A 431,397-nucleotide genomic window follows, 5' to 3' on the forward strand; every position below is an offset into this window, starting at 1 on the left:
GCCGACAGCTTTGTGGAAGAGGCAACCATTACCTTAGATTTTTACGATGGTCAATCGGCTGAATTCAAACTTAAAGCGCAGGAGGTGAAGGCTGTTTTAAAAGAAAGTGATTTTGTGACCTTGCATGTTCCGGCACAGAAAGAGTATGTGATAGGTGCGAAAGAATTGGAAATGATGAAGGACACTGCCGGTCTGATCAATGCCGCACGTGGCGGTGTAGTAGATGAAGTAGCCCTTATCGATGCCCTCGAGCAAGGAAAACTGGCTTTTGCGGCCTTAGATGTATTTGAAAATGAGCCCACACCGGCCATTAAAGTGTTGATGAATGGAAAGCTTTCCTTGAGTCCGCATATCGGCGCGGCTACGTTGGAAGCACAGGATCGAATTGGCACCGAGCTTGCCGAGCAAATAATTTCAATTTTAAAATAATTGCCGTAACTTTCTATCCAAGAAACTCAAAAGCAACATCTTATGGCAGGTATATTAGATTTACTTACAGGCGACACCGGACAAAGAATCGTGCAAGGAGTGAGTCGCGAAACCAATCAACCCGAAGACAAGACCGCTTCCGTGGTGACCATGGCGCTACCCTTACTAATGGGTGCCATGAAACGCAATGCACAAACACCACAAGGAGCCGCAGGCCTTATGGGAGCCCTTAACAACAAACATGATGGCAGCATCTTAGACAACCTTGGTGGGCTGTTCGATGGTGGTGTGAACGATGACATAAAAGTAGATGGTTTGGGAATTTTAGGTCATGTTTTGGGCGGTTCGCAAGACAATGTAGTAGGAGCGATTTCTAAAAAATCAGGGTTGGACTCCAATTCTGTGATGAATATTCTTCAGGTGATGGCGCCTATTGTATTAGGGTACCTCGGAAAGCAAAAACGCCAACAAAATGTTTCTTCAGATAGTGGTATTGAAAGCCTTCTGGGAGGAATGCTGGGCGGCGGAAAAAAACAACAGCGAAAACAACAATCGCTGATAGAATCCCTACTGGATGGAGATAACGACGGAAGCGTTGTGGACGATATCGCGGGAATGGTGCTGAGTGGTAATAAGAAGAAAGGTGGACTCGGTGGTATGCTGGGCGGACTTTTCGGAAATTAAACACTCCTACTCGAATAACATAACGCTCCATCTCGGAGCGTTTTTTGTTAAGAATCGTTAAAACCCCTGATAGCGCTGGTCATTTTCGTACTTTAGCTTGTCATGATATGAAATATGTAACATCCATTTTACTACTAATTATTGCCATTGCTAGCTGCGACAGTACAAAATCGTCTATGCAAGAGGGAACCGACAACGGGGTGGCTCAAGAAGGCGATACGATTCGAATTGCGAATGATAGTTTAGAATACGAAATCATTATCATAGAACCAGGTTTCAACAGTTGGCTGGTCACTCAATTTCCCGAAGATTATTACGGCATCGCATTTTTAGAGAACAAGAACATTTTTTACGTAAACGAATACAACCGACGCGTACTCAATGGACAATATTCAAAAGAATTGTACCCACAATTAATTAATTACGAAGCGAATGTTCACTACGGAAAAGAGGTCAATTATCTTTTGTACAACTATTTTCAATATTTCGAAGAGAAATACAATCAAAGACTGCGTTGAAGAAGCTCAAAGAACGTTGGAACATAAACTCGAACTGGCAATTGACTGTGATTTTAATAGTTTTTGCGATTACAGGTAGTACGTCTGCAAAGTTTGCTGCTCCTCTAACGGAGTTCGTGGGTGTTGAAAAAGAAATGGGTGTCTGGATCTATTGGCCCGTGCGCATCCTCATCATTTTTCCTATATATCAAGTGCTCTTAGTTTTTTTCGGATGGCTCTTTGGGGAATACACATTTTTTTTGAACTTTGAAAAAAAGATGCTTCGCAGCATGAAATTAGGTTTTTTACTAGCCGAATGATTCGGAAACCGAACATATTAGTCCACTATATTCTACCTGCATTTCTCGCGGCAGCCCTACTATTTCCTACGACCCTCCAATTCTCGCATCTATTTGCCGACCATGAACACAAAGAATGTGGGGAGGTAGTAACGCATTTGCACGAGAAGAAGACAGATTGTGATATTAATCTCTTTCATTTCTCACAATTATTTGACGGATTGGCCGCAACCTACGAATCTTCTATCGTGGTCGCTCCGTCGAAGACTTTTTTAACATACACACTTCAACATCACAAATCATACACGCATAGCATTTACTTGCGTGGTCCCCCTGCGGTTATTTACTAAGAACAATACTCTTTAATAACCTCTAAAGCCAATTTAAATGCGCTTTATTCTTTTGCTAACCCTGTTATGCTCAGGGTTTTGGGCCATGGCCCAATCTTGTGATTTTACATTAAATGGTACGGTAATCGACCTTCACGATGGTACTCCCCTTTCGGGAGCTACCGTGATCGTAGCCGGTACCGAAGAAGCGGTTTTGACCGATTTCGACGGTTCTTTCACCCTTGGTGGATTATGTGATGAGACCTATTCACTACAAATATCGCATCCTGAATGCAGCACGCGAGGGTTCTCGGTACGCGTTAATGAAAACACCACCCGTACCTTTCGATTAGAGCATCATTTAGAATCGCTCGACGAGGTTATGATTACCGCACAAGGCTATCGCACCAAGGTAGAAACCCTGGCCGAAAACACGATTGATTTAGAAACGATTGAACGACAGAGCAACGCCTCTCTGGGAGACGTGCTCAATACATTGAGTGGTGTTTCTACCTTCTCGACGGGAAATGCAGTGGTAAAACCCGTGATTAACGGTTTGCATAGCAGTAGAGTAACAATCATCAACAATGGGGTGCGTATGGAAGATCAAGAATGGGGCGCAGAACATGCACCCAATATTGATGTGAATACCGCCAACAGCATTAGCGTGTTGAAAGGGGCCTCTGCCTTACAATACAGTGGCGATGCCATTGGAGGAATTGTTATTGCTGAGCCCAGAGCAGTACCGTTGTCTGATTCGCTCTTCGGAAAGACGATTGCAAGCTTTTCCAGCAATGGCAGAGGCGGAAGTCTTACCTCTCAACTTACCAAATCAAGCGGCGACGGTTGGTTTACCACGCTTCAGGGATCCCTAAAACGATATGGAGATTTTGAAGCACCTGGTTATGTGTTAAGCAATACCGGACTTTCAGAACGGGCCATTTCGCTCCGTGTCGGGTTGAACAAGATCAGTTACGGGTTTGAAGGTTATTACTCCTTCTTTTCGAATACCATCGGAATTCTGCGTGCTTCGCATTTAGGTGGCGCCGGAGACCAAGTAGCGGCTATTGAAAGTGACGAACCGCTCGTCATCGAACCGTTCACCTACGAGATCGATCGGCCGAAACAAGAAGTGACACATCATACCGCTCGATTTTCAGGGTTCAAGCAAATAGAGGGCTTCGGAAAGATTGACGCCCAATATAATTTTCAATACAATCAACGTTTTGAATTTGATATTCGAAGAGGTGATGATGCCGACAAACCTTCCGTAGACCTTCAACTCACTACGCATCGAGCAGATGTGAACATGCTCTGGAACGAACGCGAAAATACCTCGGTTAAAGCGGGCATCACTGGAATGTGGCAAAATAATTTTGCCGATCCTGACACGGGTGTACGCCGACTCATCCCCGACTATGACGAATACAATTTGGGGGTGTATGCCATTGGCGAATATGAGGTGAGTCCGCAATGGACCTTAGAACTCGGCGGTCGTTTTGATTATACCTTCATGGATGTTGATAAATTCTATCGTACGTCATTTTGGGAAGCAAGAGGCTATGATGAAGAATTTCCCGAGCTAGTAGTAGGCGAATTTGGAAACCAGATTTTAACTAATCCACAGTTGACATTTAACAACCTGTCTGCTACGGCGGGTACTGCGTATCGCTTTGGAAATGGGCTAAGTATTTTGGCCAACTATTCTTTTGCATCACGTGCCCCCAACCCTTCCGAATTATTTAGTGAAGGATTGCATCACTCGGCCTCGCGCATTGAGCTTGGAGACCTGCGTTTCACTTCAGAACAGGCTCAAAAAATAACCCTTACCTTACAACGAACCTCCGTGGGCATTACGTTTGCGGTAAATCCCTACGTAAATTTCATCGAAGATTTTATCCTCATAGAACCTACGGGAATTCGACAGACCATTCGAGGGAACTTTCAGGTGTGGGAATACCGACAAACTGCCGCAAGGTTAGTGGGACTGGATGTAGACGCACAAACCGGATTGACCGATTGGTTAGACTATCAATTTCAATTTTCAATCGTAAAAGGAAATGATGTAGACCGAGAGCGACCGCTCATCAACATGCCGCCACCTCGATTGCGAAATGGCGTGTCTGGTTCCTTTCTGAAAGAGGGCCAACTTAGACTGGGACTTCAGAGCGAATATGTATTTCGTCAAAATGAATTCCCTAACAACAATTTTGAAGTGTTCTTACCCGAACAGGAAAATGATGTTCTGGTAGATATTAGCACACCGCCCGATGCCTATCACTTGATCCATTTTAACGGAAGCTATGCGTTTTCGATAGGTAGTAATTCGACCGCTCAGGTAGGGTTGGATGTGATGAATGTATTCAATACAGAATACCGAGATTATTTGAATCGGCTGCGTTTTTATGCCGATGATCAGGGAAGGAATATCCTTCTTTCACTTAAAATCAATTATTAATGTTTAAAACAAATCAAATTATGAAACTTATACCATTTTTATTCGTTCTTCCGATTGCGTTATTTACTGTAACCAGTTGTAGTAATGACGATGACAATACCCCGGAGCCCGTAAATGAAGAGGAAGTAATTACCACCCTTACAGCTACCATGGTTGCCGAGGGAAGCACGGTGACCTTGAGAACTCAAGATCTAGATGGCGATGGACCCAATGCGCCTGTGGTAACGGTATCCGGAAATTTTCAAGCCAATACCACCTATGTGGGAGGAATTGTAGTGTTGAACGAAACGGAAGATCCAGCAGAAAATATCACTAGCGAAGTATTGGAGGAGGCTATTGAACATCAGTTCTTTCATCTGGTAGGAACCGGTTTGGATGCAACGACAACCTACGGAGATTTTGATGATAATGGCGACCCGTTAGGCGTTACCTTTACTTTAGAAACCGGCGCTGCGAGCACTGGCACGCTAACCATTGTCTTGCGTCACGAGCCAAAGAAACCTAATGATGGCACTTTGGCAGATGCCGGAGGAGAAACCGATATTCGCGCGGATTTCAATATTACCATTGAATAAATGTTAATACCAACAAAAAAGCCGCTCTTGACAGCGGCTTTTTTTTATTTATTCTGATGTTCGTTATTCGTTCACTTCTACTTCGATGGTCTGCGGAACAGGCTGCTGCTTTCGGTTCCAGACAAAGGTGTATAACCACATTAGCGTAAAAGTGGGTATAATATCGGAAACCGGCAGGATCTCTTCAATAAATACGAGAATTGAGGCGATTTTCCCCTTTTCTCCCGAATACATCTTTTGCATTTCTCTGGCCGCTATAGGCGCCCAGATTAAATCGAGAAAGGGTCCAATTACGGGAATCCCCATGGTTACCATACCGATAGCGTCGTAAAGTATTCCGCGGCCTAATAATTTATATTTTGTACGTGTCATGTTGCTTTTATTTGATTACAATCTATACAACGCAATAAACTTGCCAAAAATTATGATAAATTACTGCTTATCAGTTTGAGAAACTCATTTCGGGTCTCTTGTTTTTCAAATTGACCGCGAAATCCAGAGGTGGTCGTAACGCTATTTTGTTTTTGAACACCTCGCATCATCATGCACATATGCGCGGCTTCAATGACTACAGCAACGCCTTGAGGGCGTAAGGTATCATTAATACATTCCAGAATATCATGCGTCAATCGCTCCTGTACCTGGAGGCGGCGTGCAAACACATCTACCACACGTGGTAATTTGCTCAAGCCGACAATATGTCCGTCTGGAATGTAGGCAATGTGGGCCTTTCCGAAGAACGGAAGCATGTGATGCTCACAAAGTGAATAAAGTTCGATATCCTTTACAACTACCATATCTTTATAGTCTTCAGCGAACATGGCTTTTCTTAAAATCGCAGGACCATCTTGCTCGTAGCCGGAAGTCAAAAATTCCATTGCCTTCGCCGCACGTTCAGGAGTTTTCACAAGTCCTTCTCTCCTAACATCCTCCCCAACATTCTCGATGACCGTTTCGTAGGACGCAATTAAGGCATTGAGGTGTTTTTCAGTATTCATACAATAACTAGTGTTTTTTAGGGGTTGGTTTTTTTTAATTGCTCGGTAAAATGCTCCGATAATGTCTTAAGTTTCGGATCGATAATGTATTGGCAATAGGGTTGTTGTGTATGTTGATTATAAAAGTCCTGATGATCTTCCTCGGCGGTATAGAACACATCTAACGGAGTAATTTCGGTAACGATAGGTGCCTCAAAAATGCGCTTTTCTTCGAGCAATGCTATAAATTGTACGGCCGTTTCTTTCTGTGATTCAGAAGTATAAAAAATTCCGCTGCGATACTGAGTTCCCACATCGTTTCCTTGTCGGTTTAGCGTCGTAGGATCATGGGTGGCAAAAAAGATTTCCAACAATTTCTGAAGGGAAACCTTCGCTGGGTCGTAGGTAATTTGAACACCTTCGGCATGCCCGGTTCGACCCGTACAGATTTCACGATAAGCCGGATTCTTAATATGTCCTCCCGTAAACCCGGAAACCACCGCTACTACTCCTTCAACTCTCTGAAAAACCGCTTCCGTACACCAAAAGCAACCCGACGCCAATACAATTTGTTCCACTTGTTGTGTTATTTCTTAAACAAAATTACAATTTAAAAAAGCAGCCTGAACCGTAGAATTTCTTTTTTAACTTTTCATTAATAGTAACACAGAGATGATATGCTAGTTTTGCTTTTTATTGTTTGAGGCATTCTTAATTAACTACCCCATGATCTATAGAAAACTAACTACCCTACTGGTAGCGTTCTTCTTTTGGACACCCTTTATATTTTCTCAGCAAAAAACCATCCACGCGCAGCGGATTTCTACCGCACCAGTGATTGACGGAAAACTGAATGATGCCGTCTGGCAAAACGCCACTGCCTTTGGCGATTTTCAAGCGTACCAACCGGGGAACGAACTCAACATCCCTGAAGCCTACCAATCTGAGGTGAAAATGGCTTACGACAACGAAGCTGTTTATATTGCAGCGTATCTTTACCATCCTGCCCCCGAAACGATTCCTCGGCAATTTGCACAGCGTGATGATCTCAACGCCCAGGCCGATCAATTCGCCGTAGCGCTTAATACATATAACGACGGCATTAATGAAACGCGTTTCTATGTAACCAGTGCGGGCACGATTGGGGATTCGAGAGTTTCTTTAGGAAATCAAGACTTTCGATACGATGTGGTGTTTCAATGTAGGGTTTCCCGCGACCATAAGGGGTGGTATGCCGAATTTAAAATACCGTATCACGCCTTGCGGTTTCCGGAAGCAGAGGTTCAGAATTGGAGTGTCAACTTTTATCGCCGACTTACCCTTCGGAATGAGACCCATACCTGGAACTATATCCCCAATGGGGAAGGCCGTGAGACTCAGTTCAACGGATTGGTAACCGGAGTACGTGCTATTGAACCGCCTACCCGACTGAGTTTGTTTCCCTTCGTCCAAGGGACCGTCTCTTCTTTCGACGGGACTATAGAGACCGAAGCGAGCGCCGGAATGGACATAAAATATGGCCTTAGTGACAGTTTTACGCTAGATGCCACCCTCATACCGGATTTTGGACAAGTTGCTTTTGACGCAGTTCGGTTGAATCTGGGTCCTTTTGAACAAACCTTCGGAGAAAATCGTCAGTTTTTTAGAGAAGGTATCGAACTGTTCAACCGAGGAGGTATCTTCTTCTCGCGAAGAATTGGCGGACCGCCCTCGACCACACCCGATCTAAACGATAACGAAATCGTTTCCGAAGCCCCGGGAAAAGTCAACTTACTGAATGCCATTAAGGTTTCAGGACGAACGCAACAAAATTTAGGTGTCGGATTCCTCAATACCATCACCGAAAAAACCTTCGCTACCGTAGAAGACACACTCACCGGAACGCGACGAGAAGTTTTGGTAGAACCGCTTTCTAACTATAATGTGTTCGTGTTAGACCAACAATTTAATGATAACTCGGCCATATCTCTCGTAAACACTAACGTAAGTCGAAATGGCTCCTTTCGGGATGCCAACGTCACCGCACTTTCGTTTAATGTAACTGACAAAAAGAACACGATTCGCACCTCTGGACGTGCCATTGTTAGCAACGTACACGAAACTGGAGGCTGGCGCTCTGGGTTTCGCTCTGAGCTAGATATCTTTAATATCAAAGGAAATTTTCGCTACCGTGTGGGGCATGATTTTGCCAATACCACCTACGACATCAACGATCTTGGGGTAAATTTCACCAACAACTACAACAATGTGGTGGTGGGCGCTTCCTATCAAATTTTTGAACCTACTAACACCTTCAATAATTATCGAATTGAAGCCACGGCAAGACATCGCCGTTTGTATCGCCCCAGCTTACAAACCGAGAATGAATTTAACCTCAGCACCTTCTTTGTAACCACAGAACGATTTGCCTTTGGAAGCAATACGAGTTTCAACAGCAAAAAGCAAGATTATTTTGAACCGCGTGTGACAGGGCGATTTGTGACCTTCAACGAAAATGTAGGTGGAAACGCCTGGGTTTCTTCAGACTACCGTAAAAAGTTTGCCTACGATTTAGGCATCAATTACCGCAGTTTTTTGGACGATCCGCAACGTAATTTCGGGTTTAATATCTCGCCCCGCTATCGTTTTTCCGATCGCTTTCTGGTAATTCTTTCTACCGATTTTTTCCAGCGGAAAGATAATTTTGGATACATCGACAATACCGATACGGACGTGTTCTTTGGCCAGCGCGATATTACCAATATCGAAAACACGGTCACGGCCAGTTATAATTTTAACCCTTGGAAAGCGGTAGAACTTCGTTTCAGAAACTTTTGGAGTACGGCCGATTATGGCGTGGATCGATTTTTTACGCTGAATGATAACGGAAGCAAAACCATAGTGGCATACGACACCACTGAGAACGATCCGAACCGCAATTTCAATATCTGGAATTTAGACCTGCGTTTTCGTTGGCGCTTTGCTCCGGGTAGTGAAGCTTCACTCTTGTACCGCAATCAACTTTTCAGCCAAAATGAAGCGTCCACGCTCTCGTATACCGAAAGTTTAGACGAATTGTTCGCGCAACCGCAATTACATTCGCTTTCCTTACGAATCACCTACTTTATCGATTACAATTCGTTGATCAATCTCACTAAAAAAAATTCCTGATTCCCAAAAGAAAATAGTACTTTCAACCCAATGATCAAAGCGCAGAACATTCACAAGCACTATGATGAACTTCACGTCTTAAAAGGCGTTGACCTCCACATCAAAGCGGGAGAGATCGTTTCCATTGTAGGAGCTTCCGGGGCGGGGAAAACAACGCTCTTGCAGATACTGGGAACCTTAGATACTGCCGATAAGGCTTCGGGAGTATTGCAGATTAACGATACCAATATCGCCACCTTATCTCGGAAACAATTGGCGAAATTTCGAAATGAATCACTGGGGTTCATCTTTCAGTTTCATCAACTATTACCCGAATTTAACGCGCTTGAAAATGTGTGCATTCCGGCCTTCATTAAGAACACACCCAAAATGGAAGCCGAAAAGAGAGCAAAAGAATTATTGAACTTCCTCGGGCTAGCGCATCGAGAAACACACAAACCGAATGCTTTGAGCGGTGGGGAACAACAACGGGTGGCCGTGGCGCGTGCACTGATTAACAATCCGGCTATTATTCTGGCCGACGAGCCCAGTGGAAATTTGGATACTGAAAGCGCTGAAAACCTCCACCACCTGTTTTTCAAATTAAGAGATGAGTTCGGACAAACCTTCGTAATTGTAACGCACAACGAAGAATTAGCCACCATGGCCGACCGAAAATTAGAGATGCAAGACGGAGTGATCTTAGCCTAAGTAGTATTATTGAAGAAATCTGAAGTAAAAGCATTTTTAGATGACAAAGTGGTTCGCTACAACCACCCACGGTTTATTGATACCGACCCGATTCAAATTCCACATCGCTATCAGCAAAAAGAAGCCATTGAAATCTCCGGATTCCTGATCGCTACGATCGCATGGGGAAACCGTAAAAGTATCATCAAAAACGGACAAAACTTATTGGCACGCATGGGCAACGATCCTTACGATTTTGTCATGCAATACGATTCGAAGGCGTTTAAACACCTTGAGGGATTTGTACATCGCACCTTTAATGCGGTGGATCTCGATTATTTCCTACAAGCGCTACGACGTATCTACAGCGATCACAGTGGCTTAGAAGCCGTGTTTTCCGAACATGCCGCGAATGATTCATTGCAGCCGGCCATCCATGAATTTAAGAAGCTCTTTTTCGACGCACCGCATCCGGCCCGTACCCAAAAGCACGTTAGCGACCCTGCAAAGAATTCGGCTGCCAAGCGAATCAATATGTTCTTGCGTTGGATGGTCAGAAAGGATACGGCGGGGGTCGACTTCGGAATTTGGAAACGCCTCTCCCCTGCTCAGCTCAGTTGCCCATTAGACGTTCATTCCGGAACCATCGCGCGAAAGCTGAACCTACTAAAACGCAAACAAAATGATGGGAAGGCTGTCATCGAACTGGATACGGCACTGCGGAAAATGGATCCCATTGATCCAGTGAAATACGATTTTGCGCTCTTCGGATTAGGCGCTATGGAGGACTTTTAACGTATGTAATTACTTACTTTTTTTGAATTAAAAATCGTTAAAAAGCATATTTTATCGATTAAGTGCATTTTTTTATTATATTTGAGGCTAACCTACTTAAACTCAAAAAACATGAAAAAAATTACGCTCTTTTGCTTGTTGGTGACCTTGTTCGTAGCTTGTTCACCTGAAAATGAAACAACCCTTTTACCGGAAGCTAATTTCGATTTTGATTTACCCGGAAATATTGATGATGGAACCATTGGTGAGGATCCGCTTCTTTATGAAGATGTATTATACGCGGGACAAACCATGGAAAGTGGTATTGCTTCCGTAGAGAATTCTGAGGGGGAACTCATCATCCTTCTCCAAAATGAAGGCGACTGGGAAATTCTGGAAACACATATCTACGTTGGAAGTATGGAAGGACTACCCACCAATGGGGGTGGCAATCCTAAAATAGGGCAATTTCCTTATGCTGGGACACATGCTCCCGGTACTACAGAAGTAAGCTACAATATCCCGGGGTATCCTACGGGAAGCTGTGTGTATGTGGCTATCCACGCGGTTGTGTACAATACGGTAACCGGAGAAACTGAAACCGCATGGGCAGCCGGTGAACCCATGGGCGGTAGCAGCTGGGCAACCTGGTTCGAAGTTTGCCTATAATACAAATCAAATACGTTAAAAACGCACCCGATTTGGGTGCGTTTTTTGTTATACATCTATGAATTCTGAACCTTATCGAAAAGTGCGAAAATTCTGAACTATAGAAAATCTGAGGACGCTATAATCTCGTATCTTTCCTACATAACCTTACAACTAAATACCCTTATGAAAAATTTAAGTATCGTCTGTTTTCTCGCCATTGGAGTGCTGTTTTCATGTTCTACGGAAGAATCTGCACCCATCGACACGCAAGAAGCTAATTTTACACGCACCGCTTTCGATGAGTTTTGTTATGAAACTCCCCTTATTGCCGGAAAGCATACCGAAGTCGGCCGCGTACAGGTAGTATATACCAACGGTGAAGTACAGGTTCAATACGTTACCGATGGCGACTGGATCCTTGAGGAAACACATCTTTTTGCCGGAGCATGCGACGACATGCCGGTTAATGGTGGAGGAAATCCGAAAATTGGAAAATTCCCATTACATGGAAACCACAGTGGAAGTACACAAACGGTTGCCTATGGTTTAGATACTTCCGATTTTCCTGAATGTATCTGTGTTGCCGCACATGCTGTGGTTCGAAATGCCGCTAGCAACCAAAGAGAAACTGCCTGGGGGGATGGTATCACTTTTCCAGGTAGAAGCTGGGCCATGTATTTCAACTTCTGTTGGGATGCCTGTGATGGTGACTAATTTTTTGATTTAATATTCAAAAAAATCCTACCGCTTCCGGTGGGATTTTTGTTTTTTAAAACCGAAGATTTTTTCCCGTGAAATGTATCTCATTTCATATCTTTGAGCAATAATTGAGTCCATGCAGTTTCAACATCCTGAAGTACTTTACGCCTTTTTTCTGCTGCTCATCCCAATTTTTATCCATCTCTTCCAGTTACGACGGTTCCAAAAAGTAGCGTTTACCAACGTAGATTTCCTGAAAAAAGCCACGCTTCAGACCCGAAAAAGTGCGCAAATAAAGAAATGGCTGGTGCTAGGAACCCGCCTTTTAGCGCTCAGCTGTCTAATTCTGGCATTTGCACAGCCCTTTAGTACCCATGAAGCCACCACGGGAAACCCTCAGGAGGTTATTATATACCTTGACAATTCGCACAGCATGCAAGCTCGCGGCGCTAACGGCCCCTTGTTGGAACGAAGTTTGCAAGCATTATACGACGCTACATTTGATGCGGAAACCATCAGTTATTTTACAAATGATTCGGAGTATCGAGACCTTTCTAAAACCGACTTCAAACAGCAAATTCTGCGGACGCCTTACAGCAATGCTCAGCTGAAACCTGCCACGGTAATTCGCAAGGCAGAACAGTGGTTCTCTAAGAGTCGTAGAATCGATAAAAAATTGCTGTTCATATCCGATTTTCAATCGGTTGAAGCCTGGCCCAATTTACCTCCAGACCTTGCTGTAATCGCTGCTAAAACGCAGCCTGTCAACCCCACAAATATAAGTATCGACTCTGTAGCGGCTTCCGGGAAGGCTACAGACAAAATGGAACTTACCGTATATATTTCAGCCCAAGGTGTCGAGACCAGAGAAATACCTGTGTCGCTGTATCGCGATGATGCCTTGATCGCAAAATCTTCTGTTGCTTTTTCAACCGACGGACAGCAAAAGGTGACATTTTCTGTAGCGAATCCAAGTGCTTTTCGAGGCCGTGTTGCTGTAAACGATACAGCGCTTCCCTTCGATAATGAATTCTATTTCAATACAAATGTTTCCGAAGCGATAAACGTACTTGCCATTACGGGCGAAAAAGCTGCCTTCTTGGCTCGTTTGTTTGGCTCAGAGGAGTTTGCATTTTTACAACAACCCCTTGAGGCACTGAACTATGACGCAATCCCTTCTCAAAACCTCTTGGTGCTTTACGAGCTACCTGCTATTCCTAAGGCCCTGCAGAACGCCTTATATGCCTTTGTAGAAGCTGGAGGAAGTCTCGTGATTGTTCCTTCCGAAAATAGTGAACTTACTTCCTACAATGCGGTGTTGAGAACCTATGGGTTAGGGGCATTCATAGAAGCCATTGCTTCGGAAAAACAAGTGACGAACATCGCATTCGAGCATCCCTTATACGCTAATGTGTTTGAGAGAACAATTTCTAATTTTCAATATCCGAAAGTACAATCGTACTACACCATACAAAGTGGAGCTACCCCTGTGCTTCGATTTGAAGATCAGCGGCCGTTTTTGCTTCAACAGGATAACGTATACGTATGGACAGCCGCGCTGAGCGATACGAATTCTAATTTCCAGAATTCTCCTTTAATTGTTCCTACCTTTTACAATATGGCGCAGCAAAGTTTACCGCTGCCCACGCTTTCCTATACCATTGGTACCACCAATACCTATGCCGTTTCAGTAGCACTCATGCAAGACGAGATCGTGAGCTTGCAAGACAGCACGCAACGCTTTATTCCGCAGCAACAATCTACCGCCAACACCGTGCGAATTACGACTACCGATCAACCTGGCATTCAGGGGACTTATGATATCACAAAAGAGGGCGAAACCCTCCAACAGGTAAGTTATAACTACAACCGATTAGAAAGTCGGTTGCAATACCGAGATGCCGCCAATTGGGAGGGGGTGGAAGTCTTGTCTTCAGTACAAGAAGTGCTGTCCGAATTGGCCCAAGCGAGTGAAAAAAACCAATATTGGAAATGGTTTGCTATTTTTGCAATACTGTTTCTTCTGTTAGAAATGTTGATTCTAAAATTCTATAAATGAAGATAATCATCAAGTCGGCTACCATTATTGACCCTACCAGCGAACATCATAAGCAGCAACGGGATCTGTTCATCGAGAACGGCACCATTCGCAAGATTGGAAAGCAACTCACAGCAGAAAAGGCTACTGAAATCACCCGACCCAATCTTCATGTATCTCCAGGATGGTTCGATCCAGGAATTTCGGTGGGAGAACCGGGCTATGAGGAGCGAGAGACCTTAGACAACGCCCTCCGCACCGCAGCGCTCAGCGGATTTGCCCATGTGGCTTTAAATCCGAATGGGTATCCTGTTGCTGATTCAAAATCGCACATCAAGTTTTTGATGTCTCGGGCAGAAAATCAATTGGTAAACACCTATCCAATAGGTGCAGTAACCGTGGGGAGTCGTGGTGAAGACCTCGCCGAGCTATTCGATATGCAGCAAGAAGGAGCCGTTGCCTTTTACGATTACAAGCGACCTCTGGCAAATGCGAACCTATTAAAAATAGCCCTACAGTACGCGCAAAATTTCGATGGATTAGTGCAATCCTTTCCAATGAACAAAAATATCGCCGGTAAAGGCTTAGTGAACGAAGAGCGACAGAGTACACTGCTCGGCTTGAAAGGGATCCCGGCACTTTCCGAAGAACTTCAAATTATCCGCGACCTCTATATTCTTGAGTATACTGGCGGAAAACTACACATCCCCACCCTTTCCACGAAGAAATCGGTTGCCCTGATAAAAGAAGCGAAGAAAAACGGATTGGATGTGAGCTGCAGTGTTTCGGTCAATAATTTGTTCTTAACGGATGACGTGTTAGACAGCTTTGATTCGCGGTATAAGCTACTGCCGCCGCTGCGCACTTCAGAAGATGCAAAAGCATTGATAAAGGGATTGAAAGACGGTACCATAGACGGGGTCACCAGCGATCATGATCCTGTGGACATTGAACATAAAAAAATAGAATTTGAAAATGCGGCTTTTGGGAGTATCGGGCTCGAGAGTTGTTTTGGGGCACTGACCAAAACGCTGGGAGTTGACACCGCGGTGACGGTGCTCACCCGACTTAAAAGTAGGTTTGGTATCTCAGAGGAACCTATTCAGGAGGGAAACAAGGCATCGCTCACATTGTTTGACCCAGATACCACGTATACCTTCAGCGAACAGGACGTTATTTCTACCTCCAAAAACGCCGCCCTACTGGGAAGCACACTAAAAGGAAAAGCATACGGCATTGTGAATAATAAAAAGCTGCACCTTCATGAGTAATACGCCAGCAGGAAAGAACAAAGCCATAATCGCCTATCTCACCTTCGTGGGAATGCTGATCGCGTATTTTATGAATAAAGAGGAACAACATGAGTTCGCTACCTGGCATATAAAAAACATGTTTGGATTAGTGATACTTCTCTTCATTTCTCTGATGTTCCAACGATTTGAGGTAGGTTTCTACATCTACTGGATTGCCGTTGCCTTGTGGTTCTTTTCGTTTTGCATGGCCCTGTTCAACAGAACTCAGGGCATCCCCTATCTCAGTGAAAAATTTCAAGATTGGTTTACCTTTTTCGATTAGTTGTTTTATCTTTAAAACACTAAAAACCAAATACTAACCAACATCTCCTTACGTATGGAAGCGTCTACCAACAATCCTTCAGTAGAAGAAGGAAAAACCATCGCTATTATTTCTTACATCACCCTTATCGGACTCATCATCGCCTTTGTGATGAACAACGAAAAGAAAAATGATTTTGCCGCGTTTCACATCCGGCAGAGCCTCGGACTCGTCCTCCTGTATCTCGCACTTTGGGTACTCTTTTTCGCCATGGCGTTTTTGATCAATATACCGTTCTTGTCAACAGTATTGTATCTAGGACTTGCGGTGCTGTGGATTCTGGGGCTTCTAGCAGCCATTCAGGGTGAGAAAAAGCCAATACCCGTAGTAGGAACACAGTTTCAAGAATGGTTTAAAGGCATCGGCTAGCCTATCAAAATTATGTACCTTTACAACGCCGTATCACGTGATACGGCGTTATTTTTTAGCTATGAAGAAACCCTCTTTATCACTTGAACACCTATATCGACCTGCGAATACTTCCGCAGCGGAAGCCCCCGCTATCATCATGCTACATGGTTATGGTAGTGACGAGAACGATTTATTTTCCTTTGCCAGTGAATTGCCGGAAGAATACGCTATTATATCGCTGAAAGCACCCTATGCTCTTCAACCCTATGGCAATGCCTGGTATTCTATCTATTTTGACGCTCCCGGCGGAAAATTTAGTGATGATGAAGAAGCGATCGCATCCAGAGAACTTGTTGTTTCTGTTCTGAAGGAAATTTGTGACCGCTATCCGGTAGATCCCAAGCAACTCACCCTATTAGGGTTTAGTCAAGGGACCATTCTTAGCTTTGCTGTTGCCTTGAGCTATCCCGAATTGATCAAAAATGTGATTGGGCTGAGTGGGTACATTAATGAAGGCATTCTGAAAGCGGGTTACGAAACCAATGATTTCAGCCATTTAAAGGTGTACAGTTCTCACGGTTCGGCAGATCAGGTAATTCCGGTCGCCTGGGCGCGAAAGAGTGAACCTTTTTTGAAGAACCTAGCTATTTCCTGTACCTATTCTGAATTTCCTGTGGGGCACGGCGTGGCACCGCAGAATTTTTACGAATTTAAAGAATGGTTAACAAAGCACTCCTAACGAGGATAAAGGACCGAAGAAATGACTTCAATTTGTAACTGGTTGTTTTCGTCGAAGATGTAGCTTAATAGCATTTCTCCCCAGTAGGTCCCATCGGTGAAATCGGCAATAATCCATCGGTGGTTCAAAAAGAAGATCGTGTTTATTTTCATATCGCCTTCCAGACCTTCATAGGGAATTAGTGGATTATCCCCCATCTGCCCATTCTGTTCGTAGATGGCTTCTGCCACCTGCTGTTGTACCGCTTCAGCTTCAAAACCCAGACGTTCCAAATAATCCATGGCCATTCCGTTTCCCATCAGTGAAAATTCGGTCGCCTCAAAAAGTCTATCGTTAAGGACTGCGATCGAGTCGTTGGCCTTTTCCACAGAAGTAGTCAAACTGGAAATCCGATTTTCCTGTCGTTCGAAAATAGATTTTTCGTTCATATACTGAAAGATGATGAACAATAGCGCGAAGAAAAACAAGTACATAAAAATTCGAGACTTCATGAAGAACACGTAATTTGTAGTCCGTCGTAGGCCAACTGCACGCCTTTAGGCAGTGCTTTATCCACTTCTTCGTGGAAGCCCATCAAATGACTAATATGAGTAAAATAAGTTTGTTTCGGTTGTAAACGTTCCACGATCGATAAGGCTTCGGAAACATTTAAATGCGAATAATGAGGGTCTTCTCTCAGCGCACTTATAACAAGTACCTCCAGGCCTTTCAACTTCTCTAGTTCGGCATCAGCGATGGTTTTTACATCGGTCAGGTAAGCAAGATTATCGATGCGGAAGCCCAATACAGGAAGGTTGGCGTGAAAAACCTCAATTGGTAGAATATCTTTTCCTCCTATTGTAAAGTGGGCATCTTTCTCGATGGCGTATTCGGTTATGGTAGGCGCACCGGGGTATTTATTCTTGGTTTCGAAAATATAGCCAAATCGTTCATGAAGCGAATCAAACACCCTTGAATGCGCGTAAAACGGAATGTCTCCTTGTCGGAAGTAGAAGGGGCGTATATCGTCTAATCCGGCAGTATGGTCACTGTGTTCATGAGTGAGCAATACCGCGTCCAATTTCTGACAGTTCGCCCGAAGCATTTGCTGTCTGAAGTCGGGTCCACAATCAATGACGCAGCTCGTATCTTCCCATTCTAACAATACCGAAACGCGCAGGCGTTGATCTTTAGGATCGGCGCTTTTACAGACCGGATGATCGCTTCCTATGACGGGAACTCCCTGCGAAGTTCCAGTCCCCAAAAATGTAAGGGTTACGCCTGATTTCATTAACACAAAAATAGGAGTATTTTTTTTGTTTGGCTAGGCGTTTTCATACCTTTGTTAAAGAGCTTACATTCAATACAAGACTATGCCCGAAACGCTATCAGGAGATAAGGAATTTGAAAATATCCCATCCATAAAAAGCAAGGCACTCCGCATCAATCTCAACGAGAATATTTACGGAACATTTGCAGAAATTGGTGCCGGTCAGGAGACGGTTCGAAATTTCTTTCGTGCCGGAGGCGCATCGGGAACCATTGCCAAGACAATTTCAGCCTACGATAAAGATTTTAGTGATGCCATTTACGGAACAGAGGATGATGGTCGCTATGTCACTGAATCTAGGTTGCTGAAGATGCTCTCCCACGAAATTGATCTTATCGAAGAGCGTATCGTTCGAGAAAACCATCCCAATAAAATGTTTTTTGCCTACGCCAACACGGTGGCAACCATTGATTTCGCGAAAAAATACAAAGGGCATGGTTGGGTTGGAATACGATACCAAACGCAGGCAGATGAAGATTATAGTGAAATCATATTGCACATCCGATTTAAAGAGAACGAAGCGGTTTTACAACAGAATACCTTAGGGATACTCGGGGTTAATCTTATCTACGGAGCGTATTACAAATACGATCAACCTAAAAAGTTGCTGCGCTATCTCTATGATCATATTGATAAGGACAAAATTGAAATCGATACCATTAACTTTTCGGGACCAAAATTTAAAGAGGTGGATAACCGCTTGATGAGCTTACAGCTTATTAAAAATGGAATGACCGATGCGGTAATTTTTGGCCCTGATGGCAACAATATCCTTCCCGCCCGTATTCTATACAAAAAAAATATCTTGGCCCTACGCGGAAGCTTCCGACCGGTAACCAAAGTGAATATCGATATGTATGAGCGCTCTTATGAGATGTTCCTAAAAGAAAATCGCGTAGAAAAAGATCGAACGGAAGTCATTTTTGAAATCACCCTTTCTAATTTACGAGCGGAAGGTGAGATCAACGAGCAAGATTTTATGGATCGCGCCAAACTCCTGTGCTCGTTAGGGCATACGGTGATGATCTCCAATTTCCAGGAATACTATAAATTGGTTGAATACTTCTCGAGATATACAAAAATGCGTCTCGGACTCACTATGGGTGTGAACAACCTTGTTGATATTTTCGACGAAAAATATTATCGCCATCTTAGTGGTGGTATCTTAGAAGCCTTCGGAAAGTTATTCTTTAAAGATCTGAAGGTGTATCTCTACCCTATGCGCGATCCTGAAACGGGTGAATACACTAATAGCGAGAATTTGAAGGTGCATCCTCGTATGAAAGAATTGTATAAGTTCTTTAAATACAATGGAAAAGTAATCGATATTGAAGATTTCAACCCCGAAATCTTAAATATCTTTTCGAGAGAAGTATTGGCGATGATCGAAGAAGACCGCGACAATTGGGAAGAAATGCTTCCAAGTGGGGTTTCTGACATCATCAAAGAGAAAAAACTCTTCAGTTACCAATCCAAACCTCAGAAGGAGGCGCAAGGAGCGGCTAAATAATTATTCGGCAAGCAGTTGGGCTGCGTGGTCCTTCGTCTTTACCTTTTCAATAACGCGTGCAACGACACCGTCTTCGTTCACAACAAATGTTTTGCGATGGATCCCGTCGTATTCTCGCCCCATGAATTTCTTGGGTCCCCACACCCCAAAAGCATTGATCACCTCTTTTTCTTCATCTGCGAGCAAAGGAAAAGGGAAATCGTATTTGTTTTTGAAGTTGCTTTGTTTCCGTTGGGTATCGGCACTTACCCCCAGGAGTTCATACCCCGCGTCTCGTAATTCTTTAAAGTGATCTCTTAAGTTACACGCTTCAGCAGTACAGCCGGGTGTATTGGCCTTGGGGTAGAAAAACACCACCAACTTTTTACCCTTATAATCAGATAATTTTACTTCATTACCATCTTGATCGACACTCGTGAAATTTGGTACGGCATCTCCTTCTTTTAGTGTATTCATTGCGTTACTTTTGTGTAAAATTAGCCAAAATGACCAAGCAAGAAAAGGTAAGTTTTGTTATTGAAACGTTAAACCGACTCTATCCCGAAATTCCGATTCCGCTAGACCACAAAGACCCCTATACCCTCCTCATAGCTGTCTTATTATCGGCACAGAGCACCGATGTTCGCGTCAATCAAATTACACCCATATTATTCGAGATAGCCGACAACCCTTATGACATGATCAGATTATCTGTAGATGAAATTCGGGAAATCATCAAACCTGTAGGTCTATCTCCTATGAAATCGAAAGGTATATACGGACTCTCAAAAATTTTAATAGAAGAACACAATGGCCAGGTACCTGCCTCTTTTGAGGCGCTAGAACGCCTTCCAGCGGTGGGACATAAAACGGCCAGTGTAGTAATGTCGCAAGCCTTCAACGTACCTGCTTTTCCGGTGGATACCCATATTCATCGTTTAATGTACCGCTGGGGACTTTCCACAGGTAAAAATGTGGTGCAAACTGAAAAAGACGCGAAGCGATTATTTCCGGAAGATCACTGGAATAAACTACACCTACAAATTATTTGGTATGGCCGACATTACAGTCCGGCCCGCGGTTGGGACTTAGAAAAAGATGTTATCACCAACACCATTGGACGGAAAACGGTGATCAACAATTATTGGAAAAGTAAAAAAAAGAAATAAAAAAAACCCCGGTCATCTTATCCCGGGGTTTTTCCAAAGTTTAGTTTAGAAGTGCTTCAAACTTCAATTTATTATAATCTATAACACTTAAAGCCTTACTATAATCCAGAAGAAATTTAATGGTCTCTTCTTTCGGAACCAGTTGTTTATCCACGCGTTCCGAACGTGGTTTTTCAGAGTACAGTTTTGCCATAGAACACCATATTTTGAGGTTAATGTTATTTATTAACGTGGCAAATATGTACTTATTGTGTTAATTCGTTAAAATTATATTATGCTTCTCAATTACCTTTCTCAAATTGATTAATGCATAGCGCATGCGTCCTAAAGCCGTATTGATGCTCACGCCCGTTCGCTCGCTTATCTCTTTGAAACTCATCTCTTTATAGATGCGCATCATCAATACTGTTTTCTGATCTTCTGGCAACTCTTCAATAAGGCGTCGTACATCATTTTCGACTTGCCCCTTGATCATTCGCTTTTCGATATTCAAACTATTATCACTTAAGACTGAGAATATATTAAAATCGTCTTTGTTTTCGAATTTTGGCATTCGATTGCTCTTTCTGAAATGATCGATGACCAAATTATGAGCAATTCGCATCACCCAAGGTAAAAACTTCCCTTCTTCATTATACGCTCCTCGCTTCAGGGTTTTAATAACCTTGATGAACGTATCCTGAAAAATGTCTTCGGCAATGTCTTTGTCGAAAACCTTGGAATAAATAAAACTGTAAATTCTTTGTTTGTGTCTGGTGATGAGCTCACATAAGGCTGACTCGTCGCCATTCATGTAGGCACTAACATAGTGCGCATCGGTAGGTATACTTCGCTTCATAACAATACTTCTTCTTAAAAAAATAAACAACAGGTGACCTTGGTTGCTTAGCTCAAATGTTTATTTAAAGTAATGTTATGCTATAGGCAATAAATTTAATTTTTATCGTTGCGAGGGGTAAATATAATAACAAAGTTTTAAGAAATGCAAACTATTGTGGGTTTTTTCTTAAAAAAAGTATAAATAAAAACATTATTAAAAGGCTCACTAAGAAGCATAAAACAATGTAGTATCTTTGCAAAATCGTAGCAAAAACCCGTCGTCTTGACGGTACTATTGGTGCGCTTAGGTAATGTATAAACTAGAAAGGAAGTTTTTATTTTGACTACGGAAACAGAAACGCTCGATACGAAAAAGAATATCATCATTGAAGGGGCAAAATTGCACAACCTCAAAGATATTCACGTTAGTATTCCTAGAAATGAACTTGTAGTGGTAACCGGTCTTTCCGGAAGCGGAAAATCCAGCTTGGCCTTTGACACGCTCTATGCCGAGGGACAACGCCGATATGTTGAAAGCTTATCTTCGTATGCGCGACAGTTCCTGGGCCGACTCAATAAACCGAAGGTAGATGCCATCAAAGGAATCGCTCCGGCCATCGCTATTGAACAAAAAGTAAACGCCACCAACCCCAGATCTACGGTGGGAACGTCTACCGAAATTTACGATTATCTCAAGTTACTTTTCACCCGAGTGGGAAGAACATACTCTCCCAAATCTGGAAAAGAGGTTAAAAAAGATCGCGTAAGCGATGTACTCGATTTTATAAAGACTTTTCCCGATCGCACTAAATTGTTACTACTCGCTCCCATTCATCTGGAAGAGGGACGAACAATGAAAGACAAACTTCAAGCCCTGGCGCAACAAGGATATGCCCGCGTAAAAGCGGACGGTGAGGTGGTTCGCATAGATACGCTAGATACCAACAAACTGCCAAAAGACCTATGGTTGGTGGTAGATCGTGTGATCACTCAGGACGATGAAGATTTTTACAATCGCCTAGCCGATGCGGCAGAGGTCGCTTTCTATGAGGGTAAGGGAGAACTCTTCATTGAAACGTTGGAGACGAATAAACTGCACGAATTCAATAATCGTTTCGAGGCCGACGGGATGAGTTTTATTGAACCGAACGTCCATCTATTCAGCTTTAACAACCCCTATGGGGCCTGCCCTACTTGTGAGGGTTACGGTGATGTAATCGGTATAGATGAAGATCTGGTCATTCCAAATACCGGTCTGTCCATTTATGACAATGCTATCTTTCCGTGGCGTGGCGAAAGTATGAGCTGGTATCGCGATCAATTGGTAAACAACGCCTATAAATTTGATTTCCCCATCCACAAACCGTGGTTTGAACTTTCCGAAGAACAAAAACAACTGGTTTGGGAAGGCAATAAATACTTTGAGGGACTAAATGACTTCTTCAGCTTTTTGGAATCCAAAAGCTATAAAATTCAAAATCGGGTGATGTTGTCTCGCTACCGCGGAAAAACACGCTGCAGTACCTGTAAAGGAAAACGCCTTCGTCCGGAAGCACACTATGTGAAGATCAATGATACCGCCATTACCGAGTTGGTTGAAATCCCATTACATCAGGTCGCTAATTTCTTTCAGAACTTAAGTCTTAATGAATACGAGGAAACCATTGCCAGGCGACTGTTATTAGAGATCAACAACCGCCTGCGTTTCTTGATGGATGTCGGACTCAGTTACCTTACCTTAAATCGAAAAAGTAATACGCTATCGGGTGGAGAATCCCAACGGATCAATCTGGCAACCTCGTTGGGAAGTAGTCTCGTAGGTTCCATGTATATCTTAGATGAACCCAGCATCGGACTGCATCCTAAGGATACAGAACGTCTTATTGACGTCCTGAAATCACTGCGCGATCTCGGCAATACGGTGATTGTGGTAGAACACGACGAAGATATCATGAAGGCAGCCGATACGATTATCGATATTGGGCCGGAAGCCGGAACATACGGTGGAGAAGTCGTAGCGAAAGGAACCTTCGAAGAAATTTTGAAGTCAGATTCGCTCACAGCCCAATACCTAAACGGAGCGCTGGAGATAGAGGTTCCGAAGAAACGAAGAACAGCTAAAAAATCAATTTCCATTCAAGGGGCACGCCATAATAATCTTAAAAATATAGACGTGAGTTTTCCCTTGGGAAGCTTTACGGCAGTGACCGGAGTTTCGGGAAGTGGTAAGAGTACTTTAGTGAAAAAGATCCTCTACCCTGCCCTACAACGTAAAATCGGAAATTATGGAGACAAGCCTGGGCAATTTACAGCCTTGACAGGGGATACGGATGCTATCAAAACCATCGAGTTCATCGATCAAAACCCAATCGGTCGTTCGAGTCGGTCGAACCCCGTTACCTACATAAAGGCCTATGATGATATTCGAGGACTCTTTGCTTCGCAAAAACTTAGTGATATTCGAGGCTACAAGGCGAAGCACTTTAGCTTCAACGTAGACGGAGGGCGCTGTGAAACCTGCAAGGGTGAGGGAGAAGTGACCATTGAAATGCAATTTATGGCCGATGTACACCTAACGTGCGATACCTGCGATGGAAAACGTTTCAAAAAGGAAATTCTGGAGGTAAAGTTTCATGAAAAAAATATCAGTGATATCTTAAATATGACTGTGGATGATGCTATCGCCTTCTTTGATACTCATGAAGAAACGAAGATTGTTCAAAAACTTCAACCCCTGCAGGATGTAGGGTTAGGGTATGTTCAACTTGGGCAAAGCTCCTCTACCCTTTCTGGCGGAGAAGCACAACGAATTAAATTGGCTTCGTTCCTTGTAAAAGGAAACACCAAGGATAAAGCTCTTTTTATCTTTGACGAGCCTACTACGGGATTGCATTTTCACGATATCAAGAAACTGCTGGCTTCCTTTGATGCCCTTCTCGACAAAGGCCATACTGTAATTGTAGTTGAGCACAATTTGGAACTTATTAAGTGCGCCGACTATATAATTGACTTGGGCCCTGAAGGTGGTGAAAAAGGCGGTACTGTAGTTGCCGAAGGCACGCCCGAGGAGGTTGTTACTATAGATTCTTCTTTTACGGCACAATTCTTAAAAGACAAGGTGTAAATATTTAAAAGCCTACCTACCAGCATTTTATAAAATTGGCACGCCTCTTGGTATTTCATAATCAAATAGCGTAGGTCGCATCGCTTCTTTTGCGGCATCACTTAAAACAATTTGATTATGAAAAAAGTGATTTTATTCGTAGCCCTACTTCTCACAGGAGTTGCTACACAGGCACAGAAAAAACAGCACCAATCATTAGAATTGCCTGCGCACCGCTATTTCAATGCACAGGAGATTCTATTCGTTGAAAACGGAGTTCTATACAAGGTGAACACTGTTGGGGAGTTCAACTTCAAACCGCTACGTCAACAAACATTTGGTACTAGAGGGCGTTCCAACGTGAACGTCAATCATCCCGTAGGCGCTCCTGGACATATCTATTCCTACGATCGAGGAAGACGTGCTTTTGTGACCACCGATCGATTGGGTCGTATTCGAACCGTCGGAAACTCTCGCATCACTTACCTACGAAATGGAAAAGTGAAAAGCATCGGTAGTATTTCGATGGACTATCACCGAGGGCGCTTGATACGTGTAGGAGGTATGGAATTGATCTATGATCGCTTCGGAAAGATTCGTCGAACGCTCGGGTCCGTAAATCAGTTTAACCATAATTTCTGGCATGATGATTGGTATTCTTATAGTAGGTATGAAAATGGTACTGTCCGAAACGATGAATGGTACCTTAGAAATACCCGAATTAGAAATAAAGAAATTTAGAAGTATAGTTTTTTGGTTGGTTAGTTTTTTTAGATCCGTCGCATATTGAAGCTCAATTGCGGCGGATTTTTCTTGGTATCTATTTTTAGCTACCAATACGTTCAAAAGACCAATAAAATCAGGGAGTTTCATTTTTGGCACGGTGGTTGTAACATATTAATTGTTCTTACTGACCAAAGGAAAACAACAATTAAGTAGAACCCCTTAACATTCAACATCATGAAAAAATTAGCATTCTTATTCATTGGACTCTTGCTTAGCGGAATTTCCGCCAAGGCAGCCTCCAATGCTGAAGCCTCAGCATTTCGGGGGTATGATGGAAGCTCCTACATTTTTGTAGAAGGAAACGTAGAATTTTCTGTATTTCCCGATGGGCAATTCGATTTTGTATTCTTAGGTCAGTCAAATGGCGTCAACGTGAGCGTTAACACTCCTGGTGTAAGCATCAACTATAACTCAGGATATAACTATGATGCTTTTGTTCAGTATGATGACTACGGTGCCGTGATTCAAGTGGAAGACGTCCCTATTTATTACGACGAATTTGGACGTATCGCACAGGCCGGAAACGTTGAAATTCGGTATAATAACCGTCGAATTGTACGCGTAGGTGGACTTCGTGTCTTCTATAACCGCCTTGGATATTTTGACTATTGCACCGGGTTTGTGAGTCCGTTTTACAGAACTTATGTATACCGCCCATGGCACGTATTTTATGCACGCCCGATTTATTCAAGCTGTATTGTGTACGATTACCCGTACCGACGTTATTACAACCCACATCGCTATAGCTTTGCACATCACAGACGCTATTATAATCGTAGAAACGTAGCTTATGCGAACGGTCGAAGAAATTTCTATCGCCCGGGAAGTCGGAAGCACTATAGAGACGGAAGAACGGTAAAAAACCGTGATTACAATCCAAGACGTGTGAACACAGCAGTTGCCAGAAGCAACAATAGAAATAATAATGCATCGCGCGGAACATCTCGTGGTATCGCAAAGAAAAACGACCGTAACACCTCGAACAGTAGAGGTATTGCACGTGGAAACACCAATAGAGAGAAAGTCTCTAGAAGAACAACAACCACACGTGGTATTGCCAATTCCTCTAGGAATTCGAAAGCGGTGAAGCGAAGCAATCCACGAAACAATAAGGTAAGTCGTGGTACGACTACCAATCGTTCGGTTCGCAAGAGCACCACTAATAGACAACGAGGTATCGCAAAGAACAATCGCGTATCCCGTTCAAAGGGCAACTCAAATCGAGTTTCGAGAAAGAGCACCCCTACGAGACGATCTACTTCTATCAACCGAAGTACATCAAAGCGAACCACAGCGAAGCGCAGTAGCTCAAATCGATCTCGAGGCGCGGTAAGTCGCGGCAATAGCTCAAGTCGTTCGAAAGGAAACGCAAGCCGAAGAGGTCGCGGAAATCAGTAAGAATTTTTTTGGTTGGTTAGTTAGAAACCCTCGTAAGGCCCTTGGTCAAGCGGGGGTTTCGCTTTATAGGTCGTGAAGAAGCTGCGCCATCTTTTTTGCAATCGCTTCCCTACTGTATTCAGAAATATCTGTCTTCGGAATGTTTAGCTCCTGTTGTAAGAATTGATGAAAGTAGGTTTCTATGGTCTGTATTAATTCAGTTTCTTCCGCATACGTAATATAAGTCCCTGCTTTCGTTCGCTGTATGATCTGCTCCACATCGGTGCCCTTAGGTCCTAACGCAAGAATGGGGCGCCTGGCCGAAAGGTATTCAAATAGTTTTCCAGGAATAATCGCTCGTGTTTCTTCACGATTCATCTCAACAAGCAGCAACACCTGAGCCTGTCGCTGTAACGCTACGGCTTCCTCATGAGGGACATAGCCTACCAGGGTAGTGTTTTGGGATAGTCCAAAGTGTTCCAAATCCTCCAGAACCTCTGCACTATAATGTCCTACAAGCTTTATCTCCAATTGTTCTTTAAAGACAGGATCCGCTTCTTGTAACGCACGCAGCACCTTCCATAAAACGCTCGGATTGCGCTCGGTTAACAGCGAACCGATATGTACTAGAGAAAAGCGCTCATCTCGTTCATATGTACTATCCGTTGGTTGTATCTCAAAACCATTGGTAATTACATGTATGGGGCGATCGGTAAGTGCTTGAAATTCCTTTTTGGTCACCTCACTCGTCACGGTTATGGCAGTGGCCGTATTGAGCACCTTGGCTTCCAACCTTTTGTGTTTCGCTTCGGAAGCTTTGGTAAGTCGCAACGATTTGTGATAATGGATCGTGGTCCACGGATCTCTAAAATCAGCCAACCAGGGCACATCAAAAGCAGCCTTCAACTGCATACCGATCAAATGGAGGCTGTGCGGCGGACCTGTAGTAACTATGGCATCAACAGGTGAGTCCGACAAATACTCTTTTAAATAGGAAACGGAAGGTTGCACCCATCCTACCCGTGCGTCAGGAATGAAGAAATTTCCGCGAATAAATAACAACAGTTTTTCCAGAAATGAGGGTTTCTTTTCAGAAATGATTCCGCTACTCAAGGTCTTTGTTTTCTTTTTTGAAAGCCATCGTGCCATTTGATACGGCTCTTTGATGGGGTGCCTCAGAACGGTGATCGATGGTGGTACTTTCTGAACCAGGGATTCGTCTACAATAGGATAATTGGGAGCTTCAGGAACGTAAACAACGGGGGCTATTCCGTGCGCTTCAAAATGTCGTACAAAGTGAAGCCATCGCTGTACTCCGGGTCCGCCTGCCGGTGGCCAGTAATACGCGATGATCAATACACGTTTCATGAAGGGTGTTCCGTTTTATTGCGTTTGAACCACCACACCACGCCCCCAACAGCTATGAGTACAAATAATAACGTGCTCACCAGAGAGATCGTACTACCGGTCTGAATCACTTCAGGTTCAAAGGTAAAAACTACCTGATGGACTCCCGCCGGAATGGTCATCGCCCGTAACGCATAATTGGCTCGATAGTAATCAGTCGGTTTTCCATCAATGGTCACTTTCCAGCCATGCGGATAAAAAACCTCAGAGAATACTGCCATTTGCGGCGAATCGGCTTTGGTTTCGTAGACCAGTTTGTTAGGTAGATATGACGTAAGCTCGATACTAGCGGTAGAATCTGGCGCGATGAATCTTTCTGGCAACATCGACTCAAATGATTGGTGAACTACCGCGGTTTGTTTGGTATCGAGACTGTCTAACCGACGTATTTCCTCATCGGCATTTGCGGCAATGATCGCATTTTCAACGAACCAAGCATTCCCGTTTGCGTAGGGATTTCGCTGCGCTACCGGTCCGCCATTCTGATTTTGGGTAATGATATAGCGTACGTTCATCATATTCAAAATCCCGACATCCCCTTCTGAAAGGTAAAAATCGTATAAATCGCTCATTCGGCCTGGTTTTGCCGCATGGTAGCCCCCAAGTGCTTTGTGGTAATAACTGGCACGCCCGCTGTTGAACGCATCGGTGGTCGCATCGAAAACTCTAAAATGACCATCGGTATCCGCCAGGATCTGGGTATCGGCACCAGTTTCTTGGAATGGCGCCTCCATGACGCGTTTGGAAACAAAATCATCATTCGTCACATATCTTCGGTCGACTCCTATCAGGTCAAAACAGATGAGCACGGCTAATAAAAGAATGGTCAATGATTGCTTTATCTTTCCTTTCAAATGAAACCATAATACTGTGGCTGCCAACAAGACCAACACCAGCGTTCGGATTGCGTCTTGGGTAAGTAAGGTAGCACGATCGGTGCGAATCGCTTCTACCAATTCGGCACCCAATTGCTCCCGGAACAATGCGTCATACGGACTCGCAAAATCTAAGAGCGCATGCTTCCCAACTAAAAATAGCATCGCCGTTCCACCGGCGATACCCGTAGCCCACAGCAGCGCTTTTTTACGCTTTTCTGTAGCTACAAAGTCGTTAAAATACTGATGGAGTCCAACGACGGCCAGAACAGGTAGTATCAACTCGATGATGACCTGTATGGAGGATACTGCTCTAAATTTGTTGTACAGCGGCACTGTATCGATAAATAATTCCGTCAGGAAATTGAAATTCTTACCCCATGACAACAACAGACTCAACACGAAAGCCGTCACAATCCACCAGCGTAATCTGCCTTTTATTAGAAATAGGGCTAGTACGCTTAAAAAGATGACGACGGCACCAATATAGGCTGGTGCGGCAACGATGGGCTGGTCACCCCAATAGGCAGGTACTTGTCCGGCCAACTGCTGCGCCTCCTGCGGGGAAGCCCCCATCCGTAGGAGTGTTTCTACCGTCTCAGAATTTTCTGGTAATGGATCGGCGCTGCCACCTCCCATAAAATTTGGGATAAATAAGTTAAAGGATTCCCACAATCCATAGCTGTATTGCGTGATATATTCGTAGTCCAGTCCGTTTGAATTCTCCTTCGGAACACCTTCGGCAGTGAGGGTAAGTTCACTTTGTCCTCGGGTAGAGGTATCTGCATACTCCTTGGTAGCCATCAGGTTTGTGGCATTTAACCCAAGCGCGATAACCGCTCCTACTGCCATAATTCCGATGGCCGTAAAATAGTGTTTGAGTTGTTGCTTTCGGAAGGCATCGATTCCGTAAGCAACACCAATACAAATAACCAACAATAGTAAATAATAGGTCATTTGAATATGATTAGCAACCAATTCCAGCGCCAACGCGACGGACGTAAGAAGAAATCCGTAGAAGTATTTTTTTCGAAAGGTGAGCAGGATTCCGCTAAGGACCAGTGGCATATAAGCGATCGCATGCGCCTTCGCATTGTGTCCTACCCCAAGAATAATAATGAGATAAGTAGAAAAACCGAAGGCCAAAGCCCCCAAAAACGCCAGTTTGTAGTCAATTTTCAATACCAGGAACAGAAGGTACATTCCGACAAAATAAAGCAGTAGATAATCTGCTGGACGTGGCAATATTCGTATCGCCAGATCTAATTCCTTAATGTAGTTATGCGGGTATTTCGCTCCGAGTTGGTAGGTAGGCATACCGCCAAAAGCAGCATCTGTCCAATACGCTTCCTCTCCCGTAGTCGCTGCGATGTCCTTTTGCTGTTTCGACATCCCCGTATACTGTACGATGTCACTTTGCAATAATACCTTTCCTTGTAAAACCGGACTAAAAAACAGCAGTGCGATAAGCACAAACAGTAGGACTACAATAAGGTGAGGAAGTAGTTTTTTTATGGAAGTGGGCATTCGCTTACGACTTTATAGAAAAGCGAAAATTACAAAAAATGCGTAGAATGATAGTGGTTTCTTCGGAAGTTATTCGTCGATCTCTTCGTATTCAACGTACTCTCCAACCCCCTCCTTAGACCGACTGTTTTTTTGAGGCATACGGTCTATGGAAACTTCCCCTTCATTCTGATGTTTCGAAGTGTTGGGCGCGGCGTTTCCGAAGGCGTTTTGAAAACGTTCGGACATCTTTCGCTGAATATATTTTAGCATATAAGGTTTTGCCAGGCGCCAAGCGAATTTGACACCGAAATATACCAATAAGATAATAAGTACCGTTTTAAGAAAAGCCATAACCTATAAATCGAAGTCAAAATTATTGATTGCGGGCTAAAAAGAAGAATTACAACTATTAAATTAATGATAAAATCTTATATATTTGAGCCAAACCTATTGTGCATGCGTATCCTCTTTCTTTGCTTTTTTTTCATAGGAATTCCCTTTGTCTGTCAGGCACAATATACCGAGATGATTAACACCAACCGACCGGGTGTAAGTCAGGGTGCCTTTTCGGTGGGAACCAATGTCCTGCAATTTGAAAGTGGCATCTTTTACGGAAAGGAAGAACATCGCTTATTGCAAACCGAAACTACAGGATACGGAATTGATTATTCAGTGCGATACGGGGTTTGGAAAGAAGAGTTAGAAGTAAGTCTTATTGGATCCTTTCAACGAAACATAGTAACTGATAACCGCGGCACCATCCCTATCGAGTTAGATCCTATTAGTAATTTCCGAAGCAATACGGTGGGTGCCAAATATCTGTTTTACGACCCCTATCGCAAGCGAGCGCTAGAAGGCCCCAACCTCTATAGTTGGAAGGCTAACAACCGATTTCAATGGCGCGATTTAATTCCGGCTATTTCATTCTATGCCGGCGCCAATTTTGATACCAAGAACAATCCGTTTACGCCAGAATCTGAAGCTGTTATTAGTCCGAAGTTCATTTTATCCACACAAAACAACTTTCTGGGAGGCTTCGTTCTGGTGACGAATATTATTGTTGATAGGGTTACGACCGAATTTCCTTCTTATGGCTATATCGTTACCTTGACACATGCCACCAACGATTATTTCTCCATTTTTGTCGAAAATCAAGGATTCAAAAGTGATTTCTATTCAGATCAATTGTTTCGTGCAGGTGCCGCGGCCTTGATTAATGAAAATCTTCATGTAGATCTTTCCGCAACTATCAATATCAAAGACACTCCCTCTGTATTCTACGGAAGAGTGGGAGTTGCATATCGATTTGATATGCACAACACCGATGAGTACATTGAGGAAAAAGGTCGCGCCGGTCGCAAAAAGCGGAAGGATGAAAAAACTAAAAAAGAGGATACTGACGGAGGCAAAAAACGCAAGGATGCCTTTGAAGTGGATGACGATGGCGGTCGTTAGCAGAGCTTATGATAGAACTTATACCCGTAACCAACAAGAACCAGCTTAAGCAATTTGTAACGTTTCCTTTCAAACTTTACAAAGATTGTGACTATTGGGTACCTCCCCTCATTAAAGATGAGATGGAAACCCTCGACAAACAAAAGAATCCAGTCTTTAAAAATGCTGAAGCCGACTATTTTTTAGCCTATAAAGACGGGCAGCTTTCAGGACGCATAGCCGTTATCATCAATCATTTAGAGATTGATGAACAGCAAAAGAAAAAAGTGCGCTTTGGGTGGTTTGACGTGATTGATGACATTGCTGTGACCAAGGCCCTGATTGAAAAGGTTCGGGAGATCGGAAAGCGCCATCAGCTGGAGTATATGGAAGGTCCCGTAGGGTTCTCCAATATGGAAAAAGCGGGTATCCTGACCATGGGATACGAAGAGCGAAATACCATGATTACCTGGTATCATTATCCGTATTACAAAGAACACTTTCAACAACTTGGTTTTGAACCTCAAGCGACCTGGGTGGAATATAAGATGAACGTGCCCGAAATTCTCAATGAAAAAGTAAAGAAGTTCTCAGGCCTTATCAAAAAGCGTTTTGAACTTTCCGTGATTCGTTTTCAGAGTAAAAAAGAGATCCTTCCTTATGTGGACGCCATGTTCGAGCTGTTGAACAATACCTATAATACACTACAAACCTTCGTTCCGATTCAGCAATATCAAATAGACTACTACAAAGAGAAGTACTTTAGCTTTATTCATTCCGACTACATTACCTGTATCAAAGACAAGTCTGGTGACCTCATCGCCTTTTCGGTGGTGATGCCGTCCTTTAGCAAAGCCTTAAAAAAGGCGAATGGACGCCTATTCCCTTTTGGTTGGTTTCATATTATTCAGGCACAGAAAAAGAACGATACGGCGGCTTTTTATTTGATTGGAATTCATCCGGAGTATCAAGGGAAAGGTGTTACCGCCATCATCTTTGAAGAAATGCAGCATCTTTTTACTGCCAAGGGTATCAAGATCGTAGAAACCAATCCTGAACTTAAAGAAAATACAGCGGTACAATTACTGTGGAAAGATTACAATCCGAAGCAACACAAAGAGCGTAGTACCTTTCGTCGTTCCTTAAACTAAAAAACCACCCGGAATACGGATGGTTTTTTATGGTATGACTTCTGAAGCGTAAAATTACTCGCCCATTGCGGCTGCAACGCTTGCGCTCAATCGCTTATACGTTCCATTTTCAAGACGCTCTCGAATGGCCGAAAACGCATCTAGTGTTTCGTCTATATCTTCCAAGGTATGTGATGCCGTTGGAATCATTCGAAGAAGAATTAAGCCTTTAGGAATTACCGGATATACCACGATAGAACAAAAGATTCCATAGTTTTCTCGAAGATCCTTTACCAGTGCCATGGCTTCCGGAATGGTTCCTTTAAGATATACCGGAGTGACGCAGCTTTGCGTTGTACCAATATCGAAACCACGCTTTTTGAGTCCGCCTTGCAAGGCATTCACATTTTCCCACAATTTCTCTTTCAATTCGGGCATGGTACGCAGCATGTCTAAACGCTTTAAGGCGCCTACTACCAATTGCATTTGCAACGATTTAGCGAACATCTGAGACCGCAGGTTGTATTTTAAGTAATTGATAATTTCTTCATCGGCAGCGATAAACGCCCCGGTACTGGCCATAGATTTCGCAAAGGTCGCAAAATATACATCGATACCGTCCTGCACACCTTGCTCCTCACCTGCTCCTGCTCCTGTTTTACCGAGGGTTCCAAAACCATGAGCATCATCTACAAACAAGCGGAAGTTGTACTTTTCCTTGAGCGCAACGATTTCTTTCAGTTTTCCCTGCTCTCCGCGCATTCCGAAGACCCCTTCAGAAATCAACAAAATTCCACCGCCCGTTTTGGCAGCTACTTTTTCAGCGCGCTTCAGGTTTTTTTCGATACTTTCCATATCGTTGTGCTTGTACGTGAACCGTTGCCCCAGGTGCAAGCGAACACCATCGATGATACAAGCATGCGCATCTACGTCGTATACAATCACATCATCTTTAGACACTAACGCGTCGATGGTAGAAACCATTCCCTGATATCCAAAATTGAGAAGATAGGCAGCTTCTTTTTGTACAAAGGCAGCCAACTCTTTTTGAAGTTGTTCGTGTAGATTGGTATGACCACTCATCATTCGAGCTCCCATCGGATACGCGCTACCCCATTCGGAAGCAGCGGCTGCATCTACTTTTCTAACGTCAGGATGATTCGCCAAGCCCAGATAATCATTTACACTCCATGTAATCACTTCACGTCCGTTAAAACGCATGCGGTTGGCGATGGGTCCTTCCAATTTTGGAAAGATAAAATACCCTTCAGCCTGCTCTGCCCAGCGCCCTAATGGGCCTTTATCTTTATAGATTTTGTCAAATAAGTCTTTCATTCAGTCCTTTGTTTGAATCAAGTTGCAAAAATAGGTATTTTAGTTGGGATAACAAGTTCAGAAATGTAACCCCTGAAGCCAAAAAAACCGTTACTGAAGTAACGGTGATAAGTTGGAATGGTGGTTTTCTATTTAATATACTGCACCGAAGGAACTTCTTCGCTATCAGCATCAAAGAAGCCTTGTTCTTCCATCCATTGATCATTATAGATCTTACTCATATAACGCGATCCGTGATCTGGAAAGATAACAACCACAACACTGTCTTTATCAAACAGGCTTTCCTCATCCAATTGTTTGATACCTTGCAAGGCTGCACCGCTGGTATAGCCCACAAAAAGACCTTCTGTCTTGGCAATTTCTCGCGCCGTATGTGCGCTGTCACCATCGGTAACTTTTACGAAACGATCGATCATGCTGAAGTCGGTTGCTGAAGGAATCAAATTCTTACCCAGGCCTTCAATACGGTAGGGGTATATTTCGTCTTTATCGAGTTTGCCTGTTTCGTGAAACTTTTGAAGCACGGAGCCGTAGGCATCAATTCCGATGATTTGGACTTCCGGATTTTGTTCCTTTAAGAAGCGTGCGGTTCCTGAAATAGTACCGCCTGTGCCGCTACATGCTACCAAATGGGTGATCTTCCCCTGGGTTTGTTGCCAAATTTCAGGCCCAGTGGTCGCATAATGGGCTGCTATATTTAATTCGTTGAAATATTGATTGATATAGATTGACCCCTCAATTTCTTCATGTAAGCGTTTTGCCACTTCATAGTAAGAGCGTGGGTCATCGGCAGCAACATGAGCCGGACAAACATGAACTTGCGCGCCCATCGTTTTAAGCATGTCAATTTTATCTGCGGAAGACTTTGAGCTCACGGCTAAAATGCACTGGTATCCTTTTAAAATACTGACCATAGCCACACTGAAGCCCGTATTTCCACTGGTCGTCTCGATGATGGTATCCCCAGGCTTGAGAATTCCTTTGGCTTCTGCATTTTCTAGAATATGGAGCGCAATTCTATCTTTGGAAGAGTGACCCGGATTGAAAGCTTCTACTTTGGCGTAAAAACTTCCCTCCATGGATGCAGTTATGCGGTTCAGCTTAATTAACGGTGTGTTTCCAATTAGGTCTAACACATTGTTGTAGGCTTGTATACCATCTTTCATACACAGGGATTCAATAAAAAAACAGCGAACATAGATGCCTCTGTTCGATGGGACAAAGGTACAGTATTTTTTTAAATCACTTCGAAATACCTTCCCGATCCAAAATAAATGCGTAATCTCTCGCTACCTCCTTAATGGCTTCAAATCTTCCTGAAGCTCCACCATGACCCGCTTCCATATTGGTGTGCAATAAAAGAATATTGTCATCGGTTTTTAGTTCTCTCAATTTAGCGACCCATTTGGCCGGTTCCCAGTATTGCACCTGCGAGTCGTGTAATCCGGTTGTAACCAGAATATTCGGATAGTTTTTAGCGGCAACATTATCGTAGGGCGAATACGACTTGATATACTGATAATAGGTACTATCGTTAGGATTGCCCCATTCGTCATATTCTCCCGTGGTTAAGGGAATAGAATCATCGAGCATGGTAGTTACCACGTCCACAAAAGGAACGGCGGCGACCACTCCATTATATAATTCTGGCGCCATGTTGACTACCGCTCCCATAAGTAACCCTCCGGCAGATCCACCGGAAGCATATAAATGTTCTGGAGAGGTGTATTTTTCTTCAATTAAGAAGTTGGATACATCCACAAAATCTGTAAAGGTGTTCTTTTTCTTAAGGAGCTTTCCGTCTTCATACCATTGTCTTCCCAGATATTGCCCACCCCGTACGTGAGCGATAGCATAGATAAATCCGCGATCTAACAGACTCAAACGGGCCACTGAGAAATACGGATCAATGGTTGAGCCGTAGGAACCGTATGCATACTGTAGCAAAGGATTTTCACCATCTAATTCTATGCCTTTCCGATACACGATTGATACGGGTATCTTTTTGCCATCTCGGGCCGGCGCCCAGATGCGTTTCGACTCGTAGTTGGCCGCGTCAAAGGTGCCTCCTAATACTTCGGTTTGCTTTTTAATTTCTTTCTCCTGAGTGTCCATATTAAAATCGACAATAGACGCCGGAGCCGTTAAACTATTATAGGCATAGCGCAAGATCCTGGTATCGAACTCAATATTCTGCGTGGTATACGCCGTATAGGTTTCATTATCGAAAGGAAGGTAATAATCCTTCGTGCCATCCCAAGACATGATTCGGAGCTTATTAAGGCCATTGTCTCGTTCGCTAACCACCAAATACTCTTTGAAGATATCAACATCCTCCAACAGAACTTGCTCACGATGTGCGATCACTTCCTCCCATTGGTCGGATGTCGTAGCTGTTTCCGAAGTTTTCATCAACTTGAAATTAGTAGCGCCGTCTTTGTTGGTAACGATATAAAAATGATCGCCGTAGTGCGCGATTCCGTATTCGAGTCCGCGTACCCTCGGCTGGAACACCTTAAACGCACCCTTAGGAGTATCAGCTTTTAAAATCTGGAATTCAGACGTAAGTGTACTATACGAGCCGATGACCAAAAACTCATCCGACTTTGTCTTGTAAACATAAGTGCTAAAGGTTTCATCCGTTTCTTCATACACTTTTACATCGGCTGTTGCTTCGGTACCCCGTTCATGTCTAAAGATCTCATTAGAACGCAGTGTTTGCTCGTCTTTTCGAGTATAAAACAAGGTCTTATTATCATTGGCCCAGGTAGAGCTTCCGGTAGTTGTAGGGATGGTTTCTTCCAGTACCTCTCCGCTTTCCAGGTTTTTGATGTATAACGTATATTTCCGCCTGCTAACGGTATCTACTCCGTAGGCGACCCATTGATTATCGGGACTCACATTGATGCCGCGAAGGTTGTAATAGCTATAGCCTTTCGCCATGTCATTCACGTTGAATAGAATCTCTTCTTCCGCTTCAAGCGAACCCTTTTTACGCGAGTAGATAGGATAGTCATTTCCCGTTTCAAAGCGTGTTATATAGTAATAGCCATTGTAGAAATAAGGCACCGAACTATCGTCCTCTTTAATCCGACTCTTGATCTCTTCAAACAAATCTTGTTTCAGGACATCGGTATGAGCCGTCATCTTGTTGTAGTAATCGTTTTCACGCTCCAGGTAATCGATCACCTCTTCATTTTCACGATTATTCAGCCAGAAATAAGGATCCACACGCATATCACCATGCATTTCTAAGGTTTTATCAATCTTCTCGGCGGTTGGAGGAGTGTGTTTCATAGCGGACGTTTGCTCATTTTCTTCGTTACAGGACGCAAAAATAGCACTTATGAGGCAAAGGGATAGGATATATTTCATCAGAAAAAAAGTGAGGAGTTACGTACCGAAAATAGTAAATTTGTGTCACTAAAAAAATTGAAGATATGTTTGGAGATATGATGGGTAAATTAAAAGAAGCCCAAGAAAAAGTAGCAGCGACAAAAAAACGAATGGATACGGTTATGGTGGACGAACAAAGTTCAGACGGACTGTTAAACATTACCCTTACCGCCAATCGGGAAATAAAAAAAGTAGCCATCAATGATGCCCTGCTTGAAGACAAAGAACAATTAGAGGATTATTTGATTGTAACCTTGAACAAAGCCATCCAAAAGGCTACCGCCATCAACGAAGCCGAAATGGCTGCAGCGGCCAAGGAAGGAATGCCAAATATTCCTGGAATGGATCAACTTTTTGGGAAATAGTCGTTCTGATTGTATTGCTTTTGGAAACGCTGGAAAGGAAATACAGTTCAAATTTTTTGAAATTAGATATATTTCAGATATTTACAGGAATGATAATCCCTAAAAAGAGAAAACATGTTTGAACTTAAAAAGAGCGGCGATAAATTTCACTTCGTCTTGAAGGCTTCTAACGGACAAGTAATTTTGTCGAGCCAAATGTACGCTTCCAAATCAGGTGCTTCTAACGGAATTGATTCTGTAAAGAAGAATTGCGGTGACGATAATTGCTTCGAGCGCAAGACAGCGAAGAATGGAAAGTTCCACTTCAACATTAAATCCACCAACGGTCAAATCATCGGAAGCAGTCAGATGTACGCTTCTGAAAGTGGTATGAACAACGGTATTGAATCGGTCAAGAAAAATGCGCCAGGCGCTGAGGTGAAAGAGGCCGAATAAAACTACCTTTCAAAAGACACGAAAAGCTTTCTTCTACGAAGAAGGCTTTTTTGTTTCATACTGTTGTAGACTCAGCAATACCTTTTTGTGCATGCCATCATCGTAATCCAAATGCGTGACCATGCGCAATTTTCCTTGCCCCATATCGCTAATGCGTATTCCTTCGGAATCTAAATACGCCATAAAATGAGCCGCGGGAATAGCATCGTTCAAATAGAAAATAACAATATTGGTTTCGGTAGACTCCACTTCCGAAACATACGCCAACGACGCTAAATGAGACGCCAATTCTTTGGCCTTCTGATGGTCTTCTTTCAAACGCGACACATGATGTTCTAAGGCATAGCTTCCTGCGGCGGCCATAAAGCCAATTTGCCGCATGCCACCCCCTAGTATTTTGCGAACCCTAATAGCGTTTTTCATAATGTGCCTTTTCCCGGCTAGAACGGTCCCTAACGGTGTTCCGAGACCCTTGCTTAAACATAGGGTGAGGGTATCGAAGACGCGACCGTATTCTTTGGGATCATCCCCGGTAGCGACCAAAGCATTCATCAATCGAGCCCCGTCTAGGTGCAACCCTAAATCATGCGCATTACAAACCTCACGGATACGTTTAAATTCTTCAAAATCATAACAGGCGCCACCTCCTTTGTTGGTGGTATTTTCGAGGCAAACCAAAGAGGTCAACGGACTGTGATAAAAATCAGGCGGATTGATATGTGAGGCCACCTGCTCGGCGGTGATCATCCCACGCGTACCGGCCACAAGCTTGCAAGAAACACCACTATTGAAGGAAACACCGCCTCCTTCGTAATTAAACACATGAGCCCATTGATCGCAAATTAATTGTTCTCCGGGTTGGGTATGCAGTTTAATAGCCGCTTGATTGGCCATACTTCCGGTAGGAAAAAACAAGGCTTCCTCCATGCCAAATAGTTCCGCCACTTCGGCCTCGAGCGCATTGGCAGAAGGATCTTCTTTATAGACATCGTCCCCTACCTTGGCGTTCATTATCGCTGCTAACATTTCTGGTGTGGGACGGGTTACCGTATCACTTCGTAGGTCAATGGTCATAGTTTTGGGGTTCTTACAATTCTCTTCGGAAACGATTAGCGTTTGCTTCAATGACTTCATCCATCATCGCATCCAAGGTGGTAATTTTTAAATTTTTATTGTGTTCGTAGTTCAAGTTCGGCTGACTCGATCCGTTGGTCATATCATATAATCGGTAGGTGGTGTGTACCGTATCTTCCGCATCAGCGTAAAACGAAAAATCGCGTCTGCACGGATGCGTTTGAGTTCGCTGGGTAGGTCGGTTTCCGGGATTTTGCACCTGATAAGGCTTCACATCCTCTTTTTGTAATGTTGAAAGATGCGTCATATAGAAAGAGATGGGGTTGGTCGCCCCTACGGAGATGGGTGTAAAAACCCCACAATTATCGATCTTTTTGATCATCACGTCTCCTTCAGGCTCCTGCCAGAGCACATAACTCTCATAGTAGGTTCCTTCCGAAGTGCATATTTCATTGTTTCCAATGCGGAACATCTCTGTGGTTCCCAGGCAATATCGTTTGGTAGTAAAAAAATTCGTAATGCCGCGCTCGGTTAATTCTGTCGTGAACTGGTTCAGTAACGATTCAACCTTTGCCTTATTATTCTGGGAGAATCCCATGCTGCCCATAAGCAACAGTAGTATGCATGTAATTGTTTTCATAGTGAGGTTGTTTTTTGTAGAATAGATTAATGATATTGCATACAGCCGCCACCAATCGGGCTCCCATCAGGGATCTTAGGCACTGGTGGAGGTGTAAATTTTTCTGGGAATTTTCGGAATTGTGCTATGGTCAATAGCATCTGGCGATCATTCACGGTATTGGACTTCTCCATTGCCTTCTCCCATAGACTCAGGTGATGCTGCAAATGCGCTTTCGCCTGGGGGATCACATCTTTATGCTGAATCGAATGCAGCACATGGAACAAGATTCGATGCTGAATGGTGTGGTACACTTCTTTATGATAGGCGTCCTTCGGAACATCGTAGTATAAGGCAGTGAGCGCACTCAACACATCTTCCACACCAAGGTTCTTCTCTCCCTCTGTTAATCCTTTTTGTACTACAAGTCGGTTTAACCGCTGCGGATGCAACAATAATTGCAAGGTCATGTCACTCGCTGTGGCGGCTGCTCCCAGGGGATCGAACGCCACTCCCATGTCACTTTTAAAAGATTCCCGACTGCGGGAATACCCATAGGCTCTTGGCGGAAAATAGGTTTGTAATTGCTTCGGAATCGCTAACTGCTCTACTCGCAAGGTCTTAATTACCTGAGCTAAAGCATTCGCCTGTTTTTCTTCGGAAAGATAGGAGGGCGTTTTCCCATTGTATCCTTTCACCAGATAATCGTACTCCATCCCACCAATACTTTTTACGGCAGCCTCTGTTTGATAGCGATGAAAGAAATACAAGGGTACAAAGACATCCTCCAAAACGGTATACGGTTCTCCCGTGCGAATGTTATCCAACGAGAAGGTTTGCATGGCATTCTTCCGAAGTTGTAATACTTTTTCTAATTCTTGTGCGGCTGTTTCTCCATTGTCCCATAGGTGCGCCTTGGCATGAGCGCCTCCTTGCGGCCGTGCGTCACTATCGGTGATAAACCGATGGCCATCTGCAAAGGCTCCTTCCAGTAAGGCATTGAGATAGGTCTTTTCGTCGGTTCCAGTAGGTATGTCGCTGTAGCTATAGGCTACGGTAACCTTATCCCAGTCACCAATTCCGGTATCGTAGGCATCGTTAAACTTAAGGGATCCGTTGGCCCCCATATCGATCTTTGGATGCGGATAATCCATAACACTGGCTCGATCTATCGTACTCGCCGCAAAATTGTGCGCGAACCCAAGGGTATGCCCTACCTCATGCGCAGAGAGTTGACGAATACGCGCTAACGCCAAGTCGAGCATGGGTTTATAGTTTTCATCACTGGTCGCAAAAGGTTTGTTCATCAGGGCTTGTGCGATCATATAGTCTTGTCGGATACGAAGACTTCCCAAACTAACATGTCCTTTGATGATCTCACCGGTACGTGGATCGGTAATACTAGCACCATAGCTCCACCCTCGTGTAGAGCGATGTACCCATTGTATCACATTATAACGCACATCCATTGGGTCGGCATCACCCGGAAGCATTTTTACTTGAAAAGCATCTTTGTAACCAATGGCTTCAAAGGCCTGATTCCACCAGCGCGCACCTTCTAGTAAGGCAGACCGCACCGGCTCGGGCGTTCCCGGGTCCAGATAATAGATAATGGGTGCTACAGCCTCACTTACAGAAGCCGTAGGGTTCTTCTTCTCTAGGCGGTGGCGCGTGATAAAACGTTTTTGTATGGGCTCCCAAATGGGCGTACTGTAGTCTAAATAACTAATCGCAAAAGAACCGCTACGCGGATCGAAGGCCCTGGGGGTATAACCCTCGTCAGGCAGTTCGACAAAACTATGGTGTTGGATCACCGAAATGGATTCGGCATTCGGAGCCACACTTCGTAAATTGCTACCGGTGGGAGTACCTTTTAGCGTTAACAAGGCTTCAAATTCTACGTTCTTCGGAAATGCCTTGGTGCGCTCCATCCATAGGGCGCTGCGGGAAGTATCTACCTTATAGGTTCCTTCTTTTCCGCGTTTTAACCGATTCGCTACCTGATGCGCATCTTCCATCAAAAATGGCGTCAAGTCTATGAGGTAGGTATCGCCCTCTGTTTCTTTGATAGGAAAACCAAACCATACCGAGCGCGCAAACGCTTCCGAGATAGAACGTCGTTCCAAATCGTTCTCTGAGGTAGCCCGATATTTCATATTGGGTTGCACCAGCAGAATTTTGTTTCCGCTTTTTACAAAAGAAACCACCTCTCCCCCACCTAATTGTCCTCGATCTAAGCCAATATCGTTAGATCCCAACCCGGTTCGCAGGGAGTGAACATAGAGAAATTCGGTATCTAATTTGTCGACGGCGAGATAGATGGAACCTTCTTCTTCAGAATAATAGAAATCAAAAAAACCTTCGAATTTTTGTACGTCGGATTTATCTGAAAGAAACTGAGCCGAAGCTACGGCAACACAGAGAAGGGCACAACAACTGAGAATAACGTGTTTCATGGGTGGAATGTTTACTTTGGGGAATGCCCTAAACTACTAAAATTCCTTTAAAAACATTTCGGCAACGGAAGTTAAATCCTATTTTTACGAAAAATTACACCACCCTATGATTACATCAGATCAACTCAACGATCTTAAAGAACGCCTGGATGCGTTAAGGAGGTATCTTTGACGTGGCCGGAAAGCGTGTCGAAATAGCTAACGACGAAGAAAAAACCTACGATCCCAATTTTTGGAACAATCCACAAGAGGCCGAGGCTTTTATGAAGCAACTTCGCAATAAGAAAAAATGGGTTGAGGATTATGAAAATGCCATGCAACTTACCGAAGACGCCGAGGTCATCTACGAATTCTTTAAAGAAGGAGAAGGGGAAGCGGCCAATGTAACCACCCGTTTTGAAACGGCGCAATCGGCCGTTGAAGCTCTTGAATTTCGGAACATGCTCAGCGTAGAAGGCGATGATCTTTCTGCCGTTCTTCAAATTACAGCGGGTGCCGGAGGCACAGAAAGTTGCGATTGGGCCCAAATGCTTATGCGCATGTACTTGATGTGGGCCGAAAAAAACGGATTTAAAATCAAAGAACTGAACTTTCAGGCTGGAGATGTCGCCGGAGTGAAAACCGTGACCCTCGAGATTGATGGTGACTATGCCTTTGGTTGGTTGAAAAGTGAGAATGGCGTGCATCGTTTGGTGCGTATTTCTCCATTTGACAGCAATGCGAAAAGACACACGAGTTTTGCCAGCGTCTATGTGTATCCATTAGCCGATGATTCTATTGAAATCGATATCAATCCTGCTGATATCTCTTGGGATTTCGCTCGAAGTAGTGGTGCCGGAGGACAGAATGTAAATAAAGTAGAGACCAAGGCCATTCTTACTCATCATCCTAGTGGCATCGTAATCCATAATAGTGAAACGCGTTCGCAGTTAGAAAACCGCGAAAAAGCGATGCAAATGTTGAAATCGCAGTTGTATGAAATTGAACTTCGGAAGCAACAAGCACAACGCGATGCGATTGAGGCCGATAAAAAAGCAATTGAATGGGGATCGCAAATTCGGAATTATGTGCTCCACCCCTACAAACTCATTAAAGACGTGCGTACAAGTCACGAAACCGGAAATACCGATGCCGTCTTAGATGGCGATCTCGACGATTTCTTAAAAGCATATTTAATGATGACCGGCCAAAAAGAAGCAAGCAATGAGTTATAACACGATTATTTTTGATCTGGGAGGCGTACTGGTAGATTGGAATCCGGAATATGTGTTTTTGAAAGAATTCCGAGGCGATCGGGAAAAGATGAACTGGTTTCTAAATACCGTTTGCTCATGGGATTGGAACGAAAATCAAGATGCAGGGTATCCCTTGGCACAAGCCACAGAAGATAAAGTAAAGGAATTTCCCGAATATGAAGACCTTATTCGCATGTATTACGGACGTTGGGAAGAAATGCTGGGATATGCCCACGACGATACCCTGGCCATCTTAAAACAAACCGTCGAAAATCCTGGATTAAATGTGTTTGCCCTTACCAATTGGAGCGGAGAAACTTTTCCGAAGGCCCTCTCAAAATTTGAATGGTTGCAATGGTTCGATGGAATTGTGGTAAGTGGGGATGAGAAAACCCGAAAACCCTTTGCAGACATCTATGAACTCGCGCTGTCCCGGTATGACATCACCCCTTCTGAAGCCATCTTTATAGATGATAATAAAAGAAATGTGGCCGCGGCAGAAAAACTGGGCATAACCGCCTTGCATTTCACCGGGGCAAAGCAATTGGCCACCGACCTCAACAGGCTGGGGATCACTCTAAATTCTAGTTCATGAAACCTGCTTCGGTTCCGCAAATACGAAAAGAACTTGCCTTTCGATCTCCGGAAGAAATCAAAGAGATCTGTCTTCGACTGGCGCGTTTCAAAAAAGAAAACAAAGAACTACTTACCTATTTATTATTTGAAGCTCAAGACGAGACGGGCTACATCGAACATGTGAAAGAATACATGACCGCTCAATTTCGTTCGGTAAATCGAAATCGATTTTACTTTGTCAAAAAGAGCATTCGAAAAATTTTGAGAGAGACCAAGAAATTTAGTCGGTATTCCAATAGCAAAGCAACGGAAGTTGAGTTGCTACTTCATTTTTGCAGAGAGTTTCAATTATTTGGCCCTTCCGTACAACGAAGTACTACGATGAAGAATTTATACGAACGACAAATTCAGTATATCACTAAAAAAATAGAAAGCTTGCATCCCGACCTTCAATACGATTATCACGATGAGTTGGAAACGCTTTTAAAAAAATAATCCTATGAATACCATCATCTATCATAATCCGCGTTGCCGAAAATCCCGAGAAACCCTTCAAATCTTGGAGGAACATGGGGAATCCCTGGAAATTGTCAAATATCTGGAGACGCCACCTTCTGCCCCAACCCTTTCTGAACTGATCGCAATGCTTGGGATCGCCCCGATCGACCTGGTGCGCACGAACGAAACGATATGGAAAGAACAGTTTAAGGGGAAAGCCTTGACGGATGCCGAGATCGTGAATGCCATGGTTGCCAATCCTAAGTTGATAGAAAGACCCATTGTGATCAAAGGCAGAAAAGCCGTTATTGGGCGGCCGCCCGAAAACGTCAAAAAGCTACTATAAGTCTTACTGATTTCGGTATCAAAAATTCCCATTTAACACGTCGCTAGTTTTAACACAACTTTAGCAGCCATCGCCTAAACCCCCTTGTATTTTCGTAGTCAAAAGCGAAACCAAAAAAGACTATGAAAAAAATTCTATGTGCGCTCTTCCTATGTTGTTCAATACTGTCGGTTGCTCAAACCTCTCAGGGAACCTCAACTCCTGAAGAAGTAACCGTCAAAGGCCAGATTATCGAAGAAGGAACCAATTATCCTCTGGAATACGCCACGGTTTCGTTTGTCAATCAACAAGGAAGCACCGTTACCGGTGGTATCACTGATCTCGATGGGAACTACGCTATTCAAGTGCCGGCGGGCAGGTATACGGTGAAAGTAGAATTTATTTCCTACGAAACTAAAGAAATACCCAATCAGAATTTAAGAAAAAATACAACCCTCCCTACTATCTCATTGGCCGTAAATTCGGAAAGCTTAGATGAGGTGGTCATTCGCGCGGAAACGACAGAGGTACAAGTGCGCCTCGATAAAAAAATATATACCATTGGGAAAGACCTAACCACCAGCGGGGCTACGGTAAGTGACGCCCTAAATAATGTACCATCGGTGACCGTGGATGTAGAGGGCGCCATTAGTTTACGCGGAAACGAGAACGTGCGTATTTTAATTAATGGGAGGCCTTCGGCTATTGCGGGCTTCGGATCTACCGACGCACTGCGACAGCTTCCGGCGGAAGCTATTGAACGCGTGGAGGTAATCACGTCCCCTTCAGCTCGATACGATGCGGAAGGCACTGCGGGAATTCTCAATATTATTCTTCGGAAAGAAAAGACACTCGGACTCAATGGTTCGATACAAACAAACTTCGGAGTGCCACTACAAAGTGGTATTACGGGGAACATCAACCTGAGAACCGATAAATTCAACATTTTCAATACGACGGGAATCCGATACCGAAACTCTCCTGGAAACGCTTTTTATGACAACCAATTTTTTCCGCGTACTACCATAGATCCAGACACCGGAGAAGAAATCGTTATTGAGCCACAGTTCGATCGAACGATCGAAGAACGCGATTACGAGCGCAAGGATCAAGGGTTTAATACGAACCTGGGAATGGAATATTTCTTAACAGACCGTTCCTCGATTACCGGTAGTGTCTTTTTGCGATTGGGCGATGATGAAGATATTACCACCAACCGAACGCGTCGATTTACCGATGGTGACTTGGCAGAAACCACCCTTCGCGTGGAGAACGAAACCGAAAAGGACCAGAGCTATCAGGTATCGTTGAATTATGTAAACAATTTTGATGACGACGGCCACAAATTGACAGCCGACTTCCAGTATGAGAACGATATGGAAGAGGAACGCTCTTTTATTACAGAACAGCGGATCATTCCAACAGAATTTGAGTTCCCTTCAGAAGACATCATTACCGAAGAAACACAGAAGGAATATTTGATTCAGGCAGACTACGTGCTGCCTATTGGTGAGAACGCGCAATTTGAAGCGGGGTATCGCGGAACCCTACAAAACGAGGTGACCGATTTCACGCTCAATCAAGAGAATGAAGCGGGTATTTTTGTGCGCAATGATACCTTATCGAATATCTTTGACTATACCGAAAATGTCCACGCTGTATATACGCAGTACGGAAACAAATTCGGAAAGCTTTCTTTCCTACTTGGGTTGCGTCTTGAAAACACCCAATTGAAAGGAGATATCGAGTCGAATCTCGACGAAGCCGCCTTTTCGGATGCGCTGGGTGTGGATATTGATACGAACTTCGACAAAAATTATTTGGGCCTTTTCCCCACCGTAAATTTGATCTATGAGCTTGGCGAACGTGAAAACGTTTCCTTGGGATACAACCGACGTATCAACAGACCCCGTGGATGGTTTATCAATCCGTTTCCATCGCGATCTAGTGTTACTAACGTTTTTCAAGGGAACCCAGACCTTGACCCTGCCTTCGCAAGTGCCTTTGATCTGGGATATTTACGCCGTTGGGACAAACTTACCCTTACTACCTCTGTCTATTATCAGTACGAAACCGATTCGTTTGAGCGTATTCAAGAACAAACAGGGCAAGTAATTAATGGCGTAAACGTGGTTAGAACCGTTCCGATCAATTTATCGACCAACGAACGTATGGGCTTCGAACTGGGATTATTGTACAACCCTGTGAACTGGTTGCGCTTAAATGGTAGTTTTAATTATTTCAATTTTAAAAGTGACGGAAGCTTCAATGGGGTTGAATACGGTACCGAAAATAACAGCTGGTTTGCACGAGCAAGCTCAAAAGTGACCCTGCCCTATAAAATAGATTGGCAAACGAACGCGTTCTACCGAGGTCCTACCAACAATGCCCAAACGGAAAATGAAGGGATCTTCTCAATGAACCTGGCACTGAGTAAAGATATTATGGATGATAATGGAACCATTGGTTTTAATATTAGTGATGTGTTCAATTCTAGAAAAAGACGCTCGTTTACGGTAGCAGATACCTTTACAAGTGATTCAGAATTTCAATGGAGACAGCGTCAGTTTACCTTGTCATTCACCTATCGATTCAATCAAAAGAAGCAACGTCAACGCGGCCGTGGCGATGGAGGGTTTGACGAAGATGGTGGTGACTTTGAAGGATAAAGTGAGATGATAACACAAAAAAAGGAAGTCGGCCGACTTCCTTTTTTATTTATATTTTTTGAGGACTACGCCTCTTCTGCTTCCGCTTTCTTCTTTTCACGTTTTAATTTCCAATTCTCATACAAGGCGCCTCCAATCCAGTATGGGATAAAGGAGATCAAGAAAATCATCAACCAAAAACCGATGGTCAAAATGGTTAAGAATGCTAAAAATCCAAGATATTGATCAAATTCAAACATAATGACGTGTTTTACGCGACAAAGATAATAGGATTTTTTCAGAAAAAACAGCAAAACAAATCAATTTATTCACGGCAAATAAACATTAGGTATTTTGACCATGGCACCCGTATTTAGTACCTTTGCTTCACAATCAGACACCTATGAATTACCGAATAGAAAAAGATACCATGGGCGAGGTTCAAGTACCCGCCGACGTCCTTTGGGGCGCACAAACAGAACGTTCCAGAAATAATTTTAAAATTGGAGCTCCCGCGAGCATGCCCTTAGAAGTAGTCTATGGTTTTGCCTACCTAAAAAAGGCCGCGGCCTATACCAATTGCGAACTAGGCGTGCTTTCCGAAGAGAAGCGAGACCTGATCGCACAAGTGTGCGACGAGATCCTCTCCGGCGATCACGATGATCAATTCCCGCTAGTGATCTGGCAAACAGGAAGCGGAACGCAAAGCAACATGAACGTGAATGAGGTAATTGCGAATAGAGCGCATCAGTTAGCGGGTAAAAAGATCGGTGATGGAGACAAAACACTGCAACCCAATGACGATGTAAATAAGTCGCAATCTTCCAACGATACCTTTCCTACCGGAATGCATATCGCCGGATATAAGAAACTAATAGAAGTAACCATTCCCGGGGTGGAGCAGCTTCATCGGACCCTTCAGAAGAAGGCAGCCGACTTCAAAGATGTGGTGAAAATTGGCCGGACGCACCTTATGGATGCAACCCCCTTAACCCTCGGTCAGGAGTTTAGCGGATATGCTTCTCAACTGGAACATGGATTAAAAGCATTGAGAAACACCTTGCCGCACCTATCGCAATTAGCCCTTGGTGGAACCGCCGTTGGAACCGGTATCAACACGCCTAAAGGGTATTCAGAGAAAGTAGCTCAATACATTGCTACCTTTACGGAATTACCGTTTGTTACTGCGGAAAATAAATTTGAAGCGCTTGCCGCCCATGATGCCATTGTAGAATCGCATGGTGCCCTAAAGCAGTTGGCTGTTTCCCTTAATAAAATAGCGAACGACATCCGAATGATGGCAAGCGGGCCTCGCAGCGGTATTGGCGAAATTACCATTCCCGCCAACGAACCGGGATCTTCTATCATGCCGGGAAAAGTGAATCCAACCCAATGTGAAGCCCTCACTATGGTCTGCGCACAGGTGATGGGTAACGATGTGGCCATATCTGTAGGTGGCATGCAAGGCCATTATGAGCTGAATGTGTTCAAACCTGTGATGGCGGCAAACCTATTACAATCAGCACAACTTTTAGGCGATGCCTGTGTTTCGTTTGACGAACATTGCGCGCAAGGAATCGCACCCAATAAGGAGGTAATTGATTCCCTTCTGAAAAATTCACTCATGCTGGTAACCGCCCTCAATACCAAAATTGGTTATTACAAAGCGGCAGAAATAGCGAACACGGCGCATAAGAATGGAACGACCCTTAAAGAAGAGGCCGTTAATTTGGGATATCTCACAGCAGAAGAATTTGATGCCTGGGTACGCCCCGAAGATATGGTAGGAACAAAATAAGTCCTTTTTTTAAATGATAAAGCGGAGTGTTTAACTCCGCTTTTTTTTTCATTGCAAAACAAGTATTTCATCGATAAAATGCAATTTTCTTAGGTGAAATGTATTTTTTAAGTATATTGGATCACCCAATTTGATGAAACTTACTTATTATGAGGCTAAAAAACTACCCCGCCCTGTGGTGTTTTTTGTTGATGTTCTTGGTCGTTCAAACAACTAGTTTTGCGATGGCATCAGTAACTGCATACACACCAAAAAGCCCTACGAATACTGCAATTGCCGTCAATACTATGAGCGTTTTTGCGGCGTACGCAACTGATTGGACACCGCATTTTTTATCGCTGTCGTCCACTACAAATATTTCGAAATCGAGCCAGACATCTTTTGAGGCGCTAACAGCATTTGAAGAATTTTCCTACAATAAAACTACGGCAAGTCTTCCGGTGGGATCCTTGTTCACCCTTTCCAATCAGTCGCTATTTGGATATGGTTTTTTTTACGGAAGTACGCTTATGCTCATCTTACTCAATTTAGTGTGCTTCTTCTTGTTCGCACAACGCTCGTATTTGTTGCACACTCTGAGTATTGTAGCGTGGGGACTGGTATTTTTCTATAACGACGGACTTCTCGCACTGCTAGACATTAGCGTGGCGCAGGTACACCCGCCAACCCAGGCGTTGCTTTTGGCCATCTCCTGCGCCATAACATGCCTCTTCGCGGCGCGTTTCTTACGATTACAGGAGTACCTGCCAAAGGCGCGAATTATTAGTATCGCGTTTTTCAGCCTAAGTGCCTTACTCCTCGGGTTTGCTTACGGAACAGAGAACCTACTATTCACCAATTTGTCGGTTGCCTTTTCGATGTCGGCACTCGTATTGTATTTCTTGTCTGGTATTTATATGTTCTCCAAAAAGAATTACGCCAAGTTCTTTGTGATCGCAGCGTTTATCCCTTTGCTATTTGCTATCGATTACTTCGTACTGGCGCCTTTAAACATCCATTTCCTAGGAACGATGACCTTTCATTTGAAGATCGCGACCGCTACCGAAATGATCATTTTAACCTATGCGATCATGTATCGCATGCAAGCCATCAAAGAAGAAAATATTTTGCGCCAAACAGAGATGCGCATCTTTTTAAAACGACAAGAAGTCATGAATGTACGCCAAAAAACAGAAAAGCTGGTAGAAGATGTCTACCTTGAAAACCTTATCATGCATTACGATCTCGATGGATTAGAGATCAAGCTTCTGCAATATATTTCAGAGGGAATTGATAATGCTAAGATCGCTCGTAGACTTAAGGTCACCGAAGTGGAGGTAGAAGATCTTACAAAGGAATTGTACGAGAAACTGGAGATTGGAGAGCAAATTCAGCAAGACCACCGCATGCTCGATACTCAGCCCGACTATCTCTATAACTAAATCTATTTTCTAGAATCACTCAAAGCTTCAGAACTTTTATTCAGAAGCTTTTTTTATGTTTTTAGGTGAGTAGTGTTTACGGTATCTCCAATACGACAAGCCACTCAGGGTGACAAAAAAGACTAGGATGTAGTACACAAAACTCGGCGTTACAGGAACGTCTCCACTAGCGTACGAATGTAGTCCGGTAAGGTAGAAGTTCACACCGAAATACGTCATCATAATAGCCGCGAACGAAAAGATGGCCATTACGTTAAAAAACCAGCGACCGCGTAATCCGGGAACCAAGCGCATGTGTATCACAAAGGCGTATACCATAATGCTAATAAGCGCCCAGGTTTCTTTTGGATCCCACCCCCAATAACGACCCCAACTCTCGTTGGCCCATTGTCCGCCTAAAAAGTTACCGATCGTCAACATCACTAAGCCCACCGTTAGTGCCATTTCGGTAATAATGGTAAGTTCTTTGATGTTAAGCTCCATCTTTACCTTATTCTTCCTGGTAGTAAGCAACATAAGTAATAAAGAGGTAGCTCCTAATATCATACCCAAAGTGAACGGTCCATAGCTGGCTACAATCACTGCCACGTGAATCATCAGCCAGTAACTGTCTAATACCGGTTGCAGATTCGCAATGGAAGGATCCAACCAATTCTGATTTGCGACCCATAGAATAATGGCCGCGACAAAGGCTGTGGAAGCAATGGTTAGATTACTTTTTCTTCCGAAGGCGAGTCCGAAGAACACCGTCGCCCAAGCCACGTAAATAATAGATTCGTATGCGTCACTCCACGGGGCATGTCCGCTGATATACCAACGAAAGATCAGTCCGAGGGTCATGAGAATAAAGAACAACCAAATGGTATACTTACAGAAGGCAATTAAAAATCGAAGTACTTTTCCTTCCCGAAAGATCCGGGCGATGATAAATAAAAACATGAAGACGCCCATCATGGCAAAATAGTGGTACAATCGATTGAAGAGATTTACTTCATTGTATAAAATCTCAGCCTGTACTTTACGGTCGGAAGGCATTACTTCGCTCCCGTACTTTTCCTGAAAGCGTTTCATGCCTTCCAGAATTTCATCTGCCTGCGAATAATCTCCCGTGTTTCGCGCTTCCTTCAATACCGAAAAATAGGCCGGTAAAATGGCACGGGTCGCTACCGAGTCCATACCTTTAAAGTTGGCTTCTCCCAATTCTGGGTACGACACCCACTTGTTGTTAGGATCGTCTGGCTTCGGAAAAATTTTCAGAATCCCACCACTTAAGGCTTGATTTAGCAAATAGGCGTTCTCATACACTTTTACAATATCCTTTTGAAACTGATTGGGGGTATTGGTGGTGGTCGCGGCTTCCAAATACGGATCCAGCTTATTTCTTCCCTGATCGTCGATCAAATCGATGAGTCGAATGCGGGACACACCTTCAGCTACTCCCAGTACCCGTCGAATACTATCATTCTGCCACTTCACGGCAATCAATGGCGTTTCAAACCATACACGAGGAAATTCGCTCATGGATAGAAATACCTGATTTGCGTCTAATTCATTGTAGGTGTTGCGCCGACTCACCTTCCGCAGTAATTCACTGGCAAAGGTATTAACCGGCTTCATACGTCCATTATCCTGCAATACCAGCATCCCAAAGCGCGCTGCGTGTTCTTTATCGACCGTATTAGCCGTGATGATCGAATCAATCTGGGCGGAGCTTAGGGCTTGTGTGTGATTTCCTGTATGTTCCTGAGCCGTTCCCATCGTAAGGGATAAGAAAAGCAATATGAGGGTAAGACCTGCTTTTTTCGCCTTCACTTTATTCAGCATTTTTTTCAACGAGCCAAAACGAGTATTGCGATCAAATAGAATGGCCATCAATCCTAAGTACAACAAAAAGTACCCTATATAGGTGATCCAGGTACCCCACCAGTCGTGATTGACCGAAAGCACCGTTCCTTTCTCATCGGGATCGAACGAGGCCTGAAAGAAGCGATATCCCTTATGATCCAGCACGTGGTTCATAAAAATCTCGTAATCGAAAAAAGTATCTTCGGAATCGTTCACGGTGACCTTGCTCTTAAAAGCCGAATACCCGGTTTCGGTACCGGGATATTTATCGGCTATAAAATCATTGAGCGTAATACTGAAAGGCAATTCATACGCTTCAGAACCAAAACTCAAGTACACGGTAAGTCCGCCTACCTCCACCGCCTGCGGATTGGGATTGGTACCCTTACCCCCAAGTAATTCTACGGTTTGCGTTTCCCCTCCAGAGGAAACATCTACGATCAAGGCATCTTGATTGGTCTTTTCATTCGCTCCCGCTTTCATCACACCCTGACGGCCTTCTGCCATAGGCTCCGGAATCACAAACGCCATCCCGGCCATTTGATAGAGAGACCGCAGCATCAACGGTTGCACGCTGTCTTTTTCCACCGTTCCCCGCGCTTGGTCTGCCATGCGCATATAGGTACCTTCAAAAGGGGCTTCTATGGTATACGCGTTTGAAGCTTCGTCTACCGTAATGTTCACCGCTCCTTCGGTGGGCGTGTTCACGGCAAAAAGGATGTTGTGAATATTGGCGACCTCCCCTACTTTAAGCCAATGGTCATGGCGGTTACCGTCACCCGCTTCAACAATCTTTAAATAGCGTTCTCCCCCTTCAGAAATAATTAATCCCTGTTTTGCGTTTTTGATAAAATTATTATAGCGAATGCTTAGTGGCTGCTGATTGTAATCGGTTTCAATGACAAACTCATTGTCCAGCCGCTCGGAAAGATTCAATTTTTTTGGAGGCAGGTTGCGTCGTTGTAGTACCCCGTCTACTTCGTAGTCGCCATCAATAAATGTTTTTAAGTACGTATGTTCGCTAAGAAAAGTATTCTCGGTAGCCCCTTCTCTAATATGCATCACACCTTCATACCCCAAATAGCGCGTCACTCCGGCTCCTACCAGAATAAGAATGAAAGAAAGGTGCAAGGTAAGCGTGGCCCATTTTTCTTTTTTATAGAGTCGGAACCGAAAAATGTTTCCGATGAAATTCACCACAAAAAGCACCATGATCAATTCAAACCACCAGGCGTTGTAAATGAGTTCTCGGGAATAAGGTGTGGGAGATGTTTCTGAGGAGGCATCTAAAAAAGTACCTACCGCCATGGCCACGGCAAATGCAATAAATAAAAAGGAAGTGAGTCGGGTGGAAAAAAGAAACGCTGCTATTTTCTTTTGCATGAGCAAAAATTTTGTGCAAAAATACTGAAAACCAACTGTAAATTATAACGAAATCGAGAGATATTCCAATTTAGAATTTTAGAAGATGTCGCTTTCTTTTCTTTATGTCAAAGATTGTATTTTAGCGGTATGATACGAGTGTCGATTATTGGCTTCGGAAACGTAGGAACGCATTTATATACGGCGTTTTCGGACGGACCTATGGCGGAAGTCGTCGCTGTTTACAGTCGAAATCCGCAACGGTTTGACGGCTGGGAGGATCTTCCTGTGGTTTCTGATTTCACATCCCTTCCGGAAGTCGATTGCACCCTAATTGCGGTTGCCGATGACGCCATCGCAGCCGTTTCTAGCGCCTTATCCACCACTGCGGGCTTGGTAGCGCATACCTCAGGAAATGCCCCCTTAGATGCTATAGACGAGAAACACCGCAGCGGGGTGTTCTATCCTCTTCAGAGTTTCTCCAAACGTCCTGTAGCCTTTTCAACCATTCCTATTTGCCTTGAGGCCGAAACGGAAGCCTCATACCAATTGCTTACAACACTCGCTTCTTCACTAAGTGAACGGGTGGTGCGCATTGACTCCGCTGCCCGGGCACGGCTACATCTGGCAGCCGTATTCGCCAACAATTTTGTAAATCACCTATATTCCGTTTCAGAAAAAATACTCGCGGAGCATGAACTCGACTTTTCACTGCTACATCCCTTGATCCTTGAAACCGCGCAACGGCTTTCGGAGGTAGCCCCTTCGGAAGCGCAAACGGGACCTGCCGTTCGAGAAGATCAACAAACCATAAAAAAACAACTACATTTGTTAAACGACAGTGCTTTTCAGGCGCTGTATCAACAGCTCACCAAATCGATTGCAACCACTCATGGAAAAAAGCTATAAAGAATACCTACAACACATTACCACCTTCGTGTTTGATGTAGACGGCGTGCTTACCGATGGTACCATCTCCATCACTACCGAGGGAGAAATGTACCGTACTATGCACACCAAAGATGGGTTTGCTCTAAAGACCGCACTCGAAAAAGGCTTTCATGTTTGTATCATTAGTGGCGGGACTAACGAAGGCGTTCGCGCGCGATTAAAAGGTCTGGGCATTACCGATATCTATCTGGGAGCCCACCACAAAACGGAAACGCTGGATGAATATCTTGACGTATACGACATCAAAAGAGAGAATGTGCTTTTTATGGGGGACGATATTCCCGATCTGTACGCCATGAAAGAAATTGGGTTGCCGTGCTGCCCACAGGATGCGGTTCCTGAGATCAAGGAAATTTCTACCTACGTATCTCACAAAAAAGGCGGAAAAGGTTGCGTGCGCGATGTGATTGAACAAGTATTAAAAGTACAGGGAAAATGGGTTCAGCATGAGAAGAGCAGCGCCCAATACGATTAAAGCTTGGGAATTGCCATGACTAAGTGCTACGCTTTTTTTCAATTGACGCGACCGGTTAATTTGGCACTTTTAGCCCTAACCCAACTACTCATCAAATTTATCTTTTTGGAAGCCATTGCCATACCGTTCGCCATGGATACCGCCCAATATTCCCTTTTTGTTCTTGCCTGTGTCTGCATTGCTGCCGGGGGCAATGTGATCAACGATATCTATGACGTAGCAATTGATCGCATCAACCGACCGGAAAGGGTAATCGTTGGAAAACAGCTTTCTGAACAAGCAACCTTATATTTTTACATGGCACTCACCATCGTTGGAGTAGTGCTCGGATTCGTGGTTGCTAACCAGGTGGGCTACCCAAAACTGTCTGCGGTGTTTATTCTATGCGCTGCCTTGCTATATTTCTATGCGTCCTTCGGAAAATCTATCTTGGTTCTCAATAATATTTGGATTGCCGCATTAGTTGCTTTCGGGGTGTTGATAGTGCTCATTTTTGACGTATACCCAATGCTGCAAACACCACCAAAAGAGACCTATTTGGAAGCCTCTAAATGGATCTTTCAATACGCCGTTTTTGCCTTTTTACTCAATTGGATTCGCGAGATCGTCAAAGATGTTGAGGATATCAATGGCGATAGAAACGGTGGAATCAACACCCTTCCTATTGCGTTGGGCCGTAGTCGCGTCCTCTCCATTATTTTTATCATGGGCGTAGGGCTAACGTTTCTTGTTCTGTACTACACCTATGTAAACCTTTACCAATATCCGTTAATTTCAGGCTACTTTCTTCTCGCCATTGTGGCCCCATTGATCTACTTCTGTATTCGAGCGTGGCAAGCCGAACAGCCCAAACAATATCGATTTCTTTCGTTACTGCTGAAAGGAATTATGCTGAGCGGTGTGCTTTCTTTATTTTTGCTGAAACAACTACTTTGATGCTAAAAGAACGCTTACAGGATTATCATTTGGTACTCGCTTCCGGCTCTCCCCGACGCCATCATTTTTTTAAGGAACTCGATTTAGAATTTACTGTGGATGTTCGTCCCGTGGACGAAACCTTTCCGAAGCAATTAGAACGTGAAGGGATCACCGATCATCTGGCGCAGCTAAAAGCGACGGGGTTTACCGATATCCAACCCAATGAAATTGTAGTTACCAGCGACACCATTGTGGTAAAAGATGGACGCCCTATTGGAAAACCACAGAATAAAACCGAAGCCATTGCCATGCTACAGGAGTTAAGTGGTGGGATGCATGAAGTTATTACTTCAGTGTGTTTTACGGGAACAGATTTTCAAAAAACGGTAAACGACACCACCAAGGTTTGGTTCAAACCGCTCACCGATCAAGAGATTGAGTACTATCTGGAAACGTACGAACCCTACGATAAGGCTGGAAGTTATGGCATTCAGGAATGGATTGGGTATATCGGAATCGAACGTTTGGAAGGGTGTTATTTCAATGTTATGGGGCTTCCCACCCGACTCGTATACAAAACGCTACTCGCGCTTACCAACTCCTAAAATATTGTATTTTTATAGAAATATGTGCGCTATGCGATATCTACTGTATTTATGTTGCTTCGGAATAGGACTCTTCCCTTATGGCTGTAAAGAATCGGAACATCAACTAATCCCTAATTCTGATTCGAGTCAGTTGCCCAAAGAAGCACAGCCTCGCGATGTTTCAGATGACTTTAAATCGTATTGGTACAATGGCACCGCAGAGCTCACATCCTACGATCTGCAGCAAGTGCGCTACGGCGAATTACGAGAAGGAACTGCCGTGACTATTTTTGTGACCGAAGATTTTCTTCCAAAGAAGCAGGTGAAAGCCAATAAGGCTTCCGAAGAAACCATCTCGGTCTTAAAGCTCAACGCCACCAAGAAATTCCAGACAGGCATCTACCCCTATTCGATCATGACCAGCACTTTCTCCCCCATAGCTGAAACCGGTCACGCGCTAAAAGTAAGTAACTCGGTGCAGGAATGGTGCGGACACGTATATGCGCAACTCAACAAGCGAGAACAATTTGAAATTACGGCACATTCTTATTTCGCTGGCGAAGCCGATACTACGATGACCCTCGATAAAACCTGGTTGGAGGATGAATTGTGGAACCTAATTAGAATTCAACCCGATGAACTTCCCACAGGAGAATTGATGGTAATCCCATCATTCGAGCACCTGCGCTTGAAGCATCGTACTATGAAAGCCTATAAGGCGTTTGCAAGTTTAAAGCAAGGCGACTCCATGGCGACCTATCAACTTACCTACCCTGCACTGGAGCGCGAACTGACCTTACATTTCCAGAGTAGCTTTCCCTTTGAAATTGAACAATGGGAAGAAGCCATTGGCAATGACAGAGCAGACAGTACAGCCTTACTAACCCAAGCTATCAAACGAAAGCGGATTCGTGCTGCCTACTGGCAACAAAATAAAAATCGGGATAGCGTATGGCGGGATTCGTTGGGGCTCTAATGGTTTCAATTGTTAAAGAAAACCAAACACACTCAAGGGGAGTTTGATTTTCAATATATTTGAAGCACATCTAAAATCGGCTCCTCGTGAAGTATGTAACATCTGTAATGCTCGTACTGGCATTTTTTCTAGCACCGTTCCTAGCTTATTCACAAACACCACAGAAGCCTTCGGCTTCCGAAATTTATCATAAACTTCAGAAATTAAATTTTCTGGGTTCGGCTATGTATATCGCAGCCCACCCGGATGATGAGAACACGCGACTCATCTCCTATCTCAGCAACGATGTACATGCGCGCACCGCCTATCTATCACTGACGCGAGGAGATGGTGGGCAAAATTTAGTGGGGCCTGAAATTCGTGAGTTATTAGGGGTGATTCGAACACAAGAACTGTTAGCCGCAAGACGCACCGATGGGGGCGAACAACTATTTACAAGAGCCAACGATTTTGGCTATTCCAAACATCCTGATGAAACATTGGATATCTGGAATAAAGAAAAAGTATTATCTGATGTGGTTCGTGCCATCAGAACCTTCAAACCCGATGTGATCATCAACCGATTTAACCATAGGAATCCGGGGAGCACCCATGGACATCATACTACCTCTGCCATTTTAAGCATGGAAGCCTTCGATCTTGTGGGAGATGCCTCCAACTATCCGGAAACCGCGCAAACCGTAGGTGCCTGGCAACCAAAGCGGTTATTTTTCAATACCTCTTGGTGGTTCTACGGAAGTCAGGAAAATTTCGAAAAGGCCGATAAAACCAATCTTCTTGAAGTGGAAACTGGAAATTACTATCCATCACTCGGACTCAGCAATGGGGAAATTGCGGCCCTTAGTAGAAGCATGCACAAATCCCAAGGCTTCGGAAGCACAGGGTCTCGCGGAAATCAAACCGAATATTTAGAATTTCTAAAAGGAGATTTCCCTGAGAATAAATCAAGTCTTTTCGAAGGAATTGATACGAGTTGGTCGCGCATTGAAGGGGGCGAGATGATTGGTGCTATTTTATACCCGTTAGAAGATGATTTCGATTTCAAGAACCCGTCTTCTATGATTCGCCCTCTCTTACAGGCGTATGAACTTGTTAAACAACTCCCAGACGCCCATTGGCGTAACATTAAAATGGCGGAACTGGAAGAAATTATATTGGATTGCGGCGGTATATTTCTCGAAGCGGTAGCCAATACCAATGAAGTGACCCCCAACGGACAATACGAACTTACCGTTGAAGCTATTAATCGAAGTGATTTTCCGGTGGTGCTTCAATCGATTAGCACCCCATCCGGTACGATACTATACAATAAAAACAATCGACTTAACGGAAACGAACGCTTTGAACATACCGAGACTAAACGTATTGATAAGGATGCCTATTCAACACCGTATTGGCTCAACAAAGAGGGAACCTTAGGGATGTATGACGCCCCAACCGATAAAATCGGAATGCCGGAAACACCGGCCCCAGAACGTGTTGTATTCACCCTGGGCTTAGGGCGAACCACCCTCTCTGTTTCCAGAGATGTGGTGTTTAAATATACCGATCCCGTACATGGAGAAGTATATCAACCGCTCGAGGTACTGCCGGCAGTAACGGCGAGCATCCCAGAAAAGGTAATGATCTTTGCTTCAAAAGACGAACGCCAAGTACCTGTGACCCTACGCGCGGGCCGCGATAATGTAAGTGGCACCCTGCAACTCAATTATCCTGAGGGTTGGGAAGTGACTCCCGCCAATCACCCCTTCATGCTGTCTAGTGCAGGAGCCTCACAAACCTTTCTTTTTACAATACGGCCGCCAAGAAATGCCAGCGAGGGATATCTAGAACCCTTAGTAACCGTTGGAGATACGTTCTACGATAAAGAATTAGCGGTTATCGATTACGAACACATCCCATTTCAACGCGTCTTGCTTCCGAGCAAAGCCAAAATTGTGCGGATCGATCTCGAGAAAAAAGGCGAGCGTATTGGGTATATTGACGGAGCCGGAGATGTGATTCCCGAGAGTTTGCGTTATATAGGATATGATGTTACCACGCTTTCCCCTGCAACTATTTCCGTAGCCACTTTAAAAGAATTCGATGCGGTGGTGCTGGGCATTCGTGCCTATAATACGGTTCCAGAGCTAGCGTATAAACAACAAGTCTTAAACGATTACGTGAAACAGGGAGGAACAGTGCTAGTACAATATAATACCAACCGCAGTATGGTAACAGAGACCCTTGCCCCCTATTCGTTGCGATTGTCCAGAGACCGTGTCACCAACGAGCAATCGAGTGTCACCTTCTTAGCGCCCGAGCATCCGGTTCTCAACGAACCCAACAAGATCACCCAAGCCGATTTTAACGGCTGGGTACAAGAACGAGGGCTGTATTTTCCAGATCAGTGGGATCCCGCATTTACCCCCATACTGGAAATGAACGACCAAGGAGAGGCGAGTACTCAAGGTGCCTTGCTGGTGGCTTCGTATGGTAAAGGACATTTTATTTATACCGGTCTTAGCTTCTTTAGGGAGCTTCCTGCCGGCGTATCGGGAGCATATCGTTTATTCGCTAACCTTTTATCCATCGGAAAATAATGCTTGATTCCAACGAAAAAAAAGAACGCTCCTGGAAGTTTCGCTATACCTTAGTGATTCTCTTTAACGCAACCTATATTGTTCTTTTCTACTATTTGATGAAAACCTTTACTTGATGCAGCAGATCGATTGGATGGTTCTAATTGGAACCTTGACTTTTATTGTGCTCTACGGAACTTATAAATCGCGCGGAAGCAAGAGCGTTAGTGATTATTTAAAAAGCGGGAACGATGCCAAATGGTGGACAATCGGTCTTAGCGTGATGGCGACACAGGCCAGTGCTATCACCTTTCTTTCAACACCGGGACAGGCCTTTCATGACGGGATGGGCTTTGTACAGTTCTACTTCGGACTCCCCATTGCCATGATCATTATCTGCATGGTTTTTATCCCGCTCTATCACAAGCTAAAGGTCTATACGGCCTATGAATACTTAGAGTCGCGCTTCGATTTAAAAACAAGAACCTTAACCGCCATATTGTTTTTGATCCAACGCGGACTCGCAGCAGGGATCACCATTTTCGCTCCGGCGATCATTTTGTCGGCAGTATTAGGATGGAATCTTTTGTATCTAAATGTTATCATCGGAGTTCTGGTGATTATTTATACCGTAAGTGGTGGTACCAAAGCCGTGAGCGTGACGCAGAAGCAGCAAATGGGGGTCATATTTTTGGGCATGTTGTTCGCTTTTTTGTTGATTCTGAATTATTTACCACTAGATATTTCCTTCAGCAAAGCACTACAAATTGCGGGAAGCAATGGAAAGATGGAGATCTTAGACTTTTCCTTTGACTTTGAAAATCGCTATACCTTTTGGAGTGGGATCATCGGCGGAAGTTTCTTAGCCCTCTCCTACTTCGGAACAGATCAAAGTCAGGTGCAACGCTACCTCTCAGGAAGATCAGTACGTGAGAGTCAGCTTGGCCTCGTAATGAATGGTTTGCTTAAAGTACCCATGCAGTTTTTCATTTTATTGGTGGGTGTGATGGTGTTCGTCTTTTATCAATTCAACAGCTCTCCCCTTCATTTTAATCCGGCTGCCGTGAAAGATGTGATGGCTTCCGAATACGCTTCCAAATACGTGGCCCTTGAGGCCGATAAAAAAGCATTAGAGCAAGACATTCGCACCAAACAACTCCAGTTCGCCCGAACTGAAGATGCTTCCGAAGCCAACCGCATTCAGCAAGAAATTACACAACTCAACAAGACAGAATCCCGCCTGAGAGAAACCGGACGCACCTTAATTAAGAAGGCAAACCCAGAAGCCGAGACGAATGATAAAGACTATGTATTCATCCATTTTATTCTGAACAATCTACCTCGCGGAATTATAGGGTTATTACTAGCCGTGATTCTAAGCGCTGCGATGTCGTCTACAGCCTCTGAACTGAATGCGTTAGGCTCTACCACCGCGATCGATTTGTACAAGCGCAACACTCCGGGTCGCACTGAAAAACATTATGTTAGGGCTTCCAAATGGTTCACATTATTATGGGGTGTGATCGCCATTGGGGTGGCTAGCGTCGCGAACCTGTTCGATAATCTGATTCAATTGGTCAATATCATCGGTTCTATCTTTTACGGTAATGTACTCGGTATCTTCTTGCTCGCTTTTTTCATAAAATATGTACGAAGTCAGGCAACCTTTGTCGCCGCCCTGATTACGCAAGTACTTATTGTGATAGTCTGGTATATCGACCTGATGCCGTATCTATGGCTCAATGTGGTAGGATGTGCCTTGGTTATGGGCTTGGCATTGCTCATTCAAACCTTCAGTTCGAATAAATCATAAAAAAAGGGAGCCAAAAAAGACTCCCTTAACCAGGATAACATAGAACGAACGTCCGATTTAATTTCCGGCCGTTACATCGTAGGAAAAGGCACGACCATTATTGGTCACAAATTTAAAGGTATACGTCCCTGCAACAGCCGAATGAAAATCAAATTGCTGTCCAAGACTCGCTTCATTACCTAAGATACCGTCGAATACGATACTACCCTCCGGACTGATAATTAACAGTTGAAAGGTTTCCAAGTTCGTGTTTAATACCGACACTTCTACCAAATTGTTCTCCTCTGTGATCGTAACGTTATTTTCTTCGGAAACGATAATTCGGTTCTCATTGGCATGCATTGCAACCGAAGCTGCGATAAGCACTATGGCGGTAAGGGTGTTTCTAAGTGTTTTCATAACATGTGTTTTAAAATGTTGATGGTACAAAGATCCCTAGAAATGTATTGCAGTAGCACGCGTGATTTAGCCAAAATATGTCTTATTTTATCAATTAGTACAGTTTAACAATTTATTAATGTTAATATAGTACATCATTGTGCTAATTTTGTACATCCGTATTACGGTATAATGCGCTATTTTTCAGTTATGAGAAACACAAAGACCCCAACATTAGAAGCGATACGTCCTTCCTTTGGGAGTTCGCTAAAAGTGAGCCGATACGAAAATGCCTCGAACAACCTCATACCCAACTGGCATTTCCATCCTGAGATGGAAATTGTGTACGTAAATGGGGGCTCTGGAAAACGGCATATTGGAAATCACATCTCCTATTACAGTGATGGAGACTTGCTGTTTATTGGTGCTAACCTTCCTCATTTTGGCTTTACGGATCGACTCACAGGAAACAAAAGTGAGGTCGTGATTCAGGTGAAAGAAGATTTTTTAGGACCCGATTTCTTCGATGTTCCGGAAATGCAATCCATCAAGCAACTATTTCTTCGCGGAAAACAGGGCATTGCTTTTCATCAGGAAACCATGAGCCGCATGGGACCGAGGTTAGAACGGTTAGAGACCTTAGAACCCTATGCACGATTGATGGAATTCTTGCGTATTCTAAAAGACCTGGCGGATGCCAACGACTATACCGTGCTCAATGTAGATCAGGTGGTCCTGGAATCGAAACCGCAAGACACCGAGCGATTAGATACCATCTATGGTTTCGTAAGTAATGAATTTAAAAGACCGATCTCGCTTTCGGAAGTAGCGCAACTCGTAAATATGACGCCCCCGGCGTTTAGTCGATACTTTAAAAATAAAACTAATAAAACCTTCACACAGTTTGTGAATGAATACCGACTGGTACACGCCTCCAAATTGTTGATGGAAGAGCAGCGAAGTATCACCGATATTTGCTTCGACTGTGGGTTTAACAACTTTTCCCACTTCAGTAAGAAATTCAAAGCGTATACTGGGAAGAATCCATCCGACTATCGAAATGAATTGAAAAAAGTGTATACCTAAAAAAAGCACCGAAATCGGTGCTTTTTTATTCTTTTTATATCGTAAGGATTACATGGCACCCCATTCTTTCAGTGACTTGGTGTTCAGCGCGACATAGTCGCTATTACCAGCCTCTTTTGCTAGATCTAAAGATTTCTTGGCCGCTGCAATGGCGCCTTTCTTATCGCCTGATTCGGCATAGATAAGCGACTTTTGACGGTAGAACCAGAAGGCTGGTTGCTCGCGCATTTCGATCGCTTTATCAATCCACGTCTTTGCTTTGTCCATATCCTTTCCAGCCTGTAGGTAATACACCGCAGCCTGGTAGTAATCGTTGGAAGTAGGACCTCCCATAACACGTTCGATATTTGCGGTGACCATTTTATCGGTGGGTACTTCAATTGGGACTCCCACATAGGTGCGCTCCCACATGATACCTACGTTAACACTTCCATTCTCCAGATCATCAAATGACATGGTGTACGTTTCAATATCCATTGGGATAGGATACACAGGAACCGTTACTTTGGCTGCTACTTTGCTTTCATCCCACTGTTGTGGTAATCCCCAGTTGTTGGTATCGGTATAGAACATCACGTCCCAGTTTTGCGCCATAGGCTTGGTGTAAATGGCATACGACCCAGCCTTAAGCGTTTTTCCGCCGACCATCACATCGGTGTCGAAGGTAATCTTGGTGTTCTCGTTGGCACCGGTTCGCCAGATTTTGTCGTAAGGTACGAGTCCGCCAAAGATACTACGTCCTTTCATCGAAGGTCGAGAGTATTCTAAGGTGATATTTGTGAGTCCGACCTTCTGTTCCATTTTTTGAAACGGACTCGGAGCCGGAGTTTCTAGCTGAGCATAGGTAGCAGTGCTAGCCACTAGAAGACAGAATAATAGAAGAAAATTTTTCATTGTTGAGATGTGTTTTTGGTTTCTACGAAAATACAAATTTGACCGCACATGCTGTTGTTAACGAAAGCTTAAAATGAAATGAAGGTTCGCGTGCTATATTTGCGATTGTGAAACGCTACCTTTCAGAGTCCATCGGAACCTTCGCGCTCGTCTTCTGCGGAACCGGAGCCATCATAATCGATCAGTATACGCAGGGATCGATTTCGCATGTGGGTATTGCCATCACCTTCGGATTTATTGTCATGGGAATGATATACGCCTTTGGAGATATTAGCGGAGCGCACATTAATCCGGCAGTCACCATCGCTTTCGCGTATGCCAAAAAATTTCCGTGGAAAGAAGTGCCCAAATATGTCATCGCCCAATGCATGGGCGCCTATCTTGCCAGCACCCTCCTGCTATTGATGTTCCCCGATAATGAAACTTTAGGAGCCACCTTGCCCCAATGGGACGTGTGGAAGGTGTTTCTTATGGAAGTAATACTGTCGTATTTATTGATGCTGGTTATTATCCATGTCTCTACCGGCGCTAAGGAAATGGGTGTGATGGCCGGCATCGCTATAGGCGGCGTGGTATTATTGGAGGCCATGTTCGCTGGGCCGTTGACAGGAGCGTCCATGAACCCCGCACGATCCTTATCGCCGGCACTATTATCGGGACATCTCAATGGTTTGTGGATCTATGTAGTAGCACCAGTAGCTGGAATGCTTTTGGCAGTGGTAAGTTGTCGCTTTGTAAAGGAAGACGATTGCTGCAACGACAACTGTTAATCTTTTTTTAAATGCTTTACAATCTGATACCTGCATTGTACCTTTAAAGAAAAAACTGCACGATGTATCAAATTGTAAAGAAATTATTCGGATTCCGCAATAGGAATCGTATCACTCAGGACATTTATAGATTGGTTCGAATCAATAGAAAACTTACCTACGGAAAGGGCAGATAACCTACGGAACGTAAGTCTATGAAGATTTTTACCCTCCAGGCTGAACAGCGTCTTCCCATCTCGCTCGACGAGGCGTGGACGTTTCTTTCAGACCCCAAGAATCTCAAAGTGATTACCCCGGACTATATGGGCTTCCATATTGTGTCTGGTGGCAACCGGCCGATGTTTGCCGGTCAAATTATTGAATACATCGTTACTCCTATTGCCGGAATTAAAACTTCGTGGGTCACCGAAATTACTCACGTGAAAGAAGGCGAATATTTTGTGGACGAACAACGCTTCGGTCCTTATTCGTTATGGCATCACAAGCACTTTTTAAAAGAAATTGAAGGCGGGGTGCTTATGGAAGATGTGGTTCACTACAAGCTTCCCTTCGGAATTATTGGCAAGTGGGTGCATCCCTGGCTCGTCGAGCCCAAACTGAATGAAATTTTTGATTACCGAAAACGCGCACTTGAAACGCGATTCGGAACATATAAAACATTATGAGTAAAAATATACTACTGATTGGCGGTTCGTATGGTATAGGCCATTCCATCGCTACGCTTTTACAAGACGATCACAACATTTACATTGCTTCGCGCTCCAACGAGAACATTCCTGATAAATGCACCCATCTAAAATTTGATGTTTCCAAAGATGCTATCGACGAATTAGAGCTTCCCGAAACCATCGATGGATTTGTGTATTGTCCCGGAAGTATACAATTGAAGCCTTTTAAAATGATGTCTTCGGAAAGTTTTGAAACCGACATGAAGATTAATTTCACCGGACTCGTAAAATCGGTACATGCGTTGCTTCCGAAGTTGAAAAAGTCGGAACAAGCGAGTTTGGTCTTTTTTAGCACCGTTGCGGTTAAAGTAGGAATGCCATTCCATACCAGTGTAGCTGCAGCCAAAGGAGCGATTGAAGGGTTTGCTAAGGCGCTGGCAGCCGAATATGCGCCTAGTTTTCGCGTGAATGTTATCGCACCATCACTCACCGATACTCCCCTAGCGGAAAAATTGCTCTCTAATGACGATAAAAAAGAAAAAATGGCCAAACGACATCCGCTGAATCGTGTGGGAACCGACAAAGATATTGCAACTATGGCAGCCTTTCTGCTGGGAGATCAGTCTTCTTGGATGACGGGTCAGGTATTGGGTGTTGATGGAGGAATGTCAACCTTGAACCCACAATAGTATGGCAGATACCGTAAATGTTTTTTGGTTCCGAAGAGATTTGCGAATAGACGACAATGTAGGCTTTTATAAAGCGTTGCACGGAAAACATCCTGTACTCCCGGTCTTTATTTTCGACAAGAACATTTTGAGCGAATTGCCCGAAGACGATGCTCGCGTCACCTTTATCTTTGAAACGCTTCAAAAGATGCGTGACACTCTTCAGGAAGAACACGGAAGCAGTCTTGCGATGTATCACACCACCCCCTTACAAGCTTTTAAGGAAATTATTGCTGCTTTCAATGTGCAGCACGTTATTACCAATCACGACTACGAGCCGTATGCAACAGAGCGAGACCAAGAAATCGAAGCGTTTCTATCGAAGAAGGATATTGGTTTTCACACCTACAAAGATCAGGTCATTTTTGAGAAGGATGAAGTGTTAAAGGACGATGGTGATCCTTATGTAGTGTACACACCCTACATGAAAAAATGGAAAGAAGCTTTCCGCAATGAAAAAGAGCTTAACATTTACTACACCAGTAGTCATTTAAAAAACCTTATTCAACATACGCGCTTGCCAAACGTTTCACTTTCTGAGATGGGCTTTAAAAAGTCGGCTATAGCGGTACCAGAGTACGATGTTACTCCTACCACCATACAGGAATACGAAAATACTCGCAATTTTCCGGCAGATCAAGGAACCTCTCGCTTGGGTCCGCATCTCCGATTTGGCACGGTGAGTATTCGCAAAATGGTAAAAAAAGCCATCGCAGAAAAAAATGAAACCTTCTGGGAAGAACTAATTTGGCGTGAGTTCTTTATGCAGATCTTATATCATTTCCCCGAAACAGTAAATAATGCCTTCCGAAAAAAATACGATCGCATTGAATGGCGAAATAACAAAGACGAATTCGACCTATGGAAGCAAGGAAAAACTGGATACCCTATGGTAGATGCCGGAATGCGGCAACTCAATGAAACAGGCTATATGCACAATCGGGTTCGCATGGTGGTGGCCAGCTTCTTATGCAAACACTTATTGATTGATTGGCGCTGGGGCGAGGCTTATTTTGCAGAGAAATTATTAGATTACGAACAGTCCAGCAATGTCGGGAATTGGCAGTGGGCTGCCGGAAGTGGTGTTGACGCCGCGCCTTATTTCCGAATTTTCAACCCGGAATCTCAGCTGAAAAAATTCGATAAGCAGGAATCGTACATCAACGAATGGATTTCTGAATACGGAACCGAAGAATATCCAGAGCGTATGGTTGTCCACAAAGAAGCCAGAGAACGCGCCTTGGACACCTACAAGAAAGCAGTATCATCATAATAAATGTAGGATTATTCTCTGAATGCGCATTTTATCGGATATTTTGATATATTTATCGATGTAAATCATGGTACTGCCCCTAAAGTAAAAATGCTATGAGCACCCCAAATACCTATTCGAACGGAGAGATAACCGTTGCCTATAATCCAAAAAAATGTACCCACTCAGAATGTTGCGCACAAGAACTTTCGGAGGTTTTTCGAACTGCCGTAATCCCTTGGATTCACTTGGATGCTGCCTCTTCAGAGCGAATCGCTCAGCAAGTAGCCCGTTGTCCTTCTGGAGCCTTGAGCTGTACTAGAATTGGCAGCTGTGTGGCTGTTAAATAAAGTCTAATGTATCTTAAAAATTAGGCTTTTCTGCACAATTTTTCTACTCTTGTGGCGTATATAAAGACGACCTAACAATCAACGTATGAAGCTTTTTAGAATAACTTTCGCTTTACTGCTCTTCGCAGGTACTATGTATGCGCAGGAGCAAGAAACCGAACTTCCCAACACCCTAGAAGGACAATTTACCGACGTCATTGAGAATTCGAATCGCTATCAGGATTATAAGGTAGTGAAGATTTACAAGCTCAATGACCTAAAAAAGTCGGTATTCGATTCGATCGCTGCCTTGGAAGCTCAAATTGATTCTTCTCAAACTACCGTAACCAGACAAGACAATGAGATTGGCACGTTGAGTCAGGATCTTAAGACCACTCAAGAAGACTTAGCCCTCTCGAAAAAACGGGAAGACGGTATCTCTTTTCTAGGTGCACTGTTACCCAAAGCGACCTATAATGGAATTATGTGGACGATCATCTTAGTATTGATTGCCGGGGTAGCCTTTCTTGTCTATAAGTTTAAAAGTAGCCATCGCGACACTCGTGCGGCGCAACTAAAGCTGGCGGAAACCGAAGAGGAGTTTGAAACGCATCGCCAACGCACTCTGGAGCGCGAACAACAATTGAGACGAAAACTACAGGACGAAATCAATAAACAGAAAAAAGGATCATAAAAAAAGCCGCAAATTGCGGCTTTTTTTATTGTTTCAGGGCTAGTTATTCGGTTCGCGAAATCTTGGCTCCTACGGCTCTGAGTCGCTCATCGATATTCTCGTAGCCTCGATCGATCTGTTCAATATTGTGAATCGTGCTCGTTCCCTTCGCTGAGAGTGCAGCAATCAATAATGAGATACCGGCCCGTATGTCTGGTGACGTCATGGTGGTAGCTTTTAAGGTCGACTCAAAATTATGTCCAATAACTGTGGCGCGGTGCGGATCACATAGAATGATCTTGGCGCCCATATCAATCAATTTATCTACAAAGAAAAGCCTACTCTCAAACATTTTTTGGTGGATGAGCACACTGCCTTTTGCCTGCGTACAAGTAACTAAAACGATACTTAACAGGTCTGGGGTAAATCCGGGCCAGGGAGCATCGGCTACCGTTAGTATCGATCCATCGATATAGCCCTGAATTTCGTATTCCTCATGCGACGGAATATAAATATCATCATCCCGTCGTTCTAATGTAATCCCTAGTTTTCGGAAGGTATCCGGAATCAATCCCAAATTATCCCAGCTCACATTTTTGATGGTCAGTTCGCTTTGGGTCATGGCAGCCAATCCAATCCAGCTTCCAATCTCGATCATATCCGGAAGAATACGATGTTCACAGCCTCCTAATTCGGTGACTCCTTCTATGGTTAACAAGTTGGAGCCAACACCGCTGATCTTGGCGCCCATGCGATTGAGCATTTTACATAACTGTTGTAAATAGGGTTCGCAGGCGGCATTGTAAATAGTGGTTGTTCCTTTGGCAAGGACTGCAGCCATCACAATGTTTGCCGTACCGGTGACCGAAGCCTGGTCTAATAACATGTAGGTTCCGGCGAGGCCATCGGGCGCTTCCACTCCGTAAAAACGTTCTTCCTTATTGTATCGAAACTTGGCGCCTAATTTTATAAATCCTTCGAAGTGCGTATCGAGTCGGCGTCGCCCAATCTTATCGCCACCCGGACGGGGAATGTAACCCTTTCCGAAGCGCGCTAACAACGGACCTACAATCATAATAGAACCGCGAAGCGAACTTCCTTCTTCTTTGAATAAAGCAGACTCAAGGTACTTTAGGTCTAAGGCATCCGATTGGAAGGAATAACTCCCTTTTCCCAACTTTTCTACGGTTACCCCAAGATGTTCCAGGATCTGAATAAGCTTATTAACATCCCGTATGTCGGGAATGTTATTGATGATTACTTTTTCTGAAGTTAGGAGGACGGCGCAAAGAATCTGTAAGGCTTCATTTTTAGCGCCCTGAGGAGTGATTTCACCTTGCAATGGATGCCCTCCTTCAATTTGAAATGTTCCCATAAGTATGCGTGAAGTGTTTAATGACGTTTTCTGCCGCGCTTGCTGTGTTTCTTGCTATAGCGCTTTTTGGAAGAACTACTACTGCTATTGCCACTCATAAGATTTTTGGCATCCGAAAGGTCTTCATCTCCTCCTTTGAGGTTAATTTTTCCTTCGGAAAGCTCGTACAAATGTTGAAAGATCACATCATCTTCTACCGAATCTTTATTCCAGTTCAAGTAGCATTTTTTCATGTGATTGGCAATCGTAAGGATGAGTCCCTCTTTCTTATCGCCTTCTTCCCAACCAATCGCCACATCGATCATTCGTTTGATATTGTTTCCGTAGAAACGGTACTTGGGATGGTTTTGAGGATATTCTAAAGGTTCTGGTCGTTCGGCCAGTTCTTCTCTAGAAGGCTTTTCAAATGGGGCATCAACGTCCAGTTTGAAGTCGGACATGATAAATAACTGATCCCATAATTTATGTTGAAAATCAGGAACGTCGCGAAGATGTGGGTTGAGATTTCCCATCACCGCGATAATACTTTTGGCATTTCGGTTCCGTGCTTCGCGATCTTCCATCGCCACGGTTTGTGCCACCATTTTTTGTATATGGCGTCCGTATTCAGGAATAATCAGATGCGAACGCTCTGTATTGTATTCTATTTCGTCTATCAAGAGGGTATGTTTAAAAAGGAATTAATGGTCCTGCAGTAATTCTGCCTGCAAAATACTAAAATTATAAGGAAATCACACCTTCGACTTTCGAAACTTCCAAATATTTGTCGATCACCGCATCTGGAGATTCCATTTCTACCCGAATCGACACGCTGGTGTAGTTTCCTTTGGATGAATCGCGGGTTTGGATATCGGCTCCTGTACCGTTAAAAATCGCTTCGATTTCAGCAATCTTTTCCAGGTCGGCAGGCACAATAAATTTATACATATACGGGGAGGGCCAACTTGTATCTTCAGAAAGTTGCACGCGCAAGCGATCGTAAAATTCGGTTGTTTTCTTATCGTTTTCCATAGCCATTTAATACTCAACTAGTGCCTCGCAAAGATACACTTTTTACCATGAATAAATATTTCCGAACTTTGCCAAAAACGATCGTCCTTGAACACTCGAAGAATTGTCATCACCGGAGGACCCGGTACCGGAAAAACCACTCTAATTTCTCATTTAGAGACAGCGGGCGCAGCGGTGTTGCACGAAATTTCAAGGCAGGTTACTGCCGAAGCGCAACGCCAAGGGATAGAACAACTGTTTCTGAAGGACCCCACGCTATTCAGCAGCAAGTTATTAGCGGGCCGACTAAAACAGTTTAAAGCGGCAGAGCAGGTTTCCGAACCGCATCTTTTCTACGACAGAGGCCTCCCCGATGTCACCGCTTATATGAACTATCTCGATACGCCGTATGACGCCTATTTTGATGATACTTGCAACACCCATCGGTACGATCAGGTGTTCCTTTTACCCCCCTGGGAAGCTATTTACCGCCAAGACCAGGAACGCTACGAATCGTTTGAACAAGCGTTGGAACTTTATACTTTTCTCAAAACCACCTATCAGGGCTACGGTTATTGTCCGATTGAAGTTCCTAGAGACAAGGTTACGGCACGTATTGAATTTATCAACCAACATTTAATTGAATAACGTGAAAACACCCCTTCAGGTTCTGGAACAACATTGGGGACACACCCGCTTTCGACCCTTACAGGAGGAGATCATCGAATCGGTGATGAACGGGCGAGATACGATCGCGTTATTACCTACCGGCGGCGGTAAGTCGGTTTGCTTCCAGATTCCTGGACTATTACTGGAAGGCACTACCATCGTTATTTCGCCTCTGGTCGCTTTAATGAACGACCAGGTAGCACAATTGCAACAACGCAATATCAAGGCCATGGCGATCACAGGAAGCCTGTCGGGTTTGGAGGTAGACCGACAGTTGGATAATATTCGATACGGGAACTACGATTTTATCTACCTATCGCCAGAGCGACTACAACAGGAAGTGATTCAACAGGCCTTAAAACAGCTTCCACTGTGCTTGATCGCTGTTGATGAGGCACACTGTATTTCGCAGTGGGGAAACGACTTTCGGCCGGCTTATCGCAATATCACCCTGCTACGTGAGTTGCACCCCTTGGTACCGATCATCGGACTCACTGCAACGGCCACGCCCGACGTACTTGAAGACACTATTTCGGCCTTGCACTTGGAAACTCCTGCTGTATTTAAAGGCTCTTTTTTCCGAAGTAATATTGCCTACAAAGTGTTTTATACTGAAGATAAAATTCATCAACTCGAACGCTTGCTTCAGAAAAAAGATACTCCGGCTATACTTTATGCTCGCAGCAGAAAACAAACGGTAGAACTTTCACAACAACTAAATACGCTCGGTTTTAACACTACTTTTTACCACGGGGGTCTACCAACCGATCAGAAAAAACAACGGCTAGCGGCGTGGTTAGAGGACCGCATCCCTATAATGATTGCTACCAATGCCTTTGGGATGGGCATCGATAAAGCAGACGTACGCTATGTGGTGCATGTACAATTGCCGGAAAGTTTGGAAAGTTATTTTCAAGAAGCTGGTCGGGCCGGGCGAAACGGAGCCTTTGCCGAAGCCATTTTATTGTACAATAATTTTGATGAATCCTTAGTCTCCAAGCAGTTTATTGATAGCTTGCCCGACGCCAAGGACGTCAAAAAAATATATCAAAAACTCAATGCCTATTTTCGGATTCCGTATGGCGAAGGGATGCATATAACGCACCCTTTCAACTTTAATGATTTCTGTGAGACCTACTCCTTTCCGTTTCTGTTGGCCTACAACGGACTACAAAGCTTGGATCGGTTAGGAGTACTGCAACTTTCGAAGGAATTTGGTCGCACTTCCATTGTACGATTTGTCGTTGCTTCAGAACGAGCTATTGGCTATTTTCAGGAACACCGAAACGCCTCGCTGATCGGAAAGACACTTTTGCGGATGTACGGTGGGATTTTTGAGCTTCCCACGAAAATTAATGTAGGCCTGGTCGCTAAGAAAACCGGGCAGCCCATTAGCGCCATAATTGCGGTCTTAGAGCAAATGGCTACGCATGAGATCATCGAACTAGAATTGTATACCACCGACGCGAGCATCACGTTTTTAGTTCCAAGAGAAGATGAACGAACCATCAATCCGCTGGCTAAAGAGATCAACCTTCACAATCGGCGGAAGGTCGCTCAGGTACATTCGGTTCTCAATTATTTGAAAAATGATAACATATGCCGGAGTATTCAGCTACTGCACTACTTTGGTGAGGAAGCAGAAGAACCCTGCGGCATTTGCTCGGTGTGTGCTCGAGAAAAAAGCAGGGCAGGTTCGGGGGAAGTTCGCTTAATTGCGGAAGCCATTCTGCATCTCTTAGAAGAAGGCCCCAAAAGCTCGCGACAGCTTACAGAAAGCCTTACCTTTGCGGAAGCAAAGATCTTGCATGTTGTTTCCTTATTACTGGAAAGCAATAAAATCGAGTTGAACTTACGTAATCAATATTCCTTATCGTGAACACCCCCCTTCGAATCGTCTTTATGGGTACGCCCGAATTTGCTGTCGCCAGCTTACAACAATTAGTTGCTTCTGAACATGAGGTGGTGGGGGTCATTACCGCGCCAGATCGACCTGCAGGTCGTGGACGAAAGCTACGGGCTTCTGCTGTAAAAGAGTATGCCGTTACACAACGAATTCCAGTACTGCAACCCACCAATTTAAAAGAGGAAGCATTTCTAGAAACCTTAGAAGCGTTAAAAGCAGATGTGCAAGTAGTAGTCGCCTTTCGAATGTTACCAAAAGTGGTTTGGGCCATGCCTCCCAAAGGCACCTTTAATTTGCACGCCTCCCTCCTTCCCCAATATCGCGGGGCAGCCCCAATCAACTGGGCGGTGATCAACCGAGAAAAGAAAAGCGGCGTTACCACCTTTTTTATTGACGAAAAAATTGACACCGGAGCGATTATTGCTTCCGAAGAAATTACGCTGAAAGAAAAGGAAACGGCCGGAAGCTTGCATGATACCCTAATGGAGGTAGGGGCCCATCTGGTGTTGAGGACGGTGAATAGGATCGCAACGGGAACGGCTTCCGCCACCACTCAGAATCCTAATCAGCCGTTACGATCGGCTCCAAAGCTTTCCGCAGAAAATACCCGAATCGACTGGACACAGCAAGGAGAACAGGTGGAAGCTTTGATACGCGGACTCTCCCCTTATCCCAGTGCGTGGACCGAACTGCATAATGGAGAGGAAACCCTTACAATGAAACTACATTCGGCACAATTTGAACCTTCGGAAGTGCAGGCAACACCGGGACAGATCATCGCTGACAAAAAAAGCCTGCATATTATTGTGCCCAATGGAGTACTTCAGGTGGAAGAATTACAACTCCCCGGAAAGCGAAAAATGAAGGCAGGAGATTTGTTGAACGGCTTTACCTTCGAAAAAGACGCCTACGTACTGTGAAGCCTTGTTATTACTGATTTCCGTAAAAAACCACAAAAACAAGCCTCCTTTATTAACAATGCGTCCAAGTTATCAACAAAAACCCGGATTTCCCCCGTCATTCCTTGCGTGATAAGAGAATCCCATTAAATTTGTAAGGCAATTTAATGAAGTTTAACCAACAGTTTAATCTAAAATTTAACTATGAACAAATCAGATTTAATCGACGCAATGGCAGCAGATGCCGGAATTACAAAAGCAGCTGCTAAAAAGGCATTGGAGTCATTTTTAGGAAATGTAGAAAAGTCTTTGAAAAAAGGGAACCGTGTTTCTTTAGTAGGATTCGGATCTTGGTCAGTATCTAGAAGAGCCGCTCGTGACGGACGTAACCCTCAAACTGGAAAAACCATCAAAATCGCTGCTAAAAATGTAGTGAAGTTCAAAGCTGGATCTGACTTATCAGATGCTGTGAACTAATCATCACACTTTTAAAAACATTAAAAACCTTGTCAATTGCGGCAAGGTTTTTTTATGGAATCGCATGAACTTTAAATTATTTTGCTTATTCGGAAATATTACTTAGCTTTAATTTTAAATTAAGGCTTATGATATCACTTCAACCCGACAAGGGAGTACTCTTGGTAGCCGAACCATCCATAATAGGTGATGTCTCCTTCAACCGTTCTGTAGTTTTGCTGGCGGAACATAACGAAGAAGGTTCTGTAGGTTTTATTCTTAACAAACCCCTCAAGTATAATTTAAAAGATTTTATTCCCGAAGTAAACTGTGAGCTCCCAGTATATAACGGCGGACCCGTTGAGCAGGACAATCTATATTTTATTCATCGCATCCCAGAACATATACCGGACAGTATTGAAATCGCGGAAGGTATTTATTGGGGAGGCGACTTTAATGCGATTCTGGACCTGCTTCAAAAAGAAGAACTGAAAGCCTCCCAAATTCAATTTTTCTTAGGCTATTCCGGTTGGGACCGAGAGCAACTTGACCAAGAGCTCGAAGTGCATAGTTGGGTGATCACAAAAAATAAATTACGGCACCGTATCATTGGAGAAAACCTGGACAACTTCTGGAAAGAGCAAATGATTGAATTGGGCGGTGACTATTTATTGTGGTCGAATGCCCCAGAAAACCCTTCCTATAACTAACCCAAACGCGCTTTGGCGTTGAGCTTACCTAACAGTTCCTGCGCAACTTCTGAAGTATATTCTTTCTTTCGATACTTCGTAATTGGCTGAATTCCTACAATGGTATTGGTAATAAACAGTTCGTCTACTTTCTGTAACTCAAAAGGGGAAACAGTGGCTTCTTCCAAAATATAATCCGGCATTTTGGCGAGGATGGCAAATATCTGTTTCCGAAGTATTCCATTTAAACAACCAGATTCCAGCGGTGGAGTTTTAATTTTATAGCCGTCGACCAAAAACAAATTTCCATTGAGCGCTTCTACCATTTCTTTTTTCTCATTGAGCAGCAAACAGTTCTGATATTCGTTTTCTTCCGCATAGATACTCCCCAAAACATTGATAATTTTATTATTCGTCTTTAAGGTGGAAAGCATGCCGGACGGAAGGTAATAATCCTTGAACAATTCTACTTCATACGGTGCCTTATTAAGGCTATAAAAGGGAGTCTTTAAAGTCTGGCAAGTGATCATAAAATGAACCCCACGATCCCTGGGAGTGTAGGTACCCCCGGGTTTTCGCCACACTTGTACTTTAACACGATAGGCTGCTGCGGTGTCTTCGACTGCGGACAGCGTTTTGAAAATTTCAGCTTCCAAATATTCCATCGTAAAGGTCATAGGAATCTCCATTCGAAGCATGCGCATGGAAGCCATTAGCCTAAAGTAATGATCTTCCCAAAACAGGATTTTGCCAGCTGACACGCGAATCGTTTCAAAAAGCGCATCCCCGTATGCGAGTCCGCGATTATCCGCCTCCAAAATTTGGGTGTTGGGCTGCAGCGTTCCGTTCAGATTGATCATAAAAAAGCCATCTTTAAGAGATGGCGCAAAGATACGTATTTTGTGTAGCTAGCGATTAGGTAGAGCCCAAGATCTGCTTGAGATCTGAAATCATATTTTCCCATAGCATTTTGCCTTCTTCAATTTCGTCTTCCTCTGCAAAATCGGTTACCATGAGCGAGACGTCCTTTGTAATCTCATCCACCTGAATTCGCAGTTCAAAGTAATAGTCGGTTTCCTCATCATCCTCCCATCGAAACCGAATTCGCTCCCCTGATTTTTTTCCTAACAAACGGGCACGTTCTTCACTTCCTTCCCAAATGAAGGTAAAGTATTCACCGCGCGAATTAACGTTATCGGCGTACCATTCGCTCATACCGGAAGGGGTGGAAATATATTGATATAATAAGGATGGAGACACGTGAATCGGGAACTCCATTTCGTATTTTATTTTGTCGTCCATAGTTGTATTGACTGGAAGCCCAATATATATAATTTCGTCGGAAACCAAGATAGAAACCCAAAAATTTTTACAAACAGGAACTGATAAAATTATGTGGTAATGTTTGCGCTACTTGAATTTGTTCTTATCTTTGCCCTCGCAAAATAGGCGTGGTAGCTCAGGTGGTTAGAGCGTCGGATTCATAACCCGGAGGTCGGGAGTTCAAGTCTCCCCCACGCTACAGCAAAAGACCCGTGCTTCGCAACGGGTTTTTTGTTTTCTGAATTGAGGCTTGCTCAAAATTCAAGAAAAGAAAAAGACGGTCAACACGAAGTGGTGACGGGTTTACTTTTGTAGCTCAAAAAATAAGACTCAACGAGCGTTAGCGAGGTAATTCTCCCCCACGCTGCAATAAAAAACCCAACATTAGAGTATCAGGTTTTTTGCTCTTACAGATATTTAATTTGTGCCATTTACTCACTTGAGATGAGCTCCTTCCAATAATCTAAGAATTATTGTTACAGATATACTTCTCGATCATATACTTTGTTATCGCTTTAAGGGGTTTTCCGGTTTCAGGATGCTCTCCCAACTGCGTAAACCACTCGTACTCTTTCTTGCTGTTCTTTCCGTAGAACACTCTCGGACTTCCATCCGGGTTAAAAAATTGATAGTCACAATTGGGATCAATGCGTTTAAAGTATTCGATTCGCTCCTTCCTGTAAAGTTTTAAATTTCCACTTTTTAATTTTTCGGCATTGAAAGGCGCTTCTACATAACGGGCATCCTTCCACTCCATCCAGCGCTCTTTTGAAAAAAACTGCCAAAGTATAATTGCTACAGAAATCACAAGCAAAATGGTCAAATACATCAATTTCCATGAGGGATACTGTTTCGATTTTGACTCTTTTTTTGATGTTGCTAATTGGTCCTGCTGAAACGCTTCAAAGGTCTCATATCCTAAATACCTACACAGCGCTTGCACAACAAAATCCGGCAGTTCAATCACTTTACCCGCTTTTGAAGCGTCGTACTTATCTGCCAGGCTCCTTTCGGTATAGGAGTTTTTTGAACTATTCTGAATGTAATCTGACAACACCCGAGCCTTTCTAAATTTCTTAGAAACACCTTCTTTCTTTTCGGCTTCTTCAAACGACTTCAGTACCAAAAATTGATGCATCCATTCCGATTTTATAGTTCGTGCTCTTCTGGCTATGAAACCCTGTTTCCATAAAGTTTCAATGCCTTTTCCATGCTTTTTCCACCCGTTGCGATAGCCCCTGCCTTCCTTTGTCCTGTTCGTTGCCGGCCCTTGTATCAGTCAAGGTTCTGATGTTGGCTAACGAATATCGAGAGACGTATTCGTGGATTGTTTTTGAGAAGTACTCTGTCTTCAAATACGTCGCTCCCACTTCTCAACGCGAGGAGGGACGCCTCTTCATTTTTATGCGATTTCGCACCCCCTGCCGAGAAAATCTCGGTCAGGCTGATTTCAACTTTCAAACATCTAAAAATGAAGAAATTATTATTAACAATGGTTACGGTTTTCCTCATTTCGGGGATAACCTCCTGTACTCCAGAACTATTACAGTCGCAAGACGTTCAACCTGAAGCGTGTTGTGGTGAAACTGACCCCATTCCGCCACCACCGCCGCCTCCGCCACCAGACGGTAATAATTGATGTTTCCATTCAATTAAGTACTTTTAGAGGAATGTATCGAAACCCACATACATTCCTCTTTTTAGTACTTTTCAGCAGTAGTTGTTTATTGCTGAACACAAACTGTGGGTATGGTCAGACGCAACAGCAACCGTTAGATTCGATACTAAATAGCTTGCGAGGTACTCACGATGCTTATGAACTCGTTGAAGGGATGAAAGCGCTTCAGACAAGAACACCACAAATCGAACAGCAGCCTAAGTATTATCGCGCATACATCTACGAAGTGATGGCCCATTCGTTATACAAATTAGGAGATGCCAAATTAAGTGAGGAAAATGCTGTAAAGGCACTGGGTATGCTAAAAAAGGAGGATGTGGCGGCCCGTGTTCGTCTCTTGTGCTTGCTGGGGATACTACAACAGGAAAAAGGCTTATTCGACCTTGCCCATCTACAATATCAAAGAGCGTTATCAAATTCAAACAATACGCTCGACAGCCTATATATTCTGAACAATCAGGCCACTCTTTTCAAGGAACGAAGAAGTTTTAAAGAGGCCATCGCAACCTATAGAACGGGCTTATCGCTAATTTCCAAAATGCCCTCAGAACAAAAAAACTACCATCAAATAAAATTTTTAGACAACTTAGGCAATACCTTATCGCTCGCTTCACAAGGAGGTGAGTCTGAATTACTACAGGCTTTGACTTTACAAAAATCCCAGTCGAATGCAGTTAGAACCTACTCCATACATCGTCATTTGGTACAACATTACCTACGTCTTGAGGATACGGTCAAAGCGAAGTTGTATGCCACAGAAATGCATCGTGCCTCCCAAGACATTGGAGATACATCGTTTGAAAAAGAGGCTTTGGGATTATTACTTTCGTTGGATCAAGCTAAATACGCGCCCCGTTATGTTCAGCTCTCCGATAGTCTTAGCGCAGTAAAACAAGATGTACAAAATGCGTATGCTTTATTGAAATACGATAAATCGGAAGCGGAACGTGCTGCCTTATCGGCCAAAATCAACCAGGAACGCATTCTGTTTTTAGCCATTCTAGGGGGGCTCTTCATACTCTTTCCCTCGGTATGGCTCATTCTTCGGCATAAACGTAAGCGCCGGCAAGCCGTATTCGAAACCGAACGCGCCATATCACAACATATTCATGACGACATCGCCAACAACCTGTTTATGATCATGAATACCCTCTCGGAAGAAGAAGACACTGAGACCCTGGATGCCATAGAAAAAGTGTACCAGCAAGCGCGGTCCCTTTCCAGATCCCATAATGCTATAGATTCCAAACGACCGTTCCTAGAAATTTTGTCGGATCTGTTTCACCATTATTCCACTACCAAAATTCGTGTCATTCCGAAGAACACCAGCACCATACCCTGGGACGCTATGTCGAATTTAAAACGCGAGGCACTCTATAAAGTGCTACAGGAATTATTGACCAATACGCACAAACACAGTGGTGCCAATTTTGTAGTGATCAGCTTTAAAAACCACGCTTCAAAAGTTCATGTACACTATCGAGACAACGGGGTGGGCACTGAGGGGGCGCCGGAAAACGGACTAAGATATGCGGAAAACCGTATTAAGGCTGTTTCGGGTTCTATTACATTTACATCAAATCACACTCATGGCTTTCAAGCTGAAATAATTATTTAAATGATTGCAAAAGTATTAGTTGCTGAAGATCTGGGAAGTATTAACGAAGGAATTCAATCTACCTTGAAACAATTGGGCATAACTAACATCGCCTATTCCAGCTACTGTGACGATGCCTATCTCAAGCTGAAAAAAGCGGCCCTTATTCAGGAGCCTTTTCAACTTCTCATCACAGATCTTTCCTTCAAGCCAGATTATAGAAATAATCATTTAAACTCCGGAAAAGAACTGGCCAATATCGTTGCGACCGAACTTCCCAATACAAAAATCATTGTCTTTTCCGTAGATGATCGTATTGACGTAGCAAGAGCACTAACCCAGTTAGAGGCGGTTAAAGCATATGTATGCAAAGGAAGAAGAGGTCTAATCGACCTCTCCCAGGCCATCTCAGCCATCGAAAAAGGTAAAAATTTTTATTCTGAGCCCATCGCTAGCGGACTGGCAACCGACACCCATTTTGAGATTACCGATTTCGACATCACCTTACTCAAACAATTATCACAGGGGTTTCAGCAAGAAGATATCAGCGTCTATCTAAAAACCAAGCGCATCCGTCCTAGTAGTCTGAGTACCGTGGAAAAACGACTTAGTAAATTAAAGGATCATTTCAACGCACGAAATAGTACGCAGCTGATCGCCCTGGCCAAAGATATGGGCCTCATATAATTTTTTGTTCTACGGAAAACCGTAAATATATTCTAGTCAATTACTGTAGGTTCGAATAACAAAAAACACAACCTGCATGCTTGAATACGAAAACCTCAGTGGCAAATCGAATATCCGCTTTTACCACATAGAAGAAGATGCCATCATTGTAACCTTCAAGAACGGCGTTTCCTATGAATATAACTACCTCAAACCCGGTGCCGTTCACGTTGAAAATATGAAAACGTTCGCTATTCATGGACTATGGCTCAATCGGTATATTGTGAAACATGCCGGTTCTCAGCATTTCCGTCGTTATGTAGAAACCGTTACTGAGCGATCGTTAGCGTATCTGCTGGAAGCGTAGACATCCAAAAGTCGTAATTCATGAATATGGAGAAACCCTGAGCAATCTAGAGTCATTTCCTTTGCGTTATAAAGCTCGCAATCACTACCTTGCCACGAACTAATAAACACAATAGTATGTGGTATAACGACCTCCGTCCCTCCCGGGAACTCATTCCGAATAAATATTCTTTAGTATTTTACGAAAAAGCGCTTCTCCTGTCGGAATCCGCCAAAAAACGAACGCTCAATAATCTCATTGCACTCAAAAACGGACTCGCAATGAAAGTCCCCAAGAAAGAAGTAGATCGAAACATATTACTTGCTTCGTGGAACGTGAAGGAATTCGGCCACCTGGGGGAACGCCTACCCGAAGCGTATTTTTACATTGCTGAAATCATCAACGCGTTCGACATTGTGGCCATTCAAGAGATCAAACGTTCGCTCTACGATCTGGATCTCGTCATGAAAATACTGGGAAGTCATTGGTCATATCTCATTACCGATATTACGGAAGGCGCTAGCGGAAATAAAGAACGTTTCGGTTATATCTATGACACACGAAGAGTGCGCCATTCCGGACTTTCAGGAGAGCTGGTAGTCCCTGAAGAGTTTGTGGATCCCTTACACCGTGTTTCACAACTTAAAAGAACTCCTTCCATTACCGGTTTTGAATGTGGTTGGAAAAAATTCGCTGCTGTCGGGCTTCACCTTCATCCCGGGAATGACGAGGATGACAAGGCCTTACGCAAAGAAGAGTTGCGGTTGCTTATGGAGGTTTATAAAGAAAAAGTGCGGAAAAAACATCTTTGGAATGAGAACATGATTCTCCTGGGCGACACCAATCTATATAACGACAATCACGATATCGTCTCGCTGGTCACACAAGAAGGATTCAAAGAATGTGAAAGTCTCATCGGCGTACCCACCAATACCAGTCAGACCGAATGCTACGACCGGATATTCATGAAAACCGATGCCTATTTTAAACTTCGTAAGAATGGAGATAATAAAGAGTCGGGGGGCGTTTTCCCATTATATGATTATGTTTTTACGGATGACGCTAGCGCGGAATACCATGAAATGATGTTAGCCCATAAAAATGATCCAAGCACCTTGACAGACGATCAGGCATTCCACAGTTACTTTCACCGCTATTGGAAACGCAATCAGGTGTCTGACCACCTTCCGGTATGGATCGAGATCGAAGAAGATTCTTCCAAGGACTTCCTTCAGAGCAAATTTGATAAAATCTAATACGCGTTCGGAGACGAAAGTCTATAAATTTATTTGGATACCTTTAAGGCATTGATCAATGCTTCGCTATTTAATTTTTGTTGGTCACCAGACTTCATGTTCTTTAACGTATAGTGATGCTTCGCCATTTCCTCTTCTCCCGCCAAAACCACAAAAGGAATATCTCGCTTGTCGGCATATCCCATTTGTTTGCCCATTTTGGCAGCGTCGGGATATAATTCCGCCGCAATACCTTGTTTACGCAAGGCTGTGATCGCTTTCATGGCGTATAGCGATTCTTCTTCTCCAAAGTTAAGAAACAATACGTGCGTGCCTTCCCGAACCGTTTCCGGGAATAAGGTAAGTGCTTCCATCACTAAATAAATTCGGTCGAGACCAAAAGAGATCCCTACCCCACTCATATTTTTAAGTCCGAAGATCCCGGTGAGATCATCATAGCGTCCACCACCGCCAATGCTTCCCATCGCAACGCCTTCAGGAGCGGCTACTTCAAGTATGGCTCCAGTGTAGTAATTGAGTCCGCGCGCCAGGGTAACGTCTATTTCTACGGTAGCGCTATCGAGCGTTAAGGCCGAAACGGCCGAAATGATAAAGTCGAGCTCCTCGATACCCTTCCTTCCAATTTCAGAATCTTCGAGCATTTCCCGCAGGGTTACCAATTGCTCGGAAGCCTCTCCGGAAATAGTAAAGAGCGGCTGAATTTTTTCAATGGCTATTTCAGAAATACCCTTTTCCCGCATTTCACCTTCCACTTTTTCCTTCCCAATTTTATCGAGCTTATCGAGCGCTACGGTAAAATCGATAAGTTGATCGGACGCGCCAATGACTTCCGCAAGACCGCTTAGCACTTTACGGTTATTCAATTTAATGGTTGTTCCCTTCAGTTTTAATTCTGAAAATACGGCGTCATACAGCTGAATGAGCTCTACCTCCTGCCACAGCGAGGTACTTCCCACCACATCGGCATCACATTGGTAAAACTCTCGAAAGCGTCCTTTTTGGGGGCGATCGGCACGCCACACGGGTTGCATTTGATAGCGCTTAAACGGAAAGTCAATCTCGTTCTGGTGTTGTACCACATACCGTGCAAATGGAACGGTAAGATCGTAACGTAGGGCCTTTTCAGAAATTTTAGGAGTGAAGGCAGCAGCGTCTTTTTGTGCGTAGGTGTTGTCATCTACTTTCCGAAGAAAATCACCGCTATTCAAGATCTTAAAAATGAGTCGGTCGCCTTCTTCCCCATATTTACCCATAAGGGTGTCATAATTCTCAAAACTAGGCGTTTCAATAGGTTGAAACCCATATAACTTGAAACAACGCTTGATCGTTTCAAAAATGTAGTTGCGTTTGGCTACTTCTTCCGGAGAAAAATCGCGGGTTCCTTTAGGGATAGAAGGTTTTTTCGACAAGACTTTGGCTTTATAAGATTTGCGAGCACAAATATCTTAAAATATTGGCTAAATTGTAACTTTATGGCGGCTTAATAGTCTAACGCCACAGAAGTTGATCTTATGTTTTCACTCTTCCGAGAAAATGTGCGCATTGCGCTCGATTCCATTAAAAGTCAGTTGCTCCGTACCATCCTGACCATCATCATCATTGGTATTGGTATCTGGGCGTTGGTAGGAATTCTAAGTTTGGTCAAAGCCCTGGAGAATACGATTAGTAGTGATTTTGCCTCTATGGGGTCGAACACCTTCAATATTCAACGCTATGAATTTAATGTACAGCGGCAAGGAGGCGAACGCGAAAAGGTGAACCCTATCATTAATTACAACGACATTCGTAATTTTATGGACGCCTATCAATATCCCTATGCCCAGACCTCTATTTCTTTTCGGGGTACAGGTACTGCGGAAGTGAAATACGAAAGCAAAAAGACTGATCCCGAGGTTCAGGTATACGGTGTGAATGAAAACTATCTTGAAAATACCGGTACTCAAGTTGATCAGGGTCGGGCGTTGAATTATTTTGACGTTCAGAATAACAACAAGGTGTGTTTAATTGGATCTGACTTTCTTAAGAATCTCTTCGAAAACGAGAATCCAATCAATAAGACCATTTCCATTCGAGGGGTAAAGTTTAAAGTGGTGGGCGTGTTAGAATCGAAAGGGGCCACCTTCGGAAACAATCAAGATCTCAAGGTGCTTATTCCGATTCAAGTCGCACGCGGAATCTTTACGGAACCCAATATAAATTATACCATCAGCATCAAAGTAGACGATAAAGAAATGATGCAGGGCGCTCAGGACGAAGCCATCGTTACCTTCAGAAATGTACGTCGTTTGAGTCCGGTAGAAGAAAATAACTTCGGAATAGAGCGCAGCGACGATCTTATTAATCGAATCGCCTCCATAACCGGGGTGTTGTCTATTGCCGCGTGGATCATCAGTATCATTACCATTTTAGGGTCGTCTATTGCCCTGATGAACATTATGCTGGTTTCCGTCACGGAACGCACCCGTGAAATTGGCGTACGCAAGGCGTTAGGCGCGAAACGATCTACGATCTCGACACAATTTTTTATGGAGACCATTGTTATCGGTCAATTTGGAAGTGTCCTTGGGATCGTCCTCGGAATTCTCACCGGATTGTTAATTTCGAACATCTTCGATTTCGATTTTTCCATTCCGTGGGCTGCCATGCTTTGGGCGACGGTCATCACCTTTATCGTAGCGGTCTTAGCTGGCTCCTATCCGGCAACCAAAGCCGCCAAGTTAGACCCCATTGAAAGTTTGCGATACGAATAAGCTTACGCGTCAATCATCTTTTCAAAAAAACGATAGAGCTCGCCTTTGGTAATGATGGCCCCTTTCTCGATCAAACTAAAGATATCTGCTTTTTTATCTTCGGAAAAGGTTTTCGTAGCCGTGTAAAATTCGACCGCTTCGGAAGCGTAGTGTTGCTGAAGCCAACGATAGCCTTCAACCGTGGTAATATCTTTGGAGTTATCCATAATTTTCAAGGCGATCAATGTCATGTCATCAGTATTAATTTTGAACAAGAAGAGTTGTTGCGGCGCCATATTTTCCAAATATTCCGCTTTTTCCAACACTCCCTCCCAAACCAAATCACTAAACACATCAATTTCGGCTTCGGCCACCTGTGGTTTATTTTCCTTAAGTTGCTTCCATTCGTCGCCGGTAATGGACTGCGTCGCGAGAAAGCGAATAAACTCTTCGTGTAATTCCTCCAGTTGTTCTTTTGTAAGTCGGGCGTATTTCATAAAAAGGTATAAAACAAAAACCCCGACCAAGGCCGAGGTTTTTGATATGTGAATTTGAAGATTATTGTGCTTCTGGCACTACGTCGAACGTGAAGTTCTTCACCACTTCACGGTGGAAACGAATAGTTGCTTCGTATTGTCCAACACGTTTGATCGCACCCCCAGCAATAGAAATGTATTTTTTATCGATCGCTACGCCTTCTTTTTCAAGAGCATTTGCCAGGTCTGCATTCGTCACAGAACCGAATAATTTATCGGCGTCCCCGACTTTCGCGGTGATCTTCATCTCGAGGATCTCATCTAGCTTATCAGCCTGTTCTTGAGCATCTTCAACAATTTTCTTTTCCTTGTAAGCGCGTTGCTTCAAGTTTTCTGCCAATACTTTTTTAGCAGAAGGAGTTGCCAATTCTGCATATCCTTGTGGAATAAGATAGTTTCGGCCATACCCGTTCTTCACAGTAACCACGTCGTCTGTGAACCCTAGGTTTTCTACATCTTTCTTTAATATAAGTTCCATAATCCTATCTGCTTTTTATTTGTACAAATCAGTCACGTATGGCATCAACGCCAAGTGACGGGCACGTTTGATGGCAACAGCCACTTTTCGTTGGTATTTCAGAGAAGTTCCTGTAAGACGACGCGGTAAGATCTTACCTTGCTCGTTTACGAAGCTCGCTAAGAAATCTGGATCTTTGTAATCGATGTACTTAATTCCAGATCTCTTGAAACGACAATACTTCTTTGCTTTTGTAGTTTCAATGTTCAGGGGAGTCAAATAACGAATTTCTCCGTCTTTTTTTCCTTTTGCTTGTTGTTGTAAGGTTGCCATGGATTACGCTTTTTGTTTGTTTCGGTTTCTTCTTTTTTCAGCCCAAGCAATTGCATGCTTGTCTAATTTCACCGTTTGATAACGCATGATGCGCTCGTCACGACGGAATGCCAACTCTAAATCGTTGATGGCATCACCGGGAACAGTGTACTCGAACAAGTGATAGAAACCACTCTTTTTGTGTTGAATAGGATAGGCTAACTTTTTAAGTCCCCAATCCTCTTTCGAAATCATCTTAGCATCCTTAGAAATAAGAAGGTCTTCGTATTTCTTAACTGTTTCCTTTATCTGCTCATCAGATAAAACGGGATTCAAGATGAAAACAGTTTCGTAATGATTCATAAAAATTGAATTATAATTAAGCTCTCAGCACCTTGCCAAGAGCGGGCAAAAATACAACGAATATTTGAATTTACAAACCCAACCTACAAACCCTTCAACGTTTTCCTACACAGTCAGTTAAACCGTTCATTTTTTTCGACAAAAGTTAAAATAATTTGCCGTTCATCGATTTTTTCCTTATCATTGTCTTACAAAAAATTGGGGATACTTGTGGATAAACCTATACTTAAATGCGCCATTGTTGACGATTCTACACTTCAGAGATTATCAATCGTCAAACTAATTGAAAACCACCCATCTCTCGACCTCGTGGCAGAGTACAACAATGCTATTGAGGCAAAAATGGGCTTAGCTAATAACGAGATAGACTTGGTGTTTTTAGACATCGAAATGCCCATTTTATCGGGCTTCGATCTGCTGGATGATCTCACGCACAAACCACAGATCATCTTTGTAACAGGAAAAACCAAATACGCGTTCAAAGCATTCGACTATGACGCGGTAGATTACCTTCGGAAGCCTATTTCCAGAGATCGGTTCTACAATGCCGTCCACAAAGCGATCACAAATTACAAGTTGAAAAGCGAAGATAGCTTCGATGATGAAGACTTTATTTTTGTGAAGAGCAACTTGAAAAAGCGAAAGGTGTTTCTCAACGAATTGCGCTATATTGAGGCGCTTGGTGATTACGTAAAACTCGTTACCGAACACGATGCCCTGGTAGTACTTTCTACCATGAAAAACTTTGAATCGCTCTTACCGGAAGATCGTTTTTTACGCATACATAAATCGTACATCGTAAATCTAGACAAGGTTGAGCGTTACAATAGTAAGGTGATCGAACTCGAAAATGAGCAATTACCCTTAAGTCGAAATCGAAAATCAGATCTTGTAGAAGCCCTTACCGCTTCCATGCGAAATTAAGCAGGGTCTACATCTATTACTACTTTTACCGAAGAAAACTCCTTCAGCGCGGAAAAGCGTCGATATACCTGAAGAATAAATGCCTTGGTCTTGGGCAACGATTGTTGCTTCGGAATCTTTATCAATAAGCACGTGAGGTATTCATTTCTAATTCTGCCCACCGGAGGTTGTTCTGGCCCTAACACATGTTCCTTCAACTGAAGCGATAGCGCTTGTGCCAGCCAATGTCCCGCCTGCTGCATGGTCACAAAATTTCGAGCTTTTACGGTGATCTTAACGGTCCTGAAAAAGGGAGGATACTTATACTGATACCGCTCTTCGGTTTCTTCCGAATACATACCTTGGTAATCATTGACGGTAACTTGCTGTAAAATCTGATGATGCGGATTGTAGGTCTGAATCAGTACTTTTCCTCTCTTTTGGGTACGTCCTGCCCTGCCCGCCACCTGTAGCAGTAATTGAAAGCTTCGTTCATGTGCTCTAAAGTCTGGAAAGTTCAACAGATTATCTGCCTGCATCACCCCCACCAAACGCACATTTCGGAAGTCTAACCCCTTGGCCACCATTTGCGTTCCTACCAAAATATCGATCTCGCCTTCTTCCAGTTGATCGATCAGTTTTCGGTACGCATTCTTACCGCGTGTGGTGTCTTGGTCCATTCGTGCCACGCGATGTTTCGGAAATAACGTTTGCAACTCCGTTTCAATCTGTTCGGTTCCAAAACCCTTGGTATCCAAAGTTTCCATTCCGCAGGCCATACAACTGTGCAGCATAGCAATATGATACCCGCAATAATGACAGCGCAGTTGATTTTTATGCTGATGGTAGGTTAAACTCACATCGCAATTAGGACACTGGGGCGAGGTACCACAGGTGGTACAAGACACCACAGGTGAGTATCCACGTCTGTTTTGAAACAAAATGATTTGGTCCCCGGCCGCTAAGGTTTCTCTCATAGCCACCAAGAGTCGTTCTGAAAAATGCCCTGTCATTTTTTTCTTACGATAGGCATCCTGTAGATCGACCAATTCCATTTCAGGGAGCAGTATTTTTCCGTAGCGCTCTGTAAGCGACACCAAACCGTATTTTTCCTGTTGTGCATTGTAAAAACTTTCCAACGAAGGCGTGGCCGAACCTAACAAGGTATTTGCACCGTGGATATGTGCCAACAGCATGGCGGCGTCTCTCCCGTGGTAGCGTGGCGCTGGATTGTACTGTTTAAAAGACGGTTCGTGTTCTTCATCAACGAGTATCAATCCTAATGAGGAAAAGGGAAGAAATAAGGAAGAACGCGCGCCTATCACCACCTGTGCCTTCTTAGAATTTTCCAGTACATGCTTCCACACCTCCACCCGTTCATTTACCGAATATTTTGAGTGGTATACCGCTACTTTCGACCCGAAATATGCCTGTAGTCTACCAATTAACTGGGTGGTCAGGGCAATTTCCGGCAGCATGTACAGCACTTGCTTCCCGGTTTTGAGAACCTCTTCTATCAGTTTTACATAAATCTCGGTCTTTCCACTAGATGTTACTCCGTGTAACAAACAAATAGGTTTCTGCTCAAAGGATTGCACAATTTCTGAGTAGGCCTGTTCTTGCGCCGGGCTCAATTGTTTTAAATGCCCCGGATCATCGCCATCATAAGAAACGCGATCGTGTTTTAAGAAATATTCCTCTAAAACTCCTTTGTCGATCAGGGTTCGTAAAATGGCTGCGGAAGCATTTGATTTTTTCTGTAGTTGTACGCTTCCCACATTTTTATCGGCCGTGCGCAGCGTAAATAATGTCATGATTACGGAGCGCTGCTTCGGTGCTCGAGACAGGCTGTCTAAAAGCGCGCGTAGTTTTTCTTCTGAAGCGTACGCAGACGCCATTCGTATATAGCGTTTCTGTTTGGGCGTATACGCGTCATACAAGGTTTCTTTAACTTCGATATAGCCTTGTTGCAACAACTCCTGCAACACGGAAAGGACCCGCTTTCGGTCTAAAATAGATCGAACATCATTAATATGAAGCGATGATTGATGTTGCAGGGCTTCCAAAACCAAAAAGCCCTCATCGGTAATCGGAAGCGCATCGATGGAAGTCGCGTCAAAAGAAGCCGACAAATGAATGATGGTTTCACTTTCTAACAAAAAGGCACTCGGCAGTGCCGCACGAATCACTTCCCCAAAAGTGCACAGATAATAAGAGGCCATCCATTCCCAGTGGTTCCATTGTTTCGCGGTTACAAGTGGCGCCTCATCCAAAATCTGATCGATCTCCTTCGGTTCATAAGAATCCGGAATTTGCTGATGTACCCTATCGACCAAGGCCGTATAGATCTTAGATTTTCCGAAGGGTACCGAGACCCGCATCCCTCGCTTTAAGTACGCGGCTTCATCTTTATTAATGGCATAGGTAAATGCCTGCCGCAGCGGAATTGGCAGAATTACGTCAACAAAAAACAGAGATGTTTCGATGATGGAATTCAAATTTTATAACAATAAAAAAGCTACCGAAAAGGTAGCTTAAAGATACTATATTTTACAGCGCTTATTTTACGCGGTGCCAGTACTGTGTGCGTCCAAGTAAGGAGAATCCAATATACCCTCTCACTTTCAGCTTATTGGAGTCTTCCAATTCAATATAACACTTGTACAGTTTTCCATTTTGGGGATCTAAGATTTTCCCATCGTTGTATTCATCCCCGTCTTTTTCCAAGCCTTTGATGATGACCAGGCCTTCAATAGGTTTCCCCTTATCGGCTCCCTCACATTCAGTACAGGTGGCATTCTTTCGTGCCGGATTAAGAATTTCTATAACTTTTCCGTAAATCTTACCGTTTTCATTATAGATCTCTACAATGGATTTTGCTTCACCGGTCTCGTCATCAATTGTTTTCCACTTTCCGGTAACATCTTGCGCCGAAGCAAAAGTTACGGCGCCTACAAGCAAAATCAGGGATAGCATTAATTTTTTCATGGGTTTCGGTTTTCGTTATTAGTATTATTTTTTTTCAATTGCCGGATGGACGCATTCAATTCGAAGCCCAATAACAGCAGGTTTGCATTAATCCAAATATAAAACATCATTATCAAAAGTGCACCAATGGATCCATATAACTCATTATAGTTTGAGAAATTAGTTATGTAAACACCAAATAAATAGGTGGTTAGCATAAATAAAATAGTGGTTAAAGAAGCACCTATGGAGACAAATTTCATATCCTTTTGCTTCTTAGTTCCAAAATAATACAAGGATGCAATGATCGAATATATAAGAACGAATGAGATGACGAGTTGAAGTGCTGAAACCAAAAAGGCCTCATTATTTATAAATTCTTGACCCTTAATGGATTCGATGAAATATTCACCCAACAACACCATCACTACAGTAAGAAGCAACAACAATGCCAAAAACACCGAAACGGCTAAAGCGATAAAGTACTGTCGGAAGAAACTTCGATTGATCGTAACATATACCGAATATTCAAAAGCGCTAAAAATGGTGTTCACTCCATTGGCGGCGAGAAACATGGCCAGAATTATCGAGAATGACAATAGCCCTGACCTGGGATTGAGCGCAATATCTTCAATCACAGGATAGAAAAATTCTTGTGTTTGCGGTGGTAAAAAGATTTCAATAAACACCAAAAATCGCTCCTGAAAATTCTTTATCGGAACGTAGGGTATAAGGTTCAGAATGAATAGCAAGAATGGGAACAAAGCCATAAAGAAGCTGTACGCAATAGAACTGGCTCGAGAAGAAAACGTTCCTTTGATTATTCCCGAAACATACGTGGCCAAAAGGTCGTAAAGGGTCAATCCGTTAAGTCCGGGTAACACCACCCGCTGACTCCACAAGATACCTTGTCGTAAGACAGGGATCTTTAACAGATTTTCCTCTACTTCGGTCATGAAATGGCTTTAAGGCTCAAGTCCATGTTATGGACAGAGTGTGTGAGCGCACCGCTGGAAATGTAATCCACGCCACATTCAGCATAGGTTCTGGCGGTCTCCAGGGTGATGCCTCCGCTGGATTCGGTTAGGCACTGGTCTCCTATGAGCGCCACCGCTTTTCGGGTGTCTTCGTAATTGAAATTATCAATTAAAATTCGATACACGCCATTATTGGCTAGGATCTCTTCAATTTCATTTAGATTTCTCGCCTCTACAATGATCTTTAGGTCGAGTTGTTTTTCCGACAAGTAGCGCTGTGTCTTCTGAATGGCTTGTGTGATACCTCCACAAAAATCGATATGATTGTCTTTTAGCATGATCATATCATATAGTGCGAAGCGATGGTTTTCTCCACCACCAATGGTAACCGCCCACTTTTCTAATGCGCGGATGCCCGGTGTTGTCTTCCGAGTGTCTAAAATCTGAGTGTTAGTGCCTTTTAGCAATCGTACATATTCATTCGTTTTAGTGGCGATAGCACTCATACGCTGCATGGCGTTGAGCACGAGGCGTTCTGACTTTAGAATAGATTGAGAGTTGCCCTCCACGATAAATGCCACATCGCCATGAGTAACAGCGGTCCCGTCGTGAAGTTTTACCTCCATTTTGAGACCGGGATCTACAAATTCAAATACTTTCTTTGCAAAATCGATCCCAGCTAAAATACCCTCATCTTTTACCAACAACCGGGCCTTTCCGGTAGCATCTTCTGGTATGCAGGCCAACGAGCTGTGATCGCCATCACCTACGTCCTCACGGATGGCGTTCGCGATGATAAGATCAATCTCTTTATGGAATTGCTTTTCTGAAATCATAGCACAAATTCTTTCAGCTAAAATAACCTAAAAAGTTTGAAGTCCGAAACCAAAACCACCCGGAAACCCTTTAAACTTCGTATTTTTACACGCTAAAGAGTCCGCATGAATATTACGCTTCTTGCCATCGGAAAAACAGATGATCCCGCGCTTCAGGAGTTGATCGATCGCTACCGGCAGCGCCTGTCTCACTATGTCAACTTCGAGTTTCAGGTACTACCTGATATCAAACAAGCGAAAAATCGTTCCGAAGCACAGCAAAAGATACTAGAAGGGCAGGAACTATTAAAGCGAATCCAACCGTCCGACCAAATGATACTCCTAGATGAAAAAGGAACCGCTTACAGTTCGGTAAAATTTAGTGCGTTTCTGCAGAAAAAAATGAACAGCGGACTCAAAAACCTGGTATTTGTGATTGGCGGACCCTACGGTTTTAGTGAAGAAGTTTATGCACGTGCTCAGGGAAAAGTAGCGCTTTCTGCCATGACCTTCTCGCATCAAATGGTTCGTTTATTCTTTGTCGAGCAAGTGTACAGAGGCTATACTATTCTTCGGAATGAGCCCTATCATCATCGCTAACTACAGTTTCAAAAGTCGCTTGATCCATCGCAACTTTCGCTTTGAATAAGGCGGATATTTCAGTGGGAGCTCCAGCCAGTTGGCTCTTTTCAACATACTTTTCGTATGGCTGAAGGCCTTAAAACCAGCTTCTCCATGATAGGCTCCAATACCGCTCTTCCCTACGCCACCAAAGGGCAACTCAGGATTCGAAATATGCATGATGGTGTCATTGATGGCGCCACCACCAAAAGATAGGGTCTCTGTGATTTGATGCTGCTCGTTCGTATTCTCGGAAAACACATAACAACTCAAAGGCTTCGGAAGCTGGCTGGTTTTTTCAAGGGCATCTTTCAAATCATCATAAACCAATACCGGAAGTATCGGCCCAAAGATTTCTTCTTGCATACAACGACTCTCGAAGGTCACATCGGTTAAGATCGTGGGAGCGATAAAGCGTTCGTCACGATCGTACTGTCCCCCAAAATACACGGTCGCATCCTCCAAGTAGCGCAATAAACGATCAACGTGGTCGGTATTGATGATCTGCATGTAATTGCCGTTTTCAATCGCATAGTCCATAGAGCGGATTTGCGATGTCAGTAACTCCAGAAACGTTTCAGCAATAGCAGCCTCCACCCAAACATAATCGGGTGCAATGCAGGTTTGTCCCGCATTGATAAATTTTCCCCATACCAACCGTTGTACTGTGCGCTTGAGGTTGGCATGCTTGGTCACGAAGGTCGGACTCTTCCCTCCTAGCTCCAAGGTCACGGGAGTCAGCTGCTTCGCAGCAGCCTGATACACAATTTGTCCTACACGCGGACTTCCCGTAAAAAAGATTTTTTGAAATTTCTGTTCCAGAAGCGTAGTACTAACTTCCACACCACCGGTTACGACCGTAAAGAATTCCGGATCAAAATATTCCGCTACTAGGTTTTGAAGCAACATTGCAGTAGCTTCTGGCAGTTCACTGGGTTTCAGCACCACCGTATTGCCCGCTGCAATGGCAGGTATAACAGGTCCTAAGGATAGCAAATATGGATAGTTCCACGCCCCAATGACCAAACTAACGCCCAGGGGCTCAGGTTGTAAATAACTTTTTCCTGGAAAATTAGCGATGTTGGTAGCGACTCGTGTCTTTGCAGACCATCGCTTCGTATTTTTCAGCGCATCATCCAGGTCTTGTTGCAATAAGGCGAACTCGGAAGTAAAAGTTTCAAAACGAGATTTTTTAAAATCGGCATATATCGCTTCATACAGTTGGTCCTCATGCGCTCGCAACAGTTGCTGTAAGCGTTTCAGTTGTTGTTTTCGGAAAGAAATCGATCGGGTAGCACCTGTTTTAAAGAAGGCGTGCTGAGCGGTAATGAGGGTTGCTATCGAAGAATTTGCCACAGAGGATTACCCTTTGCGTTTATCCCGATTCAAGACTCGGTATTCATCGTAACATTCGCTGATAGCATCCAGAATTTGAAGATCGGTTGCTGTTCTTATAAAGTCGGCAGAGTAACTACAATTATTCAGAATTTCATCAACATCTACTCGTTCCAATTGTAATACAGCCATGAGCGTTTCGCGATCGTATTTAGTAGCCAACAAATTTCGGATTTCGTCATCCTCTTTCATCTTCCGAAGCTTTTGCATCTGTCTGGGACGCTTTCCGAAGATATTATACAGGAAGTCGGCTGGATTGAAAATAGCGCTTAACACTTTATTCACGGCACCCGGAGAGCGGTCACCTCCTTCGTACCCGATATTCACTCCGGAAATTCGATAGCGATAGTTATCGTAGATCGGAATGGTTTTCGCATCCACCTCTACGTAGCCCGTAAGTTGGACAGGCTTTACCACTACCTCTTCCAGCGCAATACCAAGCTCGGTCATTTTAATCTTGATGTCGCCGTATTTTAGCCAGTCGTTAGTCACACGAACGCGTATGGATTTGAATCCCAAATAGGAAAAATAGAGGGTATCATTTACCTTCGCGCGAATCGAAAATTCTCCGTCTTTATTGGTAGTAGCCCCAATGACTTCGTTTAGGTTAACGATGTTAACATTCTCCAGAGGCACATCATTTGCGTCATTGAGTACCTTTCCGTCGATGATATCACCTTCCTGACTCCAAACGGTAACGCTTGCTAGAAGTAAAAGGATAAGAAATGCGTACTGCCTCATAGGTTTGGGACGTAAATGTACATAAATAGACGGTTTTTCAGTCAAAAAGTTTCGTTAAGAAGAAAAATTAACGGCGTCTGCGGCGCTTACCTCCAGTGCCTTTGGTTTCAGGACGGTTTCCTTTTCGATGATTCCCTTTGGCAGAACGTTGCCCTCCCTTGCCTCTATGAGATTTTCCTCCGCCTTTTCCGCGATGTGACTTTTTCCCTTTGCCACCAAATTTCTTCCGCTTTTCGTTCGAAATTTCTAGCTCTACCTTACGGTTATTGAACTGTACTCCCTTGAACGCTTCTAACACCTTATCGGCATGCGGGGCATCCACATTAAAGAAGGAAAACGCATCCATGGTATCTACGTGAAATACCTCATCTTTTTCAAGTTGTACCAACTCCCGGATGAGATCTTTCAGGTCCATCCACTCCAGTCCATCTTTACGACCTACATTGATAAAGAAACGCACGCTATTTCCGGAATATTGCTTTCCAGCGCTCACTTCCTTCTGACTAGCGGTAACATTCAGGTCTTTAGCCGATTTATAGTAGTTGTGAAACCTGCTGAATTCTACTGTGAATACCTTTCGGATCAATTCCTCCTTCGAAAAGTCCTTGAGAACAGTTTCAATCTGAGGAATATAAGCATCGATGGCGTGGTTCACATCGGTATCTTTGATCGAATTGGCCAGGTGAAAAAGTTGAATTTCACAGATCTCCTCTCCATTTGGAATTTGCTTCTGTGAAAATGTTTTCTGAATAATCTTCTCGATCTGCTTGATCTTCCGCAATTCGCTCTTAGAAACAATGACCATGGATACCCCGGTCTTTCCGGCACGACCGGTTCGACCGCTTCGGTGGGTATACGTTTCAATCTCATCAGGTAATTGGTAATTGATTACGTGGGTTATGTCATCCACATCAATCCCGCGCGCTGCCACATCGGTTGCCACTAGCATTTGAATTTGACGCGTGCGAAAAGATTTCATCACTATGTCACGTTGATTCTGACTCAAGTCTCCGTGAATAGCCGCCGCGTTGTAGCCATCTTCAATCAGCTTTTCCGCTACTTTTTGGGTATCTCGCTTGGTTCGGCAGAATACTACCGAAAAGATATCCGGATTGGCATCGGCCAATCGTTTCAGTGCAGGATAGCGGTCTCGAGCGCTTACCATATAGTATTCGTGAGAGACATTTTCGGACCCCACGTTCTTGCTTCCCACCGTAATCTCTACCGGATCATGCATAAATTTCTGAGCAATGCGGGCCACCTCTTTGGGCATGGTAGCACTAAAGAGCCACGTACTTTTGTCTTTAGGAGAATGCGAAAGGATTTCTGTAATATCTTCATAGAAGCCCATATTCAACATCTCATCTGCTTCATCTAGCACGCAGTATTCGATTTTGGAAATGTCGATCAACCCGCGGCCAATCATGTCCTTCATGCGCCCAGGCGTCGCCACAATAATTTGCGCCCCCTTTTTGATCTTTTTAGCTTGTTCGGTGATACTCGCCCCACCGTAAATAGCCACTACATTGAGTCCGTCGAGATACTTTCCATACTGCTGCAGTTCAGAAGTGATCTGCAAACACAGCTCTCTCGTAGGCGATAAGATAAGTCCTTGGGTAGTGCGGCTGTCAACCTGTATTTTCTGAAGCATTGGAAACCCGAAAGCGGCTGTTTTACCAGTACCCGTTTGGGCCAGCGAAACCAGGTCGGTTTCTTGTTGTAAGAGAATAGGAATGGTTTTTTCCTGTACTTCGGAAGGGGTTTCAAAGCCCATATCCGAAATAGCCTGCAGCATATCGGCTGACAGGCCTAATGATTTAAATGTTGCCATATTTTGGTTTAAAATAAAGGTGCTTATGGGAAGCATCCGACGATTAAACCCTTGGCTTCATATAAACACAGACCTCACCCTGAGGTTTTTCAAGCGGCAAAGGTACTGCTAAGAAATTGACTTCGTAGCGGTTTTAGCAACAATTTATCAATTTATTCTTTGAGGTATTCAATCAATTGCCGGATGGCACGACCGCGATGACCAATTTCATTCTTAGTGGCCAGGTCCATTTCTGCAAAGGTTTCTGAATATCCATCGGGTTGAAAGATTGGGTCGTAGCCAAATCCACCCAGACCGCGGGAACGCTCAGTAATGGTACCAGTACAAATTCCTAAGAACATTACCTCCTTCCCGTTCATGCTTAGGGCAATGGCGGTCTTAAACCGTGCGTCTCGTTGGGTCTTACCCTCCAGGTTCCGCAGCAATTTTTCCATGTTCGCTCGGTCATTTTTGCCCTCTCCAGCATAGCGCGCGCTCAAAACCCCAGGTTCGTTGTTCAATACAGGAACTTCGAGTCCGGTATCATCGGCAAAACAGGCGTAATTATAATAGCTTGTAATATAATCGGCTTTGATCGCTGCATTTCCTTCAATCGTTTCGGCCGTTTCCGGAATATCTTCCTCACAGCCTATATCGTTAAGACTTAACAACTCTATATGATGCGGAAGTAAGGCCTTTACCTCCTTGAATTTATTTTCATTATGAGTCGCAAACACCAACTGCATCGTATTCTTTTCCATAAGATAATGATCTATTATTGCTGCGAATGAATCGCAATTCTGTTGCCTTCAGAATCTATAAAAACCCCCATAAACCCATATTCTTCAGAGATTTGGGTCTTGGGCTGATAAATAGTTCCACCGGCGCTTTCCACCCGAGCTAATTGATGTTGAACATTTTCACTGTAGAAATAGACCAAGGGGCCTTCTTTACTGGGAATGTAGCTTTCCTGTTTGATGAGGGTTCCGGTGGCTCCGGGAAGGTTTTGATCCCCAAACGGAAACCATCCCATTTCTAATCCTCCGAAGGATACCGGCTTGATAGTATATTCGAAAACAGCCTCATAAAAGGCGATGGCGCGCTCCATATTGGTAACCGGAATTTCAATCCACGCGAAAGGTTGGTGTTTCATAACGAACAATTAAGGGGTTTCAAGTTGAAGTTTAAGATCGCGTAAGCCCGCTTCAAAGTCGGTTCCCACCGATTTCTCCATATTGAAAAATAGCATCATAACGTTCATGGGCGGTTTGTGTGTGCCACTAAATCCCCAGGTAACTTCAGTTTTAGTATCGGATAACGCTCGTACCAAGAGGTAGGCATCACTTGTTGATTTGAATGGTTTTAAGAATCGCAACTCACTGTCTATGCGTTCGTTCTCAATAATACTTTTAATCTCCTGTTCTCCTTCTCCTACTTTTTTATTGCCCTTCCAGTGACTTACTGCTCCCACGGTTCCATCGGTTCCGCGTATTTCTTTTTGCATGTTTGGGTCTCTCTTGCTCCAGGGAGACCATTGATCCTGATTTTTCAAATACTTTAAATACTCAAATACTTCGGGAAGTGATCGATCTACGAGGATGCTTCTGCGAACATCGTACTTTTTTGGGGCCAGTACCGCAGCCATAATAAAAAGGACTAGAATTCCGAAAAAAATATACAAGATAAGCATGAGCGCCGCGCGTTGGTTAGATGTTGAAAGTTACGATATTTTTTCATTGTAATAACGCGCCAGAATCTTCTCGGAACTTTTAATACAGCGTAAGGTCCAAGCCATTTCTATTTGCCGTTTTTCTGCTTCGGAAAGTTGCCACCTAACCTCACTTTGTTTCAGTCGATGTACAATATCTTGAAGAATAATCGCCGCCGAAACGGAAATATTCAAACTTTCGGTAAAACCATACATAGGAATTTTTAAATACCCATCGGCTTGCGCTAACACCTTTTCGCTTACCCCGTTTTTCTCCGTTCCGAAGAAGAGGGCGCTTTTTTTTGAGATGTCAAAATCAGAAAGGATATCCCCCTCATGATGCGGCGTGGTAGCGATTAGTTGATAACCGTTTTGCTGTAATGTCGCCATGCAACTTTCGATATCATCGTACCGATGTAGATCGATCCACTTTTGCGCGCCCATAGCAATCTCGCGATCGACACGCTTTCCTAAACGTTCTTCAACCACATGCAGTTCTTGAATACCAAACACATCACAACTTCGCATAACAGCACTGGTATTATGCAGTTGATACACATCTTCCATGACCACGGTAACATGCTTGGTACGCTCGGCAAGCACCTTACTGAACAAGGCTTTGCGACGATCGGTGAGGTAGGATTGAAGATATTCAAATGCTTGTGAATCCAATGGGAAATGCTATTTTTATAACTGTAATAGCAACGAAGATACACATTAGCCATGAGAATTGTCGTGTTGACAGGTGCCGGCATGAGTGCGGAAAGCGGACTCAAAACGTTTCGTGATAGCAACGGACTCTGGGAAGGGCATGACGTGATGGAAGTCGCCTCCCCACAGGGATTTGCCAAAGACCCAGAATTGGTATTAGATTTCTATAATCAGCGAAGACGACAATTACTAACGGTAGCGCCCAACGAAGGGCATCTTGCGCTGGCAGCCCTTGAAAAGGACGCTGAGGTTGTTATTATCACGCAAAATGTAGACGACCTCCATGAGCGTGCGGGAAGCACCAAGGTGTTGCACCTTCATGGTGAATTACTGAAAGCCCGAAATATTCTGGATGAGCACTCGATTGTATCCTGGAAAAAAGACATCCATTTAGGAGATTGTTGTGAGGCCGGGCACCAATTAAGACCCCATGTTGTTTGGTTTGGCGAAGCCGTTCCTATGATGAACGAAGCGCTGGTAGAAATGCAACAAGCCGAGTTGGTGATAGTGATTGGCACTTCCATGCAGGTGTATCCCGCGGCTGGACTGATGCAATACACCCCAGAGGGTTGTCCGGTTTATTTTATTGATCCTAACCCGTCTATTCGCGCAACAGACACTGTTGAAGTGATCGCCCAAACCGCTACGCAAGGTATTCCGAAGGTAATTGAAACGATTCGAAATGAATACCTTTCCTGATGAGCGACTTGCTTGCACAACTGAGTTTTGAAAAGGCCTATCGGAAACACCGATGGCAGGCCGCACAATGGGTACTTGCACACCCCGAGTCTTTTAATGAGTTGTTGCAGATTGCTTTTGAAAACGACAAACAGCGCTCTCACAAAGCCAATTGGGTATTAGAGTTTGTGTTTCTCGAGCAACCTTCGCTACTGTATCCGCATCTCGATTTCTTCTTTTCTCGGTTGCCCAATGTTTCGGAAGATTCTTCGGCACGACCGCTTTCGCATATTTGTGAACGAGTAATGGTATCGTATTATAAAGAGAATGAAACTATCGTGCGGACTTCCCTTTCCGAAGCGCACAAAAAACAACTCATCGAATGTGCCTTCGATTGGTTGCTCACCGATCAAAAAGTGGCCTGTCAGGTACGGGCCATGACCTGCCTTTATTATTTGGGTACCGAATTCGATTGGATTCACCCAGAACTATCCGCCATTCTTAAAAGGAATATCTCTAAGGGAAGCGCCGGGTATCGGTCAAGAGGAAACAAAGTGCTGCAGCAAATCACCCGCTTTTCAACACAATCCTAAGGACTTGCTTGGGTACTTGAGCGCATAAATCCTATCTTTGCTTTTTAATAGCACTATTATGTCCATACAAGCGCTACAAGCCATCTCTCCTATTGATGGTCGCTATGCCTCCAAAACTAAAAGCTTGGTTCCTTTCTTTTCGGAAGAAGCCCTTATCAAATATCGCGTTCAGGTGGAAGTTGAGTATTTTATCGCACTCGTAGAACTTCCCTTGCCGCAACTCGCTGACTTCGATACCGCACACGTGGAAACCCTACGAAGCCTGTATACCGATTTTTCTTCGGAAGATGCTACGAAAATCAAAGCCACTGAAAAGGTAACCAACCACGATGTCAAAGCGGTTGAGTATTTTATAAAAGAAAAGTTTGATGGACTCGGTCTCGAAAAGTATAAGGAGTTTATCCATTTCGGACTTACCTCCCAGGATATTAACAATACGGCGGTTCCACTCTCGCTCAAAGAGGCCATGAACGAGGTGTACGTTCCGATGTTTTTGGAAGTCAAAGAAAAACTAAAGGCGCTGTCTGACGAATGGAAGGATGTTTCCATGCTGGCACGCACCCATGGGCAACCGGCCTCTCCTACGCGCTTAGGAAAAGAAATACAGGTGTTTGTCACCCGCTTGGAAGAACAATTTGACTTACTGAACGATATTAAAAGTGCCGCGAAATTTGGAGGCGCTACCGGCAACTTTAATGCCCATCACGTGGCCTACCCTGACGTAGATTGGAAATCCTTCGGAACCCAATTTGTGCAAGAACGATTAGGGCTGCATCACTCCTTCCCTACTACACAGATCGAACACTACGACCATATGGCGGCTTTGTTTGATTGCTTGAAACGTATCAATACCATTATTATCGACCTGGATCGCGATATCTGGACCTATGTCTCTATGGATTATTTTAAGCAAAAAATCAAGAAAGGAGAGGTAGGGTCTTCGGCCATGCCACACAAGGTAAATCCGATTGATTTTGAGAATAGTGAAGGTAATTTGGGCATCGCAAATGCACTGTTTGAACATCTTTCGGCCAAGTTGCCGATAAGTAGATTGCAACGCGACCTCACCGATAGTACGGTGCTTCGGAACATCGGTGTTCCTATGGGACATACCTTGATCGCCCTTCAGGCAACGCTTAAGGGGTTGAACAAATTATTGTTGAATGCTGCCAAGTTTGAAGCCGATCTTGAAAATAACTGGGCGGTGGTTGCGGAAGCCATTCAAACCATTTTGCGTCGAGAAGGCTATCCCAACCCGTATGAAACATTGAAAGGCTTAACGAGAACCAATGAAGCGATCACGCAACAATCCATGGCAGATTTCATCGAGACCCTGGATGTTTCCGAAGCTATCAAAAAAGAAATGAGCGCTATCACGCCAGCGAATTATACCGGAATATAAGCGCTTCTAGTGCTCCCAAAAGAAAAAGCCCTGTATTATATCAGGGCTTTTGTTATTTGAATAGGTGTGACTACTAAAATTCTTTGAAGATATCTCCTACTCCAGAAAGGCTCGACAAATCTAAGTCGCCTTGATCTACAGAGCGCATCAATTTAATCATTTGATCGGGGCGCATATCATCTCCTAAGACACGAAACACGGCAAAACCACGTTCGCTATCGCTGGCAAAGATGATCAACTCATCGATCGCATCTTCATCGCCCGTATATTTCAACGTAGCACCTTTGTTATTAGAGCCCATCTTCATCAAGGTTTTGTACTGTTCTTGATTGATAATGGTCGCCAATTGTTCTTTTTCCGATTCGTAATCTGCCGTATCGTTATTTTTAATGGGATACGCCACTACATTCACCTTCTTTATCGTATTCAGAATGTCTTGCTGCTCGGCCGTAAAATTGGCCGAATCGGATTGTAGTAAGCTTGTCGCAAGGTCTATTTTTAAGAACTTATCGTCTTCTTGTTTATCTACTAAGTATTGCTGTAAGGATCGTTCGTTGCTGCAGCTGAGCATGCCCAGCGCCACGAGGGTAATCCCTACAAGGTATCGTACAATAGCCATCTTATTTGTTTTTATCGAGATCTTCTAAGTTCTCGCCTCCGGGAACGTTGAGATCTTTAGTTAGTTTTGAAATTTGTTTCAGGTCGATATTTCCAGTGATGCTCATGATCACAGACATATTTTTTCCATCTACATTCCCTTGCAAATGCATCAATAGTTCACTCACAAAGTTCTCGTTCTTGCCTTCTTTAGAATAGAACTTAATGTCTTTCCCGTCTTCCTTTACGCGCATCAACTCTTCTAGTCCGCGTCCTCCAGAAAGGTAGGTGCTCACTGCCGAATTCATACGTCCGGCTACTTCCGAATTATCGGTAGTGAATATCTTGATATTTTCAAGATTATCGATCATTTTCAAGTACTCCTTTACTTCGGCATCATCCGATTCCAAATCCATTTTGCTCAACAGTTTGAACATGTTTTTGGTGACCACTACAGAGGTTACATCTTTTTCATTTTCAAAGGCATCGAAGGCACTTTGGGCAGTCCCTAGCAAAGGGGCCGCGATCAGGGCAATAATAATCAGTATTCGTTTCATGATTGTTTTGAATTAATTTATTTTAAAATTTTATTTTTCGCTTGTGTAAATTCACCGATCAACACTAAATCTTCGGCTCCTTTATTGAAGTTTTCACTCAGTAATAGCATCGCTTCTTTGCTTTTCTCAAAGGCTGCTAATGCTTCTTGTTCCTGCAGACTTAAACTAGGTTGTGACCATTGGTATCCCGCCACGCCTACCCCCACAATGATCGCCGCAGCAATCCCGTACCACCAGGAAGATCGACCCGACTGCTCGGATGGTAAGGAAACCGATTGATGGCTCACTTCAGTTTTGGCAAGATCCCATTCCTGGAATAAGGTCTTATAAGCCGCTAAATGAAGAGGAACTTCTTCATTCGCAAAATACTCCCCTAGTTGCTGTTCTTCTTGCAAGGTGGTTTCTGCATTAAAATAACGCTCCAACAAAACTTCTACCTTAGCTAACTCCATAGTTGTATTGTTTTATTAATTGTTCCCGAACGGCCTTTCGCGCTCTCGATAAGGAAACACGAACGGCGGTTTCATTACTATCTAAAATTTCAGCGATCTCTTTAAATTCAAATTGTTCGACATCGCGCAATTGTAACACCAGTTTTTGTTGCTCCGGAAGGGTTTCCATGATTCTAAAAACAATAGAAACACCATCATTAGCCTCTACTTGCCGCGCCACATCATCGCTGTGGTGAAAATTATTATGAACGATTTTCAAGTTTGCGGCTTGCTTCGATTTTAAGCGGTCCAGACAATAGTTTTTGGTCATGGTCATCGCAAAGGCTTCCGGAGAACGATAGTTCTTCATCTTACTTTTACCTTTCCACAATTTCAAAAACACCTCTTGTACCGCATCTTCTGCTTCTTCACTTGAAACCAAAAGTCGTTTGGCCACACGATACAGCCTGTCCTTCACAGGCATCACAATCGATAAAAACTCCTTTTGGTTCATTTTTTTTGGTTAGTGAAGACATTTTTAGGCGTCGTTCATGGTTATGACGAATGAGCCTATTTTTTGTTACATTTTTTTTTCAATCGCAATAATGTAAGTAATTTAGGGTTTTGTAAGACAACGTCCAGAAAGAACTGCTATGAAAAAAATACTATCCCTACTACTCCTGTCTTTTTCGCTGCTGAATATATCCTGCTTCGATGATTTAGACGATAATATCTCTCAAGCCAGCACACTAGAAATTCAGGATTTTATTTATCGCGGACTCAATTTTTTCTACCTCTATAAAGCGGATACGCCCGAACTTGCCAATGACGCCTTTGCTACTGACCAGGAAAAAGATAGTTTTTTAAATAGCTTTGCGAGTCCCGAAGCTCTTTTTGATTACCTCATCTCTCCTCAAGATCGCTTTAGTATTTTAGTAGATGATTACATTGAACTGGAAAATTCCTTAAGCGGCGTTACATTGAATAATGGGATGGAATTCGGTTTGGTCTTGTACCCAGACGACAGCGGCGATGTTTTTGGGTACGTGCGTTACGTGCTGCCCGGCACCGATGCCGCCATGAAGGGGGTTACGCGGGGAATGATCTTTAATACCGTAGATGGCATCCAATTAGATGACACCAACTTTACCGAATTATTAGATCCAGAATCATATACGATTGGCTTGGCTACTTTTGATGGCACTTCCATCACACCTACAGGAGAGACAATTGATTTGGTAAAAGAAGTGGTTACCGAAAATCCCATTTTTGTCAACAAAACTTTTGACATTTCCGGTCAGAAGATTGGCTATATTATGTACAATGGGTTTACTAACGAATTCGACTCACAGCTTAACGATGTTTTTGGACAGTTTCGTTCCGAAGGGGTTACCGACCTAGTTCTGGACCTACGCTATAACGGTGGGGGGTCTGTGCGCACAGCAACCTACTTGGCAAGCATGATCACCGGGCAGTTTACAGGGCAAACCTACTATACCGAAGAATGGAACGCCGATCGTCAGGATGCTTATGCCGAAAATGGAGCTTTTGTAGATTCCTTTGTAGACGGCGGAGAAGCCATCAACAGTCTTAATTTAACCCGACTCTATGTAATCACTACAGGACGAACAGCGTCTGCGAGTGAATTGGTGATCAATGGTCTAGATCCCTACATCAATGTGGTTCAGGTAGGAAGCGATACCCGCGGTAAGTTTCAGGCCTCGTTCCTGCTATATGACGCACCTGCGCCAAATTTCAGTCGAAGAGATGCCAATCCTTCACATCGCTACGCCATGCTTCCGCTGGTATTCAAAACGGCCAACGCCAGTGGTTTTACGGATTTTAATGACGGGTTAACCGCAGAGGTAGAACAATTTGAAGATTACAGTAATCTGGGTATCTTGGGAGAACCCGACGAACCACTCCTCCAAAGAGCGCTTTCTGAAATCACAGGCATTCCAATTCCGGGAGGACGTCGGTGGATTCCCGAGCTGGAAGTGATATCAGAATCCAAAGCATCACAACCCGCCTATCAGATCATGTACCTTTCAAACGACTAGTATTTTTAATGCACTAGTCGAAATCGAGCTGAAACCCTACATGTACGTTTCTTCCCAATGTTTGATATCGGAATAGTTCTTCATATTCTTCATCCCAAATATTGGTGAGTGACGCAAACAAGGAAATATTCTCACTGGCGGTTAGGCGAATCGTGAAATCCATCAAACTAAAGGCGTCAAGAATTACGGCTTCGTTTTCGAAGGTTTCAGAATTAAAAAAAGCATCTTCCCGCTGAGATACCCACTGGTAGCGGAGTCCTACTTGCAATCGTTCCCACACTTGATATTGTAGTTGGGCATTTGCTTTGTGCTTCGGAATGCGTAGCGTAAAACGCTCGGCGCCCTGTGTAAATGTATAATTTCCCCGGAACGATAAAGCCTCCAATGGTTGTGCGCTTACAGATACTTCCACCCCCTTGCTCTCAAAGGTTTCTGAAATATTCTGATACTGAAACAAAAAATTGTCGGGGTCTACGGTCACAAAATCCACAAAATTAGTTACCGAGCGTTGAAAGTACACGGCGTTCACTCGCAATTTGCTTTCGTGCGACCACTCCGCGCCGCCTTCCAAGGTGCTGCTTTCCTCTGGGTTCAACGCGTCATTTCCATAAAGCGGATCATACAATTGATATAAGGAAGGTGTAACATAGGCCGTTCCGTAGGAACCTAGCATCTTTAGCGTACTCTTCTCAAACTCGAAGATGTAAAAAGGATTGACCTGATAGACCAAATGGGTCCCGTAATCACTGTGAATATTCAGGCGCACACCGGCATGAAGTTGCAGTCCGATGGGTGTTTTATAAGTGGTGTTGAGGTAGGGGTCAATGATGCTAAAGGACGCCACCTCCTCATCGATGTCTTGAGAGAAATCAGTTTCACCGAAGGGTATTGAAAACGAATTAAAACTGCTGAAGTTTCCGTTGAGTCCGATGACCACCGCAAGATCTTCGGAAAAATTATGTCGTAAATAATTATCGAACGTATACGAATCTGAATCGTACTTCGCCGGAAAGGAAGACGATATGGTACGCTCAAGCCAGGTGTAGTTGTCGTTAAATACGTAGATACCGTTCTTGTATTTCCATTGAAAATGGCCTCCGGTTCGCAACTGATCGGAGATACTTTGGTATTCCGCATCAAACAATACGGCATCATCAAAATCAGATTTGAACTTATCAATACTTAAAAACTGACTGAACATTACGTTATCAGAAAGATGCACCCCCAACCGAATCGTACCGTTATAACGATTAAACACATCACTTTCAAAAGCAGGAGCATCTTCAGGAGCTGCAATCGCAGAAATTCCGTCAGTGTATTGATTTCCGAAGCTTGCATTATAAAAGAAAGCACCGAATGTACCACTTACCCGCGCATGATTCGTATACGAATCCCAATCTGTTTTTTCGAAATCTCCTTCGGCAGAGCGATTGGTCGCCAATACCGATCGAAACTGTGCTGTAATAGGTTTGTTTTCCTCTTGCTTGGTGGTAATGCTTATTACGGCCGTGGCAGCCCCACTTCCGTAGAGTACACTAGAGGCTCCACGAAGCACTTCAATCCGTTCTACAGCTGCAGCCGGTAATAACCGAAGATCGAAGTCGTTGGCAATTTGAGACGGATCATTGAGCTGCACGCCATCCACCATAACAACCACTTGCCTGTTGCTTCCACCGCGAACAGCGTATCGTAAATTTTGCCCTGCATTACTTCGAGCTCCGTTGATCTCGATTCCGGACAATTCATTAATTAGGGTGGCTACGGAAGCTTCTGGCCGTTGTTGTAGTTGTGATGCATCGATCACAGTAATGATTTTTCCGCTATTTAAAGATGGAGTTGGTGTTTTACTAGCCAAATACACCGTGTCTATGGTTTCCAAACGCTGTTCTTGAGCTATCATACTCATTCCAAGACCCCATAGGATCAGGAACATACTAAATTGTTTCATGTTGTACATAATGTACGGAAGAAAAGAGGGAGAATTCCCGCTCCATCGGATCATTGAATGCCCGTGTCGCACGAGCATACAACGCCTCACTTTTATCCCGAAAGTTAGACAAATAGTTGGTTTGGCAGGTCTCCTGGCTTGCTCGCGGTATCTCCTTCCCATCCGCCAAAGGCAGACAGTGGTACTCGATACGTCTTAACGACAGCTTACAGTTGCGGGAACAGCTTCAGCATTTCACTGAATTCCCTTTTAAGGCTATCCAAAAAATGGAATAGACACCAAAACTGCTGCGAAAATACGTTTTTTATGCCGTTGCACAAGCCCATTAAAAAGCCTTATTTTTGAGCATGCATAAAATTGTGAACATACTGCTCGCACTCATGGTGGTATTCGCCTGTAGAAATACTGAGAAGCAGCCATCGGTAGTAGCCGGTGAAACAACTTCACTCCAATTAAACTACGCCAATGGGTTTACCTTACAAGACCATGGCCGATATAGTAGTATCACCATTACTCGACCCTGGCCGGGAGCGGAGAAAAGATTTACCTATGCTTTGGTTCCCGAAGGCGAAGCGCATCCTGAAGGAACATTCGATGCGATCGTAACAACTCCAATACACACCATTGTGGTCACCTCTACAACGCACATTCCCTCCTTAGAAATGCTGGGCGTGGAAGAACGTTTAGTAGGTTTTCCCAACCTACGCTATATTTCTTCGGAAAAAACACGCGAACGTATCGATGCGGGAAAGGTTAAAGAACTAGGTAAAAACGAAGCCCTCAATACCGAACTGATTATTGACCTCTCGCCTGAAGCCGTCGTTACGTTCGCGGTGGAAGGAGATAATAAAACTGTTCAGACCCTTGAAAGAACCGGTATTCCTGTGTTGTATAACGCCGACTGGACCGAAACACACCCTCTGGGCAAAGCGGAATGGATCAAGTTTTTTGGGGTCCTCTTCGGAAAAGAACAACAAGCAGACAGTATTTTTAAAACGATTGAAGCCAACTACCTGGAAGCCAAAAAGCTTGCTGAAACCGCCGCTAAGAAACCAACGGTGTTAAGTGGTGCCATGTATAAAGACGTATGGTACCTCCCACAGGGAGATAGTTGGGCCGCCCAATTTATTGCCGATGCTCAAGGAGCGTACCTGTGGGCCGACACCGAAGGAACTGGAAGCGCTTCCCTCAATATAGAATCGGTACTCGAGAAAGGACGTACCGCCGACGTCTGGATTGGTCCCGCTCAATTTACCAGCTTCCAACAATTGCGAGAGGCCCATTCCGTATACGAACAGTTTGAAGCCTTTCAAAATAAAAAAGTCTTCAGTTTCACCAATAGAAAAGGAGCGACTGGAGGAGTACTCTATTATGAACTCGCGCCCAATCGACCTGATTGGGTACTGCAAGACATCATCAAGATATTACACCCAGAGCTTCTACCCAATCATACCTTTCAATTTTTTACGCCTTTGGAGCCATGACCACCGCCTCCTCTTTCAAAAAACATTTTCTTCTGTTAGGAATATTGACAGTCGCAGCCTTGTTCTTGAATATTTCTTTGGGCTCCGTGGGCATTCCATTAGATGCTATTGCGGACGTACTCCTGGGAGGCGACTCGATTAAAGAGAGTTGGCAGTTTATTATTACCCAATACCGCCTTCCCAAAGCGATTACTGCCATGCTTTGCGGAAGTGGTCTGGCAGTAGCAGGACTGCTGATGCAAACCTTGTTTAGGAATCCATTAGCCGGCCCCTTTGTGCTGGGTCTCAGCAGCGGAGCTAGCCTTGGCGTTGCGTTACTCATCTTAGGAGCGGGGATTGCCGGTGGTTTTTTAGGAACCGCGCTGGTGAACCCTTGGAGTTTAGTGGGGGCGTCTGCCCTGGGAAGTTTTTTGGTGCTCTTGGCTGTGGTAGTGGTGACGCTTCGAGTGAAGGATACGATGGCGATTTTGATCATCGGACTCATGTTTGGGAGTGTGACGAGTGCGGTAGTAGCCGTTCTCAGCTATTTTAGCAATGCCGAATTATTACAGAAGTATATTTTTTGGAGCTTCGGAAGCCTGGGCAATGTGTCTTGGGAAGGAATTGGTATCTTGGCAGCTTGCTGCATGACTGGAATGCTTTGGGCGATAGGTAAAAGCAAATCACTTAATGCCTTACTATTGGGCGAAAACTATGCAAAAAGTATGGGCGTTCATTTGAAAAAAAACCTGCTCATCCTCGTTGTCATCACCAGCCTCTTGGCCGGAAGTATTACCGCATTTGCCGGCCCCATTGCCTTTGTTGGCTTGGCCGTACCACATCTCACCAGGCAATTCTTTAAAACCTCAAACCACCTCATCTTACTTCCGGCTGTTATGCTCTTTGGAAGTATTTTAATGCTGCTTTGTGATACCGTAGCGCAATGGCCTTACAGTGAATGGACACTCCCTATCAATGCCATTACCTCGCTATTAGGAGCTCCCGTGGTTATTTGGTTACTAGTACGAAAAAAACGACTACTCTTTTAATGGCTAAGAAAACCGCACATAGCACCTTACAAATACGCGATCTCTCGGCGGGTTATGAGCAACGAAAGAAAACACATGTCGTTGTACATGATCTCAATTTTGAATGTTCCACCCATGAGTTACTAGCCATTGTGGGTGCAAATGGAATTGGGAAGTCTACAGTGCTACGAACCATAGCAGGAATGCAACCCTCGTTGGCTGGAGACATTTCCCTCATGGGTGCGCCCATGGCCCAAATGAATTCGTTGGAAATTGCTTCCAACATCAGTGTGGTGCTTACCGAGCCTCCCGCGTCCAAAAATTTATATGTTTCAGAACTCATTGCCTTAGGAAGACAACCCTATACTAACTGGATGGGTCGTTTAACTGAAGAAGACCATCACGCTGTGCAACACGCCATGGAGCAGACGGAAACCACTCAATTGGCGCAGCGAAAATGTTTCGAATTGAGTGACGGGCAAATGCAACGTGTATTTCTGGCCCGTGCCCTGGCACAGGATACGCCAGTGATCATTTTAGACGAACCCACCACCCATCTAGACATGTACCATCAAGCCTATGTGTTTAAATTACTGAAACGACTCACTTCGGAAATAGGAAAAACCATCCTATTTGCTACGCACGATATCAATCTGGCCATTCAGCTTTGCGATAAAATGTTGGTCTTAACGCCCGATGCCTATCATTTCGACACGCCTTGCCGACTCATAGAGCAGCGATGTTTTGACACCTTGTTTCCCAAAGACACCATTCACTTTGATACAAAAACGGGGCGTTTTACCATGAAGAATTGATTATCTTTGAAAGGATACAACGTCCCTGAAATCGAACGAAATTTATGAGCGAACCCATTCTTTTTATTGTCATTGGTGTGTTGTGCGTTTTGGCAGGTGCCTTTGTGGGAAATCTGTTAGCGCGTGTGAAAGTGAAGGAACAGACCGGAAAACTGGAAGAGCGCATTGACCAATTTCGGCATCAGGAAGAGCGACTGCACGAACGACTGGAAAGTATTCATCAGGAACGGGAAGATATCAGAAAAGAGAAAGAATTTCTCAATAGCGAATTGATTCGCAGGAACGCCGACTTTGAAAATCTTCAGCAGAAAAACCGCGAACAAAAAGAAGAAGTCGAGAAGTTGCAGGAAAAATTCAGTAAAGAGTTTGAAAATCTGGCCAATAAGATCCTGGACGAAAAGTCACATAAATTCACCAAACAGAATAAGGAGAGTTTAGAGATACTGCTAAATCCCCTTCAAGAAAAGATCAAAACCTTTGAAAAACGAGTTGAAGAAACCAACAAAGAAAGTTTAGGGCGGCACAGCGAATTACGACAACAAATTAAAACGCTCGCCGAGCTCAATCAACAAATGAGCAAGGATGCCGACAATCTTACCAAAGCCCTGAAAGGGGATAGTAAGATGCAAGGAAATTGGGGTGAGTTGATCTTAACGAGAATACTCGAAAAATCAGGTCTGGAAAAAGATCGCGAGTACACCCTTCAGGATAGCCACAACAATGCCGAAGGCAAACGGTTGCAAACTGATGTCCTGATTCATCTTCCGGATGGTAAAAAAATGATCGTAGATAGCAAAGTATCTTTAGTCGATTTTGAACGCTACGTGGCGTCTGAAGATCCCGAAGACAAACAACGGTACCTCAAACAACACATCGCCTCCATCAAGCGTCATGTAGATCAGCTTAGCACCAAGAATTACCATTATTTGATTGATGAAAGCCCCGATACAGTGTTTATGTTTATTCCTATTGAGCCTGCGTTTGCGGTGGCTTCGGCCCACGAACCTAACCTCTATGAAATCGCCTTCGGAAAGCAGGTCATCATAGTGACGCCTTCTACCCTGTTGGCGGCACTTCGTTTGGTGGATAATCTCTGGCAGAATGATCGGCAGAAACAGAATGCCATGGAAATTGCAACACAAGCCGGAGCTTTATACGACAGTTTTACGAATTTAACGGATGAGTTGATCAAGATCGGAAAGCAGATCGGCACCGTTCAAAATAGCTATGAAGGCGCTATGAAAAAATTGACCGGACGCGGGAATTTAATTCGTCGTGTCGAGAAACTGAAAAAACTGGGAGCAAAAGCGAGTAAGGCGATTGATGATAAACTTTTAAAACGCGCTGAAGAAGACGAGTAATCAGCATTGACAATTATAGGTATGAAAAAAGTTCTTTTTATTATTTTGGGAAGCCTGCTCGCCATCTATCTCATTTACTTCGCGGTTGTAGCGACCATACCGTATAGTGAAGGGACGCGCGCCGGTGAGTTGATCAAATTCAGTCATAAGGGAGTACTGGTAAAAACCTGGGAGGGAGAGATCAGTCAGGGAATTAGTGGTGCCCAGATCTTTTCATTCTCGGTACTGAAGAACAAAGAAGAGGTCATTCAAAAGCTTCAGGAATATCAAGGACATTACGTTAAGGTTACCTACGTAGAACGTTTTGACACGTTCTTCTTCTGGGGCGATACCAAATATTTTATTACCGAAGTTTCCAAAGAGCAATCTCCCCACTTCAACCGTCAATAAAAAAATCTCCGAAAACAAGTTCCGGAGATATTATTATAGATAGATTTCAGCAGTTCGTTACTTACTCAAATACATTCTGCGACGTGAGTACAACTCGTAAAATTCGTCGTCTTTCAAACTTTCAATGAATAAGATGCTTTCTCCGGTACTCTTCATTTCAGGTCCCAATTGACGGTTAACGTTCGGAAACTTATTAAAACTAAACACCGGTTGTTTGATCGCGTAGCCATCTAACTGTGGTTCAAAGGTAAAATCTTTGATCTTCTTTTCCCCCAGCATAATTTTAGTCGCGTAATTCACATAGGGTTCACCATAGGCTTTCGCGATGAAAGGAACGGTTCGTGACGCACGCGGATTGGCTTCGATAATATACACATGGTCATCCTTGATCGCGAATTGAATATTGATCAATCCCACCGTATTGAGCGCCAAAGCGATCTTCTTGGTATGGTCTTTTATTTGCTGAAGCACCAGATCGCCTAAATTAAACGGAGGCAATAAGGCATTCGAATCACCCGAATGCACGCCACAAGGTTCGATGTGCTCCATAATTCCGATGATATAGACATCTTCACCATCGCAAATCGCATCGGCTTCTGCTTCAATAGCACCGTCTAAATAGTGGTCTAACAGTAATTTGTTATTCGGAATTTTCCGCAGTAAATCGACCACATGCGCCTCCAATTCTTGTTTGTTGATCACAATTTTCATTCCTTGTCCGCCCAACACATACGAAGGACGAATCAGTAAAGGGAAGTCTAAGGTATCGGCTAAGGCCAGCGCTTCTTCGGTGGTTTCCGCCGTTCCAAAGCGAGGGTAGGGAATATTATTATCTTTCAGCAGGGTTGAGAAACTTCCACGATCTTCCGCCAAATCCAGGGCTTGATAGCTGGTTCCCATAATCTTGATTCCGTAGCGATCTAACTTCTCGGCCAATTTCAAGGCTGTTTGACCTCCTAATTGTACGATGACGCCCACCGGATTCTCGTGGCGAATGATGTCGTAGATGTGTTCCCAGAAGACCGGTTCGAAGTAGAGCTTGTCGGCGACATCAAAATCGGTTGAAACGGTCTCCGGATTACAGTTGATCATGATGGTTTCGTAATCACATTCCGCGGCAGCCAGAACCCCGTGCACACAACAGTAATCAAACTCGATTCCCTGCCCAATACGATTGGGGCCTGAACCCAATACGATGATCTTTTTCTTATCGGTCACCGGACTATCATTCGCAACCAACCGCTGGCCATCGGCCGTTTCCATTTCATTCTCAAAGGTGGAATAATAGTATGGGGTTTGTGCGACGAATTCGGCTGCGCAGGTATCTACCAGCTTGTACACACGTTGAATATTGAGCTCTTCGCGTTTTTTGTAGACTTCGCTTTCTAAACAAGACAGCATGTGCGCAATTTGGCGGTCACCATATCCTTTTTGCTTTGCCTCAAGCAGTAACTCTCTAGGTAAGGTGTCTAAGCTATGTTTTGAAATTTCCTTTTCCAACAAATACAGTTCTTCGTATTGTCTCAAGAACCACATATCTATCTTGGTGATTTCGTGGATTCTGCTTAGCGGAATTCCCAGTTGAATGGCGTCGTAGATCACAAACACCCGATCCCAACTGGCATTTCTAAGCTTGTCGAGAATTTGTTCGTAGTCGGTGTAGCTCTTACCATCGGCTCCCAGACCGTTTCGCTTGATCTCTAACGACTGGGTTGCTTTGTGTAACGCTTCCTGAAAAGAGCGACCGATTCCCATCACTTCTCCTACCGACTTCATTTGCGGACCGAGAATTCGATTGGAACCTTCGAACTTGTCGAAGTTCCAACGCGGAATCTTAACGATCACATAATCTAAGGTCGGTTCAAATAAGGCCGAAGTAGTTTTCGTAATTTGATTGTCGAGTTCGTCTAGCGTATATCCAAGAGCCAGTTTTGCGGCAATTTTTGCGATAGGATACCCAGTTGCCTTCGAGGCCAATGCCGACGAACGCGAGACACGAGGGTTGATCTCGATCGCGATGATGTCTTCTTTCTCATCGGGGCTTACGGCAAACTGTACGTTACATCCTCCCGCAAAATCGCCAATATTGCGCATCATTTTGATCGCCATGTCACGCATCCGCTGGAACGCGGTATCGCTCAATGTCATCGCAGGGGCCACCGTAATGGAGTCTCCGGTATGGATCCCCATGGGGTCCATATTTTCTACCGTACAGATGATCACCACATTGTTATTCTTATCGCGCAGTAGCTCTAACTCATATTCTTTCCATCCTTGTAAGGCCTTATCGATAAGTACCTCGTGGATGGGCGACACCTCTAGTCCGTGTGACAAGGCCGCTTCAAATTCGTCTTCGGTTTCTACCAAGGCCGCTCCTGCTCCACCCAGGGTAAAGGAAGCACGGATGAGAAGCGGAAGTCCAAATTCCTGCGCGATTTCTTTTCCTTGCAGTAACGATTTTGCCGTTTTTGCCGGGGCCACCGGCACACCGATCTCTCGCATCAACTCTTTGAACTGATCGCGGTCTTCGGTGATATTGATCGCGCTGATGTCTACCCCTATCAGTTTTACATTAAAGTCTTTCCAGATCCCCTTTTCGTCTGCTTCAATACACAAGTTCAAAGCCGTTTGTCCTCCCATGGTAGGCAAGACCGCATCAATTTGCGGATGTTCCTTTAGGATCTTTACAATTGATTTGGTTGTAAGTGGCAACAGGTACACATGATCGGCCATAGAAGGGTCGGTCATGATGGTTGCCGGATTCGAATTGATGAGAATGGTTTCAATACCGTCTTCTCTAAGTGATCGTAGCGATTGCGACCCAGAATAGTCGAATTCACAAGCCTGTCCGATCACAATAGGACCGGATCCGATGATTAAAACCGATTTGATAGACTTATTTTTTGGCATGTTGTAAGGGTATTTTCGGTTCGGTAAAATTACAATGCGTGAGGGTATAAAAAAAAGGTGTTGCTTGTAAACAACACCTTTTTTATTTATGATTTATCAACATTATTTTTTGTGACGTGTTTCAGAAGAGACACTCAATTTCTTTCTCCCTTTCTTGCGACGGGCAGCCAATACTTTTCTTCCGTTTACGGAAGCCATACGCTCTCTAAAACCGTGTTTGTTTCTTCTCTTTCTCTTAGATGGCTGAAATGTTCTTTTCATCGTATCTTATGTTTTCTTCTGAAAAATTCTGTTCGTAAAGACCTTTCGTAAAAGTCGGGTGCAAATATACAATGATTTTTTACTTTCCCAAACGCAAAACACAAAAAAATCTTGATAGATTTTCATACCTTTGCTGCCTTCAAATAAAGCACCTATCATGTTCCATAAAAACATCAAATTATTCTTTGCAGCGGTAGCAATCGGACTCGCAGTGTGGCAATTCTTCGAAGGAAATATCGGCAACGGTATCATGTACGTTCTGCTCGCGGGAATTTTTATCTTTCTGTACTTCAAAAATGAGATCATCTTATTGGCCTTTCTCCGTCTTCGGAAACAGGATTTCCCTGGAGCCAAAAAATGGTTGGACAAGATCAAAAATCCAGAAGCTTCCTTAGTGCGGAAACAACAGGGGTACTATAATTACCTCAACGGACTCATGGTGTCGCAGTCTAATATGAACGAGGCTGAAAAATATTTCAAGAAAGCGGTAAGTTTAGGGCTGAACATGGATACCGACCTCGCCATGGCAAAACTGAATCTCGCAGGTATTGCAATGACCAAGAATCGCAAACGCGAGGCGGAAATGCTTTTGGCGGATGCTAAAAAGTTAGACAAGCACAATATGCTCGACGATCAAATTAAAATGATGAAACAGCAAATGAAGCGCGCTGGGGTACCACGCCAACAATTTGGCGGTGGTCGAGGAGGTCGCCGAGGACGACGGTAATTATTGTCCCGTACTCGTGTTGTAATATCCTTTTTCGGGAATTTCGATCATATACTCTTTTCCGGAGGCATTCTTTAAATAAGTCTCTCGCAACCAGGGGTTATGAATTTTCAAGATTTTGTAGTTGATCTCGAACCGCTTGGCGAACTCGGCAAAGTCGGTTACCGGGGTATCTACTTTTACTTCGTAGGTAGGTACTGCCGTATATAAATCTTTTTCTCTAAAGTTGAACCCGTACTTCTGCGGATTGCTTAAGATCTCTTTAAAAGCAAGAATTCGGAAGACATAGCGACTCGTTTCGCTGTTAAGAAGTAGGTCGTAATAATTATTCTGCGCCTTTTGACGGTCGATTTGTTTCGATACGCCATAGTTACCGGCATTGTACGCAGCTGCTGCCAGCGTCCAGCTTCCAAAGCGCTCTTTCGACTTCTTCAGATATTCAGCAGCTACTTCCGTCGCTTTTTCCAAGTGATACCGTTCATCTACGTAATCGTTAATTTCGAGTCCATATTCACGCCCCGTACCTTTCAAAAAATGCCAAAATCCAGCGGCCCCTGCAGGAGAGCTATTGTTTTCCAACGCACTTTCGGCTACCGCCAAATATTTAAAATCATCTGGGAGTCCGTATTTTTCTAACAAAGGCTCTATGATAGGAAAATATTTATGGGCCCGTTTCATTATGAGCAAGCCATTAGACTGCCAGTAGGTATTAACCAGCAGCTCGCGATCTAATCGTTCGCGCACATCCGGATCATTGAGCGGCACCGGCTCGCCGGCAAAGCTCATGGTTTCAGGGAGCGGCAAGGCATATACATTGTAATCATTAACCATTCGCTTATTCAAACTTTCATCGGTATTGGGAGACTCTTGTACGGCATTCACACAAAGTCCGCTTACCCCAACCACGGCAATCAATAATCCTATCTTGGAAACTAACGTAGTCATAAACATAAATTTTTGATTAAAGATAGCGAAACTAGGCGCTTCCTTCAAGTATTTAACAGTGATTTAAGCCCCGATGATCTGGCGTAGCGTCTTCGTAACTTCTGCCCCTTTATTGAGCAACATGATATGCGTTCCCCCTTCTAATACAAAACAGTCTTCCTTTTTGGTAATATTTTTAAAAGGAAAAATTAGGTCTTCATCCCCGTGTATATGTACTACCTCTTCATCGATTTCGGTGCGTGGCCAATTCACCATATGGGCAATGGCCCAATCGAGATATTGTTTGTTTCGCACATGTAAAAATTGCTGATACAGTGACAAACGCTTTTTAGAACGAGGCCCAACCGCAAATTTGGTAAGATCATCGGCATTGAGCATCCAGCCGGTAGGAAGCAATTTATACGCTTTGGTCTTACGTGCAAAGTGCAATCGGCCTGGTAATTCGGCTTGTGACTTCACACTAGAAATGATAATAACCTTCCGAAGTGTTAAAAATGCCGCCATCTCCTGAACAACCACTCCACCAAAGGAAACACCAACAAGCACCGCCTCTGGCTGGGTAACGTATGCCGCCATGCGCTTGGCATAATGTGGCATCGACTCACCCTTTTCCGGAATTAACCACTCGATCACTTGCATCTCATAGCGATCTTCGGGCAGTTTGATATTCTTAAATATTTCCTTTCCGGCGGCCATTCCGGGTACAAAATAGACTGGAATTTTAGAGTGCTCCATAGGGCTTTAACAAGGCTGAGGCGGTAGAGCCGTCAGAATTTTCGTAAATTTGTAAACAAAGGTAACAAGACTACCTTGTTTTGGGGCTACCATGAAAAAGATTTTACATACTGCTAACACAAGAGGTTCAGCCGACTATGGTTGGCTTCAGGCAAATTACTCTTTTAGTTTTGCCAATTACTTCGATCCGAAACGATTGCAGTTCGGACTCCTACGCGTTATGAACGACGATACCGTGGCACCGGGAATGGGCTTCGGAAAGCATCCTCATGAGAACATGGAAATCGTTACCATTCCGCAGACAGGAGCATTGAAGCATCGTGACTCTATGGGGAACGAAGGAATTATCCAGGCGGGTGATATTCAGGTGATGAGCGCCGGAAGCGGTGTAGAACACAGCGAGATCAATGCCAGTAGTAAAGAGCCGGTTACCCTGTTCCAGATTTGGGTATTTCCGGAAACCGAAAACGTGGCACCTCGTTACGATCAAAAAAAGATTGCGAGTCTCTTACAACCCAATCAACTGGCAACCGTAGTGGCCCCTAAAGATGTGGCCAAAGGCGAACAATTATGGGTACATCAGCAAGCGTATTTTAGTTTGGGCGACTTCTCCGAAAAAACTTCCATTACGTATCAATTACACAACAAATCACACGGTGCCTACGTTTTTGTGATTGAAGGCGCCGCTAGTGTGGCTGATGAGCACCTGGAGAAACGAGATGCGGTAGGTGTTTGGGATACCCATGAAGTGGCCCTTGACATTGCCGCCAACAGTCGAATTTTAGTGATAGAAATACCGATGAATTAACGATATAAATAACTTCCCATGATTGAAGATGTAGAAATTACCGATAATGAGTTCCTACGCCAGTTTGAACTGGAAGTGGGAGACAACATGGCGCGCATTGAGTACGCCTTACAAGATCGGAAGATCTTTCTCACCAAATACGAGATGCCTGACATTCTGGAAGAGCAGGGCTTTCGTGATATTTTCATCAAGGCGGTCTTCGAAGAGGTAAAAGATCGCGGCATCAATTTAGTGCCTACCAGCCCCGAAGTGGCGGGATTCATGCGTAAAAATCGTAGAAAATACAAGAGCCTACTTCCAGTGGGTATTAGTATTTAAAAGTGTTGGGGGGTTCCGTCGCAGTGCGACGTCGGGCCTGCCTGTCGGCAGACAGGCTTTCCGCACTACGCGGTAGGTTGCTTCAATCCCTAACCCAATACCGGGCTGGCAATAAAAGAACAACGCACCATTCCTTCCTCATCAATTCGATCTAATCGAACATTATGTAAGGTATTTACCAGCGCTGGATCCCATGGCGCTTTTACTTTCACGTAATTTTCAGTGAATCCGTGAATGTATCCCAGTTTGTTCTCACCTTCAAAAAGTACGGTCGCTTCTGTGCCCAACCTACTTTCATAAAAAGCACGGCGTTTTTTAGCGGAGAGTCCGCGTAACATCTTACTGCGTTTGCTTCGAACCTTTTTAGGCACCACCCCGTCCATGGTCGCGGCCGGAGTATTGTCACGTTCCGAATAGGTGAACACATGCAAATAAGAAATATCCAATTCTTGCAAGAACGTGTATGTTTCTAAAAAGTCGGCATCGGTTTCACCGGGAAAGCCAACAATCACATCAACCCCAATGCAGGCTTGAGGCAGCACTTCTTTGATCTGGTTTACGCGATCTACATACAGTTCTCTCATGTAGCGGCGTCGCATCAACTTTAGTAATTTGTTGCTTCCACTTTGCAACGGTATGTGAAAGTGTGGCACGAAGGTGCGCGATGCAGCCACAAAATTTATGGTTTCATTTTTCAGTAGATTGGGTTCGATAGACGAGATACGCAAACGATCGATGCCGGGAACCTCATCCAAGGCCTGACACAATTCTAAGAAGGTATGCTCGTGTTTTTTGTTTCCGAACTCTCCTTTTCCATAATCGCCAATATTCACCCCCGTGAGCACGATTTCCTTAATCCCTTGCGCACTTATTTCCGCGGCATTTTTCAAGACATTTTCTAAGGTATCGCTTCGGGAGATACCACGCGCCAAAGGGATGGTGCAATACGTACATTTATAGTCACACCCATCCTGTACCTTTAAAAAGGCTCGCGTGCGATCGCCAATAGAATAGGAACCTACATAGAAATCGGCTTCGTCAATATCGCACGAATGAATCTGTGCGGTACCATTGGCAAACGATTCGGGATGCGCTAATAGATCATTGATGTACCCGGTAAGTTTAAATTTTTCGGTAGCGCCTAATACTAAATCGACACCGTCTACATCGGCAAGTTCTTGCGGCTTTAATTGGGCATAACAGCCAATTGCGGCAATAAAAGCTTCAGGATTTCCTTTTTTGGCTTGCTTGACGATACTTTTAAAACGCTTATCGGCATTCTCGGTAACGCTACAGGTGTTGATCACATAAATGTCGGCTGCCTCAGAAAAATCCACACGCATAAAACCATCCTCGGTGAAGGAGCGAGCTATGGTAGAGGTTTCACTGAAATTCAGCTTACATCCTAAGGTGTAAAATGCAACTTTTTTGTGAGCGTTCATTCTTGTATTTTAGCAAACGAGGGCGCAAAGTTACAAACTAAAATTGGTTCTCAAAAGCGTATGATGTATCCGTTACGAATCCTATTTGTCCTATTTTCAGCGAGTTGTGCAGGGTTGTTCGTTGCGTGTGAGTCTTCGGAAGGATCTGAAAAAGACCATCACGTCTTCCGCTATAACGAACACAGCAATATTCCTACGCTAGACCCGGCCTTTGCTCGCAATCCGCAAACCATCTGGCCGACGAATCAGTTGTACAACGGACTCGTACAATTGGACGATTCGCTGAACATTCAGCCCGATATCGCCAAACGTTGGGAAATTAACGACAGTACCCAAACCTATACTTTCTACTTAAGAGATGACGTGTATTATCACAACAGTGAAGTATTTGCTCCTGACACCACCCGCAAGGTGGTGGCCGCTGATTTTGTCTATAGCTTCGATCGTTTAACCGATCCCAAAGTCGCTTCCCCCGGGAGCTGGGTAATGAGTAACGTTGCCTCGTATGAAGCGCCTAACGACAGTATCTTTGTTATTCAGTTAAAACAACCGTTTCCGGCCTTTCTAGGATTGTTATCAATGCGGTATTGTTCGGTGATTCCCAAAGAAGCAGTGGAAACCTACGGCAGTGAATTCCGAAGCAATCCCGTAGGCACAGGCCCCTTCCAATTCAAGCTATGGGAAGAGAACATCAAATTGGTCTTCCGCAAAAATCCAAATTACTTTGAAACAGATGCGGATGGAAATTCCTTACCCTACCTCGAAGCTGTTGCCATTACCTTCTTACCTGATAAACAAAGTGAATTTCTACAATTTGCGCAGGGAAACATCGATTTTGTTTCCAGTTTAGATAACTCGTACAAAGATGAGATCATCACCACCACCGGAAAACTACAGCCCAAATACGAAGACGCGGTGGAACTGATTACCGCACCTTACCTTAATACAGAATATCTGGGCTTCTTTTTAGGCGGAGATACGCCCGAGATCCAATCGAAAGCGCTGCGACAGGCCATCAACTATGGTTTTGATCGTGAAAAAATGATTACCTATTTGCGAAATGGTATGGGAATTCCTGCGATTCACGGCGTCATACCACAAGGACTTCCCGGGTTTGACCGCATTGAGGGCTACGAATACAATCCTGAGAAGGCGCGCCAGTTGATCGCACAATACACTTCAGAAACAGGAGATACCGCTCCCGAAATTGTCATAGGTACGAATAGCCAGTATCTTGATATCTGTGAATACGTGCAGCGTGAATTAGAAAAACTAGGGATTAATGTGAGCATCGATGTAGTACCGCCCTCTACACTGCGTCAAATGAAAAGCACAGGCGAACTTGACGTCTTTCGAGCCAGTTGGATTGCCGATTATCCCGATGCCGAAAATTACCTGTCGCTCTTCTACAGCGAAAATTTTACGCCGAATGGTCCTAACTATACCCATTATAAAAATGAAACTTTTGACAGTTTATATGTGGCGGCTCGAAGTATTTCTTCACTAGAGCGAAGAAAAGTACTCTATCGAGAAATGGATTCGATTGTTATTGCGGACGCGCCTATCGTCCCGCTGTTTTATGATAAAGCCATACGATTTGTGAGAAAAGAGGTAAGCGGTCTCGGAATCAATCCACAAAACTTTCTGGTACTCAAATACGTAAAGAAAACCCCTACCGAGTAACGACTTAGTGCTAAAACCGACCTATATTGAAACACTTGAGTAATGGGCATACGGGGAATGACAGACAGCATCAAATTTAACGATTGGCAAAAGAGCAAACGGAAAACGATATATGACCTATCCGATTGTAAGCGCTCAGGAACCTATAAAATGATGGACGACCATCGCCAGATGAACATTCACGAATACGCTACCTTTCAGAAAGAACAATTTAAGAGGCGAAGAAAAGAGCAAAGGTGGCGAAGACTTCGATGGCTACTAGTTCTTTTCATAACCCTATTGATTGTTATTGGCTTTCTCCTGGCGTACGGGTTCATCGACTGGCAGGCGTATCTTTCGCCTACTTTTTAATCGCGTCTAAACCGGGTAGTATCGTCAAAAACCTGTTGCAGAATAGCAGCTTCGGTATCGTCAAAAGTCTTGCTCCTGCGCTGCATCACTTGTTCAGCCACTTCAAAGGCTTTATTGGTTTTATAGGTTGTCGTCCCTTTGCTTCCCCCCCAACTAAAACTGGGAATAAAATTTCTGGGATACCCACTTCCGAAGATATTGGCACTTACCCCTACCACCGTTCCGGTATTGAACATGGTATTGATCCCACACTTGCTGTGGTCGCCCATCATGAGGCCGCAAAACTGAAGACCGGTATGCGCAAACCGTTCGTCCTGATAGCTCCAAAGTCGAACTTCGCTGTAGTTGTTCTTAAGGTTCGAAATGTTGGTATCGGCGCCTAAATTACACCATTCTCCCAGCACCGAATTCCCCAAAAAGCCATCGTGTCCCTTATTAGAATATCCAAAGATCACTGAATTATTAACCTCCCCTCCCACTTTACTATGAGGTCCAATGGTTGTGCCAGTATAAATTTTAGCGCCCATTTTAAGGGTTGCGCCTTCACAGAGTGCAAAAGGCCCTCTAATGAGGCTTCCCTCCATGATTTCGCTGTCTTTACCAATATAGATAGGGCCGTCGGTTGCATTGAGGGAACAAAATTGCACGGTGGCTCCGGGTTCTATAAAGATTCGCTCGGGATGCAACGCTATGACTCCTTCCGGTAGGGCCTGAGACGTTCTTCCGTGGGTTAGTTGCTTGTAGTCACGTGCAATCGCCTCGTGGTTTTTAGAAAAAATATCCCAGGTATGTACAATATGTACGAGGTCGGTATGTGTATACTGAATGATGTCATATTCAGCTTCCTTCAATCCGCTTCCCTTCTCAGCAACATAAGCAATAGGCTGATTTTCGAAATACAAGGCCTGCCCCTTTTCTAAGCCCGTAATAATTTTTACAATATTTTCGGTGGGAAGAAAGGCCGGGTTGATCCAAACATTAAGTGCTGCTTCCTGAAGCGGCCACTTTTTTGAGAGATACGCTTCCGTTTTCGTCGAGGTGTCTGTCTTCAAAAAATGTTCCCACTTTTCACGGAGCGTCCGTATCCCAATACGGATATCCGCCACGGGACGGGTAAAGGTAAAAGGCAACAATGAGGTGCGTTCGGGGCCGTCAAAAAGGATGTAGTTCATAATCGTAAAGATACTAACCCGCAGGAATCAATTTAGTCTAAAAACAAAAAACCTTCGAAAAATCGAAGGTTTTGTATGGGAAAAGGAAGACAACTTATTCGCTGTCCTTTGTTTCTTCTTGTTTCGCCGGCTTCTTGAACTTGGCGTATTTGTTCTTGAACTTGTCGATACGTCCGGCCGTATCCACCAATTTGTGTTTTCCGGTGTAGTACGGGTGAGAGGTACGAGAGATTTCCAACTTCACTAAGGGATACTCCGTCCCATCCACATCGATCGTTTCTTTGGTTTCTGCCGTAGACTTGGTAATAAACACATCGTTGTTAGACATGTCTTTGAAGGCAACAAGTCTGTAATTTTCAGGATGGATTCCTTTTTTCATCGTCTTTATCTTTAAATGCTTCTCTTTTTTTGAGTGTGCAAATTTAAGGATTAATTATAAATGGACAATAAATAAAATCGAAATTTTAAATTAAAAGTTACGGCACGTAACATTTTACTACATTTGTTTACTAACTGATGCAACCAAAAAATTTCAGCACATGGAACAAACCAAAGGATCTGTAAAAAAAGTAGCCATGAGCTACGGGCTTGTCTTGGCCTTACTTTCGATTGTCTTATCGGTAATCGCTTATGTACTGGGTGTTCATATAGAACGACCCTGGTGGGTTTCTACCCTCGGAATCGTCATCATGATCTTGATCATTATCTACGGTCTCAAAACCTTTAAAAAAGATAATGGCGGGTTCATGTCTCTGGGAGAGGCGTTAAAGGTAGGTCTGGCAATTTCATTAGTTTCAGCCATCATTGTCGTGATCTACAATTATGTTTTTATGACATTTATTGAGCCCGATCTCATTGCGCAAACTCTGGATTATACCAAAGAGCAGATGATTGAACAAAACCCCGAAATGACGCAAGAGCAAATGGACATGGCTATGGGCTTTACTGAAAAAATGATGAGCCCGGTAATCATGACTGCGATTGGCATTATTTTCAGTTTGTTTTTAGGATTTATTATTTCGCTGATTGGCGGACTCGTAATGAAACAGAACAGGCCAGAACACGCCTAATCTATGAATTTATCCGTCGTCATTCCACTTCTTAACGAAGAAGAATCGCTCAACGAACTACACCATTGGATTGCGTCTGTGATGCAATCCAATGGTTTTTTATATGAGTTGATTTTTATAGACGATGGGAGTACCGATCAGTCCTGGAAGCTCATCGAAAGGCTCGCTTCAGAACACCCGGAAGTTCGTGGTATTCGATTTTTGAAAAACTTCGGAAAGTCGCAAGCGTTGCATGCCGGCTTCAAACTAGCGCAAGGCGAGGTAGTGATTACCATGGATGCCGATCTGCAAGACAATCCGGAAGAGATTCCGGAGCTTTATAACATGATAATTTCTGAAGGGTATGATCTGGTTTCCGGTTGGAAAAAAAAGCGGTACGACCCATTCTTAGGGAAAAATTTACCCTCTAAGCTTTTCAATTTCGCGGCACGCCGCACTTCCAAGGTCAAATTACACGATTTTAATTGCGGCCTCAAAGCCTACCGTAACGAAGTGGTTAAGAATATTGAAGTGACCGGTGAAATGCATCGCTATATTCCGGTGCTGGCGAAAAATGCCGGGTTTTCAAGAATAGGTGAAAAGGTGGTACAACATCAGGCGCGAAAATATGGAACTACAAAATTCGGTGCCGAACGATTTATACGAGGGTTTCTAGACCTCATTACCATTTCTTTTTTGTCGCGCTTCGGAAAACGACCCATGCACCTCTTTGGCGCCTGGGGCGCTATCATGTTATTTGTTGGTTTTTGTTTTGCCCTCTACTTAGGAATCGATAAATTATTTATCAATCCAACAGGTCGCCTCATCACAGAACGCCCTCAATTTTATCTGGCCTTAACCGCCATGATCTTGGGAAGTCAGTTTTTCGTAGCCGGATTTTTAGGAGAATTGCTGCTGAAGTCGCAGCGTGACACCAAACGCTACACCATCAAAGAACGGGTCAACGTTTTAGCGTAAAATGTCCGCGCACCTCTCTTCCATCGGCTAACACCAATCGATACCAGTAATCGCTAGAAGGCAGAGGTTGCCCGTTAAAGGTACCATCCCACCCTGAATCTTGCACACTCATTTGCGTAAGCAACTTTCCGTAGCGATCGAAAATAAAAACTCGCGCGCCCGGCTCTCGTGCGCCTCCGGTAATTTGCCACACATCGTGATATCCATCATTGTTCGGCGTAAAATATCGTGGGGCTCCTCCCACTAAAACCACCTCTTCATAGAGCAGGCACAACGACTCCCAAACCTGAAGTTCATACACACCGGGAGACAGGTTTTCATAGCGCGTGCGCGGTTGCAAACTAATACCGCCGTCTATAGAAAATCGCAGCCCTGCGTCTGAAGGGGCATTGAATATAATTTTATTGTTGGTCTGAAAGTCATCTATAGTAACCGAAAAGTCTTCGGGTAAGCTGCCACTTGTTACGGTAATGGTGGTAGTATCACTACAATCCAACCCGTTAAAGACCGTAACTTCATACGCTCCTGCTTCCGTTACTGTGATGGATTCTGTCGTGGCTCCATTGGCCCATTCATAACTGAAAAAGCCAGCTCCCGGAGAGATACTGATTTCCTCCTGATTCTCGCAAAGAATCACTTCTTGTGGATCGAGTTTTGGACTCGTAAAAACTTCTACGATAATATGGCCAATGAATGCACAATCATTTCCGTTTTCTATTCGATAATACAGCTCGGTTGGAAAAAACGGACTCTCCTCATAAATTTCCACAAAGGGATTTAATTCGAGCAAGGCGTCCTCTTGATTGTCGAAATAACTGATATTGGCATCGGGATAGATTGCTTCCAAAACCACATCAAATTCAGACAAGGGTATTTCTACTTCAATGGGATTCTCACTCTTATTACAGGCGGCAATAGTAATGTCTCCCGCGTTGGCCATGGGTTCTACTTCTAAAGTGATCGTTGTTAATGTGAAACAATCGGCATTTTCAAAAACACGCACCCATAAGGTCTGCGGACTCGCTGTATTTTGATAACCAATAGGGTCTAGTCTATTGACATTATTCAAAGCGTCGGTTTCGGTTTCGAAAAAATTGATCGTAAAATCGCCCTCTGTTACGATTAAATCTTCACTCACCTCGGTTAAATTGAAACGCGTCCTAAGATCTTCTACCCCATCGATATCACATTGCACCAATGTAACATCTTCGTTTACTTCAGGAATGGCACTGATCTCGACAAATTCAATAAAGGTTTTATTCGCCCGATCTACAAAATCGACTTCCAGCGTTACCGTATACACCCCAGGCGCCGAAAAAATATGAGTCGGTTCCAAATCGGTTGACGTATTTTGAGCCCCGCTTCCCGGATCTCCAAAATTCCAAAAAATAGAATTAATGGGGTCATCGGTATCGATTGTGAATTCGGTGGCATCACCGAAGCAGAAATTTTCAATGTCAACAATACTTTCAAAAAAAGACTGGATAAAAGGCGGTAGTCCATATATGGCAAATCGATCTCCCAAATCGACTGAAAACGGACGAAAATCTGCATCCAAGCCTCTAAGTTCAGGAGTTCGAATTACAGAAAGCTTGGTATTGGGAAAGGAGTAGTAAATTTTTCCGTCAATAGCGAGCTGTAGACTACCTCCTAAATCGGTAGGTATAAAATTCTCAATGCGGCCAATGGTAAATCTACTGGAACCAATATCCGGCACCGAAAGATCGTATTGATTGATCACAGCATCGGTACTGAGTCCCGTATCAGGATCTTGAAATCGCCCGCTTGAGTACAGTAAATTGCTATCAGGGGAAAATTCGATACCGTAGTATAACAATTCGGTTCCCACCAATACCTGATTAGATACTCTTCCGGTGGTTTCGTCAAAATCGTATACATATAAGCTCCCAGATTTTTCAGGATAGAATTGTAGATGTGCAATGGCAATTTTAGAACCATCAGGCGCCGCTTTGATACCTCCTCGGGTGTTTTTTGGGTCTGAAATTACCGGACCGATTATCGTCTTTACTGGAGTGCGGTCGATTCCTGTAGCATCGACTTTGTACGCATATATCGCATCCAAATAGTGGGTGATTACCCATGTGACATCCGACTCGCTATTGAATACCGCGGTGACCTTCTCGGATCCGGTGGGTAATAGGTTTGTATTTATTTCGGTGACATCGCCAAAGCCGCCATCTAAATTCATGTTGACTACAGAATAATTAAAGCCACTACCACTGCCCCCACCTTCGTAATTATTTGCAGCATCCGCCGTGAAAATAAAATAAAGGTTGTCTTGCGTAGGATGTGGTACGACAACAGCGGCCTGCGTAGAGGAAAAACTACCTAAAAGGTCGGAACCATTAGGCATAATCTCATGGCGTCGATTCCATACGAAATTTCCGTCAAGATAGAACAACAGGTTTCCGTCTGCATCCGATATGGATTCGCAACCTTCAATAGTAGATAGTTGCCCGTCGAGCAAAACCTCCGGTCTCCCCGAATTAAAGGTAAGTCCGGCGTTGTTTCCGAAGTACCAATTCGCCGCTTCCCGCTGTCCAAAACTCAACAACGGAAATAATCCAAATACAAGAAATATGAGGTTCTTTTTACTGATCATCATAGCAATGAAAGAAAGATACCATTTTTTTTAGTTTTATTATTGTTTGGAAAATCGTATTCTCGCAGGTGAGGGTACGCCTCCATTCGGTAATTCTTGAAATCTCAATTCAAACACAGCATCGTCTAATACGTTGGCAATACCAGGCTGTTCATCTGGAATCAGCATCACTGGCTGCCCATCTTCTCCGCAGTTCCGTGACAGTCGCTTGAGTTGATTTTTTCTGAATACCGCACTATTTCCAACGATAGTGAACCGATGCAACCGTACTTGATCAACGGCTAAACTTCCAGTTAGGTCTTCAAACCGTATTTCGCGAACATTGGAAGACGCTCCGCTAGATATCGTCACCAAATGAGGATCTCCAAAGGTAGGGCCAAAAGGACCGTCCACGACCGATTCATACCGATAAACCCCTGTAAACAGATCTTCCGGAATTCGCTCAACGATATTTATGGTGTAACTGTAGGGCGAGCTGTAAAATGTATCATAAGCCACAATACAATTAGAACCTTTACCCACTGAAAAACTTTTTCCGTTAGTCAAGAAAACTTCGAGTCGGACTTCAAATTGATCGCTTACACCTAACCGCGAGATTTCCATTCCTAGGGCTTCAGTAAGCTCTAAAATGGGAATTTCCAGTACATGACGGGGCATTTCAAACGGCCCTTCGTAGAAGTCAACTGGCAGTAAGGTTCTGAAGGCAACTTCTCCGATGCTTGCGTTGCCATCTTCCGGTGTATTATCAATAAATTGGACAAACAATTCAACCCGTTCGAGTAAACCACCAAAAGCTTCGTCCTGTTCTTCGATCAACACACGAAACGGCTGAGAGAAGTCTTCTGTGATAAAAACGCTATTCTGAAATTCGATGGTTCGAATAAAAGCTCCATGGGTAGTTTCTGCCAAGACTAGGGTAGAAACTTTTTCATCTTCGGAACAACTTGCGAGGGCAACCAACGATACAAAAAGGAAGAAAAAGTATCTCATAGCCTAAATTTTCTTCAGTTTACATAACAATTTCAAGAGAATCGTCAGTTCCGATAAAATGTTACTAAAATTAACCGAAGCACCATAACCGTATTTTTTATGCGTTTGGGTTTCCGTACCTTTGCCCTTTAGTTCGGTACATTATGAGATATATAGATCCAAAACTCTTAGAACGTGTCAATCGATGGCTCACTCCATTTTTTGATGACCAAACCCAGCATGAAATTAAAGAAATGATCGCTCACGATCCTGAAGGGCTTGAAGATTCTTTCTATAAGAATTTGGCCTTCGGAACCGGTGGGATGCGCGGTATTATGGGCGTTGGTGACAACCGAATTAATAAATATACGCTCGGAAAAAATACGCAGGGACTCTCACAGTATCTCAAGGCGCAATTTCCAACCGAGACTATTAAAGTTGCCATCGCTTACGATTGTAGACACAATAGTAAAAGCTTGGCGCGTACGGTTGCTGAAGTATTTTCGGCAAATGGAATTCGGGTCTATTTGTTTTCAGACCTCCGGCCTACTCCCGAACTTTCCTTCGCTGTGCGGCATTTGGGCTGTCAGTGTGGCATCGTGTTGACGGCTTCTCACAACCCGCCCGAGTACAACGGATATAAAGTGTATTGGAAGGACGGGGGACAATTAGTGCCACCCCAGGATGGTGAGATTATTAAGATTATTAACGAGCTTTCCTACACCGATATACAATTTGAGGCCAATCCATCCCTTATTTCGACGATCGATACGGAAGTAGATGACGCCTTTGCGGAGGCTTCCGTAAAGCATGGGTCTTTTGGCACTTCTTCCGAAGCAAAGAAAAATTTAAAGATCGTCTTTACCTCCCTGCACGGAACTTCCATCACCATGGTCCCGAAAGTATTGAAGCAAGCGGGGTATACGAATGTAGACGTGGTGGAAGAACAGGCGCTACCTAATGGAGATTTTCCAACGGTAGCCTCTCCAAATCCCGAAGAACCGGAAGCTCTTTCCATGGCGCTGGAAATTGCTGAACGTACGGGTGCCGATATTGTAATAGGAACCGATCCCGACTGCGACCGACTTGGAATTGCCGTACGGAATGAGGAGGGTGCCTTAGCACTCCTCAACGGAAATCAAGCCATGGTCGTTAAAACACATTTTTTACTGGAACAATGGAAAAATGCTGGGAAATTAAACGGACAACAGTTTATTGCTTCCACCATAGTATCGACCCCCATGATGAGACGTCTAGCAGATGATTATGGCGTGATCTATATGGAAGGACTCACCGGTTTCAAATGGATTGCAAAAATGGTAAAAGACCACCCCGAGCTGGAATTTATTGGAGGCGGCGAAGAAAGTTTCGGCTATATGGTAGGCGATTTTGTTCGTGACAAAGATGCCGTAACAGCAACCTTACTGGCGTGCGAAATAGCAGCTCAGAAGAAAGCAGCGGGAAGTAGCCTGTACGAATACCTTCAAGAACTCTATGAGAACTATGGGTATTATCAGGAGCATTTAGTGTCTTTGGTCAAAAAGGGTAAAAAAGGAAGCGAAGAAATTGCTGACATGATGAAAGCGTTACGCGAAAATCCATTTACTGAAATTGCCGGAAGTAAGGTGACGCGCATGGAAGATTATGCGAATGGCACGGTGACCTACGTAAACACGGGAGAAAAAGAAGCGCTGGACATCCCTAACTCCAATGTGCTCATTTACGTGACGGAGGATGGCAGTAAAATCGCAGCACGCCCTAGCGGTACTGAACCAAAAATTAAATTTTATATGAGTGTGAATTCCGGAGACGCTCCTTCCAATTCCGCCTCACTTCAAGACAAAATTGACCGCATTAAAAAACACCTGAACCTTTCGTGAAGTACTTTAAGAAGATTATTCGATTTGCCAAGCCGTATAGTGGTTATGCTTGGTTAAATATCATATCTAACATTTTTTACGCTCTGTTCGGAACCTTAGCGATGATCTCGCTATTCCCCATGCTCACGGTTTTATTCGACAAAACAAAGCGTTTGGAGACCGAACCACAATGGACGGGCATTACCGATCTTAAAGATTATACCGAAGATTACCTCAATTACTACGTTACCCAGATGGCCAACCAAGGTACCGATGATGTATTGATCTTTATGATTCTCTTGGTCATCACCATGTTCTTCCTAAAGAATGTCTTTGGGTATTTAGCCATGTTTTTTATTACCTTTCTTCGGAATGGAGTCTTAAAAGATCTTCGAAATGAACTCTATAAAAAAACAGTAGACCTCCCTGTATCGTACTATTCTGAAAAACGAAAAGGAGATACCATTGCCCGCATCACGAATGACGTACTCGAGATCCAACACTCCTTTTTATCGATTTTGGAACTTATTGTTCGCGATCCACTTACCATCCTCTTTGCGATCGTTGCCATGTTGTTTATTAGTGCCAAGCTTACGTTGTTCGTATTCATCTTTATTCCGATTTCAGGATTTATTATTTCAGCCATCGGAAAAAGTCTAAAAAGCAAATCCGATCGGGTCCAAAGCGAACAAGGCTATTTTCTTTCACTTTTGGAAGAGACCTTAGGCGGACTCAAAATTATTAAGGGGTTTAATGCGGAAGGGTTGTTCTATAAAAAATTTCAGACCTCTACCCATCGCCTTTTCAAGTATGCGAACACCCTCTTAAATCGTCAAAATCTGGCGTCGCCCACCAGCGAGTTTCTGGGCATCATTACCATTGCGGTATTGCTTTGGTATGGAGGACGCATGGTATTGGTGGATGAAACCTTGAATGCCGAATTATTTTTGGTGTATATGGCATTGGCCTATCAAATTCTAACCCCCGCAAAATCTATCAGTAAGGCTAGTTATAGCATTAAGAAAGGAAATGCCGCTGCCGAACGGATACTTAGCATCTTAGAAACCGAATCGGCCATAAAAGATGCTCCTGATGCGGTGGAGAAATCAGATTTCACACAAGCCATTACGGTCAATAACATCTCATTTAAGTATGATAAAGAATGGGTGCTGGAAGACTTTTCCCTCAATGTCCCCAAAGGCAGCACCGTGGCTCTCGTTGGGCAAAGTGGAAGCGGAAAGAGTACCTTGGCCAATCTTATCACGCGATTTTATGATGTTAATAAAGGTAGTATCACAATTGACGGAGTGGCGATTACGGATATGACGCAACGCTCCCTTCGAAACCTACTTGGGCTGGTTACTCAGGATTCGATCTTGTTTAACGATACCGTGGCCGGAAACTTACGCGTGGCCAACACCACAGCGTCCGATGAGGAAATAATCGATGCCCTTAAAGTGGCGAATGCCTGGGAGTTCGTTTCGCAACTTCCGGAAGGGATACATACCAATATTGGTGATAGTGGTAACAAGTTAAGTGGTGGGCAAAAGCAACGACTTAGCATTGCACGAGCCGTCCTGAAGAATCCCCCCATTATGATCTTAGATGAAGCCACTTCGGCCTTAGATACCGAAAGCGAACGCCTGGTTCAAGATGCCTTGGAAAAAATGATGAAAAATCGAACTTCAGTTGTAATCGCGCACCGCCTTTCCACTATTCAAAATGCTGATAACATCGTAGTACTGTCACGCGGCAAAATTGTAGAGCAAGGAAGACATCAGGAATTACTAGATAAAAAAGGAGTGTATTTCAGTTTGGTGGAAATGCAATCGCTCGCATAAAAAAAGAGCGGTTGGGGCTCCGCTCTTCTTTAGGTTTTTGGTCTTTCGATTTGGGGCTCTACTAGACCAATTGTTCACATAAGTTGAAAACAAATATAAATGGATTTTTCAAAAATCAAAAACTTTTTGGTTTTTTAACCGTTTTTTATGCATTTCATCGATGTTTTTGGCCGATAATTCTTACAACACGTTCTACTCTCTTACGTAAAAAGAGGAAAAAGAAAAACGGGCTCGCCCCCGCGAAAGCCCGTTTTTAAAGCGTTCCTATTACAGTTGGGGCTATAAATGGAACATATACATAAGAAGTATATTTCAAATGTAGTAAATATTTTCCTACAATTATAGCTTTATGTGTCTTTTATCGATTTTATTTACGTTTTATCGATTATCTGTTGAAGAACAGGCCTATTTCAGAAGTCGTTAAACCTTTAAAGATTTTAGGAGTCTTACCTTTATATATGGAACGTGTGCTGATAGAACAAGAACTCATTGATGCGCTTCAATCAGACACCAGAAGGGAATCAGCCTTTCGGGAGTTGGTTCGCACCTATTCGAAACGTCTGTATTGGCATATTAGGAGCATTGTTCTAAATCACGAAGACGCCGATGATGTGCTTCAAAATACTTTTATCAAGGTCTTTAAGAATATTGATGGGTTCAAAGGCGACAGTCAATTGTACACCTGGATGTATCGAATCGCTACCAACGAATCCCTAAGTTTTATAAAGAAGCGAGCACGAAAGCATCAAGTATCGGTGGAAGAAGTACAACAACAGGCTATCGCGCAATTGGAAAGCGATGTATATTTTGAAGGAGACGCGGCTCAATTGTTATTACAGAAGGCCATAGCCACATTGCCAGAAAAGCAGCAACTCATTTTCAAGATGAAATACTTTGGCTCCCAAACGTATGAGGAACTTTCAGAAATATTAGAGACGTCGGTGGGCGGACTAAAAAGTAGTTATCACCTTGCCGTCAAGAAAATTGAAACGTACATTAAAGCGCATGAAACCTTCCATTAAAAAAAGTGTCTAACCATTATGAAAAAGGAATCGCAACATACCACCCCCGGTTTTTCAGTCCCCGATGGCTATTTTGAATCCTTAGAGGAGCGCTTGGCAACTCGAGTTTCTGAAGAACATTTTCCCTGCGACGCCGGATTTGTCACACCGGAAGGATATTTTGAAGCGCTGGAAGAGCGTGTATATACCAACGCGTTTCCCAAGAAACGGACTAGCGTGGTTCGCCTGCACTTCCAACAAAACTGGACACGATATGCTGCGGTGGCGGCTGTCCTTATTGGTGTTCTTGCCTTCTGGTCTATTAACAATTCGTCTGTTACAGCGGTAGATTCCATTGAATTTTCAAGCATAGCCCAGTATTTAGAGGAAGGCTACGTGTCCTGGGATACCGAAGATATTACCGCCTTGACGAATACAGAAACCTGGGAAGATGTAGAATGGGATGCCTCACATGTTTCCGAAGAACACATTGAAAGCTATTTATTAGACCACATAGAACCAAATACCCTTATAAACGAGTAAGCTATGAAAGCATTTTTTTATCTATTTCTGGTTTTTACCGTGTCGCTCTCCGCGCAAGAACGGGGTCGCGAAAAGATCAAAGCATTGAAGACGGCCATGATCACAAATCAATTGGATCTCAGTTCGCAAGAGGCCGAAAAATTTTGGCCCATTTACAACGAATACGACCAAAAGATGGATGCGGTACGAAAGAAAGAGCGCAGTGAAATCTATCATAAACTTCGTTCTGGCGTAGACAATCTAAGCGATACTGAGGCAGACGCGCTTATTGCGAGAAGCATGGAACTTAAGGCGCAAGAACTCACCTATCGGCAGGCTCTTATAAAGAATCTTCGCGGTGTCATATCATCGAAAAAGATTATCAAACTTACTAAGGCAGAAGAAGATTTTAAGCGGAAGTTATTGGAAGAGTTTCGCAAGCGGAAGCGTGGTCAACGCCCATAAAAAATAGGGTTCGAACTTACTCCTCCTTAAAAATAAGTTTTGAAACTCGCTGGGCTCCGGAAGCGAACGCAATACTGTCATTGACAAATCGAATTGCGTAAAACGGTTCTTTTGAGAGTTGGGTCCAGCTATTTCCGCCATCGGCAGTGTAAGAGATTCCGGGAGTTCCTACGGAAACAATCCCCTTCCCTTTGGTACCCGGCACGAATTGCACACAACTTCGATATCCCGGACCTTCGCCATTACTGACCAACTTCCACGTCTTCCCTCCGTCGCTGGTAATCGCTTTGTTTCCTTCTGCAAAGGTTTTATTCCCCCAGTCGCCGCCCACGATGATTCCGTGCTGCTCATCCCAAAAATCAATACTGTAAATCCCGGTCATTGCTCCACCTTGCAACATGGGAGTATTATAAACGGACCAGTCTATTCCTTTATTCGGACTGTAAAAAACGCGTGCTTTGGCACCGCCGGTAGCAATCCAGGTATGATCGCCTACAATAGCAATATTGGTATTGCTGGCTGCAAAAGCCGTTTCTCCCTGCACGGTAGGGGGTAACGTGCTACAGTCGGTTTTCTGCCACGTATTCCCACCATCTCGTGTGATCAAGATAGAAAGACATCCATCGGTGGGGTCGCCCATCGCAATGCCTTCGGAATCATTCCAAAACGCCATGGCATCGTAAAACACCTTGGGGCCTTCTTCTTCATATACCGCCGAGATATAGGTGGCTTCAGCGCCATCAAAATCAATTTTATACAGCACGGCGGGGTTTTCAATACTGAGTACAAAAACATGCTTAGCGGTTACGGCTATCGACCGAAACGCCAACAGGGAATCTTGGTACTTAATGGTCGCAAGTTTCGGAGTGCCGTTATCGATCAGTCCCACACGGCCTTTGTTCGCGGCAAACCAAACTCGATTCACGTCCAAGGGCGCGATCGCCCGCACACTTACGCTATCTTCATACACCGATTGGATCGCTACCTGTGTAAAATTCGGTCCTTTTTTCACACAAGAAAAACAACCCATTACCATGAAGATTCCGAAGAGTATGCGCATCGCTTTTTTTGCCAAAAGTAAGGAAAACAAATCATAGAAGTGATACCTTTGCAGCCTGATAAAATTGCAATGAGATTACATCGAAACTTGGTCTTTGCCACAGTAGACTCCCTTCACTTGATTTTCAATAAGGAAAAGCAAGCAGATAAAGTGCTACGGAATACCCTGAAGCGCGACAAACGCTGGGGTTCAAGAGATCGAAGTTTTATTGCTGAAACGACGTACGACATTGTACGCTGGAAACGTCTCTACGCCGAAATTGCCGAGGTAAAAGAGCCTTTTGACCGCGAAAATTTATTTCGATTATTTACCGTTTGGGCCACCTTGAACGGTATCAAACTACCCGATTGGCCACAGTTTGAAGGCACACCAACGCGACGCATCAAAGGGCGCTTCGACAGCTATAAAGACATTCGTAAAATTAGGGAATCGATCCCCGATTGGCTGGATGAGGTGGGGCTTGCAGAACTTGGCGTTCAATGGGAAAAGGAATTGGCAGCCTTAAATCAATTGGCAGATGTCGTGCTTCGTGTCAATACGTTGGCAACAGATAAGGATTCCTTACAGCGTTCCTTGCAAGAGGAAGAGATTGATACCGAAGCGATCAAAGGACTTCCTCATGCCCTCCGACTCAAAGAACGTCAGAACGTGTTTGTTACGGAAGCTTTCAAAAAAGGATGGTTTGAAGTACAGGATGCCTCCTCACAAAGGGTCGCACAATTCTTAGACCCCGCACCGGGAATGCGTGTGATCGACGCCTGCGCGGGTGCCGGAGGCAAAAGCTTACACATCGCTGCCCTAATGGAAAACAAAGGACAAGTAATTGCATTAGATATCTACGATCACAAATTGAAAGAACTCAAAAGAAGAGCGAAACGAAACGGCGCGCACAACATAGAAACGCGGATTATTGATTCTACGAAAGTGATCAAAAAACTAAAAGAGAGTGCCGATAAAGTATTGATCGATGCACCGTGTTCGGGCTTGGGAGTCTTAAAACGGAATCCCGATACCAAATGGAAACTTCAGCCTGAGTTTTTGGATGCGATCAGAAAAACACAAGCCGAATTGCTTACCTCCTATGCTACTATGGTGAAAAAAGGAGGGCAACTGGTATACGCTACCTGTTCCATCCTTCCCTCCGAAAATCAAAAGCAGGTAGCCGCTTTTCTTCAAAAAGAAGAAGGTGCCAAGTTTACCGTAACAAAAGAAGATATTATTTTGCCAAGCGTTTCCGGTTTCGATGGATTCTACATGGCATTACTCCAAAAAGAAGATTGATGAACTATTTACGATTACTCCCCTTATTATTTTGTGCCATTGCTTTTGCACAACAACCCTATTACGACGATGTAGACCTCAGCTTAACAGGTCAGGACCTGTACTTTGAACTACAACAGAAAATTGATGATGCCAGCTCGACCTTTACCTATGGCGATATTCGGGACAGTGTGAAAGTTTCGGATGAAGACCCTAATAACAGCAATAATGTATTGTTGATCTATGGATACAACGATGCTGATGGAAATTGCACCACCGACCGCAGTCGGGATAAAGATGATTTCGGCGGACTTCCCTGTGAATACAATAGAGAACACGTGTTTGCCCGAGGGAACGCCAATCCCGACATGGGGAGCGTCAATAACGGTACCACAGGTATCGGGGCTGATCCTCATAATTTACGACCCTCCGACCAACAAATGAACAACGATAAGGGAAATCGTAAGATCGCTGACGGTTCCGGAAACGCTGGTGTCGTGAGTGGTGGTAACTGGTATCCCGGAGACGAATGGAAAGGAGACGTCGCTCGAATGATGATGTATATGTATACGCGCTACGGCGATCGTTGTCTGCCCTCCTTAAACGGCGTGGGCGCGACACAGGGAAGTACCGATATGCTTCAGATTTATCTGGAATGGAATGCAGAAGATCCGGTAAGCGATTTTGAAGACCAACGCAACCCCTATCTAGAAACAGTATATGGAAATCGAAATCCATTTATCGACAACCCGGCCCTCGCAACCATCATTTGGGGAGGCCCCATGGCTGAAGATCGCTGGGACTTATTTAACACCCCTTCGCAAGAATGGCAAACTTCAGTGACGCTTTACCCTAATCCAGCCACCGATACGTTCTGGGTAACCTCTAATTCTTCCGAAGCCTTTGAGATAACCATTTACGATATGCTCGGTCGTGTTGTATCCACTCAAAATTCAACACCACAGCAACCCATTTCAAGCGCTGGTATGCCCTCCGGAATCTATTTGTTGCGAATCAACTCCAAGGACGGAGAAATCACCAAACGACTTCTGATAGAATAAAAAAAGCCCGCAACGAATGCGGGCTTTTTTTATATAAGGAAAGAAATTATTGAATAATAACTTTCTTGCTCAGTTCAAAAGATCCGTTACTTACACGAACAATATACACTCCGGCAGCTAAATTCCCGCTATTAAAGGTTCCTTTAAATCCGGTATCGGACGTCGTTAACGCTCCATTTGCCACACGCTTTGCTTGAATATCTAATACTTCAAAATTCATTTCAGCAAACTCCTGTGTGCTTATTAGCGAAATCTCATGAGTTCCGGTGACACTTGGGAATACTTCTAAAGTGCTGGTGGTTGCATCCACAACATCTTCCAAACCAAAAGATTCATCGATCTCGAAGGCAGCGATTCTGGTTCTCCAATCGTTATTATCTCTAAAGTATTCTGCCGTATGCCAAAAAGTGGTTCCGTTGGGATCCATGGTAAGTTGCGCATAATCTCCAAATCGGTTGCTCACCGTTTGAACTCCTTGCCCATCTTGAATGGTCGTTTCCGTTACTGTCATCTGCCCTAATGGGTCGTCTGCTAAGCGTCCGGTAAAGCGAATTCCAACTTCGGTGTTTTCGCTACCCACATTGAAGGCAAGTCCGATATCTCCATCCTCATCCATGGCCATACTTCCCATAAATCGGTTTTCTCCGTCGGCCAGATCATAGGTTCCTTCTTGAAAAACGGTAAAAGGTCCGTTTCCTACATTGCGAAGTTCTACCCAACGAATTCCTGAAACATTTGCTCCTAAATCCACATTAAAGTTGAACAGAAAGGAGTTATGAGTTGGAAAGCTGCGATAATTCGCCATATACGAAATTACTCCTCCGATATTGTCAATACGCTGAGAGGTACCGGGCTGTCGAACATCACCACTTCCGAAGGGGAAGAAAACACTTTCGAAGGGCGTAAGAGGAATTAACTCTGGTGCCGAAATAGTGGAATTTGCGGGAGTGTCAAAATCGATATCGATTTCCCAAATTTTAACGTGGTCAAAAGTAATAGCTCCAGACCAGCTGTCGTCCTGAAGGTACACGATATACCCAGGAACATCTGTTGGGAAATCAGTTCCCAGTAAGTTAGCAGGCTCCGGGCTAAATACCGTGTTCGGGTTACGAATCACGCCGGGTAGGTTAAAACCAATAATGGTTGGAGACGCATCACCGTCAATGAGTGCCTGACGATCTAATGCATACATCACATTTCCGGAAAACTTATTGGCCGTTAGGTAGTACGCATCTGGCCATACCGAATAGTGGGGATAATCCGGAAAGGCATCTAAAGGAAACGAATACATATTAAACGTGTCGGTAGGGTCTGGTGTTGTAGAAACGGCTATAATAAGCGCGTTATCAGCGATGCGAAACTGACTCACAAACCAACGATCAGCAAGCTGGTCGTACATCATGATGGGATCTCCATTATTGACGCCTCCTCCAATAAAACTAGAAAGCGGCACGGGGCCTACCAGGCTATTCCCAGATTTATCATAGACTTCTACCGCAAGGTTTACTCCATGAACATAATGGTTAGGACCTACCGCACCTGATGGGTCTGGTGGTCTTGCTTGTCCTTGAGCAATGTCAATTCCATCAAAGTTCTCGATAAGATTTCCAGCTCTAAATTGTTTAGCCGTCTGCTTTAACGGATCTGGGCCTTGCGGTAGTGCATTCGGATTATTTCGCGATGCATTGCGCATGTTATTCGGAATAATTGGAACATCGTCTGTGTTCGCGATCGGTGTAATGGTTTCCATCTCTCTCAATGGAATGGTTTCTCCCAAAAACTCTCCCTGAATAATTTCAGCCGGTGGAAAAGAAGATTGAGAGATCGCTACGGAAGCAAAAAGCATGAAAGCCGAAGCGAAAACGTAGGTTTTTTTCATAAAATTAAAATTTAGTGAATGTTTTAATTAATTAATAAACACTTGGTTAGGCGATTGCTAAAAAACATTCAAATTACTACAAATCATTGAATTGGTCTCGAAGATACCTAAAAATTACGTAACTAAAAACCTAGTTTTTTAATAGGGTTTTTCCTTCCGACTTTGCGCTTCATTCTGTAACGGTAAAATCCATCAAAAAAAGGTATCTTTGCGATGCTGTTGATCGCATCGTTTAGGATGCTATTATTTTCTTAAAACAAAAGACCATGATCTATTTTTTTGGGGATGAACACGCCCAGGTTTTCGCCGTTCAAACATCAAAAGAACTCGATACAAACACTATTCAGAAATTAGAATGGTTATTCGGAAACCAACCCTTGCTATCACGATCCGCACTCGCGGATTTTTTTGTAGGTCCCCGAAAAACCATGATCACCCCTTGGAGTACCAATGCCGTTGAGATTACTCAAAACATGCAAATAAATGGTGTATCGAGAATTGAAACGTTTCAGAAGGTAACTGAATCCTACACCGAGTACGACCCCATGCTACAGCAAAAATACAACGGACTCGATCAAACTATTTTTACCATCGACATCGACCCCGCGGCCATCCTGGAAATTGATGACATCGCATCCTACAACCAACAAGAGGGATTGGCATTGAGTGAAGACGAGATTTCCTATTTGGAAGCCCTCTCAAAAAAATTAAATCGAAAACTTACCGACAGCGAGGTCTTTGGCTTTAGTCAAGTGAACAGTGAACACTGTCGCCATAAAATCTTTAATGGCACATTCGTCATCGATGGAACGGAAATGGATAGCTCCCTCTTTCAATTGATCAAAAAGACTTCGGAAGCTAACCCAAATGATATCGTCTCGGCCTATAAAGACAACGTGGCGTTTGTCAAAGGCCCCAAAGCCCTGCAATTTGCTCCCAAACGACCCGATGTACCCGACTTCTACCAAAACACACCTTTCGATAGCGTCATTTCGCTTAAAGCGGAAACCCATAACTTTCCCACTACGGTAGAACCTTTCAATGGAGCAGCTACCGGGAGTGGTGGAGAAATTAGAGATCGTCTGGCCGGTGGAAAAGGCTCACTGCCCCTGGCAGGAACTGCCGTGTATATGACGTCGTATTCGCGTTTGGAGGAAAACCGGCCGTGGGAAAAAGCCATGCCCGAACGCGATTGGCTCTATCAAACACCTCTGGATATCCTCATTAAAGCAAGCAACGGTGCGTCCGATTTTGGGAACAAGTTCGGGCAACCACTCATCGCAGGTTCAGTACTTACCTTCGAACACGAAGAAGATGCCCGCAGACTTGGTTTTGATAAAGTTATTATGCTGGCCGGAGGTATCGGCTACGGAAAGGCATCGCAAGCGTTAAAAGATATTCCCGAAACCGGAGATCAAGTGGTGTTGTTGGGAGGTGAAAACTATCGAATTGGGATGGGAGGCGCCGCGGTTTCCAGTGCCGATACAGGTGAATTTGAAAGCGGTATCGAGCTAAACGCCATTCAACGTTCTAATCCTGAAATGCAAAAACGAGCTGCCAACGCCATTCGTGGCATGGTAGAAAATGAACAAAATCCCATTGTCTCTATCCATGATCACGGTGCTGGAGGCCACTTGAACTGTTTGAGTGAACTGGTTGAAGAAACGGGTGGCAACATCGACTTAGATAAATTACCCGTGGGAGATCCAACGCTTTCCGCCAAAGAATTGATCGGAAATGAATCGCAAGAGCGTATGGGACTCGTAATCGGGCAAAAAGATATGGAAATCCTGGAGCGCGTTGCGAAACGAGAGCGCTCTCCTTTGTATTGCGTAGGAACGGTCACGGGAGATCATCGCTTTCGTTTTGAAAGTTCTCTCACAGGAGCTAAGCCCATGGACTTTCAACTGGAAGATATGTTTGGAAGCTCTCCTAAAACCATCATGAACGATCGTTCTGTAGCGGCGTCCTATAAAGAAATTACAGCGACTTCCGAAGATATCAAAAAAGACGTGCATCAACTGTTACAACTCGAGGCGGTAGGTTGTAAAGATTGGCTTACCAATAAAGTAGACCGATGTGTGACAGGGCGCGTGGCCGCACAACAATGTGTTGGCCCCTTACAGCTTCCTTTGAACAACTGTGGCGTTATGGCATTAGACTACCAAGGAAAGAACGGAGTCGCCACTTCCATTGGTCACTCTCCCATTAGTGCTTTAGTAGATCCGGTGGCAGGTTCTCGAAATTCGGTGACGGAAGCACTCACTAATTTGGTTTGGGCACCCTTAGACAAAGGACTTTCCGGCGTTTCCCTCTCGGCCAACTGGATGTGGCCCTGTAATAATGAGGGAGAAGACGCCCGTCTGTATCAAGCGGTGAAAGGAATCAGTGAGTTCGCTATCGATCTGGGTATTAATATTCCTACCGGAAAAGACTCTTTGTCCATGAAGCAAAAATACAAAGACGGTGAAGTGATTGCGCCGGGTACGGTCATTATATCCTCTGTGGGACACTGCAGCGATATCACCAAAGTAGTGGAACCGGTACTTCAAAAAGAGAAAGGCAGTTTGTTCTTTATCGATTGGTCACAAGACTCTCGAAAACTGGGTGGCTCTTCCTTCGGACAATTAAAGAATCGTGTGGGTAAAGAAGTGCCCACCGTGCATAATGCTGCGTATGTGAAGAAGGTGTTCAATGCCATACAATCACTGGTCAAGAAAGAAGCTCTTGCGGCCGGTCATGATATTGCTTCTGGCGGACTTGTAACCACCTTACTGGAACTGTGTTTTGCCGATACGAATTTAGGAGCTTCGCTGGACCTTTCAGCACTTGGGAGTGACTTTACCTCGGTTTTATTTGCTGAAAATTGTGGGGTCGTCGTTCAGGCGATGGAAGATGATGCGCTCACCGCTTTTCTTTCGGAACAGGACATTGCCTTCCACAAATTGGGTTCTGTAACTACTACCGGCACACTGGAGCTTTCATTTGCTTCTGAAAAAATCTCATTTGATATTGCCGAAACACGTGATGTATGGTATCGAACTTCCTATTTGTTAGACCAGCATCAGAGCGGAAAGGAAAAAGCCCTGGAGCGTTTTACAAATTATAAAAACCAACCGCTTACCTATCAGTTTCCGAAGCACTTCACGGGTGCCTTACCACAAGTACCCGAAGCAGGCAAGCGGATAAAAGGTGCTATCCTGCGTGAAAAAGGAAGCAACAGCGAACGCGAAATGGCACAGGCGATGTATCTCGCAGGATTCGACGTAAAAGATGTGCACATGACCGATCTTATTGAAGGTCGGGAAGACTTAAAAGACATACAGTTTATCGCTGCTGTAGGGGGCTTCTCCAATAGTGATGTATTGGGCAGTGCCAAAGGCTGGGCCGGAGCCATCAAGTACAACGAGCGCGCTAATAAGGCGTTGAACGACTTCTTCGATCGAGATGATACCTTGTCCTTAGGGGTCTGTAACGGATGTCAGTTATTTGTAGCACTAGGATTAATCAACCCCAACCACGAAGAAAAACCAAAAATGCTGCATAACGACACCCAAAAGTTTGAGTGTTCGTTTACCTCGGTAACCATTGCCGAAAACCCTTCTGTGATGCTTGGTAACCTCGCCGGGAGCACCTTGGGAATCTGGGCGGCGCACGGGGAAGGAAAATTTGAGTTTCCATATGCGGAAGATCGATACAATATTGTGGGGAAATACGGATACGACAAACTTCCTGCGAACCCCAATGGAAGTGACTTTAATACGGCAGCTCTTTGTGACGATACCGGTCGGCATTTGGTGATCATGCCCCACTTAGAGCGCTCCACCTTCCCTTGGAATTGGGCCCATTATCCTTCCGATCGCAACGATAAGGTGTCTCCATGGCTACAGGCGTTTGTAAATGCACGAGAATGGCTAGAGAAGAAATAGCTTGAAATTGTCACATTCTAAATTATCATAGCGTAAAATTTCGAATGGTGTAATTGCATAATTCCTAAAAACACTATCTTTAGGAATATGAAAATTGTTCACTTTTCTGCTGAATGCTATCCATTTGCAAAAGCGGGAGGCTTGGGTGATGTAGTTGGAGCCCTTCCCAAATATCTCAATCAGATTGGTCATAACGCCGCTGTATTCCTTCCTTTTTACGCGCACATTGACGTCAGCAAAAAAGAACGCGAGTTGCGATATGAGAACACCGTATCGCTCGCAGACGGTTCCTACCCCTGCTCCGTGTATGAAGTAACCGAAGAAGCGCTGGGCTTCCCTTTGTTTCTCGTTTCCGTGGAAGGACTCACCAACCGTGACGCCATTTATGGCTACGAAGACGATCCAAAACGATTTATCGCCTTTCAACGAGTAGGACTTCAGTTTTTAAAAACTCAAAAAACGCTGCCTGACATCATTCATGTACACGACCATCACACCGGACTCGTTCCCTTTATGATGACACAGTGCCCGGAATTTTCGGAGTTTAAAGTGATTCCAACCTTATTGTCCATTCACAATGCGCAATATCAAGGGCAATTTCCCCATGAATACGGTGGGTGGCTCCCTGAATTCCCCGATTCGCAAGTCGGACTCCTAGATTGGGACGGAATGATCAATCCGCTAGCAACGGCTATTAAAACGGCCTGGCGCGTTACCACCGTATCTCCCAGCTACATGAAAGAACTACAGCAACATGCCAACGGGCTCGAAAGCCTGTTGGCCCATGAAGCACAAAAGTGTATCGGTATTCTCAATGGAATTGATGCCGAAACCTGGAATCCGCAGACCGATCCCTTCCTGGAAACCAACTATGGACCCACCAATTTTGTAACAGGCAGACGGGCAAATAAGGAAAAATTGTGTGACACCTATGGCCTGTCGCCTTCCCTGCCCTTATTCGGTTTTATAGGGCGCTTGGTTTGGGAAAAAGGAGCCGACGAACTGGTTTCGGCTTTAGAAGTTGCCTTAAACACCCTCGATATCAATGTTATCCTATTAGGTTCGGGAGATCCTGCCTTAGAAAAAAAGTTTGAACAACTAAGCGATTGGTATAAAAAGAATGTAGGTGCCTATATTGGGTATAAAGAATCCATGAGCCATGATGTATATGCAGCGGCCGATTTTTTGCTTATGCCCAGTCGCGTGGAACCTTGTGGCTTAAATCAGTTGTATTCCTTTCGGTATGGGTGTATGCCCATCGTTCGGAAAACAGGAGGCTTAAAAGACACGGTAATCGATATAGCTCAAGACGGGTTAGGCATTACCCATGAAGAAACAACAAGTAATCAAATTTCTGAAGCGATCGAACGCGCGGTTTTGTTTTATCAGCAAAAGGAAGCGTTCCGAAAAAAACAACGCGCCATGATGAAGTTGGATTACAGTTGGGAACATTCCGCAAAACTATATGCATCAGAATATCAGAAATTAATTAAATCATAACGCAATGAACACCAAAGCAATCTCAATTATCTTAGGGGGCGGACAAGGAAGTAGACTTTATCCATTAACGGCAACTCGGTCAAAACCCGCGGTACCTATTGCGGGAAAATATCGACTGGTGGATATCCCCATCTCTAACTGCCTCAATTCTGATATCAAACGGATGTTCGTGCTCACCCAGTTCAATTCAGCTTCGCTTAACAAACATATCAAACACACCTATCAATTCAGTTATTTTAGTCATGCCTTTGTAGATGTGCTCGCAGCAGAACAAACCCCCGAGAATAAGGGATGGTTCCAAGGAACGGCCGATGCTGTACGTCAAAGTCTGCACCATTTTAAAAACTACGAGTCCGAGTACATACTGATCCTCTCTGGAGATCAACTCTATCATATGGACTTCAACAAAATGATCCAAGCGCACGAAGCTAGCGGGGCCGAACTGAGCATTGCTACCCTTCCCGTAGACGAAAAGGCAGCCACTTCGTTTGGAATTCTAAAGGCAAATGACAAACAATGGATCGAAAAATTTATTGAAAAACCAGATAACTCGCTATTGCCGGAGTGGACTTCGGAAGTAAGCGAGGAAATGAAGCAGCAAGATCGTCATTACTTAGCCTCCATGGGAATCTATCTCTTCAACAAACAGCTCCTGATTGATGTATTGGATGCTTCGGATGCAGATGACTTCGGAAAGGCGATCATTCCGAAGTGCGTTAAAGAAAATAAAGTATTGAGTTATGAGTACACAGGCTACTGGACAGATATAGGAAACATTGATTATTTCTTTGAAGCCAACCTTGACCTCACCCGAACGGTCCCTCAATTTAACCTGTTCGACAATAAAAATTCAATTTACACGCGCCCAAGGGTGCTGCCGCCTACCAAAATGTCGGGTACCCAAACAGAGCACTCACTAATCGCTGAAGGAAGTATCATTGAAGCCGCGCGGATTGAAGATGCGATCATTGGCGTTCGCTCTCGAATAGGCAAACAAACCGTGATCAAGCGCTCGTACGTAATGGGGAATAATCGTTTTGAAAATCAAAAAAGCCTGGCGGACTGTGAAGCCAAGGGGATCCCAAAAATGGGAGTGGGCGACCACTGCCACATCGAAAACTGCATCATCGATAAAAATGCGCGTGTGGGAAATAACGTTTCCATTATCGGCACCCATGACAAGGGAGAACAGGAAACCAAGTCGTATGTGATCAAAGAAGGGATCGTCGTCATCAAGAATGGAGCGGTCATTCCTGATGGTACCAGCATTTAACTAGCTTTGAATTGTAAGGGATAAGTGGTAGTTTTGTAATCCTTCGGAAAAACTCCCCCGCTTTTGTAACATACGAAGGAACTAAAAAATATCCCTATGAAATCAGTATTGCTTAGCTGCCTGCTTTTGGTGACTACCCTCCTTTTTGGACAATTCGAACAAGAAGTCTATCAACGTGCGAAAATTCATTACAACACCCCTCAAGATCTAATAGCTATAGCGTCTTTAGGAGTCCCTATGGAGCACGGAATCCATAAAAAGAATCATTTTTTCATTTCGGAATTCTCCGTTTCCGAAGTAGCCAAAATCAGAAATGCAGGCTTTCAGGTAGACATCTTGATTGAAGATGCCAAAGCCCATTTCTTGGCCCAAAACCGACTGAATCTTCCCCCTTCCAAAAACCCAACCTGCACTGGCGGTGGAACGATTGATTATGCCACCCCAACTAATTTTGAATTGGGTTCCATGGGTGGGTATCTAACCTATCAGGAATTACTAGATGAGTTGGATGAAATGCACGCGCTATACCCAAATTTAATAACGGAATCCTCCAATATTAGCACCTTTTTGACAGAAGGACAACCGGATGCTTCGACCACACCCCCTATTGGTGGCAACGGTATTAAGTGGGTAAAAATTAGCGACAACCCTACCTCTACTTCCGAAGGAGAACCCCAAGTACTCTACACGGCGATCCATCACGCGAGAGAACCTGCCTCGCTCTCACAGCTCGTTTTCTACATGTGGTATCTCCTAGAGAATTATGATAGTGATCCGGAAATCGCCGCGCTACTCGACAATACCGAACTTTATTTCGTTCCTGTAATCAATCCGGATGGGTATCTCTACAACGAGAAAACCAACCCTTCAGGAGGGGGCTTTTGGAGAAAAAACAGAAATAACGGAAATGGTGTAGACAACAATCGAAACTACGAGTATTTTATTGATGGAGATCCTAGTAATGGGATGTGGGGTGGTGAAGGTTCTTCTGGGAATCCAAGTAGTGAAACCTATCGAGGAACGGCGCCTTTTTCTGAAGTGGAAAATCAAGCCATGAAATGGTTTGCTGAAAATCATAATTTCGTGGTGAATTTAAATGCGCATACTTCTGGGGATTTGTTGTTGTATCCTCATGGATACACCAGCAATCAACCCACCGTAGATGATCCTATTTTTAAAGCAATTTCTGCTGAAATGGTCTCTCAAAATGGGTTTGCCAATATTTTATCTTCTGAATTATATCCTGCCGCCGGAGATAGCGATGATTTTTTCTACGGAACCGTAGGAACCCACGATAAGATTTTTGCGATGACTCCGGAAATTGGCCCTTCATTCTGGCCTCCCAGCAGCCAAATTGAAGGCATTTGTAAAGACATGATGTATATGAATCTCACAGCCGCCCGAGTGTCTGGCAACTATGCGCAACTCGATGATACCGCACCCCAATACACAGGAGATCAGCCTACGGCTACGGCTAGTTTTGACATCAAACGACTAGGCCTTAGTGGTGATGGTGATTTCACCGTGCGTATCGAAGCCGTTTCTGGAAATATTAGCGCTGTAGGGAGCCCTGTTTCCTTCAACGCTCTAGATATCCTTGAGGAAGATTCTGGCGCCATCTCCTACACGCTTAGCCCGGGCACACAAAGTAATGACCTTGTAAGCTATCGACTTATTGTTGCGAATGGTGCTTATGAAACGTCTCAGCTTATCGAAAAACGATTCGGAGCACTTTCTGCCATATTCGAAGATGCCGGAAATAGCACTAGCGATAACTTTGATAATAACGGGTGGGGCGTAACGACGGCAGAATTTGTGTCGGCTCCCAGCAGTATCACCGATTCTCCTTCCGGAAATTACCCGAATGATACCAATGAGACGATCGCCCTAAGCGACCCCATCGATCTTACGGATGCGCTCGGTGCCAATGTGACGTTTTATGCCAAATGGGAAATCGAGAATAATTTTGATTATGTGCAAGTAGAAGTGTCAACCAATAATGGCAGCACCTGGATTCCCCAATGCGGAAAATTTACCAATCCCGGAAGCAACAACGGTTCACAGCCAACCGGAGAACCCCTGTACGATGGTACGCAAGACGAGTGGGTTCTAGAGGAAATTGATTTGAGTGAGTATTTGGGAGAAAATGTACTGATCCGTTTTCAGTTACGCTCAGATGGCGGTGTTCGAGGGGATGGATTTTACTTTGACGATCTCACGGTAAACCTTGTTGAGGACAGTATCTTAAGCGCTTCGGAAGTAGCGGCCACAGCCTTTAGCATTTATCCCAATCCGGTACATGATCTACTACACATAGTAACACCACAAACCGATTACAACATCGCTATTTATACCCTTCAGGGACAATTGGTACAAGAACGCAACGGTCTTTCAGGCAGTACGGAGATTGCAACCGCGGCGCTCTCGCAAGGGGTTTATGTGGCGGTTATCTCTTCAGAAACCACCCGCCAGTCCTTTAAGCTAGTCAAGCAATAAAAAACTGAAGATGAACAAACTGACAAAATGGAGCCTGACAAACGGCTCCATTTTGCATTATTAGAGATTATAACTCAATATTTTTCGCTATTTTGTAAAGCCGAAAAAAAACACAGATGACAGACGTTAAACGACTCTTTGACTTTCCATACTACCAGTTAGAACAGTTCCCTCAAGAAGAATCTTTAGTTACAAAAAAGAACGGAGTTTGGGAAAAAACTTCCACTCAAGAATACATTGATCAAGCGAATGCCATGAGTCGTGGACTCATTCAGATGGGGGTTCAACCCAATGATAAGGTTGCTATCATTTCCATGACCAATAGAACCGAATGGAATATATGCGATATCGCAATCCTTCAAACCGGAGCGCAAGACGTACCCATCTACCCTACCATTTCAGAAGATGAATACGAATACGTGCTCAATCATAGCGAGTCGAAATTCGTATTCGTATCCTGCACTGAAGTCTTAGAAAAAATAAATAAGATTAAAGCCAATGTGCCTTCTTTACAAGAGGTGTATTGTTTTGATGAGATCGACACTTGCAAAAATTGGCAAGAGGTGATCGCTTTAGGAAACGAGCATGCGACACTGCAAACGGAAGTCGATAAGCGGAAAGCCGCTATAGAAGAAGATGATCTGGCCACCTTAATCTATACGTCCGGAACAACGGGACGTCCTAAAGGGGTGATGCTGAGTCATAAGAATATTGCTTCTAATGCGAAATATAGTGCCGAACGACTGCCTATTGATAAAGGAAACACAAAGGCACTGAGCTTTTTACCAGTCTGTCATATCTACGAACGAATGTTACTGTACATGTATCAATACTGCGGAGTAAGCATTCATTTCGCCGAAAGCCTCGAAACTATCAGCGATAACCTTAAAGAGGTGAAACCAGAAGTGATGACGGCCGTTCCTAGGCTCTTAGAAAAAGTATATGATAAAATCTACGCCAAAGGAGGCGACCTTACCGGTGTCAAGAAAAAACTTTTCTTCTGGGCGATTGAACTCGGACTCGAATACGAACCCTACGGACAAAACGGCTGGTGGTACGAAACAAAATTGAGTCTGGCTCGCAAACTTATTTTTAGTAAGTGGCAGGAGGCCTTAGGAGGTAATCTCAAAGCGATCGCTTCAGGGAGTGCCGCCTTGCAACCTCGACTGGCGCGTGTCTTTAACGCGGCAGAGATTCCCGTGATGGAAGGATATGGTCTCACGGAAACATCACCAGTGGTAAGCGTCAATGATATGCGTGATGGCGGGTTCAAAATTGGAACTGTCGGAAAACCGATCCGTGAAACAGAAGTTAAGATTGCCGAGGACGGAGAAATTCTTATCAAAGGCCCCCAAGTTATGATGGGCTACTACAAAGACCAGGAAAAAACAGACGAAGTGTTGAAGAACGGATATTTCCATACCGGAGATATCGGGGAAGTTGATAGCGATGGTTTCTTGAAGATTACCGATCGTAAAAAAGAAATGTTCAAAACGAGCGGCGGAAAGTACGTCGCGCCTCAGCTTATCGAAAACGCCATGAAGCAGTCGCGCTTTATTGAGCAAATTATGGTCGTTGGTGAAGGTGAAAAAATGCCGGCCGCCCTTATTCAACCGAACTTTGAATTTATTCAAGAATGGAGTCAGCGCAAAAACAAAGGTCTTTCAAAAGACCCCAAAGAACTCATTAAGGATCAAACGCTTATTGATCGTATTCAAAAAGAAGTAGACCAATACAATGAGCGCTTCGGAAAGTGGGAAAAGATTAAAAAATTCGAACTTACACCAGATATATGGAGTATTGAGGAAGGACATCTCACGCCTACCATGAAACTGAAACGTAGAATCGTTAAAGAAAAATATCACGATCTGTACGAGCGATTGTACGATCGCAGTTAATCGCAAAACAAAACCCTATGAAAACCAAACGACAACGCTCCCTACTACTTATTTCCATCGGACTGTTGTTCGGTTTCTATGGACTGTATAGCATATTTCCTACCGCTGGTTCTGAGGAATCACCAACACAAGAGGCATTACTAAAGCAATATCCGGGCGAGTGGTTTTACAATCAACGTGCCTACCCTAACAATTTTATAAGCCGGGAAGCCATGGCAAAAGCGGAAACTCAGGTGCAATCCATCCTGGCGGAACGTGACATATCTGGTGGAGCGTGGACGTTAGCGGGTCCTTTAAACACCGGTGGACGTATTACCGATGTGGCAATTTCACCCGATAGTGATGACGTACTGTACGTGGGTATCGCTACTGGCGGTATTTTTAAAACGACCGATGGCGGCACGAATTGGACCCCCATCTTCGATGATATGTCAAAGTATTCCATAGGAGATCTAGCCATTGCGCCTTCCAATGCAGAAATTATCTACGCGGGAACTGGGGAAGCAAACGCCAGTGCCAATTCAGGAGCATTTTTTGGTGATGGTGTCTATCGTTCTAATAATAGTGGTGCGGATTGGTTGTATTTGGGGCCGGATGGAACAGATCATATTGGTCGTATCGCCGTAGATGTAAATGATCCCAATCGTATTTTTGTAGCCGCCACAGGAAGGTTGTATGGCTACAATGACGAACGTGGTATTTATCGCAGCACAAATGGAGGCGATGATTGGGACAAGGTGCTATTTGTCACCGATTCTACAGCGGCTATTGATGTCGCCATACACCCCGGAAATCCAGATATTGTATTAGCGGCCATGTGGGAACGCACTCGTAAACCCTGGCAACGAGATTACGGCGGAGTGACTTCCGCAATTCATCGCTCTACGGATGGCGGCGATACTTGGACCCAGCTGGGAGCTGCCAATGGGTTGCCGGCACCTGATACCGAAACTGGAAGAATTGGTTTTGAATTTTCACAATCTGATCCAGATATCGTGTATGCCCGCTACACCACCGATGAGATTACAAATGAATTCAATGGTCTTTACAAATCTACCGATGGTGGACAGAATTGGACCCTGGTAACGCTAAATGATCTGTTTGGTATTGATGCTTCTTTTGGCTGGTACTTCGGAAACCTCCGCGTGAACCCAAATGATCCAGACGATGTGTTCGTCTTGGGACAATCACTCGCACGAACCTTCAATGGTGGTGGCAGCTGGAACGCTGTAAACGGAATGCATGTTGATCATCACGCCATCGAATTTTCACGCAACAATCCCAACTTCATCTTAGCTGGAAATGACGGAGGCGCCTATGTTTCCACCAATGGTGGAAGCAGTTGGAATAAATTTGTCAATCTTCCAATTACACAGTTCTACAATATTGAAGTCGATTTTCTAGAACCTCAAAATCTGTACGGAGGAACCCAGGACAATAATACGATTAGAACTACAACCGGCGGTTTGAACGATTGGAATTCCATTTGGGGAGGCGATGGTTTTCACGTAGTGGTAGACTATAGTGATAACAATTTTATCTATGTAGAATCGCAATACGGGAATCTCGGAAAATCTTCCAACGGGGGTGCTACCTTTCAAAATGCTACGAGCGGCATAAGCGGAAGCGACCGAAATAACTGGAACACCCCCATTGCCATTTCTCCCGTCAATCCCCAAACCATGTATTATGGTACACAACGTGTTTACAGCTCAGATCGAGCCAATTTCTGGACGGCTATTAGTCCGGATCTCACCGATGGTCAACATCCCAGCGGGTCTCTCGTGTACGGAACACTAACCACCATCGCCGCTTCTTATTTAACAGAGGATGTTATATACGTGGGAAGTGATGATGGCAACGTTCAAGTGACCTTTGATGGCGGAACTACCTGGGAAAATATCAGCGACGGACTCCCCGATCGCTATGTAACTTCGGTGGCCATTTCTCCTACAGACGATGAGACGGCCTATGTGACGCTTTCGGGTTTCCGAGAAAACGATCAAGCCGCACATGTTTTTAAAACGATTGACGCAGGGCAAAATTGGACAAATATTTCCGGAAACCTACCCGCAATACCGGTAAATGATATTGTGCTATTTCCCGAAGATAATCTACTCATCATCGCTACCGATCTCAACGTTTGGTATTCAAACAACGAAGGGGCTAGTTGGACCATCCTAGGGGATAATCTGCCGTTAACGATGACAAGAGATCTAAAAATTCACGAACCTACCAACACCCTCTACGCTGGAACTTTCGGTAGGTCAATTCACAGCTACGACTTAGATGATCTGGTATTTGACACAGCTGACAATCAACAATCGAATGCACTAGTACTATACCCTAATCCGGCCCACGATCGTGTTCAGATAGTGCATCCTTTTTCCGAAACGGTAACCGTCACCTTATTTGGAATGCAGGGAAATCGAACCGCTGTATTGTATGAAGGGGCTGTAACTACAGGCACAATTGAGCTAGAACTGGAAGGTATTGCTTCCGGTATTTACTTTGTGGAATGTTCATCAGGTTCCGCAAAAATTACGAGGAAATTAATCATTCGATAAGAAAGGCCTACAAAAATAGTTTCATGAATATATCCCGTATCAATTATCCTTGTAGGTTTCAGAATGAATAAGAAAATGAAACCTTCTCCTCGAAACTCACAGGAACGTATTCGGAAATTTAAAATAAGTGACCTTCCCGCGCTTTTAATCGCCACGTATAAGCAATGGATGGAAAAAGAACCGTTCCAATTGAGTGCGATCGTGGCCTATTACGCCATTCTTTCATTACCCGCCTTGATCGTTCTTATCCTGAACATCGTAGGAGGCATCTGGGGGAGAGAGATTGTACAAGGGGAAATTCTAGATGAGATTACCAAGGCTTTGGGCCAGCAAACGGCAGAGTCCATCCGACTCATGATGCTGGATCGTGGCGATGAAGAGACCTCGGTTTTCACCACCATAATCGGAATAGGAACCTTGCTTTACGGAGCAACAGGAGTATTTTATCAGCTACAGTTCACCCTCGATAAAATCTGGAACGTGGACGAGGAAATTAGAGAAGGTTTATGGACCTTCTTAAAAAATAGAGCGAAAGCATTTGGGTTTATCTTAATATTGGGATTCTTATTACTTACCAGTTTACTGATAACCGCCTTGTTAAGCACCTTCGTAAACCGACTTACCTTGTGGTTTGGCGACTGGGTGGAAGCCATCTTCGCTGTAGATTTCATTATTTCCTTATTCTTTATTTATTTCCTATTCGCAGTGCTGTTTCGATTTTTACCAAGCAGAAGCATTGCTTGGAAAGCGGTGCGGTTAGGGGCGGCCATTACTTCCCTCCTATTTTTACTGGGGAAATACCTCTTAGCTTACTATTTTAAAACCATGGAACCCGGCTCTACCTATGGCGCTGCCGGAAGCATTATCCTGATCATGCTCTGGGTTTCTTACAGCAGCTTACTGCTATTTTTTGGCGCGCAATTTACCAAAGTGTATTCCGATCGCTATCTGGACCAAACACCTAATTCGAAGTAAAAAAAGAGTGCGACATCAGGCGTTGACCGATAGCGGAAAACTACGATACGAATTTTACTTATTTACTATGCATGCATAATATTTTTTTGTATATTTGAACTACCTAAAATCACATTCTTGAAAGAAAAAACAATAGATTATATGTTGCGGGCCACTTGGATGGCAGTTACCAAAATGTATAATGAGGAAGCCGGAAAGAAAGACAGTACTATGGCCACAGGGTTTGCGCTCATCAGTATCGATCCCGACGAAGGCACCCCTTCTACCGCCTTAGGCCCCAAAATGGGAATGGAAGCGACGAGTCTTTCAAGAACGCTGAAGAATATGGAAGAAAAAGGATTGATTGAACGAAAACCGAATCCATTAGATGGACGCGGCGTCTTGATTCATTTGACGCCCTTCGGAAAAGAAATGCGCGCCTTTTCAAAATCGGTTGTGTTGCGGTTTGACGAAGCGGTTTCCGAAGCGGTTTCCGAAGAAGACCTGAAAACCTTCAAACGGGTGGCTCACACCATCTTGGAATTGATCAATGCCAAAAAAATATATACCACTGAAAAAATAACATAACTCATGTCGAAAAGGAGAATAGAAAAAGTAGCCGTCATCGGCTCAGGAATCATGGGAAGCGGCATTGCGTGTCACTTCGCCAATATTGGTGCGGAAGTGCTATTGCTTGATATCGTGCCAAGAGAGCTCACCGAGAAGGAAAAAGCCAAAGGACTTTCACTGGAAGATACCGTTGTTAGAAACAGAATCGTAAACGACTCGTTACAGTCGGCTATCAAAAGCAAGCCCGCACCCCTCTACCACAAAGATTTTGCCAGTAGAATTTCCACCGGAAATCTGGAAGATGACATTGCCAAGGTATCGGAAGCCGATTGGATCATTGAAGTGGTGGTGGAACGCCTTGATATTAAGAAACAGGTGTTTGAAAACTTAGAAAAACACCGTACGCCGGGCACCTTGATCACTTCCAATACGTCAGGAATTCCGATTCAGTACATGAATGAAGGAAGAAGTGAAGATTTCCGCAAACACTTTTGTGGCACCCACTTTTTCAATCCACCGCGCTATTTAGACCTTTTTGAGATCATTCCGGGACCAGACACCGATCCTGAGGTCTTAGCGTTCTTAAATGGCTATGGTGAAAAATTCCTCGGAAAGACTTCGGTAGTAGCGAAAGACACCCCTGCATTTATCGGAAATCGTATTGGTATCTTCGGAATTCAAAGCTTGTTTCACCAAGTGAAAGAAATGGGTCTTACCGTGGAGGAGGTCGATAAATTGACCGGCCCAGTGATTGGACGGCCAAAATCGGCCACCTTCCGAACAGTTGACGTGGTAGGGCTAGACACCCTAGTGCATGTAGCCAATGGTATTTATGAAAATGTGCCCGAAGATGAAGAACACGAGATCTTCCAACTTCCTGAATTTATCAACACCATGATGGAAAACAAGTGGTTGGGAAGCAAAAGCGGACAGGGCTTCTATAAAAAGATCAAGAACGATGATGGAAGTAGCAAGATCTTGGCCTTGGATCTCGATACCATGGAATATCGAGACAGTAAAAAGGCAAATTTCGATACACTTCAAAAAACGAAATCGGTTGACGAAGTGCTCGATCGTTTCCCGATCTTAATCCAAGGAGAAGACAAAGCGGGTGAATTCTATCGAAAGAACTTTGGCGCTATGTTCGCCTATGTTTCGAAACGAATTCCGGAAATCACCGACGAACTGTATAAAATTGATGATGCGATGAAGGCCGGTTTCGGCTGGCAAAACGGTCCGTTTGAAATTTGGGATGCTGTGGGCGTTGAAAAAGGGATCGAGCTTATTGAAGCCCTAGACAAAGAACCGGCTGCCTGGGTACAGGAGATGTTGGACAACGGAATTACTTCGTTTTATACAGTAAAAGACGGAGCTACCTATTATTATGACATTCCATCTAAGGAATACAAAAAGATTCCGGGGCAGGATGCCTTTATCATCCTCGATAATATCCGAGAATCCAAAGCGGTTTTTCAAAATAGCGGCGTAGTCGTTGAAGATTTGGGAGACGGTATCCTCAATTGTGAATTTCGAAGCAAGATGAACAGCATCGGAGGCGACGTCCTCGCCGGTGTCAACAAAGCGATTGATCTGGCGGAAAAAGAGTACGACGGACTCGTAATAGGAAACCAGGGAAAGAATTTTTCAGTTGGGGCCAATGTGGGAATGATCTTTATGATGGCTGTAGAACAGGAGTATGACGAACTGAACATGGCCGTTAAATATTTCCAAGACACCTGTATGCGCCTTCGTTACTCTTCTATTCCAACCGTAGTTGCTCCCCATGGCATGTCGTTAGGAGGCGGTTGCGAAATGACCTTACATGCCGATCGTGTAGTAGCCGCGGCAGAAAGCTATATTGGCTTGGTAGAGTTTGGCGTTGGAGTCATCCCTGGTGGAGGTGGTTCCAAAGAAATGGCCTTACGCGCCAGTGATACCTTTCAGAAAAACGATGTAGAGTTAAACCGACTTCGAGAGTATTTCTTAGCGATCGGAATGGCGAAAGTCTCTACTTCCGCCTATGAAGCTTATGATACAGGAATCCTTCAAAAAGGAAAAGACATTGTTGTGGTCAACAAAGATCGTCAAATCGCAACCGCCAAAGCGGTAGCGCGTATGATGGCGGATCAGGGATATACAAAACCTGTCAAAAGGCAGGACGTAAAAGTGCTCGGAAAGCAGGCCTTAGGAATGTTCCTAGTGGGTACCGATTCTATGGAAGCCGGGCATTACATCAGCGAACACGATAAGAAAATCGCCAACAAACTCGCCTGGGTCATGGCTGGTGGCGACCTTTCAGAACCCACAGAAGTGAGTGAACAATACTTATTAGACCTAGAACGTGAAGCCTTCTTAAGTCTGTGTGGTGAACGAAAAACCCTGGAACGCTTGCAGCACATGATTCAGAAGAATAAACCACTCCGAAACTAATATCTCAATACATCATTTATGAAAACAGCATATATAGTCAAAGCATATCGTACCGCCGTGGGAAAAGCGCCACGCGGACTCTTCCGATTCAAGCGACCCGATGAGCTAGCAGCGGAAACCATTCAGTACATGATGGAGCAGCTGCCAAATCTCGATAAAAAACAAATTGATGATGTGATGGTTGGAAACGCCATGCCCGAAGCAGAACAAGGCCTTAACATGGCGCGTCTTATAAGTTTAATGGGACTTAAAATTGAAGATGTTCCCGGCGTTACCGTGAATCGGTATTGTGCCTCAGGAATTGAAACCATTGCCATGGCATCTGCCAAGATTCAAGCCGGAATGGCCGATTGTATCATCGCCGGTGGCGCCGAAAGCATGAGCTATATTCCTATGGGAGGCTACAAGCCCACGCCCGATTATAAATTGGCGAAAGAAGGAAAAGAAGATTATTACTGGGGAATGGGGCTCACTGCGGAAGCGGTAGCTGAAAAATACGAAGTATCTCGAGAAGATCAGGATGAGTTTGCTTATAACTCACACCAAAAAGCCCTGAAAGCACAGGCTGAAGATCGATTTCAGGAACAGATTGTTCCTATTGAAGTAGAACACACCTTTGTCAATAAGGCTGGGAAGAAGGAGACGACAACCTATACCGTGAATAAAGATGAAGGACCCCGTGCTGACACCTCGTTGGAAGTATTAGGAAAACTCCGACCTGTTTTTGCGGAAGGAGGTAGTGTTACTGCCGGAAACTCTTCACAGATGAGTGATGGAGCAGCCTTTGTCATGGTGATGAGCGAGGAAATGGTAAAACAGTTGAACCTGGAGCCTATCGCTCGATTGGTCAATTTCGCTGCCGCCGGAGTAGAGCCTCGTATCATGGGGATTGGACCGGTAAAAGCGATTCCGAAGGCATTGAAGCAAGCCGACATGAAACTCGATCAAATTGAGTTGATCGAACTCAATGAAGCCTTCGCCTCTCAATCCCTTGCGGTCATTAGAGAACTTGATCTGGATCAGGAGATTGTAAACGTTAACGGAGGTGCTATCGCCTTAGGGCATCCACTAGGCTGTACGGGCGCCAAACTTTCAGTGCAGTTATTTGATGAAATGCGGAAACGAAACATGAAAGGTAAATATGGAATGGTTACCATGTGCGTAGGTACCGGTCAGGGGGCCGCAGGAATCTATGAATTTTTAAACTAACAACATTTTTTGAATACAATTATGGAAGCGACAGAAACTAAAAATGAACTCTTGAGAGGAGGACAATTCCTCGTGAAAGAAACCGCCTATAAAGACGTGTTCACACCGGAAGATTTTTCGGAAGAACAAAAGATGATGAAGGAGTCGGTGATTGATTTTGTAGATCGCGAAATCTGGCCGAAAAAAGAGCGCTTTGAAGCCAAAGATTATGCGCTGACCGAAGAAGTAATGCGTAAGGCCGGTGAAATGGGCCTCTTAGGCGTTGCTGTGCCCGAAGAATATGACGGCCTGGGAATGGGCTTTGTAACTACGATGCTAGTATGTGATTACATCAGTGGTGCTACCGGTTCTATCGCAACCGCTTTCGGGGCGCATACGGGCATCGGAACCATGCCTATTACCCTCTACGGTACCGAAGAACAAAAGAAAAAATACGTACCCAAATTAGCTACGGGCGAATGGTTTGGGGCGTATTGTTTGACTGAACCAGGCGCAGGAAGTGACGCCAATAGCGGAAAAACGAAAGCAGTGCTCAGCGAGGACGGCACCCATTACAAGATCAGCGGACAAAAAATGTGGATTTCCAATGCGGGATTCTGCAATGTTTTTATTGTATTCGCTCGTATTGAAGACGATAAGAATATTACGGGATTTATCGTTGAAAATGATCCCGAGAACGGTATCTCCCTAGGGGAAGAAGAAAAGAAACTAGGGATCCACTCCTCCTCTACCCGCCAGGTATTTTTTAACGACACCAAAGTGCCCATTGAAAATATGTTGTCGAAGCGAGGTGACGGATTCAAGATTGCCATGAACGCCTTGAATGTGGGGCGTATTAAATTAGCGGCTGCCTGTTTAGACGCGCAACGCCGAGTGATTGATGGAGCTGCGAAATACGCCAATGAGCGCGTACAGTTTAAAACCCCTATCGCGAAGTTCGGAGCGATCAAGTCGAAATTAGCCGAAATGGCAACCTCTGCTTTTGCGGGTGAAAGTGCCAGCTATCGCGCGGCGAAAAATATCGAAGACCGTATCGCCATTCGTTTGGAGCAAGGGAATTCGCATCAGGAAGCCGAGTTGAAAGGAGTGGAAGAATACGCTATTGAATGTTCCATTCTGAAAGTTGCTGTTTCCGAAGACATTCAAAATTGCTCCGATGAAGGTATTCAGATTTTTGGAGGAATGGGCTTTAGCGCTGATACGCCTATGGAGGCTGCTTGGCGAGATGCCCGAATTGCACGTATCTATGAAGGCACCAACGAGATCAACCGAATGCTTGCCGTGGGAATGCTCGTAAAAAAAGCCATGAAGGGGCACGTTGATTTGTTGAACCCTGCACAAAAAGTGGGTGAGGAATTGATGGGAATCCCATCCTTCGAAACCCCCGATTATTCTAAAGTACTTTCCGAAGAACGCGACATGATTAAAAAACTTAAGAAGGTATTTCTCATGGTAGCTGGTTCGGCCGTACAAAAATATGGACCCGATTTGGAAGAGCATCAGCAGTTATTGTTGGCTGCCGCTGATATTTTGATTGAAATATACATGGCAGAAAGTACCATCCTTCGTGCCCAGAAAAACCACGAACGCGGCCATGCAAATGCTGACTATCAAGTGGCTATGGCACAGCTCTATCTGTACCATGCCGTGGAAAAAGTGAATAATAAAGGAAAAGAAGGCATCATTAGTTTTGCCGAAGGTGACGAGCAAAAAGCCATGTTAATGGGATTAAAACGATGGACGAAATACACCAACTTCCCAAATGTTGTGGCGCTTCGCAATAAAATCGCTGATAAAGTATCCGAAGAAAACACCTACCCCTTTTAATAATTTGATTTTAGTTTTTTAGTTACCAAGAGCCGCTCAAGAAGTCGTGAGTGGCTCTTTTTTTGAGCCCAACTTTGCCCTATCTTTAGTCGCATGAAATTTATACTCTTTCTCCTGATAATCTCTATGGTATTACCCATGGGCGCACAAGACAATACCGACGTATTTTTGATGACCGTTGAGAATACCAAGGCAGAAAACTGGCAGGTACAGAATTTTAAAAATATCTCTAATCAAGAAGGCTACGACAATCAGCCCTCCTTCCTCGACTCCACCAATTTAGCGTATGCAGGTACACGAAATGGCGCTACCGATATTGCCATACACAATCTCCCTTCGGGACAACAATGGTGGTTGAATATGCCCACGGAAGGCGGCGAATATTCTCCGCAACTCATTCCGGGAGAACAGGCGGTTGCCGCGGTGCGTCTCGACCCTAACGGATTACAGCGATTATACAAATACCCGTTTGGGGAACAACCACCACGCTTGCTTTTCGACCAATTACAAGTGGCATATTTCGCGTATTATGACAGTACTACACTGCTATCTTCAGTCTTGAACAATGGGGAGCTAGCTCTCGTACTCGCAGATACCAAAACACAACAGATAGATACCCTATTCCAAAATGCCGGACGCTCCATCCACAAAGTTCCAAATCGCAATGCCATGACCTATACACTGGTCAACGAGGATGGCAACCACGACGTTTATTGGTTAGATATGGAGGACAAGGAAAGTTTTTTTATCTGCCAGCTACCTATTGGTATTCAAGATTATGCCTGGTTGGATGAAGACCGGATGATCCTGGGAAGTAATACCGCATGCTACGTGTATGATACCTTGGGAACTCCACAGTGGACAAAAGTAGCCGATCTCAAGGATTACAAACTAGAAAAGATGAGTCGGATTGCCACCACCAATAATGGAAATAGGATCGCATTTGCCGCTATTTCCAAGGCCATGCGTCCCATTCCGGTTATTGAAAAACAGGTAGCTTCTTACAATTCCAAGAATCTAGCGGCATTTAGCGAATGCTTCGCAGCAAACGTTCAGGTGCGACGTTTTCCGAACAAGGTGCTATACGAAGGAAGAGAAACACTTCGGAAAAACTATGCCGACTATTATGAATCGGTCGCCACGACAAGCGTCGAGGTGATTAACAGAATCGCACTAAACAGTTTCGTTATAGATGCTGAAACGGCCACCGATAACGGGAATACTAAAAAACAAGTCGCTATTTACGACGTGAACAACGGGGAAATCAAGTCCATGACTTTTTTGTTTGACACCGAGGTCGATTTCGACCCTGAAGCGATCGTAGACAAGCAGCTTGAAGCGTATAACAATCGAGATATTGATGCATTTATAGCTACTTATTCCGAAGACATTAGGCTGTATAACTATCCAAATACGCTTACTTCCTCTGGACATGAAGGACTTCGAAAAGGGTATACCCACTTCTTCCAATCGACCCCAGACCTCCACTGCGAAATAAAAAATCGAATTGTCATTGGCAACGTGGTCATTGATGAAGAATACATCACCATGAATGATACCCATTTTAGCGCCATAGCGGTGTACGAGGTGGGAACCAACAAGATTGAACGCGTTACCTTTTTGCGGTAAGAGCCTCCCATGTTGCGTTTGAAGGAGTAATACAAGTTTCCATAACCACGGGTAGCTTGGTACTAGTTGTTTCCGTAACCTGAGATTGTTTTTCGTCTTTCGATTGTCTACTTTTAGGGTTCTAATAGTTGTACCATGAAATTATATACCCTTTTTATTGTGCTTTTTCTAAGTGTTGCTGGAACGGCGCAAACGGATACCAGAATGTATGAGATCATCTCAAATATTTCCGCGGAGCGCATTGAAGCCGACATCACCACTTTGGCCAATTTTGGTACACGCCATACCTTGAGCGATACGGTTTCGGATACACGCGGAATAGGTGCCGCCAGACGCTGGATCAAACAAGAATTTGAGACCATTTCTAAGGATTGTAATAACTGCTTGGATGTCTTCTATCAGAAGAACTTCATTGAACAAGGCGATAACGAGCGTATCGTAAAAGACGTTTGGGTGGTCAATGTAGCCGCAGTTCAAAAAGGCACTACATATCCCAATCGATATATTATCATGAGCGGCGATATCGATAGCCGTATTAGTGATCCTACCAATTATACCGATGATTCTCCCGGAGCAAATGACAACGCAAGTGGCATGGCGGGCGCTATCGAGGCCGCTCGGGTACTCTCTAAGTATACCTTTGAAGCAAGCATCGTTTATTTAGGATTAAGTGGTGAAGAACAAGGCTTGTATGGCGGAAAAGGTTTTGCTGAATATGCCAAGGAGCAAGGTTGGGAGATCATAGGAGTTCTCAATAACGATATGATTGGAAACATTCAAGGCGTGGATGGCGTGATCAGCAATCGTGATTTTAGGATCTTTTCAGAACCCGTACCTCCCACGGAAACCGAACGAGAACGCCGAAGTAGACGCTTTTATGGTGGCGAGGTTGACGGCATTTCTCGGCAACTGGCACGCTATGTTCATAAAACTACCAAAACGTATATGCCGGAAATGAACCCTATGCTTATTTATCGACTCGATCGGTTTGGTCGCGGCGGACATCATCGTCCGTTTAACGATCTTGGTTTTGCCGGAATTAGAATCATGGAAGCTCACGAAAACTATACCCAGCAACATCAAGACATTCGCATGGAAGACGGTATTGAATACGGCGACAAACTCAAATTCGTCAATTTTAATTACGCTAAAAAGCTCACAGGGGTGAATGCCATAAGCATGGCGAGTCTCGCCTGGGCACCTCCCGCTCCAAAAAATGTGGCCATCGGAGGGATTGTAGAACCGTCCGCCAGGTTAAAGTGGGAGAAAGTAGACGGTGCGGTTGGGTACAAAATCTATTGGAGAGACACCACCTCTCCTATCTGGGAAAACAGTCGGTTTGTAGGAGATGTTTCCGAAGCCACCTTAGAAGGCTTTGTTATTGATAATTATTTTTTCGGAGTCGCTGCTGTGGGCCCTAAGGGTCATGAAAGCGTGGTGGTATTTCCGAGTTCAATTTTTAGATAATGATAAAAAAGATAATTCTCCTAATGGCGCTCAGCATTCCTCTCTCGTTGAGCGCACAACAATTTACACGTCAGGATAGTCTGCGAGGAAGCATCACTCCAGAACGCGCTTGGTGGGACCTTCAAAAGTACGAACTGGCTGTTCAGGTATTTCCTGAAACCCAAAAAATTTCCGGAAAGAATACGGTGACTTTTACCGCTTTACAAAAAGGGAAGGTCCTTCAAATTGATCTACAACCCCCTATGACCATCGACCGCGTATTGTTTGAAGGAAAAGAACTCGACTATACCTCCGAAGGCAACGCGCACTTCCTTCAATTACCCAGCCCCATCAAAAAAGGAAAGCGGGCCCAATGCACGATCTTTTTCTCTGGAGCCCCTCGCGTCGCCAGGCGAGCCCCATGGGACGGAGGGTTCACCTGGGAAACCGACAGCAACGGAAAGCCTTTTATCGCTACTGCCAACCAAGGCATTGGCGCCAGTATTTGGTGGCCCAACAAAGACCATCCTTACGACGAACCGGATGAAGGGGTTTCCATGGCTATTACCGTACCGCAAGAGCTGGTCGCCGTTGGGAATGGCAGACTCAGAAAAATGAGCTATACCGAAACCACACAAACCTTCGAATGGGAAGTGGTAAACCCTATTAACAATTACGGTGTAAACATCAATGTGGGTGACTACGTCCATTTTACAGAAACCTATGAAGGAGAACAAGGCAGTCTTTTAATGGATTATTGGGTGTTACGGGATAACAAGGAAAAAGCCAAAGACCAATTCAAACAGGCCCCGATGATGATGGAGGCCTTCGAACACTGGTTTGGCCCCTACCCTTTTTATGAAGATTCGTTCAAGTTGGTGGAAGTGCCTTATTTAGGAATGGAGCATCAAAGTAGCGTTACCTACGGGAATCAATATATGAATGGATACCTGGGAAGTGATCTTTCCGGAACCGGTTGGGGAATGAAATTCGATTTTATCATCATCCACGAAGCCGGACACGAATGGTTTGCCAATAACATCACCAATAGCGATGTGGCCGATATGTGGTTACATGAAGGATTTACCGCTTATTCTGAAAACCTCTACCTTGATTATCACTTCGGAAAAGAAGCTTCTGCGGCTTATGTTATCGGAACACGACAGCGCATCGCTAACGATCGTCCCATTATTGGAACCTACGGAGTGAATAAAGAAGGAAGCAGCGATATGTATTACAAAGGCGCTAATATTCTTCACACGCTTCGACAATTGATCGAGGATGATGAAAAGTGGCGACGCATGTTACGCGGACTCAACAAAACGTTTTACCATCAGACCGTATCTTCCGAAGACGTCGAAAACTATCTTAGTAAACAAAGCGGGATCGATCTCACCGAATTTTGGCAACAATACCTTCGTACGACAAAAATTCCCACCCTCGAGTATCAAGTGAACGGGGACGAACTAAAATTTCGATACACGAACATAGTGGACGGTTTTGATATGCCAGTGATCGTTAGGCTGAATGGAACCGAAACTTGGATCTACCCAACTTCAGCCTGGAAAACGCAACCATGGAAAGCGACTATCGAAAGTGTGGAGGTTAAAGAAGATTTCTATGTACTTCCGAAGCCGTTAAAGTAATGGAAAAACGACCCGAATTATATTTTCCTGAAGCTTGTGAATGGCGTGATTGGTTGCTGCGACATCACGATAGTACGCCCAATGGAGTCTATCTGATTTTTTTCAAATTAGAAACGGAAATACCTACCATGCGATGGGAGGAAGCAGTGCGTGTGGCATTGTGTTTTGGTTGGATTGATAGCACTGTAAAAAGTCTTGGAAACGGCAAGCGGCGGCAATATTTCTGCCCCAGAAACCCAAAAAGCAGTTGGAGTCAGTTGAACAAAACCTACATCGAAGAACTGGAACGTGAAGGACAGATCCATTCCAGCGGACAAGCGATCATCCGTCAGGCGAAAAAGAATGGAGCCTGGAACGAATTAGATGCGGTTGAAAATGGGATCATTCCACCAGAATTACAAAATGCGTTTGACAAGAACCCCATAGCGTGGCAGCATTATCAGAGTTTTGCGCCAAGTTATCAGAAAAGTTACTTGTACTGGCTTCATGGCGCCAAACGACCTGCCACTCGCGAACGAAGAATTGACGAAATTATCCGGCTGTGTCGCGATAATGAGAAATCACGATCGTAGATAAAAAAGCTTATATTTTGACAATTAGCAGATTTGCGTATCTTTGATGCGAGGCACTTTATATTGGTTCCGGTATTTCTCCCCAGATAAATGAATTCATTTGTCGCCCGGTTCGCAGTTGAAGTGCCTTTTTTTCATACAAAAAAGCCCCAGTCAAACTGAGGCTTTTCTTTTAAACAATGTTTATAATCCTTATGCTTTCGGCATCACTACGGTGTCAATTCCGTGGATTACTCCATTCGAAGCATCCACATCAGCCATTACTACCGTTGACATTTTTCCATTCGCGTCTTTTAACATAACGTTTCCATCTTTCAAAGACAGGGTAATGTTTTCACCTGCTAAGGTAGTTACCTTATACGCATTGTTATTGTCATTGATTGCTTTGATCACTGCATCGGCTTTCCATTCACCTTCAACCACGTGATACTTCAACAGGTTCTGCAATTTCGCTTTGTTTTCAGGCTTCATTAAGTTATCCAGTGTATTCTTCGGAACTTTTGCGAACGCATCGTTGGTAGGTGCAAATACAGTATACTCGCCTTCTCCTTTAAAGGTTTCAGCAAGTTCTGCCGTTTGAAGTGCCGTCACTAGCGTTGAAAACTGATCACTTCCCATGGCTTTGGCAGCGATGGTGTTTTGCTCATATTCCATCTGCGCTTTCATTTCAGCTTCTTCTTCCGCTTTCTGTTGCTCCATCTCCATTTTCTCTTTCTCTAGACGAGCCTCTTCTTCTTTTTTCTTGGTGTCATTACAAGCAGTGAACAAAAAAGTTCCCACCGCTAAAGACATTATTAACATTCTGATTTTCATAATTATAGTTTAAGGTTTGAGGTTGTAAAGATACTGGCTAGTTTGCTAAGTTTGTATTAAAGCAACCTAAGATTACGTTAAATATTCTCGCTATTCTCGACACTATGATAACTACTACCTCTCAGTAACTTAAACGGTTAAAAAACGCCTTCCATAGAGAAAATTTGTATCTTTAAGTTTCAATTAAAAACAAGTACCATGGTAAAAGCCAAATATCAAAGCGTTCTGGATTTAGGCGAGAAATTGAAAATCCAAAACGGCGATGTAAAAGTAGAAGGAAATCAACTAAAGGTTTGGGGAACCGCCAATACCCAATACGACAAAAATCTCCTTTGGGACGAGATCAAGCGTGTAGGAGGTGAAAACCCTTCCGACATAACCGCAGACATTAAAGTGGCCGATACAACGGCGTATGCTTATCATACGGTTGAAAAAGGTGAGTCACTTAGTAAAATTTCAAAGCATTATTACGGCGACCCGATGAAATACAACGCTATTTTTGAAGCCAATCGCGACCAGCTGAAAAATCCGGATATGATTCATCCCGGACAAGAGTTGGTGATTCCCAACCCATAAATCTGACAGTCTTTAGTCACATCCCGCGCTATGCGGGATTTTTTATACTATGAGTTTTCTCGCGGAACTTTCTCCTTGGTTGCTTATCGGGCTCTTTGGTTTGGGCGTATGTGCCTTTACGCTATCAACCATTAGCGGGGGCGGCGGTGCCTTGATGCAAATACCGGTGCTCAATGTGCTGATCGGTACTTCAAATACGGCGCAGGTCATCAACCTGGGAACGTTTATCAGTCGGCCTACCCGTATCATTATCTTCTGGAAACATATTGTTTGGAAAGTCTTTTGGTACTATGTCCCTTCGGCCATGCTCGGCGCATTTGTTGCGGGTTGGCTTTTTTCTGAAGTGAAAGTATACTGGATACAAGTGATCGTGGGTGTTTTCTTGATTAGTACATTTTTTCAGTATCGCTTCGGAAAGAAAGAGCGTTCCTTCCACGTACAACCGTGGTATTTTATTCCTCTTGGCTTCTTTATTGCCTTCATCGGAACCTTTACAGGAGGTATGGGGCCGGTACTCAACCCGTTTATGTTGAATGCCGGTATCGACAAGGAAGCCTTGGTAGGTACGAAGTCGGCGCAATCCTTCTTTCTCGGTATCTCTCAGATTGGAAGCTATGCGTTTTTCGGACTGCTGAGTCCGAAGCTATGGACGCTGGGGATAGCGATGGGACTGGGTGCCATTCTCGGAAACCTCATTGGAAAATGGTTGCTAAAACGAATGAGCAAGCTCGCCTTTCGGAAATGGGTGATTGCCATCATGGTAATTAGTGGGGTCGTACTTTTGATAAAAGCCCTTCCCGAACTCTTCTAGTACATCAGTTTTTTGACTTCAGCCATATAACCTCTACTGACTCGCACTACGTCGCCATTGCTCATTTTAATGTCGTACGACTTCGCATATTTGTCTAATTGCGCAATCGCCTTCAAGTTGACCATATGAGAACGATGGACACGAATAAATAAGTTCGGGTTTAGTTTTTCCTCCAGTTGCGAAATCCCAAAGTTGCTTACGTACACCCCTTGTTCGGTATGGAGTTTAGAATAATCTCCATACGCTTCGATCCAAATGATATCAGTGGTGGCGATGGTAATAAATCGTTTATTATGTTCAACTAGGATGCGTTCGGGATAATTCGGGTTATCCATGATGACTCCGGCTGCAAGCGGACCCAACCCTGACTGATTTTCAGAAAAACTAACTTTCTCCACCGCTTTTTTAAAACGTTCTTTAGTATAGGGTTTCAATAGGTAGTCGATGGCGTGCACATCAAAAGCCTTTAACGCATATTGATCGTAGGCAGTAGAAAAGATGATCTTGGGAAGTTCTTCCAGGCGATGCAACACTTCAAATCCTGTAAGCCCCGGCATTTGCACATCAAGAAACACCAAATCGGGTTGAAATTTGTTAATCTGTGTGACGGCATCCACACCGTTGTTGACCTCGCCCAAAACAATCAGTTCTGGAAAATCAGCCAAATATTCGGAGATTAATTTTCGCGCTGCGGCTTCATCGTCGACGATCAATACTTTGTACATCCTAAATCGAGAATTGAATGATGAGTCCGCTAGGTTTGTTCTGAAGTATTTTCAAATTAGACGCGTACATTTTTTGCAATCGCAATCTCGTATTTGATAGTCCGACGCCCTTATCAAAAAGGGCTTGTGGATTTTCGGCTCCGATTCCTGTGTCGGATATCTCGAACTTTAGCGAATCCTTTTCCTTAAAAATAGTGATGTTGATGGTCCCCCCCTCGATCAACGATGCCAAACCGTGTTTTACAGAGTTTTCAACCAACGGTTGTAACAGCATCGGTGGAATTTTTTCCTGATAGATAGATTGTGGCACATCAATGTTGACGTGCAAACGATCGCCAAAACGCTCCTTTTCTAGCTCCAGATACTTGCGAACAAAATTGAGTTCTTCTTCGAGTGTGACTACTTCTTGTTGAGAAGCCTGTAACTGATAGCGAAACAAGTCAGACAGCTGGGCGATGAGGTGTCTTGTTTTTTCGTTTTCTGCAGGGACGGAAGCGTTGATGGTGTTAAACACATTATATAGAAAATGCGGATTAAGCTGTGCTTTAATGGCCGAAAGTTCACTTTTTAAGGCCGCCTGACGCAATTCACCTTCCAACCTGAGTTTACGTTGGTTTTCTAGAAAGTACCGATAGGCAAAAAAGCATCCAAACTGAATGTAGAAAAATAACAGCGGAATGTACCAATCCCATACTTCACCCGTACCGACAAGTCGGCCCTTCCCCAAATAATCCACAAAAGCGTAACGAACCTCGCGCGTAAGATAAATAATGAGAGGCGTTATGAGGATCACCACCAAAATCTGAACCGACTTTTCCTTCTTCCGGAGCAAATAAATGCCTAGAAACCAAATCAACAGCGATGAGAAGAAGAAGAAAACGTACTGCATTCCCGAGCGATACCAGAAGGCCTCAAGGTCTAGGAAACCAAAAATGTTCTCCTTAAATCCTTGTCCGTTGTACCAAAGCACCACATTATAGAGCGCAGAAAAGAGAAGGTAAAACCCTAAAACGGCCATCACTTCACTTGCCCTAATGGATTTTTTTGAAAGGACTGAGGTAGCATTCATGATTCTAAGGTATGAAATTAGTGATTATAAGGTTCAAAAACATACCAGGTGTCTTCTCGTTCAGGATCAACACTGAGTTTTAAAAGATAATCGGTACCGTAGATTAGGTAGCGGTTGGTCACTTTGAGTTCAGTACCATCTTGCCAGGCACGAACGGTACTGTTATCAAACCGGACGGTAATCCCATTACTGAAACCATAGAGGCGCACATTTTCATCTTGCATAACTTCTTTGAATGTAAGCGTAGGTTTGGCGGATTCTGATTCTGACGTGTTTTCCGGATAGGTAGTACGCGTCATTCGTTTGTTGTACGAAGCGGTGTTCCATCGGTCGGCAGGTAGCACAAAAACCGCTAAGGTGTCACCCTTTGCTTGAAGCACTTCTGGTGCATCTCTCCATGGAACTTCAATTTCCAGGGCTTGATTTCCGGTGACCTCAAAAGCTTCAACTCCCGACATTGCTGTCTTGGTTCCATCTTCTGAGATGACCCGCATGATCACGTTTTTAGGATAATTGCGTTCCACGCTTCCATTGCGCTGCACGATACTGAAATAATCTTGCGACCAGCTTAGTAACGGTGTGATACATAATAACGTAAACAATACAGTTTTCATAACATTTGATTTTATACTTCGAAACTACCGATTCGATAGACACCAAGCCAGTAGTTTCCGATGAACGGTCGTATGAACAGTTGAATCGCCCGGACCATTCGTCGGACTATAAGACCATTGATAGAAAGCGAATGGTTTTCTAAGGCTTTATGCGGTACCATTGCTAAAAATAATGATTATGAAAACCAATATCCTACTCTTTATAAGTCTTTGTCTCACCAGCGCGTTACTTCAAGCACAACAGATCACAGGAACCGTTGTGGATGAAAACAGCACCCCGTTACCTTTCGCAACCGTATTGCTTCAACAGGCGGCTGACGCTAGCTTAGTGAAGGCAACCACCAGCGGTGAAAACGGAAATTTCAGATTTCAGGAGGTACCGACCGGAACCTATCAAATTGCGATCACGAGTATTGGATTCACATCCTATACTTCCGAAGAAATTGTGGTAAACGACTCCAATATCAACCTACCGAAAAGCGTACTCACAACTGCTACAGAAGCCTTGGAGGAAGTAACCATTACTGCAGAAAAGCCCATGGTAGAAGTGTTAGCCGACAAAACCGTGTTCAACGTAGATAAGACTATCAATGCTGTGGGAAGTAATGGTTTTGAATTGCTTCGGAAGGCTCCAGGGGTGGTTGTAGATAATAATAATTCGATCATCGTAGAAGGTAAAACCGGGGTGCAGATCTATATCGACGGAAGGCCTTCGGTACTGCGAGGGGACGATCTTATCGCCTACTTAGAAACGCTTCAGGCGAGTGATATCGATGCTATTGAAATTATTACCCAGCCTTCTTCCAAATATGAAGCTGCCGGAAACGCCGGAATCATTAACATCAAACTCAAAAGAGATAAGAATTTAGGAACCAACGGAAGTATTTCCGCAGGATATACGCAAGGAAAATTCCCAAGAGTGAATAGCGGGATCTCCTTTAATAACCGCGGAAAAAAAACAAATCTCTACGGAACATATAGCAACCGCTTCGGAAACAGTTTTGGATTCATCAACTTAGACCGTCTGCAAAATGGTATTCGGTTTGACGCCAGAACTGAATCTAAATACGATCAGAACACGCACAATATAAAAACCGGTTTCGATTATTATCTCAATTCAAAAAACACCTTCGGAATAATTCTCACCGGAAATTTCAATAATAATATTGGCGAAAGTCGCAGTAGGACGCCCATCATTCCGCAGGGGAATGACATGCCACAAGAAATTTTACTCGCCGGAAGTTTTAGCGATAATGTCTCTACTAATTATAATGCCAATCTCAACTATAAATATGCAGATACGCTAGGGCACGAATTGAATATTGATCTCGATTACGGGGCCTATCGCAGCGATCGGGTTAATTACCAGCCTAATTTTTACGTAAATGCTACACAAACCGATACCTTACGGCAGTCGATAGTTCGACTCATTACTCCAATAGATATCGATATCCTCGCGGCTCAAATAGACTACGAGCAACCTCTACTAACCGGAACATTTAGCGCCGGAGGACGTATTTCTACGGTGGAAACACAGAATACCTTTAACCTCTTTGACGTACTAAACGGAAGTGATATTTTCAATGAGCAGCAAAGCAATACCTTCGCCTATACCGAAGAGATTAGAGCCCTCTATATTAATTTCAACAAACGCTGGAAAAGCTGGAATTTGCAATTTGGGTTACGGATGGAACAAACCATTTCAGAAGGGCTACTGGAAAGTACGCAAGCAAACGAGAACGAACTGGTAAAACGCGATTACACCAACTTTTTTCCAAGTGGCGGACTCACCTATTCCATCAACCAAAAAAATAGTCTGGCGCTCACGTACAGTCGGCGTATCCAACGCCCCAGTTATCAATCTTTAAATCCGTTTCAGTACAAGATCGATGAGTTGTCATTCCGACAAGGAAATCCGTTTCTACAACCGCAGTATACAGACAATATCCGGCTGGCGCATACCTACAATTATCGATTGACGACCGCGGTTAGCTATAGTTATATTGCTGATTTCTTTGCGCAGGTAACTGAAGCGCTCGACAACAATCAAAACTCGATCAGCACACGAAATGTCGCCAATCAAAAGATCTATAACCTCAGTGTGAGCTATCCTACGAAATTAGCTGATTGGTGGAATGTGTATGTGAGTGTAAACGCCTATCACAGCGCCTACGAGCCTACAAGTCCTGATTTTATCGCAGTGTCTCAAAACACCTTGAGTTTTTATGGACAAAATACCTTCTCGCTTCCTGCCGAATTTAAATTAGAAGTTTCCGGCTGGTACAGCTCTCCTTCTATCTGGGGAGGAACCTACCGTACCCAAAGCCTGGGCTCCTTAGATATTGCCGTTCAGAAGAAGTTTTTCGACGACAAGCTAACGGCTCGTCTGGCTGTGAGTGATGTATTATACACCATCCCCTGGCAAGGAACCACGCAATTTGGTGACCTCTTCATCCGCGGAAGTGGCGGAAGTGACAGTCGGCAGCTCCGCTTCAATCTCAGTTATAACTTCGGAAGCGAGACCGTAAAGAAAGCGCGTTCCCGTAAAACAGGAATCGAGGATGCCGAGCAAGACAGAATTGACAACTAAGCGATTACAGGTCGCTTATGTAGCCGCCGTAAACGTCTTTAAACTGAACGCCATCACTTAGGTCGTACTTGCTCAATCGGTTGTATTCTGAAAGCGCCCACAGAATCATTTCTTTGAAAAAATAGTGCGCGTCTGAAGGCAGATCGGGAACATATTCCTCAAGCAGATCATCCATAGGTTCGATGCGATCTAACTGAAGTTGATAGGCATCATCTTTTAAGTGGTCCTGTAACTCGAAACTACTTTGTTCGAAGAACCAGCCCACGACCTCGGCATAGGGGTCTTTATCGGAATCTTTCTGAAGCTTTGCCACCTTCGGAAAATAGCTTTCAAATTGAGTTTTTACAGCGTCGGCGATGAGTTGTTTCGCGACACCAATGGCACCTTCTTGTTCGCCTTCGTAGACCAATTCGACTTTCCCGGTGATGGCAGGTATAATTCCCATAAAATCACTTAGGCGCACGATGGTAGCGTCAGACCCATTCTGAAGGGCGCGACGTTCGGCGGTACTCAGTAGATTCTCGAAAGCGGTGATGCTTAACCGTGCACTCACCCCACTTTTGGCATCGATAAATTCACTTTTTCGGGCTTCAAAACTTATCTGCTCCAAAATATCCATGGCGATAGCCGGTACCTTTACCTTGTTTTTTTCGGAAGCCGCTTCGGAAGTCTCTTGTTGCGTAATAGTTTTGGCTGTTTGAATGTCTTCCGGATAGTGCGTAATGATCTGTGAACCTATTCGGTCTTTCAGTGGTGTCACAATACTTCCTCGGTTGGTGTAATCTTCAGGGTTGGCCGTAAACACAAATTGGATATCCAATGGAAGGCGGAGTTTAAAACCTCTTATCTGCACATCGCCCTCTTGTAAAATATTGAACAATGCCACTTGAATTCGAGCTTGTAGATCGGGAAGTTCATTAATTACGAAAATACAGCGATGGGCTCGTGGAATCATTCCGAAGTGAATCACCCGATCGTCGGCATAATTCAATTTTAGATTCGCTGCTTTAATAGGATCTACATCGCCTATCAGATCGGCCACGGTTACATCGGGGGTCGCCAATTTCTCTGCAAATCGCTCTTCGCGATGCAACCAGCTAATAGGAGTGTCATCTCCCAGTTCTTCGATCCGCTCTTTGGCGTAACGAGACAAGGGTTGCAACGGGTCATCGTTGATTTCACTTCCTTCGACAACGGGAATGTATTCATCCAACAAGCTCACCATTTGCCTGGCAAGACGTGTTTTTGCTTGTCCGCGTAAGCCTAACAGATTGATGTTATGTTTGGAAAGAATCGCACGTTCCAGTTCGGGAATAACGGTATAATCGTATCCGTGAATTCCTGAAAAGGTCGTTTCCTGCTTCATTAATTTCTGAAGCAAATTACGCCGCAATTCTTCTTTGATTGATTTTTGTGTATATCCGGCCGCTTTTAAGTCGCCTAGCGTTTTTATGCTTTTTGTGTTCATTTTCAATTTCATATTATAAACAAGCAAAAGATCCTAAGATCTGTCAGCTTTCTAGTCACTAATCTCTTTTGTTTTTTCTTCTTTCTCTATTCTCTTGTCTCCTGTCTCTTTTCTCAATACTCATTTCTCCTTACTCCTACATCCTGTATCCTACATCTTTCTCAATTCTCACTACTATAGTCCCAATCCTAAGCTAACGCAATCGTTTCTTCCTATTCGTCTCATAATCGGTAAAGATCATCTCGCCCAGACCTTTCAATCCGGTATAAAATGCCTTTCCTTGATTGGCGGCCGTAAAATGATCCACAAACTGCATTAGATATGGATCTTGCGCGATCATAAAGGTGGTTATCGGGATATGCATTTTGCGCGCCTGCCGGGCCATCATATAGCATTTCTTTACGATATGCGGATCAAGCCCCACACTGTTTTTATAATATTGTCCATCGGGCATGCGCAGGCAACTGGGTTTGCCATCGGTGATCATAAAGATCTGTTTGTTAGTATTGCGTTTGCGTCGCAGCATGTCCATCGCTAATTGTAATCCGGCGACCGTATTGGTGTGATACGGCCCCACATTGAGATACGGGAGGTCTTTAATTTTGATAGGCCAGGCATCGTTTCCGAAGACCAAAATATCTAGGGTGTCTTTAGGATATCGGGTCGTGATTAATTCGGAAAGGGCCATGGCCACTTTCTTGGCTGGGGTGATCCGATCTTCTCCGTAGAGAATCATGCTATGGCTGATATCGATCATCAGCACCGTACTCATTTGCGCTTTGTAGGTGGTTTCTTCTACCACCAGATCGTTTTCATTCAGTCTGAATTCACCAAGGCCGTTATTGATCTGCGCATTTTTCAAGCTTTCTGTCATCGAAATACGCTCTAAGGCATCTCCGAAACGATAGTTTCGGTATTCACCGGCTTGTTCATCACCACGACCGGTGTAGGGTGTTTTGTGATTTCCGCTTCCGCTGCGCTTCAGTTTTCCGAAGATCTGATCAAGCGCGCGCTTCCGAAGCGATCGCTCTAATTTCTCAGTTATTTTGGTGTTTCCTTCCCCACTTCCAGAGCCCTTCCCATCCGGTTTTAATTCTTCTCGAATATAGCCGCGCTTTTTTAGATCCTCCACAAAGTCATCCAGCGTGTAGTCGTCTGTCGTAAGCTGATATTCCTCATCCAATTGCTTCAACCAGTCCATCGCCTCATCGAAGTCACCTGAAGTATGAGTGATCAATTCCTGAAAAATTTCAAAAAGACGTTCAAAGGGAGTTTGCTCCTTTGGGGTATGTTTTGTGAATACAAATCCCGTGGGGCGCTTTTTCTTTTTCATAGCTTTAAAGATACTAACTATCCCTTGAAAACCCCAACTGTTAACATGCTGTTAAGAAATTAAGTCGGCTACATTTTAGTACCTTTAGCAACATATCAATCACAAGAACCATTTCGAATGAAAAAACTTCTATTCTTCACACTCGTTTTTCTAACTTCACAACTCTTCTCACAGCAATTAGATCTAGATCTCTTAAAGGATATGGAGCCTCGAAATATCGGTCCCGCCGGGATGTCGGGGCGCGTCACGGCTATTGATGTGGTTACCAACGATCCCGATATTATGTTCGTAGGAACGGCCTCAGGCGGACTCTGGCGTTCTACTAGCGGCGGCATTAAATGGGAGCCCGTTTTTGACGACCAACCTACCGCTTCTATTGGTGCCGTAGAAATCGACCCGAACAATCCTTCTGTGATTTGGGTGGGTACCGGAGAAGGAAACCCTAGAAATAGTTTAAATGGTGGGTTTGGTGTGTATCGCTCGCTGGATGGAGGTGATACCTGGCAATCGATGGGCCTACAAGAAACTCGACATATCCATCGCGTCATTGTAGATCCTAGAGATTCAAATACCGTATACGTAGGTGCCATAGGCTCTCCCTGGGGTGCACACCCCGAGCGTGGTGTTTTTAAAACCACGGATGGTGGAAAAACCTGGAATAAAATACTCTTCGTGAATGAGAGCACCGGGGTGGCCGACATGGTGATGGACCCCAGCAACCCGAATAAAATTATCGTGGCTATGTGGGAACACAAGCGTGAACCATGGTTTTTTAAATCCGGTGGTGAGGGAAGCGGACTCTATATTACGCACGATGGAGGGGAAACCTGGAAAGAACGCACCGAAAAAGATGGCCTCCCAAAAGGGGAGTTAGGTAGAATGGGAATCGCCATCGCCCCGGGAAAACCGAACGTGGTCTATGCCCTGGTAGAAGCAAAAAAGAACGCCTTATATAAAAGTACTGATGGTGGCGCCAATTGGACCATGATCAATAACAAGGAAGATATTGGTAACCGTCCGTTTTATTATTCTGAAATTTATGTGGATCCGCAGAATGAAAACCGTGTCTACTCAGTCTTCACCTATGTGAATGTTTCGGAAGACGGCGGAAAGAATTTTACGGAATTGATGCCTGCGTACGGCGTGGACAATGGCGTGCACCCCGACCACCATGCCTGGTGGATCCATCCGAAAGATGGTGATTTTATGATCGACGGAAATGATGGTGGAATGAATATTACGCGCGACGGCGGAAAGAGCTGGCGGTTTATTGGAAACCTTCCCGTTGCGCAATTCTATCACATTGCGGTTGATAACGAATTCCCGTACAATGTCTATGGCGGAATGCAGGACAACGGAAGCTGGCGCGGACCCGCCTATGTATGGAAGTCGCAAGGAATTAGAAACAGTTACTGGCAGGAGATCAGCTTTGGTGACGGTTTCGATGTGGTGCCCGACCGGGATGATAGTCGGTATGGCTGGAGTATGAGTCAGCAAGGCTACGTAAGCAGATACGATTGGCAAACCGGAAACAACTATATCGTTCGCCCTACGCACCCCGATCCCGAAATGCAATTGCGCTTCAACTGGAATAGCGCCATTAATATTGATCCGTTTGACAATAGTACCATATACTTCGGAAGCCAATTTGTCCATAAAAGTACCGACAAAGGACTTACCTGGACCGTGATTTCACCCGATTTGACTACGAACGACCCCGAAAAGCAAAAACAGAGCGAAAGTGGCGGACTCACCATGGATGCCACGGGAGCTGAAAACTACACCACGGTTCTCGTTATTGAACCTTCTCCTGTAGAGCAAAACATGATGTGGGTAGGTACCGACGACGGTCGCGTGCACTATACCCAAAATGGTGGAAATTCCTGGACCGAAGTAAGCAACAATATTAAAGGGCTTCCTAAAGGAAGTTGGATCGTTCAGATCAAGGCTTCCAACAAGCGCAAGGGAGAAGCATTGTTGGTAGCGAATGATTACCGTCGCTATAATTATGCTCCCTATGTGTTTAGAACCACCAACTACGGAAAAACCTGGAATCGCATCGTCGATGAAAACGATGTAATTAGTTATGCCCTGGCCGTAGTAGAAGATCCTGAAGAAGACAATTTATTATTTCTTGGCACCGATGACGGTTTGTACGTTTCTATCGACGCTGGGCAACAATGGACCAAATGGACGAAGGGCTTTCCTACTACCTCGGTGAAGGATCTGGTAATTCACCCGAGAGAACACGATTTAGTGATTGGTACCTTCGGAAGAGCGGCATGGGTGTTAGACGACATTCGCCCCTTACGCGCCATTGCCAAGGATGCTTCCGTTTTAGGTAAGAATATTATGGTTTTCGATCCTCCCACCGCCTATCAGGCGGCCTATCAGCAACCCACCGGAAGCAGGTTTGGAGGCGATGCGCTATTCAATGGTGACAATCGCGGATACGGTGCGCGAGTTTCCTACTATTTTCAGAAGGAGGAAACCTCAGCTACATCCGATTCCGAAGAAAATTCTGAAGAAAATGATTCCGAAGAAGAAATGAAAACGAAAGAGATGAGCAACGATTCGTTGTATATGAAAATCTATGATGGCAATCGATTAATTAGAACGCTTACGCGGAAAAAACCAGACAGTACCGGGCTTTACACCTGGACATGGTATATGGATGAAGCCGGAAGTGCACGTCCCTCACGCTCCTTACGCGAACGAAAAAGCGAACCGGGTGGCGTTTCGGTGAAACCGGGAACTTATAAGATCACGCTGCACAATGGAGACGAAGAAGCTACCACATCGATTAAGGTGGAAAGCGATCCGAGATTAGAAGTATCACAACAGGCGATTAATGAGGCCTACACCGCAGGAAAACAATTGGAAGACATGACGCAACGTGCCGCCGATGCCGTCAAACAATTGGTGGAAAGTAAAGAAGCTGCCGAGAAGCTCAGCAAGGAGATGAAGGAGAAGGATAAAGAAAAGTACAAGGATGCCATCGATGCGAGTAAGGAAATTGTCAAAAAAATCGACTCGGTTACCGCGATGTATTTAGGAAAAATCGATAAACGTCAAGGTATTGTGCGTAGCCCCGAACCGAATGTGACAACGCGCATACGCACGGCCAGTGGGTATATTGGAAGTCGGCCTAACGGAATGACCGCTACTGAAAATCGTTTGATTAGTCAGGCGCGAGAAGAATTAAACAGCGCCTTACGCGCCACCAATGCATTTTATGCAAACGACTGGCCTGAGTATACGTCAATGATCCAGGGGATAGAATTATCCCCCTTTAAGGAAACCAGGACCTTCACGATTCAAAATTAAAATATGACAATACGATCTATTCTAGTTCTTTGCATAATTCTATTTACTCTAGAGAGTATCGCTCAAGATGCGGCGGATGAAGAAACGGGAACTTGGTATATTCTAAGTAGTAATCACCGTGTTACCGATAAGCTCACTATTGATGCGCAAACGCAACTTCGGTTTTTTGAATTAGCATCAGAACTACAACAATTCAAAGTACGGGTGGGGGCTACCTATAACTTCAATAGCATTATTGGGGTTACGGGCGGTTATGGGTATTTCAGAAACGATTTCTCATACCTTTCAGACACCCCCGAAGCCTTCACAGAGCATCGTACCTATGAAGATGTTCATATTCGTAATGCCTTGGGAAAACTTAGACTGCTACATCGCTATCGACTCGAACAACGATACATTCAGGGACCTGGAGCTTCTGATTTTCAACAGTGGATGCGGTACCAGTTAAAATTAGTGTACCCCTTGAGCGAGCAGTGGTCTATTGATGTGTACGACGAAGTGTTTATCAATTTGGAAGAACCGTTCTTTGCGCAAAACTGGTTGGGTACTGGAGTGACGTATCGGTTCCTGGAACACCTAAAAGCACGCATTGGGTTTCAGAAGATCCATTTTGATGGACCCGATTTTGAACGAATTTTGATAGGAATTAACTGGACCACCGACTTCAGAAGGTCTAACGATAATGATTCATAGTCATGAACTTTCAAAAAGTTTCCTTTATCAATGCGGAAGGGCATAGCCTGGCTGGAAGGCTAGAGCTTCCAGCACATCGAGCTCCTCACAATTTTGCTGTTTTCGCCCATTGCTTTACGTGTACTAAGAATCTTTCGGCGGTCAAAAATATCAGTCGGGGGCTTACTGCGGAAGGGTTTGGCGTATTGCGATTTGACTTTACCGGTTTGGGAGAAAGTGAAGGCGATTTTGAAGACACTAATTTTTCTGGGAATGTAGACGATCTGCTCGCTGCAGCGACGTATCTGTCAAAAGAATATGAGGCTCCTACTCTATTAGTAGGGCATTCCCTAGGTGGCGCTGCCGTCTTGGTAGCGGCATCAAAACTCTCGTCGGTTCAGGCGGTAGCTACCATTGGCGCTCCCAGCACTCCCAAACACGTCAAACACTTGCTCAAAGATGAGTTACAACAAATCAAAGCACAAGGCTTGGCGGAAGTACAACTCAGCGGAAGAAGTTTTACCATCAAGCAACAATTTTTAGAGGATTTAGAAAGAGAGTCGTTACAAGAAATTGTGAGTGATTTGCGTAAAACAGCGCTTCTTGTAATGCATTCTCCTCAGGATACCTTAGTAGGGGTTCACAATGCCGAGGAACTTTATCTAGCAGCACATCACCCCAAAAGTTTCGTATCCTTAGATGGTGCAGACCACCTTCTCACCAATGTGGAAGACTCTACGTATACCGGATTGGTTATCGCGAAATGGGCTTCCCGATATGTTCCGTGGCCTGAAGAGAAGAAAATAAAGACAGCCCATCAGGTGGTGGCGAGCCTCGATAAGGAGGATGGTTTTACGACCCAGATGCGCCTGGGCGATCATTTTATTACCGCCGATGAGCCTACCGATATTGGCGGCAATAATTTTGGACCCACGCCGTATGAATTGCTGTCGGCATCCCTTTCGGCCTGTACGGCCATGACGCTTCAGATGTATGCAAAGCGGAAAGAATGGAATCTCGAACATGTGGAAGTGCACACTAGTTATGACAAGCGACACGCCGAAGATTGTGAAAATTGCACCAACGATTCCGCTAAAATTGACACCTTCGTGCGAGCGATCAAACTCACCGGCAACCTTTCCGAAAAGGAAGAAAAAAGATTGTTACAAATTGCTGATAAATGTCCGGTTCATAAAACGCTGCATAGTAGCACCCAAGTGATCACCAAACTCATTTCGTAATGCCATTGCGCTCAGATCCGTTTTTAGTGAGGCTGTCTGGATCGCATTCGGTACGCCTACCCGAAGATCTGTTGCGCCCATTTTTGGATGAAAACCATTCTCGCCTCAAAGCCGTTGCTATGTATAAAGGACGGTCGGTATCATTCCACACCGCCATAAAAAAGTATCAAGGTAGCTACGGGGCTACCTTCGGAAAGCGATTGCAGAAAGCAATAGCGTTAGAACCGGAAGCCGAGTTTCAATTACAGTTATTCGAGGACACCACGAAATATGGCGTGGATGTACCCCAAGAGTTTTCAGCCGTGATGGAAAGTGACCCGGAAGCCTTTGCTATTTTTGAGACTTTTACGGATGGAAAAAAACGTAGTCTCATCTATTTTGTCAAGCGATTCACCGTATCTCAAACGCGAATAGACAAATCGCTTCTCATTGCCGACCGATTGAAATTAGGCGTTCGAAATACCCGCGATCTGGTCGAGGCCCAACACTAATTGCTAAGATTATTGTAAAATTTTGTGATTGGAAGAGAATCGCCGTACCTTACCTATAATAACCATTCAAAAGAATAAAACAATGAAAAAACTGACACTACTGCTTATGGCAACGATGGTACTGGCTACCATGAGTTGTAATGATACCAAGAAAAAAGACACGGAAATGGATGCTGATACCACAGAAGAGACCATGACCGAAACCAACGATTCGATGGATCAAAAGATGAGCAATGATAAGAAGGAAGTTTCTTTCATGTTGGAGGCTAAGAGCGAAAGCAATGCTTCGGGTAAAGTAATGTTTCAGCAAGTGAACGGAAAAGTGACCATGGAAGCGTCACTTTCAGGGCTGGAGCCAGGAACGCACGCCATCCACATACATGAAAAAGCTGATTGTACCGCAGGTGATGGAACCTCAGCGGGAGGGCACTGGAATCCCACCTTTCAACCGCATGGTAAGTGGGGTGCTTCCGAAGGATACCACAAAGGAGATATTGGAAACTTTGAAGCAGATGACAATGGAAATGGTCGTATTACCATGACCACCGATCAATGGTGTATTGGGTGTGGTGATAGCAACCGAGACGTCTTAGGAAAATCGATTATCGTCCATCAAGGTGCCGATGATTTTACCTCACAACCTAGTGGTGCCGCAGGTGCCCGTGTGAGTTGTGGTGGTATCATTCAATAAAAGATAACACTTAATGAGTAGTAAGAAGACGCCCTGACGGCGTCTTTTTTTATGGTTTAGCCACTCTGTAGAATGTAAATGCCAAGCCAAATCCTATAAGTGCCAGAATTACCCCGGCCAAAGATGGGTATTGGAAGCCATAGCCAAGCATTAAAATAAGTCCGCCTAAATAGGCCCCCAAGGAATTGCCAATATTAAATGAAGCCTGCGTAACCCCCGCACTGATCATTTCAGCATCTTTGGCGGTACGTAACATTAACAGCTGAATAGGCGACGCCAATGCCAAGAAACTGGCACCACAGGTAAAGCATAAAAGCAATGCCAGCCAGGTTACTTCCGAAAACAAAAAGAAGGTCATCAGATTTGCGGCTATAATGAGGAAGATGATCATACAGGCCTTTACGGGAGGCACTCGATCTGCCAGGCGGCCGCCAATTAGATTTCCGATCACCATTCCGAGTCCGACAAGGATCATGATATACATCATAAAAGATTCCTGAACCCCAGCGTTTTCGGTCATTAAAGGAGCGATATAGCTCAACCAGGCGAAGCCACCACCAGTACCTAAGGCGGTCATAAAGGTGATGAGCCAGGCTTCCTTTGTTTTAAAAAAGGAGAGTTCGGCCCCGATGGATATTTTCTTTCGAATAGGAAGATCGGGCAACCAGGTATATATAGAGATACAGGTGATGAGTCCGATTAATGCCACCAATCCCAAAGTGACCTGCCAGGAGAATTGCTGTCCCAAATAGGTGCCCAAGGGAACCATGATTAGATTAGCGACGGTGAGCCCCAAAAACATCAAGGAAATGTTCTTAGCTTCCTTTCCTTCCGCAGCCAACCGACTGGCTACAATAGATCCCACACCAAAAAAGGCGCCATGTGGCAAGCCTGAAAGAAAGCGCGTCAGACTTAAAAAGTGGGCCGTCGGACTCAAAATACTGAGTGCGTTAAACAGCGTAAACGCGATCATCAAGACCAAGAGAATACGTTTGGGTTTCATTTTACCCGACAGAAATACAATAAACGGCGCGCCAATAACTACACCCAACGCATATAAGGAAATAAATTGACCTGCCTGAGATACGGTAATATTAAAATATTCGGCCATATTCGGCAAAATGCCCATGATGACGAATTCGGTGGTCCCAATAGAGAGACCTCCAAGGGTTAATGGAAGAATTGATTTTTTCATATTAGCATCCTCTTAGGCGAGTTCTGCATCGGCGGCCAACCAGCGTTCTACTTCAAATTCTGCAGCTGAAGCCACGACCAGGTCGGGTGCATAGGCATACTTTTGAATGTCTTCTTTCTTGGAAACTCCCGACAGTGTCAAAACGGTTCGATAGCCCAATTGAATTCCGCCTAAGATATCGGTATCCATGGTATCTCCAATAATAGTGGTGTCGGTAGACGCCAATCCTAACTTTTTTCGTGCCACACGCATCATTACCGGACTAGGTTTTCCCACGGAAAAAGCTTCGACACCTGTAGCCTCTTCGATCATGGCTACAATCGATTTAATTCCCAAATTATTCCATCCCTCGCGCTTCGGGGAAGGATCGAGATTAGTAGCCACCAGTTTTGCGCCTTCCAGAATCATGTTTACGGCACTATGCACCATCTCTAAGGTAAAATTACGTCCTTCGCCTACCACGACGAAGTCGGGTTGGGAAGTTACTAAAGAATATCCGTTTTCGTGTAGGCTGGTTAGCAGTCCGCCCTCCCCCAACACATATGCTGAACCATGCGGTTTCTGACGTGCTAAAAACCATCCGGTGGCCATGGCGCTGGTAAACACATTCTCTTCTTCCGCGTGTATGCCCAGTCCGGCTAATTTATTAATAACATCTCTGGGGGTACGCTGACTGTTATTGGTTAAAAACAAGAATGGCACATTTTGTTCCTGAAGTTGTTGTATAAAGCGATCTGCTCCCGGAATGAGATCATCACCGCTGTAGATCACACCATCCATGTCAATAAGAAACCCTTTTTCCATCACTACTTCTTTTTTATTGGTAAAGATAGGAACGAAATAGGCCGAAAAACTGCATCATATTACCCGATAGCTGTGCGATTTTAACCCAAATTTTGCTTTTGAAGAAAACTAAGGGTAAACTACTCTATCCACAATTTGAAATCCTTTACCCGTTCGCGTGCCACAATGATCTCCTGGTCTTTGAAATTGTGTAGTTTGAGTTGAAGCCGACTGTTGGTATAGGATACTATGTCTCGAATGGCTTGAATGCTAATAATGAACGTACGATTTACCCGAAAAAACTGCTCCGGAGCCAATTCGCCATCATCCAATTGTTCCAGTGTGGTGTCCAGAAGGTAGTCGCGCCCATCTATAGTGTGGGCGTAGGTTCCTTTGTTTTCAGAATAGAAACACTCAATCTCATCGATGGGGATCATTTTAATATGCTGACCAATCTTTGTCGTAAAGCGCTTTTTATAGGGACGTTCAACGGGATTGACAAGCAATTTCTTGATATCTTCAAAGCTTAATTGCACTTCCTTGGGTTGAATATCTCGCTCCCGAAATTTTTCGATGGCCGTTTGCAGTTCTTCATCATCTATGGGCTTCAGTAAATAATCAACACTGTTGAGCTTGAACGCTTGTAGCGCATATTCGTCATAAGCCGTCGTAAATATGATGGCACTCTTAACAGTGACCTCATCAAAGATCTCAAAAGAGAGGCCGTCGCTTAATTGAATATCCAGAAAGATCAATTCAGGATGTGGGTTATTCGCGAACCATTCGATGGACTCTTCGACGCTATGCAGCATTTGGGAAACCTCCACATCCAAGGCTTCCAACATACGTTGTAGTCGGCGTGCAGCCGGTTTTTCATCTTCAATTATCAATACCTTCATTCCTTAGTTTTTATTGGAGAGGCGCACAGGCTTCCCGTGTTTCCAGACGTTTTCTAGCGTATTCATATTTGTGATATCGGTGAGTGGGTTGGCCTCTAATAAGAGCATATCGGCCCGGTATCCGGCTTGCAATACTCCTGTATTTCCCAACCGGAAATACTTCGCGGGTGCCGATGTGGCTCCTTTGAGAACCTCAATGGCAGGTACGCCCGCCTCCACTAACAAGCGCATTTCTTCGTACAGATCAGTACCATAATTGATTTGAGCATTGGGTGGGTCGGTTCCTACTAAGATCGGAATTCCCGCTTCGTACACCTTCTTCACTTCAGCAAAGATCGCTTCATCGGTAAGGAACGTCACTTCCTCTGTACTAGTACTTCGTATCGACGCGAGTAGCTTGACACTCGTGAGTAATGTGGGAATCACGAAGAAATCGTTCTGATTAGCTAGGCGCTTCAATCGTTGTTTATCCATAGGCGCATCCCACCAGATATGTACTAAACCATCGGCCCCTTCAGAAAGGACAAAGTCGGCATCCCCGACTTTAGAAATATGCACCACAGCAGGAATTTTATTTGCATGGGCCGAAGCAATAAGCGCCGAAACCGTTTCTTTAGAGAGCGTATTCTTCCAGGGCTCCACAATGATCTTGAGGTAATGTGCCCCAGCGGCTAAGCGCTCGGTTACAAAAGCTGAGGCCTCCCCTGGCGTTGATAAGGTAGGAGCTTCAAACCCAAATTGTGTTCCGTGGCCTTCCGGCGCGGTAGCGGCCGCACCGGCATAGAAATAATTGGCATATTGTGTAGAATCATTTAGGGTGGCCATCGTTTTCTGATATTGCTCCATCCCGTGCATATCTAAGAGGTGAAGCACTCCCGCCTGTGCTGCTTCTGCCAGTGCCAACGCACTCCACGCATGTACATGACTGTTGGTGAGTGCCGGCATCAAAAATTTGCCCGTACCATCAATCTGTTTGGTTTTGGCAGTAATGTTGGTACCCACTTTTGTGATCAATCCATTTTCCACCAACACCGAGGTGTTCTCGTGAAGTTCTTCGCCATCGAAGACCGTGGCATTGGTGACCACAAAGGATTGTCCGTAGCTAAGGGTACTAACAATAAGTATTAAAAAATAGAATGCCTTCATTACGAGTTGAACTTGTTAATTTCTTCGGTATCCCGTTCCATATATTCCTTGATCTTACGTTCTTCCCACTGCTTCAGAAACGAACTTTTGAATGCAAATACATACAGTCCGTGCATCAAAACGGCAGTTCCCCATATGATCGGGGTGGTAAAGTATCCCCAGTGTGGCATGGAAATTCGAACAAATCCATTTTCAAAAATATTCATTGCCGAGAGTAGCAAAATACTATTAATAATGATGTAGATCGTTAGATGGGTATAGAACCCTTTGATATCATCTACGCGTTTTTTAGCGCGTTGATAGTTGTCTTCTTTAGTAGGTTTCATGGCTTATTTTTTTCGTCATTATCTAAAAATTCTTTCATCTTTCGGTCTTCCCAGCGCTTTACAAATCCGAAGCTATCGCGATACACGTACAAGCCGTGAATAAGCAAAGCGATGGCCCATAGTCCCGTAGAGAAATAGGTGTTCCAATCCAGCCAATGCGAGAAGGCTTCATCCAGTTCTACGGTTCCGGTGATGAGTTTCCCCAATTCCATTCGCAGTATGACAAGAAGGAGGTTAATGACCACAAAGACCTTCAAATGTCCGTGGAAACCTTTGATGGCATCTACTTTTTTCCGAGCGCGTTCGTATGCTGTTTCCTTGTTTTTTTCTTCGGAAGTTTTCATCGTTACATCCATTTGTTATTGTTCTCTTCTTGATCCATAAACTCTTTCATTTTTCGTTCTTCCCAATTTTTTCCAAGGAATGGATTCCAGCGGAAGGCTTTTGCTGCCTGAAAAAAGAGTCCGATGCCCCATCCAAAAGCGGCCCAAAGAAACCACATGTATCGCCATTGATTGGTGTAGTAGTTTAAAGCCCCTAAAAAGGTAATGAAGACGCAGTAAAAGAGTAAGCTGCTATAGAATTTTTTGATATGACCAACGCGTTCTTTGGCGCGGAGGTATCGTTCTTCTCTGTTGGGTTGATGTGATTGCATAGTGATCATTTTTTAGCGTTCTCCTTAGCGGTTCAATTCGTTATCCATAAATTCTTGAATCTTTCTGGATTCCCAATCTTTACTGAAAAAGGGATTCCAACCAAAAGTTTCGGAAGCGTGGGACAACACGCCTATCCCCCAGCCAATAATGGGAAACAAGGCCCAAGGGAAATCACTTCCCAGGATATTCAGAATAACAAAGACAGGAACAAAAAGCAAATAAATTACAAGGTGTCCGTAAAAAGAGCGCAGTTCCTTCACATAGGCTTCGGCTCGTTGTCGTTTTGATTGCGGTAATTCGGTATAGGTTCTCATGATGTTTTATTTTAAATACAAGGTAAAACTAAGAAGCAGCGCAAGCGTATCAAAAGAAAGCCTACTGAACTGTCGATACTATTGGATCAATTGTAATGCTCCTCCTCTTCTTTCATGAATTGCCTGATCTTCTTAGCTTCCCAATCTTTTCCGAAGAACACATTCCACTCAAATATTTCCGCGGCATGACTGGCCACGCCAATACCCCATCCTACGATGGGAAACAACGCCCATGGAAAACTTGTCCCCGATTGATAATTCAACCAAAGAAAGATCGGAATGAAAAGAAGGTACATTCCAAAATTACCGTAGAATCCTTTCAATTTCTTGACGTGCTCTTTGGCACGTTCGTATTTTTTACCCGAAAGATAGGCTTCTTGAGAAGGGATGTTAGAAGTAACCTGACTCAAAAGCGGAATGGCTACCGTAAAGTTTCTAGCGTCCTGAGTGATCTCGACAGGGCGTTCTGTGAGTAAATAATATCGTTGCTTGATGTTTTGGAGTCCGACCCCACTACTCTCCCGCACTACTTTTTTGGGTTGAAGGTTGTTTTCAACTACCAGTTGGTTATTGCGTTCGTAGATATTAATGTGAAGTTTTTTGGAAGGCGTCACCTGATTGTGTTTTACGGCGTTTTCCAATAGCAATTGAAGCGAAAGCGGAACCACTTTGGCTTCTGGATTAGCAATGGATTCGGGAAGCGTAAACACAATACTATCTTCAAAACGCATTTTGATGAGCGACATGTACAACTGGGCAAATTTCAATTCTTCGGCCACTGTCACCAATTCCTTATTTTTCTGCTCTAGCACATAACGATATACCTTCGAAAGAGAAGTCGTGAACTTAGTCGCGGCCAGTGGATTTTCCTCGATCAAACTCGTTAATACATTCAAACTATTGAACAAAAAATGAGGGTCTAACTGGTTTTTAAGGGCATCAAACTGAGCAGAAGCCGCCTTTGCAATGGTCTTATGCTCTTTAACACGCGTTTCCTGCTTATGGCGGTAATAGAAGGCACCATAGAAAATGGCGGTGACAACAATCGCAATAATAAAACTGATGTAATAAAACGAGGGGCGTTCTTCACTGATAAACTCCTCGAACCCCTCGCCGTAGAAACCCATTTCTATTATGAGTCGCAGTAAGAAGATCATGCCCAAGGAAATGACCGCCGCACCCATCACACCCCGAACTAAATGTTTAGAAGTGTATAATTGATTTTCGTAGCGCTTTAAAAGAAAGGTAAAGAAAAGAGCATTTGCCATATAGAGGCAAACGGCGTACAATTGATTTTGAGCAAACGTGATAAGGAGTTCGTATCCGCTTTCAATTCTTATTCCATTGAGGTATTGAATGACCCCAAGAACAATGAAAATAAGCGTACCTATGAAAAAGGCCTTTCCTGTTTCTTTTGCTACATTCATTTACTTTTCGCAGTTTACTTTTAGTACCTCTAAGGCGCGTTCCTTTCCCCCACTGGGATAGAACTCTCCTTCCGGTTTAAAGGTAGCAAAAAGATCGATGGCACGTTGTACTTCGGAACAATAGGGGGTTACATCCTTCTTAAAGAATTTGGCACTTCCTATATTCCATTCGGCATTGCCTAAGACGACTCTGGGGTTCTCGGGGGCCAATGCCATCGCTTTCTTGTAAATTTCGGTGACCTTCATCGAGTTTTTCATGCCGTATTGATCGCTGTCATAAACGATCCAGGCAGTGAGCAATTGTGATTGGGCCACCATTATTTCGGGATTATTGGGACTTAAGGATTGGGCGGTTTGAAGAAAGCCCTCGGCCTGTTTCAAAAGTTCTGCCATGACCGCTTTGTCTTCCGCGGAAAAAGCGTCAATAATGAGTACTTGAGCCGCATAAAAGGGAGGCAGCCAATTATCTGTTTCTACTGTAGAAATACGCTCAAACAGTTGCGCGGCTTGGGTGGTTTTATTCTGCCCCCACAATTCAAAGGCTTTGGTCATCCCTTTTTGGTAGGGAGATTGCGCCCAAAGTAGGTTAGACAGGACCAGGCTAATGACAAGAATAGTAGTTTTCATAAAGTTTCATTTAATAAAAGAAATCCGAGACCTATGCACAAGAAGACGCAACTAAGCATCAGTGCAATCTTCAAGGTAGTATGTCTTCCAAGTTTTCGTAATATAATTCCTAACATAAGAGTGGTTTTTAAGTATTACAAAGATGTTCTTCTAATAGTTTTTGCTCAAGTAAAAGATGCTGAACTGTACGTTTCTGCTACTCAACTGTTTTTATAGGTTGTCCAATTGATTGTCGGTGCCATCCTCACTAAGGGTCCAGAAGAACCCCACAAAAAAGAATTGATCGGCTGCCGGACGTACTGCCCTTCGGTCAAAAACACCAGCAGCATTGGGGCTTGAAGCATATTCATACCCGTTGATATTCTGTATGCCAAGCACATTGTTAACCGACACATATAGAATTTTTTGAGGTGAAAGAAGATAGGCCCAGTTTAAACTAAGTCCGTGAAAGTCCTTTGTACGCTCCTGCAACCATCCCGGCTCATTGGGGTTGGTGTAGGGTCTTCCGCTGGCATACTGATAGCTCATTCCTAACTGGCTCTTCCAGGAATCCACCCAGTATTTTCCAACGACTGAAAGATTGTGGGTATTGGCAAACGAGGGTTGTGCCTGAATGGGATAGTTTTCGAAACGGCGCTCACTGTCCAAATACGAATAACTAACCCAATAATCTAAGTTCTTGATGGAAGCTTCATCACGCCAAAATAAATCAAGCCCCTGCGCATACCCTTCACCACTATTGCTGTAACCAATATTAGGTTGTGGCTCTTCCGTAGTATAGGTGATAAGGTTTTGATAGGTTTTTCGGAATACTTCCGCACGCAAGATTCGGTTATTCTTTACGTATTGATAATTCAATATATAATGGTTGGCCTGTCGGGGTGCTACTTCCGAAGCAAATTTTAATACCTCTTGGGTGGGTTGTTGATAAAACGTTCCGAAGGCTGCAGATACCTGCCCTTTTTCCCCCAACTTGAGGGCTGTGGCCACTCGAGGAGAAACGCGCCAGAGATTGGAGCTTCCGTAGTACGAACCTCTGAGTCCAAAATTTACGGCCAAACGTTTCGAAAAACGGTAATCTGTTTCTGCGAAGGTAGCGGTGATGGGGTTCGAAAACCCATAATCTAATCGAACTGCCTCCGAAGCGAAACGCTCTGAAAATTCGGTTAGAAACTGTTCGGCGCCCAACTGAACTTTCCAGCGGCTATTCAATGATTTTTGCAACGTGGCCTTGACGTGTGCTGAATGATCTCCATTCTCGATTTGATTGGAAAGAATTCCTATTTTATTACGCGTGTAGGTATAACTTCCGCCTACGAAAAGTTTCCATTTATTCTGAAGGCGCTGCGACCACGAGCTGTTGGTGTAAAAATTTGAATTGTTCAGGGCAAAACGAACACCCTCGGGCATGTCGATGGAAGGTTGTGTTAGTTCAAATTCACTATGATCAAAGGCTGCATAAGCTTTTAAGAGTCCGTTTTCAGTATTAAAACGATACACGGCCTCTCCGGAGAATCCTTGATACGGTTGTTGCCAGTTGTTTCTGTCCGGGATTAGAGCGATATATGGGGCCAAATTTATGTAAGAAGCATTCACGCTAAGAGAGGAACGTTCCCATTTCTGCGTGTTTCCCAATCCTAGACCCACACTCATGATGCTTATGTCGGTTTTCTCTTGGTCAGGTTCATCTACGGTATTTAACAATAGTACAGAGGAAAGGGCTTCCCCATATTCGGCAGCGTACCCTCCTGTAGAAAAAGTAATTCCATCAAAGAGAAACGGACTATACCGACCGCGGGTTGGGATGTTATTGGTGGTAGGCGTATAGGGAGCGAACACGCGAATCCCATCGATAAAGATCTGGGTTTCATCGGCACTGCCACCCCGTACAAAGAGTCGGCCATCTTCTGCTACGGTAGTCGTTCCCGGAAGGGTTTGCAACGCCCCTACAAAATCGCCCAGGGCACTCGCCGTGGTTACTACGTCTAGTGGATTTAGAACTGAAACCTTGCTGTTGTCCCCAGCTTCAAAGGTGCCGGCAGACACGGTGACGGCATCTAAGGTATTCACGTCCTCCCTTAATTGTAGCGATAATCCGTTCATAGTTGTTACCGCAGCCTCATACCGCAAGGTTTCGTACGTAATAAAGGATATAACGAGCGTCTTAACCCCTGTTTCGGAGGTTTCAAACAAAAAGCCGCCCGTTTCATTTGTAGATGCACCGTCGTAGGTGCCTTCCAAATACACATTCGCGCCAAAAATGGGCGTTCCTGTTCTATCGGTGACCGTCCCCGTTATTTGTTGTTGTGCGAGAAGTGAAGTAGAAAGCGCAAGAATTGTAGCTTGAACTAGGAAGATTAGTTTTGTCATGATTACATTTTACTTGTTCAAAACTGCGACCTTCCGCAAAAATTTAAAAAATAAGCCTACCGAACTGTACTTTTTTGATACTGAATTGTTTTCTTTGACAATTCCTTTGAATTGCTATCTTTACAAAAATTCTGATCCATGAAGAAATTGATACTTCCCCTACTGCTGTTGTTAGTGCTATCCTCAACCGCCCGCGCACAAGATACTTTTTCAATCATCGCCGTAGATCCGGCCACCGGAGAGATTGGTTCGGCGGGAGCTTCTTGTGTGGATGGTGCCGCTTCATTCGGAGGAATTATCGATATCATAACCAAGATCATTCCGGGTCGTGGTGGCGTGAATTCTCAGGCCTACGTGTGTATTCCGAATGTCAATCTGAACAATGCCATTACCGAAATGGAAAACGGGTCGAGCCCTTCTGAAATTATTGATTACTTACTTAACAATGATGCCTGTTCTTCTCAAGGTTTCGACCCACAGTTCCGGCAGTATGGGATCGCCGACTTTGATACTTCAGGGGATCCGAGAACGGCAGGATTTACGGGAAACATGGCAGATGATTACAAAGAAGATCGTCAAGGAGCCACGTATAGTATTCAGGGGAATATTCTTTTGAATCAAACGGTGATCGACAATATGGAAGACAATTTCAACAACACTTCCGGAACCCTGGCCGATAAACTAATGGCAGCCATGCAAGGTGCAAACTTTGCGGGAGCCGACTCCCGCTGTCTGGCACGCTCCACCTCTTCAACCTCGGCTTATTTACTGGTATATCGTCCCGATGACTTGCCCACTGAACCCCACTTGCGTTTAAATATTGAGGAAATGCCTTTCGGGGAAGAGCCTATAGATTCGCTTCAAACCTTATATGATAATTTTTTAGGAGTGAATGATATTCCGTTGAAAAATCAACTCAAAATTGCCCCGAACCCGGTGCGTAACTCCCTGTCGATGCAATGGAACGATCGCCTCAACTGGCAACGCCTGGAGATTTACGATATTCTCGGAAAACAAATCGAAGTCTTGTCTTTACCGGAAAGCGGCATCCTTCAGCAGACCTGGAACGTAGACCATCTCAACCCGGGCATGTATTTCCTTAAAGCGACAACAGCTACTAATACAGCCACCCTTTCTTTTATCAAAGAATAAGCATTAACGTTAATTTCCTTCTGAATTCTTTGCGTAGTTTTCCCCGATAATTCTGTACATTCGGTACAAACTAAGGGTATGACCGATTCTGAAAAAGTAACGAAGTATATAGAGAAGCACCAACGGTGGCATAAACAGTTAGCGCAACTTCGCCGTATTTTCTTAACAACAGAACTCACAGAGGAGATAAAGTGGGGAGCACCCAACTATACATTGAACGGAAAACTTGTGGCGGGAATGGCCGCTTTCAAGAATCATTATGCGCTATGGTTTCATCAGGGTGTTTTTCTGAAAGATCCGCATCAGCAATTGATGAATGCGCAGAAAGGCACCACCAAAGCGATGCGCCAATGGCGTTTTGATGCCAATACTCCTCTTCCGGAAGCCTGGGTTTTGGAATATTTGGAAGAAGCCGTGCAAAACTCAAAAGACGGCAAGGAACACAAACCCGAGCGGAAAAAATTAGTTATTCCCGCTGAATTGCAAACCGCTTTACAAAAGCATAACGAACTAAAAACAGCGTACCAAGAACTTACTCCGGGAAAACAGCGCGAATATGCCGATCATATTTCATCGGCCAAGCAAGAAGCGACCAAACAACGCCGTTTGGATAAAATCATCCCCATGATCAAATCGGGGGTGGGTTTACACGACAAATACAAAAATTGCTAGTTGAAACCACACTTCCTTCGATACAGTAGACGACAAGTTTGGTTTTATACCAAGCGGGCCTTATATATCCTGCTCTCATGGGTTCTAATCTCTAATATTCTGTTTTTTTATGAATATCTCACCTTAATGGACAATGGGGTGCTTAGTTCTGCCTACGATTTTGAGCAGAATTTTATCGCCAATTTAATTGTGGCCATTATTGCCGGACTTATTGGAGGGGTTATTACCGTGAATCTGATGGATCGTTGGCTTCGGAAGAATGCCTTTTGGAAAGCGTTACTCTACATTGTACTTACCTACGTAGTGGCTGCCATTACGGTAAGCGCTATAGGCGCGGCGTATTATTACAGTGAGGATTTGGGAATCCCTTTTTACCGTCCTGAAGTATGGCAAGAAGTATATGTGTTCTTTGGCACGTGGTTTTTCCTGAAACAATTTATTATTTGGTTGTTTATTGTAATCAGCACCTTGATCGTTTTGATGGTGAATGAAAAATACGGTCCGGGTGTGTTTCCAGACTACTTACTCGGAAAATATTTTCTTCCGAAGAACGAACGGCGCATCTTCATGTTCGCCGATATTAAGAATGCCACCGGCATCGCTGAAGATCTGGGGGAAGAAAAATACTTTCACTTTCTAAAAGATTTTTTTCGTGATGTCGCTCCTGCCATCGTACAATCGTATGGTGAAGTATACCAATACGTGGGAGATGAAATCGTGGTATCCTGGAAAATGAAACAGGGGCTGAAAAGTGGTAACGCCCTGCGCTGCTTCTTTAATATGAAAAAAAGCATTGCCTATCGTAAAGGTCGGTATCTACGTAAGTATGGTGTATCTCCTGAATTTAAGGCCGGATATCATTTTGGTGCGGTCATGGTAGGAGAAATTGGAAAGATCAAAAGAGAGATCGCCTTCTCTGGCGATGTACTTAATACTACCTCTAGAATCCAGGGAATGTGCAATGAGTTGGGCGTTGAGATCTTGGCTTCGGAAAAATTCGCGGACGTGGCGTATAAGCTTCCTAAAGGGGTTCAAAAAGTAAAGGTGGGAGACGAAAAACTTCGGGGGAAATCGGAAGAAATCGGACTCGTCACTTATGTACGTGAATAGACGCGGCATTATAATTGCTGCTTTTTTCAGATAATCAGAAAATCCAATACGTTATGAAAACCGACAATTACACGAAAGCCGTGCTTACCGTTATTGCTGTGGCACTCTTGGGACTGTTATTTAAAGACAGTGCGATCATCACACCTGCCCACGCCGGGAATGAGCTTCCACCCAGTATTTCAACCGAATATGCCTTGGTCCCTATTTCAGAAAACAATACGATGGACGTTCGGATTGTTGATATCAACACCTACGACGAGATGAATGTCAACGTGAAAAGTATTAGCTCCTACGATGAGGTCAAAGTGAACGTGACCAGCATCGATACTAGCGACGAGCTCGATGTCAATTTAGATGAGATCGGCGGTGGCTGGGTGTCTAACGGAGGGCCTATCAAGGTGAAGATCGATTAACGATTTTTATAGGGCCTTATAATTAACCGTGCCGCGCGATCGTAGTTGATGTAGTTGTAGGTCCAATTGAAAAAAGTGACCACGCGATTTCTGAAACCGACCAAGAACCAGAGGTGCACGAACATCCATAACAACCATGCGAAGGCCCCTCCAAAACGCATCTTTTTAAAATCAACCACCGCCCTGTTCCGGCCAATGGTCGCCATGGTCCCTTTATCGAAGTAGGTAAATGGTTCCATCTCCTGTTGTTTTAAATGTTTCTGAAGGTTATTTGCCAGGTGTTTTCCTTGTTGCAGGGCGGGTTGCGCTACTTGTGGGTGCCCCTTCGGAAAAGCCTCGGTCTCCATCAGAGCGATATCACCAAGAGCAAAAATGTCTTCCAACCCTTCAATGCGATTGTATCGGTCTACCTTATAGCGATTTTGTTTTTCAACTAAATGAGCCGCAGCAATTCCTGCCACGGGTGCTCCCGTCACCCCCGCGGCCCAAATAAAGGTAGCTGTCTCGAATGTGGTACCATCTTTTGTGGTGACCGTGGTACCATCATAATCATTCACCATGGTATTTAAATGAATATGAACGCCCATATTCTCCAGGAACTGTTGCGCTTTTTTGGAAGACGTATCGCTCATGGGCCCCAACACCTTATCGCCACCTTCCAGCAAGTGTATTTCCATTTCCTCTTCTTCCAGTTCGGGATAGTCATTCTCCAAGATCCCTTTTCGGAACTCAGACAGCGCACCGGCGAGCTCTACGCCTGTAGGCCCCGCCCCGGCGATGACAAAATTGAGAAGTCGCTTCCGTTTTTGTGCATCATCAGATTGATCGGCTTCTTCAATATTTTGCAGCATCAAACTCCGAATATTCAAGGCTTGAGGAACCGTTTTCATAGCCATACTGTTCTTCTCGATGGCCTCGTTTCCGAAGTAATTTGTACGCGTCCCTGTGGCAATTACCAAATAGTCGAACGATAAATTTCCGATGGAGGTATGCACCTCTTTGGAAGCCACTTCAATATGTTCGACGGTTGCCAGGCGAAAATGGAAATCATCGTGTTTTCTGAAAATTTTCCGAAGCGGATAGGCAATAGAGTCGGGTTCCAGTCCGGCAGTAGAAACTTGATACAGAAGCGGTTGAAAGGTGTGGTAATTATGTTTGTCGAAAAGTACGATCTGAACGGGCGCTTTGATCATTTTTTTGATAAAAGCAATCCCGGCAAAACCACCACCGATAACAATAATTCGGGGTAATTCTGAAGAGGGAATATTCATAGTTGGACGCTTGTACCTTAAAAGTACAACAACTGTGAGGCTTCCCATAAAAAAGGTGTTATTTTTAAGAAATATGTAACAAAAGAGTATCGTTGATTACTAATGGTACAAGCTAACGAACAACCATTGACTGAAGAACTTGAACATCGTTTTGTCGCCCAGTTAGAGGAAAATCAGAACATTGTCCATAAGATTTGTCGGCTATATACGCACGACAAAGAATCGCACAATGATCTTTTTCAAGAGATTACTATACAGCTGTGGCGAGCATACCCAAAATTTAGAGGGGATTCGAAGTTCAGTACGTGGATGTATCGAGTTGCATTGAACACCGCGATTACACTCTATCGAAAAAACAAACGGAGAGTAAAAACGCAGGATTATGAAGGAGTCAGTTTTAAAATTCAGTCAGATCCATACGATGATACGATTGAAGAACAATTGAAACTAATGTATCAAGCGGTAAAAACCCTGAATGATATCGATAAGGCCTTGGTCTTTTTGTATCTAGAAGACAAGAATTATCGGGAAATTTCGCAAACGTTAGGAATCACAGAAGTGAACGCCCGTGTGAAAATGAACCGAATTAAAGAGAAACTACGTAAAATATTAAATCCGTAACTCGTATGGATGAGTTGGAAGTATTAAAAGAGCAATGGCAGCGCCGGGAGCAGGATTTTCCTAAATTTTCTGCGAAAGAGATATATCCCATGTTGTTGAAAAAGTCCTCCTCCATGGTGAAGTGGATTTTTTACATCAGTATTGGTGAGCTGGTCCTTTGGACCGCCCTGTCCTTTCTAGTCCCCGAATCAACCAAAGAGGTCAATGAAGAAATGGGACTCAAAACAGCCTTGCTCATAGCGAGCATCGCCATGTATGTGATCACCCTGGTGTTCATTTATTTATTCTACAAGAATTATCAATCCATTCAAGTGACCGATACCATCAAGGGACTCATGCGCAATATTTTGAAGACCCGAAAAACGGTGCGTTACTTTGTGTACTATCAAATTGGTGCCGCCATTTTATTGCTGATCTGTACCAATTTGGTGTACTATTCGAAACGCGAGTTGCTGTATGAGGTCTTCGCTAAGTACAATGGAGGCTACGCCAGCGTTCCTGCGGAAAGTTTTACGACTGTATTTTTTACAGCGCAGCTGATTGTTGGAGGATTGATGATCGTTTTCTTAATAATCTTTTATCGCTTGGTCTACGGAATTTTACTGCGACGCCTCAAGCGAAACTACAAAGAGCTAAAAAAGATCGAGGTTTAGTAGCGCCACTGACGTGTTTTGTTTAGCGCTTCTTCTTTCTCCAACTCTTCCTGCGGAATCACCTTGAGAAACGATGGATGTTGCTCGATAGCGTATTCAATTTTTTCTACGATCGAATCGATAGATTCATTTTCGTAATCAATATCAAGCGGTTCTTTGATCTCCATGCTTTGAAGAATACCCTTCTTTCGGACCCGAATTCCTTTTTTGTCGAACGATCTTCGGAAGCCGTCAATAACAATGGGTACAACGATAGGTTTGTTTTCTTTGATGATGAAGGCGGTGCCCCGACGAATAGGTTTCCAGGGTTTGGTAGTACCCTGCGGAAAAGTAATAACCCACCCATCGTCGAGTGCCTTGCTGATATTGCTTACATCACTCATTTTCACCTGTCGATTCACCTCTTTCCCTTGTGCGCGCCAGGTTCGTTCAATACTCACCGAACCGGCATAGGCTAAAATCTTAGGAAGCAATCCAGACTGCATGGTTTCTTTAGCTGCGACAAAATACAGGTTCAGCTTGGGATTCCATAAATAACCAATATTCTTGATGCTATCTACGCGACCACTCAGGCTCGCATTAAACACATGGAACATGGCCACCACATCAGCAAAATAAGTTTGATGGTTGGATACAAACAATACGTTGGTGTCGGGAAGGTTTTTGATGATCTCACTTCCGTCAATTTGCAACTGATTGAAGCCTTTAAAACGACGATGGGTTAATGCGCCCATGATACGAATAAGCCATTTTTTTAAGAAAAGTATGTGTCCGAACGGATTTTTTTTGAAAAGCCCCATGTCTGCGTATTCTAGACTGCATCTATTTCAGGAATTGCAGCCTGCAAAGATACAAAATTACGGTCCATTAGTCTAATTGATGTAGCAAGCTACGTACCTCATTGAGCATCATTGCGGTAGCGCCCCAAACAACGTGTCCGCCCAAAAGAAAGGCCGGAACCTGAATGTTGGTTGCATAGGATGTGGTGATTTGTTGTTCGATGAGTACTTCGGGATCCAGAAACTCTCGCACCGGCACCTCAATAAGGGCTTCAACCTCCTCCTCTTGCGCGATAAATTGAGGGCGTTTTCGGGTGATCCCTAAATAAGGCTGCACCACATAATGGCTCGGCGGAATGTAGATATCGGTGAGGGCGGTAACCACCTCGACTGACGCTATGGGAACCCCCACCTCCTCTTCGGTTTCTCTAAGTGCCGTATCCTCTAAAGAGGTATCTTCTGGTTCTACCTTGCCCCCGGGAAAACCTACTTGGTTAGAATGCACCCCCTTATAGGTCTTTCTCAAAATAAGAATCATGTGGGTTTCCTCTTTGGCACCGGGATAAAAGAGCACCATGACGGCCGCCTTCTTCGCTGTCTTCTGACGTTCGGCCTCACGTTTTAAGGCAATGACACGCTCGATAGGAGCCATTTCCACGTGTGCCGCTTCTCCCGGCAAACGCATCTGCGCAACTTTTACGATCTTTGCAGAAAATGCTTCAAATGTCATATCTAAAAAACCTCATTCGTTTTCTACTGGTATTCGTTGTTCTTTCCGCTTGCGGAGAACAAAAACAAAAAGAAGAGGCGTCTACCACTTCTTCCAGTATCAAAGATACGATAGTTTCGAAAGAGGACAAACCAGTAAACAAAGCCGAAAAAAGCGTTGATACTACCACTCAATTTCCGGAGCTTACCAATGACAATGTTATTGAGTTTTTGACACAATACGGAGCGAAAAACCCCGAAACTAAGGTTCGGGTCACCGCCTTTAATGGCGAATTCAAAGATAGCTTGGATATCGAACTGTACGACGACACTCCGCTGCACCGCGCTAATTTTATCTACCTCACCAAACAGGGCTACTTCAATGAAACTTTTTTTCATCGAATCGTTCCCAATTTTATCATTCAAGGAGGAAATAGCGACAACGTTTCGACACCTAAGAAACGCGGCAGGATAGGTGATTATCTGCTGCCCGCTGAGTTAGACAACAATCGGGTGCATCGCTACGGAACGGTAAGTGGCGCGAAAGAATATCGGGAAAACCCGGGCAAACAAACCGCACCCTACGAGTTCTTTATCTTTCTCGGACCGCAGAGTGCTACCGGCCACTTAAACGGGAATTACACCATTTTTGGACGGGTGACACGAAATATGGAGTTGGTGGAGAAGATCGCTAACCTACCGCATGATGATGGCGATTGGCCCTTGCGGAATGTTTACATTACCGCCAAAGTAATGGAGTGATTTTTACGATTTTACAATGCTTCTTAACGCATATCCAGTTTTTGCCCACGGATATTGATTGACTATTGTTTCCAATACATGATCTATAGAAATTAAGGTTTCAACGTGCTACAAAGCGTGGCATTTAATAAACCTTAACACATTTAGATCATGAAAAAATTAGTATTATTCTCACTACTGTTTGCTACCGGGATTACGGTACAGGCACAACAATTTACCAACCTCTTCACTCCCACTGGAACCGGATATTCCATAGACTACAACACCTCTTATAATACCGGTTATGAGATCATTTCTGAAAATGCAAGCGGAGATGAAATATTGGCGTTTCGTCATTTCAACAATGGTCCCAGCAGAGGCAGTGTTATCATGGCGTTTAACAGCAACTATTTAGGAATTGGCACAATTGATCCACAACAGAAGCTTCACGTAAACGGAAACAGCTACTTTTCCGGTAAAATTGGTATTGGCACCTCAACCCCTTCTACCTTATTGGATATTCGCAATAACGATAATCCATCTACAAAAATTTATAACACCAGTAATGGAAGCTGGTTAGACCTGGGAATTTCTAATTGCAATGGTTGCTTTTCGAACCTATCGACCGATGGAGATGTTGTGCTAAGAGCCTACGCCAATGGAGACGACCTTGTGATTACGAATCAGAGTGATGGAGAAATTATCTTCGGAAATGGCTATTCAGGGAGTGAAGCGAAGCGAATGGTATTAAACACCAATGGTGATTTCGGAATTGGAACCACTTCACCACAGGAACGCCTTCATGTGAATGGTAATATTCTTTGGGGTACCAATAGCACCGCGAAACTAACCGGTGATCAAGGAGGAAGTATCAAACTTGGAGGAGCCAGTTCTTCGGCAACTCCTTATTTAGACTTTAACAATGCCTCCAGTTCTTCTTACGACGCAAGACTAGTATTAACGGGTGATAATAAACTTGCACTCCAAGGAGCCAGCCTTGGTATTGGAACGAACAATCCTGACGAGAAATTAACCGTAAAAGGGAAGATTCATGCCGAAGAGGTTAGAATTGATCTCAGTGTGCCTGCAGATTATGTTTTTCAATCATATTATACAGGAGCTTCCGACCTAAAATCAGATTACGCGATGCCTACCCTAGAGGAAGTGGAAGCCTTCGCGAAAAAGAATCACCACCTACCCAATATTCCTTCCGCGGCTAGCATACAAGAAAACGGACTATCAGTAGGAGAAATGACAAATCTTCTACTTGAGAAAATAGAGGAACTTACCCTGTATACGATCGAGCAGGAGAAACGGATCAACCGTTTGGAGAAAGAATTAAGAACGCAACGATAATTTGCTGCTTAAATCTGATTCCGATGAATTACAAAACAAGAATTATTACAACTGTGGTGCTATTTGCATCCTTTTGTTTGACATATGCACAACAAAGTGTCTTAAACTCTTTAGTTGAGCAAGAACGAGCTCGTGGAAAAGACTTTATATCTATTCCAGACCTGTTTATCCCAACGAGTGGTAAATCAGAAAATGACGCTTTTTATGCGGAAAGCGATGTCACCTATCTTTCAGCAACTATTAATTTAGATGCGTTTTCCAGCCGAACGGTTAGTGTGACAATACCTTCAAACACCTATGGAACACTTACACTCGACCTTGTTGAAGCACCTGATACGTTTTATGAATTCACGGTGAGAACGAGCTCTGGTAACTCTTATGAAGTAGATCGTTCTACCATGCGGCATTACAGAGGAATTGTAAGAGGCAGGCCAGGAAGTGTTGTTGCTCTTAGTGTTTTCGAGGATGACGTGATGGGATTGATATCCGTTCCTAGTATAGGTAACCTGAATCTTGGAAAGGTAGAAGGGGAGGCCAATCTTTACACGCTCTATAATGATGGAAACTTAAAAGGTGAATTGCAGAACTTTTGTGAGACTATACATGAAGAAGAAACTAAGGAGTACACCCGGGAACAATTGTTTGAATCTCAGCGGCAGCGTTCCTTAGACAATTGTGTGCGAATGTATTTTGAAACTGAATACGACATGTATCAACAATTGGGTGGTGTATCTCAGGTTCAAAATTACGTTACGGGAATTTTCAACGAAGTAGCCACCTTGTATTTGAATGAGTCTATAAATACCATTATTTCAGAAATATTCGTTTGGACGAGTCCTGACCCATATACCGGGTCTAATACAGGGACGTTATTAAGTCAGTTCCAGAGTAATACTTCCTCCCTTAATGGAGATTTGGGACAACTCTTAACTTTCCGAAGCGTTGGGGGTGGTAGAGCTGCGGGATTTGACGGTATTTGCAACACCAATGTTAACGCTAGCTTAGCCGTGTCTGGAATTTATTCCTATTATAGCACCGTGCCCACCTATAGTTGGACTATCATGGTAGTTACGCATGAGTTTGGACACTTGTTTGGATCAAGGCATACCCATGCCTGTGTTTGGAATGGTAACAATACTGCCATTGATGGATGTGCAGGATCTACGGAAGGGAGTTGTTCGCTTCCTGGAATACCGTCGAATGGAGGAACTATTATGAGTTACTGTCATCTTACTTCAGCGGGAATCAATCTGTCATTAGGATTTGGACCCCAGCCTGGTAACGTGATACGAAATGAAGTAATTAATGGGAACTGTCTAACCGAGTGTAATACCTGTCCAACCGATTTAACTATTACAGCAAATGTATTTGCAGGGCAAACGGACACACAAAGTGCTTCAAATAATATTTTTGCTACGAACAAGGTGTATAATAGTGCCACCGCCTCCTATGACGCTGGTAGTACCTTATACCTTAAACCAGGCTTTCGAGCCTTTTCTGGGAGTAATTTTCACGGATATATTGAAGGATGTGAAGAGGGCTTTGTAGATGGTGACGGCAATCAATTGTCACATGAGTTAGTGAATTCAATCAAAGATCAGAAGGATCTAGTGAACCTCTTCCTATATCCCAATCCAACACGCGGTTCATTTATCATCCAAAGTAAGGTACCTATTAGTTATTGGAAGATTATGAATCAATTTGGAAATATTCAACAAAGAGCCACTATGAATGGCCATGATCAAACGAGTGCCGAAGTAGACCTCAGTCAATTCCCCACAGGCGTCTATTTTGTTACCGTTACCCTCGCCAATGGCGAGATAATTAACAAAACACTTATCAAAGAATAATTCGATAGTTAGTTAGTTGATATGTAGTTTTCAAAAGAGTGGTGTACGCCACTCTTTTTTTATGAATTGTCACGATACACCGAGGGCAATGACACATTAAAGGTAACCGCCAAGAGTCGGACGGTTATCACCATCGATCCCGAAAGGATGACCACCCAATTTACCGACAAAGGGGTCTGTAAGAGCAAGAAATAGGTAAGTCCGCCTACAATACACGCCGTTGCATAGATTTCCTTTCGGAAGATAATAGGAATCTCATTACACAGAATATCACGAATGACGCCTCCAAAACAAGCCGACAAGGTTCCTAGCGCGATACAAATGATGGGAGGAAAGCCGGCGGCGATCCCCTTTTCTACTCCCAATACGGTGTAGAGTCCGATGCCAATAGTATCAAACAGAAACAACGAGCGCCGTACATAGCTCAATTTTCTTCGGAAGATGACCGCAAGTATCGATGCAATTATAATCAAATAAAGATACGTCAGGTTTCGCATCCAGGCGATGTTCGCGTCTATTAACACATCTCGCAAGGTTCCCCCTCCTACGGCAGTGACAAAGGCAATAATTAAAATTCCGAAGGCATCCAGGCGTTTCTTCATGGCCGTGAGCACACCCGAAACAGCAAATGAAATGGTTCCCAGAATATCGATGACCAAAAATAAATCCATAGATTACATATTTTGTGTGTAGTAGTTGTAATCTTTGATGACCTTATCTACAAATTCGATGGGGCGTTCTTCAAAGGTAACTTCCATAAGTTTCGATATCCTTTCGGAAAGTCTTAGAATGACGTTGTGGTTTCCGTTGTATTTCGCCTCCTGAAAGACATTCTTAATGGTGTCCATTTCGTGATCCCTAAAAATGGTGACTTGTGGATATTTAGGCGCGTAGTCTTCGGGGATATCCATTAATATAGTTTGTGAAAAGGATACGGTTTTCTTTTCGCTGATCACCGTGGTCGTCGCGGCAATATCGCCCAATCGCTGTCCCTTTCCGTTCAGCAAAATAGTAACCAAGGCAAGCGCTCCGCTGGTTAGGGAAATATCAATCATTCGAAGGAGCCAGCGCAGTAAGAAATTGGAAAAGGCCGGCTTGGAGCCGTCTAACATCACCACGCGAAGTTTAAAGACTGCCTTTCCAGGGCTTCTTCCATCCCAGAACATCTCAAATAATAAATGATATAGGAATATGGGCAAGCCAACTGCCAGAATAAATACCCAAAAGATGTCGTCTCCAAAAGAGATGGTGCTAAACGAAACCGAAATGATAATAATATAAATCGCTAAAATAATCGAATCGATGAGATACGCTAAAATGCGATCGCCTACTCCCGCAACGTTTTGCATGATGTTGACATTTTGGGCGGTTTCTATTTGAAAATTATCCATGAATACTGTTTCTTTGAAAAAAAAGGCGATTCGATGCGTGAAGCGGCATTTGCGAAACAAAATAAAGACAAATGGTTAAAATTTGAAAATGTTCTTCGGAATAATGTCGCCATGGATCCCGATGAGCTTAGTGCCCTGTATATTGAAGTAACCGATCACTTGAGCTACGCGCGAACGTTTTATCCTAAAAGCAATACCTTACGCTATCTCAACGGACTCTCCATACTGGCGCATCAAAAAATTTACAAAACCAAACGCGAGTCGCGAAAACGGTTCATCACTTTTTACACTCAGGAATTCCCACTCTTCTTTGCGCAATATCACAAGCAATTGCTGATTACCTTTTTAGTCTTTTTACTTTTTACTGTTGTGGGTGCTTATTCCAGTGCTACCGATGGTGACTTTGTAAGACTTATTCTTGGTGACGGCTATGTGAATATGACGCTAGATAATATTGAACGAGGCGATCCTATGGCGGTCTACAAAGACATGAATGAAATGAATATGTTTTTGGGAATCACCATTAACAACATTCGAGTAGCCCTCACGGCCTTTGCATACGGACTCTTATTAAGCTTAGGTACCCTGTATATTATCATGCGAAATGCCATCATGCTGGGAAGCTTCCAATACTTCTTCTATGACCAAGGATTACTGTGGGAATCGGCACGCACCATTTGGATTCATGGCACCATCGAGATCTCTGTGATCATTATCGCCGGAACAGCCGGGCTCGTGCTTGGAAACAGCATCCTTTTTCCGAAAACCTATACCCGCCTACAGTCTTTTGTACGAGGTGCAAAAGACGGATTGAAAATCTTACTGAGCACCGTTCCGTTTTTTATTATCGCAGGCTTTTTAGAAGGTTTTGTCACACGCCATACCGAAATGCACGATGCCCTGGCCATTTTTATCATTGGAGCCTCACTGAGCCTCATCGTTTTTTATTATATCCTGTACCCCATTTACTTAAAAAGAAATCATGCAAGAAGCCATACGCTTTAAGAAGCAACGCGACCTCGGCGCCATTTTAACCGATACCTTTAAATTCATTCGTCTGGAGTGGAGATCACTTTTTTCCTTGATCCTCCGTCTCGCAGGACCTGCCCTTCTATTAGTAGTGCTCGCTTATATTTTTTACATGCAATCTACTTTGGGGAGCATCGGAGTATTAGACCCGTATAATTCGGGTACCCTTGGCGTTACCGTATTATTGGCCTTAGGCACCCTTGTGATCGCCGCCATTATTTATTACGCCTTACTCTATGGAACCATTTTGCACTATATAAAATCGTATATCGAAAACGATGGGATAGTCGATATTCCCGTGGTGAAAGCACGGGTTCGTCAAAGTTTTTGGAGCCTTATTGGGTTGAATTTGCTTATTGGCCTTATTGTGGGGGTCGGACTCGTTTTTTGTTTCATTCCCGGAATATACCTGGGTACCGTTTTGGCCAGTGGATTCGCCGTGCTCATTTTTGAACGAAGAGATGTGACCGATACCATCAGTTATTGTTTCGACCTTATCAAAAACGAATGGTGGATGACTTTCGCAACCTTCCTTGTACTAGGAATTTTGTACTATATCATTGCGATTATCTTTCAGGTACCGCAGTATATCTATTTCTTCATTAAAGGTTTTGCCATGGCCGAAGAGTTTTCAGGAAGCGATCCATCGTCTATGTTCGATTGGGTGTATATGTCACTCAGCACAGTAGGTATGATCGCCAATTACTTATTGCAAAGTATTTTAATCATCGGTACGGTCTTCGTGTACTTCAACCTAAACGAGAAAAAGCATTTCTCCGGAACCATGGAAACCATCGATCAATTAGGGCAAGATACTACCAACCATCATGCGTAGACTGCTTTGGCGATACCTACTAATAGTGTTTGTTTGTACCGGGCTGCATGCGCAAGATAGTACTGCGACAGCGCCTGTTACACCGCCGGTTGTTCAACGGGATGCCACGCCAGGGATAGCACCGCTCACCTTCGATGACGACCTTGTGGAAAACCTTCAGAATGATTCTGACTATCAATACATCGAAGTTCGTGTAGAAGACAATTGGTGGACACGCTTTAAGCGATGGCTGGGTCGCTGGTGGAGTCAGTTTTGGCGTTGGGTACTGGGAGGCGAGGTAAGTGGTTTTTGGGCCTCCTTCATTAGAGTATTGCCCTATCTAATCATTGCCGGTATCGTGGTTTTTGTGATCTGGTTGTTTTACAAACTAAACCCCGGGGCGAAGATTCTTGCCGCTAAAGAAGAACCGCAAGTTTATTTTTCCGAAGAAGAAGAGATCATACGCTCCAAAGACATCAAAAATTTAATTGTGCAAGCGATTGCACGTGCCGATTATCGAGGTGCTGTGCGGTATTACTATCTCTATATTCTGAAAGAACTATCAGAGCGAGAACTCATTACCTACGAATTTGATAAAACCAACTCCGATTACCTTCAGGAACTTGTCGCAGATCGTTTGAAAGAAGGGTTTCAGAAAGTGACCAATCTCTACGATTACATTTGGTACGGAAACTTTACCGTAACGGAAACAGAGTATCGAAAAGCGGCATCGGCCTTCGTTCAACTTGAAAACAACATTACCTCCCATCATGAGTAAGTTGCAAAAAATAGTGCTTTTCGGTATGATGGGGGCCATCGCAATACTGGTGTACCTGGAGGCCAACCAGCCTAAGCCGCTAAATTGGTACCCCAGTTATCATCAGCAAGACAAAATTCCGCTAGGTTCCAAAGTTGCCTTCAAATTGATGAAAAACAAGCTCGGGGATCGATTGCGAGTGATGGAACGCCCCCCATACGAAGTTCTTACACAAGACAGCGTGTTTGGCACCTACTTCTTTTTAAATGATTATATATTGTTTGACGAAGCCGAATTAAACCTCCTTCTCGATTGGACCGCTAAGGGAAATACGGTGTTTATGGCAACTACAAGTTATTCTGAAGGCATGCTGGACACCTTACAACTGAAACTCAATTCGGCTGTACTTGTCGATCGAATGGACACCCAACCGCTATTAAATTTAGTACATCCGAAGCTTACAAACCCTACTCCCTATCACCTCGATCAGGATCGCGCCATTCGCTATTTCGAATCGATTGATACGCTTTCACAGACCGTACTCGGACTGGTGGATGTGTATAACGACACCTTACAAATAACAAATGACTATATTAATTTCTTAAAAATTCCGATTGAGAAGGGGGTGCTCTATCTGCATAATCAACCGGAGGTTTTTTCAAACTACTTCATGGTACAGGGAAACAATCATGAATACACCGAAAAAGTGTTAGCATACCTCCCCTCAGAAAAGCCGATCTATTGGGATGCCTACTACAAATCGGGTAAGCGTATTCAGTTATCACCCCTTTATTTGCTACTCGATAACCGTAATTTAAAATGGGCTTACTATACGGTACTTATCGGACTGCTGCTTTTTGTACTTTTTGAAGGGAAGCGGAAACAGCGCAGCATCCCCATTCAACCCAAGCTTACCAACAAAACGTATGAATATACCCGTACCATTGCTGGCATGTATCTCGATAAGAAAGAATACCGGGCGGTAGTAGACAAGCAGATCGCTCTTTTTTATGAGTATATTAGAATCCATCTGCGCGTTCCTACCGAGCATAAAAATAGTCGCTTTGTGGAAGCCGTGGCCGCACGAAGCAATAACACCGTTGAAGACACCAACACCTTGTTGGAACACTTGAGCCGTCTTCAGCAAAAACCAGACATTGTTAAAGAAGATGTCATGACATTACATCAACACATTACCGAATTTAAATCGAAAATCGATGGAACATCCTGAAGAACACAACGACTCCTTAGCGTTTAATAGCCGAATTCCGCTGGAAGATCTCAAAAGAGAGGCCGAACAGATCAAACAAGAGCTACAAAAAGTAATTATTGGACAAGAGACGTTCATAGAGCTACTCATTGTAAGTCTGTTGGCCGGAGGGCACGTTCTTATTGAAGGCGTACCAGGAATCGCCAAGACGATTACCGCTAAGCTTTTTGCCAAAACCCTGAAAACCGATTTCAGTAGAATTCAATTTACGCCCGATCTCATGCCGAGCGATGTGCTGGGAACTTCGGTCCTTAATATGAAGACGTCTGAGTTTGAATTCAAACACGGCCCCATTTTCTCAAATGTAGTGCTTATTGATGAGATCAATCGGGCGCCTGCCAAAACACAGGCAGCCTTGTTTGAAGTGATGGAAGAACGCCAAATTACAATGGACGGTACGCAGTATCAAATGGAGTCCCCCTTTATGGTATTGGCAACGCAAAACCCCGTAGAGCAAGAAGGTACTTACGCCCTTCCGGAAGCGCAATTAGATCGTTTTCTCTTTAAAATCAAAGTAAGTTACCCCTCTCTGGAGCAAGAAGTGACCATTCTTAAAACACATCATGACCGAAAGTTAGCCGTACCCCAAGATGCTATTGCTTCGGTTTTAACACCCGAATCGCTACATACTTACCGAAAGTTGGTTCAAGAAATTCAACTGGAAGAAAAGATATTCTCCTACATCGCGCAACTGGTGGATAAAACCCGAAATCACCCACACCTCTATCTGGGGGGCTCTCCAAGAGCCTCCCTGGCCATCATGAACGCTTCCAAAGCCTACGCGGCCATGCAGGGCAGAGATTTTGTAACACCCGAAGACGTCAAAAAAATGATGACCCCTGTCTTGCGCCACCGCATCATTTTGTCGCCAGAACGGGAAATGGAAGGTATGACTCCAGAAACCGTCATCGATATGATCGCACAATCTATTGAAATTCCCCGCTAGTGATTAAGCTTCTCAAATCCATATATCTGGGGCCTCGCTTCTTCTATTTGTTAGCGGCGATCGCTGTGCTCTTCCTGCTCTCCTTTTGGGGGTCAGCCTTGTACAGCATTACCTGGGTATTGGTGCTTTGTTTAGGATTTGCCTTATTGATCGAGTTCAGCATGCTCTATCAAGGAAAAGGGTTGGAAGGAGACCGACGCTTATCCGAAAAGTTCTCCAACAGTGATGCGAACGATGTGGTCATACAACTTCACAATGGGTATGCGTTTCCTATAGTCGTAGTAATTGTCGATGAGTTGCCGGTACAATTTCAGAAACGCGACTTCTATCGCTCCCTCTCCATAGGTTCCAAACAAAAAAATGATCTCGTCTATCAAGTTCGTCCCGTTGATCGCGGGGAATATCGCTTCGGAAAACTGAACTGTTATGTGAGCACACCGCTGAAGCTAATACGCCGGCGCTACAGTTTTAATAATGAGCAATTGGTCAAGGTTTATCCCTCGTTTATTCAGATGCGGCAATTCGATTTTCTGGCGATAGACAATCGATTGACGCAATTCGGCCTCAAAAAAATAAGACGTATTGGGCATACCATGGAATTCGAGCAGATTAAAGAATATGTGCGGGGAGATGATGTGAGAACTGTTAATTGGAAGGCCACGGCAAAAAATGGTCGTCTTATGGTTAATCAATATCAAGACGAAAAAATGCAGCCCATCTACTCCATTATCGATACGAGTCGGGTGATGAAAATGCCTTTTAAAGAATTAAAACTAGTAGATTACGCCATCAATAGTGCGCTGGCCTTTAGCAATGTTGCCCTGAAGAAAGGCGATAAGGTGGGGCTTATTGATTTTTCAAACACGGTAGGAAGCTTTCTCAAAGCGCAAGCCAAGAAGACCTATCTCAATACCATTTTGGAGACCTTATACAATATTGACACGCGGTTTCTGGATAGTGATTTCGGACTCCTACGCAGTCTCATTAAACGAAAGGTCACGCAACGGAGTCTGTTGTTATTGTACACCAATTTCGAACACATTTCAGCCTTACATCGGCAGCTTCCGTACCTACAGGCAATTGCAAAAAAACATGTTTTGGTGGTAATCTTCTTTGAGAATACAGAATTGCGATCGCTTAGCGAGACGCCAGCCACCCAACTTTCCGAAGTCGTTGACCAAACCATTGCACGCCAATTTGAACATGACAAGAAGGTCATGGTTCGGGAATTGCAACAACGGGGTATACAGACGGTTCTTACCGCGCCCGAAGATCTTACAGTAAACACCATCAACAAGTATCTGGAGATCAAGGCGAGGGGCATTCTGTGATCCATTACAATTCAGTCGGTAGATCTTACAACTGAGTCAGATATATTCGTGAGATCCTTCGCGCTTTGGCATCTTTGCTTCAGAAACTTAAAACAACAGATCATGAAAACAATTATCGCCACACTTTGCCTCACCATTACCTCCCTTTTTATTCAAGCACAAACCGGAACGGATATCACAGTAACAGTTCCTGTAACCAGCGACAAAGGAAATATCGTCATTGGTTTGTATGACGAAGCTACTTTTATGAAAGCACCTCCTATAAAGGGGTTAGAAGCTGAAATAGTAGATGGGCAAGCCACTGCTACTTTCACAAATGTGCCTGCAGGTACGTATGCCATCAGCCTATTTCAGGACAAAAATCTCAACAAGCGCATGGACTTTGAGCCTACCGGAATGCCTGCCGAACCCTATGGCGTTTCCAACAACGTAATGAGTATGGGACCTCCGCAATGGAGCGACGCCAAGTTTGAGGTGGGTTCTGAAAAATTGACCTTAGAAATCCGCATGTAGACGATTTTCCGTCGGAAAATGAAAAATGTTCGACAGCTGTCGGACATTTTTTATTATAAGTGCTTGCAATGACGACTTACCCTAGCATAGATTTTATAGATATATTGTATCTTTACGTGATAAAAGAAACTAGGGATGACCATCACACAATTGAAATATGTTCTGGCCGTAGCCGAATACCAAAACTTTACACGAGCGGCAGAGAAGACCTTTGTCACGCAGCCCACCCTGAGCATGCAAATTCAGAAACTAGAAGACGAGTTGGATATTCAAATTTTCGATCGCAGCAAAAAGCCTATAGAATTAACCTCTATTGGCGCTAAGATAGTAAACCAGGCGCGGTTGATTGTGAACGAAGCCGAACGCATGCAGGATGTGGTCGATCAGGAGAAAGGATTTATTGGCGGAGAATTTAAGTTAGGCATCATCCCAACGGTCATGCCAACGCTGCTGCCCATGTTTCTAAAGAACTTCGCTAATAAGTATCCAAAAGTTCAATTAAAAATTGAAGAACTCACCACCGATGAGATTATTGCAAAATTGGTGGAAGGCCATTTAGACGCCGCCATTGCGGCGACACCGTTATATCAGGAAAAAATTAAAAAACGGGTGTTGTATTACGAGCCTTTTGTAGGGTACATTCCACCGAGTCATCGCTTGGCCAAGCGAAGCAATATCACTTCGGAAGATTTAGAAATAAATGACATCCTATTGTTAGAAGATGGCCACTGCTTCCGTGATGGTGTCGTCAATTTATGTAAGTCATCCCAGTTGAATACTTCGGAAACCTTTCAATTGGAAAGCGGCAGTTTTGAAACCTTGATCAAGTTGAGTAACGAGGGATTGGGAATGACCCTACTCCCCTATTTGCACACCTTAGATCTTTCCGAAGTGCTGCAACAGAACCTACGACATTTCGAAGATCCGAAACCCGCAAGAGAAGTAAGTGTTATCTATAGCACTAGTGAGCTAAAGATGCAAATTATTACAGCGTTATATGAGGTAATTGCTGGGGTGGTGCGAGGAGCCATCGCGTTTCAGGATGTAGAAATAATCAGTCCTAAAAAATAAAAAACCCTCGAAAATCGAGGGTTTCTATTTAAGGTTTTAAAAGAATTAAACATTGATTGAGTTGAGGGTTCTGTTTTACAAGAGCATCTACCCAAATTTTTAATTCCTCAATTTCATAAGGAAGTAAACGCGTCATCGCCTTCTTCAACTCTTTACAGAACAAATTAACATCAAAACTAACTTTCTTTAGCACAGCTTTCGTGTAGTCAAACATTGCTCTAGCCATCGTTAATAGTGAATTAAATAGGTTACGTAATTGTAGGATATAGGCAGAAATCTTTTTTGTTAGTGGATTAAATATAAGAAAAAAAATTGAGTCACCGATTGTTGTTAATAACTCTTTAGAAACGATTATCCCCGTCCAGTAAATCTCCTATACCTCCCAGTATACTGCCTTCGCCTTTGTCTTTACCTCCGCCTCTGGGAGCAGCTGCCCATACGCGTTTCGCTAACCTGCTGAAGGGCAGTGATTGAATGTATACTGTACCAGGGCCGGTGAGGGTGGCAAAGAACAACCCTTCGCCACCGAAGAGTGTATTTTTAATGCCTCCTACAAATTCAATATCGTAGTCGACTGTATGGTCAAAACCTACAATACATCCGGTATCGACCTTCAGTTTTTCTCCTGGTGCCAATCGCTTGACGGCCGTGTTCCCTCCAGAATGAACAAAGGCCATTCCATCTCCTTCCAACTTTTGCATGATAAACCCTTCTCCGCCGAACAATCCGCGTCCTAATTTCTTCGAAAATTCAATGCCGATAGAAACCCCTTTGGCCGCACAAAGAAAGGCGTCCTTCTGACAAATAAACTTGTTTCCCATCATCGAGAGGTCTAACGGCATCACCTTTCCAGGATAGGGTGCTGCAAAAGACACCTCACGCTTCAGGTTCGTAACATTGTAGAATGCCGTCATAAAAAGGCTTTCGCCTGTTAGTAGCCGTTTTCCCGCACCAAATACTTTTCCCATGAAACCTTTGTCTTTTTCAGAACCATCTCCAAAAATAGTTTCCATCTTGATTCCGTTATCCATCATCATAAAACTGCCGGCTTCGGCGATCACCCCTTCATTAGGATCGAGTTCTATAGAAACATATTGCATTTCCTCGCCTACTATTTGAAAATCTATTTCGTGTGCGTTGCGCATTTTTTTTGATTTTTTGAGTTCTCCTATAGGTAGCGAAATGAGTAAAACGTTACACTCATATCTTAGTTTTCACCTTAACTGTCCACTCGAATGCAAATTGTGAAACCAGGGCACCATCCGAATCAATTCCTTCAGCATGCATCCAACAGGTTTGGCCCTCGCCTGTTGAAATAGCAGCATCTATAGCTTTCTGAATTTTTTCTCCTTCGGAACAGGTGAAGGTAATGCGACCTTTCGCCTTTTTAGAAAACGTAGCCTTGTTCGTTGCTACTAACATGGAAATGGGCCGTTCACTATTGCGAATACATTGCATTACTAACGCCCCGGTACTCAATTCGGCCGCCATTCCCTGAACGGCCCAAAACATCGATTTAAACGGGTTTTGATTGATCCAGCGCAGGCGTACGGAAGTAGTACATTCTTTTTTTGTTAACGATTTGGCACGAACCCCACAAAAATAAGCTGCGGGTAATTTGACCATCAAAAATGTATTGATAGCACGCGTGGATAAGGACATAAGCTGTGTTTTGACCTCGAAGATATTGAAACTTTCTTAGCTTTCAAATGTTAATATTATGTTAATATATGGTACTATGCGTAACATAATACCTGTCTTTAGACATATATTTGCATAAGAAAACAATCAATCATGGAAGAACATCCTTCAAAAAACGACAAGAACGTAGCGGCCTTGATGCACATCTCGACCTTTTTAAAATACTTCTTTCCGTTTGGAAATTTTATCGCTCCGCTTATTCTGTGGACCATTCACAAAGACAAACCCTTTGTACACGAACACGGGCGTCAAGCCATCAATTTTCAACTGAGTATTTTGTTATACACCGTCGCTATCGGATTGCTGTGCCTTCCCTTCTTTGTATTTTTTGCGGTAGATTTTGTTTCTCTGGTGGAAACACTAGAGCATCATGTACATCGAGTGGGCTATATGGATGTGAGAAATCTTTCAGGATATTTTATTCTCTTCGGAATTGTGGCCCTCTTACTCTTCGGAATTTTTGTTTTTGAATTGTACGCGGTGGTTTCAGCTACCGTGCAAGCCAACCGAGGAGGACGCTATCAGTATCCTCTAAGTATCTCCTTTATCAATTCGGCACCAACCGTTCAGAAAAAAACCTCATCATCATGAACACGCTAATCAATATGCTTTTGGCGCTCGTTATGAGCATGCTTACCGGAACTTCGGCAGATTCATCACCTACCGATAAAGAAGTTCTTCAAGCAACCCATTGTCAGCACTATCAGGAGTCATTCATCAATCAAAAAATTATCAATCATGAACAGCCCGCTGTTTTAAAGTAAAAAGAACCTTATGAAAATCGAAAACACAAAAGCACAAATGCGTAAGGGGGTTCTGGAATTCTGTATCCTGTCCATTCTTAAAAATGGAGAGGCCTACACCAGTGATATTTTGGACACTCTCAAAGACGCCAAAATGCTCGTAGTGGAGGGAACTATTTACCCCCTACTCACTCGTCTGAAAAATGCCGGCTTATTAGCCTATCGATGGGAAGAGTCGACTAGCGGACCCCCGCGCAAATATTATGAGCTCACAGAGACCGGAGCTTTATTTTTAACCGAATTGAATACTACCTGGAGCGACTTGCAACAGGCAGTGAACAGAGTAACCAGCGAAAAAAAGTAACCATGAATAAAACAGTAAACATAAATTTGGCCGGCACCTTCTTTCATATTGATGAAGATGCCTATGGAAAGCTATCTCGCTATTTGGACGCCATCCGTAAATCGCTTAGCGATCCGCATGGAAGCGACGAGATTATGCGCGACATAGAAGCTCGTATTGCCGAGCTGTTCAGTGAAAAACTGGAGAGCAGCACGCAAGTGGTTACCTTAAAAGAATTAGACGAGGTGATCGCCGTAATGGGACAGCCCGAAGATTATCAGGTGGACGAAGAGATCTTTGACGATACGCCTCCACAAGCAAAACGCACGCAGTATAGCAGTAATAAAAAACTATACCGCGACATAGACGATAAATTTATCTCTGGGGTATCCTCTGGATTAGGACACTACCTGGGCATCGACGCCCTGTGGATTCGTCTATTATGGATTGTTTTGGTGCTCGCCGGATTTGGATCGCCAATTCTTGTGTACATTCTCCTTTGGATCTTAGTTCCTGCTGCGGAAACTACCTCAGAAAAATTACACATGACGGGAGAAGCCGTCAATATTTCGAATATCGAAAAAAAGTTCAAGGAAGGATATGAAAATGTCGCCGATAGGGTAAAAAACGTCGACTATGACAAATACGGGAAAAAAGTGAAGCGCGGAGCCTCCGGGTTTTTCGAAACGCTCGGTAGTATTCTTCTGGTGATCTTAAAGATATTTGTCAAAATTATTGGAGTCTTTCTCATCATTGTTTCCCTTTCGACCCTCATCGGGTTAGTGGTAGGCATGTTTACCTTAGGATCTGCCGGGTTCTGGGGCATGGGAGAACTGGGAGCTTACATTTCCCTTGTAGATACAACCAATATCCCCATATGGTTGGTAGCGGTATTGTTATTCTTCGCTATCGGAATCCCATTCTTTGTAGTCTTTATTCTTGGCTTAAAGCTGTTAATCACCAATATAAAATCGATTGGCACCCCAGCAAAGATTGTGCTACTACTGGTCTGGGTTCTTTCCCTTATCGGACTGGGCATATTAGGTGTTCGTCAGGCTACTGAAACCGCCTTCGACGGAGAGTTTGTAGCCGAAGAAACCTTGCCGATACGCAGTGGAGACACCCTGAATATCACGATGCGCGCTAATGACACCTACGAATATCGTGTCTATAGAAGCGGTGGTCTGGAAATAAAAAGAGATGATAATGGCGAGAAGATCATCTATTCAAATGATGTGCGTTTGATCGTTCGCAGTACTTCCGATAGTACGGCTAAGGTCGTAATTGAAAAGCGTGCCGAAGGAAGCGATTATGCCGCCGCTAGAAGTAGCGCCGAAGCAATCGATTATACCTACGACTATCAAAAAGGTTCCTTATCTCTGGATGGTTATTTCACTACCGATTTCGCCAATAAATATCGCGATCAGGAGGTGACCGTTATCGTGTATCTTCCAGAAGGAGCGATACTTTACGCCGACGAGAATACGTATAGTTTCCACCGAAACGATTCGTACTATCGAGACATCTTAGATAACGGAATGGAAGAAAAGTACCTGCTGGTACAAGATGAAGATTTGGTATGCCCTGATTGTCCCGTTTCACAGGAAAATGACTGGGAACGCGATTTTAATGACGACGATGGTACCCCTTCAGGATCGTACTATCAAGATGAAAATGGTAATTGGCAACGCCGTAATAACACCAACGATGTAGAGGATACCGAATCAGTAGAGCCTGCCTTAGATACCATTACCCAAGTGATAGACAGTACCGAAATTAACTCCTAACGATAACCAAAAAATAATAGTTCTTATGAAAACAATACAAATTTCTTTACTCGCGCTGATAGCGCTGACATTGAGTAGCTGTAATTTCGATTTGTCCTTTGGACAAGTAAACGGAAATGGCAACGTGGTCACTGAGGAGCGACCAGTCACCTCCAACTTCTCCATCGTTCGGGGAAGCGCCGGATTGGATGTGTACCTTTCAGAAGGCGACGAAAATAAAATTGTCATCGAAGCCGATGAAAACCTGATGGAGATCATCGATACCGAAATTCGAAACGGGAAACTACACGTAACTACCAACTCCAATATTGGCCGATCGAAATCTAAAAAAGTCTACGTAACCTATCAATCATTAGGAGCCGTGGAAGCCTCCAGTGGTGCCGATGTGATTGTAAATTCTGTGTTGGAAGCGGATGAAATCCGACTCAAAAGCAGTAGTGGTGCCGACCTCGAAGCGGAAGTCAGAGCGCAAACTGTATGGGCCGAAACAAGTAGTGGCGCAGACATCGTGATCTCCGGAAGAGCGGCCTCCCTAACCGCCGATGCCTCTAGCGGAAGCCACATAAAAGCGCGGCAATTAGAGGTATTACGCTGTGATGCAGAAGCCTCCAGTGGCGCAAACATCGTCGTTAACGTGCAAAACGAAATGAAGGGAGAAGCCTCCAGTGGTGGAAATATTCGTTACTATGGAGACCCTACAGCTGTTTCCGTAAGAGACGGTGTTTCTGGAAATGTATCAAAAATGTAAAAATTGCTGTCGACTAATCAACCAACCCTAAACCTGAAGCCTTACAGATCCGGCTTCAGGTTTTTTTCAAACATTCTTATGAAAAAGAGCATCCTACTCCTTATCTTGATGAATACCGCTTGGGCTTGGAGCCAAGTGCCCACTTCAGATCCTTTATTTCAGACACTAAAAGAAATGGACAGCCTAATTTTTGATATTGGCTTTAATGAATGCCGAACGGAGATTTATAAAACATTGGTTGCTGAAGATCTCGAGTTTTACCACGATCAAGCAGGCGTTACTACCAGTCGCGACGCTTTTCTGAATTCGGTAAAGAATAATATCTGCGGAAATCCAGACGTCATTAACCGTCGAGAATTGCTGGAAGGAAGTTTAAAGGTGTTTCCGCTATACAACAACGGAACCCTGTATGGAGCCATTCAAACCGGAACCCATCGATTCTTTCAGAAACCAAAAAATAAAGAAGAGCAGTCTGGAAGTACGGCATTGTTTACTCATGTATGGCTCAAGCAAGAAGACAGCTGGGTACTCAAACGAGTATTAAGCTATGCCCATCACAATCCATAAAAAAAGCTACCTCGTAAAGGTAGCTTTTCGTGTATTACAAAGTCTATCCTAAATTAAACGGCTACTTCCGTTTCTATAGTCTGTAGGTATCGTTCTGCATCAAGGGCAGCCATGCATCCTGTTCCCGCGGCGGTTACTGCCTGACGGTACTCTTTATCTTGTACATCACCACTCGCAAAAACGCCGGGCTTATTGGTCTTGGTTGATTTTCCTTTGGTAATAAGATAGCCGGTATCATCCATCTCTAATTGCCCTTTGAAGATTTCGGTGTTCGGTTTATGACCAATCGCGATGAACAGTCCGGTGATCTTAATCTCTTCTTTCTCGCCTGTTTCATTGTTCACCATTCGCAGTCCTTCAACCACTTGTTCACCCAACACTTCGTCAACTTCGGTATTGTAGCGAAGATCGATGTTTTTAGTACCTGTCACTCGGTGTTGCATGGCTTTGGAGGCTTTCATATGGTCTTTACGCACCAGCATGGTTACCGAATTACAAATATTGGCAAGATACGTAGCTTCTTCCGCAGCGGTATCCCCTCCTCCTACGATGGCCACATCCTGACCTTTATAGAAAAAGCCGTCACATACCGCACAAGCAGAAACTCCACCACCACGAAGGCGTTGTTCACTTGGCAACCCAAGATATTTCGCTGTGGCTCCGGTAGAGATAATCACGGTTTCCGCTTCCAATTCCGTCTTATTATCTACCGTCACTTTATGTATTCCACCTGGCTCATCGCTAAAATCAACTTCGGTCACCATGCCCATACGCACTTCCGTCCCAAAACGTTCGGCTTGCTGTTGCAGATCCATCATCATTTTAGGCCCGTCTATTCCTTCAGGGTATCCCGGAAAATTATCAACTTCAGTAGTGGTGGTCAATTGTCCTCCCGGCTCCATTCCGGTATACATCACCGGCTTCAAATCGGCCCGTGCCGCATAGATAGCAGCCGTGTATCCGGCGGGTCCTGAACCAATAATAAGGCATTTAATTCGCTCTACAGTATCTGACATAATTTCTTCACATTTTGAAATACAAAAGTAGGAAGATTATATCACATTTCACAGGGGAGAGATAGGAAGAATTGATGACGAGATATCCTATACTTTGGAGGAAAACCTCGGAAAAAACCGACCGGTTTTTTTCTTGTACTGGGTGTATTCCTCGAACTTGCGCAGAAGGTACCGTTCCTCCAGATCACTTTTTAGGTAGAACACCCCCAATAATATCAGACTGATCAAAATTTTTACGAGCGACTGTGTATAGCCCCCATACGCGACCATCGAAATGACGATGCCTATATATATAGGATGACGTACATAATAATAAATACCGTGTGAAATAAGGGATCCATTTGTTTTAGGCTTCGGAAAGGGAGATAGACTGTCATTCATATTAACAATCCCCAACACGATGATGATACCACCTGAAATGAGCAATGCTAACAACCCATAGCCGACCCATTGCGGCAAGTTTAGCCTGTTTCCCAAAGGAATATCTATGAAGTACAACGCAAAAAGAAGGAATTGCGCTACAATATATAGCAGGTCTTTTTTCATATGTAGTCTGAGGCAGCGCAAAATTAATGCTTTTTTTCAATGAAGCGCATGTCACCTTGTAAAAAATAGAACCGTAATCCTTCTCAAACCTTCATTACCTTAATGGAATAATCAACAAAAAGCTCCGTAGTAACGGAGCTTTTTATCGAATTGGCGCTAATGTTTCTTTTTAGGGACACCCCATCGTGTTTACTTTATGTTTCATGAGCCTTCTTAACAGTATCTATAATAGAACAAAAAGCCTGCCAAAAAACAGAAAAGCCCTACACACGTGGTGTAGGGCTTCTACTCAAAGACATTGTAATAAGCCTATTCTTAGAACTTTACGATGCGTTTTACAATAGTCGCCTTGGCGGATTGCACGGTAATAAAATACACACCACTGCTATAGGCGTTCATATCGATCATTACTTCTGAATCGATTGTATTCAAATCAATTGCTGAAATGATTCTACCGTTTACGTCGGTAATGGTCGCGTTCGATAACTCGATACCACTCTTGTTCTGTAAGGTGATCGTTGCCGTTGTAGGATTAGGATAAAGAACGATTCCATTGGCAAGCAATTGATCTGCTACCCCAAACTCTTCGTCAACTGTAAGCTCAAACGTACATGTTGCTTCGTTTCCACTATCATCTGTAGCCGTCATTGTAACGGTATACACTCCAGGATCTAGAAGGGCACCGACAGCAGGGTCCTGAGACAAGGTTGCAGTACAGTTGTCGCTAAAGGTGGTATCGGCTTCGTAATCTGGCACAGTATATTGAGCTCCTTCATCTACGGTTACAATTACATCACTTGGACACGTAACGGTTGGAAGTACGGTATCAGCAGAAACCGATGTTTCTGTACGCTCACCAGCACATCCTGGCGTTCCAAGATTGATGTCGTCGTTAGACACCCCGTAATCGGAAGGCTGACACCCGGCCGCCCAGTCGGCAGCACCATCAGTATCTCCATTACGTCGGTACGAATCGTTACAAGTTGTAGTGAATGCCGCACCGGCACCAGCCCAATCTAGGTCAGCAGCGGTCACGGTAAATCCATTAATAGTCACATTGAAACCGGCGATTTCAGCTGCGGAATAATTCCAGAATAAAGAGTCTACCACATTACCGTTATCGTCGATAATGATAATCCACCCTTCAGAACCATCGTTCCAGAATAGGTTACTTCCCCAGTAATTTGGATCTCCTGAAACATCATTCCAAGTAATTACAGAGTCACCTCCCATGCTTCCAAGTAGTTGAATATCTGAATTGACTGCATTAATATCGGAGTAGGGTTCGTCACTAACAGCAACAGCATAACCGCTATAGTCGGCAGCAACACCCACATTCTGTATTTCGAAGCGATCGGGTGTCTGTAAGGTTACTTCGGAAATCACTAACTGGCTCAAAGGACCTGGAGGTGTTTCAAGCGCATAAACACTCGTATCTCCTGAAGGAGTAAAGGTATAGTCCGTTCCTTCAAAAAGGAAGTTTCCACCCACCGGCGCATCGAACCAACGAATTACGTTTGCAGGATCGTTGAGCGTGGCTGAAACAGTTACCTCTTCTCCCGGACAGAAATCAGATACACCCGTGGTATCTGGACCTGGTGGAATGGCCAATACTTCAATCGTATCCGAATCTGAAGAAGCAACAGAACAAGCTCCTGCCGGCACGTCGTAAGTGATGGTATGTACTCCCACTCCGGCTACTGCAGGGTCAAAGCTATACGTTGCTCCATTTCCGTCATCAGTCACACCAGGACCGCTGTATACACCACCCGATGGCGTACCACCACCAAGTCCTTCAAGTTCAGGCTCATTAGCGCAAACGTCTGAAGGAGCTGTAAATGCTGCTATTCCCGAAGGTGTATCAAAGGCTTCCGTACCGTCAGCTCTACTTCCGCTAGAACCTTGATCGGCACTAACGCCTAATCCTCTGCGCGCAAAAGCATCCCAAATAAGACACTCGTTCGCACCTCCGTAGATGGCTTGGTCTGCTGCTAAAATAGCATCACGACCGTCTACGAAACCGGGGCTACAAGGTTGTAATTTTAAACCTTCTGTTACCAAGGCCATTGCCATTACGTTTCCGGCATCTTGAGACGGATCTCCGGTAAAATTATAAATGTTAGGATCAAATCCATTGGCATCGATAAGGTCCCAGGTCATGTCCCATAGCATGGTACACCATACCGAACCTACTCCGTGAGGAACGCTTTCCGATTTAATGTCATCATAAGTAAATGGATTCACCGTCATATCAGTGGTGTATGGGAAAGATCTAATACCACTTCCTGAAGTTCCTTGACCAAACAGATAGGTTCCAACGGCTCTCACATCGGTACCTGTATCTCCTGGCTCGATCGTAAGGATGGCTCCATAAAAGTCGCTCCATCCTTCACCCATTTGTTCTGAGTTATCGAGACAGCTCGTATTTCCAGGACCTCCTGTGAGACGGTTTGAAATACCGTGTGCAAATTCGTGTGTTACCACAAGGTTGTCAAAGCAACCATCATTATTATTATTTCCACAGATGTACATGTTCATGGAAGGGTTGCTGCCGTCCGGTGGCGTACCAAAGGTTGCGTTACACCAAACAGAAATTTGTGCATTTGCGTTTACTGAGTCGCTTCCGCTTCCTCCGTTTCCGTAGTTATTCTCCTGAAAATTACCAGAAGCTTCATCAAAACCGTATTCATATAATACATCGTGTATGATGTTATTCCAATAGAACAAGTTTACGATGGCTGCATCCTCGTACTGATTTCCAACGCTCCATGTTTCATCAAAGGCATATCCTTGAAATTCAAGATTGGCACCTCCATCGGGGCGGTAACCAAAATTATCACCCGCTTCATACGCATCTACGTTATTTCCTCGGGTATCCGTAAATTCCGGACCTGCATTCCCGTCGGTATCGTGCCATCCGAACGGAGAGGCATTGACGGTTGCCGGATCTACGATGGGTGTGCGGGCTCCGTAATACGGACTCTCGATCGGCATTTCTAGTGCCTCATAACAATTGGTACACCCAACCGCCGTTTCGGCAGGTGCTTTATAGTTTGGAATGTCGAACAAATTGGCATTGTAGTTAAGTGTTTCCGCAATATCATGATTGTGCTCATGAGAAAGGTTACAGCTCACCATCCAGTCATTACGATCAAGGATTACACCGGTAGTAGCATCAACTCTAACGTTCCACCAATGTTCTCTTGTTGTATCTTCAATAGCGATATCCCAGGATAGGATCAACGCTCCCTCTTGATTACGCTGATATACTAGGCTTGCAGGAATCTCACGTAAAGAAATTCCGCCATTGCTCAATTTTTGGGTTTGCGTAACACCTCGGGCAGCTTCCACAACCGAAAGGTTTGATGGAGCCGAGTAACCCAGTTGTGAAGCAGCGCGTTGCACGGCTTGTACTGCGGAAATAGCGGGCGCCGTGTTTCCACTGCGCTTGCTACTCACTTCTCCTAAGAATTTAAGGTCTGAAGACACTACTTTTCCGGAAGGAGCAATGTGTATCCCAGACGCCGTTCCCTGAATAGGAATGCCGTCTAGGGTCTGCACGAAGTATACATGATGTACACCACTTACAGAACTAATGTGTTCACTTGTAATTTGCCATTGCAAATCACTTCGATTAAGTTGGTTGTTTTCCACAAAAGGAACAAGCTGCTCTGTTATTTGTTGCGATACGCTTTGCGCCTGAACGCAAAAAACACCGAACAAAAAGACCAACATAGACATGGTAATTCTTTTCATCGTCTGATTTTTAAATGAATATCATAATTTGGGATACCTCAAGAGGCGGGTAAATCTATCAAAAATGAGAGTGTTTAACAAATATTTTGCATTTCTAAAGAGTTTTTTAACACTTGGTAATCTGGGATAGCATCTCGCTATCCTTAAAACTGAAGTTTTTTTTTATTCCATAATTAAATTGTCTACTTTAGAAGCATTCTAACACTACCAATTCATGAAACAGCCCGATGCGCTCATCCTTGCGATGAAAAATGGGGACCAACAGGCATTCTCCCAATTATATGACATGTATTCCCTTGCCATTTTTGGCGTGATAAATACCATCGTAAAAGAGGAAAATGTCGCCGAAGAAATTCAACAAGATGTATTCATTAAAGTCTGGGAAAACGCTTCTTCTTATTCAGTAGGAAAAGGCAGGTTTTTTACATGGCTATTGAATATTGCTAGAAATGCTGCCATTGACCACACACGGTCGAAGTCACATAAGAACACTCAAAAAAACCTTTCCACCACAAATTTCGTAGATATATTGTCGGGTAGTGATAACTTAAATAAGAAAACCGACGCTATAGGCATCCGTAAGTTTGTTGACGCGCTAAAACCGGCGTGTGTTAAGATAATAGACTTTATTTATTTTAAAGGTTTTACCCAAAAAAATACGGCTGAAGCATTGAAAATTCCATTGGGCACGGTTAAAACCCGCGCTCGGAATTGTATCAAGGATCTTAGGCTAAAGGTAATAGGAAGAGCATAAATATGAGTGAACAAGAAATCATAGAATCTGGTAATTTAGAATTGTACGTTTGTGGCGCGCTTTCAGAAAAGGAAGCGAACGAAGTAAATACAGCCGTACAATCGTCTAAGGAGGTGGAAAAAGAGGTAGAAGAGATTGAGGAAACCTTACTCAAATTAGGAGAAAGCGTTGCTCCCTCCCTATCCTCTCATATTTGGAACGCCATCGCCACAGGTATTTCTGGTGTACGCCGAATGGATACCAATCGTGGCACTAACTGGGCTGCCTGGACGGGCTGGGCCGCGGCGATTTTGTGTGTAGTTGGATTATTCTTTATGATGAATCAGAACAACAATCTGGAAGAACAATTACAAATTACCACACTTGAGAACGAAGATCTTCAGCAAGATCTTCAAGATACCGAAGATCGCCTGGTGCAAACCACCACGGTGCTGGATATTATTCGATCTAAAGAATACGATGCCTATACCTTACCAGGGAATCAAAGTGTCGCACCTGAAGCCTTTGCGAAACTCTATTATAACAGAACAGAAAACGTAGCCTATATTGACACAAAAGGGTTGCCTACACCACCTCGTGGAAAAGTATATCAGGCCTGGTCTCTTATCGTAGATCCGTTAACGCCAACTAGCATGGGCGTGATGCAGAATGGTATTGAGATTGAAGAGGGCATCTATAAGTTTGAAGGATTCCCAACTCCGGAAGCCATTGGTATTACTTTAGAGCCTGAAGGTGGAAGTGAGAGTCCGACGCTGGAACAACTCTATATTTTAGGGCCAGTTACTACGCCTTAAGATTCATTTTCAAAACATACTAAAAAACGAAAAGCGCCTCTCCTCAGAGGCGCTTTTCTAACTAACAAAAAACTCAAAAAACTTATTCTAGCATAAGAAGCTAAAACAATACGCTTTTTTACTTATTTCTATATACGAAGAATCAAAGCGGACGGTTTTATAAGATTCAAAATTTTTTACATTTTTTTTATTTCTTCAGTCATTACGGGGCCTAGCTCGTAGGATGCTTCCAATAATTCTTCCTGCAACGGCTTCCATTTCTCAGGTAATCCGTTCGCTTTATACACTTTTGCACTGTAATAAAGCGCCATAGGTTCTTCCGTTTTTCCGGCCACGTGCGATTCAATGATTTGCAAAGCTTTTTCTTTATTGCCGTTTTGTAATTCTGCCATAGCTAAGAGTTGATAGGTTTCGGGTGTCGCTCGGTTCGAAACTTCTTGCTGTGCTAGTTGCAGCGCTTTTCCAGGTTGCTCCTCTAGGTATGATTCAATGAGATAGGTATTGTACATCGCCCCATAATTACCTGCCTGTACAGCCTCTAGAAAGGACTTTTCGAAGGCTTCCGCTTCCTCACTTTTTCCGTCGAAAGCGGCCATTTCAGATTTTAAAAGGTAATAGTCTGGCACTCGATGATAGTCCATCACAGAATCCAAAATACGATGCGCCTCAGTAGTATTTTTTTCCGAAGAATACACCAACCAGGTAATACCTTTCTTGGCATAGGCATTATCGGGCTGCAATTGCAACGCTTTCAAATAGTGCGTATACGAATCTTCTAATCGCCCGGCATGACCGTAGTAATCTGCAATGTTCGTATACGTCCAGATTTTTAGTCCGCGATCATCTGAACTTTCCGCCAGTTGTTTGGCTTGTTCCATATAGCGAATGGCAGCATCGAGATCTCCTTTGTGATCACTCCATTTTGAAAGTCGGATTAAATAATCAAAGTTGTTGGTATTCTTAACCGCTTGTAAGTTTTCATACGCTTCCTCGTAATTACCTAATTCCATATTGACATCAAACATCATCAGTTGCGTGGCTCTTTTGCCATCGGGATAGGTCGCGGCACTGTCTAATAATTTTCTAGCCTCTTTAAAACGGTGTTGCGAAATATAGTTACGCGCAAGGCTATGCAAATAGCCTTCCTTATTTCGCACTGAGGTATTCAAGGTTCGTTTCAGCAACTCTTCCGCAGCGTATAAATCGGATGCATTTCCGGTCATTCCGAAACGACGGGTATATATACCCGCCAGTTTGTTCATGGCGATAATTTCGGTAGAATCACTGCCGAGGCGTTCATTCCAAAACGCAAGCTCTTCGTCAATGGTACGCTGGGAGGGAAGGTCTTGTGTGGTAAGGTATTGATTATAGTCAGTAGCATTCGCAATAGCCTTTGTGGCCGATGGGTCGTCACAACTTTGTAAGAAAAGTGCTCCGAAACCCAAAAGGAGCGCTGATAAAATATAGGTCTTGTACTTCATGGTTTCTATTTTCTTCGTCTCTAAATTACGTTCAAATAATGGCAAAAAAAAGAGAACAAAATGTTCTCTTTTTTCACCTATTTAAAACTAGTTATTAAAATGGCTGCGCCAAATATGGAAAGCTTGTAGAGAATGCCACATCGTTAGACGGCACTCCATCTCTCGTTAATAGTAGCTCTGACGTTGGATCATCATCATTATCTGTTCCATCGGGACCACCAAATATTAACAATAAGGAAATATCAATAACATCATCGCTCAATGCTCTTCCTGTAAGAACTTCTGTTCCGTTGAAATATGAGGTTACCCCATTCTGGGCTACCCATAATACATCATTCGATAATACCGTTGTAAACGTGGCCGCATCTAGTCCGAGGGCATTTGTAGTGTAGCCAGGGTTCAACGCCAGGAGCTTGTCTTGAAAATCGGATTGAAACGCTGCCTGCATTTCTGAAGGAACCGTAACATTAAAGGAATCTTTCATTCCCTCAGTTCCAAATACCGTATTAATTCCTGGTCTACCCATTTGATCCTCCTGAACAAACGTACCGCTAAAATCCAATCCGCCGCCGGTACCATCATCATCGGTCATATCGTCCATGGTATCGTCTACTGGATCTATTACATTTCCGTTATCGTCGTCATCGCTACATTGTATGAATAGCAATGAACCACACATAGCGAACATTAAAAATAAATTTCTATAAATCTTCATAATAGTTTCTTTTTCTTCGTTTATTGTTTTCTTTTAGATTCTACCCAAACATTATAAATCGGGGTATCCGGCAAAAATGGATTCACTCCGGCCGTTCCGTCTCCTAACAATGATTTAGGAACTTCAACGACAACAGATAATACATTTGTACCTGCGAAGGTATCGGTACCCGGATCGTTAAATCCATCAGGGGCCGTTCCTTCTAATACGGAATTATACTGCTCAAAATCGAAAAAGAATGGATCTTCTCTTGGACCCGCGAAAAATTGTACATTTCCGCTGCTACCCGTTTCTACCGCTGAGGTCGTCGAAATTTTTACTTGACCTTGGTTTGCACTAGACGTTTCGATAACGCTATTGAGTCCCGTAGAAGAGGGTGCGGTGGGTCCGAAAAAGTACATAGAATCATTTCTTTTGATCGCCTGGATCACAATGTCTTCGATTAAATCGTTATTATTGTCGATATTAAATTCCAATAATACGTTCTCATCAAAAGATGCCATGGTGGTAGCATCTCCAGGAGTTAATAATCCTTGTACATTCGCTACAAACACCAAGTTGTCTGGATTTTCACCTTGAAAGGCGTAGAAATCTGTAATATCTGACGTTTGTCCCGTTACGGCCGGTGCATCGATGTGATCGGCAGCAATTAATACGACTGCGATTACGGCGATTCCCATACTGGCAATAGCGGTAATTAGTTTTGTTTTCTTCATTTCTAGTTTTTTAGTTTAATTATTTGATCTCGCTTATATTTACGCTTAAAGTAGGTGTATGGTTTCTGCCTATTAGTTAATCTTTTGTTAATTGGTATAACTTTATCGAATTCATGAATCCTTCAGCCTCCGGTTGGATCCCCAAATTATGTGCGCGAATTGGTATGTGGGAAGACGCTGTTTTTCAGACTTCTGAAATCGAATGGTATGAACTTCTTCAGCATGCGGGTTTCTTATACGGCACCAGTGTTCATACCATCTCGACAACTGCCAATAGCACCTTAGACCTCAGTCAGCAGGAACGCACAAAACTAAATCTTTGTATTTCACTTTTATATGTTTTTCATAAAGCTCACCCTGAAGCCGATACTAAGCGAGCGATTCAAAGTATTCATACCTTTTATCAAGAAGCATCCCCACTCCATAAAGGATTGATTCCACGCTTTGGCGTCACTCGAAAATCCGCAGTATCGGTAGAGCGATTTTTATCAGAACGCTTGCAAGAACACAATTATTTGCTTCGGAATAAATCGGTGGCTCTATTAACACACGCCTTTTTGTTTGTAGATGTTCTTTGTTATGCACAATTTTTAAAGGATCCCGAACACTTCAAAGCGTACCAATCTACCTTGGAAACCTGGATTCTTAGTTTCGCTATACGCGCGCTGCGCTCTAAAAAGAATAAAAATAAATACGATCGAAATTTATTGGAATGGGTCTCAGGATCTGCCGATTTCAAAGAGGATTTCTGGGACCACAAAAAACTTCCGTTTGGTCCTCATGCCATTTGGGAGCGTCGTTTTTTGTTAGAAGTGTGCACACTGGCCGTATGGGACGATCGACAATTGGATGCTTCGGAAAAAGAGTTTTTAGAAGTGGCGGCCACGAAACTTGAATTGCCCGCCCAGTATGTTGAGCACACGTCAATACGACTCATGCAGTTCGCACAGAAACACGCTGCTAATATTCAATTATATGATCATTCACACCCGGTACAGCAGTTTTATAAACAAGCCACAGCCACGGTAAAATTGTTAATTCTTCGGAATAAGAAAAGGCTCCTACTAGAACTCGAAGAGAGTGGTGAGTTACTCCGATTGTTGGGACAATCAACCGTCCGGGATCTTTCCGAAGCGGAAAAAAGCAAGGTGAGATCACAATTACTCGATATCTGCAAAACCATTCCTTCGCTAACCATTTTCTTGCTGCCCGGAGGAACGGTGCTATTACCGTTGTTGATGAAGTTCATTCCTAAACTCTTGCCATCCGCATTTAATGAAAATAAATTAGACTAATTAATGTCTATTTTTACTAACATTAATAAGCAATAGGTTATTTTATGTTGGTTTTTACAAACATTTGTATATATTTACAAATATGGATATGTTGGCATAATCTAACAAAATCATATCGATAAGCTTATAATGACTAAAAAAACTAACATTAATTGGGCGATATTAAGTGATCAAGCGATCTTGTCAAGGTTAGGAGAATACCTAAAGCAAGAACGTCTTTTTCAAAATAAATCTCAAGAAGCCATAGCGGAAGCCGCGGGGATCAATCGCTGGACATTGGGTAAAATTGAAAATGGTGATGGGATAACACTAACTTCATTTATTCAAATATTGCGTGCCTTAGATCGTTTAGAACGCTTGGAGGTATTTGTCAAACAACCCGTAATTAGTCCGCTGCAATTAGCCAAACTAGAACAACAACAGCGAAAGCGCGCAAGCGATACCTCAGAAAAAAATAAAAACGCTCAACCTGATTGGTAATGATTACCACCGCCTTAGTAAACATATGGGGAACCTTGGTAGGCGCTGTAGCCTGGGATGAAGAGCAACAACTCGCCTACTTCGAATACGATCCAACCTATGCTAAAAACGGACAAGAACTCGTGCCCATTAAAATGCCACTTGCGCCAAACGGGACGGTATATTCCTTTCCAGAGCTTCGGGTGCGCACCAATAGTGGTTTGGATACCTTCAAAGGACTTCCGGGATTGTTGGCAGATGTGCTTCCTGACAAATATGGGAATCAACTTATCAATGCTTGGTTGGCGCAAAACGGGCGGCCCGCAAATAGCTTAAACCCTGTAGAACTCCTATGTTTTATAGGCACACGAGGAATGGGTGCCTTAGAATTTGAACCCACCCAATTTGCAGGTCGTAAGAATACGTTTCAAGTAGAAATTGACAGCTTGGTGCAGATGGCGCACCGCGTCCTTCATGCAAAGGAACGGTTTGAAACCGACTTAGAAAATGATGAAAAACAAGCCATGCGCGAAATTCTGCGCATTGGTACTTCCGCCGGAGGCGCCCGCCCCAAAGCTATTATCGCCTACAATCAGAAAACCGGACAAGTTCGTTCGGGACAAACACAAACCCCAAAAGGCTTTGAACATTGGATGATCAAATTGGATGGAGTAAGCGATGAACAGTTTGGAGAAAGTGCCGGATATGGACGTATCGAGATGGCTTACTACCTTATGGCCACCGCCTGTGGTATCGATATGATGGAATCAAAATTGCTGGAAGAAAACGGCAGAGCCCATTTTCTAACCAAGCGCTTCGATCGCGAACCCGACGGCACAAAGCACCATATCCAAACCTTCTGCGCCCTGCAACATTTCGATTTTAATGACATGAACAGTTTCAGCTACGAACAACTGTTTCAAACCATGAGACAGTTACGGCTTCCGTTTCCACAGGCAGAACAGCAATTTCGAAGGATGGTGTTTAATGTCATTGCTCGAAATTGCGACGATCATACCAAAAATTTTGCCTTCCGAATGAAACAAGGCGGTCACTGGGAAATAGCACCGGCCTATGATGTATGCCACGCCTACCGACCGGATAGCTTATGGGTGAGCAGACATGCGCTAAGCATAAATGGCAAGAGAGAGCATATTAGCGAAAACGACTTACTTACCGTTGCGGCAGCCATTAGTCTGAAAAAAGGAAAACAAATCATTCAAGAGATCAAAGAAACCGTAGTGCGATGGCCCGAATTTGCGGAAGAGGTACAGGTAGCCGCACGGTTGCGAGATCAAATTACGGAGACACTTCGTACCGATATTGCCTAAAGGAATGTTATTTTTGAACCTTCAATTACATTTTCATCATTGAATATCGCTATTGTCATACTAAATTGGAATGGGAAAGCACTGCTGAAGCAATTTCTTCCTTCGGTGGTAACCTATTCCGAAGAGGCAAGTATCTATGTAGCCGATAATGCGTCTACCGATGATTCGGTAAACTATATCAAAACCCACTTCCCCTCCATCTCCATCCTTCAGAATTCCAGCAATAAAGGATACGCCGGCGGCTACAACGAAGCCTTACGTTCCCTCAAGGAAGAGGTGTTTGTTCTTCTGAATAGCGATGTAGCGGTAACCCAAGATTGGCTGGCGCCCATCGAGAAGGCATTTACTCAGGATGCGACATTAGCGGCGGCGCAACCTAAAATTAAGGATGTCAACAGACCTGAGTATTTTGAATACGCCGGTGCCGCCGGAGGATACATCGATCAATTGGGATATCCGTTTTGCCGCGGCCGCATCTTCACTACCATTGAAAAAGATACGGGTCAATACGATGATGCTGTATCGATTTTTTGGGCGAGTGGGGCTTGTCTGGCAGTGCGCCGCGATGATTTTTTACACCTCGGCGGTTTCGATGAAGACCTCTTTGCGCACCAGGAAGAAATTGATCTGTGTTGGCGACTACAACTCCAGGGTAAAACAATTCGATACCTCCCTGAAAGCACTGTGTTTCACGTTGGCGGAGCGACCCTTGCGACGCAAAACACTGCGAAGACATTCTACAACTTTAGAAACAGTCTTTTAGTGTTGGTTAAAAACCATCCTAAAAAACGTGTGATATTCTTACTATTCATTCGCCTGCTCTTAGACGCCCTTGCCGGGTTGCAATTTCTATCACAGGGTAACCCCTCTCATTTTGTGGCCATTATAAGAGCACACCTTAGCTTCTACGCGCTCTTTCCCAAATTTTGGAAAAAGCGAACATCACACACTCATTCCTTTAGGTATTACCGCTGTAAATCAGTTGTTTGGAAGTATTACTTTCAGAAAAAACGCCTCTTTAACAACGGCTACTAATTTTTGCTTAAAGTATTGTTAACAGTTCCACGGATGGCGTTGGAATTGTTAATTTTGGTCATCAACTTCAAATAATAAAATGATGAAAAAACTATTGATACTGGTAGCTTGCTCAGGACTGATGTTCACGTCATGTGTATCGAAAAAGAAATATGCCGAGCTTGAGGCCAAACAAAAAGAAACACAAGATATGCTGAATACAGCCACGGTAAAGCTGAATGATTGCTTGGAAGAGCGTTCTGGTTTACGTGCTGAAAATCAGAGTTTGAAAAGCCAAGTAGCTTCTCTAAATGCTACCAATGGTGATTTGATCAAACAAATTGGTGACTTTACCGACCTGACGAAAAAAGGAGCTGCCAACCTTGAAAAATCTCTTGAAAGTCTAAAAGAAAAAGACCTTACCATTCGCAAACTTCAGGATGCCGTAACGCGTCGTGATTCTGTAAATCTTGCCTTGGTACAAAGTTTAAAAGGTGCAGTGGGCAGCATGGATGATGAAGATATCGAAATTAGTGTTGAAAAAGGTGTGGTATACGTCAATATTAGTGATAAACTATTGTTTAATAGCGGAAGCTACCAAATTACCTCGCGCGCGAAGGAAGTGCTTGGAAAAGTAGCTGCCGTGGTGAAAAACAAGCCTGATTTTGAATTCTTGGTTGAAGGACATACCGATACGGTACCGATCAGCACGGGTTGTATTAAAGATAACTGGGATTTAAGTGTGCTTCGTGCGACGGCTGTGGTGCGAACCCTACAGAACGATTTTGGTGTAGCACCGGCAAGAATGACCGCAGGAGGACGTGGAGAATACGTACCTGTAGCGTCTAACGACAACGCCGATGGTAAAGCGAAAAATCGTAGAACACGAATCGTAGTGCTTCCAAAATTAGACCAGTTCTATAACATGATCGAAGAAGGATTAAAAGATCCGGCTATCAACTAATTATTGATAGAATAGCATAAGAAAACCCGGCCGTGTCGCCGGGTTTTTTATTGCTTAAAGAGGCTTTAAATGTACATCGTAAAATCACCGACAATTTGTTGAACAACTAATTTACTATCGTCTCTTATATTTCCAAACTACCTTTTCCCTCACGAACAAGTATGGGAGTATCTTCGGTAAGGTCGATCACTGTGGAAGGAATGTTTCCACCGTAACCCCCGTCCACAATCACATCTACTAACTTATGCCATTTCTCGTAGATCAGTTCGGGATCGGTTGTGTACTCGATAACTTCATCTTCATCTTTAATGGAGGTAGAAACAATAGGATTCCCAAGACCAGCCACAATGGCTCGCGTTATTGCGTTATCGGGAACCCGAATTCCTACCTCTTTTTTCTTCTTAAAAACGGTAGGAAGATTATTATTTCCGGGAAGTATAAAAGTATATGGCCCCGGGAGCGCTCGCTTCAAAATTTTGAAGGTTTGGGTGTTGATCTGACGCACATAGTCCGATAGATTACTCAAGTCCTCACAAACAAAAGAGAAATTGGCTTTTTCCAGTTTTACTCCTTTTAACTGCGCCACACGCTCTAAGGCTCGGTTGTCGGTAATGTCACACCCCAACGCATAGACCGTGTCACTTGGGTAAATAACAAGTCCGCCGTCTCGAATGATATCCACGACGCGTTTGACCTCCTTCGGATTTGGATTTTCTTCATAAATTTTAATGAACTCAGCCATATCTTTTAGGATTTTCTGGACACTTCACTTTCTAACTTTAAGACGCGATCACCATCTTCTTGTTCAATAAGCAGTGCTTTATTGCCTTCTTCCCCTTTTCGGGTAACTTCGTTACCTGCAATGGTTCGCGTTACTTCTTCGGAAAAGGTTTCAACTACTTTCCCGTGGGCATAACCGTTGCCCCATTTCCATTTGATTTCGGTTCCTTTTTGTATCATAGTGTCTGAAAATTACAGGCTTTTGGTGAAAAATCCGATGTATATAACGAATGATTAACATAAATTTGATTTTTCAGCGTTCTCTAACAAATCACACTCATGAAATATTCTTGGTTATATCTTTTCATAATCGTTCTTTCGGTTTCTGTTTCAACAGGATGTAGCTCTGGAGACGATGCCACTCCCTCCGACGATACCACACAAACCGATGACACCACCGGAGATGACCCCACATCGGCAGCGGCGGCTTCATTTACAGATGTTTCCTATGGAGATAACCCACAGCAGGTGTACGATATTTACCTTCCGGAAGCACGTTCAGAAACAAAAACTAAAGTCATCATCCTCGTTCATGGCGGAGGCTGGATAGAAGGTGATAAAGCCGATATGGCCGAGATCCTAGCGCAAATACGAGCCGATTTCCCTGATCACGCGGTAGTGAACATGAATTACGTGTTAGCAAACCCGGCCGCAAATCTTCCCGCCTTTCCCTATCAATTTCTGGACGTTGATCGTGTCATCGAACAGCTTACAGCGCAACGAGAAGAATTAATGATTTTACCGGAATTCGGACTCCTAGGTACGAGTGCCGGAGCGCATATTTCACTAATGTATGATTATGTTTATGATGACGACGATCAGGTGAAATTTGTGGCGGATATTGTGGGGCCAACCGACTTTACCGATCCATTTTACGCGGACGATCCAAATTTTTCCTTGCTGTTGCAACTGTTGGTGGATGCCAGTCAGTATCCCAGCGGAGCCGATCTGGCCCAGGCAACCAGTCCGGTCTATCAGGTGAGCGCTTCTGCTTCGCCTACAATCATGTTCTATGGAGATGCCGATCCCTTAGTGCCACTCACCAATGGTAACACCCTGGATGCCCGGCTGAGCGACGCGATGATCGATCACAGTTATACGGTATACGAAGGAGGCCATGGAGACGATTGGAGTCCCGAAAGTTATGTAGACCTGCAGGTGAAGCTTCGTGCTTTTATCAGCAATTATTTGCCAGTGAATCGCTAATCGAGCACTTCCAGCTTGGCAAAGCGCAGCAACAATTTTTTTAGTCCGCCCTGGTCAAACTGAATTTCAGCCTTGGTGTCGGCGCCCACACCTTCAATCTTTTTAATTTCTCCGGTTCCGAAGCGAACATGTTCTACCTTGGTACCTACGTTGAGGTTGTGTTCGGCCGGATCAAAATTTTTATCGGCGCTACTGCTTACCGGCTTCATCTTCCGAAGCTTTCGACGCTGTTCTTCCGTTGGCCCTTTGGGAGGCGTTCCCGACACCGGCTTACGCATGCGTAATTTACTCTTATCAACCTCGCCAAAGATGTCTGAATCGATTAGCGGCTTAAAGCGTTGTTCGGTCTTGGGGGTAAGGTATTCCAAATACCCTTCGTCAATTTCCTCGATAAACCGACTGGGCTCTGCATCAATCAATTTTCCCCAGCGATACCTACTTTGGGTGTAGGTTAAAAACGCTTGTTTTTCGGCCCGGGTTAGCGCCACATAAAACAATCGGCGCTCTTCTTCCAGTTCGCTACGGGTATTCATACTCATACCGCTTGGGAAAAGCTCCTCTTCCATCCCTACGATATACACATAGGGAAATTCAAGCCCTTTTGCCAAATGTACGGTCATGAGCGCTACCCTATTGGTATCGCCTTTGTCATTGTCAAGATCGGTGGCAAGTGCTACGTCTTCTAAAAATTCGGAAAGGCTTCCGGTGGCGTCCGCCAGTTCCTTCTGTTCTTCCACGAAGTCGCGCATCCCGTTTAGCAACTCTTCCATGTTTTCAATTCGCGCGATCCCTTCCGGAGTACCGTCCTTTTTGAGCTCTTGCAACAAGCCTGTTTTCTTGGTGACATGCTCTGCAATTTGAAACGCATCATAACTGGCGTTCAATACTTGAAAGCTTTCAATCATGGTGGCAAAGTCTTCTAATTTACCCTGTGTTCCCTTATTGATCTTCAAGTTAATCTTATCAAGCGCCTTGATCACCTCGAAAATAGTTCGATCGTAATGATTGGCGGCAACGATAAGTCGTTCCATTGTGGTTTGACCGATCCCTCGAGCCGGATAATTGATTACGCGTTTTAGCGCCTCTTCATCTTTAGGATTCAAGATCAGCCGAAGGTAGGCCAACACATCTTTTATTTCCTTTCGTTGGTAGAAACTGAGGCCTCCATAAATTCGATACGGTATGTCTTTCTTCCGCAAGGCATCCTCAATAGCACGCGATTGGGCGTTGGTTCGGTACAACACAGCGAAGTCATGGGGTTGCCGCTGTTCACTCATCTGAATTTCAAAAATAGAACGCGCCACAAAACGACCTTCATCTCCGTCGGTCATAGTACGATTGACCTTGATCTTGGCACCCTCGTCGTTGGCCGTCCACACCACCTTTTCGAGTCGGGTTTTATTCTTTTCAATAATGCTGTTGGCGGCGTTTACAATATTCTTGGTGGAGCGATAATTTTGTTCCAAGCGATATACGCTTACCTGATCATAATCTTTCTGAAAATTGAGAATATTATTGATATTCGCTCCGCGGAAGGCATAGATACTCTGGGCATCATCACCTACCACACAAATATTTTGAAACCGATCCGACAGTGCGCGTACAATGAGATACTGACTGTGATTGGTATCTTGGTACTCATCCACTAGGATATAGCGGAAGCGATTCTGGTATTTTGCCAGCACGTCCGGAAAGCGGGTAAGCAGTTCATTGGTCTTCAGCAGCAGGTCGTCAAAATCCATGGCACCCGCCTTAAAACAACGCTCCACATAATTTTTGTAAATATCCCCCAAGCGCGGCATCTTTGCCATGGCATCGGCCTCCATTAATTCTGGATTCTGAAAATAAGCTTTGACCGTAATGAGACTGTTTTTGTACGACGAGATGCGTGAAAATACTTGCTTGTACTTGTAAATATCTTTATCTAGCTGCATCTCTTTGATGATGCTGCGTATGACACTCTGACTGTCCTGTGTATCGTAAATCGTAAAGTTGGAAGGATACCCGAGCTTGTCGGCTTCAAACCGAAGAATTTTTGCAAACACACTATGGAACGTACCCATCCAAAGGTTTTTGGCTTCACTATTCCCGACGATTTGCGCAATTCGCTTTTTCATTTCGCGAGCCGCTTTGTTTGTAAAAGTAAGCGCCAGAATATTGAACGGATCAACGCCTTTCGACATCAAATAAGCAATTCGATACGTCAGCACACGCGTTTTACCAGAACCCGCCCCAGCAATCACAATGAGTGGGCCATCCACGTGTAACGTTGGGGCCAACTGGGCTTCGTTAAGTTGATCGAGATACTGTTGCAAGTTCGTTTTTTTCAGAAGAGAATAACGGTGTGAAAATAATTAAATTCAATAAAAATTCCCCGTACATCCCACACATTTTATAAACAGCATTGTGGTTTTGCGGTTGCTGAAATTTGAATATCTTTAGAGAACCTTTTTTCGGATCACAAATCTTTTTGCATGCGCCTTTATTTTCTGATTTGCTACTTCGCCATTACGGCTATGGTAACCGCACAAAACCCACGTATTAACGGACCTGTTATAGTAAACCACGGCGGCACATATGAGGTCCCTTCCCCCACTATCCCTACAGATATGAAATCGCCATTTCAAGTGGTTTTCGACATTAAAAGTGCGCCCGAAAATCCCGAAACTGAAAACCCGTATCTCGCTACCGTGGCGCGATTTCTCAATATGCATGTACTGGCTGGGAAAGCAGCAGAACAACTTCAGCCGGTTATGGTAGTTCACGGAAATGCTGCCTATGGACTTTTAACGAATGCTGCTTATCAAGAGAAATTTGGCGTCGAAAACCCAAACCTGCCCTTGCTTGAAGCCCTTCATGAACAGGGAGTTCCCATCATACTCTGCGGTCAAACCGCAATGCACAGAGACATTGGGGAAGGAAAACGCTATCAAGAAGTTAACGTGGCGCTTTCTGCCATGACCGCCTTAATCCAATATCAAAACAAGGGGTACGCCCTTATCACGCTTTAATTACCAACTATGAAATTCACTTCTCTTTTTCTTTGTATCCTCTTCGGAATGTTCGCATCAATTAGCAATGCCCAAATGGACGCCTCTGTCCTTAAGGATATTGAATCGATCGAAAATCAGGTCATCGATTGGCGTCATTATTTTCATCAAAATCCAGAACTCTCCAATCGCGAATTCAAAACTGCCGAACGCATTGCCGAACACTTAGCATCATTAGGACTCGAAGTAACTACGGGAGTCGCTAAAACAGGCGTTGTGGCCTTATTACAAGGAGAGAACCCAGGCAAGGTAGTAGCCCTTAGAGCCGACATTGATGCGCTTCCGGTCACCGAACGCAATGACCTTCCTTTCAAAAGTGAAGTAATCACCACCTTTCTAGGGCAAGAAACGGGAGTGATGCACGCCTGCGGACACGATACCCATACCGCCATTTTGATGGGCGTGGCTTCGGTACTCTCACAACATAAAGATAAGATCAACGGAACCGTAAAATTTATTTTTCAACCCGCGGAAGAAGGTCCGCCACCGGGAGAAGAAGGCGGGGCCAAACTCATGATCAAAGAAGGTGTACTTTCCAAACCTGATGTGGATGCTATTTTCGGCCTCCACATCAATTCGGGAACCCCCGTGGGAACCATCAAGTACAAGCCCGGAGGCACCATGGCCGCGGTTGAACGATTTGTGGTGAATGTGCAAGGGAAGCAAACCCATGGCTCGGCCCCCTGGGCAGGAGTAGACCCTATTTACATTTCCGCTAAAATCATCGATGGGTTTCAGAGTATTATTAGTAGGGAATCGCCTTTAGTGGAAGAAGCGGCAGTTATAACCGTCGGTAAGATTACTTCGGGAGTTCGATTTAATATTATTCCCGAAAGTGCCGAACTGATCGGCACCGTGCGTACCTTGAATCCGCAGATGCGTGAGATGATTATCAAGCGAATGACCGAAATGGCAGCCGATATTGCCAAAGCCTATGGCGGAACGGCAACGATTGAATGGCAAAACAATACCGTGGTTACCTATAACGATCCCGCCTTAACCGCACAAATGATCCCCACACTCCAATCGGTTGCAGGAGAAGATAAGGTGGTGCTCACCAAAGCCTCCACCGGCGGGGAAGACTTCTCGTATTTTCAAGAGGAAGTGCCCGGGTTCTATTTTTTCTTAGGCGGAATGACTCCTGGTACTTCAGAAGCATTTCCGCACCACACACCCGATTTTATGATAGATGACGACGGCATGCTCTTGGGCGTAAAAGCCATGACACAACTCACCTTAGATTATTTAAACGCACAATAATATGAAACCAACCATCTCAACACTGTTGTTCATTTTCACAATAGTCTTCGTACCGGCCACCACCATGGCACAAATGTCGCAGGATATCGCCAATATTGAAAACAAGGTAATTGAGTGGCGACGGTATTTCCACGAAAACCCAGAACTCTCCAATCGCGAATTCAACACCGCAAAAAAAATCGCCGAACATCTCAATGCCCTCGGAATGGAGGTACAAACCGAAATCGCTAAGACGGGCGTTGTGGGTATCTTAAAAGGAAATCGCCCCGGAAAGGTGTTAGCCTTACGCGCCGATATTGACGCGCTACCCGTTACCGAACGTGTGGATTTGCCGTTTAAAAGTGAAGTCACCACTACCTTTCGCGGAGTCGAAACGGGAGTGATGCACGCTTGCGGTCACGACACACACATCGCTATTTTAATGGGCGTAGCCGAAGTGCTTTCTAAAAATAATGACTTTGCCGGTACGATCAAGTTTATATTTCAACCGGCGGAAGAAGGTGCCCCTCCCGGAGAAGAGGGCGGAGCCGAATTGATGGTCAAAGAGAACGTCTTGAAAAATCCGGATGTGGATGCGATCTTCGGACTCCATATCGGGGCGCAACAACCTATTGGCACCATCGCCTACAAACCGGGCGGTATCATGGCCGCCTCACAGAGTTTTGAAATCAATATCAAAGGAAAGCAAACCCATGGTTCTATGCCCTGGGGAGGTGTAGACCCAATCATGGCGGGAGTGAAGATCATCGACGGACTACAAACCTTGATTTCGCGAGAATCGCCCCTTACTCAGGAAGCAGCGGTGTTGTCCATCGGAAAATTTTCGAGTGGGGTTCGCAGCAATATCATTCCGGAGGAGGCAAAGATTATTGGCACCTTGCGTACGTTAGATCGCGATATGCAAAAAATGATTAATAGACGCATGGAAGAAATGGTTCCTGCGATCGCAAAGGTATATCGCGCCGAAGCGACCATTGATATTGAAAAGGGCTACCCCATCACCTACAACGATCCCCAATTGACCGCCCAAATGCTACCTTCCCTAAACAAGGCTGCCGGAGACGACCGGGTTGTTGAAATCAAAGCGATTACCGGGGCTGAAGATTTTTCCTTCTTCGCAGAAGAAGTTCCTGGATTGTATTTTTTCTTAGGTGGAAAAGCACCCGATGACGACAATCCAGCGCCACACCATACGCCAGATTTCAGAATAGACGAAGCAGGAATGCTATTGGGTGTGAAGGCCTTTGTACAACTTAGCATGGATTATTTAAACACTCCCTAATGGAAGCTGTGTTATCTTTTCTGAAAACGATTCCGTGGTGGGCATGGGTACTGCTCTTTTTAGCACTGGTTGCTATCAAGGATATTTTTTTCAGCAGAAAACATACCATTCTGCATAATTTTCCCATAGTGGGGCACATTCGGTATATGTTGGAAAGTGTGGGTCCTGAGTTGCGGCAATACATTGTAGCTAACAATCGCGAGGAGCTCCCATTTAATCGTATCGAACGCGGCTGGATATACGCTTCCGCAAAAAATCAAAACAATTACGAAGGCTTCGGAACCGATCGAGACATTTACGAACCTAACTATATTTTTATCAATAACGCGATGCTTCCGTTCAAGTTGGAGGCGAATCATCCCAATTCCAAAGACCCCTATTTCTTGCCCTGCGCCAAGGTAATGGGTGCTTTCAGAAATCGAAAAAAACCGTATCGCCCTGCCTCCATCATTAATGTTTCCGCCATGAGTTTTGGGTCGCTTTCGGCCCGAGCCATCGAATCGTTGAACCGAGGGTGTGGCAAGGCGCATGCCTACCACAATACGGGCGAGGGCGGACTCTCCCCCTACCATCAAACAGGAAGTGATGTGGTGTTTCACTTCGGAACAGGGTATTTTGGCGTACGCGATGATGACGGTAATTTTTCGATGGAAAAAATGGTAGCGCTTACAAAAAACAATCCTCAGATTCGCGCCATTGAAGTCAAACTCTCCCAAGGAGCAAAACCCGGAAAGGGCGGTGTCCTTCCTGCCTCAAAAATTACAAGAGAGATCGCAGCTATTCGACACGTTCCCTTAGGCCAAGACGTACTCTCCCCTCCTACCCATTCGGCCTTCGAGGGAATTGAAGGATTAATTGATTTTGTAGAGGATATTGCGGAAGCCACCGGATTGCCCGTTGGTATTAAAAGTGCGGTTGGAAAGCTGGAGGATTGGAAGAAGCTAGCCAGACAAATGGCAGACACGGGCCGAGGCCCCGATTTTATCACCGTCGACGGTGGCGAAGGAGGCACCGGTGCCGCGCCTCCTAGTTTTGCTGACCATGTGGCCCTACCCTGGATGTTTGGGTTCGCGGAAGTTTATAAAATTTTTAAGCATCATAATATTTGTGATCGCGTGGTTTTTATAGGGAGCGGAAAATTAGGCTTTCCTGCCAAGGCCGCCATGGCTTTTTCGATGGGCGTAGACGTGATCAACGTGGCCAGAGAGGCCATGCTTTCCATTGGTTGCATACAGGCGCAGTTGTGTCATAACAATACCTGTCCGAGCGGCGTGGCCACTCAAAACAAATGGTTGCAACGCGGCATCAACATTCAGGACAAATCGGTGCGGGCGCATTTCTACTTCAAAAATTTCAGAAAAGAAGTGTTAGAAATGACACATGCTTGCGGTTACGAACATCCCTGTCAATTGACGATGGACGACGCCGAGCTGAGCCTTGGTGACAGAAACCTCATCAAAACCCTGGCAGAATCCTTTTCTTATTTGAAAACCTCTGTGCCCTTTGAGTCGATGAAAGCGTTACAAAAATGTCCGCATCTCGGCGGCCACTATAATAAGAAGCAGGCCAAGAGTGAAGCCAAAGATCTCAAGAAGAAAAACAGTGTTCGATACTAAGGGACGCATCACTACGTTAAACAAATTCTATGGAAGAACTTACCCAAATTCTCAATTATGTTGCCTACCTCCTACCTGCGGTGGTGGTAGGAATAATCGCTTATTACTTTTTTAAAGGACATACCGCCAATGAGGAAGGACGGCGTCGTTATCTGATTCAAAAAGAAGCACAAAACAAAATTCTGCCTACACGGTTACAGGCCTACGAACGACTGACCCTTTTCTTAGAACGCGTAGATCCCAACAAACTGTTGGTTCGAGTGAAACCCTATTCTGACGCGGTTGACGAATACGAAGCCTTGCTTATTCAGAACATCGAACAAGAATTTGATCACAATGTCACGCAACAGATCTACGTGACGCCGGAATGCTGGAACCTCATCAACGCAGCCAAGAATGCCACCATCCACGTCATACGACAGGGGGCCATGCACGAAAAAGAACACAATGCCGATGGGCTTCGTGAATATTTGCTTCGGAATTTTATGGAAGAAGTAACCCCTTCACAAAAGGCGCTGGCATATATCAAAAAAGAAGTAGCCGAATTATTCTAGCACACGATCTAGATAAGCGCGCTCGGCCGGCGGAAAAGACGTCCTTGTTTCTAAGAGCGCTTCTTTGAGGCCGGGACTTTTCAGCAACTCACCTAATAGATTTCTCGCTTCCGAGCGAAATCGCCAATTGGGATGCGTACAGGCATTGATGATGCTTTCAATAACGCCTTCATTATAAAGCTGCAATTCGTTTATATATTGAAACGCTTTCTGACGTATTTCAAAGCTATATTCTTTGGTCGCATACGACCGTAATTCGTTTTTAAAAGCTTCGGTAGCCTCGGGTTCGTACGTTTCCGTTGCCAACGCTAAGGCTAGCCACAGCTGCCGAATGTTCTTGTCCTGAAACCCCTCGACCCCTTTCATTTGATCTAAATACGTCTTTCGTTGTTCAGGAAATTGAGCCCATAATTGGTAGAGTGCGATTTCTTGGGTCACATAGCTATCATCTTTCAACAAGCCTTCGTAGCGTTCCCGTAGTTCCGCAGGAATTCGCTCTAAGGAACTAGCAATGGCCTGTCGCACAAAAAGATTATTAGAATCGAACCCTTTTTTGTACAAGGGCAGTGCTTTTTCAATGGGTTCCGAAGCGAGTTGATAGATGGCTTCCTGCCCTATAAAGTCATTTGGAAAGATGAGTGCCCCTTCCAACAGCGCTTTCTTATCTTCCCATGGAAGCGAACGCAGGGCTGCTATTTCGAAATACGATTCCATGAAGGCCGACTTCATTAATGACTGATACGCTTGTTCGGCCTTAAACGCCGTTTGCTGCAACCAGTCTTTTTCCCAGGAAGCAATATCGACCGAGGTCTCTTCCCGGACGGCTTCCAGAAAATCGGAAGTGGTAACATTGGCATAGGCATATTTGGTAAGGTAAGATTGTACGGCGCGATCGAATGCGGCACTGCCAATGAGTTCTTCCAAGATGTGTAGGGCCCAGGCTCCTTTTTCATAAAAGGTCAAGGAGGAAGCATTAGGGTCTAATAACCGCTGTCCTTTTCCCTGATCACTAGCTTCTTTCAATTGTTCGGCCGTGTTGTATAACTTCCAGTAATAATAATCTTCTCCAAAAATTTCTCGTTCGGCAAGTAGGGCGTAATACGTGGCAAAGCCCTCCTGAAGCCAATGATGTGCTCCCGAGGTTTCCGTCACCAAATTTCCAAACCATTGATGAGCGAGTTCGTGGGCATTGACATTTACATAGTTGCGATCGTTGAAGCCAATCTCGTCTACCACAAATGCTTCGGAAAAGATCGTGGCAGTTGTATTTTCCATGCCTGCATAGAGAAAATCACGAACGGGGGCTTGTTTGTAGTTTTGCCACGGATAGGCGACCCCTATTTTTTCTTCCAGAAAGTTGAAGAGCTCCTCGGAATGTCGATAGGTTGCCTTCGCTTTTTTAGCATCTTCCTGGCGGTAGAATAACGATATAGGCACTCCCGATTCGGAACGGAGGGTTGTAATGTCAAAATTTCCCATCACGAAGGCCACCAGGTAGCTCGCCATAGGATGCGTCATGTCGTATTTCCACCCAATTTTATCATGTATTGCTTCCCTAGACAGTAACGCTCCATTGGCCATGACCTCCTGGTCGTTGGGAGCCACTATCGTCAGGTCGAATTCAATTTTATCGTTCATATCGTCTACACTTGGAAGCCAATGCGAGGTATATTTCCCTTGTCCCTGAGTCCAAATCTGGTCTCCGGTAAAGTAGAGGGTTTGCTTAGGAACGGCACGATAACGGAACGAGGTGGTATAGGAAGCACCTTTTTTAAAATCGCTTCGGAAAACAATTGCCTTATCCTCGGCCGTAATAGTCATTTCTTCAGAATCGAAGTCGAGAAGCGTCATGTTAACAGCGTCGAGTCGTACTTCCGAAGCATCCTTCAGCAGTTGGAACGTTACCGTCACCGTTCCCGTGACACTTTTCGTTTCCGCTTTTGGTTCAATGGTGGCCGTAATATTTTCTACATCTACGGTGGAAACCTGCGCCCAAAAAGGAGTCGCAATACATAAAAACAGGGTAAGGAGTAGGTATTTCATACGATGCAGGCTGCAAATGTTCTGCCAAAATAAGTAAATTCGTTGTATGAGCCAGCGATTTCTTCAGACCCCAATCGAATACCTAAAAGGGATGGGACCGCAACGAGGAGATTTACTACGGAAAGAATTAGGGATTCACACCTTTCAAGACCTCATGCATCTTTTTCCGAATCGGTATTTAGATCGTACCACCTATCACAAGATCAACCAATTACGAAATTCTAATGCCGATGTGCAGGTCATCGGAAAGATCATCAATCTAAAAACAGTAGCCCAAAAAAGAGGAAAACGTCTGGTAGCGACTTTTGTGGACGATACCGGAACCATGGAATTGGTATGGTTTCGCGGTCATAAGTGGATTCGAGAGCATCTTAAAATTAATGAACCCTATGTGGTCTTCGGAAAAGTAAATTTGTTTAACGGTCTATTTTCCATGCCACACCCCGATATGGAAGTATGGAAGGAACATAAAAACAAGCGTCGCGCTGCCTTACAGCCCTTATACCCGTCTACCGAAAAGCTTACCAATAGTGGTATCACAAACAAGCTTATGCGAAGTTTGATCGCACAATTATTTCAGGATTCGCAGCTTCAGTTTCGGGAAACCCTTCCTGAAGCATTGCGGGCCGAACTTCGTCTCATGGGAAAGAAAGAGGCCATGATCTCCATTCACTTTCCGCCGCATAATAGTGCCTTAGCAAAGGCACAGTATCGTTTGAAGTTTGAAGAATTATTTTATGTACAGCTGCAATTGATTCAAAAGAATTTGCTTCACAAATCAAAATTTAAAGGGCATCCTTTCCCTGAGGTGGGTGCCTATTTTAATACCTTTTATGAAACGCATCTGCCCTTTGAGCTCACCGATGCTCAAAAACGGGTAATCAAAGAGATTCGCAATGATCTGGGCAGTGTCGCCCAAATGAACCGTCTTCTACAAGGCGATGTAGGTAGCGGAAAAACCATTGTCGCCTTTATGTCGATGCTCATTGCGCTCGACAATGGATTTCAGGCTTGCTTAATGGCGCCTACGGAAATCCTTGCTGTGCAGCATTATCAGGGACTGCAGGAATGGTGTGCGCTTATGGACATTGAGATCGCGCTACTGACGGGCACGACCAAAGCTTCCGAACGAAAAGGCTTGTTCTCGGACCTGGAATCGGGCCAACTGCAACTCTTGGTAGGCACGCACGCCTTACTGGAAGATCCCGTGGTGTTTCACAATCTCGGACTCGCCATTATTGATGAGCAACACCGCTTTGGAGTAGCGCAGCGAAGTAAACTGTGGAAAAAAAATGTGCGACCGCCGCATATTTTGGTGATGACAGCGACGCCTATTCCACGTACCCTGGCCATGAGCCTCTATGGCGACCTGGATATCAGCACCATCGATGAGCTACCGCCCGGAAGGAAAGACATAAAGACCGTGCATCGATACGATGCGAATCGTCTAAACGTGTTTCGTTTTCTGAAAGAGGAAATTGCAAAAGGTCGGCAAGTATATATTGTATACCCCTTGATTCAGGAAAGCGCAACTATGGATTACAAGGATCTTATGGATGGTTACGAAAGTATTGTGCGAGAATTCCCATTGCCACAGTATCAGGTTTCGATTGTCCACGGAAAAATGAAATCGACTGACAAAGACTACGAAATGGAGCGTTTTGTAAAAGGTGAAACGAATATCATGGTAGCGACCACCGTAATTGAGGTGGGCGTTAATGTTCCCAACGCTTCGGTGATGGTGATTGAGAGTGCTGAACGCTTCGGACTCTCACAATTACATCAGCTACGAGGTCGCGTGGGAAGAGGGGCAGAACAAAGTTACTGTATTTTAATGACGGGTGCGAAGCTTTCCGAAGACGCCAAAACCCGTTTGCAAACGATGGTACAAACTACCGATGGTTTCGAGATCGCCGAAACCGACCTAAAACTTCGCGGGCCCGGTAATTTGATGGGCACGCAGCAAAGCGGAATGCTAACCCTTCAGATCGCGGATATTACTAAAGATGGCCCGATTTTAAAAATAGCGCGATCGTATGCGCAACAGCTCTTACAGAAAGATCCTAATCTTTCCGAAGCAGCCCATCAAAACGTGCTCTTTACACTTCGCGAAATTGGGAAAGATCGAGGCTTGTGGAAATATATTTCGTGATTATTCTTGTAGTAAGCTCGCAACAAACCGCTCAAATTCCTGTGTGAATTCAGTATAGACTTCACCGGTTGCCTTGCCGTTAAAACCCGTGTGTATCTTACGAACCTTACCCTGTTTATCCAGAAAAATAGTCGTGGGATATGATAATACATGATTCAACATGGGCAGTTTGTCGTTGGCTTTCTGCTTGTCGCTACTTCCGTATTGCGCTAACAAAATGGGGTATGGCACTTCTTTGCGTTCTTTCAATCGGCTTATCGCTTCCATCGCTTTTTCTTGCGTGGGTGCATATTCAAAAGCGAGGGACACAAATTCCAGATCGGGGTCATCATTTTCTTTTAGATATTCCACGTAATATTCTGTTTCGTCCAAACAATTCGGGCACCACGTTCCCATGATTTGCACGATTACCACCTTGTCTTGAAACTTCGGATCTTCTAAAGAAACTAACTCCCCTTCCGTATTCGGAAATTCGAACGCCAGCGTTTCATAGCCAGGTTTCAAAAAGGTGAGGGAATCGGCTGCTTGCAATTCGTACTCGTCATTCCGCTTGGCGACAAAAGGTTCCACCCAATGATTCCCGCTGTAAAACGTTCCATTCATGGTGCTGTCAGACACCTTAGCTTCAAACAGAAATACATGGGCCCCATCGAAAGTAGAAAGTCGCAAGGAATCACCTTCCACTATGCCCTCCAAAAAGCGATAGTCGCCTGTCAAGGTTCGAAAGGTCCCGGTAACCCGATCACCCATTTGCTCGAAAATTCCCTTCGCTATATATCGGTCGCTTTCACTCTCTGGACTAAACACGGTTTCCCAAGTGCCTGAGACATTCGCCTGGGCGGGAGCAACTCCTTGAAAACGAGCTGCATTCTCATACTCCATCTCAAAAGGAACCACACGATCGAGACTCGGTTTGATATACTTTCCAGTGATTTTGGCTTCGGAAAAAACTCCTTTAAACACCCCTTCAAAGACGGGGTGCGACATGACAACGCTATCTCCGTCAAACGCGATATCGGTCCATTCAATAACTTCGGAAGCGTTGGTAATGGTAACCACATTTGCTTCAGACCAATGCATAGTGACCGGAAGCGTTTTTTCAGGCGTAAGCTGAAAGGTTAATCTCCAGTCACCCGGTTTGGGACGTTTCGATTCCGAAGCACAAGACAGCAAAAAAATACTAACAATAAGCGCCCCTAAAAAAGGCGTAAAAGAGCGGTTGAAATTCAGCATGCCCGAAAGTAAGAAATATAGGCCAGAAAAAAGCGATAAATAGTATCTTTGCGGTCTCTTAACAACCGATTATGAAGATTTCGTATAACTGGCTAAAACAATTTGTAAATACCGATTGGGATGTAGAACGTACAGGAGCCTTGTTAACCGACTTAGGCCTGGAGATTGAAGGAATTACCAAGTTCACTTCTGTGCCCGGAGGGTTAGAAGGTGTTGTCGTGGGAGAGGTTTTAAAATGTGAGAAACACCCCAATGCAGACCGTTTGAAACTTACTACCGTTACCTTAGGTGAAGGAGACCCGGTTCAAATTGTGTGTGGAGCTCCTAACGTGGCATCTGGACAAAAGGTGCCGGTAGCCACCGTGGGAACTACCTTATACGACGATAAAAAAGAACCTTGGACCATCAAGAAGGGGAAAATTCGAGGGGAAGTAAGTATGGGAATGATTTGTGCGGAAGATGAACTTGGGCTCGGACAAAGTCATGAGGGCATAATGGTGCTGGATGCTTCCCTTACCCCCGGAACTCCCTTGGCAGAAATCTACGAAATCGAAAATGATTGGGTGTTTGAAATCGGACTCACTCCCAACCGGGCGGATGCTATGAGTCATTGGGGTGTAGCCCGTGATCTACGGGCGGGATTGCTACAAGAAGGCGTTTCATTAGAATTGATCACGCCCTCTACCAGTAGCTTTCATATTGACAGCAGAACCTTACGAATGGACGTCATCGTGGAGGATACCGAACGCGCGCCACGTTACTGTGGTGTGACCCTCAGTAATTTAAAAGTGGGGCCTTCACCACAATGGCTTCAAAATAGATTGAAGGCCATTGGCCTATCTCCTATCAATAATATAGTTGATATTACGAATTATGTCTTACACGATTTAGGACAACCCCTTCATGCCTTCGATGCGGCGAAAATTTCAGGCAATAAGGTCGTCGTAAAAACACTTCCCAGTGGAACAGAGTTCACCACCTTGGATGGAGAAACGCGGAAACTTCACGAAGAAGACCTTATGATTTGCGATGCCGAAAAACCCATGTGTATTGCCGGAGTGTTTGGTGGAATGCACAGTGGCGTGACGGAAGATACCACCAGTATTTTCTTAGAAAGTGCCTATTTCGATCCAGTGAGTGTTCGGAAAACGGCCAAACGACACGGATTAAATACAGATGCTTCCTTTCGTTTTGAACGTGGAATCGATCCAAACATCACCGAGTACGCCTTGATGTGTGCGGCCATTATGATGATGGACATTGCAGGCGGTGAGGTTACTAGTGAGTTAGAAGACATCTATCCAAAAAAGATAGAAGACCATCAAGTGGTCTTGAATTTCAAGAATGTCAAGAAGCTGGTGGGACAGGAAATTCCGAAGGAAACGATAAAAAGCATCTTAACCTCGTTGGAGGTTAAAGTGAACAATGTAACCGAAACCGGAATAGGCATGACCATACCTGCCTATCGCAACGATGTGTTACGCGAAGCAGATGTTATTGAAGAAGTACTTCGTGTATACGGATATAACAATATTGATTTTACCACCAAGCTCAACGCCTCGATAGCGACGCAACCCAGGGTACAGGACTATCAGATCCGGAACCGAGTGGCTGAAATGCTCAGCGGGTTGGGATATTATGAAATTCTGAACAACTCGCTTACTTCAAGCAAATTTTCGGAGCTTACAGAGAGTATCAAGACCGAACAACAAATTAGCATGCTCAATCCGCTGAGTCAGGATTTGGCCGTAATGCGACAATCGATGTTGTTTGGAGGGTTAAGTACCCTGGCGTATAATATCAATCGCAAGCAAACACAGCTTAAGTTCTTTGAGTTCGGAAAGACCTACCATCAATATTCAGAACAGCGGGAAGAACAAAAGCACTTAATTTTGGTAGCCTCCGGCACGAAATTTCCTGACAGTTGGGCGGTACCCTCCGAAACCAGCGGATTCTTCTACCTGAAAGGAGTGGTGATGATGGTCTTGGAGCGTTTGGGGCTGGCCCAAGTTTCAGAAAAAGAGGCTAAAACCGATTTGCTTTCAGAAGGAATTAGTCTTAACTACCAAAAGAAAACCTTAGTAACCCTGGGCGTGGTGCGTCAAAAAGTAAGTGCTGAATTCGATATCGAACAAGAAGTGGTCTATGCAGACTTTCAGTGGGATACTATCCTTAGGGTACTAAATACCGATAATATCCTACTAGCTTCCATTCCAAAATACCCACAGGTAAAACGAGACTTCGCTTTGTTGGTTGATGAAAATGTAGCTTTTGGTGATTTACAGCAAGCGGCTTTTCAAACCGAACGGAACTTATTAAAAGAAGTATCCCTCTTCGATGTGTACACCGGTAAAAACCTTCCCCAAGGGAAAAAGAGCTATGCCTTGAGTTTTACCCTTTTGGATGAAAAGAAAACATTGACCGATAAGCAGATTGATAAAATAATGGGGAAACTTCAGAAGCGATTCGAAACCGATTTTAATGCGAGCCTGCGATAAAAAAAGCGGCCCCGAAAGGCCGCCTTCTATAAACCCCAACCGCAATCTAAATTATTTGGGAAGTACTACGCTATCTACCACGTGAATCACACCATTTGATTGATTTACGTCGGCAATAGTTACCATAGATTTACCACCCTTCTCATCCATTAACACCAAGTTTCCTCGGTCCATTTGGGCAGATAGTTTTCCACCACTCACCGTGGTAAATGTGGCTTTTCCATTTCCTTTTTCAATGGCCGCGATGATATCGCTTCCATTGTACTTTCCTGCAATTACATGGTACGTAAGCACGGTTTGTAATTTCTTTTTGTTTTCAGGCTTTAGCAAGGTAGCAACTGTACCTTCGGGTAATTTATCGAAGGCTGCGTTGGTAGGCGCGAAAACGGTAAAAGGTCCATCAGACATAAGCGTGTTGACAAGGTCTGCGGCTTTTACAGCAGCGACCAAGGTGGTATGGTCTTTTGAATTTACCGCGTTTTCAACAATATTTTTGCTAGGATACATGGGAGCTCCTCCCACCATCACCGTATTCTCTTTTTTCATCATTTTTTCTTGTGCCGAAGTGTTTAAGGGTAACATTACTGCGATCACGAGAAGCAATATGGTTAATTTGATAGATTTCATGTTGATTATTATTTTGAATTACACCCATATAAACGAGATTGTTCCTGCTTTGGATTTTTAAACCCTCTTTTTTAGCGTTATTTTAACAGCAGCACGAATCGTTAAATAGTTGCGTTCTATCTTAGAACTTGTTATTTTTAAGGAAAAAGACCCTTATGTTGCCTAAAACGAATATTAAACAATGCCTACAACGAAGCCGCGATAAGAGAATTTCTGAAGCCGCCCTTCTTGAGGAAGTGCAAGAAGTACTTCAACAAAATCAACAGCATCGGGATCAGATTATGGAAACGTTGACAGCGGCCCAGCCCCAAGGTGAGAATACGTTTGATATAGACAAAATAGCGTCAGGTCGCCTCTACCACCTTTCCGACATCAAAAAGATTTGTGTAGACTATCGGTTGCGCTTTTTAGACGCCCATTTTTTTAAGGGAGAATTTCCCGAGGAAGCCGTAAGTGAAATTCGGAAGTTGGAAAATCAGCATAACACTCCCCTCTCTGGATTTAAAATCATCGCTCCGGCAAAACGCTTAAAGCTTGAGAATGCAGACGATCCGTTGCTCTTTGCACCTATGGGTAATGATTATTTCTATTTGATACACAGCTGGGGCAATGATCTTCATCCGTTGCGAAAATGGTTGATGTGGCCCTATAAAAGTTTTGAAAACTTGGTATTTACCGTTTTCCTTCTGAGTATTGCCTTGACCGCCATCACTCCCATGAGCGCTTTTACACACACCGCGGCCATGCAGGAGTACGTCCTTATGTTTTTATTTATGTTCAAAGCCGTGGGAGGAATCGTCTTATTTTATGGCTTTGCCAAAGGAAAGAATTTCAATACCGCCATCTGGAACAGTAACTATTATAATGCCTAATCGCTATGAACGAAGAACACACTGTACGCATATATACCGGCCCCGCTATGATCGCCAAGGGGTTAGCCGCCAGACTTAACGAATTAGGCATCGTTCCTATTGAAAGAAACGACCTAGAATCGAGTATTCAAGGTGGGTTTACTACGGGTGTACCCGGTCAGGTTCGCGTCTTTATTCGGAAAGACGAACTTGTAAAAGCAAAAGAGGTTATTGATTCCTATTTAAAAGAAGTAGGAGAAACCTCTTAAACCGAAACGGTATACATTTTTTCACGCAGCTCTTTGACCTTCGGATCGTTCATATAATCGTCGAAGTTCATATAGCGATCGATAGCGCCATTAGGGGTTAATTCGATCACTCTTGTTCCTACCGTTTGCGCGAATTCATGATCGTGCGTCGTGAGCATAATCGTTCCCTGAAATTTCTTCAAGGCGTTGTTGAAAGACGTAATCGTTTCAAGGTCCAGGTGGTTGGTCGGTTCGTCCAACATCAAAACATTGGCACGCAACATCATCATTCTACTCACCATACAACGCACCTTTTCTCCCCCGGAAAGTACATTACACTGTTTGAGCGCCTCTTCGCCGCTAAACAACATCTTTCCTAAGAAACCACGTAAATAGACTTCTTCCCGTTCTTCTTCTGTCTTCGCCCATTGGCGTAACCAGTCGACGAGATTCATCTCACTTTCAAAATAGTGACTGTTGTCCAGCGGCAAATAACTTTGAATGGTGGTGACTCCCCACTGATATTCGCCTGCATCGGCCTTCATTTTGTCGTTTATGATTTCATAAAAAGCGGTCGTGGCTCGAGAATCACGAGAATACATCACCACCTTATCGCCTTTGGCCAAGTTAATATCAACACCCTTAAAAAGTATTTCACCTTCAAGGGATGCCGAAAGCTTTTCTACATTGAGAATTTGATCTCCGGCTTCGCGTTCACGATCGAAGATGAGCGCCGGATACCGCCGACTCGAAGGTTTGATCTCGTTAACATTGAGTTTCTCCAGCATCTTTTTACGAGAAGTCGCCTGTTTACTTTTGGCTACGTTGGCGCTAAAGCGAGAGATAAACTCCTGAAGTTCTTTCTTCTTCTCTTCGGCCTTCTTGTTCTGCTGAGCGCGTTGACGTGCTGCTAATTGACTACTTTCATACCAAAAGGTATAGTTTCCGCTGTAGTGCGTAATCTTTCCGAAGTCGATATCACTAATATGCGTACACACCGAATCGAGAAAGTGACGGTCGTGAGATACCACGATTACGCAATTGTCGTAGTTCGCTAAGAAATTTTCTAACCAAGTAATGGTTTCGTAGTCCAAATCGTTGGTAGGCTCATCCATAATAAGTACATCCGGACTTCCAAACAGTGCTTGCGCTAGTAACACGCGAACCTTTTGCTTTCCATCGAGATCGCTCATCATACTGTAATGTAGGCTTTCTTCGATACCCAAATTAGACAGCATGGCCGCAGCGTCACTATCGGCGTTCCACCCGTTCATTTCTTCAAAGGCTACCTGAAGTTCTCCGATCTTCTCCGCATTCTCGTCGGTATAATCTTCATACAACTTATCGATGGTTGTCTTTAGCTTGAACAGCTCCTTATTTCCGCGAACAACGGTTTCCAACACCCCAAATTCATCGCAGGCGTTGTGATCTTGCTCCAGTACCGACATTCGCTTTCCCGGCTCCAGATGAACACTTCCTGAAGTGGGTTCTTGTTTTCCGGAAAGAATTTTTAAGAAGGTAGATTTACCCGCACCGTTGGCACCAATAATACCATAACAATTGCCTTGAACAAATTGCGTGTTTACCTCATCAAATAACACGCGCTTACCAAATTGCACCGAAAGATTAGAAACTGTTAGCATGACCTTTAAAATTTTGTGCAAAAGTAGCTAATAAAGCGCGAACAAAGAACAGCCCTTGTTTTTTAATTTAGTTTTAACGACTAATTAACAACTTGAACTCTTGGGGAAACTTACATTTGTTGAACGATTGAATAGTGTATGAGGCAAGAATATCTACTACTCCCTTTACTCCTGTTTTCCCTGTTTTCTTGTGGTGACAATGCTGATGAAGCGACCGATGTATGGATCGGCGGCGAAATCGTCAATCCTAAATACGGCTATGTTTTGTTGATGAAAGATCGAGAAATTATCGATACCATGCGGTTGGATGACAATAATTTCTTTATGTATCATATCGATTCGGTGGCGGAAGGGCTGTATTCCTTTCATCATGGCGAATACCAGGTGATGCATCTAAGTCCCGGCGACAGTCTGATGCTACGCGTGAATACAACTGAATTCGACGAGTCTTTGTCGTATAGTGGTGGTGGTGCTCGGAAAAACAATCTGCTAATCGATTTTTTCCTACAGAACGAACGGGAAAATCAGATGATGCCCGAATTGTACATGCTATCTCCTGAAGCGTTTGAAACTAAAATCGACTCACTCACCAACGAACGTCAAAAGTTTTTTGAGGTATATCTGAAGAAAGACGAGCCGTCTGAAAGCTTTAAAAGTATAATCAATGCGAATATTTTGTACGATGAATATTCCAAAAGAGAATTGTACATCGCCCGACATTCTAGAAAAACCAGTAATACCGAATTACAGGAAATCCCCGCCTCCTTCTACGAACATCGAGGAGATATCGATTACAACAACGCTTCCTTAAAGAACTATTATTCGTATTTCCGATTTCTGAATCGCCTTTTCGACAATATGGCCTATGATCGGTACAAAGAAGAGCAAGGGTACGATCGGTATTCTTACGTGCACACCAAACATAAGTTAGCGATCATTGACAGCTTGGTAGAGAGTGATCTTTTGAAAAACAATATTTCCAGAACCAATACGCAACGATTTTTACTGCGCGCTGGCGATCAAAAGGAAGTGGATGAGATCTACGCTTTGTTCGCATCGATGAATAAAGACCCTGAAGATGTGGCGGAAATTCAATCCCTTAAAACCTCCATTGAGAACCTGATGCCGTCAAAACGCATTCCGAATATCAAGTTGGTAACGGAAGCGAATACGGTAAAAGACCTGCACACCCTAATTACAAAGCCGTCGGTACTTTTCTTTTGGACCTCAGAATCGGCCCAACACAATGAGAATATTCATACCAAGGCCGCTGAGCTACGAGAGAAATATCCCGAATATCAGTTTATTGGCATCAATACAGATACACACTTCCGAAAATGGCGTAGTATTGTTCGCGCTTTAGGATACAACACCTCTTTGGAGTTTCAAATTGAAGACATCGAAAACGCGCGACAGGCGCTTGTGCTAAGTTCCATCAGCAAATCGCTGATCGTAGACCGCAACGGTGATATTTTGGAACACTACACCAACCTCTTCCATCCCGATTTAGAATCGAAGCTCCTCGGGTATCTCAATCAATAAAAGAACCGTAATTAATTTCCTTTTTTGTAATCGGCTAAGAATTTTTCCAGCCCAATATCGGTAAGCGGATGTTTCAGTAAGCCATCGATGGAGGATAGTGGTCCCGTCATTACATCAGCGCCAATTTTCGCACATTCCAAGACGTGCATGGTATGCCGTACAGAAGCGGCTAAAATTTGCGTTTCGAAGCCATAGTTGTCATAGATCAACCGAATCTCAGCGATCAGGTTTAATCCATCTGTAGAAATATCGTCCAAACGCCCAATAAACGGAGACACATAGGTTGCTCCCGCTTTGGCGGCTAGTAAGGCTTGTCCTGCTGAAAACACTAAGGTACAATTCGTGCGGATTCCTTGATCTGAAAAGTATTTAATGGCCTTCACTCCCTCGCGAATCATGGGTACTTTCACCACGATCTGTTCGTGCAGTTCGGCGAGCTCTTCCCCTTCTTTGATAATACCTTCGAAATCGGTTGCGATCACTTCCGCAGAAACATCGCCTTCAACGATATTACAAATATCGACGTAGTGCTTTAAAATATTATTGCGACCGGTAATGCCTTCTTTCGCCATCAAGGAAGGATTGGTGGTTACACCGTCTAACACGCCCAGGTCCTGAGCGTCACGAATTTGATCTAAATTGGCAGTATCAATGAAAAACTTCATAGGGTGAAAAATAAACGTTTAGACCACAAAAATACAGAACAAAGGGCTTGCGCGAAATCTTTCCGATGAAACTTTCACACATGAATTGTTAATAACGAGCCTTTTTTAGAGTTTGTAATGCCGCATGAGCATGCGTTGATATAGTTTATCCGGTAGTACCCGCTTCAAAGCGATAGAAAATTTTTGAAGGAACGCCCCCACTTTATAGTGAACGTTAGGGTTCTGAGATTCGATGATCGATTCAATAATACGAGCCATCTTCAAGGGATCTTCCCCAGAATCCACATGTTGGTTCATCATGGCTAAGGTGTTTCCATACGCTGTTTTGTATGGAGAATCTTCAAGAACAGGAGCGTGATACCGACCGGAAGCGATGTTGGTGGCAAAATCTCCCGGGGCAACATTCACCATTTTGATACCAAACTGCTCGGTTTCCATTCGATAGGCTTCGGTGGTTATCTCTAACGCGGCTTTGGTGGCCGAATAAATACCACGATAGGGCAATCCCATATAACCCGCAATAGAGGTAATATTGATGATACGACCTTCGGAATTGGCCCGCATATGAGGCAGTACGGTCTTGATAAGATGTAACGGACCATAGTAATTGGTTTCAAAAGCCTTTCGGATTTCATCGGAAGGCGTTTCCTCAATGGGTCCGGTAATGCCGACTCCAGCATTATTGATGAGTACGTCTATTCGCCCCTCTTGCTGAATAATTTCCCGTACAGCCGCATCCATTGTGGCAGGCTGAGTGACATCTAACGGTAGGAGTGAAAAAGAAACGGTATCCTTATGGTGGCCAGGTGTTCTGCTCGTGCCATACACGGTATGCCCCCGATCGTGCAGGTAGGAAGCGATCGCTTTCCCAATTCCTGAGGAAGCGCCAGTGATGAATATAACTTTTGCCATAAGGTCTTGTTAGCGGCAAAGATGAGAGTAAGCCTGTAGAATAACAAATTATCGCCAACAAAAAATGGCAAGCTACCTACATCACACCGCTACGACCGTCTACCCTTGCTGCGTTCCCGCCCTGGGGGATTCAACAGGAGCTGGTTGTGTAGGACTTGCCGATGCAAATATACGCTCATTTTGTAGCTTCTCCAAGGATTTTTACGAACGATTGTTATTTCGTACTTTGCCAAAAAATGTAGTGGAATGAAGTCTATTTATAATCTTTTCTTTTTCACCGCCTTGGCCCTTTCAACAGGAAGTTGCGGCGATAGTAACGAGCGTCCTCAGGAGTTGTTTTCTATTGAAATTGGAAATAAAAAGAAGGCGTATCGCCCGGCAGACGAATTGCAGATTTCTCTTCAAAACAAAAAGGGAAGGTCGATCGATTCGGTGGCTTATTTTATAGCGGAAAACCGACTGGCTGGTGGAATGGCTTCGGAATCCGTAACTCTTCCGCTTCAAACGCAACCGCTAGGCAGTCGAATGCTCACGGCAAAAGTATACGCGGAGGGCGAAATCTTTGAAGTTAGCCAGGTTATTTTACTTCTTTCAGATACCGCTCCTGTTCTCTACACCTACGAAATACTGGAACGCTATCCCCACGATCAAGAGGCCTATACCCAGGGGTTAGAATTCCGCGGAGATATCCTCTATGAGAGTACGGGACAGTACCAACACTCCACGCTTAGAAAAACCAATTATGAAACCGGCGAAGTCTTACAACAGGTGGATTTAAAGGACACGTATTTTGGAGAGGGACTTACTATTCTGAAGGATAAGGTGTATCAGCTCACCTGGCGTGAGAATACCGGATTTGTATACAATGCGAACGATTTGAGCCGTATTCAGACGTTCCAATATGCAGCAAGCAAAGAAGGCTGGGGGCTCTGTAATGATGGGGCCACCTTGTACAAAAGCGATGGAACCCAACGTATCTGGCGTTTAGATCCTACCACCCTAGAGGAACAAGGATACATTGAAATGTACACCCACAAAGCACGCATCAAGAGCGTTAATGAAATGGAATGGGTTGACGGAAAAATATATGCCAATATCTATGAAGCGGAAGGAATTGCTATTGTAAACCCCGAAAGCGGCGCCGTGGAAGGAGTGATTGATTGTAGCGGACTCAAAGAGGAAGTGACCCAGCATCCCGACCTTAATGTGTTGAACGGTATTGCCTACAAAGGCGAACCCAACATCTTGTATCTCACCGGAAAGAATTGGGACCAACTTTTTAAAGTGCGCATCGTCAAAAAGTAAGGAGGTAACCTATCTGATGAGGGTGTCATAATGAATGGAAATTCTGAAGGTGAGACAATAAGAACCCGCATAAAAAGTTATATTTTTACGAAAATTATCGGTTGATGAAATACCTATACACTGTCGCAGTACTCGCCTGTTTGGTACTATGGAGTTCTTGTCGGAATGATTTCGAAACGGTTTCTTCCAGCGGAAATCTAGAGTTTTCACGAGATACGGTCTACTTAGATACCGTTTTCACCAATATTGGTTCTAGCACCTATAATCTAAAGGTATACAACCGAAGCGACGAAGATATCAGCGTTCCCAGCGTTCGTTTAGCGGAGGGCGAAGCGTCTAATTATCGCCTGAACGTCGATGGAATACCGGGAAAGGCTTTTGAAGATGTCCAGATTCTGGCAAAGGATAGCATATTTATATTTATCGAAACGACCCTCGACATAAATAACCTACCTAATGGAGATAATACACAATTTCTGTATACCGATCAGTTGCTATTTGAAGGAGGCGGTGGTTCCCAACAGGTAGAATTGGTGACCTTGGTTCAGGATGCCGTGTTTCTTTTTCCCGAACTCTTTCCGGATGGCACTACCGAAACACTCAATCTGGGTATGGATGGCGAGGGAAATGATGTGCTCATTGAAGGTTTTTTCCTGGAGGATAGTGAACTTACATTTACCAACGAAAAACCCTATGTAATTTACGGGTATGCTGCTGTTCCACCTGAAAAAACCTTAACGGTGGAAGCAGGCGCACGCGTTCATTTTCATCGGGATAGTGGCATCTTAGTAGCCAATACGGGTTCGATGAAAGTTAATGGAGAACCCAGTACCGATCCTGAAGCCATGGAAAACGAAGTAATTTTTGAAGGCGATCGCTTGGAGCCAAGTTTCTCTGATATTCCCGGGCAGTGGGGCACCATTTGGCTTACCGCCGGCAGCACCAATAATGAATTTAGATATACCACCATCAAAAATGGTATTGTAGGTATTTTAATGGATAGTAACGATGGCGATGAAACCTTGCGACTGGAAAATGTTCAGATTTATAATAGCGCAAACGTAGGATTGCTGTCGCGAACGGGTAACGTGTATGGTGAAAACATGGTGATCAACAACAGCGGACAAGCTTCTTTGGCCTGTTCCTATGGGGGTACCTATACCTTCAATCATTGTACGTTTGCTAATTATTGGACGAATAGCTTCCGAACCTTTCCGAGTGTTCAGTTAGACAATGTGCTTCAGGTGAGTGAAACCGAATTCTTAACCGAGCCGCTCAACGCTACTTTTAACAATTGTATCATCTACGGAAACGAACAACGAGAAATCGGTCTTATTGAAGATGATAGGGATGCGTTTGTCTTTAGTTTTAATAATTCACTGATACGTTTTGAAGATCCCACCGGAGAGTTTGCAGATGATGAAAACTACAATAATCCCGCGTTTTATCCCGGCTGTGTGTTCAATGAAGATCCAGTATTCCAAAATACTGAATTAAATAATTTTAATATTGAATTAGGAACCTCCGGCGCGGAAAACATAGGAGCCGCAGGTGTTCCGCCGCTCTTCGATCTCAACGAAACCCCTCGCGACACCCCTGCCGATGCAGGTGCTTATGAAGCCATTGTGTTTCCGGAGGATTAGCCATTTTCCGTTCTTATATTGAAATGAGCCGTTCTGTGCTTCAGAACAGGCGTTATTCTATTGGGTGTGGTGTATCTAGGCATGTATTGAGATATTTGGAATAACAACCAAATTATTTCAATTATGAAATCCAACTATTTCATCCTATGGGTCTTCCTTTTTTCCCTATCAATTTCATTCGGACAAGCAGAGAAGAACTATTGGTTTTTTGGCAATAACGCAGGCCTTGATTTTTCTTCCGGAACTGCCACAGCGATTTCAGGGAATCTCAACACCTTTGAAGGCTGCGCTTCTATAGCATCAGCGGCCGGAGACTTATTATTCTACACCGATGGGATTACAGTATACGACCCCTCAGGAAGTCCGATGGTAAATGGGAACGGCCTGTTAGGAAACCCCTCCTCTACCTCATCAGCCATCATCGTTCCGCTTCCGAAGAGCACCACAGAGTATCTCATCTTTTCCGTAGATTTTGTGAATGGGACCAATGGCATCAATTACAGTGTGGTAGATATGGACGATAATGGAAATGGTGTCTATGATCCCGGACTCGATTTTGGTGTTATTCCGGTAGGCATGAAAAACATACGTCTTCCCGGCCCTACTGGTGAACGTATTTGTGCCGTACGACATGCGAATGGACAAGACTTTTGGGTGACCGCCACAGAGAAGGATACGAATAGATTCTACACTTACGAAGTCACCGCATGTGGTGTGAATACAACACCACAAATACAAGCTATAGGACCGGTTATGTCTGCAGGGTATTATATGAAGCACGCTCCTGATGGCGCAACGCTGGCTCGCACAGATGGTACAGCCGCAGAGGTGTACTTATACGATTTTGATACTACCACCGGTGGAATATCCAATCCGCAGTTCGTCGGAAATACCCCGGTGAGACCTTATGGGCTAGAATTCTCGCCAGACGGGAATACATTGTATTATACCGATTTTGCGAATAGCAACGGAACCGGAACTGGAAGGGTCTATCAAGTATCGATTGCACCTACCATTGGAACGCCCGTACAAATTGGGACTATCCCCAATCAGGGAGGACGCTATGCGGTGGGGGCTATGCAGCTCACACCCGAAACGCCCCCCCGAATTCTGATCACGAAAGATGGTGAGAATTCGTTAGCGGCCATTAACAACCCGAATACCGGTGGCGCATCAAATTTTGTAGCTACAGCTGTGACGCTTACTTCGGGAGCGGTAGGATATTTAGGATTGCCTACCTTTATTTCCGGAGAGGTCGCCCCATCGAGTTGCTTAGATTTTGATCCTTTCACCAATGCAGCTCCCACTATCATTTCCGCAGCAGTTAAAAATGAATTGAACAATAATTCTTTTTTCGGAAAGGATAAAGAATATGGCGATGTAGATAATGATGGGGATATCGATATACTCTACACGAAAAATGCCGATGAACTTCATATCTTAGAGAATACAGCTGGCCCGGGAGTGACGCCTGCGTACAGTGTACCGGGAACATCGGCATTTGGCCCAAATTTCCAAGCTTATAGCTATCGCTTGATAGATTGGACGGGCGATGGATGGAATGATATTTTAGTATCGGGTATTGATACGGCAACCAGCAATTCTGGAATTTGGTTGTTTATTAATAATGGGAGTGGCGGATTTCCTTCCAGCGGAATTCCATTCATCAATGCCGGACTCACCGTGCCAGATCAATATGCCTTTAGCAATCTGGATTTAATTGCTGTTGGCGATCTGAATAACGACGAACTGCCGGATATTCTTATCAGTAATCAAAGCGGTACGCTAGACGGTACCGCATATTTTGAGAATTTGAATAGCACGATTCCACCCTATTTTGATCTCACCGGCGCTCAGCTTTTTGACGGCACCAAAATTCTCAATCCCTTTCTGCCCGATAATAGCGGCAGCTACCATACCCCTGAAATTTATGATGCCGATTGCGATGGCGATCTAGACGTTCTCATTAGCGACCCCCTCTTGCCGGGCCCCACCTTTGGCGGAGGTAGAATGTATTTTCATGAAAATAACGGAAATATCTCCAGCGGCACGTTACCTGATATAAACATTACCGGAGCGGATAATCCATTTGGGTTGAACGATGACCCAGGAACTTCCTCCCCACTGGCTTGCGACTGGCTCATTACGAGAATCGTTCCATTCGTCAACCCAAACTGCCCTATTGCCATTAGTTATAACTCCTGTGATGAAGAATTTTATTTTTACGATCAGGATTGTGGTTGTGAGGGAACAGGCACATCTGTATTTGCCATCGAGGAGCATTCAGAAATTAATGATACCAAACAGGTGTATCTATACCCTAATCCGGCAGACAATTACGTTGATATTGTTAGCGAAACTCCATTAAAGCGAGTAGAAATTTATAGTATCACCGGTCGATTGATGATAACATCCCAAAATTCGGATACGACAATCGATATTGAAAAGTTACCCTCCGGAATCTACTTTGTTCGTATCACCACAAACAATCTTACAAAAACGACACGATTGATCAAATCTTGAAAAAGATAAGAAATCCATTTTTTTATTGATTTCACCACAGCGGAAATTGGCCTGAAAAATCAGGTCAATTCTTTCTATGGAATGCAAACCAGTTCAATTTAACTACATTTACCCTAATGCACCGTAGAATACTACTAATAGGTCTCCTACTTCCATGGCTACTTTGGGGACAACGGGAATATCAATATGCTACGTCCAATGGACTGCCTTCCAATACCGTCTACGATATTGTGCAAGATAGTGCCGGTTTCATTTGGATTGCTACCAGTAAGGGGGTCGTAACATACGATGGCACTTCCTTCAAAACCTTCACGGTACAGGACGGGCTTCCCAACAATGATACATGGAAGCTAGAGGTAACGCCCGATGGGCGTGTGTGGTATGTTTCTAAAAGTAACCGACAAGGCTTTATTGCGAACGACAGTATCTACAGTTTCCCGCTAGCGGACAATTCGGTTATTAGTCCCAAATGTTTCGGAGTCACAAACCATGGAGTATCCTTATATGGGGGTGGGACATTTGTTCTTAAGCAGAACTCTTGGAAAAAAACCCTCCCGCTTACAACCGATGACGGGGTTAATGCAGCAATACATTTGAATGACAGCATTGTAATCAATAAGACGCAATCACATTTTGAAATCTACTTACATAAAAATCAGCAACTAACGAAAATAAAGAGCATTCAAACAAACACCAATTTTGATTCCTTGAATATTCGATCAGCGTCTTACGGGATCTATCACAACCTGATCTGGCAGATGCTTGATTACGGGTTGTTATTAGTGAACCTAGAACGTGATGCGTATCGCATCATTCCGATGAAGAAGAACAAGAAGAAAGGAATCCAATATGTATGGGCGAATGATGCTACAATTCAATGGAAAGTTGGTGATCAGCTTCAAATCTTTTCCCATGGTTTGCAAACCTTAGAAACCATCACGCACGATGATCTTAGGGATTATTCACGTGCTATCAAAGACGACCAAGGAAACCTATGGATGACCAGTCTATACAAAGGAATCAAGATGATCCCAGCCATAAGCTTACATACGAATCAATATTTTGAGGGTAAGAAGGTGCAGGCCTTGTCACTTTCAGAGGACACACTTTTAATTGGAGTAAGAAACGAGCCTTTGCATAGTAACGTTCGTGGGGCGCTTACCCCTACGAATTTAATTGCCGAAGGCAATATTTACCATATCAAAACGAACTCGGGCCACGGTACTTATGTGTTGGGGGCTACACAATCAGCAGCTGAGAAAAACACCATCTTCCGCAGCGAGGTATATGAAGATGAACGCAAGCGTTTTGGCACTAAGCACGATCATCCCGCAGGCTTTATTGATCTTTATGAAGGCGAAACGTTTCACTATGTACTAACCCATGACTTTGTCGTAACAAAAAAAGCAGACGACCCCTATTTCAAAACACTGCAGAACTTTAGCGGAGGTGTTTCTATGATCCAATATCAAGATCAACTAATCCTCTTGGCAAGTGATGGTTTACACCGTATCGATAAGGATACCATACTTCCCTTTCATGAACAAAACAGGAATCGACCCATACCATACTTAAGTGCCACCCTGCATGAAAATAAACTGCTCCTTGGCACAGACGGTTTTGGTGTTCATGTACTGCAAGGAGATCGTATTTTTCCGATTCCCTCCACCCACGGACTGTCGGTAAATCGCACCATTTATAAAGACGGGCATCTTTGGCTGGCCACCCAAAAAGGAATTCAAGTATTGAAGCTACAGCCGACGCTAGAAGCGTCTGAGATTGTAGATTCTTATTATCAGTCAGACGGCCTCCTAGATCGCAATGTGAATGACATTGCTATTCGAGACAGTACCCTGTTCGCGGCAACCGATCTGGGGTTGTCTGAGATAAATTTAAACGACACTCGATACAGAACAAAACCCACCCTTTATTTTGAAACAGATTTAGACAGTATGGTGCTTCCCTACCGAGATGCGCAATCGCTTTCTATCGCTTTCAACACCTTAGAGTACACCAACCAAAACAACCTCGTATACTATTATCGCTTATCGCCAGAACAAGAGGAATGGCAAACGGCACAGAATAGAGAGGTAACTTTTGTGAGTTTAGCACCAGGTGCCTATCAGCTCGAGGTACGGGTGATCGACCAACACCACAATTTTTCCACGCGCAGGCTACCGCTCACCATAGTACCGTTGTGGTGGCAAACCAAGTGGTTCCGCTACCTATTGATTGGAGCCTCGCTGTTGATACTTATGGGGATCGGGTTTCTTTTTTACAGGCAGATAAAAAGACGTGAACAAATAAAATCGGAACGACATCAAAAAATTTCACGCTTAGAATTACAGGCGCTACGGTCGCAAATGAATCCTCATTTTGTGCATAACTCCTTACATGCCATCCAATTTTTCGTACAGCGGAATGAGGTTGCCCTCTCTGAAAAATATCTTTCACAATTTTCCAGATTAATTCGACAATTCTTTGAATATTCTCGCGTCCAATCAGTAACGCTTTCCGAAGAGATTGAACTCCTGAGAAATTACCTCACTATTGAAAAAATGAGGTTTGAAGAAAAGTTGGCCTATACGATAACCATTGACCCCTCATTAGCAACAGATCGTATCAAAATTCCTTCTATGCTATTGCAGCCCTTAGTTGAAAATGCCATCAATCACGGAATTTTTCACAAGGAAACGCAAGGGACCGTAACACTTCATTTTATAAAGGAGCAGGAAAATATATTAAAAATCATTGTGGAAGATGATGGCATCGGGATCCTGGAAGCTAGAAAATTAAACGAAAAATTACGAAAAGACGGAACTTCCAACTCCACGCAGGTATTGAATGAACGCATGGCCCTGCTTAAACAGGAAGATCGCTGGAACATCACCTTTTTGGTGGAAGATCTCAATCAATACAAGGGTAAAACAGGAACAAGAATAACGTTAACCATAGCCATAAAATATGAAGATAACAGCCTATCTGGTAGACGATGAACCCAAAGCATTGGCCATTCTAGAAGATAAACTTAAACGTCTCTGTACGCACGTGACCATCATCGGCAGTACGCAAAAACCTGCCGTGGCGCTTCAGCAAATTCCTGAGCTGTCGCCCGATCTCGTTTTTTTGGATGTTGCCATGCCCAAACTCAATGGTTTCGAATTGCTAGGAGAATTTGGATCACCAACTTTTGAAATCATTTTCGCCACAGGTTTCGATGAGTATGCTATCGATGCCATTAAGCACTGTGCTATTGGCTACCTCATAAAACCTATCGATAATGATGAGTTGATCGCGGCGGTGAATATCGCTACGGAAAACATTGCTGAAAAAAATGCGCTTGTCAAAAACCGTCAACTTATAGAGAATTTGAGTGTCAAGCGATTTCAGGATCGAAAAATCGTGATTCCTACTCAGGAAGGGCTAGAGTTCTTAGACATTAATACCATCACAAATTTCGAGGGAGTTGAGGGGTATACGCGAATTCACCTTAAAAATTCCCCTTCTTTACTGAGCTCTCAAAATATTGGACACTTTGTGAAATCCTTAGAAAATACAGATTTCTTTCAAGTACATAAGTCGCATTTGGTCAATCTAAATTATATCGAACGATATCTCAATCAAGGGTATCTTATTATTGGGGAACTTAAAATTCCGGTATCTCGAGGTAGAAGAAACGAGTTTCTTGAAATGATCCGTACCTTCTGAATTTCATCTTCACCTAAAATACAGGTCCTATATTCAAAAATACGTTTCCTGTCATGAACGGTACTGATGATCAATTGTTTATTTCATTAACCTTCTTATAATGAGAGATTTGTGCTGTTAACCATAAATTTCTCTCATTATGAATTCAATTACTATTTTTCGATGGCTGGTGCTGTGTTGTACCACCCTCGTAACAACCGCCACATTTTCGCAATCTTTTTGTGAAGATTTCAGCAATCCCTCCTCAACGGCTCCCGTGGGGAATGCTTGTACAGGAGTGTATCAACCCGGTATGCTCGACAATTGGGGGGCTCAAAATATTGACGCCTTACAATACACCGACGTCAATAGTCAAGGTGGCTCTGGTGACTTCTATTTATTTTTGGATGATGGTTCCTGCGGAAATGGCGGAACGGTTGCCTTTAATGATGTTGACTATTCCGGAAACTGGCTTACTATGGTACCTCAAGAAGAGGGCTGTTTTTGCTTCGACTTGCGTGTTTTCTTTATTGCCACCGGAACCATTACCGGATACAATAGCCTCCGTATCTATAACGGTCCCGATCCGGGCAGTTCTACTGTTTCAGCGGTCTTTACGCTAACAACGCCTATTGATGTTAGTCAAGGTTGGGTGCGTATCTGCGCCCCCATTGCACTGAGTAGCGGAGGTGTATTACCTGGTAACGCCGATGGTCAATGGACCGTGAATACCGGAAATGCAGCCGACTGGGATACGCTGGTACAAAACGTGGGGTCTTTAGCTTTTGGCGTTGACGTAGCCGGTGGCGATGAACGCTGGGGTATTGATAATATCTGTATTAGTGAAAAGTGTGACGCCACCGTTGGGGGCGAACCAGAGCCTACGCCCGATGGCGCCTTTTGCTGCGATGAAAGCGAAAACCTCGTAAACAACGGAAACTTTGAATTTGGTAATACGGGCTTTGCAAGTAGCTATACGCAAAACGCCGCAACCCTACCCGGACAGTATGATGTTACCAATTCGGCTGCCGCCTTTGGTACTACGGTTACCGATCATTCGTTCTGTGCCGATCCAGTTGCCTACCCAAATAACGATCAATTCTTACTTGTAAATGGTAGAACCACGCAAGCGGCTGGAAGCAGTAGCGTGATCTGGAGACAGAGCGTGACCCTCGATCCTGAAAAAGAATATCGCTTCTGCGCAAACTTCAAAAACCTTCCGCAGTGTACCTTCGATATTTTACCACAACTAACCATTGAAACGAGTAGCGGGTATACACAAACGCTCACGGTCAATACCGATCCTTCCGATCCATGTGACTGGCAAATGGAAAGCTTCTGTTTCCGGGGCGATCAGCGTACTGCAATTCGCATCCGACTTGCAGAAGATGGCTTGGGCGATGGTAATGATTTGGCCATTGATGATATCTCGGTACAGGAATTGGTGGATCCCAACCTCAGCATTACTGTGCAACATCAGGGGAATCCACAACAAGTAACCGGTTCTTTAAATACCATTAGCACCGCCGATGACGTGCTTCCATACAACCCAGATATTTGCCAGGAGCCTTGGTACTGGTACGTTATTACTTTAGATAGTGCCAGCGGAGGTTCTTTTGTGATTGATTTTTCTGAACCTTTTGGATGGGGAAATAATACTGGTTACAGCCTGTTTAACCCTTCCACTTCCGGAACGACACCGTGGAATCTAACCACAAACTTTCTTCCGTTTCCGTTTCAACAAAACACCTTGTATCTAGTGGGAATGACGACACCTAGTTGTTGCGAAGATTGTACCGACGATGGGTTTACCTATCAGGTGATCTACAACAATCAAGCCCCTATGGGTGTTGAGGAAGGTCTTACCCAAGCGCAAAAAGACTGGATTCGATCCTGGCTAGGAACGTATGGTAGTGTGTTCGGGGATAAAGCTTCTTTACCTTCTGAAAATAGTGAGAACGTACTCGAAATGAGAACGTCTGCGGTAGCTTCGGAAGTGATGGTATATCCTAATCCGGCCAAAGAAGTACTTCATATCACTAATAACAATGCCTCCAGCATTCAGGCTGCCACGATTGTTGATGTGAATGGAAAGCAAGTGCAGCAACTAAGCGCTCCTTATTCCGAAGCGAACATTGAGCACCTTACTTCAGGCTTATATTTTATTCACCTCAAGATGAATGATAGTATCATTAGTAAGAAGTTTATTAAAGAATAACTATCAGTAATAAGGGATTCCACTCGATTTTGAGTGGAATCTTTTTTTCACGTTAGGTGAATCGCGATACACGCGTTCGAAAGCATACCCTGTGGGTAGTATCCTACACGAGAAGAACTGCCGAGAATTAATTCTATCTTTAAAAGATTAAAAACCAACAATATGAAAAATTACATCTTAACTAGCGCATGCCTCATTTGTTTGTTTCTATTGCAATCCTGCTGTTGTAACGACGCCGATGAACCTACAGGGCTCATTGATTGTTCTATTGCGGTAGAAATGAACGAAACCTACCTCAGTTCGAATCCCGGAGCCACCGGCGATGTGACCTTCGACTTTAAAGAAATGCAAGATTACTTCTGTAAGATAGAAGAAGTTGCCAAAGACAGCAGCTACACCAATCTTGGGTTTCGGGTGTATTTTGCAGAAACAGACGGACCCAACGGAGTTAGGGTCAATACGGTGTTTTTTGCGCCCACCTACGAATCGGGCGGGAATACATTTGTGATGACAGAGCTGCTTAAAGACCATGGTGACATCGGAAATAACGGTGGTGACATTAACTGTAATCCATGATTCTGGCCCTTCAAATAATACTTTATGGCGTGCAATGCTTTGCCTTTGGTACTGCGGTTTATCGTCGCCGTATCAACCGTGAGGGATTGCAACGCCATTTTGTTTATTATTTGGGGTTCGTCTTACTTACAGAAGCCACGGCCAATATCTTGCGAAGAGGATTTGACATCAGCAACCTTCCCGTATATAACTTTTTTACGATCTTCAGCTTTCTCTTCTTTTTCTACTGGTTCTATACCCATCTGCGCAATACTTTCGTCTTGTGGTTTTCAGGTGGTTTTATTATCATGACCGTATATAATCTGACTGTGGCAAATCCGTTGCAAGAATTTCTATACCTCACTCTTTATTCGGGTTCCGTTTTGATTTTAATTTTTGTCATCGCGTATTTTTACAGCTTATTAAATGCCAAAGAGTCCATACACTTCCACAAAATTCAAGCTTTTTGGATTTGTACCGGATTGCTGATTTACTACATTGGAGTGTTACCTTTAATGGCGCTGCTAAGGCTTTCCGACTTTAATCCGGTTCATTTTCAGTTCGCCATAACCATCTTAAACATATTTCAATACGCGCTCATCGCTAAAGGCCTCTTATGCTCGCCGAAACAATAGATACCTACGTACTGCTTACCTTTGTGGCGATTGGCATCATGCTCGCCCTGGTATTTCTGTTCGCGGTATTTCTGAATAAGAAGAATCAATTGATCAAAGAAAAGGCCACGCTGGAACTCGAATACCAAAAACGCATGTTTCAGACAGAACTGAAAGCACTGCGCGCCCAATTAAATCCGCATTTTGTGCATAACAGCCTAAATGCTATCCTTTACTACGTGCAGCAGAACGATGTTGATAAATCCGAAAAATACCTTTCTACCTTTTCTAAACTAATCCGTCAGTACTTTGAATATTCTCGTAAGCAGGAAGTTACTCTTGCCGAAGAAGCCGACTTGCTTCAAAACTATCTTGACATCGAAAAGCTTCGGTTTGAGGAAAAACTTCAATATCATATTGAAATAGACCCCACCCTGGATGACCAGGAACTTTTCTTACCGTCCATGCTCTTACAACCGTTGGTAGAAAACGCCGTGAATCACGGGGTGTTCCATAAAAAAGGATTAGGCAAAATTAAGATTCAATTCACTGCCTTGAAAGGGAAGAACGGACTAAAAGTGACTGTCTCAGATGATGGAATTGGCATGAATGCTTCTAAGAAAATATATCAGCAAAGCAACAGTTCCCATCGCTCTAATTCTTCTCAGGTTCTACAAGAGCGGTTACAATTATTGAAAGAATCTAACAACTGGGATATTACCTATAAGGCGATTGATCTGGCGAATGCTTCCGAAGAAAATGGCACTCAGGTAACCCTAACGATAAAACCCATTCCAGCATGATCAAAGCATTTCTCATAGACGATGAACCAAAATCGATTGCCATCCTCCAAAATAAACTAGAGCGATTTTGCAAAGACGTAACCGTTGTTGGGAGCACCCAAGACCCCACACAGGCTAAAAAACTTCTAGCCACGCATCAACCCGATCTCGTATTTCTGGATGTCGCCATGCCCGAAATGAGTGGTTTCGATGTGCTTCAGACCATCGAAGAACCCACCTTTGAGTTGATTTTTGCCACTGGATTCGATCAATACGCCGTGGAAGCTATTAAGCACTGTGCCATTGGATACCTCGTAAAACCAATAGATAACGATGAACTCATGGCTGCCGTGCAAAAAGCCCGTGAGAATATTTCAGAAAAAACAGCTTTACAAAAGAATCGAGCCTTGATCGATAATTTGCAGATCACCAAATTTCAGAATAAAAAGGTGGTCGTGCCTACCCAAGACGGTCTCGAATTTTTGGCGATTGGCGACATACTTCACTGCGAAGGGAAAGACGGCTATACCCAACTGCACTTCACCAATCGAAAGCCTATTCTAAGCTCTCAAAATATTGGTCATTTTGCCAAAATGTTCGATCAGCAGGAGTTCTTTCTGGTACATAAATCGCATCTGGTCAACCTGCATCATATCGATAAATACCTGAACGAAGGCTACCTGCTCATTCGAGAACATAAAATACCGGTTTCCAGAAATCGTCGCGCCAATTTCTTAGAGGTGATTCGAAATCGATAAGTCAGTTAGTACTTAGCCGATTTCCCCTTGGCTTGGGTGTTGTTAATAAACGCACGGAGGTCGTTATTGGCGCTCTCCAGATCGGCTCTGCGCAAATACATCATATGACCGCTGCGATATCCTTTAAAGCTTAATCGATCTTTCATCTTCCCGCTAGGGTCGATATTCCACATGGTATATTTAGCATTGAAATATGTCGTCGCTCCATCGTAGTACCCAGATTGAAACATAACATTCAAATAGGGGTTCTCTGCCATGGCCTTGCGCAAACCATCACGCACATTATTATTTGTACGGTCCCAGGGATGCACAGGGCCAAACATATTGTACTTAATGTCGGTTTTAAAATTGAGATGTTCGCGAATGTAATAATTGATCGCCGGCGTAAAGGAGTGTAACCAGGAGGTAAGCTCGGCGCTGTAATCGGGTCCATCTCCGGCATCGGTCTTATCGATTCCCAAATACCGAGAATCCAAACGTCCGATAGTATAGCCATCGCGATCGCGACGTAGTTCTTTCCAGAAAAAGCGCGTGGGTATGTCTAGATTATTTTGCAAGATCACCTTCTTTGAGAGTCCGGTATACTCAGCCATCTTATCGGCGACTTGATTTTTTTCTGTTTCACCAATAAAACCACCTTTGGCTAGTGCCGGCATCAACGTATTAACCGCATACTGCTCCACTTCGGGCAACATTTCGGTTAAGTCCTTTTGCTGAAGTCGCGAGGGAAGCATTTCGTGAAACCAGGCAGCCGCCGCAAAGTAGGGAAGGTTTAATGCCGAAGAGACTGCGGGATCACTTTCAAACACCTTGTAATCGGCCGGAGACACCATAATGACACCGTTTAAGTACATCCACTGCGCTTCCTGAAGTTCTAAAGCAAGACCAGCCACGCGTGTTCCTCCGTAGCTTTCACCTATGAGGTATTTCGGTGAACTCCAACGATTGTGACGCGACATAAAGGTAGTTAACCATTCGGCCAGATATTCAATATCGGCATTGATTCCGAAGAACTTCTTTCGATCTACGTCCTTACCGTTGGCAGGAATGGTACGGGAATAGCCAGTGTTCGCCGGATTGATAAACACAATGTCGGCCACATCCAATACCGAATAGGGATTGTCTTGAATTCCATAGGGTTGAACCGGGTATCCTTCTTCATCTATTTTCAGAACCTTTGGACCGGTATACGCAATGTGCATCCAAACGGAAGCCGATCCCGGACCTCCGTTGAAGGATATCAATAAAGGACGCTCGGTATTCGCTTTTCCATTGGTACGTTTATAATAAGTGTAGAACAAACTGGCGATGGGCTCCCCCATGTCGTCCCAAACCGGTTGTGTTCCGGTGGTGGCCGTATAATTTACATTGGTTCCATTTATGGTTGCCGAATGCGTGGTAACAACAGTCGTGTCGATAGGAAGGCTTCGTTCTTGTGCAGTGCTTCCGAAGACAATAAAAAGAGTAAGAATAGTGAGTACGTAGTATCTTGTCATGGTTGTATTTTTAGTGTTCTAAAAATACAAAATTGTCTATTACTTCCCTTCCAGGCAGGGCGTAATTAACATTAACTGTCTAGCCCTCGTTTGCAAACAACGGCTTTCCTTCCATCATGCCATTCACTTTTTCAGCCACCGCCTCGAGACGAGCATCATCCTCATGATTCTCAATTACTTCATCGATTAGCGCCACGATGTGCTTCATATCGTTTTCTTTCAATCCGCGTGTCGTCACCGCAGCGGTTCCTATGCGAATACCGCTAGTCACGAAGGGAGATTTATCATCAAACGGCACCATGTTCTTATTAACGGTGATCTCTGCTTTCCCTAAGGCTTCTTCTGCTTCTTTTCCGGAGATGTTTTTATTCCGAAGATCGATCAACATCATATGGTTGTCGGTACCTCCGGAAATGATCTTGTAGTCTTTCTCCACAAAGGCCTCAGCCATTACCGCAGCATTTTTCTTTACCTGTACCATATAATGTAAAAAGTCGTCGGTTAGGGCTTCGCCGAAAGCGATCGCCTTCGCCGCAATGATATGCTCTAAGGGTCCGCCCTGATTGCCGGGAAAAATACCGCTATTGAGTAAGGAAGACATCATTTTTGGTTTTCCGCTTTTTAGCGTTTGCCCAAATGGGTTTTCGAAATCCTTCCCCATTAAAATCAATCCGCCACGAGGTCCGCGCAAGGTTTTATGCGTGGTGGTGGTGACTACATGACAATGCGGAATAGGATCTGCGATAATTCCTTTGGCAATGAGCCCAGCCGGATGCGCGATGTCTGCCATCAATATCGCACCTACTTTATCGGCTATTATCCGAAATTTCTCATAATCAATTTCACGTGAATATGCAGATGCTCCCGCAATAATCATTTTCGGTTTTTCGCGCAAGGCAATCGCCTCAATAGCATCGTAGTCTAGCAAACCCGTTTGAGCATCCACCCCGTAAAAGACGGGACGGTACAGCTTTCCTGAAAAATTCACCGGAGAACCGTGCGTCAGGTGTCCGCCATGCGACAAGTCGAACCCTAGAAAGGTGTCTCCGGGATTCAAGCAGGCGGCAAAAACGGCCGTGTTGGCTTGAGAACCACTATGCGGCTGCACATTGGCGTATTCGGCCCCAAACAGCGTTTTCGCCCGATCGATCGCGATCTGCTCTACTTCATCTACCACTTCGCACCCTCCGTAGTAGCGTTTTCCGGGATAGCCTTCGGCGTACTTATTAGTAAGAACAGAACCCGCAGCTTCCATGACCTGCGGACTCACAAAATTTTCAGAAGCAATTAGTTCTAATCCATTGAGTTGGCGTTCTTTTTCTGCTTCAATAAGCTCAAAAATTTGGTGGTCGCGTGCTATCATTTTTTCCGAATCGTTAATAAAATCCAAAAATAGTAAATCCTTAAGGTTACTACAGAAGAAATCCTATATTTGATTAACATTTTTACCAACAAAAAAACAATCATGCCCTTAACTGCAAACGACCCTTCAAGAAAAACGTGGCTTCCTGTTCCGGCAGAAAGTGATTTCCCTATTCAAAACATTCCCTTCGGAGTGTTTCTAACACGTGATGACATCATTACCATTGGCACGCGTATTGGAGATACCGCCATTGATCTGGGGGCCTTACACCAACTGGGCTATTTTGAAGGAATTGACCTTACCGACGATATTTTTTTACAGGACAGCTTGAACGACTTCATCGCCGATGGACGCAAAACATGGCGCCTGGTCCGGAATCGGATTTCGGATCTATTTCTCGAAGATAATCCAACCCTTCGCGATAATGAGGAACATCGTAAAGAAGTATTATTCTCAATGGACGAAATTGAAATGCAGTTGCCCGTAGATGTAGGAGACTATACCGATTTTTATGCGAGTAAAGAGCACGCTACCAACGTAGGCTCGCTATTTCGCGATCCGGAAAATGCGCTCTTGCCCAATTGGCTGCACATCCCTATTGGATACCACGGAAGAAGTTCATCCATAGTTCCTTCAGGAACCCCTATCAAACGACCTGTTGGGCAAATGAAGCCCGGTGAAGACGGAACGCCCGGATTTGGCCCCTGCAAGCTATTGGACTTCGAATTGGAGATGGCCTTTATTACCACGGCTACTAACGATTTGGGAAAACGTGTGCCCATTGATGAAGCGGAAGAGAATATCTTCGGACTTGTTTTATTTAACGATTGGAGCGCTCGTGATATTCAGGCTTGGGAATATGTACCGCTAGGGCCATTTTTAGGAAAGAGCTTTGCCTCTACCATTTCGCCCTGGATCGTTACACTCGATGCCTTACATCCTTTTAAAGTGGAAGGCCCGAAACAAGAGCCAACGCCGCTACCCTATCTGCAACACAAAGGGAAGAAAAATTACGACATACACTTGCAAGCCATTATTCAACCCGAAGATGGTGAAGAAACCATCGTAGCCAATTCCAATTTTAAGTACATGTATTGGTCGATGGCCCAACAGCTTGCTCACCATACTGTAAATGGTTGTAACGTTCGCAGTGGTGATATGATGGGAAGCGGAACCATCTCGGGACCCACGCCAGACAGTTACGGTTCTATGCTAGAGCTGAGCTGGAAGGGAACCAAACCACTTACTTTGAACGACGGTTCTCAACGTAAATTCATCAACGATCATGACACTGTTATTCTTCGTGGATATTGCCAAAATGAATCGGTACGAATAGGTTTTGGTGATTGTAGCGGAAAAGTACTTCCTGCTCGGGATCTGTAGTTTGGCACAGCTATTGAAAATCTCTTCATAGAACCAAAGGAGATTTTAGTATGAAAGCAAACTACTTTTTCGTAATCGTCATCCTCCTTTTCGCAGGATGTAGCAGTGTAAAACGCACCCAGAAAATGGTGGCTCGCGGGGCCTATGACCAAGCCATCGAACTGGCCGTAAAAAAGCTTCAGAAAGACCCAACCTCCGACCGCAGCGAGGCGCAGAAGCTATTGTTAGAAAAAGCCTATCAGCATGCGGTAGCAGAAGATCAGCGGCAATTGGCCAAACTTACGTTAGCCGACACTCCCGTTTTTAGTAGAGAAATTTATTATACCTATCTCGATCTCGACGCCAGGCAACGAGAAATTAGACCCCTACTACCGCTCTATAGCGCTACGGAAGGGAGAAATTTGGACTTTAAAGTTGTGGATTACTCTCAGGAGCTCGAGGACGCGCGGCAGGCCTATATAGCCTATTTATATTCGGAGGCTTTGTATTATTTTGAGCTGCAATCTATTTCCGATTACCGCACGGCATATCATATATTTTGTGAAATTGAAGAGCTCGCGCCAAATTACAAAGAGACGCGACACCTTCGCGATGAGGCACGTGCCTTCGGAACCGATTATGTGATCGTTTCCTTGTCGAATCAGAGTGGTGCCTTTTTGCCGTACCGTTTGGAGCGAGAACTTCTCGATATGAATACCTACGGACTCGATACTTTTTGGACGGTATTTCACGAAAATGCAGTCTCAAATACCAATTATACGTATGCCGTTGAGTTGCGATTACGAGAATTATGGGTTTCACCAGATCAACTTTCAGAGGAAACGTTTCGACGGGCCAGGCAGGTGGTAGACGGCTATGTAGATCGACTTGATCGAAACGGAAATATTGTTCGCGACAGTCTTGGAAACCCGATACGTGACGAGCGCCGAATTACCGTTCGCGCCAGCGTTACCTATACCCAACAACAAAAAGTGGCGCGTTTGGGAGGTACTTTGATTTTTAGAGATCTATTACGACAACAACAAATAGATCAATATCCTATAGGAAGTGAATTTGTATTTGACAATCGATTTGCCCGATTTCGGGGAGATGAACGAGCCCTCACCCAAGAAGATTTACAGTTTATTTCCGGTCGTTTTATTCCTTTTCCTTCCGAAGAGCAACTGCTTTTGGATACTGGGTATCAATTGAAGGAACAACTGCGGGAGCAACTTACCAATGGCGCGTTTGATTAAGACAGGTACGGCTGCAGCGCTGTAGCATCGATACTGTGATGCGAACTTTGATGTACCACCTCTCGGTTCTTGAGGATGATCAATTGCGGACTCTCATGTGGAACTTGCAATATTTCCGAAACCCCATTGGAGACATCACGGTGATTCAACAAATCTAAATAATAGAGCTTGGCTTGCTCGTCTGTCAACGTATAAGCCTTTTCAAATTGCTTGTACACCATTCTGCTAATGCCACATCGGGTAGAATGCTTGAAAATGGCAACCGGCTGCTGCTCCGATTCCTGCAAAAGTTGGTCTATTTGTTCGGTTTCTGAAAGCACATGCCACGGGGTTTCTACGATCTCTTCTTTGGCGACATCCCGCTGCGATTTATTTAAAAAGTTGAATAGTCCCATATCTATTATAATTTCTGTAAAAATACAGCTAATCACGAATTTTTCTCTCAAGGAAATCCTAAATCCTTTTCTTCCGCTGGCGGCACATGTAACCCGCGTCAGAATGACCGCTAAATATTCGTTAATGTACGTCATAATGACTGTTAAAACCAGTGATTTGCAGACACTTTGTCTTATCTTTAAGATGGTCTGAAAATTGACTGGGTAAGTGAAAAAGAAACGATATGAATTTCAATAATTTCACTATAAAATCACAGGAAGCGGTGCAGCGTGCTCAGCAACTAGCACAGGCTTCAGAACATCAGCAAATTGAGAATGAGCATTTGCTGAAAGGTATTTTGGAGGTAGATGAAAATGTCACACCCTTTTTGCTCAAAAAGCTTGAAGTGAACGTAGACCTGATCTCCAAAATTTTAGAGAAACAATTAGAGAGTTTTCCGAAAGTGAGTGGCGGCGATATAATGCTCTCACGTGAAGCTGGAAAAACGATTTCAGAAGCAGGCATTCAAGCTAAAAAAATGAATGACGAGTTCGTGAGTGTCGAACACTTACTGCTAGCTATTCTGAAATCTAAGAGCAGCGTCGCTCAGAGTTTAAAAGATCAAGGTGTTACTGAAAAAGCACTGATCGCTGCTATTGAGGAATTACGAAAAGGAGATCGAGTTACCTCCCAAAATGCCGAAGAAACCTACAACGCGCTTTCGAAATATGCCAGAAACCTAAATCAACTTGCCCGCGACGGGAAATTGGATCCGGTTATTGGAAGAGATGAAGAAATACGAAGAATACTTCAGATTCTCTCCCGCAGAACCAAAAACAACCCTATGTTGGTGGGTGAACCCGGAACGGGTAAAACGGCAATAGCAGAAGGCTTAGCACACCGTATTGTAGATGGCGACGTTCCTGATAACTTGAAGTCGAAAGAAATATTTTCGCTAGATATGGGAGCCCTCATTGCGGGAGCGAAATTTAAGGGTGAGTTTGAAGAGCGGCTTAAAGCTGTTATCAAAGAAGTGACCGGAAGTGATGGCGACATTGTCTTATTTATTGATGAGATCCATACCCTTGTGGGTGCGGGTGGCGGACAAGGCGCCATGGATGCCGCAAACATATTAAAGCCCGCTTTGGCCCGGGGAGAATTACGTGCTATCGGGGCCACCACCTTAGATGAGTATCAAAAATACTTTGAGAAGGATAAGGCATTAGAACGACGTTTCCAGAAGGTAGTGGTAAATGAACCGGATACGGAAAGTGCTATCTCTATTTTACGCGGTATCAAAGAAAAGTATGAAACGCATCATAAAGTACGAATTAAGGATGAGGCGATCATCGCGGCGGTAGAACTGTCGCAACGTTACATCACCAATCGGTTTTTGCCTGATAAGGCCATCGACCTGATGGATGAGGCTGCTTCGAAGTTGCGAATGGAAATTAATTCGAAACCAGAAGAACTCGATGTGCTGGATCGTAAGATAATGCAACTGGAAATAGAAATAGAAGCTATTAAACGCGAAAAAGATGAAGTTAAGCTGAAGTCACTTCGTGCAGATCTGGCTAACTTAAAGGAATCACGCAACGAATTGAATGCGCGATGGCAAAGCGAGAAAGAAGTAGTGGACCGTGTGCAGCAAACCAAACAGCTAATTGAAGAATTGAAACTCGAAGCAGAACGCGCCGAGCGTGAAGGAAACTTCGGAAAAGTGGCTGAGTTGCGGTACGGAAAAATTAAGGAGGCACAAGAGACACTGGCTTCCATGGAAACGCAACTCGCCGAAAACCAAGATGGAAACACCTTGATAAAAGAGGAGGTTACCAACGAAGACATTGCAGAAGTCGTGGCTAAATGGACAGGCATTCCAGTGACGAAAATGCTTCAAAGTGAACGCGAGAAACTGCTAACCCTTGAAACCGAACTACACAAACGTGTAGTAGGCCAAGACGAAGCGATTATCGCTGTAAGTGATGCCATCCGAAGAAGTCGCGCCGGACTGCAGGACGAGAAAAAGCCAATTGGATCGTTTCTATTTTTAGGAACAACGGGAGTCGGTAAGACCGAATTGGCAAAAGCGTTAGCTGCCTATTTATTTGATGATGAAAATGCCATGACCCGGATCGACATGAGTGAATACCAGGAGCGACACAGCGTGAGTCGGCTTGTAGGAGCTCCTCCAGGATATGTTGGCTATGATGAGGGCGGACAACTAACGGAGGCCGTTCGAAGACGCCCTTATTCGGTAGTTCTTTTAGACGAGATCGAAAAAGCGCATCCGGATACCTTTAACATTTTGCTACAGGTATTGGATGAAGGGCGACTGACCGATAACAAAGGGCGGCTGGCAGATTTCAAGAATACCATCATTATCATGACAAGTAATATGGGAAGCGCTATTATTCAGGAAAAATTTGAAACGATCAAAGACCCTGATACCGCGATGGAAGGTGCAAAACAGGAAGTATTAGGCCTACTAAAGCAGAGCGTTCGACCGGAATTTTTGAACCGAATTGACGATATAGTGATGTTCACGCCGCTGTCGAAAGAAGATATCACGGCGGTCGTACAATTACAGCTTCGGAATGTCACTAAAATGTTGTCCAAACAGGGAATCACCTTAGACGCTACCGATGAGGCAATTGCCTACTTAGCCGAAAAAGGGTTCGATCCGCAATATGGAGCGAGACCTGTGAAGCGAGTGATTCAGCGGGAAGTACTCAACCAACTTTCCAAAGAAATACTTGCGGGAAAAATAACGACCGAAAGCATCATATTAATCGACAATTTTAATGATGAACTGGTCTTTAGAAACCAAAACGATCTGGTTACCCACTAAACTAGACAGGTTTGGGTTCGCCTGCCGGAAGTGAGATACCCGGAAATGCAACCCTATATTTGGTTGGTTAGTCCACCCGTAGCCGCTTGGTTACGGGTGGTTTTTTTGTTAAAATGAAGTTCTTCTACTGGAAATCTGATTTCCGAATGGTGACGTCTTTTTTCTCTAAGGCCACGCAGCTCATCTTCATATCATTGCGACTTGAGTTCTTGTCGTCCATATCCATTTCCATCATCATCCCTTCTACATCTCCTTTCATCAACCAGTCGGGATTAAAGTCTTCTGGCATCTTATCGCTGCCGAACATGTCGGTAAAGCTCACAGGTGCGTCAAAGGTAATGTACATTACGTATTTGTACTCTTCGTTTTCCATCTGATACCCTTCACAATCGTATCCTAAAATTGTTTTCCCGGGTATCTCTTTAATCGTATAATCTTCATAGTCGCTTTCTTCTGTGGCAGCATCAACAATTCCTTTGGGCAACTTCGTCGCCATTGCCATCTTCGTTCCGCCTTGATCCATAAACATGACCATCTTATTAATTTTGGTGTCATAGACCATGAAACTCGGACTCACCGATTCACCATCTTGATAAAATTGCGCTCCCCAATAGGCGGCATCCTTTTTTAAATAATACTCCATTTCCATATTATTTCTAGAGCGCGGCGATACCATCTTCAAGCGATACACCCATTCAAAATCATAGACTGCAGGAACAGCTTCCATCCCACCCATGCCGATAGGCATCGTAGAGCTACTGCGTCGTTCGCGTTTCTTTTTGGTGCTAGTAGTTTCGTCTTCCTCCAGCACTTCATCCACGGCTTCGCCGGTTTTTTCTGCAGCTTTGTTGGAAACCTTTCGTTCGATCGTATTTTCCACACTTCGTTCCACACTTTTAGTAAGCTTTTTAAAGAACTGAGCGTTGATTTGGGTAAGCGGCGCCATGATGAGTAGAGCCACAATGAGGAGTTTGGTACGTTTCATAAGTAAGAGTTAATTAGTTTAATATTCTGAAGCACAACTTACTACATATGACAATAACAACCAAGGGATATACGCTGAGATTATCACAGGGTTTTTCTTGCCCTCTTCGGAAAAATCCCCCTGGAGGGATGCTGAGGGCCCGCTATGTCTAAAACTTGTAGCGCCCGTGAAATACTTTCGCAATCCCATTCACAACGAATAATTCTGTATTTTCGCCCCATGAAAATCATGTATCGCGTTTTAGTATGCTGCCTGCTTTGGCTTAGCATGAGCTGTGAAAATGCGCCTTCTGGCCCTGTTCAAGATAGTCGTCAAAACGATTACGCGCTGTTTGACGCTAAGGGTGGATTTCATCGGTTTTCACGATATAACGACCAAAAAGCCATCGTGCTCTGGATACAAGGCAATGGCTGCCCCATCGTTCGGAATGCGATGTCGGATTTCAAACAGCTCGTAGCTGACTACGCTTCCGAACCTTTTGTGTTCTTCATGCTGAACAGTCAGTTGCAAGACGATCGCCACGAAGTGAAGGAAGAAACTCAGGCGTATGATTTTCCGGTGCCGGTGCTTATGGACGATGCTCAATTGCTGGCGGAAGCGCTCGATATTACGCTTACTTCAGAACTGATCATCCTTCACCCCACCACCCGTAACGTCCTGTTTCGAGGGCCCATCAACAACCGACTTGATTACGAAGCACAGCGCCCTCCCACCGAAACCTATGCTCGAGAGGCCTTGGATGCGATTTTAAACGACACTCCACTCCCCGAATCTACCGCCATGGCCAAAGGATGTACGGTGAGTAGAAGGTCGCAAATGAGAGAAGAGACCTTCACCTATACCGATGATATTGCTCCCCTACTCACCAACCATTGTGTACGCTGTCATAAAGACGACGGCCTTGCGCCGTGGTCAATGACCGACTATCAGACCATAAAAGGATGGTCTGCTACCATAAAGCAAGTATTGCTAAGCAAAAGAATGCCTCCTTGGAAAGCCGATCCGCATATAGGTGCATTTGAGAATAACTTTTCTCTAGCAGACAGCAGCGCCTATACGCTATATCGATGGATTGAAACAGGAATGGAACGCGGAGCAGGAAGCGACCCCCTCGCGGAACTTCCGCAGAAAACAGAGAAATGGCCGTTGGGAGTTCCTGATACCATAATTACCTTGCAACCCGAAAAAATTCCGGCGACCGGTATCATTCCTTATCGCTATCAAACATTTTCATTAGGGCTCACAAAAGATACCTGGTTACAAGGTGTAGGCATCCAACCAGGGAGCACCAAGGCCGTCCATCATATTGTACTTACCAATAAAGAAACGAACAAAAAAAGTAGGGTCGTTAACCGTCCGGCGCGACCTTGGACTGATAACTACATTGCGCTGGGGGGAGGAATCGATCAAAACACTTCATTTCCGGAAGGCACCGGAGTTTTTCTAAAGAAAGGAACCCAACTAACCATTCAAATTCATTATACCCCTACCGGAAAAGTGGAAGAAGACGTCACCCAACTTGGTTTTTATTATTACGAAACGCCACCTGAAAAAGAATTTTACGCGCTCTCGCCGTCGAATACGAATTTCACTATTCCTCCCTATGGAGAAAAAGTTGCACTGCAAGTTGCCGATACCCTCACAGAAACCATTGACATCCACTACTTGGTACCGCATATGCATTATCGCGGTAGTAGCATTAAAATGTCGGTTGTTACCCCTTCTGGTCAACAGAATACCTTGATTTCGGTTCCAGATTATAATTTTAACTGGCAATATTTATACAAATTGAAACAACCCGTACGAGTAGAAAAAGGGTCGGTGATTTTAGTGGAAGGAACCTATGACAACTCCTGGCAAAACCCACTCAATCCGGATCCGTCCCAAGAACTACATTTTGGAATTCAGAGTACCGATGAAATGTTAATAGGATTTCTCAATTACACCTTGGTGGACGAACATAAAAAAACCCCCATCGAATGATGAGGGTGGTTTTGGTATTTTAGGTAGTTTACCAACTAGAGATTTCTCGTTTGATATCTTCTTTCGTTTTGCCGGTCTTTTCTTGAGCCCGACCTACTAGTTCGTCAAACTTTCCTTCAGAAAAGGTTTCATCGTCATTGGCTTGAATGCCATATTCCTGTTTCATTTTTCCTTTAATCTGGTTCCACTTTCCTTTTAACTGTTCAGAATTCATAGCGTTATTATTTATTGTTAGAATTATATACAAGATACATAGCATCAACTGCACTTAGTAATAAAGAAAAGCCAAAGATTAGGAACAAAATGTTATTGTTTTACCAAATCACTATTTACTAGACAGCCGAACAATTTAATCATACAAAGCTACATTTCAGCATCTTAAAGCAACAATTCAAGAATAGTAAGCAACATTAGTTGTAACAAAATCTTAATTGACTCGTCTATTTAGTACATCAATCAAATAAAACTTTAAGATGAAAACCAACACCAATACCATGAAAACAAAACTTCAACCCAAAAGAAATCAGGCTTTGGCCGTGTATGTAGCTTCTGTAACCTTAGTGGTTCTATCGTATACGCTAATCACCGCCTCTCAGTACCTGTAACACACATCCTCTGAACGTTTCTATAACTTCAGAGGATTTTTTACGTTCCGATCAACTATTTATTTTGAATTAGAATAGAAACCACTTCGGTGGTTTTTGTATTTTTAAAAAAATTTTGAACGTGAAAAAGCTCCTATTCTTTCTTATCCTTAGCAGCTGTTGTATGTCGAATGGCAATGCACAAACTGCAAATGATTCAATTACCACTGCATCGCCCATAGAAATTACCACCTATTATCTAATTCGTCATGCCGAAAAAGACCGAAGTAATCCGAACAATTCGGATCCTGAGTTGACCAAAAAAGGATTTTTCCGTGCCGAGAATTGGGCAGAAGTGCTTGCGGAAGTGCCGCTGGACGCTGTTTATTCCACAGAATACACCCGCACGCTCATGACGGCCTCTCCTACCGCAAAGAGTAAAAACCTGGAAATTACCACCTACAACCCCAACGATTTAAACAATCCCTTTTTTCAAGAAGCTACGAAGGGGAAGACGGTGCTGGTAGTGGGGCACAGCAATACAACCCCTCAATTTGTCAATAAAATAATTGGAGAAGAACGGTATGCCTCTATGGACGATACTAATAATTCAAGCCTCTTTATCGTAACCAAAGCGGGGAACCAAACTTCCGTTCAGGTGTTAAAGATTAATTAGATTGCGTTCTTGCTAGCGCTATTTCTCTTCGGAATCTTCTTTGTCAAATTTGTCGAACCACGCGATCGTGTGCGCAACTTTAGTGATCAAATTACTGGGGCGCGAAGCGATTCCATGAGACGCCTCCGGAATCTCAACCAATACTGTTTCGATCTTCCGAAGCTTCAACGCATGATATAATTGCTTTGCTTCACTGGGAGGCGTTCGCAAATCGTTCATCCCTACCATGACCATGGTGGGAGTTTCTACATTGCCAACCAACGATATCGGCGAAAATTTCCAGTAGGTTTCAAAATTTTCCCAGGGCTGTCCAGGATAGCGTGAATTTGCATACCCGTAGTAATTGTCTGCCACCAGGGTTTTACTGATCCAATTCATTACCGGCTTCGCCACAACGGCTGCCTTAAAGCGATTGGTCTTACCGATGATCCATGCGGTCATAATCCCTCCGGCACTTCCTCCGGTAACGTACAAGCGATCGGGGTCTGTTTTTTTGCGAGCGATAACAGCTTCTACACCGTCGATGACATCGTTGTAGTCTTCCCCGGGATAATTGTTATATAGCAAATTCCCGAACTCTTCACCATAACTGGTGCTTCCTCTTGGATTCGGATAAAATACCATATACCCCGCTGCCGCGTACAATTGCATTTCGGCAGAGAAATGCGGACCGTAATTTAGAATAGGGCCTCCGTGATTTTCGACAATCAATGGATATTTCTTGCGTTTATTAAAATCTGGCGGATACATGATCCATCCTTGTAATTCTCTACCATCTACCGAAGAAGTATATCGAATTTCATCTACCTTCGCCATCAGGCGATAGTCCAAAAGGTCTCTATTAAGATTTGTAATAAGGGTGGGATTCATATTTCTTTTACTCACAATCGCCACGTCGGCAGGGCGGTCTGTGGTAGATAAGGTATACGCAATGGTACCGTTCTTGGAAAGGGAAAAGCTACCACTTGCATAGGGTCGTCCTAAAGTAGTTCCTCCCACATTATCTACCAGATCGGTTACCTTCCCGTTTAGGTCTATGTACCCAATTTTGGTTTTGCCAATATCGTTATACTGAATGTACAGTCCTTTACTATCGGAAGCCCACTGAGCATCTGAGATACTTCGGTCTAAACCGCCAGACAAAACCCGCTGGTTATTCCCTCGAGCATCCATGAGATGCAATTTTCGCGTTTGATAGGCCTGAACCTTATCTTCAAAACCAATGTACGCAAGGTGCTTCCCATCGGGCGAGATTATTGGGGAAGCATCGGGACCGGGACGATCCGTGAGTTGCTCGTATAGTAAGGTGTTCGTATTTATGGCATATACTTCACTGTTTCGGAAATCGTATTCCCAGTCCTCGTTCAAATTCGTTGACAAGTAAATTCGCTGGCCATCGGGAGACCAAGATAAACTTCCGCGATAATTGCGTTCGCCTTCCGTGAGCTGTCGGGGGGATCCTCCTTCCGAAGGAATCGTAAAAAGATGATAAAACCCCGGAGTGATATAGCCCGCACCATCTGCCTCATGTTTGAGTCGGTCTGTAATTCGTGGCGAATCGGCCCATTTCGCCCCTTTAGGCTTCGATGGCATTTTCGCCAATACGGGAGGCTTCGCCTTCACCTTCATGCTAAACGCTAACTGCGATCCGTCTGGAGACCAGGTAAGGGACGAAGGAGACCCCTCTAATTGGGTAAGTTTCGCCAGGGCACCAGATTCCATCCAGTACAAATAAATCTCACTACCTTCCTCGGTACTTCGTACAAATGCGACCCGATCGCCGGAAGGCGACCAGCGTGCAGAACGCTCGCTGCCCTCCAGTGCAGTGAGCTTGTGGTGAATCTTTTGATCGTTGACGCTAACGATCCATAAATCTCCAACAGCGCGGTCTTTCATGATATCGAAACCAGTTCTTCGGTAGATGACGTGAGTGCCATCAGGTGAAATCTGAGGGTCTCCGGCATATTCAAGTTCGAAGACATCTAAGGGTTCAAATTTTTTCTGAAGTTGCGCCTGTAGTGAAGTCACTGCTAGCAAAAAAGATAGGAGAATTGAAATGCGTTTCATAGAAGAAGTTTTGTCAAAGCATAAAGATACTTTATCTTCTCTCGAAATCAAATGTTCCCGACTTAGAACTTTCCGCGGGGAATTCCGAAATAAGAAACCCCGACACCGCTGTCACTTGTAAAAAAAACTTACCTTTCCTTTCACTAACACCTTAGCAATGGAACTTCTGATCAATCTTCTTATCGGGCTCATCGCGCTATTGCATGCGTATTTTCTTTACTTCGAAATGTTTGCCTGGGCAACCACCGGACCCAGAATTTTTAGAGGGTTTCCGAAAGACTTCTTCGCAAGCACAAGAGCTATGGCAGCCAATCAAGGACTTTATAACGGCTTTCTGGTGGCAGGGTTGCTGTGGACCTTTTTTATTGAAGATCCGCTTTGGTGGGCACGCGTAAGTATATTTTTTCTGACGTGTGTGGTCATTGCAGGAATTTTTGGAGGTCTTACGGCTTCAAAGAAAATATTTGTAGTGCAGGCGCTTCCCGCGATAACCGCCCTCGCCCTTCTCTTGATACATGTTTATATCGTATCTTAGTGCGTATGAAGGGTCTCGCGTCGTACATGGTTTCAGCAATCTGCTTATGCATTGGTCTTGTTGGGCTATTCGTGCTCACGGAAAGTTGTCGCCCGGCGAGATCTTCGCTGCCCTTTTCTGAAGTAGTCCCGGTAACGGTCGTGAATGGTGCCGACACCCTTACCTTCTACGAGTTACATTTTTATCAAGTGGCGGATGTACGCAATAGCATGAAGTTGCTCTACAACGAATTGGGGCCCTGGGATCTATCGCTGTATGGTAGGTACGAAGACCAACTCCCCCAATTGGTATGGAATGAGAAAGAATTATTTCAAGGCGGAAGCGCTTTTACCATCGCCGCCAGCGGTACTGAAACGAGTGCTGCTTATTTTGCGACACTTAGTATTGTAGACGCTGAGCAAAACGATGCGCTCGCCCCAAATCATCCCAACCGACCGCAACTGATCGCCTATTTTAACGCAGCCATGCGAAAATTGAAACCGAATCGAGAATTTATACAAGTATTTGAGAACTATCGCAAGCGATTGGAGTAATGTTTCAAAACACATTGACTTATTATTCTTGCGACAAGATGGTCTTTAACTGAGTAGCGTTTGAAAGCAATTGAAAATTAGGGTGTTCCACCGGTTCCTTTACCTCTTCATGTGCCCAGGTAGTATGAAACGGAATGTGAAACGCGAAGGCGCCAATCGCCAACACCGGAAGAATATCACTCTTGACACTATTCCCCACCATCAAAAATTCTTCGGGACGAATATCTAATTGAGTGACCAGCTTATGGTATTGAGCCTCGGTTTTATCGCTAACGATCTCAATATGATGGAAATAAGAGGCCAACCCACTTTTTTCCAGTTTTCGCTCTTGATCTAACAGATCACCTTTAGTTGCCATCACTAATTCGTAATGGGGTGCCAATGCTTTCAAGGTGGGCTCAATGCCCTCTAATACCGCAACAGGTGCTTGCAACATTTCTTTACCGATGTCCATTAATTGTTGAATAACAGATAAGGGGACGGTTCCTTCCGAAAGGGTGATCGCCGCTTCAATGAGCGACAACACAAAGGGTTTAATGCCGTAGCCATATAACGGCAAGTTCTTCATCTCTACGGCAAACAAACGTTCCTGGCAGGCTTCGGAAGGCAAATAATCCTGCATCAATTCACAAAATCGCTTTTCCGCATCGCGAAACAATGGTTCGTTTACCCAGAGGGTATCATCGGCGTCAAAGGCAATGACTTTTATGGAGTCATACGGCATTACCGAATCAACTTTTTGTACTTGATGCGCTTCGGAAGCAGATCACCGCCCAAACGTTGTTTCTTATTTTCTTCGTAATCGCTAAATCCGCCTTCAAAGAAGTACACCTGACTGTTCCCTTCAAACGCTAAAATGTGCGTGCAAATTCGATCTAAGAACCAGCGGTCGTGAGAAATCACTACCGCACAGCCGGCAAAGTTTTCTAAACCTTCTTCCAGAGCGCGAAGCGTATTGACATCAAGATCATTGGTAGGCTCATCGAGTAAAAGTACATTCCCTTCTTCTTTTAGTGTCATCGCCAGATGGAGGCGGTTGCGCTCTCCTCCCGACAACATGGAGACTTTTTTGTTTTGTTCGCTTCCGCTGAAGTTAAATCTGCTCAAATACGCACGTGAATTTACTTGTCGGCCGCCCATCATAATCAACTCTTGGCCGTCGCTAAAGTTCTCCCAAATCGTTTTATTGGGTTCAATATTGCTATGCGCCTGATCCACATACGCGATCTTGGCGGTCTCCCCTACTTCAAAGTTTCCTTTGTCGGGTTCTATTTCACCCATGATCATTTTGAAGATGGTGGTTTTTCCGGCTCCATTGGGCCCAATAATTCCCACAATCCCCGCCTGTGGCAATTTGAAATTGAGATCTTCGTATAATAACTTCTCGTCAAAAGCCTTGGAAACTCCTTGGGCATCGATCACGTTGGTTCCTAACCGCGGACCGTTAGGAATGTAGATTTCTAGCTTGTCATCCAGTTGCTTTTGGTCTTGATTTAATAGCTTATCGTAATTGTTCAGACGCGCCTTTTGTTTTGATTGGCGTCCTTTCGGGGCCATACGCACCCATTCCAACTCCCGTTCCAAGGTTTTTTGGCGCTTGCTGGCTTGTTTCTGTTCTTGTGCCAAACGTTTGGATTTCTGATCTAACCAAGAACTGTAGTTTCCTTTCCAGGGTATCCCTTCTCCACGGTCTAATTCTAAGATCCATCCGGCCACATTATCCAAAAAATAACGGTCGTGGGTCACGGCGATCACCGTGCCTTTGTACTGCGCCAAATGATGTTCTAACCAATGCACACTCTCGGCGTCCAAATGGTTAGTAGGTTCATCCAGCAACAATACGTCCGGTTCTTTCAGCAACAATCGGCATAAGGCCACCCTACGGCGTTCCCCACCCGACAATACCGCGATCTTCTTATCGGCTTCTGGTGTGCGCAAGGCATCCATCGCAATTTCAAGCTTGGTATCGAGCTCCCAGGCATTGCTGGCATCAATCTGATCTTGAAGCTTCGCTTGCTTATCCATGAGCTCCTGCATCTTATCCGGATTTTCATAGACTTCCGGAAGGCCAAACATATCGTTGATCTTATTGTACTCATCCAATACGGCTACGACCTCACCAACCCCTTCTTTAACTACTTCCAGAACGGTTTTGTCTTCATCCAATTGAGGTTCTTGTTCTAAGTACCCAACCGTATACCCCGGAGCGAAAACCACATCGCCTTGATAGTTCTTTTCGACCCCCGCAATAATCTTGAGCAAGGTAGATTTTCCGCTACCGTTCAATCCCAGGATTCCGATCTTGGCTCCATAGAAAAAACTCAAATAAATATTCTTAAGAACCGGTGTCTGAGCGCTCGGGTACGTTTTACTGACACCCGACATGGAAAATATGACCTTCTTATCGTCTGACATGTGTTGAAATTATTAGGTTAGATAAAATATGGATACGTTACACGCGTCCTTTCAGGGCATTGAATACCCAGGCAATCGCAAAAAAGCCAAGCCCTACCGAAGCAAAGCCCCATCCGGCTACATCATCATATTTAAAGGCACCCAGCGCAATCAAACCGAGTCCCACGACAATCATTATAAAGGTGGCCCAAGCCAATACTGTATTTTTATTCATCATATCTATTATTTTTTGGGCGTTCCCCGCCAGGGGCGGGTCCGGCTTTCAGGGCTACCGGCCAGCGGCAGGGTAGCTTCCTTCAATCCGTAACGCAAGGCACCGACAGTTTTTTAACCTTCGGCACAGCTAACAAATATCGGGAATTCTTTATAGAATTTCGACACGTATGCCCGTCATTTCGTATTTTTGGACAAACCGAAGATGGCAATGGATTTAACCTTCAACAAAAACGAAGACCACAATAAATTATTAGTAAGCGATTTACGCAAACGTCTGGCTCAAGTGAAGTTGGGAGGCGGACAAAAACGGATTGATAAACATCATGCCAAAGGCAAGATGACCGCCCGCGAACGTATTAATTACTTATTGGATGAAGGAAAGAATGCCATCGAAATCGGGGCCTTCGCAGGTGAAGGAATGTATGAAGAGCACGGCGGATGTCCTGGCGGCGGCGTAGTGGTCAAAATCGGGTACATTCAAGGCAAGCAATGTATGGTAGTTGCCAATGATGCTACCGTGAAAGCGGGTGCCTGGTTTCCCATTACCGGCAAGAAAAATTTGCGGGCCCAAGAAATTGCTATCGAAAACAAACTACCTATCATTTACCTGGTAGACAGCGCCGGGGTGTACCTGCCCATGCAGGATGAGATCTTTCCGGATAAGGAGCACTTTGGCCGCATCTTTCGAAATAATGCGGTGATGAGCAGCATGGGAATTACTCAGATTGCTGCGGTTATGGGCAGTTGTGTGGCCGGTGGCGCCTATCTTCCCATCATGAGCGATGAAGCTTTGATTGTCAACAAAACAGGAAGTATTTTCTTGGCGGGAAGCTATTTGGTGAAAGCAGCTATTGGAGAATCCATCGATAATGAAACCCTTGGGGGAGCCACTACACACTGCGAGATCAGCGGGGTTACCGATTATAAGGCTGAAGACGATAAAGACGCGCTTGATACTATCAAGAACATTGTTTCAAAAATAGGGGCTCCGGCTTCCGCAGGATTCAACCGGGTAGCTGCTAAAAAACCCAAAGAAAAAATAGAGGATGTGTACGGTATCCTTCCCAAACTGCGTAGCGAACAATATGACATGCGTGCCATCATTAACTGTTTGGTTGATGATTCTGAATTTGAAGAATACAAAAAAGGCTACGGCCAAACCATCCTAACCGGGTATGCGCGTATTCAAGGATGGGCTGTGGGGATTGTTGCCAATCAGCGAAAAGTGGTAAAAACTAAAAAAGGTGAGATGCAATTTGGTGGTGTGATTTATAGTGATAGCGCCGACAAAGCCACGCGATTCATCGCAAATTGCAATCAGAAAAAAATTCCATTGGTCTTCTTACAAGACGTAACCGGCTTTATGGTAGGTAGCAAAAGTGAACATGGCGGTATTATCAAAGACGGCGCAAAAATGGTGAATGCCGTAAGCAACAGTGTGGTCCCCAAATTCACCATCGTTATCGGGAACTCCTACGGGGCGGGCAATTATGCCATGTGTGGAAAAGCCTATGACCCCCGATTGATCGCTGCATGGCCCAGTGCCGAGTTAGCCGTGATGAGCGGAAATAGTGCTGCCAAGGTATTGCTTCAGATTGAAACGGCTTCTTTGAAAAAGGAAGGCAAAAAACTTTCCGAAGCAGAAGAGAAAAAACTATTCGATAAGATCAAAGCGCGGTACGACGAGCAAATCTCGCCCTATTACGCCGCGGCCCGATTATGGACCGACGCAGTGATAGAACCGGCCGACACGAGAAAATGGATCGCTATGGGGATCGAAGCGGCCGATCAAGCTCCTATCGAAAGACAATTTAATATGGGGGTGTTGCAAGTGTAACAAAGATTTGGCTACCTTGTAGCACATGCTGCAGGCGATCAAGCGAACCAAAAATCTTCATATCATTGCTCTTCTGATTCTCGCAGGAGAAGCCGTGTTTATTCTTCCCTTTGTCTTAGCACGGATATTTCGTCCTACCGTATTGGAAGTTTTTCAATTAAGCAATTGGGAATTGGGTGCCTGTTTCTCGGTATATGGAATGGTAGCCTTGTTCGCCTACATTCTAGGCGGCCCCCTGGCCGATCGATTTCCACCGAGAAAACTGATCGCTATTTCGCTATGGACCACTGCTGCCGGAGGTTGGGTATATGCACAGTTCCCTTCCTATTTCGTGCTGAAAATACTCTACGGCTATTGGGGCTTTACTACCATTTTTCTGCTCTGGGCCGCCATGATAAAAGCCACACGGATCTGGGGAGGAAGCACCAGTCAGGGGAAAGCCTTCGGGTTTCTGGATGGAGGTCGCGGACTCGTGGGTGCCTTATTTGGTAGTCTGGGGGTGTTTATTTTCTCGCTATTCGTCATCGAATCGGTGGCAGAGAACGTAAGCTCTAATGCTTCGGAAGCCTTTCGCTGGGTCATCTGGATCTCTTCTTTGCTGGTCGGACTCATAGGCTTCCTCGTTTGGTTTTTTATGCATTCGCCTTCCGAAGAAAATGAAAAGGTGGTGATTGAAAGAATCACATGGCATCACATTGTGGCTGTCTTGCGGCTCCGTTCGGTTTGGTTGTTAATGATCATTATCCTGTGTGGGTACGTAGGGTACAAGATCACAGATGTCTTTTCGCAGTACGCCTACGAAGTGCTGTTATTTGACGGCGTTGAAAGTGCTCAGGTGGGTACCATTTTATTGTTTACGCGTCCCGTGGTCGGAATCGCGATTGGATTTATTGCAGACTCCTCTTCTGTTACCAAATGGCTTTTTATTTGTTTTCTTTTGAGCGTGGCAGGAGCACTAGTTTTTGCCTCGGGCATCATCACGCCCACCTTTGAGTTGTTGTTTCTCCTCTCGCTAGTGATCATCGCCACCGGGATCTATGGTGTTCGCGCACTCTACTTTGCCGCCATGAGAGAAGGTCACGTTCCTGTGGTGTTAACGGGAACTGCTGTGGGAATCATATCGCTTGTTGGCTACACGCCAGACATCTTCGCCGGCCCTGCTATGGGGTATTTACTGGATGCTTCTCCGGGAATCGAAGGCCATCAACATGTCTTTATCATGTTGAGTATTTTTGCAGGCATTGGCGCCTTCGCTGCCTTTCTATTTTATCGCTACACCAGGAAGTCGGCTGAGCCAATGAGCTAAGAGTAGAGCGCTCGTATAATTTCCTTACTTTAGTCTGATAAAACCATCCTATGAAAAAAGCTATTCTCTTCCTCTGCTTTCTCTTTTGTTGTCTCCTTTCACTCATGGCACAGCCACGACAAGAAGGACCGTTTTCTCAATTGATCATACGTGGCGTTACGCTCATCAATGGAAATGGCGCCCCACCCATAGGTCCGGTAGACATTACCGTTGAAGAAAATCGAATCACTGATATTTCGGTAGTGGGATATCCAGGCGTTCCCATCGACAACGCAAAGCGGCCTAAATTGAAATCGGGTGGAAAAGAATTGGATGCTTCTGGCATGTACTTACTGCCCGGTTTTATAGACATGCACGGCCACATTGGTGGCGTAGCACAAGGGGCCAATTGGGATTATGTGTTCAAATTATGGATGGCACACGGCATCACTACCGTCCGTGAACCCTCGGGAAGAGGCATCGATTGGACACTCGATCTTAAAAAGAAAAGCGCCGCTAATGAAATCATCGCGCCACGCGTACTGGCGTATACGGGATTCGGACAAGGCAGTGACCAACCTATAAGCACCGAGGCGCAAGCCCGTGAATGGGTTCAGAAGAACGCCAAAAAAGGCGCTGACGGCATTAAATTTTTTGGAGCGGAACCAAATATCATGACAGCCGCTTTGGATGAAAATAAAAAGTTAGGATTACGCTCGGCCATGCATCACGCCCAATTGAGCGTTGCCAAATGGAACGTATTGCATTCTGCGCGAGCAGGATTGACCTCAATGGAGCATTGGTACGGCCTCCCGGAAGCCTTATTTGATGATCGTACGGTGCAGCATTACCCCTTAAATTATAACTACAATAACGAACAGCACCGGTTTGGGGAAGCCGGAAAACTATGGAAGCAAGCGGCTAAACCGTATTCTGAGCATTGGAATGCGGTTATGGAGGAGTTGATCGCATTAGATTTTACTATCGATCCAACCTTCAATATTTATGAGGCCAGCAGAGATTTACACCGAGCACGCCGAGCGGAATGGCACGAAGATTACACCCTGCCCTCTCTTTGGCGCTTCTATCAACCCTCAAAAATTAGCCATGGGAGTTATTGGCATTATTGGGGTACTGAAGAAGAAGTGGCATGGAAAGAAAACTACCAATTATGGATGACGTTCGTGAATGAATACAAAAACCGTGGGGGTCGTGTAACAGCGGGATCCGATAGCGGTTTTATTTTTCAATTGTATGGTTTTGCCTACATCCGTGAATTAGAATTGCTTCGGGAGGCAGGCTTTCATCCTTTAGAAGTGATACAGTCGGCAACATTGAATGGAGCCGAAGCCCTTGGTATGGATGCCGAAATTGGTTCGGTAGCGGTAGGAAAGCTAGCCGATTTTGTGATCGTGGAGGAAAATCCACTTCAGAATTTGAAAGTGCTCTACGGAACCGGAGCCATCAAGCTAACCGAAGACAATGAAGTCGTACGCGTGGGTGGCGTGAAGTACACCATCAAAGACGGAATTATCTACAATGCAAAACAATTGTTGGCAGACGTCAAAAAAATGGTGAACGACGCCAAAGCGAAAGAAGGATTCGAGCTAAAACAACCCGGAGAAGAGTAGCCTAGTAGGAAATCGGTCTAATTTTTTCTTGTCGTTTGTTCACATATCGGAAGCCGTTTTCCGTCCACAAGCCGGCTTCTTCCAACATAATGCGCACGTCTTTCTTCCATTCGGAAACAAACACCGTATTATTCAATTCGATCGCATAGGCAGTATTGGGATACAATGGATAATCACCGGTTCCGGGAACGCCTCCCTGAGAATCCCACATTCCGATGGTGGGTCCGGCGCTATGTCCGTACAATCCCAAAGGATGCGTATAGATGGAGGGACGTAGTCCTTCCGATTTGGCTTTAGACAAGGCAGCAAGCAAGATCTGGTTTCCGCTTTTCCCGGTTTCAAACTGTGCGGTAAAGGCATCCTGAACGCGATTGCCTGTGGCAAATGCTTCGGAAAGAAATGCGGGAACTTCGGTTTCGTTTTGTCTTAACACATAAGCATGTTGTTGACAATCGGTATTCAAGCCAAGGTAGGTAATTCCGAAATCGCAATGCAAGAGATCCCCCGGCAAAATGACTTTCTTTTCTTTCTGTTTTGAAAAGGATTCAATATGACTTTTGAGGGCTTCATCGCTTCGTTGAATATCAATGGTAGGGTGAAACCAGGTTTCCAGCCCAAGATCGGTCACTTTCTGTCGCATCCACCAAACTACATCGTCTGTTGACGTTTTTCCGGGTGTAATTACTTCCGAAGAAAAAGCTTCCGCAATCACGTCATGGGTGAGTTGCACCAAGTCTTCCATGATCCCGATCTCCTTTTGGGTACGAGTTTCGATCCAGGCGACGGCGAGGTTTTCCGCTGAGACCAACTTATTCTCCAAATTCTCAGGCAGTGCTTCTTTCAACAATTGATGATCGGTAGCTACGAGTCCGTCTGCAATTCCGAAGTCATCTGAAATATTAATCCCAATTTTTTGAGGATTTCTTTCTGAAATAAGCTGTACCAGACGTTTCCACTGGTCGGGTTCAGCCTCTTTATCCCAAGCCGAGCTGATGTTTTCACCTACATCATAACGTGCCACGGCTAGTTTATCGATGGTATTTTCAGCTTTATTCCGATAAAAAACTAGCATGGTTCTACGGCGGGCATTCAGCCAGGTAGCGGGTAACATGGTTTTCATCACGGGATCTTCATTGTACTCTCGTGAAATAAGCACCCACATGTCGATCCCCGTACGATCCATCAATTGTGGAAGCAGTACATTAAACCGTTCTGCCAGAATCTCATTTTTTAGTTGCGCTCGATCGCGCTCTGGGAGGATGGATTGGGCCGAAACATTGGAAAGTAATATCAAACAAAAGAGTAGAGAGGCAATTCGCATAGTAAATCGATTTACCCTAAAAATAAAAGGTTTTTCAGGCAGAAGCTAATCCTTGGGTGAAATTTTTATCTTTTTTGCATTCTTCTGATACGCTTGTTGCTGAACCTCCATCACCCGATCTTGTGTTTTCCGCGTTTCGATGGTATCTGTTTTTATATAAAGATTATTGATACGCGCTATAGCTTTTTGTACTTCTGGATGCATTGAAACCATGGCTTTTTGATATTCTACCGCGGGAAGGCTTAGCAAGCGTGCTAAAGGGGGTTCTACCACACCCCATTGTTGATAGTTGTATTGCGGATATCGATTGAGTACCGAATCTATGAGTCGGTTATGCGCATCAATAGAATCCATCAAGCGAAGCGGTTGGTCTACCTCAGCATTTAACACTTGTTTTACCTTTCTGTAGGTTATTTTATGAGGCATCATAATATTATTCTCACAGACCTCATCACGGTATGTTTTTAAAATTTTTCCTTGGGTATATCGAATTAGTTTGTCGATATCAGTTATTGTTCCGATGACAGCTCCTATCTCTCCTGTTTCTCTGTTTGCTTTTGGCGTAATACCCCAATCTTTCATCTTCCTTACAATATATATATCTTGGGAGTTAATTATGTTGATGAAAATTGGATTGATCCTCTTATTAAAATTTAAATCTGAATCTCTGCTTATCGTATTGTAAACCTCTAATACAGTTAACATTCCAGAATTATCAAAGTACCCTCCGTCTAAAAAACTTCCTTTCCCAGGTATTTTTGCCGTGGGGCTTAAAAAAGGAAAACGATTGGTCGTAGAAATAGCTCCAAAAAAAGTTAAATCCTTATTCTTATTTTGACCTGAAAACTTGTTAACCTCTAAAGCACCCGGAAAGGTATTTTTTGGAAAAGATACTGTAGAAGATACTCCTTGTCCGCCTCTTACGGCAGTAGTGTTCATAATAAGCAATGGAAATTTTTGCTTTTTAGAATCATAAAGTTTTTTCCAGTAATCCGTATAACTTACTTCATTAAAAATACTATCCATCCCTGTATGTTTGGCATGAAGCTGCATACTTTTAAAGGAGCGATCTTGACCTTTGTATTTAAAAAACGGCAAATATTCCCTAATCCAATCTTTTCCTAATAAATAGGTAAGTTCATTTGAAAGTACATTAGAGGTTCCAATTTGTGTAATTCTCTGTTGAATATTGGCATAGCCTTCTTGCTCGCATAGCAAACTCGCGTAATTACCAATTCCCACGGCACCACCAGAAACACCCGAAAGCACTGCTGTACGTTCTAGAAATTTTCCTTGGCTAACTCGCTCCAGTTCCGAAAGCAATACCAAATTCCATAGATTTGCTTTTAAACCTCCCCCATACGATCCTACAAAGAAATAATTTTGTTTTCCTTGGGGATTTTCATCTACAAGATTTCCGAAAAACTCTTGGTAATCCATAGGCGGTTCCTTCCTATCAATGAGATTCAGTTCATGAAGATCGTTCGGTTTGCTCGCAAAAAACGTAGCCATAACTACAAGAATAAAGGTAAGCACCGGTATTCCGTATTTAAAAAATTCAGCCTTTCGAACCGACTTATTATAGCCTTCCTCAAGGCTTTTTTGCCTTTCTTCTTTAGAGGGAGTAGGATATTTACGATGGTAATACACTACGTGCTTGAACGTAATGATTATAGCAGAATAGAAGAAAATGATATATAATAAAATGATTACAATGGGATTTAACCATGTGGTAAATGTAAACGAAAAGTTTGCAATTAAAATAGTGATAAATGAAGTAATTCCGGCAACTCGCATCAAGTTAAGGTACCTCAGATTGTCGCTCAGTCGGCCGACAAAACGCTGCAAGCGGTTTGCTCGTTTGCCATATTTCGGATCGTAAGCTTCGTAGAGCTGCAATGTTGTCTTCGTAAACATTTCCTTTTTTGCCTTGTACAATGGGTCGTTAAAGAACACATACTTGAAATGGGTACGGCAAAGTTTAAAATATACATAGAGGAACATTTGTAACCCTAAGGTGATCATAAACAGCACCACGGTAACACGGCTCCAATCGTAAAACGCTGCCATCAAAGCCGTAAAGATGACACAGGCGGTCGCAAAAAGAAAATAGGCTGGAAACCATTTTACATAGGCAATAATTTCATGAACTGTCGCAGCCTTCGCAGCTTCTGGAACGCCAGTTCCTTTTAGTGTAGCACGCCACCTGTTGTAACGTTTTCCGTTTTGATCGTAAACCCAAAGTGTCATAACCAAGATGAGAAATGATAAACCAATGGCGGTAATTTCATATTCAAAAAACCGTGTCGCAACATCGATCATAATACCAAACACAGCCACATATAACAGAATCCCTAAACTGCGACGCATTTTCTTCACTAGCGGTCGGTTGTACTTTTTTTGCTCCATCTCCCATTGGTTGGTATCCTCTCCTTTTTTGGTAGGGTAGTAATAAATAAGTCCCCATCCAAAAACATGCTGTTTTTGCATTTCTAAGGTGACACATTCGGTATTTCCGTAGCGCCAAATATCTACATAGGTAGGAAAATGAGAAATGATTAAGGTAAGAAAGGTGAGCAGGGCGAACAGTATAATAATATTCCACCAATTATAAAAAAGATCAACGACCAAGGTTCCGCCCTGAGGCATAAAGGTAATCAAAGCGTACACGATCAGAATAAAAAGTAAACTCAAGATAGACGTTTCCGCGAAGCGAAAGATATCTCGAAAATTGGGCAGGATATATTTCTTCAGTACTCCATAAAAAACAAATCCCAGCGCAATGACATAACAGACTACCTTCGCATTCATCACAAATTGAATTCCGTAGAACTCATAGAACCAATAATGATAGCCTTCCAGCCAATCGAAAATCAATCCAATACAGGCAATAACATAATAGAAATCGAGCATCGAATAGGTATACGACCTACTCCGCAATAGCACAACCTCATTCAGAAATCGAATAAAGTAACCAATCAAAACAATTGTAATCGGAGCCCATAAAGCATCCAATAGGAAAAAGGCTTTATAATGGAATACCGTGGAAGACTGTGCTTGAATAAGTGCGGAAACCTGGTCAAACAGCGACTCAGTATCAAACAAGCCGTGTTGCGGACTTGATACCAGTTCGTTGATTTGAAACAGTGCGTTGTTGATAACAATAAGCAGCGTAACGAACAACCAGGCAAAGAAAAGAATCCTTGGGTGGCGTGCTATCCAATTTTTCATGATCGTGATATTGGCGCATCAATATCGGGGAAACTAGGATGCAATTGAACCCCCAAGATACAAAATATTGCTTTTGAAGAACTTAGGATATAAAAAAAGCCTCCCAGTTATCGGGAGGCTTTTAGGTTCGCATTAATTGTTCTTGTTGCGCTTATTTTCTTTCTTCTTTTTCTTAACGATCTTATCGAGTTTATCGTCATTGAAGTGGATGTTTGAAAAGGTCCTAATCTCTTCTTCCGTTAGAAACACCTGCAGCTCTTGTCGCAATGCCTCCTTGTACTTTTCAACCTGCTCCATCTTCTTTTGATATTCAATGGTCTCATCCTGAAGCATGGCTTTGCGTTGGGTTTCGTAATCGATGATCATGTTTTTCATCACCGCCTTTTCGAACTCATCCAATTGCAATTCTGCCTGATAAATATCCATCTTTGTATCAATATCCTCTAGCTCGTCTTCAATATACATCTTCTTATCGCCCGTTTTTAAGGGCGGCGGCGTATAGCCTCGCTGCCCACGTTGCACGCGCCCTAGGTTCTGAGCTTCCAAAGAAACGCCCATTCCAAGGATAAATAAGGCACATAAGATCCAAGATTGATATTTCATAACATTCATCATTTTCATCGTTACCGGCAAAATTACAAAAAGCGTACCAATCATAAGGTAATCGACCCCACCAAAAGCGTTTCCTCTTCCGACGCTAACCGAAGTACTTTGATTTCCTTGGTTTCCGAAGGTTTGCCATAATTGGTATAGATGGTAACTTTTAGATAGGTAGGGGTAGCGATTTTTTGATAGCGATCGTCAAAATAATCTACCATGATATAGTAAGTTCCTTTCAGCGCTTGAATCTGGCTGAATTCTTCTGGGCCAAATCCTTCGGTACTATCTTCGGTGAGTTGACCTCCTGTACTTGTTTTGGGAGCGCTGTACATACATTTCTCAAAATTAGGATCGACGATATGCAAATCGATATCGGTATCGTTATGATTCCAATCTACAACCACACGAACGTCCATTTCGTTCTTTGAACGGGAGGCAACAGGCATTCCCTTTAATGATGCCTGGTAGGGAATACTGTGTACCAAACGTCCCAATTCTTTACTACTCACTTGTTCCATCCCTAAAAATGCCCTTCGATGCGTATCGCTGTAAAACTCGGGAAGGTTAATTTTTTTCAATAACGCTACCGCTTCCTCTTCCCTATCCAACTGTGCCAGCACCAAGGCCAAATCACGATACGATTGCGCATCTTCACTGCGTAAAGTAACCACTCTCTGGTAAATGAAGGCCGCCAATTCTAAGGAATCTTCGGCTTCTAATTTATAGGCGTATGCTTTTAACAGTTCGTAATTATCCATATCCAGTTCAGGAATGTTCGAAAGGATACGTTGCGCTAACGAAACATCGTGCGACACAAAATAGTCGTAGACATCCATAAAGTAAGACGAATTACCCATCATCTGCTCCCGATCTTCTAAGTACTGTGCATACTTCTCTGCGATCGTTTCTCTACGTTCTAACTTCTGAATATAAGGCAGCGATACTACCGAGAAGGCATACGGGGTAGCGTCCAACAATCGGGCCAGTTTCTCGGCTTCGTTGGTGGGTGTGGTTTCCGTACCTAAGGTAGGTGTAGGAAGGTCTGCCGTAGATTTTGTTGTGATGATCACCACGCCATTACGTCCTTCTGAACCATATAAGGTGGTGGCCGCCAAGCCTTTCAACACTTTTACATCTGCAATCATATTAGGGTCGAGATCCAGCATGCGGGAGGAGCCCACATTTCCGTCCAGAAAAGACCCTTGTGCATTGGTATTGCTCGCCATGGGCACTCCGTCTACAATAAATAGTGGTTGATTAGAACCTGTTATAGAATTGTATCCCCGAATGATAACATTGGTGGCAGAACCGGAGGTGCCGCTTTGCTGGGTAACCTGTACGCCCGATGCTTTTCCGGAGATCACACGGGCAATATCACCTTCGGTGCGGTTTTCAATATCTTCCGCCCGTACCGTACTTATCGCATATCCCAAGGCACTCGATTCCTTGCGTATTCCTTGCGCGGTAACCACCACCTCATCCAGGGTAGCAGCACTCTCAACCATACTAATATTGATGCTACCGTTTCCGGTAATGGTTGTTTCTAAGGTTTCAAACCCAACATAGCTAAAGCTCAAGTCGGCTCCAGAGGTCGCGCTTATCGAAAACGCTCCATCGAAGTTGGTTTGCGTCCCGATGCTAGTACCTTTTACAATAACATTCACTCCGGGTAAGGGAACGCCATTGGGATCACGTATCACGCCACTTACGCGTACTTCGGAACCTTCAGGAAGTGATTCCATCGCTACGGCCATGGACGACTCTTTGGGCTCTTCCGTTTCTGGGGTAGTGGCATCGGTGATCCGCACACGCGCACGGCCCTTCATGATACGTCGGTATTCCGCCATTAATTCTTCCGGAGGCGTAATGTTATACTTAATATAATCATGTACAGATTCGAGTACTATCAGAGAAGTATGATCTGAAATCAAGTTGAAATTTGTAGCTAGAGACACAATCTTTTGTTGGTTCTCCTCGCTTTTTTTCTGAAGCTCTTGCAATTTCATTTGGGCCCAAATACGTGGTACCCCGGCAACCGATGATGCCGTTGTAAAGGTTACTTGTAAGGTATCTAGCACGGTATCTTGATATCCCACTAAAACATCAATGGGCGCTTTTGAAGCGCTCTTTCCGCTAATCGAAATAGACGAAGAAAGGCGATGTCCAACAGCGGGATATAACTCGGCTGCCGCTCCCTTGGTCTGGTAGGCTAAAACGGACAAAGGTACGCTTGTCAACTTTTCTAAACCATCCTTTATAGGAAGGGTTTCTAAGTTAATATAAGCGCCTCCAAACGCCTCTGTATGCGCTTTCATAGCGGCGTGGTTTCCTTCTCGTTTGCTATTGATGATGTAGAGTGGCGGTGTTTCCGACTTCGGAAAATCGCTCAGCGTGGGGAGCCCATCACTACAAAGCAACACATCTCCTAATAACTTCTGTTGCTTCAGAAATGTAAAGGAGGTCCCACCATCGTAGGTAGTTTTTCGTAAATAATCGGTAAGTTCTTCGGAAGCTCCTTGCGTTACCTGAAACGTTCGTGTTTCGTGTACCGCGTTGCTAAAAACGATCACAGAAACCGCCATAGCAGGCTTCGTAGCAATATACTTAGAAAGTAGGGTTAATTCCTTTTCGATATTTCGATTTCGCATCGACAAAGACGCATCCCAAAGCAGCGTAAGGGTATCGCTCGTACGCCTTGGAACAATAGGAGTTTTCAAGGTTTGGTGGGCATAAAAATAATCGCCCAATAAATAGGTTTGAAGGCCTTCCTCACCGGGAAATACGAGGTGCAAAGGTTGGGCTACAGTGGTGTTGGAGGCACTGTATCGAGCTTCGTAGCCCGCATCGGTCTGCCTCCATTGTTTCACATAAGCGGCACCCGACAGCACACGCGGAGCCTGAGCCTGGTAATGTTTCAGTTGGAATGAAAAGGATTCCAAGGCACGATCGAAATCGAACGGCAATTTCACATGGTATCCTTCAGCATATGTCAGTTCTTCCTCATAGCCCAATACCACACGTTTATATCCCTTGGCGGGGATGGGGTAAATTCGGGCTTTGTAGGTATTGCCGGAACCTTTTTCTAGTAAGGCCGGGTCTACCCCTCTTCGAACTACAGCTTCAAAGGCCACACGACCTTGTTCTTTGGGGACCACCACAGCTTCACGTAGGGTGCCAAAAACATCTAAGGCAAAACGATTTACGGCTTGGTTCTCGCCGAGTGGAAAATTCAATTCGCCTTCCAATACTTCCGAAGTGGGATTGTAGAATTCCATTTCGTACGTAGTTGATAAACGATTTCCGATCAGTTCAGAATGAACGGTAAGTTTGGCGACTCCCAATTGGCTGTCACCTACTTTGATGATAGGAACCTTTTGAGAAAAGGCCGATCCTATCGCGATCATACATAAGATAAAAGTAGTTAGTGTTTTCATATACGTGGATTTTAAGTTTCCTTAAAAGTACTTTTCGAAAACACCGATAAAAACCTAGAATGAGCTAACGGCTAGTTTCAATGAGGGAACCCTAAGCGTAGCCTTTGAGGATGGCGCCAATCTCCTTCCGCTTGATCTTGCCCGTCTCGGTTCTGGGAAATCGCGATAAGCTATATACCTTTTTGGGGCGCTCATAGGGTGGTAGTTGGGCAATAGCTTCGGAATAATTGGAAAGGGACGCTCCGCCCGATTCTATTACCAGTATTACTTTCTGCCCTAACGCTTCATCAGGCTCTGAAGTAATAATGAAGGGTTCGGCAATCGCGGCCGATAAGGCATGCTCAATGTGTTCGGGGAAGATCTTCACGCCTCCCGAGTTGATCACATGATCATATCTTCCTAAAAATTCAAAGGAGGTAGGCGATTTTAGCGATACGATATCGTTAGTAATTACTGTATCTTCAGCAATGCCAGGGGCATGAATGATCAAGCAGTCGCGATCGTCTGTGGCAAACGTCACCCCGGGCAAGCCAGAGTACACCGACGATTGAGCGAGTCCGTTGACACGCCGTATGGCAATATGACTCACCGTTTCGGTCATGCCATAGGTGGCGAACACTTCACAATCAACATCCTGCAACGCTTCTTCCAGCGAAGCGGAGATAGGTGCTCCTCCCACAATTACTTTCTTCACTTTACTCATGGCTTCCAAAGAATGCTGCACCTGCAAGGGAACCATGGCGACGAAATCATATGAGTTGTCGTACTCCACCAATGCGTCTTTGGTGGGTGCCACAATATGGAGATCCCAACCCAGCGTAAGCGCCCGTACTACCATCATCTTCCCTGCGATATAATCGGCTGATAAGCATAAAAGCGCGCTTTTACCCTCCTGAATTTTGAAAAATGTTCCGGTAGCAATCGCACTATTGATGAGAGCTGACTTCGGTACCCGAATTTTTTTGGGTTTTCCCGTTGAGCCAGAAGTTATCAATTGAATGTCTTTTTCAACGCCAAACCATTCTTTCAGAAATAATCCTACGCTCACCTCGTATTCATGACCGTCGCTTACCAGGCTATCAGCGAAAGCTACGAGTTCTTCAACCGTTTCAAAAGAAAGGCCGTTGAGGGTAAAGGCGGAATGCAAAAAGGGTGAGGTTGGTGTTGGCATCGCACTTAGAGTTACGCAGTCGGTACGTCTTCTGAAGGTTCCGGAGGTGGCGGTAATTTTCCGAAGAGCTTATCGCCCCAGCCCGTCCATTTATAACGCCAAGCCATAATCGCAATAAAAATGGGATAGACAATCAACACCGGGGCCAACACATCGAACCCGGCCGTGGGTTCAGACACATCTTTTAAAATGGAATTGGTTTGAAACACGGTCCAATCGGCAGTAACCAATAGGGCAGCGATCAAATTATTCCCAGCGTGAAATCCTAAGGCCAGTTCCATGCCTTCGTCCATCAGGGTAATAATTCCTAAAAAGAATCCGGTACCGATATAATACAACATGATGATGGGCCCTAATTTGCCCACTTCGGGATTAAAGAAATGGAGCCCGCCAAATACCACAGAGGTTACGACCAGCGGTACCCATCTATTTTTTGCCATGACGCCAAGGCCCTGCATCAAATAGCCACGAAAGAGATATTCTTCAAAACTTGTTTGTAAAGGGATCATCAGAATTGCGATAACCGCTAAGATAACAAAGGGTACGAGTTGAAATTGCACTTCGTAATCCTGCGGATTCGAATAATAATCGAGGAGCGTCATGACGATAGTCACGATGGCAATCAATGAAAATCCAAAGATAATTCTACCCCAATCCACCTTCTTTCGGGACGTAGTAAGTGTTTTAAAAGGTTGCTTGTGTAGGTACTTTACCCAAAGCCACAAAGCGAGGAGTCCGACCGCAAAACTGAGCAACATCAAGAACAGCGTCAAATTAGAATCGAGTACCGTCATTAGCTGATTGGGATCTTCCAGCGAGGCGAGATCGCCCCCATCGGCCATCAATTTAAAGGTGGCTGCCAACACAAGAGGTAGGGCAGCAAGTTGCGAAACAAAGAAAATGACCACGGCTCCTACGGCATAGCGCCACCAGTCGTGCAAATAGTGATAGGCTTGTATAATGTACATATACTACAGTTCGTTTATGAAGAACCGCCAGTTCGCAAGAAATGGGCATCCCAAGCGCGTTTCGGGGAGTACTGTAACTGTCCGTTTTGAACCGTTAGGGGAGCCTCAATATTATTCGTAAACAAACTGCCTGTTCCCAGACCTTGCGGCAATTTACTATTTTTTGTGAAGGTATACTGCGAAATTGCGTTTAATCCTACATTGCTCTCTAGTGCCGAGGTAATCCACCAACCTGCTCCTACCGCTGTGGCCCTAGATATCCACAAATCGGAGTTGGCAAACCCACCTACAAGCGTAGGCTTAAGTATGATATATTGCGGTTGTACGGTTGTGAGCAACTCATTTCGTTTTTCTTCGGAAAAAATTCCGATCAATTCTTCATCCAGCGCAATGGGTAAGGGTGTTTTCTCGCATAGTGCTGCCATTTCCTGCCATTGTCCGGCAGCGATAGGCTGCTCGATAGAGTGAAGGTCGAAGACAGCGAGGCGTTCTAGTTTTTCCAACGCTTCGGAAGGCGAAAAAGCACCATTGGCATCGACGCGGAGTTCTATTTCTTCGGAAGTAAAACGATCCCGAATCGATTGTAGCAGGGCTAACTCTGACTCAAAATCGATAGCGCCAATCTTCATCTTGATACAGCTGAAACCTTCTTTTAATTTGGCTTCTATTTGCTGATGCATCCATTCTTGAGACCCCATCCAAATCAGGCCGTTGATATCCATCCCGGTGGTACCCTTCGTAAATTCCGAAGGAAAAATAGTGAACGGGTCTTCCGAAGCCAACGAGCGAAAAGCAGCCTCCACTCCAATTTGGATCGCCGGAAATTCCTGCAACTCCTGCAGAAGTGTCGTTTCTCCCAACTGAATATGATCGCAGACCCATTGAAGTTTTTCTTCAAAATCAGGACGGTCGTCGGCGCTGAGTCCCCGAAACATCCCACACTCGCCTATGCCCCATTTCTCACCCTTCTCGATGCGCAAATACCAAGTATCCTTGGTATGTAAAACGCCCCGGGAGGTTCCTCCGGGACGCTTGAATTGTAAGGTATGTTGGAAAAATACTGCCTTCATTTAGAGTTCAATACTTTCGCCGATATCGAGTAGCATCAGGTCTTTTCCCGCCTCGAAAAACGCGCGTTTCGCCTGATCGTGATCGATCTCAATATATCCAAAGGTATCGTAATGAACCCCCAGCACTTTATCGCACTCAATAAAATCGCAGGCGACAATGGCGTCCTCCACGCCCATGGTAAAATTATCTCCAATCGGAAGAATGGCAAGATCTAATTTGGTATGCAGGGGTATGAGTTTCATATCCATGGTGAGCGCCGTGTCACCCGCAATGTAAATATTCTTATGCTCGCCTTCGATCACAAAACCACCCGGTTGTCCGCCATAACTTCCGTCTGGGAACGAACTGGTGTGAATGGCATTGACATATTTTACTTTTCCGAAGTCAAATTCCCACCAACCTCCATGATTCATAGGGTGTACGTCAAATCCTTTTTCCTCATAATGGTTTGCGATCTCAAAATTGCTGACGATAGTCGCACCGGTATTGTTAGCGATCGCTTCAGCATCGAGAATATGGTCTTGATGCGCGTGGGTGAGTAAGATATAGTCGGCTTTCAACTCATTGATAGCTACCTTATCCTTAGATAGGTCGTTTCCCGTAATAAAGGGATCCACTATCAAATTCTTTCCGCCTACGCTAATGGCCAAACTATTTTGTCCGTAAAATGTAATTTTCATAATCCTTGATTTTCCTCTAAAGATACCGTTTGTTGCGCGTATAGGGTGTTAAGCAATTTTAAAAATTCTGAAGCGACTCACTTATGCAGTCAAGATCGTCGTAATCATGATCAAGATAGCAAAGGCAAAGGTGCTTAGGGCTACTTTCTTCAACTCGGGATCTAATAAGGCAGGAGCCTCATTCTTCCAAACCGTACGCACATTCAGAAATAAGGGTAGGAACGCGAGTACCGGAAGCAGCCGCAACAAACCAAATCCGGTTTCATACACAAAGAGTAAATAGGCTGCCAGGGCATCAATGATTAGCACAGTATGATATTGTTTCGCGCCTTTGGCTCCTAGTTTGACGGCCAGCGTAATTTTTCCAACGGCTGCATCGGCCACGCGATCACGCATATTGTTCAGATTTAAGACGGCCATGCTTAAAAATCCGATGGAACAGGCAGGCAAGATCATTAGTAGCACAAATTGCTTGATGAATAAGAAATAACTTCCCAGGACGCTTAGCATTCCGAAGAATAAGAAAACAAAAACATCTCCCAGCGCCTTATATCCATACGCATTACGTCCCACCGTATAAGTTACAGCGGCAATGATGGAAGCAATCCCGAGTCCAAAAAACAACAAGGCGTACCCCCATTGATCACCAAAAGCCTCGTATATGAGCAGCAGCGCTATGGTCAAGGTAACGATACCAATTGCTATCATGCCGCGTTTCATTTGTGCTGCGGAAATGATCCCGGCCGCTACCATCCGTTGTTCTCCTTCGCGTTGGGTATCGGTTCCTTTGATCCCATCACCATAATCGTTAGCAAAATTGGAAAGCACTTGAAATCCGATGGTAGTAAGGATAGCCAACCAAAAAATAGTAGAACGATAAAAGAAATGAGGTGCTGCAAGACTACTACCTACAAGAATTCCGGAAATGGAAAGTGGGAGGGTTCGCAATCGGGCTGCCGCCAGCCAAGCGTTGGGTGATGCCATAGAGATCAGTTACGGTTCAAAAATAACGCAAATAAAAAACCGCCCCAAATTGAAGCGGTTTTTAAAATAAGAAATTCAACTTTTATTGAACCAGTAGTTTTTGTGTCGCTCCGGAAGCGTCTACCACCACATAGGTTCCAGTAGAAAGTGTATTCACATTAAGGGAAGATGCATCCGCTACTTCTAAGATTTTCCGACCTAATAAATCGAATACGGAATAGTCACCCGGACGGTTGAAAAAGATACGATCCTGCGCCGGATTTGGATACAGTTGGAATCCTTCAGATGCAAGGTCAAAATCTTGTACTGAGAACACATCGTTGTTCAAGTTATAGATCGAAAGGGTTCCGCTTACCTCGTTTGAGATCACTAACATGCCGAGGTTCACCGGACTGTCTGCTGCAGGGATATACACCACACCTTCTGGTCCTAGGTCACCATCTTCAGTACCACCCGGAGTGGCATCGCGACTGTTTTCGTATTCCAGGAACACAGGATTGCTCGGGTCTGAAATATTATAAATCATCACGCCGCCAATACGCTCTAACAACACAAAGGCATACGCTTCACCGTTAATTTCGTGAACGGTGACCCCTTCAGGTTCCGGCCCTTTGTTATCGCTTCGGTTTTTAAATTCATTATTGCTATTACTCGCGTTGAAGATTCCGCCATACACGGGGTCATTCGCCGTGATCACTTCAAAATCGTTTCCGCTGTCCCAAACTAAGGTTCCGGTGTTCGCTTCAAAAATACTGAACGAACGACCTCCAAACGCGTGAAGCTCTTCGTACAAACCATCATCATTGGCATCTCCGGAAGCTGCACTAAAGTTGAGATCGCCTAGGTTGGTCTCAAGTTCTAAAATATCAATGTTAGAAAACACCGCAGGATCTGGATTGTAATCGGCATCATCTAATTTGCGTTCTTCCGCGAACGTATCGTAGTCGCGCGCATCACCTTCATTTGCAGTTACGATATATCCTGTTCCTGCCACTTCGTAATAAGAAACGGCGTCTGGCATATACATTCCGAAGATAGGCCAAGAAGCGTCAAAAATGAAGTCGGTTTCATCTGACGTATCTAAGGTATTTCGCATCAAACTGTGGTCTTTTAAGCCGAAAGGAACTACGTCGGTAATTTCCGGGCTGCTTAAATCTACAATAGCGTAGGCATTGTTTTCTTGTAAAGTGACATAAGCCATTTGCGAATCACTAGAAATCGTTACGTATTCAGGCTCCAGATCTTGAGAAACCGTAGCACCCGGACCGTAAATACGAACCCCAGCTGCCTCTAACGCGGCTTGTTGCGCATCAAACGCATTGAAGGAAAGTGTTGTGACATTAGCTTGTGACGTTCCGCCCAAACCACCTGTAACGTCGATTACCGAAATAGAACCTTCCGGATCTACGGAGTAATCATCATTGGGTTCCCCTTCATTAGCAACAACCAACAAAGTTCCATCAGGTGAAAAGGTGAGCATATCCGGCAATGGCCCCACTTCTAACGCCACCGGGCTGTTTCCGTCGGCATCCGTCAACACAACGAAACCATTATCGGTTTTTGGATCTACGGAAATCGCGGCGGCTACGAGTCCGTTGCTCACAGCGATACTCTGCACCCCATCACCACCAAAATCGCTTACGTTAACAGTAGCCAGGGCAACAATGTTATCTGGATCACTAAAGTCGAGTACTTCTATTTTATCTCCGTTGGTAACGAACAAACGCTGAGTCGCCGGGTCGTAGGCGGTTATTTCAGCCGTACCTGCGGCATCTACCGTATAGCTAGTTCGGTAGGTCACGTCTAATTCACTATCGTCTCCTGCCGGCACCGCGGTATCGTCATCTAGGATGTACACAGAGAAAATATCTTGTCCGCCTATATTGACGTTTTGCGCATTTTCCAATTGCAGTACGAAGAACAGGTCACTTCCGTCATCGCTATTATCGATAACAGGAATACTGAACGTTTGATCTGCGGAAGAACCTGTTGGAAAGGTTAACGTTTCCGTAGCGGCAAAGGTAAAATCGGTTCCTTCCACTGCGGTTCCACCTACTAATAAGGTAACATCAATGCTTCCCTCCACCGGAGGCATGTCTGAAACGGTTACCGTAACGGTTACGGTGCCGCCATCTTCACTCACGGAACTATAGTCTTCATCAAACTGAACGGATGGAGTGGTTCCTAAGATGAACATGGTTTCATCAAAGGGAAGATCTGGGTCGATTCCGTCGGTATGCGCATCGGTTACATCGCCTTGCACATTGTAATTAGCGAGGTCTTTTACTTCGGTTTTGAAGGTCGCGTAATCTGGCGCAATTCTAGTTCCGGCATATTCGGCGATATCGCTAGACGCAGGAAGCGTCAATGCTTCTACCCCTTCCGAAAGGTTGGTACCTGCAAGGGTTCCATATCCGGCCGCATCGTTCGCAATGGCAGTAATAAAGGTGTCGGGCATACGTACCGCCGTGGCAGTATAGGCAAAGATGGCTTCCTCTGTAGCGGAAATCCCACCGGCATCATCGAAGGTGATGCTTCCCAAGTTGGCTGTGATTCCAGCATCGATAGTGTTGAAGACGATCACGGTTCCAGCAGGAATGGTCGTTCCACCGCTGTTCCAGATCCAATCGCCCTCACCCGAATCGAAGTCGGTTCCATTCCATTCCGTATCCGTAAAATAAATTTCGGTATTAGGATCGATATCCACAAAGGTCACCATGGCAAGATCGTCATCGCCATCGGCATTAAACGCGATAAACGCCATATCGCCTTCCACCAAATTAGCTGCCACAGCAGGTTCTCCTTCAAAGATCACCTGATCGAGGTACAAGGTTTCGGCACCCGAATTGCTCTGTAGTTCTACAACCAGCTGTGCCATGATATTATCGGGCAATGCAACGTTTCCAGTAGTCCATACATCTTCAATCATAAGATCGTCGATATCGTTCCCTTCGGTATTTAGAATATCGATGGTGGTAGCATTGGTAAGATCGCGTACATAGATGTGAATGATATCGGAGCCGCTCTCCCCGGGATTAGCAGCGTCCCATTCCCAACCGGTCTCATTGATGAAGTAATCAAGCGACACTTCGTTATTGGTATAGCTTGTAAGGTCAACCACATCAAATTCGACGATCATCACCCCATCGGTATCTTGTAATTGATAGCCTTGAGCGCCATCGGTATAAGCGCCTACATCTCCTGTGAAATTAGAAGCTCCCACAAAATCTCCATCGGTGAGACCTACATCTGGAGTCACGTAGGGAGCATAGGAGGCGTCAAAGCCCATTTCGGTCGCTGTAGCCGTAAAATCAACAACCGATTCTCCGGCATTATTAACAAGGTCATGCGCCACATTGGGGTCGCCTGTGTCTACATATTGAGCATCGGCCGTAGCCTCTTCAAAACTGGTTGAAGCTACGGTTTCCACTTGTGCATAGGTAAAGGCAGTTGCTAGAAGCAGCGCCGCCAACGTAATTTTTTTCATGTAATAGGTATTAGTTTTTCAATGGTGACTAAATTACTTCGGAAGCGGCTTGAGCAGTTTAGTGGAATGTTAAGGTAGCGTGAAAAAACTGTTGCTGAAATTTCAGAAAAGGAAGGAAATGACAAGTTGATGTAAATTAAAAGTTACGTCGATTTGATACTTGTAATTCTTTACTTACATTTAAAACTTCAAACCAACACATTTACATTCATGACTGCCACCTATCACATCGGGTTATTTATTTTACGCGTTGCTTTTTCCGGAATGATGCTAACGCACGGAATTCCGAAGCTTTTAAAATTGATTCAGGGAAATCTGGAATTTGGCGACCCAATAGGGTTGGGAAGCACGGTTTCTCTAATACTCACCGTGATTGGCGAAGCCATCTGCCCCATGTTGATCATTCTTGGCTTTAAAACAAGACTGGCTGCGATCCCTACCATTATTACCATGGCGGTGGCTGCTTTTGTGGTGCATGGAAATGATCCCTTCGGAAGAAAAGAATTGGCCCTTGTTTACTTTTTTGCTTTTTTAGTGATTGCTTTGACCGGCGCTGGAAGATATTCGGTGGATCGAAGATAATGGCAAAACGGATTCGGCAGCCACTTCTGTGAGTTGAAATGTTTCGGATAAAAACCGAGCGGCCTTCTACTTCAACTGAAGTAAGCTTATCGAAAAATCTTTACCAATAATTCTTTTAATAGATCGCCCTGAGATACATTGGCGGCACCCACCCCTTTTCCTTTCAGGTCGGCTTCGCGAATGGCTTCAATGGCCTTACTCGCCTTTTTCATGGAAAAGTTGCGTGCCGCGATTTGGTAATCTTTGACGAAATACGGACTCACACCCAGTGCTCTTGCCGCGCTCGATTTATCAGAAAGCGCGTGATATTTTAGAATTTTACTGAAAAAACTATACAGCAACGCCACCGTCATGACCATTGGATGATTCTTGGAGTTTTGCCCGAAATATTGTACAATCGCAAAGGCTTTCTTCATGTCGCGTTCCCCAATGGCATTTTGCAGTTCAAAATTATTGAAATCCTTACTTATTCCGATGTTCTCTTGAATAAGTTGCGGCGTTATTTGTCCGCCTGGCCCCATAATTAGCTGTAATTTTTCTAATTCGTTGTTGATTTTGCCCAGATCGTTTCCTAAAAATTCAACCAGCATCTGCGAGGACTTGGGCGTAATGGTATACCCTCTTCCGGCTAAGACCCTGCGGATCCAATCGGGCACCTTGTCGTCGTATAACTTTTTACTCTCAAACAGCACACCTCCATATTTTTTGAGGTTTTTAGACAATTTCTTTCGTGCATCAAGTTTTTTGTACTTGTAGCAGATTACCAAAACGGTTGATGTTTGTGGTGTTTCCGCATAGGGCGCTAAATTTTCAATCGTACGAGAAAGATCCTGCGCTTCCTTAACGATCACTACTTGTCGCTCGGCCATCATCGGGTAGCGTTTCGCCTGACTCAAAATATCGTCAATGCTTACATCTCTTCCGTAGAGCACCATTTGGTTGAATTCACGCTCGGTTTCATTCAGAATATTTCCTTCGATAAAAGAAGAAATCCCATCAATATAATACGGTTCCTCCCCCATTAAAAAGTAGATCGGTGCGATCTTTCCGGCTTGAATGTTGTTGATGATCTGCTTAACCTCGTCTAACGCCACATGGTTTTATTTAGTAGATTTGATACTCATAATCCGGTCTATGCAATCGCTTTCATTTCCGAACTACTCCTTCCGCCTCAAAAATAAAGAAAACAAAACGTTGATCTTTGATGTGATACGGAAAAAATTTATGGTCTTGACGCCTGAAGAATGGGTGCGGCAGCATGTAGTACAATTTCTTCTGAAAGAGCAGGAAATTCCTTTATCACACATCAATGTCGAAAAGCAACTAACGGTCCATCAAACCACGAAGCGATATGACGTTGTCGTCTTCAATAAGGACGGAAGCATTTACCTGATCGTGGAGTGTAAAGCCCCACACATCGCTATCTCGCAAGACACCTTCGACCAAATTGCTCGCTATAACCTAGTGACACAAGCTACCTATTTGATGGTTACCAACGGGATGGCCCATTATTTTTGCCAATTAGATTATGAGAATGAACGGTACATTTTTTTAGAAAACCTTCCTAAACGATCCTCAAAATGAAAGTTTTTAATCTGCCCATTCTACTTGCCTTTCTCGGTCTATTGGGTTGCCAAGATCAAAAGCCATCCACAAACACTTCGACACTACGAACACTATTGGATGGCAGCCCCTCCATCAAGGGAACACAACAATACCTATCATCGCCCTTTGTAACAGCAGGAAATCGCGTTTATATGGTAGGGCATCAAGACGGTAGTTTTCCTGATCTTGGATGGCACATCAAAGGAGAAATGGGTGGTATTTGGAACCACCCTATCAAATTGATGGATGGTTTTGAGGCGCGAATGCTTACCGAAAAAGACACCGTTGCACTCGAAAGCGCACAACAATTTACGAATTACCCTTTTGCCAATAGTTTGAAATATGCTGAACACAATGGTCTCGATATCACCCGAACGCACTTCGTGCCTGATGATGTGGAAGGGATCTTAATTCAATATGAATTCAACAACACCGAAGACGTAACAAAAGAGTTTCAATTTGAATTTACAGGGCAGACCGATCTACGCCCCACTTGGTTAGGCAAGCGAACCGAAATGATTGATGCTGCCGATAGTTTACAGTATATTGCTGCCTTGAATGCTTGGCAAGCGAAAGACGCAAGCAATCCTTGGTTTGTGATCTTTGGTACCGAACGCACACCTGAAACACACACCCACCTTCCCAATACGCAAACCGGGAAAGGGGCATCCGGAGTAACCACCTATAAACTTTCCCTGCCACCGAAAAGCAGCGAAGTCCTTACCGTTACCATCGCCGGCTCTTATCAGTCTTCGGAAGCAGCCATTTCTTCCTTTGAGACCCTTCAACAGCAATGGCAGTCCTTGTTCGAAACAAAAAAACAACGCTACCAAGACTTGGCCGCTCAAACCAAGTTGACCACACCAGACACGCTATTAAATAAGGCATTCGAATGGTTAAAATATAACAACGACTGGCTCGTACGAACGGTTCCGGAGATCGGTTCGGGCATTGGGGCCGGACTCCCGGACTACCCGTGGTGGTTTGGTGTGGACAGTGAATACGCACTGCAAGGCTATATGGTACTGGGACAAACTGAAGCTGTTTACAATACCATTGCAGTAATAGACAGCATGTCGCGCGTTACAAACGGCAACGGTCGTATCATTCATGAAATGTCTACCAATGGGGCGGTTTTCAATCCCGGAAACATCAATGAAACTCCGCAGTTCGCCTCCTTAATATGGCAAGTTTTTCAGTGGAACGGAGATCTCGAATTCTTGCGGAAGTATTTTCCAACCATTGAAAGCGGACTGGATTGGTTGCTTGCGGAAAACGATGCCGACGGGAATCTGTTGCCGGATGGTTTTGGTATGATGGAGATCCACGGAATGGATAGCGAGATGATCGATGTGGCCAGTTACACACAAAAGGCCTTTGCCGATGCCGCTAAAATGGCGGTGATCTTGGAAAAACCTGAATTGGCCGAACGCTATACCGACATAGCAGCCCAGTTGAAGCAAAAGATCAATACCGATTTTTGGTCGGAAGCCTTTCAAAGCTATGCGGATTTCATCGGAACCGACACTCAAGCCCTGCAACTTATTGAGGATGCTATGGTGCGTGCCGATAGCTTGAACAAACCATGGGCAGTAGCAGAATTACAGCAGACGAAGCAGGAAATTATTGCGCACCCTTCTGCCACGCCAAGACCCTTTGTTGTACACCATAACTGGGTGGTAAACACTCCTATGGAAGTAGGAATTGCCACACCCGAACAAGCCACAAAAGCCTTACAAACAGCAGCCAAGTACACCAACCCTTTTGGGGTATTTGTCACCGGTATAGATCGCGATGAGAATGCTGCCTCAGAAGAAGGGTCTTTTCAAGGCGGAAAGGTGTTTACGTATACCGGCGCAGTGATGACCTTACCCACCGGCGTTCAAGCCATTGCGAACAATCAGTATGGGCAACCCGACCAAGCCTTGGGATATGTAAAGAATATTATACGCAGCTTCAGTTTTGCACTTCCGGGAAGTATCTACGAAGTATCCCCAGACTACGGAATGTTCACGCAAGCTTGGAATGCTTACGGTATTGCGGTGCCTGTCGTCACGCAGTTCTTCGGAATACAACCCACAGCGCATCAAAAAGAGATTATGGTACAACCACAACTTCCGAGTACCTGGAAGAAGGTTTCTCTAGAAAATGTTCGGGTAGGCAATAACAAGATCTCCTTGTATTTTGAAAATAATGATGATACCAAAACCTGGCATCTTCAGCAAAAAAAACCGATTGGAACCTGGCGTTTCAATTCAGCAAAAAAACACATTCCATTCCTAAGATCGAATCAGGAAACGGAAAGCTAACAGAAAATACCGACTATTATGTTATTAAAACGTCTTCGAAAGAACTGGTGGTTTCTTTTACATCGCGCTAAGATCCTTGGCTTTATAATGACGAGCTTGACGATACTTGCGTGTACTTCCCCTGAAACTCAGCCAACAAAAGGAAAGGTTGTACAAGGGGAGCTTTCCACCAAAAAACTATCCAATGATGTCGCTTATCAGGTGTATCTTCCGCCTAACTATGACAGCCTTACCACAAAGTTGCCCATACTTTATCTCTTACATGGCCATGGTGGAGATCACCAAGATTGGTTTCAAGAGGAAGAAGGTGATGTTGCGCGCTTGTTAGACTCCTTGATCCAGAATGAAATCATTCCCCCACTGATCGCAACCACCATCGACGCCGGAAACTCTTGGTATGTAAATAGAGACGAGATACAGATGGAAGATTTTTATCTTTCAGAATTCATGCCCTTCCTTGAAACAGCATATCGCATTGACACCAATCAACGTATTATCGCCGGAAATTCGGCCGGTGGATACGGGGCGTTACGCTTTTCATTACGGCAACCACAAACCTTTCAACAGGTCATTTTATTGAGTCCGGCCTCCTACGAACCGCTGCCTCCGGCCATTAGTTCGTCTCGAAAGGTAAAAGCCTTTGCCAAAGACAGTATTTTCAGCGACTCCATATGGAGCGATTATTCGTATACGCATCGATGGCAAAACGCACAGCGCAATGATGATCCTCCTTTCTATTTTTTGTCGGTGGGAGATGATGATGTTTTTAACATTGTTCCGGTGGTCACCCGGTTACAGCAGCAGATGCTTCAGGACAGCATCCCGAATGAATTGAGGATAAGCGATGGAGGTCACGATTGGAAGTGTTGGAAACACCATACGGTAGCTGCGCTTACTCAAATTTTTAATACCCCCTAACCTAGTTACGCGTCACTATTTCAGCTCCTTCCGGTTTTTTGAAAACGGAAGCCTCCAAAGGTGTTTGTGTGATCGAGATATTCTTAAAGACGAGGTCGTTCCGCTCACTTGTAGGCTGATTATTTTCCACTTCGTACCAGGTAAGTTTTTCCGGCAGTAAGAGCCCGTTTACCGCTTTCCAACGGTCGTATTTTATATAATGCCAATCTGAACTTTGCTCGCCAGAGCGATAGGTCACGGTATACCCTAGCCATTGCATGGTATGGTCCTCCGGGTGGGTGTACAATTTGTATTCGTCTTCGGGAGAGACACCGGTACCCGCCTTATAACTAATTTTAGTAACATCGTAGGTGGTTCCCGCTAAGGTTTCCTGCGGAAGGGTTTCGTAAACAATCCCGGGATCGGCCAGTACATAAGGCATGGCGTAAAAGTAGAACATTAAATTGTAATAAAAATGAGCATTTCCGGGATACGCATCTTCCTTATTTTCTAACAGCCATACCGAGTTGCCGTCGTAGCCCATTGACCAATGTTCGTGTTCGATTTTTGTAAGGCGATTCGGCAATGACACCGTGTGAATCTCGACACCCGATCGCCCTCTAAATTCAAAACATAGGTTTTGCATGGCGTTCCAGTTTGCCCTTCCACCGTGGGCCTCAAGCACCTCCTGCATTAAGGCCGGGAGCGCCTCCGATGGGTGGGTTACTTCGGAAACTTCCAATGCTTTCATTTCGGAAGGATTGGTTTGTTTAGAAGTGTCGTTACAGCTAAGGAACAATGTTGCCACGACCATCAATGACAGTGTTTGCAGTTGCTTTTTCATAGGCATGTCTATTGTTTAATAAATCGAATGGTTTTTGAGACACCTTCTTTCTGAAGCTTCAGAAAATATATTCCCGAAGCCAATCCGGTCACCGACATCGTTGGTCGGTTTCCCACCAAGGTACTTACAACAACTGTTTTTCCTGCTACGTTGTGCACCGCAGCCTGAACTTCCGAAGTATTTTCTGAAAATTGAAAACGCAATTCAGATGCCACGATTGTTGCCTCCAAGCTGGCGGCATCGAAAAATGCATCATTAATACCAAAACTTCCATCGGTGCTGATTTCGAAGGTAAATACTTCATAATAACACTGGCGTTCCAGATTATTCATACGCCCGTAAATAGTTTGTGGATTACTTTCATTGGCAAATGCCTCTGGAGTTGTGATGACATTTTCCTCATTGTCGGCATCCTCTTGGCTACGGTAATAGTCAAATAAAAACAAAAAGCGATCCTGACTCCCAAGTACGGTGCTTTCGTTAGCAGTTAGGTCAAAGATCGCCTCACCATCACCATCACCTTCAATAATTTCAAGATTTTCCGGGGCATTCTCGACCACGGGGATCAAGGGTACAATAATTTGAAAGGAAACCACTTCCCAACCTTGTCCGTTCGTGCTTTGGAGTCGGGCGAAAATCAATTGCGGATTGGCCGTATTGGTAAAATTTTCAGGATTGGGAAAGGCGTTATTATTTCCAAGCGCATCTCCCGAGGTGGGGTGATAGCTTACCACCACATTCGATTGCCCGTTGATGATTTGCGTTTCGGTTTCGGTGAGATCAAAAACTTCCGTTTGATCGCCGGGGTTATTTACATCACATTCAATAAGGTCGTCTGGAATTCCCGCTACTACCTGGGCTTGAAGGAGGGTTGTCATTCCGAAGAAATAGAAAAAAAGAAGTAATTTTTGAAGCATTGTAATTCGTTTTTTTCAAAAGTAGCGTTTATAATTTTCAAAGTATCTTTGTGTTATGCCAAAATTTCTTAGCAGTCTCCAAAATCCGCTGGTAAAAAAGTACCGCCTACTTCAGGAGAAATCGAAAGAACGCCGCCAACAAGAGTTGTTTCCCATAGAGGGGCAACGGGAAATTGAATTGGCCCTCGGCAATGGGTATCGCTTACACACTTTGTTTGTTCAGCCCGAAATTGTGGCCGAAGAATGGCTGCGCCAAATGCAGGCATCAATAGCTTCCGAAGCCATCATTCATGTAAGTACCGAGGTCTATGAAAAACTTGCATACAGAGGTTCTACCGAAGGCGTTTTGGCATTGGCACATCAAAAAAAACACAGCCTAGACGAACTTAGCTTCACGCGTAAGAACCCACTATTACTGGTGGCTGAAGCACCCGAAAAGCCCGGAAATATTGGCGCCTTGTTGCGTACTGCAGATGCAGCAGATCTAGATGGTATTATCATCGCCAACCCCAAAACCGACCTATACAACCCAAATATCATTCGCAGCAGCGTGGGTTGTTTGTTTACCCGTTCTGTCGCCGCGGCAACGACGACAGAAATCATTGCCTGGCTGACTAAAAATAATATTGCCATCTATGCCGCTACCTTACAAGACGCGGTTCCGTATCATACGCTGGACTACCAGAGCGCTACTGCAATCGTTGTGGGTACTGAGGCCTACGGACTTACCGAGGCCTGGAGGATGGCAAGCAAAAAGAACATTATGATACCCATGCAAGGAGATATTGATTCTATGAACGTCTCGGTAGCAGCGGGAATTCTTATCTTTGAGGCCAAACGACAACGCAATTTTGAATGAGCCCCGAAGTCCTTTTCTACATCTTAATTGGAATTATAATTCTCAACTTTATTTGGGATACTGCACTCGGACTCCTCAATGCAAACCATTTTGACGATCCCGTACCGGAGGAATTACAAGGGGTATTTGAAGAAGGCGAATACCAAAAATCGCAACGGTATAAAAAGGCGTCTTTTCGATTCGGACTCCTAAGCAGTTCGTTTTCGTTGGTGGTGACGCTCGCGTTCTTTTTTTTGGAAGGCTTTGCCTGGGTAGATGCCATCGCGCGTTCGGTCACTAGCCACCCTGTTTGGGTGGGATTGCTGTTCTTCGGAATTATCATGTTTGCTTCCGACCTGTTATCGACGCCATTTTCATACTATAGAACCTTCGTGATCGAGGAACAATTTGGGTTCAACAAAACCACGCCGAAACTCTTTTTTATAGACAAACTCAAAGGATGGTTATTACTAGGAATAGTAGGCGGTGGCGTGCTGGCCGCATTGATACTGTTTTACGAATGGGTAGGTGCTTCTTTTTGGTGGTACGCCTGGGGGTTGATTACCCTCATTAGCCTCTTAATGAACCTCTTCTATGCGCGATTAATTGTGCCACTTTTCAACAAACAAACGCCGCTGGAGGAAGGTTCGCTACGCACTCAAATTGAAGCCTATGCGCAGCAAGTTGGATTCGATCTAAAGAACATTTTCGTGATCGATGGTTCTAAGCGAAGTACTAAAGCGAACGCCTACTTCTCCGGCTTTGGGAGTCAGAAACGAATCACGCTCTACGATACCTTGATTAACGATTTGGAAGATTCAGAAATTGTGGCTGTCCTGGCGCACGAAGTAGGACACTATAAAAAAAGGCATATTATAACCAATCTCATCGCAGCAACCCTGAGTACCGGGATTACCTTGTGGTTGTTATCGTTGCTTATCGGAAACCCACTGTTATCCGAAGCCTTGTCGGTTGCAGAACCCTCATTTCACATAGGATTGATCGCTTTTACGGTTTTGTTCACACCTATTTCTGAAATCACCGGACTTTTCATGAACATGATCTCGCGGGCCTTCGAATATCAAGCCGATCGATACGCCGAAACAACTTTTGCAGCGGCTCCCTTGATCAATGCCCTCAAAAAACTATCCAAACACAGTTTGAGTAATTTAACACCACATCCTGCCTACGTATTCTTCTACTACTCCCATCCTACCCTCCTTCAACGTGTTCAGCATTTGAAACGCTAAGGCACGAACTTCCTAAAGGAATTGCGTATTTTAGTAGGATGAAATATTTCGCAACGCTCCTTTTTCTCTTCATTATTAGTAGCGCCCCCATCCCGATGTGCGCACAGGTAAAAGATTCTATTTCTAAAGAAATGGGGCTTCCCTCAAAAGATAGCGTGGTAAATAAGAATGATGAATTCTACACCAACCCGCTAAGTGATTACAATGAAGCCTACTACGTGGTCAACCGACTGAACGATCAAATTGGCCTCCCTCCTACGAGCTTTAACCTTCGTACCCCACAGGCTACCTTAGAACATTTTGTGCTGAGCGCCCGCAACAACGATTTTCAGGACGCCATCCACGCCATGAACTTCAATTTAATGCCTAAAACGCTTACCGAGGAAGATGCGATCACCCTGGCGAAGAAACTGTACTTTGTTATTAATCAGCGAACCAATATCAATTGGGATGGCGTGTCCGATCGACCCGACGGACAAGTAGACATTAGCACCACCACCAATCAAGCCATCGCCGGAAAGCCCAGAAGAAGCGTGGTTTTTGGCGAAGTAGCATTGGGAGATCGCGACATTGTGTTTCGGGTGCAACGGGTGCGCTACAAAGACTACGGTGCGTTATGGTTAATTTCTGCCAATACGGTTGACAATATTGAACCCTTATACCAGGAATACGGGCCGCGTAAATTAGATCTGATGATGCCCGATTGGGCGCGGATCACTTTTTTAGGAATACCGGTCTGGAAGGTGGCAGGAACCCTCATTCTGTTATTGTTGGCGTATTTCTTCGGAAGAGTGCTAACCTATTTGTTCCGAAAGCTTTTTCATCGTTCCAAAAAAATCTGGATCAACCATATTGCCAACAAACTGGCACGACCTGCGGGACTTCTTTTCGGAACCTTATTCTTTTATGTCACCTTAGATCAGTTGATCTCACTCTCGGGGGGGCTGGCGAATATTGTCTATACCAGCCTTATCGTTTTGATGATTGGATCAGTGACCTGGTTTGTCACCAGTTTTGTCGATTATCTAATGACCTACATCGCCGAAAACAAGATTGGGGATGTTTCCGAAGAAGAAAACGAAGAAGCCCGAAAGATGCTCACTTATATTTCGGTCGCGAGACGTGTGGTGACCTTTGCCATCGTGGTCATTGGAGGCTATATCATCATTTCACAGTTCAGAGCCCTGGAAAAAGTAGGGATATCGCTGCTCGCCTCGGCCGGAGTGGTTACTGTAATTCTGGGTATTGCTGCGCAAAATACCCTGGGTAATATCTTCGCCGGACTCCAAATTGCGATAACACGTCCACTTCGGGTGGGCGACACCGTCATTATCAAGGATGAATGGGGTCATGTGGAAGAAATTGGCTTTACGTACCTCGTGGTGCGAACCTGGGATTTACGCCGACTCGTAATTCCGTTAAAGTGGGTGATTTCGAACATCTTTGAAAATTGGTCGATGACCAGTTCCCATCAAATTAGACCCATCGTCATTCATGCCGATTACCGTCTAGACGTTCCGAAGGTGCGTCAAAAATTTGAAGAACTTTTAGAAGCTTCGGAAGAATGGGATCGTGAGAGTCCGCCTGTCCTTCAAGTAGTAGATACCAGCGATAAATCCATTCAACTAAGAGCCTTGTGCAGTGCTAAAGATGTGAATGCAGCATGGAATTTGCACTGCGAACTTCGGGAAGCTCTGGTGGCGTACATTTGCGAGCTGGAAGAAGGTACCTATCTCACACGAGAACGAATCGATTTGCAATCGGCTTCCGAAGCAAAATAAGGAATAAAAGTGATATAGTTGTCAAGGATTTAGCGGAAGAAAATTGCTCTTTGGGAACGTAAAATAAATTGGTCAATTAAACGGGAAATTGTACTTTTAATCTATGACGGAAGCTGCTTTAGAAGAAGAAAAAAAACAACTTGCGAAAGAGTATAAAGAACTCTTACGCATCAGCTATCGATTGCTTACTGATGAGGATAAAAAACTCATTAGAAGTGCTTTCGACGTTGCCGTCGACGCCCATAAAGACCAGCGTCGTAAATCTGGGGAGGCCTATATTTTCCACCCTTTGGCAGTGGCTAAGATCGTCGCTTCTGAAATTGGTTTGGATGCTACCTCAATTGCCGCAGCGCTACTACATGATGTCGTGGAAGACACGGTGTATACACTGGCCGATATCGAGCAAATGTTTGGCGAAACGGTAGCCCGCATCGTCGATGGGCTTACCAAGATTTCGAACATGCCCTACGATGGAGACGTTTCGCTTCAGGCAGAGAATTTCCGAAAAATGTTGCTCACCCTCAATGAAGATATTCGGGTGATCATCATAAAGATCGCCGATCGCCTTCACAATATGCAAACTATGGATTCCATGCCGTCGCATAAGCAGGTTAAAATTGCTTCGGAAACACTGTACATCTACGCTCCCTTAGCACACCGAATTGGCCTTTACAATATTAAGACAGAACTGGAGGATCTTGGACTCAAATACACCGAACCCGAAGTCTACGACGATATTCTTAGCAAGATCAAAGAAAGCAAGGAAGAGCAAGACGCGTATATCAAAGCCTTTACTAATATCATTCAGGAGTCCTTAGATCAAGAGCACCTGAACTATCAAATCAAAGGACGTCCAAAATCCATTTTCTCTATTCGGAAAAAAATGATGGCGCAAAATGTGAGCTTTGATGAGGTGTACGACAAGTTCGCCATCCGCATCATCTACAAAAGTGACGCCGCCAATGAAAAGTTTCTCGCCTGGAAAATCTATTCGATCGTAACCGATCATTTTAGGCCCAACCCCTTGCGTCTGCGTGATTGGATCTCTTCGCCTAAATCTACCGGCTATGAAGCCTTGCACATTACCGTAATGGGACCCAAGGGGCGTTGGGTAGAGGTTCAAATTCGAAGCGAACGCATGCATGAGATCGCAGAAAAAGGATACGCGGCCCACTATAAATACAAAAATAAAGGCGCGGATGATGGCGGACTCGAAGACTGGCTGAACAAGCTTCAGGATACCTTAGAAAATTCGGAGATTAGTGCCGTCGACTTTGTGAAAGAGTTCAAATTGAACCTCTATTCCAAGGAGATCTTTGTGTTCTCACCCAAGGGCGATTTGTATTCCCTTCCGAAGCATGCCACCGCCTTAGATTTTGCGTTTCAGGTACATACCGAAATCGGGCTCCGAACCCGTGGCACTAAAGTGAACGGAAAGCTGGTTCCGCTTAGCCATGAACTAACAAGCGGCGATCAGGTGGAAGTGCTTACTTCCGAAAAGGCCAAACCTTCCGCCAACTGGTTAGATTATGTCACCACAGGTAGGGCGCGGTCTAAGATAAAGTCGTCTCTCAAAGAAGAGCAAAAACAAATAGCCGAAGAAGGCAAAGAGATTCTCGCGCGAAAGCTCAAATCTCTCAAGATCACGCTAGACGAAAAAACGGTGAACCAACTGGTGGTGTACTTTAAGCTCAAAACCAGTCTGGACCTGTTCTATCGTGTGGGCGCCGGGATTATCGATAATCCAAAATTGAAAGATTTTGCCTCCTCCAGAAGCAATGCCTTCGTCAATTTCTTTAAAAACAGAATTCGCAGACCCAACGATCCTGAAGAAATTAATAAAGAAGAATTCACAGAAAAATACGATCAACTAGTCTTCGGAAAAGAGGAAGAAAAGCTGGATTACAAGATGTCACATTGCTGCAACCCCATACCCGGGGATGATGTGTTTGGTTTTGTGACGGTCAATGACGGGATCAAAGTACACAAGCAAAACTGCCCGAATGCGCTGCAGTTGCAAAGCAATTACAGCTACCGCATCATGAAAGCGAAATGGATCGATTCTACCAAGGAAGAATTTAAAGCGCAACTCATCATTACAGGAATAGACCACATGGGATTGGTAAACGAGGTGACCAAAGTAGTGTCTAACAATTTACATATTGATATGCGCGGCGTGCATTTTGATAGTGATGACGGTGTCTTTACAGGAAAAATCACAGTCGTCGTCAAAAACAAGTCGATTTTGAACGATCTGGTGAATCGAATCAAAAAAATAAACGGAATAGATAAAGTTACGCGCGCATAATTCGCTAAATTTGCCCAACGTATGAGTTCTAAGACCGACATGAATAACCAGGCGATCGTAAAGAATGTATTTACGGGCTATCTGGAAGAAAAAGGGCATCGTAAAACACCCGAGCGATTTGCGATTTTACAGGAAATTTACGATCAGGACGACCATTTCGATATCGAATCTTTGTACCTCGATATGAAAAACAAGAATTATCGAGTGAGTCGGGCCACACTCTACAACACCATAGAGTTGTTGTTGGAATGCGGACTCGTACGCAAGCATCAATTCGGAGAAAAGCAGGCGCAATACGAGAAGTCGTATTTCGATCGCCAACACGACCACGTAATCCTTCAAAACGGAGAAGTGATCGAGTTCTGCGATCCCAGAATTCAAAGTATTAAAAAAACCATCGAAGAGGTTTTCGATATTGAGATCACCAACCATTCGCTGTATTTCTACGGAAATCGAAAATCTTCCAATTCAAATTAAATTATGGCTGTAGACCTACTGTTAGGCCTTCAATGGGGCGACGAAGGAAAAGGTAAAATCGTTGACGTTCTAACCAAGAATTATAATATAATCGCACGCTTTCAGGGAGGCCCCAATGCCGGGCACACCCTCGAATTCGATGGAATTAAACACGTGTTACACACCATACCCAGTGGTATCTTCCATCCCGATGCCATCAATTTGGTAGGAAATGGCGTGGTGATCGATCCGGTGATTTTCAAGAAAGAACTAGATAACCTTCAGCCGTTCAACATCGACATCAAAAAGAAACTGCTTATTTCGCGAAAAGCGCATCTTATTTTACCAACCCATCGCTTGCTTGACGCTGCTTCCGAAGCTTCTAAAGGGAAGGCTAAAATTGGAAGTACGCTGAAAGGTATTGGCCCTACTTACATGGATAAAACCGGTAGGAACGGGATCCGAGTGGGCGATATAGAAATGGACGGATGGCGCGATAAATATCGTTCGTTAGCAAATAAGCACGAAGCCATGATCGATTTCTACAATGTAGATATTCAATATGATTTGGCCGAGTTGGAAGCACAGTTCTTTGACGCCATTGAAACCTTACAGGAACTTACCTTTATTGACAGCGAGGAGTATCTATATCAGGCGCAACGTGACGGAAAAACGATACTCGCGGAAGGCGCTCAAGGTTCTTTACTAGACATTGACTTTGGAACTTATCCTTTTGTAACCTCTTCAAATACTACGGCTGCCGGAGCGTGTACCGGACTGGGAGTGGCTCCGGGAAAAATTCAGGAGGTGTTCGGAATCTTTAAAGCCTATACCACCCGTGTAGGAAGCGGCCCCTTTCCTACCGAATTGTTCGACGAATACGGTGCTACCATGGGGAAAGTAGGAAACGAATTTGGTGCGACCACCGGTAGACCTAGACGTTGTGGCTGGTTAGATCTTGTAGCCTTAAAATATGCCGTACGCGTAAACGGCGTGACCCAATTGATGATGATGAAAGGCGACGTGTTAAGCGGTTTCGATAAGCTGAAAGTTTGCACAGCCTACAATTACAAAGGCGAGAAGATCAAACACCTTCCGTATAATATCGAAGCAGAGAATGTTACTCCGGTCTACACTGAAATGCCCGGTTGGAAAGAAGATTTAACGAAAATGACCAGCGTTGATCAATTTCCGAAGGAATTGAACGATTATATCGCGTTCTTAGAGAAAGAACTGGAAACTCCTATCAAGATCGTTTCGGTAGGACCCGACAGAACCCAGACCATTCATCGATAAGGAAACAATAGCCTTCGATGAAAGGCGTTATCTAGAATACGGTGCTGAATGCTATGAAATATATGTTGCTGAGTGTTTTCTTCCTTTTCGGAATGAAAACATCTGTGGCACAGGTTCAAGATACTATTTCAACCACCAAAGTTTCGGTACAATCGGGTTACCTCGAAAAAAAGCCCGAATTTCCCAACGCTATTATCTATACGAAAGACACATCGGGACAAGTATATATTGTCCATGAAGGCGTGGAAATGTGGTGTGATCAGGCCTATGTCTATCTCAATGATAATTTTGTAAAAGCCTACGGAAACGTTCGCTTAACGCAGGGCGACACCGTGACCATGCGTAGTAAATACGGGGAGTACAACGGAAACACTTCTTTTGCCTTTGCCAGTGGCGACGTAGTGCTTACGGAACCCAAAACAACCCTTCGAACCGACACCCTTTACTTTGATCGGGTAAAACAACAAGCTTACTACCGCACCGGCGGTACCGTTCGCGATACGGCAAGCACCCTTACCAGCAGGATTGGCCGCTATTATGCGGAAAGTAAGAAGTATCAGTTCTTGTCGAAGGTCAAAATCGTCAATCCGAAGTACACCGTCAATTCAGAGCAATTAGATTTTTACTCAGAAACGGGAGGCGCGTACTTATACGGTGAGTCTACTATAGTGAGCGAAACCAGCACGGTCTATTGTGAACGAGGGTATTACGATACGCGAGGCGATACGGGATATTTCGTTAAAAATTCCAGGGTCGATTATGACAACAGAACGCTCTATGGCGATAGTATCTATTTCGATCGGAATAAGAGTTTCGCTTCCGCTACCAATAACATCAAAGTATTAGACACGCTAAACAAAAGTATTATTCGGGGGCATTATGCCGAAGTATTCCGCGAGAAAGATTCGGTATTTATCACCAAAAGGGCGGTGGCGGTAACGCTTCGGGACAACGACTCTATTTACATACATGCCGACACCTTGCAAGTAACCGGGAAACCCGAACGGCGGATCATTAAAGGCTTCTACCGGGCGCGCATGTTTAAACCCGGACTTCCTTCCGAAGCACCCACCAGTGGAAAATGTGATTCGATCTACGTAGATCAGGAAGCTGGCATTACCAAACTATTGCGTGATCCGGTACTATGGAATGGCGAGAACCAAATGACCGGAGATACCATACACATTCTTTCCAATAAAAAGACCGAAAAGTTAGATACCTTGAAGGTCTTTAACAATGCGTTCTTGATTCAAATAGATAGTAGTGGCTACAATCAGGTAAAAGGAGAGCGACTCATCGGGCTGTTCACCAATAACCAATTAGACACCGTTAATATTATTAAGAATACGGAAGCCATTTACTTCTTTAGGGATGATGAAGGGGAGCTCGTAGGGATCGACAACACCACCTCCAGTAGCATACAGATGTATCTGGAAAATCAGCAAATTACCGGAATTCGCTTCGTGAAAAAAGTACCGGGTAAGATATACCCTCCTTCTGAATTTCCAAACAATGCCCGTATCCTTCCTGGTTTCAATTGGCGCGGTGAAGAACGTTTGTTTACCGTGGCCGATCTATTTCAAGGGAAACCGAAGCCTGTACTTCCTAAAATTCGAGGTATTCCACTGCCTGAGGACGAAGGAGCTTTCTTCGAAGATGTTCCTGAAGAGGAGCTATTGCTTCCTGAAATTTCCAAATTAAAACCGGAAGATTTGCAGAATCGGGAAGACGACCCAAAACCGATGACGCGACCGAAATTGGATTCGACACAACAAAAACGACCCCCGGATCCAAGGCAACTGACTCCAAAGAAAGACCAATGAAAAAGGATTTCTTTACGTATCAAGCGCAAACCACGCCGCATCCTTTGGCGATGGAAGTATCGCATGCCAAAGGAAGTTACATTTACGATACCGACGGAACCGCGCACCTTGACTTCGTAGCAGGCGTTTCTGCTTGTCCGCTAGGCCATGCACATCCTGCAATCATCCAAGCGGTGAATGAGCAAATGGCGAAGTACGCTCACGTCATGGTGTATGGAGAATACATTCAGCAGCCTTCTGTACAATTAGCGAAACGCCTGGCCGAAGTGCTGCCCGAACCCTTGTCGGCTACCTATTTAGTAAACAGCGGAACAGAAGCCATTGAAGGAGCGCTCAAGCTTGCAAGACGTGTGACTGGTCGTAGTGAATTATTATACGCAGAAAAAGCATACCACGGGAATACCTTTGGATCGCTAAGTGTGATGGGATATGAAGCTCGAAAGACGCCGTTTGCTCCCCTACTTCCCGATTGTCATGCCATTCGGTTTAACAGCGAGAAGGCGCTAGCACGCATTACCACGAAAACCGCAGCCGTGATCTTAGAGACCATTCAGGGAGGGGCCGGATTCATCATGCCTGCGAATTCGTTTCTGCAAAAGATCAAAGCGCGCTGCGAAGAAACCGGAACCCTCCTTATTCTGGATGAAATCCAACCCGGCTTCGGAAGAACGGGTACCCTATTTGGCTTTCAGCACTTCGACGTAGTGCCTGATATTTTGGTTATGGGCAAAGGAATGGGCGGCGGACTCCCCATTGGTGCCTTTACCGCTTCAGAAGCGCATATGGCCCTCTTGAAAGACAATCCGAAACTAGGACATATTACCACCTTTGGCGGAAATGCCGTCATTTCGGCAGCGGCACTAGCCACTCTCAACACCTTGGTGGAAGGGAATCTCATTCCGAAGACGCTAGAAAAAGAACGACTATTCCGCGAACATCTGCAACACCCGCTCATTGAGGAGATTCGTGGGAAAGGCATGATGCTCGCTCTGATCATGAAATCTGACGCCATTGCCAATGAGGTAATCTTACGCTGCAAAGCTTGTGGATTGATCTTATTTTGGTTGTTATTTGAACCCAAAGCCGTACGAATTACGCCCCCCTTAACACTTTCCGAAGAAGAGCTACTGAAAGGATGCGCCATAATTACAGAGGTGCTTGACAGTATCCAGAAAGAGAAGCGATAACTACAACCCCTTATTTAACAGTCGTTTACAGCCATGTTTAGTGTTGATAAGGCTGTTAACAACAAAAAGGGCATGACTCTTGAACTTGTTTTTACATTAGTATCTTTAATTAGAAAGTAACGTTAACACTTGCGTATGCAATTAAGCCCTAACGAGCATAACAACTTTTCTCTTTCCCGGTTTGAATCCATGTTAAAGACTAATAATGTGTATTTCTTCGACTCTGAAGAGTTCGAGAATATCATTCAGTATTACTTGGAGAACGGGAAAATCGCCTTGGCCAAAAAAGCCACGAAGCTAGGTTTGGAACAGCATCCAACAGCGACGAACTTAAAGCTTTTTCAGGTTGAGATGCATATTTTTGAAAATGAACTAGATACTGCGGAAGCCCTGCTAGATGACCTCTACGTCTTGGAGCGCTTTAACGATGAAGTCTATATTCAGAAGGCCAACATCTATTCCCGTAGGGATGAACATTCCAAAGCCATCCAACTCCTGGAACAGGCTTTAGAAATTACCAGCGACGAAGCCGATGTGCTTTCCTTGATCGGCATGGAATATCTATTCCTCGAAGACTTCGAAAATGCGAAGTACTATTTCATGAAATGTTTAGAGCAAGACGAATCTGATTATTCGGCGCTCTACAATATTGTTTACTGCTTTGATTATCTGGAAGAGCACGAAGCGGCCATTGATTACCTCAACGATTTCTTAAATAAGAACCCGTATTGCGAAGTCGCCTGGCATCAGGTCGGAAAGCAATATTACACGCTAAAAGACTACCAGAAAGCGCTGGCTGCCTATGATTTTGCGATTATTAGTGATGACCAGTTTATTGGCGCCTATCTTGAAAAAGGAAAGGTGTTGGAACGTCTTAAACGCTATGAAGACGCCATTGAAAGCTACAGTATCACCTTGGGCTTAGATGATCCTACGTCTTTTGCACTACTGCGCATTGGAAAATGTTACGAGAAGCTTGGGAAAGATGAACTTGCCCTTCAGTTTTACACCAAATGTGTGGAAGAGGATGCCTTACTCGACAAAGGTTGGATTGCGATTACCGATTATTACTTCCGAAAGAAAAATTATCAGAAAGCCCTCTATTACATAGACAAAGCCATTCATATTGATAGTGAAAATGTGTTGTATTGGAAACGCTACGCTAAGATCAACAATCATTTGAACCTTTATGAAGAGGCCGAGCAGGGATACCGTAGAGCCCTTGAATTAGGAAATTACGAGCAGGATACCTGGTTAACACGTTGTGATATATTGATCCATTTAGGAGAATTTAAAGCAGCGATCACAAATCTCTTTCAGGCGATCGAATTCTATTCGGAAAGCGCAGAAATTGAATATAGACTCGCAGGCTTGTTCTTTGCTACGAACGAAGAACGAAAAGGAATTTTCCACTTGCGTAATGCCCTGAAATACGACGCCGAATACATCATAGTACTGGAAGAACTTTTTCCGTCTGTTTATGAAAATGCGCGGGTACAGGAAATTATCGCGCAACACAAAAACCCTTCTGTTTAAAATATGTACTTTTGAGCATAGCAACCATCGCACCCTATGCCCAAACGTTCCCTACTTCAGTTAATAGTTGTCACTGCTAAAGGTCTCGCTATGGGCGCCGCCGATGTGGTTCCGGGTGTTTCTGGAGGTACCATCGCCTTTATTTCAGGGATCTACGAAGAACTCATTGAGACCCTTCATAAATTAGACCTCGGTTTTTTTAAGATCTGGAAACATCACAGCTTTAAAACAGCATGGCGCGCCTATAACTTACCCTTCTTAACGGCCCTGTTTTCTGGAGTACTCATAAGTATTCTATCGCTAGCCAAGCTAATTTCCTGGCTGCTCACACACCACCCTATTTTGGTTTGGTCGTTCTTCTTCGGCCTTATCATAGCGAGTATCGTGTATGTGGGCAAACAAGTGAACCAATGGAACATCCTTACCGGTTTGGCGCTTTTGGTGGCTGTGGTGGTATCATATCTCATTACCATTTCAGAGCCTATGGGTTCTCCCTCTAGCATGTGGTTTTTATTCGTTGCAGGGTTTATCGCGATCATTGCAATGATACTTCCCGGGATTTCCGGCAGCTTTATCCTATTGCTTTTAGGAGCCTATACCGGCGTTATTGGCACCTTGAGTAATTTACTTGAAGGAGCCTTTAACGGTAATTGGAGCCTATTTGCGGATGCCGCGTTACGACTTGCTATTTTCGCTCTGGGCGCGGTCGTGGGACTTAAAGTCTTTTCTCGCGTCTTGAATTGGATGTTTTTACATCATAAAAACCTAATTCTCGCCATACTTACCGGCTTTATGGTAGGTGCCTTAAACAAAATTTGGCCTTGGAAAGAAGTGCTTCAATATCGCATGAATCACAATGGAGAAGAGGTGCCTTTCTTAGAAAAAAGCATCTGGCCAACACAGTATCCCGATGACCCGCAATTGTTAGCTGCGGTTGCCCTCATGATCGTTGGGTTTTTTAGTATTTTCCTTCTGGAGCGCTTAGCGGTTCAAAAGCCATCCGACTATGATACAGCATGAACCGAGAACATTTAGTGATAAGGTTTGGCTAGTGATCAAGGGGCTTTCTATGGGAGCAGCCAACAAGGTTCCCGGAGTTTCAGGTGGGATGGTAGCCTTTGTAGCCGGCTTTTATGAGGAATTCATTTACTCGCTTCAAAAGATTAACACCAAGGCCTTTGCCTTACTCTTCAACGGTCGATTTCGAAGTTTCTTTCGCTACATCAACGGTCGGTTTCTGGGATTGCTCATCTTAGGAATGGTAATTAGTTATTTCAGCGTTTCGAAAATTCTGGATTATTTGATCGTGCATTTTGAACTGTGGGTTTGGAGCGCCTTCTTCGGAATGATTATCGGCTCTATTTATTATGTCGCTAAAGATTTTGGAGCGTGGAACAGAAAATATCTTGGCTATCTGCTCTTAGGGGTGATCGCTGGGGTTAGTATTAGCTTCTTAGAACCCGCCAAACAAAACAGTAATCTTTGGTTTGTTTTTTTCTGCGGAATCATTGGCGTGTCGGGAATGACCCTCCCGGGCTTGTCGGGCTCGTTTATACTAATCTTGTTGGGCAATTATGTGTTGTTATTAGTAGACGCGGTAAATGCGCTGTTCGACACCATTACCGATATCCTTCGGTGGAGTTTCGACTTCGTTAGCGATCCCGTTCGCTTAGAATTACTCCAGGTGCTGGCCGTGTTCTCTCTTGGGTCGGTGGTTGGACTTGTATCGCTCTCTCATGTGCTGGCCTATGTACTCAAGCATTTTAAAAAGGCCACGTATGCTGTCATTATTGGCTTTATTACAGGATCGCTTGGGGTTGTTTGGCCTTGGAAAACAAAATTGCTTCAGCGCGACCCCAACGGATCGGTCATGTACGACGCCAACGGAATGGAGATTATTAGTGGCTACAATCGCTATTGGCCTTCAGAATTTTCGCTCGACAATGTTCTAGCGGTTTTCTTTATTTTTGTGGGAATAGGACTGGTATTAAGTCTAGACCTGTACTACAAAAAGAAATCGCGTCCCCATGGCTAAATACGGATTGGTAGGAAAGAACATCGACTATTCTTTTTCCAAACAGTTCTTTACCGAAAAATTCAAAGAAGAGCGTCGTAAAGATTCCTACGAGAATTTCGATTTGGCCTGCATTGAGCTACTTCCCGAAATCATTAACGACCTACGCGGATTAAAGGGGCTGAACGTGACCATTCCGTATAAAGAAACAGTCATTCCCTTACTCGACCGGGTGGATGAGGAAGCTATGAAAATTGGGGCTGTGAACACCATCAAAGTGCTAAAGAACGGCAAGCTATCGGGCTACAATACCGATCATTATGGTTTTGCTCAGGCACTCATCCCATTTTTGCCCATTAAAGATAAAACCGCGTTGATTTTGGGAACGGGTGGTGCTTCTAAGGCCATAGCCTATGTACTGGACACGCTTAATTTTTCGTATCAACGCGTTACCAGAGCCCCTTCAAAGTCGCTCCTAACCTATCAGGACCTCAGTGAGTATGTGATGAAAAACCATTTCCTCATCATCAATTGCACCCCGCTAGGAACCTATCCTGATATCACTGCCTGTCCTAAAATACCCTATCACTTTATCTCCAAAGACCACGTTTTATTCGATTTGATCTACAATCCGCCACAAACCGAATTTCTCAAACGAGGGTATGCGCAGGGAGCTCGTATTTCAAATGGACGTGTGATGTTAGAACAACAAGCCCTCAAAGCCTTATCTATCTGGCGTTCAAAAGGAGTTTGAAGCCTTCAAAATAAAACGGTACGCTTTGCCGTTTGGGTTACAAATAGTATATTACCCCATTGTTGACGAACCGTAACATTGAAAAAAATGTCTGAAAAAGAATTGCCCGAAAAAGAAAACGAAAAAACGCCTTCAAACGATCCACAAGCGTCCGCTTCCGAAGCTACCCCCAAGCATTTAAAGGAGGAGGATAACGCGTCCGGAACAGCCGCTACAGATACTCCTTCCGAAGAAGCTACCTTAGAAAATGCCATGGTGGAAGAAGCTACTGAACACCAGGAGAAGGAACCACCAACCGCCGAAAAGAAAAACCCGGAAGCGACCACCGATGCCGATCTTGATGAGGAGGATACCGGTGCGGAAGACGAAGAAGAAATTGCCTCATCAGACGATGATGAGGAAGATGACGATCAGGAAGAAGATTCGGTAGATTATCACGATCTATCCAAAAAAGAGCTGATCGCAGCCTTCAAAAAACTGCTGAATGACAAACCCGTTCAGGCCATCAAAAATGATGTGGACGAGATTCGATCTGAGTTCAATGCCCAGTTTGATGAAGAAGTAGCCGCCAAAAAAGAAGAATTCTTGGCAGAAGGCGGAAACATTATCGACTTCTATTACACCACTCCCCTTAAAAAAGAATTTAATTCGCTCTATTTCGATTACAAAGAAAAACGAAACAAATACTATAAGAATCTCAAACGGGATCTCCATGCCAATCTCGAAAAGCGAAATGAACTTATCGAAGAACTAAAAGGCTTGTTAGGAACGGAAGAAAACATCAATACCACCTACAAGCATTTTAAAGACATTCAGGAGCGCTGGCATACCGCCGGTCCTATTCCGCGTGATAAGTACAACCTAACATGGAACACCTATCATCACCATGTAGAAAACTTCTACGATTTCCTACACCTTAATCGAGAGTTTCGCGATTTAGATTTTAAACACAATCTCGATCAAAAGCTTAAGTTGATAGGCCGAGCCGAAGAACTTTCGCAACAAAAAGATGTAAAAAAGGCCTTCCGAGAATTACAAATGCTCCACAAGATGTGGAAAGAAGAAGTAGGTCCTGTGGCGAAGGAGTATCGCGATGAAGTTTGGGATAAATTCAGCGCAGCGACCAAAGTAATACACGACAAACGTCAATCGCTTATTGAAGAGGAAGAAAAAGCCTATGAGCAAAACTACCTCATCAAAGAAGAGATCATTAAAAAAATTGAGGCGCAGAAAAAGCTGGAAAATCCTAGCCATCAAAAATGGCAAAAGGCGATCAAGGAAGTTCAGGCGCTGCGCGACGCCTATTTTGCGGCTGGACGGGTTCCCAGAGCTAAGAATAAAGAAATATGGAAACGTTTCAAGGAAGCAACGCGACAATTTAACCGCGCGAAGAATTCGTACTACAAAGAGCAGAAAAAAGCGCAGTTCGAGAATCTGGAGAAGAAGAAAGAACTAGTAGCTATTGCGGAAGCCAATAAAGACAGTGATGATTTTGATACGGTGACGCCGCTTATGAAGAAAATTCAGAGTGACTGGAAAAAAATCGGGCACGTACCGCGGAAGCATAGCGACAGTATTTGGAAAGCTTTTAAGTCGGCTTGCAACCACTATTTCGACCGCTTACACGCCAAGAAAAATGAAGCCAGCGCTGAAGAAAACGAAAATCTAGAAAAGAAAGAAGCCTTGCTCGAGAAGGTTTCTAATTTAGAACTAAGCGGGTCTCATGAAGATGATCTGAGTACCATTAAGGAAATGATTTCCACTTGGAAAGACATTGGTCGTGTTCCTTACAAAAAACGAAATATCGACCGAAAGTTTAACAAGGTATTAGACGGGCTCTTCAAAAAATTAGATGTAAGCAAGAAAGATTCGGAACTCATTCGCTTTGACAACAAGGTGAACGCAATGGTTTCACAAGAAGACGAGCGCAAATTAAAGAACGAGCATTTCTTTATCTCCAAAAAGATCAAGGAGGTTCAGGATGAAATTCGACAATTAGAAAACAATCTCGGCTTTTTTCAGCATGTAGACGACGACAATCCTTTGGTGCGTGAAGTACATAAAAACATCGCAAAGCACAAAGAACAATTAGAAGTGTGGAAGGCCAAGTTGAAAAAAATAAAGAAGATCCGAAGCGAGTAGGTCCGCCCTGCCTCCTCTGCCGGGCAACGACCACACAGCTGTTTTTTGAGTCCAAATACCATCGGTTCTTCGAATGCCTGCAGTGCGGGAGTCCGTTTCGAGATCCGGCGACCTTCTTAGCACCCGAGGCAGAAAAAGCCCGTTACTTAGAACACAATAACGATACGGCAGACCCACATTATCAAGCGTTTGCCAAGCCCGTAGTAGACGTTATCCTCGATCGCTTTCCCACTACTGCCAAACTGCTAGACTTTGGATCAGGTACAGGTCCGGTGGTGGCAAAATTGCTTACGGATAAGGGCTATTCGGTTTCCTGCTACGATCCCTTCTTCGCCCCCAATGCGCAACTGTTGAATGACACCTACGACGGTATTATTTGTTGTGAAGTGATTGAACATTTTCATCAACCGCTTCAAGAGTTTCAAAACTTATATAAGCTACTAAAACCAGGAGGATCGCTTATTTGTAAAACCGATTTAGACGTGGACACAACCCATTTTAAGATCTGGTACTACAAAGACGATCCTACGCATGTCATCTTTTACAAAAAAGAAAATTTAGAATGGATAGCGGCGCATACGCCTTTTTCTGAAGTAACTATCGACGGGCGTATCGTGGTATTTGAGCGTTAAGGTAGTTTTTTAGCGGCTTCCCAGTGGATGTCCATCTCAGATAAACTCATGTCTTTAAGAGAAATCCCTTTCTTTTGCGCTTGTTGCTCTAAATACTGAAACCGTTTGATAAATTTCTTATTCGTACGTTCCAAGGCATTTTCTGGATCGACGTTCAAAAAGCGCGCGTAATTAATCATAGAGAACAATACATCTCCAAACTCTTGCTCTATTGCATCGGTATTTGCTTCGGAAACTTCGTGCTGTAATTCTTCCAGTTCCTCCTTTAGTTTCTCAAACACTTGTTGCGGCTCTTCCCAGTCGAATCCCACTCCCGCCACCTTATCTTGAATTCTATTGGCCTTCACCAATGCCGGAAGGGACTGAGGCACCCCTTCGAGGACACTTTTCTTTCCCTCTTTGAGTTTCAGCGCTTCCCAATTCTTTTTGACCTCCTCTTCGTCGGCCACTTCTACATCGCCGTAGATGTGAGGGTGTCGCGTAATCAGTTTGTCACAAATACCATTAGCGACATCGGCCATGTCGAAATCATTTGTCTCACTCCCTATTTTTGCGTAGAAGACAATATGTAGGAGCAGGTCCCCTAGCTCTTTTTTTACTTCTTCCAGATCGTTTTCGAGTATGGCATCACCTAATTCGTAGGTTTCTTCGATGGTTAGATGCCGTAGCGATTCCATCGTTTGCTTTCGATCCCATGGGCATTGCTCACGCAACTCGTCCATGATGGTCAACAACCGATCGAATGCTGCTAATTGGTCTTTTCTGGAAGGGGGTGTTCCCACGATCTTTGTTTATTCTTCTTCTGAAGTGTCTAAAAATTGCGTGTGGCCATTCTTCTGAAGCAAATTATACCATTGTACGATCTTCTTAATATCGCTGGCATACACTCGGTCCTCGTCATAGTCGGGCATTACCTTAAAAAAGTATTCTTCCAACTCGATTTTAGGAGCCTTATGGCTAATGGCCGGGCCGCCCTTTTCTTGTTCATGAATCTTGGTAAATACTTGTCTCAAGGGGACCTCATCGGTCAAGGTATAGATGGCGATTTCAGACAGCAAGCTTACGTTGTGGCGTGCCCCAACGCTAATTTTCTTGCCGTCACTTAAGGACTCTGCCAGAAATCCGCTGCGGGTTCTGGTCTTTAGTTCATACAATCCGGGCTTTCCGCTAATCGTCAAAATTTTCTCTAAACTCATACTTCTTTTTTAATTCGGCTGCAAATATGATGGCTTCCCACTACAAATGCAACTCCCTTAACGTTTCTTTTTAGCCATCGGAAACTTCATTCTATATCCGATATCGATCTTTCCTTTGGAAATATTAGCTAATTTCTTTTTGATCAATCGCTTTTTTAAGGGCGATAATTTATCGGTAAACAGCACCCCTTCAATATGATCGTATTCATGTTGAATAATTCGAGCGACAATTCCGGTAAAGGTTTGTGTGTGTTTCTCGAAATTCTCATCATAGTATTCCATGGTAATCTTGGGGCGTCTAAAGATGTCTTCATTTACATCGGGGATACTCAAGCAACCTTCGTTAAAGGCCCAAACATCACCCACCTCTTCAATCATTTGCGCATTGATAAACACTTTCTTAAACGTGGCAGCGACCTCGCGTTCATTTTCGGTAAGATCTTCATCATCTTCAAAAGGCGTCGCATCTACAATGAACAACCGAATGGGGAGTCCGATTTGCGGAGCGGCGAGACCGATGCCTCTAGCGCCATACATGGTTTCGAACATATTTTCAATCAGTTCATCCAGTTTAGGGTAGTCTGAGCTGATATCTTCTGTTTCTTTTCGAAGTACGGGATCTCCGTACGCCACAATAGGTAAAATCATACAATTTTTTTAAAGGTTATACAGGTAATCCTGCAGAATAATGGTGGCGCTGATCTCATCAATCAATGCCTTGTTCCGTCGCTGCTTCTTTGTAAGTCCGCTGTCAATCATCGTCTGAAACGCGCGCTTACTGCTATACTGCTCATCAACACGCTTAATAGGCATGTTCGGAAACCGCTTGTTCAATTGCTTCAGAAACCCTTGAATGTCTTTTTCCACCTCACTATGTGTCCCATCCTTCTGTTTGGGTTCGCCTACCAGTACGCATACTACTTCTTCTGTTTCCAAATAACTCTTCAGAAAATCAAGCAATGTTTCCGTAGGCACTGTGGTAAGACCGGAGGCTATCATTTGCAACTCGTCGGTCACTGCGATACCGGTGCGTTTTGTTCCGTAATCAATCGCGAGGATACGTCCCATATTCCTTGCAAAAATACAGGTTTGTTTGCTCCTATGCTAGAAAAGCTTCTTATTTACAAGCGCTTGAAGTATCTTTGTGGCAAAGCACTTTTCATGAATCACCTACAACCCATTATTGAGAACGCCTGGAACGACAGATCGCTCCTTTCCCAACCTGAAACCACTGATGCCATTCGCTCGGTCATCGACCTTCTGGACGAAGGAAGTTTGCGTTGCGCGGCCCCTACCGCAGCGGGTTGGCAGGTGAATGAATGGGTCAAAAAGGCAGTGGTTTTATACTTTCCCATTCAAAAGATGGAAACCTTAGAAGCAGGGATCTTCGAGTATCACGATAAGATCCCTTTAAAACGAGGATATCAAGAAAAAGGAATTCGGGTGGTCCCACATGCCGTAGCACGTCATGGCGCCTATATTTCCAAAGGTGTTATTATGATGCCTAGTTACGTCAACATTGGTGCGTACGTGGATGAAGGCACCATGGTAGATACCTGGGCCACCGTAGGAAGTTGTGCTCAAATAGGTAAGAATGTGCACCTAAGCGGCGGCGTGGGTATTGGAGGCGTTCTGGAACCCTTACAGGCCGCACCTGTGATTATCGAAGACAATGCTTTTATTGGGTCTCGATCGATCGTGGTAGAAGGCGTTCGCGTAGAAAAAGAAGCTGTGCTTGGTGCGAATGTAGTGCTTACCGCTTCCACCAAGATCATTGATGTGACCGGTAGCGAACCGTTGGAAATGAAAGGTCGGGTTCCTGCTCGCTCGGTAGTCATTCCGGGAAGTTATACCAAGAAATTTCCGGCCGGAGAATTTCAGGTGTCTTGCGCGTTAATTATAGGCAAGCGAAAAGAGAGCACCAACAAGAAGACGAGCTTGAACGACGCGCTACGCGAATATGACGTAGCGGTTTAGCCATTTCGTTTCCGCTTGCGGCGGCGCAACTTCTTAGCATTGCCTTTTTTCTGAAATGCGCGACTGTAAGCCGTCATCAATTCATGGATCTTTTCTGAAGTTGCCCCATATAACTTGGCATACACCGGCGCCATAATGTTGATCATGGTTTTTGACAACCAAAGCCTTCGGAAGTTTTTCATCCGTTTCTCTAAAGACATTTTTTCAAACCGCATTCGGTTCAGATCGATCAAATAAAAATCATAGGTGTTATCCTCCTTATTAAGAATTAAGGTATTACCCGGAGAATGATCCAAAAAATTGATCTCTTTTTCATGGAGTTCGAACGTAAAAGCAGCAAATTGCGCTAAAATTTCCTTCCGCCTGGGATAGTTGGGGTTGTGATTCAAAACTCGAAAATCGAGATCGTAATCCACATAGCGTGAAATATAAAAACTCTCCCGTAAGCCACCGTCAAAGCATTCTTGATACGCCACCGGGAAGGGTGTTTTAATTCCGCTTTCTATAAGTCGGATGGCATATTCGTACGAGCGCTTCGCTTTGCTTTTCCGAAAATATTGATACACCCAACGTTGAAAAGCATTCGGCGTCTTGAATTTTTTAAAGGTGTAGTACGTCCCCTCGATGGCGATTTTCTTAATTTGATTTCTTCCTTCTTCCACCAAAAATTCGCCAGCCGTCTCAAAGGAGTTGATGGCCGTCTGAATTTCGGGAGCAATCGATTTAAAATCCGGGTGTACGCGGAAGGTTTCCTTCATCCTACATTTTAATAACTAAGAAAAAAAAGATACTTTGCGAAGGTAACTTATATGAAACAAATACTCGTAATACAGAACAAACGAATTGGCGATGTGCTCATCAGTTCGGTGATTGCCCAGAACATCAAAAAAGTGTTCCCGGAAAGTAAAATCACTTACTTTGTTTACGATTATACCGCCGGTGTTCTTGAAGAAAACCCAAACATCGATCACATTATCCGTATTTCCGAAGCCTGGCTGAAGAAGCTTCCCAATTTGGTGAAAACCCTACGGAAAGTACGGCGCGACAACTACGATATCATCTTCGATCCATACGCTAAATTTCAAAGCAGAATGATGTGTTTGTGTAGTGGTGCCGAGTATCGAATCGGACTCAAACGGGCGCACAAACAATTAAAGCTTCCGTTCTATACCCATCCTATCAGTTTTTTGGAACAAGGTAGCAAGCCCTGCGGAAAGGCGATCGAAGATCGGGTACATATGGTGAGCGATGTGTTTTTGTTGAAGACCCCAGATGAAGTGCCGAAGATCTACCTCACTTCCGAAGAAAAACAGTACGATGCCATTGCCCATATCCAACAACCGGTGTTGATGCTCGGGGTGCTGGGCAGCACTCCCAACAAATCGATGCCCTACCCTTATATCGCACGTATTGTCGACTGGATTACAGAACACTATCAGGTGACTGTGCTCTTCAATTACGCTCCTCACCAAAAGGCCGAAGCAAAGCGCATTTATGAACAGTGTGCGCATCAAGAACAAATTGAACTTGACATTTACGAAAACAGCATACGCGGATTTATACGACTCATGAACCAATGTAAGCTGCTGATCGCCAATGAAGGCGGCAGTGTACACATAGCAAAAGCGCTGAACAAACCTACCTTTACCGTCTATTCTCCCTTTATTCACAAAGCGCATTGGGCGACTTTTGAAGATGGCGTTATGCATAAATCCATCCATCTGCGAGACGAAAAACCGGAAGCCTATTCACAGTTTTCACGAGAGGAACGAAAAAAAGTAGAAGCGAATCCGCAGAAATTGTATCAATTATTAACGCCTGAATTGATTATCGCTTCACTCGCTCCGTTTATGGAGCATCACTTGGGTATGCACAAGAAATAGAATAGGTTAAGAGGGTACGGGTTGCGGTCCTTTCTGAATGCCGTGTTCGGTCCACGGACTCCCGCCTTCGCGCGTTTCCTTTCGGATGGCATTGTTTTTTGCAATGGATTCTTCATTCTTATACCCGCGGGGATGGTCTAAATGGATCACTACCGCATTGTAGCGAATTTGTTTGCTGTGAATTCCGTAGTTGATAAGTCGCTCGCCGAGCTCTCTATCTTGCCCACCGTACTGCATGCGCTCGTCGAAACCATTTACGGCGAGAATGTCTTCCTTCCAGCCGCTGGCGTTATGACCATTCCAACTGGCGTTGGTAGGCGTAATGGTGTTCAGTAAACTAGCTCGGGTTGCACCGGCACTCAGTTTATTGTTTTTAAACGATGATGGTAATCCTTGCTCCTTAAGCCACTGCACATCGAAACAACGCTCGGCATAAATATCTTCTTTGCCAATCGCTTCTGAAATGTCCATCGGAAGCATAAAATAACCACCCGACAAGAAATAGCCTAACTCTCTAAATTTCACATGTTGCTCCACAAAATCCTTTCTTGGAATACAATCGCCATCACTCATGATGATATACGGAGCACTGCATTTCAGAATCGATTTATTGAGGATTTGCGACTTCTGAAATCCGCGATCCTCGTGCCAGACATGAATTATTGGATAAAACAGTTCTTCCCGCATGGCATCCAACAGTTCTTTCGTCGCCGCTTTAGAGCCATCATCGGCGATTACGACCTCAAAATTGCGATAGGTTTGATTGTTGTAGCCCCACAACACCTTTTGAAGCCAGGCTTCGCTGTTGTACGTACTGATAATTATGGAAGTATCGATCACGGCAATTAGATTCTCAACAAAGGTACGGTTCTTTTTCAGTTTGAAGAAAAACAGGGTATCTTTACCCCATGCCCAGGCTCTCAGTCATAATTCCCACCTATAACGAAGCTGCCTATGTGGAAGCTGCATTACAATCGGTTCAGTTTGCCGATGAGATCATCTTGATCGATTCCTTCAGTGAAGATGATACCCTTCTGAAAGCCAAACCTCTGGTAACGAAAATCATCGAACGGAAATTCGACAATTTTTCCAATCAAAAGAATGCTGCCTTAGAACAAGCCACCGGCGATTGGGTGTTGTTTCTCGATGCCGATGAACGCATTACCCATTCCCTTCAACTGGAAATAGAAGGCGCCATAGCGTCAACAACCTATTACGGGTACAAACTCAACTTTCCGCATTTTTTTATTAATCGTTTTCTCTACCATCACAATAATGAGGTACTCCGACTCGTACGCAGGGACGGGGCGTATTTCAGCGGACTCGTACACGAGAAGCTGCACTGCAATGGTGCTGTAGGAAAATTGAAAAACCCTGTGCTGCATTTTACCTACAAAGGATTGAACCATTTTATTAAGAAGAAAGAACAATACGCCTGGTTTCAGGCAGAGCAGTTACATAAAAAAGGAAAAAAACCGTCCCTCTGGCTCATGTTTTTAAAACCTACGTACCGCTTCTTTAGCTCCTACATTTTACGGGGCGGGTTTCGCGATGGGATTCCGGGATTGGTAATCTCCGGAATAAATGCCTATGGCGTCTTTCAGCGCTATGCGAAGCTCATCTTATTACGCCGTGGAATTCGTTAGGGTTTTCAAGAAGCATTAACCTCACAAATGGGCCGTTTCTAATCGTTTTAAAATATGTACTTTTACTCAAATTTTGAACGCACTTGAATACCCGTCCGCTTATTTCGGCCCTCGCCATCACAAAGAATGAAGCCCAAGTGCTCGAAGGATTTCTGAAGCAACTAGATTTTGCCGATGAGATCATCATTGTAGATTCTTTTAGTACAGATGGCACTCAGGAAATTGTTCGCCAGCATCCTACGGCGCAATTGATAGAACGTCCTTTTAAAAACTTTAGCGATCAGAAGAACTTTGCCATCGAGCAGGCCAAGCATCCGTGGATCGTTTTTTTTGATCCCGACGAAGAAATCACTCTGTCGCTAAAAGAAGAAATCTTGCAAAAAGTAGCCCAACCTGAAGCGGTTGCTTATAGGGTGAAGCGAGTGTTGTATTTTATGGGAAAACGATTGAAATATAGCGGGTTTCAAAACGATTATGTGATTCGGCTGTTTCAGAAAGCACATTGTCGCTATGATGGTAGTTTGGTTCACGAAACCATCAAAGCACAGGGAAAAGTGGCTACTTTTAAAGAAGTGCTCCCCCACCACACCTATCGCGATTTCGATCAATACACCGCCAAGCTCCATCAATACAGCAAGTTAAAGGCCGTGATGATGTTTCAGAAAGACAAGCGCGCCCGATGGATCCATTTTATCGTGCGGCCCTGGTATCGTTTTTGGCATCAATACATCATCAGGCTGGGCATTTTGGATGGAAAAGAAGGCTTCGTACTCGCCTACCTCAATGCGTTTACCGTTTTTAAACGCTATATTCACCTCTGGCTATTGTACCGCAAAATTGAGTGACTATGAAACGTATTTTCTTAGAATCGCACAATCTCAAAAACCCGTATTCGGGCTTCGGACAATACAACTATCATCTCATCAAAGGGTTGGCAGCGCAGGACCTTTCGGGGTGGCGTATCACCCTGCACGTGAAGAATGTATCCCGATGGAAAAAAGAATTTGGCAAGACCTTCCGCTATCGGAAATATCGGTCGTTAACACGGCATAAACCCTTCCGAATCAAAAAGAAATACCACCTTTGGCACAGTCTGAATCAAAACATTAAGATTGAACCCTTCTTTCAGTTGCCGTATGTCTTAACAGTGCACGATATTCACTTTGTAAAAGAAGGCTCCGAACACATGCGGCAGAAACTCCGCGCCCAATTTGAAAAAAAACTCAAACGCTGTCATGCGATCATCTATATTTCAGAATTTGCCAAAAAAGACACTCAGCAGCATTTTGACGTTCCCAACATTCCGCAATACGTAATCTACAACGGAAACACTATCCCGGAGGTTGCGGTGAAAAGTCTTCCAGAGCCTACAATACTTCCTAAAAAGCCTTTTCTTTTTTCAATAGGCGACTTTACCGATCGCAAAAACTTTAAAACGCTGGTAGATATGATGCGCTACTTGCCGGAGTACCACCTGGTCCTGGCCGGAAACAATACGTCGGTCTATGCCGATACGCTTCGGAAACGCATTACCGATCACCAATTGGACGATCGGGTGCACCTTCCTGGAAAAATTAGTGAAGCCCACAAGCAATACTATTTGGCGCATTGTGAGGCGTTTTTGTTTCCGTCGAAACGAGAAGGCTTCGGTATTCCTCCACTGGAAGCCATGCACTTCGGAAAGCCTATTTTTATTTCTAACAATACCTCGCTTCCGGAAATTGGCGGAGAACACGCCTTTTACTGGAATCATTTTGAGGTACAGTATATGGTTTCGGTCTTCAAAAAAGGAATGCAGCAATATCAAGAGAAAAAATCGTTTTACACAGAATATTATCAATCGCGTGCCAAACAATTTGATTGGAAAAAGACCGCAGCCGAGTATTTGAACGTGTACCAAAAACTCGTATCGTAATAACACCCTATGCCCACGGTTTCTATCATCATTATCAACTACAATACGGCCGCCTACACGGTGCAAAGTGTGGCGGCTGTCCAGCGAGAAACCGCAGAATCACTGCCCTATGAAATTATTGTGGTGGATAATGCTTCGGAAGAAGAAGATTACAACAAATTAGCCGATCAATTGCCCAATGATGATCGTATTCAATTGATCAGAAGCGAAGTGAACACAGGCTTTGGAGGAGGTAACATGCTTGGGTTCCAACAAGCAAAAGGGGTCTATCTGTTGTTTTTGAACAATGATGCTTTTTTGCTGAATGACTGCCTTTCCAGGCTACACGAATTCCTGGGAAGCCACCCCAAGGTTGGCGTTGCTACGGCTCAAAACTACGACCAAAATGGGAGGTTTGTTCCGTCTTTTGATCATAACAAAGGGCTGCGCCGTCTCTTACTGGGACGTGGATTTTTAGAGACGGTCTTTCCGAAACGATATCCAAAACGCAAACAAGAGTATGCTCAACCAATTGAAGTCGACTGGGTAAATGGAGCCTTTTTATTCTTCCGAAGAGAGGCATTTGAAGCAGCCGGCGGCTTTGACACAGAAATTTTTCTATATTTTGAAGAAATGGATATATGTCACCGATTGCGTGAAAAAGGCTATAGCAGCATGCTTGTACCCGACGCTAAAATAGAACATCATCAAGGGGCGAGCACCCAACCGAGACCTGCGCTGAGCATGGAAAGCTATCGTTCGTATTTTCATGTCATCAAAAAATCCAGAGGTGTCTTTGTACTTTTGATCATAAAATTTTATTTAGGCCTCGTGTTTCTATTGAAGCCCAAAAAGCGATATTTACTCCCCGTACTGTGGAACAGCAGTCTAAAAAATCATTCTATTAAGCCAACCCTATGAAACCCGATATTGAGAATGCCTATAAGGAATTGAGACGTGGTGGTGTGATCCTCTACCCTACCGATACGGTTTGGGGACTGGGATGTGATGCCACACAGCCCGATGCCGTTTCCAGAATCTATCAAATAAAACAGCGGGATGAACAAAAGGCATTACTCTGTTTGGTTTCAGATTTTAAAATGCTAGAACAATTTGTGCATGACATTCCTGAAACCGCCTATGATATCATGAAATACGCGCAAAAACCAACCACCATCATTTACGACAAGCCTGTAGGCATCGCCGAAAATTTGATCGCTCCCGACGGGTCTATGGCCTTTCGCGTGGTGCGGAATGCCTTTTGCCAGCAACTCATTAAGAAATTGCGAACTCCGTTGGTTTCTACCTCTGCGAACATTAGTGGGAAGCCCACGCCCCATCATTTTGCCGAAATTTCTTCGGAAATTAAGTCGGCTGTAGATTATGTCGTATCTTTTGATCAGAACAAAAAAGGGGGTACGCCTTCCAGCATCATCAAATTAAAGAACGACGGCACCGTTACTATTATTCGAAACTAATGACTAGCATACCAGACGGACTCGATTACGTTAATAAACCACAAGATTATTACGAAAACCAACGTCCCGAAATGTTGGCATATCTTCCCGCGAAGGTGCAACGCGTTTTAGACGTGGGCTGCAGCAATGGTGCTTTTGGAGCCGAGATCAAACGTGTCTCAGGTGCAGAAGTATGGGGCATTGAACCCATGGAACAATTTGGCGCTCTAGCAAAAGAGAAATTAGATACCGTGTTTATTTCTTCGGTAGAAGGCGCCATAAAAGACCTTCCGGAAGGCTATTTTGATGTGATTTATTTCAATGATGTCTTAGAACATTTACTGGATCCGTATTCGGTACTGGAGCGCATGAAAACGAAGCTTACCCTTCAGGGTTGCGTGATTAGTTCTATTCCGAATATTCGGTACTTCCGAACCTTTTTCAAAATACTCTTTAAGGGGGAATGGGATTATACCGATGAAGGCATACTCGATCGAACCCACGTACGCTTTTTTACCAAAAAAAGCATCTTAAAAATGTATCAAAATGCCGGTTACCGCGTGCTGTCTCATGAAGGAATCAATGGCAGCCGATCTTTAAAACCGATGCTTTTCAATATTCCGTTAGGGTTTACGGCACAAGACATAAAATACCGTCAATTTGCTACTGTGGCGGTGAAAAAATAAGAAGTCGTTTTTGCAGAGACAGGCGCGATACCGTACCTTTGTAAACCGAAATGCAAACAACGAAAAAACAATTTCCGCACGCCTTAAAAGCTTCCGTTTTTCGGGTTATTTCCGAAGCTTCTGAACGGCTTCAAATCGAAAGCTATGTGATTGGTGGCTATGTTCGCGATTACCTTCTTAAGCGCGGCGATGCCAAGGACATCGACATCGTTGCCGTAGGGAGCGGTATCGAACTGGCCAAAGCCGTGGCGAGACTCCTGCCCGGCGATCCTAAAGTGACGGTCTTTAAGAACTTCGGAACGGCCATGATCAAGACGGGAGGTATTGAATTGGAATTTGTAGGAGCTCGAAAGGAGAGCTATCGATCCGACAGTCGAAAACCCGCCGTAGAAGATGGTACCCTGGAAGACGATCAAAACCGTCGTGATTTCACCATCAATGCCTTGGCGCTTTGTTTGAATGACTCCCATTTCGGAAGCTTACTCGATCCCTTCGACGGATGGAAGGATTTGGAGAACCAGCTAATTCGCACTCCGCTGGACCCCGATATCACCTACAGCGATGACCCCCTCCGCATGCTACGGGCCATACGCTTCGCCACCCAATTAAATTTCACCATTGAAAAAGAGTCGCTGGAAGCTATTACGCGAAATGCAGACCGCATTAAGATTATTTCCGAAGAACGAATCGTCGATGAAATTCATAAAATAATGCTGAGTGATGTTCCGTCTAAAGGATTTGCCTTGCTTCGGAAATCGAACTTACTGCCTTATATTTTTCCGGAATTAGTAGCACTACAAGGTATTCAAGAAATTGAAGGGCAACGCCACAAAGACAATTTTTGGCATACGTTGGAAGTGGTTGATAATATTTCCGAAGTCACAGACGATCTCTGGTTGCGCTGGGCCGCGCTGCTGCACGATATCGGGAAAGCCCCTACAAAACGGTTCGACAAAAAGATAGGCTGGACGTTTCATGGTCATGAGTTTGTAGGCTCGAAAATGGTATATAAATTATTCAAGCGTCTAAAAATGCCGCTAAATGACAAGATGAAATTTGTACAGAAAATGGTACTCATGAGCTCTCGACCCATTGCTGTGGCAGGTGATGTAACCGATAGCGCGGTTCGTCGATTAGTGTTTGATGCGGGCGATCACATAGAGGCGTTGATGACGCTATGCGAAGCCGACATTACCACGAAAAACCCCAAGAAATACAGGCGCTATCATAAGAATTTTCAGAAGGTACGTCAAAAAATTGAAGAAGTAGAAGAACGCGATCGGATTCGTAATTTTCAACCTCCGGTAAGCGGAGAAGAGATCATGGAAACCTTCAATATTCCTCCTTCGCGAGAAATCGGAAGGATCAAGGATGCCATCAAAGAGGCCATTTTGGAAGGAGAAATTGCCAATGAATACGAAGCAGCTCGCACCTTTATGCTTCAAAAAGGAAAAGAATTGGGCTTGGCCCCTCAGAAATAATATGAAAAAGCGGATTGAAACCGAACGATTGTTACTGCGCCCTTTCGACTATGGAGACGAAGCAGGTATATTGGCTTTTAGTTCGGATCCTAAAACACAAGAACACACTGGCGATGTCATGCGAACGACGCTCGATGCATGTCGCGCCCTAATCACCGATGTTTGGCATCCCGATTACAGCAAATACGGCTATGGACGTTTCGCCGTGATTCATAAAGAAGATCAAAAAATAATTGGGTTTAACGGAATCAAATTCCTGCCTGAAATTGGAAAGTCAGATCTGGGGTATCGTTTTTTACCAAAATACTGGGGGCAAGGTATTGCGACCGAATCGTCCCGCGCCATATTAGACTTTGCCTTTCGGGAAATTGGCTTAGAAGAGGTTATTGCTTTTGTAGAACCGAAAAATCCGGCCTCTTCCGCAGTGCTGAGAAAACTAGGCTTTCAACACACTCAAACAGCACCCTATCCCGGGGAAGAAAACAACGGGGATATTTTGTGGTACACCCTATTAAAACAAGACTATGAAGGACAATAAACGCGTGGTATATTGGCTCCTCACGGGAGGTATGCTTATTTTCATTATGGTGGTTGTGGGTGGCATCACTCGATTGACACACTCTGGTTTGTCTATATCTAATTACAAATTAATTTCCGGAACCATCCCTCCAATGAATGAGGTGGAGTGGCAAGAAGCTTTTGATCTTTACAAACAATACCCCGAATACCAAAAGCTCAACACCCATTTTGATCTAGAAGACTTTAAAGACATCTATTTTTGGGAATGGCTGCATCGCGTCATTGGGCGATTTATTGGGCTCGTCTTTATACTTCCGTTTCTTTATTTTTTACTTCGGAAACAACTCACCAGACCTACCCTTAGGAAGTGCTTGATACTACTAGGACTTGGGGCTTTTCAAGGATTTCTAGGTTGGTATATGGTGAAAAGCGGATTGGTAGACAGACCCGACGTGAGTCATTACCGCCTTGCCATGCACCTCACAACGGCCTTTATTACTTTTGCGTACACACTCTGGGTAGCCTTAGATCTTATTTACCCTACCCGGAAGCAGGTTCAGAAAGGGTTTCGTAATCTGATCCGCTGGGGCTATGCCTTTTTATTGCTTCAAATTATCTATGGTGCCTTCGTAGCCGGTCTAGACGCCGGTTGGATTCACAACCATTGGCCCTTAATGAGTGATGGGAAGCTCATTCATGAAACCGTTACCATCGAACAAAACCCTGTTTGGAAGAACTTTGTGGAAGGGAAAAGCGGCGTGCAGTTTGTACATCGCTATTTGGCCTATGTGGTGACGGGATTTATTGGTATCATTTGGTATCGCGGAAAACGCATCGCAAGCACCATGCTTCAGAAGAGCGCCTTGAACAGCTTGTTAGGGCTCGTTGGAATTCAGTTTTTATTGGGAGTGTTTACTTTGTTATATCAAGTACCGGTAGTCTTGGGAGTACTGCATCAGGTTGTCGCCTTTTTCCTACTGGCAAGCATGACATTTACCCTGCATCGCTTCAGCAAATAGTATTTAAAACGGTATCTTTGCCTTCCTAAAAATGATGATATGGTATACCGCATTCGGATCATCCTGGATGCCAGCGAAGATGTATTCAGAGATGTAGAAATTGAAACGACACAAACCCTGGAAGATCTGCATAATGTGATCTTACAATCGTTTGGGTTTGATGGTCAGGAAATGGCTTCCTTCTACGTGAGTAATGAAGAATGGGAGCAGGGTGAAGAAATTGCCTTATTCGATATGAGCGAAACGCCCGGGAGTGTTCGTGTAATGAACGAAACCGCAGTAGATGACGTGCTCAGCGAAAAACAAACTAAGCTTATCTATGTGTACGATTTTCTAAGCATGTGGACGTTCTTGGTGGAACTTGCCGAAGTGACCGAGCCGGAAGACGGCATGAGCTATCCAAATTTAATGTATGCCCATGGACAAATTCCGGCAGAAGCGCCAGAAACCGAATTTGTGGGTGAAGATCTGGACCCGACGCATCCTGAAGATGATATGGACATGGACCTGGATCCGGATGATTACGACAACCTCGACTTTGATGAAAACTGGAACTAATTTAGCCCTTCTTTCCTACTGAAATATGATCAATCTATACAACACGCACATTGCTTCTTTATCCATTCATCGCGTTGGAAACAAAAGTCGCAACGAAGGTTTACTGCTTTCGAATGAACCCTACAAGCTGGACGATGAGCTGACCCCCTTGCTCAAGGAGTATTTTCTAAAACCGTTTCGCGACAAAGAAGAAAATTATTTCCACTTTACGCATGATGCAGACCTCGAGTTCCATACGCTATACCAGCACCTTCGGACCATCTTCGAAAAACCGGAAGGGATTCACGAAGCAAGCAAAGCGATCACGCGGCATCTCTTCGATCAGAGCATGCATCCCCACATCAAAAGCGGTGAGGTTTATGTGGCCTATTTGGAGGGACTGCAGATTGACAACCAAAAAGTAGATGGTATCGGTATCTTTAAATCGGAGATCAAACAGGATTTCCTTCAATTTTCAGAAACGCAGCACCAACTTCAGGCCTCCCTTCAGCAAGGGGTAAATTTGAACAAGCTAGATAAGGGAGCCTTGATCTTCAACATTCAGGAGGAAGAAGGGTACAAAGTGCTTTCAGTGGATAGTAATCGGTATGACGCTCGCTACTGGCTAGAACAATTTTTAGGAGTCGACGCCTTTGCCGATGACAATTTCTTTACCAAGAAATACTTGAAGTTCTGTCAGGATTTTGCCAAAGATGTGGTTTTGCCTGCGGAAGATAAAAAAGAGGAGGTATTGTTTATGAATCGCGCGGTGAATCATTTTGCGAAGAATGACAATTTTGAAGAAACGGCTTTTATGAATGAAGTGATCGACAATCCCGATCTGATCCCAGAGTTTCGTCACTACAAAACCGAACGTGCTCCCAAATACAGCATTGAAGATGTGAGCTCCTTCCCTATTGCCAATACCGCAGTGACGGCGGCTCGAAAGAAAATTAAGAACGTCATCAATCTGGACACCAATATTCAGATCAAAATGGATTTTATCAATCCCGAGAGCGCCGAACGTTTCGTAGAAAAGGGCTGGGATGAAGAAAAACAGATGTACTATTATCTGGTATATTTCAACCAAGAACAAAAATCATAACAAAGCCCTTCGGGGCTTTTTTTAGTTTCAGCAGATTTCTGTACCTTCCGAAATAGGCTGTAACAAAGCGGCATCTTATTCGTCATACTCATAACCCAACCAAAAAAATCTCTGTGGAAACTATTCTTTCAATCAATCATCTTACCAAGCGTTTTGGACCCATTACGGCAGTTGACGACCTCTCTTTTACCATTGAAAAGGGGAATGTATACGGAATTTTAGGTCCGAATGGCAGCGGAAAATCAACCACCCTAGGTATTGTTCTCAATGTTGTCAACAAATCGGCTGGAGAGTTTCAATGGTTCAATGGCGCCCAAAGTACTCATGAAGCGCTCAAAAAAGTAGGTGCCATTATCGAGCGCCCCAATTTCTATCCCTACATGACCGCCAAGCAAAATTTGGCGCTGGTTTGTAAAATCAAGGACGTACCTACTGACAAAATTGAAGAAAAATTGGAAGTCGTTGGACTTGCCGATCGGCAACACAGCAAGTTCAGAACCTTTTCCTTAGGAATGAAACAGCGCCTGGCGATTGCTTCGGCATTGCTGAATGATCCAGAGATCCTAATTTTAGATGAGCCTACGAATGGTCTGGACCCACAGGGAATTCACCAAATTCGAGAGATCATTAAGACCATCGCCAATCAGGGAACCACCATATTGCTAGCCTCGCACCTGCTCGATGAAGTAGAGAAAGTGTGTTCGCACGTGGTGATACTGCGGAAAGGAAAAAGCTTGTACAGCGGTAGTGTGGAAGGAATGAATGCCAGTCATGGCTTCTTTGTGCTGAAGGCGAACGATATGCAAGCGCTTCAGATGGCATTACAAAACAGTACGTCTATCGGAACCATCAAAGAGGAAGGCGATCAACTTATAGCCTATCTCAACACCCCCATGGATGCTTCCGAATTCAACCAAAAAATGCACCAGCAAGGAATTGCGCTATCGCACCTTGTTAAACGCAAGGAAAGCCTCGAAGAACAATTCCTTGAACTTACTAAAAACCTCAACTAACCACCATGTTTCGACTTTTCGCTATAGAATTTCAAAAATTACGATATAATCGCTCGGCGCGCGTTATTTCACTGGTGTATTTTATTCTGATCACCTTTATCGCGCTCATTGCCTCGATAGAATTTAATTTTGGCAATGTCAACTTTCGAGTAGCCGATCAAGGGATTTTCAACTTTCCGTTCATTTGGCATTTTAACACTTGGGTAGCGGCGATTCTGAAAATATTCTTGGCCATTGTTATCGTTTCCATGATGTCTAACGAATACAGCTACCGTACGCTTAAACAAAACCTTATTGACGGGATCAGTAAGAAAGAATTCATCTTATCTAAATTTATTACGGTTGTTGGTTTCGCTGCCATATCTACCGTGTTTGTATTTATCGTAAGTATGATCCTAGGCCTCAGTTTTTCGGATTATACCGAAATGAGTATCATTTTTAGCGATCTCGACTATCTACTAGCCTATTTCATTAAGCTTGTGGGCTTCTTCTCTTTCTGCTTATTCTTAGGCATCTTAGTAAAGCGTTCTGCCTTTGCCATTGGGTTTTTGGTCATTTGGTGGATCGTCGAAAGCATTGTATACGGACTCATGAAATGGCAGTTTTTCAAAGGAACTGACATTGCCGAGAATGTCTCGCAGTTCTTTCCACTAGAAGCCATGAGCAATCTGATTAAAGAACCGTTTACCAGATTGGGTGCGGTTCAGTCGGCTGCGAACCAACTAGGAGAAAGTTTTACGAAAAATTATGATGTTTCCTATATCGCTGTCGCGATCACCCTGGTTTGGACCTTTCTATTTATTTATTGGTCATTTCTTATCCTAAAAAAGAGAGATCTCTAGGAAAGCCTTTTCCGTTGTGACGAGTAGGTAAGAATATGTATCTTTAGCGCATGAGCATAGCGTCCTGCAAGGTTAAAAAATCTTTTCTTTTCTTACTACTGTTGGCTTTTGGATGTGTAGGGCATTCTCAGAATTTTGAACTGTTTGAGAAATTTTACGGGAATTACGATTATCTCTCCTTCGGAAACACGCTAAATCTAACTGAAAATGGCGTTGGCGGAGCGTGCGATATCGTAACCTCCAGTGCTGCTGATTTTCAATTACAGACCGGGCAGAATTTAATAGCCGCGTATCTATATTGGGGAGGAAGTGGCTCTGGAGATCTTGAAGTAACCTTGCAAGGTACCACTGTGACTTCAGAGCGTACCTTTTCATTTACCAATAATGGCCTTCCTTTTTTTGCAGCTCGCGCCGATGTTACAACTATTCTTGCTAGCGTCGGAAACGATACCTATACCCTGAGCGATTTAGACCTGACGGATGTGATTGACGCCTACTGCGATTTCGGACTAAATTATGGAGGATGGGCTGTTACTGTGGTGTATGAAGACCTGTCCCTACCCCTCAATGAAGTAAATATATTCGAAGGATTTGATGGGGTGTCGGAAATTGGAGACCCCTTGGATATCATCCTTAACGATCTAAATGTAGTAGATAATACCGGAGCAAAGATTGGCTTTCTAGCCTGGGATGGCGATGCCGGCATCGCCGTTTCAGAAACACTTAGCATTAATGGCAACATTATTGGCAATCCCCCTCTGAACCCAATTGACAATGCTTTTAATGGAACCAATAGCTTTACGAATTCCGATACCTTGTACAATATGGATATCGACTTCTACAATATTGAGGCCTTTATTAATCCTGGAGATACTTCCGCTAGTATTCGACTTACCTCAAATCAAGATTTTGTACTAGTCAATAACATCGTGACCGTTCTCAATGTAATTTCGCCGGATGCCGTTATTGCGATTGACTCCTTCGACATACCCACCGATTGCGGAGACCGAGATTTTACCTTAGACTATACCGTTTCCAATATTGGAACTGATATTATGATGACGGACGTTCCCATCGCATTTTATGCAGATGATGTGCTCGTTGCACAGAGCATGACCACGATGCAACTGGGTATTGGCGAAAGTGAGTCTGGCACCATTAATTTTACCGTCCCGCTCGACACTCCGGCAGATTTCACCTTTCGTGCCGTGGTGGATGACGACGGAACCGGAAATGGCATCGAAAATGAGACCGATGAAGACAATAACGAAGCGACGCAAGAGGTCCATATTGCTGTATTTCCGGTCATTCCAAGTCTTACAGATCTGGAAGAATGCGAAGTAGTAGGGCCTGAATTTTTTGATTTGACCTTAGCCACGACGGCCATCGATCCTGATGAGACGATCACCTTCCACCTTAGCGCAACCGATGCTACCAATGGAGATAATGCGATTATCAACCCCACATCCTATCCACTTGATGGCGGCACACAAACCATTTGGGTGCGAGCCGATAATTTGGAGTGTTTTGTAACCGATTCTTTTGAATTGGAGGTCGTAATCTGTCCGCTTCCCGATGCCACGATCAGTATTGACAACGACATCAATGCATGTCGCTTTCGCGCTTCCACAATTGATTACACAGTGTATAATCTAGAATCGACAGATGTCCTACCCGCCAACACACCCATTGCGTTTTACGCCGATGGAATATTGTTTGCACAAGCGCAAACGATAGCTCCTATTCCCATTGATGGGAGCGAAAGTAATACGGTAGAAGTCATATGGCCGCTAGACTTACCCGAAACCTTCTCTGTTACCGCTTCTGTGGATGATGATGGAACGGGTATGGAGGTGGTCGAAGAAGAAAATGAACTCAACAACCTCTTCGAAGTAACCATTACCTATCAAACGATCGACCCCATAGAAGCCCTTCCCAACATCATCCGTTGTGATGAAGGTAATGATACAGCAACGTTTAACCTTACACAACAAAATGACCTTATCTCTGACGCAGTGGAAGACACGATTACCTATTATATCGACGAAATCGACGCGTTTGAAGGAGTCAACCCGATCACGGACCCTGCGGCGTATCAAAATATCGAGGATCCACAACTCATTTATGTCCGACTTGAAAACGCGCTTTGTTTTGAAAATGCCAGTTTCAGCATTGGTACCGAAAATTGCGCGCCCATCATTCCCGAAGGATTTTCACCTAATGGAGACGGCATCAATGACGTATTTGAAATTCCCAATTTGCTAGATGTTTACAAAGGATTCAATCTGAAAGTATTCAGCAGGAATGGTAATTTAATCTACGAAGGAGGCAATGACGATGGTTATTGGAATGGAATTCCTAATCGCGGTATATTAGGAGGTTCTTCAGAAGTACCCGTGGGTACGTATTACTATGTCTTGCAAGTAAATGTGCCTGAATTTCCGAAACCCTTTATTGGGTGGGTATATGTGAATTACTAACTATCGCTTAATTTGTAGCAGATTAAGATCTCGCTGAAATACTTGATAATTTCCATTCGTTATTCCAACGCCGTTAGTGAAAAAGGTAAGACGGTAATAATAAGTAGTTCCAGCAGTTAGGCTACTATCCACGAAACTTATGTGACCGCCACCTCCAAAACCTATAGAAGCACTGGTAGCGCCATTCGGCGTTTCAATATAACAAATGCCACTCGTATAGGTTAAGTTCACCGGACCGGAAAACAAAGGATCGGTATCTCTTTGTAGAATAATGAAATACCCCCCCAACGAATTACTCGTTCCATTGAGATTACCTCCAAATACCCTGGCAAAACCAGTTAACAGCAATGAAGAATGATCGACCCCACTCCCGTCTGGTATGGTAATACTCACCGTAGTTCCCGTTAGAGGCGTTAAGACTCCATTCGTAAACGGGATGCTTTGAGTGGTAGCATTATGTACGCCTAACACTTCTTGATTGATAAAATCACCTTCAAATAAAATACTTCCGTCCACCTGAAGTTTGTTCGTTGGGTTGTTTTCGCCAATCCCTACATTTCCAGAGGCTGTGATTCGCGCCTGTTCCGTGTTGTCTGTTCCAAAAACCAAAGGCTGCGCATCAGAAGTACCAATATAATCGGTGGCAGGATTGGTACCCGCATTTCCAGAAGTAGACCAGAATTCGCTGGTCGCTGCAGTTAAAAGCTTCTCCCATGCCCCGTCCCAGTGGTAGTATCCTTCGCCATCTCCTCCCACGACAGAAGCATTGGTATTGTAAATTAAGAGTCCGGTTGCCGGACTATCAATTGGCGTTGTACCATCCGTAACATTGTTGAGGGAAACTCTGGGAATTAACAATCCGGCATCGGTGGCTTCCACATCCAAAGCGGCGCTAGGATCGGGTGTGGTGGTTCCTATCCCAACTTGGGCGGTTGCGAATGAAATTGATAGTAAGAAAACGGGAAATAAAATTTTAAGTAACATAAGCTCTGAATTTAGTAAAGTTTCAGTGTAAAAAAGCGACAGGCTTGTGTTAGTTAGGCATCTTTAAGATACTAAAATCTAAAAATAATAAAAAATGTAGCCTACCATTTGTGGTAAAATGCAGATTTCTGGCACGTTTTTATAAGTTTTTTCGCACAAATGATGTGTTTCTGAACGCATTACAAACCATTGATTATGAGTATTTTTAAGTATCCAAATCAGATGTATGCTATGGTAATCTAACTGCGATGTTGTCGTCGCTTAAACAGATGCTTATGCGTACTATTACTCTTTTTATTTGCTGCCTTTTTCTCTTCGGAAATGCATTCACCCAAACTGAAATAGCAACAAAATGCCCGTTACAAAACGATAATGATCAATGGATCGAATCTTTTAAAGGCGCTACGTCTGATGAAGAACGGATGGAGTTGATCGTCGATAAGATACAACGAGATGCGATGTTTGTGCAAGAAACTTCGGAAATCGCTGAAACTTCCGGCACGGTTACCTTAGCGCCAGAGAATTCACATGATTGCCAATGTGCCATTAGGTTTGGCTTGGTATACTCAAATAAGAAACGCGGACTCGTACTAGATCTCAACAAATACCCATATCTGGAAGACGTAGTAGTAGATCTGACCATGGCAAATATCGAGTCGATTGATTTCAACGAATTTCAAGACAAGAAACTGTATCGATATGGGACTGAGCTACGCTCTGGAGTGACCATTTTTAGTGATGATAAAGAATTGCGAAAAAAGATTCGGAAAACCCTTCGCTCCGAACGATAATATCATATTTTAAGAACAACATCCCCCCTTCCAATGGCTTTATAGATTGCGCTAATTTCCGTATTTTCGCTCTCTTGATAAAAGGCTATGAAGTTCCAAATTGTTAGTGATTTTAAACCTACAGGCGATCAACCGGAAGCTATCAAATCATTGGTGGAAGGAATCGAATCACAAGAAAAATACCAAACGCTTTTAGGAGTAACGGGAAGCGGTAAGACGTTTACGGTGGCCAATGTGGTTGAGCAGGTACAGCGCCCAACACTGGTGCTGGCGCATAACAAAACGCTAGCGGCCCAGTTGTATTCAGAATTTAAACAGTTCTTTCCGAACAATGCCATAGAATACTTCGTCTCATATTACGACTACTACCAGCCAGAGGCGTACATTCCTACCTCTGGAACCTATATCGAAAAAGATCTTTCTATCAACGAGGAGATAGAAAAGTTGCGATTGAGTACAACATCCTCGTTGTTGTCGGGAAGACGCGATGTGCTCGTGGTAGCTTCCGTTTCTTGTTTGTACGGTATTGGAAACCCCGTGGAGTTTCAGAAGAACGTAATTAGTCTGAAAAAAGACATGGTGCTCTCTCGAACGAAATTACTTCATCGGCTGGTGCAAAGCCTGTATTCTCGTACCGAAGCTGAATTTAACAACGGAAACTTCAGAATTAAAGGGGATACGGTTGACATCTATCCGGGTTACGCAGATGACGCCTTCAGAATTCATTTTTTTGGAGATGAGATCGAAGAAATAGAAGCGTTTAACCCGCAAACCAATGAGGTGATTGAAACCTACGACCGCCTCAATATCTATCCGGCGAACATGTTTGTAACCTCTCCGGACGTATTACAAAATGCGATTCGAAGTATACAAGATGATTTGGTCAAGCAAATTGACTATTTCAAAGACATCGGTAAGCACCTGGAAGCAAAACGATTGGAAGAACGTACCAATTTCGATTTGGAAATGATCCGAGAACTGGGGTATTGTAGCGGGATCGAAAATTATTCACGATACTTAGACCAACGCTTACCAGGCACGCGTCCGTTCTGCCTTTTAGATTATTTTCCGGAGGATTATATGATGGTGGTAGACGAAAGTCACGTTTCGATTCCACAGGTTGGTGCCATGTATGGCGGGGATAGAAGTCGGAAAGAAAACCTCGTGGAATACGGTTTTCGATTACCGGCCGCCATGGATAACCGCCCCTTGAAATTTGAAGAATTTGAAGCGCTTCAAAATCAAGTGGTCTACGTAAGCGCTACACCGGCGGATTATGAGCTTGAAAAATGCGGCGGCGTCTATGTGGAACAGATTATTCGACCGACAGGATTATTGGACCCACCTATTGAGATTCGACCGAGTTTAAACCAGATCGATGACCTGCTTGAGGAGATACAACTTCGCGTGGAAAAGGACGAGCGTGTTTTGGTAACGACACTCACCAAGCGAATGGCCGAAGAACTCACGAAATATCTAACACGTATTCAGATTCGATGTCGCTACATTCACAGCGATGTAGATACCTTAGAACGGGTAGAGATCATGCAGGATCTGCGTCTCGGACTCTTTGATGTGTTGGTAGGGGTCAACCTGTTACGAGAAGGCCTCGACCTTCCAGAGGTGTCCCTGGTAGCGATCCTGGATGCCGATAAAGAAGGGTTCTTACGAAGCAACCGATCGCTCACACAAACCGTAGGGCGTGCTGCCAGACACGTGAACGGTAAGGCGATTATGTATGCTGATAAGATCACTAACAGCATGCAGAAAACCATCGACGAGACCAATTATCGACGTGAAAAGCAAATTGAGTACAACAAAGAGAACAATATTACCCCTACCGCTATTAAAAAGTCGTTGGAGAATGCCCTTACCAAAAAGAAAACCGAGCGCTTCACCTTCGATACTGCGGAAAGCCTGGCTGCCGAGCCGGAAGAGCAGTATTTAACCAAACCGCAATTAGAAAAGAAAATTCGGGACACACGGAAGGAAATGGAGAAGTCGGCGAAAGACTTGGATTTCATGATGGCAGCCAAACTTCGTGACAAAATTAAAACGCTTCAAAAATCGCTGGCCGAACTAGATGCCTAAGTTTTTTATCGTCTCCTTAACAATAAAGCGATTGTGCATTTAGTACTTTAGAACAATGATTTCAGCAGAAGAAATTGAACTTTCAAACAAGTACATTCCGGAGAACATTCGCACCGAAGCGATTTTAGCGCTCCGCTACTTTCCTGAACTAAAAGACACCGAAATTCGGTTTCAATTCAAAAAAGATATTAAAAAGTCAACCATGCAAGCACAGCCCACCTGGGCTAGCTTTTTTAGGAGCAAAAAATCACGTGGCTACATCATTTTAATATCTGAAAAGATTCAGATCGATCAGGAAGAATTTACCATAGACGACATCCCAAGTGACGTTGTAACCGGTTGGTTGGGCCACGAATTGGGCCATGTGATGGACTATCGAAATCGCAGCAGTGCGGGCATGGTGGTTTTCGGTATTAAGTATTTATTTTCGAAAGCCCATATTAAAGAAGTAGAACGCGCGGCCGACACCTTTGCCATTATGCATGGGATGGGAGATTACATCATTAAAACCAAGAATTTCATTCTGGATCATGCAAAGATTTCAGAAACCTACAAAAACAGAATCCGCTCGTTTTATATGTCTCCGGAAGAAGTCATGGAATTGATCAACGATCCATCCTTTGAAAAAGCGGTTACTTCATAGTTTCTACAAAGCTTACCCATTCGCTGAATTTATCCTCTTTCATCACCTTCTCCATTTTTACCTGACCTCCTTTTTTCTTGTTGGCACCACTCCATTCATAGAACACGTTTGGTGAAACGGTATGCACGCGTACGCCTTTAAGCGCTTTGTTTCGGGCAACCTTATAGTTTTTGTTCGCTGCTTTTAGCTGGTTATCCAAGGCTTCGGAAAGTGTTTCTTCGGAAACATCGGCATCGGTACCGAGATACCAATGATGGTAAAAATCGTTTCCTTCCTGAACGGCAGAGACGGTAAATTCTGGAATTTCAATATCGAACTCTTGTTCCAACTCCTGAAGCGCTGCCTCCATTTTATTTACCGAAAGCTGCGAGCCTACTACATTCAAAAAGAATTTAGTGCGGCCGGTGATGACAATTTCGGCTTTTTCAATATCGGTAAAGGCAATGGTGTCGCCAATCAGATAGCGCCAGGCACCGCTTACGGTCGAGATCACCAACACATAGTCGGTATCCAAGGCTACTTCCTTCAAAGAAAGTACCGGGGCATCGTCGGTCAAAGAACCGTCAGATTGAATGTATTCAGGTTGAAAGGGAACGAATTCAAAATAAATTCCGTTGTCAACCACCAGCTTCATCGCATGCGTTTCGGGTCGGTTTTGAAACGCCAGAAACCCTTCCGAAGCCAAATAGGTATCAATCACCGTTATCGGTTTTCCCAACAACTGATTAAAGCTTTTTTCATACGGCTGAAACGCCACACCGCCGCTGGTATAGACTTGCAAGTTGGGCCAAATTTCGTGAATGTGGGCGGCATCGTAATACGAAATTACCTTTTTTAGCATCAATTCCATCCAGGAGGGAATACCACTAAGCGCGCCTATATCCCATTCTTTGGCACGTTCGGCAATGGTCTGAACCCGCTGGTCCCAATCGTCAATACGCGCGATATCTTCGCCCGGCTTGTAGTAATTCTGAAACCAGAACGGAATATTACTGGCGCTTATTCCGCTGATCTCCCCTTCTAAAAACTCGTCTCGTGATTGCAGATCTGTGGAACTTCCCAGCATCATGATCTCCTTTTCAAAAAAATCGGATGGAAGGTCGAAATTACTTAAGGCACCTACCTGTTTGATGCCTGTGGTACGTATAGCCTCCAACATAGCTTCCGTCACCGGAATTCGTTTGCTGGAGGTTCCGGTGGTTCCGCTACTGAGTGCGAAATACTTCGGTTTGCCCGGCCATGTTATATCTTCCATCCCCTCATGCACCCGATGCCACCAATCGCTTGTCATTTTGTTGTAATCGTGGTACGGAATGGCTTCTGCAAAGGCTTTGGAAATGTTTTCGGATTCCAGAAGTTTTTGAAACCCATAATACTTACCAAAGGCGGTTTCTTTGGCTGTGGTTAACAGTTGTTTTAATATCTTTTCTTGTTCTTCGAAGGGAGTGCCTTCTGAGACCACTGCGTCTCGCAAAGCAATCGCTCCCTTTATGATGGATCCTAGTAGCGCCATGAATGTATTGGTTATTTGGGAAAATAATCATTTCAAAACGGACAAGCGGTCTCTTTAATGCAAGTTTAACGCTTTCCTAATTTGTATCTTTGCGGCTATGGCACATCATCCTGATTCGGTTCGAATAAACAAAGCGATTAGTGATAGCGGTTACTGTTCCCGCAGACAGGCCGACACTTTAATTGAAGAAGGCATCGTAACGCTGAATGGCATAACGGCAACGCACGGCGATCGTGTGATGCCCAACGATGAAGTAAAAATATCGGGCAAACCCATACGGGAAAATGATACTACGGTTTACATCATGCTAAATAAACCTGTAGGGATTACCTGTACCACGGATAGACGTGTGAAGGGAAATGTAGTAGATTTCATGAAACACGAAGAGCGAATTTTTCATGTGGGCCGCTTAGACAAACCTAGCGAGGGACTGCTGCTCATGACCAATGATGGTGATATTGTCAACAAGATATTACGCGCCGGAAATGAACATGATAAGGAATACATTGTTACGGTAGATCGACCCATCACGCCCGATTTTATAGAGCGCATGAGCAATGGCATTCCCATCTTAGATACCATAACGAAAAAATGCGAAGTCGAACAACTGAGTCGGTTTGTCTTTCGAATTGTACTCGTGCAAGGGTTGAACCGACAAATTAGGAGGATGTGTGAGTATTTAGGCTATGAAGTAGAACGATTGAAGCGCGTTCGAATCATGAATTTGGAGTTGGGAACACTGCCTGTTGGAAAATGGCGCGATCTTACAAAGGAAGAAGTGCGGGAGCTCAAAAATCGGGTGGAAGATTCTCAAAACACACCGCAGGCCAATCGATCAGAAAAAACGGAAGGCAAACGTCGCCGCAGATAAAAAAGAAACCGCAAGCCGATTGAGTAGCCTGCGGTCATTTCAACTAACTAACCAAATTAAATTTCAATTATGAAATCTCAACCATTTTCTTTAGAGCGGGTTGCTCTTTTATTTTTGGAAGCATTACACGAAGAATTCCATCTTCATATGCCGCTTTAATTTCATCGGTATTCACTGTGTCAGGCAAGTGGAACGATCGTGAAAACTGATGATAACTGAACTCTTTTCTCGTGTAGCGAACATCGTTCTCTTTTTCCTCTGTAACCTCTTGACTTTCAGAATTAGAAGCTATTTTCAAGGTACCTTCTTCAATTTCAATAGTGAAGTCGTCTTTCTTCATTCCAGGCACTGCTAATTCAATGACAAAATTCGTGTTTTTTTCCTGAATATTTACCGCGGGAATGCTAAATTTTTCATAATTGCCTACATCTAGGCGGTTTTCCACAAAAAGGTCCTCAAAAATAGAAGGAAACCATGGCGTTGTTTTTTTTGCTAAATTCATATCTCTTACGTTTAAAGTTTCTAATTTATTTATTCGAGGTATTGCAAATTGAAGACCAAGTCATGCCAGCCGTCATTTTGACGCAAAATCAAGTTATCAACCTGTCTTTTTGGCGCATTATTAGGAAGTGACCTATTTATTTAATGCAATTTTAAGAAGAGCACGATAGAATTCTGACTACTTTCGTTATCATCAACCAACTCATATGGGGCGACTCTTTACTAAACTCACCACCTTTTTTACCAGCATACGATCTAAGATCGCCTTCTACCCCACCGTTATTTCATTAGGGGGTTTCATTTTAACCTTTATCATGAAATCCTTAGAAAACAGCGGGATCTCCAAACGTCTACAAGAAGTTCTGCCTCAATTGGTACTGGAAGATGGCGACACGGCCCTCACTATTTTGAGCGCCTGTATTGGCGGACTCATTTCAATGATGGTGTTTAGTTTTTCCATGGTGATGCTATTACTGAGTCAGGCGTCGAGCAACTTTTCTCCCCGCCTCTTGCCGGGCTTGATCTCCGATCGCATCCATCAAATCATTCTGGGGACCTATCTTGCCACAATTCTGTACAATATTATTGTTCTTTTAGGCATCGAGCCAGACGATAACACCTATGCCCTACCTGGATTGTCGATTCTTTTAGGGATCATTCTTACTATTATGTGTCTGTGTGCCTTTATTTACTTTATACATAATATTTCTCAGAGTATTCAGATCAATAATATTCTAGACACTATATACCAAAAATCGATGGACCGTTTAGAACGGACTATCGCCAAGGAAGAAGAAAAAGATTCCGAATTGATAGAAAATTTTCCAAATACCGAGAAATGGTTCGCGTATTCAGTTCCTAAAAGCGGTTATTTTCAGAACATTTCACTAAAAAATATCATGGATATTGCCGAGGCTAAAGACACCCGCCTCTATATTTGTCAACCCAAAGGACTCTTTGTACTCAAAAATGTTCCTTTTTTATTTTCAGAAAAAGAATTGGACGAAGAGTCCGTTGATGCCGTGCTGAGCAATATTAATTTCGCTCGAGGTGAGTTGGTCGAAGACAACTATATTTTAGCCTTTAAGCAAATGACAGAAATCGCTGTTAAAGCGATGTCCCCCGGCGTAAATGATCCGGGCACCGCAATTAATGCCATTGATTATTTGACCGAACTGTTCTCGTTGCGTTTACAGAAACGCGATAGCGGAGTCTTAGTTCGCGACGGAAAAACCCCTCTAAAGATTGCTACAGTTGATTTTGAGGAACTCCTATATTACACCATGGCATCATTGCGGCGCTATTGTAGTAGTGATCCCATTATTGTGCAAAAATTGGTGCGTATGCTTCGATATTTGAAGGAACACGATTGCAAAGAGCCGCACTACAAAGAAGTTATTGCGAGGGAACTAGAAATACTTTTAAAGGCTGCGGAAGCATCCCTACCTTCAGAAATAGACAAACAAAGACTTTCGGGACCTACCGCTTAGTTATAATAGGTTTTAAATATGCCCATTAATTCTTGCGCCGGAATCACACGATCCTCCAATTCTTGTGTTCGATTTAAGATGCGATCCACAGCACCGGGACGAATACCTAGCTTGATTCCAAATTCCCGCAGGAGCTGTACCTCGCTTTCATGCACTTCATAATCTACATTCATCAACAACACCATTTTGTGAAAGTGAATGATGCGGTCCATTTCGTTGGGAATAGGGGGTGACGGTACCGGATGCTCCAGCAGGTGTTCTACTTCTTTTTCAGAAACATCCATTCGTTTTGCCATTCTGAGGATAAAATCATATTCCTCATTTTTCAGGGTATTATCAGCAAAGGCCAAAGCAATTAAATCGCTTAATAAGCCAAACTTCTTTTGTTGCTCCATGGCTACAAAAATAAAAAATCCCGGTTGATGAGACCGGGATTTTTTAGAGGTACCTTTCGGTTAGCTTTTTGAAGTTAATCGGATGGGAACTTTGTATTCCTTTCCGGTTTCAAAATCGCTGGTTACCTTTTGGTAATTCAAACGCGACTTTACATAGCGCTCTAACTGTTCGTTTTCAGTTTTAACACATAGCACCACGATTTCACTTTCTTCGTTCACAATGAAACTTACAAAAGCAGCTTCATCGTCGGTGACGAGGAAATGGGGATTCTTCAGCAGTTCTCCGATCGTCTCAGAAGGAATTACATCAGTTGTAGAAATTGGATTGGTTGCAAATGCAGTAACGGTTGCGGCCATAAACATCCCGGCCAAGAGGATTGATTGAAACGTTTTCATAAATTCTCGTTTTAAGATTGATATACACCTAAGAGACGAGCGGTAAGGAGGATATGTTACGGTTCCCTAATTTCTTTAACAATTTATTAACCTTTGAAAATCAATGAACTAAAAAAGCCCCGGAAACGTTCCGAGGCTGATACAATATATGTCTTTCGAATTAGCTGAGTACTTTTTGTACTTTATCGGCCGCTTCTTGAAACTCGATCGCACTTTGCACATCGAGTCCGCTATTATCAATCAATTCCTTTGCAATATCGGCATTGGTTCCTTGTAAGCGTACAATAATCGGCACATCGATATTCTTCATGTTTTTATACGCATCGACGATTCCTTGTGCCACACGATCACAACGAACGATTCCACCAAAAATATTTACCAGAATTGCTTTCACATTAGGATCTTTCAGAATTAAATTGAAAGCCGCTTCTACACGCTCGGCATCTGCGGTACCTCCAACATCCAAGAAATTGGCGGGTTCCCCTCCGGCTTGCTTAATTAAGTCCATGGTAGCCATAGCCAAACCAGCTCCGTTCACCATACAACCTACATTTCCGTCAAGGTCTACATAATTCAACCCAACCTCTTTGGCCTCTACTTCCACGGGATTTTCTTCTCGTACGTCACGTAGGGCAGCATAGTCTTTATGACGAAATAAAGCGTTGTCGTCTAAGGTAACTTTGGCATCAACTGCAATGATCTTATCGTCGCTGGTCTTCAGCACCGGATTGATCTCAAAGAGTGATGAATCCGATTTTTCATAGGCCGTGTACAGGGCTTGTACGAACTTGGTCATTTGTTTGAATGCTTGTCCGCTTAACCCTAAATTAAACGCTACACGTCTTGCCTGGAAGGGCAACAAGCCCGTAGCAGGGTCTATCTCTTCCGTAAAGATTAGGTGCGGAGTCTCTTCGGCAACAGTTTCTATATCCATTCCTCCCTCGGTAGAATACATGATCATGTTTCTACCATTCGAGCGGTTTAATAGTACGCTCATATAGTATTCTTCCGGCTCATTATCGCCCGGGTAATACACGTCCTCGGCTACCAGAACCTGATGTACTTTCTTTCCCTCCGCACTCGTTTGAGGGGTCACCAAATTCATTCCGATAATATCGTTTGCGATATCGGCGACTTCCTTGATATTTTTCGCAAGCTTTACACCGCCCCCTTTACCTCGGCCACCCGCGTGCACCTGAGCTTTAATTACATGCCATCCGGTTCCGGTTTCTTCGGTCAGTTTTTTAGCAGCTTCTACGGCTTCATCTGCCGTGGTTGCCACAATACCGCGTTGAATTTGTACGCCAAAACTATTTAGTATTTCTTTCCCTTGATATTCGTGTAGATTCATGAGTCGTTAATTTTTCCGTAAGCAAAAATAAGAAATGCCCTCGTAATCCCCTATCCTTTTAGTGGATTATGTCTCGATTTTACTGCGGAAAGGTCAAACTCAAAATTTTATCAAATTATTCACAGGCAATTAAAGGATAGCGTTTAATTTAGTTGGCTTATTTACAAACCAATCAAAACATGACTCATCGAGACCTACTAAACGTCGCAAACGAATTTGGAAGTCCCGTATACGTTTACGATGCTGAGAAAATCCAATCGCAATACCAACGATTAACCGCTGCTTTCTCGAAAGTGAAACAGCTACAAATCAATTATGCGGTTAAGGCCTTGAGCAATATTTCGGTATTGAAATTTTTACATCAGCAAGGAGCCGGGATGGATACGGTCTCTATTCAAGAAGTGCGGTTGGCGCTGGAAGCGGGTGTACCCGCCGAAATGATTATCTATACGCCCAATGGCGTCTCTTTGAAGGAAATTGAAAAAGCGGCTGAACTCGGAGTTCAAATCAATATTGACAACCTTTCCATTTTGGAGCAATTTGGAACCAAGCACCCCCACGTTCCTGTATGTATTCGCATCAATCCACATGTGATGGCGGGAGGGAATCACAATATTTCCGTAGGCCATATCGACAGCAAGTTTGGAATTTCCATCCACCAATTGCCGCACGTGCAACGCATCGTAGAGAATACCGAAATGAAGGTCAACGGAATTCACATGCATACCGGAAGCGATATTTTAGATATTGATGTGTTCTTACATGCTTCGGAAATTCTTTTTGAGGCCGCGCGTCATTTTGATGCGCTGGAGTTTATTGACTTCGGAAGCGGATTTAAGGTGCCGTATCACGAGGGCGATATTGAAACTAACATCGAAGAATTTGGAGCCCGACTTACCGAACGCTTCAATGAATTTTGCCAAGAAGTAGGGAGGCCGCTCACCTTGGCTTTTGAGCCTGGAAAATTCCTGGTGAGTGAAGCCGGAAAGTTTTTAGTACAAGTAAATGTCGTGAAACAAACCACCTCTACTATATTTGCGCAGGTAGATAGTGGGTTTAACCACCTCATCAGACCCATGCTTTATGGATCGCAACATCAAATTGAAAACATCAGCAATCCCAAAGGCCGCGAACGTTTTTACAGTGTGGTGGGGTACATTTGTGAAACCGACACCTTCGCGAACAATCGCAGAATCGCCGAAATTCGAGAAGGCGACATTCTTGCCTTTTCAAATGCGGGTGCTTATGCGTTTACCATGGCCAGCAATTATAACTCTAGATTTCGCCCTCCCGAAGTATTATGGCATGGCGGAAAAGCACATCTTATTCGGAAGCGAGAAACCTTCGAAGATCTTACACGCAATCAAATTGTAGCCTCGCTGTCCTAAGGTTCCAAATCCTTTGTATCTTTAACCATGCGCTATTTCGTTATGATTTGCTTGCTGGCTATGGCAGCTTGTGAGGCTCCTGAATTAAACCCCATTGAGCGATCGACGCTTAGTGCCCACCCTGCCATGCTGCAGGTGTGGCATGATCCCAACGCTTATGAGGTGCAAATTCTATTTACGGAAATAGATCGCAACGATCAAGGAACGCCAACCTTCACAGAGTATTCCTTTAAAACCAACGACAGCGTTTATTTTTATCCGGCCAGTACGGTAAAGCTACCTGCCGCTATCCTTGCGCTCGAAAAAACTTCAAACGCTTCAGACATCACACGAGAGACGCGGTACACCCTTCCGGGGGATAGTAGCGAGTACAGCTTATCCTCCGACATTAAACAAATTTTTGCCGTGAGCGATAATGACGCATACAATCGCATCTACGAATGGTTAGGGCGAGATTATATGAACGAAGCGCTTCAGAAGAGAGGGATCAGCCCCATACGCCTGGCACACCGCCTTTCTACGGAAGATGCCGCTCGTTCTCAGCGCGACACGGTGACTTTCAAATTGACACACAGGGATACAACATTTGTTGGCAACGACCGAACCCTTACGCCCCTACCCAATTTGCGGAAGATTAAGAAAGGTAAAGCGTTCATGAGACAGGGCGATCGCGTTCCGCAACCAATGGATTTTTCAGAAAAAAACTATCTACCGCTTCAAAGCCTACACGATATTACAAAACGCGTGTTCTTTCCCGAGACGTTCCCTCCTGAACAGCGTTTTTCGCTTTCCGAAGACAACCGAAGGTTTCTCATACAACAAATGAAAACAGTTCCAAGGAAGGAAGGATACAATGAAACCGACTACCCGGATAGCTTTGGGAAATTTTTTATGTATGGCGATACGAAAGATCGAATTCCTGAGCATATCCATATTTACAACAAGGTGGGGTACGCCTACGGAACACTTACCGAAACCGCCTATATTCACGATACAGAACGGCAAATTGAATTCCTCCTGTCTGCTACCCTACTAGTAAACAAGAATCAGATTTTCAATGACGACACCTACGAATTTGAAACCGTTGGAATTCCCTTCTTAGCACAATTGGGACGCGAAATGTACCTGCATATGCTGCAGCGATAAACTGAAAAAATAAACGTCTGCCGCGACAATTCCTTCAAAAATCCTATTTTTGAGACTTCTCGAGGGATCACACGCTTTTCAATTATACCCTACATGCGAAAAAAGAATTACGCGGCTTTCACTTCCGATCTTAGCGCCCAACGCCCTGATCACATTATCATCGGATCGGGGATTGGCGGACTTACCACAGCAGCGTGGTTGGCGAAAGGTGGGAAAAAAGTTATGGTCTTAGAACGACACTACGTACCGGGAGGCTTCACCCACGTTTTCAAACGAAAAAAAGGATTTCAATGGGATGTAGGAGTGCATTATGTGGGCAATGTTGGAGAAGAAGATTCACTCAAGGGGCTATTTGATTTTATTACCGATGGCGCGCTGGAGTGGGAATCGATGGGAGAAGTTTATGATGTTGCCATTATCGCGGGTAAAAGGTATGAATTTCGGAAGGGCGAGGAGGCGTTTCGTACGCAAATGAAGCATTACTTTCCGAAGGAATCTGAAGCCATAGATGCCTACATAGAACTTATCAACGCTTCCAACAAACGCGGAGCCCCCTTCTTTTTGGAAAAAACCTTCAAGCCAATACTACAATACACCTTGGGCTATTTTTTTCGGAAACGATTTCAAAAATATTCCCAAGAGACCACCTATGAAGTGCTCCGTTCTATTACCGATAACCCAACACTCATAGCAGTACTTTGTGCACAATGTGGCAATTATGGCCTTACCCCGAAGCGAAGCAGCTTTGCGGCGCATGCCTTGGTGATTGGTCATTTTATGAATGGCGGATACTATCCTAAAGGCGGAGCCGAACAATTATGGCAACGCACCATCGACACCATCAATAATCACGGGGGAAGCGTTTATATTAAAGCGAATGTGCAGGAGATAGTCGTGAAAAAAAATCGGGTGCAAGGGGTTCGCGTTGACAATTCCTTTATTCCTTGCAACAGTGTCATTAGCAATGTAGGGGTTTTGAATACGTTTCAGAAGCTACTACCCGAAGCGTATTCTCAAAAATACAAGATACCTACCAATACGTTAGAACGCGCAACAGCTCATTTTTGTTTATACGTTGGTCTAGATGCTAGCAGCGAAGCGCTACAACTTCCCAAACATAATATTTGGTGGTATGCCCACACCGATACCGATGCCATTATCAATGAGGCAACCCCTGAAAACGCTGCGAAACAGTTTGCTTACATCTCTTTTCCCTCTGCAAAAGATCCGCTTTGGGAGGACACCCACCCGAATACAGCTACCATTCAAGCTATATCTGTCGCGCATTATGATTGGTTTAAGGCGTATGAAGATCAGCCATGGCGTAATCGGGAAGATGCTTACGAAAACATGAAAGAAGTATTTAAAGAGGGCATGCTGAATCGATTATTTGAATTGTTTCCGCAGATCAAGCCCCATGTGGTTGTCACGGAAGTTTCAACGCCTCTTTCCACCAAACATTTCACTAATTATCAAGAAGGAGAAATATACGGACTCGCTCACACCCCTGAGCGGTTTACCCTACCTTTTTTGCGTTCAGAAACCAAAATAAAGGGACTTCGTCTTGCCGGTCAGGACGTTACGCTTGTAGGGGTGGCCGGCGCTATGATTTCAGGGCTGCTTTGTGCTACCACCATTTTGAAATTCAAATCCTGGAAATTGTTCAAGCAAATTAACGGCTTGGACTGGAAACCCGATTCAGCATAAAAAAGCCACCCGAGGGTGGCTTCTATCCTCTATAGGTAAGGGGCTACTACTCTACCACTAATTTGTGAGAAGTAATTAGTCCTTCTGTTTCAACGCGAACTATATACATTCCGCTTGTTAGACCGTACAAGCTAAACTCATTGATGCCTGACGTAAGCTCTCGTTCTTTTACCGTTTGTCCGGTAATGGAAACTATGGTCATCTTTTTCGGTCCTAGCACATCATTGGGCAATTCAACCGTTAAGTTAGATCGCGCAGGATTTGGATAAATAATGCTATTCTGAATGGTTACTACGTCGTTAACACCAAAGACACCATCTAATTCGAAAGCACCAATATCTCTGGTTCCTACGAGTGAAAAGTCACGTTGATCTTTGAATACATCGGCTGGATCACCTTCATCAATTCCCACACTTCCGGTTTGTAAAGCATGCGTGAAAGTATCGCCACCGTTATCTTGAAGCGGACCTAAGAGCGGTGTGACTTCTTCTTGGTCTGTAGCTTCTTCGGGGAATGCGTTAGTATCATCAGTTCCGATAATATTAAATCCGGTAGAACTAAAGTTTCCATCCACATCAAGGCCACTTGCCGCGGTATTTCCAGAAACGATTGTATTTTTTAGGGCAGTGTTTGTAACACTAAAAATACCTCCTCCATTATCCGTTGCGGTGTTTAAGGCAATGGTAAGTGCATTGACAGCAAAAGTATCGTTATTGAAGATTCCTCCTCCGTCTGTAGCTGCCGTATTTCCAGACAAGGTACTTCTTTCAAGGTCGAAGGTACCAAAGTCGTTATGAATAGCACCTCCGGCACCTGCAGTAGCACTATTATTTGATAAGGTAGACGTAATTATGATATACGAACCTCCGTTGTTGTAAAGCGCTCCTCCTCCGGTTCCGGCAGCCGAATTATTTTCAAAAGTGGTTCTAGAAACAATAAGTTGTGTTCCTAGCTGATTCCATAGTGCTCCCCCCTCATTGGCGGCTAGATTCGCATTAATATCACTTCTGTCGATAGTAATCACACTGCTTTCTCCGGTAACGTGAAATGCACCACCGTTACCTGGGTTTGCCGTTCCGGCGGTTCCATTTACATCATTTGCAGTTAATTCTGAAAGATCGATATCTAGCGTTCCGTCAATTAGTTCGATGGCACCTCCGGCACGATTTGCACTATTGGTATCAAAAACACTTTCATTGATCGTTACCGCGCCATCTACACTTAAGAGCCCGCCTCCTGAACCAGAAGTTCCTGTAGCTAGATTGTTGGACAGGATGGTATTATTCTGAACAACGAGGGTTCCTCCATTATTGAAAATACCACCACCACCGTTATCGGCGTTGGCTCCTGTGGCACTATTACCGTCAATTAAGGTATTATCTACCGTCATAGTTCCCAAGCTGTTCCACAATCCACCTCCTTCGCTACCTGCTATATTATCGGTAACAGTAGCATTAAGGATATTGGCATTTCCATCTCCTGTGATATGAAGTCCGCCTCCATTACCAGGACTTGTAAAAGTTTCATTGTTAGAAAGCGTTGCTCCGTTTATAATGATAGTAGTCACCGCACCTGAAACGTCTTCAATTCCTCCACCGGCGCGATTTGAGGTATTGCCAGTAATCGAAGCATCATTAATGGTGAGCATTCCGCCGGCATCATTTAAAATACCTCCTCCAGAGCCTGAGGCTCCATCAGCATTGTTATTAGAAATAACTGCACCATTAACAATTTCAATTATTCCGCTTAAATTATAGACGCCACCACCACCTTGATCGGCATCATCACCGCTCGCAGTGTTTGCGTCAATTTCTGTAGCGTCAATGGTCATCATTCCCGACCCATTCCAGAGTCCGCCGCCTTCGGCAGCGGCGACGTTGTCATTTACGGTTCCTCCAATGATCATTGCGTCTCCTGCACCGGTAATATGGAGTCCGCCTCCGTTTCCAGGGCTTGCGGTTGCAGGTGCAACCCCTGCATTATTATTGTCTAGGTTTACATTGTCCAGCGTAATTGCTACTCCGGCTCCAGAATTGTCTTCGATTCCTCCACCAGCTCGATTCGCCTGATTGCCGGATATTTCGGTGTCGGTAGCCGTCAGAGTGGCTCCAGCATCCACAAAAATTCCGCCTCCGGAACCTGAAGCACCACTGGCTATATTATTGCTTATTCCGCAGTCGTCTATGGTGAGATCGGCACCGGCAACAAAAATTCCGCCGCCATCTTCAGCATCACCGTTAATGATATCCAAGTTAGTGAACGTTACAGGTCCGGCCGTAATATTAAACGCACGACCATTTCCATCGGCATCAATAATAGTATTGATTACGGGTGAGCCAGTAATGGTCAATTCCTTATCAATGGTAAGTTCGTTATTCAGCGCAACCGTTAATACCGCAGCAGAGAATGTAATTTCTCCTCCTGCGGGGGTGTCTGCTATTTCTACTCGAAGTGTTCCATCTGAGCCGTCATCGGCACCGCTTGTCACAACTTGAGCATTTGAAATCTGACTTGCAAAAAGGCCAAAGACCATAGCAAGTAGTAGTGTAATCTTTTTCATAGTTTATAATTTTTTGATAATTGTTTATATAAACTACGGGATAGGAATGACAATGGTTTTCGATATAGCCTTGTTTAACAGCGAATTAACGAGAAATGTTAATCTAAGGATAAGAGACTTCCTAAAAGGCAGAAAAAACTTCTGCTAAACGGTAGGTAGATCATTTTTAGTCTCATTAAATTCTGCGATCATGTTTTGAACGATGCTTGCGGCCGGAAGAATATCGTGGATCAACCCCGCAATTTGCCCAATCTCTAATTCGCCTTCCTCTAAATCTCCCTCAAACATGCCACGTTTGGCGCGTGCTCGGCCGAGCAATTTCTGTAGCTCCTCTTTCGTGGGTTGTTTGGTGTAGAGGTCCATAACATCTTCAAAGAACTTATTCTTCAATAAACGGACTGGAGCCAGTTCTTTCAAGGTAAGCTGTGTATCACCTTCTTTTGCGGCGACCACCTGATCTTTAAACGCGCGATGTGAAGAAGCTTCTTCCGAAGCTACAAACCGACTCCCCACCTGAACCGCATCGGCACCAAGCACCATAGCCGCGAACATCCCACGCCCCGTGGCGATTCCGCCAGCTGCTATTAGGGGAATACTTATTTTTTCTCTGACCATCGGAATAAGAGTAAAGGTGGTGGTTTCCTCTCTCCCATTGTGGCCTCCTGCTTCAAAACCTTCGGCAACTACCGCATCTACTCCGGCCTCTTGCGCTTTGAGCGCGAATTTTACACTGCTCACAACGTGAACAACTGTGATGCCGTGTTGTTTGAGATTTTTGGTGTATGTCTTTGGATTTCCTGCGGAAGTAAATACAATCTTCACGTCTTCTTCCACGATGATCTCCATGATCTTCTCGATGTCGGGATACAACATGGGCACATTGACTCCAAAAGGCTTATCGGTAGCCTTCTGACACTTTTGAATATGTTCTCGCAACACCTCCGGGTACATGCTTCCGGCACCCAACAATCCTAGTCCCCCTGCATTGCTCACCGCACTGGCAAGGCGCCAACCACTATTCCAAATCATTCCCGCTTGAATCAACGGGTATTGTATCGAAAAAAGTTCCGTAATTCTGTTAGGCATTATTGTTTGATAATTTTAAAGGTGTTGCTCTTTTGAGAAGCTTGAATGGTGAGTATGTACACGCCCGGAGAAAAATGTGCTACCGAAATAGCGGGGTCTGCGATTACTACCTTTTGTTGTAACAGTATTTGCCCGGTAAGACTCGTCATGGTGATGAGCGCAGTATCTTCCGCAGCAGGAAACGATATCATCAATTGGTTATGCACAGGATTTGGGTATAGCGCGAAATTGGCATCCAGTTGCTGGGCTTCAATCGATAAGTTTTGCAGCACCCCATACGCCTCTTCAAAATTAGGAATTCCATACCCCATCTCATCGGTTGGATTTTCGAACAGGCTAGCCGATTCACGAATGATCTGCATCAATTCTGCATTGGTCGTTTCGGGTCTAAATTGCCACAGACAGGTGATTGCACCGGCGCTGATCGGAGAACTGAAAGAGGTTCCATTGCTAAAACTTACATTTCCAGAAGAGGTAATGACCGCCGCATCGACGCCTTGCGCCATAATATCGGGTTTTACGCGTCCGTCAACGGTGGGACCTCTGGAGCTGAAACTTGCATAATTACCGGATGCATCTACGGCTCCTACCGAAAGAACGCCTGGAGCATCGGCAGGTGTTGCGACCGTTCCAAAACCGTTGCCGTCATTTCCAGCAGAGGTGACCAATAACATTCCTTTATCGAAGGCGTGGTTTGCGCCTCTCGCAGCAAAGGTGGTTTGCCCATCGAGATCTTCGTAGGAATGATCGTAATTAGCGTTGTCATAATCCTGATATCCTAAAGAAGTATTCACCACGTCCACACCCAGACTATCTGCACGTTCAAGAGCTTCGACCCAATAGGCCTCTTCAACGGGAACTTCGGTAGGGGAGAATTCGGTTCTGAACAAGTAAAAGGAGGCTTCAGGCGCAGTTCCAACAAATTGTCCGTCCAACAACCCACCAATATCGCTGAAGGTTCTGGTCCCGTGAGACCCTGTTCCTGTTACATCCGTTTGCCTTCCGACGAAATCATAGGTACCCAACAACCGACCTTCAGAAACAACTTCAGAAAAAGCGGGAATTGACGCAATGTTTGGAAATCCGCTATCCAAAACAGCCACAATCATTCCGTCGCCGGTTAGGTCTTGTTCATGCAGAAAATCCCCATTGAGCATGGTAATTTGATTGGTCGCCGCTCCGTAATCATAAACGATTCGGGAAGGGTGTTCCTCTTCAAACTTTTCCGAAGGATTTCTTGGACCGGGCATAAAATTTAAGTCCTTATCGGCATATTCTACCTCCGTCACAAAAGATAAATTCAAAAGGTCTTCAATATTCGCTTGGGTTCCCTGCACATAGACACAGTTCATCCATTTCGATTTCGCCAAAACGGCAATCCCGTTGGCTGCCTTCACTTGAGCGATATAGTCTTCATTCACCGGCACATCTCGTTCGTCAATAGGAACACCATGAAGGTCTTTTCGGTCTATGGCTTCCTGGGTTAGAATTGTCAGGGGATTTGCGATCGATGTAGCCACATCTTCTTTATCTCCAAAAAACACCCAGGCATCTTGAGTTTGACTTTGGGCAGGTAGGCAACAACACAGTATTAGTAGTAAAAAGGAAAGGAATTTCATAGCGTTTACGTTAAGAAATTACGCCACTTCCTAACAATTCATCGTCTTGATACCAGACTACAAATTGTCCTTCGGTGATGGCAGATTGATCTCTTTCAAAGATAACATAAAGTCCGGAATGCGTTTGATGCAGCGTAGCATTTTGTAAGGGTTGACGATATCGGATACGCGCTTTAAGGCTCATTTGCTCCCCCTCTCGAAGTTTGAGGTCTTCACGAACCCAATGCACTTCTTCATTGGTCACAAACAAACCACGTCTATACAGTCCGGGATGATCTTTGCCCTGTCCCGTATAAATAATATTCGCTTCCACATCGGTATCGATAACGAACAAGGGTTCTTTGGTGCCCCCCACTGCGAGTCCCTTGCGTTGTCCTTTGGTAAAATAGTGAGCGCCCTGATGGGTTCCTACTACGGCCCCGTCTTCCGGTCGATACTGGTATTTTTCAGAAAATTTTTCGAGAGCCTCTTCGGAAGTTACCTGTTCGGGCAGTTGTTTTTCATACGCTTTATAGCCCGAAGGAACTTCCACAATAGCGCCCTCTTTCGGACGTAATTTTTGCTGAAGAAATTCTGGAAGTCGTACTTTTCCGATGAAACACAATCCTTGCGAATCCCGCTTCTCTGCTGTTACGAGTCCTTGCTCTGAAGCGATTGCACGCACCTCAGGTTTCAGTAATTCTCCTACCGGAAACAGTGTTTTCGATAACTGTTCCTGGGATAATTGACATAAAAAATAAGATTGATCCTTGTTCGGATCTTTTCCGGCAAGCAAACGGTAAATGGTTTCGTCGTCTTTAGTAAAAACTTCCTTCCGACAATAATGACCTGTAGCTACGAAATCGGCTCCGAGGTCCATGGCGATTTTCAGAAAAACATCGAATTTTATTTCGCGGTTGCAAAGCACATCTGGGTTGGGCGTACGCCCCATTTCATATTCGCGAAACATGTAGTCTACAATACGCTCTTTGTATTGCTCGCTAAGATCTACTGTTTGAAAGGGAATACCCAGTTTTTCAGCTACGATCATAGCGTCATTGCTATCTTCCAGCCACGGACATTCGTCGGATATGGTAACAGAATCATCGTGCCAATTCTTCATAAAGAGGCCAATAACTTCGTATCCCTGCTTTTTGAGAAGATAGGCAGCCACACTAGAATCTACCCCGCCACTAAGTCCGACAATAACCCGTTTCATCGCATGATTTTTAAAGTGCAAAGGTACGATAATTCAAAACAAAGCATGACGCCTTCTGGGGTTACCCCTTGGTAGGTTTCGGGTAGCGTTCTTCCAGTTCAATCTCCCCGTTTTTGTAGTATTTCCAGAGTCCGTGTTTCTTGCCCTCTTTGTAGTGTCCATCAATTACAACATTTCCATTGGCGTCGTAATAGGTGGCAGGACCGTGCAATTCATCCTGAAAATAGAGGAGCTTTTTGAGTAGAACTCCTTCCGGAGAATAATATAAATTCTCTCCTTCTCGACTTCCCATTTCGTAGGAAAGTTCTTCGGTCACCTGACCGTTGGGGTAATAGGTGATTTTTCTGCCATGTAGCGTCCCTTCGCGGTAGTGTTCTTTGCTCATAATGGCCTCCGACGCCTTGTGATAGAAGACCCATTCACCGGTACGTAACTTTCCGCTCATTGTTCCTTCACTCACCTTTTTCCCATTTTCCGTAAAGTAGGTCACTTTAGCAAGGTTGTCTTTACCCGTGAATTCTTTCACCACCATGGGTTGCTCTTTACAGGTCTCGCAATAGAATTTGAACGTTCCTACCTCGCTACCGTGTTCAAAAGTACCTTCATACCGCAGTTGTTTGGAATTGTCGAAATACTTTTTCCAAACCCCGTGACGTCTTCCCTGATCGTCCACCTGATTGATGTCCTCTTGGGCGTGGCCGGGAACCATTCCTAAAACAACTAGTATGAGAATAAACGTTCGTAACATCGCAGTTGGGTTTTGTATCACACTAACGATAAAAGCGGTATTCTATTTTACAGAAAACCTACTTACTTTTTCTGGGCTTTCTTCTGAGCCTCGGCTTGTTCCATCATTTCTGCCATTTTTCGTTGGAAACGATTTTGTTTACGAGGTTTCTTTTTATTCTCCTGAATTCTGGCGTGAATTTTATCTTCGTCGATAATCACATTTTTGATCACCAACATAATTCCGATGGTAATAAGGTTCGACGTTAGATAGTAAAGCGATAATCCCGAAGCATAATTGTTAAAAAATACCAACATGAAAAGCGGCGACAGATACATCAGGAATTTCATGTTCGGCATTCCCGGTTGTTGCTGTGCCTGCATGCTCTGCCCGGTACTCATCATCATGTAAACAAATATCGCAATAGACGCTAAAATCGGGAATAAGCTCACGTGGTCTCCGTAGAACGGAATATGGAACGGAAGCTCTGCAATAGTATCATAACTCGATAAATCTTCTGCCCAAAGGAAGCTTTTCTGACGTAAATCGAAGGCCGTGGGGAAGAAGGTGAACAAGGCGTAGAACACCGGGATTTGAAGCAAGGCAGGCAAACAACCCTTCAACGGACTCGCACCGGTGGCGCTTTGCAGTTTCATGGTTTCCTGCTGAATCTTCATTTGGTTCCCCTCATATTTCTTTCGTATCTCATCCATTTCAGGTTTTAATACCTTCATCTTCGCTTGCGAGACATACTGCTTGTACTGTACTGGAGAAAGTAATAATTTAAACAAGATGGTAAGGACGATGATAGCAATACCCGCGGGGAACCAATTACTCAGCACCCCAAAGACAGGAATGATCAGATATTTGTTGATCATTCCGAAGATACCCCAGCCCAGCGGCATGGCTTCATCCAAATTTCGATCATAGCCCTTAAAGATTTGGTAATCAGTAGGACCGTAGTACATGTTCATGTTATACGACAGCCCTCCGGCCTGAGGCTCGAGCAGCATTTTGGCGCCGTATTTTTTGGTGTATACGGTATCAACTTCCTCATCTTTAACCAGGTCTTCGGAAGAAAAGGCTACTTCTGGAAATTCGGTATCGGTAAGTAGCATCGAACTGAAGAAATGCTGTCGGAAATTCATCCAATTCACATCTTTTTCTACTTCATCGTCTTCCCCTGAAGGCGATAATTTTGAAAAATCCTCATCCTCATATTCGTAGGTAAGTCGGGTGTACCGGTTTTCGTATGTAATGCTTTTTGCGTGGCGATATCCCTTCAGTTTCCAATCCAAATAGATCGGCTGAGAGGTGTCGACAACGCCTTCCAATCCTTGAGAACGAATATTGAAATCGAGCATGTACTCGCCGGGCTTAATTTCGTATCGGTATTCCAAATAGGCATTCGCCGACGTTTTCAACTTCATGGAAAGCACTTGATTGGCTCCGTTTTGGGTTAGGGAAGGCTCAAAATAGAGATCCTTTGAATTGAGGAGTCGGTTTTCCGCAGAAAACTGCAAATTGAACTCATTATTCCCGTCTTTGATAAGATACACCGGTTCGCCTGCATAGGTGGTATGCTCCTTCATCATGGCCTCTACCACATAGCCTCCCTGATTACTGATTTCTAATCGAAGCACATCGTTTTCTAGCGTTGTGGTGGCATCCTTGGCAGAAGGGAGCGTTCCGGAATAGGCAAACGATCCTAATCTATTTTGCAACTCCTGTACCGCTGTGGAGTCTCCCTGGGTCACTGCATTAGACGTAACCTCCGGTTCTACGCTCTCATCCACTGCTGATGTCGTAGCATCCTCCGTGGTTGCGGTATCCGATACTTGCTCGGTAGTATCGGGATCTACTGCGGTTTCTTCCGGCTGATTGATGTAAAGCATCCACAGTAAAATACCGCCGATGAGCAAAAAGCCTATAAGTGAATTCTTGTCAAATTTTCGTTCTTCCATATTGAGATCCTGATTGTAGGAAAGCTATAATTTCTAATTGTGTTCTGTCAACAACCTAGCCGACCTCGAAAGGTCGGTCAAATTGTCGTATTACTTTTTATGTTCATGTGCCGCCTTGACGAAGGCCACAAACAATGGATGTGGGTTTGCTACGGTACTTTTGTATTCCGGGTGGTATTGCACTCCTACAAACCACGGATGATTTTCTAATTCAATAATTTCTACAAGATCGGTTTCTGGGTTGATCCCGGTGGCTTTCATACCCGCCCTTTCCAAGTCGGCGCGGTATTTATTATTGTATTCGTAGCGGTGACGGTGGCGCTCGGCAATTTGGTCTTTGTCGTAGATCGCCTTTACCTTTCCGCCCGTCAATTGACAATCCCATGCTCCCAAACGCATGGTGCCGCCTTTATCGGTAATCTCTTTTTGCGATTCCATCAGGTCGATTACTGGATGCGGAGTGTTTGGCTCCATTTCAGTAGAATTGGCCCCTGCTAACTTCAATACGTTTCTGGCGTATTCTATGACGGCCATTTGCATACCAAGACAAATTCCGAAATAGGGAATCTGATGTTCTCTAGCGTACTTAACCGCTTCGATCTTTCCTTCGATGCCCCGTTCTCCGAAGCCCGGAGCTACTAATATACCATCCAGGTTCTCGAGTTCGAAGGCGATATTCTTGGCATCGATATATTCGGAATGAATGGAGACTACTTCCACGTTGACTTCATTCTCGGCTCCCGCATGGGTGAGCGCTTCTAAAATCGACTTGTAACTGTCTTGAAGTTCAACGTATTTACCTATGAGCCCGATGCGCACTTCCCCCTTCGGATTCTTATGACGCTTTAAAAAGGCATTCCATCGCTCGAGGTTGGGTTCGGATTTTTCCGGTAGGTTTAATTTTTTTAAGGTGACGCGATCTAAGCCTTCCTCCAGCATCAAATTAGGTACATCATAGATGGTTGACGCGTCTATAGATTGGATGACCGCTTCTTTCTGAACATTACAGAAAAGCGCTAATTTATTTTTAAGATCGTCTGAAAGTTCGTGTTCGGTACGGCACACCAGGACATCGGCCTTGATCCCGCTTTCCATAAGGGTTTTTACGGAATGCTGTGTCGGTTTTGTCTTAAGTTCGCCTGCGGCGGAAAGATACGGCACTAGGGTTAAGTGAATGACCAGCGCATTATCATCGCCTAATTCCCAGCGAAGTTGGCGAACCGATTCGATATACGGAAGCGACTCAATGTCCCCTACCGTTCCACCAATCTCGGTGATCACGATGTCGTATTCTCCACTATTGCCGAGAATCTGAATACGTTCCTTAATTTCGTTGGTGATGTGCGGTATGACTTGAACTGTTTTTCCGAGAAACTCTCCGCGACGTTCCTTTTCGATGACACTTTGGTAAATCCGACCGGTGGTGACATTGTTGGCCTGAGAGGTAGCAACATTCAAAAAACGTTCGTAATGACCTAAGTCCAGATCGGTTTCGGCACCGTCGTCGGTCACATAGCACTCGCCATGTTCGTAGGGGTTTAATGTCCCGGGATCTACATTGATATAAGGATCGAGTTTTTGGATCGTAACACGATATCCTCTGGCTTGCAGTAATTTAGCCAGTGATGCCGCGATAATACCCTTTCCTAAAGATGATGAAACCCCGCCCGTAACGAAGATGTACTTTGTAGTGCTCATGAATGTGTAGCTTGTTGTTACCTATACGGGATGCAAAGGTATGGATTTATTGCGGAAGGAATGCCTTTTGATTTTAAAATTTGGTAGTGCTTCGGAAGTTTATCAAGGTCGCAGTTTTCTTAGCATCGGCTCTAGGCCATTGATCTTAATTTCAAAGACTTCGTGCATGAGTCGCCCGAGCTTTCCTTCTGGCCAGCCTTTTTTCTGAAACCAAACATAGTACGCTTCCGGAATATCTAGCAGGTATTGATCTTTATATTTTCCGAAGGGCATTTTGTACGTGGCAAGGACCACCAGATGCTTCGGATCGAAATTATTTCCAACGTCCATAACGACGCAACTCCTCTCTAATAAAATACTCCCATTTCTCTTCTCCTTCAACGATCTTCGAGTGATCACTTTCTTCGTCAAATTGCTCCTGCATCTCACGGCGTTCTGCTTCAATGCCTTTGTAGATCGCTTCAATTTGAGCTTTGGGATTACCGGTAAAGGTGGCTTCCGACAACCGCTTCCGAAGTTTTCTCGCAAATAATTCAGAAATATCAAAATGAGTTTGCTCGTGTTTCAGAATATAGTCATTAACGCGTTCCGGAATATACCAGGAGAGTTGTGGGTAGAAGTTAGACCGGACGGTGTAATCCACCTCCAGTACACCCTCCGACATAACAAACGAATAGGAAAAAGAAATGCCGCTATTGGTACTGGCCACATAGGTACCCAGTGATTCAGGCACTCCTTGAAAATCATCCCAGGTTAGGGTATTAGCTTCACTCCAAGGTACGCGCTCTACCTCGGTATCATTTGGAAACGAAAAAAATAAAAGAAGCGCGGGGAGCAAAAACTTCATTAACTAGTCGATCTATTAGGGAGTTAAGTACTAAACGGCGACAAAAGTACTATATTTTATTGATTCCAGTGAAAGACGATAACTTTTTCGATATCAGGATGAAGACTATAGTGTACCGGGCAGGTGTTGGCGGTACGCTCTAGAAGTGTTCGATGCTTTTCTGAAGTTTCTTTCGGAAGCTGCAGCACTACTTCAATTTTCGAAATACGTCGTGGGTTTGAAGCCATCGATTTGGTGACGGTGGCGGTACTTCCGGAAAGAGAAACCTCCATATCGCGTGCTTTGATGCCCATAACGGTTAGCATGCAATTGGCCAGACCGGTCGCTACCGTATCGGTGGGTGAAAAAGCTTCCCCTTTTCCTTGATTATCTATAGGCGCGTCGGTAATGTATTTATTGCCAGACCTTAGATGTTCACATTCGGTTCGCAGTTCGCCGAGATAGGTTACTTTAGAGGTACTCATTCTACCACCTCCAAATCTAGATTTTTGTTGTACCGAATAATGTACAAGGCCTGATTCTGGTAGCCGGAGAAGAATTTTTTATTATATCGAAACTTATTCCCAATGTACTCGGTTTCGTAATCACTCTTTACCGCGTCATACATATCGTCATCGGTGGAAGCCAAGCGCAGTAAAATATCATAGGTAATATCGAACCCGCGCACGGCAAACCTATTGGGCATTACGCCGTATTTATTCTTATAGCTCACCAAGAATGGTTCTTTTTCGTCCAGTTGATAATGCTTGCTAATGGAGGGAAAAGTAAAGCTTAAATTGGCCAGGTGCATGTTACTGATATCGTCATAATCGTATACGTCCCCCTTATCTAGGGTGAACAATCGCAAGCGATAGGTTTCGGGCATACCGTTTAACAATCCAACAACATTACTCACTAGGACCGGGTCTGAGGATTCTAAGATCACCCAGTTCTCTTTCCCAGTGGTATCTAGTTTTCCAGCGATATCGGTTTGATATAGAAACCCTTTTTCTCGTGGCATGATGGATTTGACCTGTGGAATTATTTCTAGTACCGCGGTCTTGCTCGCCTGATGACGTTTGTCTGTGATGAGTAACACGTTTTTGTCGGCAGTATTTCGCTCGAGGTAATCAAGCATGGCTTCCTTGAGCATGTCATCTGTAGGCAGCGTTTGAAACAAATTCGAACTAAGGTCGATGTTTCGATTACTCAGCGGAGAAAAAACCGGAACATTATCTCGTTTTAGGTCGGCTGCAGCACGTTCTACGTTTTTTTGAAGTAACGGACCAATAACGGCTTGGGTATTTTGTAAGTTATTGGCACCAATAATCGAGCGCACGCGCTGTTCGCTAGCTTCGGTATCAAACACTTGAAGATTTACGGAGATTCCCTGATCCTTGGCAAATTCGGCTGCCATCAACACGCCACTGTAAAAATCAAGGGCTACACGAACTGTGCGTTGTTGTTTTAATATCGATTCCCGTTGCGATGTGGAATCGGAGGTAACACGATTCAACATAAAAGGAAGCATTACCGCCAGGCGCTTGGTATCGCGATTGGTGATAGAACGCTCTAAATCTATGGTTCCCAATGCCTCACCGGTCTCGGTGCTGTTCTCCTTCGGAATTTTTAAGATCATCCCCTCTTTGAGACCGTTTTTCGCGTAAGGATTCAAGGCGACGATTTCTTCTTCTGAAAGCCCTAACTTCACCTTCAAACGATAGAATCCCTCTTTAGGTTGTACTTCGTAAAAATCAAACTCGTTCTCTTCAATCACTGCTGAAGTCACCACCGCTTCTTCCTTTACGGTTAGCGTATATCCAATAGGGAGGTTCTCCGGAAGTTCAGGATTTAATGCCCGTAATTCGGCGAGTGTTAATCCATATTTTCTAGCGATGCCAAAAGAGGTCTCTTTCGGCTGTACCACGTGAACCGGCCCAGAAGTTTCCGAATTTGAGGCATTGGAATTATCATCGGTCACCACCGTAGGTTTGGTACCGACAGGAATTTGGAGTTTTTCTCCTTTTTTAAGTTGCGCCGCGTATAAGTGTTTGTTATACTTTTTGATTTCGTCAACGGTGGTATTGTATTCTTGCGCTATGCTAAACAGTGTTTCTTTTCGCTGCACGCGATGCGTTTTGAACGAGCGTCCTTCTTCGGTTGTTATTTTTTCTGCCGTACTTGGTAAGATCAAAACACTGTTTGCGCTGATCCCTTCGCGCGCATCTGGATTTAGGCGATAAATGGCATTTTCAGAAAGACCGTATTCTTTGGCGATACTGTAAATAGTTTCCCCTTGCTGTACGCGATGGGTTTTGTAGGTGCTTTGAGAAGGTTGCGAGTAGCTTCCGCAGCCCATACCAATTACACATACCAAGGCGATGAAGAGTGTGTATCTCATAAGAAGTGTTGCAGTTATTTCGGTTTTATTGATCATTCCCACTCAATGGTAGCGGGCGGTTTTGAGCTAATGTCGTACACTACTCTATTAACGCCTTTTACTCGGTTTATTATATGATTACTCGTTTCTTGTAAAAATTCATAGGGTAAATTTACCCAATCTGCCGTCATCCCATCGGTAGATTCAACGGCTCGCAACGCGACAACTTGTTCGTAGGTGCGTTCGTCTCCCATCACTCCCACGCTTTGGACCGGTAGCAATATAGCACCTGCCTGCCACACACTGTCGTAGAGCTCCCATTTTCTAAGACCGTTGATAAAAATCGCGTCTACTTCTTGTAAGATACGAACTTTTTCGGCAGTGATATCTCCCAAGATCCGAATCGCCAATCCAGGTCCCGGAAATGGGTGTCGCCCCAATAAATTTTTGTCCATTTCCATTTCGGCACCCACACGACGCACCTCATCTTTGAAGAGCATCCGAAGCGGTTCTACAATTTTCAACTTCATAAAGTCGGGCAATCCGCCCACGTTGTGATGTGACTTAATAGTAACGGAGGGACCATTAACAGATACACTCTCGATCACATCAGGATAAATCGTTCCTTGTGCCAACCAATCGACGCCTTGAATGGCGGTTGCCTCATCATCAAACACCTCGATAAATACCTTCCCTATAATCTTCCGTTTAGTTTCAGGGTCGCTCACGCCCTTTAATGCTTCCAAGAAGCGTGCCGAGGCATCCACACCCTTTACATTCAACCCCATGTCTTTGTATTGCATGAGGACATCACTAAATTCGTTCTTCCGAAGGAGTCCGTTATTCACAAAAATACAGTACAGATTTTCCCCAATAGCCTGATGCAATAGCATTGCCGCGACGGAGGAATCCACGCCTCCGCTAAGCCCCAGTACTACTTTCCCGTCTCCCACTTGATCCTTCAAGGCTTGCACCGTGGTATCTACGAAAGCTGCCGGCGTCCACGAATGTTCGACACCCGCAATACGGGTTAAGAAATTGTCTAATAATTGGCGGCCCTGGGTCGTATGATAGACTTCCGGATGAAATTGGATGGCATAGGTATGCTCTCCTTCAATTCGATAGGCTGCATTCAATACATCTGCCGTACTAGCCAGTCGGATGCCCCCTTCGGGAAGGGTCGCGATGGTATCGCTATGACTCATCCAAACCTGAGAACCTTCCGCAATATTTTCGAATAAGGACTCTTCCGCTTTGATCATGCTGAGCTTGGCGCGGCCGTATTCACGAATGTTACTCGGTTCGACACTCCCCCCGTTAAAATGGGCGAGGTACTGCGCGCCGTAACAAACCGCTAAGATCGGTTTGTGACCTTTTATTTGAGAAAGATCGGGATGCGGCGCATCCTCGGCGCGCACCGAAAACGGACTCCCCGAGAGAATGACTGCTTTGAATTCCGAAAGATCTTCTGGAATGTTATGGTAAGGATGAATTTCGCAGTAGATGTTGAGTTCACGAACCCGCCTGGCGATGAGTTGGGTGTACTGCGATCCAAAGTCTAGAATAAGGACGTTGTTTTGCATAGGCAAAAATAGGATGTTTTTTTATTGTCATAGGAATATTCCCGAATGAATTTCCACAAAAAACGTAAAAAACAGAAAGCGATCGTTCTTGGCTCGTTAAACATTTGCTAAATACACTTTAACAAAATTAGAGTGGGTCTCTTTTCTAGTACATTTAAATTATGATTGAAAAACAACGAATTGATACGATTTGCAATCATCTCGAAAAAGAAGTTCCTGTAAATGAAGTGCTCCCGGAGGGAGGCTACCTTCATATTGATAAGTTGCTACCCTTTATTTGTGTGTATCGGTTTAAGGAACCGGATGCTTTTTTTTCGGGATTACTAAAAACACAGGCGTCTTTTTTGGTGGTGAAAGACACTGTAGATATTACTGAACTATTAGCCTGTTTATCGACCACTGTTTCTGAAAAATTAAATGCCTTTCTAATCATAGAGATGTGGCCGTTGCGAAAGGATCACGAAGCCGAATTCGAAATTTACTGCCCGGAAGGTAAGGCCCCGGCCACTATTGCTGCTTTGAAAGAAGGCTTTAACGAAATGCGAGTGATCTACCCTGAGGTCTCCACCAAGATCTATAATACTCATCAGCGTCATCCCGAACACCTCTCGGCACTGCTCGATTTAGAAGCGTCTAAGGCGAGCGGGAGTTTGATCATCGGTCTGGGAGTACCCACCATTTACGAACGCCCGGAGGAGAATGAAGTGTACTCTATTTTTTATCGAAAGTTTTATTCGCGCTTTTCTGAAATCGTCAAGCGGGCTGTGTATGAATTTATTCGTGTTCAAACCTCCAACCCCTATGAGCACTATTTGATGTTGGGAAAAACCAATCTTGATAAAATTACCCTCGAAGCCGATGAGGCCCTGGCCGAGATAAGCGAAGGCATGTCGTTTCTACTGCGCACCACCCCGGTGAACAGCACCCAGCAATGGGAGGCGTTCAAAGCGAATGGTTTTCAGAAAAAACCGGCTTTTACATACCGACTCATTCCCTTGGATCCCGAACAAGAAAAACGAAAACTTTACGATATCTCCATCGACAAAATAGACGATCCTACGATCTCGTATATTCTTCGCGATAAGCGCCTGGAAATCGAGAAACAGCTCACTATGCTCGAGGAGCGAGGAACCGATAGCTTTCGATTTATCGGAGAAAGCCTCTATGGAAAGGTCCAGGAACAAACTTTGGAAGAAGCCCGAAAAATCTTAAAAAAGTTTCCTCAAGGCGAAAACCAACAGGCCAAAGAGCGCTACGATTGTCACGCGTTTGCGGCACATGCGCAGGAAGAATTGGACTATTATCAAGAGCAATTTCCGCAGCAGCAGTTAACCATAGAAATCCGCAACGACATTGCCGGCATCATGGTTTCTGAAACCCAGCTATTTATTAGCAGCGACCTATCGACCGATGCTGATCGTTGCGATGCTTTGATACAGCACGAAATTGGCACCCACATTCTCACCTATTGCAATGGAAGGTCGCAACCACTTCGGCAAATGTATACTGGCTTCGCAGGTTACGATCAACTTCAGGAAGGCTTGGCGGTACTGGCCGAAATTCTGGTGGACGGAATCACCGTAAACCGAATGCGACTTTTGGCAGGGCGTGTGTTGGCAGCCGACTCCATGGTGAAAGGCGCCAACTTTCTAAAAACCTTCACCATGTTGCATCAGAAATATAACTTTCCGGAGAAAACAGCCTATTACATTAGCATGCGTATCTATCGAGGCGGTGGACTTACCAAAGATGCCGTATACCTTGCAGGATTGCTAGACGTCTTGGCATACCTACAAGATGGAGGCGCCCTGGAAACGCTCTATACCGGAAAATTCAATGTGAATCACGTTCCTTTGGTAGAAGAGTTGTTACATCGACAAGTACTACGAAAACCGGTGTTGCCACGCTTTTTAGAACGTACGTCCGTTCAGAAAAAATTAAAAGAACTTCGCAACGGAGTTGCACTTACTGACTTATTAAACTAATCAACCTATGAAAATCGCTTTTATCATAAATGATCACGCCACTGAAAAACCCAATTACACCACACCTGCCCTGGGGTTTGCGGCCTACAAACGAGACCATGATGTCTACTTTATTGGTGTGGGAGAATTGGCCTATTCTTCCGAAGGACACATGACGGCTCGATGTAAAACGATCAAAAACCGAAACTTCAAAACCCAGAAAACCTATTTTAAAGCGGTTCAGAAAGAATCCTTCACACGAATTACTTCCGAAGAGTTAGATGTACTGTTCTTACGAAACGATCCCTCCAATGAAATCAACGAACGCGAGTGGGCCCAAAACGCCGCCTTTATCTTTGGCGGTATTGCCAGTAACGATCGGGTGCTGGTGGTCAATCACCCCAAAAGTCTCGCAGGCGCCGTAAATAAAATGTACTTTCAGCACTTTCCGGAAGTATTGCGACCCAAGACCATCATAACTCGCGACCCGCAAGAGATCAAGGAGTTTTTTAAGTCTCAGAAGCAAAAGATGATTCTCAAACCACTGCAGGGTTCGGGCGGAAAAAATGTGTTTTTGATGAACAAGAAAAACGAACAAAACCTGAATCAAACCATCGACGCCATTGCCCGAGATGGTTTTATCATCGCGCAAGAATACCTACCCGAAGCTAAAAAAGGCGATATTCGCTTGTTCTTGATGAATGGCGAACCCCTTCAGTCTAATGGAAAGTACGCCATCATGCAGCGTGTGAATGCTTCGTCGGACATTCGAAGTAATATTCATGCCGGCGGAAAACCGGAAAAGGTAAAAATGACCGATCAGATTATGGAACTGGCCGAGATCGTTCGCCCCAAATTAGTGCAGGATGGCATGTTCTTGGTAGGCATCGACATTGTAGGAAATAAACTCATGGAAATCAATGTGTTTAGCCCCGGAGGCCTCAATGTCATGGGACAAATGTATAAGGTAGATTTCGCTACCGAGGTGATCAAATCCTTAGAACAGAAGGTGTATTACAACAAAACGTACGACAACTATTTATTTAACAGTCGCCTCGCCACGCTTTAGAGCGCCAATACGGTAAACTCCTCTTCCAAAGGATCAAGTTGCGCTTTCAACACCTCAAACAATTGCGGACCATATGCTTCGTAGAACTCTGAAAAGTTGACGGTGCGCTCTTGTAGGTTTCCGTTTGGAAAAAGCGTGTCTTGAAGAAGGGTGAGTCGGTTGAGTTCGTCTGCCAATTTTCGTTTCTGGGCCTTTAGAAGTCGTTTTTCTAAATGATCCAGGCCGTTCAACTGTTTTTTTTCCTGAGCTCCCACCGCACCCAAAAATGACGCGTCGGTTTGTTCGGCCAAGCTGTATAGGGCTTTAAATTGCTCCTGCAAATGCTTCCGTTGCGGAGAGAAGTCGATATCAATAGAGGAAATTTTGCGGGTGTGTTGGGTTTCTAAGGCATGCTGCGGAAGGAATAGAGACTTCATATCGACCTCAAGTTTCTGTAATTTATCTGCGATCTTTACCGAAGAAAGTACTACCGAATTCCGAAGCAACAACATAGGGAAGGGCACTGAAACGGTAGAAAAATACGCCTTCAGTTGAAGCCAATAGGCCAGCTCGCCCCCTCCTCCAATATAACAGAGGTTGGGCAGAATCACTTCCTGATACAGTGGCCGCAGTAAGGCGTTGGGTGAAAAACGTTCGGGGTGATCTTCCAGTTCCTTGACGAGTGCCTCTTTAGTAAAACGCAACTCGGTGTCCATTACAAAAAAATCATCCTCGCGCTGCACGATCCGCTCTCGAAGTCCGTTTTTAATGTAAAACAAATTGATTTCACGAGGATGCACTTGCTCTGGATACCCCAGAGAAGTAAGTCGCTCGGTAGTTTTCGAAACCTCAGAAAAGGCGGTTTGTTCCAACAGTTCTTGTTTTGCATAAGGTGTGAAAACCGACTTCAACGCGGTGTCATCACCATCTACTATGACCAATCCATATTCTTTGAATAGCTCATTAGCAATGTATCGCGTGGCATCAGCGAGAGTGTTGTGCTGAACATATCCCGTTTCAAACCAGCGCAATAATTGCCGGGCGTGGTCACTAGAACCAAATTCCTTCTTTAAGACCGTTGATAATTCTTGAAGACCTTCGGTTGACAACCGACCTACCGGCCCGCTGGCAGCTACTTCCCAAGCTACTTTTTTTCCCCGAGTACGGAAATAATTGATCTCTTCAAAATCATGATCTTCCGTCGCCATCCAATAGACAGGTACAAAATGATAGTCAGGATATTTTTTACGGAGCGCTTCGGAAAGATTGATGGTAGAAAAAATCTTGTACAGAAAATACAGCGGTCCCGTAAACAGATTGAGTTGATGCCCTGTGGTAACTGTAAAGGTGGTGGGTGCAGCCAAAGCCGAAATATTGTCTTGTGTTGTCTGAGACGTGGTAACACCTTTGTATTGCTGCTGAAGCGATTGCACCAGTGTTTCCCTTGTCGCTTTCGAAAAACACGCTTCTTTTTCGGAAAGTTGCGCCTGTGCATTTTCTAAACTCGGGTAGCGATGATAAAACTCCTGAAGCGCATCTTTTTGACGAATATAATCACATATGAAGGAGGAAAAATATCCTGTTTCAGCGTACGGAATTGTAGTTTTAGTCATATACTCGGTTGGATAGCAGTGTCAAAAATAATTAACTTTCGGCGTACTCGCCCTAAAATAACGTTAATACCTCGCCTTGGAATTTGGTTACCTCCTTTTCACAGAGAAAATGTATCTTTATCTGCTCATCATAAAATACAATTCATGTTGCGATATTTCTCTCTCCTTCTTCTTTTCATTACCTCTATTAGCGTGGCGCAATTGAAAAGTCCGGCTGAATTTTTAGGCTACGAAATTGGCACTCAGTTTTCACGTCATGCCGACGTGGTTAATTACTTTGAGCACGTGGCTGCTGAGAGCGACTGGGTACAATACCAAACGTACGGAAAAACCTATGAGCGTCGCCCATTAACATATGCGGTAGTGACCAGTCCGTCGAACATGAATACGCTGGAAACCCTGCGGAAAAACCACTTGCAAAATGCAGGCATTGAAGCGGGCAATGGCACGTCCAATAAAGCCGTGGTGTGGCTTAGCTACAACGTGCACGGAAATGAAGCCTCCAGTACCGAAGCCGCCATGCAAACCCTCTACCAATTGATTACCGAGAAACAGGAATGGTTAGAAAACACTATTGTGATCATTGACCCTTGTGTAAACCCAGACGGAAGAGATCGGTACACCAATTGGTACAACCAGGTAAAGTCGACTCCGTACAACCCCAAACAAATAGCCACCGAACACAATGAACCTTGGCCCGGAGGACGCCCCAATCACTATTTATTCGATCTGAATAGAGACTGGGCCTGGGCCTCTCAAGTGGAGAGCCAACAACGTCTAAAAGTCTACAATAAATGGATGCCTCATGTACATGTCGATTTTCACGAGCAAGGGATCAACGAGCCGTATTATTTCGCACCGGCCGCCGAGCCATACCATGAGGTGATCACCGACTTCCAGCGAGATTTTCAAGAAGAAATTGGGAAGAATCACGCCAAGTACTTCGATCAGGAAGGTTGGTTGTTCTTTACGCGAGAGCGCTTCGATTTGTTGTACCCAAGTTATGGAGACACCTACCCTACCTTTATGGGAGCTATTGGAATGACCTACGAACAAGCCGGGCACGGCCGTGCCGGTCTTGGCATCAATACCGACGAAGGCTTCGAATTGACACTGGTCGATCGGGTGGCGCATCACACCACTACTGGGTTATCTACCGTAGAGGTGGCAAAGAACAATATTGATCGGCTTAATGAATCGTTCAAGGCCTATTTCAACAATGACGACCTTACCTATAAATCATACGTACTAACGGGGCATCCCGATAAGATCAATGCGCTCACGGAACTTCTGGACCTTCATGAGATTGCGTATGGCTTTACTGCTCAAAATAGCGTCAATGGATATCGCTATGGAACCAACGACTCCGGCAGCATGGACAGTACAGGGGCTCTGGTAGTAAGTACCAATCAGCCTAAAGGAAAAATGGTAAAGGTATTATTTGAACCGGATGCTGCCTTGAGCAATCCGCTTACCTACGATATTACGGCATGGAGTTTACCACAGGCATACGGACTGGAAGCTGTGGCCAGTACACGGTTGGTGCCTGCCAACAGTAGCAATAACGATGTACGTGTGGTCAATCAGGTGGGGCCTCAGGGTGCCGGCTACATCGTTACCTGGAACAGCTTGAAGGACGCTCAATTTCTGAGTGATTTGTTACAACAGGATATCAAAGTGCGTTTTTCAGAAAAAGAACTTCGTTTTAACGGAAAAGCCTACCCACGAGGTAGTCTGTTACTCACCAAAAGTGATAACAGAAGTCGGCAAGATTTTCAGCAGGTGGTCGCTACAACAGCCAACACCCACGGACGAACCCTACATGCCATTGCGAGTAGTTTTAGTGATAATGGTACCGATTTCGGTTCGCCAGACATCAAGCTAGTGCCCAAGAACCGAATTGCGGTCTTACAAGGCGAAGGAACCTCATCGCTAAGCTATGGATCGATTTGGCACTTTTTTGAACAACAGCTAAAGTACCCCGTCACTTCTATTAACACCAGCGATTTCAATCCAAGTGCCATGCAGCAATTTGATGTGTTAGTAATGCCTAGTGGATGGTATCGTTCTGTGGCTTCGGAAGACACGATGAAAGGCCTAAAAGATTGGATTCGCAGTGGCGGTAAAGTGATCGCCATTGGCAATGCCGTGAGTACTTTTAGCGGGGAAGATGGGTTCGATCTAACACGAAACAGTACCGACGATACTTCCGAAGAGAATTCAGAAGAGACAGAGCTCATTCCTTACGATCAGCGTGAAAAATCGATGCTGAACAATTTTATCACAGGGAGTATTTACAAGTTGAAAATGGACCCGTCGCATCCCATGGCCTTTGGGTATGACGACACCTATTTTAGTCTGAAATTAGGGAGTACCTCCTATTCCTATTTAGAGAATGGGTACACGGTGGGCTACATTAGTGACACGGTAGAGTCGTATTCAGGGTTTTCGGGTGATACAGCGAAAAACGGACTCAAAAATTCGATGGTTTTTGGCGAAGCGCGTATGGGTCGAGGAAGCGTTGTATATATGGTAGATGACGTTCTTTTTCGAAGCTTTTGGGAAAACGGAAAGTTACTTTTTGTAAATAGCTTATTCTTCGTGAACAGTAACGTATATCGCTTATAATACCTTAGCGTTTCGAAATTTCTTTTGGAGAGATCCCGTATTTCTCTTTAAATATTTTCGAGAAATAACTCCGGCTTGAGAGTCCGAGTTCATACACCACTTCCGAAACATTCTTATTTTCGGTGGTGAGCATTTTCAACGCGCATTTTAATCGGTGATCTTTGATAAAATCATTAACCGTCATGTGATACACCTTTTTAAACCCTTGCTGCAGCCGGTACGGCTCCAAGCCAACGGCTTCGGCGATTTCGGGGATGGTACCCAGAGAATGGAGATTTTCCTCTATATGAGCGACCGCTTTCACAATGGCTTCCATGTCGTGTTCTCGTAGGATGGGCTTTTTGGATATTCCCGAAGCATCCTGGCGGTATAGCGCCAACATCGCCGACATGACTTCAAGCGCCTTGGCCCCAAGAAAGTTCGTTCGTATCAATCCTTGCTGCTCGTAGGTATCTAATTGAGCGATAATATCTGAAATCTCCAGACTGTAATATCCTTTATGCCAAATACGCGTAAGATTGTTGATATCTGCAAAGAGGGAATAAAACGCGGCGTCAATTTTAGTAAGGTCGTAGGATAATTGCTGCTGAAAGCGTTCGCGGTCAATTTCCAAATAGCAAATAAGCGTTTCGGTATGTTCTTTAAACCGAAAGGACTCGCTTTCACTGTATTTTGGAGCCGTAATAATATGTTGATATCGTTTGACGTCATTGACTTCTTCATCATCTCCAAAAACATGTTCTAAACATCCTTTTACACAGTAAACGAATCGCAAGGAACTGATGCTGTCGCTCGAAAAGTAAAGATTAAAATCTTCGTAAAATTCACCTTTGATAAAATGCAGTCCCACCCCGTTAGGAAAGTTGATTCCCCACATCTTACCTTCTCCAAAGCGATCTGGTATTTTTAAGGAGAATTCTCCAAAGTTCTCTTTGTACTCGGTATTAAAATGGGTTGCGAGTTGAGGAATGAGATCATCCACGTGATCGAGATTCAGCGTACAGGTATTCATTTGGTAGACTGTTAGTTAGTTTGCACTTTTTAGGCTCCTGCCAAAGAATACGCTACTTTGACAAGGCAAAACATTCCTCTAAAATAGAAAAAATTAACAAATTGGAAGAGCTGCAGTGCTATTCTACTTCCACAGATACCCTGCGAATAGTTGCCGGCCCACCGGAACCTTCATTAGAAATATACATATCGCCATCGGGGCTAAAGGTGATGCCTTCCGGCTGCGGAAAGGTCTCTATGTCGAGTACAAATAACGCTTTGGTGGCTCCAGTAGGATCTAACACCAATAATTTTGGCGACTTGCCCTCCAGCACATAGATGTCACTGGTTTTAGGATGTACGGAAATAGCAGATGGCATGATGTTTCGGTACAAAATATTATCGCTCAAGCGATTAAAAATAGAATCCGTGTATTGGATGGTATAGGCCGGTGACTTGTCAATAGTTTTGGAGTCAAGATCGAAGGCGTAGATTCGTCTAAAGTTCTCGTCATTCGCACGCGCCCCCTTTGCCGCCAGGAGCAGTCGGTTGTTCTTTTTATCGTAGCACAGGCCTTCAATATTCTCCTTCGATTTGATAAGGTTCTCATATTTTTGGGTGTCAGGTTCGGAGGTGTACTCTGAAATTTCAAAAACATCTCCATCGCTCTGAACGACATATGCCGTGTTTCCAATCACAGCGATTCCTTCGTAATCTCCCGGATCAGAAAATTTGATCTCACGTTCAATTTGAGATGTTTTCAGGTTGAAAATATAAACAATCCCATCTTCATCTTGAACGCAGGCCACGCGGTCTTCGGAAAGGAAGCTTAAGCCCGAGATTTCGTAGAGGGATTCCGGCAGGTTCCAGGACGCGTTGATTTCATATTCGTCGGAGTCGGCAATAATTCTACTAAACCCAGAGCTTCTAAAAAGAAAGAACGAAATCACCGCAAACGCAATGATAGCGGACGTAATCACCCATTCCAAAGTATTCCAACGCATGTAACCTATTTTTTAGTGTAATTTTCAAGATAAAAACAAATAGGCAGGGGCGCCGGGTCTTTAGCAAAAGAATAACATTTGTCTACCACCGTACTGTGCTATTGCTTCGATCGATTCTTCTCAGCAATGTATTTACTCAAATACTTATACGTTTGTAAGGTATGATGCCGCATCACTTGCGTAATAAAATGCGCGTTTCGATGCTCCTTTAAGGTTAGCAATAGTGTGGTAACATGCTCGAGAAACGGAACTTTAAACAGGCTAGGCTCAAAACGCTGTGTTAGCAAAGAAAATCCTAATTGCTGCTGTTGGTGCCAATATGACTTGTCTTGGTAGAGTCGTACCGCTTCGGAAGCCCATTCGGTTGGAGTATCTGCAGCAAACCGAGGGTAGGTATGGTTATCTAAACCTTCCAGACCAATGGAAGTGGAAATCACCGGAGTGCCTACACTCCACGCGGTAAGCACCTTCCCTTTGAGTCCGGCGCCAAATCGCAACGGAGCTAGACATACCCGAACCTGACGCAACACTTCATGAGCCTCCGGCGCCCATCCCTGCAGCAAGAATCCCTCTTCTTCACTGTGAAGTCGTTCTATTTCTGAAGTCGCGTATGCCCCGTAGATATAAAGTTGAGCTTCAGGAAGTACCCTCTTGATGGCCGGCCAAAGCCGTATTTTTAAATGACGAACAGCATCCGCATTCGGCGCGTGTTTAAAATTTCCTATAGTTACAAAATGCTGTCTGGCGTCATATTGGGGAAGTAGTAATTTACCTTGGTCTGAAGGTGCTTCAGCAAACAAAGGAAGGTAATAGAGTAAGGCTTCGGGCAGGTGGAATTTTTCAATTAATAATTTCCATTCCACTTCCGAAATGATTAGAGTGAGGTCACATCGCAGGATGCTGGCAATTTCGCGTTTTGCTAATTCTGAATAAGGGTTGGCTTCATGTACCGGTTTTCCGTTCTCCACGGCCTCTTGCCGTGCCTTCCGCAGAAAATGCAGATCTTCTGTGTCGAGCAGCGTAAGCGCATCAGGGCAGATTTCTGAAACGCGCCAACCAAACTGTTCTTCGGTCATAAATCGATCGTACAGCACCATATCGGGAATTTCTTTCCGCAGAAACGTATCGAACGAAGCATCGTTGAGTCGAATGGATTCGAAACGCACCTGATAGCCAACAAAGGTTTCTGAGTACTCGGATTGATCGGCAACGGAAGCAAAAACGATGTCAACACCCGCATTGCTAAACATATCGATAAGTTGCATCATACGCACCCCGGCCGCGGTTGTTTTGGCCTCGGGTAGGGTATGTCCAATAATGAGAAGGCGATTCATCCTACGAAGGTATTTTATTTGCTACGGATACAGCCTACCACCCCTTGCCAAAATTTCTTAATATTTTCTTAAATCTAAGGGCTTGACCTCAAATTTAAGTATCTTGTAATCATTCAAACTACCAATAAACATAGTAGTTTTCAACGATTAACACTATTGCAAAAAATCTTAACGATATTTTCAAAAAACATACCTTCCATTGAACCAAAACTCAAGTAAACACGTCATTGTAGCACTTGGCGCAAGCGCCGGTGGATTGCAGGCATTAACGCAGTTCTTTAACAATGTTCCCAGACAAACGCAATATACCTTTGTGATTGTTCAGCATTTATCTCCCGACCATAAAAGCCTTATGGGCGAATTATTGTCGAAACAAACCACGGTGCCTGTGGTAGAAGTAAAGCAGGATATGGAAATTCGGAAGAATACCATCTATATTATACCTCCCACCAACAATTTGGTGATCGAGGACAACCACATGAAACTTCTTAAGAAACCGGAAGGTAAGGAATTGAACTTGCCTATAGACATGTTTTTTGAATCCTTGGGAAAAAGTTATAAGGAAAATGCGGTGGGAGTTGTCTTGAGTGGTACCGGAAGCGATGGCACCAAAGGAGTTTGGCATATCAAGGAAAATGGCGGACTGGTCGTGGCGCAGCAACCCGAACAGGCGAAGTTTGATGGAATGCCTCAGAGTGTCATTAAGACCGGCCTGGCAGATTACATTCTTCCCGTAGAAGAAATGTACAACGAAATCGCTAGTTATTTCAGTACACCACGAATTTATAATGCTTCTGAACAACTTGTCAACGCTGATGAAGAAACCTTTAACAAGATCTTACAATTGATTAAGGAGTCTTCCGAATTGGACTTTAACTTCTATAAGAAACCCACGCTCATTAGAAGGATGAGCAGAAGATTACAGATTCATCAACTTGACTCTTTGGATGCTTATTATGAACTGCTGATGAAAGATCCGAGTGAGATCGACATTCTTTACAAAGAGTTCCTCATAGGTGTCACTAAATTTTTTAGAGACGAACTCGCCTGGGATGTATTAGACAATGACGTAATCCAGCCCATGGTGGAAGCCGCTCCCGATGAAGGCACATTGAAGATATGGGATGTAGGCTGTAGCACCGGAGAAGAAACCTATTCGCTTGCCATTTTGTTTCACGAGGCTTGTAAAAAATATGAAAAGAAATTAACCCTCAAGATCTTTGCTACCGACATCTCGCAAGTCCATTTAGACATCGCCAGCAAAGGCGCTTACGAAAAAACCATTCTACAAGGCTTGTCACCTAATATCGTCTCTAGCTATTTCCATATTGACAAGGACAAGTTCAAAATTAATGATGCTATCCGCAGGACCATCATTTTTTCGAACCATAATGTGATCACCGATCCGCCTTTTAATAATATCAATTTGGTGGTGTGTCGAAATCTGTTGATCTATTTTCAGGCAGCGATTCAGAAACGCGTTCTAAAAATTTTACACTACAGCTTGAAAATGGACGGATACCTCATGTTGGGAAGTAGCGAGCATTTGGGACAGGAGAAGAATTATTACGATACCGTCCATCAAAAATGGAAAATCTTTCAGAATACAGAGATCACCAAAAGCTTACGCACAGAATCGCTACATTCTACGACCGATAGAGAACGAAGAGTCGCTTCTCAGGAAACACAATCACATCCAAACTTGTTAAAGGCCAAAGAGTATCGACAAATTGGGGACTCCATTAGTGAGGCGCTACTCGACCAGCTTAACGCAGCCTCCTTATTTATTGATGAAGATTTGAACATTATCGAGGCCAAAGGTAATTTTGGAAATTTTGGAACGCTTCCTAATAAAGGCTTCAGTACAAATCTGTTGAAAATGCTTCCCAGTGAGTTTAAGATCCCTGTGACAAACGCGGTAAAAAAAGCAAAAAGCAAAGGAAAAAAAGTATATCACAAAGACATCGTAATAAAGAATGAGGAACAATCCCGATTGGTGGATTTACTGGTCTCTCCTACCCCTGAAAAACCAAAAGCAGATCAGGAGCGACGCTATGTGATTACTTTGATAGAACGTGATTTTAAGGAAATTACGGATGAGATCTTAGAAGGAGCGACCTTGAATGAGGCCGCGCAGGTACGTATTCAGAATTTGGAAGAGGAACTGGAGCAGTCGGAACAAAATCTTCATCGCGCTATCGAAGAAACTGAAACCAGCAATGAAGAACTGCAAGCCACCAACGAAGAACTACTCGCTTCCAACGAAGAGCTGCAAAGCACGAATGAAGAACTGCAGAGTGTTAATGAAGAATTGCAAACGGTAAATGCCGAGCACGTTCAAAAAATGGAAGAATTGGCATTGTTGAACGCAGACATCGATAACCTACTGGAAAGCACCAATATTGGTGTCTTATTTTTAGATGTCGATCTACGTATTCGGAAGTTTACACCCGCGATACGACATCATTTCGACCTGTTACCGCAGGATATCGGTCGTCATCTGGACAACTTCACTTTTAATTTTGACCGAACAAGCAAGGATACTATCATCGAGCATGCAAAGCAGGTGATGGAAACCGGGAAACCGATAGAAAAACAAATTATCAGTAAGTCGGGACAGCACTTTTTAAAGCGAATAACCCCCTTTGAGAGTAAAGAATCTGATACGGAAGGAATTGTAATATCCTTTATAGACATTCAGCGCATCATCAATTCTCAAATGGAACTTCAAGAAAGCCAGGAGAAATTCAAAGACTTCTACGAGTCGGATCCCATCATGCACCTCAGCGTGAATCCCAATACCGGAGCGATCGTTGAGTGTAACCAACGCTTTGTGAAGACCATTGGCGCAAAGAGCAAAAAAGAATTGATTGGAAAACCGGTCTTCAAATTTTATGATGAAGCGTCTAAGATCAAGGCCAGTGAAGTATTGGAAAAAATAAACGACAATTCACAGGTTAAGAATCAGGAATTGGTATTAAGAACGATGAAAGGAAAGCTCATTCCGGTCATTTTGAATTCGAATGTGAAAGTAGAACAGAACGGGAATAGCTATACGCGTTCGACCCTTACGGATATTTCTGAAATCAAAGCGCTTCAAGACAAGCTCATGAAAAAAAGTTATGAGCTGGAACAGGCAAATAAAGAGCTGGAACAATTCGTCTCCATCTGCTCTCACGATTTACAAGAACCACTGAGCACCATTCGCTTTGGAAGTGATTTGCTACGCACCAAGTTCAATGACCAACTTGATGACAAAGGAAACGAGTATGTCAACTACATTCACGAATCGTCGGGTCGTCTGGCCAATCAAATTAAAGCGCTGCTAGAGCACACAAAAATTGGGGAGAATTTGACCAAAGAAGAAGTAGACACAAAAGAACTTGTGGAGGTAGTAAAATACGATCTCAGCAAACGTATTAAAGAATGTGGTGCCGAAGTTAAAGTGGACAAATTGCCAACGATACAAGGGTATAAAACCGAATTGCGATTGTTATTTCAAAACCTCATCGGAAATGCGATCAAATATTGTAAAGGAGATACCCCGCCCAAGGTTCGCGTGACGGCTTTTGAAGATGGCCCCGACTATATTTTCAGTATTTCTGATAATGGGGTAGGAATCAAAAAAGAGGACTTAGAATCCATTTTCACAATTTTTAAACGCGTTCCGGGAGACGAACAGAAGGAAGGTACAGGAGTTGGACTCGCACACTGCGAGAAGATCGTCAAACTGCACGATGGTAAGATATGGGTGGATTCTGAATTTGGGGAGGGCAGTACGTTTTATTTTAAGCTGAAAAAAGAGTAGTAGACAACCTATATTCATTTTCTTCGCACGCTGCTACGAGACGTGCTAAACCAGTTCGGCATAAAGATCAAAGTCGGCTGCATCAATTATGGAAACGGTATAGAAGTCGCCGGTGCGCAGATATCCTGCTTCTGCATTGATAAGGACTTCGTTATCGACATCCGGACTATCTTGTTCGGTTCTTCCCACATAATAGCTGCCTTCTTTCCGGTCGATCACCACGCGAAATTCTTTCCCGATCTTTTCCTGATTTAATTCCCAGGAAATTTGCGATTGTATGTCCATGATCTCATTGGCACGCTGCATTTTAACGTCCTCCGGCACATCATCTTCCAGGTTGTAAGCATGCGTATTTTCTTCGTGAGAATAGGTAAAACAACCCAAGCGCTCGAATCGCATTTCCTGTACCCAGTTCTTTAGGAGCTCAAAATCTTCTTCAGTCTCTCCCGGATATCCTACAATGAGCGTGGTACGAATGGCCATTTCGGGAACTGCTTTCCGGAACTCTTTCAGCAACTTCGTCGTTTTTTCGTAGGTGGTTCCGCGACGCATCGATTTCAGAATGTGGTCTGAAATATGTTGCAACGGAATATCGATATAGTTACATACTTTTTGCTCTTTTTTCATAACCTCCAGGACATCCATCGGAAACCCGGTAGGAAAGGCGTAATGGAGTCGAATCCACTCAATTCCTTCTACTTTCACCAATGCCTGAAGCAATTCAGCTAGTGCTCGTTTTTTGTACAGATCGAGTCCGTAGTACGTAAGATCTTGAGCGATCAAAATGAGTTCCTTCACACCCTCAGCCGCTAATTTTTCTGCTTCCGTCACCAAGTCCTCGATAGGAGTGCTTCGGTGTTTGCCACGCATCAGTGGGATCGCACAAAAAGAACAAGGGCGATCACAGCCTTCGGCAATTTTTAGATAGGCATAATTTTTTGGAGTGGTGGTAAGGCGCTCGCCAATAAGCTCATGTTTATAGTCGGCTCCCAACGCTTTCAACAAGCTGGGAAGTTCTGTAGTTCCGAAGTATTGATCTACATCAGGGATCTCTTTCTGAAGATCGGGCTTGTAGCGTTCTGAAAGGCAACCGGTCACAAAGACTTTATCGACAACGCCTTCCTCCTTTTTTTGCACGTATTCGAGGATGGTATTAACACTTTCTTCTTTGGCATTCGCGATAAACCCGCAGGTATTAATTACAACCACGTTTCCTTCCTCCTGATGCACCACTTCTTTGTTATTGGCCCGTAGTTGCCCCATGAGAACCTCGCTGTCGTAGACATTCTTGGAACATCCCAGTGTGACTACATTGATCTTATTCTTTTTCAACGACTTCGTGCGCATGTGCTGTAATTAATTTAGGGGTGCAAAGATACTAGGAAACTATCGTTTCTAACGTTAAAGCCGGAAGGAATCAAGAAGGAATGACGCATTTCCCAGTAGCAGGGTGTACAGTTATTGTGAATTACTCGTTCTTAAAAAAGGAGTCTACAAATTCGATTTTATTGAATACTTGCAGATCTTCTACCCCTTCGCCTACGCCAATATATTTTACTGGGATCTGAAACTGGTCACTAATGCCAATCACCACGCCTCCTTTAGCAGTACCATCCAGCTTGGTTACAGCTAAGGACGTCACTTCTGTGGCTGCCGTAAATTGCTTGGCCTGTTCGAAGGCATTTTGCCCGGTAGAACCATCCAGTACCAGCAGCACTTCGTGTGGCGCATCGGGCACTACCTTTTGCATGACACGCTTCACCTTGGTCAATTCGTTCATCAAATTCACTTTATTGTGCAAACGCCCGGCGGTATCCACGAGGACCACGTCTGCCTGCTGTTGCACCGCGCTTTGTAAGGTATCGAAGGCAACACTGGCAGGGTCGCTTCCCATTTTTTGTTTTACGATAGGCACTCCGGTACGATCGGCCCATACTTGTAATTGATCGATGGCGGCAGCCCGAAAGGTATCGGCGGCACCCAGCACCACGTTCTTTCCGGCCTTTGTGAATTGATGTGCGAGTTTACCAATGGTAGTTGTTTTCCCAACGCCATTAACTCCTACAACCATGATTACATGTGGCTTGGTAGTAGAAGGTACAGAAAAATCGGTAGCTTGCCCTGTATGCGTTTCGCTGAGAAGCCCCGCGATTTCCTCTCGCAAGATCTGATTAAGTTCTGCGGTACCTAAATACTTATCCTTGGCGACCCTTGCTTCGATACGCTCGATGATTTTAAGGGTGGTATTTACTCCCACATCGCTGGTGACCAACACTTCTTCCAGATTGTCGAGAACATCGTCATCTACCTTGCTCTTTCCCGCAACTGCTTTGGAAAATTTATCGAAGAAGGAGGTTTTCGATTTTTCTAACCCCTTGTCCAGAGTCTCCTTCTTTTCTTTGGAAAATATCTTTTTGAATAGGCTCATGCTCGTGCTTCGTTGTATGTAGGTTGTTTGCGTTAAGGATTGAGGCATTGTGGGAGCTCGCACTTGGTGCAGCGACTGCCGAAAGCCTGACCCTTGTGGATTCCCGCAAGGGGAACGCCCAAAAATACAAAAAGCCACTCTTGAAAAAAAGTGGCTTTTAGAGTACGCTACCTAAGTCGCGTTATTGTTTGTTTAACCAATCGTTTACATCGTCGGGAGCCATAATAGACTCTACGAAGGTGTAGGCTCCGGTCTTAGGAGATTTAACCATTTTAATGGCCTTTGTTAATCGTTTTGAGCCTGTTTGTAATGATGCTACTGATTTCTTTGCCATAGTTCAATTATTTTATCTCCTTGTGAACCGTCATCTTGTTCAAGATCGGGTTGAACTTTTTCAACTCAATACGGTCTGGAGTGTTCTTTTTATTTTTAGTGGTGATGTAACGAGACGTGCCGGGTTTTCCGGAGTTCTTATGCTCGGTACATTCTAAGATTACCTGTACTCTGTTTCCTTTTTTTGCCATGACTCGTGGGTTTTGTCGTTACGTCTTATTTGTTAAGAAAGCCATTTTCGCGAGCTTCCTTCACGACAGCGTAAATACCTTTTTTATTGATATCCTTAAGCGCCGAAGTACACACACGAAGGGTTAACCACTGGTCTTCCTCTGGAATGTAAAAACGCTTCTTTACCAAGTTTACATTAAACTTGCGCTTGGTTTTGTTCATCGCGTGGGAAACGTTGTTTCCTACCATCGCTCTTTTACCCGTAAGCTCACAAACTCTTGACATTTCTTTACCTATTTTTCAGTTATTTTAAAACAGGGTGCAAATTTAAACAATTTTCTTTGTTTAGCAACTATTGAAATTAGTTTTTTAATATTTCTTTCAGCAACAATTCCAGGGCTTTATTCACTGTTTTTCGAATCACCCGTTCACGCGAATTCCCAAAATTGAACTTTTCAGAAATCACGCCATTCGGACTCGCAATTCCGATAAAGACCGTGCCTACCTCATCATCACCATCGCCCTTGGAAGGCCCGGCGATCCCCGTAGTCGCCACGGCAAAGTGCGATCCAAAAAGTGCATTAGCCTGCGTCGCCATCGCTTCTGCCACCGGAGCACTCACCACATTATGCGTTTCAATCAACGATCGATCCACTCCCAACACACTGATCTTCTTCTCGGTTTCATACGGTACCACGCTTCCCCGAAAGTATTGAGAAGATCCGGGAATGGACGTTAGTTCCTGTGCAATAGCCCCGCCCGTACAACTTTCGGCCAACGATAAAAATTGACCTCGCTGTTGCAAAAGAGCCGCAATGCGCTCTTGGATAGAGGTCTCTTCTTCGAATCCTACTGCAATGTCTTCCAGCAATTCGCTCAATAGCTCCATTTGAGTATCGAGGTCTCGGTGAATCTGCTGTTCGTCAAAGCCGGAAGTCGAAAGCCGCAAGCGTACCCGCCCCAGGGAAGGAAGGTAGGCCAATTTCACGGTTTCGGGCAAAGCTTCTTCCCAGGCATGGATGCGTTCGGCAATGGCGCTTTCTCCCAGACCGTAAGTGAGTAAGGTTTTGTGATAAATGTGCGGTCTGTTAAAACGTTTAACCACACGTGGAAATACTTCTTGTTGCAACAAGGCTTTCATTTCATAGGGAACCCCCGGCAGCGATACAAAAACGGTCTCTCGCGTATCGAACCACATTCCAGGAGCGGTTCCGTGGTCATTCTTTAAGACCAGCGCTTTGCTGGGCACCATTGCCTGTTGCAAATTGCTGGGAAGTGGTTTCCGTTTGATGTATTTTTCAAAAATTTCTTTAATATGATCGATCGTTGCAGCGTCTTCTACCAGTGTATCCTCAAAAAACTCACAGAAGGTTGCTTTGGTGATATCGTCTTTGGTAGGCCCTAACCCTCCTGTCACGATCACAAGGTCTACACGCTTGTTGGCATCCGCTAATGCCCCAAGAATGTGGTCTCTATCATCTTGAATGGAGGTAATTTGAAATACCTTGATCCCAATTTTATTCAGCTCCTTACTAATATAGGCTGAATTGGTATCTACAATTTGACCGATTAGAATTTCGTCACCTATGGTGATTATTTCTGCCTGCATCTACAAGTTGAAATCAGATTTGAGTTCCTCGAAAACAAGCTTCAAGGTGGTTACCACATTGTCTAGCTCATCGGAAATGTGAGCGCTGTTCTTGGAAGTTTTTGTCCATGCCTCAATCGTGGTAATGTCTTTAAGTACTGCAATACCGAACATCTCGATATTGGGTTTCATTTTGTGAGCGAATTGGTAGGCTAATTCTCTATTATCGTTAGAGATAGCCTCTTCCAACGCTTCTAAATCAGGCGGGATCTCTTCCAAAAATGCCTGGGCCACAACAGCCATAAACTCTTCATCGCCTCCGGCGACTTCTTTTAGTTGCTCTGTATTATAATGGGTACTCATAGCTTATTTTACTTTGATGGAAAACATAGGGCGATTCTCTAGGAATCCCTCCAGCACGTCGTTGGGCGCCACTGCCCCCACTCCGGCAGGAGTACCCGTAAAGATAATATCTCCGATCTTTAAAGTGAAATATTTTGATACATATTCTATCAATTCATCGATCTTCCACAACATGAGTTGTGTGGTTGCCTCTTGAACAATTTCGCCATTTTTTTCTAAGCGGAAGGGAATGTTATCTACGTCCCCCAACTCCTTCTTCGGAATAAAATTTCCTACGACCGCCGCCCCGTCGAATGCCTTTGCTTTTTCCCAGGGCAATCCTTTTTCTTTGAGCTGCTGCTGAAGGTCCCGCGCGGTAAAGTCGATTCCGAGTCCGATTTCATCATAATAGCCAGGTGCAAATTTTCGATCGATATGCTTCCCGATTTTTTTAATCTTCACCAACACTTCTACTTCGTGATGCACTTGCGATGAAAAATCCGGAATCAAGAACGGGTTCTTCTTCAGTAGAATAGCGGTATCCGGTTTAAGAAAGAGTACCGGATCTGTAGGCTTTTCGTTGGCCAACTCCTCTATATGCGCCGCATAGTTGCGACCAACACAAATAATTTTCATTGGGCTTACAATTTCGTATTCAGCTTCCGAAGCTTCACACGCGTTAGAACGTTTTTAGTATACAGTGGAAAATCTGCATTGAGCAACCACCCGAAGTATCCCGGTTCGTTTTCAAGTACCTCTTCCACCAGCGTACCCTTATGTTTTCCGAAGGAAAAAATCTCCCGTCCTTGCTTATCGTAACCGATATATCCGGCATAGTCTGCAAATTTCTTGTGGGCGCTAAACTCTGCCAGAACATTCATATCGTTTTCCAGATCGGTGTAACGATCTAATTGCGATTTGAGTACCTCGTAGGTCGCATTGGTATCTGCTTCGGCCGAATGCGCATTTTCCAGGGTTTTATTACAATAAAATTGATACGCAGCCTCCAGGGTGCGCTTCTCCTTCTTATGAAAAATAGTTTGCACGTCTACCGAATTCGCCTTTTTCAGGTCGATATCAATTTCCGCCCGCAGCAACTCTTCCGCGAGCAAGGGAATATCAAAACGGTTACTATTAAAGCCTCCCAGATCACTGTCTTTGATAAGCGCATGCACCTTAGGTGCTAGTTCCTTGAAGGTGGGTTCGTTGGCAACCATCTCATCTGTGATCCCATGAATATCGCTCGTAGCTTTTGGAATGGGGATGGTAGGATTGACACGCCAGGTGTGACTTTCTTTATTTCCGTTCGGAAAAACTTTTAGGATGGATATTTCAACGATTCGGTCGTTAGCGATGTTGATCCCTGTAGTCTCCAGATCAAAAAAACAAATCGGTTTATTGAGGTTTAGTTCCATAGTGGTGTTTGAACGACAAAGGTACTAATTGTTCTATTGTAGCACCTACGGAAATAGCCACAAGTTCCCCTAACATGCGTAAAACGATATGAGCTATGCTTTCGAAGTCATAAGAATAGCAGTACGAAACGAACGACTCTAAGATTAAATTTCGCGGTTGCTATCCCAACCTTCCAGATAATCGGCTACAGCTTTCACAAACTGTCCTCCCAAAGCTCCGTTGACTACACGGTGATCGTAGCTATGAGAAAGGAACATTTTATAGCGAATTCCAATAAAATCTCCTTCCGGGGTTTCAATTACTGCAGGAACTTTCCGGATCGCTCCTAAGGCTAGAATTCCGACTTGCGGCTGATTGATGATAGGAGTTCCCATAACGCTACCAAAGGTTCCTACATTGGTCACCGTATAGGTTCCCCCTTGAATTTCATCGGGCTTTAACTGATTGTTGCGAGCACGGGAAGCCAAATCGTTTACCGCTTTACTCATGCCCACTAAATTTAATTGATCGGCCTTCTTGATCACAGGGACGATCAAATTTCCATCGGGTAAGGCAGCGGCCATCCCCAGATTTATATTTTTCTTTTTGATGATGCGATCGCCATCTACCGAAATATTCATCATCGGGAAATCCTTCAACGCTTTCGCAACGGCTTCCATAAAAATGGGCGTGAAGGTTAGCTTCTCCCCTTCTCTCTTGGCGTACGCATTCTTTACTTTATTACGCCAGTTCCAGATGTTTGTCACGTCGCATTCTACAAAACTTTGAACGTGCGCCGAGGTTTGGGTGCTTTCCACCATGTGATGCGCAATCAGCTTGCCCATGCGAGTCATTTCAATAATCTCGTCATCACCATTTACACTCACCGGCGCTTTCGCAGTTTTAGCCGCTTGTTTGGTTTCTGGAGTTTTAGCTTCCACAACCGTAGCAGGAGCCGCTGTGGATTGGGATCCTCGAGAATCAATATAAGCGCGCATATCGTCTTTAGTGACACGCCCCTCTTTTCCGGTACCCGGAATCGTATCTAGCTCGGATTGGGAAATTCCTTCCTCCTTAGCCATATTCTTTACCAAAGGTGAATAGAATCGTCCTTCCGTATTTGAGATCTGTGGCGTGGTTTGTGCCTTGGCTTCGGTTACACGCTCGGCCACTGCGTCAACTACTTCTGGTGCTGGTTTTGGCTCTGAAACTTCTTCACTCGATGCGGTAGATACGTCTCCGTCCGTTTCTATAATGGCCAAGGTTTCCCCTACTTGAACCACGTCATCCTGTTGAAATAAGATTTCCACCAGGGTTCCGTCTACTTCACTGGGTACTTCACTATCAACTTTATCTGTAGCGATTTCCAATACCGCCTCGTCTGCCTCAATGGTATCTCCCACTTCTTTCAGCCAGCTAGTGATGGTTGCTTCTGCAACACTTTCCCCCATTTTAGGAAGTTTTAATTCAAATTTTGCCATTACGAAATCGTTTTCTCTCGTTTACGGCTGCAAAATTAATTAAAATTGCGGGGTTTCTGTTTTAAATTTCTTAAAAAACGGTGACCGCCCCACGGTCATCGCTTCGGTCACTGCCCAATATAAAGTCGCTTTTCTTCGGAAGGATACGAAATTGATTTCCGCGTCCTTTGAGTTGTTTCATGACTGAAAATATCTGTGAATACGACATGTAATTAGCATCGAATACAAACAATTTTTGAGCATGATCCATGTCCTGAAAAATGGTCTTCGACGCAGCGTGTAAGGGAATCTCGAGCACTTGTGAGAGTCGGTTGAGTACCGACAAGTTTTCGGTAAGCAGAATGGCTTCCGAAGGTGGTGCAGGGAGCGAAGTCACAGACCGTTGTTTTTTACTCATTTTCTTCGCGAGCGCGGTAGCGGTATTCACGACACTCCGTGATAGCACATTGGTATTGTAGTTTTTCTTGTAAAATAGCCGCATGGCCCCATAGAAAGAATTGTAATAGGCTTCATCCTTCTGCGTGCTCTCCCCCTTATAATGCAGAAGTGTGGTTGTTCCTAGATAGTAATTTTGATATCCGGCCTTTACCACCCTGTAGCTTAGATCGATGTCTTCACCATACATAAAATAGTCGGGATCGAAGCCGCCCACTTCCGTAAACACCGAATGTTTCATAAACATAAAGGCTCCGGCCAGTACCGTGACGTTCCCTACGGCATCGGGCGCTATTTGTGTGGCATAGTAACTGCTGTTTTTTCCGAGTAACTTCATTAAGGCCGACTTAGGCGTGGGGACGTTTCGTTTGCATTCCGGTAAAAAAGCGCCGGTACCATCCATATACTGCACACCAATGATGCCGATGTTGGCAGTTTGTTCGGCGGCATCCAGACAGCGTACAAATGTATCTTCGGCCACCGCCGTATCAGGATTCAAAATACAGAGATACTGACCCTTCGCTACTTTCACTGCTTGATTGTTCGCCTTGCTAAAGCCGATGTTCTCTTTGTTTTGTAGCAGCACTACCTCCGGAAAGACGCGCTGTACCATCTCACAACTGTCATCCGATGAATTATTATCGACCACAATGATTTCGGCATCTAGGCCGTAGATCGCACGTTCTACACTACGCAAGCATTGCTCTAAGAAATACCGCACATTGTAGTTGAGAATGACGACCGACAGCTTCACAGGCTAGTTATTTTTTAAGGAGGTCTCAAACGGAATCCGGTGTAAAATACTACGCCCCAAGGTCACCTCATCGGCATATTCCAATTCGTCACCCACCGATATACCACGAGCGATCGTGGTAGTGGTAATATCCATTCCCGATAGCTGCTTGAAGATATAAAAATTGGTAGTGTCGCCTTCCATGGTAGAACTCAGTGCAAAAATTAATTCGGTGACCTCACCCTCTTTCACTTTTTCTACGAGTGAAGAAATAGTGAGATCGCCCGGCCCTATTCCTTCCATGGGAGAAATCTTCCCTCCTAACACATGATAATGACCGCGATACTGACTTGTATTTTCGATTGCCATGACATCACGTATGTCTTCCACCACACAAATGAGCTGTTTATCACGATTTGGATTCGCGCAAATCTCGCAAAGCGTCTGGTCTGAAATATTGTGACAATTGGAACAAAAATTAATATTCGCCCGCATCTCCTGAAGTCGTCGCGTTAGCAATTCCGTCTTGGCTTCAGGTTGCTTTAGTAAATGCAACACTAACCGCAAGGCAGTTCGCTTACCGATACCGGGAAGTTGCGACATGGCATCGACAGCATTTTCGAGGAGTTTTGAAGAGAATTCCATACGTAAGCGTCACGCAAGGTAAAAAAAATGCTTCAGAAATTAAGACAACTTCTGAAGCATTTATAGCGGTATTAGCAGCTATTTACTGCTTAATAAATTTTTGAGTGAGCGTCCCTTCCGAAGTACTTACACGAACAAAATAAATACCTGCCCGCAACTGATCTACAGCGATGGTGTGCGTCCCAGAAATATCCACATCACGCTGATACACGACTAGTTTTCCAAGCGTATCGAACATTCTAATATCCACAGCGTTTTGATTCTCCATAGCTATGTTCAAGCGATCTGAAGAGGGGTTTGGAAAGATTTGGAAGCTATTGGCAGCATCGAAATCGGCTATTGATAAGTTTCCATCAAATTTTGGCGATGCCCAGAGTCCGCGTCCATACGTACCCGCATAGATATTTCCATCTACGTGATTAATCTCCAGCTCGTTGACAATCACATTGGGGATTCCATTATTAAAAGGCACCCAATCTGAAATGCGGTCATCAATGTAGTAGATACCGTAATCCATTCCGAGATACAGGCCATTATGCGCATTGGTATCCCAGGCTACCGCCAGAGCACTAAAGCTAGGTAATGCACTGTTTAGTGTAGACCAGGTGGCCCCGCCGTCTTCAGAAACCAATACTTGTAATGATGATGTGGTTGCTACCGCTATCTTGTCAGGATTCGTGGGATGAACAGCAATGGAGTTAATGTTACCTCCCGGAAGCGTTTGCTGTGTCCAATTGGTGGCGCCACCATCGCCGGTTCTGTATAAAAAAGGCCCGTGAGACGCATACATCACCTGATTGTTGGAAGGAGCAATCTTCATCTGGTCTAGATTCGTACCAAAGTTTTGAGAAATTGACGTCCAACTACTTCCTTTATTTGTTGATTTGTAGACATTCGAATATCCGAGATAAATGGTATTGGAAACCGCTGGGTCTTGTTCGAAGGGCGTCACCCAATTTCCGAAGCCGGCTCCCGGCTCGTTCAGGTTGATGATACTGGCGGCGCCATTATCGGTTCGGTACATTCTACCGTTCTGAATCATCCCGTACATCACGTCTGTGTCATCTTTATCCACAAAATTCTCCATCCCATCGGCGCCTAACCAATCTTTCCAGCCTTCCGATTGCGAATAGAATGAAGAACCGTTGTCCTGTGAACCTCCGTTCACCACCACATCGGCCGTTTGTGATACTCCAATTTTATAAAATTGACGGATACCTACACCTGTAGTCAAATCTTCGAAATAATCAGCCGTAAGATTGGTGGTATTTTCAGCTTTAAAAATTCCACCATCGGTACCGGCATAAAGCGTCGTACCAGCGAATACTAAAATATCCACATCGGCATGGCAATAGCCGCGTCCAGCTGCAAAAGCTTGATCGGGGATCCAATCGGAAGTACATTCCATAGTGACTCCCGCGTCTAGAGACCGCCATGTTAAGACCCCGGCAATATGTACCTCATCCACATCTTGTGGGTTTACGGCAATATCCATATCACGTGGCGCCTGACCACTATTGTCATTTCCGGTAGTGCTATACCCGAAGAAATTCAGCGTCCCGTGATTTCGTTCTACAAAGGTTGTTCCTTCGTCGGAAGAGTAATACAATCCTCCAAAGGTATTATTGTTGGCATCCAACACATAGACTACGCTCGGATCATTAGGGGAAACGGCCAACATTTTCGCACCGCTGTCAAATCCTGAAAGGGCAACAAATGTGGCTCCCCCGTCGGTTGATTTATGCACACTCTGCGAACCGGCATACACCACCGAAGGATCACCCGGTTTGAACTCAACATCATAGCCATTGCCTGAAATCACTTGATTCCAGGTCACACCACCATCGGTTGAACGATAGATACCGGCATTCTGACTGGACGCAAAAATGATATCCGAATTGGTAGGATGAATTTTCACTTGATTGATAAGTGAATTACTCAAATCGGCCAGTAAGGTCCAAGTAGCACCCGCATCAGTTGATTTGAAAATGATGCCACTGGAAGAGCCAAAATAGTACGTATCGCTATCCTGCGGATCAATAGTTACCGAATACACATACATATTGGTAAAATTATCATTGAGGGGCGTCCAGGTAGCACCGCCATCGATTGTGCGCCATACGCCGCCGGTATTGGCGCCGATGATCATGTGATCGCTGTTCGTTTCATCTATGGCTACCCCTGTAACACGCCCTACTCCCGGATTCCAGGAGGTGGTAGCGTTCCAATCGACCGGCCCCAGATCTGACCAATTATCGTTCAGTCTCAGCTCGCTTTCTGTTTCATTGAGGTAGGCATTGTAGCGTTGCCATTCGGCCCAACGCTCGGCAACGGTAGGAAGGTAACCCTCTTCATTCTGCAAGCGCAGCGCCATATATTCCCATCGTTTAAATTGTTTGTATCCAGACCCACGTCCTTTATCCTTATCAGCGAAATAGGCTTCTGCCGCGTCAATAATTTCGGTGACCCTGTATTCTCCCGATTCTATCATTTCTAGGTATTCCTGTGCGGAAGCAGAAAAACCAATCGATAACAGCATTACGGTTGCTAGTACTTTAATTTTCATATCTGTAGGCTTGTGGTTAACAATTTTTTAAGAGTTTCAAAAATAAATAAAAACCGATTTATAGGTTGTTAAAGTTTGTATTTTTGAGGAAATTCAACAATCCATGCAACCCATCCATATCCTTATTCTTATTGCTGCCTATTTTGGTGTGCTTTTGCTCATCTCTCATTTTACCAATAAGACGGGAAGCAATGATGAGTTCTTTAAAGCCGGAAGACAATCGCCCTGGTATTTGGTAGCCTTCGGAATGATTGGCGCGAGTTTAAGTGGCGTAACGTTTGTTTCGGTGCCGGGTTGGGTAGAAGCTTCTAAATTTAGTTACTTTCAAGTGGTCTTAGGGTATACGGTAGGATATGCCGTAATTGGATTGGTTTTGTTACCACTGTATTACCGACTCAATCTTACCTCCATTTACACCTATCTACAAGGTCGGTTTGGCAATCATTCTTATAAAACAGGTGCTTCGTTCTTCTTGCTCTCCCGCATTGTAGGCGCTAGTTTCAGATTGTATCTGGTTGCCATCGTATTACAAGAATTGGTGTTTGACGCGATGGGAGTAGCTTTCTGGGTGACCGTGTCCATCACCATTTTGCTTATTTGGCTCTACACTTTCCGCAGTGGGATCAAAACAATTGTATGGACGGATACACTTCAAACACTATTTATGCTGCTGGCGGTAGGGGTGGCTATTTACTTCGTTTCCGAAGAAATGGGACTCAATGCCGGGTCATTGTTCACCTTTATTGCAGAAAGTGATCTATCTCAAATGTTTTTCTTTGACGATTGGAAAAGCGGTGATCATTTTGTCAAACAATTCTTGAGTGGAGCTTTTATCGCTATTGTAATGACAGGCTTAGATCAAGACATGATGCAGAAAAACCTCACTTGTCGCAATCTCAAAGACGCTCAGAAAAACATGTTTTGGTTTACCTTGGTGCTTACGGTAGTGAATTTTATTTTTCTCACCTTGGGGTTATTACTCACCGTCTATGCACAACAGAACGGAATTGACGCACAGCGCGACACCTTGTTCCCAACAATCGCCGTGAACTCTGGATTAGGCCCCGGCATCGCCATTTTCTTTCTGCTCGGTTTAATTGCTGCCGCTTACAGTAGCGCCGACAGTGCCTTGACCTCCCTGACCACCTCTTACAGCATCGACATCCTTGAAATTGAAAAGAAGTATGCGCCTAAGGAACAAATTAAAATTAGAAAGCGCATCCATATCGTTATGTCGCTGGTGTTAATGGCAGTAATCATTTTCTTCAACTATGTAATTGGTGATGCTTCCGTAATTGCCAAGGTTTTCACCTTTGCAGGATACACTTACGGACCTTTGTTAGGACTTTATGCTTTTGGATTGTTTTCCAAACAACAGGTAAAAGATAAGTACGTACCAATTGTGGCTATACTAGCCCCTATTTTAGGAGGCATTATTAGTTATGTTTGCACCGCGTATCTCAGTTTTGATTGGGGCTTCTTTATCTTAATTCTGAACGGGGCATTGACCTTACTAGGTTTAGTACTGATTCGAACCCAACAGCACTAAGGTACACGCCACCTCAACCTCGATCTCTTCCTTCCGAAGTATTTCGAAGAACTCGGGGTTTTCGGTACCGGGGTTGAAGAGCACCCGTTCCGGTTTCAGCGAGAGAATATAGTCGTAATAAGGTTCTTGCCGCTTTGGGTTTAGATACAAGGTTACTGTATGTACGTCTTCAAAAGGAACAGATTCGGTTTCGATATCAACGCCGGCCACCACGCCCGCTCTCAAACCAATGGCTACCGTTGGGACATTTTTCGCCACCAATCGATTGATAGCCAAATGTGAATATCGTGAGGGCTTTAAGCTCGCCCCAAGTACTAAGGTCTTTTTCATGGCAATCGAAATTAGAGGATTCAAAAACTGCCTTTCATTAAAAGTATGTTAAAGTTTCAGCACGGTGTAACAATCCCTATGGAATTCCGTCTATAGAATAGAGATATTTCTAACTTTCTTCGCTGTGAAAATTTTTACGTTGATGGTTAGTGTTAATAATAGCAGTGAAGAAAATAGCCCGAGGTTCTAGACCTCGGGTTTTTTTATGCAAAAAACATTCCTTTTGCTGTAACAGAATTCGATTACAGGCGTCATAATTAGAGCGAGGTTATTTCTGCGGAATTCTGTCATCAGGAATTATGCTATACAAGTTACCTTGTTTTACATCATCAATCAGAAAACAATCAGTAATCAATCAAAAAATGAAACAGTTATCTTTATTTCTCCTATGCTTATGGAGCACCCTCACCTTTGCCCTCACCGAACCCGATCGACCCGGAACCATTTCTGGAACCGTTTTCGATAAGATTTTAGCGCAACCACTTCCCTACGTTACCGTAGTGGTAAAAGACCTACAAGGCAACACAGTAACCGGCGGCGTTACCAATGACGAAGGATACTTTCAGATTAAAGAAATTCCGGAAGGAAAGAGCCAGGTATCCATTACTTATATTGGCTATAAAACCTACCAAACCCAGATCGAGATCAAACGCGGGCAGCGCACTCTTGAAATGGGACGTATTCTGTTGGAAGAAGATGTGGCTGCCCTAGACGAGGTGGTGGTTACCGCCGAACGCACCACCATCGAACAAAAACTGGATCGCAAAGTTATTACGGTAGGAAAAGACCTTACTACTTCTGGGCCTACAGCCTCAGATATCATGAACAACTTACCTTCCGTAAATGTCGATCAACAAAGTGGCGAACTTTCCATGCGAGGCAATCAGAACGTTCGTGTGATGGTTGACGGAAAACTTACCAATGTTCCCGTGGCCCAATTGCTGAAGCAGATTCCCTCAACCTCCATCAAACAGATCGAATTGATCACCAATCCCTCTGCGAAATACAATCCGGAAGGCATGAGCGGTATCATCAATATCATTCTCCATAAAAATGTCAATATAGGTTTCAACGGAAACGCCAACGTGGCCCTTACCTATGAAAATCAGCCAAAGTTCAACAGCAGTATCGATATGAATTACCGCAACGGAAAATTCAATCTCTACGGAAACTGGGGACACAACACTTCCAAAAATGAGAACTACGGAAACATACGCCGCCCGGAAGATACGTCAGAACAGTTCTTCAACTTTTTAGATGATAGTCAGTCGAATTTATTTAAAGTCGGACTCGATTTCTACCTCAACGACAAAAACACCTTATCGTTCTTTACCAATCAAAATCTTTTCGAAGGAAGCACGCTGGGCAATGTCAATATTCTGTTTTATGAGATGCCAAGTCAGAATTTACAACAGCTATTCGATAATGAATCAGACAATCAATCGTCGCAGTACAACTTCGACTATAAATTGTTGTTTGCCAAAGAAGGGCACAATATTGAGTTGGAAGCCGATTACAATACCTTCGGGAGCGATGAACTCGCCAACTTCCAGTTCAACGGTGCTTCGTTTATTGATGACTACACCGACTTTGTAGCTACCGAACGAGATCGCTTAACCGTAAACCTCGACTATGTAAATCCGTTGAGTGCATCTGCAAAACTGGAAGCGGGACTTCAAGCGCGGCTCTTTCAGACGGATATTGACTATCGCTCTACGGGACAGACATTCAACAGCAACGGAGATTTGGTAGACACTCCAGACACCAAATTCGAATATGCCCGAGATATTTATTCGGCCTACGCCACCTACGGAAAGGAGTGGGAAAAATTTTCGGTGCAAATTGGTGCCCGTGTCGAACGCGTAGAAGTAAAAGCAGATACCAACAGCATTCGGGCGTTTACCAACAACTATGTACAAGTATATCCTTCGGCCTTTGTCACCTATACCCCTAGTGAACAAAACCAGTATCAACTGAGCTATAGTCGGCGTGTCGATCGTCCCGGCTTGAACCAGGTAAATCCAATTCGAGAGTGGGCTACGCCTTTGATATCTTCCTTCGGAAATACACAATTATTACCGCAATTTACCAACTCTATTGAAACCAATTACACCCGAAACTTAAAGAAAGGGAGTATTACAGCGGGCGTCTTTTTCCGAAGCATAGAAGACGAGATCAACAGAGCGCTTTTTATCGATAGAACCGATTTGAACAAAGTGATCTTGTCGTACGATAACTTTAGTAGCACGAGTGCTTACGGTTTTGAAATATCCAGTAATTACCGTCCGGCAAAATGGTGGAATTTCAATTTCAGTTTCGACCTGTATCAACAAACCCAAAAAGGAATTTCAGAACGTGTTGACAGCCCCAGCAGCAACCCAACGGTGGCAGACATTGTTTCAGAAACCATAGAAGTAGACAACCTGGCCTACAATGCTCGTATGATCAATAATTTTAAAGTGTCTGAAAAATTGACCTTATCTGCCTTTGGTTTTTACCGCGGAAAGAATCGCACCCTTCAATTTGACATCGACCCTATGTACTTTGTCAACATCGGGGCACGATATAGTTTGTGGGACGGACAGGGTACGTTTAGCATTAACTACAACGATATTTTTGACACCATGCAATTTGCTTTTGAAGGAAATCGTCCCTACGCACAAATTGGCGCTTTTAATTGGGAAAGCAATACAGTGAACGTTTCGCTGGCATATAGATTTGGAGGTGGAAAGTATCGTGCAAAATCTAGAAAACGGCGAGACGACAATGAAAAATCAGGCAGCGGCGGAATTTTCTAAGTAGGTGACGTTCAAAATGTTATTATAACGTTAAATACACCACCTCCATGCAACATTTGGCACATTTTTTAGTCTATATAATAGAACCTAAAAGTTCTTTATGATTTATTTGAATTAGCCATTCTACAAAATGAACCACTTTTTAGGTTAAGAAACCCCTCTCATGAGGGGTTTTTCTCTTTGAAGATACCCGGTATTGGGTATTTTGTGCGTCTTTATCTACCGCTACATTTGAACCCATAACCCAATCAATTTCAATGATGAAAAAACACCACTATATTTTTTTTACTGTATGCCTATTTTCGATAGTATTTGCTGCGCTTAGTTGTAGTTCGGATGACAATGATGGAATACCCGACCCTAATGATGACATGGGAACGGTAGATGATGATGGCATGTCTTCTGAAATCGAAGCAGCACAGCAAGCTACTACAACCGCTATTACAGGAGGCAGCTCAAGGACATGGCGCATAACAAGTGCGCAACTCACTAATTCGGGAGGCACTATTGATGTAAGTGATAATTTCAATATTGTGGACGACGAATTTATCTTTATCAGTAATGATATTGGAGGTACCTTGGAGTGGCGCCCGGGTTTTGCCATCAATCCTGATGGAACAAGCGCTCAAGATGTGGCTAACGATTACTACATAGCACCCGTGCAATATCCCTTTATTTTTGAGCCTGAAAGCAGCGACCAGCTTAACAGTATTGACGGGAATTTTACGTTCACGGTAATCGATGAGAATACAATCACGGGAACGATCGCCTATCCCGTGCGTGCTGCTGAAGGTATGCTGCAAATTACCATGGGTGAGAAAACAAGTGAAGACTATGCGGCCCCACCCACAGGAGGTTTGACCTTTAGTTCGTCATTGACGTTTGAATCTGGCGGTATTCGAGGTTTCGCTCCGGGAATGATTGGTTCCTACAGTGACAACAGTCTATTCTTTGTGACACGAGAAGATGGGTTGAATGATGGAACGGCTTCTCCCGAACGGATCATCAAGTTCAATCTAGACGAAGGCACGACCGAAGACAATTTGTATTTCAATGCAGATTTTGTTTCCAAACAATTACACATTATTGATAATGAACTCGTAGTAATTGGCGGACAAAATGTAAACACCTATCCATTAGATCTCAGTGGTGATCCTACCACCAACGCTCACGGATTACAAATTACGCGGCACGGGATGGCGGTACAAGGGGATGTTGCTTATATTATTGGTGGAGATCTTAACAACCCTCCTGTCAACGGGAATAAGGTGTTTGGCTATGATCTTACCACACAAACCACTGCGGAAGTGGCAACCCTCCCAGAGAATCGTTATGGAGCGAGAGCCTCTATCGTAAATGACAAGCTATATATTTTTGGGGGAACCGTAGATCAATTTGGTGAAACGGCTTTAAACACCCTCTATATCCAAGATTTTGCTTCCGGAAGTCTAACGACGGAAACCATGACGACCGGCGCCCATTACACTTTTGTAGATAAATTTGAAAACTTGATTTATGTAGCGGGTCAAATCGACGTTCGCGATGGTAGTGGAGTAATTGTTGGAAACGATTATTTTATTGGTGTGTATGACACAAATACGGGCACATACGAAGAAATCCCTACCAATTTAACGTCGGGTACCGAGTTCTTCACCATTCATGGGATGTGTATTTTTAACGGAAATATGTACATCATTTTCGGAGGTGTTGGTGAGGATAATGGTGGCGACTTCCCTGAGTGGGAAATTCTATCAGCGCCCATCAATTAGGTTGTTGTTAATAAGGAGTTGCTACAACTGGGGAGTTTTAGCAATTCGTGAAGTAAAGGTCGGTTTTGCCGGCCTTTATGTGTTTTACCATCGTATCATGGCGCTTCCCCAGGTAAATCCACTGCCAAAGGCAGCCAATACCAAAAGATCGCCCTCTTGTAGCTTTCCTTCTGCCCAGGCTTCCGACAGGGCTATTGGGATGGATGCTGCGGTTGTATTTCCATACCGTTGGATATTATTATATACCTTATCATCCGTGAGTTTAAATTTCTGCTGAATGAATTGCGAGATACGAAGATTGGCCTGATGCGGAATAAGCAGATCGATATCGTCTACCTGTAGGTTATTGGCCGTTAGGCCTTCCATAATCACTTCTGAAAAGCGCACCACCGCGTGCTTAAAAACAAATTGCCCGTTCATGTAGGGATAGTACGGAATGTTCTCCTGAGGATTTTCTTCGATGATTTCGGGTACCCAGTGTTCGGTACTTGGGCCTTGTAGGGCTAATTCGTCTTTGTGCTTTCCTTCACTGTGTAAATGGGTGCTCAAAATCCCTTTTCCCTCTTTGTCTGAACGAGAAAGGACCACCGCTCCGGCACCATCTCCAAAAATGACGGAAACCCCACGTCCTCGCGTAGTAAAATCGAGTCCGCCGCTGTGGTTTTCACTCCCAATGACCAAAATATGCTTGTACATTCCTGTCTTGATAAACTGATCGGCCACCGATAACGCATAGACAAAGCCGCTACATTGATTTCTAACATCTAGCGCAGGTATGGTGCGCATGCCCATCATTTCCTGAACTTGCACGCCTCCACCGGGAAAATACATATCCGGACTCAACGTAGCGAATACGATCATATCGATAGCATCTGGCTTCAAACGAGCACGCTCCAAAGCGATCTCGGAAGCCTTCACTCCCATGATCGAGGTTGAATTACCATCTCCCTTTTTAATGTGGCGGCGTTCTTGAATTCCCGTTCGCTCTTGGATCCAAGCATCGTTCGTATCCATTACTTTAGAAAGATCGTCGTTCGTCACCACGTTTTCAGGCACATAATGCCCTACTCCGCTAATTTTAGAATGATACATGTGTCAATATTTTGAAAGCGAGACAAGGTAACTAATAACTGTTAGTTGTAGAAAGAAATTGAAAGCATACGTTATGCATGCATAATACAAAGAATTGCATACCCCTATATTTTTGACTACCTTTTTTGAAAATTTTTCAGATGAAATTCTATGCTCTATTGTTTGTCCTATTCTGGACCGCTACTCCCCTCTTCGCTCAAGAAAAAACCGGCTATCAAACTCCTCCTGATGAAATTCTAGAATTGGTGGACGCTCCGTTGGCTCCCCGCGTTATTATTGATGATGCGGGCGTGAACGTGGTGCTGTTATATCGAGATCCGTATAAAAGTATCGCTGAACTTTCGGAAACTGAAATGCGTCTGGCCGGGCTGCGTATCAACCCCAAGACAAATATTGGAAGTCGCACCAATTACTTCAGTAATATCAAGGTTAAAAAAGCTACAGATCAAGTGGCGAAGTCAGTTTCCGGCTTACCCAACACCCCTCGACTTAGTTATTTTAACTGGTCGCCCGATCAGTCGAAGATCGCTTTCTTGCACACTGCTGAAGAGGGCGTTGAGGTTTGGGTGCTCGACATCCCAACTGCCAGTGCCCGCAAACTTTCAACTTCATATGTAAACGCTAATATGGGAGACCCTATTAATTGGTTTGAAGATGGAAACGCGCTTCTGGTTAAAATGCTTCCGAAGAACAGGAAAGAACTTATAAACACTGCCGAAGCGGTTCCGGAAGGCCCTACCATTTCGGTAAGTGATGGATCTAAAGCACAAAACCGAACGTATCAAGATCTACTGAAAAATCCAAATGATGAAGCCAACTTTGAACAATTGGCGGTTTCAGAGTTAATCCGACTTACATTAACGGGCAGCGCCACACAGTTTTTACCCGAAGCGATGTACCGAAACGTTACCTTTTCTCCCGACGGAACCTATGTGCTCGTAACTGCTACCGAACGTCCTTTTTCGTATATCGTACCCTACTATCGCTTTCCCTATACGCAAACAGTGTATAACGCAAGTGGTGAAAAAATACATGCCGTAAATACGGTTCCTTTGGACGAGGTACGCCCTAAAGGGTTTATGGCGACACGTATGGGCAAACGCAATATGGGTTGGAGAAACGATCGACCGGCCACCTTGTATTGGGCTGAGGCGCTTGACGGAGGGGATCCGGAAACGGAGGTGCCTTTTCGCGATGTGGTTTATGAAGTGGAAGCACCATTTACCGGCAAGGGTCGTCAGGTATTACGAACCATCAATAGATTTTCGGGAATCGTGTGGGGTGACGCCACACATGCCATCGCCTACGATTACTGGTGGAACGACAGAAACACCAAAACCTATCTCTTCAATCCTCAAGACGGATCTCAAGAACCCGTTGTATTATCCGATCGCAACTATCAAGATCGCTATAGCGATCCGGGGGAGTTCGTGACGACCAAAAACGACTATCACGAATCGGTGCTAGCGTTAGATAATGGCACGGCCTACATGATGGGTGATGGATATACGGAGGAAGGTCAGTTTCCGTTTATCGACGCCTTAGATCTGAACGATCAAAAAAAGAACCGTTTGTATACTTCAGCATATACCGATAAGAAAGAAACGCTATACGACGCGATCGACATGAAGCAAGGAAAAGTATTGGTGCGTATTGAGTCGCCCAATGAATATCCCAACTATTACTTCAGAAATATAAAAAGAAAAAATGCGCTCACACCGGTAACGTCCTTTGAAAACCCGTTTAAGAGTCTTCAAAATGTTCAGAAGCAAGTAATTACCTACACCCGAGAAGACGGATTAGAATTGGAAGGAACGCTCTACCTGCCGGTAGGCTATGATACCGCTAAAAAGGAGAAAAAACCTATGATCTTATGGGCGTACCCCAGAGAGTTTAAGGATAAGAGCAGTGCTTCGCAGAATACTACCAATCCGAATGAGTTTATTTACCCCTATTATGGGAGTCCAATTTACTGGGTTACCCGCGGGTATGTCGTCTTAGATGATGCTGCTTTCCCGATCGTTGGAGAAGGAGATGAAGAACCCAACGATACCTTCCGCACCCAATTGGTAGCGAATGCTAAAGCGGCCATTGATGCTGTGGATGCGTTAGGATATATTGACCGAAATCGCGTGGGAGTAGGCGGACACAGCTATGGAGCATTTATGGTGGCTAATTTGTTAAGTCATAGTGACCTGTTTGCTGCCGGAATTGCGCGTAGTGGTGCTTACAATCGAACCTTGACCCCTTTCGGATTTCAAAGTGAGGAACGCAGTTATTGGGATTCTCCGGAAACCTACTATCGCATGTCACCGTTCATGCATGCCGATAAGATGAAAACGCCGTTGTTGTTAGTCCACGGAGAAGCCGATAATAATTCGGGTACCTACCCGCTTCAGAGTGAGCGTTATTTTAACGCGTTAAAAGGACTGGGGGCCACTGCCCGCCTTGTGATGTTACCCAAAGAAAGTCATGGATACCGCGCGAAGGAGAGTATATTGCACCTGTTGTGGGAACAAGACCGATGGCTCGAGAGGTATGTGAAGGGGAACAGTAATGGTTCGGAGCTAAAGACGACCACACCTATGAAGAATAAATAGTTGCTTCTAAAATATGGCTAATGAGAAAGGGATTGTCGTTTGACAATCCCTTTCTAAAACAACCTAACCAATAAAATAATAGATAACTACTTTTTCACAGCAATTATATTTAAACTATTACTACAGCTAATATACAAAATGTTTAATAAATTGACAAAATAGTTAAACATAATTTTTATATTCTTTTATGTTGATGTGAGCACCCAGATCGTTGAGCAGATTATAGAGCCCGAAGAACGTTCTATTGATATATAAAAAGTGTTTCGACCCTCTATTTCCATTCATCTTGCGTAAGGTAGTATCTTTCGAATATTTGTCGCTAAGCGCGGCAATCTTTCCGAAGAAGACCGAATCCGAAAAATCGAACGTGTCGTTGTGAAAAGGCTGGGTAAAAAGGGAAAGCATTTCATGAAACAACTCGGTAAAGTACGCTTGTTCTTCGGCGCTATCTGACGGTTTTAATATTTCCAAGGCGAACATCTTCTCTCGAAAGATGCTCGGATCGTTGATGTTTTCTGGGTCAGCCAGCTCGAAATACGGCGTGTAAAATTCGTCGGGTACTTGTTTGACACAACCAAAGTCGATCGCGATCAATTCGTGATCTGAATTCACCAGAAAGTTTCCTGGATGCGGATCGGCATGTACTTGCTTTAATTCGTGCATCTGAAACATGTAAAAATTCCAAAGCGCCTGCCCTACTTGATTCGCCGCCTGTATGTCTTCATTCTCTCGAACAAACTGTGAGAGGTGCACTCCCTGCATCCAATCCATCGTAAGGATACGATCGTTTGAATATGCTTCGTAGTATTTTGGAAATCGAATATGAGGTATGTTCGCGCAGGCTTCAGTAATATACGTGCTTTGCTGAAGTTCTAATTCGTAATTGGTTTCTTCCAGGAGCTTTCCCTCAATTTCTTTAAAATATTTTTCAGAATCCTTTCCCTGAAGGTTAAACATCTTGATCGCCACGGGTTTTACCAGGGCCAGATCGCTGCTGATGCTGTTGGCCACACCGGGATATTGAATCTTAACCGCCAACTTCTTTCCGTCTTTAGTGGCTCGGTGCACCTGACCGATACTTGCGGCTGCCACCGATTCTTTTTCAAAGGTATCGAAGAGGTCTTCGGGAGCTTGACCAAAATATTTTAGGAAGGTCTTCCGCACCAAAGGTGCCGAGAGCGGAGGTACACTAAATTGTGCCAATGAGAACTTTTCGACATACTGCTTTGGCATTATGTTCTTTTCCATGCTTAGCATCTGCGCCACTTTCAACGCGCTCCCTCTCAAACTTTTTAGTCCGTCGTAAATATCCGCCGCGTTGTTTTCATTAAGGCGATCTTTAGTAACTTCAGGATTCACCAATTTTTCGCCATAATATTTAAGATAATTGCCCCCTACTTTCACGCCGGTTTTTACCAGTTTACTCGCTCGGGATATTTTTCCGGTAGGAATGGAATCAATTGACTTCATTAGCGCAGGTTATTTTTCCATAAAAATTTTCCAAAGTCCACAACACTTTCCAGAGGTGTGGTTTGAAAAACATCAAATACAGCACGTACCGACTTCTCTATGGCCATATCAGTTTTTTCAAATTCAGGAGAGCTATCAGACAACCAGTACTTCAGCAAAAACAGTGTCTGCAACCAGGCTCCTTCTGAAAATACGGACACGGGTTGATTCAAAAACTTCAGGTTTTTTTGTTCGTTGTCTTCCGCTATTAGCGTTCCGGCAAAATCCTTCACCCGCTGTCGCAATCCTTTTAGTTGTACTCTGTATTCCATAAGGTCGCCGCGCTTCGGAAGTGTCATCAACACATAACTACGATTAGCGGTCAACAACTCAAAGAAGGTATAAAAGAAGGTGAGCATCTTTTCTTGGTTGTTGAAGTTCTCGTATTCAGGCTGTTTTTCAGCCAGTCGCATGGATTCTTCAAAAAATGTATTCCAAATAGCCTCCCGAAGTCCTTCAAAAGAACCAAAGTACTGGTAGAAGTTGGACTCATCAGACTGTTGCTCTTTAGCAAATTTGTACACACTGGTAGGCGTGTTCTCGGTCTCTAAAAGATGCGTCATATACGCATCGAACCATTGCTTCTCGGTTAATTTTTTCGCTTTCTTTTTTGTGGAAGTGGTTGCGCTCATGATTGTAAATTTTTGATAAACAAAGATAATGATTGTTTAATCTATGTTTTACTTTATTAAACAAAACTTGTGTTAAAGTTACGAGCTAGAGATTCTGACAAGCTGTCAGCCATTCTGGAAATGGTATTTTATTTGAACTACTGCGAGCAGAACATAAACTTTACAATATATTATGAGCAAAGGAACGATAAACGTATCGGTGGAGAACATTTTTCCGTTGATCAAAAAGTTTTTATACAGTGATCACGAAATATTCTTACGAGAGTTAATCAGTAACGCAACAGATGCCACTCTCAAATTAAAGCATTTAACCAATATTGGAGAGGCTTCGGTGGAATATGGAAATCCCACCATTGAGGTAAAAATCGATAAGGATAATAAGACCCTTCACGTAATTGACCAAGGAATTGGTATGACAGCGGAAGAAGTGGAAAAATACATCAATGAAATTGCCTTTTCAGGAGCCGAAGAATTCATTGAAAAATATAAGGATAAGCAGGGAGAGGATGCCGGAATCATTGGTCATTTTGGTCTCGGGTTTTACTCAGCTTTTATGGTGGCCAGCAAAGTAGAAATTATCACCAAAAGTTATAAGGATGAGCCTGCCGCCCATTGGGTGTGTGATGGATCGCCAAAGTATTCGCTAGAGGAAAGTGATAAAACTGAACGAGGCACCGAAATCATTTTGCACATTGCAGAAGATGAGACCGCGTTTCTGGAAGCATCGCGCATTCGTGAACTACTGACGAAGTATAACAAATTTATGCCGATTCCGATTAAATTCGGAACCAAGACCGAAACCTTGCCAAAACCGGAAGACGCGAAGGAAGAAGATCCGGCTCCGACGCGCGAAGTGGATGACATTATTAACAATCCAACTCCGGCCTGGACCAAGCAACCTACAGAGTTGGAAGAAACCGATTATAAGAATTTTTATAAAGAGCTCTACCCGATGCAATTTGAGGAGCCTTTATTTCACATCCACTTAAATGTTGATTATCCGTTCAACCTTACTGGAATCTTGTACTTTCCGAAAATGACACAGGATGTGAACGTTCAGAAGGACAAAATTCAGTTGTATCAAAATCAGGTATTCGTTACCGACAACGTCGAAGGGATCGTACCCGAGTTTCTTACCATGCTTCGCGGGGTGATAGACAGCCCAGACATTCCACTTAATGTGTCGCGTAGCTATCTTCAGGCCGACGGTGCCGTGAAGAAAATATCGAGTTACATCACCAGAAAGGTAGCCGACAAACTCAAAAGTCTCTTTGCCGATAATCGCGAGGATTTCCAAGCAAAGTGGGACGATATTAAAGTGGTTATTGAATACGGAATGCTTACGGAAGATAAATTCTTCGACAAAGCCCAAGACTTTGCACTATACCCAACCGTTGACGGTTCGTATTATACCTTTGAAGAGCTGGAAGAAAAACTGAAAGCTGCTCATACCGACAAAGATGACAAATTAGTACTATTGTATGCTTCCAATAAAGAAGAACAGCACAGTTATATTGAAACAGCGAAAAGTAAAGGGTATGAGGTGCTCTTACTCGATTCTCCCATCGTATCGCATCTACTTCAGAAGTTAGAAACCAGTAAAGAAAACATCTCCTTTACGAGGGTGGATAGCGGACCGATGGACAGTTTAATTAAAAAAGAGGAAGAAACACTGTCAAAGCTTTCCGAAGAAGAAAAAGAAACCCTTCAAACCACGCTGAAGGAACTTATTGCGGAAGAAAAATTCACCGTACAACTGGAAGCTATGGACAGCGATGGGCAACCCTTTACCATCACCGAACCCGAATTTATGCGCCGCATGAAGGAGATGCAGCAAACTGGCGGTGGCGGTATGTTTGGAATGGGAAATATGCCCGAAATGTATACCTTGATCGTGAATACCAATCACGATCTGGTCCAACAAATCTTGACAACGAAGACGAAAAAGAAGAAAGAACGACTGGTGAATCAAGCCTTAGATTTGGCCAAGTTGAGTAGAAATCTGCTCAAAGGGGAAGCATTAACCGAATTTATCAAGCGCAGTTATGAGATGATAAAATAGTAGTAACATACTGACTTTGAAGCCGCTCAAACGAGCGGCTTTTTTATTTCGTATTCGTTTTATAAATTTTTACAAAACTTTAATACTTATCCTTACGCCAACGCTCGTTAAAGCCATATTTTTGAGGGAATTTTAACGAATCCCTTTATTTAATTTATTAAACATTTATGAAAAAAATTACTTTTTCTATTTTATTAATGTTTGCTGCTTTTGTGTGTCACGCACAATCGGTGTTCATTAATGAATTGCATTACGACAACGCTAGTACGGATGTCGGCGAATTTGTAGAAGTCGCCGGACCTGCTGGAACTGATCTTTCTACCTATTCTATTGTACTTTACAATGGAAGTGGTGGTACGAGCTACAACACTACCGGCCTTTCTGGAACTATTGATGATGAAGGCGGAAGTGGTTTTGGCGCTGTTTCTTTCCTTATTTCTGGAATCCAGAACGGAGCCCCTGACGGTCTTGCGCTAGTTGATGGCGGTACTGTGGTTCAGTTTCTTAGCTATGAAGGTTCTTTTACAGCAACCGACGGGCCGGCTAACGGAATGAACAGTACCGACATTGGAGTGTCTGAAGACCCTGCACCTGCTGCGGGCCAGTCGCTTCAATTAACGGGTACAGGAAATATGTATTCTGACTTTACATGGAACGCTCCTGCCGCGGAATCTCCCGGAGACATCAATGCCGGACAAACGTTTATGGCTGCTATGGGAATGCCTCCTGTTATTTCATGTCCTTCTGACGTGATGGCCGACACCGATCCGGGTGTGTGTAACGCAGTAGTAAACTTTGCAGATGCAGTTGCCATCGATCCTGATGGAGGAACGGTAACCGTAACGCAGACCATGGGCCCAACCAGTGGTTCTATGTTCCCTAC

General features: G+C 44.2%; 385 protein-coding genes, 1 tRNA gene, 1 other RNA gene, 1 pseudogene and 1 riboswitch (1 of these 389 cut by a window edge). Of the genes and pseudogenes, 221 read left to right on the plus strand and 167 right to left on the minus strand.

The genetic code is table 11. The features are described from left to right. The 7 genes from PO830_RS00840 to PO830_RS00870 form a co-directional block, all read left to right on the plus strand. Positions 1-429: the end of a D-2-hydroxyacid dehydrogenase gene (locus tag PO830_RS00840; RefSeq protein WP_272851634.1), read on the plus strand. The gene continues 522 nt to the left of window position 1, outside the view; 429 of the gene's 951 nt are visible here — the last part of the coding sequence; its start codon lies beyond the left edge, outside the window; the stop codon is at positions 427-429. Between the two features lie 42 nt (positions 430-471). After that, positions 472-1,113, plus strand: a complete 642-nt coding sequence (locus PO830_RS00845; RefSeq protein WP_272851635.1) for a DUF937 domain-containing protein — start codon at positions 472-474, stop codon at positions 1,111-1,113. 107 nt (positions 1,114-1,220) lie between these two features. Beyond that, complete coding sequence (locus PO830_RS00850; protein ID WP_272851636.1) at positions 1,221-1,631, plus strand: DUF6146 family protein; 411 nt, start codon at positions 1,221-1,223, stop codon at positions 1,629-1,631. Between the two features lie 47 nt (positions 1,632-1,678). Then, positions 1,679-1,930, plus strand: coding sequence for a DUF6787 family protein (locus tag PO830_RS00855; RefSeq protein ID WP_336375858.1), 252 nt, complete (start codon positions 1,679-1,681; stop codon positions 1,928-1,930). Beyond that, positions 1,927-2,259 (plus strand): hypothetical protein, encoded by a 333-nt coding sequence (locus tag PO830_RS00860; protein ID WP_272851638.1) that lies wholly within the window; start codon positions 1,927-1,929, stop codon positions 2,257-2,259. The genes PO830_RS00855 and PO830_RS00860 overlap by 4 nt, the downstream gene beginning before the upstream one ends. A 37-nt stretch (positions 2,260-2,296) precedes the next feature. Then, a complete protein-coding gene (locus tag PO830_RS00865; protein WP_272851639.1) occupies positions 2,297-4,696 on the plus strand; it encodes a TonB-dependent receptor in 2,400 nt (799 codons plus the stop codon). A gap of 20 nt (positions 4,697-4,716) precedes the next feature. Next, the gene (locus tag PO830_RS00870) at positions 4,717-5,271 is read left to right on the plus strand and encodes a type 1 periplasmic binding fold superfamily protein (RefSeq protein WP_272851640.1); all 555 of its coding nucleotides are present in this window, start codon (positions 4,717-4,719) and stop codon (positions 5,269-5,271) included. A 63-nt stretch (positions 5,272-5,334) separates the two neighbouring features. On the opposite strand, the gene PO830_RS00875 is transcribed toward PO830_RS00870, so the two are convergent. Genes PO830_RS00875 through msrA form a run of 3 tightly spaced genes read right to left on the minus strand, consistent with a single transcriptional unit; the run spans position 5,335 to position 6,826 of the window. Next, positions 5,335-5,643, minus strand: coding sequence for a hypothetical protein (locus tag PO830_RS00875; RefSeq protein ID WP_272851641.1), 309 nt, complete (start codon positions 5,641-5,643; stop codon positions 5,335-5,337). A 50-nt stretch (positions 5,644-5,693) separates the two neighbouring features. Continuing rightward, entirely contained in the window at positions 5,694-6,269 is a 576-nt protein-coding gene (folE, locus tag PO830_RS00880; RefSeq protein WP_272851642.1) for a GTP cyclohydrolase I FolE, read from the minus strand. Positions 6,270-6,286: 17 nt separating this feature from the next. Next, a complete protein-coding gene (gene msrA / locus PO830_RS00885; RefSeq protein ID WP_272851643.1) occupies positions 6,287-6,826 on the minus strand; it encodes a peptide-methionine (S)-S-oxide reductase MsrA in 540 nt (179 codons plus the stop codon). Positions 6,827-6,974: 148 nt separating this feature from the next. On the opposite strand from msrA, the gene PO830_RS00890 reads away from it, so the two are divergent. From PO830_RS00890 to PO830_RS00935, 10 genes are all read left to right on the plus strand, one after another. After that, positions 6,975-9,398: a DUF5916 domain-containing protein gene (locus tag PO830_RS00890; protein ID WP_272851644.1), complete on the plus strand. Its 2,424-nt coding sequence runs from the start codon at positions 6,975-6,977 to the stop codon at positions 9,396-9,398. A gap of 30 nt (positions 9,399-9,428) precedes the next feature. Beyond that, positions 9,429-10,088 carry an ABC transporter ATP-binding protein gene (locus PO830_RS00895; protein WP_272851645.1) on the plus strand — a complete coding sequence of 220 codons (660 nt, stop codon included), beginning with the start codon at positions 9,429-9,431 and terminating at the stop codon, positions 10,086-10,088. A gap of 9 nt (positions 10,089-10,097) precedes the next feature. Beyond that, positions 10,098-10,862, plus strand: a complete 765-nt coding sequence (locus PO830_RS00900) for a TIGR02757 family protein (protein WP_272851646.1) — start codon at positions 10,098-10,100, stop codon at positions 10,860-10,862. A 111-nt stretch (positions 10,863-10,973) separates the two neighbouring features. Continuing rightward, the gene (locus tag PO830_RS00905; RefSeq protein WP_272851647.1) at positions 10,974-11,510 is read left to right on the plus strand and encodes a hypothetical protein; all 537 of its coding nucleotides are present in this window, start codon (positions 10,974-10,976) and stop codon (positions 11,508-11,510) included. Between the two features lie 165 nt (positions 11,511-11,675). Then, a complete protein-coding gene (locus tag PO830_RS00910) occupies positions 11,676-12,206 on the plus strand; it encodes a hypothetical protein (protein WP_272851648.1) in 531 nt (176 codons plus the stop codon). A 121-nt stretch (positions 12,207-12,327) separates the two neighbouring features. Beyond that, the gene (locus tag PO830_RS00915) at positions 12,328-14,250 is read left to right on the plus strand and encodes a BatA domain-containing protein (protein ID WP_272851649.1); all 1,923 of its coding nucleotides are present in this window, start codon (positions 12,328-12,330) and stop codon (positions 14,248-14,250) included. Then, a complete protein-coding gene (locus PO830_RS00920) occupies positions 14,247-15,500 on the plus strand; it encodes a dihydroorotase (protein ID WP_272851650.1) in 1,254 nt (417 codons plus the stop codon). The genes PO830_RS00915 and PO830_RS00920 overlap by 4 nt, the downstream gene beginning before the upstream one ends. Then, the gene (locus tag PO830_RS00925) at positions 15,493-15,804 is read left to right on the plus strand and encodes a hypothetical protein (protein ID WP_272851651.1); all 312 of its coding nucleotides are present in this window, start codon (positions 15,493-15,495) and stop codon (positions 15,802-15,804) included. The genes PO830_RS00920 and PO830_RS00925 overlap by 8 nt, the downstream gene beginning before the upstream one ends. Positions 15,805-15,858: 54 nt before the next feature. After that, on the plus strand, positions 15,859-16,212 hold the full coding sequence (locus PO830_RS00930; RefSeq protein ID WP_272851652.1) for a DUF4870 domain-containing protein: 354 nt from the start codon (positions 15,859-15,861) through the stop codon (positions 16,210-16,212). Positions 16,213-16,273: 61 nt separating this feature from the next. After that, positions 16,274-16,933 carry an alpha/beta hydrolase gene (locus PO830_RS00935; protein ID WP_272851653.1) on the plus strand — a complete coding sequence of 220 codons (660 nt, stop codon included), beginning with the start codon at positions 16,274-16,276 and terminating at the stop codon, positions 16,931-16,933. Here the strand turns inward: PO830_RS00935 and PO830_RS00940 are convergent. After that, positions 16,930-17,424: a hypothetical protein gene (locus PO830_RS00940; RefSeq protein WP_272851654.1), complete on the minus strand. Its 495-nt coding sequence runs from the start codon at positions 17,422-17,424 to the stop codon at positions 16,930-16,932. The two genes, PO830_RS00935 and PO830_RS00940, sit on opposite strands and share 4 nt — an antisense overlap. Beyond that, positions 17,421-18,203 (minus strand): MBL fold metallo-hydrolase, encoded by a 783-nt coding sequence (locus PO830_RS00945; protein ID WP_272851655.1) that lies wholly within the window; start codon positions 18,201-18,203, stop codon positions 17,421-17,423. The genes PO830_RS00940 and PO830_RS00945 overlap by 4 nt, the downstream gene beginning before the upstream one ends. Before the next feature lie 82 nt (positions 18,204-18,285). On the opposite strand from PO830_RS00945, the gene PO830_RS00950 reads away from it, so the two are divergent. After that, entirely contained in the window at positions 18,286-19,752 is a 1,467-nt protein-coding gene (locus tag PO830_RS00950; RefSeq protein WP_272851656.1) for a TonB-dependent receptor, read from the plus strand. Here PO830_RS00950 and bcp read toward each other — a convergent pair whose 3' ends face one another. Continuing rightward, entirely contained in the window at positions 19,753-20,208 is a 456-nt protein-coding gene (bcp, locus tag PO830_RS00955) for a thioredoxin-dependent thiol peroxidase (protein ID WP_272851657.1), read from the minus strand. Between the two features lie 29 nt (positions 20,209-20,237). On the opposite strand from bcp, the gene PO830_RS00960 reads away from it, so the two are divergent. After that, entirely contained in the window at positions 20,238-20,900 is a 663-nt protein-coding gene (locus PO830_RS00960; RefSeq protein ID WP_272851658.1) for an endonuclease III domain-containing protein, read from the plus strand. 40 nt (positions 20,901-20,940) lie between these two features. Here PO830_RS00960 and PO830_RS00965 read toward each other — a convergent pair whose 3' ends face one another. Together PO830_RS00965 and PO830_RS00970 are read right to left on the minus strand one after the other, a co-directional pair. Next, a complete protein-coding gene (locus PO830_RS00965; protein WP_272851659.1) occupies positions 20,941-21,093 on the minus strand; it encodes a hypothetical protein in 153 nt (50 codons plus the stop codon). Positions 21,094-21,153: 60 nt separating this feature from the next. Next, complete coding sequence (locus PO830_RS00970; protein WP_272851660.1) at positions 21,154-21,738, minus strand: RNA polymerase sigma factor; 585 nt, start codon at positions 21,736-21,738, stop codon at positions 21,154-21,156. A gap of 321 nt (positions 21,739-22,059) precedes the next feature. Here PO830_RS00970 and uvrA point away from each other — a divergent pair, with 321 nt between their 5' ends. The 3 genes from uvrA to PO830_RS00985 all read left to right on the plus strand — a co-directional run bounded on the left by uvrA (position 22,060) and on the right by PO830_RS00985 (position 27,006). Continuing rightward, on the plus strand, positions 22,060-24,843 hold the full coding sequence (gene uvrA / locus PO830_RS00975) for an excinuclease ABC subunit UvrA (protein ID WP_272851661.1): 2,784 nt from the start codon (positions 22,060-22,062) through the stop codon (positions 24,841-24,843). A gap of 117 nt (positions 24,844-24,960) precedes the next feature. Beyond that, a complete protein-coding gene (locus tag PO830_RS00980; protein ID WP_272851662.1) occupies positions 24,961-25,563 on the plus strand; it encodes a hypothetical protein in 603 nt (200 codons plus the stop codon). Positions 25,564-25,782: 219 nt separating this feature from the next. Then, positions 25,783-27,006: a hypothetical protein gene (locus tag PO830_RS00985; RefSeq protein WP_272851663.1), complete on the plus strand. Its 1,224-nt coding sequence runs from the start codon at positions 25,783-25,785 to the stop codon at positions 27,004-27,006. A gap of 63 nt (positions 27,007-27,069) precedes the next feature. Here PO830_RS00985 and PO830_RS00990 read toward each other — a convergent pair whose 3' ends face one another. The 3 genes from PO830_RS00990 to PO830_RS01000 form a co-directional block, all read right to left on the minus strand. After that, a complete protein-coding gene (locus PO830_RS00990; RefSeq protein WP_272851664.1) occupies positions 27,070-28,353 on the minus strand; it encodes a glycosyltransferase family 4 protein in 1,284 nt (427 codons plus the stop codon). Beyond that, entirely contained in the window at positions 28,350-30,794 is a 2,445-nt protein-coding gene (locus PO830_RS00995) for a YfhO family protein (RefSeq protein WP_272851665.1), read from the minus strand. Before PO830_RS00995 ends, PO830_RS00990 begins: the two co-directional genes overlap by 4 nt. A 69-nt stretch (positions 30,795-30,863) precedes the next feature. Then, on the minus strand, positions 30,864-31,127 hold the full coding sequence (locus tag PO830_RS01000) for a DUF4834 family protein (protein WP_272851666.1): 264 nt from the start codon (positions 31,125-31,127) through the stop codon (positions 30,864-30,866). A gap of 105 nt (positions 31,128-31,232) precedes the next feature. On the opposite strand from PO830_RS01000, the gene PO830_RS01005 reads away from it, so the two are divergent. Both PO830_RS01005 and PO830_RS01010 read left to right on the plus strand, forming a co-directional pair. Beyond that, positions 31,233-32,231, plus strand: a complete 999-nt coding sequence (locus PO830_RS01005) for a transporter (protein WP_272851667.1) — start codon at positions 31,233-31,235, stop codon at positions 32,229-32,231. 8 nt (positions 32,232-32,239) lie between these two features. Next, positions 32,240-33,361 carry a GNAT family N-acetyltransferase gene (locus PO830_RS01010; RefSeq protein WP_272851668.1) on the plus strand — a complete coding sequence of 374 codons (1,122 nt, stop codon included), beginning with the start codon at positions 32,240-32,242 and terminating at the stop codon, positions 33,359-33,361. Positions 33,362-33,415: 54 nt separating this feature from the next. On the opposite strand, the gene PO830_RS01015 is transcribed toward PO830_RS01010, so the two are convergent. The 3 genes from PO830_RS01015 to PO830_RS01025 form a co-directional block, all read right to left on the minus strand. Beyond that, the gene (locus tag PO830_RS01015) at positions 33,416-34,675 is read right to left on the minus strand and encodes an aminotransferase class I/II-fold pyridoxal phosphate-dependent enzyme (protein WP_272851669.1); all 1,260 of its coding nucleotides are present in this window, start codon (positions 34,673-34,675) and stop codon (positions 33,416-33,418) included. Between the two features lie 128 nt (positions 34,676-34,803). Next, the gene (locus tag PO830_RS01020; protein WP_272851670.1) at positions 34,804-35,841 is read right to left on the minus strand and encodes a PLP-dependent cysteine synthase family protein; all 1,038 of its coding nucleotides are present in this window, start codon (positions 35,839-35,841) and stop codon (positions 34,804-34,806) included. A 76-nt stretch (positions 35,842-35,917) separates the two neighbouring features. Beyond that, positions 35,918-38,050, minus strand: a complete 2,133-nt coding sequence (locus PO830_RS01025; protein WP_442870041.1) for a S9 family peptidase — start codon at positions 38,048-38,050, stop codon at positions 35,918-35,920. Between the two features lie 65 nt (positions 38,051-38,115). On the opposite strand from PO830_RS01025, the gene PO830_RS01030 reads away from it, so the two are divergent. Both PO830_RS01030 and PO830_RS01035 read left to right on the plus strand, forming a co-directional pair. Further along, on the plus strand, positions 38,116-38,436 hold the full coding sequence (locus tag PO830_RS01030) for a YbaB/EbfC family nucleoid-associated protein (protein WP_272851672.1): 321 nt from the start codon (positions 38,116-38,118) through the stop codon (positions 38,434-38,436). Between the two features lie 114 nt (positions 38,437-38,550). Beyond that, positions 38,551-38,871: a YegP family protein gene (locus PO830_RS01035; protein ID WP_272851673.1), complete on the plus strand. Its 321-nt coding sequence runs from the start codon at positions 38,551-38,553 to the stop codon at positions 38,869-38,871. Positions 38,872-38,904: 33 nt separating this feature from the next. Here the strand turns inward: PO830_RS01035 and PO830_RS01040 are convergent, their stop codons facing one another. From PO830_RS01040 to PO830_RS01050, 3 genes are read right to left on the minus strand one after another with little or no spacing between them, the layout of a single operon-like run. Beyond that, entirely contained in the window at positions 38,905-39,945 is a 1,041-nt protein-coding gene (locus PO830_RS01040) for a threonine aldolase family protein (RefSeq protein WP_272851674.1), read from the minus strand. 13 nt (positions 39,946-39,958) lie between these two features. Continuing rightward, the gene (locus tag PO830_RS01045) at positions 39,959-40,585 is read right to left on the minus strand and encodes a hypothetical protein (protein WP_272851675.1); all 627 of its coding nucleotides are present in this window, start codon (positions 40,583-40,585) and stop codon (positions 39,959-39,961) included. Between the two features lie 26 nt (positions 40,586-40,611). Further along, positions 40,612-43,020 carry a zinc-dependent metalloprotease gene (locus PO830_RS01050; protein WP_272851676.1) on the minus strand — a complete coding sequence of 803 codons (2,409 nt, stop codon included), beginning with the start codon at positions 43,018-43,020 and terminating at the stop codon, positions 40,612-40,614. A 106-nt stretch (positions 43,021-43,126) separates the two neighbouring features. Between PO830_RS01050 and prfB the strand changes: the two genes are divergently transcribed. The 5 genes from prfB to PO830_RS01075 all read left to right on the plus strand — a co-directional run bounded on the left by prfB (position 43,127) and on the right by PO830_RS01075 (position 48,323). Next, positions 43,127-44,234 (plus strand): peptide chain release factor 2 gene (prfB, locus tag PO830_RS01055; protein ID WP_272851677.1). Its coding sequence is split into 2 segments (ribosomal slippage): positions 43,127-43,189 and positions 43,191-44,234, totalling 1,107 coding nucleotides; the frame shifts between segments, so codons are not numbered across the junction. Next, the gene (locus PO830_RS01060) at positions 44,224-44,850 is read left to right on the plus strand and encodes an HAD family hydrolase (protein ID WP_272851678.1); all 627 of its coding nucleotides are present in this window, start codon (positions 44,224-44,226) and stop codon (positions 44,848-44,850) included. The genes prfB and PO830_RS01060 overlap by 11 nt, the downstream gene beginning before the upstream one ends. Then, on the plus strand, positions 44,847-45,326 hold the full coding sequence (locus tag PO830_RS01065) for a hypothetical protein (RefSeq protein ID WP_272851679.1): 480 nt from the start codon (positions 44,847-44,849) through the stop codon (positions 45,324-45,326). The genes PO830_RS01060 and PO830_RS01065 overlap by 4 nt, the downstream gene beginning before the upstream one ends. A 4-nt stretch (positions 45,327-45,330) precedes the next feature. Then, entirely contained in the window at positions 45,331-45,675 is a 345-nt protein-coding gene (gene arsC / locus PO830_RS01070) for an arsenate reductase (glutaredoxin) (RefSeq protein ID WP_272851680.1), read from the plus strand. Positions 45,676-45,797: 122 nt separating this feature from the next. Further along, a complete protein-coding gene (locus PO830_RS01075) occupies positions 45,798-48,323 on the plus strand; it encodes an outer membrane beta-barrel protein (RefSeq protein WP_272851681.1) in 2,526 nt (841 codons plus the stop codon). A 65-nt stretch (positions 48,324-48,388) separates the two neighbouring features. Here the strand turns inward: PO830_RS01075 and PO830_RS01080 are convergent, their stop codons facing one another. After that, entirely contained in the window at positions 48,389-48,562 is a 174-nt protein-coding gene (locus PO830_RS01080) for a hypothetical protein (protein ID WP_272851682.1), read from the minus strand. Between the two features lie 143 nt (positions 48,563-48,705). Between PO830_RS01080 and fumC the strand changes: the two genes are divergently transcribed. Both fumC and PO830_RS01090 read left to right on the plus strand, forming a co-directional pair. Further along, positions 48,706-50,100 (plus strand): class II fumarate hydratase, encoded by a 1,395-nt coding sequence (gene fumC / locus PO830_RS01085; RefSeq protein ID WP_272851683.1) that lies wholly within the window; start codon positions 48,706-48,708, stop codon positions 50,098-50,100. Between the two features lie 224 nt (positions 50,101-50,324). Next, positions 50,325-51,521, plus strand: coding sequence for a 7TM-DISM domain-containing protein (locus tag PO830_RS01090; RefSeq protein WP_272851684.1), 1,197 nt, complete (start codon positions 50,325-50,327; stop codon positions 51,519-51,521). 36 nt (positions 51,522-51,557) lie between these two features. On the opposite strand, the gene ccsA is transcribed toward PO830_RS01090, so the two are convergent. Beyond that, on the minus strand, positions 51,558-54,749 hold the full coding sequence (gene ccsA, locus PO830_RS01095) for a cytochrome c biogenesis protein CcsA (protein ID WP_272851685.1): 3,192 nt from the start codon (positions 54,747-54,749) through the stop codon (positions 51,558-51,560). A gap of 129 nt (positions 54,750-54,878) precedes the next feature. On the opposite strand from ccsA, the gene PO830_RS01100 reads away from it, so the two are divergent. The 7 genes from PO830_RS01100 (at position 54,879) to PO830_RS01130 (ending at position 63,009) form a co-directional block, all read left to right on the plus strand. Continuing rightward, a complete protein-coding gene (locus PO830_RS01100; protein ID WP_272851686.1) occupies positions 54,879-55,637 on the plus strand; it encodes a Rossmann-like and DUF2520 domain-containing protein in 759 nt (252 codons plus the stop codon). After that, entirely contained in the window at positions 55,621-56,154 is a 534-nt protein-coding gene (locus tag PO830_RS01105; protein WP_272851687.1) for a KdsC family phosphatase, read from the plus strand. Before PO830_RS01100 ends, PO830_RS01105 begins: the two co-directional genes overlap by 17 nt. A 15-nt stretch (positions 56,155-56,169) precedes the next feature. Beyond that, positions 56,170-57,090 carry a geranylgeranylglycerol-phosphate geranylgeranyltransferase gene (locus PO830_RS01110; RefSeq protein ID WP_272851688.1) on the plus strand — a complete coding sequence of 307 codons (921 nt, stop codon included), beginning with the start codon at positions 56,170-56,172 and terminating at the stop codon, positions 57,088-57,090. Then, positions 57,090-57,677: a Maf family nucleotide pyrophosphatase gene (locus PO830_RS01115; RefSeq protein ID WP_272851689.1), complete on the plus strand. Its 588-nt coding sequence runs from the start codon at positions 57,090-57,092 to the stop codon at positions 57,675-57,677. Before PO830_RS01110 ends, PO830_RS01115 begins: the two co-directional genes overlap by 1 nt. 31 nt (positions 57,678-57,708) lie before the next feature. Continuing rightward, positions 57,709-58,635, plus strand: a complete 927-nt coding sequence (locus tag PO830_RS01120) for a septum formation inhibitor Maf (protein WP_272851690.1) — start codon at positions 57,709-57,711, stop codon at positions 58,633-58,635. An 86-nt stretch (positions 58,636-58,721) separates the two neighbouring features. Continuing rightward, positions 58,722-61,217 carry a PIG-L family deacetylase gene (locus PO830_RS01125; RefSeq protein WP_336375856.1) on the plus strand — a complete coding sequence of 832 codons (2,496 nt, stop codon included), beginning with the start codon at positions 58,722-58,724 and terminating at the stop codon, positions 61,215-61,217. Positions 61,218-61,332: 115 nt separating this feature from the next. Beyond that, the gene (locus PO830_RS01130) at positions 61,333-63,009 is read left to right on the plus strand and encodes a sodium:solute symporter (protein WP_272851691.1); all 1,677 of its coding nucleotides are present in this window, start codon (positions 61,333-61,335) and stop codon (positions 63,007-63,009) included. 57 nt (positions 63,010-63,066) lie between these two features. Here PO830_RS01130 and PO830_RS01135 read toward each other — a convergent pair whose 3' ends face one another. After that, positions 63,067-63,408, minus strand: a complete 342-nt coding sequence (locus PO830_RS01135) for a hypothetical protein (protein ID WP_272851692.1) — start codon at positions 63,406-63,408, stop codon at positions 63,067-63,069. Positions 63,409-63,597: 189 nt separating this feature from the next. Between PO830_RS01135 and PO830_RS01140 the strand changes: the two genes are divergently transcribed. Next, positions 63,598-64,473 (plus strand): helix-turn-helix domain-containing protein, encoded by an 876-nt coding sequence (locus tag PO830_RS01140; RefSeq protein WP_272851693.1) that lies wholly within the window; start codon positions 63,598-63,600, stop codon positions 64,471-64,473. A gap of 48 nt (positions 64,474-64,521) precedes the next feature. Here PO830_RS01140 and PO830_RS01145 read toward each other — a convergent pair whose 3' ends face one another. Beyond that, positions 64,522-65,367, minus strand: a complete 846-nt coding sequence (locus PO830_RS01145) for a DUF2911 domain-containing protein (RefSeq protein ID WP_272851694.1) — start codon at positions 65,365-65,367, stop codon at positions 64,522-64,524. A 107-nt stretch (positions 65,368-65,474) separates the two neighbouring features. Here PO830_RS01145 and PO830_RS01150 point away from each other — a divergent pair, with 107 nt between their 5' ends. The 6 genes from PO830_RS01150 (at position 65,475) to PO830_RS01175 (ending at position 69,808) form a co-directional block, all read left to right on the plus strand. Next, positions 65,475-66,137, plus strand: coding sequence for an MIP/aquaporin family protein (locus tag PO830_RS01150; RefSeq protein WP_272851695.1), 663 nt, complete (start codon positions 65,475-65,477; stop codon positions 66,135-66,137). Between the two features lie 194 nt (positions 66,138-66,331). Beyond that, on the plus strand, positions 66,332-66,802 hold the full coding sequence (locus PO830_RS01155; RefSeq protein WP_272851696.1) for an SRPBCC family protein: 471 nt from the start codon (positions 66,332-66,334) through the stop codon (positions 66,800-66,802). Further along, on the plus strand, positions 66,799-67,494 hold the full coding sequence (locus PO830_RS01160) for an SDR family NAD(P)-dependent oxidoreductase (protein ID WP_272851697.1): 696 nt from the start codon (positions 66,799-66,801) through the stop codon (positions 67,492-67,494). Before PO830_RS01155 ends, PO830_RS01160 begins: the two co-directional genes overlap by 4 nt. 1 nt (position 67,495) lies before the next feature. Further along, entirely contained in the window at positions 67,496-68,806 is a 1,311-nt protein-coding gene (locus PO830_RS01165) for a cryptochrome/photolyase family protein (protein WP_272851698.1), read from the plus strand. A gap of 95 nt (positions 68,807-68,901) precedes the next feature. After that, positions 68,902-69,135, plus strand: coding sequence for a (4Fe-4S)-binding protein (locus PO830_RS01170; RefSeq protein WP_272851699.1), 234 nt, complete (start codon positions 68,902-68,904; stop codon positions 69,133-69,135). An 85-nt stretch (positions 69,136-69,220) separates the two neighbouring features. Continuing rightward, positions 69,221-69,808 carry a tRNA (guanine-N1)-methyltransferase gene (locus tag PO830_RS01175; RefSeq protein WP_272851700.1) on the plus strand — a complete coding sequence of 196 codons (588 nt, stop codon included), beginning with the start codon at positions 69,221-69,223 and terminating at the stop codon, positions 69,806-69,808. Positions 69,809-69,851: 43 nt separating this feature from the next. On the opposite strand, the gene murA is transcribed toward PO830_RS01175, so the two are convergent. The 3 genes from murA to PO830_RS01190 form a co-directional block, all read right to left on the minus strand. Then, the gene (murA, locus tag PO830_RS01180) at positions 69,852-71,162 is read right to left on the minus strand and encodes a UDP-N-acetylglucosamine 1-carboxyvinyltransferase (RefSeq protein WP_272851701.1); all 1,311 of its coding nucleotides are present in this window, start codon (positions 71,160-71,162) and stop codon (positions 69,852-69,854) included. A gap of 17 nt (positions 71,163-71,179) precedes the next feature. Then, a complete protein-coding gene (locus PO830_RS01185; protein WP_272851702.1) occupies positions 71,180-71,821 on the minus strand; it encodes a DUF4290 domain-containing protein in 642 nt (213 codons plus the stop codon). A 61-nt stretch (positions 71,822-71,882) separates the two neighbouring features. After that, on the minus strand, positions 71,883-72,173 hold the full coding sequence (locus PO830_RS01190) for a DUF493 family protein (RefSeq protein WP_272851703.1): 291 nt from the start codon (positions 72,171-72,173) through the stop codon (positions 71,883-71,885). Positions 72,174-72,260: 87 nt separating this feature from the next. On the opposite strand from PO830_RS01190, the gene PO830_RS01195 reads away from it, so the two are divergent. From PO830_RS01195 to PO830_RS01215, 5 genes are all read left to right on the plus strand, one after another. Beyond that, positions 72,261-72,800, plus strand: coding sequence for an ATP-binding protein (locus tag PO830_RS01195; RefSeq protein ID WP_272851704.1), 540 nt, complete (start codon positions 72,261-72,263; stop codon positions 72,798-72,800). 1 nt (position 72,801) lies between these two features. Continuing rightward, a complete protein-coding gene (locus PO830_RS01200; RefSeq protein WP_272851705.1) occupies positions 72,802-74,700 on the plus strand; it encodes a RecQ family ATP-dependent DNA helicase in 1,899 nt (632 codons plus the stop codon). Continuing rightward, entirely contained in the window at positions 74,697-75,647 is a 951-nt protein-coding gene (fmt, locus tag PO830_RS01205) for a methionyl-tRNA formyltransferase (RefSeq protein ID WP_272851706.1), read from the plus strand. Before PO830_RS01200 ends, fmt begins: the two co-directional genes overlap by 4 nt. 183 nt (positions 75,648-75,830) lie before the next feature. Then, positions 75,831-76,103 carry an HU family DNA-binding protein gene (locus tag PO830_RS01210; protein WP_272851707.1) on the plus strand — a complete coding sequence of 91 codons (273 nt, stop codon included), beginning with the start codon at positions 75,831-75,833 and terminating at the stop codon, positions 76,101-76,103. Positions 76,104-76,231: 128 nt separating this feature from the next. Next, positions 76,232-76,792, plus strand: coding sequence for a YqgE/AlgH family protein (locus PO830_RS01215; protein ID WP_272851708.1), 561 nt, complete (start codon positions 76,232-76,234; stop codon positions 76,790-76,792). Here PO830_RS01215 and PO830_RS01220 read toward each other — a convergent pair. Both PO830_RS01220 and PO830_RS01225 read right to left on the minus strand, forming a co-directional pair. After that, on the minus strand, positions 76,789-77,631 hold the full coding sequence (locus PO830_RS01220; protein ID WP_272851709.1) for an aminotransferase class IV: 843 nt from the start codon (positions 77,629-77,631) through the stop codon (positions 76,789-76,791). The two genes, PO830_RS01215 and PO830_RS01220, sit on opposite strands and share 4 nt — an antisense overlap. A gap of 55 nt (positions 77,632-77,686) precedes the next feature. Further along, positions 77,687-78,073 carry an START-like domain-containing protein gene (locus tag PO830_RS01225; RefSeq protein WP_272851710.1) on the minus strand — a complete coding sequence of 129 codons (387 nt, stop codon included), beginning with the start codon at positions 78,071-78,073 and terminating at the stop codon, positions 77,687-77,689. 146 nt (positions 78,074-78,219) lie between these two features. Here PO830_RS01225 and PO830_RS01230 point away from each other — a divergent pair. Further along, positions 78,220-78,293: transfer RNA gene (locus PO830_RS01230), tRNA-Met, on the plus strand. Positions 78,294-78,557: 264 nt separating this feature from the next. Here PO830_RS01230 and PO830_RS01235 read toward each other — a convergent pair. Next, complete coding sequence (locus PO830_RS01235) at positions 78,558-79,232, minus strand: hypothetical protein (RefSeq protein WP_272851711.1); 675 nt, start codon at positions 79,230-79,232, stop codon at positions 78,558-78,560. A 333-nt stretch (positions 79,233-79,565) separates the two neighbouring features. Here PO830_RS01235 and PO830_RS01240 point away from each other — a divergent pair, with 333 nt between their 5' ends. From PO830_RS01240 to PO830_RS01260, 5 genes are all read left to right on the plus strand, one after another. Then, the gene (locus PO830_RS01240; protein WP_272851712.1) at positions 79,566-79,733 is read left to right on the plus strand and encodes a hypothetical protein; all 168 of its coding nucleotides are present in this window, start codon (positions 79,566-79,568) and stop codon (positions 79,731-79,733) included. Positions 79,734-79,764: 31 nt separating this feature from the next. After that, on the plus strand, positions 79,765-81,390 hold the full coding sequence (locus PO830_RS01245; protein ID WP_272851713.1) for a sensor histidine kinase: 1,626 nt from the start codon (positions 79,765-79,767) through the stop codon (positions 81,388-81,390). Continuing rightward, positions 81,391-82,056 carry a DNA-binding response regulator gene (locus PO830_RS01250; RefSeq protein ID WP_272851714.1) on the plus strand — a complete coding sequence of 222 codons (666 nt, stop codon included), beginning with the start codon at positions 81,391-81,393 and terminating at the stop codon, positions 82,054-82,056. It abuts the gene before it with no gap. A gap of 76 nt (positions 82,057-82,132) precedes the next feature. Next, positions 82,133-82,402 (plus strand): hypothetical protein, encoded by a 270-nt coding sequence (locus PO830_RS01255; protein ID WP_272851715.1) that lies wholly within the window; start codon positions 82,133-82,135, stop codon positions 82,400-82,402. A 116-nt stretch (positions 82,403-82,518) separates the two neighbouring features. Then, a complete protein-coding gene (locus PO830_RS01260; RefSeq protein WP_272851716.1) occupies positions 82,519-83,637 on the plus strand; it encodes an endonuclease/exonuclease/phosphatase family protein in 1,119 nt (372 codons plus the stop codon). A gap of 29 nt (positions 83,638-83,666) precedes the next feature. Here the strand turns inward: PO830_RS01260 and hisS are convergent, their stop codons facing one another. Continuing rightward, on the minus strand, positions 83,667-85,046 hold the full coding sequence (hisS, locus tag PO830_RS01265; protein WP_272851717.1) for a histidine--tRNA ligase: 1,380 nt from the start codon (positions 85,044-85,046) through the stop codon (positions 83,667-83,669). Between the two features lie 102 nt (positions 85,047-85,148). Here hisS and PO830_RS01270 point away from each other — a divergent pair, with 102 nt between their 5' ends. Beyond that, the gene (locus PO830_RS01270) at positions 85,149-86,387 is read left to right on the plus strand and encodes an ABC transporter permease (protein WP_272851718.1); all 1,239 of its coding nucleotides are present in this window, start codon (positions 85,149-85,151) and stop codon (positions 86,385-86,387) included. A gap of 2 nt (positions 86,388-86,389) precedes the next feature. Here the strand turns inward: PO830_RS01270 and PO830_RS01275 are convergent, their stop codons facing one another. From PO830_RS01275 to rpsF, 4 genes are all read right to left on the minus strand, one after another. Beyond that, on the minus strand, positions 86,390-86,863 hold the full coding sequence (locus PO830_RS01275) for a DUF6495 family protein (protein ID WP_272851719.1): 474 nt from the start codon (positions 86,861-86,863) through the stop codon (positions 86,390-86,392). A 61-nt stretch (positions 86,864-86,924) separates the two neighbouring features. Beyond that, positions 86,925-87,380 carry a 50S ribosomal protein L9 gene (rplI, locus tag PO830_RS01280; protein ID WP_272851720.1) on the minus strand — a complete coding sequence of 152 codons (456 nt, stop codon included), beginning with the start codon at positions 87,378-87,380 and terminating at the stop codon, positions 86,925-86,927. A gap of 15 nt (positions 87,381-87,395) precedes the next feature. After that, a complete protein-coding gene (gene rpsR / locus PO830_RS01285) occupies positions 87,396-87,692 on the minus strand; it encodes a 30S ribosomal protein S18 (RefSeq protein WP_272851721.1) in 297 nt (98 codons plus the stop codon). A gap of 3 nt (positions 87,693-87,695) precedes the next feature. Continuing rightward, positions 87,696-88,034, minus strand: a complete 339-nt coding sequence (gene rpsF / locus PO830_RS01290; protein ID WP_272851722.1) for a 30S ribosomal protein S6 — start codon at positions 88,032-88,034, stop codon at positions 87,696-87,698. A gap of 210 nt (positions 88,035-88,244) precedes the next feature. Between rpsF and PO830_RS01295 the strand changes: the two genes are divergently transcribed. Next, positions 88,245-88,958, plus strand: a complete 714-nt coding sequence (locus PO830_RS01295; RefSeq protein ID WP_272851723.1) for a LytR/AlgR family response regulator transcription factor — start codon at positions 88,245-88,247, stop codon at positions 88,956-88,958. Here the strand turns inward: PO830_RS01295 and priA are convergent. From priA to nadC, 4 genes are all read right to left on the minus strand, one after another. Beyond that, a complete protein-coding gene (gene priA, locus PO830_RS01300) occupies positions 88,955-91,435 on the minus strand; it encodes a replication restart helicase PriA (protein ID WP_272851724.1) in 2,481 nt (826 codons plus the stop codon). The two genes, PO830_RS01295 and priA, sit on opposite strands and share 4 nt — an antisense overlap. Positions 91,436-91,496: 61 nt before the next feature. Next, positions 91,497-91,925 (minus strand): DUF2147 domain-containing protein, encoded by a 429-nt coding sequence (locus PO830_RS01305; protein WP_272851725.1) that lies wholly within the window; start codon positions 91,923-91,925, stop codon positions 91,497-91,499. After that, positions 91,922-92,860, minus strand: a complete 939-nt coding sequence (locus tag PO830_RS01310; RefSeq protein WP_272851726.1) for a YihY/virulence factor BrkB family protein — start codon at positions 92,858-92,860, stop codon at positions 91,922-91,924. Before PO830_RS01310 ends, PO830_RS01305 begins: the two co-directional genes overlap by 4 nt. Further along, the gene (nadC, locus tag PO830_RS01315; protein WP_272851727.1) at positions 92,857-93,717 is read right to left on the minus strand and encodes a carboxylating nicotinate-nucleotide diphosphorylase; all 861 of its coding nucleotides are present in this window, start codon (positions 93,715-93,717) and stop codon (positions 92,857-92,859) included. Before nadC ends, PO830_RS01310 begins: the two co-directional genes overlap by 4 nt. A 105-nt stretch (positions 93,718-93,822) precedes the next feature. Here nadC and rlmH point away from each other — a divergent pair, with 105 nt between their 5' ends. After that, positions 93,823-94,296, plus strand: coding sequence for a 23S rRNA (pseudouridine(1915)-N(3))-methyltransferase RlmH (rlmH, locus tag PO830_RS01320; protein WP_272851728.1), 474 nt, complete (start codon positions 93,823-93,825; stop codon positions 94,294-94,296). Here the strand turns inward: rlmH and PO830_RS01325 are convergent, their stop codons facing one another. The 7 genes from PO830_RS01325 to PO830_RS01355 all read right to left on the minus strand — a co-directional run bounded on the left by PO830_RS01325 (position 94,297) and on the right by PO830_RS01355 (position 100,643). Continuing rightward, entirely contained in the window at positions 94,297-95,673 is a 1,377-nt protein-coding gene (locus tag PO830_RS01325) for an aldehyde dehydrogenase (RefSeq protein WP_272851729.1), read from the minus strand. 6 nt (positions 95,674-95,679) lie between these two features. Next, positions 95,680-96,453 (minus strand): carboxypeptidase-like regulatory domain-containing protein, encoded by a 774-nt coding sequence (locus PO830_RS01330; protein WP_272851730.1) that lies wholly within the window; start codon positions 96,451-96,453, stop codon positions 95,680-95,682. Between the two features lie 67 nt (positions 96,454-96,520). Beyond that, positions 96,521-98,284 (minus strand): DEAD/DEAH box helicase, encoded by a 1,764-nt coding sequence (locus PO830_RS01335; protein ID WP_272851731.1) that lies wholly within the window; start codon positions 98,282-98,284, stop codon positions 96,521-96,523. A 152-nt stretch (positions 98,285-98,436) separates the two neighbouring features. Continuing rightward, the gene (locus tag PO830_RS01340) at positions 98,437-99,009 is read right to left on the minus strand and encodes a non-canonical purine NTP diphosphatase (RefSeq protein ID WP_272852012.1); all 573 of its coding nucleotides are present in this window, start codon (positions 99,007-99,009) and stop codon (positions 98,437-98,439) included. A gap of 29 nt (positions 99,010-99,038) precedes the next feature. Continuing rightward, positions 99,039-99,416, minus strand: a complete 378-nt coding sequence (locus PO830_RS01345) for a VOC family protein (RefSeq protein ID WP_272851732.1) — start codon at positions 99,414-99,416, stop codon at positions 99,039-99,041. Between the two features lie 9 nt (positions 99,417-99,425). After that, entirely contained in the window at positions 99,426-99,908 is a 483-nt protein-coding gene (locus PO830_RS01350; RefSeq protein ID WP_272851733.1) for an SRPBCC family protein, read from the minus strand. Between the two features lie 75 nt (positions 99,909-99,983). After that, entirely contained in the window at positions 99,984-100,643 is a 660-nt protein-coding gene (locus PO830_RS01355; protein WP_272851734.1) for a TrmH family RNA methyltransferase, read from the minus strand. A gap of 51 nt (positions 100,644-100,694) precedes the next feature. Between PO830_RS01355 and PO830_RS01360 the strand changes: the two genes are divergently transcribed. From PO830_RS01360 to purB, 3 genes are read left to right on the plus strand one after another with little or no spacing between them, the layout of a single operon-like run. Next, positions 100,695-101,381, plus strand: coding sequence for an SIR2 family NAD-dependent protein deacylase (locus PO830_RS01360; protein WP_272851735.1), 687 nt, complete (start codon positions 100,695-100,697; stop codon positions 101,379-101,381). Further along, positions 101,381-101,953, plus strand: a complete 573-nt coding sequence (locus PO830_RS01365; RefSeq protein WP_272851736.1) for a hypothetical protein — start codon at positions 101,381-101,383, stop codon at positions 101,951-101,953. The genes PO830_RS01360 and PO830_RS01365 overlap by 1 nt, the downstream gene beginning before the upstream one ends. 58 nt (positions 101,954-102,011) lie before the next feature. Beyond that, the gene (gene purB / locus PO830_RS01370) at positions 102,012-103,355 is read left to right on the plus strand and encodes an adenylosuccinate lyase (RefSeq protein ID WP_272851737.1); all 1,344 of its coding nucleotides are present in this window, start codon (positions 102,012-102,014) and stop codon (positions 103,353-103,355) included. Between the two features lie 73 nt (positions 103,356-103,428). Here purB and PO830_RS01375 read toward each other — a convergent pair whose 3' ends face one another. Genes PO830_RS01375 through PO830_RS01390 form a run of 4 tightly spaced genes read right to left on the minus strand, consistent with a single transcriptional unit; the run spans position 103,429 to position 105,454 of the window. Then, positions 103,429-103,974 carry a DUF4252 domain-containing protein gene (locus PO830_RS01375; protein WP_272851738.1) on the minus strand — a complete coding sequence of 182 codons (546 nt, stop codon included), beginning with the start codon at positions 103,972-103,974 and terminating at the stop codon, positions 103,429-103,431. 1 nt (position 103,975) lies between these two features. Next, positions 103,976-104,509, minus strand: coding sequence for a DUF4252 domain-containing protein (locus PO830_RS01380; protein ID WP_272851739.1), 534 nt, complete (start codon positions 104,507-104,509; stop codon positions 103,976-103,978). Positions 104,510-104,526: 17 nt separating this feature from the next. Next, on the minus strand, positions 104,527-104,961 hold the full coding sequence (locus tag PO830_RS01385; RefSeq protein ID WP_272851740.1) for a hypothetical protein: 435 nt from the start codon (positions 104,959-104,961) through the stop codon (positions 104,527-104,529). Next, positions 104,948-105,454 (minus strand): RNA polymerase sigma factor, encoded by a 507-nt coding sequence (locus PO830_RS01390; RefSeq protein WP_272851741.1) that lies wholly within the window; start codon positions 105,452-105,454, stop codon positions 104,948-104,950. The genes PO830_RS01385 and PO830_RS01390 overlap by 14 nt, the downstream gene beginning before the upstream one ends. A gap of 139 nt (positions 105,455-105,593) precedes the next feature. Between PO830_RS01390 and PO830_RS01395 the strand changes: the two genes are divergently transcribed. After that, positions 105,594-107,000 (plus strand): S41 family peptidase, encoded by a 1,407-nt coding sequence (locus PO830_RS01395; RefSeq protein WP_272851742.1) that lies wholly within the window; start codon positions 105,594-105,596, stop codon positions 106,998-107,000. Between the two features lie 13 nt (positions 107,001-107,013). Here the strand turns inward: PO830_RS01395 and PO830_RS01400 are convergent, their stop codons facing one another. Further along, positions 107,014-109,026, minus strand: a complete 2,013-nt coding sequence (locus PO830_RS01400) for a TonB-dependent receptor plug domain-containing protein (RefSeq protein WP_272851743.1) — start codon at positions 109,024-109,026, stop codon at positions 107,014-107,016. Positions 109,027-109,054: 28 nt separating this feature from the next. After that, positions 109,055-109,246: riboswitch (cobalamin riboswitch) on the minus strand. A 49-nt stretch (positions 109,247-109,295) separates the two neighbouring features. Between PO830_RS01400 and PO830_RS01405 the strand changes: the two genes are divergently transcribed. Genes PO830_RS01405 through PO830_RS01425 form a run of 5 tightly spaced genes read left to right on the plus strand, consistent with a single transcriptional unit; the run spans position 109,296 to position 114,005 of the window. Then, positions 109,296-110,432, plus strand: coding sequence for an ABC transporter substrate-binding protein (locus PO830_RS01405; protein ID WP_272851744.1), 1,137 nt, complete (start codon positions 109,296-109,298; stop codon positions 110,430-110,432). After that, a complete protein-coding gene (locus PO830_RS01410; RefSeq protein ID WP_272851745.1) occupies positions 110,429-111,460 on the plus strand; it encodes an iron ABC transporter permease in 1,032 nt (343 codons plus the stop codon). Before PO830_RS01405 ends, PO830_RS01410 begins: the two co-directional genes overlap by 4 nt. Beyond that, positions 111,460-112,254: an ABC transporter ATP-binding protein gene (locus tag PO830_RS01415; RefSeq protein ID WP_272851746.1), complete on the plus strand. Its 795-nt coding sequence runs from the start codon at positions 111,460-111,462 to the stop codon at positions 112,252-112,254. The genes PO830_RS01410 and PO830_RS01415 overlap by 1 nt, the downstream gene beginning before the upstream one ends. 44 nt (positions 112,255-112,298) lie before the next feature. Then, on the plus strand, positions 112,299-113,615 hold the full coding sequence (gene rmuC, locus PO830_RS01420; RefSeq protein WP_272851747.1) for a DNA recombination protein RmuC: 1,317 nt from the start codon (positions 112,299-112,301) through the stop codon (positions 113,613-113,615). A gap of 21 nt (positions 113,616-113,636) precedes the next feature. Next, positions 113,637-114,005 (plus strand): 6-phosphogluconate dehydrogenase, encoded by a 369-nt coding sequence (locus tag PO830_RS01425; protein WP_272851748.1) that lies wholly within the window; start codon positions 113,637-113,639, stop codon positions 114,003-114,005. 57 nt (positions 114,006-114,062) lie between these two features. Here the strand turns inward: PO830_RS01425 and carB are convergent, their stop codons facing one another. Together carB and rpmH are read right to left on the minus strand one after the other, a co-directional pair. After that, positions 114,063-116,915 (minus strand): carbamoyl-phosphate synthase large subunit, encoded by a 2,853-nt coding sequence (gene carB / locus PO830_RS01430; protein WP_272851749.1) that lies wholly within the window; start codon positions 116,913-116,915, stop codon positions 114,063-114,065. 102 nt (positions 116,916-117,017) lie between these two features. Further along, positions 117,018-117,176 (minus strand): 50S ribosomal protein L34, encoded by a 159-nt coding sequence (rpmH, locus tag PO830_RS01435; RefSeq protein ID WP_272851750.1) that lies wholly within the window; start codon positions 117,174-117,176, stop codon positions 117,018-117,020. Between the two features lie 157 nt (positions 117,177-117,333). Here rpmH and PO830_RS01440 point away from each other — a divergent pair, with 157 nt between their 5' ends. After that, on the plus strand, positions 117,334-117,903 hold the full coding sequence (locus PO830_RS01440; RefSeq protein WP_272851751.1) for a DUF2892 domain-containing protein: 570 nt from the start codon (positions 117,334-117,336) through the stop codon (positions 117,901-117,903). On the opposite strand, the gene PO830_RS01445 is transcribed toward PO830_RS01440, so the two are convergent. Together PO830_RS01445 and PO830_RS01450 are read right to left on the minus strand one after the other, a co-directional pair. After that, complete coding sequence (locus tag PO830_RS01445; protein WP_272851752.1) at positions 117,904-118,848, minus strand: lytic transglycosylase domain-containing protein; 945 nt, start codon at positions 118,846-118,848, stop codon at positions 117,904-117,906. It abuts the gene before it with no gap. 63 nt (positions 118,849-118,911) lie between these two features. After that, positions 118,912-119,583, minus strand: coding sequence for an alpha/beta fold hydrolase (locus tag PO830_RS01450; protein WP_272851753.1), 672 nt, complete (start codon positions 119,581-119,583; stop codon positions 118,912-118,914). A gap of 91 nt (positions 119,584-119,674) precedes the next feature. Here PO830_RS01450 and PO830_RS01455 point away from each other — a divergent pair, with 91 nt between their 5' ends. Then, positions 119,675-120,391 carry a pirin family protein gene (locus tag PO830_RS01455; RefSeq protein WP_272851754.1) on the plus strand — a complete coding sequence of 239 codons (717 nt, stop codon included), beginning with the start codon at positions 119,675-119,677 and terminating at the stop codon, positions 120,389-120,391. A gap of 18 nt (positions 120,392-120,409) precedes the next feature. Further along, on the plus strand, positions 120,410-120,709 hold the full coding sequence (locus tag PO830_RS01460) for a GNAT family N-acetyltransferase (RefSeq protein WP_272851755.1): 300 nt from the start codon (positions 120,410-120,412) through the stop codon (positions 120,707-120,709). Positions 120,710-120,798: 89 nt separating this feature from the next. Here PO830_RS01460 and mtaB read toward each other — a convergent pair whose 3' ends face one another. After that, a complete protein-coding gene (gene mtaB, locus PO830_RS01465) occupies positions 120,799-122,151 on the minus strand; it encodes a tRNA (N(6)-L-threonylcarbamoyladenosine(37)-C(2))-methylthiotransferase MtaB (RefSeq protein WP_272851756.1) in 1,353 nt (450 codons plus the stop codon). A 60-nt stretch (positions 122,152-122,211) separates the two neighbouring features. On the opposite strand from mtaB, the gene PO830_RS01470 reads away from it, so the two are divergent. Both PO830_RS01470 and PO830_RS01475 read left to right on the plus strand, forming a co-directional pair. Continuing rightward, positions 122,212-123,834: an ABC transporter substrate-binding protein gene (locus PO830_RS01470; protein WP_272851757.1), complete on the plus strand. Its 1,623-nt coding sequence runs from the start codon at positions 122,212-122,214 to the stop codon at positions 123,832-123,834. Positions 123,835-123,876: 42 nt separating this feature from the next. Next, positions 123,877-124,185 carry a hypothetical protein gene (locus tag PO830_RS01475; RefSeq protein ID WP_272851758.1) on the plus strand — a complete coding sequence of 103 codons (309 nt, stop codon included), beginning with the start codon at positions 123,877-123,879 and terminating at the stop codon, positions 124,183-124,185. Here PO830_RS01475 and PO830_RS01480 read toward each other — a convergent pair. Then, positions 124,182-125,357, minus strand: coding sequence for a GlmU family protein (locus PO830_RS01480; protein ID WP_272851759.1), 1,176 nt, complete (start codon positions 125,355-125,357; stop codon positions 124,182-124,184). The genes PO830_RS01475 and PO830_RS01480 overlap by 4 nt on opposite strands. Before the next feature lie 94 nt (positions 125,358-125,451). Further along, entirely contained in the window at positions 125,452-125,736 is a 285-nt protein-coding gene (locus tag PO830_RS01485) for a type B 50S ribosomal protein L31 (protein WP_272851760.1), read from the minus strand. A gap of 160 nt (positions 125,737-125,896) precedes the next feature. Between PO830_RS01485 and PO830_RS01490 the strand changes: the two genes are divergently transcribed. Further along, a complete protein-coding gene (locus PO830_RS01490; RefSeq protein ID WP_272851761.1) occupies positions 125,897-126,427 on the plus strand; it encodes a DUF4199 domain-containing protein in 531 nt (176 codons plus the stop codon). Between the two features lie 3 nt (positions 126,428-126,430). After that, entirely contained in the window at positions 126,431-127,384 is a 954-nt protein-coding gene (locus PO830_RS01495) for a glycosyltransferase family 2 protein (protein WP_272851762.1), read from the plus strand. On the opposite strand, the gene PO830_RS01500 is transcribed toward PO830_RS01495, so the two are convergent. Both PO830_RS01500 and PO830_RS01505 read right to left on the minus strand, forming a co-directional pair. Beyond that, positions 127,368-130,010, minus strand: a complete 2,643-nt coding sequence (locus PO830_RS01500; protein ID WP_272851763.1) for a T9SS type B sorting domain-containing protein — start codon at positions 130,008-130,010, stop codon at positions 127,368-127,370. The genes PO830_RS01495 and PO830_RS01500 overlap by 17 nt on opposite strands. A gap of 36 nt (positions 130,011-130,046) precedes the next feature. Then, positions 130,047-130,997: a hypothetical protein gene (locus PO830_RS01505; protein WP_272851764.1), complete on the minus strand. Its 951-nt coding sequence runs from the start codon at positions 130,995-130,997 to the stop codon at positions 130,047-130,049. 143 nt (positions 130,998-131,140) lie between these two features. Here PO830_RS01505 and PO830_RS01510 point away from each other — a divergent pair, with 143 nt between their 5' ends. The 5 genes from PO830_RS01510 (at position 131,141) to PO830_RS01530 (ending at position 136,664) form a co-directional block, all read left to right on the plus strand. Next, positions 131,141-132,856: a phospho-sugar mutase gene (locus PO830_RS01510; RefSeq protein ID WP_272851765.1), complete on the plus strand. Its 1,716-nt coding sequence runs from the start codon at positions 131,141-131,143 to the stop codon at positions 132,854-132,856. Next, positions 132,853-134,676 (plus strand): ABC transporter ATP-binding protein, encoded by a 1,824-nt coding sequence (locus PO830_RS01515; RefSeq protein ID WP_272851766.1) that lies wholly within the window; start codon positions 132,853-132,855, stop codon positions 134,674-134,676. The genes PO830_RS01510 and PO830_RS01515 overlap by 4 nt, the downstream gene beginning before the upstream one ends. 467 nt (positions 134,677-135,143) lie before the next feature. Beyond that, positions 135,144-135,698 (plus strand): RNA polymerase sigma factor, encoded by a 555-nt coding sequence (locus PO830_RS01520; RefSeq protein ID WP_272852013.1) that lies wholly within the window; start codon positions 135,144-135,146, stop codon positions 135,696-135,698. An 18-nt stretch (positions 135,699-135,716) separates the two neighbouring features. Next, entirely contained in the window at positions 135,717-136,220 is a 504-nt protein-coding gene (locus tag PO830_RS01525) for a hypothetical protein (RefSeq protein WP_272851767.1), read from the plus strand. Between the two features lie 3 nt (positions 136,221-136,223). Then, positions 136,224-136,664, plus strand: a complete 441-nt coding sequence (locus tag PO830_RS01530; protein ID WP_272851768.1) for a hypothetical protein — start codon at positions 136,224-136,226, stop codon at positions 136,662-136,664. Positions 136,665-136,680: 16 nt separating this feature from the next. Here the strand turns inward: PO830_RS01530 and PO830_RS01535 are convergent, their stop codons facing one another. Continuing rightward, positions 136,681-137,724: a WD40/YVTN/BNR-like repeat-containing protein gene (locus PO830_RS01535; protein WP_272851769.1), complete on the minus strand. Its 1,044-nt coding sequence runs from the start codon at positions 137,722-137,724 to the stop codon at positions 136,681-136,683. Positions 137,725-137,793: 69 nt separating this feature from the next. On the opposite strand from PO830_RS01535, the gene PO830_RS01540 reads away from it, so the two are divergent. Then, positions 137,794-139,005: an RsmB/NOP family class I SAM-dependent RNA methyltransferase gene (locus PO830_RS01540; RefSeq protein ID WP_272851770.1), complete on the plus strand. Its 1,212-nt coding sequence runs from the start codon at positions 137,794-137,796 to the stop codon at positions 139,003-139,005. Then, complete coding sequence (locus tag PO830_RS01545) at positions 139,005-140,045, plus strand: endonuclease (RefSeq protein ID WP_272851771.1); 1,041 nt, start codon at positions 139,005-139,007, stop codon at positions 140,043-140,045. The genes PO830_RS01540 and PO830_RS01545 overlap by 1 nt, the downstream gene beginning before the upstream one ends. Positions 140,046-140,091: 46 nt before the next feature. Here the strand turns inward: PO830_RS01545 and PO830_RS01550 are convergent, their stop codons facing one another. Next, positions 140,092-141,924, minus strand: a complete 1,833-nt coding sequence (locus PO830_RS01550) for a T9SS type A sorting domain-containing protein (RefSeq protein WP_272851772.1) — start codon at positions 141,922-141,924, stop codon at positions 140,092-140,094. Positions 141,925-142,190: 266 nt separating this feature from the next. Between PO830_RS01550 and purL the strand changes: the two genes are divergently transcribed. From purL to PO830_RS01625, 15 genes are all read left to right on the plus strand, one after another. Then, positions 142,191-145,853, plus strand: coding sequence for a phosphoribosylformylglycinamidine synthase (purL, locus tag PO830_RS01555; RefSeq protein ID WP_272851773.1), 3,663 nt, complete (start codon positions 142,191-142,193; stop codon positions 145,851-145,853). A gap of 87 nt (positions 145,854-145,940) precedes the next feature. Next, positions 145,941-147,353, plus strand: a complete 1,413-nt coding sequence (locus PO830_RS01560) for a glycogen synthase (protein ID WP_272851774.1) — start codon at positions 145,941-145,943, stop codon at positions 147,351-147,353. Positions 147,354-147,357: 4 nt separating this feature from the next. After that, a complete protein-coding gene (locus tag PO830_RS01565; protein ID WP_272851775.1) occupies positions 147,358-148,626 on the plus strand; it encodes a glucose-1-phosphate adenylyltransferase in 1,269 nt (422 codons plus the stop codon). A gap of 96 nt (positions 148,627-148,722) precedes the next feature. Beyond that, the gene (locus tag PO830_RS01570) at positions 148,723-151,122 is read left to right on the plus strand and encodes a M14 family metallopeptidase (protein ID WP_272851776.1); all 2,400 of its coding nucleotides are present in this window, start codon (positions 148,723-148,725) and stop codon (positions 151,120-151,122) included. Between the two features lie 116 nt (positions 151,123-151,238). After that, positions 151,239-153,020: an AMP-dependent synthetase/ligase gene (locus PO830_RS01575; RefSeq protein WP_272851777.1), complete on the plus strand. Its 1,782-nt coding sequence runs from the start codon at positions 151,239-151,241 to the stop codon at positions 153,018-153,020. 17 nt (positions 153,021-153,037) lie between these two features. Further along, the gene (locus PO830_RS01580) at positions 153,038-155,587 is read left to right on the plus strand and encodes a T9SS type A sorting domain-containing protein (RefSeq protein WP_272851778.1); all 2,550 of its coding nucleotides are present in this window, start codon (positions 153,038-153,040) and stop codon (positions 155,585-155,587) included. 75 nt (positions 155,588-155,662) lie between these two features. After that, a complete protein-coding gene (locus tag PO830_RS01585) occupies positions 155,663-156,562 on the plus strand; it encodes a YihY/virulence factor BrkB family protein (protein ID WP_272851779.1) in 900 nt (299 codons plus the stop codon). 117 nt (positions 156,563-156,679) lie between these two features. Next, a complete protein-coding gene (locus tag PO830_RS01590) occupies positions 156,680-157,129 on the plus strand; it encodes a MarR family winged helix-turn-helix transcriptional regulator (protein ID WP_272851780.1) in 450 nt (149 codons plus the stop codon). A 3-nt stretch (positions 157,130-157,132) separates the two neighbouring features. Continuing rightward, positions 157,133-159,541: a 3-hydroxyacyl-CoA dehydrogenase/enoyl-CoA hydratase family protein gene (locus tag PO830_RS01595; RefSeq protein WP_272851781.1), complete on the plus strand. Its 2,409-nt coding sequence runs from the start codon at positions 157,133-157,135 to the stop codon at positions 159,539-159,541. Positions 159,542-159,559: 18 nt separating this feature from the next. Beyond that, on the plus strand, positions 159,560-160,750 hold the full coding sequence (locus PO830_RS01600; protein ID WP_272851782.1) for an acetyl-CoA C-acyltransferase: 1,191 nt from the start codon (positions 159,560-159,562) through the stop codon (positions 160,748-160,750). A gap of 21 nt (positions 160,751-160,771) precedes the next feature. Then, positions 160,772-162,577 (plus strand): acyl-CoA dehydrogenase family protein, encoded by a 1,806-nt coding sequence (locus tag PO830_RS01605; RefSeq protein WP_272852014.1) that lies wholly within the window; start codon positions 160,772-160,774, stop codon positions 162,575-162,577. A 93-nt stretch (positions 162,578-162,670) separates the two neighbouring features. After that, positions 162,671-164,206, plus strand: a complete 1,536-nt coding sequence (locus PO830_RS01610; RefSeq protein WP_272851783.1) for a nuclear transport factor 2 family protein — start codon at positions 162,671-162,673, stop codon at positions 164,204-164,206. Between the two features lie 135 nt (positions 164,207-164,341). Then, on the plus strand, positions 164,342-165,673 hold the full coding sequence (locus PO830_RS01615; RefSeq protein ID WP_272851784.1) for a M28 family peptidase: 1,332 nt from the start codon (positions 164,342-164,344) through the stop codon (positions 165,671-165,673). Beyond that, a complete protein-coding gene (locus PO830_RS01620) occupies positions 165,673-167,298 on the plus strand; it encodes a M1 family metallopeptidase (RefSeq protein ID WP_272851785.1) in 1,626 nt (541 codons plus the stop codon). Before PO830_RS01615 ends, PO830_RS01620 begins: the two co-directional genes overlap by 1 nt. Next, on the plus strand, positions 167,298-167,870 hold the full coding sequence (locus PO830_RS01625) for a YdeI/OmpD-associated family protein (RefSeq protein ID WP_272851786.1): 573 nt from the start codon (positions 167,298-167,300) through the stop codon (positions 167,868-167,870). Before PO830_RS01620 ends, PO830_RS01625 begins: the two co-directional genes overlap by 1 nt. A gap of 192 nt (positions 167,871-168,062) precedes the next feature. Here PO830_RS01625 and PO830_RS01630 read toward each other — a convergent pair whose 3' ends face one another. Continuing rightward, positions 168,063-168,683 (minus strand): fasciclin domain-containing protein, encoded by a 621-nt coding sequence (locus PO830_RS01630; protein ID WP_272851787.1) that lies wholly within the window; start codon positions 168,681-168,683, stop codon positions 168,063-168,065. Between the two features lie 198 nt (positions 168,684-168,881). Between PO830_RS01630 and PO830_RS01635 the strand changes: the two genes are divergently transcribed. Both PO830_RS01635 and PO830_RS01640 read left to right on the plus strand, forming a co-directional pair. Next, a complete protein-coding gene (locus PO830_RS01635; RefSeq protein WP_272851788.1) occupies positions 168,882-169,259 on the plus strand; it encodes a LysM peptidoglycan-binding domain-containing protein in 378 nt (125 codons plus the stop codon). Between the two features lie 49 nt (positions 169,260-169,308). Next, a complete protein-coding gene (locus PO830_RS01640; RefSeq protein WP_272851789.1) occupies positions 169,309-170,070 on the plus strand; it encodes a sulfite exporter TauE/SafE family protein in 762 nt (253 codons plus the stop codon). On the opposite strand, the gene PO830_RS01645 is transcribed toward PO830_RS01640, so the two are convergent. Genes PO830_RS01645 through PO830_RS01655 form a run of 3 tightly spaced genes read right to left on the minus strand, consistent with a single transcriptional unit; the run spans position 170,067 to position 172,478 of the window. Continuing rightward, positions 170,067-170,795, minus strand: a complete 729-nt coding sequence (locus tag PO830_RS01645) for a LytR/AlgR family response regulator transcription factor (protein ID WP_272851790.1) — start codon at positions 170,793-170,795, stop codon at positions 170,067-170,069. The genes PO830_RS01640 and PO830_RS01645 overlap by 4 nt on opposite strands. A gap of 1 nt (position 170,796) precedes the next feature. After that, a complete protein-coding gene (locus tag PO830_RS01650; RefSeq protein WP_272851791.1) occupies positions 170,797-171,864 on the minus strand; it encodes a sensor histidine kinase in 1,068 nt (355 codons plus the stop codon). Positions 171,865-171,881: 17 nt separating this feature from the next. Then, positions 171,882-172,478: a hypothetical protein gene (locus PO830_RS01655; RefSeq protein WP_272851792.1), complete on the minus strand. Its 597-nt coding sequence runs from the start codon at positions 172,476-172,478 to the stop codon at positions 171,882-171,884. Between the two features lie 178 nt (positions 172,479-172,656). On the opposite strand from PO830_RS01655, the gene PO830_RS01660 reads away from it, so the two are divergent. Next, positions 172,657-175,068, plus strand: coding sequence for a TonB-dependent receptor (locus tag PO830_RS01660; RefSeq protein ID WP_272851793.1), 2,412 nt, complete (start codon positions 172,657-172,659; stop codon positions 175,066-175,068). Positions 175,069-175,072: 4 nt separating this feature from the next. Here the strand turns inward: PO830_RS01660 and PO830_RS01665 are convergent, their stop codons facing one another. Then, a complete protein-coding gene (locus tag PO830_RS01665; RefSeq protein WP_272851794.1) occupies positions 175,073-176,536 on the minus strand; it encodes a magnesium chelatase in 1,464 nt (487 codons plus the stop codon). A 193-nt stretch (positions 176,537-176,729) separates the two neighbouring features. Further along, the gene (locus PO830_RS01670) at positions 176,730-177,869 is read right to left on the minus strand and encodes a vWA domain-containing protein (RefSeq protein ID WP_272851795.1); all 1,140 of its coding nucleotides are present in this window, start codon (positions 177,867-177,869) and stop codon (positions 176,730-176,732) included. 117 nt (positions 177,870-177,986) lie between these two features. On the opposite strand from PO830_RS01670, the gene PO830_RS01675 reads away from it, so the two are divergent. The 5 genes from PO830_RS01675 to PO830_RS01695 all read left to right on the plus strand — a co-directional run bounded on the left by PO830_RS01675 (position 177,987) and on the right by PO830_RS01695 (position 184,291). Next, positions 177,987-181,196 (plus strand): WD40/YVTN/BNR-like repeat-containing protein, encoded by a 3,210-nt coding sequence (locus PO830_RS01675; protein WP_272851796.1) that lies wholly within the window; start codon positions 177,987-177,989, stop codon positions 181,194-181,196. 3 nt (positions 181,197-181,199) lie between these two features. Further along, complete coding sequence (locus PO830_RS01680) at positions 181,200-181,889, plus strand: DUF2490 domain-containing protein (protein ID WP_272851797.1); 690 nt, start codon at positions 181,200-181,202, stop codon at positions 181,887-181,889. Between the two features lie 2 nt (positions 181,890-181,891). Beyond that, the gene (locus PO830_RS01685; RefSeq protein WP_272851798.1) at positions 181,892-183,109 is read left to right on the plus strand and encodes a bifunctional alpha/beta hydrolase/OsmC family protein; all 1,218 of its coding nucleotides are present in this window, start codon (positions 181,892-181,894) and stop codon (positions 183,107-183,109) included. After that, on the plus strand, positions 183,109-183,600 hold the full coding sequence (locus tag PO830_RS01690) for a YdeI/OmpD-associated family protein (protein WP_272851799.1): 492 nt from the start codon (positions 183,109-183,111) through the stop codon (positions 183,598-183,600). The genes PO830_RS01685 and PO830_RS01690 overlap by 1 nt, the downstream gene beginning before the upstream one ends. Positions 183,601-183,682: 82 nt before the next feature. After that, positions 183,683-184,291 carry a superoxide dismutase family protein gene (locus tag PO830_RS01695; protein ID WP_272851800.1) on the plus strand — a complete coding sequence of 203 codons (609 nt, stop codon included), beginning with the start codon at positions 183,683-183,685 and terminating at the stop codon, positions 184,289-184,291. A 49-nt stretch (positions 184,292-184,340) separates the two neighbouring features. On the opposite strand, the gene PO830_RS01700 is transcribed toward PO830_RS01695, so the two are convergent. The 11 genes from PO830_RS01700 to PO830_RS01750 form a co-directional block, all read right to left on the minus strand. After that, positions 184,341-185,486 (minus strand): MFS transporter, encoded by a 1,146-nt coding sequence (locus PO830_RS01700; protein WP_272851801.1) that lies wholly within the window; start codon positions 185,484-185,486, stop codon positions 184,341-184,343. A 12-nt stretch (positions 185,487-185,498) separates the two neighbouring features. Beyond that, a complete protein-coding gene (locus tag PO830_RS01705; RefSeq protein WP_272851802.1) occupies positions 185,499-186,290 on the minus strand; it encodes an HAD-IIA family hydrolase in 792 nt (263 codons plus the stop codon). A 119-nt stretch (positions 186,291-186,409) separates the two neighbouring features. After that, positions 186,410-187,168, minus strand: a complete 759-nt coding sequence (locus tag PO830_RS01710; RefSeq protein ID WP_272851803.1) for a LytR/AlgR family response regulator transcription factor — start codon at positions 187,166-187,168, stop codon at positions 186,410-186,412. A gap of 3 nt (positions 187,169-187,171) precedes the next feature. Beyond that, positions 187,172-188,314 (minus strand): amidohydrolase family protein, encoded by a 1,143-nt coding sequence (locus PO830_RS01715; RefSeq protein ID WP_272851804.1) that lies wholly within the window; start codon positions 188,312-188,314, stop codon positions 187,172-187,174. Continuing rightward, positions 188,314-188,640 (minus strand): 2TM domain-containing protein, encoded by a 327-nt coding sequence (locus PO830_RS01720; protein WP_272851805.1) that lies wholly within the window; start codon positions 188,638-188,640, stop codon positions 188,314-188,316. Before PO830_RS01720 ends, PO830_RS01715 begins: the two co-directional genes overlap by 1 nt. Beyond that, the gene (locus tag PO830_RS01725) at positions 188,637-188,996 is read right to left on the minus strand and encodes a 2TM domain-containing protein (protein WP_272851806.1); all 360 of its coding nucleotides are present in this window, start codon (positions 188,994-188,996) and stop codon (positions 188,637-188,639) included. The genes PO830_RS01720 and PO830_RS01725 overlap by 4 nt, the downstream gene beginning before the upstream one ends. Beyond that, positions 188,987-189,295, minus strand: a complete 309-nt coding sequence (locus PO830_RS01730) for a 2TM domain-containing protein (RefSeq protein WP_272851807.1) — start codon at positions 189,293-189,295, stop codon at positions 188,987-188,989. Before PO830_RS01730 ends, PO830_RS01725 begins: the two co-directional genes overlap by 10 nt. Positions 189,296-189,319: 24 nt before the next feature. Then, the gene (locus PO830_RS01735) at positions 189,320-189,610 is read right to left on the minus strand and encodes a 2TM domain-containing protein (RefSeq protein WP_272851808.1); all 291 of its coding nucleotides are present in this window, start codon (positions 189,608-189,610) and stop codon (positions 189,320-189,322) included. 86 nt (positions 189,611-189,696) lie between these two features. Continuing rightward, positions 189,697-191,037: a 2TM domain-containing protein gene (locus tag PO830_RS01740; RefSeq protein WP_272851809.1), complete on the minus strand. Its 1,341-nt coding sequence runs from the start codon at positions 191,035-191,037 to the stop codon at positions 189,697-189,699. Beyond that, a complete protein-coding gene (locus tag PO830_RS01745; RefSeq protein ID WP_272851810.1) occupies positions 191,038-191,664 on the minus strand; it encodes a hypothetical protein in 627 nt (208 codons plus the stop codon). A 210-nt stretch (positions 191,665-191,874) separates the two neighbouring features. Further along, a complete protein-coding gene (locus tag PO830_RS01750; RefSeq protein ID WP_272851811.1) occupies positions 191,875-194,034 on the minus strand; it encodes a TonB-dependent receptor in 2,160 nt (719 codons plus the stop codon). 138 nt (positions 194,035-194,172) lie between these two features. Here PO830_RS01750 and PO830_RS01755 point away from each other — a divergent pair, with 138 nt between their 5' ends. The 4 genes from PO830_RS01755 to PO830_RS01770 all read left to right on the plus strand — a co-directional run bounded on the left by PO830_RS01755 (position 194,173) and on the right by PO830_RS01770 (position 197,381). Continuing rightward, positions 194,173-195,186 carry a DUF1028 domain-containing protein gene (locus tag PO830_RS01755; protein ID WP_272851812.1) on the plus strand — a complete coding sequence of 338 codons (1,014 nt, stop codon included), beginning with the start codon at positions 194,173-194,175 and terminating at the stop codon, positions 195,184-195,186. Between the two features lie 78 nt (positions 195,187-195,264). Then, entirely contained in the window at positions 195,265-195,858 is a 594-nt protein-coding gene (locus tag PO830_RS01760) for a YdeI/OmpD-associated family protein (protein WP_272851813.1), read from the plus strand. Further along, on the plus strand, positions 195,859-196,968 hold the full coding sequence (locus PO830_RS01765; protein ID WP_272851814.1) for an adenylate/guanylate cyclase domain-containing protein: 1,110 nt from the start codon (positions 195,859-195,861) through the stop codon (positions 196,966-196,968). A 53-nt stretch (positions 196,969-197,021) separates the two neighbouring features. Further along, positions 197,022-197,381 carry a hypothetical protein gene (locus PO830_RS01770; protein WP_272851815.1) on the plus strand — a complete coding sequence of 120 codons (360 nt, stop codon included), beginning with the start codon at positions 197,022-197,024 and terminating at the stop codon, positions 197,379-197,381. On the opposite strand, the gene PO830_RS01775 is transcribed toward PO830_RS01770, so the two are convergent. Next, a complete protein-coding gene (locus PO830_RS01775; RefSeq protein WP_272851816.1) occupies positions 197,378-198,652 on the minus strand; it encodes an NAD(P)/FAD-dependent oxidoreductase in 1,275 nt (424 codons plus the stop codon). The genes PO830_RS01770 and PO830_RS01775 overlap by 4 nt on opposite strands. A gap of 126 nt (positions 198,653-198,778) precedes the next feature. On the opposite strand from PO830_RS01775, the gene PO830_RS01780 reads away from it, so the two are divergent. Together PO830_RS01780 and PO830_RS01785 are read left to right on the plus strand one after the other, a co-directional pair. Next, a complete protein-coding gene (locus PO830_RS01780) occupies positions 198,779-199,273 on the plus strand; it encodes an RNA polymerase sigma factor (protein WP_272851817.1) in 495 nt (164 codons plus the stop codon). 5 nt (positions 199,274-199,278) lie between these two features. Continuing rightward, complete coding sequence (locus PO830_RS01785; protein WP_272851818.1) at positions 199,279-199,926, plus strand: hypothetical protein; 648 nt, start codon at positions 199,279-199,281, stop codon at positions 199,924-199,926. Here the strand turns inward: PO830_RS01785 and PO830_RS01790 are convergent. Next, positions 199,923-200,726, minus strand: coding sequence for a lysophospholipid acyltransferase family protein (locus tag PO830_RS01790; protein ID WP_272851819.1), 804 nt, complete (start codon positions 200,724-200,726; stop codon positions 199,923-199,925). The two genes, PO830_RS01785 and PO830_RS01790, sit on opposite strands and share 4 nt — an antisense overlap. Positions 200,727-200,793: 67 nt before the next feature. Then, positions 200,794-201,435: an NUDIX hydrolase gene (locus PO830_RS01795; RefSeq protein ID WP_272851820.1), complete on the minus strand. Its 642-nt coding sequence runs from the start codon at positions 201,433-201,435 to the stop codon at positions 200,794-200,796. Here PO830_RS01795 and PO830_RS01800 point away from each other — a divergent pair. The 3 genes from PO830_RS01800 to PO830_RS01810 all read left to right on the plus strand — a co-directional run bounded on the left by PO830_RS01800 (position 201,429) and on the right by PO830_RS01810 (position 205,360). After that, positions 201,429-202,175 carry a peptidylprolyl isomerase gene (locus PO830_RS01800; protein WP_272851821.1) on the plus strand — a complete coding sequence of 249 codons (747 nt, stop codon included), beginning with the start codon at positions 201,429-201,431 and terminating at the stop codon, positions 202,173-202,175. The two genes, PO830_RS01795 and PO830_RS01800, sit on opposite strands and share 7 nt — an antisense overlap. Positions 202,176-202,325: 150 nt before the next feature. Next, a complete protein-coding gene (locus tag PO830_RS01805; RefSeq protein ID WP_272851822.1) occupies positions 202,326-203,510 on the plus strand; it encodes a hypothetical protein in 1,185 nt (394 codons plus the stop codon). Positions 203,511-203,533: 23 nt separating this feature from the next. Beyond that, positions 203,534-205,360, plus strand: coding sequence for a M12 family metallo-peptidase (locus PO830_RS01810; RefSeq protein WP_272851823.1), 1,827 nt, complete (start codon positions 203,534-203,536; stop codon positions 205,358-205,360). Positions 205,361-205,419: 59 nt separating this feature from the next. Here the strand turns inward: PO830_RS01810 and PO830_RS01815 are convergent, their stop codons facing one another. After that, positions 205,420-206,031 (minus strand): trimeric intracellular cation channel family protein, encoded by a 612-nt coding sequence (locus tag PO830_RS01815; RefSeq protein ID WP_272851824.1) that lies wholly within the window; start codon positions 206,029-206,031, stop codon positions 205,420-205,422. A 3-nt stretch (positions 206,032-206,034) separates the two neighbouring features. Beyond that, positions 206,035-206,751: an RDD family protein gene (locus PO830_RS01820; RefSeq protein WP_272851825.1), complete on the minus strand. Its 717-nt coding sequence runs from the start codon at positions 206,749-206,751 to the stop codon at positions 206,035-206,037. Positions 206,752-206,784: 33 nt separating this feature from the next. Here PO830_RS01820 and PO830_RS01825 point away from each other — a divergent pair, with 33 nt between their 5' ends. The 8 genes from PO830_RS01825 to PO830_RS01860 all read left to right on the plus strand — a co-directional run bounded on the left by PO830_RS01825 (position 206,785) and on the right by PO830_RS01860 (position 214,482). Continuing rightward, positions 206,785-207,756: a stage II sporulation protein M gene (locus PO830_RS01825; protein WP_272851826.1), complete on the plus strand. Its 972-nt coding sequence runs from the start codon at positions 206,785-206,787 to the stop codon at positions 207,754-207,756. Next, positions 207,734-208,615: a hypothetical protein gene (locus PO830_RS01830; RefSeq protein WP_272851827.1), complete on the plus strand. Its 882-nt coding sequence runs from the start codon at positions 207,734-207,736 to the stop codon at positions 208,613-208,615. The genes PO830_RS01825 and PO830_RS01830 overlap by 23 nt, the downstream gene beginning before the upstream one ends. Next, positions 208,608-209,372, plus strand: a complete 765-nt coding sequence (locus PO830_RS01835; RefSeq protein ID WP_272851828.1) for a DUF4129 domain-containing protein — start codon at positions 208,608-208,610, stop codon at positions 209,370-209,372. Before PO830_RS01830 ends, PO830_RS01835 begins: the two co-directional genes overlap by 8 nt. Further along, a complete protein-coding gene (locus PO830_RS01840) occupies positions 209,365-210,582 on the plus strand; it encodes a DUF4350 domain-containing protein (protein WP_272851829.1) in 1,218 nt (405 codons plus the stop codon). Before PO830_RS01835 ends, PO830_RS01840 begins: the two co-directional genes overlap by 8 nt. Beyond that, a complete protein-coding gene (locus PO830_RS01845) occupies positions 210,569-211,567 on the plus strand; it encodes an AAA family ATPase (RefSeq protein WP_272851830.1) in 999 nt (332 codons plus the stop codon). Before PO830_RS01840 ends, PO830_RS01845 begins: the two co-directional genes overlap by 14 nt. Before the next feature lie 2 nt (positions 211,568-211,569). Further along, positions 211,570-212,898: a DUF58 domain-containing protein gene (locus tag PO830_RS01850; protein ID WP_442870043.1), complete on the plus strand. Its 1,329-nt coding sequence runs from the start codon at positions 211,570-211,572 to the stop codon at positions 212,896-212,898. Positions 212,899-213,000: 102 nt separating this feature from the next. Then, positions 213,001-213,411, plus strand: coding sequence for a DUF2141 domain-containing protein (locus PO830_RS01855; protein WP_272851832.1), 411 nt, complete (start codon positions 213,001-213,003; stop codon positions 213,409-213,411). Positions 213,412-213,546: 135 nt separating this feature from the next. Beyond that, positions 213,547-214,482, plus strand: a complete 936-nt coding sequence (locus tag PO830_RS01860; protein ID WP_272851833.1) for a hydrogen peroxide-inducible genes activator — start codon at positions 213,547-213,549, stop codon at positions 214,480-214,482. 28 nt (positions 214,483-214,510) lie between these two features. On the opposite strand, the gene PO830_RS01865 is transcribed toward PO830_RS01860, so the two are convergent. From PO830_RS01865 to PO830_RS01875, 3 genes are all read right to left on the minus strand, one after another. Then, the gene (locus PO830_RS01865; protein ID WP_272851834.1) at positions 214,511-214,708 is read right to left on the minus strand and encodes a hypothetical protein; all 198 of its coding nucleotides are present in this window, start codon (positions 214,706-214,708) and stop codon (positions 214,511-214,513) included. Between the two features lie 115 nt (positions 214,709-214,823). Beyond that, positions 214,824-215,627 (minus strand): TIGR00266 family protein, encoded by an 804-nt coding sequence (locus PO830_RS01870; RefSeq protein WP_272851835.1) that lies wholly within the window; start codon positions 215,625-215,627, stop codon positions 214,824-214,826. Between the two features lie 55 nt (positions 215,628-215,682). Next, a complete protein-coding gene (locus tag PO830_RS01875; protein ID WP_272851836.1) occupies positions 215,683-216,144 on the minus strand; it encodes a DUF4442 domain-containing protein in 462 nt (153 codons plus the stop codon). Positions 216,145-216,276: 132 nt separating this feature from the next. On the opposite strand from PO830_RS01875, the gene PO830_RS01880 reads away from it, so the two are divergent. The 6 genes from PO830_RS01880 (at position 216,277) to PO830_RS01905 (ending at position 220,371) form a co-directional block, all read left to right on the plus strand. Further along, on the plus strand, positions 216,277-216,774 hold the full coding sequence (locus PO830_RS01880; protein ID WP_272851837.1) for a DUF4870 domain-containing protein: 498 nt from the start codon (positions 216,277-216,279) through the stop codon (positions 216,772-216,774). Further along, positions 216,771-216,947 (plus strand): hypothetical protein, encoded by a 177-nt coding sequence (locus tag PO830_RS01885; protein ID WP_272851838.1) that lies wholly within the window; start codon positions 216,771-216,773, stop codon positions 216,945-216,947. The genes PO830_RS01880 and PO830_RS01885 overlap by 4 nt, the downstream gene beginning before the upstream one ends. Before the next feature lie 10 nt (positions 216,948-216,957). Continuing rightward, a complete protein-coding gene (locus PO830_RS01890; RefSeq protein WP_272851839.1) occupies positions 216,958-217,290 on the plus strand; it encodes a PadR family transcriptional regulator in 333 nt (110 codons plus the stop codon). Between the two features lie 2 nt (positions 217,291-217,292). Next, on the plus strand, positions 217,293-219,056 hold the full coding sequence (locus tag PO830_RS01895; protein WP_272851840.1) for a PspC domain-containing protein: 1,764 nt from the start codon (positions 217,293-217,295) through the stop codon (positions 219,054-219,056). Positions 219,057-219,081: 25 nt separating this feature from the next. Then, a complete protein-coding gene (locus PO830_RS01900) occupies positions 219,082-219,804 on the plus strand; it encodes a head GIN domain-containing protein (RefSeq protein ID WP_272851841.1) in 723 nt (240 codons plus the stop codon). Between the two features lie 78 nt (positions 219,805-219,882). Then, entirely contained in the window at positions 219,883-220,371 is a 489-nt protein-coding gene (locus PO830_RS01905) for a nuclear transport factor 2 family protein (protein ID WP_272851842.1), read from the plus strand. 53 nt (positions 220,372-220,424) lie between these two features. Here PO830_RS01905 and trxB read toward each other — a convergent pair whose 3' ends face one another. From trxB to PO830_RS01920, 3 genes are all read right to left on the minus strand, one after another. Next, positions 220,425-221,387, minus strand: a complete 963-nt coding sequence (trxB, locus tag PO830_RS01910) for a thioredoxin-disulfide reductase (protein WP_272851843.1) — start codon at positions 221,385-221,387, stop codon at positions 220,425-220,427. An 87-nt stretch (positions 221,388-221,474) separates the two neighbouring features. Then, positions 221,475-221,933, minus strand: a complete 459-nt coding sequence (locus PO830_RS01915; protein ID WP_272851844.1) for a methyltransferase family protein — start codon at positions 221,931-221,933, stop codon at positions 221,475-221,477. Positions 221,934-222,248: 315 nt separating this feature from the next. Then, positions 222,249-225,689, minus strand: a complete 3,441-nt coding sequence (locus PO830_RS01920) for a M36 family metallopeptidase (protein ID WP_272851845.1) — start codon at positions 225,687-225,689, stop codon at positions 222,249-222,251. Between the two features lie 214 nt (positions 225,690-225,903). Here PO830_RS01920 and PO830_RS01925 point away from each other — a divergent pair, with 214 nt between their 5' ends. Next, positions 225,904-226,443, plus strand: a complete 540-nt coding sequence (locus PO830_RS01925) for an RNA polymerase sigma factor (protein WP_272851846.1) — start codon at positions 225,904-225,906, stop codon at positions 226,441-226,443. A 2-nt stretch (positions 226,444-226,445) separates the two neighbouring features. Further along, positions 226,446-227,237 carry an anti-sigma factor gene (locus PO830_RS01930; RefSeq protein WP_272851847.1) on the plus strand — a complete coding sequence of 264 codons (792 nt, stop codon included), beginning with the start codon at positions 226,446-226,448 and terminating at the stop codon, positions 227,235-227,237. Between the two features lie 176 nt (positions 227,238-227,413). On the opposite strand, the gene PO830_RS01935 is transcribed toward PO830_RS01930, so the two are convergent. The 3 genes from PO830_RS01935 to PO830_RS01945 all read right to left on the minus strand — a co-directional run bounded on the left by PO830_RS01935 (position 227,414) and on the right by PO830_RS01945 (position 230,149). After that, the gene (locus PO830_RS01935; RefSeq protein ID WP_272851848.1) at positions 227,414-228,718 is read right to left on the minus strand and encodes a tetratricopeptide repeat protein; all 1,305 of its coding nucleotides are present in this window, start codon (positions 228,716-228,718) and stop codon (positions 227,414-227,416) included. A 94-nt stretch (positions 228,719-228,812) separates the two neighbouring features. Further along, positions 228,813-229,433, minus strand: a complete 621-nt coding sequence (locus tag PO830_RS01940; RefSeq protein ID WP_272851849.1) for a DUF4331 family protein — start codon at positions 229,431-229,433, stop codon at positions 228,813-228,815. 20 nt (positions 229,434-229,453) lie between these two features. After that, positions 229,454-230,149 carry a DUF4331 family protein gene (locus PO830_RS01945; protein WP_272851850.1) on the minus strand — a complete coding sequence of 232 codons (696 nt, stop codon included), beginning with the start codon at positions 230,147-230,149 and terminating at the stop codon, positions 229,454-229,456. A gap of 113 nt (positions 230,150-230,262) precedes the next feature. On the opposite strand from PO830_RS01945, the gene PO830_RS01950 reads away from it, so the two are divergent. The 5 genes from PO830_RS01950 to PO830_RS01970 all read left to right on the plus strand — a co-directional run bounded on the left by PO830_RS01950 (position 230,263) and on the right by PO830_RS01970 (position 235,212). Further along, on the plus strand, positions 230,263-231,444 hold the full coding sequence (locus PO830_RS01950; RefSeq protein WP_272851851.1) for an LETM1-related biofilm-associated protein: 1,182 nt from the start codon (positions 230,263-230,265) through the stop codon (positions 231,442-231,444). Positions 231,445-231,573: 129 nt separating this feature from the next. Further along, positions 231,574-231,924, plus strand: coding sequence for a helix-turn-helix domain-containing protein (locus tag PO830_RS01955; protein ID WP_272851852.1), 351 nt, complete (start codon positions 231,574-231,576; stop codon positions 231,922-231,924). Beyond that, positions 231,924-233,234 carry a type II toxin-antitoxin system HipA family toxin gene (locus PO830_RS01960; protein WP_272851853.1) on the plus strand — a complete coding sequence of 437 codons (1,311 nt, stop codon included), beginning with the start codon at positions 231,924-231,926 and terminating at the stop codon, positions 233,232-233,234. Before PO830_RS01955 ends, PO830_RS01960 begins: the two co-directional genes overlap by 1 nt. A 39-nt stretch (positions 233,235-233,273) precedes the next feature. Then, a complete protein-coding gene (locus tag PO830_RS01965; protein WP_272851854.1) occupies positions 233,274-234,269 on the plus strand; it encodes a glycosyltransferase family 2 protein in 996 nt (331 codons plus the stop codon). Positions 234,270-234,351: 82 nt separating this feature from the next. Beyond that, the gene (locus tag PO830_RS01970; RefSeq protein WP_272851855.1) at positions 234,352-235,212 is read left to right on the plus strand and encodes an OmpA family protein; all 861 of its coding nucleotides are present in this window, start codon (positions 234,352-234,354) and stop codon (positions 235,210-235,212) included. A 124-nt stretch (positions 235,213-235,336) separates the two neighbouring features. Here PO830_RS01970 and PO830_RS01975 read toward each other — a convergent pair whose 3' ends face one another. Together PO830_RS01975 and PO830_RS01980 are read right to left on the minus strand one after the other, a co-directional pair. Next, the gene (locus PO830_RS01975; protein WP_272851856.1) at positions 235,337-235,954 is read right to left on the minus strand and encodes an L-threonylcarbamoyladenylate synthase; all 618 of its coding nucleotides are present in this window, start codon (positions 235,952-235,954) and stop codon (positions 235,337-235,339) included. Between the two features lie 5 nt (positions 235,955-235,959). Continuing rightward, entirely contained in the window at positions 235,960-236,172 is a 213-nt protein-coding gene (locus PO830_RS01980; protein ID WP_272851857.1) for a DUF2945 domain-containing protein, read from the minus strand. Positions 236,173-236,271: 99 nt separating this feature from the next. On the opposite strand from PO830_RS01980, the gene PO830_RS01985 reads away from it, so the two are divergent. Continuing rightward, entirely contained in the window at positions 236,272-237,198 is a 927-nt protein-coding gene (locus tag PO830_RS01985) for an alpha/beta hydrolase (protein WP_272851858.1), read from the plus strand. Here PO830_RS01985 and PO830_RS01990 read toward each other — a convergent pair. Beyond that, entirely contained in the window at positions 237,195-239,513 is a 2,319-nt protein-coding gene (locus PO830_RS01990; RefSeq protein ID WP_272851859.1) for an ATP-dependent helicase, read from the minus strand. The two genes, PO830_RS01985 and PO830_RS01990, sit on opposite strands and share 4 nt — an antisense overlap. A gap of 159 nt (positions 239,514-239,672) precedes the next feature. Between PO830_RS01990 and PO830_RS01995 the strand changes: the two genes are divergently transcribed. From PO830_RS01995 to PO830_RS02015, 5 genes are read left to right on the plus strand one after another with little or no spacing between them, the layout of a single operon-like run. Beyond that, positions 239,673-240,209 carry a DsrE family protein gene (locus tag PO830_RS01995; RefSeq protein WP_272851860.1) on the plus strand — a complete coding sequence of 179 codons (537 nt, stop codon included), beginning with the start codon at positions 239,673-239,675 and terminating at the stop codon, positions 240,207-240,209. 9 nt (positions 240,210-240,218) lie between these two features. Next, positions 240,219-241,508: an amidohydrolase gene (locus PO830_RS02000; RefSeq protein WP_442870042.1), complete on the plus strand. Its 1,290-nt coding sequence runs from the start codon at positions 240,219-240,221 to the stop codon at positions 241,506-241,508. A 1-nt stretch (position 241,509) separates the two neighbouring features. Beyond that, the gene (locus PO830_RS02005; protein ID WP_272851861.1) at positions 241,510-242,790 is read left to right on the plus strand and encodes an amidohydrolase; all 1,281 of its coding nucleotides are present in this window, start codon (positions 241,510-241,512) and stop codon (positions 242,788-242,790) included. Next, positions 242,790-244,406 (plus strand): FMN-binding glutamate synthase family protein, encoded by a 1,617-nt coding sequence (locus PO830_RS02010; protein WP_272851862.1) that lies wholly within the window; start codon positions 242,790-242,792, stop codon positions 244,404-244,406. The genes PO830_RS02005 and PO830_RS02010 overlap by 1 nt, the downstream gene beginning before the upstream one ends. A 29-nt stretch (positions 244,407-244,435) precedes the next feature. After that, positions 244,436-244,960, plus strand: a complete 525-nt coding sequence (locus PO830_RS02015; RefSeq protein ID WP_272851863.1) for a DUF7935 family protein — start codon at positions 244,436-244,438, stop codon at positions 244,958-244,960. On the opposite strand, the gene PO830_RS02020 is transcribed toward PO830_RS02015, so the two are convergent. Continuing rightward, a complete protein-coding gene (locus tag PO830_RS02020) occupies positions 244,952-247,003 on the minus strand; it encodes a M1 family aminopeptidase (protein ID WP_272851864.1) in 2,052 nt (683 codons plus the stop codon). The two genes, PO830_RS02015 and PO830_RS02020, sit on opposite strands and share 9 nt — an antisense overlap. A gap of 46 nt (positions 247,004-247,049) precedes the next feature. On the opposite strand from PO830_RS02020, the gene recG reads away from it, so the two are divergent. After that, a complete protein-coding gene (gene recG, locus PO830_RS02025) occupies positions 247,050-249,155 on the plus strand; it encodes an ATP-dependent DNA helicase RecG (protein WP_272851865.1) in 2,106 nt (701 codons plus the stop codon). Here the strand turns inward: recG and PO830_RS02030 are convergent, their stop codons facing one another. Beyond that, on the minus strand, positions 249,156-250,388 hold the full coding sequence (locus PO830_RS02030; protein ID WP_272851866.1) for a peroxiredoxin family protein: 1,233 nt from the start codon (positions 250,386-250,388) through the stop codon (positions 249,156-249,158). It lies immediately after the preceding gene. Between the two features lie 71 nt (positions 250,389-250,459). Here PO830_RS02030 and pheT point away from each other — a divergent pair, with 71 nt between their 5' ends. Beyond that, on the plus strand, positions 250,460-252,886 hold the full coding sequence (gene pheT / locus PO830_RS02035; RefSeq protein WP_272851867.1) for a phenylalanine--tRNA ligase subunit beta: 2,427 nt from the start codon (positions 250,460-250,462) through the stop codon (positions 252,884-252,886). 51 nt (positions 252,887-252,937) lie between these two features. Here the strand turns inward: pheT and PO830_RS02040 are convergent, their stop codons facing one another. After that, on the minus strand, positions 252,938-253,513 hold the full coding sequence (locus tag PO830_RS02040; protein ID WP_272851868.1) for a fasciclin domain-containing protein: 576 nt from the start codon (positions 253,511-253,513) through the stop codon (positions 252,938-252,940). Positions 253,514-253,668: 155 nt separating this feature from the next. On the opposite strand from PO830_RS02040, the gene PO830_RS02045 reads away from it, so the two are divergent. Then, positions 253,669-254,385 carry a hypothetical protein gene (locus PO830_RS02045; RefSeq protein WP_272851869.1) on the plus strand — a complete coding sequence of 239 codons (717 nt, stop codon included), beginning with the start codon at positions 253,669-253,671 and terminating at the stop codon, positions 254,383-254,385. A gap of 5 nt (positions 254,386-254,390) precedes the next feature. Further along, on the plus strand, positions 254,391-254,633 hold the full coding sequence (locus PO830_RS02050; protein ID WP_272851870.1) for a hypothetical protein: 243 nt from the start codon (positions 254,391-254,393) through the stop codon (positions 254,631-254,633). Here the strand turns inward: PO830_RS02050 and PO830_RS02055 are convergent. Continuing rightward, positions 254,630-256,255, minus strand: a complete 1,626-nt coding sequence (locus PO830_RS02055; RefSeq protein WP_272851871.1) for an ABC-F family ATP-binding cassette domain-containing protein — start codon at positions 256,253-256,255, stop codon at positions 254,630-254,632. The genes PO830_RS02050 and PO830_RS02055 overlap by 4 nt on opposite strands. 138 nt (positions 256,256-256,393) lie before the next feature. Here PO830_RS02055 and PO830_RS02060 point away from each other — a divergent pair, with 138 nt between their 5' ends. Then, positions 256,394-257,797 (plus strand): TlpA family protein disulfide reductase, encoded by a 1,404-nt coding sequence (locus PO830_RS02060; protein ID WP_272851872.1) that lies wholly within the window; start codon positions 256,394-256,396, stop codon positions 257,795-257,797. A gap of 11 nt (positions 257,798-257,808) precedes the next feature. On the opposite strand, the gene fsa is transcribed toward PO830_RS02060, so the two are convergent. The 3 genes from fsa to ffs form a co-directional block, all read right to left on the minus strand. After that, complete coding sequence (gene fsa, locus PO830_RS02065) at positions 257,809-258,462, minus strand: fructose-6-phosphate aldolase (RefSeq protein ID WP_272851873.1); 654 nt, start codon at positions 258,460-258,462, stop codon at positions 257,809-257,811. A gap of 105 nt (positions 258,463-258,567) precedes the next feature. Continuing rightward, positions 258,568-259,374, minus strand: a complete 807-nt coding sequence (locus tag PO830_RS02070) for an SDR family oxidoreductase (protein WP_272851874.1) — start codon at positions 259,372-259,374, stop codon at positions 258,568-258,570. Positions 259,375-259,436: 62 nt separating this feature from the next. Next, an RNA gene (ffs, locus tag PO830_RS02075) (signal recognition particle sRNA small type) lies at positions 259,437-259,535 on the minus strand. An 85-nt stretch (positions 259,536-259,620) separates the two neighbouring features. On the opposite strand from ffs, the gene PO830_RS02080 reads away from it, so the two are divergent. The 10 genes from PO830_RS02080 (at position 259,621) to PO830_RS02125 (ending at position 273,459) form a co-directional block, all read left to right on the plus strand. After that, positions 259,621-260,679 carry a glutaminyl-peptide cyclotransferase gene (locus PO830_RS02080; RefSeq protein ID WP_272851875.1) on the plus strand — a complete coding sequence of 353 codons (1,059 nt, stop codon included), beginning with the start codon at positions 259,621-259,623 and terminating at the stop codon, positions 260,677-260,679. 104 nt (positions 260,680-260,783) lie between these two features. Beyond that, on the plus strand, positions 260,784-262,322 hold the full coding sequence (locus tag PO830_RS02085) for a hypothetical protein (protein ID WP_272851876.1): 1,539 nt from the start codon (positions 260,784-260,786) through the stop codon (positions 262,320-262,322). A 123-nt stretch (positions 262,323-262,445) separates the two neighbouring features. Beyond that, on the plus strand, positions 262,446-264,845 hold the full coding sequence (locus PO830_RS02090) for a T9SS type A sorting domain-containing protein (RefSeq protein ID WP_272851877.1): 2,400 nt from the start codon (positions 262,446-262,448) through the stop codon (positions 264,843-264,845). 116 nt (positions 264,846-264,961) lie between these two features. Further along, on the plus strand, positions 264,962-267,841 hold the full coding sequence (locus PO830_RS02095) for a sensor histidine kinase (protein ID WP_272851878.1): 2,880 nt from the start codon (positions 264,962-264,964) through the stop codon (positions 267,839-267,841). Further along, positions 267,810-268,553 carry a LytR/AlgR family response regulator transcription factor gene (locus PO830_RS02100; protein WP_272851879.1) on the plus strand — a complete coding sequence of 248 codons (744 nt, stop codon included), beginning with the start codon at positions 267,810-267,812 and terminating at the stop codon, positions 268,551-268,553. Before PO830_RS02095 ends, PO830_RS02100 begins: the two co-directional genes overlap by 32 nt. Before the next feature lie 139 nt (positions 268,554-268,692). Continuing rightward, positions 268,693-270,750, plus strand: coding sequence for a T9SS type A sorting domain-containing protein (locus PO830_RS02105; RefSeq protein ID WP_272851880.1), 2,058 nt, complete (start codon positions 268,693-268,695; stop codon positions 270,748-270,750). Positions 270,751-270,912: 162 nt separating this feature from the next. Further along, complete coding sequence (locus PO830_RS02110; RefSeq protein ID WP_272851881.1) at positions 270,913-271,326, plus strand: hypothetical protein; 414 nt, start codon at positions 270,913-270,915, stop codon at positions 271,324-271,326. Beyond that, positions 271,323-271,940, plus strand: coding sequence for a hypothetical protein (locus tag PO830_RS02115; RefSeq protein ID WP_272851882.1), 618 nt, complete (start codon positions 271,323-271,325; stop codon positions 271,938-271,940). The genes PO830_RS02110 and PO830_RS02115 overlap by 4 nt, the downstream gene beginning before the upstream one ends. After that, a complete protein-coding gene (locus PO830_RS02120; RefSeq protein ID WP_272851883.1) occupies positions 271,922-272,722 on the plus strand; it encodes a sensor histidine kinase in 801 nt (266 codons plus the stop codon). Before PO830_RS02115 ends, PO830_RS02120 begins: the two co-directional genes overlap by 19 nt. Continuing rightward, complete coding sequence (locus tag PO830_RS02125; RefSeq protein ID WP_272851884.1) at positions 272,719-273,459, plus strand: LytR/AlgR family response regulator transcription factor; 741 nt, start codon at positions 272,719-272,721, stop codon at positions 273,457-273,459. Before PO830_RS02120 ends, PO830_RS02125 begins: the two co-directional genes overlap by 4 nt. Positions 273,460-273,464: 5 nt before the next feature. On the opposite strand, the gene PO830_RS02130 is transcribed toward PO830_RS02125, so the two are convergent. Together PO830_RS02130 and glyA are read right to left on the minus strand one after the other, a co-directional pair. Further along, a complete protein-coding gene (locus PO830_RS02130) occupies positions 273,465-274,955 on the minus strand; it encodes a S10 family peptidase (RefSeq protein WP_272851885.1) in 1,491 nt (496 codons plus the stop codon). A 79-nt stretch (positions 274,956-275,034) separates the two neighbouring features. After that, entirely contained in the window at positions 275,035-276,315 is a 1,281-nt protein-coding gene (gene glyA / locus PO830_RS02135; protein ID WP_272852016.1) for a serine hydroxymethyltransferase, read from the minus strand. Positions 276,316-276,420: 105 nt separating this feature from the next. Between glyA and fahA the strand changes: the two genes are divergently transcribed. Both fahA and PO830_RS02145 read left to right on the plus strand, forming a co-directional pair. Further along, a complete protein-coding gene (gene fahA, locus PO830_RS02140; protein WP_272851886.1) occupies positions 276,421-277,701 on the plus strand; it encodes a fumarylacetoacetase in 1,281 nt (426 codons plus the stop codon). Positions 277,702-277,751: 50 nt separating this feature from the next. Then, positions 277,752-278,936, plus strand: coding sequence for a hypothetical protein (locus PO830_RS02145; RefSeq protein ID WP_272851887.1), 1,185 nt, complete (start codon positions 277,752-277,754; stop codon positions 278,934-278,936). Here PO830_RS02145 and ytxJ read toward each other — a convergent pair. After that, positions 278,933-279,466 (minus strand): bacillithiol system redox-active protein YtxJ, encoded by a 534-nt coding sequence (ytxJ, locus tag PO830_RS02150; RefSeq protein WP_336375857.1) that lies wholly within the window; start codon positions 279,464-279,466, stop codon positions 278,933-278,935. The two genes, PO830_RS02145 and ytxJ, sit on opposite strands and share 4 nt — an antisense overlap. A gap of 89 nt (positions 279,467-279,555) precedes the next feature. Here ytxJ and clpB point away from each other — a divergent pair, with 89 nt between their 5' ends. After that, the gene (gene clpB, locus PO830_RS02155) at positions 279,556-282,159 is read left to right on the plus strand and encodes an ATP-dependent chaperone ClpB (RefSeq protein WP_272851888.1); all 2,604 of its coding nucleotides are present in this window, start codon (positions 279,556-279,558) and stop codon (positions 282,157-282,159) included. Between the two features lie 124 nt (positions 282,160-282,283). Here the strand turns inward: clpB and PO830_RS02160 are convergent, their stop codons facing one another. Then, positions 282,284-283,144 carry a DUF4412 domain-containing protein gene (locus PO830_RS02160; protein WP_272851889.1) on the minus strand — a complete coding sequence of 287 codons (861 nt, stop codon included), beginning with the start codon at positions 283,142-283,144 and terminating at the stop codon, positions 282,284-282,286. 228 nt (positions 283,145-283,372) lie between these two features. Between PO830_RS02160 and PO830_RS02165 the strand changes: the two genes are divergently transcribed. Next, positions 283,373-285,127 (plus strand): redoxin domain-containing protein, encoded by a 1,755-nt coding sequence (locus PO830_RS02165; protein ID WP_272851890.1) that lies wholly within the window; start codon positions 283,373-283,375, stop codon positions 285,125-285,127. 28 nt (positions 285,128-285,155) lie between these two features. On the opposite strand, the gene PO830_RS02170 is transcribed toward PO830_RS02165, so the two are convergent. Beyond that, on the minus strand, positions 285,156-285,341 hold the full coding sequence (locus PO830_RS02170) for a CsbD family protein (RefSeq protein ID WP_272851891.1): 186 nt from the start codon (positions 285,339-285,341) through the stop codon (positions 285,156-285,158). A 259-nt stretch (positions 285,342-285,600) separates the two neighbouring features. Between PO830_RS02170 and PO830_RS02175 the strand changes: the two genes are divergently transcribed. Beyond that, entirely contained in the window at positions 285,601-285,732 is a 132-nt protein-coding gene (locus tag PO830_RS02175; RefSeq protein WP_272851892.1) for a hypothetical protein, read from the plus strand. A 121-nt stretch (positions 285,733-285,853) separates the two neighbouring features. Then, positions 285,854-286,387 carry a SixA phosphatase family protein gene (locus tag PO830_RS02180; protein ID WP_272851893.1) on the plus strand — a complete coding sequence of 178 codons (534 nt, stop codon included), beginning with the start codon at positions 285,854-285,856 and terminating at the stop codon, positions 286,385-286,387. Between the two features lie 18 nt (positions 286,388-286,405). Here the strand turns inward: PO830_RS02180 and PO830_RS02185 are convergent, their stop codons facing one another. Beyond that, entirely contained in the window at positions 286,406-288,454 is a 2,049-nt protein-coding gene (locus PO830_RS02185; protein WP_272851894.1) for a S9 family peptidase, read from the minus strand. A 157-nt stretch (positions 288,455-288,611) separates the two neighbouring features. Between PO830_RS02185 and PO830_RS02190 the strand changes: the two genes are divergently transcribed. Together PO830_RS02190 and PO830_RS02195 are read left to right on the plus strand one after the other, a co-directional pair. Continuing rightward, positions 288,612-288,989, plus strand: coding sequence for a DUF1304 domain-containing protein (locus PO830_RS02190; protein WP_272851895.1), 378 nt, complete (start codon positions 288,612-288,614; stop codon positions 288,987-288,989). Positions 288,990-288,994: 5 nt separating this feature from the next. Continuing rightward, entirely contained in the window at positions 288,995-289,522 is a 528-nt protein-coding gene (locus PO830_RS02195; protein WP_272851896.1) for a hypothetical protein, read from the plus strand. 22 nt (positions 289,523-289,544) lie between these two features. On the opposite strand, the gene PO830_RS02200 is transcribed toward PO830_RS02195, so the two are convergent. From PO830_RS02200 to PO830_RS02210, 3 genes are read right to left on the minus strand one after another with little or no spacing between them, the layout of a single operon-like run. Beyond that, on the minus strand, positions 289,545-290,246 hold the full coding sequence (locus PO830_RS02200; RefSeq protein WP_272851897.1) for an HAD family hydrolase: 702 nt from the start codon (positions 290,244-290,246) through the stop codon (positions 289,545-289,547). Next, the gene (gene ettA / locus PO830_RS02205) at positions 290,246-291,937 is read right to left on the minus strand and encodes an energy-dependent translational throttle protein EttA (protein ID WP_272851898.1); all 1,692 of its coding nucleotides are present in this window, start codon (positions 291,935-291,937) and stop codon (positions 290,246-290,248) included. The genes PO830_RS02200 and ettA overlap by 1 nt, the downstream gene beginning before the upstream one ends. A 37-nt stretch (positions 291,938-291,974) precedes the next feature. After that, entirely contained in the window at positions 291,975-292,151 is a 177-nt protein-coding gene (locus PO830_RS02210) for a CAL67264 family membrane protein (protein ID WP_272852018.1), read from the minus strand. A 210-nt stretch (positions 292,152-292,361) separates the two neighbouring features. On the opposite strand from PO830_RS02210, the gene PO830_RS02215 reads away from it, so the two are divergent. The 3 genes from PO830_RS02215 to PO830_RS02225 are packed head-to-tail and all read left to right on the plus strand — an operon-like array spanning position 292,362 to position 296,906. Further along, entirely contained in the window at positions 292,362-293,990 is a 1,629-nt protein-coding gene (locus PO830_RS02215; protein ID WP_272852019.1) for an acyl-CoA carboxylase subunit beta, read from the plus strand. A 25-nt stretch (positions 293,991-294,015) separates the two neighbouring features. Further along, a complete protein-coding gene (locus PO830_RS02220) occupies positions 294,016-295,296 on the plus strand; it encodes an MFS transporter (protein ID WP_272851899.1) in 1,281 nt (426 codons plus the stop codon). A 50-nt stretch (positions 295,297-295,346) separates the two neighbouring features. Continuing rightward, a complete protein-coding gene (locus PO830_RS02225) occupies positions 295,347-296,906 on the plus strand; it encodes an amidohydrolase family protein (protein ID WP_272851900.1) in 1,560 nt (519 codons plus the stop codon). Between the two features lies 1 nt (position 296,907). On the opposite strand, the gene PO830_RS02230 is transcribed toward PO830_RS02225, so the two are convergent. From PO830_RS02230 to PO830_RS02275, 10 genes are all read right to left on the minus strand, one after another. Further along, positions 296,908-298,227, minus strand: coding sequence for a M24 family metallopeptidase (locus tag PO830_RS02230; protein ID WP_272851901.1), 1,320 nt, complete (start codon positions 298,225-298,227; stop codon positions 296,908-296,910). Between the two features lie 45 nt (positions 298,228-298,272). Then, positions 298,273-301,458 (minus strand): hypothetical protein, encoded by a 3,186-nt coding sequence (locus tag PO830_RS02235; RefSeq protein ID WP_272851902.1) that lies wholly within the window; start codon positions 301,456-301,458, stop codon positions 298,273-298,275. A gap of 132 nt (positions 301,459-301,590) precedes the next feature. After that, a complete protein-coding gene (locus tag PO830_RS02240) occupies positions 301,591-302,061 on the minus strand; it encodes a hypothetical protein (protein ID WP_272851903.1) in 471 nt (156 codons plus the stop codon). A gap of 50 nt (positions 302,062-302,111) precedes the next feature. After that, complete coding sequence (locus PO830_RS02245) at positions 302,112-305,492, minus strand: VIT domain-containing protein (RefSeq protein ID WP_272851904.1); 3,381 nt, start codon at positions 305,490-305,492, stop codon at positions 302,112-302,114. A gap of 91 nt (positions 305,493-305,583) precedes the next feature. Then, positions 305,584-306,663 carry an AMP-binding protein gene (locus tag PO830_RS02250; protein WP_272851905.1) on the minus strand — a complete coding sequence of 360 codons (1,080 nt, stop codon included), beginning with the start codon at positions 306,661-306,663 and terminating at the stop codon, positions 305,584-305,586. Between the two features lie 11 nt (positions 306,664-306,674). Continuing rightward, positions 306,675-307,631, minus strand: a complete 957-nt coding sequence (locus PO830_RS02255; RefSeq protein ID WP_272851906.1) for a CPBP family intramembrane glutamic endopeptidase — start codon at positions 307,629-307,631, stop codon at positions 306,675-306,677. A 14-nt stretch (positions 307,632-307,645) separates the two neighbouring features. Beyond that, positions 307,646-308,701, minus strand: coding sequence for an o-succinylbenzoate synthase (locus PO830_RS02260; RefSeq protein WP_272851907.1), 1,056 nt, complete (start codon positions 308,699-308,701; stop codon positions 307,646-307,648). Beyond that, positions 308,702-309,382, minus strand: a complete 681-nt coding sequence (locus PO830_RS02265; RefSeq protein WP_272851908.1) for a metal-dependent hydrolase — start codon at positions 309,380-309,382, stop codon at positions 308,702-308,704. An 81-nt stretch (positions 309,383-309,463) separates the two neighbouring features. Then, a complete protein-coding gene (gene menA / locus PO830_RS02270) occupies positions 309,464-310,366 on the minus strand; it encodes a 1,4-dihydroxy-2-naphthoate octaprenyltransferase (protein ID WP_272851909.1) in 903 nt (300 codons plus the stop codon). Positions 310,367-310,448: 82 nt separating this feature from the next. Then, on the minus strand, positions 310,449-313,853 hold the full coding sequence (locus PO830_RS02275; RefSeq protein ID WP_272851910.1) for a choice-of-anchor I family protein: 3,405 nt from the start codon (positions 313,851-313,853) through the stop codon (positions 310,449-310,451). A 210-nt stretch (positions 313,854-314,063) separates the two neighbouring features. Here PO830_RS02275 and PO830_RS02280 point away from each other — a divergent pair, with 210 nt between their 5' ends. Next, entirely contained in the window at positions 314,064-314,435 is a 372-nt protein-coding gene (locus PO830_RS02280) for a DoxX family protein (protein WP_272851911.1), read from the plus strand. An 86-nt stretch (positions 314,436-314,521) separates the two neighbouring features. Here the strand turns inward: PO830_RS02280 and holA are convergent, their stop codons facing one another. Beyond that, complete coding sequence (gene holA / locus PO830_RS02285) at positions 314,522-315,529, minus strand: DNA polymerase III subunit delta (protein WP_272851912.1); 1,008 nt, start codon at positions 315,527-315,529, stop codon at positions 314,522-314,524. Positions 315,530-315,569: 40 nt separating this feature from the next. Between holA and PO830_RS02290 the strand changes: the two genes are divergently transcribed. The 3 genes from PO830_RS02290 to PO830_RS02300 are packed head-to-tail and all read left to right on the plus strand — an operon-like array spanning position 315,570 to position 319,267. After that, positions 315,570-316,019 carry a type I restriction enzyme HsdR N-terminal domain-containing protein gene (locus PO830_RS02290; protein ID WP_272851913.1) on the plus strand — a complete coding sequence of 150 codons (450 nt, stop codon included), beginning with the start codon at positions 315,570-315,572 and terminating at the stop codon, positions 316,017-316,019. Further along, complete coding sequence (locus PO830_RS02295) at positions 316,016-318,349, plus strand: alpha-L-rhamnosidase-related protein (RefSeq protein ID WP_272851914.1); 2,334 nt, start codon at positions 316,016-316,018, stop codon at positions 318,347-318,349. The genes PO830_RS02290 and PO830_RS02295 overlap by 4 nt, the downstream gene beginning before the upstream one ends. Before the next feature lie 18 nt (positions 318,350-318,367). Continuing rightward, on the plus strand, positions 318,368-319,267 hold the full coding sequence (locus PO830_RS02300) for an alpha/beta hydrolase (RefSeq protein WP_272851915.1): 900 nt from the start codon (positions 318,368-318,370) through the stop codon (positions 319,265-319,267). Between the two features lies 1 nt (position 319,268). Here PO830_RS02300 and PO830_RS02305 read toward each other — a convergent pair whose 3' ends face one another. Beyond that, on the minus strand, positions 319,269-320,090 hold the full coding sequence (locus PO830_RS02305; RefSeq protein ID WP_272851916.1) for a DUF6503 family protein: 822 nt from the start codon (positions 320,088-320,090) through the stop codon (positions 319,269-319,271). Between the two features lie 8 nt (positions 320,091-320,098). Continuing rightward, positions 320,099-321,007, minus strand: coding sequence for a T9SS type A sorting domain-containing protein (locus PO830_RS02310; protein ID WP_272851917.1), 909 nt, complete (start codon positions 321,005-321,007; stop codon positions 320,099-320,101). A 55-nt stretch (positions 321,008-321,062) separates the two neighbouring features. Here PO830_RS02310 and PO830_RS02315 point away from each other — a divergent pair, with 55 nt between their 5' ends. From PO830_RS02315 to PO830_RS02380, 14 genes are all read left to right on the plus strand, one after another. Beyond that, on the plus strand, positions 321,063-321,866 hold the full coding sequence (locus PO830_RS02315; RefSeq protein WP_272851918.1) for a TrmH family RNA methyltransferase: 804 nt from the start codon (positions 321,063-321,065) through the stop codon (positions 321,864-321,866). Then, entirely contained in the window at positions 321,863-323,095 is a 1,233-nt protein-coding gene (locus PO830_RS02320) for a M48 family metallopeptidase (RefSeq protein ID WP_272851919.1), read from the plus strand. Before PO830_RS02315 ends, PO830_RS02320 begins: the two co-directional genes overlap by 4 nt. A 38-nt stretch (positions 323,096-323,133) precedes the next feature. Further along, positions 323,134-324,876 carry a mechanosensitive ion channel family protein gene (locus PO830_RS02325; RefSeq protein ID WP_272851920.1) on the plus strand — a complete coding sequence of 581 codons (1,743 nt, stop codon included), beginning with the start codon at positions 323,134-323,136 and terminating at the stop codon, positions 324,874-324,876. A gap of 103 nt (positions 324,877-324,979) precedes the next feature. Next, a complete protein-coding gene (locus PO830_RS02330) occupies positions 324,980-327,184 on the plus strand; it encodes a RelA/SpoT family protein (protein WP_272851921.1) in 2,205 nt (734 codons plus the stop codon). Between the two features lie 21 nt (positions 327,185-327,205). Then, a complete protein-coding gene (locus tag PO830_RS02335; protein ID WP_272851922.1) occupies positions 327,206-327,661 on the plus strand; it encodes a Fur family transcriptional regulator in 456 nt (151 codons plus the stop codon). A gap of 3 nt (positions 327,662-327,664) precedes the next feature. Then, entirely contained in the window at positions 327,665-328,936 is a 1,272-nt protein-coding gene (locus PO830_RS02340; protein WP_272851923.1) for an adenylosuccinate synthase, read from the plus strand. A gap of 53 nt (positions 328,937-328,989) precedes the next feature. Continuing rightward, entirely contained in the window at positions 328,990-330,759 is a 1,770-nt protein-coding gene (locus tag PO830_RS02345) for an OstA-like protein (protein ID WP_272851924.1), read from the plus strand. Continuing rightward, positions 330,756-331,946, plus strand: coding sequence for an aspartate aminotransferase family protein (locus PO830_RS02350; protein ID WP_272851925.1), 1,191 nt, complete (start codon positions 330,756-330,758; stop codon positions 331,944-331,946). The genes PO830_RS02345 and PO830_RS02350 overlap by 4 nt, the downstream gene beginning before the upstream one ends. Before the next feature lie 135 nt (positions 331,947-332,081). After that, a complete protein-coding gene (locus PO830_RS02355; protein ID WP_272851926.1) occupies positions 332,082-333,482 on the plus strand; it encodes a tetratricopeptide repeat protein in 1,401 nt (466 codons plus the stop codon). Positions 333,483-333,518: 36 nt separating this feature from the next. Then, positions 333,519-334,502: a DUF368 domain-containing protein gene (locus PO830_RS02360; RefSeq protein ID WP_272851927.1), complete on the plus strand. Its 984-nt coding sequence runs from the start codon at positions 333,519-333,521 to the stop codon at positions 334,500-334,502. Further along, positions 334,489-335,517, plus strand: a complete 1,029-nt coding sequence (locus PO830_RS02365) for a DUF368 domain-containing protein (protein ID WP_272851928.1) — start codon at positions 334,489-334,491, stop codon at positions 335,515-335,517. Before PO830_RS02360 ends, PO830_RS02365 begins: the two co-directional genes overlap by 14 nt. Next, positions 335,510-336,250: a shikimate dehydrogenase family protein gene (locus PO830_RS02370; protein WP_272851929.1), complete on the plus strand. Its 741-nt coding sequence runs from the start codon at positions 335,510-335,512 to the stop codon at positions 336,248-336,250. The genes PO830_RS02365 and PO830_RS02370 overlap by 8 nt, the downstream gene beginning before the upstream one ends. Positions 336,251-336,337: 87 nt before the next feature. Then, positions 336,338-338,392 (plus strand): DUF349 domain-containing protein, encoded by a 2,055-nt coding sequence (locus PO830_RS02375; RefSeq protein ID WP_272851930.1) that lies wholly within the window; start codon positions 336,338-336,340, stop codon positions 338,390-338,392. Continuing rightward, on the plus strand, positions 338,347-339,024 hold the full coding sequence (locus PO830_RS02380; RefSeq protein WP_272851931.1) for a class I SAM-dependent methyltransferase: 678 nt from the start codon (positions 338,347-338,349) through the stop codon (positions 339,022-339,024). Before PO830_RS02375 ends, PO830_RS02380 begins: the two co-directional genes overlap by 46 nt. Here the strand turns inward: PO830_RS02380 and mazG are convergent. The 4 genes from mazG to ruvX are packed head-to-tail and all read right to left on the minus strand — an operon-like array spanning position 339,021 to position 341,288. After that, a complete protein-coding gene (mazG, locus tag PO830_RS02385) occupies positions 339,021-339,806 on the minus strand; it encodes a nucleoside triphosphate pyrophosphohydrolase (RefSeq protein WP_272851932.1) in 786 nt (261 codons plus the stop codon). The two genes, PO830_RS02380 and mazG, sit on opposite strands and share 4 nt — an antisense overlap. Positions 339,807-339,815: 9 nt before the next feature. After that, positions 339,816-340,220 (minus strand): DUF5606 family protein, encoded by a 405-nt coding sequence (locus PO830_RS02390; RefSeq protein WP_272851933.1) that lies wholly within the window; start codon positions 340,218-340,220, stop codon positions 339,816-339,818. A gap of 57 nt (positions 340,221-340,277) precedes the next feature. Continuing rightward, positions 340,278-340,868: a peptide deformylase gene (gene def / locus PO830_RS02395; protein ID WP_272851934.1), complete on the minus strand. Its 591-nt coding sequence runs from the start codon at positions 340,866-340,868 to the stop codon at positions 340,278-340,280. A 9-nt stretch (positions 340,869-340,877) separates the two neighbouring features. Beyond that, positions 340,878-341,288, minus strand: coding sequence for a Holliday junction resolvase RuvX (ruvX, locus tag PO830_RS02400; RefSeq protein ID WP_272851935.1), 411 nt, complete (start codon positions 341,286-341,288; stop codon positions 340,878-340,880). A 93-nt stretch (positions 341,289-341,381) separates the two neighbouring features. Between ruvX and PO830_RS02405 the strand changes: the two genes are divergently transcribed. After that, a complete protein-coding gene (locus tag PO830_RS02405) occupies positions 341,382-342,197 on the plus strand; it encodes a 2,3,4,5-tetrahydropyridine-2,6-dicarboxylate N-succinyltransferase (RefSeq protein ID WP_272851936.1) in 816 nt (271 codons plus the stop codon). Here PO830_RS02405 and PO830_RS02410 read toward each other — a convergent pair. Then, complete coding sequence (locus PO830_RS02410; RefSeq protein WP_272851937.1) at positions 342,194-342,955, minus strand: lipopolysaccharide kinase InaA family protein; 762 nt, start codon at positions 342,953-342,955, stop codon at positions 342,194-342,196. The two genes, PO830_RS02405 and PO830_RS02410, sit on opposite strands and share 4 nt — an antisense overlap. Positions 342,956-343,006: 51 nt before the next feature. On the opposite strand from PO830_RS02410, the gene PO830_RS02415 reads away from it, so the two are divergent. After that, positions 343,007-344,080 (plus strand): glycosyltransferase family 9 protein, encoded by a 1,074-nt coding sequence (locus PO830_RS02415; protein WP_272851938.1) that lies wholly within the window; start codon positions 343,007-343,009, stop codon positions 344,078-344,080. Positions 344,081-344,086: 6 nt separating this feature from the next. Here PO830_RS02415 and PO830_RS02420 read toward each other — a convergent pair whose 3' ends face one another. Next, the gene (locus PO830_RS02420; protein ID WP_272852020.1) at positions 344,087-344,926 is read right to left on the minus strand and encodes a glycosyltransferase family 2 protein; all 840 of its coding nucleotides are present in this window, start codon (positions 344,924-344,926) and stop codon (positions 344,087-344,089) included. Positions 344,927-344,988: 62 nt separating this feature from the next. On the opposite strand from PO830_RS02420, the gene PO830_RS02425 reads away from it, so the two are divergent. The 14 genes from PO830_RS02425 (at position 344,989) to PO830_RS02490 (ending at position 358,759) form a co-directional block, all read left to right on the plus strand. Beyond that, on the plus strand, positions 344,989-345,726 hold the full coding sequence (locus tag PO830_RS02425) for a glycosyltransferase family 2 protein (protein WP_272851939.1): 738 nt from the start codon (positions 344,989-344,991) through the stop codon (positions 345,724-345,726). Positions 345,727-345,809: 83 nt separating this feature from the next. Beyond that, on the plus strand, positions 345,810-346,571 hold the full coding sequence (locus PO830_RS02430) for a glycosyltransferase family 2 protein (RefSeq protein ID WP_272851940.1): 762 nt from the start codon (positions 345,810-345,812) through the stop codon (positions 346,569-346,571). A gap of 2 nt (positions 346,572-346,573) precedes the next feature. Then, positions 346,574-347,641 carry a glycosyltransferase family 4 protein gene (locus PO830_RS02435; RefSeq protein ID WP_272851941.1) on the plus strand — a complete coding sequence of 356 codons (1,068 nt, stop codon included), beginning with the start codon at positions 346,574-346,576 and terminating at the stop codon, positions 347,639-347,641. Positions 347,642-347,650: 9 nt separating this feature from the next. Next, positions 347,651-348,541 carry a glycosyltransferase family 2 protein gene (locus PO830_RS02440; protein ID WP_272851942.1) on the plus strand — a complete coding sequence of 297 codons (891 nt, stop codon included), beginning with the start codon at positions 347,651-347,653 and terminating at the stop codon, positions 348,539-348,541. Then, entirely contained in the window at positions 348,538-349,098 is a 561-nt protein-coding gene (locus PO830_RS02445; RefSeq protein WP_272851943.1) for an L-threonylcarbamoyladenylate synthase, read from the plus strand. Before PO830_RS02440 ends, PO830_RS02445 begins: the two co-directional genes overlap by 4 nt. Next, on the plus strand, positions 349,098-349,763 hold the full coding sequence (locus PO830_RS02450) for a class I SAM-dependent methyltransferase (RefSeq protein WP_272851944.1): 666 nt from the start codon (positions 349,098-349,100) through the stop codon (positions 349,761-349,763). Before PO830_RS02445 ends, PO830_RS02450 begins: the two co-directional genes overlap by 1 nt. Before the next feature lie 50 nt (positions 349,764-349,813). Further along, the gene (locus PO830_RS02455) at positions 349,814-351,244 is read left to right on the plus strand and encodes a CCA tRNA nucleotidyltransferase (RefSeq protein WP_272851945.1); all 1,431 of its coding nucleotides are present in this window, start codon (positions 349,814-349,816) and stop codon (positions 351,242-351,244) included. Position 351,245: 1 nt separating this feature from the next. Further along, positions 351,246-351,782: a GNAT family N-acetyltransferase gene (locus PO830_RS02460; protein WP_272851946.1), complete on the plus strand. Its 537-nt coding sequence runs from the start codon at positions 351,246-351,248 to the stop codon at positions 351,780-351,782. Next, entirely contained in the window at positions 351,769-352,782 is a 1,014-nt protein-coding gene (locus PO830_RS02465; protein WP_272851947.1) for a COX15/CtaA family protein, read from the plus strand. The genes PO830_RS02460 and PO830_RS02465 overlap by 14 nt, the downstream gene beginning before the upstream one ends. Before the next feature lie 39 nt (positions 352,783-352,821). Further along, complete coding sequence (locus PO830_RS02470) at positions 352,822-353,340, plus strand: IS1096 element passenger TnpR family protein (protein ID WP_272851948.1); 519 nt, start codon at positions 352,822-352,824, stop codon at positions 353,338-353,340. A 25-nt stretch (positions 353,341-353,365) separates the two neighbouring features. Next, entirely contained in the window at positions 353,366-354,424 is a 1,059-nt protein-coding gene (locus PO830_RS02475; RefSeq protein WP_272851949.1) for a nucleoid-associated protein, read from the plus strand. A gap of 113 nt (positions 354,425-354,537) precedes the next feature. Beyond that, complete coding sequence (locus PO830_RS02480) at positions 354,538-355,437, plus strand: ABC transporter ATP-binding protein (RefSeq protein ID WP_272851950.1); 900 nt, start codon at positions 354,538-354,540, stop codon at positions 355,435-355,437. A gap of 5 nt (positions 355,438-355,442) precedes the next feature. Continuing rightward, complete coding sequence (locus PO830_RS02485; RefSeq protein ID WP_272851951.1) at positions 355,443-356,279, plus strand: ABC transporter permease; 837 nt, start codon at positions 355,443-355,445, stop codon at positions 356,277-356,279. A 50-nt stretch (positions 356,280-356,329) separates the two neighbouring features. Beyond that, complete coding sequence (locus tag PO830_RS02490) at positions 356,330-358,759, plus strand: gliding motility-associated C-terminal domain-containing protein (protein ID WP_272851952.1); 2,430 nt, start codon at positions 356,330-356,332, stop codon at positions 358,757-358,759. Here PO830_RS02490 and PO830_RS02495 read toward each other — a convergent pair whose 3' ends face one another. Then, positions 358,760-359,743, minus strand: a complete 984-nt coding sequence (locus PO830_RS02495; protein WP_272851953.1) for a hypothetical protein — start codon at positions 359,741-359,743, stop codon at positions 358,760-358,762. 275 nt (positions 359,744-360,018) lie between these two features. Between PO830_RS02495 and PO830_RS02500 the strand changes: the two genes are divergently transcribed. The 3 genes from PO830_RS02500 to PO830_RS02510 all read left to right on the plus strand — a co-directional run bounded on the left by PO830_RS02500 (position 360,019) and on the right by PO830_RS02510 (position 363,268). Beyond that, positions 360,019-360,534: a hypothetical protein gene (locus PO830_RS02500; protein WP_272851954.1), complete on the plus strand. Its 516-nt coding sequence runs from the start codon at positions 360,019-360,021 to the stop codon at positions 360,532-360,534. Positions 360,535-360,621: 87 nt separating this feature from the next. Beyond that, a complete protein-coding gene (gene uvrB / locus PO830_RS02505) occupies positions 360,622-362,625 on the plus strand; it encodes an excinuclease ABC subunit UvrB (protein ID WP_272851955.1) in 2,004 nt (667 codons plus the stop codon). A 55-nt stretch (positions 362,626-362,680) separates the two neighbouring features. Then, positions 362,681-363,268: a hypothetical protein gene (locus tag PO830_RS02510; RefSeq protein ID WP_272851956.1), complete on the plus strand. Its 588-nt coding sequence runs from the start codon at positions 362,681-362,683 to the stop codon at positions 363,266-363,268. Here the strand turns inward: PO830_RS02510 and PO830_RS02515 are convergent. Then, positions 363,258-364,781, minus strand: coding sequence for a GH3 family domain-containing protein (locus PO830_RS02515; protein WP_272851957.1), 1,524 nt, complete (start codon positions 364,779-364,781; stop codon positions 363,258-363,260). The two genes, PO830_RS02510 and PO830_RS02515, sit on opposite strands and share 11 nt — an antisense overlap. Positions 364,782-364,878: 97 nt before the next feature. Between PO830_RS02515 and rluF the strand changes: the two genes are divergently transcribed. Next, positions 364,879-365,652 carry a 23S rRNA pseudouridine(2604) synthase RluF gene (gene rluF / locus PO830_RS02520; RefSeq protein ID WP_272851958.1) on the plus strand — a complete coding sequence of 258 codons (774 nt, stop codon included), beginning with the start codon at positions 364,879-364,881 and terminating at the stop codon, positions 365,650-365,652. 67 nt (positions 365,653-365,719) lie between these two features. Here the strand turns inward: rluF and PO830_RS02525 are convergent, their stop codons facing one another. Continuing rightward, positions 365,720-366,154 carry an Hsp20/alpha crystallin family protein gene (locus PO830_RS02525; protein WP_272851959.1) on the minus strand — a complete coding sequence of 145 codons (435 nt, stop codon included), beginning with the start codon at positions 366,152-366,154 and terminating at the stop codon, positions 365,720-365,722. 205 nt (positions 366,155-366,359) lie between these two features. Here PO830_RS02525 and PO830_RS02530 point away from each other — a divergent pair, with 205 nt between their 5' ends. Continuing rightward, positions 366,360-367,643, plus strand: coding sequence for a DUF2254 domain-containing protein (locus PO830_RS02530; RefSeq protein ID WP_272851960.1), 1,284 nt, complete (start codon positions 366,360-366,362; stop codon positions 367,641-367,643). Here the strand turns inward: PO830_RS02530 and PO830_RS02535 are convergent. The 3 genes from PO830_RS02535 to sucC all read right to left on the minus strand — a co-directional run bounded on the left by PO830_RS02535 (position 367,640) and on the right by sucC (position 369,785). Next, positions 367,640-368,038, minus strand: coding sequence for a tellurite resistance TerB family protein (locus tag PO830_RS02535; RefSeq protein WP_272851961.1), 399 nt, complete (start codon positions 368,036-368,038; stop codon positions 367,640-367,642). The two genes, PO830_RS02530 and PO830_RS02535, sit on opposite strands and share 4 nt — an antisense overlap. 60 nt (positions 368,039-368,098) lie before the next feature. Then, the gene (locus PO830_RS02540) at positions 368,099-368,434 is read right to left on the minus strand and encodes a hypothetical protein (RefSeq protein ID WP_272851962.1); all 336 of its coding nucleotides are present in this window, start codon (positions 368,432-368,434) and stop codon (positions 368,099-368,101) included. Between the two features lie 160 nt (positions 368,435-368,594). Beyond that, entirely contained in the window at positions 368,595-369,785 is a 1,191-nt protein-coding gene (gene sucC, locus PO830_RS02545) for an ADP-forming succinate--CoA ligase subunit beta (protein ID WP_272851963.1), read from the minus strand. 179 nt (positions 369,786-369,964) lie between these two features. Between sucC and lysA the strand changes: the two genes are divergently transcribed. From lysA to PO830_RS02560, 3 genes are all read left to right on the plus strand, one after another. Next, positions 369,965-371,173 carry a diaminopimelate decarboxylase gene (lysA, locus tag PO830_RS02550; RefSeq protein WP_272851964.1) on the plus strand — a complete coding sequence of 403 codons (1,209 nt, stop codon included), beginning with the start codon at positions 369,965-369,967 and terminating at the stop codon, positions 371,171-371,173. A 27-nt stretch (positions 371,174-371,200) separates the two neighbouring features. After that, the gene (locus PO830_RS02555) at positions 371,201-372,319 is read left to right on the plus strand and encodes a serine hydrolase (RefSeq protein WP_272851965.1); all 1,119 of its coding nucleotides are present in this window, start codon (positions 371,201-371,203) and stop codon (positions 372,317-372,319) included. Between the two features lie 93 nt (positions 372,320-372,412). Further along, complete coding sequence (locus PO830_RS02560; RefSeq protein ID WP_272851966.1) at positions 372,413-374,026, plus strand: phytoene desaturase family protein; 1,614 nt, start codon at positions 372,413-372,415, stop codon at positions 374,024-374,026. Positions 374,027-374,072: 46 nt separating this feature from the next. On the opposite strand, the gene PO830_RS02565 is transcribed toward PO830_RS02560, so the two are convergent. The 12 genes from PO830_RS02565 to guaA form a co-directional block, all read right to left on the minus strand. After that, the gene (locus PO830_RS02565) at positions 374,073-376,586 is read right to left on the minus strand and encodes a choice-of-anchor Q domain-containing protein (protein WP_272851967.1); all 2,514 of its coding nucleotides are present in this window, start codon (positions 376,584-376,586) and stop codon (positions 374,073-374,075) included. A 144-nt stretch (positions 376,587-376,730) separates the two neighbouring features. Beyond that, positions 376,731-377,672 carry an NAD(P)H-dependent flavin oxidoreductase gene (locus PO830_RS02570; RefSeq protein ID WP_272851968.1) on the minus strand — a complete coding sequence of 314 codons (942 nt, stop codon included), beginning with the start codon at positions 377,670-377,672 and terminating at the stop codon, positions 376,731-376,733. Further along, complete coding sequence (locus PO830_RS02575; protein WP_272851969.1) at positions 377,672-379,291, minus strand: S8 family serine peptidase; 1,620 nt, start codon at positions 379,289-379,291, stop codon at positions 377,672-377,674. The genes PO830_RS02570 and PO830_RS02575 overlap by 1 nt, the downstream gene beginning before the upstream one ends. A 10-nt stretch (positions 379,292-379,301) precedes the next feature. Continuing rightward, a complete protein-coding gene (mnmA, locus tag PO830_RS02580; protein WP_272851970.1) occupies positions 379,302-380,489 on the minus strand; it encodes a tRNA 2-thiouridine(34) synthase MnmA in 1,188 nt (395 codons plus the stop codon). A 61-nt stretch (positions 380,490-380,550) separates the two neighbouring features. Continuing rightward, positions 380,551-381,237 carry a toxin-antitoxin system YwqK family antitoxin gene (locus tag PO830_RS02585; RefSeq protein WP_272851971.1) on the minus strand — a complete coding sequence of 229 codons (687 nt, stop codon included), beginning with the start codon at positions 381,235-381,237 and terminating at the stop codon, positions 380,551-380,553. A gap of 62 nt (positions 381,238-381,299) precedes the next feature. Then, complete coding sequence (yidC, locus tag PO830_RS02590; RefSeq protein WP_272851972.1) at positions 381,300-383,180, minus strand: membrane protein insertase YidC; 1,881 nt, start codon at positions 383,178-383,180, stop codon at positions 381,300-381,302. A 90-nt stretch (positions 383,181-383,270) separates the two neighbouring features. Then, complete coding sequence (locus PO830_RS02595; RefSeq protein ID WP_272851973.1) at positions 383,271-384,878, minus strand: CTP synthase; 1,608 nt, start codon at positions 384,876-384,878, stop codon at positions 383,271-383,273. Positions 384,879-384,980: 102 nt separating this feature from the next. Continuing rightward, on the minus strand, positions 384,981-385,208 hold the full coding sequence (locus PO830_RS02600) for a DUF3820 family protein (protein WP_272851974.1): 228 nt from the start codon (positions 385,206-385,208) through the stop codon (positions 384,981-384,983). After that, positions 385,192-385,725, minus strand: a complete 534-nt coding sequence (locus PO830_RS02605) for a DUF922 domain-containing protein (RefSeq protein WP_272851975.1) — start codon at positions 385,723-385,725, stop codon at positions 385,192-385,194. Before PO830_RS02605 ends, PO830_RS02600 begins: the two co-directional genes overlap by 17 nt. Before the next feature lie 56 nt (positions 385,726-385,781). Beyond that, positions 385,782-386,189, minus strand: a complete 408-nt coding sequence (locus tag PO830_RS02610; RefSeq protein WP_272851976.1) for an OsmC family protein — start codon at positions 386,187-386,189, stop codon at positions 385,782-385,784. Then, complete coding sequence (locus PO830_RS02615) at positions 386,186-388,105, minus strand: PBP1 and LysM peptidoglycan-binding domain-containing protein (RefSeq protein ID WP_272851977.1); 1,920 nt, start codon at positions 388,103-388,105, stop codon at positions 386,186-386,188. Before PO830_RS02615 ends, PO830_RS02610 begins: the two co-directional genes overlap by 4 nt. Before the next feature lie 32 nt (positions 388,106-388,137). Beyond that, entirely contained in the window at positions 388,138-389,667 is a 1,530-nt protein-coding gene (guaA, locus tag PO830_RS02620; RefSeq protein ID WP_272851978.1) for a glutamine-hydrolyzing GMP synthase, read from the minus strand. A gap of 161 nt (positions 389,668-389,828) precedes the next feature. On the opposite strand from guaA, the gene PO830_RS02625 reads away from it, so the two are divergent. Beyond that, positions 389,829-391,652, plus strand: a complete 1,824-nt coding sequence (locus PO830_RS02625; protein ID WP_272851979.1) for a flavohemoglobin expression-modulating QEGLA motif protein — start codon at positions 389,829-389,831, stop codon at positions 391,650-391,652. 7 nt (positions 391,653-391,659) lie between these two features. Beyond that, positions 391,660-392,700 carry a glutathione synthetase gene (locus tag PO830_RS02630; protein ID WP_272851980.1) on the plus strand — a complete coding sequence of 347 codons (1,041 nt, stop codon included), beginning with the start codon at positions 391,660-391,662 and terminating at the stop codon, positions 392,698-392,700. Here PO830_RS02630 and bshC read toward each other — a convergent pair. Beyond that, a complete protein-coding gene (gene bshC / locus PO830_RS02635) occupies positions 392,697-394,292 on the minus strand; it encodes a bacillithiol biosynthesis cysteine-adding enzyme BshC (protein ID WP_272851981.1) in 1,596 nt (531 codons plus the stop codon). The genes PO830_RS02630 and bshC overlap by 4 nt on opposite strands. Before the next feature lie 144 nt (positions 394,293-394,436). Between bshC and PO830_RS02640 the strand changes: the two genes are divergently transcribed. Then, complete coding sequence (locus PO830_RS02640) at positions 394,437-396,920, plus strand: M14 metallopeptidase family protein (protein WP_272851982.1); 2,484 nt, start codon at positions 394,437-394,439, stop codon at positions 396,918-396,920. 4 nt (positions 396,921-396,924) lie between these two features. On the opposite strand, the gene PO830_RS02645 is transcribed toward PO830_RS02640, so the two are convergent. The 3 genes from PO830_RS02645 to PO830_RS02655 all read right to left on the minus strand — a co-directional run bounded on the left by PO830_RS02645 (position 396,925) and on the right by PO830_RS02655 (position 400,248). Then, positions 396,925-397,932: a helix-turn-helix transcriptional regulator gene (locus tag PO830_RS02645; protein WP_272851983.1), complete on the minus strand. Its 1,008-nt coding sequence runs from the start codon at positions 397,930-397,932 to the stop codon at positions 396,925-396,927. A gap of 118 nt (positions 397,933-398,050) precedes the next feature. Beyond that, entirely contained in the window at positions 398,051-398,914 is an 864-nt protein-coding gene (locus PO830_RS02650; protein ID WP_272851984.1) for an SdiA-regulated domain-containing protein, read from the minus strand. A gap of 98 nt (positions 398,915-399,012) precedes the next feature. Next, positions 399,013-400,248 (minus strand): glycosyltransferase, encoded by a 1,236-nt coding sequence (locus PO830_RS02655; protein WP_272851985.1) that lies wholly within the window; start codon positions 400,246-400,248, stop codon positions 399,013-399,015. Between the two features lie 199 nt (positions 400,249-400,447). Between PO830_RS02655 and PO830_RS02660 the strand changes: the two genes are divergently transcribed. After that, complete coding sequence (locus tag PO830_RS02660) at positions 400,448-404,056, plus strand: chemotaxis protein CheB (RefSeq protein ID WP_272851986.1); 3,609 nt, start codon at positions 400,448-400,450, stop codon at positions 404,054-404,056. Between the two features lie 45 nt (positions 404,057-404,101). Here the strand turns inward: PO830_RS02660 and rimO are convergent, their stop codons facing one another. The 13 genes from rimO to PO830_RS02725 all read right to left on the minus strand — a co-directional run bounded on the left by rimO (position 404,102) and on the right by PO830_RS02725 (position 416,173). Beyond that, positions 404,102-405,403, minus strand: a complete 1,302-nt coding sequence (gene rimO, locus PO830_RS02665) for a 30S ribosomal protein S12 methylthiotransferase RimO (protein ID WP_272851987.1) — start codon at positions 405,401-405,403, stop codon at positions 404,102-404,104. Between the two features lie 121 nt (positions 405,404-405,524). Next, entirely contained in the window at positions 405,525-406,484 is a 960-nt protein-coding gene (gene ftsY, locus PO830_RS02670; RefSeq protein ID WP_272851988.1) for a signal recognition particle-docking protein FtsY, read from the minus strand. A 181-nt stretch (positions 406,485-406,665) separates the two neighbouring features. Then, positions 406,666-406,818 carry a DUF4295 domain-containing protein gene (locus PO830_RS02675; protein WP_272851989.1) on the minus strand — a complete coding sequence of 51 codons (153 nt, stop codon included), beginning with the start codon at positions 406,816-406,818 and terminating at the stop codon, positions 406,666-406,668. A gap of 7 nt (positions 406,819-406,825) precedes the next feature. Then, complete coding sequence (gene rpmG / locus PO830_RS02680; RefSeq protein ID WP_150544290.1) at positions 406,826-407,008, minus strand: 50S ribosomal protein L33; 183 nt, start codon at positions 407,006-407,008, stop codon at positions 406,826-406,828. A gap of 25 nt (positions 407,009-407,033) precedes the next feature. Beyond that, positions 407,034-407,273, minus strand: a complete 240-nt coding sequence (gene rpmB / locus PO830_RS02685) for a 50S ribosomal protein L28 (protein ID WP_272851990.1) — start codon at positions 407,271-407,273, stop codon at positions 407,034-407,036. Positions 407,274-407,349: 76 nt separating this feature from the next. Further along, positions 407,350-408,597, minus strand: coding sequence for a competence/damage-inducible protein A (locus tag PO830_RS02690; RefSeq protein ID WP_272851991.1), 1,248 nt, complete (start codon positions 408,595-408,597; stop codon positions 407,350-407,352). Continuing rightward, positions 408,598-408,939, minus strand: a complete 342-nt coding sequence (locus PO830_RS02695) for an Hpt domain-containing protein (protein WP_272851992.1) — start codon at positions 408,937-408,939, stop codon at positions 408,598-408,600. A gap of 3 nt (positions 408,940-408,942) precedes the next feature. After that, on the minus strand, positions 408,943-409,554 hold the full coding sequence (locus tag PO830_RS02700) for a fumarylacetoacetate hydrolase family protein (RefSeq protein ID WP_272851993.1): 612 nt from the start codon (positions 409,552-409,554) through the stop codon (positions 408,943-408,945). A 5-nt stretch (positions 409,555-409,559) separates the two neighbouring features. Next, positions 409,560-410,333 carry a 3'-5' exonuclease gene (locus PO830_RS02705; protein ID WP_272851994.1) on the minus strand — a complete coding sequence of 258 codons (774 nt, stop codon included), beginning with the start codon at positions 410,331-410,333 and terminating at the stop codon, positions 409,560-409,562. Positions 410,334-410,477: 144 nt separating this feature from the next. Next, positions 410,478-411,794 (minus strand): dihydrolipoamide acetyltransferase family protein, encoded by a 1,317-nt coding sequence (locus PO830_RS02710; protein ID WP_272851995.1) that lies wholly within the window; start codon positions 411,792-411,794, stop codon positions 410,478-410,480. Positions 411,795-411,864: 70 nt separating this feature from the next. Further along, positions 411,865-412,983 carry a glycosyltransferase family 2 protein gene (locus tag PO830_RS02715; protein ID WP_272851996.1) on the minus strand — a complete coding sequence of 373 codons (1,119 nt, stop codon included), beginning with the start codon at positions 412,981-412,983 and terminating at the stop codon, positions 411,865-411,867. A 3-nt stretch (positions 412,984-412,986) separates the two neighbouring features. After that, positions 412,987-413,607 carry a recombination mediator RecR gene (gene recR / locus PO830_RS02720; RefSeq protein ID WP_272851997.1) on the minus strand — a complete coding sequence of 207 codons (621 nt, stop codon included), beginning with the start codon at positions 413,605-413,607 and terminating at the stop codon, positions 412,987-412,989. Positions 413,608-413,689: 82 nt separating this feature from the next. Then, on the minus strand, positions 413,690-416,173 hold the full coding sequence (locus PO830_RS02725; RefSeq protein WP_272851998.1) for a T9SS type A sorting domain-containing protein: 2,484 nt from the start codon (positions 416,171-416,173) through the stop codon (positions 413,690-413,692). Between the two features lie 103 nt (positions 416,174-416,276). Between PO830_RS02725 and PO830_RS02730 the strand changes: the two genes are divergently transcribed. Then, positions 416,277-417,722: a sodium:solute symporter gene (locus PO830_RS02730; protein ID WP_272851999.1), complete on the plus strand. Its 1,446-nt coding sequence runs from the start codon at positions 416,277-416,279 to the stop codon at positions 417,720-417,722. Here the strand turns inward: PO830_RS02730 and PO830_RS02735 are convergent. Beyond that, positions 417,693-418,052: a CoA-binding protein gene (locus PO830_RS02735; RefSeq protein ID WP_272852000.1), complete on the minus strand. Its 360-nt coding sequence runs from the start codon at positions 418,050-418,052 to the stop codon at positions 417,693-417,695. The two genes, PO830_RS02730 and PO830_RS02735, sit on opposite strands and share 30 nt — an antisense overlap. 362 nt (positions 418,053-418,414) lie before the next feature. On the opposite strand from PO830_RS02735, the gene PO830_RS02740 reads away from it, so the two are divergent. Then, complete coding sequence (locus tag PO830_RS02740) at positions 418,415-420,850, plus strand: TonB-dependent receptor domain-containing protein (protein ID WP_272852001.1); 2,436 nt, start codon at positions 418,415-418,417, stop codon at positions 420,848-420,850. A gap of 257 nt (positions 420,851-421,107) precedes the next feature. Beyond that, positions 421,108-422,619, plus strand: coding sequence for a Kelch repeat-containing protein (locus PO830_RS02745; protein ID WP_272852002.1), 1,512 nt, complete (start codon positions 421,108-421,110; stop codon positions 422,617-422,619). An 84-nt stretch (positions 422,620-422,703) separates the two neighbouring features. Here the strand turns inward: PO830_RS02745 and PO830_RS02750 are convergent, their stop codons facing one another. Further along, positions 422,704-423,711, minus strand: a complete 1,008-nt coding sequence (locus PO830_RS02750) for a 3-oxoacyl-ACP synthase III family protein (RefSeq protein ID WP_272852003.1) — start codon at positions 423,709-423,711, stop codon at positions 422,704-422,706. 140 nt (positions 423,712-423,851) lie between these two features. Between PO830_RS02750 and PO830_RS02755 the strand changes: the two genes are divergently transcribed. Next, on the plus strand, positions 423,852-426,311 hold the full coding sequence (locus tag PO830_RS02755) for an alpha/beta hydrolase family protein (protein WP_272852004.1): 2,460 nt from the start codon (positions 423,852-423,854) through the stop codon (positions 426,309-426,311). A gap of 162 nt (positions 426,312-426,473) precedes the next feature. Here PO830_RS02755 and PO830_RS02760 read toward each other — a convergent pair whose 3' ends face one another. Continuing rightward, entirely contained in the window at positions 426,474-427,781 is a 1,308-nt protein-coding gene (locus PO830_RS02760; RefSeq protein WP_272852005.1) for an ABC1 kinase family protein, read from the minus strand. Next, positions 427,781-428,452, minus strand: a complete 672-nt coding sequence (locus tag PO830_RS02765; RefSeq protein WP_272852006.1) for a TetR/AcrR family transcriptional regulator — start codon at positions 428,450-428,452, stop codon at positions 427,781-427,783. The genes PO830_RS02760 and PO830_RS02765 overlap by 1 nt, the downstream gene beginning before the upstream one ends. A gap of 172 nt (positions 428,453-428,624) precedes the next feature. Between PO830_RS02765 and htpG the strand changes: the two genes are divergently transcribed. Further along, positions 428,625-430,514 (plus strand): molecular chaperone HtpG, encoded by a 1,890-nt coding sequence (htpG, locus tag PO830_RS02770; protein ID WP_272852007.1) that lies wholly within the window; start codon positions 428,625-428,627, stop codon positions 430,512-430,514. A 167-nt stretch (positions 430,515-430,681) separates the two neighbouring features. After that, positions 430,682-431,397 (plus strand): annotated as a pseudogene (locus tag PO830_RS02775) (hypothetical protein); the annotation flags it as partial.

It is taken from the genome of Altibacter sp. HG106 (assembly GCF_028561755.1).
Lineage (GTDB): Bacteria > Bacteroidota > Bacteroidia > Flavobacteriales > Flavobacteriaceae > DFVG01.

Excerpts from the sequence above, each read along its gene's own strand:
- PO830_RS01115 (WP_272851689.1), top strand. The coding sequence starts at position 57,090 with ATGCTAAAAGAACGCTTACAGGATTATCATTTGGTACTCGCTTCCGGC.
- PO830_RS01215 (WP_272851708.1), top strand. The coding sequence starts at position 76,232 with ATGATATCACTTCAACCCGACAAGGGAGTACTCTTGGTAGCCGAACCA.
- PO830_RS02095 (WP_272851878.1), top strand. The coding sequence starts at position 264,962 with ATGCACCGTAGAATACTACTAATAGGTCTCCTACTTCCATGGCTACTT.
- fumC (WP_272851683.1), top strand. The coding sequence starts at position 48,706 with ATGAATTACCGAATAGAAAAAGATACCATGGGCGAGGTTCAAGTACCC.
- PO830_RS00990 (WP_272851664.1), bottom strand. The coding sequence starts at position 28,353 with ATGAAACGTGTATTGATCATCGCGTATTACTGGCCACCGGCAGGCGGA.
- PO830_RS01480 (WP_272851759.1), bottom strand. The coding sequence starts at position 125,357 with ATGAACTACATCCTTTTTGACGGCCCCGAACGCACCTCATTGTTGCCT.
- PO830_RS01130 (WP_272851691.1), top strand. The coding sequence starts at position 61,333 with ATGCAGCAGATCGATTGGATGGTTCTAATTGGAACCTTGACTTTTATT.
- PO830_RS00925 (WP_272851651.1), top strand. The coding sequence starts at position 15,493 with ATGAGTAATACGCCAGCAGGAAAGAACAAAGCCATAATCGCCTATCTC.
- PO830_RS02110 (WP_272851881.1), top strand. The coding sequence starts at position 270,913 with ATGAAAAATTACATCTTAACTAGCGCATGCCTCATTTGTTTGTTTCTA.
- PO830_RS02175 (WP_272851892.1), top strand. The coding sequence starts at position 285,601 with ATGAAAACCAACACCAATACCATGAAAACAAAACTTCAACCCAAAAGA.
- PO830_RS02245 (WP_272851904.1), bottom strand. The coding sequence starts at position 305,492 with ATGAAAACACTAACTACTTTTATCTTATGTATGATCGCGATAGGATCG.
- ettA (WP_272851898.1), bottom strand. The coding sequence starts at position 291,937 with ATGTCAGACGATAAGAAGGTCATATTTTCCATGTCGGGTGTCAGTAAA.
- PO830_RS01510 (WP_272851765.1), top strand. The coding sequence starts at position 131,141 with ATGAGATATATAGATCCAAAACTCTTAGAACGTGTCAATCGATGGCTC.
- PO830_RS02595 (WP_272851973.1), bottom strand. The coding sequence starts at position 384,878 with ATGAGCACTACAAAGTACATCTTCGTTACGGGCGGGGTTTCATCATCT.
- PO830_RS01220 (WP_272851709.1), bottom strand. The coding sequence starts at position 77,631 with ATGATCAATCTGAACGGAACGCTGCAGCCCAACACCCAAATTTTGGAG.
- PO830_RS01560 (WP_272851774.1), top strand. The coding sequence starts at position 145,941 with ATGAAAATTGTTCACTTTTCTGCTGAATGCTATCCATTTGCAAAAGCG.
- PO830_RS02515 (WP_272851957.1), bottom strand. The coding sequence starts at position 364,781 with ATGGCGCTACTAGGATCCATCATAAAGGGAGCGATTGCTTTGCGAGAC.
- PO830_RS02695 (WP_272851992.1), bottom strand. The coding sequence starts at position 408,939 with ATGAGTACCCATTATAATACAGAGCAACTAAAAGAAGTCGCCGGAGGC.
- PO830_RS01455 (WP_272851754.1), top strand. The coding sequence starts at position 119,675 with ATGAAAAAGATTTTACATACTGCTAACACAAGAGGTTCAGCCGACTAT.
- PO830_RS01030 (WP_272851672.1), top strand. The coding sequence starts at position 38,116 with ATGTTTGGAGATATGATGGGTAAATTAAAAGAAGCCCAAGAAAAAGTA.
- PO830_RS01445 (WP_272851752.1), bottom strand. The coding sequence starts at position 118,848 with ATGACTACGTTAGTTTCCAAGATAGGATTATTGATTGCCGTGGTTGGG.
- rlmH (WP_272851728.1), top strand. The coding sequence starts at position 93,823 with ATGAATATTACGCTTCTTGCCATCGGAAAAACAGATGATCCCGCGCTT.
- PO830_RS00910 (WP_272851648.1), top strand. The coding sequence starts at position 11,676 with ATGAAAAATTTAAGTATCGTCTGTTTTCTCGCCATTGGAGTGCTGTTT.
- PO830_RS01040 (WP_272851674.1), bottom strand. The coding sequence starts at position 39,945 with ATGACCATTGACCTACGAAGTGATACGGTAACCCGTCCCACACCAGAA.
- PO830_RS01575 (WP_272851777.1), top strand. The coding sequence starts at position 151,239 with ATGACAGACGTTAAACGACTCTTTGACTTTCCATACTACCAGTTAGAA.
- PO830_RS00865 (WP_272851639.1), top strand. The coding sequence starts at position 2,297 with ATGCGCTTTATTCTTTTGCTAACCCTGTTATGCTCAGGGTTTTGGGCC.
- PO830_RS01920 (WP_272851845.1), bottom strand. The coding sequence starts at position 225,689 with ATGAAAAGAATTACCATGTCTATGTTGGTCTTTTTGTTCGGTGTTTTT.
- PO830_RS02040 (WP_272851868.1), bottom strand. The coding sequence starts at position 253,513 with ATGAAATCTATCAAATTAACCATATTGCTTCTCGTGATCGCAGTAATG.
- PO830_RS00850 (WP_272851636.1), top strand. The coding sequence starts at position 1,221 with ATGAAATATGTAACATCCATTTTACTACTAATTATTGCCATTGCTAGC.
- PO830_RS01650 (WP_272851791.1), bottom strand. The coding sequence starts at position 171,864 with ATGAATGCTACCTCAGTCCTTTCAAAAAAATCCATTAGGGCAAGTGAA.
- PO830_RS01785 (WP_272851818.1), top strand. The coding sequence starts at position 199,279 with ATGGATGAGTTGGAAGTATTAAAAGAGCAATGGCAGCGCCGGGAGCAG.
- PO830_RS01400 (WP_272851743.1), bottom strand. The coding sequence starts at position 109,026 with ATGCTCGTGCGACACGGGCATTCAATGATCCGATGGAGCGGGAATTCT.
- PO830_RS01365 (WP_272851736.1), top strand. The coding sequence starts at position 101,381 with ATGAGCGACTTGCTTGCACAACTGAGTTTTGAAAAGGCCTATCGGAAA.
- PO830_RS02525 (WP_272851959.1), bottom strand. The coding sequence starts at position 366,154 with ATGAATTTAGCAAAAAAAACAACGCCATGGTTTCCTTCTATTTTTGAG.
- PO830_RS01330 (WP_272851730.1), bottom strand. The coding sequence starts at position 96,453 with ATGAGGCAGTACGCATTTCTTATCCTTTTACTTCTAGCAAGCGTTACC.
- PO830_RS02465 (WP_272851947.1), top strand. The coding sequence starts at position 351,769 with ATGAAGGACAATAAACGCGTGGTATATTGGCTCCTCACGGGAGGTATG.
- PO830_RS01775 (WP_272851816.1), bottom strand. The coding sequence starts at position 198,652 with ATGAATATTCCCTCTTCAGAATTACCCCGAATTATTGTTATCGGTGGT.
- PO830_RS01580 (WP_272851778.1), top strand. The coding sequence starts at position 153,038 with ATGAAAACCAAACGACAACGCTCCCTACTACTTATTTCCATCGGACTG.
- rmuC (WP_272851747.1), top strand. The coding sequence starts at position 112,299 with ATGAGCGAACCCATTCTTTTTATTGTCATTGGTGTGTTGTGCGTTTTG.
- PO830_RS01450 (WP_272851753.1), bottom strand. The coding sequence starts at position 119,583 with ATGGAGCACTCTAAAATTCCAGTCTATTTTGTACCCGGAATGGCCGCC.
- PO830_RS01585 (WP_272851779.1), top strand. The coding sequence starts at position 155,663 with ATGAAACCTTCTCCTCGAAACTCACAGGAACGTATTCGGAAATTTAAA.
- PO830_RS02160 (WP_272851889.1), bottom strand. The coding sequence starts at position 283,144 with ATGAAACGTACCAAACTCCTCATTGTGGCTCTACTCATCATGGCGCCG.
- PO830_RS02305 (WP_272851916.1), bottom strand. The coding sequence starts at position 320,090 with ATGAAAAAGCAACTGCAAACACTGTCATTGATGGTCGTGGCAACATTG.
- PO830_RS00915 (WP_272851649.1), top strand. The coding sequence starts at position 12,328 with ATGCAGTTTCAACATCCTGAAGTACTTTACGCCTTTTTTCTGCTGCTC.
- PO830_RS02750 (WP_272852003.1), bottom strand. The coding sequence starts at position 423,711 with ATGTATCATTCTAAAATTAGCGGAGTAGGGCATTATGTGCCTGAAAAC.
- PO830_RS01700 (WP_272851801.1), bottom strand. The coding sequence starts at position 185,486 with ATGAAAAAATCAATTCTTCCATTAACCCTTGGAGGTCTCTCTATTGGG.
- PO830_RS02410 (WP_272851937.1), bottom strand. The coding sequence starts at position 342,955 with ATGAAGGAAACCTTCCGCGTACACCCGGATTTTAAATCGATTGCTCCC.
- PO830_RS02330 (WP_272851921.1), top strand. The coding sequence starts at position 324,980 with ATGACGGAAGCTGCTTTAGAAGAAGAAAAAAAACAACTTGCGAAAGAG.
- ytxJ (WP_336375857.1), bottom strand. The coding sequence starts at position 279,466 with ATGACGTACATTAACGAATATTTAGCGGTCATTCTGACGCGGGTTACA.
- PO830_RS01980 (WP_272851857.1), bottom strand. The coding sequence starts at position 236,172 with ATGATACAAAAAGGAACCGAAATCAAATGGAAATGGGGCAACGGTTAT.
- PO830_RS02625 (WP_272851979.1), top strand. The coding sequence starts at position 389,829 with ATGATTGAAAAACAACGAATTGATACGATTTGCAATCATCTCGAAAAA.
- PO830_RS01735 (WP_272851808.1), bottom strand. The coding sequence starts at position 189,610 with ATGAGAACCTATACCGAATTACCGCAATCAAAACGACAACGAGCCGAA.
- PO830_RS01065 (WP_272851679.1), top strand. The coding sequence starts at position 44,847 with ATGAAACCTGCTTCGGTTCCGCAAATACGAAAAGAACTTGCCTTTCGA.
- PO830_RS01425 (WP_272851748.1), top strand. The coding sequence starts at position 113,637 with ATGAAAAAAGTTCTTTTTATTATTTTGGGAAGCCTGCTCGCCATCTAT.
- PO830_RS01310 (WP_272851726.1), bottom strand. The coding sequence starts at position 92,860 with ATGACCGAAGTAGAGGAAAATCTGTTAAAGATCCCTGTCTTACGACAA.
- PO830_RS02105 (WP_272851880.1), top strand. The coding sequence starts at position 268,693 with ATGAATTCAATTACTATTTTTCGATGGCTGGTGCTGTGTTGTACCACC.
- PO830_RS02190 (WP_272851895.1), top strand. The coding sequence starts at position 288,612 with ATGGAACTTCTGATCAATCTTCTTATCGGGCTCATCGCGCTATTGCAT.
- PO830_RS01715 (WP_272851804.1), bottom strand. The coding sequence starts at position 188,314 with ATGAAGGCATTCTATTTTTTAATACTTATTGTTAGTACCCTTAGCTAC.
- PO830_RS01175 (WP_272851700.1), top strand. The coding sequence starts at position 69,221 with ATGAAGCTTTTTAGAATAACTTTCGCTTTACTGCTCTTCGCAGGTACT.
- PO830_RS02630 (WP_272851980.1), top strand. The coding sequence starts at position 391,660 with ATGAAAATCGCTTTTATCATAAATGATCACGCCACTGAAAAACCCAAT.
- PO830_RS01050 (WP_272851676.1), bottom strand. The coding sequence starts at position 43,020 with ATGAAACACGTTATTCTCAGTTGTTGTGCCCTTCTCTGTGTTGCCGTA.
- fsa (WP_272851873.1), bottom strand. The coding sequence starts at position 258,462 with ATGAAGTTTTTCATTGATACTGCCAATTTAGATCAAATTCGTGACGCT.
- PO830_RS00980 (WP_272851662.1), top strand. The coding sequence starts at position 24,961 with ATGAAAAAAGTGATTTTATTCGTAGCCCTACTTCTCACAGGAGTTGCT.
- PO830_RS02265 (WP_272851908.1), bottom strand. The coding sequence starts at position 309,382 with ATGAAAATTACATTTTACGGACAAAATAGTTTGGCCATTAGCGTAGGC.
- PO830_RS02705 (WP_272851994.1), bottom strand. The coding sequence starts at position 410,333 with ATGGAACTAAACCTCAATAAACCGATTTGTTTTTTTGATCTGGAGACT.
- PO830_RS01940 (WP_272851849.1), bottom strand. The coding sequence starts at position 229,433 with ATGAAGATTTATAGAAATTTATTTTTAATGTTCGCTATGTGTGGTTCA.
- bshC (WP_272851981.1), bottom strand. The coding sequence starts at position 394,292 with ATGACTAAAACTACAATTCCGTACGCTGAAACAGGATATTTTTCCTCC.
- PO830_RS01460 (WP_272851755.1), top strand. The coding sequence starts at position 120,410 with ATGATTGAAGATGTAGAAATTACCGATAATGAGTTCCTACGCCAGTTT.
- PO830_RS02130 (WP_272851885.1), bottom strand. The coding sequence starts at position 274,955 with ATGACAAGATACTACGTACTCACTATTCTTACTCTTTTTATTGTCTTC.
- PO830_RS01710 (WP_272851803.1), bottom strand. The coding sequence starts at position 187,168 with ATGAAGGTATTGATAATTGAAGATGAAAAACCGGCTGCACGCCGACTA.
- fahA (WP_272851886.1), top strand. The coding sequence starts at position 276,421 with ATGCCCTTAACTGCAAACGACCCTTCAAGAAAAACGTGGCTTCCTGTT.
- PO830_RS01020 (WP_272851670.1), bottom strand. The coding sequence starts at position 35,841 with ATGAAAGATGGTATACAAGCCTACAACAATGTGTTAGACCTAATTGGA.
- yidC (WP_272851972.1), bottom strand. The coding sequence starts at position 383,180 with ATGGAAGAACGAAAATTTGACAAGAATTCACTTATAGGCTTTTTGCTC.
- PO830_RS02310 (WP_272851917.1), bottom strand. The coding sequence starts at position 321,007 with ATGCTTCAAAAATTACTTCTTTTTTTCTATTTCTTCGGAATGACAACC.
- PO830_RS00870 (WP_272851640.1), top strand. The coding sequence starts at position 4,717 with ATGAAACTTATACCATTTTTATTCGTTCTTCCGATTGCGTTATTTACT.
- bcp (WP_272851657.1), bottom strand. The coding sequence starts at position 20,208 with ATGAATACACTAAAAGAAGGAGATGCCGTACCAAATTTCACGAGTGTC.
- PO830_RS01550 (WP_272851772.1), bottom strand. The coding sequence starts at position 141,924 with ATGAAAAAAACCTACGTTTTCGCTTCGGCTTTCATGCTTTTTGCTTCC.
- PO830_RS01105 (WP_272851687.1), top strand. The coding sequence starts at position 55,621 with ATGGAAAAAAGCTATAAAGAATACCTACAACACATTACCACCTTCGTG.
- PO830_RS01845 (WP_272851830.1), top strand. The coding sequence starts at position 210,569 with ATGGAACATCCTGAAGAACACAACGACTCCTTAGCGTTTAATAGCCGA.
- PO830_RS02145 (WP_272851887.1), top strand. The coding sequence starts at position 277,752 with ATGAAAGCAAACTACTTTTTCGTAATCGTCATCCTCCTTTTCGCAGGA.
- PO830_RS01485 (WP_272851760.1), bottom strand. The coding sequence starts at position 125,736 with ATGAAAAAAGGAATCCATCCTGAAAATTACAGACTTGTTGCCTTCAAA.
- PO830_RS02700 (WP_272851993.1), bottom strand. The coding sequence starts at position 409,554 with ATGAAAATTATTTGTGTTGGTCGCAACTATGCGGCGCATATAGAGGAG.
- PO830_RS01260 (WP_272851716.1), top strand. The coding sequence starts at position 82,519 with ATGTGGTATAACGACCTCCGTCCCTCCCGGGAACTCATTCCGAATAAA.
- PO830_RS02610 (WP_272851976.1), bottom strand. The coding sequence starts at position 386,189 with ATGAGTACCTCTAAAGTAACCTATCTCGGCGAACTGCGAACCGAATGT.
- PO830_RS02170 (WP_272851891.1), bottom strand. The coding sequence starts at position 285,341 with ATGAATTCTGAACAGTTAAAAGGAAAGTGGAACCAGATTAAAGGAAAA.
- PO830_RS01240 (WP_272851712.1), top strand. The coding sequence starts at position 79,566 with ATGAAGAAATTATTATTAACAATGGTTACGGTTTTCCTCATTTCGGGG.
- PO830_RS00945 (WP_272851655.1), bottom strand. The coding sequence starts at position 18,203 with ATGAAATCAGGCGTAACCCTTACATTTTTGGGGACTGGAACTTCGCAG.
- PO830_RS02365 (WP_272851928.1), top strand. The coding sequence starts at position 334,489 with ATGATACAGCATGAACCGAGAACATTTAGTGATAAGGTTTGGCTAGTG.
- PO830_RS02070 (WP_272851874.1), bottom strand. The coding sequence starts at position 259,374 with ATGGCAAAAGTTATATTCATCACTGGCGCTTCCTCAGGAATTGGGAAA.
- PO830_RS02360 (WP_272851927.1), top strand. The coding sequence starts at position 333,519 with ATGCCCAAACGTTCCCTACTTCAGTTAATAGTTGTCACTGCTAAAGGT.
- PO830_RS01375 (WP_272851738.1), bottom strand. The coding sequence starts at position 103,974 with ATGGCTATTGTACGATACCTTGTAGGGATTACCCTCGTGGCGCTGGGC.
- PO830_RS01250 (WP_272851714.1), top strand. The coding sequence starts at position 81,391 with ATGATTGCAAAAGTATTAGTTGCTGAAGATCTGGGAAGTATTAACGAA.
- PO830_RS02255 (WP_272851906.1), bottom strand. The coding sequence starts at position 307,631 with ATGTACATTATACAAGCCTATCACTATTTGCACGACTGGTGGCGCTAT.
- PO830_RS02615 (WP_272851977.1), bottom strand. The coding sequence starts at position 388,105 with ATGAGATACACACTCTTCATCGCCTTGGTATGTGTAATTGGTATGGGC.
- PO830_RS02470 (WP_272851948.1), top strand. The coding sequence starts at position 352,822 with ATGGTATACCGCATTCGGATCATCCTGGATGCCAGCGAAGATGTATTC.
- PO830_RS02340 (WP_272851923.1), top strand. The coding sequence starts at position 327,665 with ATGGCTGTAGACCTACTGTTAGGCCTTCAATGGGGCGACGAAGGAAAA.
- PO830_RS02450 (WP_272851944.1), top strand. The coding sequence starts at position 349,098 with ATGACTAGCATACCAGACGGACTCGATTACGTTAATAAACCACAAGAT.
- PO830_RS01410 (WP_272851745.1), top strand. The coding sequence starts at position 110,429 with ATGACCACCGCCTCCTCTTTCAAAAAACATTTTCTTCTGTTAGGAATA.
- PO830_RS02355 (WP_272851926.1), top strand. The coding sequence starts at position 332,082 with ATGCAATTAAGCCCTAACGAGCATAACAACTTTTCTCTTTCCCGGTTT.
- PO830_RS02200 (WP_272851897.1), bottom strand. The coding sequence starts at position 290,246 with ATGCCGTATGACTCCATAAAAGTCATTGCCTTTGACGCCGATGATACC.
- recR (WP_272851997.1), bottom strand. The coding sequence starts at position 413,607 with ATGGAATTCTCTTCAAAACTCCTCGAAAATGCTGTCGATGCCATGTCG.
- PO830_RS01880 (WP_272851837.1), top strand. The coding sequence starts at position 216,277 with ATGGAAGAACATCCTTCAAAAAACGACAAGAACGTAGCGGCCTTGATG.
- PO830_RS01045 (WP_272851675.1), bottom strand. The coding sequence starts at position 40,585 with ATGAAAACAATTACATGCATACTACTGTTGCTTATGGGCAGCATGGGA.
- PO830_RS02325 (WP_272851920.1), top strand. The coding sequence starts at position 323,134 with ATGAAATATTTCGCAACGCTCCTTTTTCTCTTCATTATTAGTAGCGCC.
- ruvX (WP_272851935.1), bottom strand. The coding sequence starts at position 341,288 with ATGGGACGTATCCTCGCGATTGATTACGGAACAAAACGCACCGGTATC.
- PO830_RS01635 (WP_272851788.1), top strand. The coding sequence starts at position 168,882 with ATGGTAAAAGCCAAATATCAAAGCGTTCTGGATTTAGGCGAGAAATTG.
- PO830_RS01225 (WP_272851710.1), bottom strand. The coding sequence starts at position 78,073 with ATGGACGACAAAATAAAATACGAAATGGAGTTCCCGATTCACGTGTCT.
- PO830_RS01135 (WP_272851692.1), bottom strand. The coding sequence starts at position 63,408 with ATGAAAACACTTAGAAACACCCTTACCGCCATAGTGCTTATCGCAGCT.
- PO830_RS02730 (WP_272851999.1), top strand. The coding sequence starts at position 416,277 with ATGCAACCCATCCATATCCTTATTCTTATTGCTGCCTATTTTGGTGTG.
- PO830_RS02295 (WP_272851914.1), top strand. The coding sequence starts at position 316,016 with ATGAAAGTTTTTAATCTGCCCATTCTACTTGCCTTTCTCGGTCTATTG.
- PO830_RS01145 (WP_272851694.1), bottom strand. The coding sequence starts at position 65,367 with ATGAAAAATTTTCTTCTATTATTCTGTCTTCTAGTGGCTAGCACTGCT.
- PO830_RS02050 (WP_272851870.1), top strand. The coding sequence starts at position 254,391 with ATGAACGAAGAACACACTGTACGCATATATACCGGCCCCGCTATGATC.
- PO830_RS01945 (WP_272851850.1), bottom strand. The coding sequence starts at position 230,149 with ATGAAGAAAACAAAACTAATTACCGCTATTGCCAGTATGGGAATCGCC.
- PO830_RS02375 (WP_272851930.1), top strand. The coding sequence starts at position 336,338 with ATGTCTGAAAAAGAATTGCCCGAAAAAGAAAACGAAAAAACGCCTTCA.
- PO830_RS01610 (WP_272851783.1), top strand. The coding sequence starts at position 162,671 with ATGAAATTTATACTCTTTCTCCTGATAATCTCTATGGTATTACCCATG.
- PO830_RS01595 (WP_272851781.1), top strand. The coding sequence starts at position 157,133 with ATGTCGAAAAGGAGAATAGAAAAAGTAGCCGTCATCGGCTCAGGAATC.
- PO830_RS02530 (WP_272851960.1), top strand. The coding sequence starts at position 366,360 with ATGGGGCGACTCTTTACTAAACTCACCACCTTTTTTACCAGCATACGA.
- PO830_RS02675 (WP_272851989.1), bottom strand. The coding sequence starts at position 406,818 with ATGGCAAAGAAATCAGTAGCATCATTACAAACAGGCTCAAAACGATTA.
- PO830_RS02725 (WP_272851998.1), bottom strand. The coding sequence starts at position 416,173 with ATGAAAATTAAAGTACTAGCAACCGTAATGCTGTTATCGATTGGTTTT.
- PO830_RS01685 (WP_272851798.1), top strand. The coding sequence starts at position 181,892 with ATGAACTTTCAAAAAGTTTCCTTTATCAATGCGGAAGGGCATAGCCTG.
- PO830_RS02690 (WP_272851991.1), bottom strand. The coding sequence starts at position 408,597 with ATGCAGGCAGAAATAATCACCATAGGTGACGAAATTCTAATCGGTCAA.
- PO830_RS01500 (WP_272851763.1), bottom strand. The coding sequence starts at position 130,010 with ATGATGATCAGTAAAAAGAACCTCATATTTCTTGTATTTGGATTATTT.
- PO830_RS01475 (WP_272851758.1), top strand. The coding sequence starts at position 123,877 with ATGGGCATACGGGGAATGACAGACAGCATCAAATTTAACGATTGGCAA.
- PO830_RS01865 (WP_272851834.1), bottom strand. The coding sequence starts at position 214,708 with ATGGCTAGAGCAATGTTTGACTACACGAAAGCTGTGCTAAAGAAAGTT.
- PO830_RS02290 (WP_272851913.1), top strand. The coding sequence starts at position 315,570 with ATGCAATCGCTTTCATTTCCGAACTACTCCTTCCGCCTCAAAAATAAA.
- purL (WP_272851773.1), top strand. The coding sequence starts at position 142,191 with ATGATCTATTTTTTTGGGGATGAACACGCCCAGGTTTTCGCCGTTCAA.
- PO830_RS02250 (WP_272851905.1), bottom strand. The coding sequence starts at position 306,663 with ATGCCAACACCAACCTCACCCTTTTTGCATTCCGCCTTTACCCTCAAC.
- PO830_RS01660 (WP_272851793.1), top strand. The coding sequence starts at position 172,657 with ATGAAAACCAATATCCTACTCTTTATAAGTCTTTGTCTCACCAGCGCG.
- PO830_RS01695 (WP_272851800.1), top strand. The coding sequence starts at position 183,683 with ATGAAAAAACTGACACTACTGCTTATGGCAACGATGGTACTGGCTACC.
- PO830_RS00960 (WP_272851658.1), top strand. The coding sequence starts at position 20,238 with ATGACCAAGCAAGAAAAGGTAAGTTTTGTTATTGAAACGTTAAACCGA.
- PO830_RS01790 (WP_272851819.1), bottom strand. The coding sequence starts at position 200,726 with ATGGGGCTTTTCAAAAAAAATCCGTTCGGACACATACTTTTCTTAAAA.
- PO830_RS01690 (WP_272851799.1), top strand. The coding sequence starts at position 183,109 with ATGCCATTGCGCTCAGATCCGTTTTTAGTGAGGCTGTCTGGATCGCAT.
- PO830_RS01975 (WP_272851856.1), bottom strand. The coding sequence starts at position 235,954 with ATGGCTGAGTTCATTAAAATTTATGAAGAAAATCCAAATCCGAAGGAG.
- PO830_RS01625 (WP_272851786.1), top strand. The coding sequence starts at position 167,298 with ATGGAAAAACGACCCGAATTATATTTTCCTGAAGCTTGTGAATGGCGT.
- PO830_RS00845 (WP_272851635.1), top strand. The coding sequence starts at position 472 with ATGGCAGGTATATTAGATTTACTTACAGGCGACACCGGACAAAGAATC.
- PO830_RS01960 (WP_272851853.1), top strand. The coding sequence starts at position 231,924 with ATGATTACCACCGCCTTAGTAAACATATGGGGAACCTTGGTAGGCGCT.
- mtaB (WP_272851756.1), bottom strand. The coding sequence starts at position 122,151 with ATGAACGCTCACAAAAAAGTTGCATTTTACACCTTAGGATGTAAGCTG.
- PO830_RS01665 (WP_272851794.1), bottom strand. The coding sequence starts at position 176,536 with ATGAACACAAAAAGCATAAAAACGCTAGGCGACTTAAAAGCGGCCGGA.
- PO830_RS01825 (WP_272851826.1), top strand. The coding sequence starts at position 206,785 with ATGCGTGAAGCGGCATTTGCGAAACAAAATAAAGACAAATGGTTAAAA.
- PO830_RS01745 (WP_272851810.1), bottom strand. The coding sequence starts at position 191,664 with ATGAAAACTACTATTCTTGTCATTAGCCTGGTCCTGTCTAACCTACTT.
- rimO (WP_272851987.1), bottom strand. The coding sequence starts at position 405,403 with ATGCGCACGAAGTCGTTGAAAAAGAATAAGATCAATGTAGTCACACTG.
- PO830_RS02405 (WP_272851936.1), top strand. The coding sequence starts at position 341,382 with ATGAATCACCTACAACCCATTATTGAGAACGCCTGGAACGACAGATCG.
- PO830_RS01000 (WP_272851666.1), bottom strand. The coding sequence starts at position 31,127 with ATGGCTTTTCTTAAAACGGTACTTATTATCTTATTGGTATATTTCGGT.
- PO830_RS01870 (WP_272851835.1), bottom strand. The coding sequence starts at position 215,627 with ATGCGCAACGCACACGAAATAGATTTTCAAATAGTAGGCGAGGAAATG.
- PO830_RS01935 (WP_272851848.1), bottom strand. The coding sequence starts at position 228,718 with ATGAAGTACAAGACCTATATTTTATCAGCGCTCCTTTTGGGTTTCGGA.
- PO830_RS01005 (WP_272851667.1), top strand. The coding sequence starts at position 31,233 with ATGCGTATCCTCTTTCTTTGCTTTTTTTTCATAGGAATTCCCTTTGTC.
- uvrB (WP_272851955.1), top strand. The coding sequence starts at position 360,622 with ATGAAGTTCCAAATTGTTAGTGATTTTAAACCTACAGGCGATCAACCG.
- PO830_RS00890 (WP_272851644.1), top strand. The coding sequence starts at position 6,975 with ATGATCTATAGAAAACTAACTACCCTACTGGTAGCGTTCTTCTTTTGG.
- PO830_RS01620 (WP_272851785.1), top strand. The coding sequence starts at position 165,673 with ATGATAAAAAAGATAATTCTCCTAATGGCGCTCAGCATTCCTCTCTCG.
- PO830_RS01090 (WP_272851684.1), top strand. The coding sequence starts at position 50,325 with ATGGCATCAGTAACTGCATACACACCAAAAAGCCCTACGAATACTGCA.
- PO830_RS02195 (WP_272851896.1), top strand. The coding sequence starts at position 288,995 with ATGAAGGGTCTCGCGTCGTACATGGTTTCAGCAATCTGCTTATGCATT.
- PO830_RS02425 (WP_272851939.1), top strand. The coding sequence starts at position 344,989 with ATGCCCAGGCTCTCAGTCATAATTCCCACCTATAACGAAGCTGCCTAT.
- purB (WP_272851737.1), top strand. The coding sequence starts at position 102,012 with ATGTCCATACAAGCGCTACAAGCCATCTCTCCTATTGATGGTCGCTAT.
- PO830_RS00965 (WP_272851659.1), bottom strand. The coding sequence starts at position 21,093 with ATGGCAAAACTGTACTCTGAAAAACCACGTTCGGAACGCGTGGATAAA.
- PO830_RS02740 (WP_272852001.1), top strand. The coding sequence starts at position 418,415 with ATGAAACAGTTATCTTTATTTCTCCTATGCTTATGGAGCACCCTCACC.
- rplI (WP_272851720.1), bottom strand. The coding sequence starts at position 87,380 with ATGGAACTTATATTAAAGAAAGATGTAGAAAACCTAGGGTTCACAGAC.
- PO830_RS01875 (WP_272851836.1), bottom strand. The coding sequence starts at position 216,144 with ATGTCCTTATCCACGCGTGCTATCAATACATTTTTGATGGTCAAATTA.
- PO830_RS01835 (WP_272851828.1), top strand. The coding sequence starts at position 208,608 with ATGCGTAGACTGCTTTGGCGATACCTACTAATAGTGTTTGTTTGTACC.
- PO830_RS02275 (WP_272851910.1), bottom strand. The coding sequence starts at position 313,853 with ATGAAAAAAATTACGTTGGCGGCGCTGCTTCTAGCAACTGCCTTTACC.
- PO830_RS01675 (WP_272851796.1), top strand. The coding sequence starts at position 177,987 with ATGAAAAAACTTCTATTCTTCACACTCGTTTTTCTAACTTCACAACTC.
- PO830_RS01110 (WP_272851688.1), top strand. The coding sequence starts at position 56,170 with ATGACTAAGTGCTACGCTTTTTTTCAATTGACGCGACCGGTTAATTTG.
- PO830_RS02260 (WP_272851907.1), bottom strand. The coding sequence starts at position 308,701 with ATGAAGGCAGTATTTTTCCAACATACCTTACAATTCAAGCGTCCCGGA.
- PO830_RS02555 (WP_272851965.1), top strand. The coding sequence starts at position 371,201 with ATGCGCTATTTCGTTATGATTTGCTTGCTGGCTATGGCAGCTTGTGAG.
- PO830_RS02020 (WP_272851864.1), bottom strand. The coding sequence starts at position 247,003 with ATGAAATACCTACTCCTTACCCTGTTTTTATGTATTGCGACTCCTTTT.
- trxB (WP_272851843.1), bottom strand. The coding sequence starts at position 221,387 with ATGTCAGATACTGTAGAGCGAATTAAATGCCTTATTATTGGTTCAGGA.
- PO830_RS01725 (WP_272851806.1), bottom strand. The coding sequence starts at position 188,996 with ATGGATGTAACGATGAAAACTTCCGAAGAAAAAAACAAGGAAACAGCA.
- PO830_RS02570 (WP_272851968.1), bottom strand. The coding sequence starts at position 377,672 with ATGCCTAACAGAATTACGGAACTTTTTTCGATACAATACCCGTTGATT.
- PO830_RS02045 (WP_272851869.1), top strand. The coding sequence starts at position 253,669 with ATGTTGCCTAAAACGAATATTAAACAATGCCTACAACGAAGCCGCGAT.
- PO830_RS02085 (WP_272851876.1), top strand. The coding sequence starts at position 260,784 with ATGAAATACCTATACACTGTCGCAGTACTCGCCTGTTTGGTACTATGG.
- rpmG (WP_150544290.1), bottom strand. The coding sequence starts at position 407,008 with ATGGCAAAAAAAGGAAACAGAGTACAGGTAATCTTAGAATGTACCGAG.
- guaA (WP_272851978.1), bottom strand. The coding sequence starts at position 389,667 with ATGCAAAACAACGTCCTTATTCTAGACTTTGGATCGCAGTACACCCAA.
- PO830_RS02605 (WP_272851975.1), bottom strand. The coding sequence starts at position 385,725 with ATGAAGTTTTTGCTCCCCGCGCTTCTTTTATTTTTTTCGTTTCCAAAT.
- PO830_RS01985 (WP_272851858.1), top strand. The coding sequence starts at position 236,272 with ATGAAATATTCTTGGTTATATCTTTTCATAATCGTTCTTTCGGTTTCT.
- PO830_RS01740 (WP_272851809.1), bottom strand. The coding sequence starts at position 191,037 with ATGAATGTAGCAAAAGAAACAGGAAAGGCCTTTTTCATAGGTACGCTT.
- carB (WP_272851749.1), bottom strand. The coding sequence starts at position 116,915 with ATGCCAAAAAATAAGTCTATCAAATCGGTTTTAATCATCGGATCCGGT.
- PO830_RS01395 (WP_272851742.1), top strand. The coding sequence starts at position 105,594 with ATGAAAAAAATACTATCCCTACTACTCCTGTCTTTTTCGCTGCTGAAT.
- PO830_RS01855 (WP_272851832.1), top strand. The coding sequence starts at position 213,001 with ATGAAAACAATTATCGCCACACTTTGCCTCACCATTACCTCCCTTTTT.
- PO830_RS01540 (WP_272851770.1), top strand. The coding sequence starts at position 137,794 with ATGAGATTACATCGAAACTTGGTCTTTGCCACAGTAGACTCCCTTCAC.
- PO830_RS02345 (WP_272851924.1), top strand. The coding sequence starts at position 328,990 with ATGAAATATATGTTGCTGAGTGTTTTCTTCCTTTTCGGAATGAAAACA.
- PO830_RS01895 (WP_272851840.1), top strand. The coding sequence starts at position 217,293 with ATGAATAAAACAGTAAACATAAATTTGGCCGGCACCTTCTTTCATATT.
- PO830_RS01440 (WP_272851751.1), top strand. The coding sequence starts at position 117,334 with ATGTTCCATAAAAACATCAAATTATTCTTTGCAGCGGTAGCAATCGGA.
- PO830_RS01800 (WP_272851821.1), top strand. The coding sequence starts at position 201,429 with ATGTCATATCTAAAAAACCTCATTCGTTTTCTACTGGTATTCGTTGTT.
- arsC (WP_272851680.1), top strand. The coding sequence starts at position 45,331 with ATGAATACCATCATCTATCATAATCCGCGTTGCCGAAAATCCCGAGAA.
- PO830_RS02600 (WP_272851974.1), bottom strand. The coding sequence starts at position 385,208 with ATGGACGTTGGAAATAATTTCGATCCGAAGCATCTGGTGGTCCTTGCC.
- rpsF (WP_272851722.1), bottom strand. The coding sequence starts at position 88,034 with ATGAATCATTACGAAACTGTTTTCATCTTGAATCCCGTTTTATCTGAT.
- PO830_RS02500 (WP_272851954.1), top strand. The coding sequence starts at position 360,019 with ATGCGTACTATTACTCTTTTTATTTGCTGCCTTTTTCTCTTCGGAAAT.
- PO830_RS01335 (WP_272851731.1), bottom strand. The coding sequence starts at position 98,284 with ATGGCAACATTTAAATCATTAGGCCTGTCAGCCGATATGCTGCAGGCT.
- lysA (WP_272851964.1), top strand. The coding sequence starts at position 369,965 with ATGACTCATCGAGACCTACTAAACGTCGCAAACGAATTTGGAAGTCCC.
- PO830_RS01770 (WP_272851815.1), top strand. The coding sequence starts at position 197,022 with ATGAAAACCGACAATTACACGAAAGCCGTGCTTACCGTTATTGCTGTG.
- PO830_RS02300 (WP_272851915.1), top strand. The coding sequence starts at position 318,368 with ATGTTATTAAAACGTCTTCGAAAGAACTGGTGGTTTCTTTTACATCGC.
- PO830_RS02000 (WP_442870042.1), top strand. The coding sequence starts at position 240,219 with ATGAAATTCACTTCTCTTTTTCTTTGTATCCTCTTCGGAATGTTCGCA.
- rpsR (WP_272851721.1), bottom strand. The coding sequence starts at position 87,692 with ATGGCAACCTTACAACAACAAGCAAAAGGAAAAAAAGACGGAGAAATT.
- PO830_RS02460 (WP_272851946.1), top strand. The coding sequence starts at position 351,246 with ATGAAAAAGCGGATTGAAACCGAACGATTGTTACTGCGCCCTTTCGAC.
- PO830_RS01490 (WP_272851761.1), top strand. The coding sequence starts at position 125,897 with ATGGAACAAACCAAAGGATCTGTAAAAAAAGTAGCCATGAGCTACGGG.
- PO830_RS02510 (WP_272851956.1), top strand. The coding sequence starts at position 362,681 with ATGATTTCAGCAGAAGAAATTGAACTTTCAAACAAGTACATTCCGGAG.
- PO830_RS01415 (WP_272851746.1), top strand. The coding sequence starts at position 111,460 with ATGGCTAAGAAAACCGCACATAGCACCTTACAAATACGCGATCTCTCG.
- folE (WP_272851642.1), bottom strand. The coding sequence starts at position 6,269 with ATGAATACTGAAAAACACCTCAATGCCTTAATTGCGTCCTACGAAACG.
- PO830_RS02060 (WP_272851872.1), top strand. The coding sequence starts at position 256,394 with ATGAGGCAAGAATATCTACTACTCCCTTTACTCCTGTTTTCCCTGTTT.
- PO830_RS02445 (WP_272851943.1), top strand. The coding sequence starts at position 348,538 with ATGAAACCCGATATTGAGAATGCCTATAAGGAATTGAGACGTGGTGGT.
- ccsA (WP_272851685.1), bottom strand. The coding sequence starts at position 54,749 with ATGCAAAAGAAAATAGCAGCGTTTCTTTTTTCCACCCGACTCACTTCC.
- PO830_RS02735 (WP_272852000.1), bottom strand. The coding sequence starts at position 418,052 with ATGAAAAAGACCTTAGTACTTGGGGCGAGCTTAAAGCCCTCACGATAT.
- PO830_RS00860 (WP_272851638.1), top strand. The coding sequence starts at position 1,927 with ATGATTCGGAAACCGAACATATTAGTCCACTATATTCTACCTGCATTT.
- PO830_RS01670 (WP_272851795.1), bottom strand. The coding sequence starts at position 177,869 with ATGAAAAAGAAAAAGCGCCCCACGGGATTTGTATTCACAAAACATACC.
- PO830_RS01730 (WP_272851807.1), bottom strand. The coding sequence starts at position 189,295 with ATGCAATCACATCAACCCAACAGAGAAGAACGATACCTCCGCGCCAAA.
- htpG (WP_272852007.1), top strand. The coding sequence starts at position 428,625 with ATGAGCAAAGGAACGATAAACGTATCGGTGGAGAACATTTTTCCGTTG.
- ftsY (WP_272851988.1), bottom strand. The coding sequence starts at position 406,484 with ATGAGCCTATTCAAAAAGATATTTTCCAAAGAAAAGAAGGAGACTCTG.
- PO830_RS02235 (WP_272851902.1), bottom strand. The coding sequence starts at position 301,458 with ATGAAAAATTGGATAGCACGCCACCCAAGGATTCTTTTCTTTGCCTGG.
- PO830_RS01535 (WP_272851769.1), bottom strand. The coding sequence starts at position 137,724 with ATGCGCATACTCTTCGGAATCTTCATGGTAATGGGTTGTTTTTCTTGT.
- PO830_RS02575 (WP_272851969.1), bottom strand. The coding sequence starts at position 379,291 with ATGAAATTCCTTTCCTTTTTACTACTAATACTGTGTTGTTGCCTACCT.
- PO830_RS01165 (WP_272851698.1), top strand. The coding sequence starts at position 67,496 with ATGGCAGATACCGTAAATGTTTTTTGGTTCCGAAGAGATTTGCGAATA.
- pheT (WP_272851867.1), top strand. The coding sequence starts at position 250,460 with ATGAAGATTTCGTATAACTGGCTAAAACAATTTGTAAATACCGATTGG.
- PO830_RS00985 (WP_272851663.1), top strand. The coding sequence starts at position 25,783 with ATGAAAAAATTAGCATTCTTATTCATTGGACTCTTGCTTAGCGGAATT.
- PO830_RS01640 (WP_272851789.1), top strand. The coding sequence starts at position 169,309 with ATGAGTTTTCTCGCGGAACTTTCTCCTTGGTTGCTTATCGGGCTCTTT.
- mnmA (WP_272851970.1), bottom strand. The coding sequence starts at position 380,489 with ATGAAACGGGTTATTGTCGGACTTAGTGGCGGGGTAGATTCTAGTGTG.
- PO830_RS01820 (WP_272851825.1), bottom strand. The coding sequence starts at position 206,751 with ATGGATAATTTTCAAATAGAAACCGCCCAAAATGTCAACATCATGCAA.
- PO830_RS02755 (WP_272852004.1), top strand. The coding sequence starts at position 423,852 with ATGAAATTCTATGCTCTATTGTTTGTCCTATTCTGGACCGCTACTCCC.
- PO830_RS02560 (WP_272851966.1), top strand. The coding sequence starts at position 372,413 with ATGCGAAAAAAGAATTACGCGGCTTTCACTTCCGATCTTAGCGCCCAA.
- PO830_RS01615 (WP_272851784.1), top strand. The coding sequence starts at position 164,342 with ATGAAATTATATACCCTTTTTATTGTGCTTTTTCTAAGTGTTGCTGGA.
- PO830_RS02090 (WP_272851877.1), top strand. The coding sequence starts at position 262,446 with ATGAAATCCAACTATTTCATCCTATGGGTCTTCCTTTTTTCCCTATCA.
- PO830_RS02495 (WP_272851953.1), bottom strand. The coding sequence starts at position 359,743 with ATGTTACTTAAAATTTTATTTCCCGTTTTCTTACTATCAATTTCATTC.
- PO830_RS02240 (WP_272851903.1), bottom strand. The coding sequence starts at position 302,061 with ATGAAATATCAATCTTGGATCTTATGTGCCTTATTTATCCTTGGAATG.
- PO830_RS02370 (WP_272851929.1), top strand. The coding sequence starts at position 335,510 with ATGGCTAAATACGGATTGGTAGGAAAGAACATCGACTATTCTTTTTCC.
- rpmH (WP_272851750.1), bottom strand. The coding sequence starts at position 117,176 with ATGAAAAGAACATTTCAGCCATCTAAGAGAAAGAGAAGAAACAAACAC.
- rluF (WP_272851958.1), top strand. The coding sequence starts at position 364,879 with ATGGCACATCATCCTGATTCGGTTCGAATAAACAAAGCGATTAGTGAT.
- PO830_RS02710 (WP_272851995.1), bottom strand. The coding sequence starts at position 411,794 with ATGGCAAAATTTGAATTAAAACTTCCTAAAATGGGGGAAAGTGTTGCA.
- PO830_RS02435 (WP_272851941.1), top strand. The coding sequence starts at position 346,574 with ATGAAACGTATTTTCTTAGAATCGCACAATCTCAAAAACCCGTATTCG.
- PO830_RS02115 (WP_272851882.1), top strand. The coding sequence starts at position 271,323 with ATGATTCTGGCCCTTCAAATAATACTTTATGGCGTGCAATGCTTTGCC.
- PO830_RS01385 (WP_272851740.1), bottom strand. The coding sequence starts at position 104,961 with ATGGAGTTAGCTAAGGTAGAAGTTTTGTTGGAGCGTTATTTTAATGCA.
- PO830_RS00920 (WP_272851650.1), top strand. The coding sequence starts at position 14,247 with ATGAAGATAATCATCAAGTCGGCTACCATTATTGACCCTACCAGCGAA.
- PO830_RS02760 (WP_272852005.1), bottom strand. The coding sequence starts at position 427,781 with ATGAAGTCAATTGATTCCATTCCTACCGGAAAAATATCCCGAGCGAGT.
- PO830_RS01605 (WP_272852014.1), top strand. The coding sequence starts at position 160,772 with ATGGAAGCGACAGAAACTAAAAATGAACTCTTGAGAGGAGGACAATTC.
- PO830_RS01275 (WP_272851719.1), bottom strand. The coding sequence starts at position 86,863 with ATGAAATACGCCCGACTTACAAAAGAACAACTGGAGGAATTACACGAA.
- PO830_RS01015 (WP_272851669.1), bottom strand. The coding sequence starts at position 34,675 with ATGAAAGACTTATTTGACAAAATCTATAAAGATAAAGGCCCATTAGGG.
- PO830_RS02490 (WP_272851952.1), top strand. The coding sequence starts at position 356,330 with ATGAGCATAGCGTCCTGCAAGGTTAAAAAATCTTTTCTTTTCTTACTA.
- PO830_RS00950 (WP_272851656.1), top strand. The coding sequence starts at position 18,286 with ATGCCCGAAACGCTATCAGGAGATAAGGAATTTGAAAATATCCCATCC.
- PO830_RS01565 (WP_272851775.1), top strand. The coding sequence starts at position 147,358 with ATGAACACCAAAGCAATCTCAATTATCTTAGGGGGCGGACAAGGAAGT.
- PO830_RS01345 (WP_272851732.1), bottom strand. The coding sequence starts at position 99,416 with ATGAAACACCAACCTTTCGCGTGGATTGAAATTCCGGTTACCAATATG.
- PO830_RS01100 (WP_272851686.1), top strand. The coding sequence starts at position 54,879 with ATGATACGAGTGTCGATTATTGGCTTCGGAAACGTAGGAACGCATTTA.
- PO830_RS02640 (WP_272851982.1), top strand. The coding sequence starts at position 394,437 with ATGTTGCGATATTTCTCTCTCCTTCTTCTTTTCATTACCTCTATTAGC.
- PO830_RS00935 (WP_272851653.1), top strand. The coding sequence starts at position 16,274 with ATGAAGAAACCCTCTTTATCACTTGAACACCTATATCGACCTGCGAAT.
- PO830_RS02565 (WP_272851967.1), bottom strand. The coding sequence starts at position 376,586 with ATGAAAAAGATTACACTACTACTTGCTATGGTCTTTGGCCTTTTTGCA.
- PO830_RS02350 (WP_272851925.1), top strand. The coding sequence starts at position 330,756 with ATGAAAAAGGATTTCTTTACGTATCAAGCGCAAACCACGCCGCATCCT.
- PO830_RS01955 (WP_272851852.1), top strand. The coding sequence starts at position 231,574 with ATGACTAAAAAAACTAACATTAATTGGGCGATATTAAGTGATCAAGCG.
- PO830_RS00930 (WP_272851652.1), top strand. The coding sequence starts at position 15,859 with ATGGAAGCGTCTACCAACAATCCTTCAGTAGAAGAAGGAAAAACCATC.
- PO830_RS02010 (WP_272851862.1), top strand. The coding sequence starts at position 242,790 with ATGGAAGCTGTGTTATCTTTTCTGAAAACGATTCCGTGGTGGGCATGG.
- PO830_RS02585 (WP_272851971.1), bottom strand. The coding sequence starts at position 381,237 with ATGTTACGAACGTTTATTCTCATACTAGTTGTTTTAGGAATGGTTCCC.
- PO830_RS01930 (WP_272851847.1), top strand. The coding sequence starts at position 226,446 with ATGAGTGAACAAGAAATCATAGAATCTGGTAATTTAGAATTGTACGTT.
- PO830_RS02080 (WP_272851875.1), top strand. The coding sequence starts at position 259,621 with ATGAAGTCTATTTATAATCTTTTCTTTTTCACCGCCTTGGCCCTTTCA.
- PO830_RS01570 (WP_272851776.1), top strand. The coding sequence starts at position 148,723 with ATGAAATCAGTATTGCTTAGCTGCCTGCTTTTGGTGACTACCCTCCTT.
- PO830_RS01035 (WP_272851673.1), top strand. The coding sequence starts at position 38,551 with ATGTTTGAACTTAAAAAGAGCGGCGATAAATTTCACTTCGTCTTGAAG.
- PO830_RS01600 (WP_272851782.1), top strand. The coding sequence starts at position 159,560 with ATGAAAACAGCATATATAGTCAAAGCATATCGTACCGCCGTGGGAAAA.
- PO830_RS02125 (WP_272851884.1), top strand. The coding sequence starts at position 272,719 with ATGATCAAAGCATTTCTCATAGACGATGAACCAAAATCGATTGCCATC.
- PO830_RS01170 (WP_272851699.1), top strand. The coding sequence starts at position 68,902 with ATGAGCACCCCAAATACCTATTCGAACGGAGAGATAACCGTTGCCTAT.
- PO830_RS01750 (WP_272851811.1), bottom strand. The coding sequence starts at position 194,034 with ATGACAAAACTAATCTTCCTAGTTCAAGCTACAATTCTTGCGCTTTCT.
- murA (WP_272851701.1), bottom strand. The coding sequence starts at position 71,162 with ATGGGAACATTTCAAATTGAAGGAGGGCATCCATTGCAAGGTGAAATC.
- PO830_RS02475 (WP_272851949.1), top strand. The coding sequence starts at position 353,366 with ATGATCAATCTATACAACACGCACATTGCTTCTTTATCCATTCATCGC.
- PO830_RS01630 (WP_272851787.1), bottom strand. The coding sequence starts at position 168,683 with ATGAAAATCAGAATGTTAATAATGTCTTTAGCGGTGGGAACTTTTTTG.
- PO830_RS01245 (WP_272851713.1), top strand. The coding sequence starts at position 79,765 with ATGTATCGAAACCCACATACATTCCTCTTTTTAGTACTTTTCAGCAGT.
- PO830_RS01890 (WP_272851839.1), top strand. The coding sequence starts at position 216,958 with ATGAAAATCGAAAACACAAAAGCACAAATGCGTAAGGGGGTTCTGGAA.
- PO830_RS01830 (WP_272851827.1), top strand. The coding sequence starts at position 207,734 with ATGCAAGAAGCCATACGCTTTAAGAAGCAACGCGACCTCGGCGCCATT.
- PO830_RS02215 (WP_272852019.1), top strand. The coding sequence starts at position 292,362 with ATGGATTTAACCTTCAACAAAAACGAAGACCACAATAAATTATTAGTA.
- PO830_RS01160 (WP_272851697.1), top strand. The coding sequence starts at position 66,799 with ATGAGTAAAAATATACTACTGATTGGCGGTTCGTATGGTATAGGCCAT.
- PO830_RS01380 (WP_272851739.1), bottom strand. The coding sequence starts at position 104,509 with ATGAAACGAATACTGATTATTATTGCCCTGATCGCGGCCCCTTTGCTA.
- PO830_RS01120 (WP_272851690.1), top strand. The coding sequence starts at position 57,709 with ATGCGATATCTACTGTATTTATGTTGCTTCGGAATAGGACTCTTCCCT.
- PO830_RS02210 (WP_272852018.1), bottom strand. The coding sequence starts at position 292,151 with ATGAATAAAAATACAGTATTGGCTTGGGCCACCTTTATAATGATTGTC.
- PO830_RS01360 (WP_272851735.1), top strand. The coding sequence starts at position 100,695 with ATGAGAATTGTCGTGTTGACAGGTGCCGGCATGAGTGCGGAAAGCGGA.
- PO830_RS02320 (WP_272851919.1), top strand. The coding sequence starts at position 321,863 with ATGAGCCCCGAAGTCCTTTTCTACATCTTAATTGGAATTATAATTCTC.
- PO830_RS01720 (WP_272851805.1), bottom strand. The coding sequence starts at position 188,640 with ATGAAACCTACTAAAGAAGACAACTATCAACGCGCTAAAAAACGCGTA.
- PO830_RS02230 (WP_272851901.1), bottom strand. The coding sequence starts at position 298,227 with ATGCGAATTGCCTCTCTACTCTTTTGTTTGATATTACTTTCCAATGTT.
- PO830_RS01390 (WP_272851741.1), bottom strand. The coding sequence starts at position 105,454 with ATGAACCAAAAGGAGTTTTTATCGATTGTGATGCCTGTGAAGGACAGG.
- PO830_RS02165 (WP_272851890.1), top strand. The coding sequence starts at position 283,373 with ATGTATCGCGTTTTAGTATGCTGCCTGCTTTGGCTTAGCATGAGCTGT.
- PO830_RS02280 (WP_272851911.1), top strand. The coding sequence starts at position 314,064 with ATGACTGCCACCTATCACATCGGGTTATTTATTTTACGCGTTGCTTTT.
- PO830_RS01025 (WP_442870041.1), bottom strand. The coding sequence starts at position 38,050 with ATGAAATATATCCTATCCCTTTGCCTCATAAGTGCTATTTTTGCGTCC.
- PO830_RS01155 (WP_272851696.1), top strand. The coding sequence starts at position 66,332 with ATGAAGATTTTTACCCTCCAGGCTGAACAGCGTCTTCCCATCTCGCTC.
- PO830_RS02645 (WP_272851983.1), bottom strand. The coding sequence starts at position 397,932 with ATGAATACCTGTACGCTGAATCTCGATCACGTGGATGATCTCATTCCT.
- PO830_RS01995 (WP_272851860.1), top strand. The coding sequence starts at position 239,673 with ATGCGCCTTTATTTTCTGATTTGCTACTTCGCCATTACGGCTATGGTA.
- PO830_RS01505 (WP_272851764.1), bottom strand. The coding sequence starts at position 130,997 with ATGAGATACTTTTTCTTCCTTTTTGTATCGTTGGTTGCCCTCGCAAGT.
- PO830_RS01080 (WP_272851682.1), bottom strand. The coding sequence starts at position 48,562 with ATGTTTGAATTTGATCAATATCTTGGATTTTTAGCATTCTTAACCATT.
- PO830_RS01805 (WP_272851822.1), top strand. The coding sequence starts at position 202,326 with ATGAAAAAATTAGTATTATTCTCACTACTGTTTGCTACCGGGATTACG.
- PO830_RS01925 (WP_272851846.1), top strand. The coding sequence starts at position 225,904 with ATGAAACAGCCCGATGCGCTCATCCTTGCGATGAAAAATGGGGACCAA.
- PO830_RS01305 (WP_272851725.1), bottom strand. The coding sequence starts at position 91,925 with ATGAAAAAATTAATGCTATCCCTGATTTTGCTTGTAGGCGCCGTAACT.
- PO830_RS01885 (WP_272851838.1), top strand. The coding sequence starts at position 216,771 with ATGAACACGCTAATCAATATGCTTTTGGCGCTCGTTATGAGCATGCTT.
- clpB (WP_272851888.1), top strand. The coding sequence starts at position 279,556 with ATGAATTTCAATAATTTCACTATAAAATCACAGGAAGCGGTGCAGCGT.
- PO830_RS00905 (WP_272851647.1), top strand. The coding sequence starts at position 10,974 with ATGAAAAAAATTACGCTCTTTTGCTTGTTGGTGACCTTGTTCGTAGCT.
- PO830_RS02440 (WP_272851942.1), top strand. The coding sequence starts at position 347,651 with ATGCCCACGGTTTCTATCATCATTATCAACTACAATACGGCCGCCTAC.
- PO830_RS01210 (WP_272851707.1), top strand. The coding sequence starts at position 75,831 with ATGAACAAATCAGATTTAATCGACGCAATGGCAGCAGATGCCGGAATT.
- PO830_RS01795 (WP_272851820.1), bottom strand. The coding sequence starts at position 201,435 with ATGACATTTGAAGCATTTTCTGCAAAGATCGTAAAAGTTGCGCAGATG.
- PO830_RS02415 (WP_272851938.1), top strand. The coding sequence starts at position 343,007 with ATGAAACAAATACTCGTAATACAGAACAAACGAATTGGCGATGTGCTC.
- PO830_RS02120 (WP_272851883.1), top strand. The coding sequence starts at position 271,922 with ATGCTCGCCGAAACAATAGATACCTACGTACTGCTTACCTTTGTGGCG.
- PO830_RS01680 (WP_272851797.1), top strand. The coding sequence starts at position 181,200 with ATGACAATACGATCTATTCTAGTTCTTTGCATAATTCTATTTACTCTA.
- PO830_RS01810 (WP_272851823.1), top strand. The coding sequence starts at position 203,534 with ATGAATTACAAAACAAGAATTATTACAACTGTGGTGCTATTTGCATCC.
- PO830_RS02655 (WP_272851985.1), bottom strand. The coding sequence starts at position 400,248 with ATGAATCGCCTTCTCATTATTGGACATACCCTACCCGAGGCCAAAACA.
- PO830_RS00995 (WP_272851665.1), bottom strand. The coding sequence starts at position 30,794 with ATGCCCACTTCCATAAAAAAACTACTTCCTCACCTTATTGTAGTCCTA.
- PO830_RS01075 (WP_272851681.1), top strand. The coding sequence starts at position 45,798 with ATGAAAAAAATTCTATGTGCGCTCTTCCTATGTTGTTCAATACTGTCG.
- PO830_RS01860 (WP_272851833.1), top strand. The coding sequence starts at position 213,547 with ATGACCATCACACAATTGAAATATGTTCTGGCCGTAGCCGAATACCAA.
- PO830_RS01915 (WP_272851844.1), bottom strand. The coding sequence starts at position 221,933 with ATGAAAAAAGACCTGCTATATATTGTAGCGCAATTCCTTCTTTTTGCG.
- PO830_RS01525 (WP_272851767.1), top strand. The coding sequence starts at position 135,717 with ATGAAAAAGGAATCGCAACATACCACCCCCGGTTTTTCAGTCCCCGAT.
- PO830_RS01405 (WP_272851744.1), top strand. The coding sequence starts at position 109,296 with ATGCATAAAATTGTGAACATACTGCTCGCACTCATGGTGGTATTCGCC.
- PO830_RS02485 (WP_272851951.1), top strand. The coding sequence starts at position 355,443 with ATGTTTCGACTTTTCGCTATAGAATTTCAAAAATTACGATATAATCGC.
- PO830_RS00940 (WP_272851654.1), bottom strand. The coding sequence starts at position 17,424 with ATGAAGTCTCGAATTTTTATGTACTTGTTTTTCTTCGCGCTATTGTTC.
- nadC (WP_272851727.1), bottom strand. The coding sequence starts at position 93,717 with ATGATTTCAGAAAAGCAATTCCATAAAGAGATTGATCTTATCATCGCG.
- PO830_RS02055 (WP_272851871.1), bottom strand. The coding sequence starts at position 256,255 with ATGCTAACAGTTTCTAATCTTTCGGTGCAATTTGGTAAGCGCGTGTTA.
- PO830_RS02030 (WP_272851866.1), bottom strand. The coding sequence starts at position 250,388 with ATGCTGAATTTCAACCGCTCTTTTACGCCTTTTTTAGGGGCGCTTATT.
- PO830_RS01970 (WP_272851855.1), top strand. The coding sequence starts at position 234,352 with ATGAAAAAACTATTGATACTGGTAGCTTGCTCAGGACTGATGTTCACG.
- PO830_RS02650 (WP_272851984.1), bottom strand. The coding sequence starts at position 398,914 with ATGCGTTGGAATACTTTGGAATGGGTGATTACGTCCGCTATCATTGCG.
- PO830_RS01190 (WP_272851703.1), bottom strand. The coding sequence starts at position 72,173 with ATGGAAAACGATAAGAAAACAACCGAATTTTACGATCGCTTGCGCGTG.
- PO830_RS01545 (WP_272851771.1), top strand. The coding sequence starts at position 139,005 with ATGAACTATTTACGATTACTCCCCTTATTATTTTGTGCCATTGCTTTT.
- PO830_RS02765 (WP_272852006.1), bottom strand. The coding sequence starts at position 428,452 with ATGAGCGCAACCACTTCCACAAAAAAGAAAGCGAAAAAATTAACCGAG.
- PO830_RS01905 (WP_272851842.1), top strand. The coding sequence starts at position 219,883 with ATGAAAAAGAGCATCCTACTCCTTATCTTGATGAATACCGCTTGGGCT.
- PO830_RS01470 (WP_272851757.1), top strand. The coding sequence starts at position 122,212 with ATGATGTATCCGTTACGAATCCTATTTGTCCTATTTTCAGCGAGTTGT.
- PO830_RS02390 (WP_272851933.1), bottom strand. The coding sequence starts at position 340,220 with ATGAGTTTAGAGAAAATTTTGACGATTAGCGGAAAGCCCGGATTGTAT.
- PO830_RS01705 (WP_272851802.1), bottom strand. The coding sequence starts at position 186,290 with ATGGAAAAAGGGTTTCTTATTGACATGGATGGTGTGATCTACAGCGGT.
- PO830_RS01255 (WP_272851715.1), top strand. The coding sequence starts at position 82,133 with ATGCTTGAATACGAAAACCTCAGTGGCAAATCGAATATCCGCTTTTAC.
- PO830_RS01495 (WP_272851762.1), top strand. The coding sequence starts at position 126,431 with ATGAATTTATCCGTCGTCATTCCACTTCTTAACGAAGAAGAATCGCTC.
- PO830_RS01760 (WP_272851813.1), top strand. The coding sequence starts at position 195,265 with ATGACCGATTCTGAAAAAGTAACGAAGTATATAGAGAAGCACCAACGG.
- PO830_RS01815 (WP_272851824.1), bottom strand. The coding sequence starts at position 206,031 with ATGGATTTATTTTTGGTCATCGATATTCTGGGAACCATTTCATTTGCT.
- PO830_RS02335 (WP_272851922.1), top strand. The coding sequence starts at position 327,206 with ATGAGTTCTAAGACCGACATGAATAACCAGGCGATCGTAAAGAATGTA.
- PO830_RS01900 (WP_272851841.1), top strand. The coding sequence starts at position 219,082 with ATGAAAACAATACAAATTTCTTTACTCGCGCTGATAGCGCTGACATTG.
- PO830_RS01235 (WP_272851711.1), bottom strand. The coding sequence starts at position 79,232 with ATGCATCAATTTTTGGTACTGAAGTCGTTTGAAGAAGCCGAAAAGAAA.
- PO830_RS02315 (WP_272851918.1), top strand. The coding sequence starts at position 321,063 with ATGCCAAAATTTCTTAGCAGTCTCCAAAATCCGCTGGTAAAAAAGTAC.
- rpmB (WP_272851990.1), bottom strand. The coding sequence starts at position 407,273 with ATGTCAAGAGTTTGTGAGCTTACGGGTAAAAGAGCGATGGTAGGAAAC.
- PO830_RS01060 (WP_272851678.1), top strand. The coding sequence starts at position 44,224 with ATGAGTTATAACACGATTATTTTTGATCTGGGAGGCGTACTGGTAGAT.
- PO830_RS02185 (WP_272851894.1), bottom strand. The coding sequence starts at position 288,454 with ATGAAACGCATTTCAATTCTCCTATCTTTTTTGCTAGCAGTGACTTCA.
- PO830_RS00970 (WP_272851660.1), bottom strand. The coding sequence starts at position 21,738 with ATGAAGCGAAGTATACCTACCGATGCGCACTATGTTAGTGCCTACATG.
- PO830_RS00875 (WP_272851641.1), bottom strand. The coding sequence starts at position 5,643 with ATGACACGTACAAAATATAAATTATTAGGCCGCGGAATACTTTACGAC.
- PO830_RS01350 (WP_272851733.1), bottom strand. The coding sequence starts at position 99,908 with ATGGCTGCGGTACTGGCCCCAAAAAAGTACGATGTTCGCAGAAGCATC.
- PO830_RS01655 (WP_272851792.1), bottom strand. The coding sequence starts at position 172,478 with ATGAAAACTGTATTGTTTACGTTATTATGTATCACACCGTTACTAAGC.
- recG (WP_272851865.1), top strand. The coding sequence starts at position 247,050 with ATGAGCCAGCGATTTCTTCAGACCCCAATCGAATACCTAAAAGGGATG.
- PO830_RS02540 (WP_272851962.1), bottom strand. The coding sequence starts at position 368,434 with ATGAAAACGTTTCAATCAATCCTCTTGGCCGGGATGTTTATGGCCGCA.
- PO830_RS02100 (WP_272851879.1), top strand. The coding sequence starts at position 267,810 with ATGAAGATAACAGCCTATCTGGTAGACGATGAACCCAAAGCATTGGCC.
- PO830_RS02455 (WP_272851945.1), top strand. The coding sequence starts at position 349,814 with ATGCAAACAACGAAAAAACAATTTCCGCACGCCTTAAAAGCTTCCGTT.
- PO830_RS02220 (WP_272851899.1), top strand. The coding sequence starts at position 294,016 with ATGCTGCAGGCGATCAAGCGAACCAAAAATCTTCATATCATTGCTCTT.
- PO830_RS01270 (WP_272851718.1), top strand. The coding sequence starts at position 85,149 with ATGTTTTCACTCTTCCGAGAAAATGTGCGCATTGCGCTCGATTCCATT.
- PO830_RS01840 (WP_272851829.1), top strand. The coding sequence starts at position 209,365 with ATGAGTAAGTTGCAAAAAATAGTGCTTTTCGGTATGATGGGGGCCATC.
- sucC (WP_272851963.1), bottom strand. The coding sequence starts at position 369,785 with ATGAATCTACACGAATATCAAGGGAAAGAAATACTAAATAGTTTTGGC.
- PO830_RS01010 (WP_272851668.1), top strand. The coding sequence starts at position 32,240 with ATGATAGAACTTATACCCGTAACCAACAAGAACCAGCTTAAGCAATTT.
- PO830_RS01340 (WP_272852012.1), bottom strand. The coding sequence starts at position 99,009 with ATGCAGTTGGTGTTTGCGACTCATAATGAAAATAAATTCAAGGAGGTA.
- PO830_RS02005 (WP_272851861.1), top strand. The coding sequence starts at position 241,510 with ATGAAACCAACCATCTCAACACTGTTGTTCATTTTCACAATAGTCTTC.
- PO830_RS02535 (WP_272851961.1), bottom strand. The coding sequence starts at position 368,038 with ATGGAGCAACAAAAGAAGTTTGGCTTATTAAGCGATTTAATTGCTTTG.
- PO830_RS02745 (WP_272852002.1), top strand. The coding sequence starts at position 421,108 with ATGATGAAAAAACACCACTATATTTTTTTTACTGTATGCCTATTTTCG.
- PO830_RS02015 (WP_272851863.1), top strand. The coding sequence starts at position 244,436 with ATGGAAGAACTTACCCAAATTCTCAATTATGTTGCCTACCTCCTACCT.
- menA (WP_272851909.1), bottom strand. The coding sequence starts at position 310,366 with ATGGCATCACCCAACGCTTGGCTGGCGGCAGCCCGATTGCGAACCCTC.
- PO830_RS01645 (WP_272851790.1), bottom strand. The coding sequence starts at position 170,795 with ATGTACAAAGTATTGATCGTCGACGATGAAGCCGCAGCGCGAAAATTA.
- PO830_RS01140 (WP_272851693.1), top strand. The coding sequence starts at position 63,598 with ATGAGAAACACAAAGACCCCAACATTAGAAGCGATACGTCCTTCCTTT.
- def (WP_272851934.1), bottom strand. The coding sequence starts at position 340,868 with ATGATTTTACCTATTGTGGCGTACGGAGATCCCGTACTTCGAAAAGAA.
- PO830_RS02225 (WP_272851900.1), top strand. The coding sequence starts at position 295,347 with ATGAAAAAAGCTATTCTCTTCCTCTGCTTTCTCTTTTGTTGTCTCCTT.
- PO830_RS01755 (WP_272851812.1), top strand. The coding sequence starts at position 194,173 with ATGAAGAAATTGATACTTCCCCTACTGCTGTTGTTAGTGCTATCCTCA.
- PO830_RS01950 (WP_272851851.1), top strand. The coding sequence starts at position 230,263 with ATGAATCCTTCAGCCTCCGGTTGGATCCCCAAATTATGTGCGCGAATT.
- PO830_RS01530 (WP_272851768.1), top strand. The coding sequence starts at position 136,224 with ATGAAAGCATTTTTTTATCTATTTCTGGTTTTTACCGTGTCGCTCTCC.
- PO830_RS00895 (WP_272851645.1), top strand. The coding sequence starts at position 9,429 with ATGATCAAAGCGCAGAACATTCACAAGCACTATGATGAACTTCACGTC.